Source organism: Rhodoferax sp., assembly GCF_012927445.1.
GTDB lineage: Bacteria > Pseudomonadota > Gammaproteobacteria > Burkholderiales > Burkholderiaceae_C > Rhodoferax.
The window spans coordinates 114549-575921 of record NZ_JABBPD010000008.1 but is presented as its reverse complement, the minus strand read 5'-3'; the positions used below and the strand labels follow the sequence as shown (position 1 = coordinate 575921).

Here is a 461373-nt window from a genome sequence, read left to right as displayed (position 1 = left end):
TTGCAACGTTTGGAAACGTTGGCGGCCATGGTCTGCTGGCATAATTTAACGTTTTCTGGGTATAGCCCTTGTCCAACGAGCGCACCCAGCTATCTATTTAATAGCAAACAAGGAATTCAACATGACTACCACCGCCTCCGGCCTGCAATATGAAGATACCGTTATCGGCACGGGTACCGAAGCGACCAAGGGCAAAAGCGTCACCGTTCACTACACGGGCTGGCTCTACAACGACGGCGTGCAAGGCGTCAAGTTCGACTCCAGCAAAGACCGGGGTGACCCATTTGTCTTTTCGCTGGGCGCTGGCATGGTGATTCGCGGCTGGGACGAAGGTGTGGCAGGCATGCTGGTTGGCGGTGCGCGCACCCTCATCATCCCGGCAGCACTGGGTTATGGCGCCCGCGGCGCCGGCGGTGTAATTCCACCGAACGCCACCTTGAAATTTGACGTTGAACTGCTGGGCGTGTCAAAGTAAGCACCGCGTTGCAACGTGCGTACTGTATCGCCCGGCGAAGCGCCCGGGTGATTTTTAGTACGTACTCTTGAATTGTCTGCCAACACCCCCAACTAGCGGGCTTAGTACTTGAAATTTGGCTTATACGCATGTCTGAAACCAATCAAACCCCAACTAACCCAACTTCCACCGGCTACAAGAGCACCGAAGAGATGGTCGCCGCCCAGGCCGCACAAGAGACTGATGCCTTGTCGCGGGCGCAGGCCGATTTGACTGAATTGCAGGCCAAAAGCGCCGATCTCGCAGATCAGTTTCTTCGGGCCAAAGCCGAGGCTGATAATGCCCGTCGCCGGGCTGAAGAAGAAATCTCCAAAGCCCGCAAGTTTGCGGTGGAAAGCTTCGCCGAAAGCCTGCTGCCCGTCGCGGACAGTCTGGAGGCCGGACTGATCATCAAGGACGCCAGCATCGAGCAGGTTCGCGAAGGCGCCCAGGCGACGTTGCGGCAGTTGCTTGCCGCGCTGGAGCGCAACAAGGTGATTTCCATCAATCCCGCCGCTGGCACCAAATTTGACCCCCACCAGCACCAGGCCATCAGCGTGGTGCCCTCGGAGTTGGAAGCCAACACGGTGGTGACAGTGCTGCAAAAAGGCTATTCGATTGCCGACCGCGTACTGCGTCCGGCACTGGTTACCGTCGCCGCGCCAAAATAATCATTATTGCAACTTGAAAAATTTCGAGTTATCCGCAAGTTAAAAACATCTAAAAAACTGGAGTTAATCATGGGAAGAATCATCGGCATCGATCTGGGTACCACCAACAGTTGCGTGGCCATCATGGAGGGCAACACGCCCAAGGTCATCGAAAACTCTGAAGGTGCGCGCACCACGCCGTCCATCATTGCTTACCAGGAAGATGGCGAAGTGCTGGTCGGTGCATCGGCCAAACGCCAGGCCGTGACCAATCCCAGAAATACACTCTACGCGGTCAAGCGCCTGATTGGGCGCAAGTTTGCTGAAAAAGAAGTGCAAAAAGACATCGATCTGATGCCTTACAAAATTGCGGCCGCTGACAATGGCGACGCATGGGTCGAAGTTCGCGGCAACCGGATGGCCCCCCAGCAGGTCAGCGCCGACGTGCTGCGCAAGATGAAGAAAACAGCCGAAGACTATCTCGGCGAAGAAGTGACCGAAGCCGTCATCACCGTGCCGGCCTACTTCAACGACGCACAACGCCAAGCCACCAAAGATGCCGGCCGCATTGCGGGCCTGGATGTCAAGCGCATCATCAATGAACCCACTGCTGCGGCCCTGGCCTACGGTCTGGACAAAAATGAAAAGGGCGACCGCAAGATTGCCGTTTATGACTTGGGTGGCGGCACGTTTGACGTGTCCATCATCGAAATCGCCGACGTCGATGGCGAAAAGCAGTTTGAAGTGCTCTCCACCAACGGCGACACCTTCTTGGGTGGCGAAGATTTCGACCAGCGCATCATCGACTTCATCATTGGTGAGTTCAAGAAAGAGCAAGGCGTTGATCTGGGCAAAGACGTGCTGGCCCTGCAGCGCCTGAAAGAAGCCGCTGAAAAGGCCAAGATTGAACTGTCCAGCAGCTCACAGACTGACATCAACCTGCCCTACGTGACCGCTGATGCCTCAGGTCCCAAGCATTTGAGCATCAAGCTCACCCGGGCCAAGCTTGAGTCCCTGGTGGAAGAGTTGATTGAACGCACCATTGCGCCTTGCCGCACCGCGATCAAGGATGCCGGCGTGAACGTGGCCGATATTCATGACGTGATTCTGGTCGGCGGCATGACCCGCATGCCCAAGGTGCAAGAAAAGGTCAAGGAATTGTTTGGCAAGGAACCCCGCAAGGACGTGAACCCGGACGAAGCCGTGGCCGTGGGCGCCGCGATTCAAGGTCAGGTGTTGTCGGGTGAGCGCAAAGACGTGTTGCTGCTCGACGTGACACCGTTGAGTCTGGGCATTGAAACCATGGGTGGTGTCATGACCAAGATGATCACCAAGAACACGACCATCCCGACCAAGTTTGCACAAACGTTCTCGACGGCCGAAGACAACCAGCCCGCTGTGACCATCAAGGTGTTCCAGGGTGAGCGTGAAATCGCCGCTGGCAACAAGATGCTGGGCGAGTTCAATCTGGAAGGTATTCCTCCTTCATCACGCGGCACGCCTCAAATTGAAGTGTCGTTTGACATCGACGCCAATGGCATCTTGCACGTCGGCGCCAAAGACAAAGGCACCGGCAAAGAAAACAAAATCACCATCAAAGCGAATACCGGTTTGAGTGAAGCAGAGATTCAGCAAATGGTGAAAGACGCTGAACTCAACGCCGCTGACGACAAGAAAAAAGTTGAGTTGGTGCAGGTCAAGAACCAGGCCGATGCCAGCGTGCACAGTGTCAAGAAGAGCTTGACCGAATACGGTGACAAGCTCGATGCCGGCGAAAAGGAAAACATTGAAGCCGCGATCAAGGATCTTGAAGAAGCCCTTAAAGGCGACGACAAGGCTGCGATTGAAGAGAAAAGCACCGCTTTGATGACCGTCAGGCAAAAGCTGGGCGAAAAGATGTACGCCGACATGCAAGCCAAGCAAGCAGCCGAAGCGGCACCCGGTGGCGACGCTGGTGCAGCGGGCGCGCAGGGCGCATCAACACACGCAGACGACGACAACATCGTCGACGCCGAAGTGAAAGAAGTCAAAAAGGGTTAAGCACTTGCGCTGAACACTGTTAATACGCGCCGCGTTGAACATCCCATATGTTCAACGCGGCGTTTGTATTGAAACCGGGTACTGAAAGAACATGGCTAAAAGAGACTACTACGAAGTTTTAGGCGTTCCCAAAAACGCTTCTGACGAAGAAATCAAAAAGGCATATCGCAAACACGCGATGAAGCATCACCCTGACCGCAATCAGGGTGATGCCTCCAAAGCAGCCGAAGAAAAATTCAAAGAGTCCAAGGAAGCCTACGAAATGCTTTCGGACCCGCAAAAACGCGCGGCCTACGACCAGCATGGCCATGCGGGCGTCGACCCCAATATGCGTGGCCCGGGTGCTCCAGGCGGTGAAGGTTATGGCGGCTTTGCTGAAGCTTTCGGCGATATTTTTGGCGATATGTTTGGCCAGCAGCGCGGGCGTCCGGGCGGCGGACGACAGGTGTTCCGTGGCAGCGACCTGAGCTATGCCATGGAAATAACACTGGAAGAAGCGGCGCGGGGCAAGGATGCCCAGATTCGCATTCCCAGTTGGGACGTGTGCGACATTTGCCACGGCAGTGGCGCCAAACCCGGCACCCAAGCCAAGACCTGCGCCACTTGCACGGGCTCGGGCTCGGTGCAGATGCGCCAGGGCTTTTTCAGTGTGCAGCAAACTTGTCCCACCTGCCGAGGCACCGGCAAGGTGATTCCTGAGCCTTGTACGGCCTGCCACGGGCAAGGCAAGCTCAAGAAACAGAAAACACTGGAAGTCAAAATTCCGGCGGGCATTGACGGCGGCATGCGCATTCGCAGCGCGGGTAACGGCGAACCGGGCACCAATGGCGGCCCGGCCGGTGATCTGTACATCGAAATCCGCCTGAAAAAGCACGATATTTTCGAGCGCGATGGCGATGACATTCATTGCTCGGTGCCCATCAGCATCGTCACGGCCTCGTTGGGCGGTGAAATTGATGTGCCCACACTGGCCGGCAAAGCCGCGATTGATATTCCCGAAGGCACGCAAACCGGCAAGCAATTCCGGCTGCGTGGCAAAGGTATCAAGGGCGTGCGCGCCAGCTATCCGGGCGACCTGTACTGCCATATTTCAGTGGAGACGCCCGTCAAGCTGAGCGAACACCAGCGCAAACTGCTGCGCGAACTGGATGAATCCTTGAAAAAGGGTGGCAGCAAGCATTCGCCAACCGGGGACAGCTGGACCAACCGCTTGAAAAGTTTTTTCAGTTGACGTCTGTCATGTAACGCCAGAATAACTGGCGCCCAAAGAATGCCGCGAAAGATTTAAATATCTACGCGGCATTTTTTTGTGCATAGTGAGGCGACGGCATCAATCAACAGAGGCGACTTAAATGAGTGTCAACATTACATTTCTGGGCGGTACAGGCACAGTAACCGGCTCCAAATACCTGGTGCGCCACGGCGATGAAAGTTTAATGGTGGACTGTGGCTTGTTTCAGGGCTACAAGCTGCTGCGTCTGCGCAACTGGACGCCCTTGCCGATAGACGCAGATCAAGTGAGCGCCGTACTCCTGACCCATGCGCATCTGGACCACAGCGGTTATTTACCACTGTTGGCAAAACAAGGTTTTTCGCGCCATGTGTATGCCACCAGCGGTACGCGTGACCTGTGCCGCATCCTGCTGCCCGACAGCGGTCACATTCAGGAAGAAGATGCAGAGTTTGCCAACCGCCATGGCTTCTCCAAACACGCCCCCGCCCTGCCCTTATACACCCGGCAGGATGCGCTGGATTGCCTGCCTTTGCTGAAGACCATTGAGTTCGGCAAGACATTTCAGCCCATTCCCGGCTGGCGGGCCACCTTTACGCCGGCCGGCCACATTCTGGGAGCGGCCAGTGTTCTGCTGGAAGTCGCCGGACGACGCATTCTGTTCTCGGGTGATCTGGGTCGGCCCGATGACCTGATCATGAATCCCCCGGCCAGTGCCCCGGCGGCCGACACCGTATTGATCGAGTCCACCTACGGCGACCGCACGCACCCCACGGAAGATGTGATTGCTGAGTTGGGTCCGGTCTTGCAAAAACTTGCCAAGCGGGGTGGCGTGGCAGTCATTCCCGTGTTTGCCGTGGGCCGGGCACAGGCCCTGCTGCACGCCATTCACCAACTCAAGTTGCGGGGCGACCTCCCCAGTTCACTGCCTGTTTTTCTTGACAGTCCGATGGCGGTGAACACGACCCACTTGTTTGAACACCATCAGGGCGAACACCGACTCAGCAGCAAAGAGGCGCTCGCCTTGACGCACGCGGCCACCATGGTGAGCAGCACCGATGAATCACGGGCCCTGGCCAGCCGGCATGGACCGATGGTAATTTTGTCGGCCAGCGGCATGGCCACCGGTGGGCGTGTGCTGCATCACCTCGCCCTCTACGCGGGTAACCACCGCAACATGATCATCCTGACCGGCTTCCAGGTCCCCGGCACGCGCGGCGCCACGCTGGCCAGTGGTGGCAAATCCGTGCGTATTCATGGGCGTGATGTACCGGTGAAGGCGGAAGTCGTGCAGTTGCAGTCGGCTTCCGCCCATGCCGATGCCAACCAGATTTTGGCGTGGCTGCGCACCATGCCCGAGGCGCCCAACCAGGTCTATGTGGTGCACGGTGAACTGGGGCCCTCCGACGAACTGCGCAAGCGCATCAAGCATGAACTGGGCTGGCGCGCCATCGTGCCAGAACATGGGTCGACCTGGCCCACCTGAATGAGTTAGCTCGGCCGCAAAAACTCAGCGCTCAGAAGCGCCTGCGCAGTGCATACTGGCAACAGCACCGTCCGCACGCGCCACATGACCAGCGGATTCACACTAAAATTAGCACTTATGAATCTGTCCCCTGATTCAGCCTCTCCGCCATCTGGCGCTCACCCGCAACGGCCGCAGTTTGTCTATGTCAAGATTCCGGTCGTCAAAGATGCGGCGGATCCGTTCCACTGGCGCGAAGATGAAATTGATCAAGTGCTCAGCGACAAAGGCATCGGTTCCGTGATCGGCTGGGGCAGTTCTTTGGGTACGGTGTTGCAGGATTGGTCCCGCGAGATTGCATTCACCCGAATCGACATCAATGTGACGGATCTCACCATGGCAAGAGCACTACTGCAAACCACGCTGCCCGCGCTTGAGGCCCCCAGCGGCACCGAGATCCACTACACCATCGAACAGCAGAATCTGGAAGATATTTTGACCCCCTCCGGTTGGTTGCTGGCGCAACCTGTTTTTGGCTCACGCCACGGCCTCGGAATCAAGCTGCGATGACTGAATTTCTGACCGCTGCGTTTTACAAGTTTGTCGAACTGCCTGATTTTGCCGAGCTCAAAGCGCCACTGCTCGCCTGCTGCGAAGCCAACGATGTCAAAGGCATCATCCTGCTGGCGACCGAAGGTATCAACAGCACGATAGCCGGACCGGCGGCCGGCGTGCAGGCGGTACTGGCCTATTTGCGACGTGATCCGCGCCTGGCCGATCTGCAGCACAAAGAAGCCTGGTCCGCCAAATCACCGTTCTACCGGATGAAGGTGCGGCTCAAGCGGGAGATCGTCACCATGGGCGTGCCCGGCATCAGCCCGAGCCAGATGGCGGGCACCTATGTCAAACCGGAAGACTGGAACGCGCTGATCAGCGATCCCGATGTGGTGGTGATCGATACGCGCAACGACTACGAGGTCGGCATTGGCACTTTCACGGGGGCGCTTGACCCTGACATCAAGAGCTTTGCCAAGCTGCCGGAATGGGTACAACAAGCATCCGCGCTGCACCCGGCTTCGGGAAAAAAGCCGAAGGTGGCGATGTTTTGTACCGGCGGCATCCGCTGCGAAAAATCAACGGCTTTTATGCGGAGTCAAGGCTTTGACGAGGTGTACCACCTGGAAGGCGGCATCCTCAAATATCTGGAGACGGTGCCCGAAGCGCAGAGTCTCTGGCAAGGCCAATGTTTTGTGTTTGACGAGCGCGTGTCGGTCGGTCACGGCTTGGTGCCTGGGCAGCACGGCCTGTGCCGGGCCTGCCGCCAACCGCTGGATGATGCCGACCTCGCATCGTCGCTGTTTGAGGCCGGCGTGAGCTGCCCCAAATGCCACGCTACGACCCGCGAAACCCAGAAGAACAGCGCCCGCGAACGCCAGCGCCAGTGGGAACGGGCCAAGGCCAAGGGCGAGCCAGCCCCGATTGGCGCGCGCTTGCCGCACCCGAAGCTGTCGTAGGTCCGGTGGCACATCCTCATGGTCATATCCGACCTGGTCCGACGCTATCGGCATGACGTCAACGCCCTACCCAGTCTTGTATTCCTTTCGCCGCTGTCCTTACGCCATGCGGGCGCGCTTGGCACTGGCCGCCAGCGGACAGGTCTGCGAGCTGCGGGAAGTGGTGCTCGGCCACAAACCGGCGGCGTTGCTGGACGCATCCGCCAAAGGCACGGTGCCGGTGCTGATTGAAAGCAGTGGCCAGGTCATCGAGGAAAGCCTCGACATCATGCTGTGGGCTTTGCGCCGCCATGATCCCCATCAGTGGCTGTTGGCCAATGGTGTTCCGCTGCAACAGATGCTGCAATTGGTAGCGCAATGCGATGGTGAATTCAAGTTTCATCTGGACCGCTACAAATACCCGTCTCGCCATGCGGTGCCGGAGGACGCCCTCGGCCACCGGGTGCACGGCGGGGTCTTTTTAGCCGATCTCAACGCGCGATTGTCTGTTCACCTGCATTTGATGGGTGAATCGGAGAGCCTGGCTGACATGGCCATCGCGCCTTTTGTGCGCCAGTTTGCGCATACTGACCCGGTCTGGTTTGCCCGTCAGCCGTGGCGCGCGCTGCAATCTTGGCTAAGCAAATTTGAAAACTCGCCGATCTACCAGCAGGTCATGGACAAACATGCCCCGTGGCAACCCAACCAGCCCGCGGTGCTGTTCCCGGCTCCGCTTTAACGCCAGTTCTACCGCTCCTATTTAAATAGCGCCTTGCGCATATTTAACGGGGGCTACAGCCTGATCAGGCATAAGTTCTCGCCAGCAGTCGTTGCCGCGCACTGGCGTACTCGCGCTTGAGCTGGGCCACATAGTCGGCAGTACTCTGAATCTTGTTGATGGCACCAATGCCTTGACCACAGCCCCAGATGTCTTTCCATGCTTTGGACTTGTCGCCGCCAAAGTTCATCTTGCTGGGGTCGCTTTCCGGCAAGTGCTCGGGGTCCATGCCCGCGTTGCGGATGCTGGGCGCCAGGTAGTTGCCGTGGATGCCGGTGAAGAGGTTGCTGTAGACGATATCGTCTGAATCGGAATCCACAATCGCCTGCTTGTAAGCATCGGCCGCACGCGCTTCTTCCGTGGCGATAAAGGCCGAGCCAATATAGGCAAAGTCAGCGCCCATGGCTTGCGCGGCCAGCACGGCGTCGCCGGTGGAAATGGCGCCGCTCAAGACCAGCGGCCCATCAAACCACTGGCGAATTTCCTGGATCAAGGCAAACGGACTCTTCACCCCGGCGTGGCCCCCGGCCCCGGCGGCAACGGCGATCAGGCCGTCCGCGCCTTTTTCGATGGCCTTGTGGGCATGCTTGTTGTTGATGATGTCATGCAGCACGACACCGCCATACGAGTGGGCGGCGGCGTTGATGTCTTCACGCGCCCCCAAGCTGGTGATGATGATCGGCACCTTGTACTTGACGCACATCGCCATGTCGTGCTCCAGCCGGTCGTTGCTCTTGTGCACGATCTGGTTGATGGCAAAGGGGGCAGCGGGCTTGTCCGGGTTGGCCTTGTTATAAGCCGCCAACGCCTCGGTGATTTCAATCAGCCACTCTTCCAGTTGCTCCGCCGGACGTGCATTGAGCGCGGGCATAGAGCCCACCACGCCGGCGATGCACTGGGCAATCACCAACTTGGGGTTGCTGATGATGAACAGCGGTGAGCCGATCACCGGAAAAGGCAAATGATTCAGGGGCGCAGGCAGCTTGGACATGGAGTCTCCGATAAGTATCGAATTTTATTGATTAAATAGCCTCTGGCCCTTGTCAAACGGGCGACAGAAGCTATCAAATATATAGCAAACCAGCAGATGCTTAGAACGCGTCGAGGGCCAGCGCCGTCACGCTGTCGGCACCTTCCACAATGGCATCCCGAATGCCCGGCGCCTTGGTCAACAGGTGGTCGGCATAAAAGCGCGTGGTGGTGATCTTGGCTTGCATGAAGCCCGTATCCACACCTTGCGCCAACTGCTCCTGCGCCACCAGCAGGCCACGGGCCAACTGCCAGCCGGCCATCAAATTGCCGGCCAGCATCAGGTAAGGCACGCTACCGGAAAAGACCGCGTTGGGGCTGGTCTTGGTGTTGCTTGCCACGAAGTTCACCACATCGACGAACGCTTCGCGCGCAGCTTTCAGCCGCTTGGCAACGGCCAGGGCATCGGCGCTGCCGCTCTTGATCAACAAGGCTTCGGTGGTTTCAATCAGCACGGCCAGGGACTTGGCCATCTGTCCGCCATCACGCGCTGTCTTGCGGCCCACCAGGTCATTGGCCTGGATGGCGGTGGTGCCTTCGTAGATGGTGAGAATCTTGGCGTCGCGGTAATACTGCGCCGCACCGGTTTCTTCGATGAAGCCCATGCCGCCATGCACCTGCACGCCCAGCGAGGTCACTTCCAGGCTCATCTCGGTGCTGTAGCCCTTGATCAGCGGCACCAGGAATTCATAGAACGCCAGGCTTTGCTTGCGAACATCCGCGTCAGCATGGTGGTGTGACGTGTCATAGGCGGCGGCCGCCACGGTGGCCATCGCGCGGCAACCCTCGACATAAGCCCGCATGGTCATGAGCATGCGTTTGACATCCGGGTGGTGAATGATGGCCGCACTGGTGGGGAAAGAGCCGTCGACCGGGCGGCTTTGCACGCGGTCCTTGGCGAAGGACACCGCTTTTTGGTAGGCTCGCTCGGCAATGGCAATGCCCTGCACACCAACGCCAAAGCGGGCGGCATTCATCATGATGAACATGTATTCCAAGCCGCGATTTTCCTGGCCCACCAGGTAACCGATGGCGCCACCATGGTCGCCAAACTGCAGCACGGCGGTCGGGCTGGCCTTGATGCCCATCTTGTGCTCGATGCTGACGCAATGCACGTCGTTGCGGTCGCCCAGTGAACCGTCTTTGTTCACCATGAATTTGGGCACCACGAACAAGCTGATGCCCTTGACACCTTCCGGTGCGCCACTGACGCGGGCCAGCACCAGATGGACGATGTTTTCGGCCATATCGTGCTCACCCCAGGTGATGAAAATCTTGGTGCCGAACACCTTGTAGCTGCCATCCGCTTGCGGCTCGGCCCGGCTGCGCACCGCGGCCAGATCGCTACCGGCCTGCGGCTCGGTCAGGTTCATGGTGCCGGTCCACTTGCCGCTCACCAGATTTTCGAGGTAAGTGGCCTTCAATTCGTCGGAACCAGCGGTCAACAGCGCTTCAATGGCGCCGTCGGTCAGCAGCGGGCACAGGGCAAAACTCATGTTGGCCGAGTTCTGCATTTCGCCGCAGGCGGCGCCAATGGTCTTGGGCAAGCCCTGGCCACCAAAATCGACCGGGTGTTGCAGGCCTTGCCAGCCACCTTGGGCAAACTGATGGAAGGCTTCCTTGAAACCCGGGGTGGCGGTCACCACGCCATCGCGCCAGCTGGAAGGATTTTTGTCACCTTCCCAGTTCAGCGGGCTCAACACACCTTCCGTAAATTTCGCGGCTTCTTCCAACACGGCTTGTGCGGTCTCAAAGCCAGCGTCTTCAAAACCGGGCAGCTGAGCGATCTGCTCAATATCAGCCAGATGTTTGATATTGAAAAGCATGTCTTTGAGGGGGGCAACGTAGCTCATGTCGAGTCTCCGGATAGGTAAGGAAAAGTGCGCACAGTGATTGGCGCGAAAAAAAAGGGCATCGCACGCGATGCCCTTTAGCTCTCTGTTTTACAGTGCAGCAACCAGTTCGGGCACGGCCACGAACAGGTCAGCTTCCAGGCCGTAGTCGGCCACAGAGAAGATCGGCGCTTCGGGATCTTTGTTGATCGCCACGATCACCTTGGAGTCCTTCATGCCGGCCAAGTGCTGGATCGCACCGCTGATGCCGCATGCCACATACAACTGGGGCGCGACGATCTTGCCGGTCTGGCCCACTTGCCAGTCATTCGGGGCGTAACCGGCGTCCACCGCTGCGCGGGAAGCGCCCATGGCCGCCCCCAGCTTGTCGGCCAGCGGGGTCATGACTTCCATGAACTTATCGTGCGAACCGAGCGCACGGCCACCGCTGACGATGATCTTGGCGGCGGTCAGTTCGGGGCGGTCGTTCTTGGCGATTTCGCTGCCGACAAAGACCGCTTTATCGCTGGCCGCGACTGCGTTCAATGCTTCCACGGCAGCCGAACCACCCGTGGCAGGAGCCGCGTCAAAGCCGGTGGTGCGCACCGTGATGACTTTGATGGCGTCCAGACTCTGGACGATGGCAATGGCGTTACCGGCATAGATCGGGCGCTCGAAGGTGTCCGGGCTGTCGACCTTGGTCACGTCAGAAATCTGCGCAACATCCAGCTTGGCCGCGACGCGCGGGGCAATGTTTTTGCCCGAAGCCGTAGCCGGAAACAGGATGTGGCTGTAGCTGGAAGCGATGGCCAGAATCTGTGCCGTCACGTTTTCGGCCAAGCCATGGGCGAAGGCGTCGCTGTCGGCGTGCAAGACCTTGGTCACGCCGGCAATCTGCGCGGCAGCTGCCGCGGCAGCTGCCGCGTTGGCACCGGCTACCAGGATGTGCACGTCACCGCCGCAGGCCAGGGCCGCCGTCACGGTGTTGAGGGTGGCGACCTTGAGGGACGCGTTGTCGTGTTCAGCAATTACAAGAGCTGTCATTTAGATCACCTTGGCTTCGTTCTTGAGTTTGTCAACCAGCGTGGCCACATCGGGCACCATGATGCCGGCGCTGCGTTTCGGTGGTTCGCTGACCTTCAGGGTCTTGATGCGTGGCGTGACGTCAACACCCAAGTCTTCAGGCTTGAAAATCTCCAGCTGTTTTTTCTTGGCCTTCATGATGTTGGGCAGCGTCACATAACGCGGCTCATTGAGGCGCAAGTCAGCGGTGATGACGGCGGGCAGGCTGATGGAGAGGGTCTCCAGTCCACCGTCGACTTCACGCGTGACGGACGCTTTGCCGTCCGCCACTTCAACTTTGCTGGCAAAGGTGGCTTGCGGCATGTCCGCCAGGGCGGCCAGCATTTGGCCGGTCTGGTTGCAGTCATCGTCGATGGCCTGTTTGCCCAGAATCACTAGGCCAGGTTGCTCTTTGTCAACCAGCGCCTTGAGCAGTTTGGCAACCGCCAGCGGCTGCAGCTCTTCCGAGGTTTCCACAAGAATGGCGCGGTCGGCACCAATCGCCATCGCGGTGCGCAAGGTTTCCTGGCATTGTGTAACGCCGCAGGAGACAGCGATGATCTCGGTCACCACGCCTTTTTCCTTCAGACGGACGGCTTCTTCAATAGCAATCTCGTCAAAGGGGTTCATGCTCATTTTGACGTTGGCGATATCTACACCCGTGTTGTCCGACTTGACGCGGACCTTTACGTTGTAGTCCACCACGCGCTTGACTGCGACCAGGACTTTCATTGCTTCAACTCCAGATAGTTATGAATACGGCGATTGACTTGTATTTTTTGTCAGATTGATTGACGTGTACGTCAACTCATTCATTCTATGCCGAGTCATTCGTCAGCTTGGTCGTCCACACGACAATCAGGCAATAAAACAAAAAATAGTACGATCGTGCTATTTAAAATTATAGCCTCAAGAGCACCAGGTACTTTTACCCGCGGCTTTCCGGCGCCAGCGTATGGATGACACGTTGTGGGAATGGAATTTCGATCTGATTCTCACGCAGCGACCTGAGAATATCCAGGTTGATCAACGATTTGAGGTTGTCACTGCCATTTTCGGGGTCGGCAATCCAGAACCCGACCTTGAACTCCAGTCCATCGGCACCGAAGGAGAAGAGGTTCACGGTGGGTTCGGGGATGCGCATAACGCGGGGCTGGTTCAGGGCTGCCTGTTTCAGCAGGCGCATCACCAGATCCACATCGCTGTCATAGGCGACCGAGACCACCGTAGACTGCCAGACCTGCGCATCGGCCAGCGACAGGTTTTCGACACGGGTGGTGATCAACAGTTCATTCGGCACGATCGACTCACGCCCACTCAGTGAGCGAATCACGGTGTAACGCGCGTTGATTTGGGTAATGCAGCCCTCAAAATTATCAACCCGGACGCTGTCGCCAATGCGCATGCTGCGTTCAGCCAGGATCACAAATCCACTCACGTAATTGGCCGCTAGCTTTTGCAAGCCAAAACCGACGCCCACCCCGATGGCGCCACCCAGCACCGACAGCGCAGACAAATTGATCCCCACCGCCGACAGCGTCAAAAACAGGCCGACAAACACCAGCAAAGCGCGCGTGGCGTTGCTCACCGCCTTGCGCAAAGACAACTCACCACCCTTGGCATTGCGCAACAGGCGGGCCTCAATGGCCGATGAAATCCACAGGGTAAAGATCAGCACGGCACTCGCCGTCAAGCCCCCTTCCAGCATGGTGCGAACCGACAATGCGGTGCCGCCCACCTTCCAGGTGATCTGATCGAGTTCTTCCAGTACCGCCGGCATCAGCCCACTGACCCACAACACCATCGCCAGCCACGCCACCCAGGAAATGGTGCGCTCCAGCAGACGAACCAGCGGCGTGTCATTTAAAGCCGTCTGCAACACCTTGACACCCAGACGAATGACCAGGAGAGAGATCAGGACGGGGATCGCCACTTTGAACACCCCCAACGGAACCCAGCGCAACACCACCGCCTGGGCCAGATAGGCCAGGCACAGCAACAACAGCGGAAACAACACGCCGTCCACGATGCGCTTCCCAAACATGATGGACGATCTGCTGCGTGTTCCCATGACCTGGCAGACCAGCGAGGCAACCGCCCAGGCCGCGATGACGCACAAAGCCAGCGCCCCCAGTTCGATCAAGGCGGAAGGCCGGGTCAGTGCCGCAATCCAGCCGTCAAAGTCGGTAATACGGGGATCAAACATCCGCCAGCACCCGGATATGCGCCTCCACACTGCGCGCCAGTGCACTTAAGCTGTAGCCACCTTCCAGGCAAGAAACGATGCGTCCCTTGGCGTGGCGGCGTGCCACATCCTTGATACGCAGGGTGATCCAGGCGTAGTCGTTTTCGACCAAGCCCATCTGGCCCATGTCGTCTTCGCGGTGCGCGTCAAACCCGGCACTGATGAAAATCATCTCGGGTTCGAAAGCCTCCAGACGAGGTATCCAGGCGCTCTCAATCAGCTCCCGCACGTCCATGCCCTTGGTGTAGGCCGGTACCGGTAAATTGACCAGGTTGCTGGCACTGGAGTGGACGTAATCCAGCGGATAAAACGGATGCTGGTAAAAGCTCACCATCAAAATGCGCTGGTCGCCGGCCACAATGTCTTCGGTGCCGTTACCGTGGTGCACATCAAAGTCCACGATCGCTACCCGCTTCAAGCCGTGGCGTTCCAGCGCGTACTTGGCGGCAATCGCCACGTTGTTGAAAAAGCAGAAGCCCATGGCCTTGTCGCGGCAAGCATGATGGCCCGGCGGGCGAACGGCACAAAAAGCGTTCTCCAGCTCGCCCGCAATCACGGCGTCGGTGGCGGCCAGCGCGGCACCCGCAGCGCGCAGGGCGGCGTCCCAGGTGTAGACATTGATGGAGGTGTCCGGGTCGACTTGGGCATGGGCTGGGCCACCGGCCTCAATTTCTTCCTTGAGGCCATCGCTCAGACCCCGCAGCGAAGCCACATGCATGCGGCCATGCGCCAACTCGATGTCGCTCAAAGGCGCAATCGGCGCCTCGCGCCGGTCCAGCGCATCGCCCACACCGGTGATCAAAAGACGGTCTTCGATGGCATCAAGCCGTTCGGGACATTCGGGGTGCCCCGCGCCCATTTCATGCTTCCAGCAATCGCGGTGGGTAAAGTATCCAGTCATGGTCATAGTGCTCGTCCGACTCTCAAATTTTCAGGTAACGTCATGCCATGGATGCACAACAAAAACTCAAATCACTGGTGGATCAGCTTAACACGGTGATTGTTGGCAAACCGGCCCAAACGCAAGATTGTGTGGTGTGTTTACTGGCCGGTGGCCACTTGCTGATTGAAGACGTGCCCGGCGTTGGCAAGACCACCCTGGCCCTCGCGCTGGCCCGAACTTTTGGCCTGCAGTTCTCGCGCGTCCAGTTCACCGCCGACCTGATGCCGAGCGACCTGTCAGGCGTCTCGGTTTATGAGCGCGGCAAGGAGACTTTTGTCTTCCATCCCGGCCCTTTGTTTGCGCAGGTGCTGCTGGCCGACGAGATCAACCGTGCCAGCCCGAAAACCCAAAGCGCGCTGCTCGAAGCCATGGAAGAAAAGCAGGTCACGGTGGACGGCGAAACCCGCCCCCTGCCCGCCCCCTTCTTTGTGATCGCCACCCAAAACCCGCATGACCAGCTCGGCACCTACGCACTGCCGGAGTCCCAGCTGGACCGGTTTCTGATGCGCATCTCACTGGGTTACCCCGACCGCGCTGCCGAGCGCAACCTGCTGGCGGGTCTCGACCGTCGCGACATGGTGGACGCCCTGCCCAGCCTGCTGAGCGCCGCTGAACTGCAAATGCTGCAGCAACAGGTGCTGGCGATTCATGCGGCGGGCCCGCTGCTGGACTACGTACAGGACCTGATCGCCGCCACCCGCTCTGGGCAATGGTTTTTGCAGGGCCTGAGTCCGCGGGCCGGTATTGCCGTGGTGCGCGCCGCCAAGGCGCAAGCCTTGTTGAGCGGACGTGACTACGTGGCGCCCGACGACGTGCAAGCCATCCTGGCGCAAACCGTGGCCCATCGCCTGATGCCGGTCGGGGATGCGGGCCGGGGATCGGTCGAACAGGTGCGCGCCATGCTGGACGCTGTGCCGCTGCCATGAATGCTGTACAGCGCTTGCGCGCTGCCGGGCCGTCCCAAGGCGTGAAGGCGTCTGCGGAAAACCACAACGCAAGCGCCGCGACCCACATTGGATTCTTTGATTTACGCGGGCGGTTCAGGCGCTGGTTCGAAGCCCGGTTGCCGCTGTGCGACATTACCACTCTGACCCAGCGCAACGTCTTCATCCTGCCGACCCGCCCCGGCTTCATGCTGGGGGCCACGCTATTGGTTCTGTTGCTGGCATCCATCAATTACCAGCTCAACCTGGGCTACCTGCTGACGTTTTTACTGGCCGGCAGCGCCTTGGTCGGCATGCATGTGTGTCACGGCACGCTGCGCGGCATCACTATGCATTTAATAGCACCTGACGCACAATTCGCGGGGGCTAGCGCCATTATTGGTATAAATCTACAGAGTCATCGACGCAGCGTCCGGTACGGCATTGGCCTGGCCGTCCTGGGATCCGGTCAGTGGGTCTGGACCGATATGCCAGCCCAAGGCATGGCCACGGTGCATATCGCCTTCCAACCGGAACGACGTGGCCTGCACCGGGTGCCGTCGCTGACGGCCGAAACACGTTTTCCGCTGGGTACCTTTCGGGTCTGGACGGTGTGGCGGCCAGCGGCCCAGGTGCTGGTCTATCCGGCACCGGAAGCTTTTCCGCCCCCTTTGCCAGCCGGGGAGCCGCGGGCGGGGGGCGCTGCCGCCGTGCACCAGCCCAGCAGTGGCGAATACGATGGCGTGCGCGCCTACCGCCGGGGTGATCCCCTGAAACTGGTGGTCTGGAAAAAAGCCGCCAAATCGGATGAACTGGTGAGCCGGGATACCCAGCAGGTGCAACGCCATGAGCTGTGGCTGGACCAGCACCACAGCGGCACCAGCCACCTGGAGCAACAACTGTCCCGCTTGTGCGCCTGGGTGCTGCAGGCCGAGAAGCTGGGACTGGATTACGGCTTGCGCCTGAGCGGACTTGAAATCCAGCCCGGCCACGGCGAAGCCCATAAACGGCGCTGCCTGCAAGCGCTGGCCCGGCAATGACCAGGGCGTTGAAACCATGCTGACCCGGCTGCTGAATCACCTGCGCCACTTGCCTCGGGACAGCCGCGACACCCTGTTTTTGCTGCTTGTGATTGCCTGGGTGGTGCTGCCGCAAGTCGCCAATCTGCCGCTATGGTGCAGTTTGCTGGCGGCCGGCGTGTTGCTGTGGCGCGGCTGGCTGGCCGTCACCCTTCGGCCGCTGCCCTCCCGCTGGTGGCTGCTGGCGCTGCTGGTGCTGACCATGGCCGCCACCCTTTTCACCCACAAAACACTGCTCGGGCGCGATGCCGGCGTGACCCTGATCGTGGTGTTGCTGGCCTTGAAAACGCTGGAGCTGCGCGCCAAACGGGATGCCTTTGTGGTGTTTTTTCTCAGCTTCTTCACCATGCTGACCAACTTTTTCTTTTCGCAATCGCTGCTCACGGCAGCCGCCATGCTGGTTGCCCTGTTGGGCCTGCTGACCGCGCTGGTCAATGCCCACATGCCGGTTGGCAAACCGCCCTTGGCACAAGCCGCCAAGACCGCCGGTTGGATGGCTCTGCTGGGGGCACCCATCATGGTCGTGCTGTTTCTCCTGTTTCCCCGGCTGGCGCCGCTGTGGGGCATTCCCAATGACGCCATGAGCGGGCGCAGCGGCTTGTCCGCCACCATGCAGGTGGGCAATATCGCCCGCCTGGCTCTTGATGACAGCATTGCCATGCGCATCCGCTTTGAAGGGGCGACACCGCTCCAGTCCGACCTGTACTTTCGCGGGCCCGTATTGTCAAACTTTGACGGCCGCGAGTGGCGCCCTCTGCGCTCGGGTTTCCCAACTCGTATGCAGCCTCCGGCCAATCTGCAAGTGCGGGGCGCGCCTTTCAGCTACCAGGTCACGTTGGAGCCCAACAACCGGCCCTGGCTTTTGCTGCTGGATGCCACCCCGGTCCACCCGATCTTGAGCGGCTTGGATGCCCGCATGACGTCCGAGCTGCAATGGCAGACAGACCGCCCGATAACTGATCTGGCACGCTACACGGCGCAGAGTTATACCGATTTCCGGCACGGCCCATTGCGTCCGATGGCGGGGCTGCAAGACTACGTGGAACTGCCGGCCGGCTTTAACCCACGCACGCTGCAACTGGCGGCTGAACTGCGGAGCGACCCGCGTTATGCCAGCGCCGACAAGGCCCAACTGGTGGCTGCCGTGATGGAGCGGCTGCGCAGTGGGGGCTACACCTACACGCTGGACCCCGGCGTGTTTGGCCGCGACAGCGCTGACGAGTTCTGGTTCGACCGCAAAGAAGGTTTTTGCGAACACATTGCCGCAAGCTTCGTCATCCTGATGCGGGCGCTGGACGTGCCGGCCCGCGTGGTCACTGGCTACCAGGGTGGCGAGCGAAACGCGGTGGACGGATTCTGGATCGTGCGCCAGAGCGACGCCCATGCCTGGACCGAAGTCTGGCTCGCCAACCGGGGTTGGGTGCGGGTAGACCCGACCTCCGCCGTGGCACCCGGACGCATCGGCGCGCTGCAACGCCTGCAAGCGCCGCGCGGCGCCATTGCCGACGCCCTGCTGGGAAACATCAGCGCTGACTTTGCCTTGAATCTGCGCGTCATGTGGGACGCCGTCAACAACAACTGGAACCAGCGGGTACTGAATTACACGCAAGGCAAACAACTCAATTTACTCAAGTATCTCGGCTTTGAATCGCCCCGCTGGGAAGACCTGATCTACTTGCTGATCGGCCTCGTGGTGTTGGTCAGCCTGGTCGGCGCCGTTTGGACGCTGTGGGAACGCAGCCGCCAGGACCCCTGGCTGCGACTGCTGGCTTTGGCGGCAACACAGCTGCAAAAAGCAGGCGTCAAACTGGCTGCCAACAGCCCGCCGCGACGCATGGCGGAGCAACTCATGCAGCAGTTCGGCCCGGACAATTTACAAGCGCTGGCCCTGCGAGACTGGCTGCTGCGCCTCGAATCGCAGCGCTATGCGCCGCCGGGTGCGCAGCGTACCCGCCTCGTTACACTGCAACGCGAACTCAAACAACTGGTCTGGCCTACGTGAATTACAAACCGTTTTTTATTGCTACTATTTTTATAGCTATTTGCGCACTATCGACGGGGGCTAGCGCCAAAAAGATCAAAAAAAAGAAGGTTGTTGCGACCCAACTCGCCAGAACGTCGACCCAGTCGGGCCCACTCTACGCCCAACGCGATGACGCGATGCAGGCCGCCGATGACATTGCGGAGCGCCGTAATCTGAACCGCGAATGGGTGCGCAAAGCCATCGGGCAGGCGCACTACTTGTCGCAGGTGGCCAAATACATTCAACCGCCCCCCGTTGGTACATCCAAAAACTGGCAGGTTTACCGCAGCCGCTTCATTGACGCCACCCGTATCCGGGCCGGCGTCAAATTCTGGCAGGACAACCGGGAAACGCTGGCCCGAGCCGAAGCCGAGACCGGGGTGCCCGCCGAAATCATCGTTGGCGTCATCGGCGTGGAAACCATTTACGGCCAGCAAATGGGCAACTTCCGGGTGATCGACGCACTGGCCACCCTCGCCTTTGATTTTCCGGCCAAGCACCCGCGCGCCAAAGAGCGCAGCCAATTCTTCATAAATGAGCTCGAACAGTTTTTAAGCCTGAGCCACCGCACCCACATTGACCCGCTGGAATTGCGGGGCAGCTACGCCGGGGCCATGGGCATGCCCCAGTTCATGCCGTCCAGCTGGGTGAAATACGCGATTGACTTTGATGGCGACAGCAAGATCGACCTCTTCAACAGCCCGGCCGATGTGATTGGCTCGGTGGCCAATTACTTCAAGGCCTTCAGCTGGCAGCGCGGCATGCCGACCCATTACCCGGTGAGCTTTGATGCCAATACGCTGGACCTGGACGCGCTGCTGGCGCCCGACATCCTGCCCACCTTCAGTGTGACCAGCTTTGGGAGCAAAGGCGCGGTACTGGAAGGGCCTGCCCTGCAACACATTGGCCCGCTGGCGCTGGTGGAACTGCAAAACGGTGACGCATCGCCCCGCTTTGTAGCGGGCACTGAAAACTTCTACGCCATCACGCGTTACAACTGGAGCAGTTACTACGCGATGGCGGTGATTGAATTAGGGCAGGAAGTTACGGCTTCCATGAACAAGTAAACGCCTCGACTCAGTTCACCAGCACGCTCTCGAAAGCCGGGTACAGGGCATCCACCCAGGCATCCACTTCGGCCGCGCCGACTTGCAAAAAGGCCAGACATTCGTCGCCGTGGCGTTCCCATTCCCGTTGTTCTTGCACGCCTTCGTGCTTGCCGACCAGATGCTCGGCAATGGCGGCAATGGCGACCAGATTGCGCACCTCCAGCGGGATCGCGTCGTCGCGCAGGGCAGTGAAATCATGGTGCAGCCGCACGGCAATGGAAATCACCGCCGGCAACCGCCAGGTTTTGGCAACCAGCGCGCCCACCACCGCGTGGTCCGTGCGGTGCGCGGCATTCTCAGTTTGCGTGAACGTGCGGTCTTGCCGCGCCATCGCTTCGGCCAGGGTGCCCGAATAGCCCTTGAGGCCTTGCAACATGACGGGAATGCCGACGTGGCAAAACAGGCCGCAGGTTTGAGCCACATCGGCATCCACGTCATACAACTGGCGCGCAATGTAGGCCATGGCCAGTGAACGGCGGGTGGACGATTCCCAAAAATGCGCCAGCAAGGGCGAGTTGACGTGAATTGCATTACGCGCCAAAAACCCCGTCAAAACGGACACGGTAGGCCCCACGCCCAGCATGGCCACCGACTCGGCCACGGTGCGCACCGGCTGACTGCGCGCGTAAAACGAACTGTTGGAAATACGGATCAACGAAGCCGCCATTGCCACGTCGCTGCCGGCAATACAGGCAATCACACCGGGGTCGGGGTCGCCCTGGCTCACCTCCAGTTGCAACTCGGCCAGCAATTCCGGACAGGGCGGGATGATGATGTCACGCAAGGGGCCTGCGTCCCGAGCTATGTCCAGCTCCCGATTAATCTCTGCCACTTTCATTGAATCGCCTCCTGCCGACGATTATCCTGAATAAACGCCCATGTCTTGCCGTCAAGCTTCCGACGGAATCAAAAAATCACGGCTGATCTGGGCGCCCAGATCGTTCACGCGGTCCAGAAACTGCGTCAAGTAGGCATGCAGACCGGTGGCCAGGATTTCATCAATGCGGCCGTACTTCAGTTCAGCGCGCAACTTGCCCGCGCGCCGATGGGTTTCGCTCGACTGGTCATTGACCACCATGGCCAGATTGTTGACCACCTCGTTCAAACTGGCATGCAGCGAACGCGGCATATCGGGACGCAAAATCAACAACTCGGCCACGCGTTCAGGCCGGATGACATCGCGGTACACCTTGCGGTAGACCTCAAACGCCGACACGCTGCGCAAAATAGCGCTCCAGTGGTAGAAATCGTACTCTTGGTCCTTGCCATTGGCGGTGCCAAAAAAGTCACTTTGTACAGCGTGGAACTTCACATCCACCAGACGCGCCGTGTTGTCGGCCCGTTCCAGAAAAGTACCCAGGCGCATGAAGTACAAGGCCTCGTCCATCAGCATGGTGCCCACCGTCACGCCGCGTGACAGGTGCGAGCGGAACTTGACCCATTCAAAAAATTGCGACGGGTCATGTTCAAACTCGCCCGACTTGATCATGCGTTTGACCTCCAGCCAGGTCTGGTTCTGCGTCTCCCAGACTTCGGTGGTGAGCGTGCCGCGCACGGCCCGCGCGTTCTCGCGGGCCGCGCCCAGGCAGGACACGATACTGGAGGGATTGCTCTCATCCTTCACCATGAAGTCCATCACGTTGCGGACGTTGATGTCGCCATGCTCGGCGGTGTAGGTGGGCAGCAGTTCACTGATGCTCAGCAAACCCTGCCAGCCCATCAGCGCGACCGCGTCGGACTGCGGCAAAAGGGAAGTCTGATAGTTCACATCCAGCATGCGGGCGGTGTTCTCGGCCCGCTCGGTGTAGCGGGACATCCAGAAAAGGTGATCGGCGGTACGTGACAGCATGGGTAACTCCTTGCGCTCAGGATGACGGGGTTTGCGACTGCGACTGCGATGGGGCGGGTGCCGGTGCGGCAGGGTTCACGCCGTTCTCCAGCACCCAGGTATCTTTGGTACCGCCGCCTTGTGACGAATTCACCACCAGCGAACCGTCTTTCAGGGCCACGCGGGTCAGGCCACCCGGCACCATCTGCACCGTCTTGCCGCTGAGCACGTAGGGCCGCAGATCAATGTGGCGCGGGGCAATGCCGCTCTCCACGAAGGTGGGGCAGCTCGACAGGCTGAGCGTCGGCTGCGCGATGTAGCCGCTGGGGTTGGCCAACACCGCTTTGCGGAAGTCTTCGATCTCGGCTTGGGTGGCGGCCGGGCCGACCAGCATGCCGTAGCCACCGGCACCATGCACCTCTTTCACCACCAGGTCTTTCATATTGGCCAGCGTGTAGGCCAGATCGTCCTTGTTGCGGCACATGTAGGTGGGCACGTTGTTGAGAATGGGTTTTTCACCGAGGTAAAACTCGATCATCTTCGGCACGTAGGGATAGATCGATTTGTCATCGGCCACACCAGTGCCGACGGCGTTGCAAATACTCACGTGGCCGGCGCGATACACATCCAGCAGACCGGCACAGCCCAGGGTGGACGTGGGTCGGAACACCTGAGGGTCCAGAAAATCGTCATCGACCCGGCGGTAGATCACATCCACCCGCTTGAGCCCGCGCGTGGTGCGCATGTAGACAAAGTTGTCTTTAACAAACAGGTCTTGCCCTTCCACCAGTTCCACGCCCATTTGCTGCGCCAGAAACGCGTGTTCAAAATAAGCGCTGTTGTGCATGCCGGGCGTCAGCACCACCACCGTTGGCTCGGCCGTGGTGGCCGGGCTGCTGGCACGCAGGGTTTCCAGCAACAAGTCGGGGTAATGCGCCACCGGCGCCACGCGGTGCGCGTTGAACAAGGCGGGGAAAAGCCGCATCATCATCTTGCGGTTTTCCAGCATGTAGCTCACGCCGCTGGGCACGCGCAGGTTGTCTTCCAGCACGTAATATTCGCCCTCACCCTTGGCGTTGGGGGCCCGCACGATGTCGATACCGGAGATGTGCGAGTAAATGTTGTTCGGCACATCAACGCCCATCATCTCGGGGCGGAACTGGGCGTTTTTCTCGATCTGCTCACGCGGCACGATGCCGGCCTTGATGATCTCCTGGTCGTGGTAGACGTCATGGATGAAACGGTTGAGCGCCGTCACCCGCTGCACCAGACCACGCTCCATGCTGGCCCACTCATGCGCCGGAATGATGCGCGGAATCAAATCAAACGGGATGAGCCGCTCGTTGCCGGCGCCCTCTTCGTCTTTCTCGCCGTAAACAGCAAAGGTAATGCCGACGCGGCGGAAGATCATTTCGGCTTCTTCACGTCGCTTGGCCATCATGTCGCCGGGCTGACGGGCCAGCCATTCATCGTAGATTTTGTAGTGGTCACGGATCTGCGCCCCGTGAGTAAAGAACTCGTAGGGCAACTGGGTGTACATCTCGTCGAATTTCTGCATAAAGAATCACGCTCCTTGATCTAGCTTAGCAAGCTTTACGCCAACCCGAATTGATCTGGATCTTAAGGAAGCCGATGATGCCAATAGCGCAAATCTTGTGTGCGCTGGCATGTGATATCACCGGGCTGGGCCGATTGCCAAGTCGCCGCACCACAATGGGGCGAATCAATCACACGAATGTGGCGCTCGGCATAACGCACCAAAACAGGCTCGGCCGGGTGGCCAAAGCGGTTGCGGTAACCGGCCTGCACCAGCGCAAACTGCGGCTGCACCGCATCCAGAAAAACGGCGCTGCTGGAGGTTTTGCTGCCGTGGTGTGGCACCAGCAACACGTCGACTTTCAAGCTTGCCCCTTCCCCGACCAGCCGTGCTTCCTGCGCCTGTTCAATATCGCCCGCCAGCAGTGCCGACTGCACGCCATTGGAGATGCGCAAGGCGCAACTCATGGCATTGGATTTATTGGCGGCGTCGTAGTCGTCCGCCCGCGGGTGCAGCACGTCAAAATCGACACCGTCCCAGCGCCAGTGCTGCCCCGCCGTGCAGCGGGTGGCCCGGCGCACGGACTGCAGTTCATGGTCATCTTCAATTGAACTGAGCAACTCGGCTTGCGGTTGCATTGCCAGCACGGCCAGTGCGCCACCGATGTGATCCGTGTCCCGATGGCTGAGCATCAGCTTATCGACCCGGACATCGAGCGCGCGCAACAGCGGCACCAGCACGCGATGGCCGGCGTCACTCTCGCGGCTGAAGCGCGGCCCGGCATCAAACACCAGCGCATGGCTGGCGGTGCGCACCAGGACGGCGTTGCCCTGCCCGATGTCGGCGGCCAGCAGGTCAAACTGGCCCGCTGAAGGCCGCGGCGCCTGCCACAGCAGCACCGGCAGCAACAAGGGCAGCCCAAGCAGTCGCAGGCTCCAGGGCAACTGCATGGCCAGCAAAAAGCCGCCAAAAACGCCTGCAGCCCCTGCCCATAAAGGCGCTTGCGCTATGGAAATAGAAGCAAAAGGCAAAGCCGCCAGCAACTGTAAATACCAGGCCAGCGCCGCGATGGCGACTGAGGCCACGTCCCACAACGGCGGCAGCAACACGCCCAGCATCGCCAGTGGCGTCACCACCAGCGTCACCCACGGAATCGCCAGCGCATTGGCCACCAGACCCACCAAGGAGACCTGGCCAAAGAGCAGCAGGGTCAGTGGCGTCAAGGCCAGCGTGATCACCCATTGCTCACGGAACAGGGCCCGCACGCTGGTGATGGCGTTAATCTCAGTTTTCGCAGGCACCGCGCCTGAATCGGTGGCAAACAACACACCCACCGCCACAAAGCTCAACCAGAAGCCCGCCTGCAGCAGCGCCCACGGGTCCAGCGCCAGCACCACCGCGCACGCCAGCAGCCAGACGTGCGGCCACGGCCATTGCTTGCCCGACAAGCGCAGCAAACCCACCGTGACCAGCATCAGCACCGTACGCTGCGAGGGCACGCCCCAGCCGCTGAAGAAGGCATAGGCCGTGGCCAGCAGCACGCCCCCCACCAAGGCGGCGCTGGGTGCCGGCACGCGCAGGCAAAGTCGCGCGGAACGCCGCCACCACCAGCCCACCGCCAGGGCTGCCAGCCAGGCAAACATGGTGATGTGCAAGCCTGAGATTGACATCAGGTGCGAAACGCCGGTGACGCGAAAGATATCCCAGTCGGCGCGGTCAATCGCGGTCTGGTCGCCCACCACCAGGGCGGCAATCAGACCGGCGTATTTGCGCTCCGCCACCCGTTCAAAAATCTGATCCCGCACTTGCTGGCGGGCACGCTCCACCGGATGCCAGCCGGACTGGTTCAGCCGCAACGGTGCCGGGTCTTTGGGGCCAGCGCGCACATAGCCGGTGGCCTGCAAGCCCTGCTCCCACAGCCACAGTTCAAAGTCAAAACCAAACGGGTTGCTGCCGCCATGCGGCGCCTTCAGGCGAACCGTCATTTGCCAGCGCTCGCCAGCCTCGATCGCGGCGGGCTGACGCTGCAGTTCGCCGACCAGGCCTGCGCCGCCAAACACACCGGAATACCAGCCCAGATAAAGGCTGGGCGGCAAGTGCACCGGCTTGTCCAGCAGCTGCGCCGACTCCACCTCCAGGCGAAAACGCAGCCCGGTCTCGTTGTGCTGCGGCATGGCGGCCACGACCCCGGTGACCACCACGTCGCGCCCTTCGAGCGCGGCATCCAGCGTCTGCTCTGAAAAGGCCGAAGCGCGCAGCCCGGTCAACCCAAATGCCAGCAGGCCAAAGGCCAGTGCAGCCAACCCGGCACGGCCACGGAATGCTATTAATTTAGTAGCTACCAGCGCATACAGAACGGCGGCTAGCAGCATAAAACACATATAAACCGGCCAGGCAAACAGCGCCACCTGCTGCAACTGCAAGGCGGTGCCAATCACAAAGCCCAACAGCACCGGAAAAATAAACCGCGCCATTCAGGAGCTAATTGGGCGAAACGGTGTGCATGCGCCCATGCTATCCCACCCAACAAGACATCCACGCAACCGCGGCGATGATTGGCCTCCGACGGCCCAAAGAAACGACTGCCTCTGCCGTTCAGGAAGAACTGTTCGCCTGAAAAAATACTCTCTTTTCCACTGTGGACTATCGAGTTCCTCGTATGAGCCTGGAGGCTATTCACTGGTAAAAAGCTGCGTGTCGTGGCGCTTATTTGTTACTGGTTGAGGCTGTCCTGATGCGCTCTAACTACACTGTAAGTGCCTCAAGCCCAGTGGCGATGCCCCGCCAGTTGGCCTTTATCGCCAGCGCGCCACCGGCCATATATAAAACATTCCTATTCCCACCTGCCATTTGACAGCGGACCAACCCAAGGACTGAATGGATCACAACATTTCTTTAATTACGACCATTGCCGCCGGCTTCGGCGTCGCTTTGATTTTCGGATTCATTGCCGAAAGGCTCAAGATTCCGGCGCTGGTGGGCTATCTGGTTGCCGGCATCCTCATTGGCCCGACGACGCCAGGTTTCGTGGCCGACGTGCAAATTGCCTCCCAGTTATCGGAGATTGGCGTCATGTTGCTGATGTTCGGGGTTGGGCTCCATTTTTCGCTCAACGACTTGCTGGCGGTCAAGCGCATTGCCGTGCCTGGAGCCGTCGTGCAAATGGGCTTGGCCACGGTGTTGGGCATGTCTTTGGCCTGGTGGTGGGGCTGGAGTCTGGGGGGCGGGCTGATCTTCGGCTTATCGCTGTCTTGCGCGAGTACGGTGGTACTGCTCAAGGCGCTCGAAGCCCGCCGAGTGCTTGACTCCATGAATGGGCGGATCGCTGTGGGCTGGCTGGTGGTTGAAGACTTGGCGACTGTGCTGGTGTTGGTGCTGCTGCCCCCGCTCGCAGGCGTACTGGGTGGCTCCATGGCCGAAGGTGCCGCCGCCAAACCACTTTGGATGACCATTGGACAAACGCTGCTGCAGGTGTCTGCCTTTATCGCCCTCATGCTGATCGTCGGGCGGCGCGCGCTACCCTGGCTGTTGTGGCAGGTGGCGCGCACCGGCTCGCGCGAACTGTTCACCCTGTCCGTGATCGCCACGGCAATTGGCATCGCCTATGGGGCCTCCGCCCTTTTCAGCGTGTCGTTTGCGCTGGGCGCCTTCTTCGCCGGTACGGTAATGCGCGAATCCGAGCTAAGCCATCGCGCTGCAGAGGAATCCTTACCGCTGCGCGACGCCTTCTCGGTGCTGTTTTTCGTCTCGGTGGGCATGTTGTTCGAGCCCATGATTCTGATCGAGCAGCCCCTGCGCGTGCTGGGCGTGATTGCCATCATTATTCTGGGCAAGTCGCTCGCAGCGGCGGTGCTGGTGATTGCGTTGCGCTACCCGCTCAACACGGCGCTGACCGTCGCGGCCAGCTTGGCACAGATCGGGGAGTTCTCTTTTATTCTGGCGGGTTTGGGACTGTCGCTCGGCTTGTTGCCTGCCGAAGGGGTGAGCCTGGTTCTGGCGGGTTCACTGATATCAATTGCATTGAACCCCTTGCTGTTTGCCGGCATTGCCCCGTTGCAACGCTGGCTTCTGAAACACTCGGAACTGGCCCGCCGTCTGGAACAGCGGCAAGACCCTTATGCCGAGTTGCCCATGACGACCGAACGCAAATTTCTCGAGGGCCAAGTTGTGCTGGTCGGCTTTGGCCGGGTTGGACGCCGCATTGCCAAGGCGCTGGATTCAGGTGGCTTTCCTTATGTCGTGGTCGAGCAGAACCGCGAACTGGTGGAGCAACTCCGCAAGGCTGGAACCCACGCCGTTTCAGGGAGTGCGGCCGATCCGGCGGTCCTGATCCAGGCGCATATTGCGAATGCGGCCATGCTGGTGATCGCCACCCCCGATCCCCTCGGCGTTCGGCAGATGGCCGACACGGCTCGCACCCTCAATCCGACCATTGAAATCGTACTGCGCACCCACAGCGAGGAAGAATCGCAATTGCTGCGTAACGATGAAATCGGCACGGTCTTCTTTGGCGAAGATGAGTTGGCCAAAGGCATGACGCGCCATATTCTGGAGCGTTTCACCCCGATGCCAGTGACCCCGGCGCCCGAGCACGGATGATGGCACCGTAGAAAAAGTTAACCTGATATCAGGCCGGAAACGAAACGCCAACCTCGGCTAAAGCGGCTGCACCTGCCGCAGATCGGGCTGCCGCAACCAAGCCTCAAACTCCTCCGCCAACTGGGCACTGGCGGCGATGGCGGCGGACCAGGCGGCCACGCGGCCGGCCAGATCTTGGCCATAGTGGGTGAAATCGGTGCGGTCTGGCAGCTTGCCGTTGGGCAGGCGTTTGACCCAGTCCGGATTCGGCGCCAGCAGCACCATGTTGTCGAGAAAAGGCGTCGCTTTGTGGCGCCAGCCCAGACTTTTGTCCAGCCAGCCCGGCACCACCGATTGCTGAAAATGCGGGTAAAGAACCAAACCATTCAGGCCGCCAGCCCCTGTCGTATAAGCGGAATCAGCTATCAATTCAGGAGTAACTTGAGCGCCGGCATAGTTCAGATGCAGGTGGTAGTCGGTCATGCCACCATCCCAGTAGGCACCGGGCGGCGCACCGGGAATGTTATGCACGGCTTGCAGCACCAGGGGAATGGAGCAACTGGCCTGCAGGGCTTTCTGGAAATTGGCCTCACTCAGAGGCACTTGCCGCGTCCGGTAGTCATTACTGGCAAAAGGCAAGGCGGCCTGCGGCGTTGAAAAAACCACCCGTTCCAGCCAGGCCCCCAGCGCTTTGCGCTGCAGCAGGTTGGTCGCATACGCGCCCAGATAACCCAATGGGGTGCGCCAGCGGTGTTCGCGCTGCAACACATGCCGCCCGCGTGCGGTCACGATGTGCAGCTTGTAGCGGGGATGCTTCAAGACCTCTTCTACCCGGCCGCCATAAAAAGACTGCAGGGTCTGGCCAAACAGCTCGCTCACACTGGCGGCGCTGGGTCGCTTGGCCCCGGGCAGCAGGTGGTAGTGCTGGTGCAGGTAAACCTGTTCCAGCTGCTGCAACGCCGCCACCGGATCAGTCAGACACGCCGTTGCCATGCGCCACGCGCCCATGGACGCGCCGACCAGATGCACCGGCTGCGCTGACTGGGGCAGCCACTGGCCAAAGATGAAGCGATCCAGCGGTCCGAGGATCAAGCCCTTGGGGCCACCGGCAGCGCCCGGGATGGTGCGGATGTCGCGGGCTTGCAGACCGTTTTTTTCAAGATGCCGCCTGGCCGCAGGACCGGCATGAATGTGCAAAGCGCGCATGGGGGGTCAGAGCAGGGAACGGCCCGAGGTCTGGGACGACCAGTCAATCGGGTCTTGCTGCAGCACCATGTCAATGTCCAGCCCGAGCACCTCGCCCACCGAACCCGGAAACGTCACTGCCAGCGCCTTGTCGGACAGGCCGGCCTCTTTGGCACGGGCACGCCAGGCGGCGAGATGGATCACGCCGGCCAGCGGTTCGTAAACCTCGTTGTCAAAGGGTGCGTACTGGTGCTCCAGGGCGTCCACAATCGGCTGCGGAAAATGCCATTGCCGGGCAAAGCCGGCACCCACCTGGGCATAGCAAAAACCAAAAGCCCAGCTTTCGACCTTGGCCCGTTGCAGGTCCAGCGGGGGGACTTGAAGGTCCAGCGCGGCCACTTCCGTGGGCATGCCCATGTGCATGGCCAACTCGCCCACCGCGTGGATCAGGCCGCAGGTAAAAGCGGCCTGCTGGTTTTGCCGCACCACACCCGCCAGCGAGCGGGCCAGCTTGGCCACGTTCAAGCTGTAAGCCCAGAACTGCTGCAGGTTGATGCCCGGCACGGCCTTGAAAGACGCGCCGGAGGCCGCCGCCGCCGCCATGGTGCGCACATGGCCCAACCCCAGAATCGCAAGCGCTTCGGTGACGCTGCTGACCTTGCCCGACAGTTTGAAAAAGCCCGAGTTGGACAGCTGCAGCAGACGCGTGGTCAAGGCCGGATCGGTGCTGATGAGCTGGGTGACTGTTTTCAGATCGGGCTCATCCCGGTCCAGCTCGCTCAACAAGAGCGCCACCACCTTCGGGATACTGGGCAGGACGAACTGCAACGCCAGCAGATCATTCAGTTTCATGGTCAGTGGCCTGTGCCCTTGAGCTTGGCAAAGGCCGATGCCATGGCGTTGGATTGCGGTGCATTGGTGGCTTGATATGCGCCCTGGCCGCCGGGGCGGCCGCGCTGGTTATTGGTCACGCTCTGAAAGCGGTTGTCGCCTGCGCTGTCGCGCCGTGCCGGGGCGGCGCCCAGTTTCATGGTCAGGGCAATGCGTTTGCGGGCGACGTCCACTTCCACCACCTGCACCTTGACGATGTCGCCGGTTTTGACGATCTCGCGGGCGTCGGTGACAAACTTGTGCGCCAGCTGGCTGACATGGACCAGACCGTCCTGGTGCACACCCAAGTCAACGAAGGCGCCAAAGGCCGCCACGTTGCTCACGGTGCCTTCCAGAATCATGCCCTCTTTCAGGTCCTTGATGTCTTCCACGCCGTCATTGAAACGCGCCACCTTGAAGTCCGGGCGCGGGTCGCGGCCGGGTTTTTCCAGCTCGCCCAGAATGTCCTTGACGGTGATGACGCCAAACTGGGCATTGGCAAACAGCTCCGGCTTCAGCACTTTCAGCATGTCGGTGCGGCCCATCAGCTCGGCCACCGGTTTGGCAATGTGCGCCATGATTTTCTCCACCACCGGGTAGGTCTCGGGGTGCACACCGGTCATGTCCAGCGGATTGTCGCCACCGCGAATGCGCAAGAAGCCGGCACTTTGCTCAAAGGTCTTGGCGCCCAGCCCGGTCACTTGCATGAGTTGCTGGCGGTTGTTGAACGCACCATTGGCCTCGCGCCAACGCACCACCGCCTTGGCAACGCTGCCGCTCAGGCCCGACACGCGCGACAGCAGCGGCACGCTGGCAGTGTTCAGGTCGACACCGACCGAGTTCACGCAGTCTTCCACCACGGCTTCCAGCGTCTTGGCCAGCTCGCTCTGGTTCACATCGTGCTGGTACTGGCCAACGCCAATCGATTTGGGGTCAATCTTGACCAGTTCGGCCAACGGATCTTGCAGCCGGCGCGCAATGCTGGCGGCGCCGCGCAGGCTGACGTCGACATCCGGCATTTCCTGCGAGGCAAATTCGCTGGCCGAGTAGACGGAAGCCCCGGCTTCACTCACCACCACTTTTTCAATCAGGCGATCCGATACCTTGGCCATCAGCTTGATCAGGTCGGCCGCCAACTTGTCGGTCTCGCGGCTGGCCGTGCCATTGCCGATGGCAATCAGGTTGATGCCGTGCTTCTCGCACAGCTTGCCCAGGATGTGCAGCGAGCCTTCCCAATCTTTGCGCGGCTCGTGCGGAAAGACGGTAGCGGTTTCCACCAGCTTGCCGGTGGTATCAACCACCGCCACTTTGACACCGGTGCGAATGCCGGGGTCCAGCCCGAGCACGACGCGCGGCCCGGCCGGTGCCGCCAGCAACAAGTCGCGCAGATTGTCGGCAAACACCTTGATCGCCACCTTCTCGGCGTCTTCCCGCAGCCGGGTGAACAGGTCGCGCTCGGTCGACAGGCTGAGTTTGACGCGCCAGGTCCAGGCCACGCATTTGCGGATCAAGTCGTCTGCCGCCCGCGCCTTGTGGCTCCAGCCCAGGCGCAACGCGATGCGGCCTTCCGCCAGCGAGACCACTGGGGCCGCTCTTGTTTTAATAGCTGCTTGCGCAGGTGCGACGGGGGCTAGAGGCGTATTTGGCTCTGGAACAACAAGCTTGGCATCCAGAATCTCCAACCCACGACCACGAAACACCGCCAGCGCCCGGTGCGACGGCACGCGGCCAATCGGCTCGTCGTAGTCAAAGTAATCGCGAAATTTCGCCACATCGGCGTTGTTCTCGTCCTTGCCGTCCATCAGCTTGGACTGGAACAGGCCCTCGGTCCACAGCCATTCGCGCAGGTCTTGCACCACGCTGGCGTCTTCGGCCCAGCGCTCGCTCAGCAAATCGCGCACGCCGTCCAGCACGGCCTGTACGGTGGAGAAGTCGGGCTGCTTGTCCTCGCCCTCCACCACCGGCCGCATCGGAATCACATAGGGCAGCGCCTCGTCCGCTGGCACCAGCGTCGGGTTGGCAAACAGGGCATCGGCCAGCGGCTCCAGCCCGGCCTCGCGTGCCAGTTGGCCCTTGGTGCGGCGTTTCAGCTTGAACGGCAAATACAGATCTTCCAGCTCCTGCTTGGTGGCGGCGGATACCAGCGCCGCCAGCAGCGTAGGCGTCATCTTGCCCTGCTCTTCGATGTTTTTGATCACGGTTTGCAACCGATCACGCAGTTCGCGCAGGTAGCTCAAGCGGGCTTCGAGCTCGCGCAACTGGATGTCGTCCAGCCCATCGGTCACTTCCTTGCGGTAGCGGGCGATGAAGGGCACGGTGGCACCGCCATCGAGCAATTCGACGGCGGCTTGCACCTGTTTAGGTTGAACCCGGATTTCCTGCGCGATTTGCGCGATGATTTTCTGCATGACTGTGTGAGCCGTCAGCCTGGCGCTGACTAAAACTATATGAAGAGGAAGAGTTTGCCACAGGCGAGGTCAAGCGCCCGGGCGGTGATTCACCGTTGCGCCAGCTGCCAATAGCGGGATCAACGGCCCAAAGAAGCAGCGCACCCATTGACAGCCCAATGGACCAAGGCCAAACGCGGGCCAACGTGGCCGTCAACGGGTCGAACCCTCTGCCGTGGCATCGCGACGCGTATTCACACTTTTTTACAGAAAATCCAGGCAACCGGCTGCAACGCCAATCACGGCGCCACTCAGTCCGGCAAATCTTTCGCCAAGCGCAGGCCGGAGAACTGCCAGCGTGCGGCCGGCGGGAAAAAGTTGCGGTAACTTGCCCGCACATGGCCGGCGGGCGTGGCACGGCTGCCGCCGCGCAGCACCTGCTGCCCGACCATGAACTTGCCGTTGTATTCACTGACGGCGCCGCTCAGCGGCCGAAAGCCGGGATAAGGCTCGTAGGACGAGCGCGTCCACTGCCAGACCTGGCCCGTCATCTGCGTGAGGCCCGGCGCGCCAAACGTGGCCTCCCACTCAAATTCGGTCGGCAAGCGCGCGCCGGCCCACTCCGCATAAGCGGCAGCCTCAAAGAAGCTGAGATGGGCCACCGGTGCCGCCGCATCCAGCGGCTGCACACCGTGCAGGTCAAACACCTGCCAGTGTGCCGATGGTGCGCGTGGGTCATCGGGCGCCATCCAGTAGGCGGGCGACTTCCAGCCCTGCACCTGCACCGCCGCCCAGCCGTCGGACAGCCAAAACGCTGGCCGCTCATAACCGCCATTCGCCATGAACAAGGCATAGTCGCCGCAACTCACCAGGCGATCGGCGATCTGGTACGGCTGCAGCAGCACCGCGTGCCGTGGCGTTTCGTTGTCGAAGGCAAAGCCCGCGCCCTCATGACCCACCTGTGTCACGCCGCCTGGTAAGTCAAGCCAGCGCAGTGCCGGCGACGTGGTGGCCGGCTGCAGCCCCGACGTATCTGCCGTTTGGTAGGCCGGCAACAGGGGATTGCTGGACAGTGCATGCAGAATGTCGGTAAGGATCAGTTCTTGATGCTGCTGCTCGTGGTTCAGGCCCAACGCGATCAGCGGCGCGGCCACCTGCCAGACGCCGGCGTCGGCCTGGGCGATAAAGGACTGCATGGCGTCGTTCACATGCTCGCGATACAGATGAATTTCTGCCAGGGAAGGACGCGTCAGCAGACCGCGCTGCGGCCGCGGGTGGCGTGGCCCCAGCGACTCATAATAGGAATTGAACAGACGGAAGAAGCGGCTGTCAAAAGGCACGTAGCCAGCGGCATGCGGCTGCAGCACGACGGCTTCAAAAAACCAACTGGTGTGTGCCAGGTGCCACTTGGTCGGGCTGGCATCAGGCATGGACTGAATGCACTGGTCCTCGGCCGACAACGGGGCCGCCCGCGCCAGGGTTTGCGCCCGCACTTGGGTAAAGTGCTGGGCGACAAGCGCGCGCTGGTCCGGGCAGGAGGAATCCAGGGGGCGGTTGGACGATGGCATCTCGGTCATGCAGCAAGCTTCCTTGGTGGGGCCGGAACACAGCGCCGGGTCCTTAGTGTCGTGCACTGACGCGCCAGATCACATTACCCACATCGTCAGCCACGAGCAAAGCGCCTTGTTTGTCCAGCGCCACACCGACGGGCCGACCCCAAGCATGGCCGTCCTCGCTGAGGAAGCCGGTCAGCACATCAAGGGGTGCGCCAGCCGGTTGGCCGCCCTCAAATGGCACAAAGATCACCTTGTAGCCGCTGTGTGGCCGGCGATTCCAGGAACCATGCTGACCGATGAACATGCCGTTGGCAAAAGGTGCGGGCAACGAGGTGCCCAAGGAGGACACCAGACCCAGCGAGGCGGTGTGCGGCCCCAGGGCGTAGTCCGGCGCAATCGCCTTGGCCACCAGATCGGGCCGCTGCGGCGTCACACGCTGGTCGATATGCTGGCCGTAGTAGCTGTAGGGCCAGCCGTAAAAAGCACCGTCGCGCACCGAGGTCATGTAGTCGGGAACCAGGTCGCTGCCGAGCTCGTCGCGCTCGTTCACCACCGTCCACAACACGCCGCTCTGAGGCTCCCACGCCATGCCATTCGCGTTGCGCAAGCCGGAAGCAAAGATGCGGTGTGCCCCGCTTTGGGGGTCGACCGTCCAGATGGCGGCGCGCTCGGTTTCTGCCGCCATGCCGCGTTCGGCCACGTTGCTGTTCGAGCCCACGGTCACGTAAAGCTGGCTTCCGTCAGGCGTCGCGATCAGGTTCTTGGTCCAGTGGTGATTGATCGGGCCGGCCGGCAAATCCACCACCTTGGTACCAGGCGCCGTGATGTGCGTGGCACCGGCGGTGTAGGGGAAGCGCAGCACGGCGTCGGAGTTGGCGACAAACAGATTGTTGCCCACCAGCGCCATGCCGAATGGCGAGTTCAATCCTTCGAGCAGGACCGAGCGCACATCGGCCACACCGTCGCCATCGGTGTCACGCAGCAAGGTGATGCGGTTGGCACTGGGCACCGCGGCACCGGCCTGCTTCATCACCAGGCCCATCACCCAGCCCTTGAGGCCCCGGCCGTCTTCGGGCTTGGGCGGCGCATTGGTTTCGGCCACCAGCACATCGCCATTGGGCAAGACATAGAGCCAGCGCGGATGGTCCAGGCCGCTGGCGAACGCGGCGACGCGGGTTCCCGCGGCTGCCTGCGGTGTCGCACCTGGCGACCAACCTTTGGCCGGAGCAATGTTCACCGTCGGAATCAGGGTGGTTTGGGGTGGCGGCAGCACCGGCTGCGGCCCGGTCCCCGCCGATACCGGCAACTTGGCCATCTCGCTGCAGGCCGCGAGTGCCAAGCTTAATATGCCAAATAGCAGCGCGGTTGCGGTGCGTCTCATGCGATTGCTTGCGGTTAAAGCCGGCCGGTCAGCAGCAGCACCAGAATAATGATCACCAACAAGCCCAAGCCACCGCTGGGTCCGTAGCCCCAACTGCGGCTGTGCGGCCAGGTCGGAATGACGCCAATCAGCATCAGAATCAAAACGACCAACAAGATGGTTCCCAAGCTCATGTGTTTCTCCTTGACAGTGGGCACCTGCAAATCACAGTTCAGAGCCCGCCTGAACTGTCGTGATCTAACGCGGATCGAACCGTGGCGAGAATTTTTTAAGAAACGGCTTCATCAACATATCTTCCTTGATGACATGGTTAAGCAGCCAATTTCGCAAAAAACCACTGAAATTGACAGCCGCTGCCTCGGTCCAGACTTCCCCAATTTCCGCTTTAAGCTGCTCCAGATTCTCGAGCAGTCCCGCGTGGGACGCTTGCAAATGAGAAACCTCCCCATATCCCACGGCATCGGCAATCAGTTCTTCTCTGGAAAAATGTATTTTCGAATACTTGGAAAGGCTGTCAAGTGCCGTCGTTAATTCAGTCCGACTCCTGTTTGTCAAACCATGCTTGGCCAAATTGATAATTTCAATGAGATGCTTGTGATCGGAGTCGATCAAATCATTGCCCACGCTCAGCTGTTCGCGCCATTCCAGACTCATTAAATCCTCCCAGATTCTTGTAGATGGTCATTCGCTGTCAATATAGCTGAACGATGCGGTCTGGAAAGTGAGGGTTGTCATGTCGGACATTATTCAGTTCTCAATGCCTGCTTCAACGCAACACCGAGTTCCGGCTTGTGGCTGAACGGATCGGTCGGATTGCGCGCCTGCAAAATATCTTCCAGCCGCACCTGCACCGAGCCAATGGCTTGGGGGTGGCTGTAAATGTAGAACTGGTTAGCGGCAATCGCATCAAATACTTTTTGCGCCACGTCAGCGGCACTGACCTTGCCGGAACCGACCGCCTTGTCGCTCATCGCCTGACCGATGAGCTGGCTTTTGGTCGGCTGGACTGGCTGCGCCTCGAGGGGGCGATTGCGGTGGCTCTGGCTGATGCCGGTCGGCACAAAAAACGGGCACAAGACCGAGGCACTGACCTGATCCGTGACCAGCGCCAGATCCTGGTACAGCGTCTCGCTGATGCTGACCACCGCGTGTTTGCTGGCGTTGTAAATGCCCATATTGGGGGCATTTAGCAGGCCGGCCATGCTGGCGGTGTTGACAATGTGGCCCTGGTAGGCCGGGTCTGCTTTGGCGGCTTCCAGCATCATGGGGGTGAAGACGCGCACGCCATGAGCGACGCCCATCAAGTTGACGCCAATCACCCATTCCCAGTCTTGGGCCGTGTTCTCCCAGATCAGGCCCCCGGCCCCGACACCGGCGTTGTTGAAGACAAAATGCGGCGCTCCAAAACGCTGCTGCACGGCACGGCCCAACGCTTCCACTTCGTGGGCCTTGGACACATCGAGTTGAACCGCCAGCACCTGCGCACCAGTCGCCAGCAGTTCGGTCGCCGCCTGGTTAAGCGCGTCTTGCTGCACATCGGCCAACACCAGATTCATGCCCAGCTTGGCGCCGATACGTGCACATTCCAGGCCAAAGCCCGAACCCGCGCCAGTCAGAACTGCGGTCTTACCTTTGAAATTCGTGATCATGAGATTCCTGTCAATGCCTGTGCCAGCCGCTCAGGCTTCGGCCTTTTTCAAAACGTAGCCGATGCGCGGAAAATGCACCTGCACCGTCCCCGCGCGCTCGTCCACGCGGCGCAGGGTGTAGTGCATTCGGGTTGCCGCGATGAGTTCACCCTCGGTCGGCTCGGACCCAAAACTCTCGGCCGCCACCGTGACCCGACTGCCCAGCGGTATGCCGTGTTCATCCTGAAACGCAGTGTCATTTAGGACGCTAGCCACCGTCGATGCTGCGCAGACAGCTATCGCTTCTGTAGCAGAATATTTTTCCATCTGACCATGACCCAGTGCGGCCATGCGGTCCATCCAGTCCACCACAACCGGCGTGGCATCCAGAATGCCGGCCATCACCGGCACCCTGGTGCGCGAGAACCACAGCGGGTGATAGGCGGCAAAATCGGCCACCGTCGGTGCGGCGCCCAGCAAAAAGGGATTGCTTTCGAGCATGTTGGCGAGGCGGCGCAAATAACTCTTGTAGGCAGCAGTGGCGTCCGCCGGGCGCAGCCGCGTCACGCCGGCGCTCATCTTGCCGCGATCTTCCGCAAAGGCTTTGGCGAACTCGGGCGGTGCCCCTGCAAACGCCTGCGCGGCCCCCTGGGCGCTGAAGTTGTAGGCCATTGCCGCCCAGAACAGCGTCGTGTCGGCCCACTGCGCGGTGATGCGCGCCACACCTTGCATGCCTTCGGGGTACAGCGTGGGCTCAGGCTGCAGGTGCTCCAGCACATCACAGATCAGCGCGCTGTCGCAGTACACATCGGCGCCAATTTGCAGAATCGGCGTCTTGCGGTAGCCGCCGGTCAGCGCCAGCACCTCCGGCTTCGGGCTGATGGCCGGGATGATGACCGACTTCCAGGCCAGCTTTTTGTAGCCCAGCACCAGCCGTATTTTTTCGGAAAACGGCGAGGTCGCATAGTGGTGAAGAATGATGTCCGTCATGCTGGGAGTCTCGTAGTGGTTGGGGGACAAAACTGCGCTGCGTGTCGCGCTGTCCCGCCAGGTCTCAGGAGAGTTTGACCAGTTGCTTGCCAAAGTTGCGACCTTTGAGCAAGCCTAAAAAGGCTTCCGGCGCGGCTTCCAGTCCGATGGCAATCGACTCGCGGGGTTTGAGCTTGCCAGTCGCCACCAGCGTGCCCAGTTCTTTCAGCGCCTCGGGCCAGACTTCCAGGTGCTCGGTGACGATAAAGCCCTGCAGCTTGAGCCGGCTGATCAGAATCAGCGCCGGATAGGTGATCGGCAGCGGCGCACCGTTGTAGCCGGCAATCATGCCGCACACGGCGATGCGACCAAACGCGTTCATGCGGGACAGCACGGCGTCCAGCACCATGCCACCCACGTTTTCAAAATGACCATCGATGCCATTGGGACAGGCTTCCTTGAGGGCTTTGGACAGCGATGCCGCATCCTGGTGCAGCTTGTAGTCGATGCAGGCGTCAAAGCCCAGTTCGTCGACCGCGTACTTGCATTTATCCGGACCACCGGCAATGCCGACGGTGCGGCAACCGCGCGCTTTCGACAAGGCGGCAAAGGCACTGCCCACGGCGCCAGTGGCGGCGCTCACCACCATGGTTTCGCCCGCTTTGGGCTCGATAATTTTGACCAGACCGTACCACGCGGTGACGCCGGGCATGCCCACCGCGCCCAGATAGGCGCTCAGGGGAATGTGGGTGGTATCGACCTTGCGCAGGGCGCCGGGCAAGTCGGCGTCCACCACGCTGTACTGCTGCCAGCCGCCCATGCCGACCACTTTGTCACCGACGGCAAACTTGGCATTGTTGGACTCCACCACTTCGCCCACGGTACCGCCGCCCATGGTCTCCCCCACGGCCTGCGGCACGGCGTAACTTTTGGCATCGTTCATGCGACCGCGCATGTAGGGATCGAGGCTCAAAAAATGGTGCCGTACCAGCACCTGACCATCCCGCAACGCAGGCGTGTCGCTGACAACCAGCTTGAAGTTGCTGGCAACGGCTTCCCCCTCGGGGCGGTTGTCCAGCAGAATTTGTTTGTTTTGTGGCATCGGAAACTCCTGAAAAATATCAATCGGTCGAAATGGCCGCGGCCGTGACGTTCAAGGCATTGACGCTTTTGGGCCCGGTGGCCAAGCGCTTCACAAACTTGAACGTACCGGTGGCGTGGGCACAGGCGCGCCCTGCTTCGTCAAACACCGTGCCTTCGGTGAAGGCCATGGTGGCGGTGCGGTGCATCAAATGGCCTTTGCTGGTGAGCTTGCCACGCGCCGGCTGCATGAAGCTGGTCTTCATCTCGATGGTGACCGCCCCCATGTCTTTTTGCACACTGCGCGCCGCCACTGCCATGGTGACGTCCAGCAGGGTCATGAGGGCGCCGCCGTGCGTGACGGCAAACGAATTGAGGTGTTCGGGCCGGGGCTCAAAAACCAGTTCCGACAAGCCAGCCTCAAACACCCGTAACTCAAAGCCCAAATGATCAACAAACGGAATGGCCACCCCAAAACTTAGCGCCTCATTCACCACGGTATCTACATCGTTCTGCATGTCCTTGTCGTTGCCCATATTCAAGTCAACCACCCGTCACCACGCTGACGCCACCATCCACCGCCAGCCATTGACCGGTGATGTGCTTGCCGGCATCGGACGCGTACAGCACACACAAACCTTTCAGGTCTTCGTCATCCCCCAGACGTTTGAGTGGTGCATGGGCCGCCAGTTTTTCTTCGCCCATCGCGGCCAGTGTGCCCATCGTCATCTTGCTTGGAAAGAAGCCGGGACAAATGGCGTTGACGGTGATGTTGTACTTGCCCCACTCCGCGCCCAGGGTACGGGTGAAGTTGATGACGGCGCCCTTGGAGGTGTTGTAGGCAATGGTGTTCATGCCTTCGGGGTTGCCACCCAGACCGGCGATGGAGGCGATGTTGATGATGCGCCCGGCGCGGCGCGCGATCATGCTCTTTTTGGCAATGATCTGGCTCAGGATGAAGTAGCCGCGCACATTGAGATTCATCACCTTGTCCCAGGCGTCAACCGGATGATCTTCCGCCGGCGCACCCCAGGCCGCCCCCGCGTTGTTGACCAGGATGTCCACATCGCCCATGCGCTGCAAAGTCTCGTCGGCCAAGCGGTGTATCTCGGTCTCTTTGGCGCAGTCGGCCGCAACCCAGCGAGCATCAATCCCGGCCGCTTGCAGTTCGGCAGTTGCCTGCTCCAGGTCTTCGGCTTTGCGCGAACTGAGCATGATCCGGGCCCCGGCTTCGCCTAGGGCATGGGCCATCTGCAGGCCCAAGCCGCGTGAGCCACCGGTCACCAGGGCGGTCTTGCCGGTGAGATCAAAAAGTTGCTGAATGGTACGAGCCATGGGGGAAGTCTCCTGAATGCGCTGATGTTGGGGCGGTTTGTGCTGCGGATGCTCGCACGCCAAACGTGAAATTCTATTTTGCAGGAATTTACGGGTTTCGCTATGTTGCGACTGTCTCACTGGCGATAGCACGAAATAAATGCCAGCAGCCCTGAACAGGTACCAGTTCTCCAAAACCCTTGCCTTGTTTGATCTGAATCAGATTAAAGATGCATTTTAAATATATGATTAGTTCCAAGCAGTTCGGAGAATCTGGTGGCTCGTAACCACTTTCTCTCCTGCCTACCCGGCGGCCGCATGGCGGACCACCAAGCAACTGGCTCGAAATTCGTACCAGACAGGAAATTGAACACACGTTTAAGGTGATAAAAATGAAAAACAGTTTTCTTAAAAAAGCGATTGCCAGCGCCGTCCTTGGCGTTGTCGGCTTCTCATCAGCCTACGCTGCGGCCCCCCATCAGCAACACGACACCGGCGTCAAGTACATTCCCAACGTCACCTTTACCCTGCGCACTGATATTGCGGATGGCAAGCTGGTGTTTGTAGGCGAAAACGACGCGATCAAGGGCAAGGTCAATCCGCAGTTGGTCGTGGCCGAAGGCGCCATTGTGCAGATCAATCTGATCAATGGCGACGGCGCAACGCACGACATCAGCGTGCCCGATTTCAAGGCCTCTTCGAACCAGCTCAACACCAAAGGCGCCAGCACCACCATCGTGTTCCGCGCTGACAAGAAGGGGGAATTCAAGTACATCTGCTCGCTGCCAGGACACGTTCAAGCCGGCATGATCGGTAAGATTTTGGTCGGCGAAGGCGCTGCAATACCCAAAGCCACCGGCGCCGAAGTCTCGCGCAGCCCGATGGAAGTCGGCCAACCGGTCGGCGCCCGTGGCCCGCAAAGTTTGACGGTGAACCTGGAAACCACCGAGGTGCTGGGTCAGCTGGCCGATGGCACCACCTACAAATACTGGACCTTCAACAGCAAGGTGCCGGGTCCCTTCATCCGCGTGCGCGTCGGCGATACCGTGACAGTCAACATGGCCAATGCCGCAGACAGCCACATGATCCATTCGGTGGACTTCCATGCGGTGACCGGCCCTGGCGGTGGCGCTGCGGTGACACAGGCGGCGCCCGGCACCAGCAAGAGCTTTACCTTCAAGGCCATCAATCCCGGCCTCTTCGTCTACCACTGCGCAACGCCGATGGTGGCGCAGCACATTTCGAACGGTATGTACGGCATGATTCTGGTCGAACCCGAAGGCGGACTGCCCAAAGTGGATCGCGAGTTCTATGTGATGCAGGGCGAGCTCTACACCGCCCAGCCCCACGGCACGCCCGGAGAAAATGAATTCTCTCTTGAGAAACTCCTGAAAGAGCAGCCCGAGCACATGATGTTCAACGGCACCATGGATGCGTTGACCAAGACTCACCGGATGGAAGCCAAAGTCGGTGAGACCGTGCGCATCTTCTTCGGCGTCGGTGGCCCCAACGCCACGTCCAGTTTCCATGTGATTGGTGAAGTATTTGACCGGGTTTACAGCCAGGCAGACCTGACCTCGCCTCCGCTCAAGAATGTGCAGACCATCTCCGTGCCACCCGGTGGCGCGTCCATGGTCGAGTTCAAGGTTGAGGTGCCGGGTCGCTACATCCTGGTCGATCACGCCTTGTCGCGGCTTGAAAAAGGCCTGGCCGGCTTCCTGTATGTGACCGGCCCTGAAAATCCCGATGTCTACCATACGGCCGAAAAAATGGACCCAAATTCGGGTCACTGAGCACCAGAACAGTCCGTCGCCAACGGGCCTGAGCATGGCGGCGCAGCAAGTCAAGAAAAGCACGACACAGGCTGTCGTGCTTTTCTTGTTTGGTTAACTGCTACGGCACTTCAAAGCGTCACAACACCTCAAAAATACCCGCTGCGCCCATGCCGCCGCCAATGCACATGGAAATGCACACCCGCTTGGCGCCGCGGCGCTTGCCTTCGATCAGGGCGTGGCCAGTCAGGCGCTGGCCGCTGACGCCGTAGGGATGGCCCACGGCAATGGCGCCGCCATTGACGTTGAGTCGATCAGCCGGAATACCCAGTTTGTCGCGGCAGTACAGCACCTGCACGGCAAAGGCTTCATTGAGTTCCCACAGGTCGATGTCACTAACTTTCAGACCCAAGCGCGCCAGCACCTTGGGAATGGCAAACACTGGGCCAATGCCCATCTCGTCCGGCTCACAACCGGCCACGGCAAAACCGAGGAAGCGGCCCAGCGGCTGCAAGCCTTTTTTCTCGGCCAGGGCCTCGCTCATCACCACCACGGCACCACCGCCGTCGGAAAACTGGCTGGCATTGCCGGCCGTGATCAGACCGCCCGGCATGGCCGAACGCAAGCCGCTGATGCCTTCCTTGGTGGTGCCGTCGCGGATGCCTTCGTCCTGGCTGACGGTGACTTGCTTGGTGGTCAGACCCATGACCTTGTCGGCCACCCCCATGGTGACCGTGATCGGGGCGATTTCTGCATTGAACAGGCCGGCCGCCAAAGCGGCTGAGGCGCGTTGCTGGCTGGCCGCGCCGTATTCGTCCATGGCGTCGCGGCTGATGTTGTAACGCTTGGCCACGTTCTCGGCGGTCTGCAGCATGTTCCAGTAAATCTCGGGCTTGTTCTTGACCAGCCACGGGTCGGCAATCATGTGGGTGTTCATTTCCTGCTGCACGCAGGAGATGCTTTCCACACCACCGGCCACATAAATGTCGCCTTCGCCAGCGATCACGCGCTGCGAGGCCAGGGCAATGGTTTGCAGACCCGATGAGCAAAAACGGTTGACCGTCATGCCGGATACGGTGACCGGGCAGCCCGCGCGCAGGGCGATCTGGCGCGCGATGTTGAAGCCGGTGGCGCCCTCCGGATTGGCGCAACCCATGATGACGTCGTCTACTTCGGCGGCTTCAATGCCGGCGCGGGCAATGGCATGCTCGACGGCGTGGCCGCCGAGCGTGGCGCCATGGGTCATGTTGAAAGAACCCTTCCAGCTCTTGGCGAGCGGGGTGCGGGCGGTGGAAACGATTACGGCGGAGGTCATGGTGTTATCTCTCTGAGGTCTGTATTCAATTGAAGGTCTTGCCTTCGGCGGCCAGCCGGGCCAACAGGGGCGCGGGCTGCCAGAATTTGGCGTCGTCCAGTGGGTTTTTGGCAAAGCGGTTCATGGCCTGCACCACGTTGAACAGGCCGACCTGGTCGGCATAGTTCATCGGGCCACCCCGGTAAACCGGGAAGCCGTAACCCATGATGTAGACCATGTCGATGTCGCTGGCCTTGGAGGCAATGCCTTCCTCCAGAATGTGCGCCGCTTCGTTCACCAGGGAGTACACCAGGCGCTGCACGATCTCGTCATCCGAAATCTTGCGCGGCGTGATGCCCAGTGACTGGCGGTGCGCATCGATCATCTGCACGACTTCCGCGTTCGGCACCGCATCGCGCTTGCCGGCCACATAGTCGTACCAGCCGGCGCCGGTCTTCTGGCCGAAGCGGCCCTTTTCGCACAGCAAATCCGCGGTCTTGCTGTATTTCATATCCGGCTTCTCGCTGTAGCGGCGCTTGCGAATCGCCCAGCCAATGTCGTTGCCGGCCAAGTCGCCCATGCGGAACGGCCCCATGGCAAAACCAAACTTCTCGACGGCTTTGTCCACCTGCGCCGGCGTGCAACCCTCGTCCAGCAAAAAGCCGGCCTGGCGGCCATACTGCTCGATCATGCGGTTGCCAATAAAACCGTCGCACACGCTCGACACCACGGCCGTCTTCTTGATCTTCTTGGCCAACGCCATCACCGTCGCCAGCACATCTTTGGCGGTTTTCTCGCCGCGCACCACTTCCAGCAGCCTCATCACGTTGGCCGGGCTGAAGAAATGCAGGCCGACCACGTCTTGCGGCCGTTGCGTGAACGCGGCTATTTTGTTCAGGTCCAGCGTGGAGGTGTTCGACGCCAGAATCGCACCGGGCTTCATCACCCGGTCCAGTTCCTTGAACACGGCTTCTTTCACGCCGAGCTCTTCGAACACGGCCTCAATCACCATGTCTGCGTCCTTGAGGTCGTCGTAGCTCAGCGTGGTGCTCAGCAGACTCATGCGCTGCTCGTACTTGTCTTGCTTGAGTTTGCCTTTTTTGACCTGCGACTCGTAGTTTTTGCGGATCGTGGCGATACCACGGTCCAGCGCCTCCTGCTTCATCTCCAGCATCTTCACCGGGATGCCGGCGTTCAGGAAGTTCATCGCAATGCCGCCACCCATGGTGCCGGCCCCAATGACTGCTACTAAATTAATAGCTCGCTGCAAAGTATCGGCGGGCACATCGGGCACTTTTGATGCTGCACGCTCAGCTACGAAGAGGTGACGCAGGGCACGGCACTCCGGTGTCCACATCAGGTTGATGAAAGTGTCCCGCTCGAACACCAAGCCGTCGTCGAACTTTTTCTTGGTGGCCGCCTCTACCGCGTCCACGCACTTGGCCGGGGCCGGGAAGTTTTTGGACATGCCCTTGACCATGTTGCGTGCGAATTGGAAATAGGCATCGCCCAAGGGGTGTTTGCAGGGCAAATTGCGCACCAGCGGCAAGGGCCGTGCATCAGCGACTTCGGCCGCATAAGCCAAGGCTTCATCAAGCAGGGACTCGGCTGAAGCCGCCATCTTGTTAAACAGTTTCTGTCCGGGGAGCATGGCCAACATTTCGCTTTTAACCGGCTCGCCACTCACAATCATGTTCAGTGCCGGCTCCACCCCGAGCGCTCGGGGCAAACGCTGCGTACCACCAGCGCCAGGAATCAGTCCCAGCTTGACCTCGGGCAGTGCCACATTGCAGCCCGGTGCGGCGATGCGGTAGTGGCAGCCCAGCGCCAGCTCCAGCCCGCCGCCCATGCAAACCGTGTGAACCGCCGCGATGACGGGCTTGTCTGAGTTTTCAACCGCCAAGATCACGCTCAATAAATGAGGTTCCTGCAGCGCTTTGGGGCTGCCAAATTCCTTGATATCGGCGCCTCCCGAGAACGCTTTGCCAGCGCCAGTGAGAACGATGGCTTTGACTGTGGCATCGGCATTCGCTTTGTTCAAGCCCTCGGTAAGGGCCACCCGCGTGGCATAGCCCAAGCCATTGACGGGTGGGTTGTTGAGCGTAATCACGGCGATGTCGCCCTGTACTTTGTATTCAGCGGTCATGCTTGCATTCCTCAGAAGTGAAAATAGAACGATCGTTCGTTTTTTATTGTAAGAGCGATACCGGATGCGACCTCTCGGGTGTGTACCAAATTTGTCGCGCGTGGGACAAGGGGCCTAGACCTCCAGCCATTCTTTGCGCGTGCCACTGTCTGCGCGCAGCGCATCCGGGGTGCCCGTGAACACGATACTGCCGTGTCCCATGACCAGACAGCGATCAGAAATGGCCATGGCAATGGTCAGCTTCTGTTCAATCAGCAACACCGAAATGCCTCGATTTTTGAGCTCCTTCAGATAGTGCGCCACCAGCTCGACAATCTTGGGCGCCAGGCCCTCTGTGGGCTCGTCAATGATGATGAGGTCCGGGTCGCCCATCAGCGTGCGGCACAGGGTGAGCATCTGCTGTTCGCCGCCCGACATGACGCCTGCGAGCGTGTGCTGGCGTTCTTGCAGCCGCGGAAACATCTGGTACATGTCATCCAGCGACCAGCGCCCGGTTTTGCGAGAACTTTTCTGCCCCAAGTACAAATTTTGTTCAACCGTCAGATTGGGGAATATATCGCGGCTTTCCGGCACGTAGCCAATGCCCAAATGCGCAATCTCGAACGTTTTTTTACCCAGAATCTCCTGCCCTTTCCAGCGCAGGGAACCCTGGCAGTCGACCAGCCCCATGATGGCTTTGGCGGTGGTCGAGCGGCCCGAGCCGTTGCGCCCCAACAGCGCCACAATCTCACCCGGCTGCACGCTCAAGTGAACGCCGTGCAACACATGACTCTTGCCGTAATAGGCGTGCAGGTTGTCAATTTTCAACATGCTCAGTGCCCCCCGGCTGCCGCTTGTGAATCGGCCACCGAAGAACCCAGGTAGGCCTCCTGCACTTGTTGGCTGGCACGCACGGCATCGGGCACATCGTAGGCGATGACTTCGCCATACACCACCACGGCAATCTTGTCGGCCAGACCAAAGACCACGCCCATGTCGTGCTCCACTGTCAACAGGGTTTTGCCGACCGTCACTTCCTTGATCAGCTGGATGAAACGGCTGGTCTCCGACTGGCTCATGCCGGCCGTCGGTTCGTCCAGCAGGATGACGTTGGCGCCGCCGGCAATGGTGATGCCGATCTCCAGCGCTCGTTGCTCGGCATAGGTCAGGTTCACGGCCAGCACATCACGTTTCTGGTCCAGCTTGACCATGGCCATCAGTTCATCCGTTCGCGCATTGGCATCGTCCAGATGGGCCAGAAATTTTAAAAAAGTGTACTTGTAGCCCAGACTCCACAACACGCCGCAGCGCAAATTTTCAAACACACTGAGCTTGGGGAAAATATTGGTGATCTGGAAACTGCGGCTCAGCCCCATCCGGTTAATCTCAAACGGTTTTTTGCCGTTGAGACTCAGGCCATTGAGCCGCACTTCACCGCTGCTGGGCGCAAAGCGGCCGCTGATCAGGTTGAACAAGGTGGACTTGCCCGCGCCGTTGGGGCCAATGATGCCGACCCGCTCACCGGCCGGAACGCGCAGATTGATGCCGCGAATAATCTCGGTCTTGCCAAAGCTCTTGCGCAAGTCCTTCAGTTCCAACGCAAAGGTCATGGCGCTTTCCTTTGTTTGATTTCTTGTTCGATGCTGTCCTGAATCAGACCCCACTCGCGGGCGAACTGTCGACGGCAAAGCTCAAACAGACCCAGGCCAGTCAACATCACAAAAACGGAACCAAACCAGCTGTTCACGCCCTTCGAGTCCAGCGTGGCGCCCAGGAACGTCAACTCCGGGCCCAGGGCGGAATTCAGCTGCAGGTGGTAGACCATCTCGATCATCGCGCCAACGCCGATCAGCGCCACCCCGGCCGTGAAGGCCAGGGCCAGATAGCTGACCCAAAGTTTGCGCAGGTAGCCCCCTGCCGCCAGCCGCAGATTCATCATGAACAAAGAGGCCACGCCACCGGGCGCGTACATCACCATGAACAGGAAAACAAAGCCCAGGTACAGCAGCCAGGCCTTGGTGAATTCGGACAACAGCACAAACGCCAGCACCATCAGAATGGCACCAATAATCGGGCCGAAGAAAAAGGTGGAGCCGCCCAGAAAAGTGAACAGCAAGTAAGCGCCCGAACGGTAGCCGCTGACGACTTCCGAGGTCACAATTTCAAAGTTCAACGCCGCCAGACCGCCCGAAATTCCGGCAAAAAAAGCCGCCACGATAAAAGAGAAATACCGAACTTTCTGCGTGTCATAACCGACGAATTCCACGCGTTCCGGGTTGTCCCGCACGGCGTTCAACATGCGCCCCAACGGGGTGCCGGTGAAGGCAAACATCAGGGCCGTGCAGACGAAGGTGTAGATGGCGATCAGGTAATACAACTGAATCTGCGGCCCGTAGGTAATACCCAAGATCGAGCTGCCCGTCACACGGTTGCCCGAGACCCCGCCCTCGCCGCCAAAAAACTCCGGAAACATCAGGGACATGGCCCACACCAGTTCGCCGATGCCCATGGTGATCATGGCAAACGGCGTCGCGGCTTTCTTGGTGGTCACCCAACCCAGAAGAATGGCAACCGCCATGCTGGCCAAGCCCCCCACGATGGGGATCAGGCTCACCGGCAGCGGCAAGCCACCCGTCACCAGATTCAGGGTATGAATGGCCAGGAACGCGCCCATCCCGGAATAGACCGCATGACCAAAGCTCAGCATGCCCCCCTGCCCCAACAGGATGTTGTAGCTGAGGCAAACGATGATGGCGATCCCCATTTGACTGAGCATGGTCTGGCTCAGGCTGCTGGTAAAAATCAGGGGCACTGTCAGCAGGACCACGGCATACAGCGCCCAGACCAGAACGCGACCGAACCTCAGTGACGGGAACCCATTCATTTGGCGACTCATGAATCAGCCCTCCCGCGTGCCGAGAAGGCCCTTGGGCCGAAAAATCAGGATTAACACCAGAAACAGATAGGGCAGGATAGGTGCCACCTGGCTGAGCTTGAGATTTAACAGCGCATAGCCCGGTGTCGCAGGCGTCAGCATGACACCCAGCGTCTGCAGCGCCGACAGCAAAGAAGCGTCAATGGCGACAGCAAAAGTTTGAAGAATACCAATGAGGAGCGAAGCCAGAAAAGCGCCCGCTAACGAGCCCATCCCACCCACCACCACCACCACAAAAATGACACCGCCCACCGAGAACGCCATGCTCGGCTCGGTGACATAGGCATTGCCCCCAATCACGCCCGCCAAACCGGCCAGCGCACAACCGCCACCAAACACCAGCATAAAGACACGCGGCACGTTGTGCCCCAAAGCCTCGACCATCTCGGGGTGCGTCAGCGCCGCCTGAATTACCAGGCCAATCCGGGTCCGCGTCAGCAACAACCAGATCGCCAGCAACATCAACAGCGCCACCCCCATCATGAAGGCCCGGTACATCGGGAATTGCGTCCCAAAGATGGTGAACAAGGGACCGTCCAGCGCCACCGGCACGCGGTAATCAACCGAACTGCGGCCCCAGACCAATTGCACCAACTCCAGAATGATGTAACTCAGGCCAAAGGTAATCAGCAGTTCCGGGACGTGACCGAACTTGTGCACCCGGCGCAGGCAATAGCGTTCAAACGCAGCGCCCAGCAGCCCCACCAGCAAGGGTGCCAACAACAACGCGGGCCAGAAGCCCACGACGGAGGTCACGGTGTACGCCAGGTAGGCGCCCACCATATAGAAGGAAGCGTGCGCAAAGTTCAACACGCCCATCATGCTGAAGATCAGCGTCAACCCGGAACTCAGCATGAACAGCAGCAAGCCGTAGCTGATGCCGTTCAGCAGTGAAATAGTAAAGAACTCCATGCAGCAATCGTAAAGAGGGAAAAAGAAGCGCCGAAAAAAGCCGGGCAATGAAAAGCGTACCCGGCTTGTTGGCCGAAGGGCTTTAGCCTGGGCGCTTCATCTGGCAGCTGGTAGGCGTGCTGGCCACATACGCTTCAATGTACTTGACGGGTGCAAACGTATAGCCTGTTTTTTCGACGCTGTAGGGATTTGTCTTGTCCACTTTTTGCCATTTGGAGATGTAAAGCCCCTGCTGCATTTGGTGGTCCGACTTGCGCATCTCCGAGTCGCCGTTGAAGCCCTTGAACTTCAGTCCCTCCATCGCGGCGGCGACTTTCATCGGGTCGGTCGACTTGGCTTTGGCCATGGCCTCGGACATCAAGACAATGCCGTTGTAGATGGAGAAGGTGTAGAAATCATCGCCGAACTTTTTCTGAAAATCATTCATGATGACGCCCAACTCACCGGGGTAGTTAGAGTGGTTGTAGGCAATCTGGTACACCTCGACATCACCACCCGCAGCCAAGGCGGTCGGCGTGCCAGAGACGCCAGCGTAATAAGCGTAGATTGGCAGTTTCAATCCGGCATCATTCAGCGCCTTGACCAGCAGCGTCATGTCTTGCCCCCAGTTCCCTGTCACGATGGTGTCAGCGCCCGACTGCTTGATCTTGGCCACATAAGGAGCGAAATCCTTCACCTGTCCGAGTGGCACCAGGTCATCGCCGACGATTGACGAATCGGGGCGCTTGCTGGCCATGCCCGCCTTGAAATACTTGGCCACCTGCTGACCATGCGAGTAGTTCTGGTTGATAAGGTAAATCTTCTTGACCTTGGGCTGATCCTTCATGAAAGTGGTCAGCGCCTCCATCTTCATCGACGTGTCGGCATCCAGACGGAAATGGGCATAGCTACACTTTTCATTGGTCAACGCAGGGTCCACCGCCGCGTAATTGAGGAAGATGACTTCCTTGCCGGGATTGCGCTCGTTGTGCTTGGCCACGGCATCGGCCAGTGCCAGCGCCGCACCCGAACCATTGCCTTGCACGATGTAGCGAAAGCCCTGATCAACGGCGGCCTTCAAGGTATTTTGGGCTTCCTGCGGCGAGCCTTTGCTGTCCATGCCGACAATTTCGAACTTGACGCCCGCTGCGTTTTTGGCGCCGTTCAGACGCTCTGCAATGAACTGCCAGCCCTTGAGCTGGTTTTGCCCCACATTGGCCATTGGCCCGGACAGGCCTTCGATCATGGCAATTTTGACGGTTTCACCCTTTTGGGCAAAGGCACCACCGACGGACAAAACGGCAACCGTGGCTGCAACAATTTTCACTGCAAATTTCATGGACATCTCCTGAGATTCAATCTATCAACACTCGTCCAGCGTACGAGTATTTGAGCGTCGCACCTCAAGGGATTTCCCGTAGAGTGAATCACCCATGCGACAGGCCAGGTGACTCGAAAGGGCCGCAACAGGCACCTCCCGAGTTCCTGTTGGCGCAGATCAGGCGCCAGGCAGCTTGTAGTCCTTGAGCAACTCGCGCAACTTGGTCTTCTGCATCTTGCCGGTGCCACCCAGGGGAATGGCGTCGACAAACACGACGTCGTCTGGAATCTGAAACTTGGCCGTTTTACCTTCGTAAAATTTGAGCAGCTCCTCACGCGTCAGGTCGAAGCCCGGCTTCTTCATCACGGCGATGATGGGACGTTCATCCCACTTGGGATGCTTCATGCCAATGCAGGCGGCCATCGCCACGGCAGGATGGGCCATGGCGATGTTCTCCACGTCAATCGAGCTGATCCATTCGCCCCCGGATTTGATAACGTCTTTGCTGCGGTCGGTGATCTGCATGTAGCCATCCGGATCGATCGTGGCCACGTCGCCGGTCGGGAACCAGCCGTCCACCAGCGGTGAGCCGCCCTCGCCTTTGAAATACTCGCTGATGATCCACGGCCCCTTGACCAACAAGTCGCCATAGGCCTTGCCGTCCCAGGGCAGCTCATGGCCATCGCCGTCAATGATCTTCATGTCTACGCCAAAAATGCCGCGTCCCTGCTTGAGGCGGACCTTCATTTTTTCTTCCGAGGTCATCGGCAGATGCTTGTTCTTGAGCGTGCACACGGTACCGAGCGGCGACATTTCCGTCATGCCCCAGGCGTGCAGAACTTCGACTCCATAGACGTCGTTGAAAGCGGTGATCATGGCCGGTGGGCAGGCCGAGCCGCCAATCACCGTGCGCTTCAACGAGCTGAAGCGCAAGCCACCCGCCTGCATGTGACTCAACATCATTTGCCAAACGGTTGGCACACCTGCTGCAAAAGTTACTTTTTCGCTTTCAATCAGCTCAAAGATGGACTTGCCGTCCATCGCCGGCCCCGGAAACACCAGCTTGGCGCCCGTCATGGCTGCGGAATACGGCAAGCCCCAGGCATTGACGTGAAACATGGGCACCACCGGCAACACCGAGTCGCGCGCACTCATGCACAAGGAGTCCGGCAAGGCGCCGGACAAAGCGTGCAGCATGGTGGAACGATGGCTGTACAAGGCGGCTTTCGGGTGGCCCGTGGTGCCGCTGGTGTAGCACATGCTGGAGGCCGAATTTTCATCAAACGAGGGCCACTTGTAATGACTGGATTGCGCGCCGATCCAGTCTTCGTAACTCACCAGACCGGGAATGCCGCTGTCCGCCGGGAGTTTGTCCGCATCGCACAGCGCCACAAAATGTTTAACGGTGGTGCAGCGGCTGTGGATGGCTTTGACGATGGGCAGAAACGACATGTCAAAACACAGCACGGTGTCTTCGGCGTGGTTGGCAATCCAGGCGATCTGATCCGGGTGCAGGCGCGGGTTCAAGGTGTGCAGCACACGGCCCGAACCGCTCACGCCAAAATACAACTCCAGATGGCGGTAGCCGTTCCAGGCGAGTGTGGCCACCCGGTCACTGAAACCCAGTTTCAAATCATCCAGCGCATTGGCAACCTGCCGGGCGCGCGTGGCGACATCCTTGTAGGTATAGCGATGAATATCCCCTTCGACCCGGCGCGAGACAACCTCGCCTTCACCATGGTGGCGCTCGGCAAATTCGATCAGCGACGAGATCAATAACTGGTGGCTTTGCATCAACCCAAGCATGAAGAAACTCCTGAATAATGGTGAAATTGAGGGCTCATGGTACTGCGGATTACCGGCCAATAAACGCCTGCCGTCTCCTGCATGACACGGGCATCCGCCGCTCCCCCACAGCGCACATTAGCCGCCCGGCCCGCGCCCCCGGCACCGATAACCCTGCAAGCTCTGTGCAGGGCCTGACTGCGAGACAATTCGGCCATGACTACGGCTACAAAAAACTTCAGCACCCTCGATGTGGGACTGACCTGGCACAACAGCTTTGCCAAACTGGGCCAGCATTTTTACACCCGGCTCGCACCCCATTCACTGCCTGAGCCCTACTGGGTGGGGCGCAGCGTTGCGCTGGCCCGTGAGATGGGCCTGATGGAGTCGTGGCTGTCGTCGCAAGAACTGCTGGAGGTGCTGTCGGGCAACCAACCCATGGCGGGCACGCAGCCGCTGGCCAGTGTTTACAGCGGTCATCAATTCGGCCAGTGGGCCGGCCAACTGGGCGATGGCCGGGCCATTTTGCTGGGCGAGACCAGCCTGGGGCTGGAAGTGCAACTCAAAGGTGCCGGGCTCACGCCCTATTCCCGCATGGGCGACGGACGGGCCGTGCTGCGCTCCAGCATCCGCGAATTTTTGTGCAGCGAGGCCATGCAGGGTCTGGGTATTCCGACCTCGCGGGCTCTGTGCGTGACCGGCTCGGATGAACCGATCCGCCGTGAAATGATCGAGACAGCGGCGGTGGTCACCCGGGTGGCGCCCAGCTTTGTGCGCTTTGGCCACTTTGAGCATTTTTCACACCGTGGCCAGCATGAGCAACTCAAAGTTCTGGCCGACTATGTGATTGACCGGTTTTACCCGGCCTGCCGCTCGGGCGACAAATTTGCCGGCAACCCGTACGCCGCCTTGCTGGAAGCCGTGAGCGAACGGACCGCGCTCATGGTGGCGCACTGGCAGGCGGTGGGGTTCTGCCATGGCGTGATGAACACCGACAACATGAGCATTCTGGGCCTGACCATCGACTACGGGCCGTTCCAGTTTCTGGACGCCTACCACCCCGGCCACATCTGCAACCATTCCGACCATCAGGGCCGCTACGCCTTCAACAAGCAGCCCAACATCGCCTACTGGAACCTGTTTTGCCTCGGACAAGCCCTGCTGCCGTTGATTGAAGACCAAGAACTTGCCATTGCCGCGCTGGAGTCCTATAAAACCGTTTTCCCCAATGCCCTGGAAAAACTGATGCGCGCCAAGCTGGGTCTGCTGGAGATTGATGGCTCAAACTCAACCGAAACGCTGACGCAGGACCGGGCGTTGACCGAGGACATCCTGAAACTGCTGGCCCAAGACCGGGTCGACTACACCATCTTCTGGCGGCGCCTGAGCCATTCCAGCGCCGGGACTGACACCGACGCGGTGCGTGACCTGTTTCTCAACCGGGACGCGATCGACGCCTGGCTGCTACGCTATTCAGAGCGGCTTGCGCAGAACCCACGGGGGCTAGTGGCTGATTTGATGCTAAAAACCAACCCGAAGTTCGTGCTGCGCAACCATTTGGGCGAACAAGCCATCAGAAAAGCGAAACTTAAAGACTTTTCGCAAGTCGATACCCTGCTGCTGCTGCTTGAATCCCCCTTTGAGGAACATCCGGGGTTTGAGGAGTACGCCGATTTCCCGCCCGATTGGGCCAGCAGCATCGAGATCAGCTGCAGCTCTTGAACCAACCTTCCCAAAAGAGAAACCCGTCATGACCTACAAAATTGAAAAAACCGAGGCCGAGTGGCGAGCCCTGCTGGCGGACAAAGGCGCTGAGCCGCTGGCCTTTGAGGTCACACGCCATGAAGCCACGGAACGCGCCTATACCGGCCGCCTGGAAGGCAACACGGCCCCTGGCATCTACACATGCATTTGCTGCGACAAACCCTTGTTTGATGCCAGCACCAAGTTTGAATCCGGTTGCGGCTGGCCCAGCTATTTCCAGCCCATCGACGAAGCGGCGGTAGAGACCAAGGTCGATGGCCAGTTGCGGATGCAACGCACCGAGGTGCATTGTGCCGACTGCGGCGCCCACCTGGGCCATGTGTTTGAAGACGGCCCGGCGCCGACCGGCCTGCGCTACTGCATGAACTCCGCTTCGTTAAACTTCACCCCTAAATGAAAATACTGATCGACTTCTTTCCCATCCTGCTGTTTTTCGGCAGCTACAAGCTCTACGACATTTATGTCGGCACCGGCGTGCTGATGGCCGCCACCGTGCTGCAAATGGCCTTGATTTACGTCATTGACCGCAAACTGACGGTCATGCACAAGATCACGCTGGCCCTGGTACTGGTTTTTGGCGCGTTGACCCTGGGGCTGCACGATGACCGCTTTATCAAATGGAAGCCCACCGTGTTGTATGCCGCCATGGCCATCGGCCTGGCTCTGGCGGTTTGGGTGTGGAAGAAAAACTTTCTCAAACTGATGCTCGGCAGCCAGATGGAATTACCCGATTCGGTGTGGATGCGGCTCAATGTCGTCTGGGTTGCCTATAGCGCGTTCATGTCACTCATCAACGCCTACGTGGCCGCCTACTACAGCACGGAAGCCTGGGTCAACTTCAAGCTCTGGGGCTATGCGTTTCCACTGATCTTTATCGTTGGCCAGGGTTTCTACATTTCGCGTTACCTCAAAGTCGACGAACCCAAGGCCCCGAATCAACCATGACACCGACCTCCCCCTCATCAGCACCCACCGCACAATTGCTTGAGCAGCGTTTGCGCGAAACGCTTCAACCCATCTCGCTGGAAGTGGTGGACGAGAGCTATCAACACAACGGCCACGCGGGATCCAACGGCACCGGCGCGGGCACCCACTTTCGGGTCCGTGTTACGTCACATTTTTTTACAGGCAAGTCCGCCGTCATGCGCCACCGCCTTGTGTATGATTCACTGCAAGACTTCATCGATCAGGGCTTGCACGCCTTGGCCATTGAAGCCCACTTACCGCCAGTTTGAACTTGATCATTGATAACTTGTCACTTAGGGAAACGATTCGAATGAAAATGAAACTTTTATCCGCCATTGCCACTGCCACCATGTTGTGCACGATGGCTCCGGCTGTGTTGGCGCAAAACGTGGCCATCGTCAACGGCAAAGCGGTACCTAAATCGCGTGTCGACGCACTGGCGCAGCAGATCGCCCGCTCGGGTCGTCCGGTGACGCCTGAAATGCAAGGCCAGCTCAAGGATGAAGTGATCGCCCGCGAAATTTTCATCCAGGAAGCCCAGAAACAGGGGCTGGACATCACCGAAGACTACAAAACTCAACTCGAACTGGCACGCCAGACGATTCTGATCCGTGAACTGTTTGCCAATTACCAAAAAGCCAACCCAGTGACCGATGCCGAAATCAAGGCCGAGTACGACAAGTTTGCAGCCGCCAACGGTGGCAAGGAATACAAGGCCCGCCACATTCTGGTGGAAAAAGAAGACCAGGCCAAAGCCATCATTGCCCAATTGAAAAAGGGCGGCAAGTTTGAAGAAATTGCCAAGAAATCAAGCAAAGATCCAGGCTCTGGCGCCAACGGTGGTGACCTCGACTGGGCCGGCGCTGGCAACTACGTTGCTGAATTCTCGGAAGCGCTGACCAAGCTGACCAAGGGCAAGATGACCGAGACCCCGGTCAAGACACAATTCGGCTATCACATCATTCGTCTGGACGATGTCCGTGATGCCCAGTTGCCCAAGTTTGACGACGTCAAGCCGCAAATTGCTCAGCAGTTGCAACAACAAAAGATGGCCAAATTCCAGGAAGAATTGCGCGCCAAGGCCAAAATCGAATAAGCCTGCCAGCTACTTCTCTAAAAACGCGGCTTGATGCCGCGTTTTTTTTCGCCTTTATTTTGCGAACCAACCGAACGTCGCCAAAATTTGATCAAAAAAGCGAGCGTGGCTTGCGCAGCATGGCTTGACGATACCCGAGCAATAGGGGAACAATTTAAATGCTCAGTTTCATCCATCTACGAGGGAGTTTTTAATGGCGACAACCACCACGGCGAAGAAAACAATCAGTACACCCAAAGCGGCCAAAACGGTCGCCGCCAAAACCAGGGTCAGGCTTAAGGCCCCTGCGGCAAAAACCAAAATAAGTGCAACCACCAAGACCGCCACCCTGAAACAGGTGGCCACCCAGAGCCGCAGAAAAGTAAGCTCCGTGGTGCATATGACGCGGGACGCCTCGTTCAAATTGATCGATGCCCAGCGCTCAATCTGGCTCGCGGGTCTGGGCGCGCTGGGCAAGGTCACCACCTCGACCGGTATCAAAGGCGAAAAAGCCTTTGAAGCCCTAGTCAAGGCCGGGGAAAAGATTGAATCGCAAGCGCGTGGCGCCATCGACTCCAACGCCGACCGGCTCAAGCTCCGCATCAACGACGCCACCCAAGTGATGGACCAAGGCATCGACACTGTCGGCGATGCTTTCGATGCACGGGTCAAACAGGCATTAGCCCGTTTGGGCTACCCAAAAACCAGCAAGACCAAGAAGTAAGTGCTTGGCCAGACGCCAAGCGCGCACTGCTCCGACGGACTCCATTCACAGGGGTGCACGAATGGGATTGATTCTTTTGCAGACCCAATTTCAGATTGATTTGCGAAATCACAATCGGTTTTCTCGTCTGACGAGCAACCTTCCCTCTTCACATCAGCATCAGGAGTGGCGACATGGCAGTTTGGTTTGAGCTCAACAAGAGCAGCAACGGTCAGTTCAATTTCGCTCTTAAAACGGAGAACGACCATGTCCTTCTGAGAAGCGAGCAATACGAATCCAAGGCGTCGGCCCAAAGCGGCATCGCTTCGATCCAGGCCAACTGCGCCTTGGAGGCCCGCTATGAAAAGAAGCTTGCCTCAGACGGCAAACCCTTCTTCAACCTGAAAGCGGCCAAACACCAAATCATCGGCACCAGCCCGATGTATGGCTCGGAGCAGGCCAGAGATGACGGCATTGCTTTGGTCAAAGCCAGCGGCGCTGGCACGACAGTCAAAGACAACACTTGACCTCTTGCAGGACGGCCTTCGAGGTCAGGTGAGTCGCAGTAAGCACCGCGCCGGCATGCCGGCGCGGTCCGTTCCTGTCGAACGTTAGCCCACCCAGCGTCTGGCGTTTCGCCACAACTGCATCCAGGCGCTGAACGCGGCTGGATCGCCATTGGTCCAACTCATTTGGATGTTGCGGAACACGCGCTCGGGGTGCGGCATCATGGCGGTGAAGCGGCCATCGGCCGTGGTCACCGCCGTCAAACCGCCCGGGCTGCCGTTCGGGTTGAACGGGTAGGCTTCGGTGGCGGCACCGTGGTTGTCGGTGAAGCGCATGGCGGCGATGGCTTTGGCGGCATCGCCCCGGTACTTGAAGTTGGCGAAGCCTTCGCCGTGTGCCACAGCAATCGGCAAGCGGTTGCCGGCCATGCCGGCGAAGAACAGCGACGGCGATTCCAGCACTTCGACCATGCTCAGGCGGGCTTCAAAACGCTCGCTCTGGTTGGTGGTAAAGCGCGGCCAGTCTTGCGCGCCAGGGATGATGTCGGCCAGTTCAGCAAACATCTGGCAGCCGTTGCAGACACCCAAGCCGAAGGTGTCGGTACGGCCGAAAAAGCCTTTGAACTGGTCGGCCAGACCTGGGTTGAAGGTGATGGAACGCGCCCAGCCAATGCCTGCTCCCAGCGTGTCGCCATAGCTGAAACCGCCACAGGCCACCACGCCCTTGAAATCGGCCAGGTTGGCGCGGCCACTTTGCAGGTCGGTCATGTGGACGTCAAACGCTTCAAACCCGGCTTCGGTAAAAGCATAGGCCATCTCGACGTGCGAGTTGACGCCCTGTTCGCGCAGCACCGCCACTTTGGGCCGGGACAACATGAGTGCTGGACTCGCTACTGATTTAGTAGCTGCTTGCGCAATATCGACGGGGGCTAGAGGCTGATTTGATACTAAATGAACATGCATGCCCGGGTCCAGCGGATCGCCAGCGGCGGCGTGCTCGGCATCGGCACAGGCCGGGTTGTCGCGTTGCTGGCAAATCTTCCAGCTGGTGTTGTCCCAGACCTGATGCAGGTCTTGCAATTTGGCGCTGAACACCGCTTTGGCATCACGCCAGACCTGCACCTCACCGACACCGGCCTGGATGGTCGAGTCAGCGGGACGGGTTTTGCCCACCACATGGCTGTATTTGCTCAAGCCATGCTCGCGCAGGGTTTGCATCACTTCGCTGCGCTGCGCCGTGCGCACTTGCAGCAGCACGCCCAGTTCTTCGGTGAACAGGGCTTTCAGTGTCAATTCTTCGCGCCGGGCGCTAACCTGGTTTGCCCAGTTTTTGCTGTCACCATAGTCGGCGCGGCTGTCGGTGATGCCATCGCCTTCGGTGACCAGCAAGTCGACGTTGAGCGAGACGCCGACGTGACCGGCAAATGCCATTTCGCATGCGCTGGCAAACAGGCCGCCGTCGCTGCGGTCATGGTAGGCCAAAATTTGGCCCTGGATGCGCATGGCGTTGACGGCGTTGACCAGGTTCACCAGGTCTTGCGGATGGTCCAGATCGGGCACCTCATCGCCCAACTGGCCCAGTGTTTGCGCCAACATGCTGCCGCCCATACGGTTTTGGCCGCGGCCCAAGTCAATCAACACCAACGTGGTGTCGTCGGTTGCGTTCAGTTGTGGCGTCAAGGTGCCGCGCACATCGGCCAGGGTGGCGAAAGCGGTGACGATCAGGGACACCGGCGAAGTGACCTTTTTGGCGCCCTTCTCGTCCTTCCACTGCGTGCGCATGGAGAGCGAATCTTTGCCAACGGGAATGGAAATACCCAGCGCCGGGCACAGTTCCAGCCCGACGGCCTTCACCGTGGCATACAGCGCAGCGTCTTCACCGGGCTCACCGCAAGCGGCCATCCAGTTGGCGGACAGCTTGACGCGTGACAACTCGAACGGTGCGGCCAGCAAATTGGTGATGGCTTCCGCCACCGCCATGCGACCGGAAGCTGGCGCATTCACGGTGGCCAGCGGCGTGCGCTCACCCATACTCATGGCTTCACCGGCAAAACCTTTGTAATCCGCCAGGGTCACGGCACAGTCGGCCACCGGCACCTGCCAGGGTCCGACCATCTGGTCGCGGTGGCTAAAGCCGCCCACGGTGCGGTCGCCGATGGTGATGAGAAAGCGCTTGGACGCCACAGTCGGGCTGGCCAGCACGTCGATGCAGGCTTTTTGCAGCTCAACGCCGGTCAGGTTGACCGGGGTAAAGGTGCGTGCCACGGTGGTCACGTTGCGGTGCATTTTGGGCGGTTTGCCGAGTAACACGTTCATCGGCATGTTGACTGGAGACTCTTTATCCGCATCGACCAGTTCCAGCTGGCGCTCTTCAGTCGCCACGCCGATCACGGCAAACGGGCAACGCTCGCGCTCGCACAGAGCTTTAAACAGTTCCAGCGACTCGGGCGCGATGGCCAGCACGTAGCGTTCCTGGCTCTCGTTGCACCAGATTTCTTTCGGCGCCATGCCGGTCTCTTCCAACTGGATGGCACGCAAATCAAAGCGGGCGCCGCGCCCGGCGTCGTTGGTCAGCTCGGGGAAGGCGTTGCTCAAGCCGCCGGCGCCGACGTCGTGAATCGCCAGAATCGGGTTGCCGGTGCCATTCGGGCCGCCTTCATTGCCGAGCACCCAGCAATGGTTGATCACCTCTTGCGCCCGGCGCTCGATCTCGGGGTTGCCGCGTTGCACCGAATCAAAGTCGAGTTCGGCCGCATTGGCGCCCGTGGCCATCGAACTGGCGGCGCTGCCGCCCATGCCAATGCGCATGCCGGGGCCGCCGAGCTGGATCAGCAAACTGCCGGCGGGGAATTCAATCTTGTGCGTTTGCGTGGCGTCGATCACACCCAAGCCACCGGCGATCATGATCGGCTTGTGGTAGCCGCGCTGCTCTTCTTTCGCGGTGGGTGCACCTGTGGCATCGGCCACCGTGTAGCTCAAACTCTGCTCGTATTCGCGAAAGTAGCCCAGCAAATTGGGCCGGCCAAACTCGTTATTGAACGCCGCGCCGCCCAGCGGCCCCTCAAGCATGATCTCCAGCGGGCTGGCGATGTGGCCGGGCTTGCCGTAATTCGTGGCGGTCGGATTCTCCTGCTCCTTTGAATCCGTCGCGGAAATGGAGGTCTCAGCCCAATTAATTTTGGACACAGTAAAGCCGGTCAAGCCCGCTTTGGGTTTGGAACCGCGTCCGGTCGCACCCTCGTCGCGGATCTCGCCGCCCGCGCCAGTGGCGGCACCGGGGAAAGGCGAGATGGCGGTGGGGTGGTTGTGGGTTTCCACCTTCATCAGAATGTGGTTGGTAGCACTCTGTTTTTCATAGCTGCTTGCGCTTATTCCACGGGGGCTAGAGGCTGATTTGGCTATAAAACGTTCAACCTGCACGCCTTCCATCACCGAGGCGTTGTCCGAGTACGCCACCAGCATGTGCTGCGGGTTGGTCTGGTGCGTGTGGCGGATCATGCCGAACATGCTCTGGGCTTGCGCCACGCCGTCAATCGTGAACTCGGCGTTGAAAATTTTGTGGCGGCAGTGCTCGCTGTTGGCCTGCGCAAACATCATCAACTCCACATCGGTGGGGTTGCGCTGCAATTGGGTGAAAGCCTGTACCAAGTAGTCGATCTCATCACCGGCCAGCGCCAAGCCAAACTGGGTGTTGGCAACTTCCAGCGCGGCTTTGCCGCCTTGCAAAACGTCCACATGCGCCATTGGCGCCGGCTGCAGCTCGGTGAACAAACCGCAGGCTGTGGCGCGGTCAAACATCACGCTCTCGGTCATGCGGTCGTGCAGCAAGTCGCCGATTTGCGCCAGTTGCGCCTCGGACAAGCTGGGTTTACTCAGCAAACCGCTCTTGAGCGTGACGCGGTATTCCAGCACCCGCTCCACCCGTCTTACGCCTAAGCCACAGTTGTGGGCAATATCGGTGGCTTTGGAGGCCCAGGGCGACACGGTGCCAAAACGCGGCGTCACCACGATCAAGGCGCCGTCGGTGGGGCCCGCATAAGGATCGCCATAGGTCAGCAAGGCCGCCAGTTGCGCCTTGAGGGCTTGGGGCGGCTCGACATCGGACGTAACAAGGTGCACGTAGCGCGCGGCGACCCCGTTGATCTTGTCGTGGATGGCCTGCAGGCTCGGCAAAAGTTGCTGGATACGAAAACTGCTGAGAGCGCTGCCGCCCTCGATTTGGGTAATGTGCAGAGTCACTTTAGGGGCCTGGATTGGGGGGCTAACGGGATGGACGATCGGCTCAAGACGCTGATGCTGACTGGGCCCGTCCGTGAAAACCTTTGATTTTAACTGCCCGTCACAGCCGCCCCTCACGAAAAATTTCGTCCAATGGGATAATTGACCCCATGACTATCACTTACAAAGACGCCGAAGGCATTGCGGGCATGCGCGTAGCGGGCCGCCTGGCCTCAGAACTGCTGGACTACCTGACCCCATTCGTCAAACCCGGTGTGACCACCAATGAGTTGGACAAACTGGCCGATGACTACACGGTCAACGTGCAGGGCGCGATTTCCGCGCCGCTGAACTACGCGCCTTCCGGCCACAACCCCTACCCCAAGTCCATCTGCACCTCCGTCAACCATCAGGTGTGCCACGGCATTCCGAACGACAAACCGCTCAAGAAGGGCGATATCGTCAATGTGGACGTGACCGTCATCAAGGATGGCTGGCATGGCGATTCCAGTCGAATGTTCATGGTTGGCGAGGTTTCCGTGGCGGCCAAACGGCTATGCGCCCTGACCTACGAGGCCATGTGGCACGGCATTGTCAAGGTCAAGGCAGGCGCCTACTTGGGCGACATTGGCCACGCCATTCAGACCTTTGCCGAAGGCCATGGCCTGAGTGTGGTGCGGGAGTTTTGTGGCCATGGCATTGGTCGCAAATTTCATGAAGAACCGCAAATCCTGCATTACGGCCGGCCCGGCACGCTGGACCAACTCAAAGCCGGTATGACGATCACGATTGAGCCGATGCTCAACATCGGGCGCAAGGAAATCAAGGAAATGGGCGACGGCTGGGCCATCTCCACCAAAGACCGCTCGCTGTCAGCGCAATGGGAACACATGGTGCTGGTGACCGAGACCGGTTACGAGGTGCTGACCCTGTCTGCCGGCAGCCCGCCGATCCCGTCGTTCGTGCCCAAGCTTGCGCCGGCAGCCGAGCCTTCTTCAACTTAACGACCCTCAACGCGATGGATTGCAAAGCCAACGATGACTGACCTTCAAGCGTTGCGCAATCGCTATCGCGCTGACAAATCTGCCTTACTACAGTCACTGGCCTCCAGTGGCCCCTCGACCAGGGGGGTTCGCACCACGTTGGGCAAGCTGTCAGGTCTGGCCGACGCCACGCTGAAGACCCTGTGGCAGCAGGCGGGGTTTACCAGCCCTTTTGCCCTGGCTGCGGTCGGTGGCTACGGGCGCGGTGAGTTGTTTCCCTACTCCGATGTCGACGTGCTGGTGCTGTTGCCGGACGACCAGTCGCCGGACCACGATCCGCAGCTCAAAGCCCGGATCGAGGGTTTCATTGGCAGTTGCTGGGACGCCGGGCTGGAGATTGGCTCCAGCGTCCGCACCGTCGCCGAGTGCCTGAATGAAGCGGCCCGTGACGTCACCGTCCAGACCTCGCTGATTGAATCGCGCCTCATCACCGGCAACGCCGAGTTGTTTGCGGCATTTGAAAAAGCGTTTTTAGCGGCGCTTGACCCGCAAGCCTTTTTTGTAGCAAAAACACTGGAACTGCGCCAGCGCCACAGCAAGTTTGAAGACACGCCCTATTCGCTGGAACCCAATTGCAAGGAGTCGCCCGGCGGCCTGCGCGATTTGCAGGTGATCCTGTGGGTGGCCAAAGCGGCCGGCTATGGCGGCAATTGGGACGCGCTAGCCAAAGGCGGTCTGGCCACTGCCTTTGAAGTCAAGCAGATTAAGCACAATGAAGCGCTGCTGCGCCTGATTCGCGTGCGCCTGCATTTGATAGCGCAGCGGCGCGAAGACCGGCTGGTGTTTGACCTGCAATCCGCCGTGGCCCAGTCGTTTGGCTACGAAGCGCCCTCGCCCAGCACGGACCAACGCGCCTTTGTGCGCCCCAGCGAAGCCCTGATGCGCCGCTACTATTGGGCGGCCAAGGCCGTGACCCAGCTCAACCAGATTTTGCTGCTCAACATCGAGGAACGGCTCAACCCGTCCACGCACGAGCCGCGTCCGATCAATGCGCGTTTTTATGACAAAGCCGGCATGGTGGAGGTCGCCAGCGACGATCTGTACCAACGCGAGCCGCATGCCATTCTGGAAACCTTCCTGATCTACCAGACCACGGTCGGCCTCAAGGGCCTGTCGGCACGCACCCTGCGCGCCCTGTTCAACGCCCGTAACCTGATGGATGGCAAGTTTCGCAACGACCCGGTGAACCGCGAAACCTTCAAGCAGATTCTGATGCAGCGCGACGGCATCACCCATGCCATGCGGCTGATGAACCAGACCTCGGTGCTGGGGCGCTACTTGTGGATTTTCCGCAAAATCGTGGGCCAGATGCAGCACGACTTGTTTCATGTCTACACGGTGGACCAGCACATCTTGATGGTGCTGCGCAATGTGCGGCGCTTCTTTATTGTGGAGCACGCCCACGAGTACCCGTTTTGTTCGCAACTGGCCTCCGGCTGGGACAAGCCCTGGATTTTGTACATCGCGGCGCTGTTTCACGACATCGCCAAAGGCCGTGGTGGCGATCACTCGGAACTGGGCGCCACCGAGGTGCGGCGTTTTTGCAAACTGCACGCCATTGCGCGGGAAGATGCCAGCGTGATCGAACTGATCGTGCATGAGCACCTGACGATGAGCCGCATTGCGCAAAAGTCAGACCTGAGCGATCCCGACATCATCGCCGCGTTCGCCAAACGGGTCGGCAACGAGCGCAATCTCACCGCGCTTTATCTGCTGACGGTGGCCGACATTCGGGGCACCAGCCCAAAGGTCTGGAACGCCTGGAAAGGCAAGCTGCTGGAGGACCTGTACCGCCTGACCTTGCGGGCACTGGGCGGCCGCGCGCCCGACCGCGAAGCCGAAGTGGAAGCGCACAAGCGCGAAGCCCTGATTTTGCTGGCCCTGCATGCCTTACCGTTTGAAGCCCACAAAGCGCTGTGGGATACGCTGGACGTGGGCTATTTCATTCGTCACGACGCGGCCGACATTGCCTGGCACACCCGGCAACTGTCACGCTACGTGGGCACGGGCAAGTCCATCGTGCGAGCCCGCCTGTCGCCCTTGGGCGAAGGCTTGCAGGTGCTGGTCTACACCGCCGACCGGCCCGACCTGTTTGCCCGTATCTGCGGCTATTTTGACCAGGGCGGCTTCAGCATTCTGGACGCACGGGTGCACACCGCCAACAATGGCTATGCCCTGGACACGTTTCAGGTGATTGCCTCCGCCTTGCCGGAACACTACCAGGAGCTCACCAGCATGGTGGAGAGCGAATTGGGCCGCGCCATTGCCCAGACCGGCCCGCTGCCGCCACCGAGCCGCGGCCGGGTGTCGCGCCGGGTCAAGAGTTTTCCGATTGCACCCTGGGTCACCCTGCGGCCGGACGAAAAAGCCCAGCGCTGGCTGCTCAACATCTCGGCCAGTGACCGGGTCGGGCTGCTGTACTGCGTGGCCCGCGTGCTGGCCAAGCACAACATCAATCTGCAGCTGGCCAAAATTGCGACCTTGGGTGAACGGGTAGACGACACCTTTTTGATTCAGGGCGCCGAGTTGCAGCACAACCGGGCCCAGATTGAAATCGAGACCGAGTTGCTGGAAGCGCTGGCTTGATTCAGTCGTCCAGCGGTGCATCCAGCCCCGGAAACAGCACCTCGGTATAGCCAAACCGGCTGAAATCCCGCACCCGCATCGGGTACAGCTTGCCGATCAGGTGATCACACTCATGCTGCACTACACGCGCATGAAACCCCTCCACCGTGCGGTCAATCGGGTCGCCGTACTGGTCAAAACCGATATAGCGAATGCGCGCAAAACGCGGCACCATCGCGCGCAGGCCGGGGACGGAGAGGCAACCTTCCCAGTCTTCCACTTCGAGCAACGTTGCGTCGTTTTCTGATGCTGGCAGCGGGATGATCACCGGGTTGATCAGCACGGTTTTAGGCACCTCCGGCGCATCGGGATAACGCGGATTGCGCGTGTCGGTGCCAAAAATCACCAATTGCAGATCCACCCCAATTTGCGGTGCGGCCAGCCCGGCGCCGTCGGCCGCCAGCATGGTGTCGAGCAGGTCCGAGATCAGCAGATGCAACTCATCGGCATCGAACTGGGTGACGGGTTGGGCGATGCGCAGCAAACGCGGGTCGCCCATTTTGAGAATGTCACGAATGGCCATCAAGCAACTCCTTTAAACCGGTTTCATCCAGCACCGTAACGCCCAACGCCTGCGCCTTGTCGAGCTTGCTGCCCGCCTCGGCGCCTGCCACGACAAAAGTGGTTTTTTTGCTGACCGAACCGGCGACCTTGCCGCCCGCCGCCTCAATCAGGTCTTTGGCCTCGTCCCGGCTCATCGTGGGCAGGGTGCCGGTGATGACAAAGGTTTTGCCACTCAAGGGTTTGGCCGTGACGGGTGCCGGCGGGCCCTCGGCCCAAGTCACGCCGCAGGCGCGCAACTGCTCGACCACCTCGCGGTTGTGCGGCTGGTCAAAAAACGTGCGCAGGCTTAAGGCCACGATCGGGCCGACGTCACTGACCTGCAATAGTTGCTCCACGCTGGCATCCATGATGGCGTCGAGATTACCGAAATGGCGCGCCAATTCTTTGGCGGTGGCTTCACCCACATGGCGGATGCCCAGGCCGAACAGAAAGCGGGGCAACGTGGTTTGCTTTGATTTCTCCAGCGCTTCCACAATGTTCTGCGCCGATTTATCGGCCATCCGGTCCAGGCTGGCCAGCGAAGTGAGGCCCAGCCGGTACAAATCTGGCAGGGTGCGAATGACGTTGCCATCCACCAACTGATCCACCAGTTTCTCGCCCAAGCCTTCCACCTCGACCGCGCGGCGCTGGGCAAAGTGCAGGATGGCCTGCTTGCGCTGGGCGGCACAAAACAGGCCACCGGTGCAGCGATGGTTGACCTCGGTTTTTTCGCGCACCACGGCGCTGCCGCAGATCGGGCATTGGCGCGGCATGCGGAAGTTCGGCACATAGTGCGCGCGCGGTGTCGGCACCACCCCAACCACCTCGGGAATCACATCGCCGGCCCGGCGCACGATGACCGTGTCGCCAACATGCACCCGCTTGCGGCGCAGCTCGAACAGGTTGTGCAATGTGGCATTGGTCACATTGACACCGCCGACAAAAACCGATTTCAGGCGAGCCACCGGTGTGAGTTTGCCGGTTCGCCCCACCTGCACATCAATGCCCAGCACCAGGGTTTGTTGCTCTTGCGCCGGAAACTTGTGCGCCACCGCCCAGCGTGGTTCGCGCGTCACAAACCCCATGCGGCGTTGCAACGCCAGGCTGTTGACCTTGTAAACGACACCATCAATATCAAAACCGAGGCCGTCGCGTTGCTGTCCGATCGACTCGTAATATGCTACTAATTCAGTAGCACCTTGCGCAAGCTTGACAAGGGCTGAGACCGGAAACCCCCATAACTTCAGGGTTTGCAGCATGTCATAGTGCGACGCGAACTCCGGCCCCCCTGCTTCTGGCGGCGTGATCGCCCCCAAGCCATAGGCAAAGAAGCTCAAGGGGCGCTGGGCGGCAATGCCGGGGTCGAGTTGGCGCACGGCCCCGGCTGCGGCGTTGCGGGTATTGACGAAGGTCTTTTGGCCCCGCTCACGCTGCTTGTCATTCAGCCGTTCAAAGTCATCGCGGCGCATGTAGACCTCGCCACGCACTTCCAGAATCGCCGGCACGCCCGGTGGCAAGCGCAAAGGAATCTGGCCAATCGTGCGGATATTTTGCGTCACGTCTTCACCCATTTCGCCATCGCCACGCGTGGCCGCCTGCACCAGCACACCGTGCTCATAGCGCAGGTTCATGGCCAGACCGTCAAACTTGGGCTCGGCCACATACTCCACGGCCGGAGCCGACTCCGCCAGGCCCAGCTCGCGCCGCACACGGGCGTCGAAATTCCGGGCACCACTGGCTTCGGTGTCGGTCTCAGTCCGGATGCTCAGCATCGGCACGGCGTGGCGCACACTGACAAATTGGTCGAGTGCGCGGCCACCCACCCGTTGCGTCGGAGAATCCGCTGTCACCAGCTCGGGATGTTGGGCCTCAATGGCCTGCAATTCCTGAAACATGCGGTCGTACTCGGCATCCGGAATGCTGGGGTCATCCAGCACGTAATAGCGATGGGCATGCTCATGCAATGCGCGCCGGAGTTGCTCGATATGGGCGGGGTCAAACGGCGGCGTCAAGGGTGCAAACAAATCCTGCCCTTGCGGTAACGAATTCTGCATAACGTGATCTAAAAACCCCAAATTCAGGAAAACAGGCGCCGCGCCAGGGCCGAGCCGGCTGACAGGTCGCGCTGGTCCAGCGTGTCATACAACTGCTCCAGCTCGGCGCCAATCACGTCCATGGCCTCGGTCGGCAGCAGCAGACCGTTGTCATCGGTCACGACACCATCCATGCTGCCCGCCAGCGACAGGGCCGCCTCGCGCATGCGGACAAAGGGCTGCTCGCTGCGGTCAGTCTGCGGAACGTCCAGGCTGATCAGGACCTCCCGAATGGCCGACAGCGCGGGATCATCGGCCAAGGCCGCTTGCGAGTCAAAACTCAGACCCAGCACCGGTGGCAAGCCCGGCAAACTGGCGGGTAGAAGCATGCGACCTGGAATGGCACCCATGACGAAGCCAAGACGCGTCGCCGTCTGCTGAACATAACCGGGGCTCCAGGCTGCATGACTGGCCCGCAACACAAAACCAAGCAGGGCATCGTGGTCGCTGGCAAACTGGTCCAACTCACGCGCCCGCGCCACCTCGTCGCGCATCTCGGGAAAATCGGGGGTGCCACTGATGGCATCGCAGAAATCCTGCGTTTTCATCACAAATTCAGAATACTCAATTTCATTGAGCGCACCTGCGCGGTTGGCCAACTGCACGCCGGCCTGAAACAGGGTGTAGCGCTGGCCCGCCTGCGGTATTTCCCAACACTGGCTGGCCTCATTGAAACCTTCGATGGAAAACGGTTTGCTGCCAGCGCGGCGCGTTGGCGGCAGCGCAACCAGCGCGGCTTCGCCCGCTATCGGGTTTTCTAGCGCAATCGGCGCGATGACGTCAATCAAGACATCCAGGGCCGGTTTTTTCTCCAGCACAGGGGCAGGAAAACTCGCCACATCCAAGGCAGCCGCATCCAGCCCCGGCTCAAGCGGCCCACCCAAATGAGGTTCGATCAGCGGCTGGTCAGGCTCGGCTTGTCGGGGCAAATTTTTGCGGGCCGTCCAGGCCCCGTGCATGACCATCGCCACCAGCACCAAGCCACCCACCACGGCTAAACCAATTTGTAGATTACTCATAGACCTTAACCAAGCTCCGCCATCGAAACAGCCGCATCCATGTCCACCGCCACGATGCGGGATACGCCCTGCTCCTGCATGGTCACGCCAATCAACTGCTCGGCCATTTCCATGGCGATCTTGTTGTGACTGATAAACAAAAACTGGGTTCCCTTGCTCATGCTGGAGACCAGCTTGGCATAACGCTCGGTGTTGGCATCGTCCAGCGGCGCATCAACTTCGTCGAGCAGACAGAACGGCGCCGGGTTGAGCTGGAAAATCGCAAACACCAGCGCAATCGCCGTCAGCGCTTTTTCGCCGCCTGACAGCAAATGAATCGTCTGGTTTTTCTTGCCTGGCGGCTGCGCAATCACCTGCACGCCAGAATCCAGAATTTCTTCGCCGGTAATCACCAGTCGGGCGTTGCCGCCGCCGAACAGCTCCGGGAACATCTTGCCAAAGTGCTCGTTGACAGCGTTGAACGTGCCCGACAGCAGCTCCCGGGTTTCGCCGTCAATCTTCTTGATGGCGTCTTCCAGCGTGGTCATGGCCTCGGTCAGGTCGGCCGTTTGCGCATCCAGAAAGTTCTTGCGCTCGCTGGCGGCTGCCAGCTCGTCCAGCGCGGCCAGGTTAACCGCCCCCAGGGCCGTGATGTCACGGTTCAGGCGGTCAATCTCGCCCTGCATGCCCGTCAAGCGCACGTTGCCGTCCGCCAGTGACTTGGCCACCACCTCCAGATCAGCCTGCGCGTCTTCGAGCAACTGGGTGTATTGCTCAAAACCCAGCCGCGCGGCCTGTTCCTTGAGCTGGAATTCGGTGATGCGCTGCCGCAAGGGGTCCAACTCACGTTCCAACTGCAGGCGGCGCTCGTCGCTGGCGCGCAACTTGGCGGTCAGGTCGTCGTATTCGCTGCGCCTGGCGCCCAGTGACTGCTCGCGCTCCATCTTGTTGGACAAGGCATTTTGCAGACCCCCTTGTGCCGCGGCATCGTTCAGCCGTGCCAATTCTTCATGGGCTCGTTCGGCTTCAGCCCTTACGGACTCGGCCTGTTGCGCTGCAGTATCGATAGCACGCGACAACTCAGCCTTGCGCGCGTCGAGGCTACGCATGGAAAAAACCGCCTCCTGGGATTGACGCTCCAGGCTGCGCTGCTGCTCGCGGCACTCGTTCAACTTACGCTCAGCGCCCATCACGCGCTCGTCGAGTTGGGCGTGACGCTCCTGGGTATCGGCCAGCTGCATGTCCAGCTCTTCAAATCGCCCCTCGGCGGTAACGCGGCGCTCTTGTAAGTCATTCAACTGGGCATCGACCTCGGCCAGATCGCCAGCGATTTGGGCGCTGCGCAGGCGGGCCTGGTCGGCCAGCTGTGTCAGCCGCAAGGTTTCCACCTGCAGTTCATGGACCCGACTTTGACTCTCGGCCGCTTCCCGTCGCACCGCCACCAGACGCTGCGACGCATCGGCGTAGGCCGCCTCAGCCCGCACCAGGGCGGAGCGGGATTCATCGCTGATCATGGCCTGCGCCCGAAGCTCCTTCTCCAAGTTTTCAATTTCCTGCGCCCGGGCCAGCAAACCGGCCTGCTCCGAGTCGGGCGCGTAAAAGCTCACGCTGTAGGCGCCTACAGCATGGCCGGTTTTTACAAAGATCGTCTCGCCGGGCTGCAGCTTGTCGCGGCTGGCCAGGGCATCTTCAAAACTGGGCGCTGTGAAACAACCTTGCAGCCAATCGGTCAACACCGCCTTTTGCCCCGCATCATTGATGCGCAGCAAATCGGACAGACGCGGCAGCAACGCCGCTTTTTCGGGCAAGGCGGCCAGCGGAGGGCTGTAAAAGGCGAGCTTGGCCGGCGGGGCATCGTTGCCAAAAGCCCGCACCATCTCCAGACGCGACACCTCCAGCGCCCCCAAGCGCTCGCGCAGCGCCCCTTCCAGGGCGTTTTCCCAACCCTGTTCGATGTTGATGCGGTTCCACAAACCCTGCAAACTGTCCAGCCCGTGCTTGGCCAGCCAGGGCTGCAGCTTGCCGTCGGTCTTGACCTTTTCCTGCAAGGCCTTAAGCGCTTCCATGCGCGCCGACAAATCCGCCTGTCGGGCCGATTCGGTGTTGACAGTTTGTTGCTGGGCACGCCGGTTGTCATCCAGTTGCGGCACGGCATCCTGCAGTTCATGCAGGCGCCCTTCTGCCACGCTGGCGGTCTCTTGGACCTGGTCCAGCTGACTTTGCAGATTCAGCAAACGGGCCTCGTCCGGCGCCGCCAAGGCATTGCGATCCGCACTGAGTCGTTCACGGCGCGTGGTGAACTGGCGTGATTGCTCCTCGATGCTGCGCTGGTCCGCGGCCAGCACCTGAATCTGCTGCTGCACCTGGGCCACGCTGGCGCGCTGCTCGTTGGCGCCTTTTTGCGCCAGGCGCAAGGCCTCTTCCAGATCGGGCAGCTGCTGGGCCTGGTCTTCTACCTGGGCGGCCAACAGTTCGGTTTTTTCTTCGCCGACCATCGCCAGTTCAGAGAGGCTTTCAATTTCTTCCTGCGCGTCATCGCGGCGCATGGCCCATTGGGCGGTTTGCTCTTTGAGGGTGATCAGGCGCTGCTCAACCCGCTGGCGGCCTTCCACCACAAAACGGATCTCGGCTTCCAGCCGGCCGACCTCGGTACTGGCCTCGTACAGCAACCCTTGCGCCTGGTTCACCTGATCGCCCGCAGCATAGTGGGCCTGGCGCACCGTCTCCAGCTCGGCTTCGATGTGGCGCAAATCCGCCACCCGGCTCTCCAGCGCATTGACCGCGCCTTGGGCGTCGGCCTTGACCTTGGCCTGATCTGCTTCTGACTCGGTGCGCTTGAGAAACCACAGTTGATGCTGCTTGAGCGTGACATCGGCCGTGAGGGTGTTGTACTTTTTGGCCACAATGGCCTGCGCTTCCAGCTTTTCCAGGTTGGCATTGAGCTCGCGCAAAATATCTTCCACCCGGGTCAGGTTTTCGCGGGTGTCGCTCAGGCGGTTTTCAGTCTCACGGCGGCGCTCCTTGTATTTGGAGACCCCGGCGGCCTCCTCCAGGAACAAGCGCAGTTCTTCCGGTTTCGACTCAATAATGCGGCTGATGGTGCCCTGACCAATGATGGCGTAGGCCCGTGGCCCCAGGCCAGTGCCCAAAAAGACGTCTTGCACGTCGCGCCGGCGCACCGGCAAGTTGTTGATAAAGTAGCTGCTGGTGCCGTCGCGCGTCAGCACCCGCTTGACGGCAATCTCGCCAAACGTGGCCCACTGGCCCCCGGCGCGGTGGTCGGCGTTGTCAAATACCAGCTCGACACTGGCGCGACTGGCCGGTTTGCGGGTGTTGGTGCCATTGAAAATGACGTCCTGCATCGACTCGCCGCGCAACTCGGACGCTTTGGACTCGCCCAGCACCCAGCGCACCGCATCCATGATGTTGGATTTGCCGCAGCCATTGGGCCCGACCACCCCCACCAGTTGCCCCGGCAGCATGAAATTGGTCGGCTCGGCGAAGGACTTGAACCCTGATAACTTGATTGAATTAAGACGCACGGATCGCTGGGCTACTTAAGCTGTAGGTTTGACCGGGTCAGGAGCTGCCTGCCAAGCCACAAAGAAAGCCGCCATGATAACTTGACTGCCTTGGCGAACACGACAGCCGGGGACGCTCTCACGACGCATCACTCCAAGTCCTTTACCACTTGCGCAGCGATGTGCTTCAAACCGGTTTCAATGTCTTCCTTGAGCAGCTCCCCACCGGTTGCACCACACCACTCTTCCATGAGTCGCGGCTGCGCCCGCTGGGGCACAAGCCGTTCATACAAACGAGCGCGCTTGTCCAGCGGGTTTTGCACCGGAAAACCCTCGGCATACAGAAGCAGGCTTTCGTAGACGGTGCGCTTGCTATCCAGGTTTTCAAGACGAAGCTGCAAACCAAGTTCCAGGGCGAGGTAGTGCGGCCGACTGCTTTCCCTCAGTTGAAGGGTCGGTGCGCTGATCGTCAGTTGCAAAGGCGTGGGCCCGCTGTCGCCAAGACGGACAGCTTGCGCGAGCGCATCGGTGAATTGAGAGGTGTAGTCGATGGCGGACAGCGCACCGGACAGCTGCGCCATGCAGGGCTGCACTTGCGCGACCTGTTGCTCGGCCTTTCGCTGGGCCGCGGCACGGACGGCAGCCTCACTCGCGATCGCCAGCAGGTTGTAAACGGCGATCTCCCGGCTGGCACCTTGAAGCACGTCCGACGACGCAATCTTGGCCCCTGTAAAGGCCGCGGCGAGCGTCGCCGGTGGCTGCATGAGCACTTTGACCGTGCCGCGCTCCCGAAGAGGCAGGCCGTCTCTTGCTTTTCCGTACAAGGCCATCTGCTCCGTCTGCACTGGACCCGTCCCTGGCATGGCAAGCGCCGAGACGCGCTGCGCGGCGTCCTGATCAAGCGAGACTGAAAAATCGGAACAAGCGTCGATCAGACTGCCGAACAGGCCACGGCCGTCGGTACATGCCGTGGACAGTGTGCCGAGATAAACGACCAGTGTGCTGTTCGGCACTTGAAACCAGAAGCCGGGCAGTTCGCGAAAGTCGTCAGGCGGCGATGCGCTGGCGAGCACATAGGCCCGCAGTTCCAGAGACCAAAAGCCACCCCGAGCCGGCTCAAACTTGTACTGTGTCAGACGACCGAACCTGGCACTGGGCGCATGAAAAGCGACTGCAGGGGGGTTCTGATCCAGCCCAGGTGGCAGAACCAGCAGGTAGTAGGTGCCTGGTGGCAATAGAAGCTGGCGCCAGCCTTCAGCCGCAGCCGCTTTAGAGGGAAAACTGGCTGAAATCAACCGCGGCGGATTGCGCTCGCTTAAATTGGCAAGGTACAGGCGCGTGGACCTGTTGCTATCCCCGGTGTCCCGAGGCGATACAACTTTGCCATTGATGCTGGTCTTGAGCTGAAACATCACTGCCGCGAACTGCCCGGCCTTCACCCGGTCAAGGTCGGCCGTCGGCAGCGGCTGAGCCGACACGCCCGACACGCCCGAGGCAAGCCCCAGCACAAGCAGCCACAAGGCAGTCAAGATTTGGGCCCTGCGACTGAGATCAAGCAAGCAAACCATGTCCGGTCCGCCCTGTTTAGCCACTAGAACCCCACCAGATCGTCCACCGGCAATTCAAGTGCCGCGCCGGTGATCCGCTCCAGCGTTTTACTGATGATTTCTACATTGTTGTCAAAGCCACCATGAGAGGCGCTTTCGGTCCTTTCTGGCAAACCGTTGGCGCGGCGGGTGACTATTTTCTCTTCGTGGTGAACGGTCAGGCGACTTTGCAGCTTGCAGAGGTCTGCCGCATTGCGCCAGTTGGCGAGGGCTTCGGCACTGCTTGGCGAACCGTCCCAGCCGGCATACTTGGGATTGAAGACATTCTCCAAGCCAAGAATCGGCATGCGCAAATCGGCCTCCAGCGCATTGGAAACAAAATAGAGCAAGGATTTTTGGTAGACATAGGCGACGTTGTCATCCTGCTCACGCTGATCCGCCAGGATGTCCAGATGGAGCTTGTTCATGATCTCGGCTTGTGTTGCATAGTGCAAGTTGGCAAAAGCGACCGTGCAAGCCGGGGCGTACAAATGAACGGACTTGACGTGACCGCTCAGCCCTTTCTGCGCCAGGTTGCCCAGCAAGCGCCCCAAAACGATGGCGCCGGCAGAATGCCCCATGAGGTGCAATTCGAATTGATCGCCCCAGCTGCTGGTCAGTGAATGGAGTGCATCCGTCAGCAGATCGCCACCCCGGCCGCTCTGGGCCGCCAGTTCGGCGTTTTCCTTCATTTCGCTCCAGAGCGGGCGGGCAAACGGTTGGCCGATGGTTTTCTCAATCAAGGGATCGGTGATCTTGTCGGTGACCCAGCCGCCAATGCCGCCGGCCCGGCCCGCAGCAGCGGGGCTGGTTTTGTCTTCCAGAATGTCGCCCAGCGATTCAAGCAGGCCGCTTTTCCACACCAGGAACAGCGGGTAACAGCCGTTTCCGAGGAAATAGCGCCCCATGGCCTGGGCGCGCCCAATCGCATCGCTTTCACTGTTGAGGCCACCGTGGGCATAGATCACCAAGCGTTTTTTCTCGTGCGGACTCTGCCGGAACCAGGTGTCCGGCATCACACAGGCCTGATTTTGCAAGGTGCGAGTGACCCCGTCCAACGGTTCAAAACGAGTGACCCGACCGTTGTTACCCAGCACGATACTGTGCTGATAGGCGGTTCCTGCGTCCCACCAGTTGGCATGGGCCGCCGCCGTTGCCGCGCCTTCCGCGGCCTTGCCGCCTGCGGCGAGACGACCTGACACGACCCCCGGCACGCCGGTCGCGGCGACCCAGACATCCATGGCATGAGCCAGCCAATCGGCATAACTGATGACGGCAAAACCACCCGAGCCCCATTTGTCACCCCAGGAATTCTGAATGACAAAGCCGACCCGGTTGAACCCCATCAACGCAAACGAATGGCCGCCACTGCGCGACGGCTTGCCATTGAAGGCGATCACCGGCAAATTGGCATGGGAGGTCGGCGGCTTGGCGCTGGTTTTGACCGTATCCCAACCCGGGTGGGTATAGGACGACACGTAGATCGCGCCGACGTCCCGAATCGCCGCCTGCAAGTCGGTGATGGCTTGAGGGTCTATTCGGTAGTACACCCCCAGCGTCTGTTCGATGGCGTCGCGATCCCAGCCCGATTTCGGCAGGCTGTTGTCCCCGGCCGCATAAGTCCAGCTCGACTCAAGGCAAACACCGTTGTGATACCAGCCCTTGAGCGCCCCGCGGCAGCTGGAACCGTCATAGTTCTCGCCCTCGTATTCATCAAAACGCCGGGCGAAGTGATACAGCATGCGCGGGCTGACCGACTCGAGTTTTTTCGGCATGTCGGCCGATCGCCAGCGCAGGTAGTTGATGACGCAGGCCAGGCCGAAACCGGTGCAGGCCCCTTCTTGCCCCTGGTCCAGAATAAGTCCGGCATGGGTATAGGCCGCCATCAAGTGCTTGATATCGCTTTCCGCCGGAAAGACCTGCGGCAGCGAGAGTGGCTGCGGTAGGTAGGGCCGATCGCGCAGATCGGTCAGATCAGGCGTGACATTGAGGCTGGCCCGGCGCGCCGCGATGGGGGCTGCCGTCTTGGCCACCGCCCCGACGAGGGGGCGTGCGGCGACCGCCCAAGCTTTCTGCGCCATTTGATAGGTGTTGGAAAACCGGTCCAGACCGTAACTGCCGCCATTCACCACTTTACGAGCCGCCTTCAGGTCATCCTTGTCCAAGGACTTGGCCAACTTTTCCCGGTTGGCATCGAGACAGGCGGCCAGCAGGCAGGCGGCGACTTCCGGGGCGCAGGCACTGTCCGGGTTCTCGACCAATGGAATGTCGAGCACCTCACCGAATTTTTGGTAGTTCTCGCGGCCGGTCAATTGCACGTAACCGCGCCCGCGATAGCGCGCCCCATCGCCCGACTTCTGGTTGCCCAGCTTGTATTCGTAGGCGCTGAAGGCGGCTTGACCGGGCAGCGTATTGAAATGCGAGGGCAATTCGGCAATGGGCACGAAGCCCTCGGTCTCGGCGCGTATGGTGGCCAGCGCGACGCTGATCATGTTGGCGTCGGTCAGCCCAAAAGCGGCCAAGGCGGCGCTGACGTAAGGCAGATGCTTTGCAATGTTGGACGTCTTGGTGAAGGGAAACAACTTGCTCACCAAACCAAGCTCCATGCTGACGGCCAATTCTGCCGGTGACGACATGCCCAGCGCGCACAAGGTGCGCGGCCCGGCAATGCCGTCTGCCACCAGTCCCACGCGGGACTGCCAGGCGCGCAAAGCGGTCTCGGTGTCGGCATCGAACTCATCATCCGCCGACAGCCCGGGATAAGCCAACGCGTCTTTGCCCAGGGTTTTTCGTAATGCTTTCTTCAGGTCGGCAACCTCCTTGCCGACGTTGCCTCGCATCAAGAGGATGACTTTAATGTCCGCGCTTTCCATTTTGATCTTGCTCCCACTCAACACCATTCAGATCGCCTGATTAGATTCAGGGACGACCGATTGCCAAGTGAGAAAAATCAAAGCGGGGGGCGACCTGCGCGCACAACCGGGCGATGCGCGCTGGCCTTGCGTGCCTCAACACCCTATAACGGCATGCATCAATACGCTATATATTTAATAGCTACTTGCGTAGTATCAACGGGGGCTAGAGGCTTATTTCTTATATATTGGAGGCAATTTCATCCGTTGCGCCGCCATGGGCCAGCGCCATGACCTGGTGCGGCGCTAACGCTTTGAGTTTGTGATCACTCCATACCTGACGCCAGCGACGTGAACCCGGCAAGCCATGGCGCAGACCCAGCATGTGGCGGGCGATGGTGGGCCAGGGTGTGCCGTGTTCGGCGGCTTCACGCGTCATGTAGTCGCACATCTGTTCTTCGACCCGCTCACGCGTCAGCGCCTCGACCGGATCAGGGCGATCGGCATCATAAAACGCCGCATCCCAGGAGGCGAGCCACCAGGGGTTGTGATACGCCTCGCGCCCCAGCATCGCGCCGTCCAGGTGGGCCAGATGCTCGGCCACTTGCTCGTTGGTGGTGATCCCGCCGTTGACGACGATGGTGAGCTGTGGAAAATCTTTTTTCAGCCGATACGCCAGTTCATAGCGCAACGGAGGAACTTCGCGGTTCTCTTTGGGGCTCAGGCCCTTGAGCCAGGCATTGCGGGCATGAACAATGAACGTCGGGCACCCGGCTTCGCTGACGGCGCCGACAAAGTCACGGACAAAGTCGTAGCTTTCCATCTTGTCGATGCCAATGCGGTGCTTGACGGTGACGGGCACCTGCACCACGTCCACCATCGCCTTGACGCAATCAGCCACCAGTTGCGGTTCGTTCATCAAGCAGGCGCCAAACGCGCCGCGCTGCACCCGCTCGCTCGGGCAACCGCAGTTCAGGTTGATCTCGTCATAGCCCCACTGTTCACCCAGCTTGGCGCAATGCGCCAGATCGGCCGGCTCACTGCCACCCAACTGGAGCGCTATCGGATGCTCTTCCACGTTGTAACGCAGATGGCGCGGCACATCGCCATGCACCAGGGCACCCGTCGTCACCATCTCGGTGTAAAGCAGCGCGTGGCGCGTGAGCAGCCGATGGAAATAACGACAATTTCGATCACTCCAGTCCATCATCGGGGCGACACTTAATCTCCACCTGCTAGACCGTTGATTTAATTGGATATTTTCCACTTTACAAATTCACTTTAGGGGCCATGTGCAAGACTTTGTGCACACGAAGTGCACATGGCGGGGTAATTGGGGTAATAATCCGTACATCAAAGCACACACACGGATTGCACACGATGGCTACATTCTCGCAGTTACCCTCCGGAAAATGGAGAGTTCAGGTTCGCAAAGCTGGCCTGTATCGTGCTGCCACGTTCCAACTCAAGAGCGAAGCAAAGACCTGGGCGACGGCGATTGAAGCGCAGGCCAACCATGTGGCTGCTGGCGGCTTTGCGCCGGTTCCGAAGTCGTCCACGCTGGGCGACCTGATCGACAAGTACACCGAGACATTCACCAAGACCCCCGGACTGACTAAGGCGGCGACACTAGCCATGCTCAAGCGTGATCTGGGCAAGGTGAAGTTGGCCAGCCTGAATGCCGTAACCCTGCGCGACTTCATAGATCGCCGCCAAGACGCTGGTGCTGGTGGAGTCACCATTGCGGGTGATCTGAGCTTTCTGAGTGCCGTCCTGAAATGGGGCAAGCACGCCCGGCACCTGGACTTGCCCGACCGGCTGGCCCTTGAGGCCCGCGCCAGCCTGACGCATCGTGGTTTGGACACACGATCCAAAGAACGCAGCCGGGAGCCAACCGACGACGAACTAGACCGCCTGTACCTGCACTGGGCAACGAACCCTTGGCAAAAGACGCCTATGGAACTGATCTGCCGTTTTGCCTTGGCGACGGGTATGCGTCAAGGGGAAATTTGCCGGCTGGATATTAGTGATCTGGACCGCGAGGAAAAGAGCATCGTCATACGTGACCGCAAAGACCCAAAAAACAAGCAAGGCAACAACCAGACTGTCCCGCTGCTGCCCGCCGCATGGTCCATCGTGGAGCCACTAATTAAGGATCGGGATTCGGGTTTCATGTTCCCGTACAACAGCAGTTCTCTGTCGGCGGCGTTTACCCGTAGCTGTCAAAAGGTAGAGCCGCCGATTCTCGACCTGCACTTCCATGACCTGCGGCACCGGGCCACTGCATCGTTTTTCCGCATGGGGCTGGACATACCGCAGGTGGCCCTGCTGACCGGGCACAAAACCTGGGCCATGTTGCGCAGGTACACCAAAATCACAGCCGGCGACGTGCACGCCGCCATTAAGAAAACAGCAAGCTCTGCGCTGGTTCAAGCAGAGCAAATAGGCGACGGACAAGGCGATTAGAGCGCCCTGCCCGTCTAATCAATCAGAAAAGAGAACTTTCATCATGACTACAGCAAATTTAACAAAAATTGACACCATCACAGCGCGCATGGGGCAAGTCGAAGGCATCCTGGCTATGCTCACTGACGCCGGACAGGGGGAAGATTTTGGAACCTTAACGCACAAAACCATCATGAATGCGCTTTGGGCCGCATCCGAACTGGTGGATCAAGCGGGGGCCGCAGCAAGTACCGCAAAATAAATACGCTATTCGCAACGTAGAAAAGCCGCTTTTAGCGGCTTTTTTTATTACTGAACTTCTAGTATTTATAACAAATCTATTGCAATAATTTACAACCTATTTGTTATATTGAAAAAATAACTTAACTGAATACTATTTGTAGTGCATTTTTAGTTGCTTAGATACTATTTAAGAATATACTACGCTTAAGGTCTGACCAACGATATAGGTCTAGCCCGCTGCTTTTAGCCAAATGGCAGCGGGGACACGAAAGAGGGCTAGGGGTAAAACGCTCAACCCCTCCAAAAATAATCGTCCCCGCTGACCGCAGCTAGTTGCAAAAACAGGGGAAGGCAATCTACCAAGCGGGGGCCGCTAGTAAATCCCGGTGGCCGTTCTCGAATGTTCACAAGACCGGACAACCATGCCCTTTTATTAAGGGGGTCGTGGCTTGTCCGCGCTCCAAATTTCAAAAAATAGCCGCAAGCCTCGACTCCAAACCCTTGGAGCCTTACGGCCATGCAATCAAATGCTGTCTCTCAAAGCCTTATCGTTGACGATAAGCAAATCGCCGTTGTTATCGGCATGTCCCTAGCCTGGGTCAGAAAAGACAGGGCTACGAGACGCCTGATACCTTTTTTCCGCGTTGGAGACTGTATCCGCTACGACGTGGCCACGGTACGCGCTGCCCTCATGTCTCGCATGGAAGGCGGCAAACAGTGAGCGCCGCGCCTACCCGCCTGCAAGCCCTTGCTGACAGTCTGGACTGCCTGACCGCAGAGGACTTCTATTTACTCGCCGCAATCACCCCAGGCACCGCTGAAGCCTGGCGCAAGCGCCACAAAGGACCGGCATTCATCCGTCTAGGAAATCGGGTGATGTACCAGCGCAAGGCCGTTGCCGACCACCTCGCGACGCTTACTCGCGCCGCCGTGTCCACTCTCGGGAAGGACTTGCTATGAGCGGCACAATCGAAAAAGCCGTTGTCCCCACAACGGCTAATCCTAATAGCTCTACTGCCTTGATTATGCCTACTGCTGAAAAAATAGGCAACCACACCGAAGCCCGCCGCCTCCACGCACTTGGCTTCAAGCTGTGCCGCCTGGAGCCAATGTCCAAAAAACCCGTTGGCGACGGATGGCAGACAAACCCGGTACGTGACATTGAAGACGGTGCCTATGGGTATGGCGCCATCCTGGCCAAAAACAACCTGTGCAGTATCGACCCCGACAACGTGGAGCCGGCCCGCGTCGGGCTGTCGCGTTGCGGCTTTGATCTTGACGAATTGATGGCGGCGGGTGTGCGCACCACGTCCACACGTCCGGGCAGTGGGGGCCGTTCCACGTTTAAGGCGCCCCAGGGAGTTGGACGCGTGGTTTTCAGTTCGGCCACACACGGCACCATCCTGGAGCTTCGCGCTGGGCAGTCCAACCTGCAAGACTGCCTGCCCGGCACGGTGTACCGCACCAAGGACGGCGGCGGGCCTTATGAGCAGCACTACGCTGGCAGCAGAACGCTGGACGCGGCCCCCGCCCTTCCGGCAAGATTCCTCGCATGGTGGCAACGGGTGGACAGTGATCTGGACTTCTGCCGCGAGCAGCAATTGCTATTCTGCGGATTGGATGCAATGCAATCCATCTCCAAGGGTAGCAAGCTGGCCTTCACGTCGGGTATGCGTAGGGACTACAACGCCGCCCATGACGTGACCGACATTCTGGAGCGCCACGCATACACCACCGCCGATGGAGAGCGCTGGGCGCCGTCCAGCGCAACGGGGGCACCTTGCGTGCGGGCTATACCTGGCAAGGATGGTCTATGGCAGTCCGACCACGCATCCGACCCATTGCACGGCACCTTCGATGCCTGGATCGCAAGCGTGGTGCTGGACCATAGCGGCGACATGGCGGCGGCGGAGCGAGCGTATGGGCCTGCACGCGATGCCGCCATTGCGGACGACTTCGAGGTGGTCGGCCCATCCACAAAGAAGCCCCGGCGCTTCAAGTTCATAAAAATGTCGGAATTCAAGAAGCGAAGTCCTATGTCCTGGCTCATCAAGCGCGTATTCCCCAAGGCTGAGATTGGTGCTGTATTCGGCGAGTCGGGGGCTGGTAAGTCCTTCTTCGTTCTGGACCTAGTGCTGGCCATTGCTAGGGGTGCGGATTGGAATGGCCATAAGGTGACCCAGGGTAATGTGGCCTACGTCGTGGCCGAAGGCGCGAGCGGGTTTTCCAGCCGTACCGACGCCTACGCAAGCCACTACGGTATGGACATGGACGCGCTGCCATTCAGGGCGCTGGCTGATGCGCCTAACGTGCTGGATCGGGGCGACGTGGACGAACTGTTGGCCGCACTGGGTGATCTGCCCGACCTCAAGGTGGTGGTTCTCGATACGCTGGCCCAAGTTACGCCGGGGGCAAATGAGAATAGCGCGGAGGACATGGGCCGCGCACTGGCAGCGGCGAAGCACATATCACGCACTACGGGCGCAACGGTGCTTATCGTGGCCCACGCGGGGAAAGACACCTCGCGGGGACTGCGGGGCTGGTCCGGCATCAAGGCCGCGCTGGACTTCGAGATCAACGTGGAGCGCACCGGGGACTTCCGTTCGGCCACCATCACCAAAATGAAGGATGGCGATGGCGAGGGTATCGCGTTCCCTTTCAGGCTGGAAAACGTACAGCTTGGCGTGGATGACGAGGGCAACCCAACCGCCTCTTGCGTGGTAAATGTTAGTGGGCAGCTAGCTAAGAAAGTTGCGGGTTCAAAGCGGCTGACCATTGGGCGCGATGACGTAGCCCTGGCGGCGGCGGTATCACTGCGCGACCTTACGGGAGGATCGACTGTCACCCTCGACCAATGGAAGGTGTCCGCGACTGCCGGGATGGTTGCTAAGCCGGGGAAAGCAGACAACCGGGTGCGCGATTTCAGCAGGGCTGTTGAAGTTTTGACCGCTGGCGGATACATCAGCATGGTCGGAAATCGCGTGGAGGTGCTTCGCGATGCGCCGTGAGCGCGCAGGGAAAAGCTCCTTTCCAGCTTTCCAGAGCTTTCCAGGAAAGGTTTTAGGCGTGGAAAACCCTTTCCATCCTTTCCACCCCCTAGTGGAAGGGATGGATTGGAAAGCTGGAAGGGAAGAAAACAGTCCCCCCGCTGATTTTTGCAAAACCCATCAATTTATTAAGGCCCCGACATGGACGATGACACGACCCCCCTGCACTTCGGCCCATTACCCACCACAACCCGCGTGCTTGAGCAAATCCTGCGGGCGCACCAGCTTGGATTCCGCACAGCGATGCTGCCGACATACGAGAGCCTTACCCTGGCTGGCCTTGGGCCTGACCAGTATCCCCGCGCGATCGAACCGCAATACGTTTGCGACCTGGCCTAAATCTGAAAGACCTACATGACAAATGAATTTGACGATGCCTACAAAGCACTCCACGCCGGCGCCTTGGGCCTGAGCGCCGAGATGCTGGCCACGCTCCCGCAGGAGCAGATAGACGCCGTGGCGGCGCGCGCCGGGCAAGGCGCAAAACTTGATGTACTGATTAAATTTCGATCATTCGTGACAAAGAACCCCCGTTGTGTTAGCATTGCGCATATCGAGCGCAAGGTAAACCCAACGGGCTTATTCAAGTGTTCGCATGATTCGGCTCCCAACGGGAAAGCGCGTATCTAAGCCTTCAATTTATTGACTCGGCTCAGACGCGCTTTTTTTGCGCCTGGGCCACACCGAAAGAACATCATGTCAAAAGCCCAATACATCGGCACCGAAGAAAACGCCCGCAACGCCTGGACAACTCTCTGCGCCAAGAACGGTATGCCGGAAGCCGTAAACATCGGCACTAACGCATCCAGCCTCTCGGAAGCTGAATTGCACGCCATGCGCAAGACCGCACGCCGCGCTTTGAACGCCATCAGCGACCAACTCAAGCCAAACGACTACAACGACGCCACGACAGACGCCCTGGTGTTTGCCGGCAACGCAATTGCGGCCGTTAATGAAGCCTTTGAGCGTATGCAAGACGCTGAAAAGTTCTTCGGTAAATCGAAGAGCAACGGCGCAACTAAGGCCATGCGCAACAGCGCTGACTTCGCAAAGCACTACGAAACCGGCCATTCTCAAGATGCGGGCGAGTACGACATTGCGGATTACCTTCGCGGCATCGCTAACCTTCGCACTACTCCAAGCGTGAAAAATGCCCTGAGTGTCGGCACGGATGCGGCCGGCGGGTTTGCCGTACCTGGCGTGCTTATGCCCTCAATCTTGAGCGCAATGGTTCCTGTATCGGCACTGCTCACCGCAGGCGCGGGCATCATCCCCCTGGAACAAGGCGCAAAGACTTTTACCAGCGCGGCTATCAACGCCATCCCCACCGCAGCATGGCGCGCGGAAGGCGGCACCCTGGCAACGAGTGACCCGACATTCCGCGCAGTGGTGGCAACCCCGCGTAGCCTATCGTTTATGTTCAAGGTTTCTCGTGAGTTGCTGGCTGATGCCGTTGGCCTGACCTCCGCGCTGAACCAAGCCATTGCCCAAGCCTTTGCAAAGGAGTTGGATCGCGCTGGCCTGCGTGGGTCCGGCACCGCACCCGAGCCGCGCGGCCTGCTGAATACAGTTGGCATCCAAGGCGTGACCAACGGCGCGGCGGGAACACCGCTCGCAAGTTATGCCAACCTGTTTAGTGCCTATGGTGCGATCTTGCAAGCGGATGGACCAGCACCGACAGCCGCCATCATGTCGCCTCGCTCGCTTATCAAACTGGGGGGGCTGGTAAGCACCACGGGGGAGCCATTGGACGTGCCGACCATGCTCCAACCATTGAAGCTGATCGCAACGAGCCAAATCCCCAACACCTTGACGGTAGGCGCATCGGCTGATTGCTCTGAAATCTATGTCGGGGACTTTAGCCAGTTGTACTTCGCCATGCGTGAGTCAGTGAGCATCCAACTGCTCCAAGAGGCCTATGCCTCTACGGGTGAAATCGGCTTTGCCTGCCATGTCCGCGCGGATGTAGTCGTCAACTACCCCGCCGCCTTCGCAGTGGTAACAGGCGTCCGCGCCTAAGCAATAAACACCAGTTCATCGAGAGAGCTGCCCATAGATGGCTGGTGTATTCCGAGCGAGCTGGAGGGCGTACCTCGGAATATCTCGCGCAGCGAGAGACATGGGATTGCATGGCGTAACGGCGAGAAGACGGTACGCGAGAGGGTTCACCGCAGGCATTCAAAACGCCGGGCTGCACACCCTCACTAATTTGGAAATTGCTTATGTTTGAATCAAAAGACAGGCGCCGCGCCCACATCATGCGGCAACTAAATGCCAACGGCGTCACGGTGGTGGACTTACCTGGCGGAAGCGTCCGGCTGTACGGTCAGGGGAATTCCATCACGACCAGTGATGTGCTTTACCTGCGTGAAACTGAGGTGAATCGCCTATGCGGCAAGATGACGGCGTGAGCGAATCAGGACAGCGCAGGCACCGCGTAAAAAAGTTTTTTGAATCCGTAGGCCGGGGGCGGGTCAGAAGTCGCCACGGGGCCGTCCCCGGAAACCGCCTCGTTTCCCATTTGGACAAAATATCCCGCTACGGGCTATTCAAATGGGGGTGTAGGGCGCCAGCGAAGTGAAACGAACCCCAACGGGAAACCGTCCTGCTCCCACGCTTTCCGTAAAGCTAACCAAAAAAGACATTTAAACAGGGCAATTCTACGCATGAAACCACTGCCAAAAGACCTAAAAAGCACCTGCGCCCGAATTGCCCTTGAGCGCGGGCGCTCCGCACAGCGGGCAACCACCGCAGAGCTACGCAAACAGGCGCAGGCCATGCTGGCATCGGGACAACCGGCAATGCTGGTGCAGGCCCAACTGGACGCCATGCTGGGCGACGCCCTGCGAGCGCAGGCAAAGCACTAACCTCACCGCCCGTTCTGCTCGTTACTGCGTAACGCCAAGTTTGAGCTTTGAATCGTAATAATCGGACTGACCGTCGGGCAAGTTCTGAGCCGCATCAACAGCCGCGCGCTCTGCGCTCTGCAAAAGCCGCTCAATCATGGCCCGCTGCGTTACGCCGTAACAGCTTGCAAGCCGCTCAAGCGAGCGTTTGGCGTGCAAATTGACCATCAGGTTAAGGCGCTCGAGCTCGCCGTTTTCTGATTTCAGATGCCGCGCCCGGTAAGCGGCTTGTCTTTCGGAATTTGTTGCCATGATTTCCCTTACTGCGTAACGCATAATATCACCGTTACGCAGTAACAAAACCCGCGACCTTGCGGCTGGCACCTATTTTTAAAGGAAAGCAATGCTTGAAGCCTCAACATTAGATAGCGCCCACCTTTTCGCCAAGGCCGTGCGCGGCTGCAAACAATCGGCGGACACCCTTGTACATGAGTGCGCAGACTTGAACGGCAAGGTCGAATGGGTCCACCTCCTTTGCCGCCGTAAAGCGCCGCGCGGGGTCGTCCGGCACGTCTTGCTTAATGCAATCGCCAAGCACCCGAGATGCATTCACCCGGAGGTGACAGGGAGCCGCGCACTGCTGCGCGAGCTTTTCGAATACGCCGCATACCCTAAACCCAAGCGGGCCGCGCTTACGCTTTACCGGGGTTTTGCGGGTGCGGAACAAGGCAACGCGCGGAAGGGGTACTACTGGTCAAGTCTTCGAGGTACGGCGGTGTACTACGCGCTCATGCGGTGCTGGCAACACGACGTATACAGCCCCGTTATCTTAGCTTCCGAGGTGATAGATAGGGACATCGCCGCCGCTACAGACATTGACGCAAAGCAGCATTTAAGCGATGTCACAGACAGTGAGATTATTTACGAATGCATTGTATTGAGGGAGCAGCAACGCGCGACCGTGGAAATAGTAGGCGTAGCCGAGGCTCGAATTAGGACTGATGCATTCGAGGCCCTGCTACTGACGGCTAACGGGGCCGACGGTATGTGGGGGCCTGGCGACGCAGACGCGCAAATACTAAGGGCGCGAGAATGGCTTGAAAATTACGAAAATATCGCCGCCTATCGAAACGCGAGCTGGCGCTGATGTGTGTGTGGGGCCGCACCACGGCGGTTAATGTGGCTTTGCAGTCAGACGCCGACTCGCTGACCCCTATTCTTAGGCAGCTTGAATCAGCGTCTGGGGTTGCCTATTAGGAGAACCTGCAACAAAAAACCCGCCGTGGCGGGTTGTTGTGTTTTTTGGGTACAAATCAAATCAATCCCAGTCAAAAACTTTCCCTAGTGCTGAATTCAGCTTATCCAGTTGTCCCGCTGTCCACTCAGAATACATACCGTCGCAAGGCGCAGTCGGGGACAATTGCCCACTTGTAATCTTGTTTTGAACATCCAGCAAACTTGCATCGTTTGCAGCCATATCAGCTAGCTTAAAAGGAGGCGAATTAGTCGCACTATTTACAGTAATTTCCATAACATTTCCCCTTGTTGCCATTGCTTTTGAAACATCTTCAATTCGCACATCTTTGCCAATCGGACTAAAAAGATTGTGCTTTCCACTTCCAAATTCAAAAAACTTTACATCCCCACCCGACGACACATCAAAAACCTTTGCAGTTTCAACTGCTTTCAGGGGGTCTTTGTTTTGGCCCCAGCATTGGTATGCATATCTCGACCCCGACCCTGCAAAGTAACCGCCATCCTTGACGATGTCCTGACGTTCCATAAAAAGTACAGAATTTTTTGCTTGATCAGCAATGCAGATGCAAATCTTTTCACAATCTGGTATACCCACATTGCTTTTTGGTGAAGTCCGTATCCAGTCCTTCCACGCTTGTATCTTTGTCCCGTCTCCTGCAAACATAAAAACGGAATTCTGATATTTTTCGATTTTTTCAAACCGAGCATCATCAATGTAAATTAGGTATTTCCCAAATTGGCATGACCAGCGTGAATCACTACTCATCATGCCAGCCAAGCTGTCATATACGTTTGTTGTCATCGTTTCCCGTTGCTTTTTTTATTAAACGTGGAGGTTCCCCCACCAGGATTGACAACCATCAAAAAATCAATGTAGCATCCCGCCCTTTTTGCTATTGTGGGGCAAAAAAGCCAGATATCTGCAAATTTTCAAATTATCCAAAACCAACGACTTTGTGGATAAGTTTTGTGCACAAACTGTGGATAACAAGGTGTTTTAGCAAGTAGCTTGCTAAGCTTAGAAAACGGGATCTAGATAAAACACAATACAAAAATTGCAAAATAAATTGTAATTTTTACCCATCTAGGGTGTGCAGACGTCTGCACTAATCAAAACTGTGCAATTAATTGCCCTGATATTTGGGGCAAATTTTACAGGCCAAAGAAAATAAAAAGCCCCGCATTGAATGCACACGAATTGCACACGACCCCACCAGCAACCCGCATGGTTGTTGGTTATTCGCAACGATCCATCATCGGGGCGACGGACAACTTCCAGCGGTCAGGGGGGACGGGTTTCAGGCTAAGCATGGGGTGGATTATCCCAGTCATGGCACAGCCCGCGGAATTTTGACAATCGTCAACGCCCGCCCTGCCGGTGCATGCCACAGTGCCCGTTGGAATCGCCAACCGCGAAGGCCCTACTTTGCTTGCCCCCCCACTCGCCAACAAACCCGCCCAAGAATCCGCCGCCGATCAGGCCGGTCGGCCCGCTGTTTTCATTGCCAAAGGACTGAGCAAGACCTATCAAATGGGCGAGGTGCGGGTCCATGCCCTGCTGGAGGTGGACCTGACCATTTATCGCGGTGAATTTATCGTCTTGCTGGGCCCCTCCGGCAGCGGTAAATCAACCTTGCTGAACATTCTGGGAGGACTGGACCGCCCCAGTGGCGGTATTGCCTGTTTTGCCGAGCATGACCTGACGGCGGCGACCGAGGCGCAGCTGACGCGCTACCGGCGCGAGCATGTCGGCTTTGTGTTTCAGTTCTACAACCTGATTCCCAGCCTGACCGTACGAGAAAACGTGGAACTGGTCACCGATATTGCCGACAACCCCATGCCCGCCATTGAAGCGTTGGGGCTGGTCGGGCTGGCGGACCGGCTGGATCACTTTCCGTCGCAACTGTCCGGCGGCGAGCAGCAGCGCGTGGCGATTGCGCGGGCGATTGTGAAACGCCCGGAAGTCCTGCTGTGCGACGAACCCACTGGCGCGCTCGACTACGTGACCGGCAAACTGGTGCTGGAAGTGATCGAGCGCATCAACCGGGAACTGGGCACCACGGCAGTCGTCATCACGCACAATGCCGCGATTGCCGGTATGGCGGACCGTGTGTTGTACCTGGGCGGCGGGCGCATCCAGCGCGTCGAGCAAAACGCCCACAAGCTCAAACCATCGGAGCTGTCGTGGTAAAGGGGCCTTGGTGAAAGCACTGGACCGCAAACTGCTCAGGGACCTGCGCTTGATGTGGAGCCAGGCGCTGACCATCGCGCTGGTGGTGGCCAGTGGGGTCGCCGGCTTTATCACCAGCTTCAGCGCCTACGATGCGCTGTCATGGTCGCGCGATTTGTACTACGCCGACGCGCGGTTTGCCGATGTATTTGCCACGCTCAAACGGGCACCCCGTTCCATGGAGCGGCAGCTGGAGAGCATTCCCGGTGCCGCTCACGTCGAAACTTCGCTGGCGCAAATTGTGCCCATCGCGATCCCGAATGTGGCCGATCCCATCATTGGTCGCTTGATTGGGCTGGACGCACGAGCGCCCCAACGGCTGAACAAGGTGCATCTGCGCAGCGGCCGCATGATTGCGGTGCATCACACGGGCGCCATCGAGACGCTGGTATCGGAAGGTTTTGCGGTCGCGCGTCAACTCAAGCCCGGCGACCGTCTGAATGCGCTGGTCAACGGCAAACGCGAAGTGCTGTTAATTGTGGGGATTGCGCTGTCGCCCGAATACATCTTTGCCGGTATGGGCGGCTCGCCCGACCAGCGTGGATTCGGTGTTTTCTGGGTGGACCGGCAGGCACTGGCCGCGGCCTACAACATGGAAGGCGCCTTCAATCAGGTGGCGGTGCGGCTTGCGCCGGGTGCGACAGAGGGGCCCGTCATTGACCATCTGAATCGCTTGCTCGCACCCTTCGGCGGCATTACCGCCCATGGTCGCGACCTGCAGATGTCGCACATGATTCTCGACTCGGAGATCAAGGAGCAACGCGTGCTCGGCACGGTGCTGCCCAGCATTTTTCTGGCGGTTGCCGGATTTTTGTTGAATGTTGTGCTGGGGCGGCAGATTGCGACCCAGCGCGAGCAAGTGGCCGCCTTGAAGGCCTTGGGTTACGACAACCAGGCCATTGGTCTGCACTATTTGAAGCTGGTGCTGGTGATTGTGGTGTTGGGCGTGGTGCTGGGGTTGGCGCTGGGCGCGGCGATGGGGCACTGGTTTGTCGGCATTTATGCGGATGTCTTCCGCTTTCCAGAACTGCGCTACCGGGTCAAACCGGTGTTGATTCTGGAGGCGGTGGGCGTCGCCCTGTCAGCGGCGGTGCTGGCCACGCTCAATGCCATTCGTGCCACCGTGAAGCTGGCGCCCGCCGAAGCCATGCGCCCCCCCGCTCCGGGTGTTTACAAACCGATGCTGATTGAGCGCTGGGGGTTGCAGCATTGGGTCTCGCCCGCTGTCCGCATGATTTTTCGAACCATGGAGCGGCGTCCGCTACGCACCGGGTTGACCATCTTCGGCATTGCCGTGGCAATGGCAATCGTGATCACCGGCGCATTCTGGCGAGACTCGATCGCGGTCTTGATGAACACCCAGTTCAACCAGGTTCTGCGCGGCGACGTATCCATCGGGTTCATTGAAGCCACCCCAGCCCGCATCGGGCATGAAATGGCCAAACTGCCGTATGTGACGGCGGTGGAAGGTGCTCGTACCGTGGCGGCACGACTGGTCCACGCCAACCATACCTGGCGCGGGTCCCTCCAGGGAAAAGTTGTGCAGCCCGAGCTGCACCGCATCGTCGGCATGGACCGTCAGGTCTTCGCACCGCCGCTTGATGGTCTGCTGCTCACCGACCGACTGGCCGAGCGGCTGATGGTCAAGCCTGGCGACACCGTTCGGATTGAGTTTTTGGAGGGTCGGCTTGAGACGCTGGAGATGGTCGTGACCGGTGTCGTGAATGAAATGATGGGGATGAACGCCTACATTGAACGACACGCCTTGAACAGAATTTTGCGGGAAGGCGATGTGATCAATCAAGTCACCGTGGCCGTCGAGCGTGGGCATGAAGACGCCCTGCTGAACAAACTCAAAGAGTTGCCACGGATTGCGGTTGCGGTCAGCAAGTCGGTCATGCAACGCAATATCGAGGAAGTCACGGCCCGCAACGTACTGGTCTTCAGCGGCATTCTGACGACATTTGCCACCATCATTGCCATCGGGGTGGTCTATAACAACGCCCGCATCGCACTGGCGGAGCGCGCCTGGGAATTGGCCAGTCTGCGCGTACTCGGGTTCACACGGGGCGAGGTCTCGGCCTTTCTGCTGGGAGAACTGGCAATTGAAATTGCACTGGCCCTGCCGCTGGGCATGGTGCTGGGCTATCTTTTGTCAGCGGCGATTGTCAATTTGATCAAGACCGACGAGTTTTATTTCCCCTTCGTGATTCAACCCGCCACCTATGCCTTTGCCGCCTTGTGCGTGCTTGCCGCCGGCATTGTCAGCGCGCTGATTGTGCGCCGCCGTGTGGATTCACTGGATCTGGTCGGCGTGCTCAAAACCCGCGAATAACAAAACTGGAGAAGAGCCATGAAGAAAAAAATAATGATTGGCGTGGCTTCCCTGCTGGTGTTGGCCCTGCTGGTATGGGCCTTTATGCCACGTCCCGCAGAGGTCGAAATTGCCAGCGTGACCCAAGGTCGGTTTGAGCGCACGGTGCAGGAAGATGGCAAGACGCGCTTGCGCGACCGCTATGTTGTCTCGACACCGCTGATGGGTCGCGTGGCACGCATTGATTTGAAGCAGGGAGATTCGGTTGAAATGGACGCTGCCGTGGCCACGCTGTGGCCGGTTTCCCCCTCGCTGCTGGATGAACGCTCTCGCGCCGAGCAAATGGCACGCACCGGGGCCATGCAGGCCGCCGTGGCCAAAACACAAGCCAATATGGAACGCGCTAAAGCAGCGCTTGAGCAGGCCAGCACCGAACTCAAACGCAGTGAGACGCTTGCCACCCAGGGATTTGTTTCACCGACCCAGAATGAGACGGGGCGGTTAAATGTCCGTCTGCGCGAGAAAGAGCTGGAAAGTGCACGACATGAAGAGGCTGCAGCTCGCTATGAACTGGAACAATCGCGCATAGCGTTGAGGCAGTTTGCCCAATCCACGCTATCCACGCCAGAGACTCAGAAGCGGGCTTTTGTGATCAAGTCGCCCGTGTCCGGCAAAGTGCTCAAAGTGGTGACGCAGAGTGAAGGCATCGTGATGGCAGGCACGCCGCTGCTGGAACTGGGCGATCCGACCCAGCTTGAAGTGGTGGTGGATATCCTGACCGAAGATGCCGCGCAGATCAAACCCGGCAGCGTGGTGCAACTCTCCAACTGGGGCGGGCCCGACGTACTGCGGGGGCAAGTCAGACTGATCGAACCCGCGGCATTCACCAAGGTATCCGCTTTGGGGGTGGAGGAGCAACGTGTGAATACGATCATTGACATCACCTCCACACCGGAAAAATGGCCAACCCTGGGCGATGGCTTCAAGGTTGATGTACGGGTGCTGGTCCAGGTGATGGAGAACGCGGTCAAGGTTCCAGTCAGTGCATTGTTTCCGCTGGGGGCACGATCAGCACTCTTTGTGCTGGACAAGGGCCGTGCACGGCTGACAGAAATTGAAGTGACCGCCCGCAATGGGGTTGAGGCCTGGGTCAAGTCAGGCCTGACGCCCGGTATGCAAGTGATTGTCTACCCAGACACCAAATTAAGAAACGGCGACAGAGTCAAGGCACGCTGAACCCAACTCCGTTCAATTGCTCGTCAGGGCGTCACGCACCACGGTGCGGCGTCATGGGCAAAAGCCATCCATAACGCCCAACTGGAACTGGCCGCCAGTGCCAGCCCTGCCAGACGTATACCCCAGTCCCCAGTGCCTTTTCCTTTCAAACGCAGCCAAAGCCAGGGGCCAGCCATCATGGAAACACTGGTGCCCAAGGCAAACAAGGCCATGACGGCCGCGCCTTCAAGTGCACTGCCTGTCAAGGCTGCAACCAGCAAGGCTGAGTAAAGCAAGCCGCAGGGCAAAAAAGTCCAAAGCACCCCAATCACAAGCGGAGCCCCCCTGCCCCGCCCCTGTGCCAATGAGCGCGCGCCTGACCAGATTTTTCTACCCGCCTGCTCCAGCCAGACCGGTTGCTGTGCCTGCCATAGCAACAGCAGGCCAAGCACCAAAGTTGCCACATGAAAAAGCGTCCATACCGGGCGCAGTGCGGCCGATTGAACCGTCAGCCAGCCCAAACCCTGCATAGAGGCCGCGGCCACAGAGCCCAGCGCGGAGTAACCCAATACCCGCCCCGCTTGAAAACTCCACATGGCTACATTTTTGCGTGGGCCTGCGGCTTGCCCAATGCCGGCACAGGCCGCGCCACACATGGCAATGCAATGGGGGCCGCCGGCCAAGCCCATTAACAATGCCGTCACAGCCAGAGATGTTTGCATCTATAAAGTCTAGATGATCTTGGAAAACCGGGCGCGCGTACGGTCGGTCTGTAAATAACGATCAAACACCATGGCGACAGCGCGTACAAAATACCAGCCCATGGGGGTGACCTGAATGCCGCTATCGTCCAGCGTGACCAGTCCCTGCTCAACCAGCTTTTGCAACGCCTCAAGTTCAGAAGCAAAGTAACAGTGAAACTCCACCAGGTAAGCCAACTCGATGGATTCAAACAGCACTTCCCCCTGGCACATCAGAGACATGATGACGGCACGACGAACCAAGTCGTCACGTGAAAGCGCAAGTCCGCGCACCACGGGGAAATGCCCCTGATCCAGATAGTCGTAATACTCCTCCAACGTCTTGGCGTTCTGGCTGTAAGTTGCCCCAATGCGGCCAATGGACGATACGCCAAGACCGATCAGATCACAATCTGGCTGGGTGCTGTAACCCTGAAAATTACGATGCAAGCGGCCCTGCCGCTTGGCAATTGCCAATGCATCCGTGGGCAGCGCAAAGTGATCCATCCCCACGTAAACATAACCAGCGCCAATAAAAGCAGATAGAGAACGCGAGAGCATGGCGACCTTGGCGGCAGCACTGGGTAGCTCTACTGTGGCGATCCTGCGCTGTGGCTTGAAACGCTCAGGCAAATGAGCGTAGGCATACAAGGCAAGGCGATCAGGCCGCAACTCAATCACCTGGGCCAGTGTGCGATCGAACGACTCGGGGCTTTGCTGCGGCAAACCGTAAATCAGATCCACGTTGATGGAATCGAAACCACGCTGGCGCGCCGCCTCGACCAAAGCAAAAACCTGCTCAGCAGGCTGAACACGATGCACTGCTTTTTGTACTGCAGGATCAAAATCCTGCACACCAAAGCTCAACCGGTTGAATCCAAGTTCTGCCAGCGTATCCAGCCGCGAGACGTCAATGGTGCGCGGATCAACCTCAATGGAGTATTCGCCGCCGGGGGCAAAGACAAAGTTGCGACGCAACATACCCATCAATTCACGCAGTTCGTCGTCCGACAGAAATGTGGGCGTGCCACCGCCCAGATGCAATTGCGTTACGATTTGCCCGACACCCAAATGCTCGGTGTGCAAATCCACCTCTCGACTCAGGTAGCGCAGATAGGGCGTTGCACGATCGTGGTGCTTGGTGATGATTTTGTTGCAGGCGCAGTAGTAGCAAAGCGATTCGCAAAAAGGGATGTGAACATACAGGGATAGCGGTAACGCCAAGGCGGCAGCCCCGGTGCGCCGCAGCTTCAGTGCCTGGGTGTAGTCATCCGCTGAAAAAGCCTCGACAAATCGGTCCGCCGTAGGGTACGAGGTGTAACGAGGCCCGGACACGTCAAACCGACGTATCAGGTCTTCAATAACAGGTTCGGCAACATTCATGAATAGTCCTTGGCAAGCTGACCGAATATGCCTTAAAAGCTAAAATTCATTCTTGATCTCAATCAAAAGTCACGGCAATTCGAATTGTGTAAATCTGACCCGTATCAGGACTGTCACTAAATTAGTGACAAAATGAAAAACATGAATCCTCAAACCATCAAAGTCGCCTGTTCCAACTGTAATTTGCGGGAGCTATGCATGCCCATGGGCTTGACAGCGGCGGAACTGGACCTCATTGACGATATGGTGGCGGCCAGGCGCAAGATCAAACGTGGCACAACGCTCTTTAGAAACGGTGAGAAATTCACCAGCTTGTATGCCATTCGCACCGGTTTTTTCAAGACTCGCGTGGCGTCGGAGGATGGTCGGGATCAGGTCACAGGATTTCAGATGGCTGGTGAAGTCATCGGTCTGGATGGAATCGTGAATGACCATCACACCTGCGACGCAGTCGCACTGGAAGATGCAGAGGTCTGTGTGATGCCATTTGACCGGATTGAAGAGTTATCACGAGAAGTGAATGCCTTACAGCGTCACGTTCACAAAATCATGAGTCGCGAGATTGTGCGGGAACACGGCGTGATGCTCCTGCTCGGAAGCATGCGTGCAGAAGAACGTCTTGCTACTTTTCTGCTGAACTTGGTTCAACGATTGCATGCACGAGGATTCTCTCAGTCGGAGTTAGTACTTCGAATGACCCGGGAAGAAATTGGCAGCTTTTTGGGATTGAAACTGGAAACGGTCAGTCGGACATTTTCAAGATTTGTTGAAGAAGGCATCGTAGAAGTCAAGCAACGGCATGTCCGCATTATCAACACGGACATGCTCAAGGACATCGTCAACCCCAAAGCCTGCAACTAAGCTCAGCAGAATGCCCTAACAAGGGTCCTGCTTGCTACAGCCCTCAGGACGATCACCGACAGGCATTGGACAGCGGTTTACCTCAAATGGAGACTTCGCCAGCAAAGTAGTCAAGCCGCTGGACACCATGGTGATACCCCAAAACACAAAAAAAGCCACGGTGTAAACACCCTGTCGTGAGAGACCCATGGGCTGACCAAACCAGTGCAGGTCTTGCGGATCAACCAGCGCAAACACCAGAAACTCCAGAACACAGGCCACCATGAAAGCGGGCCAGGCAATCCACATGATTCGTTGTGACAACATAATTGATGCCCTTAAGTTAAGGTCAGTCAGATCAAGGCTTATTAACTGCTTTTGCGGTTGGTTGCACACCGGTCGCTGCGTGGTTGCGGGCTTGTAATGCAGGCGCCAGACTGGCGGCATTGGCAGCATCCAATGTTTGGTTTATATCAATCCCTTTTTGATAATAGTCTTCGGAAACTACCGGATCAGGCCTCGTCACGGCAAGATACAGCGTTATAAAACTAGCAACAACGACGATAGCAGGACCGCCGAATACCATCCAGACATGTCCAAACTTCCACCAGGGAGCGCCTGAATCAACAGTATCTTTCTGCATAACCAATCCTTATCTAGGAACCAAGAAAACCGATTTTTCCGTCAAGTGACCGGACGAGTCCAGCGCGTCAATCTGAAACTGCATCGCATGCGAACCCGGTGCCGCCACATCCGCCGGTGCCTGCACCCGCACCGGCACCACCCGTGCCTCGGTCGAGGCGACCATCACCACGTCTTCCGACGCCACCACCAGGCCCGGCAGGCCGGTCACGGTGATTTTGTAGCGTTGCGGCGCCTCGGTGGCGTTCATCACCTGCAGACGGTACACGTTCTCGATCTTGCCACCGGCCACTTCGCGCGCCATGACGCCGCGGTCGCGCACCACATTCACCTTGAATGGTGTACGCAGCGTCAGGCTGACCAGCATGGCCATGACGATGGTAGCCAGAATGGCGGTGTACACCAAGACCCGCGGCCGCAGCACATGACGAAAGGTCTGCGCCTGGGTCCAGTGCTGCTGCATGGCGTTCTCGGTGGTGTACTTGATCAGGCCGCGGGCGTAGCCCATTTTGTCCATCACCGTGTCGCAGACGTCGACGCAGGCGCCGCAACCAATGCACTCGTACTGCAGGCCTTTGCGGATGTCAATGCCGGTGGGGCAGACCTGGACGCACAGACTGCAGTCGACGCAGGCGCCCAGATTCAGCGTGGTGATATCGGCCTTGCGGGAGCGGGCACCGCGGGGCTCGCCGCGCTCCTCGTCATAGGTGACGATCAGGGTGTCTTTGTCAAACATGGCGCTTTGAAAGCGCGCATACGGGCACATGTGTTTGCAGACCTGCTCGCGCATGAAGCCGGCGTTGCCGTAGGTGGCAAAGCCGTAGAAGAAGGTCCAGAACACTTCCCACGAGCTCATGCTCATCTGCAGGAACTCCAGGCCCAGGTCTTTGATCGGGGTGAAGTAGCCGACAAAGGTGAAGCCGGTCCACAGCGCCACCGCCAGCCAGACCAGGTGTTTGGCGGTTTTGCGCCAGACTTTGTCGAGCGACAGCGGCTTGGCGTCGCGGCGCATGCGGGCCGAGCGGTCGCCTTCAAACTTCTTTTCGATCCAGAGGAAGATTTCGGTGTAGACCGTTTGCGGACAGGCGTAGCCGCACCACAGGCGGCCGGCCACGGCGGTGAACAGAAACAGCGAGAGCGCGGAGATGACCAGAATGCCGGTCAGGTAGATGAAGTCCTGCGGGTACAGCACCAGGCCAAAGATGTAGAAGCGCCGGCTGCCCAGATCAAACAAGATGGCTTGCCGTTGGCCCCATTCGAGCCAGGGCAAGCCATAAAACACCAGCTGGGTCAGGAACACCATGCCCCAGCGCCAGTTGGAGAACAGGCCCGAGACGCTGCGCGGGTAGATTTTTTCGTGCGATGCGTAGAGTGAAATCAACACTTCCTCCGCCGCTTGCGGCGGAACCGGTGGCTCATACCCCTCATCTGGGACGATGGGTATGATTTTTCGCGCCCCCGGTGCCTTGCTGTTCAAGTGAATTCCTTGTGAGAATTTGATTTACAAACGATCAGCCGCTAACTTACTTGGCGGTAGCGCCACTCTTATTAGAGAGACCCCACACATAAGATGCCAACACGTGAATCTGAGACTCAGTCAGCTTGTCAGCCTGAGCTGGCATCTGGTTGACCTTGCCATTGTTAACCATGGCAAGAATAGCCGCCTCGCCATAACCGTGCAACCAGATATCATCCGTCAGGTTAGGTGCGCCCAACGCCTGATTACCCTTGCCATCCATGCCGTGACAAGCTGCGCATGCCGTAAACTTTGATTTACCAAGCGATGCTTGAACGGAATCATGAGGACTGCCAGACAGACTCAAAACATACTGAGCAACATTCTTGACATCATCCGCATTACCCACTGCCGCAGCCATGGGCGGCATCATGCCATTACGGCCGTTGGTTATGTTTGCTTTGATGATCTCTGGAGTGCCACCACCCAACCAATCATTGTCAGTTAAGTTGGGGAATCCCTTGTTGCCCCGGGCATCGGAGCCATGGCACTGAGCGCAGTTGTTCATGAACAACCGCTCGCCAATGGCCATAGCCTGCGGATCTTGAGCAACATCTTCAGGCTTCATAGCCGCAAACTTGGCATACAGGGGTGCAACCTCTGCATTGCCCTTGTCAACTTCGGCCTGGTGTTGACCAGTAGATGTCCAACCCAATTTACCAGGGTAAGTTCCCAGCCCAGGGTACAGGCTAAGGTAAATAAAGGCAAAAACGATGGTAATGACAAACAACCAAGCCCACCAACGTGGCAAAGGGTTGTTCATCTCACGCAAATCGCCATCCCACACATGTCCGGTTGTATTGTCACTGACCGTCATAGCCTTTGCCTTGCCACTAAACCAAAGCAGCAGCAGACAGGCCAGAATACTGACTACAGTGATTCCGGTGACGTACAACGACCAGAAGTTACTTTTAAAGTCGCTCATTTATTTTCCTTTTAATGCGGTTCTTCAGTCTTGTTCAAAAGGCAGGTTGGCGGCTTCTTCGAAATCGGCAGCATTTCGGCGGGAATAGGCCCACACAATGATTCCGATGAACGTGATGAAGCTGGCCACCGTAGCCATAGAACGAAGGGTGTTGATATCGAGTTCCATATAAGACGTCTCCCGCTTACTTGACCAAGGTTCCCAAAACCTGCAAATATGCAATAACCGCTTCTATTTCTTTCTTGCCCTTGATCTCTTCCGTAGACTTGGCAATCTGCTCATCGGTATAAGGCACGCCAACAATCCGCAAAGCCTTCATGTGAGCTGGCATAGATTCAGCGTCCACGTTGTCTTTGAGAAGCCAGGGATAAGCAGGCATGTTGGATTCAGGCACCACATCACGCGGATTATTCAAGTGGTCACGATGCCACTGGTCGCTGTACTTGCCACCGACACGGTGAAGATCAGGACCGGTGCGCTTGCTACCCCACTGAAACGGGTGGTCGTACACGAATTCACCCGCTACAGAATAGTGTCCATAACGCAGCGTCTCAGCGCGGAACGGACGAATCATCTGCGAGTGGCAGTTGTAGCAACCCTCACGGGTATAGATGTCACGTCCAGCCAACTGAAGCGCGGTGTAAGGCATAAGACCCTTAACCGGCTCCGTGGTGGACTTTTGGAAGAACAGGGGAACAATTTCCACCAATCCACCCACCAGCAACACCACAAGGATCAATACGATCATCAGGAAATTGTTGGTTTCGATTTTTTCATGCGACAGACCGCCGCTTGCATTGTTATTTGCCATGGTATTTTCTTTCTCAGGCGTGGGCAATGGCGACTGGAGCCAAAATGGTCACGGTGACAGAGCGGCCGCTGGTCGCTGTCTTCAATGTATTCCAGAGCATGATCAACATACCGGTGAGATACAAAAGACCACCCAACAAACGCAACACATAGAACGGGAAAGTCGCTTTAACGGACTCCACAAAAGTGTAGGTCAAGGTACCGTCTGTGTTGATTGCTCTCCACATCAGGCCCTGCATCACACCGGCAATCCACATGGATGCGATGTAAATAACGATACCAATCGTGGCAGTCCAGAAGTGAACTTCAATTGCCTTGACGCTGTACATCTGCTTCTGACCAAACAGGCGCGGAATCAAATAATACATGCTGCCCATGGTCACAAGACCAACCCAACCCAGGGCGCCGGAATGCACATGGCCCACAGTCCAGTCGGTGTAATGAGACAGTGCATTGACCGTCTTGATTGACATCATCGGACCTTCAAAGGTAGACATGCCGTAGAACGAGAGCGACACAATCAGGAAACGCAGGATGGGATCATCACGCAGTTTGTGCCAAGCACCGGACAACGTCATGATGCCGTTGATCATGCCGCCCCAGCTGGGAGCCAGCAAAATCAGCGAGAACACCATGCCTACAGATTGCGTCCAGTCAGGCAGCGCGGTGTAATGCAGATGGTGAGGACCCGCCCACATGTAGGTGAAGATCAACGCCCAGAAGTGAACGATAGACAGGCGATAAGAGTACACCGGCCGTTCGGCTTGCTTGGGAATGAAGTAATACATCATGCCCAAGAAACCGGCTGTCAGGAAGAAACCAACAGCATTGTGGCCATACCACCACTGAACCATGGCATCCTGCACACCTGCATAAGCAGAGTAAGACTTCATGTAACCAGCAGGAATGGCAGCACTGTTAACCAAGTGCAACAAAGCTACGGCAATGATGAAAGCACCAAAAAACCAGTTAGCCACATAAATATGGCGAACTTTTCGGGTGCCGATAGTGCCGAAGAACACGATCGCAAATGACACCCAGACCAGGGTGATCAAAATGTCGATGGGCCACTCGAGCTCAGCGTATTCTTTGCCTTCGGTGAAACCCAATGGCAGAGAAATGGCTGCAGCAACGATGACCAGCTGCCAGCCCCAAAATGTAAATGCGGCCAGCTTGTCGCCGAACAGTCGCACATGACAAGTGCGTTGCGCTACGTAATAGGCGCTGGCAAACAAGCCACAGCCACCAAACGCAAAAATCACCGCATTGGTGTGCAGCGGACGCAACCGTCCGTAAGTCAACCATGGAATGCCTAAATTAAGCTCAGGCCACGTCAACTGGGCGGCGATGATCACGCCGACCAGCATGCCAACCACGCCCCAGACGACGGTCATGATGGCAAACTGCCTAACAACTTTATCGTTGTAGGTAGTTGCTAGCGAATTAGGAAATATCATTTTCACCTCTTCTCAGTTAGTTTGGAGCGAGTTTCCCATGGCAAACCCGGATACCTTTTGACACACATCAACCCTTGAAAGGAATTCTTATGAATCCTTAAGAATTCGCTCACCTTCAGACTCGATATCTTCGAATTGACCACGGTAAATGGCCCACCACAGTCCGCCAAGAATGAAAAACACAAGAATGACCGACAGTGGAATCAACAAATAAAGAATATCCATCAAACTTTCTCCTGTGATTTGCCACTGTTCGACAGCCGCAAGGCATTCAGAACGACCAATAATGAGCTAAGAGCCATGCCAAGACCCGCCAGCCAGGCCGGAAGCAACCCGGCAATGGCCAGAGGTACGCACACTGCGTTATAAATTGCTGCCCACCATAGATTTTGCCGCACAACACGAAGGGTTTTCCGGGCCATGCTTAATGTTTTCACGACAGCAGTGAGTTGATCACCCAACACCAAGAAATCTGCCTGCGCCTGCGCCAATGGCACGGCTTTACCGAAAGCAAATGACACATGGGCACCGGCCAGCACCGGGCCGTCGTTAAGCCCGTCACCCACCACGGCGACCTTGCGGCCGTTCTGCTGGGCATTGCGCAAAAAATCCAGCTTGTCTTGAGGCGAGCAATTTCCTTGAAATTCGGTGATACCCACCTGCGCTGCGACACGCGCCGCTGCCTTCGCACTGTCGCCAGACAACAGGTGCACCGCAATACCTTCACGTTGAAGTGCCGCCACCGTGTCCATCGCATCCGGTCGTACATCCTCCAGAAGTGCGAACGTGGCCAACCAGCCACGCTCGTCACTTAAATAAGCCTGCAACGAATCCGTCCGGTTTGATTCAACGCCGCAAAAAGCGGCGGAACCAAGCCGTAAATCAGTCGATGTCAAAAAAGGATCCCCCGACCAGACCCGACCGGATACCCCGCCTCCTGCGACCTCCTGTACGGCGTCCGCCTTCCAAGTCGAGGCAGTTCCTGCCGCAGCAAGCAGCGCCCGCGATACCGGGTGAAGCGAGTGTTGTGCCAACGCAGCGGCCATCGCCAGAACTTGTGCAGCGGTGAAGTCCTCTCGCACTTGGGTCGATCCCAGCACCATGGCGTCTCGTGTCAAGGTTCCCGTTTTATCAAACATCACCGTGTCAATTGAAGCCATGGCTTCAAAGGCTTCCAGCTGACGCACCAGAACCCCCTTGCGCGCCAAGGCTCCTGCCGCGGCCAGCATGGCAGCTGGCGTTGCCAGAGACAAAGCACAGGGACAGGTCACGACCAGCACCGCCACTGCGACCATCAGCGCATGTTCGGGGTCCCGTGCCCACCAAAAAGCACAAGCCAAACCGGCCGCCAACAGGACCGCAATCAGGAACGGCTTGGCAATCCGATCCGCCAAGCGGGCCAACGTTGGCTTGGTCGTTGAGGCGCTTTCCATCAGTGCCACAATTTGGGCGAAGCGGGTTTGATCGCCCGTTCGCTCGACACGAGCCTGAATCACTGATGAAAGGTTATGGCTGCCAGCAATCACTTTGCCGCCAACACCACGCGATACCGGCCGCGACTCGCCGGTGAGCAGCGCCTCATCGACCATCGTGTCGCCTTGCAGCACCACCGCATCAGCGGGGAATGTCTCACCGGGCAAGATGCGAATGACATCTCCGGGCATCAATCGGCGTACCGGCACCAGTTCATAGGTACCGTCTTCGCGCAGACGCGCCACACTGTCGGGCAGCCGGTTCATCAGCGCTTCCAGTGCCCCAGCCGTTCGGTCACGCAAGCGCAACTCCAGCCAGCGCCCCGACAGCAGGAAGAAAACAAACATGGTGAGCGAGTCGAAATACACCTCGCGCCCAAAAATCCCCTGCGGATCAAAAGTGCCCGCGGTACTGACCACAAACGTAATCAGCATCCCCAAAGCCACCGGCAAATCCATGCTCACGCGGCGCTGCACAATGTCACGCAATGCATTGCTAAAAAACGGTCCGCATGAGAACAGGACAACGGGCAGGGTCAACACCCAAGAGGCCCAACGCAACAACTGCTCCATCTCGGCCGTCAAATCCCCGGGTTTTGCAACGTAGGCCGGATAGGCGTACATCATCACTTGCATCATGCAAAGCCCTGCGACCAGCATGCGCCATAGCGCCTTGCGCGCTTCGCTCTTGCGGCGTTCACGGGCAAAGGCATCGTTGGCGGGCACGGCACGGTACCCGGCAGTTTGAATAGCACGCATCCAGTCGGATGGCCGGGCCACATCAGAAGACCAGAGCACGCGCGCACGGTGACTGCCGGCACCCACTTCGGCTTTGAGCACGCCGGGCACTTTCAGCAACACATCCTCAATAGTCAAGGCACAGGCTGCGCAATGCATGCCTTCGATCATGAGGTTGGACTCCCAGCAATCAACATTGCGGGGGTCAGGACGACTAAAGACGGACCACTCTTGTTGGTCGTCCAATAGATGCAAGACGTCCGAATCCGAACCTGCAGCAGGCGACTCCATTTTTCCTTTGCTGCTTACGTCAAAAAAATGGTTTTGAGCCGAAACTGAAGCGGCAGAACGATCGTTGGTCATTAGGTTTTGGGGGTGCCCGTCAAGCAGCGCAGTTTACTTGACGAAAATCAGGACGACAAAGGGTGACCAGAGTAAGCTTGCCACTTACCTCAAATCAGGAGCTATTCATGTACCAACGAATTCTTGTCGCCACCGATGGCTCTACCTTGTCAAAAAAAGCGGTCACCAGCGCCATTGCGCTGGCAGCGCTGGCAAACGCAGAGTTGGTGGCTTTAAAAGTAGTTCCGCGTTACCCGCAAAGCTATTTTGAGGGCGGCTTGGCCTTGCAAGCGGCAGAGGTCAGCCGGGTAGAGAAGCAATGGGCCGAGGATGGGCAAGCCATCGTTGATGCAGTTCAGAAGGCCGCGCTGGCAAAAGGTGTCAAGACCAAGGCCATCACGGTCAAGTCCGACCTGGTGTCGGATGCTGTCATCGCTGCCGCAAAAAAACACAAATGCGATTTGATCGTGATGGCGTCCCATGGACGCCGTGGTATCAAACGTTTGCTGCTTGGCAGCGAAACTCAGCAGGTGCTGACGCACTCTCACGTTCCGGTTCTTGTGCTACGTTGAGGCAGACAGCCCCGTAAGGCATGCGTATCAAGCCAAGAATTGGGTAGCAAATTCATGGCTACTCAGCAGCCGTATTGCGCCCGCAAAACATTTTTTTGAACCTTGCCCATGGTGTTGCGCGGCAGGACCTCAACCACAAAACACTGCTTGGGCACCTTGAAATTGGCCAACTTCGATTTCAGGCTGGCGATGATTTGGACGGGGTCGAGTGAGGCCCCTGGCTTGGCAATGACCACGGCAACGCCGATCTCGCCAAAATCCGCATGCGGGATGCCAATCACAGCGCTCTCGATTACACCGGACAACTCGTTGATATAGCCTTCAATTTCGGCCGGATAGACGTTGTAGCCGCCACTGATGATCAGGTCTTTGCTGCGCCCCACGATCGTCACATAACCCAGGGCGTCAATTTTGCCGACATCACCTGTTTTGAAGTAGCCGTCAGCCGTGAATTCTTCGGCCGTTTTTTCGGGCATGCGCCAGTAGCCCTGAAACACATTGGGCCCCTTGACCTGGATGTCACCGATCTCGCCCACGGCCGCGGCCTGTCCGGCTTCATCCTGCACCCGCAGACTCACGCCCGGCAGTGCAAAACCAACCGTGCCACCACGGCGCTCACCGTCGGTCTCGTCATACGGGTTGGAGGTGAGCATGGCGGTCTCGCTCATGCCGTAACGCTCCAGAATGGTGTGCCCGGTTCTCTCTTGCCACTCGGTGAAGGTTTCAATCGACAAGGGGGCCGACCCGGCAATAAAAAGTCGCATGTGGCGAGCTGCCTCAGCGGTCAGGCCCGGCTCGGCCAGCAAACGTACATAAAGCGTGGGCACCCCCATGAACACCGTGGCCTCGGGCAATTTTTTAATCACCAGTTTGGGGTCAAACTTACTCAGCCAGATCATCTTGCTGCCGTTGAGCAGCGCGCCGTGAATGGCCACAAACAAGCCGTGCACATGGAAGATGGGCAAAGCGTGAATCAGCACATCACCGCCCTCCTCGGCGCTGCGCCAGCCCCAGTAGTCTTTCAACACCCGCGCATTGCTCAGCAAATTGCCGTGCGTCAGCATGGCGCCTTTAGAACGGCCAGTGGTGCCGCTGGTATACAAAATGGCGGCCAAGTCATCGGCGTGCCGGACTGCCACCGGATGTTGGTCAGAACAATGCGCGGCGCGGTCCAACAAGGAACCGGTGCGGTCGTCATTGAGGGTGAACACGTGCTGGGTGCCGGCCTTGAAGGCAATCTTGCTGATCCAGCCAAAGTTCTGGCCCGTGCACACCACCACGGCCGGCTCGGCATTGCCGATGAAATACTCGATCTCGGCACTTTGATAGGCCGTGTTGAGCGGCAAGAACACATAACCGGCACGCAAAGTCGCCAGGTACAGCACCATCGCTTCAACCGACTTGTCGACCTGCACGGCAATACGGGAACCGTCAGGCAGCCCCAGTGAATCCAGCAGATTCGCCATCATGGCGGTGGCGCGTTCCAGGTCGCGCCAGGAATAAGTCAGGCCGTTATCCGTCTCGACAGCAACCTCGTCCAGCAGGAGGGGGAAAGCCGCGCGAAGTGCCGCAAATAGGTTGTCATTACTCGGAGATGTGATGTTCTGCATGCGCGAATCAAAGTGGAAATACGATGTGAGTCAATGGCCACAGAGGCTCAAAATGCCGGTTTTCTTTTTTCCAGAAAGGCCTGGATACCTTCCCGGTGCTCGGCGCTGTCCGCGTAGGCATAGGACTCATCAACCTTATTTGCTATTGAATTAATAGCTGAATGCGCAGTATTGACGGGGGCTAGAGGGCTAATTAATGCACGAAAGGTCTGTTTGTTGAGTCTTGCCGCCTGAGGCGCCAAGCTCGCAATATGCAGCGCCGTGGTTTGCACCTCCGCCGCCAGTTGCTCATCGACCAGCACCCGACTGAGAAAGCCAGCGGCCTTCATGTCGGTCGCGCTGAAAATCGCCGCTTCCAGCAACATTTGGCGCGCAATACCCAGACCCGCTTCACGCGCCACCAAGGCCGCCTCGCGCGGGGCCATGGGGAAACCCAGCCGGGCAATGGGCGCACCAAATCGGGCGGACACGCTTGCCAGGCGGATATCACAACAACTGGAGATTTCAACGCCAGCCCCCATGCAGTTGCCTTCAATTTGCGCCACGATGGGAACATCGCAGTCCAGCATGGCCTGCAGACCGCCCCAGACATCGTTTTCATGAAAGTCGCGCAGGCTGGACTCCTGAAACCGGAAGTCCGCATATTCTGAAATATCGCCGCCCGAACAGAAGTGACCGTTCTCTCCGGAAATCACCACGCAGCGCACGTCCGTGCTGTTTTGTACGCTCTCAAAAACATAGCGAAGTTCGCGCCACATGGCACGCGACATGGCGTTGAAGCGGGGTGGGTAGCTGATGGTGACCCGCGCCACGCCCGCCTGCTGCTCAAATTGAACAGATCCACGCATGTTATTTACTCACCTGCGCAGACGACTTCTGCGCCCACCACCACAGAGCGATGCCGCCCACGATCATGGGCAGACACAGCCATTGGCCCATGCTCAAGCCCAGCGACAAAATGCCAAGATAAGCATCGGGCTCGCGGAAAAACTCGGCCGCAAAGCGGAACGTCCCGTAGCCGACCAAAAAGGCGGCCGCCACTTGCCCCTGTCTGCGCTCCTTGCGGGCATACAGCCACAGCAGCACGAACAACAGCAGGCCTTCCCCCAAAAACTGGTACACCTGCGACGGGTGGCGTGGCAAGTCGCCGGCACCCCGAAACACCATGCCCCAAGGCAGGTCCGGACTGCTCAAACGGCCCCACAACTCACCATTGATGAAGTTGCCGACCCGCCCCGCCGCCAGCCCTGTTGGCACACAGGGCGCCACAAAGTCCGCCACCTGCAGCCAGGGCTTGTGGCGGGAATGGGCAAACCAGATCATCGCCGCGATAACGCCCAGCATGCCGCCGTGAAAGCTCATGCCGCCTTGCCAAACCGCAAAAACCTCCAGCGGATGCGCCAAGTAATAGAGTGGTTTGTAAAACAGGCAATAACCGATGCGGCCACCCAGCACCACGCCCATCACCCCCATAAACAGAAAATCCTCGATATCCCGGCGACTCCAGGCACCGAGCCCGGTGATCGACGCAAAGGGCTCATGCCGCAGACGACGGATACCCAGAAACATGAACAGACCAAAAGCGGCCAGATAGGTCAGTCCATACCAATGGACGGCCAAAGGCCCCAGTTGCAGGGCGACAGGATTAATGTGTGGATGAATCAGCATGGACGGCATTGTGCACGCAAGCACGGCGGCAGGTCGCGCAGGCCTTATGCAATCTGCGACCGGGCAAAGTCAACAAACCGCTCCAGCGTCGGGCTGGCGCTGTCATGATTCCACACCAGACTGGTCTCGCAGCCCGGCATGGCACTGCCTTTATTACCGGCATCCGTTGGGGTGTTGCCAACCTCGCGGTACACCACGCCAGAGCGCTGAAACTGCCGCACGCTGTCGGGCACCCAGGCCACCCCCAGCCCCGCCGACACCAGGTTGACAATCGTTTGCATCTGGATAGCCTCCTGCACGACCACAGGCAGGAAAGCCGCCGCATGGTAGCGCGCAAAAATCGCATCAAACAGCGACGGCACGATGCGCCGCGGAAAGATGATCAACGGTTCAGCCAGCACCTCGTTCAAAGCCAGCGCAGGAAGATTGGTCAGCCGATGCTGTTCCGGCAGGGCCAGCACCAGCGGCTCCTGTGTGATCAACAAGCGATCCAAACCCGGTGGGGAAAAACCGGGCGCATGCAACATGAAGCCAGCATCGATCTCGCCGCGTTCCAGCCCCAGCAACTGCACGTCACCGGTGGCCTCCAGCAGGTCCAACTTCACCTTGGGGTATTGCTCCCGAAAACCTCGCACCCATTGCGGCAGGAGCGCAAAACCCACCGTGGACACAAAGGCCAACCGCAGGCGCCCGACTTCGCCAGCTGCCGCCGCCCGTGCCTGTGCCGGTAACGCTTGCGCCCGGGCCAGCAGATCCAGCACGGCCGGCAACAAGGCTTGCCCGGTGGCGGTCAGTTGAACGCTGCGTTTGGTCCGGTCAAACAGGCGCACGCCCAGCAATTTTTCCAACTGGGCGATCGCTTGCGTCAAGGGCGGCTGGGTCATGTGCAGGCGGATCGCTGCATGGCCAAAATGCAATTCTTCGGCCACGGCGACGAACTGCCGCCAAAGCCGGAGTTCGATGAGATGCGGGTTCAATGGCTGGGCAAGTGACTCATTCATACGCCATACATATTAATAACAACTTAAAAATATATTAGACCAACATATTAACCCGGCGCATACTTCGATTGACAAATCAGCCACCCCACTTACCTGAGAGCTTTCATGGACATCCAACCCGTCATCCTGAACCCCCGCAGCAAAAACATCACGGAGGGCAAGTCACGCGCGCCCAACCGCTCCATGTACTACGCCATGGGCTACGAGGCGGATGATTTCAAGAAACCCATGGTTGGGGTCGCCAATGGTCACAGCACCATCACGCCGTGCAACAGTGGCCTGCAAAAACTGGCCGATGCCGCGATCGCCGCGATTGAAGAAGCCGGCGGCAACGCCCAGGTGTTTGGCACCCCCACCATTTCAGACGGCATGTCGATGGGAACCGAGGGCATGAAGTACTCGCTGATCAGCCGTGAGGTGATTTCCGACTGTATTGAAACCTGCGTGCAAGGCCAGTGGATGGACGGCGTACTGGTGATCGGCGGCTGCGACAAAAACATGCCGGGCGGCCTGATGGGCATGCTGCGCGCCAATGTACCGGCCATCTTTGTCTATGGCGGCACCATCCTGCCCGGCCATTACAAGGGTAAAGACCTCAACATCGTGAGCGTGTTTGAAGCCGTCGGCGAGAACGCTGCCGGACGCATGAGCGACGAAGACCTGCTGCAAATCGAACGCCGTGCCATCCCTGGCACCGGTTCCTGTGGTGGCATGTACACCGCCAACACCATGTCAAGCGCGTTTGAAGCACTGGGCATTTCCCTGCCTTACTCCTCCACCATGGCCAACCCGCATGACGAGAAAGTGAACTCGGCCAAAGAGTCGGCCAAGGTGCTGATCGAAGCGATCAAAAAAGACATCAAACCACGCGACATCGTGACCCGCAAATCGATCGAGAATGCCGTCGCCGTCATCATGGCGATCGGCGGCTCCACCAACGCCGTGCTGCACTTTCTGGCGATTGCCCATGCAGCGGGCGTGGAGTGGACGATTGACGACTTTGAGCGCGTGCGCCAAAAGACACCGGTGCTGTGCAACCTGAAACCCAGCGGCGACTACCTGGCGGTCGACCTGCACCGCGCCGGTGGCATTCCGCAAGTCATGAAGACCTTGCTGGCCGCCGGGCTGCTGCATGGCGACTGCATCACCATCACCGGCCAGACGGTGGCGCAAGTGCTAAAGGATGTGCCAGATGCGCCGCGTGCTGACCAGGACGTGATTCGCCCCTTGAGCAACCCGATGTACGCCCAGGGACATCTGGCCATTCTGAAAGGCAACCTGTCTCCCGAAGGCTGCGTGGCGAAGATCACCGGCCTGAAAAACCCGGTCATGACCGGCCCGGCCCGCGTGTTTGAAGACGAGCAATCCGGCCTAGCCGCCATTCTGGCGGGCAAGATCGTGGCGGGCGACGTCATGGTGCTGCGCTACCTGGGCCCCAAAGGCGGCCCCGGCATGCCCGAAATGCTGGCCCCCACCGGTGCGCTGGTCGGGCAAGGCCTGGGCGAGTCTGTGGGACTGATCACCGATGGCCGCTTCTCTGGCGGCACTTGGGGCATGGTCGTGGGTCACGTCGCACCCGAAGCGGCTGCGGGCGGCACCATTGCCTTCATCCAGGAAGGTGACTCCATCACCATCGATGCGCACCAGTTGCTGCTGCAACTCAATGTCAGCGATGAAGAAATTGCCAAACGCCGGGCCGCCTGGACGGCACCCTTGCCACGCTACACCCGTGGCGTGCAGGCCAAGTTTGCCTTTAACGCGTCGACCGCCAGCAAAGGCGCGGTACTCGACAACTACTGAAAAAGCGTTGATTTAGCGATTTAAATAGCCCGCTTAGGCGCATGTCTAAGCGGGCTTTTTTGCTAATCCGTTAGCGCCGGTTCTTTTTGGGCTGGGTGCCCAAGGCCTCCTGATTTCTGTCGATGCGGGCTTTTCGGCGTGCATCTTCCCGCTCCATGGCCGTCTTCTTGGTGTAACCGGACGTATCCGCCCAAACCCACCAGAGCACCGCCAAGCCAAAAGGCAGCAATACAACCCACCAGTCCCAAGCGGCCACCGGCCCTATTTCAAGATACTTTAAACCCAATAAAACCAGACCAAGTCCCAATAAATACATCTGACGCTCCTGTCATTTTTCAAAATTCCGACATCTGACGGATGTCAACCACCCTCATTACAATGCCGTTAGTAGACTGTAATCCAACACCCGAGGAAGATTAGATGAAACGTGCTCTCTTTGCTTTAGTTGCTGCAGTTTCTGTAACTGCGCCTGCATTGGCCGATCAGGCCTTGGCCACTTCCAAAAATTGCATGGCCTGCCATGCCGTTGACAAAAAACTGGTGGGACCTGCTTACAAAGACGTCGCCAAGAAATACGCGGGCCAAAAAGATGCCGTGGACAAGCTGGCCGTCAAAATCATGAAAGGCGGGTCTGGCGTTTGGGGTGTTATTCCTATGCCGGCCAATGCCCAGGTCAACGAGGCTGACGCCAAAAAACTGGCGGCCTGGATTCTGGCGAGCTGAACTCCCCGTCCGGCTGAGCCGCAAAAAAGCCCGCAATTGCGGGCTTTTTCATTGCTCATAATTAGCTGCTAGCGCCCGCACAACGGGCATCAGCAGCTATTATTTTTAGAGCGTCAATACGTTTGACCGAGCTGATCCAGAATGGCCGGATTTTCCAGGGTTGACGTATCCTGGGTAATGGACTCACCCTTGGCCAGCGAGCGCAACAGGCGACGCATGATCTTGCCAGAGCGGGTTTTCGGCAGGTTCTCGCCAAAACGAATGTCTTTCGGCTTGGCAATTGGGCCAATTTCTTTGGCAACCCAGTCACGCAGTTCCTTGGCAATGGCACGGGCCTCATCACCGGTTGGGCAAGGACGCTTGAGCACGACAAAGGCACAAATAGCCTCACCGGTCAGGTCATCCGGACGTCCCACCACAGCGGCTTCAGCCACCAGATCAGACTTGGCGACCAACGCCGATTCGATTTCCATGGTGCCCATGCGGTGACCCGACACGTTCAACACGTCATCAATCCGGCCGGTGATGCGGAAGTAACCGCGGTCAGCGCTGCGCACCGCGCCGTCGCCCGCGAGGTAAGTCTTGCCACCCAACTCTTCAGGGAAATAGCTGCTCTTGAAACGCTGTGGATCATTCCAGATGTTGCGGATCATCGAAGGCCATGGGCGCTTGATGACCAACAAACCACCGGAACCATTGGGCACATCGTTACCGGCTTCGTCCACGATCGCCGCCATGATGCCGGGCAGCGGCAAAGTGCAGCTACCAGGAACCAGCGGCGTCGCGCCTGGCAGCGGCGTGATCATGTGACCACCGGTTTCGGTCTGCCAGAAGGTGTCCACAATCGGGCAACGCTCGCCACCGATGTTTTTGTAGTACCACATCCAGGCTTCTGGGTTGATCGGCTCACCCACCGAACCCAAAATGCGCAAGCTGCTCAGGTCAGAGCGGTCAGGATGCACTTTTTCATTGCTCTCGGCAGCTTTGATCAGTGAGCGAATGGCGGTAGGCGCCGTGTAGAAAATCGAGACTTTATGGCGCTCGATCATTTGCCAGAAGCGGCCAGCATCCGGGTAAGTGGGGATGCCTTCAAAGATGACCTGGGTGGCACCGGCCGCCAGCGGGCCGTAAGCCACGTAGGCGTGACCCGTGATCCAGCCGATATCGGCGGTACACCAAAACACATCGGAGGGCTGAAGATCGAACGTCCAATCCATGGTCAGCTTGGACCACAGCAGGAAACCGCCGGTGGAGTGCTGCACGCCCTTGGGCTTGCCGGTGGAGCCGGAGGTAAACAGGATGAACAGCGGATGCTCGGCACCCACGGCGACCGGTGCGCACACGGTGCTCTGGCCTTCCAGGGCTTCGGTAAATGTTTTGTCGCGGCCCGCCACCATGTTGCAGGCGGTAGCGGTGCGTTGGTACACGAACACATTCTTGATGGATTCGCAACCGCCCAAGGCCAGACCTTCGTCCACAATGGCTTTCAGCGGCAATTCTTTGCCGCCGCGCATCTGGTAATTGCAGGTGACCACCGCCACCGCGCCCGCATCAATAATGCGTTCTTGCAGCGCCTTGGCCGAGAAGCCACCGAACACCACGCTGTGGGTGGCGCCAATGCGGGCACAGGCCTGCATGGCGATCACGCCTTCTAACGTCATCGGCATGTAAATCAGAACGCGGTCACCTTTTTGGATACCGTGTGCCGAGAGTGCGTTGGCAAACTGGCTGACCTTGGCGAGCAGTTCTTTGTAGCTGGTCTTGATGACGGTGCCGTCGTCAGCTTCAAAAATGACCGCGGTCTTGTTTTCAACCGGCGTGCCCATGTGCTTGTCCAGGCAGTTGGCCGACGCATTCAGTTCACCGTCGTCAAACCATTTGTAAAACGGCGCATTGGACTCGTCCAGCGTCTTGGTAAAGGGCTTGCTCCACAGGACGTTTTCACGTGCCAGCCGAGCCCAGAAACCCTCAAAATCTTTTTCAGCTTCAGCGCACAGTGCGTTGTAGCCATCCATGCCGGAAATGCGGGCCGCTTTTACGATCGCCTCACTCGGCGGGAAAACGCGGTTCTCAACCAATACGGACTCAATAGCAGACGATGGTGCACTCATTAATATGTCTCCTCTAGTTAACAAAAGTTGTGCGCGACTGTCGGTGTTCGCACTTACATGCCACTGACTGGCCCCGAATTTCGAATGTAGCAGAGCCGGGCCGGCCGTTTGACACCCCACCTACAATGCTCAATCCCGTACCAACCCCAGACCTCCAATGTCCGAACCTACGCCTGAAAAAACACGTCGCATGCGCCCCATCCCGACTTTCATTTTTGCCAGTCGCTGGCTGCAGCTGCCGCTTTACCTGGGTCTGATCGCGGCGCAGGGTGTTTATGTGTTCCATTTCTGGATTGAACTGGTGCACCTGCTGGAAGCCGCCTTTGGCAACCAGACCGCGCTGCAGGCCTTGATCACCAGCATTGGCTACAAGGAAACATTCACCACCACCGCGCTCAACGAGACCATCATCATGCTGGTGGTTCTGGCGCTGATTGACGTGGTCATGATCTCGAACCTGCTGATCATGGTGATTGTGGGGGGTTACGAGACCTTTGTCAGCCGCATGGACCTGGAAGGTCACCCCGACCAACCGGAGTGGCTCAGCCATGTCAATGCCTCGGTGCTCAAGGTCAAGCTGGCGACCGCCATCATTGGCATCAGCTCCATCCACCTGCTCAAGACCTTCATCAACGCGGCCAACTACGACGAAAAAGTGCTGATTGCCCAAACTGCGATACACATCACATTTTTACTGTCCGCCATGGCCATTGCGTATACCGACCGTTTGATGTCGCGTACGCAAAACGAAGCGCATTAAATCCATGTTCAGATTGTTAACGTCGTCATTGCTGGCCCTTGCCGCCGCCTTTGCCCTTACGGCCTGCAACGAAGAACCTAAAGACACGCATCCCGACCAGCTGGTCAGCAAACGTCGGGCTATTTTCAAGCAATTCACGCGCACCCTGGAGCCGATGGGCCTGGTGGCGCGGGGCCGCAAGGACTACAACCCGCGTGAGTTCAACATCAGCGCCCTGGAATTGGAAAAGCTCTCCAAGCAGCCCTGGGCTTACTTCACCCCGGATGGCAATTACCCGCCAACCCACGCCAAAGCCGAAGTGTGGCAAAAGCCGGCTGAATTCAAAGCGGCCCAGGATCAATACCAGGGCACGGTCAACCAGCTCGTCAAGGCCGCCGAGAGCGGCGATTTGGAGCGCATCCGGCCCGCAGTCAATGAAGTGCAAAAGAGTTGCAAGACCTGCCACAACCAATTCCGCGACGATACCGGCTCCTGATTTTCAACTCCGGTATGGCCCTGCCGCATCGTCCTTGACGGTGTGAGCTTGGTTAAACTTATCGCCATTGCCGCCAACCAGTCAATCCCCCGAACACCTGAGGTTTCGCATCACCATGACCACAAGCATCCAACAAAACGACCTGATCGAGTCCGTTGCCGCTGCCCTGCAGTACATCAGCTACTACCACCCCGCTGATTACATCGCCCACCTGGCCCGCGCCTATGAGCGCGAACAAAGCCCGGCGGCGAAAGACGCGATTGCGCAAATCCTGACCAACAGCAAGATGAGCGCCACCGGCCATCGGCCGATTTGCCAGGACACCGGCATCGTCAACGTGTTCCTCAAAGTCGGCATGGATGTGCGCTGGGAAGGCTTCACCGGCAGCCTGGACGACGCCATCAACGAAGGTGTGCGCCGCGCCTACAACCACCCCGACAACACCTTGCGCGCCAGCATCGTGGCCGATCCGCAGTTTGACCGCAAGAACACCAAAGACAACACCCCCGCCGTGATCTTCGCGGAAATCGTGCCCGGCAACACGCTGGAAGTCACCGTGGCAGCCAAAGGCGGCGGCAGCGAGAACAAAAGCAAGATGGTCATGCTCAACCCCGGCGACTCGGTGGTCGACTGGGTGCTGAAAACCGTACCCACCATGGGCGCCGGTTGGTGCCCGCCCGGCATGCTCGGCATTGGCATTGGCGGCACCGCTGAAAAGGCGGTGCTGATGGCCAAGCAAAGTCTGATGGACGACTTGGACATGTACGAGTTGCAGGCCAAATCCTCAAGCGGTCAAGCCTTGAGCAAAACCGAAGAACTCCGCCTCGAATTGTTTGAAAAAGTCAACGCCCTCGGCATTGGCGCGCAAGGTTTGGGCGGCCTCACCACCGTGCTGGACATCAAGATCAAGATGTACCCGACCCATGCCGCCAGCAAGCCGGTGGCCATGATCCCCAACTGCGCCGCCACCCGCCACGCCCACTTTGTGATGGATGGCAGCGGCCCGGTGTACCTGGACCCCCCGTCGCTCGACTTGTGGCCGGATGTCCAGTGGACGCCCGACTATGTCAAAAGCAAAAAAGTCGACCTCAACACCCTGACCAAAGAAGAAGTGGCCAGCTGGAAACCGGGCGACACCCTGCTGCTGAACGGCAAAATGCTGACCGGACGCGATGCTGCCCACAAGCGCATCAAGGACATGCTGGCCAAGGGCGAGAAGCTGCCCGTGGACTTTACCAACCGCGTGATTTATTACGTCGGCCCGGTGGACCCAATCAAGGGCGAAGCCGTCGGCCCCGCCGGCCCGACCACCGCGACCCGCATGGACGATTTCACTGAGATGATGCTGAGCGAGACCGGCCTGATCTCCATGATCGGCAAAGCCGAACGCGGCCCGGTCGCCATCGAAGCCATCAAGAAGCACAAGAGTGCCTATTTGATGGCGGTCGGCGGCGCCGCCTACCTGGTGAGCAAGGCCATCAAGCAAGCCAAGGTCGTGGGCTTTGCCGACCTCGGCATGGAAGCCATTTACGAATTTGACGTGGTCGACATGCCGGTCACCGTGGCGGTGGATTCCGGCGGCACCAGCGCGCACATCACCGGCCCCGCCGAGTGGCAAAAGCGGATCGCCACCGGCGAGTTCAAGGGCATTGCAGTCGCCGGTAATTAACAGCAACCGCAGCAAAAATTGGGCTCTGATCCCCGTTTAGTCAAGCACCCCATCGGGGTGTTTGACAGCGGCATCGGCGGCTTGAGCGTGCTGCGGGCGTTGCGCGCCGAACTCCCGTTTGAGGACTTTGTGTACGTGGCGGACAGCGGCCACGCGCCCTACGGCGAACGCGATGACGCCCATGTGATTGAACGCTCCCGCGCCATCACCCGCCATTTGCTGACGCAGCATCACATCAAGGCGCTGGTCATTGCCTGCAACACCGCCACGGCGGTGGCCATTCATTTACTGCGCGCTGAGCACCCCACGCTGCCCATCATCGGAGTGGAACCGGCTCTCAAACCCGCGGTGGCACACAGCCAGACCCGGCGCATTGGCGTCATGACCACCCGCGGCACTCTGGGCAGTGCCAAGTTTCGCACCCTCGTCGAGTCACTGGCGGGCCAAGCGGACTTCGTCTGCCAGCCCTGCGACGGACTGGCCGATGCCATCGAGCACGAAGATACTACAAAAATAATAGCACTCTGCGCATATTACACGGGGGCTATGGGCCAATTTGGCATTAAAAATGGGCAAATTGACACGCTGGTGCTGGGCTGCACGCACTACCCGTTTGCCAGTGAGCACCTGACCAAGCTGGTCGGGCCCGACGTGCAGCTGATCGACAACGGCGAACCGGTGGCGCGCCAAACCCGTCGCCGGCTGCAAACCTTGGCGCCAACTGGCACCCCAGGACAATGCGTGCTGCTGACCACCGGTGAACGCGAAGCCGTCCAACGGGCCGCCCAACGCTGGCTGGCCCTGGATTGCCCGGTTGAATTGTTGTTGGTCTGAGATTCACCGCCGGTGCGAAATAGCGCACCCACAAGGGATAATCGCAACCCATGAACCCACTGCTTTCCCACCTGCAACCCTATCCGTTTGAGCGGCTGCGCCAGCTTTTCGCCAACGTCACCCCCAACCCGGCCCTGCGGCCGATCAGCCTCGGCATGGGCGAGCCCAAACACCCCACGCCCAAGTTCATCCAGCAGGCGATGGTGGATTCGATTGTCAGCACGCCCAGTGGGCTGGCGGCTTACCCGGCAACGGCCGGCGAACCCCAACTGCGCGAAGCCTTTGTGCACTGGCTGAAACAGCGCTACGGTCTGGACGTGAACCCGGCCACCCAGGTACTGCCAGTGAACGGCTCGCGCGAAGCCCTGTTTGCCCTGACCCAAACCATCGTCAACCCCAGGCCAACCGGGAGCAGCGCCGAGCAGGCGCCGGTGGTGGTATGCCCCAACCCGTTCTACCAAATCTACGAAGGCGCCGCGCTGCTGGCCGGTGCCCAGCCTTACTTTGTGCCGAGCGACCCGGCGCGCAATTTTGCGCAGGACTGGGACAGCGTGCCTGAAGCGGTCTGGGCGCGCACCCAGCTGCTGATCGTCTGTTCGCCGGGCAACCCCACCGGCGCGGTGATGCCCCTAACCGAGTGGAAAAAGCTGTTTGCTTTGAGCGACCGCTTCGGCTTTGTCATCGCCTCCGACGAGTGCTACAGCGAGATTTACTTCCGCGACGAACCGCCACTGGGCGGCATGGAAGCCGCCATCCAACTCGGCCGCAGCGATTTCAAAAACCTGATCTCGTTCACCAGCCTGTCCAAACGCAGCAACGTGCCCGGTATGCGCAGCGGCTTTGTGGCGGGTGATGCCGCCCTCCTGAAGCAGTTTTTGCTCTACCGCACTTACCACGGCAGCGCCATGAGCCCGGTGGTGCAGGCGGCCAGCATCGCCGCCTGGCGCGATGAGCAGCACGTCATCGACAACCGGGCGCTGTACCGCAGCAAGTTCGCCCAGGTCACGCCGCTGCTGGCCGAGGTGCTGGAGGTGGCGCTACCGGATGCCGGCTTTTATTTGTGGGCCAAAGTAAAGGGCAATGACGTCGACTTCACGCGCGATTTATTCACTCTTTACAATGTGACGGTTTTGCCCGGTTCCTATCTGGCCCGTGACAGTCACGGCGCGAATCCCGGTGAAGGACGTATCCGCATGGCGCTGGTGGCCGAAACCGCCGAATGTCTTGAAGCTGCCCAGCGCATCGTCCAATTTGTCAAATCCAGAGCCTGAACTTGAACTCCATTTAAAAGAAGCCATCTCATGACCCAACAACTCCAAAACATCCTTGACGCCGCCTGGGAAGACCGCGCCAACATCTCCGTCAAATCGGCCAGCAAAGAAGTCAAAGACGCTGTCGAACACGTCCTCGCCCAGCTTGACTCCGGCGCCCTGCGCGTGGCCACCCGCGAGGCCGTGGGCCAGTGGACCGTGCACCAGTGGATCAAAAAAGCGGTGCTCCTGAGCTTCCGCCTGTCAGACAACGCCATCATGCAAGCGGGTGACCTCGGTTTTTACGACAAGGTGCCCACCAAATTTGCCGGCCTGGACGCAGCAGCCATGAGCGCAACCGGCGTGCGCGTGGTGCCGCCCGCGGTGGCGCGCCGCGGCAGCTACCTGGCCAAGGGCGTGATTCTGATGCCTTCCTTCGTCAACATTGGCGCCTACGTGGACGAAGGCACCATGGTCGACACCTGGGCCGCCGTCGGCTCCTGCGCGCAGATTGGCAAGAATGTGCATTTATCCGGCGGCGTCGGCATCGGCGGCGTGCTCGAACCCATGCAGGCCAACCCCACCATCATCGAAGACAACTGCTTTGTCGGTGCCCGGTCGGAAATCGTGGAGGGCGTGATCGTCGAAGAAAACTCGGTCATTTCCATGGGCGTTTACATCGGCCAAAGCACCCCTATTTATGACCGCGCCACCGACACCGTCAGCTACGGCCGCATTCCAAGTGGCTCCGTCGTTATCAGCGGCAACCTGCCCAAAGACGGCGGCAAATACAGCCTGTACGCGGCCATCATCGTCAAGCGGGTGGACGCGCAAACCCGCGCCAAAACCAGCCTGAACGACTTGCTGCGCGACTGATCCTTTTCCCGATTAACGACAACGGAAAGAGGGGCTGAACCATGGCAACCAACGGCACATCCGGCACGATGGAGCGCATTCTTCGCTTGATGGGCGAAAAGCATGCCTCGGACGTTTATTTGTCAGCCCACTCTCCCGCCCTGATCCGGATCAACGGGGAATGCGTTCCCATCAACAGCCAGATTCTGCCGCCCGATGCGCCGCTCAATTTGCTGAGTGAGATCTTGCCGCCGGAACGCATCGAAGAGCTGCAAGAACTGAATGAGCTGAACATGGGCTGGCCTCTGCCCGGTGTCGGCCGCTTCCGGATCAGTGCCATGCGCCAGCGCGGCTCGATTGCCGCGGTGATCCGCTTCATCTCGATGGACATTCCGGCGCTGGCCAGCCTCTCCGTGCCCATGATTTTGGGTGATCTGGTGATGGAAAAACGCGGCCTGATCCTGATGGTCGGCGCCACGGGTGCGGGCAAAAGCACGACGATGGCCTCCATCGTGGATCACCGCAACCAAAACGCCACCGGCCACATCCTCACCATTGAGGATCCGATTGAGTTCCTGTTCAAGAACAAACGTTCGGTGGTCAACCAGCGCGAAGTCGGCTCGGACACCCAGTCGACCCAACTGGCGCTCAAGAATGCATTGCGCCAAGCCCCGGACGTGATCCTGATTGGTGAAATCCGCGACCGCGAAACCATGTCGGCGGCCATTGCCTATGCCCAGACCGGTCATTTGTGCCTGGCCACCCTGCATGCCAACAACAGCTACCAGGCGCTCAACCGCATCCTGAGCTTTTACCCGGTCGAGGTTCGCCAGACCATGCTGGGCGACCTGGCCGCCGCCACCAAAGCCATTGTGTCGCAGCGACTGCTGCGCACGGTCGCCGGCGGCCGCATCCCCGCCGTCGAGATCATGCTCAACACCAGCCTGGTGGCGGAGATGATTGAAAAAGGCGATTTCTCGGGCGTGAAAGAAGCCATGGAAAAATCGATGGCAGAAGGCGGCCAGACTTTTGAGCATGACATCGCCCGCCTGGTGATGGAAGGCATCGTGGAGCGCAAAGAGGGCTTGCTCAATGCCGATTCGCCCACCAATTTGATGTGGCGCCTGCAAAACGACTTTACCGCCCGCGCCAAACCCCAGGAACCACTGGAAGACCCGGACGACGAGCCCTCGTTCACCGAGATCACGCTCGACGTGACACACTGATTCCGAACCGCTCATGTCACGCACGCTCTACCTGACCGAACAACTGATTTCCCGCGCCTCACTCACACCCGATGACGCCGGCTGCCAGGACATCATCGCCGCCCGACTGGCCCCGCTGGGCTTTGTCTGTGAAACCATCGCCAGCGGTCCGGATCACTTCCGCGTCACCAATTTATGGGCCAAAAGGGCTGCAGCCTCCGCTGTACCTGCGGGAGTAGCTACTGAATTAATAGTGTTTGCCGGTCACACCGATGTCGTGCCGACCGGCCCGCTGGCGCAGTGGCACAGCGACCCGTTCACGCCCACGCACCGTGACGGCAAGTTGTATGGCCGCGGCGCCAGTGACATGAAGACCTCGCTGGCGGCTTTTGTCGTCGCCGTTGAAGAATTTGTGACGGCGCAACCTGATACCGCCTTGTCGATTGGTTTTTTACTCACCAGCGACGAAGAAGGCCCCGCCACCGATGGCACGGTCATCGTGTGCGAGGCCCTGCAAGCACGGGGCGAAAAGCTCGATTACTGCATCGTCGGCGAGCCCACCTCGCTGGAGCACACCGGCGACATGATCAAGAACGGCCGCCGCGGCACCATGAGCGGCAAGCTCACCGTCAAAGGCGTGCAGGGCCATATTGCCTACCCCCATCTGGCGAAAAACCCGATTCATCTGGTGGCCCCCGCCTTGGCGGAGTTGGTCGGCATCGAATGGGACCGGGGCAACGATTTTTTCCCACCCACCTCCTGGCAGGTCAGCAACATCCACGGCGGCACCGGCGCCAGCAATGTCATTCCCGGCGCGGTGGTGATTGATTTCAATTTTCGCTTTTGCACCGAATCCAACCCCGAGGCGCTGCAAACACGGTTGCAGGCCGTGCTGCAGCAGCACGGCCTTGACTTTGACTTGACGTGGACGGTTGGCGGCTTGCCTTTTCTGACCACGCCGGGCACGCTGGTGGATGCCGTGTGTGCCGCCATCAAGGCCGAGACCGGCATTGACACCGTGTTGTCCACCACCGGCGGCACCAGTGACGGCCGTTTCATTGCCAAAATCTGCCCGCAGGTGATCGAGGTCGGCCCTCCCAACGCCACCATCCACAAAATCGACGAACACCTGCATGTGGCAGACATCGAACCTCTTAAAAACATTTACCGGCGTGTGCTGGAAAATCTGAGCACACGGCTAACGACATGACCATTCTGGAACTGATCAAAACGGGCACCCAACAGCTGCTTGACGCCAAGGTGGCCTTTGGCCACGGCACCACCAACGCCTTTGACGAGGCGGCATGGCTGGTTTTGTGGCAACTCGGCTTGCCACTCGATACCCCGCTGGACGGCCCCGATTCCATAGGAAATCAGCCTGTAGCCCCCGAAAAACAAGCGCAGGTAGCTACTCTTTTAATAGCACGAATCGAATCCCGCAAACCCGCCGCCTACCTGACCCACGAAGCCTGGTTGCAGGGCGTGCCCTTTTACGTGGATGAACGGGTCATCGTGCCGCGCTCCCTGATTGCCGAATTGCTGGTGGACGGCGGCATTGACTATTGGCTCACCGAATCGACCCGGCGGGTGCTCGACCTGTGTACCGGCAATGGCAGTCTGGCCGTGCTCGCCGCCATGACCTACCCGGAAGTGACAGTGGATGCGTCCGACATCTCGGCCGATGCGCTGGCGGTCGCCCGCATCAACATCGACAAGCACGGCCTGCAGGAGCGTATTACGCTGCTGAGCTCCGATGGGCTGGCCAGCGTGCACGGTCCGTACGACCTGATTTTGTGCAACCCGCCTTACGTCAATGCGCAAAGCATGGCCGCCCTGCCCCCTGAATACCACGCCGAGCCCGCGCTGGCGCTGGACGGCAACGCGCTGGGCGGCAGCGACGGCATGGACTTTATCCGCCGGCTCCTGCAGGAGGCACCGGCGCAAATGGCGCCTGGCGCCGTGCTGGTGCTGGAAATTGGCAACGAACAAGAACACTTTGAAGCCGCCTTTCCCGGGCTTCAAGCCATCTGGCTGGAAACCAGTGCCGGTGAGGAACAAGTGCTGCTGCTGACCCGCGAAGCGCTGTTAGCCTAAAATCAGGGTATTCCCAGGGCGTTCATTGCGGGCTTGACCCGCAATCCATCCAAGTCTGCGCCCAATGATGGCGGGCCGATCAGATCCGGCAGGCCATTTCAAAATCTCACTCCAACTGAATAAATTTCGTGATTACTCTTAAAAACGTCATACTGCGCCGCGGTGCCAAGCTGCTGCTCGACAGTGCCACCGTCACCATCAACCCGGGCGAAAAAGTGGGTCTGGTGGGCCGCAACGGCGCCGGCAAGTCCTCGCTGTTTGCGCTGCTCAATGGCTCGCTGCATGAAGACGGGGGCGAATATTTCATCCCTAGCCAATGGCGCATGGGCCAGGTGGCCCAGGACATGCCCGAGACCGAGCAAAGCGCCACCGACTTCGTGGTCGACGGCGACACCGATCTGCTGGCCGCTCAAAACGAAGTCACGGCCTCGGAGGCCACCGACGACTACGACCGCATGGCGCACGCCTACATGGCGCTGCAGGACGCGGGTGCGCACGACGCGCCCGCCCGCGCCCAGGCGCTGATTCTCGGTCTGGGTTTCAAGACGACTGAATTGACCAACCCGGTGAACAGCTTCTCCGGCGGCTGGCGCATGCGCCTGCAACTGGCCCGCGCGCTGATGTGCCCGTCCGACCTGCTGCTACTCGATGAGCCAACCAATCACCTGGATTTGGACGCGCTGGTCTGGCTGGAGGCCTGGCTCAAAAAATACGAAGGCACGATGGTCGTCATCAGCCATGACCGGGAGTTTCTGGATGCCGTGACCAACGTCACCTTGCACATTGATGCCGGCAAGCTGGTGCGCTACGGTGGCAACTACAGCAAGTTTGAAGACATGCGTGCCGAGCAGATGACGCTGCAACAAAACGCCTTTTCCAAGCAGCAGGACAAGATTGCCCACTTGCAAAAGTTCATTGCCCGCTTCAAGGCCAAGGCCAGCAAAGCCAAGCAGGCCCAAAGCCGGGTCAAGGCGCTGGACCGCATGGAAAAAATCGCCCCGCTGCTGGCGGATGCCGATTTCACCTTCGAGTTCAAGGAACCGGCCAACCTGCCCAACCCGATGCTGTCGATGACGGGTGTGAGTTTTGGCTACCCGGCCCCTGAAGGTTCACCCGAAGGCACACCGCCCACGGTGATCGTGAACAACGTCAGCCGCTCGGTGCTGGCCGGTCAGCGCATCGGTATTCTGGGTGCCAATGGCCAGGGTAAATCCACGCTGGTGAAGACCGTGGCCCGTGATTTGCAAGCCATCGGCGGTGAGTTGACCGAAGGCAAGGGCCTCAACATTGGCTACTTTGCCCAGCAAGAGCTCGACGTGCTGCGCCCGGCCGACACCCCGCTGGAACACATGATTCGGCTGGTCAAAGAAGTGACGGCGGCCGGCAAGATTGCCGGCCAGGCCACGCGCGAACAAGACCTGCGCAGCTTCCTCGGTACCTTCAACTTCGGCGGCGACATGGTCAAGCAGGCCGTGGGCAGCATGAGCGGCGGTGAAAAAGCCCGTCTGGTGTTGTGCATGATCGTCTGGCAGCGCCCCAACCTGTTGCTGCTGGATGAGCCAACCAATCACCTGGACTTGGCCACGCGGGAAGCGCTCGCCATGGCTCTCAATGAGTTTGAAGGCACCGTCATGCTGGTCAGCCATGACCGGGCTTTGCTGCGCGCCGTGTGCGATGAGTTCTGGATGGTGTCGCGCGGTGGTGTGGCGCCGTTTGACGGCGATCTGGACGACTACCAGCGCTACCTGCTGGACGAAGCCAAGCGCCAGCGCGAGGCCATCAAAGAGGCCAGCAGCGCGGCTGCCAAGGCCGAGCGCAAAGCGTTGGCCGCAGCGCCTGCACCGGTCAAGGCCAAACCAGCGCCGACGGGTTCGCTCAAGCGTCAACTGGAAGATATCGAGGCGCGCATGGCCGTGCTCAACGGTGAAGGCGCCTCTCTGGAAGGCCATTTGAGCAAGGCCAATCACCCGACCGAAATTGCCGAATTTGGCAAAGGCCTGAAAACCGTTAACGACGAACTGCAAAGCCTGGAAGAACAATGGCTGACGGTGTCCGGCAAGCTGGAAGCCGCGTCGATCTAACCGGCACGCATTTCAGATCAAAAAAAACCCGCTTGCGCGGGTTTTTTTTGATCCTGTAAAAGCAATCAGCCCATGTGCAGGCCACCGTTCACCGAGAACTCGGCGCCCGTGGCGTAACCACCTTCGTCGGATGCCAGCCACGCGATGATGGACGCAATTTCGCCGGGCTCACCCAAACGCTTGACCGGCACCGTCGCAATGATCTTGTCGAGCACTTCCTGACGGATGGCTTTGACCATGTCCGTGCCAATGTAGCCCGGGCTGACCGTGTTGACCGTCACGCCCTTGGTTGCCATTTCCTGCGCCAGCGCCATCGAAAAACCATGCATACCGGCTTTAGCAGCCGAGTAGTTGGTCTGACCAGCCTGGCCCTTGACGCCGTTCACGGATGAAATGTTGATGATGCGGCCCCAGCCTTTTTCCACCATGTCACCGACCACCTGCTTGGTGACGTTGAACATGCTGTTCAGGTTGGTTTCGATCACGGCATCCCAGTCTTCACGCGTCATCTTCAAGAACATGCGGTCCTTGGTGATGCCGGCGTTGTTCACTAACACGTCGATCGTGCCGTGCTCGGCCTTGGTCTTGCTAAAGGCGTCCACCGTGGAGTCCCAGTTACCGACGTTACCGGCCGACGCATAAAACGTAAAACCCAATGCAGCCTGCTCCGAGATCCATTTGGCATGGTCACGCGTTGGGCCGCAGCCCGCGATGACCTTGAAACCTTCTTTGCTCAGGCGCTGGCAAATGGCGGTCCCGATGCCACCCATACCACCCGTGACGTAGGCTACTTTTTGACTCATTTTTGTTTCCTCTTTGTAAAATTATTCGTATCAGATTGTGGGCGAAAAATCAGCGCTCGACAGTTAGGGCAACCCCCATACCGCCACCGATACACAGGCTGGCAAGGCCCTTTTTCGCATTGCGACGCTGCATTTCATGCAACAACGTAACAAGTATGCGACAACCGGACGCCCCCACGGGATGACCAATCGCAATGGCGCCACCGTTAACGTTGATTTTGGAGGTATCCCAACCCATTTGCTGATTCACCGCACATGCTTGCGCGGCAAAAGCCTCGTTAATTTCCATCAAATCCAGGTCAGCCGCATTCCAGCCGGCACGTGCCAACGCTTTTTGCGAGGCCGAGACCGGGCCCATGCCCATCAGTGCCGGGTCCAGGCCACTGGTGGCAAAGCTGGCAATACGACCCATGGGTGTCAGACCCAGGGCAGCCGCTTTTTTTGCGGTCATCACCATCACGGCCGCGGCGCCGTCGTTGATACCGGAGGCATTGCCGGCCGTGACGCTACCGGCTTTGTCAAACGCCGGGCGCAGACCGGCCAACACGTCGGCATTGGTCTTGCGGTTGATGTATTCGTCAGCAGAAAAAACGATTGAATCGCCCTTTTTCTGGGCGATCAGGAACGGCACAATTTCATCTTTGAACTTGCCGGCGTCTTGGGCGGCCGCCGCTTTTTGCTGGCTGGCCAGGGCCAGGGCATCTTGCATGTCGCGCGTGATGCCGTATTGCTTGGCCACGTTCTCAGCGGTAATGCCCATGTGGTACTGGTTGTAGACGTCCCACAGGCCGTCCACAATCATGGAGTCAATCATCTTCCAGTCGCCCATGCGCTGGCCGTCACGCGAACCCATCAAAACGTGGGGGGCGGCGCTCATGGTTTCCTGCCCACCGGCAATCACGATTTCGCTGTCGCCGTACGCAATCGATTGCGCAGCCAGCATCACCGCTTTGAGGCCGGAGCCGCACACAGCGTTGATGGTCAGGGCGGGCGTTTCCTTGGCCAGGCCGCTCTTGATCAGTGATTGGCGGGCCGGATTTTGGCCAGAGCCTGCTGCCAGCACCTGGCCCAGGATAACTTCGCCGATCTGGTCAACACCCAGACCGGTGCGGGCCAGCAATTCCTTGATCACCGCAGCACCGAGTTCGGGCGCAGGTGTTTTGGCGAGGGTTCCGCCGAATTTACCGACGGCAGTGCGAGCGGCTGAAACAATAACGATATCTTCCATTTTTTTCTCTCCTTGGTAATAACAAAAATTGCGAGACAGTCCCAAGACTACAAAGTAGATCCGTTCTGTCTCTCACTCATTAACAAAAATTAAGCTTTGGCCTTGACGTAGCGGCCGGGGGCGGCTTCGATGGCTTTGTATTTGCCTTTGCCATAGCTCTTGGGCGCAGGAATCTGTTTGCCAGCTTGCGCGGCAAGCCAGCTGGACCAGTCGGTCCACCAGCTACCGGTGTGCTCGGTTGCGCCCGCCAGCCATTCGGCATGGGTTTTGGGAAACTTGCCGTCTTCGCGCAGCCAGTGGCTGCGCTTGTTCTTGGCCGGTGGGTTGATGACGCCCGCAATGTGACCGGAAGCCCCCATCACGAAGCGTTTTTTACCGGGCAAGAACTGGGTCGAGGCGTAGGCGCCGCCAATCGGGACAATATGGTCTTCACGCGAGCCATAGATATAGACCGGGATGTCGACGTTGCCCAAATCAACCTTTTCGCCACAGACAACGGCAGCACCGGGCTTGACCAGCTTGTTTTCCAGGTAGGTGTTGCGCAGATACCAGGCATAAAAAGGGCCGGCCAGATTGGTGGAATCGCTGTTCCAGTACAACAGGTCAAACGGGGGCGGTGTTTCGCCCTTGAGGTAGTTGCCCACCACATAGTTCCAGACCAGGTCGTTGGGCCGCAAGAAACTGAAGGTGGAAGAAAGGTCTTGCCCCTTCATCAAACCGCCCTTGCCCATTTCTTTTTCCCGGTACTTCACAAAGCCTTCATCGATGAAGAGATCCAGAATACCGGTGTCACTGAAATCAAGCATCGAGGTGAGCAAGGTGGCACTGGCCACCGGCTTTTCACCCCGCGCCGCCAGCACCGCCAGCGCAGTGCCCAAGATGGTGCCACCGACACAGAAGCCCAAGGCATTAATGCTCTTGGCGCCCGTGATCTCTTGCGTGACAGCTATCGCTTTAATAGCAGCATCTTCGACGTAGTCGTCCCAGGTTTTTTGGGCCAATGAAGCGTCCGGATTGCGCCAGCTCACCACAAAGGTACGGTTGCCTTGCGCTACGGCGTAGCGAATCAGCGAGTTTTCTGGTTGCAGGTCCAGGATATAGAACTTGTTGATGTTCGGCGGAATGAGCAGAAAAGGCTTTTCAAACACCGTGGCCGTCAGTGGCTTGTATTCGATCAGCTGGAACAACTCGTTCTCGAACACCACAGCGCCTTCGGTGGTGGCGACATTTTTGCCGACTTCAAACACGCTTTCGTCGGTCATGGAGACATGGCCCTGGCGCATGTCGTGGAGCAGGTTTTGCAGGCCTTTGGCAATACTTTCGCCTTTGGTGTCGATCGCCTTCTTTTGCGCCTCGGCATTGAACGCCATGAAGTTGCTGGGCGCGCTCGCCGCTGTTAATTGTTCCACCGCGAAACGAATACGGGCCCGGGTTTTTTCATCCGTTTCCACGGCATCGGCCATGCCCATCATGGTGCGGGCGTTGAGCAGGTAGGCGGCGGCCGAAAAAGCGGAAATCGGATTGGCGCCCCAGGCTTCAGCGGCAAAGCGCTTGTCGGCGGGCGGCGGTGTGCCCTGCACGTCCTTCGTCCAGAGTCCGGCGGCATCCTTGAGGTATTGCTGCTGCAACTCCTGCAGGCGCTCTTGTGAAAAGTGGATCGCGGGCGGCTGGGCGGCGGGGGCGGCCCCATCGGCATCCGCTTTGCCCAGATCCATGTTCTGGAATGACTGAAAGGCTTTGCTCCAGCCCTCAGTCAAAGATTGTTGAAATTGCTGGGCCGACTGCGCCCAAAATTCGGGAGAATCCTGTGTCATGTTGTGTCCTCAAAATATCTACTTATTGGTATAAGCCGTAGTATCTAGGCCTACCCCTTCCAAAAACTGACATTTTTTCAAACGTCAACTAACTTAGTTATCCATGTACATCGTACCCATTGCCTGGTTATATGTTGCCCTCATGATGGCCGTCGCCGAAGCCACCAACTCAAATGGCACAGTGCTGGGTGCGGTTATTACCTTTTTACTTTATGGTTTGGGCCCCGTGGCCCTGGTGGTTTACCTGATGGGCTCGCCGGCCCGACGCCGCGCGATCAAGGCCAAAGAAGCAGCGGAGTGGGCGGCGGCTCATTCAGTCGCGCCAGATGCAGGCCGCCATGCGGCCGCTGACGTGATCGCGCCGGTAGGAAAAGAACCGTGACGGCTGACTGACAGTGCACCAGGCGCGACTGCCATCGTTGCCGAAAATTTGGGTTACCCCCAAAGCGGCTAAGCGCAAACGCGCCAGGCCCTGCAGGTCTGCCAGCCACTTGCCGCTGGCTTGGGACGTGAACAGGGTCAAGGCGGCCGGGTCATGCGCCACAAATGCATCGCGCACCTCGTCGCCAACTTCAAACGATTCCGGGCCAATGCAAGGTCCCAGCCACGCTATTATTTCAGCAGCACTCTGCGCAGGTTCGACGGTCGCTAGCGCATCAAAACTCTCAAATATTTGCTCAAGAATACCCTGACCACCCAGCCCCACCAAGCCACGCCAGCCGGCGTGCGCCGCCGCCACCCAGCTCCCCTGCACGTTGGTGAGCAGGACGGGCAGGCAATCGGCCACCATGATGGTGCAGGCCACGCGAGGCTGATCGGTGAGGCAGCCATCCGCCGGCGTGCCCTGCGCGGTGCTGCCCGAAAGCCGCACCACCTGGGTGTCATGCACCTGCGTTAAAAAAACGGGGTGTACCCCTATCGCCTGCCGGAGAATGGCGCGATTGGCCGCCACAGCCTCCGGTCGATCGCCCACATGGTCGCCCAGGTTGAGTGAGTCATAAGGTGCCACCGAGGTGCCGCCGGCACGCGTGGTACACACCGCATGCACATGCGCTGGCGCTGGCCATTGGGGAACAAGCCAGTCGGGGTTCACAGTCAGGCCTCGCTTCGCTTCATGGTCCGGACCATTAGCTGGCTAAGTCCTCTATCCCGTGCGATGCGCAACGGCAACGCGGGAGAAGAACGAAAGTAGTTAGCAAGCTTCATGAACGAAGAAGACATCAATAAGTGCTATTTAGACGGTTATTGCAAGCTTCTAGCAGCAATCATGGCGGACTGATCCGCCATGACGGCCACTCATTAATAACCCGCTGGACGCACATGCACCTTGTCATACGCCGCCAGCAGCTTGTGGTGCATTTCGCAGCCGTTCAGCATCAGCCCAGGCGCGGTAAGTCCCATGAAGCGATCAGTTTGCATGATGAGCGCCCGGGCCTGCGTCACCGCGCCCGCGCCGTAAAGCTGGCGCAAGGAGTCGAGGTAAGGACCGGTGTCACCCATGTCGGCCAGGTTGATCAGGCTTTCAATGCACGCGTACACCGCACGCCGCTGGGGGTTGAGCTGATCAAAGTGCTTGACCCAGTCACAGCCTTCCAGCGTGGCGGCTTCATCACCGACGGCCAGCGCCAGCAAGGTTTTGAGTTCGCCTACGCGCAGGTCGCTCCAGAACGAACCGGCATCGGCCGCCAGGCCAATAACCGCCGCCACCGGGCGTTGGTCGGCCAGACCAGATTCATTCAGCGCCTCCAGAAGTTGAGAGCACTCTTCGTCGTCCAGATCGGGCAGGTTCAGAATGGCTTCGCGCAGGTCGTTGCCCACGCTGTTGTTCTCGAACTCAAGGTCGTCAACCGGGTAAATCTCGGACATGCCGGGCACCAGAACGCGGCAGGCATAGACGCCGAGATGGGTGAAGTCGGCAATGTAGATTTCTCGCCCTTCGCGGTGAATGCGATCGACAGCCCAGGCGTAGTCTTCGGCGGTGCTGGTGCTGAAGTTCCAATCGCAAAACTCGTAGTCGGGTGTATTGCCCAGGAATTTCCAGTGAATAACACCGCTCGAATCAACAAAATGGATTTCGATATTGGGCGAGCTGGCCACTTCTTCCAGATCAAATCCGGGCACCGGAAAACCGGCCAGTGAGTCCAGCGCACGGCCCTGCAACAGTTCGGTCAAAGCCCGCTCCAGCGCAATTTCAAAGCGCGGGTGCGCGCCAAAGCTGGCAAAGCAACCCTGGTCTTCGGGGTGCAACAGCGTCACGTTCATGACCGGGTACTGGCCACCCAAAGAGGCGTCCTTCACCAAAATGCCGAATCCGGCGGCACGCAAAGCCTTGATACCGGCCGCAATGCGCGGAAAGCGGGCGATGACCGCTTCAGGCACATCAGGCAAACAGATGCCTTCGCTGATGATGCGGCCCTTGATGTGCCGCTCAAAGATTTCCGACAAGGCCTGCGTGCGCGCCTCGGCCTGGGTGTTGCCGGCGGACATGCCGTTACTCACATACAGGTTGCCAATGATGTTGACCGGAAAATAGGTGGTGACGCCATCCCGCTCCCGCACATAGGGAATGGCGCAAATACCCCGCTCGGCGTTGCCGGAGTTGAACTCAACCAGGCTGCTGGCGTCAATGCTTCCTTCCGGGTTGTAAAACTTGTGCAAACCGGGGTTCAACAAATCGACCGGCCAACTGCCATCTTCTGCCGGCGCAAACCAGCGCTCCTGCGGGTAATGCACATGGTGCCGATCGGCCACCTTGGGGCCCAGGTAGTAGTGCGTCCAGAAATAATTGGTGGAGAGGCGTTCAAAAAACTCGCCCAAGGCACTGGCCAGACAGGCCAGCCGGGTGGCGCCCTTGCCATTGGTAAACAAGAGCGGGCAATCACGGTCCCGAATATGCACCGACCAGATGCCGTCGACCGGGTTCAGCCAGGAACGCTCCTCAATATGAAAACCGAGTGCCTGCAGCTTGGCTTGCATGGTCTTGATGGTGGATTCGAGCGAGGCATCTTTGCCAGGAATAAAGTTTTCAGTTTGCATGGATGACAGCATACCGCACACCCCAGATCGAGGAACAAGAGCAGCGCCAAAATAGACAAAACCGGCAGTTGCATGAAGCAAGCTGCCGGTTCCGGGGGGCCATCGCTGTGGATGGCTCAGGTCATCAGAGTGCCCTGGCCACCGACTCCAGCGGCCGCTTTTCCAGTGTCCACTGGTGCATCGAACCGTCATACAGCCGGGTCTGCTTGTTGCCCAGAATCTCGGACAAAACAAACCAGTTGCCAGCTGCCAGATGCCCACTGTTGCAATAGGTAATGGCAGCCGCTTGCGGGTCAATGCCACTGGCCTTGTAAATATCGCGGTAGGTGGCCGCTGACAACAGGCGCGCGGCGTCGCCCGCCTCGGTGACCAGCAAGTCCGACGACACATTTTTGGCGCCCGACAGATGTCCGTAGCCAAACACGTAATCGCGCTTGCTCAAGCCCAGGTACTGCGACGTGTTGCGGGCGTCCACCAGTTGGGACGACTTGCTGGCGATGGCTTTTTCGACATCGTCCGACGTGGCCAGCATCTCGCTGCGCTCGGATTTGCCGACCCAGTTACCGTCAACCGTCTTGCTCGCGGCGACTGTGACTTCACGTCCTTCCGCCAGCCAAGCCGCGGTACCACCATTGACCAAGGCAATATTGTCTTCCCCATACACCTTGAACTGCCAGTACAGACGGGCTGCGTCGTTCATGTCGGTAGCATCTTGACCGGCTGCCACGATGATGATGGGGCGGCCAGCTTGCACACCCCACTTGCGCGCCATTTTTTCGAACTCAGCGCGCTCGGGCAGCATGTACTTGACCTTCAAGGTACCAAACGTGCGCTCAACCCGGGTGGTGCGGGGGTCCACCAAGGACGCCTCTGCAATGTGCCCGCCCAACTCGACCAGCACCTTTTTGCCGGTCTTCTTGTCGGTCTCATATTGAGGTGCCAGCAAAAAAGACTTCTGGTTGGGTCGAATGTCCAGCACCTGCACCTCGGCCTTGTTTTTGACCAGCCAGTCGCCGTCCACCACGGGACCGGGCACTTGCAGGGCACAGGCCCATTGCGTCAGCCCCAACAGGGCAACCCCGGTCATGTATTGAATTTTCTGTTTCATCTTGCACTCCTTCTGTTGTAATAAATAAGCCGACTAGAAACTTGCGCCCTGCAGCTGCAAGGCATCTGCCGGCCAGTGGATGGGACTCTCACTCCACACCGCCACACGGCGATCCGCCCAGGCCGCCTGACGGCTGATTTGGTGTTGCTCGCAATAGCGCGTCATGGCTTCATCGCGCGCCTGCAACATGTCGCGCAAGGGAGCGGCATAGACCCGGACCAGGTCGGTCAGCCACAGCGCCACACCCGACAAGGGTCCGCGCAAGCGCAACTGGATGTCGTTCAGCCCTGGCACCAACTGGCGCGCGGACATCCAGCGCTCCCCCGTCACCCACTGGTTGGTGGCAAACCAGGTCAAAGGCAAACCACGCGCATCCAGCGACAGGCCCGCCAGATGCGACAAGCGCCCTGCCGGATCGCGCCGGAACAGGTGAATATGGCCGTGCTCCAGTGCATGCCGCGTATCACCCGCGTCATGCGCGTGAAAGTAAAACTGCCAGTGACCGGTGCGGTCCATCACGTCGTTGGCCGGGTAGTGCTGCCAGGCCTCAAACCGGGCGCTGCGCCCGGTGAACGGGTGCAGCATGGAACGCCCGCGACGCGCCAAACACAACTGACGCTGCAGTGCGGACTTGGCGGCCTCTTGCCTGGCAACTTCGGCAACCATCACGCGTTAACCTATTTGGTTTTCCCGGCGCAGGGGTTGTCACTGTTGCGCTTGCGGCCCGCGCCCGCGCAGGGGTTGGCGTCGTCTTTGGCCGCACGCTTGCGCATGCCAGCGCACGGGTTGCCGGCACAGGGATTGCCGGCTTTGGCAGCCCGCTTTTTGGCGGCGCACGGATTACCGGCGGCACACGGGGCCGACGCGGCTGGGGTCGGCGCATCCGCCGCGATGGCCACGGTGGCCACCGGCACGGTCAGCAAAGCCATGGCCAAGGCTGATACCAGCGAGCCCAACTGGGTGCGAGAATTTTTCATGATCAAACTCCGTTAAAAATTAATTGAAAAATGGGGTGGGGACAAACCAGCGTCAGACCAGTCCGCGCTGGCGCGCCCGGCGCTCAAACCAGCCGCCTAAATAAAACACGCCGATGGCCGCCGCCACCAGCACCGCCAGCACCAGCCATTCCGGCACCCCCAGCGCGTCCGGCAGACGATCGCCCGCCGTGAATTCACCAGCGGTGGTGAGTTGGTCTAGCCAGGGGAACAGGCGGGCGAACGCAAAGGTGCCGATGAACAGGCCGGCGAAAAACACCAGCGCATCAAAGCGTCCGGTCATCAAGCCGACGGCGGAAGTGCCCGGGCAATAGCCTCCGATGGCAAAACCGGCACCAATCAGAACGCCGCCAGCCACAACAGCCCAGAGATAGGGTGCGGGTACGTAGATCGCGTCGGCTTTCACCCAGCCGGCCAACTCCAAAAAGTAAATGCCGACAGCGGCAAAAACGATCGCCGTGAACATGACCTTGAACACCGACCAGTCGGTCAGGCGAAACTGCGCCGTCAACTTGCATCCGCTGCCAAAGCCGGCACGCTCCAGCACAAAACCAAAACCAAAGCCGAGCAACAGACCCGACACTGGACCACTTAGCGCCAACAATGCCGTCATTTCACACCTCCGCCGGTCACACGTGACACGATCAAACCGGCGGCAAAAAACGCACCGAGAAACACAAAACCGGCAACACCCAGAACGGCGGAGCCCGACAGACCAAGACCACTGGTACAACCCGCCGCAATACGCGCGCCAAAACCAGCCAGCACACCGCCGACCAGCGCCTTCAACAAGCGCGTGCTACGCCCCGACGACAAAGCCCCTTCCACCCGCCACCGAACCCGGTGCGCCAACAAGGCGGACACCAACGCGCCAGCAAAGACACCCAGCACCTGCCACGTGATCCAGGACGAAAGCACCGGGCCGCCCTCCAGCATTGGACCAAGATAGTCATTGCCCTGCGTCCAGTTCGGCGCCACCGCATCACCCAGCCAGGCACTCAGGCGCGTGGTAAAACCGGTGGCCCCCAAGCCATGCCCCGTCACCACAAAGGTTAACAACAGCACCAGCCCCAAGGCCAGTCCAGCCAGCCACGCGGGCCAATAAGGCCGCTCCGGTATTTCACACGCATCGGAAATCTGCATTGGTTCTCCTGAATTTTGACGAAGGCATCAGCTTAATTTCATAAATAAGCAATTAATGCTATTTAAATCTGCAAAGCCTGTCAATCGGTGAAACCCGGACTGCCGTTAGACTTGCCCGCCAGCCCACCACCAACGACTTACCGGAGACTTTTATGATCCTCGAACTTGCCGACTTCCGCATCCACCCTGGCCAGAATGCCGCTTTTGAAGAAGCCATCCAACGCGGTTTGAAAACCGTGATCCATGGCGCCAAAGGGTTTCAGGGCTACAAGGTCAACCGGGGCATTGAAAATGCGGAGCGCTACATTCTGCAAATCTTCTGGGACACGCTGGAAGACCACACGGTGGGCTTTCGCGAATCGCCTGCGTTTGCCGAATGGCGTGCCATCGTGGGACCGTTTTTTGCAGGCGCCCCGGTGGTCGAGCACTTTGAACTGGTGGCAAAGTCAGCCTGAACTGAATTTGTCCCACTTTTTGCAAGAAAGTCGTCCATGCACTACGTTTTTAATCCCGCTCCCACCGTGTCTGTGCCCATCGTCGGCACGACTGCGCGTTTTCCGGTTCACCGCATCTACTGTGTGGGGCGCAACTACGAAGAACACGCCAAAGAAATGGGCTTTACCGGCCGCGAGCCGCCCTTCTTTTTCCTGAAACCGACCGATGCACTGGTCGTGGTCAACGCGGGCGCGACCGGCACCCTGCCCTACCCCAGCCTCACCCAGAACCTGCACCATGAAATCGAACTGGTGGTGGCGATTGGCAGCGGCGGTAAAAACATCAAGGCGGCCGACGCCCACAAGCACATTTTTGGTTATGCCGTCGGTCTGGACATGACGCGCCGCGACCTGCAAAACGAGATGAAAAAACAGGGCCGCCCCTGGTGCATCGGCAAGGCGTTTGACCAATCGGCCCCGATCGGCCCCATCACCCCGACCGCCGCCGCTGGCGACATCGCCACCGCCGAAATTGACCTGCAGGTGAACGGCCAGGAGCGCCAGCACAGCCAGGTGTCCAAACTGATCTGGAACATGGCCGAGACCATTGAACACCTGTCGGCAGCCTGGGAACTCCAGCCCGGCGATTTGATCTATACCGGCACGCCAGCGGGCGTGGCCGCAGTCGTGCCGGGCGACACCTTGCGGGGTAGCGTGACCGGGCTGGAGACCCTCCAGATCGCCGTCAAGTAAGGCCGCATTACACTGCTTTTATGTTTCGCACCCCCATCAAACACTGCAAAAACTGCGGCACGGCCGTGATTTACCGGATCCCGGACGATGGCGACACCAAGGAGCGCGCCATCTGCGAGGCCTGCAGCACCATCCACTATGAAAACCCGCTCAACGTGGTCGGCACCGTGCCGCATTGGGGCGATAAAGTCCTGCTGTGCAAACGCAACATTGAGCCGCGTTGGGGCAAGTGGACGCTGCCAGCCGGTTTCATGGAACTGAATGAAACGGTGGCCGAAGGCGCGGCCCGCGAAACGCTGGAAGAATCGGGCGCCCAGTTCGAAATGGAAGGTTTTTTCACGCTGGTCAACGTCGCCCGCGTTGGGCAAGTGCACATGTTTTACCGGGCCAAGCTGCTGAGCGACATCTTCGCCCCCGGCTTTGAGACCATCGAGGCCCGGCTGTTTACCGAAGACGAAATTCCCTGGGAAGAAATTGCGTTCAGAACCGTCAAGGAAACGCTGGAACGCTACTTTGCAGACCGCCGCGCCGGCCACTTCTCGATTCATGCCATTGATATCCTCTGACGTGCGGGAACGTGTTGAACTGTGGGTTTACCGCATCGGCGGCTTCCTGCTGATCAATGTCATCGATGACCCGGCCTGGCTGGCGCTGATGTTTTGCTAACCCGTTCTGCCACGCCCGATGCTGCCCTGCTACGTTCTGCTTGACCTGGAAACCACCGGCGGCAACCCGGTGCTTGACCGTATCACCGAAATTGCGGCCGTGCGCATGGAAGGCGGACGGGAGGTGGACCGCTGGAGCACGCTGGTCAATCCCGGCACACCGATTTCGTCCTTCATCCAGAACCTGACCGGCATCAGCAATGTCATGGTGCGGGAGGCGCCGGGCTTTGAAACCGTCGCCCCGCGCTTGCTGGCGATGCTGAAAGATGCCGTGCTGGTGGCCCATAACGTGCGTTTTGACCACGGCTTTCTGCTCAATGAATTTGCCCGCATCGACGTTACGCTGCGCGCCAAAACGCTGTGCACGGTACGCCTGTCGCGCCTGCTCTATCCACAGCACCGCAGCCACGGTCTGGACGCCATCATGCAACGCCACGGCCTCACCACCAGCGCCCGGCATCGCGCCATGGGCGATGTCGACATGGTGCTGGCCTGGCTCGTCATCGCTGCCAGCGAGCTGGGCGCCGAACAGATCAGCCGCCAGGCGCTCACCCTGCTGCAAGGCAGCGCCGCCCTGCCGCCGCAACTGGAAACCCATGTGGGGGATATCCCCGAAACTGCGGGCGTCTACCTGTTTTATGGCGAAGGCCCGCTGCCCTTGTACATCGGCAAAAGTATCAAGCTGCGCAGCCGGGTGATGGCGCATTTTCAGGCAGCCAGCCGGCAAGCGCGCGAGATGCGCATTGCCCAGGAGATTCGGCGCATTGAATGGATTGAAACCGCGGGCGAACTCGGCGCCCTGCTGCTGGAGGCCCGGCTGGTCAAAGAGCAGCAACCCGTCTACAACCGCCAGTTGCGCCGCGAACGCACCCTGTGCGCCTGGCGGCTGAGCGACAACCCTCTGGCCAACCCCTTGCTCAGTCTGGTGCGCGGTGATGAGTTGCAGCCGCGGGAATTTGGCCAGCTGTATGGTATTTACCGCTCCAAAAATCAGGCGATATCCAGCCTGCGTGAACTGGCCGACACCCACAGCCTGTGCCTGCAGGCGCTGGGACTGGAGTCCGGCAAAGGCCGCTGCTTTGCCCACCAAATAAGCCGCTGCCAAGGCGTGTGCTGCGGCGCCGAGAAGCCTGAACGGCACCACCTGCGGCTGCAACTGGCGCTCAGCGCACAAAAGCTGCAACTGTGGCCCCATCCGGGTAAAGTGGGTTTGCGCGAACACAACCCGCAGACCGGCCGCACCGACATTCACGTCTTCGACCAATGGTGCCATCTGGCCACCGTGCATGACGAGGCCGAACTGGCCGAGGCGCTGAGCAGCAGTCGCCCTCTGGCGTTTGATCTGGACACCTACCGCTTGCTGCTCAAACACCTCCCGTCGCCGGGCAAGTCCGGCCCGGCGCTGCTCCACTTCGCCGCGGCCCCCATTGATGACTTGGTCGAGTACGCGCCCTGAATTGGGCTTAGGGGTTTAACCCCGCCCCACGACAGCAGCCGCGGGCGCAGCGACATAATTGGCCACCATGTCGAAAAACGCCATTGCCCTGATTGAACCGCCCCACGACCTGCGCCACAAAGTCGGCGACGCCATCCTGAACCTGGTGCTGCACGTCCCCGCCTCCAGCGAAAGTCCCGTTGAACGAGCCCCAGGACGGGCCCGCGCCATTGGCCGCACGGCCGCCCGACAAGCCAGCCTGATGGCCGGTTCACTGGCCTTGCCGCCGGGTTTTCTGGGCTGGCTGACGATCCTGCCGGAACTGGTGGGGGTGTGGAAACTGCAGGCGCAAATGGTCGCCGACATCGCGGCGGTCTATGGCAAGAGCGCGTCCCTGAGTCGCGAGCAAATGATCTATTGCCTGTTCAAGCACGTCTCGGCGCAGCTTTTTCGCGATGTGGTGGTGCGCGTCGGCGAGCGCTTTGTGATTCAGCAGGCGTCGCTGGCGTTTATTCAGTCGGCAGCGCGAACGCTGGGCGTCAAAGTCACGCAAAACATCATCGGCAAGGGTGTTTCCCGCTTCGTTCCCCTGATCGGTGCCGTCGGCGTCGGCGCCTACGCCTACTTTGACACCACCCAGGTTGCGAAAACAGCCATTGAGCTGTTCTCCAAAGACATCATCCTGGATTTAAAAGAAGATTAGGCCTCCAGCCCCCGTCCCCTATGCGCAATCAGCTATTAAATAAATAGCGAATCAGTCATCCCGCAGCTTGACGTCCTTAGGCTCCACATCGATCACATTCGAATCGTCGCGCTGGGCTGGACGACCCGCCCCCGGCGCGCGGTAAAAGCGGTTCCACATCGCCTGCCGGTTGACCTGAAACGTCCACGGCCGCACCGGCTGTCCCGTCAAACGGGCCCACAGCGCCTGCACCAGCCAGACCGCCAGCAGCAGCATGCCGGCCACCACCAGACTGGCCATGAAAATCAGCCCGGCGACCAACAACACGGCCCGAAAAATCAGGCCAAAAATCGTTCTCATCATCTGGTTCAACATTGAACTCCTTTATTCACAGTTAACTGCGGCCCCTTGCCGGAAATGCAAGACCGTTCAAACCGCCAGCGCCACGCCCGCGACCCGGCGCGACAGCGCATAAGGCGGCAAACCCTGCAGCATGCGCCGTCCAAACGACAGACGCAACAGGCGCCGGTCGTAACAAATCACGGTGGCGTGGTCTTCTTCGGTGCGAATGGCGCGGCCCGTCCACTGCAACAGCTTGATGCCCGTGGCCGGCACCACCAGTTCCGAAAACGGATCACGCCCGACGCTCTTGAGCCACTCCGAACGCGCCTCCTCCACCGGATCGGACGGCGGGCTGAACGGCAGCTTGCCGATAAACACCGTTTCGCACAGCTTGCCGGGCAAGTCCAGCCCCTCACCAAACGACTGCAGCCCAAAAATGACCGACGGCAACCCGGCCTCCACCCGCGCCTGATGGGTCGCCAGCAAGCGCCCGCGTGCCATTTGGCCCTGCACCAACACCACCTCTTGCAAGGTACTGGTCAGTGCGTCCACCGCCGCCTTCATCTGCACGCGCGAGGTGAACAGGACCAAGGCACCATGTTCGACCTGGCTTAAATCGGCCAATAACTCGCCCACCATCTCACGGGTGTAGGCCTCGGCGTTCTTCGGGTCGGCCTCGGTCTCCACCACGATCAGCTGGCCCTGGGTGCTGTAATTGAAGGGACTTTCGACCTCCAGCGTTGACACATTGGGGTTATTGACCAGCCCGGCTTCTTTCAGGAAATAGTCGAAACTGCCGCAACTGGTGAGCGAGGCCGAGGTCACCACCGCACCGCGCACCTGGCTCCACAGGCATTGGCGCAGCAGGTCGCCCGGCACGATCGGGCAGGCGTGGGCCGTCAAAAAGACCAGACCGGAACTGGTATCGGACTTGAGCCACTTGGCCAGCGGTTGCGGGCCGTGTTCCAGCAGCAGGCCGCTGGTGTCCACCACGCTGCCGAGTTTGGGGGCCAACTGACCCAGTTTGGCGTACAGCAGCGAACAGCTCACCGCTTGCGACGGGTCTTCTTTGGCCAGCAGTTTCACCTCGGCGCCCAGCGCTTCCAGCGCTTTCGACAAGCCGGCAGCATGGCCCTGAATCAGGGTGATGGGGTCGGTGAACTCAGCGGGCAGCACGCCGTTCTTGAAGCGATAGACACCGTCATAGCCGGTGGCGTTCACGTTGAGCAAATCCATCACCATGCGGCCGACGTCAAACAGCGCGGTTTTGAGCTGCTGCGCCAGCGTGTTCACATCCTGCGCCAGTTCGACGTGAATTTTTCCACTGACCTCGTGCAAGGTTTTGGGCAGTTTATCGAGCCAGCGCAGGCTGGACAAATCCATGCTGCTGGAGAACTGGTCCAACGCCACGGCGGGCAGGTGATGGCCTTCGTCAAACACCACCAGGCAGTTGTCCAGCTCGGGCAGCGCCTTGCGCCCCAAGGAGGCCAGCACCAGATCGTGGTTGGCCACGATCACCTGGGCCTCGGCCAGCTTGGTGCGGGCGTTGTAGTAACTGCAGTCGCGAAAACGCGGGCAGTGCCGGGCGGTGCAGGTGTGGCGCTCCGCCGCCACCGCCGACCAGTCGCGTGACTCTGGCTGCTCGGCCAGGTTGTCGCGGTCGCCGTCCCATTTGCCGCTCGCCAGCGCCGTCGCCAACGAGTCATACAGTTTCATACGGCGCTCTTCCGGGTCCTCGCCCTGCAGTTGTTTGGCATAGGCGTTGCGTGGTGGCGGCTGGTCCTCATCGGGCTCAAACAGGTCGTCGCTCGCCTCGTCCCCGCCGAGACCCACCAGGCGCTCCAGCTTGAGTTTGCACACATAACGGCCCCGGCCCTTGGCCAGAGCAAAAACAAAAGGGGTTTCCAGCACGGCGGCCAGCGCCGGCAAGTCCTTGGTCATCAGCTGCTCTTGCAGAGCGACGGTGGCGGTGGACACAACCACCCGGGTTTTCAGCGCCAGCGCCATCGCCACGGTGGTCGACAGGTAAGCCGCCGACTTGCCGACACCGGTGCCGGCCTGAATGACGGTGATGGCCTTGCCGGGGTTGGGGTGCTCGCCCAGGTTCACGCCCGATAAAGCGCTGGCAATGCGCTGCGCCATATCATGCTGGCCCGGGCGGGAACGAAAGCCCGAGGTGGCATTCACCACGCGCTCAAAGGCGGCCAGCGACAGCTTAGCCAGAACGTCAGAGCTCAAGAGAAATACCCATTGTGTTGATTGGTTGGTTTGATCTGCATAGCCTCTATTACACCGCCTTAATGTCACGGGCGCGATGCAGGCGGTCGCGCTCCCCGCGCGTCCATCCTGCCCGTCGGGATGCGGGCGGGTGCCGGCAACTGGCGTCAGAACAGAAATTAATGACAAATCAGCCGCCAGCCCCCGTCTTATCTGCGCAAGCAGCTATGACATAGATAGCAAATAACGGCGGGCGCCATCGACCGCTGGCGCCCGCCCACACCGGGCAAGTTGAAGCGCGCCTCGATCAGACGTCTTTTTTATCCGCATGGCGGGCCAGCCAGTCGCCGCCCATTTGCACAATCTGCACCAGCACCACCAAGGCCACCACCGTGACCACCATCACGTCGGTCTGGTAGCGGTAGTAGCCAAAGCGGATGGCGAGATCACCGACGCCACCGCCAATACGGAAAAACAGAAGACATCGCTACCAACGCACGTTGAAACAAACGTACAATAATTTCATCGTAAATAGAAGTCTTTTATTATGAAACCCAATCCAGGCGGCATTCTTCAGCTCGATGACATCGTGGGGCGCGACACAGTCGTTGCTTACTTGCAGTCAGCGCTTGATCAACAAAGTATTTTGATCGTGGCAGAGCGACGAACCGGCAAAACCCACGTCCTGGAAAAATTCAAAGCCACTGCGCCAGACAACTGGGCTGTTATCAAACGGGACATTGGTGGCATTCGCAGTGCTTCGGAGTTTGTGCATTACGTCATGGCCGATCTTTACCCGCATCTCGAAGCCAAAACCAATTTCAGGAACTGGTTGCAGAGTACGGTGGAGCAGTTAGGTGGCACACAAATTGGTCCCCTCAAATTGCCGAATTTTGCAACCAAGCAATGGAAGCAAATGCTGGGCGATGCCATTGCGCATCTTGACGAAAACAACGCCATCGAACGGGTTGTTTTTTTGTGGGACGAACTGCCCTGGATGTTGGAAATCATCGCCAAGACCAACCCGCAAGAAGCCATGGAATTGCTCGACACCTTGCGCGCCCTGCGCCAGCAGCATGCCAACAAGCTGCGCATGGTGTTCACGGGTTCATTGGGCTTGCACCATATCGTGCGCAGACTCAAGGAGCAGGGCTACAACAACACGCCCGTGAACGACATGCTGTCGATCGAAGTGGAACCGCTGGCACTCCCCGATGCGGCGGGGCTGTTAGAGCGCCTTTTCATCGACAACAACTTGATAGCTGCAACGCAAGACATTTTTGAAGAAACCGCCAAATCGCTGGACTGCATCCCGTTTTACATTCATCACGTCGTCTCAGCGCTGCTTAAAAACCCGGCGTCACTCCAACAGCCCATTGACATGCAAACGGTGAGCGCGGTGATAGAACACGGCATTCATTCCAGCGACAACCCCTGGGATGTGCAGCATTATGAAGATCGCACCTCGGATTACTACGGCAATCAGCGTGCCGAGTGTCTGGCCCTGCTGGATGCGGTGGCCTCATGCACCGGCACCCTGTCTATCGCCGACGCCATCAGGCGGGCCAAGGCGGCCTACCCCCTGATTGAGCAGCAACAGTGGATAGAACTGTCGCGTCTGCTGGAGCGCGACCATTATTTTCTGCGCCATGCCAATGGCGAAATTGGCTTCAAGTTCACCGTCGTCAAGCGTTGGTGGGTGTGGCATCGCAGCCTGGCGATGGGTCAGACGGGAGCAGCCGTATGAGCACCGAGTCACGCACGAACGCAACCGAGTCAACGCTGGCGGGCAAGGCCCTCTACTTGTCGCATTTCACCCCCAGCTTGATGGCGCCGGAAACCCTGGAAGCCATGCTTGTGCAACGCGAACCCGTCCTTGCACGCTGCCTGGACAACGTGATGGACAGTCTGCGCACAGGCAGCAGCCACCACACCCTGTTTGTCGGCCCCCGGGGTATCGGCAAAACCCACCTGATCTCCTTGCTCCACCACCGCTTGACACAAACCCCAGAGGCCCAGGACAAAGCCCTGATTGCCTGGATGCGCGAAGAAGAATGGGGTGTGACGAGTTTCTTTGAACTGGTGCTGCGCATCCTGCGCACACTGGACGCCAGCTACCCCGAGTTGGAAATTGAAGCGCGCACCACGCCCCTGTACGAGTTAAGCCTCAAAGAAGCGGAAAAGCTGGCGGAGTCCATTTTGCTAGACGTATTGGGCACAAAACGCCTCCTTGTGTTGCTGGAAAACCTGGATGATCTGTTTGACCAACTCGGTGACCAGGGCCAGAAAGCCTGGCGCGCCTTCATTCAGAACCACAACAACATGGTGCTGGTCTGCACCACGCCGTCCCTGTTTGCGGGCGTGAGCTTGCACAAATCCGCCTTCTACGGGTTCTTTGACATTGAGCCGCTTAAGGAACTGGGGTTTGAGGATGTGGTCAACCTGTTGGGCAAAATTGCCGTGGAGCGGGGTGATGAAAGTCTGGCCGCCTTCATTGAAACGCCCGAGGGCCGGGCCCGCATTCGCGCCGTCCATCACCTCGCCGAAGGCAACCCGCGTATCTACATCATCTTTGCCCAATTTTTAAGCAAGGAAGCGCTGGACGAACTGGTGCCCGCTTTCATGCACACGCTCGATGAGTTGACGCCCTACTACCAGGCACGCATGAAAGAGCTGTCGGGCCAGCAACGCAAGATCGTGGAGTACCTGGTGAACTACCGGGGCGCGGCGCCGGTTAAACTGATTGCCAAGTCGTGCTTCATCACACACCAGACTTGCTCCAGCCAACTCAAGCAGCTCAAAGACAAACGCTACGTGCGCTCCATCGAGCAGGGACGGGAAAGCTATTACGAACTCTGCGAGCCCCTCATGCGCCTGTGCATGGAGGTGAAGAAGCAACGCGGCGGGCCGGTCAACTTGTTCGTGGAGATTTTGCGCATTTGGTACACCGAGGATGAATTACAGGCTTGGCTGAGCCATTCCGAACCATTTCGCCGTATTGATGTGCGCTATATCGAGAAAGCGCTATCGCTGGTACGAGAAAGCAATACAGACCCCAAAGTCCAGGCTACCGAAAAGGATTTGCTGGCAGCTATCGCTCACGGCAGCATTGAAGAGATCATTGGCCTAATGGATGAGTTGGATGCAATTGGTGGCGATGCCACATTAGCGCGGGTTGAGTTGGGAATTCGAGTTTTGCAGTCTGCCAACGAATCTGAGCTACTAACAGACGAAAACTTAGCTCATAAGCTCACCACATCCTTTGGTCACGCAATCTCCAAGATCAAATTTAACAAACGTCATGCAGTTGCTTTCGCTGCCGCGTTAATAGCTTGTGGTAGCAAGCTCTATTCGATTAATCCCAAAGAAGGAAAAAGATTACTTCCGCTGGTGGTTGAAGCTTTGGCAGCATATCGGGCGCATGTATTTGCAGGCCTACTGCTCGCGTTCCCCGAAGAGGATGATAGTCAGGCACGAAAACTCGAGTGGATGGAATACTTTTTTAAGGCATATATTGGACGAAATAATAGCCGTCAAACTAAAAAAACTCTCGGTGCCTTCTCTCGAATGTTCGATGCCTATGAGCTCCTTAATAAAGACCCAAATAGCAAAGCTTTGTTAGCTCTTCCATCCGAAGAACGCAGACTGATTGAAAAATTCCTCTTTCGAAAAGCCGAAGTTGATTCACCTCCATGAAAATCAACCACATCATTAACTCACTCCACAACAACGCCGCATTGCCTTCGGCCACCGTGGAATTGACGGTGATGGCTTGCGCAGCGCAGAAGCGATCCAGGCTTGCTATTGATTCAGTGACCGCCGTGTTAGCCTATTTTTATATAAAAACAGACTCCAGACCTCGTCCACATTGCGTAAGAAGCTATTAATTAAGTAGCAAAACTCAACCCACAGCAGGCCTTGCGCTGCGGCGCGCCGCAGACGCACCGTTCTGCTGAATCACACGTCTTTTTTGTCCGCATGGCGGGCCAGCCAGTCGCCCCCCATTTGCACAATCTGCACCAGCACCACCAGGGCGACCACCGTTACCACCATCACGTCGGTCTGGTAGCGGTAGTAGCCAAAGCGGATGGCCAGATCGCCGACGCCACCGCCGCCCACAATGCCGGCCATGGCCGAGAAGCCAATCAGGCTGATCAGCGTCACGGTGAAACCGCGCAGAAAACCGGGCAAGGCTTCGGGAAACAGCACGGTGCAGATGATGCGCAGCGGGCTGGCGCCGAAGGCCTGCGACGCTTCGATGATGCCGGGGTCAACCTCGCACAACGAGGCTTCAACCATGCGGGCGTAGAAGACGATGGCCGCCAGCGACAGCGGCACCGACGCCGCCGTCGGGCCGATGGTGGTACCGAGCACCCACTGGGTCAGCGGCAGCAGCAACACCAGCAGGATGACGAACGGCACCGAGCGCACCAGATTGACCAGAAAGTTACCGGCAACATTGGCAAAGCGGTTGGCCCAGAACAGCTTGCGGCTGGTGACATGCAGCAAGAAACCCAGCGGCAGGCCAATGACAATGGCCAGCACGCTGGCGATGCCGACCATCAGGAAGGTTTCGCCAAAGGCGGTGACCAGATCGGTACCCAGGGATGACCAGTCAATGAGCATGGAGAACCTCTACTTGCGTTGCGTTGTCGCGGATAAATTGCACGGCAGCAGCGATGCGTGCCGCTGCAGGTGTGGCGTAGGGCGCGGCCAGCTCTGGCGGCACGACCTCGGCCGGCAAGTCGGCCAGCCGCACCACCAGCAAACCGACGGCGCGGCTGCCGATGTATTCGATCTTGCCGTGCAGGATATTGACCGACACGCCAAAGCGGATCGAGGTGGCAGAAAGCACCGAATCCTCGGCCTTGTCCCCCAGAAACAGCACTTTCAGCACGGTCCCAGGAATGTTCTCGATCAGGTGTTCCGGAATGTCAAGGTTGAAGGTATGCGCCACCAGCTGGCGGGTGAAGTCCGCCTGCGGCGTGGCAAAAATATCGAACGCATCGCCCTGCTCCACCACCCGGCCGCCCGCCATGACGGCGACCCGGCTGCAAATTTTCTTGATCACGCTCATTTCGTGCGAGATCAGCACGATGGTGATGCCGAGGCGCACATTGATCTCTTTGAGCAGCTCCAGAATCGCCGCCGAGGTGTCCAGGTCCAGCGCCGAAGTCGGCTCGTCGCACAGCAACACCGCGGGATGGTTGGCCACGGCGCGGGCGATGCCGACGCGCTGTTTCTGGCCGCCGGACAGTTGCGAGGGATAAGCCTGGGCTTTGTCCTCCAGCCCGACCAGCTTCAGGATTTCCGGCACCCGCTGCTGGATTTCCGCTTCACTCTTGCCCGCCACGCGCAAGGCGAAGGCGGCGTTGTCGAACACCGTGCGGTTGTGCATCAGGTTGAAGTGCTGAAAGATCATGCCGATCTTGTGCCGCTCCAACCGCAAGGCGCTGCCGGTCAGGTCGGTAATGTCCTCGCCGTCCACCAGCACCCGGCCCGCATTCGGGCGCTCCAGCAGGTTGATGGTGCGCAGCAGCGTGCTCTTGCCGGCGCCGCTGGTGCCGACAATGCCGAACACCTCGCCGCGTCGAATATGCAGCGAGACCTGGTCGACGGCCTTGATCGCCTTCGCCTGCTGGCCGCGCAGCTCGAAATCGACGGAAATATTGTCTAGTTTGATCATCTTGCCTGGGATAAAAAGCGCAAAAAACAAAACGGACCGGGCGTCAAGCCTGATCCGTCTGCGGGGTGGCTTACAGCAGTTTATTTCTTGACTGCTTTGGCGGCCTTGGCGCCAGCGCTGGCTTTGGCCGCTTTCGCTTTCATCCACTCCGGCTTCTGGAATTCCTTGAAGATATGTTTGGGATCATCGACCGCGGCCAGGAACTCGGGCGATTCGATCACTTGCTTGATGTCCTGCACAAAAGGCTTGTCGAGGTCAGCCGTTTTCACCGCGACCAGGTTCTTGATGTTCTCGTCCAGCTCTTCCAGCTTGAGCGCGCTCGCCAGGCTGAGGCCCGCCGCAATGGCAAAGTTGCCATTGACCACCGAGGCGGCAGCGCTGTCGAGCGTGCGTGGCAGTTGCGCCGCTTCCAGCGGTTTGAACACCAGTCCGCGCGGGTTCTGCTCGATGTCCTTTTCCGACGCCTGAACCGGGTCGATGTCCTTCTTGAAGGTCAGCAAACCCTCCTTGGCCAGGAGGCGCAGGGCGCGTGCCAAGTTGGTCGGGTCATTGGCCAGGGTCACGATGTCGCCCTTCTTCAACTGGTCGAGCGACTTGATCTTGTGCGAGTAGATGCCCAGACCGGCGGTCGGCACATTGATCACCGGCGACAGTTTGAGGCCCTTGTCGGCCGAGAACTTGTCCAGGTACAGGCGGTGCTGGAACAGATTGGCGTCGATGCTGTTGTTGGCCAGTGCCAGATTGGGCTGGACGTAATCGCTGAATTCCTTGACCACGACTTTGTAGCCCTTCTTTTCCAGTCCAGGCTGGATGGCGGTCTTGATCAGGTCGCCATAAGGGCCGGGGGCGACGCCAAAAACAATGGTCTTGGGCGTGATCTGCGCCGAGGCCGCGACGACGCCAAGGCCCAAGGCGATGACGGCAAGTGAGCGGGCAGCCGCTGAGACAAGAGGTTGGAAGCGCATGACGGGTTTTCTCCAATAGACAGATAAGGGCACGATGGTAGGGGTTGCGTCGTCTTTCCCCAACGAATTTATAGCTATTTGCATATGCCTCAGCCCCAGACACCGGTTCTGCGGTCTTCCACCCGCTTGGCCTTGTGCGTGGCGCGCGGCAGGGCGTCGGGCGGCAGGATGCGCACCGTGGCGGTCGCCCCGGTGACCGATTTCAGATGGCCATTGAAACGGGCCGCCAGTTCCTCGTCATGGCCGGCAAAGGTGTTGGAGCGCTCGACCTCCACCGTCAGCACGTCCAGGTGATTCACCCGCTCCACGATCAGCTTGTACTCGCCGGAAAAATCATGGTCCTTGCGCGCGATGGATTCGACATCGCTGGGAAACAGATTGACGCCCTTGATGATGAGCATGTCGTCCAGCCGTCCGTGCACGCCCTTCAGCCGAATCGAGGTGCGCCCGCAGTTGCAGGGCGCGGAGGTGAAGGTGACGATGTCGCCGGTCCGAAAACGGATCATCGGCCGCGCCGTTTTTTTCAGCGTGGTCAACACCATCTCACCGCGCTCGCCCTCGGGCACCGGTTCACTGGTCTTGGGGTCCAGCACTTCCACCAGGATGTGGTCCTCGGCCCAGTGCAGCCCGTCTTTTTCCTCGCACATGCCGGCGCAGGAGCCAAAGATGTCGGACAGGCCGTAGTAGTCATAGACCTCGGCGCCCCACAAGGCCTCGATGCGCTGACGGGTTTCCGGGATCGAGCCACCCGGTTCGCCGGCGACAAAAATGCGTTTGATGTTGAGGTCTTTTTTCGGGTCAATGCCTTGCTTGACCGCCGTCTCCCCCAGATACCAGGCGTAAGACGGTGTGGTCCAGATGGCCGTGGCCTGAAACTGACTGATGATGGTGAGCAGGCGCTCGGACGGCACGGTGCCGGCGTGGATCGACAGGGCCCCCACTTTCTGGGCACCCAGCACGCAGGGGCCGCCGACAAAGAGCGAAAAGTTCAGCGAATGGCAATAGCGGTCTTCCGGGCGCAGGCCGGAGGACCAGAACTGGCGCGCTTCGTAGTCCATCCAGTCTTCAAAGTCTTGTGCCGTGAACGGGGATGCGGTCGGCACGCCGGTGGAGCCGCTGGAGGCCGAGATATAGACAATGTCGCGCTCGGGCACGGCGACCAGATCACCAAACGGCAGGACGGCCAGTTGGCGCTCGCGCAGGATTTGCTTGTCGATGAAGGAGAAGCGCCGGATATCGTCCAGGCTCTTGACCTGATCGGGGTGCACGCCGGCCGCGTCAAAACTGGCGCGGTAATAAGGCGAATTCTGGTAAGCGTGCGCCAGGTGTTCCTGCAGCAGGCGCAGCTTCAAGGCGTCCCACGCGGCGCGGGGTTGGGTTTCAAGCGCCTCGTCCCAGTATTTCTGGTCACTGGGCGGGCTATGACGTTGGACGGGGCTCATGGCGATGCTCGCGGTTCGGTTGGTGTTGATTGACGGGCTTGCAGGGCAAACCACAGATAAGAATTGTCATGCCTGGCCCGCCCGCCAGAACGATGCTTTTGTTATTAGCTTATTTGCAGCCGAGCCATCGGCGCTCACGAACAGCCCATAATTTGCTATTATATTAATAGCATATAGCGCAGGAATGGCGGCGGCTAGCGGCATATTTTGTTACAAATATTCCACCATGAAAGCGCCCAACCCGTTGCGCCGAGCCCTACACTGATTTTCAAATTTCGATCCATCGAAATGACCGGAAGGAAATACATATGCGTTTTTATCGTACCGTGCGCTCAGTGCTGGCCACCACCGCCATTGCCTTTACCCTGGCCGGCTGCAGCGTGCTACAACCCAACGCCCACCTGGCGGCATTCAGTACCCAGATGACCGGCATGAACCAGGTGCCACCCGTGGCCACCCCGGCGACCGGCCACGTGGATGCCGTGCTGGACAAGAAAACCAGACTGTTGCGCTGGAAGCTGTCCTATACCGGCTTGAGCGGCCCCGCCACCGCCATCCACTTTCATGGCCCGGCTCTCATTGGCCTCAACTCAAAAGTCGCTTTGCCGATGACTGGCGCGGTCAACAGCCCGCTGGAAGGCAAGGCGACGCTGACGCCGGCGCAAGTGGAAGACCTGCTGGCGGGCACGTGGTACGTCAATGTCCACACCGCCGCCCATCCGGACGGGGAGATCCGGGGACAGATCATTTTGCGGGAGTAACGCAATGAATAACTTGAGAACCAGCGCCAGCCCTGGTTTTTGAGCCCCGGCGGCATTTGTCATAACGCCGTCACGAAACTGCTCTATCGTTGGCAGGCTGTGTAAAGTCCCGCCAAAGCCGCCCGCTTGCCATCAAGCAGCGATGATTGGGGGACACGCCAGCAGCAGCATAGGTTCATGTGAGCGATTTTTCCATCAAACTTCACGACACAAACTGGAAGTTGATCGTCCGTCACATTGAGCATGATCACACCCAAACGCTAGCGTCCAGGCCGAAACAATATGATCGATAAACAGGCCGTGCCTGAGTGCTATGCTGCACACCGAAAAAACAGGAATCAATTGATGCAAGATGGAACTCGCCTGGCGGCCGTGGATTTGGGGTCAAACAGTTTTCGCCTTGAAATTGGGCGCATTGAACACGGTCAGTTTTACCGCACCGAATACTTGAAGGAAACCGTTCGCCAAGGCAACGGTCTGGATGTCGAGCGCAACCTGACGACGGAAGCCATGGAACGGGGTTGGGATTGCCTGGCCCGCTTTGGCGAGCGACTGGCCGGCTTCAACAGTGGCGAAGTTCGCGCGGTGGCCACACAAACCCTGCGTGAAGCCCGTAACCGCGATGAATTTCTGGTTCAGGCCAACACCATGCTCGGGTTTCCCATTGACGTCATCTCCGGCCGGGAAGAAGCACGGCTGATTTACCAGGGTGTCGCCCACGGCCTGCCCCAAGGGAATGAGCGTCGTTTGGTAATTGACATTGGCGGCCGTTCGACCGAGCTGATCCTGGGTCAGGGTTTTGAGCCCAAACAAATGGAATCCTATCGCGTCGGCAGCATTGCATGGTCCACACGCTATTTCCCGAATAACCAATTCTCCCGGCACGCCTTTGAAATGGCTGAAATTGCGGCCAAGGCCGTGCTGGACGAAGCACTCAATACCTATCGGCGCGATGCCTGGGACGTGGCTTACGGCTCGGCCGGCACGGTGGGCGCCGTGGGCGATGTCTTGACCGCGGCCGGTTGGCCCAGCGGCTGCGTCAGCCGGGAAGGCTTGGACTGGCTGCTGGACAAGCTCATCAGCGCGCAAAGTGCAGATCGACTGCGTCTGCCCGGCATGAAAGACGACCGGCGGGCGGTCATCGGTGGCGGCTTGAGCATTTTGCGGGCGGTATTTGATCTGCTGCAAATTGATCAAATGCAACAAGCAACCGGTGGTCTTCGACACGGCCTGTTATTTGACTTGCTGGGCAGCACGTCAGAGCAGACCGATGTTCGCTCCAAGTCGGTGCAGCGCCTCGCCGTCAAGTTCGGCACGGACACGGTTCATGGCCTGCGCGTGGGCAAAGTGGCCAATCATCTGTTTGCGCAATTGCAAAGCCAGACCCCCGCGCCCGATAACCAGACCGATGAGCGCTTGAACCGAAAGCTGGCCTGGGCCGCCCAGTTGCATGAAATTGGCAGCCAGATCTCGCACAGCGATTACCACAAGCACGGTGCCTATATTCTGGACAATTCCGATGCCATGGGCTTCGCTTTATCCGAACTGCACAAGCTCAGCCTGTTGGTGCTGGGGCACCGCGGAAAACTGCGCAAGCTGGAAGTGGACTTTGAAGACGAAATTTTTGTGCAGCAGTTGCTTGCTCTGCGCTTGGCCGTTATTTTGTGCCACGCCCGGCGTGACCCGGATTTGAATGGCTTGTATCTGACGCGGGAGGTCGGAATTACCAACAACTTTGCCATTGGCTGCCGTCCGGGTTGGGCCCACACCTTTCCACAGTCGGCTCATTTGCTACAGGAAGAAGTGCTGGCGTGGCAGAAGACCCCCTGGTCACTGACGCTTACAGACTGCTGATTTCCGAAGTATCCAGAATCAGCAAACCTTCGCCGCAGGTTTTGGCGTCGTGCTTGGCCCGTGCGGCGACCGATGCCACTTGCTCCGCGCTGGTAAATTCGTCCCGCTTAATTTTGACCGCACCGATCGATATCGTGGTCAGAGGGAAAAACCGGGACACGCCATGCCGGTCTTCGGCCAGAATGCCGCCCGCCTCGCGGGCCGGCGCGTCGAATAACTCAACGGCACGCTCTGCAAACTCGCTCACGAACTGCTCGCATTGCTGTTGCCAGTCAGCGCTCTGGTACAAGATGATGAAGTCGTCGCCGCCCACATGCCCCACAAAGTCACAGCGGGGATCACAGTGTGCCAAGGCGAGCCGGGCCACCAAACGGATCATTTCATCACCGCGCCAGTAACCATATTGGTCGTTGAATGGCTTGAAATTATTCAGGTCGGCATAGCAGGCAACAAATTCAACCCCACTGTTCAAGAGCCGCTCGATATGCTGGCTGATGGGAATATTGCCCGGTAAAAAGGTGAGCGGATTGGCGTGGCGTGCCGCTTCTACGCGCGTTTCAGTGACAGAACGCACCAGCTGCTCGCCCGTCCCCATCCCGACATAGCGACCGTTGTCCGTCACGATGAAACCATCGGCCAGATAGCGCTGATCATCCGACGTGAGAATGCCGATCAGCTCATCCACATTGTGGTTGCGCTCAATCAGGCGGGGTTCCAGATTGGCATGCGTCATGCACGACTTGGGGCCCCAGACTTCCCGGTAATACAGCTTGCTGTATTCATTCATGAACAGTGAACGGTTGATGATGCCCACGGGCCGAATGCCGTCAACGACCGCCACCGCATGAAGCTTGGTGTGGGCCAAAAACAGGGTTGCCAGGGCATCGTTGGTGGTGGTCAAGCTGACGGGGGGCGCCTCCACCACCGCAAGACGACTGAGGGTGCCAGCATTGGATGCCCGCCGCAGTTCGGGAAACACGGCAACCCGGCGGTCCAGCATCACATCCAACGCCTCGGCGTCGATCTGCTCCCGCGGCAACAGTGCCGGGCGCCCGAGAAAATAGCCCTGTCCGTAGGTGATGCCGAGGTCTCGCAGAACGCGCAAGTCGTCTTCGGTCTCAATGCCTTCGGCAATCAGTGCGGTGTCAAAAATGGCGGCGATTTGCTGGAGCGCCTGAATCGTTTTGAGCTTGTCGGCGTGCTGACTGATGTCCTTGGTGAAGTATTTATCGATCTTCACAAATTCAGGTTTGAGCTGCGACCACAGTCTCAGACTTGATCGGCCATCACCAAAATCGTCCAGTGCCAGTGACACGCCAGCCGCGCGTATTTCTTGAACAACACTCGCCAGGTAGTCCATGTCAGTCACCCGCTCATGCTCGGTGATCTCAAGCACCAACATGCGCGGCAATACGCCATAACCACCCATCAACTCCAGCAAGCGATCACGCCCGCACTGCTTGAGCACCTGCACCAGCACCTCGGCACTGATGTTGACAAACAAACGGCCTGACTCACTGAGCGTGCCCCAGCGATCAAGCGCTTCGATGACACAGAAATTCTCAAACTCAAAGTTCAAGCTTTCTTGTGCGGCAGCTGCCAGCAAGGCATCCGGGGCATGAAATGAGCTGCCTTGCGGCCCTCTGATCAGCGCCTCATGCGAAAAAATGGATCCATCAAGCAGCGACACAATCGGCTGGTACACGGGATAGAGTCCGTTGCTGCGCATCAAGCCAGCCAAAGGACCCCGCCCGCGTCGCACCGCATTTGAACGCAAGGCGATTGGCATCAACTTGGCACCTGTGCCAAGTCGTCGTGCCAGATCAACCGGAGAAGAATCCATCGCGGGGATGGCTGTCATAGCCGCAAGCGGAAGAAAGCTCATTGAATTCCAACGTTCATTAATTATATTTTTGTCAGTCTAAAAGTATTGAGTGACATGGGTGTGACAAGTCAAATCAACTTGACGGCTTTTTAGTTAACGATATAAACTATATACCCCGTTTATTTAAAGGAAAGCTCACTATGGCGACAACAGAAAAAACAATCGAAACTACCGATGCCGTGAAAGCAGTCGTAGCGCCTTCCGCTCCAATCAAGATCGCAACGACGCCAGCGATGCCAGTGGCTTTAGAAAAAGTCGCCGTCAAAGCTACGGCGAAACCCGTCGCCAAAAAATCAGTTTCGGTTGCCAAGGCGCCAGTTAAGGCAGCGGCTAAGACACCGCTTAAGCCGCTGGTTAAAGTAACCGCCAAGACAGCGGTCAAGGCACCCGTTAAAGCGGTTGTCAAAGTTCCTGCCAAGCCACTGGCTAAACCGGCCGCTAAACCAGTTGTCAAAGCTTTGGCCAAGGCAAAGATTGAAAAGACAGCCAAGGCAAAAAAACCAAAGTTGGTGCGTGACAGCTTTACGATTCCTAAAGTCGAATTCACCGTGCTGGAAGATCTGAAGCAACGCGCTGGAAAACTGGCCAGTCCAGTCAAAAAGAGCGAATTGATCCGTGCTGGCATCAAGGCATTAGCCGCGATGTCAGACATGGCGTTTTTGGCTGCGTTGAAGGCGGTGCCAGCGATCAAGACCGGACGTCCATCCAAAGCCTAAGCAGACGGCTCACGAATCGGGAGTGCACCCGCCAGTGCTTTACTTGCTAAAGCACTTCTGGCGACTGCACGGTGACCACCACCGTTTGAGAATGTGATTCTCGCTCCCGATTGCGCAGCCACCAGACAGCGCCTTTTTTTACCGCGCACTCGGTGGCATTCAGACCAAGCAACTGGGCAATGGTCTGCCCCAGCGTGGGCTGATGGCCCACCACCAACACCGTCCCTTTTGCACCCGGCCATTGCACCAACTCAAGCAGTTGGGCGACACTGCAGTCAGGTGCCAGCTCTGGTCTTACTTTAAATTTTCGACCCAGTGCAATCGCGGTCTGTTCGGTACGACGTGAGGGACTTACCAAAATCCGCGTTCCTTCAGGCAACTGTCGATCCAGCCAACTGGCCATGCGTGCCGCCTGCTTTTCACCGCGCGAAGTGAGGGGTCGAGCCAGATCATTACAGCCTTCTAGCCATTCTTGGGCCTCTGCATGACGCCACAAGACCAGATCCATGTCAATCGTCCTGCCCGGCATAGCGCACCATCAAAGCGGCTTGTGCACCATGCGCTACACGATGGCCCACTTTTTTGACGCGGGCATAAGTGCCATCCGGCAATAAATCCCAGGCATCGACGCCATCATGCAGGTAGGCCACCAGACATTCATCAATAATGCGCTGACGTTGCACCGGGTCAGTGACCGGCCAAGCCAGTTCCACCCGACGCATCATGTTGCGGTTCATCCAGTCCGCACTAGAGAGGTAAAGTTCTTCCACCTCATCTCGGCGGAAGTAGAAAACCCGCGAGTGTTCCAGAAAACGACCGATCACGGAACGAACATGAATGTTGTCCGTCAGCCCCGGCACCTGGGCTGGCAACATGCAGGCGCCACGCACGATGAGGTCAATTTTGACGCCCTTCTGCCCTGCTCGGATCAAGGCATGAATGAGCGTCTCATCCGTTAATGCATTCATCTTGGCAACGATGCGCCCCACCCCACCAGAAGCGGCTACGGCAGCCAAGTCATTGATTTTCTCAATCAGTTTGGCATGCAGATAAAACGGAGCCAACAGTACCCGGTTCAGTTTGGGCAAGCGGCTGTGACTGGCCAAGTGAACGAACACATGCTCCAGATCGGCGGTGAGCAAGGGGTCAGCCGTCAGGTGGCTCCAGTCGGTGTACAGGCGCGCAGTTCGGGGGTTGTAATTACCTGTAGACAAATGGGCGTAGCGCTTGAGCTGCTTACCTTCGCGGCGCGTAATCAACATCATTTTGGCGTGGGTTTTTAGTCCGACCACCCCATACAAGACCTGCGCCCCAATGGACTCCAGCATTTCGGCCCAGTTGATGTTGGCCTCTTCATCAAACCTGGCTTTCAGCTCCACCACCACCGTCACTTCCTTGCCGCGACGTACGCCCTCTCGCAGCAAATCCATGAGCGCGGCGTCACTGCCGGTACGGTAGATGGTCTGCTTGATCGCCAGCACGTTCGGGTCATTCACGGCTTCACGCAAAAATGCCAAAACCCCGTCAAAACTCTCAAAGGGCTGGTGAATCAAAACATCACCCTGCTTGAGTTGATCGAAGAACGATAAACCGGGTGTCAGTTGGGTCGGATAACACGACTTGTAGAAAGGGAAGCACAGCTGCGGCGCATCGACCAGATCCACTAATTGCGTTAGCCGAACCAGGTTGACCGGGCCAGCGACACGGTAAAGCGCCTGCTCCGGCAATTCAAACTGTTTCAGCAGAAAGGCTGAAAGATATTCAGAACATCCGGCCGACACCTCAAGCCGCACCGCCTGGCCAAAATTACGGTGCTGTAAACCCTTGCGCAGTGCCGTACGCAAATTTTTGACTTCGTCTTCGTCGACCGCGAGGTCTGAGTGACGGGTAACGCGGAACTGTGAAAATTGCCCAACATCGCGTCCGGGAAACAACTCAGCCAGGTGAGCCCGAATCACGCTCGACAGCGATACAAAAAAGTTAGTCTGTCCACAAACCCGCTCCGGCATACGGATCATGCGCGGTAAAACACGCGGCACCTTCACGATCGCAATTTCGTTTTCACGCCCGAACGCATCACGTCCGCTCAAGCGGACAATAAAATTGAGGGACTTGTTGGCGACCTGCGGAAACGGATGCGATGGATCCAGTCCAACCGGAATTAACAAGGGCCGAACTTCACGCTCAAAATACAGCTTGACCCACCGGCGCTGCTCAACGTTGCGCTCGCCATGCGACACAATTTTGATGCCTTGTTTTTCCAGGGCGGGCATCAAATCATCGTTGTACAGCGCGTATTGATGCGCCACCAGGGTATGCGCAGCGACCGCCAGCCTTTTGAAAGACTCTACCGAATAGAGTCCTTTTTCGTCTTTATTCTGGTTTGCCGCCAAATGAGGTTCAGCACGGACCTCAAAAAACTCGTCTAGATTGGATGACACGATACACAGGTAACGAAGGCGCTCCAGCAGTGGAACATCCACTCGGTAGGCCCAATCCAGCACCCGCTCATTGAAAGCCAGAATGCTGTGATCGCGATCAAGCAATGCAACTGCAGAAGAGACCTGAGTCAATTTCGACTGACGAATGGAAGGAGACATGTCGTACCGGGCCCGTATATTACAAATAGATGACGATTGTTGACCAAATTGATGTCAACCGTATGACAGTAACAAGATGCAACTAGTCAGGCCCAGCCGGGAGCACGCTTCGCACAGGGACCAGATGCTCCAAAAACAGGCGCGTGGCCCGAGTCCAACTGAAAACCTGCGCACGGTTACGTGCTTCGTGCCGCGGCACCGCCAGCGCGCGGTACCAGGCGGTCAACAGATCATGGTGCAGTGCGCCACCCAACGCCGCGCCACTGCTTTGCCCTAAAACCTCCAGCGGTCCGTCTACGGGATAAGCCGCAACCGGAGTACCACACGCCATCGCTTCCAGCATCACCAAGCCGAAAGTCTCTGATTTGCTGGACAGCACAAAAAGGTCAGCCGCGGCATAAACCAGTGCCAGCTCATCGCGTGGCAAATTGCCCAGCCAGCGCACCAAGGGATAGCGTTCTTGTAACGACGCCCCCAATGGACCGACACCACACACCACTTTAGTTCCCGGGGTATCCAGCTGCAAGAACGCCTCAATGTTCTTTTCGTAGGAAAGCCGCCCAACAAACAAGGAAACAGGACGCGCCAGCGCACCCAACAAGGGGTAAATTGTTGGCTGCTCGTGATAGGCAAACAACGCCATGTCCACGCCATGCGTCCAGCGGCGAAGGTTGCGAAAACCGCGCTGATCGAGCATGCGCAGAACCCCTTGTGTCGGCACCATGACGCCCGACGACGGCTTATGGAAATGGCGGAGTAAAGCGTAACCCCATGCAAGCGGAACGTTCAATGCTGCGTGCAAAATTTCCGGAAATTTGGTGTGAAATGCCGTCGTGAATTTTATTTTTTTCTTGATGCAGTAAGCTCGCGCGCCCCACCCCAGTGGCCCCTCGGTGGCGATATGAATGGCATCCGGCGCCAGCCCATCAAGTTTTTGCGACAGGTTTTTGCCTGAGCGGACCGCCAGTTCAATGCCCGCATAGCCAGGACAAGGACGGGTTTTAAACTGTCCGGGATGAATCACATCGATTTGATGGCCGAGGCTTTCAAGCTCGCGCACCAGTTCGACCAGCGTGGTGACGACGCCGTTGACTTGCGGCAGCCAAGCATCTGTGACCAGTGCTATTTTCACGCGACGGTTGCCCCAGTTTTGTGACTCTGCCCCTGCGTCTCTGAAACTGGTGCCCAGTGCAACAATTCCAGCCGGCCGTCGTCGTGCTCGACTAAGGCAGTGCGACTTTCGACCCAGTCGCCGTCATTGCAGTAGAGCGTTCCATTGATGTCGCGCATTTCGGCACGGTGAATATGACCACAGACAACCCCCTGATGACCGCGTCGTTTGGCCTCATTGGCGACCGCCACCTCAAAATCAGTCACATAGTTCAACGCCTTCTTGACCTTGTGTTTGAGATAGGCCGAGAGCGACCAGTACGGTAAGCCCAGGCGGGTGCGCCAATGGTTGAGATGGCGATTGAGCTTTAACGTCAATTCATACAGGTTGTCGCCCAGATAGGCCAGCCACTTGGCACACTGAATGACACCATCAAAATAATCGCCATGTGTGATCCATAAATTGCGACCATCCGCGGTGGTGTGAATCGCATCTTCTGTCACTTCAATGCCACCAAACTGGTGACCGACAAAGCCCCGTGCGAACTCATCATGGTTGCCCGGAACATAAACAACATGACAACCTTTACGCGCCCGACGCAACAGTTTTTGCACTACATCATTGTGGGATTGCGGCCAATACCATCGGCGTCGTAACTGCCAGCCGTCCACGATGTCGCCCACCAAATACAAATACTCGCTGGGGTGCGACTTCAAAAAATCCAGCAGTGCGCTGGCCTGACAACCGGGGGTCCCCAGATGCAGATCGGAAATGAAAATAGCCCGATACCGCTTATTGTTGAATTCATCTTCTTGGTCATCGTCTGCATCGGGTATCGAGCTGCTGCTCCACGGCCCCATGTCATCGAAGGCCGCCCGCATTACGTACCCAAGAAGTGCTTGCGGTAACGGGGAGGCAGATCATTGATGCGCATCATCATGGGCAGATCGGCTGTATTGAAATCTGGATCCCAAGCCGGCGCACCCAAAATCTTGGCGCCCAGACGCAGATAACCCTTGATCAATGCAGGAGGCTCAACGGGCAAACCACTGTCCAATTGCTCAACTGGCAAGGGCAACCGCGGGTGGACATGGTGCTCGATGGGCGCCATGTGACTTTGGGCGAGTTGGTGCCAGATGCTGGCGGCCACGTCGCCGCTGACGATCCCGTTATGCAGCATGGGAATGCTCGCGCAGCCAATCATGGTGTCCAGCTTATTGCGCACCATGAACTCCGCCAGCGCACCCCACAAGGCCATGATGACACCGCCGTGGCGATAGTCAGGATGCACGCAACTGCGCCCCAACTCCACCATGCGCTCGCGCAAGCTACGCAGGCGGGTAAGGTCAAACTCGATATCGCTGTAGGTGCTACCGACGCGTCTGGCTTGTACTGGCGTGAGAACCCGATAGGTCCCGATCACTTCCTTGGTGACCTGATCACGCACAAGAAGATGCTCGCAGTAGTTATCGAACAGATCAACATCGTGCCCGGGGATGGTGGTATCCAGTCGGGCTCCCATTTCTTCGGAGAACACCCGGTACCTCAAGCGCTGTGCCTGTCGAACTTCGTCATTGTGTCTGGCCCATGAAACGGCAAGACCGGCTTGCGCCACCTGAGGTACGGGCGCTTGATTTGAGCCATGAAAATGTGCACTGGATCGGTGAAATAATCCCTTGGGCAAAGATACCGGGGACAAAGCGAAGGTGGGATTTGGCAATTCTTTCATTTCTATCTCCTTGAATCACGTTGGGACATGGTTGCGCTTTTTTCCTATCTCTACCGAATAGTGGCGGCTTAACGTTACGGCTCGATGGCAACTTCATGGCATTTACGTGACAGCACAAAGCGACGTGAAACCAAAGCACATCTCTGGCGTGGTGTGAGTTTGTTGATTGACAGTCGCGCCTTGGAAGATATCGTGCTGCGAAGCGATGACCCAGGCGATTTCAAACGGCACCTCGCTGGCCACTGTGGAGCAGACCTGCTTTGACATGTTCATCGCCGAGTGGCGTGTCCTACGAATCGAACAGCCACGGCGTTACTCGGTGATCGTGGACGATGACCCGTAGGTGCAATACCTACACCACAGGCGCAAGCTCATCACACTGAGCAACAATGAACTGTTGGCGGCCCGTACCTAGCAAGCTCAGACCACCAAATTTCGTACCCTGGGCGGCGGAGTTTCACCCGACATCGTGGTACCGAATCTCAGCAATTTATCCATGCTCTATGCTGACCAGGAACGCAGAAGAAGCACCTGAAAATCAAGCTTTGGGTGTGTCACTGTGCGACACCTCATAGCCATCGGCCACGTACGCAGGGCCTTTCATCAGCCACACGATGACACAGCCAATGGTCACCGTCAGAACCAGCGTCCAGATGAAGATCACCAAACCGATCATCACAAAATCGAACAGCTGAATGCGTCGGGCTAACTCGGCGGCGCTGCCCGTCGTGATCAAAAAACGGGCGGCAAAAGACATCAGTGCAGGTAACAAGGCGCCGGCCACACAAACAGTCGGCATCAGGCGCAGCAACCGCCACTCAAACCCATACGGCGTTTGCTGAAATCCGGGAAGTCTTCTTAGCCAGTTCATGGCTGAATTTTATAGTGGCAAAGAAATTTCCGCCAATCTAAAGGCTAAGGCCCTGGCCGGCTTCCTCAAACGTGCGGCCGTCGCGGATGTGATAAATGCGCTTGAAGGTGGGAATTATTTTTTCATCGTGCGTGACCACAATGATGGCGGTTCGGTACTGCTGCGCCATCTGGTTGAGGATGCGCATCACGCCCAGAGCTCGTTCACTGTCCAGCGGCGCCGTGGGCTCGTCCGCCAGAATCACGGGGGGCTGGTTGGCCAGTGCCCGCGCGATCGCCACACGCTGTTGTTCGCCACCTGAGAGCTGCGAGGGCTCGGCTTTGGCGCGATGCCCCACATCGAGTGCCGCCAGCAGCTCGCGGGCGCGAACGCGTGCCTTGGCGTTGGGCAGACCTGCCAGCATGGGCAGCAGGGCCACGTTGTCGGTGACGTCCAGAAACGGAATCAGGTACGGCGCCTGGAACACAAAACCGATGCTGTCCCGCCGCAGGGCGCGCAGGTCGGACAGCGTCCAGCCGTTGTCGTAAATCGTCGTGTTGCCCAGCGTCATACGACCCGCAGTGGGCTTGATCACGGCGCCCAGGCATTTGAGCAGCGTGCTCTTGCCCGAACCCGAGGGGCCGATCAGGCCGACTACCTCGCCCGGGGCAACGCTCATGTTCACATCCTTGAGCGCATCCACGGCGGCATCGCCTTCGCCATAACGCTTGCTCAAACCCTCAATGCGAATACCCAGTTCACTCATGATGCATCCTCATCCAATGGCCGCAGCCGGGTCGACGCGCAGTGCCACGCGGATGGCAAGCGTGCTGGCCAAAGCACAGATGATCATGACCGCAACAAAGCCACGCACGGCGTCACCGGTTTCCAGCAGTACGTACTTGGGAAATATGGGGGCCCAAATGGTGGCTGCCGTCTTGCCAACGATGAACCCGATCAGCCCGAGACCCAAAGCCTGTTGCAGGATCATGCTGGCAATCGTCCGGTTGCGCGTGCCAATGAGCTTGAGCACCGCGATCTCGCGCAGCTTGCCCAGTGTCATGGTGTAAATGATGAACGCCACGATGGCCGCGCTCACAATAGCAAGGATGACGAGGAACATGCCGATCTGCTTGGCAGAGGTGGCGATCAACTTGGCCACCAAAATATCTTCCATCTGCTCCCGGGTGAACACTTGCAGGTGCTTCCAGCGGCGAATGGGGTGAGCCACCTGCTCGGCATCAAATCCAGGGCGAATCTGCACCAGCACGGCATTAACGTTATGGTTGCTGCTTTGCGAGTTTTGGATGGCCTCCAGCAGACCCGGCACTCCGGGCCGATTGAGCGCCGGGTTGGCGGCGGTGCGGGCACGATCATTGACGATGGCGTCGTTGTCCTTCAGGAACTGCGCCTCCTGCGCGTCAGGCAGCGGAATGAAAACCATGGGATCGCCACCGGAGGACACCATGCGTTGCGTGAGACCCACCACGTGGTAATCATGGCGGCGAATCTTGATGCGCTCGCCGACCGAAAAGCCGGTTTTCACGTCGGCCACCGCCTCGTAGTGGTTGCGCGTCATGTGTCGACCCGCAATCAGGTAGCCCGGTTCACCCGGTTGGCCCGGCTCTACGCCTACGACCATGGCACGAACGTCAGTGTTATCACGCCGAACCTGCATCGTGAGATAGGTCACATTGGCGGCACGCGCCACACCAGGCATCCCCGAAACGGATCGGTACACGTCATCGCGAAGACTGGATGACTCGGCGTACGGCCCCTGCGTGTCCTTTTGCACCACCCAGAGATCAGCGCCACTGTTGTTCAGCAGCATGAGCGCATCGTCCACCATGCCACGGTAGACGCCGGCCATGGTCAGGGTGACGCCGATCAGCAGGCCCAGGCCGATGCCCGTCAAGACGAACTTGGGCCACGAATGAAGGATGTCGCGGCCAGCCAGGCTGATCATGGTGCATGCTCGGCAAGGCTGGCAACGATCTGAATTCGGCTTTTCGCAGTGATCTCTTTTCCACTGTAAACAACGATCTGCGCCCCGGCTTGCAAGCCTTCAAGCACCTGCACCTGGCCATCCAGGCTCGCTTGCCCCAAACGCAAAGGAACAAACTTGGGGCCGCTTTCACTGAGCACCCAGGCGCCGCTTTGTCCTCCAAGGCGCTTGATGGCGGCGTTCGGCAGCAACAGCGCGCGTGGCGTAGCGGGCAGACTGAGCGTCACCTCAGCCAACTCGCCAACCGAAATACCAGCAGGCAGGGCATCAAATGCAATCTGGGCCACACGCTCCTCCGTCACGCTGTCACCCTGCAACTCCACGCGAACCACCTTGCCACGCAAGGTGCTGGCGGCATTGGAGCGCAACACGATATCAGCGAGCAAACCTGTCGCCAGTCCAGCCGATCGTCCCTGATCAAAGCGAGCCTTGACCCACAGGCTGGCGGGATCGACCAGCTTGAGTACCGATTGCCCCGCCACGACAGTGGAACCGGGCTCGGCATCGCGCGACAAGACAATGCCATCCTGGGTGGCCACTAGACGTACGCTCTGGCGCTGCTGCAGCAGTCCGGCGCGCTCGGCCTTGAGCCGCGTTAGATCCTGGGATGCCGCCAGCTGATTGGCTTGCGCCGCGCGTAAAGCAGCGTCGGCCGAAGTCTGTTCCTGCACTTTCGATTCCACCGCGCCAGCACTCACGAAACTTTGCTGACCCAACTCTACATAACGCCGGGCGTTAATGGCGGCCAGTTCACGACGCGCCGCCGCATCGACCGCTTGTGCGTCCGACACCAGAATCACACTAGACGCCCGTGCCGCCGAGGCATCAAGCGCCAGGAGTCGGTGGTCCAAGTCCACGGGATCCATTTCGGCGAGCAACTGGCCCGCCTTGACGGTGTCCCCCGCGTCAACCAGCACGCGCAACACGCGGCCCGCGGTTGTAGGCCCAATCAGGTAGTTGCGCCGCGCTTCTACCGTACCGATACCGTAAATGGCCGGCGTCAGCGATCCCTCCGTGGCTTGCACCACCGTGACACGCACAGGTGCCAACGGTCCGGCGCGCCGGATGACAAACCCGACGGCGATTAAAAGTACCACGCCCAAAAGGCCCAGCGTGATGACTTTGGAGGATGGGGCCTTGAGCTTCATGGTGTTTTGCGGATGCCGCATAAATAGAGTTGGAAAACGCGCGGGGCTTCAGTGTTCATGCTGGAAATTTGACCGCTCAACATGGATTGCATGACCAAACCCTGCACGATACCGACGAACAAGGTCGCGGCAGCCGGGGCATCCAGGTCGGGCGCGGCGTCACCTCGCTGCACGGCCGACTCCAGCAGACCCAGCAGCAACTGACGGTAGCCTTGCATGAGTCCACGCACCTGCTGCTTGAGCGGTGAGTCCACCGCTTGCTGCAGTTCGTGAAAAATTACGCGCGGCACGCCAGGATAAGCCACAACAAAATTCACATGCGCATCGAACACGTTTCGCAGGGCGGCAAGGGGCGAGCTGGCCTGCTGCGCGGCAAGATGGAGTGAACGCAGCAGATGCTCGGCCACCCATGCCATGGCGGCCAGCCAGACGGCCTCTTTGGAGGGAAAGTGCTTAAACAGCGCACCCTGACTCAGTCCGACGGCATTGGCCAAGTCGGTGGTGGTGATAGCGGCTGGACTGCTGTCCTGAGCCAAGTGCAGTGCGGCAGCGACGATTTCAGCTTGACGTGCTTCAGTCGGGAGACGGGTGACTGCGGGTTGCATGGAAGCTTGCTTCATTTGGTAAGTATTTAATTACTTACCATCTTAATCAAAAGCCGCTTGCGCGTCAAACCCTCGCCGTACCGAGAATTAGCTGAAGAAATTTGGCCAAACGAGCGCGTACATCAAAGTTTCGCCATGCTTAGCTACAAAATTTGTAGGAATTGCCCCGACCCCATGTGCAGGGGTGCTGCAAAAAAGGGGGCCTAATTAGTCGTATTGAACACAATCAGCGGTTCTGAACCCATCGGAGAGATGCCATAACCATCAAACAGTCTTCAGCCGTGCCGCTACTAACGCGAGATCAAAGTAATCAACGCTGCGAATTCACGCCAATAAATTTGCGGCAAGATCAAGCGGAAATTGTGTCAACAATCCGTTCAGCACACGCCTTGGCCTGTGCGGCATCCCGTGCCTCCACCATCACTCGCAACAGGGGCTCGGTGCCACTCGCCCGTATCAGCAAACGCCCGCTATCACCTAATTCAGTCTCTACCGCTTGCGTTTCACTGGCGAGATTGGAACTCGCTTTCCAGTCCTGGCCCGGTTTCAAGCGAACATTAATCAGGGTTTGGGGAAACAAGGTAACACTGGCTAGCAATTCGGCCATGCTTTTGCCACTTCGAACGCAAGCTTGCAACACCTGCAAGGCCGAAATCAATCCATCCCCTGTGGTGTGTTTGTCAAGCGCCAGCAAGTGGCCAGAGCCTTCTCCACCGAGCAGCCACTGGTGCTTTTCAAGCTCCTCCAGTACGTAACGGTCACCCACTTTAGCGCGCACAAATTGCACGCCACGGGCCTTCAGTGCCACCTCCACCGCCATATTGGTCATCAAAGTACCAACCACGCCTGGCACCTCTTCATCACGCCCCAGGCGGTCGTCTGCGATCAGGTACAAAAGCTCGTCACCGTTGTACAGGCGGCCGTTAGCGTCAATCAGTTGCAGACGGTCAGCGTCGCCATCGAGCGCGACGCCAAAATCGGCCTGATGCATCTTGACCGCTTCAATCAAAGCCTGTGGGTGAGTGGCACCCACTTCGTGATTGATGTTCAACCCATCGGGCGAACAACCGATAGCCACAACTTCTGCACCCAGTTCGTGAAACACCTTGGGCGCAATGTGATAGGCCGCGCCATGCGCGGCGTCCACCACAATTTTCAGGCCTTTGAGTGTCAAGTCATTGGCAAAAGTACTTTTGCAGAATTCGATATAACGGCCTGCCGCATCGTCCAGCCGACGGGTCTTGCCCAGATTGGCAGAGTCCGCCCAAGCCGGGTCCTCACCCAGCGCAGCCTCAACATCCGTCTCCCATGCATCGCACAGCTTGGTCCCTTTGGCACTGAAAAACTTGATGCCATTGTCAGCAAAGGGGTTGTGACTGGCGCTGATAACCACCCCCAGTGAGGCCCGCAGAGTCCGTGTCAAATAGGCCACGCCAGGCGTTGGCAAAGGGCCCAGTAGCACCACATCCACACCGGCAGAGTTAAAACCACTCTCCAACGCACTTTCCAGCATGTAGCCAGAGATGCGGGTGTCTTTGCCAATCAATACCGTTGGTCGCCCTTCAGATTTCTTGAGGACACGACCCACCGCATGCGCCAGACGCAACACGAAATCAGGCGTGATGGGCGCTTGCCCCACGGTACCGCGAATGCCATCTGTGCCAAAATATTTTCTGTTCATTTTTATTCTCTAGCCCTTTAATTTACTCAACTCCATGCTATCTATTTAGTAGCATTTAGCACCTTGATTGCTTGCACTGTTTCCCGCACGTCGTGCACCCGGACAATGGAGGCACCGCGTTCCACCGCCAGCAGAGCAGCGGCCACACTGGGAACCATGCGTTCATGGACAACCAAGATTGTCTCCGAGATTGAATCAATGCCGGTGACTGCTGCCAGCGATGATTTTCGCGACCACCCTGCCAGCAGGGGATAGCCGCTGGTCAATAATTCATTTTGGCGTTTCAGCAGCGCAAAGTTCTGCGCCACAGTTTTACCAAAACCGATCCCGGGATCGATCACAATCCGCCCCTTATCAACCCCCTGCCCTTGTAAATTCTGGGCCACCTGATCCAGAAACAATCGCACCTGCGCAACAACATCGCCCTCCATGGGGGCGCTCTGCATCGTTAAAGGCTCACGGTGCATGTGCATCAGACAGACACCACACGAAGGATGCCGTGACACGACTTGCAGCCCATCCAATGGCGCAACGGCAGGGTTTGAGTCCGTCCAGCGCAAGGCCCAGATGTCGTTGATGATGTCAGCACCAAGATCCAGCACGGCCTGCATCACTTGAGGTTTGTAGGTATCGACAGACACAGGCACACCCAGCCTGACGGCTTCCCGTACCACCGGCAGGACACGAGTAAGTTCTTCTTCCAACGGCAAGGACAAGGAGCCTGGACGGGTCGTTTCACCGCCGATGTCCAGAATATCAGCACCTTCATTAATGAGCTTTTCACAATGTCGCAAAGCAGCTGCCGTGGACGCGTGCTGCCCGCCATCAGAGAACGAGTCGGGCGTGACATTGACAATCCCCATGATTTGGGGGGTTGTCAAATCAATAAGAAATCGGGTGGTGATCCATTTCATAGCGAACCTGGCACTTTAAAGAAAGCGGAAATTATGAATGACCGAAAGGGCGCATTGGCAAGTTATCAAAAAAAACGGGGCAGTAATGCCCCGTTTTTCAATTCACCTAGCAACTAGGCGGCTGTCGGTGCCGCGTCAGGCTTCACCGCCGGTGCGCCACCACCACTATTGCTGTCCCCACCTGATGCCGAGGACACACGCGGCGTCCAGTCTTTCGGAGGACGGGGCTCTTTTCCAGCCATGATGTCATCAAGCTGGTCACTGTCAATGGTTTCCCACTCCAGCAAGGCCTTGGCCATGGCGTGCATCTTGTCCTGATTGTCTTCAATGAGCTTGCGCGCCAAACTGTATTGCTGATCAATGATGCGGCGAACCTCCGCATCAACTTTCTGCATCGTCTGCTCGCTCATGTTGGTCGTCTTGGTCACAGAGCGACCCAGAAAGACCTCACCCTCATTTTCAGCATAAACCATAGGACCCAAGGCGTCGGTCATGCCATAACGGGTCACCATGTCACGTGCAATGTGGGTTGCACGTTCAAAGTCGTTACTGGCGCCCGTGGTCATCTGGTTCATGAACACCTCTTCAGCAATACGGCCACCAAACAGCATGCTGATCTGATGCAGCATGTATTCGCTGTCGTAGCTGTAACGATCCTGCGCGGGCAGGCTCATGGTGACGCCCAAAGCGCGACCACGCGGAATAATGGTCACCTTGTGAACGGGATCACATTTGGACAGCATTTTGCCAATCAAAGCATGACCAGATTCGTGGTACGCCGTGTTCTTGCGTTCACTCTCGGGCATGACCATGCTTTTGCGCTCAGGTCCCATCAGAATCTTGTCTTTGGCCTTCTCAAAATCCTGCATTTCCACCGTACGGGCATTGCGGCGCGCCGCCATCAAAGCCGCTTCGTTGCATAAATTGGCAAGGTCAGCGCCCGACATACCCGGTGTACCACGCGCGATAACACCCGCATTGACGTCCTGCCCCAAAGGCACCTTGCGCATATGCACATTGAGAATCTGTTCGCGGCCACGAATATCGGGCAAGGTGACATACACCTGTCGGTCAAAACGTCCTGGACGCAACAGCGCGGCATCAAGGATATCTGGACGGTTGGTCGCCGCCACCACGATCACGCCGACGTTGGTCTCAAAGCCATCCATCTCGACCAGCATCTGGTTCAGGGTTTGCTCACGTTCATCGTTACCGCCACCCAAGCCAGCACCGCGCTGACGGCCCACCGCGTCAATTTCATCAATGAAAATGATGCAGGGGGCATTTTTCTTGGCGTTGTCAAACATATCGCGTACACGGGATGCACCCACGCCAACGAACATTTCAACAAAATCAGAACCTGAAATAGAGAAGAATGGCACCTTGGCTTCACCGGCAATGCCTTTGGCCAACAAGGTCTTGCCAGTTCCAGGCGGGCCAACCAGCAACAGGCCACGAGGAATCCGGCCACCGAGTTTTTGGAATTTGGCCGGATCCTTCAAAAAATCGACGACTTCTTTAACTTCTTCTTTGGCCTCATCGCAACCGGCGACATCGGCAAAAGTAACCGTATTGGTATTTTCATCCAGCAAGCGGGCCTTGCTTTTGCCAAAGCTGAACGCGCCACCTTTGCCGCCGCCCTGCATTTGCCGCATAAAGTAGACCCAAACACCGATCAATAGCAACATGGGCCCCCAACTGACCAGCAAAGTCATCAGCAAGGAGCCTTCCTCACGCGCTTTCACATCAAATTTGACGCCATTGGCAATCAGGTCACCGACCAGACCACGATCAAGGTATGTGGCAGTGGTTCTGACTTTTCGGTCATCGTTGGTGACCGCAATGATTTCAGTACCGCCCTGGCCTTCCTGAATGATGGCGCTTTTAATCCGCTTGCCGCGAACTTCTTCCAGAAAATCGGAATACCCCAGCGAAGCGGCGCCTGCCGTACCCCGCGTATCAAACTGTTTAAAGACAGTGAAAAGCACAAGGGCAATGACAAGCCAGACGGCAATTTTCGAGAACCACTGATTATTCAAGCGAGGCTCCAATATGGACGCAAATAAGAAGACTAGACATAACTGGGACTTATTTTAGGCGTTTCAAGACGTGATGGATCGGGTATTCAGATTTTCGGCCACAGACAACGCATGGGTTTCAGGTTGACTTCAGACCCACACCGACCAGGAACGTTTCCGACGACTTGTCACGGGAAGCCTTGGGCTTGATCGGTTTGACCAGCAAAAATGTTGCTTTGAATCGCTTGACAAGCTGATCGTAAGCACCGCCATGAAAGACTTTGACGACCAGCGCACCCTGTGGCTTCATATGGTTTTGTGCGAATTCAATCGCCAACTCCACCAAATTTTCAATTCGTGCGGCATCGGCAGAAGCAATGCCAGACAAATTCGGGGCCATGTCGGACACCACCACATCCGCCTGTCGCCCCTTCATTTCATCCGTCAACCGTTGCAAGACATCCGCTTCACGAAAATCACCTTGTAAAAAGACAACCCCCTCAACCGGGTCCATCGGAAGGATATCCAAAGCGATGATGGTTCCATTGAGCGCACCCGCTGCTGCCCCACCGCTGGTTGCCGTTTTGGGCGACATTTTGCGCCTGACGTACTGACTCCAGGCGCCGGGAGTCGACCCAAGATCAACCACCAGTTGGCCTGGCTTGATCAAACCAAAGGCTTCATCAATTTCCTTAAGCTTGTAGGCGGCGCGGGCACGGTAACCTTCAAGCGTGGCCAGTTTGACGTAGGTGTCGTTGACGTGTTCGTTAATCCACGCCCGGTTTACCTTGCTGCTTTTAGTTTTGACTTTCATTTTTACCTTCGTGACCGATAATACCGGCATGTCTCAAATTCAATTGACCCCTGCCCAACGCAAAGAACATCGTGCCGAAGCGCATCACCTTGACCCCGTGGTCATGGTTGGTGGTGATGGACTCACTGCCGCTGTTAAAAAAGAAGCCGACGCGGCTTTGAACGCCCATGGACTGATCAAGATCCGCGTCTTTTCTGACGACCGGGCAGCCCGTGAAGCCATGTTTCAGACTTTGGCTGACGAACTCAATGCCGCTCCCATTCAACATATCGGTAAACTTCTCGTACTTTGGAGACCCATGCCAGAGCGGGAAAAGGCCGTGGATGAAAACCGCATGCCTGGCCCACGCGATATCAAAGTGCTGAAATACAGCAAAATGGCCGGCCAGCGTCCAGAAGTCAAAACGCTGCGCGTTCTTGGCAATCAGCGTCTGACGGCCGGTGGTCAGGTGAAGCGCGCCAAGCCCAAGCAAATCAGTATCAAAAAACGCAGTCAGACCTGATTTTCCTGACGCGGCGGCATCAATTTCCAGAATGTCGCCGCAGCGCAAAGCCACTGCAGCAAATACATGGCACTGCCAACACTGTGCCACACTCGTAAGTTATCCCGAGCCACAATTCGCGGCGCCACAGCAAACTCGGCCAACAGCGCCATCAAAACACCAACCGCTACTAAAATAATAGCTACTCTCGCAGTAGGAACGGGGGCTAGCGACCTATTCACCAATATTAGCAACAGCATTCCGCAGCCAGAAGATACCCACGTTTGAGCCGAGAACAACTTGGCGGCCATACTGCCGGCCATCGCGGGTGTTGGCAGATACACAAACAGCATGGGCACAACCAAAAACCCGATGGTGCTCAGGCTGACCCACCACAGAGCCGCCACCAACACCGGCAACCGTGGCATCAAATTAAACGTAACTAACCGTCACCACTTCATAGCGCTTAATGCCGCCGGGCGCCTGAACCTCTGCAGTATCACCTTGCTCCTTGCCAATCAACGCGCGGGCGATCGGGCTGCCAATATTGACCAAACCCAGTTTGATGTCAGCCTCATCTTCCCCGACGATCTGATAAGTCACCACATCACCTGAATCTTCGTCTTCGAGCTTGACGGTGGCACCAAATACCACACGGCCTTCAGCGTCCAGTTCGGCCGGATTAATGATCTGGCAGATTGACAGCTTGCTTTCAACTTCCTGAATACGCCCTTCAATAAAGCCTTGACGGTCTTTGGCGACTTCATACTCGGCGTTCTCGCTCAGGTCGCCCTGTGCGCGGGCTTCGGCAATAGCGTTAATAACCCAAGGACGGTCTACGGTCTTGAGTTTATGCAGCTCGGCCTTGAGCTTTTCAGCGCCGCGCTTGGTGATGGGAATGGTCGCCACGTACTGCTCCGTTTGAGTTTTATGTAATACAAAAAGATACCGCCGAGCGTTGCCGTTCGGCGGTATCTTGAGAGGCTGATTATGCCGTGATAGTCAGTTCAGAATCAAGCGGCAAGCAACTGCGCATGCATTTCCTGCACAGAAATCACGTCCAGATGATCCATGTGCGGCATGCCTTGCACTGCCGCTTCGGCACCGGCAATGGTCGTGAAGGTCGTGACCCGGGCCAGCAAAGCCGATGTCCGAATCTGCCGTGAGTCGGCAATCGCGTTACGCCGTTCTTCCACGGTGGTGATAACCAAGGAAATTTCGTTGTTCTTGATCATGTCCACAATGTGCGGCCGGCCTTCGGTCACTTTGTTGACCACCCCACAGGACACACCCGCGGCGTTCATGGCAGCGGCAGTTCCTTTGGTTGCAATCACAGAAAACCCCATGGCTGCCAGCGCACGCGCGACTTCGATGGCACGCGGTTTGTCGTGGTTTTTTACCGAGATAAAGATCTTGCCCGAAGCCTCGCCCGTGGGCTTGAATGGCCTCGGCAGTTTGGTCCCGGCCCCCATTTGTGATTTCACAAAGGCCTCACCAAACGTTTTGCCCACGCCCATGACTTCTCCTGTGGATTTCATCTCGGGGCCGAGAATCGTGTCCACACCAGGAAACTTGACGAACGGGAACACGGCTTCTTTCACGCTGAAATACGGCGGCGTCACTTCATTCTTGATGCCCTGCGACGCCAGCGACTGGCCAACCATGCAGCGTGCTGCCACTTTGGCCAGCTGAATGCCGGTGGCTTTCGACACAAAGGGCACGGTGCGTGAGGCACGCGGGTTGACCTCCAGGACAAAAATCACGTCTTTGCCATCAATGTTCTGGATGGCAAACTGCACATTCATCAAACCCACCACATTCAGAGCCTTGGCCATCGCGGCGGTCTGGCGCTTGATCTCGGTCACCGTTTCAGCACTCAGGCTGTAAGGCGGCAGCGAGCAGGCTGAGTCGCCACTGTGGACACCCGCTTGCTCAATGTGCTCCATCACACCACCGATGAAGGTACTGCCCTCCTGGGTCGCTGAGCCAGCATCCCGAATGCAATCCACATCGCATTCAATGGCGTCATTCAAAAAACGGTCCAGCAGCACCGGCGAGTCGTGGCTCACTTTGACGGCTTCACGCATATAACGCTCCAGATCGCGCTGCTCATGCACGATTTCCATGGCGCGCCCACCCAGAACGTAGCTGGGGCGCACCACCAGCGGGTAACCCAGCGCGGCGGCTTTTTCAAGTGCCTCAGGCTCGGTACGGGCGGTGGCATTGGGCGGCTGGCGCAAGCCCAGCTCGTGCAGCAACTTCTGGAAACGCTCACGGTCTTCCGCTGCATCAATCATGTCAGGCGAGGTGCCGATGATGGGCACGCCGTTGGCTTCCAGGTCCAGTGCCAGCTTGAGCGGCGTCTGGCCACCGTACTGCACGATCACGCCAAATGGTTTTTCCTTGTCGACGATTTCGAGCACGTCTTCCAGTGTGAGTGGCTCGAAATACAGTCGGTCTGAGGTATCGTAGTCGGTTGAAACCGTCTCGGGGTTGCAGTTGACCATGATGGTCTCGTAGCCGTCTTCACGCATCGCCAGCGCCGCATGTACGCAGCAATAGTCAAACTCGATGCCCTGACCAATGCGGTTCGGACCACCACCGAGCACCATGATTTTCTTCTTGGACGTCGGCTCGGCTTCGCATTCGCTGTTCTCGGACTCATAGGTCGAATACAGGTAAGCGGTATCGGTCGCAAACTCGGCCGCACAAGTGTCCACGCGTTTGTACACCGGGCGCACACCCAGGGCGAGACGCTTCTCGCGAATGACGGTGTCCGTAGTTTTCAACTGACGCGCCAGACGGCGATCAGAAAAACCTTTTTGCTTGAGCGCACGCAAGGTGGGCGCATCAATGGCGTCGAGCGTGGTCGTTTCCAGTTCCAGCTCGATCTTGACGATCTGCTCGATCTGCACCAAAAACCAGCGGTCGATCTTGGTCAGCGCAAACACTTCTTCCACGCTCATGCCCATCGCAAAGGCGTCGCCCACGTACCAGATGCGCTCGGGACCGGGCTCACCCAGTTCTTTTTCCAGCACTTCACGGTCTTGCGTTTTTTCGTTCATGCCATCGACGCCGACTTCCAGACCGCGCAAGGCTTTCTGGAACGATTCCTGGAAGGTGCGACCAATCGCCATCACTTCGCCCACCGATTTCATTTGGGTCGTCAACCGGCTGTCCGCCGCCGGGAATTTCTCGAACGCAAAACGTGGAATTTTGGTGACCACGTAGTCAATACTCGGCTCAAAACTCACGGGAGTCGTCCCCCCGGTGATGTCATTGCGCAACTCATCCAGTGTGTAGCCCACCGCCAGCTTGGCCGCCACCTTGGCAATCGGAAAACCAGTGGCCTTGGACGCCAACGCCGAGGAGCGAGACACGCGCGGATTCATCTCGATCACGACCATGCGCCCGTCTTCGGGATTGATGGAGAATTGCACGTTGGAGCCGCCAGTATCCACTCCAATTTCACGCAGTACCGCCAGCGAGGCATTGCGCAGAATCTGGTATTCCTTGTCGGTCAGCGTTTGCGCTGGCGCCACCGTGATGGAGTCGCCGGTGTGCACGCCCATCGGGTCTAAATTCTCGATGGAACAGACGATGATGCAGTTGTCGGCCTTATCGCGCACGACTTCCATCTCATACTCTTTCCAGCCCAGGAGTGACTCTTCAATCAGCAACTCATTGGTGGGCGAGGCTTCCAGGCCGCGCTTGCAAATAATCTCAAACTCTTCCGAGTTGTAGGCAATGCCGCCACCGGTGCCACCCAGCGTGAAGCTGGGCCGAATCACGGTCGGAAAGCCCAGCGTCTTTTGCACCACCCAGGCTTCGTCCATCGTGTGCGCAATGCCCGAACGGGCCGAACCCAGACCAATCTTGGTCATGGCATCCTTGAACTTCAGGCGGTCTTCCGCCTTGTCGATGGCCTCGGGGCTGGCGCCAATCAGTTCGACATTGTATTTTTCCAGCACGCCGTGGTGCCACAGGTCGAGCGCGCAATTGAGCGCGGTCTGGCCGCCCATGGTGGGCAGAATGGCGTCAGGCCGCTCTTTGGCGATGATCTTCTCGACCGTCTGCCAGGTGATGGGCTCAATATAAATGACATCGGCCGTGGCCGGGTCGGTCATGATCGTGGCGGGGTTGCTGTTGATCAGGATGACTTTGTAGCCCTCTTCGCGCAGCGCCTTGCAGGCTTGCACGCCGGAGTAGTCGAACTCGCAGGCCTGACCAATGATGATCGGGCCAGCGCCGATGATGAGAATACTTTTCAGGTCGGTACGCTTAGGCATTGTTGCGGGTCTCCATCAGCGCGGTGAAGCGGTCAAACAAATAGGCAATATCGTGTGGTCCGGGGGATGCTTCCGGGTGGCCCTGGAAGCAAAACGCCGGCTTGCCCGTCCAGGCCAAGCCCTGCAATGTGCCGTCAAACAGGCTGATATGCGTGGCGCGCAGGTTGGCTGGCAGCGTTTTTTCATCCACCGCAAAACCGTGGTTCTGGCTGGTGATGCTGACGCGGCCGGTGTCCAGGTCTTTGACCGGATGATTGGCCCCGTGGTGACCAAACTTCATCTTGAAGGTCTTGGCACCCGAGGCCAACGCCATGATCTGGTGCCCCAGACAAATACCGAAGGTCGGGATGCCCGACTCGATCAATTCGGCGACTGCCGCAATGGCGTAATCGCAAGCCTGGGGGTCGCCCGGGCCGTTGCTCAAAAAGATACCGTCGGGCTGGTGCTTGAGCACCTCGGCCGCGCTGGTATTCGCCGGCACCACCGTGACGCGGCAACCGCGCTCGGCCAACATCCGCAGAATGTTGAACTTGACACCAAAGTCGTACGCCACAACGTGAAACTTCGGGCTCGCCTGCACGCCATAACCGGGCTTGCCCTCCAGTTGCGGATGCGCCAGCTGCCATTCAGTCTGCGTCCACTCATAGGCGACTTTGACCGACACGACCTTGGCCAGGTCGGTCCCCGTCATGCCGGGTGCGGCTTGCGCCAGTGCCAGCGCCTGATCAATGGCGGCCTGGGTGATCGATTCACCCGCGGCCAACGCCAGAATGCAGCCGTTTTGCGCCCCTTGGGTGCGCAAATGACGCGTCAGCTGGCGGGTATCAAGGTTGGCAATCGCGACCGTATTCTGTTGCAGCAGATACTGCGGCAGCGTCATGCTGGCGCGAAAATTGGACATGACAAGCGGCACATCCTTGACGATCAGGCCGGCCGCGTGCACCTTGGCCGCTTCGACGTCTTGCGTGTTAACGCCGTAGTTGCCGATGTGCGGGTAGGTGAGTGTGACGATTTGCTGGCAGTAGCTCGGGTCTGTGAGGATTTCCTGGTAGCCGGTCATGGCGGTGTTGAACACCACCTCGCCGACGGTAGAGCCAGTGGCTCCAATGGAATTTCCAACAAACACCGTGCCGTCTGCAAGCGCCAGAATGGCGGGGGGGAATGATCCCTGTAAAGACAAAAGCACTGGTTTCTCCGGATGGGGTTTTCGGGTACGCCAAAACGCGCTCAAGAGACAACTCTTGACTTGCTTTTGTGAGGGAATTGGCTTGAGAGGGCTCTAGGCGTACAGGATGCGGTGAAGCCACCCATTATAGCCGAGGGGGTCAACCTTGCGTGGGCGACCCGGCGGGTTTTAAATCTCCCGCGCTTGTCGCGGCGGCGGGGCTCAAGCTGGCAAAGATACGGTGGCACTGGCGTGCAGACAAATGGCGGCGGCAGCAGCCACATTGAGCGACTCTTCGCCGCCCGGCTGGGCAATCCGAACATGCAGGCTGGCCAGCGCCTCCAATGCCTCGCTCACACCCTGCCCTTCGTGCCCCAGTGCCCATGCACAGGTCGTGGGAAGCTCTTTATTTTGTAGCGCCTGGTGTAAATATGAACCTCGATGTGAGCTGGTAACGAGAATGGGCATGTCCAACTTGTCAAGCTCGCTTAGCAGCACACCCTCCATCAGTTGCAAGCCCCAATGGGCACCCATGCCAGCGCGCAGCACTTTCGGACTCCACAGCGCAGCCGTGCCCTTGAGGGCAATGATCTGTTTGAAACCAAAGGCCGAGGCACTGCGCAAGATGGAGCCGACGTTGCCCGCATCCTGCACCCGATCCAGGATGACGGAGGCCATCTGAGGCTGCAATGCTGCACTCTGCGGCAGATCGAACACGAAGCCCATGCTGGCCGGCGACTCCAGACCGCTGATGTCATGGAAAAAAGCGTCTGGAATTACTATGTTTTTAATAGCTGCCTGCGCCCATTCAACGGGGGCCAGAGGCCAAAATGACTCAGAGAAAATACCAACAGAAGGCTGCACACCGCGCACCAGAGCCGCTCGGCACAAATGATCCCCTTCTACCCAAAAGCGGCCCTGCTTGCGATAGGCCGTGTTGTCCTGCGACAAGCGCCGCAGGTCTTTGAGAAAAGTGTTATCCCGCGACGTGATGTGCTGGACTTGTATCGTCATCGCAGCACCTCGGTCACGGGGCGGAAGGTTTTGCGGTGTTGCGGACAGGCACCATGCGCACGCAAGGCAGCCAGATGCTCGGCGGTGCCATACCCTTTGTGCTTGGCAAAACCATATTGCGGAAACTGCTGGTCGTACTCGGCGCACCAGCGGTCACGATGTACTTTGGCCAAAATGGAGGCGGCGGAAATGGCAGGCACGGTGGCGTCGCCTTTGACGATGGCTTCGGCCAGCATGTCCAGCACGGGCAGACGGTTGCCGTCCACCAGCACTTTGTTCGGTTTAAGCCGCAGGCCTTCTACCGCCCGGCGCATGGCGAGCAGCGTGGCTTGCAGAATGTTGAGTTGTTCAATTTCCTCGACGCTGGCCTCGGCAATGGAGAAGCACAGCGCTTTGGCGCGAATTTCATCAAACAGCTTTTCGCGGCGCAGCGCGGTGAGTATTTTGGAATCCGCCAAGCCCTTGATCGGGTTTAACTCATCCAGAATGACAGCCGCGGCGACCACGGGGCCGGCCAGCGGGCCACGCCCAGCCTCGTCCACGCCGGCGACCAGACCGGGAAGATGCCAAACCAGAGCGGCTTGTTTGGTGTCGGCTTGCTCAGCCTTGGAGTACTTGCTGGATCGCATGGGCGGCTATTCGTGGTGTGTCGCGCTGCAGTTGCACATGCAACTCGGCGAATTTTTGTTGTAGGGCAGCAATTTTTTCAGGTGCAGTCACCTTGGCATCCAGCCAAAGCAACACCGCATCGGCCAGGGCCTGCGGCGAAGCGGCGTCTTGCAGCAATTCGGGCACCACGAAATCCTGACAAAGAATGTTAGGCAAACCGACCCAGGGCTGCAGCTTCTTGCGTCGCATGATCTGCCACGACAGCCAGCCCATGCGGTAGGCAATCACCATCGGACGCTTGAACAAAGCGGCCTCCAGCGTGGCAGTGCCACTGGCAATCAGCGTGACATCGCAGGCGGCGAAAACGGTATGCGACTGGCCTTCAATGATCTGCAGGTTCGTCAGCAGACCGCTGGCACGGGCGGCTTGCTCAATTTCGGCTTTCAACGACGGTACCGCCGGCACTATAAATTTTATAGCTGGCTGCGCAAGCTGCATAAGGGCTGCAGCCCGAAAAAATATCGAAGCGAGATGCCTGATTTCGGATATTCGACTTCCGGGCAGAATGGCGACCACTTGGTCGGCATCTGTCAGTCCCAACGCCGCCCGCGCGCCTGACCGGTCGGGCTCCAGCGGGATGACGTTGGCCAGCGGATGACCGACATAGGTGGCTTGAATACCGTGCTGCGCCAGCAAGGCTGGCTCAAACGGGAAGATGCACAACACATGGTCGACGCTGCGGCGGATTTTTTCGACCCGCTCCGGGCGCCAGGCCCAGACCGACGGCGACACAAAATGCACCGTCTTGATGCCCTGCGCTTTGAGCCCAGCTTCGAGGTCAAGATTGAAATCAGGAGCGTCCACGCCGATGAATACATCCGGGCGTTGCAACAGCAGGCGAGTTTTGAGCTGCGCGCGAATGCCGACAATCTCGCGGTAACGGCGTAGCACCTCCCAGCCATAGCCGTGCACCGACAATTTGTCATGCGACCACCAGGCCTCAAAGCCGCGGCGGGCCATCTGCGGACCACCAATCCCGACGGCCTTCATGGCGGGCCAGCGCTCACGCAAGCCGTCCAGCAGCAAACCAGCCAGCAGATCACCCGAGGTTTCCCCTGCCACCATCGCAAACTTCACCCCTTGGCCTGACCCTTCGGGTGTCGCACTGCGCGCCAAAAACGGCGTTATCACCCTAGTCGAGTCACCAAGTGGCGGCACAACAGTGGGCCGCCCGGCTGTACTCAAGTCGTTCATGCCGAGATCGCCGGATCAGCGCACGATGCCGCGTTGCGGCGATGCTTGCTCTAAAAATGAGAGCATCATCTCCACATCAGGCGAGGACTCAGGACTTGTTTGAGTCAATTCCGCAATGCGCGCACGGGCTGCCTGCAAGGTGAGATCGTCGCGGTACAAAGCCTTGTGCATGGCTTTGACAGCAGACACTCGTTCCGGCGAAAAACCACGACGACGCAATCCTTCGTAGTTCATGGAACGCGCTTGCGCCGGTTGACCCTGGCACATGACAAAGGGTGGCAGATCAGCAAACAGCAGCGTACACATCGCGGTCATGCTGTGAGCCCCAATTTTCACAAACTGATGCACCACGGTAAAACCGCCCAGAATCGCCCAGTCCCCGACCTGCACATGGCCGGCCAGCTGGGAATTATTAGCAAAAATGGTGTTGTTGCCAACGACGCAATCGTGCGCCAGGTGAACATACGCCATCAGCCAGTTGTCGTCACCCACCCGCGTGACGCCGGTGTCCCCCGGGGAACCAATGTTGAGGGTACAAAACTCGCGAATGGTATTGCGATCGCCAATGATCAACTCACAAGGCTCGCCAGCATATTTTTTATCCTGCGGAATGGCCCCCAGCGAGTTGAACTGGAAAATGTGGTTCTCACGCCCAATGGTGGTGTGACCTTCCAGTACGCAATACGGACCAATGGTGGTGCCGGCCCCTACCCTGACGTGAGGCCCAATGAGCGTGTAAGCCCCTACCGTCACCGAACTATCGAGTTCGGCCCCGGGATCCACAATAGCCGTGGCATGAATTGCTGTCACCCGTCAAGCCTCAGGTGATATTGCGCATGGCACAGGTCAACTCGGCTTCCACAGCGAGTTCGTCATCGACCAGAGCGCGTGCCTTGAACTTGAAAATACCGGCTTTCATTCGCAACAATTCGACTTCCAGAATCAGCTGGTCCCCCGGCTCCACCGGTCGCTTAAAGCGGGCACCATCGATGCCGGCAAAGTAATAAACCATTTCATCGCTCGGTGACGTCCCCAGCGCGTCAAAGGCCAGCAGGGCCGCGGCTTGTGCCAGGGCTTCCAGCATCAGCACGCCCGGCATCACCGGGCGGTGTGGAAAATGTCCTTCAAAAAACGGCTCGTTGATGGTGACATTCTTCAGCGCCTTGATGCTTTTGCCTTTTTCAATGGCGAGCACCCGATCTACCAATAAAAACGGATAACGGTGTGGCAGCTGCTTGAGAATCTGGTGAATGTTCATCATGGTTGTTCCAATGTTTTTAATTTATCTTCTAATGCCCGAATGCGATCGCGCAAGCTGTGCAACTGTTTGAGAGAGGCCGCGTTTTTTTCCCAGGCGGCATTCTCGTCAAGGGGAAACATGCCGGTGTAATGCCCCGGTTTGCGAATCGACCGGGTCACCACGGTTGCGGCAGAAATATTGACCTCATCGGCCAAGACGAGATGCCCCAGCACGATCGCGCCGCCGCCAATGGTGCAATGCGACCCAATGGTGGCACTGCCCGCCACACCGGCACAGCCCGCCATCGCCGTGTGTTTGCCAACCCGCACGTTATGGCCAATCTGGATCAGGTTGTCGAGCTTGACCCCATCTTCGATGATGGTGTCTTGCAAGGCGCCGCGATCAATACAGGTATTCGCGCCAATTTCAACATCGTTGCCAATATGGACAGCACCCAATTGCTCGATCTTCTCCCAAGCCCCCGCATTTGGCGCAAAGCCGAAACCATCCGCACCAATGACGACCCCCGAATGCACAAGGCATCGCTCACCCAGGACACAGTTCTCACCCACGGTTACCCGAGACTTGAGTTCGGTGTCGGCACCAATACGGGCGCCCCGCTCAATCACGCACAAAGCGCCAATACGGGCCAGCGGATGAACAAAAGCCTCGGCGTCAATCACTGCACTGGGATGAACCAGTGGACGCACAGCTTGCGCCATGCTTTTTTTCCACAGTTGCGTGACGCGGGCAAAATACAAATAGGGTTGGTCCACCACAATGCAGGCCCCGCGCAACAAGGCCACGGCGCGCATTGAGGGAGCCACAATGACACAAGCGGCTTTTGATGCCGCCAACTGGCTCTGGTACTTGGGATGACTGAGAAAACTCAGGTGCTGGGGAGTCGCCGTTTCGAGTGGCGACAGACCTTCGATGTTGAGGCCGGCATCACCATGCAACTCACCACCGAGTACCTCAACAATCGAGCCTAGACGTAGCGTCACCCTTCACAAACCTTGCGCGTGATTATTTAACGCTGCCCGAATTCAGAACCTTGATGACTTTGTCGGTGATGTCGTGCTTGGCATTGACATAAACCGCCTCTTGAAGCACCAAGTCATACTTTTCGGATTCCGCAACCTGCTTCACGACCTTGTTGGCCCGTTCAAGCACTTGCTGCAGTTCTTCGTTTTTTCTGGAATTCAGGTCTTCCTGGAACTCTCGGCGCTTGCGCTGAAAGTCGCGATCCTGCTCAACCAACTGCTTTTGACGGGTCGCCCGTTGGCTTTCCGATAAAGTCGGCGCTTCACGTTCGAACTTGTCGGCCATTGACTTCAAGGTTGCCCCCTGATCGACCAGCTCTTTCTCGCGCTTGGAAAATTCCTGCTCCAGCTTGGCCTGTGCCGCCTTGGCGGTATTGGCCTCCTTGAAAATCCGGTCGGTACTGACAAACCCGATGCGGAACTCTTGCGCCTGCACCTGCGCAGACACAAGCAGGCCACCCAGAAAAATGCCCGTACAGCATTGACGTAAAAAGTTATTCATTAGAAAGAGGTCCCAATTTGAAATTGCATGGTCTGTATTTTATCGCCTTCAAACTTCTTGATCGGCTTGGCGAATGCCAGCCGCAAAGGACCCACCGGTGATATCCAGCTAATACCGACGCCCACAGAAGAACGCAGGCTGCTCGCATTTACATTGCTGGCCAATCCTCGGTCGTCGCCTGCCACACTGCCGACGTCCCAAAACGCATACATCCGCAACGAACGGTCATTGCCGGCGCCGGGAAACGGCGTCAGCAGTTCAGCATTCAAATTAATTTTCCGGGTCCCGCCGACGACCGTTCCAGTTTCATCCAGCGGTCCCAGGCTACCCTGCTCAAAGCCACGGACCGAACCCAAACCGCCACCGTAGAAATTTTTGAATACCGGGTAAGGTCGATCGCCAACGGCCGTACCCCAGCCGATTTCACCGTTGAACGCCGCAGTAAATTGCTTGTTCAGGGGAATGAACTCCTGATATTGGTAGGTGGCGCGCAGGTAGCGGGCATCACCCGCTGGGGACCACTCAGCATTGGCGCGTTGATAGCGGCCAGAGTTAGGTGCCAGGGCACTGTCACGCTTGTCACGCGACCAACCGACAGTCAGAGGAACCGCCATGCTGGTAAGTCCAAACTGGTTGGCGTATTCTTGGTAAGAGGTTGGCAAGAGCGTACCGGGCACGATGGTGGTCTGCTCCAGGCCGGCACCGAAATACACCGTATCGGACTCGGTGAATGGAATCCCAAACCTCAAACTGCCGCCGGAGGTCTGAAGCTGGTAATAGCTTTGATCCTGGTACGGGCTGGAAGTCCGGTGGTAAACGTCAATGGTGCGTGAAACGCCATCCGCCGTAAAGTATGGATCAGTTGTATTAAAAACGATCGCACGATTGATCTTGCTCGTATTGATCTGTACGCCCAGCGAGTTGCCAGAGCCGAATGCGTTTTGCTGACTCAGACCAAACGAGAGTCCAAGTCCATCGCCACTTGAAAACCCGGCCCCCAAACTCAGGCTTCCGGTGGGTTTTTCAACCACATTGAGAGTCAAGTCAACCTGGTCTGGCGAACCGGGGACTTCCTGGGTCTCGATCCCTACGTCCTTGAAATAGCCCAAGCGATCAACGCGGTCACGCGACAATTTAATCTTGTCGCCGTCATACCAGGACGCCTCAAACTGCCGAAACTCCCGGCGCACCACCACGTCACGGGTCCGATTGTTACCGGCCACATTAATTTTGCGGACATAAGCCCGACGGGAAGGTTCGGCCTGAAGAACCAAGGCAACACGGTTGTTAACTCGATCAATTTCAGGGCGGGCTTCCACTCGAGCGAAAGCAAATCCAAAATTACCAAAATAATCGGTGAAAGCCTTGGTCGTTTTAGCCACTTCGTCAGCGTTATATGCTTCGCCGGGTCGAATTGTCACGAGCGATTTGAACTCATCATCTTTGCCGAGGAAATTGCCATCCAGCTTGACGCCGCTGACGATAAAACGCTCGCCTTCAGTGATGTTGATTGTGATGGCAATGTCAGTCTTGTTGGGCAAAATCGCAACCTGCGTTGAGTCCACCTTGAACTCCAGATAGCCCCGAGTCAAATAATAGGATCGCAATGTTTCAATGTCAGCATTGAGTTTGGCGCGTGAATAGCGATCCGACTTGGTATACCAGCTCAACCAGCCGCCGGTGTCAAGATCAAACAGACCACGCAACTTCGACTCATCAAACACCTTGTTGCCGACAATTCGGATTTCACTGATTTTGGCAGGCGCACCTTCAACCACGGTAAATGTCAGGTTGACCCGGTTGCGCTCAATCGGTGTCACCGTCGTCACAACTTCTGCCGCATACAGGCTGCGATTGATGTACTGCCGCTTCAACTCCTGCTCAGCACGGTCAAGTTGCGCCTTGTCAAAAGGGCGGCCATCGGACAGTCCGACATCGCGCAAGGCTTTTTTGAGAACGTCCTTATCGAATTCTTTGGTACCAACGAAGTCAACATCGGCCACCGTAGGCCGCTCCTCAACAACGATCACCAGCACATCGCCATTGACTTCAATCCGCACGTCCTTGAACAGACCCAAACCAAAAAGAGTCCGAATCGCCGACGTCCCTTTTTCGTCGTCATAAACATCGCCAACCCGAACCGGCAGCGAAACGAAGACGGTTCCCGGCTCCACACGCTGCAAGCCCTCGATACGAATATCGCGTACGGTGAAAGGATTGACGGCCCACGCCGTGCTGGCCACAAAAAGCAGCGAAGCCACGGCAGAGACTGAGCGCAGGGGAAAACGATTAAATTGCATTTTTAAATATTGAGAAGTCAAGCTGGTGTTGATTGTCGACACCAGAAATTAGCCAAATAAGCGGGTGATATCGTTGAAGAGGGCAATCGACATCATGACCAACAGAAGCGCAATACCACCTCGTTGCAAGCGCTCCATCCAAGCGTCAGAGACAGGTTTGCCCGTGAGTCCCTCCCAAAGATAATACATCAGGTGGCCACCATCCAAAACCGGTAACGGGAGCAAATTCAAAACACCCAGACTAACGCTGATCAAGGCAAGGAATAACAGGTACTGCGTTAATCCCATACCGGCAGACTTTCCCGCGTAGTCAGCAATCGTCAAAGGTCCACTGAGATTCTTGAGTGAGGCATCACCCACCAGCATCTTCCCCATCATTTTGAGCGTCAAGACCGAGACATCCCAGGTGCGGATCAAGCCGCGCCACAGGCCGTCTGCCGCACCATACTGCACCAACACCAGTTCAGGGATCGCCCCGACATAGGCGCCAATTCTCCCGATCACAAGTTCGCCTTCTTGCCGGACCTCCGGCTTGACCGTTACATCAAACTGTGTGCCGGCACGATCAATTTTCCAGACTGATGGCGCCGCTTCGCCGTTCAAAACCGACGCCCGAATCAGCTGACGCAACTGCTGTCCGTCCACAATAGACACCGACCCCACCTGTCGCACCACGTCGCCATTCCGTAGGCCCGCTTTATCGGCCGCAGCACCCGCTGTTACCTCGCCAATGACAGGGCGGGAGAAAGGTCCCACGATGCCGATCTTGCGAAACAAATCAGCATTCGCCTCGCTGGCGTCCATGCCACTGAGTTTCAGCAACACGTCGCTAGGTGTAGCGCCAACAGGGCCGCTCACCACCAAGCGTACATCCTGCCCCTCCAAGGCACCCCGGGTCAAAAACCAGCGAATATCTTCGAACGATTCGACGCTTTGGAGTTCATCCCCATCAAAGCCGGCACGCTGGACCCGTTCCCCGCCGATCAATCCGGCCCGTTCAGCGATGGATCCCGCTTCGGGGCTTGCCAAGATCGCCGCGGGAAGTTGCATCCCGCTCCAATTGACGACGGCATACAGCAGAACCGCCAGCAGTAAATTAGCCACAGGGCCCGCCGCGACGATGGCAATACGCGAGCGCAAGGGCTGGGTATTGAACGCAAGATGCCGCTCTTCGCTGGCCACCGGCTCCTCCCGCTCGTCAAGCATCTTGACGTAGCCCCCCACCGGAAAGGCCGCAATAACAAACTCGGTTGATGAGCCCTTGGGTTGCCAACGAAACAGCGTCTTCCCAAAGCCGATGGAAAACCGAAGGACTTTGACGCCACAGGCGACGGCCATGCGGTAGTGCCCGTATTCGTGCACGGCAATCAATAGCCCGAGTGCGAGCACAAATGCTGCAAGTGTCAGCATGATGATTCCAAAGAAAATTGATTAAACGCCAACACGACGGACCATCCGGTGAGCGACGTCACGGGATAGCGCATCCAGCGCCAACAGATCTTCCAGCGACTGCGGACTGGCGGTGGCGACTGTTTCAAGCGTTTCCAGATTGACAACGTGAATCTGGTCAAAGCGGATTTGCCGGTCAAGAAAGGCGGCCACAGCCACTTCATTGGCCGCATTCAACACCGCGGTCGTACCAGAGGGGGCTTTCAAAACTGACCACGCCAGCTTCAAGCCTGGAAAGCGTTGTTCGTGCCCATTCGAATCCAGCGACTCAAACGTCATGTCCGCCATTGAGCGAAAGTTCAATGCGGCGGCACCGGACGCGATGCGATCCGGCCAGGACAGGCCATAAGCAATCGGCACTTTCATGTCGGGTGTGCCAAGTTGCGCGACCACGGAATTGTCTTTGTACTGCACCATCGAATGGATGACACTTTGCGGATGAATCACCACCTCGATCTGATCCGGTGCGACATCAAAAAGAAAGCGTGCTTCAATGACTTCCAGCGCCTTGTTCATCATCGTGGCGGAATCAACGGAAATCTTGCGGCCCATCACCCAATTGGGATGGGCACAGGCCTGCTCCGGCGTCACATCACGAAGCGTAAGGGGATCGCGTTGACGAAATGGCCCGCCAGAGGCGGTGAGAATGATCTTATCAATCTGACGCGCCCACGAGGCCGCATCATCGGGCAGTGACTGGAAAACGGCTGAATGCTCGCTGTCAATCGGCAGAAGTTTCGCCCCCCCTTGCTTGACCGCTTGCATGAAGTAATCGCCACCAACCACGAGCGCTTCCTTGTTGGCCAGCAACAAGCGTTTGCCGGCCCGGGCCGCCCCAAGACATGAGGCAAGTCCAGCCGCCCCGACGATCGCCGCCATCACCGCATCGACCTGTTCATGCGATGCGATCATGGTGATCGCAGGCGCACCCCAGAGAACCCGGGTCGTCAAATTGAGCGCCTGGCATTTTTGCTCCAGCGCGCGACCATGAGGCTCGCTCGCCATGACCGCAAACACGGGTTTGAACTGCACACATTGCTGCAGCATCAGGTCAATCTGCGTTGAAGCACTGAGGGCAAAAACCTCGAACCGGTCGGAATGCCGGGCAATCACATCCAGCGTACTGACCCCAATCGATCCGGTCGAGCCCAGTATGGCGATGCGTTGCTTCACAATGTTTTCCAAATCATTCATCGGCGCTTTTACACGGAGTAGAGCATCATCGCCAGCGGCAGCGTGGGCAATAAAGCATCGACCCGATCGAGCACACCGCCATGGCCTGGCAGCAGGCCGCTACTGTCTTTGACGCCCGCACTGCGCTTGACCAGCGACTCAAACAAATCACCCACCACACTCATCGCAGCCAGGAACACGACCGCAATCAGCAGCAGCCATCCACCTCTAAGTCCAAGGTGACTGTACAAGCTGGGGACCGTGGTGGCCCATGCGGTATCAGCCCAACGCCAGACAAAGGCCAAGACGAGCACGCCCACCATGCCACCCCAAACACCTTCCCAGCTTTTACCAGGACTGATGCTGGGCGCGAGCTTGCCATGGCTGAATCGTCCGCCGAACGCCTTACCCGCAAAATAGGCAAAGATATCCGCCACCCAGACCAGCACCAGAATGGAAAGCAGGAAATTGATCCCAATCACCCGCGCCTGCGCCACCGCCAGCCAAGCCAGCCAGAGCGCAACAAGCCCAGACACCAGCCGGACCACCTGTGGATGGCCGGACCACGCCGACACACCACGATGCAACACCCAAGCGCCGGCCAGCACCCAAGCCGCCCCGGCAAGTAGCCACAGCACGGGCAGTGATTGCTCAAGGACACCCAGCCACCAGGTTAGCGAGCAGACGACGACACAAATAAAGCCGGCAAGCAGCGACCCCACTGGACCATAGCCATTGAGTCGAGCCCATTCCCAGGCACCGGCGGCGATCAGGACCAGGCTAATCGCACAAAATGGCACGGGCGAGTGATAGAACAGGGCTGGCAGCAAGATAAGCAGCAGAACGAGAGCCGTGATAACGCGCTGTTTTAGCATCTGAATTCCTCAAACAACGGTAGGGATGATTGCCTGCTCAGCAAGCTGGCCTGATGTTTTACCAAACCGTCTTTCACGTTGACTGAAAGCTTCAATGGCGAGATCAAGCGCCTCTTCATCAAACTCTGGCCAGAGCTTGTCGCTGAAATAAAACTCTGAGTAGGCCGTTTGCCACAACAGAAAATTGCTGATGCGTTGCTCTCCACCAGTGCGAATGACCAGGTCGGGATCAGGAACATGCGCCAATGCCATTGCCCCGTTTAAATTTAGCTCTGTCACGGGCTGGCCTTGGGCCACTAATTTTTCGGCGGCCTGAACGATGTCCCAGCGACCGCCGTAATTAAAGCAAACATTCAAAATCAAGCGGGTATTGGATGCCGTCGACAACTCCGCCTGTTCGATACCCGCAATCACCTTCTCCGACAGCGTAGTGCGCTCACCCACAAAATGGATCTGCACACCATCGGCCTTGAGTTGCGGCACCTCGCGGGTAAGCGCCATGGCAAAAAGACTCATCAAACCGGAGACCTCTTCGGCCGGACGATTCCAGTTCTCTGAAGAAAAAGCGAACACAGTCAACACGCCCACGCCCCGGTCCGCACAAGCCTTGACGCAGCGGCGAAGCGCATCAACCCCTTGCTTGTGGCCGACAACACGCGGAAGAAACCGTTTAGACGCCCAACGCCCATTGCCATCCATGACGATGGCAATATGGTGAGGAACCACGCTAGGCGAAGTCATGTAGAGAATTAAAGCGTCTGACTGACGTCAGACCGCCATGATGTCTTGTTCTTTAGCGGCCACCAATTGGTCAATGACGACAATGTGGCGATCCGTCGTTTTCTGGATTTCTGATTCCGTCCGTTTTTGATCATCTTCAGAAGCCAGCTTGTCTTTGACCGCTTTTTTAACGGCTTCATTGGCATCACGGCGCAGATTGCGCACAGCGACCTTGGCGCTTTCACCTTCATTCCGCACGACTTTGGTCAATTCCTTGCGACGCTCTTCCGACATGGCGGGCATCGGGACACGAATCAAATCGCCCATGGAAGACGGATTGAGACCCAAATCGCTGTCGCGAATGGCTTTTTCAATCTTGGCGCCCATGCCTTTTTCCCAAGGCTGGACGCTGATGGTGCGGGAATCCAGCAAGGACACATTCGCCACCTGACTGATCGGCATCAGGGAACCGTAATAGTCAACCTGAACTGTATCGAGCAACGCGGGATTTGCCCGGCCGGTACGAATCTTGGTCAGGTTGTTCTTGAATGCAGCGATGGATTGATCCATCTTGACTTCAACCGTGTTTTTAATTTCAGAAATCGGCATATAGCTCTCCTACTCAACTGTTCAAAGGACACTGTTTGCGCGTTGCAATTCTGACAGGGTCAGGCATAGACCAGCGTACCTTCATCTTCCCCCATCACCACGCGCTTGAGTGCGCCATGTTTGAATATGGAGAATACTTTAACTGGCAATTTTTGATCGCGGCACAAGGCAAACGCAGTGGCATCCATGATGCCCAGATTTTGTGACATCGCTTCATCAAACGAAATTTTGCTGTAGCGGGTGGCCAGCGGGTCCTTTTTAGGATCGGCGGAGTAAACCCCATCGACCTTGGTGGCCTTCAGCACGATTTCAGCACCAATTTCTGCACCCCGCAACGCAGCGGCGGTATCGGTGGTGAAAAACGGATTGCCAGTACCCGCGGCAAAAATAACAACCTTGCCCTCTTCGAGGTACTGCAAAGCCTTAGGCCTGACATAAGGCTCAACCACTTGCTCAATGGCGATCGCCGACATGACGCGAGCGGTCAGGCCCGCTTTGTTCATGGCGTCGCCCAAGGCCAGTGCATTCATGACCGTAGCCAGCATGCCCATGTAATCCGCCGTGGCCCGGTCCATACCGACCGAACCGCCTGCCACGCCACGAAAAATATTGCCGCCGCCAATCACCACGGCAACTTCCACCCCCAGGCGGGTAACTTCGGCCACCTCGTTCACCATGCGAACAATGGTGTCGCGGTTGATGCCAAACTGGTCATCCCCCATCAAGGCTTCGCCTGACAGCTTGAGCAATATGCGCTTGTAGGCTGGTGTGGCGATGGTCATGATGGATTCCTTGAAGTGATGAATGTTGAATGGAATAAATCCAAATTCAGCCCGATGATCTCGATCTGAATTTGGACATGGAATAACCTGGCTATCGCAGCCAGGATGACGATCAGCTGCCCTGCTTGGCCGCTGCGATTTGAGCCGCTACCTCTGCAGCAAAGTCATCTACCTTCTTTTCAATGCCTTCGCCAACCACATACAGCGTGAAGCTCTTGACGGTCGTGCCAGCGGCCTTGAGCATCTGCTCAACAGTCTGCTTGTCATTCTTCACGAAGGACTGATTAAACAGTGACACTTCCTTGAGGAATTTCTGCACACCGCCCTCAATACGCTTGGCGACAATCTCAGCCGACTGAACGGGCTTGCCCGCAGCCGTCGCAACAGCTGCATCTTCAGCCGCCTTGGCCGCAGCCACGGAACGCTCTCTGGCTACCAGTTCGGCAGGCACATCGGCGCTAGACAACGCCACTGGCTTCATCGCTGCGACGTGCATAGCCACATCCTTGGCGGCTGTTTCATCACCTTCAAATTCGACCACCACACCAATACGCGTGCCGTGCAAATACGCGGCAAGCTTGGCGCCAGAAGCGAAATGCTTGAAACGACGAAAGCTCATGTTCTCGCCGATCTTGCCGATCAGGCCCTTGCGCACGTCTTCCAGTGTCGGACCAAAGCCGTCTTGGGTATAGGGCAGAGCGCCCAGAGCCGCCACGTCAGCAGGATTGTTCTTGGCAATCAGTTCTGCAGCGGCATTGGCGATCGCCAAAAAGCTGTCATTTTTAGTAACGAAGTCGGTTTCGCAGTTAACTTCGAGCAAGGCACCCACATTGCCATCGATATAGCTGGTGACCACGCCTTCAGCGGTGATGCGTCCAGCAGCCTTGCCGGCTTTGCTGCCCAGCTTGACACGCAACAACTCTTCAGCTTTGGCCATATCGCCTTCAGCTTCAGTCAATGCACGCTTGCACTCCATCATGGGCGCGTCAGTTTTGCCACGCAGTTCAGCGACCATGCTTGCGGTAATTGCAGCCATTTTTATTCTCCGTACTCAGTTTAATTATTTAAAAAGGGACTAAAAAAAAGGGGCCACAAAGCCCCCTTTTTTGGGGTCACAGACAAACTCAGGCAGCAGCCTCGTTCACTTCGACAAATTCATCAGCGCTTTCAGCAACCATGGCCTTGGCAACATCGTCAACCATATTGGCACGGCCTTCAATGATCGCATCAGCAATGCCACGGGCATACAAGATCACAGCCTTGGATGAGTCGTCATTGCCAGGAATGACGTAGTCAATGCCTTCAGGCGAATGGTTGGTGTCAACCACTGCAATCAGGGGAATGCCGAGTTTTTTGGCTTCAGCAATGGCAATTTTGTGGAAACCCACATCAATCACAAAAATTGCATCCGGCAGAACCGTCATGTCTTGAATGCCACCAATGTCGCGCTCAAGCTTGGCGATTTCACGGGCAAACATCAACTGTTCTTTTTTGCTCAGCGCATCAAGACCGGCTTCTTGCTGGATCTTCATGTCTTTAAGACGCTTGATGGAAGTCTTGACCGTCTTGAAGTTGGTCAACATACCGCCGAGCCAGCGCTGGTCAACATAAGGAACACCAGCACGCTGGGCTTCTTCTGCAACGGTTTCGCGCGCTTGACGCTTTGTACCCACCATCAGCACGGTACCGCGCTTGGCAGAAATTTGACGTGCAAATTTGGCTGCTTCCTGGAACATCGGCAGCGATTTTTCCAGGTTGATAATGTGAATTTTGTTGCGATGACCGAAAATGAACGGGGCCATCTTGGGGTTCCAGAAGCGGGTTTGGTGGCCGAAATGGACACCGGCTTCCAGCATTTCGCGCATGGTAACTGACATGTTTAACTCCAAAGGTTAGGTCTAAAATCCAGTTCGTTTTTGCTTCATCTGAAGGCATTTTTGAATTTGCCTGCAAAAGCCGCAACACCTTGATGAAACTGGTTTGCTTATTTTTTTACTGAGCCGCCACTTGACTACCCAGTAAAGCCAAAAATTATAACACTCACCCCTGCGACCCCATGCTCCCAGACCTCCACACAACGCGGCACGGGCTGCGCACCGGCCAGATGCACCCCACAGCAGAAATTGAGCAGGCCATTGATACGGCGCAATCAGCGCGCTGCGACCATGTTTTTCTCCAGCAAACTTTTGCCGAGGCCCGTGCTGTTGCCAGTACCCGGGATATTGAGAAAAAACCGCTGGCGGGCCTGGCGGTCTCCATCAAGGATCTGTTCGATGTCGTCGGGCAGACCACCAGCGCCGGCTCCCTCGCGCTCCGTGACGCGCCACTGGCAGCGCAGGACAGTCTGGCCGTTGCCCGGCTGCGCCGCGCGGGTGCCGCTTTTATCGGCCGCACCAACATGGTCGAGTTTGCCTTCTCGGGGGTGGGCGTCAATCCGCATTTCGGCACCCCGGCCAACGCCAGCCCGACGGACGTGCCCCGCATTCCGGGCGGGTCTTCGTCCGGGGCGGCCGTTTCCGTGGCAACGGGCGCCGCATTTATTGGACTGGGATCCGACACCGGCGGCTCGATTCGCATTCCGGCCGCCCTCAACGGCATCGTCGGCTTCAAAAACACCGCCCGACTGGTGCCAACGGCAGGCGCGCTGCCGCTGTCGACCACCCTGGACACCGTCTGCGCCCTCACCCGCTCCGTGCCAGACGCCATCCTGGCCCACGAGCTATTGGCCCAGCGCCAAGTCACACGTAGCACCGCTCCGCTTGGCGCCTACCGCCTGGGTGTGGTTCACACCTTGATGCTGGACGGACTGGACGCCACCGTGTCCCGCGCCTGGCAGCGCACCCTTAAAACATTGCGCGATGCGGGCGCCCATATTGACGAACTGGCGCTGCCTGAACTCAATAAACTCCAGCACATTCAGGCAACTGGTGGCTTTTCGGCTGCCGAGAGCTACGCCTGGCATCACCATCTGCTGAAACAAAAAGCCCATCTTTACGACCCACGCGTCGCGGCCCGCATCCAGCGCGGTGCGACAATGCGCGCTTACGAATACATAGAGCTTGAAGACGCCCGACGCCACTGGATTAACACGATGGAGACGGCCATGCAGGGCTTTGATGCTTTTCTGTCACCCACCGTCCCCATCGTGGCCCCTCCAATTGCCGATGTGGCGCCAGGGAGCGAACGTGATGACGCTTTTTTTCAGGTCAACACCCAATTACTGCGAAACACCAGTGCCATCAACATGCTTGACGGCTGTGCCATCTCGATCCCCTGCCACACGCCTGATGAGCTACCGGTGGGTTTGATGATCTGGGCTGGCGCCATGCACGACGACCCGGTACTCAACATCGCGCTTCAAATCGAAAACTTGCTACATAAATAATAGCTGCTTACGCAATAGCAACGGGAGCTAGAGCCAATAAAGCATAAGAAAAAAGGGATTCATGAAGATTGCAGTTATTGGTGCCGGCATCATCGGCATCACCACGGCCTACGAGCTGGCCTGTGACGGGCACGAAGTCACCGTGCTGGAGCGGCGCGGGGCCGCCGCCGAGGAAGCCAGTTTTGCCAACGCCGGCATCGTGGCACCGGGCTACGTCACGCCTTGGGCTGCACCTGGAATGCCGGCCAAGCTGATTCAGCATTTATTCAGCCGCTATGCGCCCATCAAAGTAGGGCTGCCACTCTCCGGGCGCGAGTTGGCCTGGCTCTGGCAGTGGTCTCGCGCCTGTAAACTGGACACTTTCTTGGTCAACCGGGCCCACCTGCAACGTCTGGCGTTTTACAGCTCAGAACGGTTACACCACATCACGGCGAATCTGAAGCTGGAATACGAGCGCAGCGACGGCTTCATGATGCTGCTGCGAACCGAGAAGGACAGCAAAGGCGTGCAGCCGGGTCTGCAGGTACTGCGTGATGCCGGTGTGGCGTTCAAAGAGCTCGACCCCGTGGCCGCCCGCAACATCGAATCGGCACTCAATCCGGACACGGCATTTTTTGGTGCGGTCTATTTACCGGACGACGAAGCTGCCAACTGCCGCCAGTTCGCCCTGCTGCTCAAAACTGAAGCGCAGCGCATGGGCGTGAAATTTTCATTCAACACCACGGTCACCCATGTTTTGCCGTCCGCCGGAGTGGCACTTGGCATTGCCGGCGAAAACGCGCCGCGCCAGTTTGACGCCGCTGTGATGTGCGCCGGACTGGACTCAGCCCGGCTGCTTGATCCCTTGGGCCTGCATATGCCATTGGCCGCCGTCTACGGCTACTCCATCAGCGCCACCATTCGTGAGCCGCTCAACGGCCCCCGCAGTGCCGTGATGGACGAACACTATCTGGTGGCTATTTCTCGCTTGGGCAACCGCGTGCGCGTGGCAGGATGCGCCGAACTCGGCGGGTCACCCGACAAAAAAAGGGCCAGCTCCCTGCAAACGCTGTACAAGGTTTTGCACGACTGGTTTCCAGGTGCCGCCAACCTGTCCAACGGGGTTCAGGAGTGGAAAGGCGCGCGCCCCATGCTCCCGGACGGACCGCCGATCATCGGCGTCAGCGGGATTGCGGGTCTGTGGCTGAACCTCGGGCATGGCGCCAGTGGCTGGGCGCTGAGTTGCGGCTCAGCCAGAGCCCTGGCCGACCAGATCGCCGGCCGGACGCCTGACCTGGATATGAGTGGGTTTGGCGTCGGACGACTGCGCACTTAATGTCGTGCTTTTTAAGTTGACACAATAGAGTGTTGACAGACAATTCAAATTATGAGCCCTGAACTCTCCCAAAAACTGGCCGCTGCGGTGGATGGCATGCCCGCGTTTCCAAAAAGTGTCCAAAAAATTCTGGAGCTGACCCGCGACGTCAATTGCTCGCCCAAGGACCTGGTGCAGGTGATTGACAAAGACCCGGTGGTCACGGTCAAGGTGCTGCGGGTCGTTAATTCCGCCTACTACAGCCTGCCCAAGCAGATCACGTCGATCAACCACGCGGTGGTGTATCTGGGCTTCAACACCATCAAAAACCTGGCCTTGAGCATTGCCGCCATCGGCATCTTGCCGGCACACAATGCGGCCGGTTTTGACGGTCAACAGTACCTGATTCACTCGCTGGCCACCGCGGGCATCGCCAAGCAGTTGGCGCTGCGGGTGGATGGCGCCGACCCGATGGACTGCTTTATTGCCGGCCTGTTGCACGACTTCGGCAAAGTAGTGTTTGCCCAGTTCATGCCGCAGGAATTTCGCAAAGCGCTGGAAATCAGCCAATGGAATGAAACCTCTCTGCATCTGGCACTGCGCGAGGTCATCGGTGCCGACCATGCCGTGGTGGGTGCAATGCTGGTGGAAAAATGGCGCTTTCCCGCTGACTTGGTGGAGACCATTCGTTGCCAGTACGGACCGGAACTCAAGGACACCCCCATGATTGCGTGTGTCTTTGCCGCCAACCAGATCAGTAAAAAGCTGGCCTTCGGGTTTGGGGGGAATCCCTGGATTGATGAACTCCCCGCCCCCATTGCCAAACGGCTGGGAGGCACGCTGGACGAAATCATCGTGTCGTTGGGAGACTTGGCGCCCCTGTTCGAGGAAGCCAAGATTTTTTCGAAAATTTGAGGGGATGGCATGAAAGTCAGATTTTGGGGTGTCCGCGGTTCCATTGCATCACCCGGCCCGAACACCGTGCGCTATGGCGGCAACACCACCTGCATAGAGATACGCACCGACAACAATGAGCTGATCATTATTGATGCAGGCACCGGCATCTTCCCTCTGTCCCAGACCTTGCTGGCGGAGTTGCCGGTAACGGCCAATGTGCTCATCACCCACTCGCACTGGGACCACATTCAGGGTTTGCCGTTTTTCATCCCCAACTTCATTCCTGGCAACCTGCTGCGACTGCATGGTGCGTTTGACCCGGTATCGGGCAAAGGCGTGGAGCACATCATGTCGGTGCAACTGCAGTACAGCTATTTTCCGGTGCGCGAGGCCGAGATGAAGGGCCGCATTGAATATGTCACGCTCGCGCCGGAACAAAGCATCCAGATTGGCTCCGCGACGGTCACCCCCTACCTAATGAACCATCCCGTCATCGACTTCGGCTACCGGATTGAAGCCAATGGCAAATCCGTCTTCTTTACCGGTGACCATGAGCCCCCGATGAACATTTATGAGCCGGAAGATGACGGCTATGCCGAGTATCAAACCTTCGTCGACGAAAAAGCCGACAGCATCCTGCGTGCCATGCGCGGGGTGGATGTGTTGATTGCAGACTGCTCCTACACCGAGCAGGAATACCCGGCCAAAAAGGGCTGGGGGCACGGCACTTTCAACTCCAGCATCAAGTACGCCAAAGACGCCGGGGCCAAGCTGCTGTTTTGTACGCACCACGAACCCACCCGCAGCGATGACGCGCTCGATGAAGTTTTCCGGCAAGTGCTCGCTGACAACCCACCCGAAGCGGGTGGTCCGGTCTATCGGCTGGCCCGCGAGGGTGAAACCTACGAGTTTTAGCGCCATGCTGAAAATTGACTTCCGCGCACGCCATGCCTTGTACAGCGTTGACGCCACCCGCCGTATCGAACACGCCGCTCAAGCGGCCCTGCCACCCCATACCTTGATGCAACGCGCCGGCCTGGCGGTGGCGCAACTGGCCCTGGCAATCGCACCCCACGCCCGACGCATCTGGATAGCGTGCGGCCCCGGCAACAACGGTGGCGATGGACTGGAAGCCGCCCTGCACCTGCAGCACTGGGGAAAATCACCCGTGGTGACCTGGCTGGGCAGCCCCGGCAAAGCGCCCAAGGACGCTGCCACATCCTATGGCCGTGCGGTCGAGGCCGGGGTCAGCTTCACTGATACGCCGCCGCAAGACTACGACTTGTGCATCGATGCCCTGCTGGGCATCGGTAGCGACCATCGAGCGCCAGAAGGCCGCATGGCGCACTGGATCAACCTGATGAATGCGGGCCCCGCCCCCGTGCTGGCCGTGGATATACCCACCGGACTACAGTCCGACACCGGCGCGATGGCGCAGCACAGCGTCACAGCCCGGCACACCTTGAGTCTGCTCACTCTCAAACCCGGTTTGTTTACCGCCCATGGACGCGACGCCGCAGGCACCGTCTGGCTGGACGAGCTGGATACGGGGCACAACCCATCAGTGGCTCGGCCAATCGCCACGCCCACGGCCTGGTTGGCGGGCGCGCCAGACGCGGTGGCACGGCGCCACGCCTCGCACAAAGGAAGTTTCGGCGATGTCGCGGTGGTGGGCGGTGCCGAGGGCATGACGGGTGCGGCCCTGCTGGCGGCCTCTGCCGCCCTGTATGCGGGCGCGGGCCGGGTCTTTGTGGGACTGCTGGATGGCGGCAGCCTGAAGGTCGACCTAAGCCAGCCCGAACTGATGTTCCGACCGATCGATAGGCTGGATTTCAAGGCCATGACGGTGGTCTGCGGCTGTGGCGGCGGAGACGCCATCCGCGGCCCGCTGGCCAGGATATTAGCGACTTCAGCCGCCGTTGTAATTGATGCTGATGCTATCAACTCAATAGCAAATGACAGCCAACTCGAAACCCTGCTGCTGACCCGCGGCAAGCGTCTTGCGGCCACGGTACTGACACCCCATCCCCTGGAAGCCGCCCGCTTGCTGGGCCGCACCGCGGCTGAGGTGCAACACGACCGGTTGGCAGCCGCCCAGCAACTGGCGCAGCGCTTTGACTGCACTGTGGTGCTCAAAGGCTCGGGCACCGTCATTGCCGCGCCCGGTCAAACACCGGTCATCAACCCCACCGGCAATGCCCGATTAGCCACAGCCGGCACCGGCGATGTGCTGGCCGGCATGGTCGGGGCCCGCTTGGCGGAGGGGCTGGCCGCCTTCACCGCCGCCAGCCAGGCGGTCTACCAGCATGGCCTGGCTGCCGAGCACTGGCACATTGACACCCCCTTGGTGGCCGGATCACTGGCCCGACAAGCACCAACAGGGGCTTGGTTGGACTAGTTTTGTTGCGTAATGTCATAGACAGCCAGCAAGAATATTATTCAGCGATGTATATTGACGCAGCACCATGCGTCCATTGAAGACCGCACGCTAGCAGGCACGCGAAGCCAGTTCAAAAAAATCTGATTCAGTGGACCTGCACCGCCGCGGCACCTCTTGCCGTTTCATAAATCAATAAAAAGCTCCGGCCCCTTTAGAAGCCCAATTGACGTTGAAACCTGTATGAACTTTCGCTTCTTTCAGTGCCTGTCGCTAAAAACAAAAGTGACCCTCTTCACGCTGACGATTTTTCTCGTCGGAATTTGGTCCCTGTCGTTCTACGCCAGTCGCATGCTGCGGGAAGATATGCAGCGCCTATTGGGTGAACAGCAATTTTCGACCGTGTCGCTGATCGCAGCAGGGATCAATGACGAGTTGGACGAACGCTTGAGCGCACTGGAAAAAGTTGCAGCCAACGTTGACCCGGCCATGCTGAACAAGACGGCGGCCTTGCAGACCTATCTGGAACAGTTGTCTATTTTTCAGCGCCTGTTTAATGGAGGCATCTTCGTCACCCGGCTTGATGGCGTGGCAACGGCTTCTATTCCACGCTCGGCAGAACGGCTCGGCGTCAATTACCTGGACAGAGATTTCATTGCTGCCGCGCTCAACGAAGGAAAGACAAGCATCGGTCGACCGGTCATGGGCAAAAAGCTGCTGTCACCAGTTGTCGTCATGGCCGCACCTATTCGCGATGCGCAAGGCAAGGTTATCGGGGCCTTGGCGGGGGTCACCAACCTGGGTGCACCCAATTTTCTGGAAAAGATCACCAACCACAGTTATGGGAAGACTGGCGCCTATCTGTTGGCAGCGCCGCAACACAACCTGTTCGTGACCAGTTCCGACACAAGCCGCATCATGCGACCGCTCCCCGCCCCCGGCATCAACCCGCTGCACGACAAGTTCGCCCAAGGCTACGAAGGCTATGGCATTCTTGTTAATTTCCGTGGCGAAGAAGAACTGGCTGCGGCCAAAAGCATCCCCTTGGCAGGCTGGTTTATGGGTATCGGGCTACCGACCACGGAAGCTTTTTCCCCGATTCGAGCCATGCAGCAGCGCATGCTGGGGGCCACTATTCTCCTCACCCTGCTGGCGGGTAGCCTGACCTGGTGGCTGTTACGGCGCCAACTCTCACCGCTGCTGGCGGCCATGAATACGCTGGCAACCCTGCCGGTAGCAAACCAGCCCTTGCAGCCCTTGCCGATAAGCAAGCAGGATGAAATTGGCCTGTTGATCGGAGGATTCAATCGGCTCATTGCAACTTTGGCGCACCGGGAAAAGGACTTGAAGGAAAGCGAATTTCGCTGGAAATTTGCCATTGAAGGGTCCGGGGATGGCCTTTGGGATTGGGACATTGCCAACGGCACGGTGTTTTTCACCCGGCTCGGGAAGGCCATGCTCGGCTTTGCCGAAGACGAAATTGGGAATGATCCGCAGGAGTGGGAAAAGCGCATTCATCCAGAGGACCGGGCCGACGCCCACACTTCATTGCATGCGCATCTCGACGGCAAGACCGCAATTTACCTCCGCGAACACCGGGTCTTGTGCAAGGACGGGGGCTATCTGTGGATCCTCGATCGCGGCATGGTGGTCAGCCGCAGCGAAGACGGCACACCCTTGCGAATGATTGGCACGCAAACCGATATCAGCGTGCGCAAACAGGATGAAGACTTGATCAAAGCGCAACAAACGCAAATCAAACTCGCCGCGCAGGTCTTCGCCCAGGGCCGCGAAGGCATCACAATTTCAGATGCCCAGGGCAATATCGTCATGGTCAACAAGGCCTTTACCACGATCAGCGGCTACACCGAGGCGGAACTGTTAGGCCAGAACACGCGCCTCTTGTCTTCCGGGCAGCACAGCCCGGCGTTCTACCGTGCCATGTGGAAGGCCATCAAGATCCAGGATTACTGGGCCGGTGAAATCCGGGATTGCCGCAAAGACGGCACTGAATACTCGGCGTGGCTGGCCATTTCAGCGATGCGCGACGAGCAAGGGCAGATCACGCACTACCTCGGTAATTTCAATGACTTGAGCGATGCCAAGCTCGCAGAAAGCCGCATCCAGTGGCTGTCCCATTTCGACCACCTCACTGGCCTCCCTAACCGCGCGCTGCTCAAGGACCGTACCGCGCAATCGATCAGCGCGGTGCACCGCGACAGCGAAACCCTGAGCATGATGCTGCTGGGCATCGACCATTTCAAGCGGATCACCGACACCCTGGGACACCACGTCGGCGACGAGTTGCTGATGGAAGTGGCCAAACGGCTATGTGCCACGGTAAGTGCCCAGGATACGGTGGCACGCTCAAGCGGCAAGGAATTTGTCCTGGTGCTACCCGGCACCGCTTCGGCCGATGCTGCGCAGCTGGCCACCGAACTGTTAAAAAAGCTGGCACAACCCTGTCAAATGGGCGATCACGAGTTGACCGTGACCGTCTCCATCGGTATCGCCAGTTACCCCGACAACGGCCGCGACTTTGACTCGCTATTCAAGGCGGTGGAAATAGCCATGCACCGCGCCAAGGCCAATGGGCGCAACACCTTCGAGGTCTATAGCGACGACATGTACCAGGAAGCGGCCGACCGCAACCACATGACCCAGGCCTTGCGCAATGCGGCCGCGTTGAATCAACTGCAACTGGTCTACCAACCGCTGGTCGACCTGCAGACCGGACAAATCAGCGGTCTGGAAGCGCTGTTGCGCTGGCAGCACCCCGAATTGGGTTCTGTCTCGCCGGTCCAATTCATTCCATTGGCCGAAAAATCGGGGCTGATCAAGGGCATTGGCGAATGGGTATTACGGCGGGCTTGTAGCGATATTCGCACCTGGCTGGACAAGGGCATGAAGGTGCCGCCTGTGGCGATCAACGTTTCACCCCTTCAGTTTCGTGATGCCGATTTGATTGAACAAGTAGAGAATGTCCTCGCTGAGGCGCGAATCGATCCTGCGCTTATTTACCTCGAAGTAACCGAGGGGGCACTGATGGAGGATATTCACCGAAGCGAGGCCATGCTCATGAAACTCAAGGAACTGGGCGTAAAACTCGCGCTCGACGACTTTGGCACGGGTTACTCATCGCTGAGTTACCTCAAACGCTTCCCCTTTGACAAGGTCAAGATTGACCAGTCCTTTGTGCGTGAAATAGCCACCAGCCAGAGCGACAACGTGCTTGTCAAGGTGATCGTCTCCATGGCCCATGGCCTGGGTCTGAAGGTGATCGCCGAGGGCGTGGAGACCGAAGCCCAGTGTGAGATCCTGCGCACGCATATCTGTGACGAAATTCAGGGTTATTTCTTTTCCCGACCTGTTTCCGCCCAGGCCATTGAAGAGCTCTTTGCCGAAGGTCGGCAGCTACCGCCCCATCTGCTGCGGCTCAAAAAACCGCAACGGACCTTGCTGTTGGTTGATGACGAACCCAGTATTTTGGCCTCGCTCAAACGCCTGTTCAGGCCGGATGGTCACATCATCCTGACCGCCAACAGCGGGTCGGAGGGTCTGGAGGTGTTGTCCACGCACAAAGTCGACGTCATCATCTCCGACCAGCGCATGCCCGGCATGACCGGCGTGGAGTTTCTGCGCGCGGCCAAGGTCAACTACCCCGACACCATCCGTATCGTCCTGTCGGGGTATACCGAATTGAAATTCGTCACCGATGCCATCAACGAAGGGGCCGTCTACCGCTTTCTCACCAAACCATGGGAGGACGGGCAGCTTCGCGAACACATCCACAAGGCTTTTGAACACAAGGAACTGCTGGAAGATAACCGACAGCTCGACATCAAAATCCGCAGCACAAACCAGGAACTGGTCGCCGCCAACCGGCAACTCGGTGACGTTTTGCAAAAGACACGCCACCAGATCGAACGCGACGAATCCAGCCTGGCGATCGCGCGTGAAGCCATGCAGTACATGCCGCTGCCGGTCATTGGCGTGGACGACGAAGGTCTGATGGCTTTCGTCAATACCGCCGCAGAGCAGCTGTTCGTCCAGACTGGCCCCCTCTTGGGCGCAAAACTGGCCGATGCCCTGCCTGCGCTCGATACAGCCATTGCCGGTGCCGTTGAAGGGGTGCCCTGTGAACTACGGATTGATCGCGCCGGCTACCTTGTCAAGTGGAACACGATGGGCGCGAACTCGCGATCCCGGGGAATACTCGTGACATTAACCCCGACCGGACGGGCTTCATGACCCGCTACCGAACGGCTGAATCGTCATGAACACCCTCACTGGATTTGTCCAAGGACGAAGACAACCTCGTGCCGCCTATTGCCACGGGCCTGTCTCGCTTTAAACACCAGAATGGAGAAAAATCCTTGAGCATCTCAAATCAGGCTACCCCAATGGAAGCACATCACCTGGATGATCTGAGTCTGGCCGGCTTTTTTGATGCCAGCCCGGTACCCACTTTCGTGATCAACACCCAGCATGTGGTGACGCATTTCAACAAGGCGTGCGAAAATCTGCTGGGCGTGAAGGCGCAGGACATGATCGGCGAGCGCAAACTCGGTCAGGTCTTCTATGACCACGACCGACCGGTTCTGGCCGACCTGATTGTGGATGAGTCCGCCGCCGATGAGTTGGAACGCCTGTACACGAACCAAGCCCACCGATCGCAACTCATTGCAGACGCCTACGAAACCGAGGCGTTTTTCCCTCATCTTGGCGACGACGGATGCTGGCTGCTCTTCACGGCCACCCCGTTGCGCAATTCAGACGGATCGATTGCCGGGGCCGTTGAAACACTGCAAGACATTACCGGCCGCAAACGTGCCGAAGAGGCCCTGCTCAAGTACCAGAGTACGCTGGAAGAATTGATTGAAAAGCGAACCACTGAACTGGCGCAAACCAATCGGGCTCTGCTGGAAGATGTTGCGCGACGCGAGGCGGCTGAGGCCGCCCTGCTGAGCCGCAATACAGAATTGAATGAGCTCAATGCCAAACTCTCAATGGCACAAGAGCATCTGGCACAGTCCGAAAAGCTGGCCTCAATCGGGCAACTGGCCGCCGGAGTCGCGCACGAGATCAACAACCCGATTGGCTATATCTTCTCCAATTTCGGCACGCTCGAAAAATACCTCGCGGACCTGTTTCAGATGTTGGACGCTTACGAAAAGGCGGAAAGCTCTCATGGCAATGCGCAGACCCGGTTAGCGCTTGAGACCTTGAGAAACGACATTGAGCTCGGTTTCCTCAAAGAGGACATCCCGACTCTGATGCGCGAATCCAAAGAGGGTCTCGTACGGGTCCGAACAATCGTGCAGAATCTCAAGGACTTCTCGCATGTGGACGCCAGCCTGGACTGGCAATTCACCAACCTGCTTCAGGGCATTGATGCGACACTTAATATGGTCAACAACGAGGTGAGGTACAAAGCCGACATCGTGAAGGACTACGACGTTCTGCCCGAAGTGCAATGCATTTCCTCAGAAATCAACCAGGTGGTGATGAACCTGCTGATCAACGCCGCCGACGCCATCGGCCCCGCACGCGGCCAAATCACCGTGCGCACGGGGGTCGAGACTGGCAAGGTCTGGTTTGAAGTGGCCGACACGGGTACGGGCATCCCAAAGGAAGTGCTGCCGCGTATTTTTGATCCTTTTTTCACCAGCAAGCCTGTGGGCAAAGGCACCGGCTTGGGCTTGTCATTGTCCTATGGCATCGTCCAAAAGCACCACGGCAGTATCGACGTACAGACTGAAATGGGCAAAGGCAGCACCTTCCGCGTCACGCTGCCCATTAACCAGTCGGCAACGCCAGCAGCCTACAAAGAGAGTCAAGCATGACCGAAGCCAGCACAGCGCCAGACACCCGCAAGACAAAAGCGCCCACGATTCTGTGCGTGGACGACGAGCCCAATATTTTGTCGTCCCTGCGACGCCTGTTTCGAACCAAGGGCTACCAGGTGCTTGTCGCGGAAAGTGGCAAAGCCGGATTGGCGCTATTGGAAACCGAATCTGTTGATCTCGTGATTTCCGACATGCGCATGCCCGAGATGGATGGCGCCAAGTTTCTTGAACAGGTGCGGGTTCGCTGGCCCGACACGGTGCGCCTGCTGCTCACCGGTTACTCGGACATCAGCTCCATCATCGACGCGATCAACCGGGGAGAAATCTACCGCTACATCACCAAGCCCTGGGATGACAACGACATCGTACTGATCGTGCGGCATGCGCTTGAGCGCCAAGCACTGGAGCAGGAAAAAAAACGTCTCGAAGCCCTGACCCTCTCCCAGAATGAGGAGCTCAAGACCCTCAACGCGAGTCTGGAAGCCAAGGTCGAGGCGCGCACGGCCGAGCTCAGGATCGCCAACGAGTCCCTGCTAGGCGCCAATGAAAAGCTCAAGAGCAGCTTTGTTACCTCCATCAAGGTGTTCTCAACCCTGATCGAAATGCGCGGCGGCAGCCTGGCTGGCCATTCCCGTCGAGTGGCCGACCTCTCACGGCGCATCGGATTTCAACTCAAGCTCGATAACAAACAAGTTCAGGAAATTTTTGTTGCAGGCCTGCTGCACGAAATTGGCAAAGTCGGTTTTGCAGACGAATTGCTCAACACGCCGGTCCCAATGATGATCACACGCCAGCTCGACGCCTACCGCAAACATACGGTACGGGCAGAACAATTGCTGATGCCTTTGCAGGATTTACAAGGCGCGGCCGAGATCATCGGCGCCCAACTCGAGCGCTTCGACGGTGCGGGTTTTCCTGAGCGACTGCTTGAACACAACATCCCCATTGGCGCACGAATTCTGGCGTTGACCAGCGATTACGACAATCTGCAAACCGGCACCTTGTCGCAGCGTCGGCTCAATCCGGAAGAAGCCAAGGCTGTCATCGTCCAAAGCAGCGGAAAACGCTACGACCCCGAGGTGGTGAATGCATTCCTGACCGTGCTTGGCGGCATCCCGCGCGAGGAAGCAGAACGAGAACGCACGGGCGAAATAACGGTGGCCGCGCGTGATTTGCAAGTTGGCATGGTACTGTCTCGCGACCTCATATCCCCCAGTGGATTGTTGATGCTGTCAGCCGACCACACGCTGGATGAGCGCCTGATTCGCAAAATCATGAACTTTGAAAAGTCGGGTGGACTACAACTAACCGCGCATATTCGGCTGGACCGAAGAACCTGAATGAGCATCAACAGGAACACTGGCGCACTTGGACAGCACGGCGGTAGTTAAAGGTTGTGGCGAAAAAGCCGCCCGACAGAATCCTTTTTTACTATAAAAATAAGAGCTACTCGCGCTTATTACATAAGGGCTAGAGGCCGATATCTTATAAATTATTTAGCCACGACCGGCAAAGGGCATCTTGGTCGCCATCACGGTGTGAAACATCACGTTCGCCTCCAGCGGCAGACTGGCCATGTACAGAACCGATTGACCCACGATGTCCACATCCAGCAAAGGTTCGATTGCAATGTCGCCATTGGCCTGCACAATGCCCGTGGCCATGCGTTGGGCCATCTCGGTTGCGGCATTGCCAATGTCAATCTGACCGACAGCAATGTCGTACTTGCGACCATCAAGAGAAGCCGCTTTCGTAAGCCCCGTGACCGCGTGTTTGGTCGATGTGTAGGCAATGGAATTAGGGCGTGGCGTGGTGGCCGAAATGGAGCCATTGTTAATGATGCGCCCGCCACGCGGTGTCTGAGCCTTCATCACCCGGAACGCCTGCTGCAGACATAAAAACATGCCTGTGAGATTGATGTCCACCACGTTCTGCCACTGCGCCAGGGTCAGGTCTTCCAGCAAAATGCCGGGCGCGCTGACGCCGGCATTGTTGAACAGCACATCGACCCGGCCAAATTGAGTTACAGCGGCATCAAACAGTGCTTTCACAGCGTCGGGGTCAGACACATCGGTAGGGACCGCCAGCGCCCGTTCAGGGGCTCCGCTGAGCGCAATCACATCAGCCAAAGGGCCGGGGCGCCGACCTGCCAGCACGACCCGAAAGCCATCTTTGAGCAGCGCCAGAACAACCGCTTTACCAATACCGGTGCCGGCACCGGTGACGATGGCAACTTTTGAAATTGAAGTCATATCAGATCAGGACCGGCGGCGGGGTTTTTTCCCTTTGTCTTTGCTCTTGACTGCCGCCTGTCGGGCGACCGCCTTCACGGACTGAATCGAGGATTTGGGAGCACGCGCCAAAGGCTCTGCTATCTTTCGTGTCGGGCGCTTGCCAGAATCGTTACGCGACTCGGCATCCAACGGGGCGCGGTTGCCGCCCTCACGTTGCGCCCCTTTGTCTTTCATCGCGCGTGAAACCAGTCCCTCACCTTCTTGAACCAGCCGGAAATCAATCCTGCGGCCATCCAGATCGACCCGGCTGACCTGGATACGCAAACGGGTGCCAATGGCATAACGCATCCCCGTGCGTTCACCGCGCAGTTCTTGGCGCGCTTCATCAAAACGGAAGTAATCACCGCCCAACTCGGTAATGTGCACCAGTCCTTCAACAAACATGGCGTCCAGTGTGACAAACAGTCCGAAGCTCGTCACCGAGCTGACAACGCCGCCGTACTCTTCACCAAGGTGCTCGTGCATGTACTTGCATTTGAGCCAGGCTTCAACATCGCGACTGGCCTCGTCGGCACGGCGTTCATTGGCACTGCAGTGCAGGCCTGCAGCTTGCCAGGCCTGGGTTTCGGGACTCAACTTCTTGGGCTTTTGTCCCGGTTCAGCCACCCGTGCGGCCAGCCCTTTCTCAAGCCGTCTCGACAACTTGGCATGGGCCTCACCAGGCGTTGGCAACACCGGCAACTGGTACTTGGTCTTGGCCAGAATCGCCATGATGACCCGGTGCACCAGCAGATCCGGGTAACGTCGAATCGGACTGGTGAAGTGCGTGTAGGCATCAAACGCCAAACCAAAGTGGCCTTCGTTAAGCGGCGTGTAGATGGCCTGCTGCATGGAACGCAACAACATCGAGTGAATCTGCTGCGCATCCGGCCGGTCTTTGGTCGCCGTGGCAATGGCCTGAAACTCGCCTGGTGCGGGATTGTCACTGATGGACAAGCCCAAGCCAGTGACTTTAAGATAATTGCGGAGAATTTCAATCTTCTCGGGCGTCGGGCCTTCATGCACCCGAAACAAACCGGCATGTTTGCTGTGGGCAATGAAGTCAGCGCTGCAAACGTTGGCGGCCAGCATGGCTTCTTCAATCAGCTTGTGCGCATCATTGCGGGTGCGTGGCACGATTTTTTCGATGCGTCCGCTCGCATCACAAACGATCTGCGTCTCCACGGTCTCAAAATCCACGGCGCCACGGCGCACGCGGGATTTCAGCAGGGCGCGATACACATCGTGCAGATTCATCAAATCCGTCACCCGCTCTTTGCGTTTGAGCGCCTCGGGACCATGGGTGTTGGCCAGAATCGCCGCCACCTCGTTGTAGGTGAAGCGAGCATGACTCCACATCACAGCCGGGTAAAACTGATAGGCCGACACTTCGCCGTCCTCGGTCACCATCATGTCGCACACCATGCAGAGGCGTTCAACTTCCGGGTTGAGCGAACACAAGCCGTTGGACAATTTTTCGGGCAGCATGGGAATGACGCGGCGCGGGAAATACACGCTGGTAGCGCGGTCATAGGCGTCCACATCAATCGCAGAACCAGTTTCTACATAGTGACTCACATCGGCAATCGCCACCAGCAAGCGCCAGCCCTTGACGGCAGACTTGCCCCGGCCTATTTTTGTCGGTTCGCAATACACCGCATCATCAAAATCTCGGGCATCTTCGCCATCAATGGTCACCAGCGCGATATCGGTCAAATCAACACGATGCTTTTTGTCATGTGGGCGCACCTTGTCAGGCAGCGTTCGGGCCAAGGCAATGCAAGCTTCAGAAAACTCATGCGGCACGCTGTATTTGCGTACCGCTATTTCAATCTCCATACCGGCATCGTCGACCTCGCCCAACACCTCCGTGACGCGGCCTACTGGTTGACCATACAAGGCGGGCGCCTCAGTCAACTCAACGACCACGACCTGCCCCGGTTTGGCAGAGCCCGTCGCCGCTTTAGGAATCAATACATCCTGACCGTAACGTTTATCTTCAGGAACAACGATCCAAATGCCACTCTCCTGCAACAGACGCCCGATGATGGGTTGCTTGGGGCGCTCAATGATTTCAATCACCCGCCCCTCAGGTCGACCTTTGCGGTCACTGCGCACAATGCGAACCATGACGCGGTCTTTGTGCAGGACGGCACGCATTTCATTAGGGGGCAAATAGATGTCGGAAGCACCGTCATCGCGGGAGACGAACCCATGGCCATCACGGTGACCTTGAACTGTTCCTTCAACTTCATCCAGCAAGCCGCTGGTTGGGCTAATATTTTTGATAGAACTACTCTCTTTCCTGGTATGTACAGGCGACGGAATTGGCAGACGCACTAATTGACGAACAAGCAGTGACAGATTGATCCTAGCATCTCGCAATCAAAATTGCTAAAAGCAAAGCAATGGCTATGAGCCTGTCATATTTGCATTATTAGATTAAAAATTCCGTGCAAAATAGTGACTTGCCATCAAGGTTGGCAAAGAGACACTAGAAGCTATGGCATAATAGCATCCATGCCCGGATGGCGGAATTGGTAGACGCGCACGGTTCAGGTCCGTGTGCCGCAAGGTGTGGAGGTTCGAGTCCTCTTCCGGGCACCAAAAATAGGAAAGCCCCTTGCAATTGCAAGGGGCTTTTTCTTTGGTGAAGCATATTTACCGACTTTACGAGTCGTCTGATTTAGAGCTTGAATTTAGTTTCGAGATTTGCAGGCAGGAGCGCCCTAGTTCTTGCCACCCATTGAAACAGCCTCCTCCAAAAAAAATGGGGCTGCCATTTGGCACTTCCTCCCATAGAAAAAGAAACTCAACAGCTGCTCTGATTTCGATCAGGGGCACTCATACCCCCCGGCGTTGCCGAGCCTCTTCTACCAAGGTTGCCTAGGCGTGACCTCAGGTCTGAGCCAGTAGTTTTATGAAAATTTGAATGCCTTGCTGGAATGCAGAATAAAAAAAATCCGCGATCCTTGCTCAAGATCGCGGAATAATTATTTCAATAATCCACTGCACTAGCAGCAGGCCATTGGGTGACCGACCGAAATTAAATACTCAGTTTTAAAACGGCTGGGCCACAAGATCGTGCCCCTGAGTACCCACAATCCGAGCCTTGGTGAACTCACCGACTTTCAGTGTTTTGCTGATTTTTTCTGGCGGCAGTAGCTTTACCAAGCCATCAATCTCTGGGGCATCCGCATAAGACCGGCCCACTGCACCTTTTTTACCCATTGCAGGCGCCGAATCCACCAGCACCTGCATGGTGGCGCCAATGCGCTGCTGCAGTTTGGCGGCAGATACAGCCTCGGCAACAGCCATGAAACGAGCGCGCCGCTCTTCCCGTAACTCGATCGGCAGCATGCCTGGAATGTCGTTGGCCACAGCGCCCTGCACCGGACTGTAGGCAAAGCAACCGGCACGGTCGATTTTGGCTTCGCGCATGAAGTCCAGCAGGTGAGAGAATTCCTCTTCAGTCTCGCCCGGAAATCCTGCGATAAAGGTGCTCCGCACCACAATGTCGGGGCATGCCTCACGCCAGTTCTGGATACGCTCCAGATTTTTTTCGCCACTGGCCGGGCGTTTCATGCGTTTGAGTACATCTGGATGACTATGCTGGAGGGGCACATCGAGGTAAGGAAGCACCAGACCTGTGGCCATCAAGGGAATCACTTCATCCACACTGGGGTACGGGTAGACATAATGCAAACGCACCCATGCACCATAAGGGCTTGCCATTTCACCCAGCGCCTGCACCAATTCCAGCATGCGGGTTTTGATTGGCTTACCGTCCCAGAATCCGGTGCGATATTTGACGTCAACGCCATACGCCGACGTATCCTGGCTGATTACCAGTAACTCTTTGACGCCGCCTTCAAACAGGGCTCGCGCCTCATTGAGTACATCACCAATGGGTCTTGAGACTAGATCACCCCGCATGGACGGGATGATGCAAAACGTACAGCGGTGGTTGCAGCCTTCGCTGATCTTGATGTAGGCGTAGTGTCGAGGGGTGAGCTTGATGCCGGCAATACCGAATGCATTCGGCACAAGGTCAATAAAAGGATCATGCGGCTTGGGCAAATGCGCGTGCACCGCATCCATTACCTCCTGCGTCGCCTGAGGGCCGGTAACAGCCAGCACGCTAGGGTGCATTTGCTTAACCAGATTACCACCACCCTGTGCTGATTTGGCGCCCAGACAACCAGTGACGATGACCTTGCCATTTTCCGCCAAGGCCTCACCGATGGTGTCCAGACTTTCCTTGACTGCATCGTCAATGAAGCCACAGGTGTTGACGATAACCAGATCGGCGCCCTGAAATGTTTTGGAGGTTTGATAACCTTCAGCACTAAGTTGCGTGAGGATCAGCTCTGAGTCGGTCAACGCCTTGGCACAACCGAGGCTGACGAAACCAACTTTGGGTGCCGTGTTGCTTTTTGAAATAACTTCGCTCATATATTAATTGTTCCGGCCTGCGCGCTGGTTAGCGTTTGATCCCAAAAGCCCCGAGCATCTGGCCAGTTTGTTTTTCCATCTGCTCCTGCATTTGGGTCAGCATATTTTTAGACTGATCAAGATTGCCGCCCATCAATCCCTGCAGCACAGGCGATTGCATGGCGACGAACTGCGTCCACATTTCTGGCGTCAATCCTTTGGACTGCTCTGTGAATTTAGCTTGAACATCCATTAATGACTGAATGTTTTTCTCCAAATACCCGCCCATTAAGCCTTGCATGGCGTGTCCATAGAACCGAATCACGCTGGCCAGCACCGGTGCTGTAAACATGGGAGAGCCGTTGGCTTCTTCTTCAAGAATAATTTGAAGCAAGATACTGCGAGTGAGATCTTCCCCCGTCTTGACATCAAGCACCACGAAAGGCTCGCTGTCCATTACCAAAAGCTTGACTTCTGCTAACGTGATGTAAGTCGACGTATCAGTGTCGTAGAGCCGCCGATTAGGGTATTTTTTTATAACGCGCTGAACGACATTTGTGTCAGCGGTTTTCTTGCTTTGCATGTGGACTCCTATAGCTCAAACCAGAACCAAACTTTTTACAGAATGGTTACTTGGCTTAGCAAATTTCATTTTCTAGCATTTCCCTTAGAAACTGAAGACTGGTCATCTTCAGAGGGAAATGCTGGTAGGCGCGATTGGACTCGAACCAACGACCCCCACCATGTCAAGGTGGTGCTCTAACCAGCTGAGCTACGCGCCTAAGGTTTGTCCGAGAGCCTGAATTGTATCAGTGATCTACACACACTTTCCGCACGGTCAAAAGAAAATTCTTGATGCGCCATAATTGACGTTTACGTTAACGTCAATTACTCAGGAGATCAACTATGGACATCGCAGGTAAAGTATTCATCGTGACCGGTGGCGCATCTGGTTTGGGCGAAGGCACCGCCCGCATGCTGTCGGCCCAAGGTGGCAAAGTGGTCATCGCCGACATGCAAGCAGAAAAAGGTGAAGCCATTGCCAAGGAAATTGGCGGCGCATTTGTAAAGTGCGACGTGAGCAATGAAGCAGACGGCCAGGCCGTCGTCGCCAAGGCCGTATCCATGGGCAAACTCATGGGCTTGGTCAACTGCGCAGGCATCGCGCCGGCCGAAAAAACGGTGGGCAAAAATGGGGCGCACAACTTGGGCGTGTTCAGCAAATGCATCACCGTCAACCTGGTGGGCAGCTTCAATATGATTCGCTTGGCCGCCGACGCCATGTGCAAAAACGAGCCGGAAGCCACTGGCGAACGCGGCGTGATGATTTCCACCGCGTCGGTTGCAGCCTATGACGGTCAAATTGGCCAGGCGGCTTACAGCGCATCCAAAGGCGGTATCGTTGGCATGACGTTGCCCATTGCACGCGATCTGGCACGCAACGGCATTCGCAACATGACCATCGCCCCCGGCATTTTTGGCACCCCCATGATGTTTGGCATGCCTCAAGAAGTGCAGGACTCGCTGGCCGCCAGCGTGCCTTTTCCCTCGCGCCTCGGCACACCACAAGACTACGCCAAGCTGGCGCAGCACATTTTTGAGAACGACATGCTCAATGGCGAAGTGATCCGACTGGATGGTGCCATTCGCCTGCCCCCTCGGTAAAACTGAAATTCCATGGACGCTTCCGACACTAGGACGCGTCCATGAATGTTTTACCGCTAAGCCCACTGACGACCAAAGCAAGCCATCAGGCACGCAAGGTTGGGCGACTGAACACCAAGCTGATCTCGGTGTTTCTACAATCGCTGCATGTCCATCCCCCAAACATTCATTCAGGAGCTCATAGCGCGCGCTGACGTTGTGGAGATTGTGGGCCGCTACGTGCAGCTCAAAAAAGGTGGCGCCAATTTCATGGGCCTGTGTCCATTCCACGGGGAAAAATCACCTTCGTTCTCGGTCAGTCCTGCCAAGCAGTTCTATCACTGCTTTGGCTGCGGCAAGAACGGCAATGCCATCAGCTTTTTGATGGATCACGCAGGCATGACCTTTGTGGAAGCGGTGAAAGACCTGGCCCAGCAATACGGCATGCAGGTACCCGAAGACGACGCCAGCCCACAAGACCGGGCCCGCGCGGCCGAGCAACGAGAAAAACAGACCACTTTGAGCGATGTGCTCGAAAAAGCGGCTGACGCCTACAAAAAAAACCTGAAAGACGCCCCCAGAGCAGTGGAGTACTTCAAAGGCCGCGGCCTGTCGGGCGAAATTGCCAAACAATTCGGGCTGGGCTACGCGCCCGAAGGCTGGCGCAGCCTGGCCAGCGTTTTCCCGAATTACGACGAACCTCTGCTGGTGGAGAGTGGACTGGTCATCCTGAACGTTGACGAAGCTTCTGGCGAAGAAAAGCGCTATGACCGCTTTCGCGACCGGGTGATGTTCCCCATCCGAAATGTCAAAGGCGACTGCATTGGCTTTGGTGGCCGGGTGCTGGGTGATGACAAGCCCAAATACCTCAATTCGCCGGAGACCCCTGTTTTCAGCAAAGGCCGTGAGTTGTACGGCCTGTTTGAAGCCCGCCACGCCTTACGCGAGATGGGTTATGCACTGGTCACCGAGGGCTATATGGATGTGGTGGCGCTGGCCCAGCTTGGCTTCCCCAACACCGTGGCCACGCTGGGAACCGCTTGCACGGCAGAGCATGTGCAAAAGCTGTTTCGTTTTACCGATTCGGTGGTGTTCAGTTTCGATGGCGATGCAGCAGGCCGGCGCGCCGCGCACAAGGCACTGGAAGGTGCCCTGCCCTATGCCACGGATGTGCGTAGCGTCAAATTTCTGTTTTTACCGACTGAACACGACCCCGACAGCTTTATTCGCGAATTCGGCAAAGAAGCTTTTGCACGCTATGTGAGCGAAGCCGTGCCTTTAAGCCGCTTTTTAATCGACGCGGCGCGTGAAGGCTGTGACCTGAACACCGCTGAAGGCCGCGCCCATATGGCCAGCAACGCCAAGCCCTTGTGGATGCAGTTACCCGATGGCGCCCTGAAACTCCAATTGCAGACTGAAATTGCCGATCTGGTGCAATTATCCAACCGCGAATTGAACGAGGTTTGGAACCCCAAACCAGCGGGCAGCAGTGATGAAAAACAAAAACGCTATAAAAAAAGTAGCGAGTCACGCAGTGAGAACGAGGGCTACAGCACTAATTCATATAAAAAATATGCGCCACGCCCGCGTTTGGGTAATCGCTCACTGCCCGCCAGCCGGGCCGATCACGCCACCCGGCTACTGCTCGGCAACATGGCGGCACTCGAGGGCTTGTCTGCCGAAGACCACACCATGCTGTGCGAGCTACCAGCACCGCATGGGCCATTGTTTGCCTGGATGGAAAGCCAATTGCATGAACACGGCCCGCAACCCTGGGTCGCCTTGCGCGAAGGTCTGCGCGAGCACGAAGGGGAAGAACTGGCCGTCCGGCTCATGTCCGGTCACGAGGTGGGGGAGGAAGAAGAGGTGGGCGAATCAGCCATTGAACTGCGAAATTTACTCGACCGCATGCTGGTCGAGCGCATCAAAATTCAACAAACTGAAGCCATCGCAGCCTCCAAGGCCGATCCGACCGCCCTGCTTCTCTACCGCGAACTCCAGGCCCGGCGGCTGAAACTCGAATCGTCACTATCGCAGACTGATTGACCTGGCCATCAAATTGAAATTTTTTGAAGCCAGGGTATAATCCAAGGTTGATTATCGGCAAGAGCGACAGCAGCACCTCCGGGCCAGCCAAACGATGACACTGTTCACGACCGGCTACCTTACCGCAAGGACTGCACACCAAATGTTCGCCCTCACATCTTGCCACTGAGGATTTTTTCTCTGTCACAAAAACTGCGCCGGTCATTAAAGGCGTCTGTTCACTCTGTTTGTTTTTGAAGTTCTGAGGTTTTTACATGCCTGTTCAAAAGTCCAAGAAGCCTGTCCAGTCCGCTGCAAAGCCCGCCACCAAGGTTGTCGCCAAAGCGGCTTCCAGGCCCACGCCTTCCAAGGCGGTAGCCAGTGTGGCGGCCAAGACCACTATCAAGAAGCCCGATCCGAAAGTCAAAACAGTGCCTGTATCCAAGTCTCCCGTGAAAATGTCCCCCCTTCAATTGCAAGAAGCCGCAGACGCGCTCCTCAAGGCAGGCCAGGCCGTCAAGAAAAAACCGGGGCGTCCGCCCAAAGCGGCTGCAGCGGAGTCTGATGCACCCGCCAAAACCGGCGCCAAACGGGGCCGTAAACCCAAAGCGGCAGCCGAGTCCGGCGGTGGAGACGACACGGACATGTCTGACATTGAGGCTGACTTGGTCGGCGAGCCAGTCGTTACCGGCGAAAAGGTCAAGCCTCTGCGGATGAAAATCAGCAAGGCCAAAGAACGCGCGCTGATGAAAGAGTTTGGCTTGGACGAAACAGTACTGTCCGAAGAAGACATTGCCAAGCGTCGTCTGCGCCTCAAGGCCCTGATCAAGCTGGGCAAGACACGCGGCTACCTGACGCACGGCGAGATTTCCGATCACCTTCCCGACAAGCTGGTTGATGCCGAAACGCTTGAGGTCGTGATCGCGATGCTCAACGACATGGGCGTGGCCGTCTACGAACAAACACCAGACGCCGAAACCCTGTTGCTCAACAACAATGTCTCGACTGCCGCCACCGAAGAAGAAGCCGAGGAAGAAGCCGAAGCAGCGCTTTCCACGGTTGACAGCGAATTTGGCCGCACCACCGACCCCGTGCGCATGTACATGCGTGAAATGGGCACCGTGGAACTGCTCACGCGCGAAGGCGAAATCGAAATTGCCAAACGCATTGAAGGCGGTTTGATGGCCATGATGGAGGCCATTTCAGCCTCCCCCGCCACCATTGCTGAAATTTTGCGTTTGGGTGAAGACATCCGCGAAGCCAAAGTCGTTATCACGACCATTGTGGATGGCTTCTCCAACCCCAATGAAGCCGACGATTACGTGGCAGAAGAGGATTTTGACGAGTTCGATGCCGCCGATGATGACGACGGCAAGGGTGGATCCAAGGCACTGACGAAGAAGCTGGAAGAACTCAAGCGTGATGCACTCACCCGTTTCGACAAAATGCGTGAGCTGTTTGAGAAAATCCACAAAATCTATGACAAGGAAGGGTATGGCACCCCCGCCTACCTCAAGACGCAGAAAGCCTTGTCAGAAGAGTTGATGTCCATCCGCTTCACCGCCAAAGCCATTGAAAAACTGTGCGACATGGTGCGCTCTCAGGTCGATGATGTGCGCAAGAAAGAACGTGAACTGCGCCGCATTATTGTGGACAAGTGCGGCTACTCGCAAGAAAACTTCATTGCCGACTTCAGCGGACGCGACAAGAATGGCAACAAAATTGCCAGCCAGTTGCTGAACCTGAAGTGGATCGAGAAGCAAGCCGCCGCCGGCAAGCCCTGGAGTGCGGTCATGGCCCGCAACATCCCGCCAGTGCAGGATCTGCAGCAAAAACTCATGGACCTGCAAACCCGTGTGGTGGTGCCCCTGGATCAACTCAAGGACATCAACAAGCGCATGAATGCAGGCGAGTACTCCTCCCGCGCGGCCAAGAAGGAAATGATCGAGGCCAACTTGCGGCTGGTCATCTCGATCGCCAAGAAGTACACCAACCGCGGTCTGCAATTCCTGGATCTGATCCAGGAAGGCAACATCGGCTTGATGAAAGCCGTGGACAAATTTGAATACCGCCGCGGCTACAAGTTCTCGACCTACGCCACCTGGTGGATTCGCCAGGCCATCACGCGCTCCATCGCGGATCAGGCCCGCACCATCCGTATTCCGGTGCACATGATCGAAACCATCAACAAGATGAACCGCATCAGCCGCCAGCATTTGCAGGAGTTTGGTTTTGAGCCCGATGCCAGCGTGTTGGCCGAACGGATGGAGATCCCGGAAGACAAGATCCGCAAGATCATGAAGATCGCCAAAGAGCCGATTTCCATGGAAACGCCGATCGGTGACGATGACGACTCCCATCTGGGCGACTTCATCGAAGACGCGGCCAACACCGCACCGATGGAAGCCGCGATGCAGGCCGGCTTGCGTGACGTGGTTAAAGACATTCTGGACAGCCTCACACCGCGCGAAGCCAAGGTACTGCGCATGCGCTTCGGTATTGAGATGACCAGCGACCACACCCTGGAAGAAGTGGGCAAGCAGTTTGACGTCACGCGCGAACGTATTCGCCAGATTGAAGCCAAGGCGCTGCGCAAGCTCAAGCACCCATCGCGTTCTGACAAGCTGCGCAGCTTTACTGACAATCTTTAATTAGAAAAATTCAAGCGTCCTATCCCTCGCAGGGCGAGGTAGGACGCTATTATTTTGTGTAACGATTGAGATTGTTTTTTAGCTCTTCACCAAGCGTGGGATGTTAACCATTGCCGCAACAGTGGCAAGTACAGCCACATCACGAATGAGCGCTTAAGTTGGATCATCTGGCCATATTGCCAGACGTTAGATCACAAAAAAACCCCGTATTCTGTAGAATTACGGGGTTTTTTATTGTCTTGGGACTTCTTTCGAAGCCCTAAAACTGATCACTGGCGGAAACGGAGAGATTCGAACTCTCGAGAAGGCTTTAAACCCTCTACTCCCTTAGCAGGGGAGCACCTTCGGCCACTCGGTCACGTTTCCTAAATAACAAGGTAGATTATCTCACGACTCGGACCGGATTTTAAACCGGCGGCTGGTCCAAATCAAAAGCTTTATGCAATGAACGCACTGCCAGCTCCATATATTTCTCATCAATGACCACCGAGGTCTTGATCTCGCTGGTGGAGATCATCTGAATATTGATGCCCTCTTCGCTCAAAACGCGGAACATTTTGCTGGCAATGCCGACGTGGCTGCGCATGCCGATGCCGACAATGGACACCTTGCAGATCTTGGTGTCGCCAACCACTTCATGTGCGCCCAGACTTGGGAGTACTTTTTCTCGCAGTAAATCAACCGCCTTGGCGTACTCGCCGCGGTTGACCGTGAAACTGAAATCGGTCTTGCCGTCTTTGCTGATGTTCTGGATGATCACATCGACTTCGATGTTGGCATCGGCCACCGCGCCCAGAATCTGGTACGCAATGCCGGGCTTGTCGGGCACGCCCAGCACGGAGATTTTGGCTTCATCGCGGTTGAATGCAATGCCGGAAACAATGGCTTGCTCCATGTGTTCGTCTTCCTCAAAAGTAATCAGGGTGCCAGAGGCGGCCTCGATGTTGATGTCAATATCCCAAGGGGTGAAGCTGCTCAAAACGCGCAGTTTCACCTTGTATTTGCCGGCAAACTCCACTGAGCGAATCTGCAGCACTTTGGAGCCCATGGAGGCCATCTCCAGCATCTCTTCAAAACTGACCGTTTTCAGGCGGCGGGCTTCCGGCACGACACGCGGGTCGGTGGTGTAGACGCCGTCGACATCGGTGTAGATCAGGCATTCGGCGGCTTTCATGGCGGCTGCCACGGCCACAGCGGAGGTGTCTGAGCCGCCACGCCCCAGCGTGGTGATGTTGCCCTGCTCGTCGATTCCCTGAAAGCCGGTGACGATGACCACCTTGCCGGCCTCCAGGTCCGCACGCACGCGGGCGTCGTCAATCGACTCAATGCGGGCTTTGGTGTGGGCGCTGTTGGTGCGAATCGGCACCTGCCAGCCGGCGTAGCTGACGGATTCCATGCCTTCGGCCTGCAACGCAATCGCCAACAGGGCGCTGGAAACCTGCTCGCCCGTGGAGGCCAGCATGTCAAGTTCGCGGCTGTAGGCGTCGGTGAGCTTGCCGGGGGCCAATTCTTTGGCCAGACCCAGCAAACGGTTGGTCTCGCCGCTCATGGCGGATGGAACGACCACCATCTGGTGGCCGGCGCGCGCCCATTTAGCGACGCGTTTGGCGACATTGCGGATGCGTTCGGTAGAACCCATCGACGTGCCGCCATATTTGTGAACAATCAAAGCCATTGGTAGTATTTTTTAGAGCAAATCTAAAAGATTGTACCAATGGAGAGCAGCGCCTCGGCGTTCACAGAAGCCAGTCCCGACCTTGATGCGAATCTGATGCCCGCGCGTGGTGCAGGCGGCAATTTGGTCCAGCAACTCAGCCAATTGCGCCGCGCTGGGCACCGCATGGTGCGTGGTGTTCAGCCAGTGGCGCAGCACATTGGCCTGGCGGGGTCGGCTCAAGTGCTGGAGTTTGACAATCAGCGGGGGCGTCCCCATGAGGGCCAGGTCCTGCACCGCCACATCCAGCAGCACCGCCTGGGCCTGCGCTGCATGCGCGGCACTGCGGGCAAAGGTGTCACGAAATTGCGGGAACGTGGCTTCCAGTGCCGGCAACAAACGGGCGCGAATGCGGTTGCGGGTGAACTGCTCATCCACATTGCTTGGGTCTTCGATGAACGCCACACCGCGAGCGGCGAGCCAGGTCCGAATGTCGGACGCACGCACCGCCAGCAACGGACGGTGGTAAGTGATGCCCTCTCGCACCCAACTGGCGGGCATGGCGCTCAGGCCTGGCAGGCCACTGCCCCGACTCAACGCCAGTAACAGCGTTTCTACCTGGTCATCGGCATGCTGCGCAATTGCTATGTTTTTAATAGCTAACTGCGCATAGTCATCAAGGGCTACAGCCTCAAAAGCCTTGTATCGGGCACGGCGCGCCGCATCTTCCGGGCTTTGGCCGGGTGCATGACGGCCATCGACTTTCTTCACCACCAGCGACACATTCAGCTGCTTGCAAAACGTCCGGCAATGCTGCTCGAAGTCATCGGCCGCGGCCTGTATCCCATGGTGAATATGAACCGCATGCACCTGCCCTGGCCATTTCTCAGCGCACGCCAGCAGCAACGCGGTGGAATCGGCCCCGCCACTGAACGCCACCGCCAGCGGTAGCGCGGGCGAGAAGGCCGCGATGGCCTTGGCCAGCGGGGTCGTCACACGCTACTTGGCTGCGGCCTTGGTGTCGGTGAAGCGGCCATAGCTTTGCAGCCGGTCGTAGCGACGGTCCAGCAGCTCTTTGACCTTGAGATCGCTCACCTGACGGAAAGCATCATTCAAGGCGCGCTTGAGAAACGCGGCCATCTGTTTGTGGTCCCGATGCGCGCCGCCAACCGGCTCGTTGACGATCTTGTCAATCACGCCCAGCGCTTTGAGCCGGTGCGCGGTAATACCCAGTGCATCCGCCGCTTCCTGCGCCTTTTCTGACGTTTTCCAGAGAATGGAGGCACAACCTTCAGGGCTGATGACCGAGTAAATCGAATATTGCAGCATCAGCACCTGGTCGCCAATGGAAATCGCCAGGGCACCACCCGAGCCGCCCTCGCCAATGATGGTGGTGATGATGGGCACTTCGAGCTGCGCCATCTCGAAAATATTGCGGCCAATGGCCTCCGACTGGCAACGTTCCTCGGCATCAATGCCCGGGTAGGCACCGGGTGTATCGACAAAGGTGAAGACCGGCAGCTTGAATTTTTCAGCGGTCTTCATGAGCCGCAAGGCTTTGCGATAACCCTCGGGCTTGCTCATGCCGAAATTGCGCAGGCCACGCTCTTTGGTGTCACGCCCTTTTTGCTGGCCGATCACCATGCAGGGGGTGCCATTGAAACGCGCTAGGCCACCCACAATACTCAGGTCGTCGGCAAAATGCCGATCGCCGTGCAGCTCCACAAAATGGGTGAAGATTTCATTGACGTAATCCAGCGTGTAGGGACGCTCGGCGTGGCGGGCAATTTTGGTGATTTGCCAGGGCGTCAGGTCACTGTAGATGTCTTTGGTGAGTTGCTGGCTTTTCTTGGCCAGCTGATCAATCTCGGCAGAAATATCAACCGCCGACTCGGTCTGCACGTAACGCAGTTCTTCAATCTTGTTTTCGAGATCGGCAATGGGTTGCTCGAAATCGAGGAATGTTTTTTTAGCCATAAATCCTTCTATGAGGTCTGTCCCACAAACTCATACGCAGTTAAGGGCAGAGTTTGCTCGCTTTGCGTCACGGTGGTCTGTGCCGCCATATTTCAGTAATTCACCGGCACCGGATCGAGCGAGCGCCAAATATACCAAGTTGCGACACTGCAATACGGTGCCCAGGCGGCGGCAACTTCGCGGGCATCACTGCGGCTGACCACGTCGCCCGAAAAATAACTTTGACTGATGCCATTGATCAAACCCACATCGTCCAGCGGCAAGATATTGGGGCGCATCAGGTGAAAGATCAAAAACATCTCAGCCGTCCAGCGGCCAATGCCACGGATGGCGGTCAACTCGTCGATGATAGCCTCATCGTCCATTGTCTCCCAGGCCTTGACGTGGACCGCGCCATTGTCAAAGTGCAAGGCCAGATCGACCAGGTATTCGACCTTGCGCACGCTCAAACCAGCCGCACGCATGTCGTCCACCTTGAGCTTGAGCACATTGCCGGCCGTGACTTTTTTGGGCAGCAACGCAAAGCGATCCCACACGGTCTGGGCCGCCTTGACCGAAATCTGCTGCCCCACAATGCTGCGCGCCAGCGTGACAAAGGCATCGCCCCGGGTTTGCAGACAGGCGTCACCAAACTGGGGAATGAGCCGTTTCATCACCCGGTCTTTTTTCATCAGGTGCTTGCAGGCGTCTTCCCAATAAGCTGGCGTGGCGCCGACAGGTGCTATTATTTTTGCAGCTGACATCACTCTACTTTCGGGGGCTAGAGGCCGAAATGATTGAAGAATGAATCATTGCCCAACCTCCCAGGTGGTGCCAGCGGGTGAATCCTTCAGGACAATGCCTTGGGCCAGCAGTTCCTGGCGAATGCGGTCGGCCTGGGCAAAGTCCTTGCCGGCCTTGGCTGCCGCACGTTGCGCAATCAAGGCACTGATGGCGGCCTCATCCAGCGTGGCACCGGCCTGCAAAAACACCTTGGGGTCGGCTTGCAGCAGGCCAAGGCAACCGCCCAGCGCTTTGAGCAAACCGGCCAATTCGGTCGACTGGGTTTTATTGACTTCGGTGGCCAGCTCAAACAGCACCGCCACCGCTTCGGGCGTGCCAAAGTCTTCATCCATCGCCGCCTTGAAGCGCGCCGCAAAAGGCTGTGCCCAGTCGATGCCGGTGACGACCGGCGTGACCAGGTCCAGTGCCGTATAGAGGCGCTTGAGAGAATTGCGGGCATCGTCCAGATGAGCGTCGCTGTGGTTCAGGGCACTGCGATAGTGCGCCCGAATGATGAAGAACCGGGTGGTCTCGGCGTCATAGCGGGCCAGAATGTCACGAATAGTGAAGAAGTTGCCCAGACTCTTGGACATTTTCTCGTTGTCGCGCGTCACAAAGCCGTTGTGCATCCAGATACTGGCCAGCGGTTTGCCGGTGGCCCCTTCACTCTGGGCGATTTCATTCTCGTGGTGCGGGAACTGCAAATCGGCGCCACCGCCGTGAATGTCAAACGTATCACCCAGCATCTGGCCGCACATGGCTGAACACTCGATGTGCCAGCCCGGCCGGCCTTTGCCGTAAACACTGTCCCATTGCGCATCCACCGGTTCGCTCGGCTTGGCGGTCTTCCACAGGACAAAATCCAGTGGATCGTCTTTCCCGTCCAGCACCGCCACTCGCTCACCAGAGCGCAACTCGTCCAGCGACTTGCCACTGAGCTTGCCGTAACCCGGGAACTTGCGCACCGCATAGTTCACGTCGCCATTGGGGGACTGGTAGGCCAGGCCCTTTTGCGCCAGCTTGCCAATCAGCTGGAGCATTTGCGGCACATATTCAGTGGCACGGGGCTCGAAGGTTGGGCGTTCAACGCCCAGGGCGTCAGCATCCTGGTGCAGGGCATCGACCATGCGGTCGGTCAGGGCACGAATGGTCTCCTTGTTTTCCAACGCACGTTTGATGATTTTGTCGTCAATATCGGTGACATTGCGGACATAAGTCACCCGCAGACCACTGGCTTTGAGCCAGCGCTGCACCACGTCAAACGCCACCATGGAACGGGCGTGACCGAGGTGACACAGGTCGTAAACCGTCATGCCACAGACGTACATCCGTACGTGGCCGGGCTCAAGGGGTAACAAAGGTTCCAGGGCACGCGACAGCGTGTTGTAAATGCGCAAACTCATGGGTGTCTCAAACGGCGTCATCGGGGTATCCAACCGGGTCGTGGCCTCGGCAAAGACTGCTGATGGGTGGGTAATTATGGGGGCGCTGAAAAGCACCCCCTGGGCTACAATTCGGTCCAGTATATAGCCCTGCCAGCCAGCCTCCTGCGGCGGACACCCACCCTGTAAGAATCAAAAGGCTTCATGAAGCACACCCGCTCTACCATTTTCGCCACCCTTCGCCTGCTAACTCTTGCGGCGGCCTGCGCCACGACCGCAGTCTACGCTGACGAGTATGGCGATGTCAGCCAGTTGCTGCGCTCCGGCAAGCTGAGCGAGGCCATGGTCAAGGCCGACGCTTACCTCAGCAGCAAGCCAACCGACCCGCAAATGCGCTTCCTCAAGGGTGTGATTCAACGCAACTCGGGCAAACAGGCGGAGGCCATCGCGACCTTTACCAAGCTGACCGAAGACTACCCCGAACTGCCCGAGCCCTACAACAATCTGGCCGTGCTTTACGCCGGCCAGAGCCAATTTGACAAGGCACGGGCTGCGCTGGAGATGGCCATCCGCACCAACCCGAGCTACGCCACGGCGCACGAAAACCTGGGCGACGTCTACGCCAGGCTCGCCAGTCAGGCCTATAACAAGGCGCTGCAACTCGATGGCGCCAACGCGGCCGTGCCGCCCAAGCTGGCCCTGATTCGCGAAGTATTCAAACCCAACCTCAAGAGTCAGCCATCCAACCTGACCGCGCCCGCATCGGCTCCAGCCGCCGTAATTGCAAAAACCCCAGCACCAGTGCCCGCGCCGGCCGCTGCACCAACCCCGGCGATCGCACCCGTGACACCTGTCGCGCCGAAGGTAGCGGCTGTCAAACCAGCCACAGCAGCGGCCCCAAGCGCTGCGCCGGCCAAACCGGCTTTCAGCAATAACTCGGTGAAAGAGGCCGAGGCGGCGGTGCTAGCTTGGGCCAAAGCCTGGGCCACGCAAGATATGTCGGCCTATTTGGGCGCCTATGGCAAAGAATTTGACCCGCCCGGCAAACAATCGCGCAGCGCCTGGGAGCAAGAGCGCCGCAACCGCATTGTTGGCAAGTCCTCCATCAGCGTCAAACTGGAAAACCTGAATGTCACCGTCAACGGCAACAAGGCTGTCGCCAAATTCCGCCAGGACTACCGGGCGGGTGCCTTGTCGGTATCCAGCCGTAAAACGCTTGAGCTGGTCAAAGCCGGTGACCGTTGGCTGATCGTCAAGGAAGCCACGGGCAACTGATGACCGGTTGGCGAAAACAGCGGGCGGGTTGCAGTTGCATTCTTCGCCTGATGCCTGTATGAAACGGCATATTTTTACTTTGTTCATGACGGCCGTGGTCTGTCTGGCGACGACAGGGCATGCGGCCGCCCGCAAAAAAGTCCCCGCCAAAGCGGTTCGCGTTGCCCCCGTCAAGCCACAAAAAGTGGTCGAAGCCGGATTGGCAGAAGCGCGTCTGATTGAAATCTACCAACTGCTGGCCAAAACGCAGAGCCGCGAAGCGCTGGCGAAAGCCGAACGCCTGGTACAGGACTACCCCAACTTTCAACTGGCCCAACTGGTCTATGGTGACCTGCTGGCAGCCCGTACACGCCCAGTTCAGGCTTTGGGCGATGTACCGCCGTCCATGCTCAAAACGGCAGCGCCGGCCCTGATTGAACTGCGTGATGAGTCACAGATGCGCCTGAAGGCGCTGCGGGAACGTCCCCCCGCTGGGGCCATTCCGTCACAATTTTTGGCCCTGTCAATCCGCAACAAGCACGCCATTGCCGTTGACGCCTCCCGCTCGCGTCTGTACCTGTTTGAAAACCGGCCGACCGGACTGGTACTGGTCGCCGACTACTACATCTCGGTCGGAAAATCCGGCGTCGAAAAACAGGTCGAAGGTGATTTGCGCACCCCGATGGGGGTGTACTTCATCACCAGCAACCTCGACCCCAAATCGTTAAAAGACTTTTACGGCTCGGGCGCCCTGCCCATCAACTACCCCAACGTGCTCGATAGCAAGCGCGGCAAAACAGGCCGAGGTATCTGGCTGCATGGCACCCCACCGGGCCAGTTTTCGCGGCCACCGCTGGCAACCGATGGCTGTGTGGTACTCGCCAATCCGGATTTGGACCAGGTCATTCGAACCGTCGAGGTCCGCACCACGCCCGTGGTGATTGCGCAGCACCTGAACTGGGTGACGTCCAATAATGCCCGCTCCGCCGGCAAACCGTTTGAGGATGCCTTGACCGCATGGCAAAGCGCCAAATCCAGCGGCAATGTGGACCGGGTGCTGAGTTTTTACAGTACGGATTTCAACAGCAACGGCAAGACGCTGGCCGAATGGACGCCGTCTTTGCGCAGCGAACTGGACAAGGTGCGGGGCCGCACGATTCAGCTCAAAGACCTGTCTTTTCTACGCTGGACCGATGCCGCTGATACCATGGTTGTCACTTTTGGCGAAGTCGCCGATGGCATCCGCACCGGCCCGACAAAACGTCAATACTGGAGCCGGCAAGGCTCGCAATGGAAAATATTCTTTGAAGGCGTTATTTAATGAAATTTATGAGTTTTAAGACTATAGCCCCCGTATTCATTGCGGCAGCAGCTATTTTTTCCATAGCAACCAGCGCCTTGGCAGAGGAAGCACCCCGGGTCAAGTTTGCTACCACCGCCGGCGACTTTGTGGTCGAGGTCTACCCCGACAAGGCCCCCAAAACAGTTGCCAATTTCTTGCAGTACGTCAACGAGAAACACTACAACGGCACCCTCTTTCACCGTGTGATCGAGAACTTCATGCTGCAGGGCGGCGGCTTTGATGCTAAATACAGCCAAAAGCCAACGCGTGCACCGGTGGCGCATGAGGGCCGCGAGGCGCTGGCCAAAGGTGGCCTTAAAAATGTCGTCGGCACACTGGCCATGGCCCGCACCAACGACCCACAATCAGCGACGGCGCAGTTTTTCATCAACGTGAACGACAATGCGTTTTTGGACCCCACGCCACAGCAGTTTGGCTACACCGTGTTTGGCAAGGTCATCAGCGGCATGGACGTGATCCAGAAAATCAAAACAACGCCGACTGGCGCAGGCGGCCCCTTCCCGTCCGACGTTCCCAAGACACCCATTCTTATCAACTCTGCAACCCTGGTGAAATAAATCATGAGCAACCCCCAAGTCGAACTCCACATTGCCAACTATGGCGTCATCACCCTTGAACTCGATCAAGAGAAGGCCCCCAAAACGGTGGCCAACTTCTTGAGCTATGTGAACAAGGGCCATTACAACAACACCATTTTTCACCGTGTCATTCCCGGTTTTATGGTGCAGGGCGGCGGCATGGAGCCGGGCATGAAAGAAAAGAAAGGCGACAAGCCAATCGACAACGAAGCCAACAACGGCCTGAAAAATCTCAACTACACCGTGGCCATGGCCCGCACTGGCGACCCCCACTCGGCCACCGCCCAGTTTTTCATCAACGTAGCGGACAACACCTTCCTCAACCACACCGCCATTTCAGCCTCAGGCTGGGGCTATGCCGTGTTTGGCAAAGTCGTGTCGGGCACCGAGATTGTCGACAAGATCAAGGCCGTCAAGACGGCGCGCAAGGGTCACCACGATGATGTGCCGGTTGAAGACGTGATCATCGAAAAGGCCGTGGCCCTCTGACATGAACCCGGCAGTACCGCGGATCACGGCGCACACCGCGACGTCGCCCTGGCCGGTACTGCAGGCGCCCTCCTCTTGGCGCCATGTTGATTTCATCTCCGATCTGCATTTGCAGGCCAGCGAGCAAGCCACCTTCCTCGCTTGGCAAGACTACATGCAGCACACGCGAGCCGATGCGGTGTTCATCCTCGGTGATTTGTTTGAAGTGTGGGTCGGCGACGATGTGATCGATGACGAGGGCGTTACGCTTCAACCGGGTCAGGCATCCGGTTTTGAAGCCCGCTGCGCCCAGGTTCTGAAAGCCGCCTCGCACCGACTTGCTATTTTTTTCATGCACGGCAACCGCGACTTCCTGCTCGGCCCGGCGTTCGCCCAGACCAGTGGCATGACCCTGCTGAACGACCCCCAGGTACTGGACTTTGCCGGCCAACGCTGGCTGCTCTCGCATGGCGACGCCTTGTGCCTGTCGGATACCGACTACCTGCAGTTTCGGGCTCAGGTGCGCAGCGCACCATGGCAACAAGAATTTCTGGGCAAACCGCTGCCCGAGCGTCAGGCCATCGCCCGCACGCTGCGCACGCAAAGCGAAACCCGCAAACGCAGCGGAGCAACGTATGCCGATGTCGACAGGGAAGCCAGCTGCGACTGGTTGGAGACGGCACAAGCCAGTACCCTGATTCACGGCCACACGCACCGACCGGCCGACCATGAACTGGCAACCGGTCTACGCCGCATCGTGCTGAGTGATTGGGATGCCAGCGCCACGCCACCACGCACCGAAGTCTTGCGTCTGAGTGCGGGCTTAGCGAAGCAAAGCACGGGCAGCACGGTTCAACGCCTGGCAGCGACCGAGACGGCTTAGCCGCTCAAGCGCCTCATCCCGGACTTGCGCCGGGATTTACTTAACCACTGAACGACGGCATGGATCCTGGCAGCGGCCAGGATCCCCAGCGCTTACGGCTTCAGCAAAACCTTCAGCACGTTTTGCAGTCGGCGTGCCACGCCCGCATCAAAAGCGCTGGCCAACACGGTGGCGGTGTCCTGCCCCCAGGTTTGGGCCGGTGCTGGATCATTGCGTTTGGTCAGCAGTTGCAATTGCAACGCACGACGGGCGTCCAAATGTTCTGCAGGTGTCGGCATCTCGGCGGCCATCTCCAAACGCAGCAAGGCCACACCGGCATCGCCTGCGGGTGCTTGTGCCAGGGCTTTGGTCCAGGCGCTGCGGCTGGCGGCGGTGACGCGGTTGCCGAGTTCCTGCGCCGAAGGCACCTGGGCGGCATCGCGCTGCTCCCACGCGGCCAGCAGTTGGGTCAACGCTTCACCGTGTGCCTGGGCGGCCAGCTTGCGCAAGGCAAACTGGGCGTGTTCCAGGGCATCACGTTGGGCGCGGAATGCGGTGTCGCCCAAACGCGGCGCGTCCGACCATGGCGTTGCGGAAGCCTCGCGACGCGGGAATCGTTCATCCGAACGACCACCAAAACTGGCATCGCGCGGACCGCGGGTGTTGTCTCTGCCACCGTCTCGGCCGCCCTCTTTGCGGTCACCAAACTTGCCAGCCCGCCCCATGGGCGCAGGTTCTGTCTTTTTCATGCCGGGACGGTCATCGCCGCGCACGGCCACCACGGGCTTGGGAGCCGGCTTGGGCGGTGCCACGGGTGCCACCGGAGCGGCTGACTCTGCAGCAACGCCTTCTTCAACCGGCTCAGCCGACTCTGACGACGCTACAGTTTCAATAGCTTCTTGCGAAGCTGCCACGGAGGCTACAGCGGTATTTTCCTCTGTAATCGCAACCTGCACGGCGGCCTTGGCCTGCGCCTGGCCGCGCAAAGCCGCTTCGAGCGCGTTCATGGCGCTGCGGATGCCTTGGGCATCACCGGCGGCATTGGCCGCTTCAAGCGCCTTGGCCGCATCGAGCACGGTGCGATCACGCTCGCCCAAAGCGGCATCTGCCTTTTCGCGTTCGGCAGTCTTGCGGTTAAAGGCTTCGTCAATCGGTTTGCGGAATGCATCCCACAGCTTTTGTTCCTGGCGGCGATCCATCGGCACCACATGGGTTTCGGCTTGCCAGCGTTGCTGCAAGGCCTTGACTGCATCAATGCGCAACTCAGGCTGGGCACCCAGCACTTTGGCTTCTTCAATCATGGCCTGCCGCGTGGCCAGGCTGATCTTTTGCAAAGCTTCCAGCGGCGCGGCAGCAGTATTGATGGCCGCCTTCCAGAGCGGCTGCAACTCGGCAAAAGCCTTTTCACCGACATGACCACCATCGCGCCAGCGGTCGCCAAACTGGTGCAGGATGCGGTTAAAACCTTTCCAGTCGTTGTCCAGCGCCACCGGATTAGCGGCAGCCCAGGCATTGACCTCTTCAATCAGCGCCAAACGCTGCGCACGGTGCTCGGCGGATTCGGTTTTGACCTTCTCCAGCCAGGCTTCCACGACCTTGTGACCTTCGTTGCAGGCTTCATCAAACCGTTTCCACAACGCGTGGTTGGGCACACCGCCCTGGTCGGTCTGCTTCCACTGGTCACGCAGGGTGCGCAGGCTTTCCTGCATCTTGCGTCCACCCATGGCCTGGCCTTCAGGGCGCTTGAGCAGACCTTCGGCCTTGGCCACCAGGTCGTCACGCACCTGATCGGCACTCCAGCGCTGCCAGCCTTCCAGTTCACCCGCAGCGGACAGCGCGGCATGGGCCTGGTTTTCCAGCTTGTCATCAATAATCTTGCCGAATTCCTTCAGTGCATTGCGCAAGGCACCGGCGGCACCGGCGCTGGCCTTGCCATGGCCTTCGGCCACTTCTTGCTCTAGTTTTGATAGCGCTTCACGCACGATTTCATTCGCCTTGACCTTGATTTCAGGGTCAATGGCGGCGCGTTTTGGCTTGCTGACGGCCTCAATCGGCACACCCCGCAACACGCGCAACTCATCCGCCCAGACCAGCACGGGCGGCAGCGGCGCAGCCGGGTCAGCGGCGGCGGCAACGGCTTGTTCCACGGCGCTCTTGAACGCATCCCACACCACCAACAACTGGGCCCGGGAGCCATCCAGCAGCGGCGGGTACTTGGCTTCGACACTGGCCCAATTGGCGTCATTCAGCAGCGAAGTGGCCTGCGCTTGCCAGTGGTCGACATCGGCGTGCAGGGCTTCCAGCACGGCTTGCGCATCGCGCCACGATTTGGTGGACAGCACTTCAATGCGCTGGGCCAGCAACACCGCAGCTTCGCGCTGCACCTGCACCCGGTGCTGCAGGTCTTCAATGACTTTGACGCGGTCGCCGAGCTGGCCTTTGAGCGTGGCCAAAGGCTCCTTGCTCAGCGGTGCGCCCGCCTTGGCGGCATCACGCTGCCACGCCATGGCATCGGCAATATTGAGCTTGGCCACGGCCAGCAGCGCCTCGGCTTTATCGGCCCACTCTTGCGCAATGGACTCCTGGCCTTTGCTGCGTTTCAGTTCGTCAAGCTTCTCGCGCAACAGCTTGGCCGCGCCTTTGTCTTTGGTGCTGATCTCTTTGAACACGGCCTGCAATTGTTCTGCAGTGGGCTCAGTGACCAGCCACTCGCGAATACGCGTGGTGCGCTCAGTCGAGGTGTGGGCAGAAAATGCCCCGCCCGTCAGCGCGTCCAGCGGATGGGGTTCGTTTGTTTTGGCTGGAGTTTTAATCACTTCGGGGGCTTTGGCAGTTTTGTTAAATACAGAGAACATGTGTCGCGCATACAAGGAGAATGATCCCCACCGTATTGCGGACAGGGCTGAACCGCTATTTTCGCCGCATTTTTCCTGTTCGGCAAAAAGTCTATTTTGTTGCTTACTGGGTGGTCAATTTCAGCTCCGCGCGGGGACTCCATTTTGCCTCGGTTGGCACCGCTTTGGCAGCCCCCAAAAACAAACGCTCCAGCGGTAATTTTTGCGCGGCCAGATAATCCCGCACCGTCACGCCACGTTGCACCGCCAGCTCACGCATGGCGTCATCTGTGGCGCTCAGGTTGGCCAGCAGGAGCGCTTCCATTTCATTCACAGGAATATCCTTGGTCAGGCCCACCAGATTGCGTGGTTTCGGAAAATCGGCACGCCGGTACACGGCCTTCAGCAGCGCCGGGTACTCAGCGGGCGTCACCGTCACGCTATCGCCGCCCGCCCCGTCGCTCTTGCCGGTCGCACTGCTTGAAGACCCATTCACGACGCTAGCGCGACGCTTTTCGGCCTGCACCAGCGCTTTGAGCTGTTCGCGTTTGAAAGCATCACTTTCCACCTCAAGGTTGGCCGTGCCGACCACCGTCATTTTGAGTGCGGGACGCTCGATCAGGGCTTTGGCCACTTTGTCCAGACCCGCCCGAGCCTCTGACGCCAGCTCGGCAGAGCCCGGGGCAAAGCTGACCACACTGAGTTCATCCGCACCGCCGCCGAACGCGTTGGCCAACAGACTGAACGGCGAAGTGATGGCTTTGCCAATCAAATTGATGATCAGCTTGAACACAATGGGCGCCAACTTGAACTGTGGGTCATTCAGGGAGCCGCTCACCGGCAGATTGATGTCAATGACGCCGTTGCGGTCAGCCAGCAGTGCCACCGCCAGCTTCACCGGCAAACTGGCCGGTGCACCGGGGACCTGGTCACCAAAGACAAGCTGGTTGAGCACAATGTTGTGGCTGGCGGTCAGTTGCCCATTTGGCAGCACCAGGTAAGCCACATCGACGCTGAGCTTGCCACGCTCAATGCCGTAACCGGAATAGCGGACCGAATACGGTGACAGCGGCGGCAACTCCAGGTCGCGCACCCGGCCTTTGATATCGAGCGCGACCGGCGTGACCAGCGGATTGACCTTGCCCAGAATCTCCAGCGACGCCGTGCCTTCGGCACGTCCCCGCAACTCCAGATCGGCCAGATTGCTCGCGCCGGGCGGCGTGACAGAAGAAAAAGCACTGAGCTTGCCGGTCAACTCGGTCAGGCTGGTTGAGTAATTGGGCTTGATAAAGTGGTCCGAGAAATAGACACGCCCCCCCAGAAAACTGACCGGCCCGAAGCTGATGACCGGGGCCAGTCCGGGTTTTGTGCCTTTTTGAGGTGTAGCCCCCGTCGTTACTGCGCGAGCAGCTATTACTTCAGTAGCATCCTGGGCACGGCCCGCTGGAACGCTAGCGCCGGCTCCCGCAGAAGAAGCAGCGGCTTGCGGCGGGGACGGCATCACGTCCTGCAAATTGAGCCGGCCGGCCTCGCTCAGAATAAGGCGGGCAAAAAAATCACTCCACACCGTTTCCTTCACGCTGACGATGGTGGCGGTACCGGGTGCCAGGGCCACATTGACGCCCCGCAAGCTCAGCAGCTTCCAGTTCAACAACTCCTCGCCGCTCTGACTCTGGCGCGGGCCAGAAGCCACCAGCCCGGCGCGCTTCGCCGCAGTGGGCGCCGTGTTGTTGGCCTGAAAATCTTCAATGCGGGCATCGCCGCCCAGTTTCAGCACCGGGCCGGCCGCCGTCTGCGCGTAGTTCACTTTGCCTTTGAAGCTGGCGTCGGCCCTGATCAAGTCGATGTTCAGCGCGTCCGCCAGATACGGCTCGAACACCTGCACCGGCACTCGGACCGCGTCCACCTGGCCTTGTACCGCCAGCGGGCTCAAACCCGCGCTGCCACGCCAAAGCACGCGCCCCGCTTCGCGTCGCCCGGCGCGAATCTGGGTTGAAACATTGGCGGCAAACGGCTTGTTGTCGGTGGTCGAGAAATTTTTCAACTGAAGCGAAAGCGCCGACAGGTCAAAGGCCACCGGCTTGCTGACCGATTTATCAACAAAAGTCACGGCCCCGCCCTCCAGCGCCACGTCCTGAATTGCCACCGCCCACGCCTGTGCCGGGCTTGCCGCCGACGAGTTGGTCTTGGGCTGGGTCTTGGGCTCGGCTTTCAGCCAGCTCTCGTACATCCAACGGCCATCGGCTCCGCGCCCCACGGCCGCTTTGGGTTGCATCACGCTCAGCTTGCCCAGCGTCAAACGCTGGCGCTCCAGGTCCAGCAACGCCTGTTCCACTTGCAGTGTCTTGACGCTGGCCAAACTGGTTTTTCCCTGCGTTAACGCGACGCCGTCCAGTGTCAACTGCCGGGCCTCCAGCGATATCTCGGCCGGTTTTGCCGGGTCCGGGTTGGTATTCCAGTTCACGTTGAGGTCAGCATTCAGCGTGCCGGCCAGGTCGGGCGTCATGAACTGCGCCAGATACGGCCCGGCCAAACCCAGCGGCAGATCAGCCAGCGTGACCGCCGCATTGGCAACTTGCGCGCTGGCACTGCCGTTGAAGCGCACATTAGCCGCATCCACCGGCTTATCGGTCTTGGCACCAGCGCCAGGCGCCAGGTTGGCCGACCCGCCAAACTGTGCCGGTTGCATTAAAGGCAGGGCGATGCCCGAAGCCTCCAGCGTAACGTCGCGCAAGCCCAAACGGGCCATGGGCGCGGTGCCCTCGTCGGTCCAGTTGATCGCCCCGCTGCGCACGACGAGCTTGGCGAGATCAACCTTCCAGGCACTGTCTTTCGCATCATTTACGGCCTTAGCCCCCGTCCCGCTTGCGGTACCAGCTATATTTTCAGTAGCATTTTCAGGCTTGGCAAGCATCGCCAGATTGAGCTGACCAGATTTGTTCCGGCGCACGTTCAAGCGGGGTCCGCTTAATTCCAGCGCCGCCAGCCGCGCCACCCGTTCTAGCGGACGCACATCCAGCAGGGTGAGTTTGAGCAGGTCAAAACTCAGCAACTCAGGGTCTTCCGACCTGGCCGCTTGAGAAGCACTTGAACTGGATCCGGCGCTCACGACCCGGACCTTACCGGCCTGCAGTGTGCCGCTGAGTTTGACGCTTGCCAGCTTGGGCGACTGCTCGAACGCAACTTTCAGGTCGGCGTTCAGAAGGGCCGATTGCACCTTGACCGGCAGGTTGGCGGGCAGGTAGCCCAAGTAGGGCGTCACATCCAGATCGGTGAGCTTGAAGCTGGCATCCGACTTGCGGGTCTGGGCAAAGGGTGTGCCCTGCGCGCTGGAGTCAAAGCGGCTGCCATTGAGGCGAAACGCCAGTTTCGGCTCCACCAGCACGGTACGTTGCGAGGCAAGATTACTCACAAAAGGGACCGTGATCTGCAACTCCCGCAACTCATGCGTCTTGCCGACCGCTTTATCGGTGAAATCCATCGTGCCACCCGACAGCGCCAAGTTGTAGAGCGCAAAACTCAACGGGGCAGCGCCTGGCTTGTCGGCGGATTTATTGAGTCGACTCAGAATGTCATCCACATCGTAATGGCCACCACCCAGATGCGTCAGGCTCAAATGGGGCGCATCCACCGCAATCGCATCAAGCACCGGTGCCAGTCGCCCCAGAGACTGCAACTCTGCATCTATATAGAAGCGTTTGATGAACAGCTGGGGAGAAGCATCGGCCACACCTGCCGCGCGCGCCACGGCCAAGTCATGAACCGTGAGTTCCAGCGACCAGGGCTTGAAATCAACCGCCCCCAGCGTGACTTTGCGGCCCAGTTGCGCGCTGGCGATTTTCTCGACCTGACTTTTGACGATAGGCGGCACAGCCAGCCAAGCCACGCCCCACAAAGCCACGATACCGCCCACCGCCCAGACCGAACGCCTGACCCACTTGTTTTGTTGATTAAATTTGAAAACCATGCGCCGAATTTTCAACGCAACAACCCCAACATCAAGGCCGGAGTAACAATTAATGACAACAAAGTGACAAATAAACAAGAAAGCCCGGTCGGCTGGCCTAATCCACTCCGCCGGGCTTGACGGCGGACATCAAGTCCATGCCGTCAGGGCTCGCACGATGGGAGGGTAAAGTCCCAAAGTGCTGGGGAGATAAGAGATTACCTCCACAATTTGTCGGGGCCGCTTTATCACTACTACCCGCGGGTAGGGACTGGCTACTGCCGACTTACTGCCTGTTATGCGACAGGCAGATTTAGTCTAGACAAGCACCATGAAAAATTCAAATTAAATTCTTAATCGGGATGTAATCCTTGATTGATCCCGCACAAACAAAAAAATCCTTTATTGATCAAAAATAGTGCTAAGAAATCGATCTACCGACTAAATTTTATCGCTCATAGAACCAAATTAAGCATAACAAACCGATTTGTTATTGTTGACTTGATATATATAGTCCACATAGAATCCGCGTTCCCTGTGAAAGTCCAGGGATAACCCGTATCCGCTGCCGATCCCGGCATATTCAAATCTCTGCACAACATGCGATAAACAACGCAGGATATTGATAGCGTACCAACCTAACGAGGTGCCCAAAGTGTTGCTCCCTGCTTGCAGAACAACGCTTTAGCCCACGCGAACGAAGGAAGAGCTATGACCGCGTCAGAAAAATTTACCCAGGGCCTGCGAACCTTCGCATCCGACATTGCCCAGGGCTTCTTTGTAATCACACATAACAGTTTTGCCCTCGTCGGGCTGGCTGTCATGTTTGCCGTTATCGTTATGACGGCACGACCCGAACTGCGCCAGGTGGGCGAGCTTCAACTTTTTAGTTGGCTGCAAACCCGCCAAGTCGCAGTGAATGGACCAATCGGCGAACTCGACGCGATTGATCGCGCCACCGCCAGTAACCCGAAAGATCTGCCCAAACAACAGGCCGCCGTCGCCTATTGGTTGAGCAAAAAATACCGGGTGGCGCCCGAGCCACTCAGCGCCTTGGTGGCTGAAGCCTATGAGATCGGCATCCGCACCAAACTGGACCCCACGTTGATTCTGGCCGTGATGGCCGTGGAATCCGGGTTTAACCCATTTGCCCAAAGCCCGGTAGGCGCCCAGGGCCTGATGCAGGTGATGACCAAAGTACACAGCGACAAGTACGACAGCTTTGGCGGCAAACTGGCGGCCTTTGACCCGCTGACCAACCTGCGGGTAGGCGTCAAGGTCCTGCAGGAATGCATTGCCCGCGCTGGCTCGATGGAAGGCGGCCTGCGGTATTACGTGGGCGCGGCCAATATTGAAGATGATGGCGGCTACGCCGGCAAGGTGATGGCAGAACATGCCCGCCTGCAAATGGTCGCCAAAGGCCGTTCAATGCAATTCACCGCGCCCCAAACGGTGACTGCGCCAGCCACGATCAAATCCAATGAAGGCCCTGAAAAAGTGGCGATGTTGTCCGGCTCCTGATTTACAGGGTTTGCCAGATGCGGCGGCTTGTCAGTTAAACTCAACGCGCACGCGACTGGCGATAGGCGATCAACCCTTCTGGGGTTGAGACGCTGAAGTGGGAATACCACGGGGGAGCGTGCCGCATGGCCAAGGTGGCCCATGTGTTTAGCCGTTCGCCTGGGCAGCCCTGGGATCAAATGCATGATCCCCAGGCCCATCGTCTTTAAGGACTGCCATGTACGACCGTAACATTCTCATTGAGCAAACTGATCCCGAAATCTTTGCTGCCATCCAGGCTGAAAACGCCCGCCAAGAACAGCACATCGAGCTGATCGCCAGCGAAAACTACGCCTCGCCTGCCGTCATGGCCGCGCAGGGCACACAGCTCACCAACAAATACGCCGAAGGCTACCCTGGCCGTCGCTACTACGGCGGTTGCGAATATGTGGACATCGCCGAGCAACTGGCGATTGACCGCGTCAAACAGATTTTTGGCGCCGAAGCTGCCAACGTGCAACCGCATTGCGGCGCATCGGCCAACGAAGCGGTGTTTCTCGCCTTTTTGAAACCCGGCGACACCATCATGGGCATGAGCCTGGCTGAAGGTGGTCACCTGACCCACGGCATGGCCCTGAACATGAGCGGCAAGTGGTTCAACGTCGTCAGCTATGGCCTGAACGATAAAGAAGAGATTGACTACGACGCCATGGAGCGCAAAGCCCATGAGTCCAAACCCAAGCTCATCATTGCCGGCGCCTCGGCCTACAGCCTGCGCATCGACTTTGAACGCTTTGCCAAAGTGGCCAAAGATGTGGGTGCTATCTTTATGGTCGACATGGCGCACTACGCGGGCCTGATTGCCGCTGGCGTGTACCCCAACCCCGTGCCACATGCCGACATCGTGACCTCAACCACCCACAAGAGCCTGCGCGGCCCCCGTGGCGGCATTATTCTGATGAAAGCCCAGCACGAGAAGGCCATCAACAGCGCCATCTTCCCCGGCCTGCAAGGTGGCCCGCTGATGCATGTGATTGCAGCCAAAGCGGTAGCCTTTAAAGAAGCGCTGGCGCCTGAGTTCAAGATTTATCAGCAACAAGTACTGGTTAACGCCCGCATCATTGCGGAAACGCTCACAGAGCGCGGTCTGCGCATCGTCAGCGGCCGGACTGAGTCCCACGTCATGCTGGTGGACTTGCGCGCCAAGGGCATCACCGGCAAAGAAGCCGAAGCCGTGCTGGGCGCCGCCCACATGACCATCAACAAAAATGCAATCCCCAACGACCCGGAAAAGCCGATGGTCACCAGCGGTGTGCGCATCGGCACCCCTGCCCTGACCACCCGTGGCTTCAAGGACGAAGAAGCCCGCATGACGGCCAACTTAATCGCCGACGTGCTGGACAACCCAAGGGATAGCGCCAACATTGACGCCGTACGCGCCAAAGTCAACACCCTGACCGCACGCTTCCCGGTTTACAAATAAGCCAACTGAGATGAAATGCCCCTTCTGCAGTCACTCCGAAACCCAAGTGGTGGAAACACGGATTTCTGAAGACGGGGACTCCATCCGCCGTCGGCGCCAGTGTGCCTCGTGCGAAAAGCGCTTTACGACTTACGAACGCCCGGACGTCACCTTTCCGGCGATCGTCAAAAAAGACGGTCGACGCATTGAGTATGAGCGCGCCAAACTGCTGGCCTCCATGAAACTGGCCCTGCGCAAGCGGCCGGTCAGCACCGAACAAGTGGATAGCGCGGTTGAGCGCATTGAAGAAAATCTATTGACGCTTGGGGTACGCGAGCTGCCCTCCGCCCGACTGGGTGAGTTGGTCATGCTCGAACTCAAAAAGCTCGACAAAGTAGCTTATGTGCGCTTTGCCAGTGTTTACAGGAGCTTTGAGGATATTGACGAGTTCAAGACGCTCGTGGACGAGGTAAGGCGGTAGATGCAATCAGCAAAGATGCTTCTTTGAGAAGACGGAATAAACGTCCAAGCAAGTACAGTCAAGTCTCAAAGACAGACAGCCGGTTGGTCTTGCTGGATACGCGGTCGGCCCTCACATTGAAGTTCACACCAAAGGTTTTTACACTTTGGGCATGGATATACAAACCACCTGTTCTTGTGCAACGCCCATTTGCGGCACCTCGTCACGACACGGGCAATCAGGTTTCTCCATTATTGAGGTTCTGGTTGCCATCATTATTCTGAGTATTGGCATGCTGGGTGCGGTGGGCATGCAGGCAACAGCCATGCAATCCAATAAGGAAGCCCGAAATCAAGCGGCAGCTACTACTTTCGCCCGTGAGCTTGCCGAAAAAATGCGGGGCAACCATACAGTAGCCATCAAAACGACGACGGCAGACAATCCTTATCTCTTTGATACCACCCTGGGGGCGTCGGCCACCATCGCAACGCCGGCCGTCAATTGCTTCATAGACGGGTGCCTGATCGTCAAAGACGCCGCAACCTGGGACGTCGCGGACTGGCAGGGCCGCGTCCAAGCCGCACTCCCCACCCCCAGAGTCAAGGTATGTTTTGACAAGGACCCTTTTGACAGCGCCGGCAAACCCCGCTGGGACTGTACTGACGATGGAGATATCTCCGTACTGAAAATGAGTTGGACAAGAAAAAACACTGCCGGAACGCTGGAATTCGCCGCAAGCACCGGCGCACCGGTCGTCGTTGTGACACTGACCGCTGGAAGCTCCCAATGACGCCACGCCATTTTCCCAATACAGGCCGCAAGCAGCGCGGCTTGACGCTGATTGAGCTGCTGGTCGCTCTTGGCCTCGGTCTGCTGGTCGTGGTGATTGCAGCAACGGCTCTTTTGCTGGGTCAGCAAGGGTACCGCAGTGTAGACACCACCACCCAGCTACGTGACCGGGAACGTTTTGCAACCGACCTACTGACACGCGTCATCATTCAAGCGGGTTATCAGGATTTGGGGGCTGCCAATGTTTCCCTGCGCTCAACAGCCAAACTACTTGGTAATGATCCAGAGCCCGATATTTACGGCTGGAACAACGCGGTGTACAAACAGCCTGACGACCTGATTCTGAGCACCGGCACCAAAATCACCAACGGCAATAGACCTGCTTCATGCACCGTTAATGACACTTCCTGTAAAAATGGCAGTGACGTTCTGCTAGTCCGCTACCAGGGTGTGAACTCGCCGACCGATGCCGCCAAGCCGGACAACACCATGATCAACTGCATGGGATTTGGGGAAACCGGTTTAACGAACGGGGATCTCAATGACCGTGCAGTCAGTATTTTTCATGTGACACGTGGGACCAATGGTGAACCCTCCCTGTCATGTTCTTACTACAATTTTGTTACTGGCGTTTGGGCTGGGCCCGCCCCGATGATTGAAGGGGTTGAGTCCTTTCAGGTTCTTTTCGGCACCGATGGCGTGTCCCCAGCACTTGCGCCCAGCGCAACCGCCGTGCAGGACACCGTGGCGGAACGCTGGCTGCGCGCCGACCAATTGACTGTTGCGGGCAACGATGCAGCCACACGCGAAAACTGGCGCAGGGTACGGGCAGTACGCGTGGGTTTGGTGCTGCGGGGTTCTGTAGGCTCGGCCCAGCAAGCGACCACGGCCACGTTCACCCCACTGGGCAGCATGTATGCCAGCACCAATGACACGGGCTCCAATTTGTCTGTGGCAGCGGACGGACGCTTACGGCTGCAGAGTACTTTTACCGTGCATTTACGCAACGACCTGACGCTCCGATGAAGTACCAACCTTTAGCCTCCTCCAGCTGCGCGGCTACACGCGTGCGCAGCAAGCAGCGCGGATTTTCCCTGATCACCACGCTGATATTGCTCATTGTGGTCACGGTGCTGGGGATCGGCGCGAGCCAGATGGTCTTGCTGTCCGAGCGCGCGACCCGGTTTGACCGTGACACGCAAATCGCTTTTCAGGAAGCAGAAGCCGCGCTGATCGACGCAGAATTCGATATCCGCGGCCCGAACACCTCTGCGAGCCAGCGCGTGGCCACATTTTCAGCCACCAGCGGGCTGGGGTTTATCGACGGTTGCGGCACAGGCACAGGTTTGTGCTTGCCCGCTGCTGATGGTCAAAAACCGGTTTGGTATACCGTTGATTTCACCGACGAATCCAGCAGCGCCAAAACTGTGAAGTTTGGCGACTTTACCGGACGGACCCTGTCCACAGGAACCAGTGGCATCCGCCCCGAGATGCCCCCCCGCTACATCATTGAAGTGCTTCCCGACAACACGTCTGGAAGCAGCGCGAGCACACCCAAAAAATTATTTCGGGTCACCGCCATGGGATTTGGGCCACGCAAGGAAACCCAGGCGGTCCTGCAAATGATTTTCCGAAAAGAGTAAGCACCATGAATTTCCGAATTCTGTTTTCAGGCTCATTGAGCAAGTCATCGAAAAAAGTATGGGGTATTCGGCTTGCCTTGCTGTCAGCCTTGTCGGCCATTACGGTGGGCGTCGTTATCAGTCAAACCATCACCCTGCCTCCTGAAGTGCTTCTGCCAGCCGAACCGCTTTACATGAATGGCGCCAAGACCAAAGGCAACCTGACACTGGCGCTTTCAGTGGAATTTCCGACCGTAGGGCAGACTTACCGCGACAACTTCGATTCAACCAAGGAATATGTCGGATATTTTGACCCAAAAGCCTGTTACCGCGCTGTTTTGAGCAGCGGTTCTCTCGGCAATTATTTCGACTGGCAGACCAACAAGGGCACTTTTTCGGCTACCTGCCCAAGCAGTCAGTTCGATGGAAACTTCATGAACTGGGCCACCTCTTCGGCCATCGATATCATGCGTTACGGCTTGACCGGCGGTAACCGCACCATTGACGACAACAATACAACAGTGGTTGACCGCGCTTGGTTGCCCGACAACTTTTACAAAAACTCCAGCTACTTCTCTGAAAAATTTGTACCGAACGCACAGTTGTCTGGCAGGACCGAAAATTCGCCCACGTCGTTTCCCAACGGCATGTGGATTTACAACTGTAAAAATCGCGTGTATTTTGCCGACGCTCAAGACAGTGGCACAAGCTGCGACAGCCCTTTCGGTGTTGCCAATGCCCTAAGCGCCCATCTAATCAAGGCAAACGCCAACAACAAGGGAAACTTCTACGAAGTCAGAAACCTGGTCTGCGACCCCAACAGTGCCTCCAACCGCCTGATGACCTACGACCCGGATACGAAGAAATGGACGGGCCTGTGCTATCGCTACCCAAGCGGCAAGTACAAGCCCGTTGGTCAATTTCAGATGAATGCAGACAACCTGAGGGTCTCGGTTTTGGGTTACCTGCAAGACGACAATCGGTCACGTTACGGTGGGGTGCTGCGTGCGCCGCTCAAATACCTGGGCCCCAAAAACTACGACAGCAACTTTAATTTGCTAACTGCGGCCAATGCTCGCAGCGAATGGGACGTCACAACAGGTGTGTTTATCACTAACCCCCAAAGTGGTGATTCAACCTATGGCGATCAAGGCTTTGGTCAAAGTGGGGTGATCAACTACGTCAACAAGTTCGGCACACTCAACCCTGACAGCATCGGCAAATACAAGACACTTGATCCACTCAGCGAACTGTATTACGAGGCGATTCGTTATCTGCAGGGTAAGCAGCCCACTCCAGAAGCCATAACAAATGTTAGCGGGACAACGTCATCCAAGGCGCTTCAAGAAAATTTTCCAGCCTACACAACCTGGACAGACCCCTTCGCAGGCTTCACGGATACCACGGATACCGGCAAGGGCTGCTTGAGAAACAGCATCCTGACCATTGCCGATGTATTTACCCATAGCGACCGGTCACTCCCTGGCAACAGTGTGACCACTAATAGCGACTTTGCCCGCAGTGTGGAAACAAGCCCGACGCTGGACGTTCCGCTCTGGACCAATGTGGTCGGCAGCTTTGAAAGCCAAACGACCTCCACGGCAACGGTGACTTACACCGACAGCCAAGGGCGCACCCAAACTGCCGGCAACATAACGGGCAATACGCTTTATCCCGCACTGAACAATGCCGCTAGCGTCGATACCGGCGCGACCGGGGGTTCGTATTACATGGCAGGCCTTGCATATTGGGCCAACACCCATAGTTTTCGCACCGATTTGCCCAAGGGACGGATCAAGACTTATTCGATCGACGTCAATGAAAACCGCGCCAGCGACAATGTAGATTTCCGCCGGACGCGGCAGCTGTACCTCGGCGCCAAATATGGGGGCTTTGACGACAGCGCGGCCGGCAACACCGGCAATCCTTATACGGTCGGCACCAACGTGCTTTGGCAAGGCACTGACGGCGACGCGAAAAACTATTTTTTAGTCAGTGATGCCGCCAAATTTCTCGATTCTCTTGCCGAGGTATTTGCACGCGTCGTTGAGGAGACCGGCAGTATTGCAGGCGGCGCTATTTCCACGCAGCGCTTGACGGTAGGCCAGGCAGCGGCCGTATTCCAGGCCCGCTTTAACCCGGTTGCCAACTTCTGGAGCGGTCGTTTGCTCAAGTATCCACTCTCGCTGAACACGGCGGGTACGTCACTCGTCATAGGCACCACTCCCACTTGGGAGGCGGGTCAGGTATTGACCAGCGACACCTTGATTGACAATGGCGCGGCCAGAAATATCGTTATTGGCGCACCGATTGGGGCGCAGGCGACCGTGACGCCTACACTTTTCAACTGGACCGATCTCGCACAGGCTCACAAAGATTCACTCAACACGGTGCCGTACAGCAGCCCTGTTGCGACTGATACATTGGGTGCGGACCGGCTCGCCTATCTGCGGGGGGACCGGCGCAAGGAAATCAAGCCGACGACGCCACTGGGGCCGTTCCGGCCTCGTGACATCGTGCTGGGTGACATTGTCAACAGCGGCTTGGTCTACATGGGCAAGCCATCGGGAAGCATTGGTGGCACGGACTACAACACGTTCTTTAATACCAATAAAACTCGCAAGCCCGTTGTTTTTGCCAATGCCAACGACGGAATGCTGCACGCTTTTTACGATACCAATGGCAAGGAGGCATTCGCCTACATACCGGGATTTGTAGCGAGCAAACTGAATCAGATACCCGACCAGGACTATAGTCATTTCAGCATTAACGATGCCACACCTGCAGTCTCTGAGGCTTATATAAGTAGCCAGTGGCGCAGTGTTTTGGTTTCCGGTGTTGGCGCCGGTGGGCAGGGAGTTTTTGCCCTGGATGTGACCAATCCGGAAACATTCACCAAAGACAACGTACTCTGGGAGTTCTCAGACCGGGATCATCCAGCGATGGGCAACGTGATTGGTACGCCCCAGATCGTGAAGCTTCGCACCACCGACTATGGCGTAACCCCCGCCTACAAATGGTATGCAGTGGTCGCCAGTGGCGTCAATAATTATTCGGCAGATGGTTACGCCTCTGCCACGGGTAATCCCTCCATTTTCATCCTCGATTTGTCGAACAAGCCCGCCAGCGCCAGTAATGGGGGTGTCGCTTGGACGGAAGGCACGAACTTCTGGCGCATCGAACTCCCCCAAACCAGCACCGCGATTGCCAAAGGCTTGGGGGGATTTACCACCGTTAAAAACTCCCAGACGGGCGCCGTAGACAGCCTGTATGCGGGCGACATGCAGGGCAATGTCTGGAAGCTTGACTTCACACTCAAGGGCTCAAGCAACTTGACTACGAATGCAACAACCAACTTGACAAAATTCAACGCCAAGACAGGAACCAGCAATACATTTTTCATCGCAAAGGACAGCAGCGGGGCACTGCAACCCATCACAGGGGAACCCGTCGTCATCAATGCTTTTTTTGACAGCAAACTGATCTCCTTTGGAACCGGAAAGTACCTGGAAAGCCCGGACACCAGCGTGCCAATGACTGTAGGTGCTTCGTTTTATACGCTTTTGGACAACACACAAGCAATCACCGGACGTTCTCTATTGCAGCAAGGCAGCGTTTCGACCTCTGGCATCGTCACGGTCCCCAGTTTTCTCTATGGCATGCCGCCGGCGACAGGAACCTCCGCGCTGAAAATGGGTTGGTATATAGATTTTGACAAGAGCATTGGCGAGCGCCAGATCAGCGATATCACCGCCGAGTTTGGTCAACTGTTTTTTGGTTCCCTGTTTCCGACACAAGGCTCATGCGGCGAGGGAGGGGGTCGGTTTTATGCGATGAACTCACTCACGGGTAACGGCATGTCAGAGTTATCGCAGGTTGGCATATTGGCAGCACCCCTGGTTTTGGAAATTGGCAGCACGGGGCTCACCCTCAGTGACACCAGCGGTCAACGAACAGCAACCCGGCGTGTTGCTATCATTACACAGGGCTCCAAGGGGCTGAAGGTCGCCGCCACGGGTGGCGGCGGACTTACCTACAACGAACAAGTAGGACGACTCAGCTGGCGTCAAATCAACAACTTCCGTGAAAACAAGAATAACTAACCCCTACGGACAACCATGCGTTCCCAATCCCTATCTCCATTCACCGGTCAACGCAACCAATCCGGTTTTTCGCTGATTGAACTCATGATCGTCGTTGCGATCATCGGCATACTGGCGTCGGTTGCTTACCCCGCCTATACCGACTCAGTACGCAAAGGCAAGCGGGCGGAAGCGCGGGCTGCGCTGATGAACCTGCTCCAGCAACAGGAGCGTTACCTGACGCAAATGAATACGTATGAAACCTTCGCGGCCGGAACGCCAGGAACGCTGCCGTTCAAGGCGTATTCTTCCTCCGACAGCACCTCGGCCCAAAGCAGTCATTTGCTCGGTGCAAGACTGTGCCAACCTGTAGGTACGATTACCCCCACCAAGCGTGATTGCATCGAAGTGTTTGCGGAACCTCAAGTCGGTGTTTTTTCTGACCCTCAGGTGACTTCAATGGCGATCGACACGCAGGGCCGGAGAACTTGCACGGGTACCAATATTGACCGCTGCTGGAAGTAAAGGCCCTGCCATGCCGCTCATCCACCGACCGAAACAGCGCCTGCCAGCTGATCCAGCATGCCGTCAGATCGGTTTTACCCTGATTGAACTGCTGATCACGATTGCCATTGCGACCCTCCTGATGCTGGTCGCTGTACCAAGTTATGTGGAGTTCCAGCGAAATGCGCAGCTATCAGATGCTGTCAGCAATTTCATTGCTGCAGCCAACACAGCAAGAGCCAATGCCATGAAGCAGGGGCTGAACACCTACGTGGTGCCCAACAACACAAGTACGGGTTGGAGTTCGGGCTGGATGGTTTATGCCGACTCCAACTGGAATCAGGACTATGACGCAGGCACTGATGAAGTGGTAATGCGCCATGACGCATTGAGTGTGGATATCACCCTCAATATTCCAACTACCAACAGTCTGACTGATGGTTATTTGATGTTTAACGGCAGTGGCTACCCGCGATTGAAAACAGGCGCCTTTGGTGGGGCTACGATCGAGATGAGCAACACATCGCGTTCAAGTTCGATCATCATTGACCCTGCCGGCCGCGTGCGGTCCTGCAAGACAGGATCGACAGGTTGCTAATCCCGTCTTTCTTTTCAAACCATTCTTCTTTCCTGACGTGACAACAAGCCTGCCAGAGCCCATGCGAGGCGCGCTAGACATAGCCTACGCGGCATTAGCCATTTCCCCACCCAATCCGAGAGTAGGCTGTGTCATTACAGACTTCAGCGGCAAAACTCTTGGCCTGGGACACACCCAGCGCACCGGTGGCCCCCACGCCGAAATCATGGCCCTGCGCGATGCAGCGGCACAGGGCCATTCAGTTGTTGGCGCCACCGCCTACGTCACGCTGGAGCCCTGCTCCCATCAAGGCCGCACCGGCCCCTGCTGCGATGCCTTGATTGCCGCCGGCATCAAAAAAGTCGTCGCCTCAATCGCTGACCCCAATCCACTGGTCTCAGGCCAAGGCTTTGCCCGCCTGCGCGCGGCTGGCATTGAAGTGATTGTTGGCCCCGGCGCAGAGGAATCCCGCGAACTGAACATCGGCTTCTTCAGCCGCATGATCCGCAAAACCCCATGGGTCCGCCTGAAAATTGCCGCCTCGCTGGACGGCAAAACCGCGTTGGACAATGGCGCCAGCCAATGGATTACATCCGCCGAGGCGCGCACCGATGGCCATGCCTGGCGTGCCCGCGCCTGTGCGGTGTTGACTGGCATCGGCACCGTGCTGGCAGATAACCCGCGGCTGGACGTCCGGTTAGTGGACACGCTGCGCCAACCCCACCTGGTGGTGGTGGACAGTCGGCTGGAGATGCCGCTCGATGCTCATCTTTTCATAGCTGGTCGCGCACTCTACATCTACGCTGCAGTGCCAAATGATGCAAAGAAAGCGGCTTTGGAGGCCAAAGGCGCCACCGTTATCTATCTGCCCGGTCAGCAGCCGGAAACACAAGGCAAGGTCGACCTGGCCGCCATGCTGATGGATCTGGGCAAGCGTGAAATCAATGAGTTGCACGTCGAGGCCGGCCACAAGCTCAATGGCTCCCTGATTCGAGAAGGACTGGTGGACGAATTTCTGGTTTATCTCGCCCCCAAGCTGATGGGGCAAGGCCGCGACATGGCCAGTTTCGGGCCTCTAACTGAATTGTCCCAAGCCATTCCGCTGGAATTCAAATCAACTGACATGCTGGGGCCAGATCTGCGCATCGTGGCCCGCATTCCGGGTCGCGACCAGTTCTGATTAACAAGTTTTCGGGCGGAAATCGGCCAGAGGCTCTTTCCTCTGCGAAAATACCGGCATGTTTACCGGAATCATCACCGGCGTGGGGCGCATCGTCGCCGCTCACGCCCAAGGCAGCTCTTCAACCCATGGCAAGCGCCTCACCATTGAGTGCCCGCCCACCTACCTCGACGATGTGGGGCTTGGCGACAGCATTGCACTCAACGGCGCCTGCATGACGGTGACCACACTGGACGCAGCACAACGCCAATTCACAGTGGATATCTCCGCGGAATCACTGGCCAAGACCGCCGCGCTGGACCAGACCGGCACCATCAACCTCGAAAAAGCCTTGCGCGCCAATGACCGTCTCGGTGGCCATCTGGTGTCGGGGCATGTCGATGGCATCGGCCAAGTGACGTATTTTGCGCAGGTGGGCGAAAGCTGGGAGTTGCGCGTGCTGACCCCCAAAGCCCTGGCCAAATACCTCGCCTACAAAGGATCACTGACAATCAACGGTGTCAGCTTGACCGTCAACCGCATCCAGGATACTGAAACCGGTTGTGAAGCCAGCATCAACTTGATCCCTCATACGGTTCAAAATACCGCACTGGGCACGCTGAAAACCGGCTCGCACGTGAATTTAGAAATTGACTTGATCGCGCGCTATGTCGAGCGCATGCTTAATTCGGACCCGCAACAGAGCAGCCCGGTCGAGCCTTAACGCTAGCCCCCTCGCTGCCCATTCCCCTCCTACTTCCTGAAAGACATTCGCATGACCGCCCCCTCCCCCGTGACTATTTCTCCGGTTGAAGACATCGTGGCTGATATGCGCGCCGGGCGCATGGTGATTCTGGTTGACGAAGAAGACCGCGAAAACGAAGGCGATCTGGTGCTGGCCGCCGACCACGTTACGGCGGACGCTATCAATTTCATGGCACGTTTTGGTCGGGGCCTGATTTGCCTGACCCTCACCCGCGAGCGCTGTGAACGCCTGCATTTGCAGCCCATGACAGCCGTCAATGGCGACAAAAAAGGCACCGCTTTCACAGTGTCGATTGAAGCCGCTGAAGGCGTGACCACCGGCATCTCGGCGGCGGATCGCGCTCGCACCGTGCAGGCCGCCGTGGCCGAAGACGCGACCGCCTACGACCTGGTGCAGCCCGGCCATATCTTCCCATTGCAGGCGGTTCAAGGCGGCGTCTTGATGCGCGCTGGCCACACCGAAGCTGGCTGCGACCTGGCAGCCATGGCGGGTTGCTCGCCCGCTTCGGTGATCTGCGAGATCATGAAAGACGACGGCACCATGGCGCGCCTGCCTGACCTGCAACTGTTTGCGGCCGAGCATGGACTCAAAATTGGCACGATTGCCGATTTGATCGAACACCGCAGCCGGGTCGAGACCCTGGTTGAAAAACTGGGTTCCCGTCCCATCAATACAGCCTGCGGCGAATTCACCGTTCACGCCTTCAAAGACAAAACAACCCAAGGCGTTCACCTGGCGCTGGTCAAAGGCCAGTGGGGCCCTAACGACACGGTACTGGCCCGCGTGCATGAGCCGCTGTCGGTGCTGGACGCGCTGGAAGTGGGTCGTGCCATGCACTCCTGGAGCCTGGATGCCAGTCTGGCCCGCGTGGCCTCGGAAGGCAAAGGGGTGGTGGTACTGCTCAACTGCGGCGAGAGTGCCGAGCAATTGTTGGCTCAGTTTGACGGCACGGCCCGCGCCAGCCACGGTCCGGAACGGGGTCGTATGGACTTGCGCAGCTATGGCATTGGCGCACAGATTCTGCGCGAATGTGGCGTGCACAAAATGAACCTCATGGGCAACCCGCGCCGCATGCCCAGCATGACCGGCTACGGGCTGGAAATTGCCGGCTACATCACAAAATAACCCACAAGGACAACACCATGTTTGGCGCAGACAAAGGAACGCTTGATTCCACCGACAGCCGCTTGAACGGCAAAAAACTGACCATTGGCATCGTGCAGGCCCGCTTCAACGAACCCATTACCAACTCGCTATCGGAAGCCTGCAAAGCTGAATTGATCGCACTAGGGGTATTGGAGAAAAACATTGATCTGGTGCTGGTGCCCGGTGCGCTGGAAGTGCCCGTCGCCTTGATGGCCATGGCTGAAAAACTAAAATACGACGCACTGGTGGCGGTGGGCTGCATTATTCGAGGCGAAACCTATCATTTCGAGTTGGTCGCCAATGAGTCAGGCGCAGGCGTGAGCCGGGTCGCCCTCGACTACCAGCTCCCCATCGCCAACGCGATTCTCACGACCGAGAATCTGGAACAAGCGATTGCCAGAAAAATTGAAAAAGGGCGCGATGCCGCCCGCGTCGCCGTAGAAATGGCCAACCTGTTGGAAGAAATTTGATGAATGAACTAAGCCCTAAACCGATGGGCGTCCGCCCTCCTCGTCAACCCCGCACCGGGGTGACCAGCACCGGCGCCCGCAAGGCTGGCAGCAAGTCCGAGCGTTCACGCGCCCGTGAATTTGCTTTGCAGGCGCTGTACCAAACGCTGGTCGGCAAAAATGAAGTGGCTGACATTGACGCATTCACGCGGGACCTGGCGGGCTTTTCAAAATCTGACTCCGTGCACTTTGATGCGCTGTTGCACGGTTGTACCGAACAAGCCGTTGAGTTGGACGCCCTGCTCATGCCCCTGCTGGACCGCAAACTGGCGGAGATTTCTCCCGTTGAGCACGCCGTCATGTGGATTGGCGCTTACGAGCTGAAGCACTGCCTGGATGTGCCATGGCGCGTGGTGCTGAATGAATGTGTGGAACTGGCCAAGGAGTTTGGCGGTACCGACGGCCACAAGTACGTCAACGCGGTGTTGAACGGGCTGGCCCCGAGCCTGCGTACGGACGAAATGGCGGCAGACCGGGGTCACTCCCGCCCATGAAAATTTCTGGCCGTGCGCAGCGGATTGAGCCTTTTTATGTAATGGAGGTCGCCAAAGCGGCCTCAAGGCTGGCCCAAGAGGTTGCCCACACCGCATCGCCGATGATCTTTCTGAACATTGGCGAGCCAGACTTCACCGCGCCACCGCTGGTAGAGGAAGCCGCTTGCAAAGCCGTGCGCGACGGGTTGACGCACTACACAGAAGCAACCGGCATGCTGGCGCTGCGTGAGCGTATCAGCGACTGGTATTTGCAGCGTTTTAACGTCACCGTGCCTGCCAGCCGCATCGTGATCACGGCCGGCGCCTCGGCCGCTTTGCAACTGGCCTGCCTGGCATTGATCGACTCGGGTGACGAGATTCTCATGCCCGACCCCAGCTACCCGTGCAACCGGCACTTTGTGAGTGCAGCGGATGGCACGGCAGTGCTGATCCCGACCTCGGCGGCTGAACGCTTTCAGCTCAGCGCCGACAAGGTGCAGGAGGCCTGGGGTGAGAATACCCGCGGCGTATTGCTGGCCTCGCCCTCGAACCCTACCGGCACCTCCATTCACCCGGATGAACTGCGCCGCATTCACAATGAGGTCAGCCATCAAGGGGGCATCACGCTGGTGGATGAAATCTACCTGGGCCTGAGCTACGACCCGCAGTATGGCCAGACGGCGCTGGCGCTGGATGACGACATCATCAGCATCAACAGCTTCAGCAAATACTTCAACATGACCGGCTGGCGGCTGGGCTGGATGGTGGTGCCGGAGCGCATCGTGCCGGTCATTGAGCGCCTGGCGCAAAACCTGTTTATCTGTCCCAGCACGATTTCACAGTACGCCGCGCTGGCCTGCTTTGAGGCGGACAGCATTGCCGAATTTGAGCGTCGCCGCGCCGAATTCAAAGCCCGGCGCGATTACTTTATTCCGGCCCTCAATGCCTTGGGCCTGAGCGTGCCGGTGATGCCGGATGGCGCTTTTTATGCCTGGGCCGACTGCTCGTCCGTCCTCGAAAAATCAGGCATCAAGGACAGCTGGGATCTGGCTTTTGAGATCATGAACCGCGCCCATGTCGCCGTCACGCCGGGACGTGACTTTGGCGTGGCCGAGACCCACAACTTCATCCGCTTTTCTACGGCCAGTTCGATGCCGCAGTTGAAAGTGGCCGTCGAACGAATGAAAGTTTTTCTGGAATCCATGAAATGAATCAAGACCTGTCGATCCTCCACCTGGTCCTCAACGCCAGTTTGGTTGTGCAATTGGTGATGTTGTTGCTGATGGTCATCTCGGTGTCCAGCTGGGCCGCCATTTTTCGGAAACTGTTTGCCTTGAAGCGGGTAAACGCGCTCAATGACGAATTCGAGCGCGAGTTCTGGTCGGGCACCAGCCTGAACGACCTGTTCGGCGCCGCCGCCAAAAACGCCCGCAACTCGGGGCCGATGGAGCGCATTTTTGCCAGTGGCATGCGTGAATACCATAAGCTGCACGAAAAACAAATCACCGATGCCAGCACCCTGATGGACGGCGCCCGCCGGGCCATGCGGGCCAGTTTTCAACGCGAGATGGACGTGGTTGAAATCAACCTGTCCTTCATTGCATCGGTCGGTTCGGTCTCGCCCTATGTCGGCCTGTTTGGCACCGTGTGGGGCGTCATGCACTCCTTTACCGGACTGGCCTCCTTGCAGCAAGTGACCCTCGCCACCGTCGCTCCCGGCATTGCCGAGGCTTTGGTGTCTACCGCCATCGGCCTGTTTGCCGCTATTCCGGCCGTCGTGGCCTACAACCGGTTTGCCCGGGACATTGACCGCATCGCGATCAAATTGGAGACCTTCATCGAAGAGTTTTCCAACATTTTGCAGCGCAATGTAGGCGCGCAGTCGGCCTCCGGCCGATAAAAGGAGTTAGATCATGGCTTCACTGGTCAGCCGCGGACGCGGACGCCGCACCATCAACGAGATCAACATGGTGCCCTTCATCGATGTGATGCTGGTGCTGCTGATCATCTTTATGGTGACCGCCCCTCTCATCACACCCAGCGTGATCGATTTACCCAGCGTGGGCAAGGCCGCCAAGCAGCCTGACCAGGTGATTCAAATCGTCATTGGCAAAGAGGACTCGATCGAGATGAAAATCAAGGAAAAATCCACCACCTTAGGGCTCAAAGAACTCGCCAGCGCGGTAAAGCAGGCCCAAGATGGCGTGATGAATTCCGCCGTGGTCATCAGCGCAGACAAGAACATCAAGTACGAGTCTGTCGTCAAGGTCATGGACACCCTGCAGCGAGCGGGCGTGCAGCGCGTCGGATTGTCAGTGCAGTTGGCCAACTAGAGACTGCGCATGCACGCTGCGACTGATCGTCTTGAGTTTGCCCCGCCTCCCACCCCGGGCGCTGTCCGGTCGCTGGTGCTGGCCGTGCTCGCCCACATTTTTTTGGTGGCGGCCCTGACCTGGGGCGTGCACTGGAAGAATGAGGCCGTCATTGTGACCGCCGAGGCTGAATTGTGGTCTGCCGTACCGCAGCAGGCCGCGCCCAAGCTGGTCGAAGTACCGCCGGAGCCCCCTGCAATAACGAAACCACCGGTCGTCGCCAAGTCCCTACCCACGCCCCCAACCCCACCCAAGCCGCCACAAGTCCAACCCAAGCTGGCCGACGCCGACATTGCCCTGGAACGCGAAAAACTGCGCCTCAAAAAGGAAAAGCAGCAAGAACTGGAAAATCAGCGCCTGGAAAAGTTGAAACAGGAAAAAGTGGACAAGCTCAAGCAGGAGAAGCTGAAGCTGAAGCTGGAAAAACTGAAACAAGAAAAACTGCTGCTGGATAAAAAACAGTTGCAAGAAAAACGCGAGCAGGATAAACGCGAGCAAGACAAAAAAGCCGCCGAAGACAAGAAAAAGGCAGCCCAGGACAGCAAGCGCAAAGAAGCACTCCAAGACCAGCAAGATGCCAAAAAAGTAGAAGCCCAACGTGCGGCCAATCTCAAACGCATGGCGGGTCTGGCCGGTGCCACCGGTTCGCCTGGTTCAACGGGCACCGCCCTGCACTCCTCCGGCCCTTCCGCCAGTTACGCCGGCAAGCTTCAGGCCAGCATCAAGCCGAACATCGTGTTTGTCGACGACATCGCCGGCAACCCGAAGGCGGAAGTTGAGGTACGGACCTCTTCCGATGGCACCATCATCAGCCGCAAGCTGATTAAGTCCAGTGGCGAAAAATCATGGGACGAAGCGGTATTGAGAGCCATCGACAAAACCGGAAAACTACCGCGCGATGTGGATGGAAGAGTCCCCAGTTCTTTGATCATAGATTTCCGCCCCAAAGACTAGGGTCCCTTGTTCTCTGACAGACGGCCAAGCCGACCTGATCTGAGATTCATCGAAGAGCAGGCGAGTAGCTATTTATTTAATAGCTACTCGCGCACAGTTGACGGGGGCTAGCGCCCGATTTCATTCATAAATGATCGCCGCCTGCCCCTGATCGGCCTGCACCCGCCAGCCGGCCAGCGCTTCATTGGTCGGGAAGAATTTGTACGACTCGCCCAATTGCAGCTCCGCCGAGGCCGCCCCCGCCTCTCCCTGACACGATACCGCCAGGCGCACCGCCATCCCGCGCACCACCTCACCCTGCTCCGTTGTCTCCCGCTGGGCCGGATAGTCCTTGATCATGCGCGCCACATCGGGCGCCTTGCCATTCACATCGGAGCTCACCGCCACCCGCAGGTATTTGCCAAACCGGCAACGCGCCTGGTCCAGATCCCAAATCTGCGTGATGGTTAGTTGCATGCCGCCTGAGAATCGATCTGGTTTCTGCTGGCCCATGACGATGACCAGTTCATCCTCTTTCAGCAGGTTACGGTGGGCGTTAATCAAGGCCTCGTCGGCACGGGCCTCGATCACACCAGATTTATCGTCCAGCTTGAACAGCGCCAGCTTGCCGCGCTGGCCATTGATGACGCGGAAATCGGTGATGATGCCGGCCAGTAACTGCGGCTCGCGGGTGTCGATCAGGTCGTCAATCTGGCGTTTGGCAAAGCGACGTACTTCCAGCACCACCTCGTCAAACAGATGGCCTGACAAATAGAAACCGACCGCGGTTTTCTCAAAGGTCAGGCGCTCCTTCACGCCCCATGGCATGGCCTCCACCAAGTCAGGTTCTTGCGTGCTGGAGCCGTGATCGTCATCACCGCCCATGTCAAACAAGCCGCCCTGATTGGCGTTGGCGACCGCCGCCGCGCCAAACTCAAAGGCGCGGTCGACCGAGGCCAGCAAACTGGCCCGATTGAGCTGAATGGAATCGAACGCGCCGGCCTTGATCAAGGCGTCCACAGTGCGCTTGTTGATCTTGCTGCGGTCCACCCGCACACAAAAATCAAACAAACTCTTGAACGGACCGACCACATCGCCCGACGGACCCGCGCCCTTGCCTTCGCGCGCCGCCACAATCGCCTCGATCGCTTGCTGGCCCGAACCTTTGATGGCGCTCAGGCCATAACGAATCATCTTGTCGGAAATCGGCTCAAAGCGAGGAAACCCCCGATTCACATCGGGCTGCTCGAAGGTGAGGCCCATCTTCAGCGCGTCTTCGTACAAGACCTTGAGCTTGTCGGTGTCGCCCATTTCCACCGTCATATTGGCGCAGAAAAACTCGGCGACGTAGTGCACCTTGAGCCAGCCGGTGTGATAAGCCAACAGCGAATAGGCCGCAGCGTGCGACTTGTTGAAGCCGTAGCCGGCAAATTTTTCCATCAAGTCGAACACCTCGTCGGCCTTGGCCTCGTTGATGTCGTTCTTCAGGGCACCGTCGCGGAAAATCTGGCGATGCTTGGCCATTTCGTCCGCGTCTTTTTTACCCATGGCGCGGCGCAGCATGTCGGCACCACCGAGCGAATAGCCGCCCAGAATCTGCGCGGTCTGCATCACCTGCTCCTGGTAAACCATGATGCCGTAGGTCTCCGAGAGCATATTGGCCACCAGCGGATGCGGATACTCCACCACTTCACGGCCGTGTTTGCGCGCCACAAAGCTCGGAATCAGGTCCATCGGGCCGGGCCGGTACAAGGCGTTCAGCGCAATCAGGTCTTCCAGCCGGGTCGGCTTGGCATCTTTCAGCATGCCCTGCATGCCACGAGATTCAAACTGGAACACGGCCTCGGTCTTGCCCTCGGAGAACAGCCGGTAAACCTTGGCATCGTCCAGCGGCAGGTTCTCATAGGCAAAGTTTTCCTGCCCCAAGTGACGCTTGACGATGAATTCGCGCGCAATTTCCAGAATGGTGAGCGTGGCCAGGCCCAAAAAGTCAAACTTCACCAGGCCGATGGCTTCCACGTCGTTTTTATCGTACTGACTCACCGCCGAATCGCTGCCGGGCTGCTGGTACAGCGGACAAAAGTCGGTCAATTTTCCCGGGGCAATCACGACCCCACCCGCGTGCATGCCAATATTGCGGGTCATGCCCTCCAGCTTGCGCGCCAGTTCCAGCAGGGTCTTGACGTCTTCCTCTTTGCTTTCGCGCTCGGCCAGAATCGGTTCATCCGTGGCGTAAACAGTTTTATCGTCTTTCTTGCGGTCCGGCGGTGGCAACTGCAGGCTGACGCTGACGCCCGGCTTGTTGGGGATCAGTTTGCTGATGCCGTCGCAAAAGGTGTAGCTCATGTCCAGCACGCGGCCGACGTCGCGCACCGCCGCGCGGGCGGCCATGGTGCCGAAGGTCACGATCTGGCTCACGGCGTCCTTGCCGTATTTGCCTTTGACGTAATCGATCACCAGATTTCGGTTGGTCTGGCAAAAGTCAATGTCGAAGTCGGGCATGGAAACCCGTTCCGGGTTCAAAAACCGCTCGAACAGCAAGTTGTATTGCAGCGGGTCCAGATCGGTAATCTTCATGGAATACGCCACCAGCGAGCCCGCACCCGAACCCCGTCCCGGTCCGACCGGACAGCCGTTTTTCTTGGCCCAGTTGATGAAGTCGCCCACAATCAAAAAGTAACCCGGAAACCCCATTTTCAGAATGGTGTCGATCTCAAACTCCAGCCGCTCAACATAACGGGGACGCTCGCTCTCGCGTTTGGCCTCATCCGGGTACAGGTGAATCAATCGCTCCTTGAGTCCCTCATGCGAGGTGTAGCGAAAGTAGTCATCCGGCGACATGCGCTGGCCGTTGACTTCCGGCGTCGGGAACTCGGGCAACTGGGGCTTGCCCAAAACCAGCGTCAGGTTACAACGCTTGGCAATTTCCAGCGTATTGGCCAGCGCGGAGGGCACATCGGCAAACAGCGCCTGCATCTGGGCGCTCGACTTGAAGTACTGTTCGCGCGTGAATTTGCGCACCCGGCGCTGGTTGCCCAAAATTTCGCCTTCGGCAATGCACACGCGCGCCTCATGCGCCTCGTAGTCGTCCGGCTCGGAGAACTGAACCGGGTGTGTGGCCACCACCGGCAAGCCCATGCGGGCGGCCAGTTGCACCGTCGCAATGACATGGGCTTCATCTTCAGGACGTCCGGCGCGCTGCAGTTCCAGATAAAAACGGTGCGGAAACAGGCTGGCCAACTGCAAAGCCGCGTCAAAAGCACGGGCCTCATCGCCTTGCACCAAGGCCTGTCCCACTGGCCCGGCCTGCGCGCCCGACAAGGCAATCAGCCCCTCGTTGAGTTCGGTGAGCCAGGCTAATTTGACGGAGGCCTGCGTTTTGCCCGCATTTTGCGTCCAGGCGCGTGCCAACAACTCCGATAAATTCAGGTAGCCCTGCTTGTTTTGCACCAGCAACACCAGGCGTGACAGGGTGGCATCGTCCTTGCCCAGCCCTTCCAGCCAGATTTCAGCGCCAATCAGGGGCTTGACGCCCCGCTTGCGGGCTTCCTTGTAAAACTTGATGGTGCCAAACAGATTATTCAAGTCAGTGATCGCCAAAGCGGGCTGCCTGTCGGCGGCCGCTGACTTGACGATATCATCGATACGGTTGGTGCCGTCGACGACGGAAAATTCGGTGTGGAGACGCAGATGAACAAACATAGCTTCTATTGTAAGAAAGCGCCAAGGTAAAGATTTTGAAGATTCTTGTTGTCGATGATCATGCGCTGGTGCGGGAAGGCTTGTGCCAGGTCCTCAAAGGCCTGGATGAGCAGGTGCAGGTGCTGGAGGCCCCGCACTGTGCCCGCGCATTTGAGCTGGCGGCCCTGCACCCCGACCTCGATCTGGTGCTGCTGGACTACCACCTGCCCGACATGAACGGGCTGGATGCACTCACTATTTTTGGGACAAAGCACCCAGAACTGCCGATTGTCATGCTCTCCGGCTCGGTCAATCTCCGGATCATGCGGCAGGTCATGGCAAAAGGCGCGGCCGGCTTTGTTACCAAAGCGGGCATCAGCAATGACTTGCTGTCGGCCTTGCGGCGGGTGCTGGCAGGTGACGTGTACCTGCCGCCCGAACTGCTGACGGCGTCGGGGACGCCTTCAGCACAGGACTTCAGCACAGAAAATAACGCGCCCCTGCTCACTCCGCGCCAGGAAGAGGTGTTGTATCTGCTGCTGGATGGGCGCTCGAACAAAGACATCAGTCAAACACTCCATCTCTCGGAGGAAACGACCAAGAATCATGTGACCGCCGTGTTGCGCTGCTTTGGCGTGCAAACCCGGATCCAGGCCGTTATCGCGGCCGGCTACCACGGCTACACCAAATCAGCACCACTGGCCTGAACGTCAGCCGCCAAATGACGAATCAGGCTGCGCAGTTTGGCCGGGCGCACGGGCTTGTGCAACAGGGTTAACGAAGCTTCCGTGGCGGCCTGCATCAGGCCAGCATCGGTGTCGCCGCTCATCAGGCAGGCAGGAATCAACCACCCGGCCTTGGCGCGCAGCTGGCGGATGGTCTCAATGCCATTTTCCTCGTCACGCAACCGATAGTCGCTCACGATCACATCGGGAATAAGCCCCGCTTCAAGCTGAGAGAGGGCCGCAGAGAGGCCATCGGCCACGCCCACCACGTAACCCCAGGACTCCAGCAAGCTGACCAGTCCTTCGCGCGCCAAGGCGTCGTCCTCCACCACCAGCACCACCAAACCAGCAAGGTTGTTTAACGTTTCAACGGGTTGTGGAACTGGCACTGCCATTGCGGCGCCGAGCGGCACCAGAGGCACCAACAAGCTGAACCGGGTCCCCCCCCCCAGCGTGGAATGCATTTGCAGCCGGTGACCCAGCAGTTGCGCGGTCCGCTCGACAATATTGAGCCCCAGCCCCAAGCCCTTGCTGCGGTCGCGCTCCGTGTTGCCAACTTGGTAAAACTCTTTGAAAATCGCCTCGTGATGCTCGGGCGCAATGCCGATGCCGCTGTCCCACACCTCAATCCGCACATGCTGACCGTCACCCGCCACGCGACAGGCCACCAGTACGCTGCCCTGGCGGGTGTAACGCAAGGCATTGACGACCAGGTTCAACAAGATGCGATGCAGCAGCGTGGCGTCGCTCATCACCCAGACGGCAGTGGGCCGAACGCGCAAGAGCAGGCCTTTTTCAACCGCGCTGATCGTCAAACCATGCTGCAATTGATCAAAGAGCTCGGCCAGCGCGAACGGGCGCAGTTGCACTTGCACCGCCTTGGCCTCCAGCCGGGAAATATCGAGCAAACCATCCAGCAAATTCTGCAGGGCCTGTACCGAGGCCTCCAGGTTGCCTATCAACTGGCTTGTTTGCGCATCATGCGGCAACTGCGCCAGCCGGGCCACGAACATCCCCAGCGCATGCGTCGGTTGCCGCAAATCATGGCTGGCGGCGGCCAGAAAACGGGACTTGGCCAGCGTCGCCGTCTCGGCCTCTTCTTTTTTCTGTCGCAGTTCCAGCGTTGCCATGGCAACCCGCTGCTCCAGCTCGTCACGCCCGGACTCCAGCCGTTCTGCCATCAGATTCAAACCCTGCTGCAAATCGCGCAACGGGTCGCCCGGCAGCACCGTTGCGCGCGCCGACAATTCGCCGCGCCCAATGCGCTCAATGATGCGAGACACGCTCAAAATGGGGTGAATGACCCCGCGCCCCAGACGCACCGCCAGGACGCCACCAAACAGCAGGCAAGCCAAGGTGACCGCCAGACCCAGCAACAGCATGTCACGCTCACGCTGAAAGAGTGCATCTCGCGAAAACTCGATCAGCACATGCCCCAGCACTGGCGACGGCGCCTCGGCGCCCGCTGCGTTGGCCTCAAACAGATCGTCCAGTCTGACTTGACTTGCCGTGACGGGTTGCGACAACAAATCCGTGCGTTTCACCGGATCAAACTTTTCGTCTTCCTGGCGGCTCAGCACCGGGGGTGTTTTGAAACCGGCCTTACCGGCAAAGACGAGAACATCGCCTTGGGCATTCACAATGGCAACCGAGCGCACGTCTGATTCCCGCAATGCACCGCTGGCAATGGTTTGCAAATGGGTGATATTGTCTGAAAACAAGCCGTATTCGCTGGCCGTGGCCAGCTGACGGGCGAGTGACCGGGCACGTTGGTGGTAAGCCTCGCCCAAGTCACCAAACCGCGAGGCCAGAAACACGCCCGCCAACAAGATGGCGATCAGGGTCACCGGCAAAAGGGCGGCCAGCAACATGCGTGTGCGAATATCCACCATTTTCATAGCAAGCTCTCCCGGCTGCGCAAGCGGGCACGCAAAGCATCCGCATCCAGTGTCAAGCCCAGCGAACGGGCGACATGCTCGTTCACGGTAACGCTGAAGTCCAGCGAGTAAATCGGGTTGGCTGACAAGGCCTTTCCCAGTAGCACGCCACGGGCAATCGTCGCGGCTTGCAGGCCAATTTGTGTCGGCGTCACATGCAAGGCCAGCAAGGCGCCCGCTCGAACATAGGCCGGTGAAAAAGCCACCAACGGCACCTTGGCCCGAAAGGAGGCCAGCAGAATATTCTGGATGCTGCTGCTGTTGTACAACTGCGGGTCAGCCACCGCCAACAGCAGATCAGCGTCCTCCAGAACATTTTTGAGGCTGGGGAAAAGCAACTCATTGTGTCCAATGGTCGCTTCTATGAGATCAAGACCACTGGCTTGCACCAGTGTTTTCAAAGCCGGGGCTTGGGCCTGCGATTCAGGCCCCCACAACACCCCAACACGCCGGGCCGCGGGCAAGGCCAAGCGGATCAACTCCAGTTGACGGCTTAAGGGCTGATCGAGATAAAGAGCCGAAAACTGTGACGACGACTTGCGCCCGCTCTTGCGCAAAACACGCTCAAAACTGCTGCGCGGCAGCAGCGTGCTCAACACCGGTGCCCTCAACTCTGATTTGGCCAGTGCATTCGCGGCATCCGTCCCCAGCGCAATGAATAATTTTGGCGCCAACGGGCCTGCGGCTGTCCATTCAAGGGCAGTGAGCTGCAGCATGTCGTAACGCGACAGGCCAAGACGTTCAAGTTCGCTGACCAAGGCCTCGGCGGCCTCTACATAAGCCGGACTGCGCTCACTGCTCACGATCACGACCGCCACCGCCACGTGAGCGCAAGCCCCAGCGAACACGGCCAGCCAGAGACTAAAGAGCAGAAAACGCAGGCGCACTAGCCGGGCTCGCTACATCAGTTTTCCACCCGCAGGGTCACAAAGGCCCGGCGCTGGAACTGAAAACTTTTATCAAAATCGGGGTATGGCGTGCCCAGGTTCTGCACCACCAGCGCCAACTCACCACGGTTTGTGCCAAAGCGCAGGGGCAAACCTAAACGCAGGTCAGTGCGTGTCATCGCCACAGGGTCACCTGTCGATCCCTGTGGTGATGCGGTGCTGTTGTCCTGATGCATCAGGCTCAAGTCCAGGTTCCCTGGCAGCTTCTGGAAGAAGGTGAGCGAACTTGCCAGCTTCGGAGCCCCCCAGGAAGTGTCACGGTCTAACGACTCGATATCTATATAGGCTTGATTGAAGATGAACTGCCCATCGCGCCAGGGGCGCCATTTCAATTGGTATTCAACACCATGAATTGCTAAATCTTCGGTGTTGATGAAGTCCGCAGCAACCTTTGAAAGCAAAGCAGTTCCAGGAGGCAAGGCATAGGGTTGACTCCGAACGAAACCGCTAATCTGCTCGTGAAAAGCACGCACATCCAGACTCGCCCCTAACTTGGGAAAGTCGCCGAGGTAGCCGATCTCTTGCGTCAGCACACTTTCGGGCTGGACGTTGCCACGGGACAGTGTGGCGACCTGCAGTACAACACCATTGGAGGCATAGCGCACATTGCTGAATTTCTCAAAAGTACTCGGTGGTCGATTTGCTTGTGAAACACCGGCGCGCAGTGTTTGTCCTTCTGCAACGTGCCAATTCAGCATCAACCGCGGCGCGAGACTGTCGCCACTCACGCTGCTGTGTTCAAACATCGACCCGGCATTGAGCACCAGATCACGGGCCAGCCGCCATTCGGCATTGGCAAACAGGCGGCTGAACTCCGTGACGAAAGCGGCATCGGTGTTGTACAGCGGCTTGGAAATGACCTGCTCGCGGCGCAATTCACCGCCCCAGACCACCCGCAAATTTGAGCCATGACGAAAGGTATGCTGCAAGGACACGGTGTCACTGCTCGATTGACCACTATATTCAATGTCAAGGCTATCGTTAATAGTAGGCACGAATTTTTTCAATTCGATCAGCGAGTACGGGAAGGTATCCCGGTAAGACTCTTCGGTGTGAGAAAGACTGAACGCCAGGTCTTCGTCCTCCCCCAGGCTGCGCCGCCAATCGAGTTGAGCGTAGCCTGAGCCAAAAGTGCGATCACGCAGAGGATCGGCAACTTTATACGAGTAACCATTGCCGGACTCAATCTCCAAACCGCCCGCACGCAACTGAATATCGTCGTTCGCAGGGCCGCGCAGGTCAGCACGAAAATTGACGCGGCTAATTTGGTTGTGGCCATTTGACCCCGTCAGTCCGGCATCGGCCCGGCGGTCAACCGTCAGACGGTAACTGGCATCCTCTTTGCCCCAGCCAATGCGGGCCTGCGAATCGTTGATCCCATTTTCCCCGCTGGTCAGCGCGGCCTGCAGACCCAGCGTATCCTGCGTGTGGCGCGTCACAATATTGACCACCCCGAGCATGGCGCGCGCACCATAAGCCGCCGAGTTGGAACCGCGCAGTACCTCAATGCGCTCAATATCCGCCAACGCCACCGTCTGCAAGCCGCGCCCAGTGCCGCCCAAAAAGTACGGGGAATAAACCGAACGACCATCGACCAGCACTTGCATTCGTGCGGAAAAAGCGTCAAACCCGCCGTGGTAGCTGGCCAGTGGCGCGCCACTTTCAAACGACGTACTGGTCTGAAAACCCGGCACCAGCCGCAGCAGGTCGGCCACATCGCGCGCACCGGACAAGCGAATCATGTTGCGGTCCAGGATGGTGACGGCCCCCGGCGTCTCGTCCAGCCGCTGGGGCAAACGAGAGACCGACAGCACAATCGGCATGTCACCCAAAAAGTCCTTCTCGGACACGGATTCAGGGGTTTGCGCTGCGGCCAGACTGGTCCAGCCCAGCAGGGCAATCAGACGAAAAGAGTAATTCATGAAGGGATCCAACTTTATTTTTTATCCGGTGATTTTGCCCTGCCAGTGGCCCGTCCCGACTGACACGGTGGCCCGCTCTTCTAAAATCAAGGCGTGAACACCACTCTTAATATTTCAGCCTATAAATTCGTTGCCCTGCCTGACGCCGCAGAGCTTCGCGTCACCTTGCTTGAGCGCGCACTGGGCTTGCAACTCAAAGGCACGATTCTGCTGGCCGAAGAAGGCATTAATTTGTTTCTGGCCGGACCCGCCGAGGCGGTACGCGGGTTTGTGACCCAGTTGCAGGCCGATGCGCGCTTCTGCGATGTCGCGCCCAAAGAAAGCTGGTCAGACCACCAACCGTTCAAAAAAATGCTGGTCAAAGTCAAGAACGAGATCATCCGCATGGACCACCCCACCATCGTTCCGGCGGCGGGCCGCGCCCCAGCGGTCTCTGCCGCCACGGTGAAACGCTGGCTGGACCAGGGGCATGACGACAGTGGCAGGCCCGTCGTCACGCTGGACACACGCAACGACTTTGAAGTAGATCACGGCACGTTTGCGGGCGCCATTGACTGGCGCATCAGTAAATTCACCGAATTCCCGCAAGCGCTGCTCGACCACCAGACCGAACTGCAAGACAAAACCGTGGTGAGTTTTTGTACCGGCGGCATCCGTTGCGAGAAGGCGGCGATTTTGATGCGGGAAGCGGGGCTGGAGCATGTGTTTCAGCTTGAAGGCGGCATCCTCAAGTATTTCGAAGAAACCGACGGCTCGCATTACACAGGCAGCTGCTTTGTATTTGACGAACGCCGCGCCCTCAGCGCCGACTTATCCGTTACCAAATAAGTATAAAAACAGGCTGTAGCCCCCGTCTAATATGCGCAAGTAGCTATTAAATAAATAGCTACTTACAACCACCAGCGCAAGGGCGCCGCAACCGCCAGTTGGATTTAGCTGCGGAACTTGGCGGTGACTTCAGCCACGCGCTGGCCAAACAGTTTGGCGGTGTCCAGATCGCCTTGGGGCATTTCGGCGGGCGAAGAATCCGACGGCGACTGCGCCATGGCGCCGGCAAAAGAACCCACGTAGTTGATATCGTTGCGCTGTGCCGCCTTGGTGTTGCTGGGCATCAGCCCGGTGCCGACCCAGATGCCGCTCTGCTGCATGGCCAGGGTGAACAGATAGTGCAGCGTGGACAGCTTGTCGCCGTTCATGGTGGCGCTGTTGGTGAAGCCGGCAAAAACCTTGTCTTTCCAGGTCTGGCTGAACCAGGGCTTGCTGGAGGCGTCGGCAAATTTCTTGAACTGCCAACTCACGTTGCCCATGTAGGTGGGCGAACCCATGATGATGGCGTCGGCAGCGTTGAGCGTTTCCCAGTTCGCCTCCGTCAAATTGCCTTCTGCGTCAATGGCCACCAATTCGGCGCCCGCGCCTTCTGCCACGGCTTGTGCCATGCGCAGGGTGTGACCATAACCTGAGTGAAAAACTACTGCTACTTTTGCCATTAGAAAACTCCAGAAATAAGTAAGTTAAGAAAATTTAGGCGCTGAGATCAAACACCAGCACTTCGGCCTCTTGGGCGTGGTCCAGCGTGAGGAGACTCTCGTCTTCAATCAGCGCGGCGTCACCCGTGGCCAGCGCAACGCCATTGACGGCAAGCTCACCACGCACCAGGTGCACATAACACTTGCGCGCCGGGTCCAGCGTCAACTGGGCCGTTTGCTCGCCGTCAAACAAACCGGCGTACAAACACGCATCCGCGTGAATCAAGACGGAACCCTGGGCCCCATCGCGGGAGGCCACCAAGCGCAAGTTGCCCTGCTTCTCAGTATCTGCAAATGTCTTTTGCTCGTAGCTTGGCTGGATGCCCGTCACATTGGGCGCAATCCAGATTTGCAGCAAATGGGTGGTCTCGTCAGGCGCGTGATTGAACTCGCTGTGCTGCACGCCGGCCCCGGCGCTCATGCGCTGCACGTCGCCCGGCGGGATCGTCTTGACGTTGCCCATGCTGTCTTTGTGCGCCAGTAAGCCGCTCAACACATAGGTGACGATCTCCATGTCGCGATGGCCATGGGTGCCAAAGCCTTTGCCAGCGGCAATCCAGTCCTCGTTGATGACGCGCAGATTGCCCCAGCCCATGTGTTGCGGGTCGTAATAACCGGCAAACGAGAAACTGTGAAATGACTTGAGCCAACCGTGGTCGGCGTAGCCGCGATCTTTAGATTTCCTGACAATTAACATGACGAATGCTCCACAAATGGTTTGAACTCCTGAGCTGAACTTTAGCCCCTTCCAGGGTGTGCAACCATTCACGGGTTTGATGGCATCATTCAAATAATTCGAACCAAAAGGACAAACAAGTGCAAACCGCCCGCGATGTATTGACCCCTGATGCCCTGGCCATGCTGCAGACCATCGCAAGCACCGGCAGTTTTGCCGCGGCGGCCCGCGCCCTGGGCGTCGTGCCGAGCGCCCTGACCTACCGGGTGCGCCAGATTGAAGAGGCGCTGGACGTGCTGCTGTACGACCGCAGTTCGCGCCAGGCCCGTCTGACCGAAGCCGGGGCCGAACTACTGCGCGAAGGCACGCGACTGCTCAGCGAAATTGATGCGGTTGCCAACCGGGTCAAACGCGTGGCCACCGGCTGGGAGCCGCAACTGACGGTGGCGGTGGACAGCATCATCTCCAAAGCCACGGTGATGGAACTGTGTGAAAGCTTTTTTGCCCTCAATCCGCCCACCCGCATCAAACTGCTCGATGAAACCTTGTCAGGCACGCTCGCGGCGCTGACCTCGGGCCAGGCTGACCTGGCACTGGGGGTGCCCGAGTCCACCAACTACGCCGGAATTCACGGCGAACCGCTGGGTGATGTCAGCTTTGTCTATGCGGTGGCACCGCATCACCCGCTGGCCACGGCCGCGGAACCCCTGAGCGACGAGCTGATCCGGCAGCACCGCGCGGTGGCCGTGGCCGACACCATCGCCCGCGGCAACGGCCTGACCTTCGGCTTGCTGGGCGGACAGGACGTCTTCACCGTGGCGACCATGCAGGCCAAGCTTGATGCGCAACTGCGCGGACTGGGCGGTGGGTTCGTGCCCGAAAGCATGGCCCACAACTTCATCGAGACCGGGCGCCTGGTGGCAAAAAAGGTCGCCCGGCCGGAGCGCATTGTGCGGGTCAATTACGCGTGGCGCAACGTCACCAAGTCAGGCCCGGGTCGGGCCCTGAGTTGGTGGTTGAACCAATTAACCAGTCCTGCGACCCGCGCCGCTTTACTGGAGCGGCACCGAGGCGTGTAAAGTGCAAGACATAACACAACCCATGGAGATTCCGTTCATGACTCAATCCACATCCAAACCCGAAACAAAAAACATCGCCGTCATCGGGGCAGGCATGGCGGGCGTTAGTTGCGCCCGCACCCTGGCGCAAGCGGGCCACCAAGTCACCTTGTTCGAGAAAAGCCGGGGGATTGGGGGACGGATGGCCACGCGGAACAGCCCGTTTGGCACGTTTGACCTCGGAACCCAGTATTTCACCGTGCGCGACCCGCGCTTTGTGCAAGCGCTGGAAACCGTGCCGGGACTGTGCAAGCCCTGGAGCGCCAACAACGTGCGGGTCCTGGACGAGCACGGCCAGGTCGCCGCGAACGGACTGCACTCGACCGAAGCCCACTGGGTGCCGACGCCGGGCATGAACGCCCTGACCCGCAGCTGGGCAGAGCCCCTGGTGGAGCAACACCATGTTGAGCTGGAAACCAAGGTAACGCACCTGGAGCGTGATGCGCTCCATCCCAAACTTTGGCAGCTGCACACCGAGGGGCCGGGTGATGCGCGTCATGTGTTTGCGGGATTTGACGTCGTGCTGCTGGCCATGCCATCGGAGCAGACGCGTGCGTTGCTGCAAACCGCACAGCAGTTTGAGCGGATGGAGAAACAAATCGACAAAGTCAAAGTAACCCCTTGCTGGACCCTGATGCTGGCCTTTCCGCAGGCGGTACAGCCGGGCTTGACCACCTTGGGGCCACAGTGGAATGCCGCCCGCAGCACACACCACCGCATTGCCTGGCTGGCACGCGAATCAAGCAAGCCAGGGCGCAGCGTCGTGGAGCGCTGGACCGTGCAAGCCAGCGCGGCCTGGTCACAAGAGCATATCGATGACGATGCCGAGCGGGTGCAGGCCAAGCTGCTCAAAGCTTTTACCGAAGTCACCGGCATCCGGGCCGAGCCCGCCCACATTGACAGCCAGCGCTGGCGATATGCCCAAACCAGCCAGCCACTGGGCAAATCCCATCTGTGGGACGCCAAGATGGGCGTCGGCGCCTGCGGCGACTGGTGTCTTGGGCACCGGGTGGAAGATGCGTTTGTCTCAGGTTTGGAGCTGGCACTCGCTGTGGCATGACCGGCTACCGTGGAAGGTTTGCGCCTTCCCCCACCGGGCCGCTGCACGCCGGCTCACTGGTGGCAGCCCTGGCCAGTTGGCTGGACGCGCGCGCCCATGGCGGCCGTTGGCTGGTTCGCATCGAAGACGTGGACACACCGCGTTGCGTGCCGGGCACGGACCAGTTCATCCTGCAGCAACTCAGCGCCTGTGGCCTTCAGCCCGACGAGCCACCGGTGTGGCAATCGCAGCGCTCCGCGCACTACCAGCAGGCGCTGGACCAGTTGCTGACGAACGGACTGGCCTACCCCTGTGCTTGTTCCCGCAAAGACATTGAAACCGCGCTAAGCCGCCAGGGGCTGGGGCGCGAGCGTCATGGCGAGCTGATTTATCCGGGCACCTGCCGCACCGGGTTGCACGGCAAGACCGGACGCGCCTGGCGGATGCGGACTGATTCTTATGTATCAAATCGACCTCCAGCCCCCGTATTACCTGCGCAAATAGCTATCGAAATAGTAGCAAATTCAATCATCCGCTGGCGCGACCGTCGCCTGGGACCGCAACAGCAGGATGTGTCGGCCGAGGTTGGCGACTTTGTGCTCCGGCGTGCCGATGGCTGCTTTGCCTACCAGCTCGCGGTGGTGGTGGACGACGCGGCGCAAGGTGTCACCGACGTGGTGCGTGGCGAGGATCTGGTCGACAACACGGCACGGCAGATTGGGTTGCAGCAGTGTTTAGGACTGCCAACGCCGCGCTATCTGCACACGCCCTTGGTGTTGGGCGAGGACGGTGAAAAGCTCTCCAAACAGAACGGGGCGCGGAGGCTGGATTTATCTGATCCGCTGGCGGCGCTGAACACGGCTGCTGGTTTATTGGGGTTGCCGGTTGGTTCGGGATGCGTTGCGGAGGCGCTTGCGGCTTGGGTGGTGGCATGGGGGTTTTTGTTTCCGCTAACTTTTCCCCCACTCACGCCTCCAACCCCTCTCCCGCCCCGCCGGGCGGAAGAAGGGAGCCTCATTTGGCCGCGTCTTTAAAGATGCCCGGTCATCTTGACGGCTTGGGCTGTCGTGGCGACGCGCGGCGGCGCGGGTGCTTGGAAAACCTCAAAATTCAAGACCCCAAATTAGCCTATTTACAATCGATCCCCGTGAACGATACAAACATCCCCACTCCCACCGCCCCTGACAACCCACCCAGCGCGCGCAGCCCCCGCATCCGGGGCAGCATGCCCGAGGGCGTGGCTTATCCCAAGGAAATCAAGAGCTTTGTGCGGCGTGCGGGTCGCGTTACCACCGGCCAGACCAAAGCCTTTGAGGATCTTGGCCCCCAGTTTTTGCTCCCGTACCAGGCAAGCGCTATTGATTTTGCAGCAGCCTTCGTATACGCGACGGGGGCTGAAGGTCAAAACGATCTAAAACCCCGGCCGGTGATCCTGGAAATCGGCTTCGGCATGGGCGAAGCCACCGCCCACATTGCGGCCGTGATGCCGGAGAAAAACTTCTTGTGTTGCGAGGTGCACGAGCCGGGTGTCGGCGCCCTGCTCAAGCGCATTGGTGAACAGAGCTTGCGCAACATCCGCATCGTGGCGCACGACGCCGTCGAGGTGATCGACAACATGCTGCCGCTGCAAAGTCTGGACGGCGTGCACATCTTTTTTCCCGACCCCTGGCACAAGAAAAAACACAACAAGCGCCGCCTGATCCAGACGCCACTCATTGCCAAGCTGGCCGCCCGCCTCAAGGTCGGTGGCTACCTGCACTGCGCCACCGACTGGCAGCCTTATGCCGAGCAAATTCTGGAAGTGCTCAGCGCGGAGCCGCTGCTGAAAAACACGGCGATCCAAGCCCACCCGGAACTGGCCGGCTACGCGCCCAAACCGCATTACCGTCCGTTAACCAAGTTCGAAAACCGCGGCATCAAACTCGGGCACGGTGTCTGGGATGTGGTGTTTGAACGGGTAGCGTTTTGACCCCCACGCTGGTCACGCTGTGTACTGCACTGCCCCCCAAGGGGGCTCGCCTTGCTTGGGGCGGCCCGGCGCGGCGGCGTCTGTCGTAGCGCTGCCCGAACCCATGACCCAGCCTGCCGGCCATTTCGTGCCGCCCGCCCGCCATGGCGTGGGGCCCAGTTGCATCGGGCTCCCCGCCGGAGCCTGGCCGACCACCCTGGATTTTTTGACCGAGCGGTTCCCGGCCATCTCGCGCGACGTCTGGTGTCAGCGCATGGTCGAAGGCGATGTGGTGGATGAGCACGGCGTGCCGGTCACACCGCTCAGCCCCTACCAGAGCCACGTCCGCGTCTACTACTACCGCGCAGTGCCGGATGAGCCGCGTATCCCGTTTGAAGAGGTCATTCTGTTTCAGGATGAGCAGTTGGTGGTGGTCGACAAACCGCATTTCCTGCCGGTGGTCCCCTCCGGCGGCTACCTGACCGAGACCGTGCTGGTGCGGCTCAAGCAAAAACTGGGCATCGACACACTCGTGCCGGTGCACCGCATTGACCGCGATACGGCGGGCCTGGTGATGTTTTCGGTGCAGCCCGAAACCCGTGCCTGTTACCACGCCCTGTTCAGCCAGCGCAACGTCAAAAAAACCTACGAAGCCATTGCACCGTGGCGCGACGATTTGGAATTACCCCTCACCCGGACCAGCCGCATTGTGGAAGCCGGTCACTTCATGCTGCAACACGAAGTGGACGGCTCACCCAACGCCATCACCCATGTGAACGTGCTGGAGGTGCGGGGCCAGCGGGCCCGCTATGCCCTCAGCCCCGTTACCGGCAAGCGCCACCAGCTGCGCGTCCACATGGCGGCGCTGGGCCTGCCCATCGTTGGCGATGGTCTGTATCCGATCCTCACGCCCGAGGGGCAAATCGATTACGCGAACCCCCTGCAACTGCTGGCCAAAAGCATTGAATTTATCGACCCGGTCACAGGGCAAGTCCAACGGTTTGAAAGCCGGCGCACGCTGCAGGCGCTGGCTACGGCTGAAATCTTGCTGAACGCAGCCACGCCCTGATCACCGGTGTGCACGGTGCAGAGACTGGGCGGCAACCCTCAGATTGCCTTTATTTCAGGCCCATGCAGTTCGCATAAAAGGTCACCGTCGCCGGCCAGTCGCTGAAGATGCCGCGAATGCCGACCTGCCTGGCCAGTACATCGAGCACCCGCATCGTGTCACCCTCCCGTTTGATTGCGCTGTCAAAGCTCTGGTAGAAAAAGCCGTTGTTACCATCGGCCAGGATGCCGGAGCGCTCCAGCGACCAGGGGATGATGCCCAGCCCTGCCCCTTTGGCATCTTTCGCATACTGAGACGGGACAAGATTGCCGTCGGCATCGGTGGTGAGCAGCGCAAAGAGCGGCGGCGCCACGATGTTGATACCCTGCGCCTTGTAACGGGCCAGCTCCGCCGCGTCCGGCAGGTCGCTCACGCGATTGGCAGCATCCAGGTAAACCGCCTGCTTCCCGAAAGCGGGCTCATGGGCTAGCCAGTAAAGGATGTCGGCCTTGTTAAACGACTGCGCAAACACTCGCTGCGCGGGCACCTTGGCTTGCTTGTACTCGTCGATCATCTTCTGCGCATAGGCTTCCTGGGTAAAGCCGTCAAAGGGCATCGTGACGCTCGCGCTTTTGAGTTCAGGCGTCATCTTCACCCCGAGCTGCTTGAACAGCGCGATGCTTTCCTGGTGCGAGAGCAGCGAACCGCTGGTCGGACCGGAATAGAGATCCGTGCGCCAACTGGCGGTACCGGAGAGGTACTCCGCGACGGTTTTGGCGCGGGGGTTGAAGGCGTCCATCTTGCCGCGCAAGGTCTTGAACTCGGCCAGTGTGATGTCGCTGGTGCGGCATTCGGCACTCGCCGGTGTCGTCACCTGGCCACTGGCATCGACTACGGCTGGCGTGAACGGCTGGGTGCATTTGGCCGCCAGGTCGGTGGCCAAAATGTTGGTCGTGGTGTGCAGGTCGTTCTGTGCGTGACGGCACACCAGTTCCTTATCTTTGGTGAAGGTGACATCGCACTCAACAATGCCTGCGCCCGTGCGGGACGCCGCCTCATAGGATTCCCGGGTGTGTTCGGGAAACTGCAGCGCCGCACCACGATGGCCGATCGAGAAATCAGTGCGGGTGAATTGCGCCCGGTTCTTGCAGGCCTGCAGCTGCTGCTTGAGCGGGCTGTTGCTCATGTCGTCCACCAAGAAGAACGGACGCGGACCGAGCTGCACGCTGGGGCCACGCGCGTCGGTCGGATGCCACTTGGGCGAAACATCGCTTTTGGGCACAGCCGACGCCAGGCCGGGCAACAGGCCGGCGAAGCAGGCAAGGGTCAGCGAAAACAAAGAACGGCGCATGGAGTCTCCCGGGTAGTGTTTTACACGGTAGTGGGCGCCGGTGACAGCAAGATGACGTACAGGAATAACGAATGCACGCATAGCCACGCCACGCCCCCGCAGATCAAGCCTCTGCCGCGGATTAAAGACTGGCCACAGTTATATGATTCACTTACAATGCATCATATAACTTCAAAAGGTTTTTTTCATGAGTTCCTGTGCCACCAACCACGTCACACCCGAAGCCATCTATCCGTTTGATGCGCGCGGCGTTGCCAAGCGTTTCCGTCATGCCGCCATTTTTGGGGCGCTCGATTCGCTACAACCGGGCGAGACCATGCGCTTTTGCAATGATCACGATCCGATCCCCCTGCTGCACCAACTTACCGCCCGCTACGGCGACGCGGTGTCCATTGAATACGTGCAGCGTGAACCGGGCGCCATCGTCATCGACTTCGCCCGCCTCTGATCGCTACAGCAAGCCCCAGCTGGCTGAATGCGTGAACGCCACGCCCACGATGTAGCCCACAGTCAGCAGCGCCGCCACAAAATACACCGGTCTCTGTGACACCGGTGTCTTGATGCCCAAGGCGCGACTGCCGAGCAGGATGTAGAGCACCAGCGCCAGCACCTTGGCGGTCAGCCAGCCATTTACAAACGGGTATTGCCCGATGCGCCAGGCCAGCCAAAGCGCCGAGCCAAGCAGCAGCGTGTCCACCAAGTGCGGCGCCACGCGGAGCCAACGCCAGCGACGCCATGGCTGCGCCATCAACTCCAACGTGCCACGCAAGACAAACAGACTGACACTGGTCACCACACAAGTGACGTGCAGGTGTTTCAACAAAAGATATTCCAAACCTCTTCTCCCGATAGACCGACGCGCCAGATGGCGTCAACCCGATTCAAACGACTCGCCCATGCACCGCAAAGGCCGATGAATGCTACTCAAACACGGGCACACCACAGAGCGCAAGCCCGCCAATGCCCACAAATCCATAGCGGACAAAAACCACTGACTCTTGAACTTGCAGTTGAAGAGACATAGGATATATATGTATTAAACCCATGTCCCGGTCTCTTGAAGCCCAACGCATCCGCAACTACTTTTGACGTCAGGAATTTCATGCATCTCAACATACTTCTACTCGAAGACATCCATGCCAGCGCCACGCCCATTTTGCAGGGCATGGCGGGGGCCAACATCGTGCGCTTGAAACATGCCCCCTCCGTCAGCGAGTTGCAAACCCTGCTGGCCGATGTCCATGTGCTGGGGCTGCGCTCGCGCACCCCCCTCACGCGCGAGGTACTGGCGCATGCGCCCAAACTGCTCGCGGTGGGGGCCTATTGCACCGGCACCAACAACCTTGATCTGGTCGCCGCAACCGAGCTGGGCGTTGCCGTCTTCAACGGCCCGTTCTCCAACACCCGATCGGTGGCGGAGTTGGTCATTGGCCACGCCATCCACCTGTTGCGCCGCGTGCCGGAACGCCATGCCGCCGCCCGGCGTGGCGTCTGGATGAAGGATGCCAAAGGCGCCAATGAAATTCGCGGCAAAACGCTCGGCATTGTGGGCTACGGCAAGATTGGCACCCAGACCGGGCTGCTGGCCGAGGCCATCGGCATGCGGGTGATCTATTTCGACATTGAAGCGCGTCTGCCCCTGGGCAATGCAGCCCCCACGGCCAGCCTGGAAGCGCTGCTGATTGAGGCCGATGTGGTGACCCTGCATGTGCCCCAAACCGAACGGACCAAGAACCTCATCAATGCGCAGCGCCTGGCCCAGATGAAAGACGGCGCCGTGCTGATCAACCTGGCACGCGGCCATGCGGTGGACATTGAGGCTTTGGTCGAAGCGCTGGCCGGGCCGCGCCTGCGTGGTGCTGCGCTGGACGTGTTTCCGCGTGAACCAGCGTCGGCGGCTGAAGCCTTCGAGTCGCCGTTGCAGGCTTTTGACAAGGTGATCCTGACACCCCACGTCGGCGGCTCCACCGTGGAAGCGCAGCGCAACCTGGGCGTTGAAGTGTCCGAAAAACTGCGCGACTACCTGATGGTGGGCGCCATCCGCGGCAGCGTCAATCTGCCCGAACTCTCGGTGGGTTCGCTGCGTGCACCTTCGCGTCTGGTCCATATCCATCATGACCGACCCGGTGTCATGGCGCATGTCAACAGTGCGCTCAGTGCGGCGGACCTCAACGTGTCGCTGCTGCATCTGGAAACCCAGGGTGGCTTTGGCGTGGCGGTGATCGATGTCAGCGCCGCCATGGATGCGGCCACGCTGGCCAATCTGCGCGCCATTGAAGGCACGGTGCGGGTGTTCACCGTGCTGTCATCGGCCACCTGATCAGCGGCACATCAACCGTCTTTGCCGTCGAGCCGGGTGCTCATCAGCCAGGGCGTGAACTGCCACAAATAGATCAAAAATGCAGCGCTCCAGACCACCGCTGCCGCAATGAGCGAGACCCCCAGCAGCCCGGGTGCCAGCAGGGGCAACAGCACGCGCAGCACAGCGGCGGTCATCACCAGCGCGTAGGCCAGTACCTCGGGGTTCGACGCCTTCAAGGGCCGGCCGGTGTGACCGCGAGCGGTACGGGTGATCATGCCGATGATGAGACCGCCGGTGGCTCCGACCGCCAGCGCATGCACACCGGACGAAACGGGCACCAGGCCGATCTGGGCCAGTGCCAGCAACCCCAGTCCGACCGGAATCCAGGCATAGGCGGCATGCAGAATCCACAAAATGGGACGTTTGACTGTGAGCGCAGGACGCCAGCTGGCCAAGCGTTTGAGATGCAGCACACTGGCCAGTGCAAGGACCAACAGACTCACCACACCGTTTGGCGCAAACACCCAGAGCGCCAAACCCAAGCCGGTAGCGCCCAGCGTGACCCGTTCGACCCATACCGTGGCGATCAGCTTCAAACCCGGCGTGACGGCCATGGTGAACGCCGGAATAACACGCCCGGCCATCACGCACTCAATCATCACGATCAATGCCAAACCAGCATACAAAGGCGTGATGGCGGGCAGATTCAGCGCACCCATCGCCGCCAGATGAAAGAACAGATTGGCGGACGCCAGCAACGCCAGAATCAGGGCCAGCGGCAGGTTGCGGTAATTGCGCGCACGCAGCAAGAGCGTGAGCAAAATGGCAGCCACCAGCGGCAACAGCGCCATATCCAGCACCGCATACAGCGCGTAGGACCCCAGTACCGAGGCCACGCGTGCCGCCAGCCACAGCACGACCAAGCCACCCAGCCAGGCGCCGCGCGGCGTGGCGAGCCCGGTCCACGCCTTGCCGGCCGTCAGCAAAAACCCCACGATGATGGCCACCGCAAAGCCGAACAACATTTCATGTGCGTGCCACAGCAGGGGTGGCACGGCAGGCGTTAACGGCAGCTGGCCGAGAAACATGGCCACCCACAGCGGCACGATCAGGGCCGCGAGCAAGGCCCCAGCGACATAAAAAGGCCGAAAACCCAGCCGCAAAAAAGGCATGCCCTTTTGCATCTGTGCAGCGGCTTTGACTTCGGAGAAGATGGGCAACGAATTTGTTTTCATGGCAATGTAATGACGTAGATGGCAAATATTTTTCAATTAATGTATTCTACATATATCTTAATATTTAATGTGTCATAAAATGACATGTAACAGCAACAATAAAGGCCTCTGATGAGACTGACAGACTACACCGACTACACCTTGCGGGTTTTGATGTTCTGCGCTCTCAACCCTGAGCGCTCGATCACCATTGCTGAACTGGCCGAAAGCCACGCGGTCTCCAAAAACCATTTAATGAAGATCGTCAACGATCTGGCGCGCCAAGGTTTGCTGCAGACCACGCGCGGGCGCGGCGGTGGTTTGCGCCTGCTCAAGGCAGCGGCCGACATCAATATTGGTGACGTGGTGCGAAAATCCGAGACAGATTTCCGGATGGTGGAGTGTTTTGATGCCAGCCACAACGCCTGCACGCTCACCGCTCACTGCCAGTTAAAGCAGGTTTTCAAGACCGCGCTGCAAATGTATCTGGCCGAACTGGACAAGGTGACCTTGGCCGACATCACCCGCCCGAAGCATGGCAGAACGCAAACCATTGACCGCAGCATCAGCCTGATTCCCGTGAGCGAGATCAAACGATTGCCGGTCAAAAAGCCAGCCCGGACCAAGACTGCGCTCAAAAAATAGCCCACGATCCAGACGGGCTCTGTTCAAAAAATTTCCGGTAACCACGGGAGAACTGGCTGAATCCAGCGAACCAGGGCAATAGCTGCTATCGTGCCAAATTTGAGCTAAGCACACCGTGCAAGCACATCAGTACACCCACACCGTCGGAGCCAAGACTTACGCCTTTTGCGACTTGAAAGACCTGATGGCCAAGGCCACCCCGGAACGTTCCGGCGACCGGCTGGCCGGGGTGGCGGCTCACAGTGCCGAAGAACGCGCCGTGGCACAAATGGCGCTGGCCGAGTTGCCGCTGGCCATCTTCTTGAGCGAAGTACTGATCCCGTATGAAAACGACGAAATCACGCGCCTGATCATCGACAGCCACGACGCCGCCGCCTTTGCCCCCGTTAGTCATCTGACCGTGGGTGACTTTCGCAACTGGCTGCTGGGCGACGACGTGGACAGTGCCATGCTGACCGCACTGGCGCCCGGCATCACACCGGAAATGGCGGCCGCCGTGTGCAAGATCATGCGCAACCAGGACCTGATTCTGGTGGCAAAAAAGTGCCAAGTGGTGACCACATTCCGCAACACCATCGGGCTACCAGGCCGCCTGTCCACCCGCTTGCAGCCGAACCACCCGACCGATGACGCCACCGGCATCGCCGCCAGCCTGCTGGACGGTTTGCTGTACGGCAGTGGCGATGCGGTGATCGGCATCAATCCGGCCACCGACAACGTGCCGCAAGCCATCAAGCTGGTGACAATGATGAATGACATCATCCAACAGTATGAAATCCCGACCCAGTCCTGTGTACTGACGCATGTCACCAACACGATTGAAGCCATCAACCGCGGTGCACCGGTGGACCTGGTATTCCAGTCGATCGGCGGCACCGAGGCCACCAACCGCAGCTTCGGCGTCAGCCTGAAACTGCTGGAGGAGGCGCGCAGCGCGGCCTTGTCGTTGCAGCGCGGCACGGTCGGCGACAACGTCATGTATTTCGAAACCGGTCAGGGCAGCGCCTTGTCGGCCAACGCGCATCAAGGGATCGACCAGCAAACCTGCGAAGCGCGCGCCTATGCGGTGGCGCGCCACTTCAAGCCGCTGCTGGTCAATTCGGTGGTCGGCTTCATCGGACCGGAATACCTGTTCGACGGCAAGCAAATCATCCGCGCCGGGCTGGAAGACCACTTTTGCGGCAAGCTGCTCGGCCTGCCGATGGGCTGCGATGTTTGTTACACCAACCATGCCGAGGCCGACCAGAACGACATGGACGTGCTGCTGACGCTGCTCGGCGTGGCCGGCTGCAACTTTGTGATGGGGGTGCCGGGCGCGGACGACATCATGCTCAATTACCAGAGCACGTCGTTTCACGACGCGCTGTATGCCCGTCGCGTTTTAGGTCTGCGGCCGGCGCCGGAATTCGAGGCCTGGTTGCAAAGGATGCAGATCTTCAGCGGCGACAAGCAGTTCCGGCTGAATCCTGCTTTGCCGCCAGCGTTCCAGAAAGCGTTGTTGCGTCTGCCTTAACGTGAAAGTTGGCCTGCCATGAAAAATCAGCCATCACCCGCCATCGCCAACCCGTGGGCAATCCTGCGCCAGTTTACCGATGCCCGTATCGCGCTCGGGCGCGCCGGCGTGAGCTTGCCGACTGCCGCGCATCTGGAGTTCCAGTTGGCCCATGCCAAGGCGCGCGATGCGGTGCATCTGGCACTGGACGTCGCGCACTTGGCGAACACCTTGAACGCATCGCCGCAAACCCATGGTGCGCCCTGCCTCACGCTGCACAGTGCGGCCGCCGACCGCAGCACTTATCTGCGGCGCCCCGACCTGGGACGCCGGCTCGACGCGGCATCGCGGCAGGCACTGGCGGTCCTGAGGAACGGCGAAAAGACACAGTCCGATCATCCTTACGACCTCGCCTTCGTGGTGGTGGATGGCCTGTCGGCCGTCGCCATCGAGCAAAGCGCGGCGCCCTTTCTACGCGTGCTGCAACGCCATATCGCCGAAGAAAACTGGTCCATCGCACCGATTTGCATCGTCCAGCAAGGCCGGGTTGCCGTCGGCGACGAAGTCGCCGAGCTGCTGGGCGCCAAGGCGGTGGTGGTATTGATCGGTGAACGGCCGGGCTTGAGTTCACCCGACAGCATGGGCTTGTACCTGACATGGATGCCGCGCGTCGGCCTGCTGGATGCCAGCCGCAATTGCATCTCCAACGTGCGCCCGGCCGGACTGAGCTATGAGGAAGCCGCTTACAAATTGCACCACTTGTTGTCAGCGTCACGCCGTCGGCAATTGTCCGGCGTCGACCTCAAGGATGAAACGGGAGCCGCCCCTGACTTGGCGGTAGCAAATCGAAAAAATTTCCTGCTGAAATAAGCGATCGCTCCAAACGGAGCCGAACTGACGATGAAGAGGCCCTTGTTCTCAAGCGCACAATACCGGGTTTCGCTTGGGGTATTTTGCCCAGTCAAATAATGCGTTACTGGCAGGAAACAAACAGCACGATGGGCAATCAAGGTCGCCCCGCCCTTCGCGGCATTCTTATTCGGGGCAATCCAACAACCGAGGCCATTGAGGAAGGCCAGGCCGTGCTGAAGCTGCTTGACGCACTGGATCTGGCGCCGCATGTGAGGGTTGAAACCGGTGCCGATGCCGTCGGACCTTTTCTGTGCCTGCGGCTCAATGACGAACAAGCGCAGGCTTGGGCACCCGGTCACGACACGCTGCAACTCTGCAAGACACTGCACCTCGACACCTTGACGCAGCCAGCGGATCTGATGCGCGAGATCGTGGTCACACTGCTCATGGGGCCGGTGGCCTTCGAGTTCCCCAGCCTGGATGAGTTGCTGTCAGCGGTTCGCATCCGCCGCAACATTGTGCTGGCCGCTCGCAAAACGACGCTGGCCTTTCACACCCGCGAGGTCGATCGCCCGCCGGACTGCTGGACTTACAACGAGGACCGCGGCTTCACCGTCCTGCCCGGGGTATCGCTGATCGCGGCCCTGACCAAAGCCACCCAACCGGAGGTGTCGGGCAGCCTGTACGCGTTCTCCTGTTATCGCGCCACTGAATACGTGATTTTGTTGGGCATCGCGCAGGAGCTGGAAAAAATCAACCCGGCCCTGCTCCAGCAATTGCAGACGATGTGGACGGCGCGCCCCATCGCGTCAGGCGAGTTTCATGAGGTTTTTCTGCGCGAGCAGGGTTCAATGGACGAACCCTTGCCACCCCGCTATTTCGTGCCAGGTGACCGCACCTGGTTCCGCAATCCCGATGAACCCTCTTCCGAGGCCTCGGGTTTTGAAGGTTCATGGGTCATGTACCTGGGCGGTGGCCTGTTCAGTAACTTATGGAAGCACGAGCAGCCTTACACCCTGGCCCGTAAATGTGTGGAAATTTACCACTGGCGACTCGGACTCTATCTGGACGAGAACGGCGAGGAGCGCATCGACGAAGCCCGGATTGAACCGATGATCGAGGCGGCCTTGCACAACCCGGCTGAACTTCAGCGGATCATGGCCGTGATGGAGCGCTACCGTGAACCCCGCGGTGTCTACACCGATGCCGGCGGCTGCATCGACACCACGCGAGAATTCGCACGCTGGGTTCGCCCCGACACGGCCGACCTGGTGCTGCCCGCGCAATGAGTTCCACCAGGCCTGGCCGGCAAACGCACATTGATGCCCTCAAGCTGATCGCCGCGCAGTTGATTGTGCTGCACCACTTTGTGGCGTACGGACCGCTGGCCGATGCCCTGAGCGACGCCGCCCCCGCGTTGACCGACTGGTTTTTCGAGTACGCCCGCATGGCGGTGCAGGTGTTTCTGGTGCTCGGCGGTTACCTGGCCGTGCGCAGTCTGGCCCCGGCCGGGCAGATGCGCGTGAGTTCCCCCTGGCGCTCGATCCTGCAGCGCTACCAGCGCTTGATCCTGCCTTTCCTGGCCGCCCTGTTGCTCGCCGTCGCCAGTGCGGCGCTGGCCCGCCACTGGCTCAACGCCGACTTCATCCCTGATGCACCGACCTGGCGTCAGGCGCTGTCGCATGCGACGCTGTTGCAGGGCGTGCTCGGCTACGACTCCCTGTCAGCCGGTGTCTGGTATGTGGCGATCGACTTTCAGCTTTTCGCCCTCATGACACTGCTGCTGTGGCTGGGCCGCAGCCCGCGCTGGCCGCAGGCGCTGCTGCTGGGCCTGATGCTGGCGTCGCTGTTCTTTTTCAATCGCGATGAGGGTTGGGACAACTGGGCACTGTACTTTTTTGGCGCCTATGGCATGGGGGCGGCCGCCTTCTGGGCCGGCAACGCACGCCGCCCCGGCTGGCTGCTCGGTTTGCTGGCAGGCATCGGACTGCTCGCGCTGGCGTTTGATTTTCGCGAACGCATCGCCTTGGCCCTGACGGTGGCCTTGCTCCTGGGATTGCTGCAATGGCATCAACATGCCACCCACGCCCGAACCGCCCTGCCCGCCTCGCTAACAGGTGTGATTAGCCGGCTGGGGCAAACTTCCTACGCCCTGTTTCTGGTGCATTTTTCGGTCTTGATGCTCGGCAATGCGCTGTTTGTGCGGCTGGGGCTGCGCGGCACCTGGCCTGCCGTGCTGGCGTTACTGGGCAGCTGGATGGCCTGCCTGGGACTGGCCGTGCTGTTTGAACGCTGGATCGAGGCGCCGTTGTCTCGACTGGGCGCACACGGTAAAAAAATATCGCCCCGACACGGCTACTGAGCCCTCCGCCGGCACCAAGGGGCTCACCAGCCGTAAGGGGCCTGCGATAGACAGGCCAGGGGCCCGTCTCGCAAATTTAGAACCGAATCAAGCGCTAGCCCCCGTGTAGCATGCGCAAGTAGCTATCCAATTAATAGCAAATTAAAGCTTGGCAGAAATCCAGTTCAACGCGCCAGTCAAGGCTGCCGGCAGCTTGGCGGGCTCGGTGCCGCCGGCCATCGCCATGTCGGGCTTGCCGCCGCCTTTGCCACCGACCTGGGCGGCAATAAAGTTGACCAGTTCACCGGCCTTGACTTTGCTGGTCGTATCGGGCGTGACACCGGCAGCGATCTGCACCTTGTCACCGTCAACGGCCGCCAGCACGATGACGGCGGTCTTCAGCTTGTCTTTCAGCTTGTCCATGGTATCGCGCAGGGTCTTGGTGTCCGCCCCTTCGAGCATGGCCACCAACACTTTGACGCCATTCACTACCACCGCTTGCGTCACCAGTTCATCGCCCTGCGCGGAAGCCAGTTTGCCCTTGAGGGCCGTCACTTCTTTCTCCAGCGCCTTGACGTGATCGAGCACGCTGGCAATGCGGTCATTGATCTCGACCACCGGCGCTTTGAGGGCGCCCGCGACCTGGGTCACGGTGTCTTCCAAATCCTGCAAATAGGTCAGCGCGTTCTGGCCGGTGACGGCCTCAATACGGCGTACGCCGGACGCCACACCGCTTTCCGCCACGACCTTGAACAGGCCAATGTCGCCGGTACGCTGCACATGGGTACCGCCGCACAGTTCGCGGCTGGCGCCGATGTCGAGCACACGCACCGACTCGCCGTACTTCTCGCCGAACAGCATCATGGCGCCGGTCGCTTGTGCCGACTCGATGTCCATCACGCGTGACTGGGTCGCGGCATTACTCAAAATTTCGGCATTGACCCGGGCTTCGATCTCGCGAATCTCGGCATCGGTCACCGGGGCGTTGTGGGCAAAGTCAAAGCGGGTGCGTTCGGCGTTCACCAGCGAACCCTTTTGCTGCACATGCTCACCCAGCACTTCGCGCAGGGCTTTGTGCATCAAATGGGTCACGCTGTGGTTGCGCTCAGTCGCGGCGCGCAGAGCGGCGTCAACGTGCGCCGTCACGGCGTCGCCCACCTTGAGGGTGCCGGTTTTCAGGGTGCCGTGGTGACCGAACACATCGGCCTTGATTTTCTGGGTGTCGCCGACTTCAAACAGCGCGGTATCGCAAAAGATGGCGCCTTCGTCGCCGACCTGACCACCGCTTTCGCTGTAGAACGGCGTGGCGTCCAGTACCACCACCCCCGTTTGACCGGCTTTTAGCTCGGTAGCCGGCGTGCCGTCTGCGTAGAGCGCTACAACTTTAGTAGCTTGTGTCAGGCTGTCGTAACCGACAAAATCGTTGCCCTCGCCGCTATAGTCCAGCGCGCGGTCCATCTTGAACTTGCCAGCAGCACGGCCCTTGGCCTTTTGCTGCGCCATGGCGGCATGGAAACCAGCTTCATCCACCTCAACACCGTTTTCGCGGCACACATCGTTGGTTAGATCCAGCGGGAAGCCGTAGGTATCGTGAAGCTTGAAGGCGATATCGCCAGGCAACATAAAGGGCAAGTCCTCACCACCAGAGCCATCCCCACGACCACCTCCACTTCCTGCCCCCATACCCAATCCACTTCCATCACCAAATCCAGCCCCACCTTTTCCCTCATGACTTAGTGCGCTGTCCAGAATCTGCATGCCGTTTTCCAGCGTCTCAAAGAAGCGCTCTTCTTCGGCCTTCAACACCTCGGTGATGCGCGTCTCATCCGTCTTGAGCTTGGGATAAGCCTCACCCATCAGGGCCACCAGATCGGGCACCAACTTGTGAAAAAACGGCGTCTTCTTGTCCAGCTTGTAACCGTGCCGAATGGCACGACGAATGATGCGGCGCTGCACATAGCCGCGCCCTTCGTTGCTCGGCAGCACGCCGTCGCTGACCAGGAACGCGGTGGCGCGAATGTGGTCGGCAATCACGCGCAGGCTCTTGTTGTCCAGATCGGCGCAGCCGGTTTCGCGGGCGGCGGCCTTGATCAGCGCGGCAAAAATGTCGATTTCGTAGTTGCTGTGCACGTGCTGCAGGATGGCGGCGAGGCGCTCCAGGCCCATGCCGGTGTCGACGCAGGGTGCCGGCAACTTGACCAGGCTGCCGTCGGGCTGCATGTCAAACTGCATGAACACATGGTTCCAGATTTCGATGAAACGGTCACCGTCTTCACCCGGGCTGCCGGGAGGGCCGCCCGGAATGTGGGCGCCATGGTCGTAAAAAATCTCCGAGCACGGACCGCAGGGGCCGGTGTCGGCCATCATCCAGAAGTTGTCGGAGGCGTATTTTTTGCCCTTGTTGTCGCCAATGCGCACGATGCGGTCGGCGGGTAGGCCGATCTCGTTGTGCCAGATGTCATAGGCTTCCTGATCGTCAATGTAGACCGTGACCAGCAGTTTCTCGGCGGGCAAGCCATAGACCTGGGTCAGCAGTTCCCAGCCCCATTTGAGCGAGTCGCGCTTGAAGTAGTCGCCAAAGCTCCAGTTGCCCAGCATCTCGAAGAAGGTGTGGTGGCGCGCGGTGTAACCGACATTTTCCAGATCGTTGTGCTTGCCGCCGGCACGCAGGCAGGCTTGCACCGAGGCGGCACGCACATAAGAGCGCTTGTCGGTGCCCAAAAACACGTCTTTGAACTGCACCATGCCCGAGTTGGTAAACATCAGCGTCGGGTCGTTGCCCGGCACCAGCGGGCTGGACGGGACCACGGTGTGCCCCTTGGACTCGTAGAAGTCCAGAAATATCTTGCGGATATCGGCAACGCTAGCGGAGGTGACAGTTGAGTTCATGGCGAAGGAGGAAAGATTGAGTAGTTCTTGGGGCGAATCGGCTGTGGTCGGTAAAGCATGAAGACAGCCAGCCACCGAAGCTATAAATTTTAAGTCATCAAGACACGGTGACGATGTCGCCAAGCAAGTGCCGTTTGCGACTTGTCGCAAACGGCACGACGACCCAGCGGAAAACCCGCTACGCTTGATGCTTTGGTTCTGCCTTCCTCCCAAACTCAACCCACTGACCGCCATGGACATGACACCTACTCAAACATCACCCCTCTCGCTGCTGAACGACCCGACGCTGCTCAAGGCCGATGCATTGATCAACGGCCAGTGGCTCGCCGGTGCCAGCCGCTTTGACATCCTGGATCCGGCCACCGGTCACAAACTGGCCGATGTCGCCAACCTCGGCCCGGCCGAGGCAGAGCTGGCCATCGCAGCCGCCAACGCCGCCTGGCCGGCTTGGCGCAGCAAGACCGCCAAAGAGCGCAGCATCATCTTGCGCAAGTGGTTTGATTTGTTGATGGCCAATCAGGACGACCTGGGACGCATCATGACCGCCGAGCAAGGCAAGCCGTTTACGGAAGCCAAGGGCGAAGTCGCCTATGGCGCCAGCTTTGTGGAGTGGTTTGCCGAAGAAGCCAAGCGCGTCAATGGCGAAACCCTGCCCCAATTCGACAACAACCGCCGCCTGATGGTGATCAAGCAGCCGATTGGCGTCTGCGCCGCGATCACACCCTGGAACTTCCCGCTGGCCATGATCACGCGCAAGGTGGCCCCGGCGCTGGCCGCTGGCTGCACCGTCCTCATCAAGCCGGCCGAGCTGACACCACTGACCGCGCTGGCGGCCGCCGAGTTGGCGATTCGCGCCGGTATTCCGGCTGGCGTGCTGAACATGATTACCGCCGACGGCAACAACTCCATTGCCGTCGGCAAGGTCATCTGTGCCAGCGACGTGGTGCGCCACATCAGCTTCACCGGCTCCACCGAAGTCGGTCGCATCCTGATGGCGCAATCGGCCCCAACCGTCAAGAAAATGTCGCTGGAACTGGGCGGCAATGCGCCCTTTATCGTGTTTGACGATGCCGACATCGACTCCGCCGTCGAAGGTGCCATGCTCAGCAAATACCGCAACGCCGGCCAAACCTGCGTTTGTGCCAACCGCTTTTATGTGCAGAGTGGCGTGTACGACCAGTTTGTGACCAAGTTTGCCGCCAAGGTCAAAGCACTCAAAGTCGGCAACGGCTTTGAAGAAGGTGTCACGCAAGGCCCGCTGATCGAAGACGCGGCCGTCGACAAAGTCAGCCGCCACGTCGCTGACGCCATCGCCAAGGGCGGCCAGATCATGGCCGGCGGCAAGCCATTAAGTGGCCAGTTTTTTGAGCCCACCGTCATTTCGGAAGCCACCGCCGACATGCTGTGCGCCAAAGAAGAAACCTTCGGCCCGTTCGCGCCCGTGTTCCGCTTCACCACCGAGCAGGAAGCGATTGACGCCGCCAACCATACCGAATTCGGCTTGGCCAGCTATTTCTACAGCCGCGACGTGGGCCGGATATTCCGGGTGGCCGAGGCACTGGAATACGGCATGGTCGGTATCAACGTCGGCATTCTGGCAACTGAGCATGTGCCGTTTGGCGGCGTCAAGCAGTCCGGTCTGGGCCGCGAGGGTTCACACCACGGCATGGATGACTATGTCGAGATCAAATATCTCTGCATTGGCGACATCCTGCAGTAAACTCTGCAGCTTCCAGAACAGCGGATGAGTCAAGGCCGCTGGCTCTGGCAGCATCAATTGCGGGTGTAGTTCAATGGTAGAACGCTAGCTTCCCAAGCTCGATACGTGAGTTCGATTCTCATCACCCGCTCCAGTCAAAATCATGTCCCACCCAGAATCCGATGCATCCCTGTTCGATGCGCCTTTCGTGTTTTCTGCCGACGGCATCAAATCCCTGTATTTCACCCTGGACCAGCTGCAAAGCCGCATGTGCAGTGCGCGACCGACCCAACTGGAGGTGGATTACACCCGCACGATGATGGGTTTTTTGATGTTTAACAGCCGGCCAGCCAACATCGCCATGATTGGACTGGGCGGCGGGTCGCTGCTCAAGTTTTGTTACCGCCACCTGCCTGACACACGGTTCACGGTGCTTGAAATCAATCCTCAGGTGATTGCACTGCGGCAAGAATTTGAAGTGCCCGAAGATGAGACGCGTATCGCCATGATTTGTGCGGACGGGGCTGACTTTGTACGCGACACCTCAGAACGATTTGATGTGCTGCTGGTAGACGGCTTCGACAGTCGGGGACAAGCGCCAAGCCTGTGCTCACAGCGCTTTTACGACGACTGCTTCAAGGTGCTCTCACCCCATGGGGTCATGGCAGCCAACCTGCATCACGATCACCCGGAGCACCCGGTGTTCAGCGGGCGCATCCGACTGGCTTTCGACGGCAACCTGCTGGAGATCGCCTCCAAAGAAAAAAGCAACAGCATTCTTTTTGCGAGCAAAGGGCCCCGTATGTCAGTGGATGAGCTGCGGCAGAACGACCCGCTGAAAAATTTTGACCAGGAAGTACGCGATCAACTCCAGCGAGAGTTTTCGCGTATCTCCTGGGACATGACGCAGCCGGGTTAGTGCAGCTGCACGCCCGTCTTGGCCTGCAACTCTTCGCGCGTCACGCCGGGCGCCATCTCCACCACTTTCAGGCCGTGCGGCGTCACATCCAGCACAGCCAGATCGGTGATGATGCGGTCCACCACGCCGACGCCGGTGAGCGGCAGCGTGCAAGTGGGCAGTATCTTCAAATCGATGGTGCCGTCTTTTTTCTTCGCCACGTGTTCCATCAGCACAACGACGCTCTTGACGCCCCCCACCAGATCCATCGCGCCGCCCATGCCCTTGACCATCTTGCCGGGGATCATCCAGTTGGCCAGATCGCCGGTTTCACTCACCTGCATGGCGCCCAGAATGCTCAGGTTGATCTTGCCGCCACGAATCATGGCGAAGCTGTCGTGACTGCCAAAAATTGAGGACCCGGGAATGGTCGTCACGGTCTGCTTGCCGGCGTTGATCAAGTCGGCATCGACCTCGTCGTCGGTTGGAAACGGGCCGATGCCCAGCATGCCGTTTTCGCTTTGCAGCCAAACCTCAATGTCCGGGTTGACGAAATTCGCCACCATGGTTGGCAAGCCAATCCCCAGGTTGACGTAAAACCCATCATGCAATTCTTCAGCAGCTTTGGCCGCCATTTGGTCGTGTGTCCAAGCCATGATCAGACTCCTGCTTTCTCAGTGATGGTTCTTTTTTCAATGCGCTTCTCGGGCGTTGCATTGAGCACAATCCGGTGCACGTAAATGCCGGGCAAATGCACTGAATCAGGATCGAAGGTGCCGGTCTCGACAATCTCCTCCACCTCAACGACCGTGATCTTGCCCGCCATTGCAACGGCCGGATTGAAGTTACGCGCCGTGCGGCGGAACAGCAAATTGCCACTCTTGTCAGCCTTCCAGGCCTTGACCAGCGAGACTTCGGGCACCAGGGCGTGTTCCATGATGTAGACATGGCCATCAAACACCCGGTTTTCCTTGCCTTCAGCCACCAGTGTGCCCACGCCCGTGCGGGTGTAAAACGCCGGAATGCCAGCACCACCGGCCCGCAGCTTTTCAGCCAGCGTGCCCTGCGGCGTGAATTCAAGCTGCAACTCACCCGCAAGGTATTGACGTTCGAATTCTTTGTTTTCACCCACGTAGCTGGAGATCATTTTGGTGATCTGGCGGGTCTCCAGCAGTTTGCCCAGGCCGAAGCCATCGACACCCGCGTTGTTGGAGATGACCGTCAGATCTTTGACGCCGGTATCGCGCAGGGCGTCAATCAGGGCCTCGGGGATGCCACACAGGCCGAAGCCACCGACAGCCAGAAGTTGCCCGTCTTTGACAATGCCTTCCAGCGCCTTGGCGGCACTTGGGTAAATCTTATTCACTTGATCTATCTCCTTCAAAGAATTTATGCACGTACGATACTACCTAGCTAAATACGTAGTTCTTCGTAAAGTACAAACCCTAACTCTTGCGACCCACACAAGCATGGATATTGATTACCGTCTTGCATTCGAGCTGGCACCGGTCGGACTGGTTCTGTCGCGCAACCGGCAAATGCTGGACTGCAACCGCCACTTGTGCGAGATGTTTGGCGCATCACGCGAACTGCTGGTGGGCCAATCGTTTCAGGTGCTGTACCCGAGTCTCATCGAGTTTGAGCGCACCGGTCTGCGCATTGCACCCATTTTGAATCGCAACGGCACCTACGCGGATGATCGCATCATGAAGCGATCCAGTGGCGAAACCTTTTGGTGTCATGTGACCGGCCGGGCACTGAACCAGGACGCGCCGCATGAGGCAGGCATCTGGACCTTTATTGACATGAGCTCACGTCGCCCGGTCAAGGCCGAACTCACGGCGCGAGAACGCGAGGTGGCCGCCCATCTGATGGACGGCCTCACGTCTAAAGAAATCGGCAAGGCGCTCACCATCAGCCACCGCACCGTTGAAATCTACCGTGCCCGCTTGATGCGTAAATACAAGGCAGCGAACACGGGCGATTTAGTGCACAAACTAATGGCGGGCTGAAACCTGAAGCTCTGATTGACAGAAGTTTCTGGCGAGGATCAAGGACGAATGGCAATCTCGTTCTTGACCGCTTTCACACCGCTAACGCCCCGAGCGAGAGTCTCAGCGGAACTCCGCTCATTCGCGGTCTTGGCGAAACCGGACAACAGGACCGTGCCATTGAGAGTTTCAACCCGAATACTGGAAGCGTCGACGTCTTTGTTTTGAACAAAGCGTGCCTTCACCGTGGTGGTGATCGTTGTATCGTCGACGTAGGCGCCAACGGTTTCCTGACCACGATGGACCGCGCAGCCCGTTGCAGTAAGCAAAGCCGCTGCCGCAATGATGGCGGCGAGAGTGTTGCGAATGATCATGTTGAACCTCCAGTGATAGTTGATAGCTGATACAGATTGATCGGATCGAGACGCCCCGACCAGCCAACTGCAGCGTAACCTGATAACCCACTGATGACAAGTTAAAGCCTTACACCATCAAGTGCCAGCCCGGATTGAGAAAAAATCGAGAACACATAGGCCTCAGTGGTGCAAGGGCTAAAGTGACGATCCGTGGTAATCCGCCGTATGATTTGACTACCGCCAAATTTTGGCTAAAGGAGAATACACATGCTTGAAACCATTGCAGTCATTTTGCTTGTTCTCTGGCTTTTAGGATTAGTCAGCGCATACACCATGGGCGGATTCATTCATATCCTCCTGGTCATCGCGGTCGTTGTGATTCTGATTCGGCTCATTCGAGGACGCGGTCTGTAGCAACCATTCACGCAAACAATCCTGCTGGGTCGCGCCTCAACCCCACCGCTGGCTTTGGCTTTCTCATGGGACTGTCCGGCTTTGTCGGCTGGAGCATTCATCCAGGCGTTCTCATCAAATTCTTGAGTTAACGCAGCAAGGAATACTCCGCCGGATTATTAATACGCACCGCCAAGCCAAGCGCCATAAACCCTAAACCCTGGCGCTTGATGGCGAGTGTCAACGCCTACTGAAACAGTTGCTCGACCTTGAACAGCGTGAGCAAACCCATCACTGCAAAAATGCCGGCCGCAATGGAGTGCACCAGTTTCATCGGAATTTTGGCGGCGAACTTGTTGCCAACAAAAACGGCCGGCACATCCGCCAGCAGCATGCCCAGCGTGGTGCCCGCAACAACCATCAATGGCGCCCCGTAGTGCGCCGCCAGGGCAACGGTGGCGATCTGGGTCTTGTCGCCCATCTCGGCCAGAAAGAAGGTGATGAGGGTTGCACCAAAAACACCGAGGTGTTTGGCCACCTGGGTTTCTTCTTCCTCGATCTTGTCGGGAATCAGCGTCCAGATCGCCATACCGATAAACGACAGACCTAACGCCCAGCGCATCGCCTCGGGACTGACGACGGAGGTAATCCACGCGCCCAAGGCGCCCGCCAGGCCGTGATTGACCAGCGTGGCGCACAGGATGCCGGCAATGATCGGAAGAGGTTTTTTGAAACGTGCCGCGAGAATGAACGCCAGCAGTTGGGTTTTGTCGCCGATCTCTGCGAGAGCGACAACGCCAGTAGAAATGAGAAGAGCTTCCATGAGGGATTCCAAGGCCGGACAAAAAACAATGACCGCACATCTCCCCGGCCACTCCGAAGCTGCACAGTCAAAGGTCTTGCCAAGTTAGAAACCGCTTGCACCATGATCGACCGATCAAGTATGTTGACGCAAGCCCTTTCAACAGCGTGAAAGGCGACTACTCCCCAATGATGGGCTGAGTTTAGCAGTTGCTTGTGTGCTGCCAACCCAACCTAACACAATTCAAGCTTGACCTGGCCCATCTACCACTTCAGCCGCCGAACGAAACGCCTCCACCGCCGCCGGCACACCGCAGTAAATGCTGGCGTGCAGCAGCACCTCTTGAATCTCGGCCACGGTGGCGCCGTTGTTCAGCGCGCCGCGCACATGGCCCTTGAGCTCGTGCTGCTTGCCTAACGCGGTAAGCATGGCCACCGTGATCAGGCTGCGGGTTTTCAAATCCAGCCCCTCGCGTTGCCACACATCGCCCCAGGCGTTGCGGGTGATGTGCTGCTGCATGGGCCGCGTGAAATCGGTCACATTGCCCAAGGCCTTGGCGACAAAGTCTTCGCCCATCACCTGTTTTCGCGTCGCCAAGCCTTTGTCAAACTGGGTATCCATCGTGTGTACTCCTGCAAAATCACCGAGCATAGCGGGCGGCTCTGGCACGCGATCGGGACAGTCGGACTCGCGGCCTGAAACAAAGCCAATAACTATCAGCGCTTTGAAAAATTACTATCGAATTGCTATTGCCTCATGGATAGTCGCTGAACATAATAAAAAGACTATTAGTTGTTTCAATCTATCAGCAAAGGAAAACAGCCATGACCAAATTAACCACCGCAGCTGGCGCGCCGGTCCCCGACAACCAGAATGTCATCACCGCCGGCCCGCGCGGCCCCATGCTGCTGCAGGACGTCTGGCATCTGGAAAAGCTGGCACACTTTCACCGCGAAGTGATTCCCGAGCGGCGCATGCATGCCAAAGGCTCAGGCGCCTTTGGCAGCTTCACGGTGACGCACGACATCACGCAGTTCAGCAAGGCCAAAATCTTTTCGACTATTGGCAAAAAGACGGACTTGGCAATGCGTTTTTCCACCGTGGCCGGTGAGCGCGGTGCGGCGGATGCCGAGCGTGACATCCGCGGCTTTGCCATGAAGTTTTATACCGAAGAAGGCAACTGGGACCTGGTGGGCAACAACACGCCGGTGTTCTTCATGCGCGACCCGTTGAAGTTTCCCGACCTGAACCGCGCCGTCAAGCGCGATCCGCGCACCAACATGCGCAGCGCCGAAAACAACTGGGACTTCTGGACCCTGCTGCCGGAGGCACTGCACCAAGTCACCATCGTCATGAGTGACCGCGGCCTGCCCAAGTCCTACCGCCACATGCACGGATTTGGCAGCCACACCTTCAGTTTTCTCAATGCCAGGAACGAGCGCTTCTGGGTCAAGTTCCACCTCGTGACGCAACAAGGCATCCAGAACCTGACCGATGCCGAGGCTGAAGCCCTGGTCGGCAAAGACCGCGAAAGCTCGCAGTCGGACCTGCTCAACGCCATCGACAACGGCGACTTCCCGCGCTGGAACCTGAAGATTCAGGTCATGCCGGAGAAAGACGCGGCCACCTACCATCTGAATCCGTTCGACCTGACCAAGGTCTGGCCGCATGGCGACTACCCGCTGAGGGACGTCGGCGTGCTGGAACTCAACCGCAACGCCGAAAACTACTTTGCCGAAATCGAACAGTTGGCGTTCTCGCCGGCCAACGTGGTGCCGGGCATCAGCTTCTCGCCGGACAAAATGCTGCAGTCACGCCTGTTTGCCTACGGCGATGCGCAGCGCTACCGCCTGGGTGTGAACCACCACCAGATTCCGGTGAACGCGCCCAAGTGCCCCTTCCACAGCAACCACCGCGACGGCGCCATGCGCGTCGACCACAACAATGGCGCCGAGATTGGCTACGAGCCCAACAGCAAAGGCGCCTTGCAAGAGCAACCCGACTTTGCCGAACCACCGCTGTCCATCGAGGGCGCCGCCGACCACTGGAACCACCGGGTGGACGAAGACTACTTCTCGCAACCGGGCAATCTGTTTCGCCTGATGACGCCGGCGCAGCAGCAGGTGCTGTTTGACAACACTGCCCGCTCCGTCGGCGGCGCCTCGAAAGCGATTCAGCAACGCCACATCGCCAACTGCAGCAAGGCCGACCCGGCCTATGGCGCCGGTGTGGCCAAAGCCTTGGGGCTCAAGGTGTAAGCAGCCGGTTCAACACAATCACAAGCGCCGGGCATGAGCCCTGCGCTTTTTTTGCGTCCGCGCAAACGTATCATGCGAAGCGAACCACATCAACGAGAGACACACCATGAGCACACGCTACCCCGCCCCCGACATCAATGAGCTGCCTGACGACATCAAGGCCAAAGTGCTGGAGGTGCAAGAGAAGGCGGGCTTCGTGCCCAATGTGTTTCTAGCACTGGCGCGTCGACCGGCCGAGTGGCGTGCCTTCTTTGCCTACCACGACGCCCTGATGCTGAAAGAGTCAGGCCTCACCAAGGGTGACCGCGAAATGATCGTGACCACCACCAGCGCCGCCAACCAGTGCCTGTATTGCGTGGTGGCGCACGGTGCGATTCTGCGCATCTATGAGAAAAAGCCGCTGGTCGCCGACCAAGTGGCGGTGAACTACCGCAAGGCCGACATCACGCCACGGCAGCGCGCCATGCTGGACTTTGCGATGAAGGTCTGCCAGAAATCAGCCGAAGTCGAGGACGCCGACTTTGCCGCCCTGCACGCGCACGGCTTCAATGACGAAGACGCCTGGGACATTGCCGCCATCACCGCCTTCTTTGGCCTCTCGAACCGGATGGCCAGCTTCTCCAATATGATGCCCAACCCCGAGTTCTACCAGATGGGCCGGATTCCAAAATCAAAATAGACGCTATTAATTAAATAGCTGCTTGCGCAGATAAGACGGGGGCTAGAGGCTGATTAGTCATAAATGTTAGCTCACGAGTTCCCGCATCCAGTCAGGCAGCGTGAGGGCTTTCTGGTTCGGAAAGTCCACCCAGATGGTGGTGGCGCCGCCGGCTGCGTAGATCACGCCCGGCTGGTCGATCCGCTCCATCGTGCCCCAGGTTTCAAAGGTGGTGCGGCCCGGGTCGCTCACATACATCTTCACCAGCACGTCGCCCGGGTATTCGAGCTGCTTGTAAAAATTGCAGAACGCATTGACGATCACCGGCCCTTCACCCTGCGGGTTGGGCATGCAGCCAATCGACGCCATCCAGTCAATGCGGCACGTCTCCAAATAGCGGAAATAGATGGTGTTGTTGACATGGTTCATGGCATCCATGTCGCCCCAGCGAATCGGGACACGCACCTCAAACACCAGTTTCTTCTTCTCGGGAATCTCGATCTTCATTGTTTTTTTCCTTGATAAAACCGGTTGGTCACTTGAAGCCTGCAGACGGCGGGCTGTTCAGACGGCAAAGCCATCGTCGGCGGCAATGATGGCGCCGTTGATGAAGTGACTCTCCTTGGCGCACAGCATAACCAGCAAGGCATCCAAGTCCTGGGGTTGCCCGACCCGTTTGCGTGGCAGCATCTGCACCAGCTTCTGCCCCTGCTCGGTCTTCCAGTGCGGGTGATTGATCTCGGTGTCGATATAACCCGGGCAGATGGCATTGACGTTGATGCCAAACTTGCCCCACTCCAGCGCCATGGCTTTGGTCATCTGGATCACCGCCGCCTTGCTCATGCCATAGACCCCGATTTGCGGCAGCGTGCGCAAACCCGCGGTCGAGGCGATGTTGACAATGCGCCCGCCGGTGTAAGTGCCCGGCGCCGACCCTTGCGCCCGCGCCAACATGCGTTTAGCCACCTCTTGCGCCACAAAAAAAGCACCCTTGAGGTTGGTGTCAAAGATATAGTCGTAGTCTTCTTCCGACACGTCCTGAATGCGCTGGGTGGTGCTCACGCCTGAGTTGTTGATCAGAATATCGATGGAGCCGACTTCGGTTTCGGCATGGGCCACCGCCGACTTGATGGAGCCGTGGTCGGTAACGTCCAGTTCCATCACATGCGCATCACCGCCCTCGCCTTCAATCTGGGCGCGGAGATCCTTCAGTTTGTCAACCCGGCGACTGGCCAGAACCACGGCAGAACCGGCCCTTGCCAGGGTTCTGGCAAACTGGGCTCCCAAGCCGCTGGAGGCACCCGTGATAAAAGCCACCCGGCCCGAAAGATCAATGCTGTAAGCCATTTTCAAAGTCTCCATGAATAAAAAAGAACGATCGTTCTATTATGTAAACTCCACGCATAAAATCATTTTGACGATCGACAATCCCTTGCTGCGGCTTCTTCCAATAACAAATCTCATTATCAAGCGAGTTACCCTATGACAAACCAGGAAATCTTGGCCCAATACGGCCCCCGTGAAGCCATGGAATACGACGTCGTTGTCGTCGGTGGCGGCCCCGGCGGCCTGGCCACCGCCATCCGTCTCAAGCAATTAGCCCTTGAAAAAGGCAAAGACGTCTCAGTCGTGGTGCTGGAAAAAGGCTCGGAGCCCGGCGCCCATATTCTGTCGGGCGCCATCATGGACCCGATTGCCATGAACGAGCTGTTCCCCGACTGGAAGGCCATGGGGGCGCCGCTGAACCAGCCGGTGACCGATGACGCCATGGTGTTTCTTGGTGAAAAATCCGGTTTTCGCACGCCGAAGTTTTTTCTGCCGGCCTGTTTCCACAACCACGGCAACTACATTGTCAGCCTGGGGGCGGTGACGCAATGGATGGCGCAGCAGGCGGAAAACCTGGGCGTGGAAATCTTCCCCGGCTTCGCCGCCGCCGAAGTGCTTTACAACGATGATGGCTCCGTCAAGGGCGTCGCCACCGGCAACCTCGGCGTTGGCAAGGACGGCGTACCGGGCGAGAACTTCCAGATCGGCATGGAGCTGCATGGCAAGTACACCATTTTTGCCGAAGGTTCGCGTGGTCATCTGGGCAAGCAGCTGATTGCCAAATACCAGCTGGACGACGGACGTGATCCGCAAGCCTATGGTCTGGGCATCAAGGAACTGTGGGAAATTGACCCAGCCCGCCATCAGCCCGGTTTTGTCATGCACACCGCCGGCTGGCCGATGGACAACAGCACCTATGGCGGCTCCTTTCTCTACCATCTGGAAGACAACAAGGTCGCCTTGGGCTTCATCACCGGGCTGGACTACGCCAACCCTTACCTCAGTCCGTTTGAAGAGTTCCAGCGCTGGAAAACCCATCCCAACATCCGTTATTACTTTGAAGGCCAGGAGCAGGGCCTCAAGCCCGCCAAGCGCCTGGGCTATGGTGCCCGCGCCATCACGGCCGGTGGCCTGATGTCCCTGCCGAAGACGGTATTCCCCGGTGGCGCCCTGGTCGGCTGTGAAGCCGGTTACCTGAACGTGAGCCGCATCAAGGGCAGTCACGCCGCCATCAAGACCGGCATGCTGGCTGCCGAGGCGGCCTATGACGCCGTCACCTCAGGACGGCAGCATGACGAGCTCAGCGCCTACCCGGACGCGTTCGAGAAAAGCTGGCTCTACACCGAACTGAACAAATCACGCAACTTCAAGGCCTGGTTCAAGAAGGGGTTGACGGTGGGCACCCTGATGACCGGTATTGAACAATACCTGCTGAAAGGCAATGTGCCGTGGACCCTGCGGCGCGACAAGCCGGACCACCTCTGCTTGAAGCCGGCCGCCGAATGCCAACCGATCGTTTATCCGAAACCGGATGGCAAGTTGACGTTTGACCGACTCAGCAGCGTGTTCATCAGCAACACCAACCACGAAGAACAGCAACCGGCGCATCTGACCCTGAAAGACGCAGCGGTGCCGGTGGCCATCAACCTGGCCAAGTTTGCCGGGCCGGAAGCCCGTTATTGCCCGGCCGGGGTCTATGAGTTCGTCAAGAACGAGGACAACAGCGACCGGCTGCAGATCAATGCCCAGAACTGTGTGCACTGCAAGACCTGCGACATCAAGGACCCGACGCAGAACATCGTGTGGGTGACACCGGAGGGCGGCGGCGGGCCGAATTACGCGGGGATGTAGAGGCCGCCAAGCTTTCTATGCCGAGCTTGGCGTCAACCCGTTAAGCTTGTTCAAGCTGCTCACTAAATGTGGCACGAACTGCGTTGTATAGCCCAGGTTGGCGGCCACCGTGTAGGTGTTGTGCACCGCATCACCGATGAATGACACGGCCCTGGCCTCGCCGGTCATCCGGGCATAGTAATGCATATCCTTGTGCGCATTGGCCAGCGAGAAGCGGAAAAACTGATCGTTACCTTCGAGCACAAAGGGACGCAAGCGCTGGAAGGCCGTGCTGTTCGCTCCGCCGGAGGCGATCACATCGCACAGGACCTCAAGGTTCACTCCGGTTTTTCCAGCACAGGAAAAAGCCTCGGCCAGAATGGCGGCGTTGCCAAGTACGACGAACTGGTGTAGCAGCTTGGTGGTGTGCCCGGAGCTGACTGCGCCACAGTCGTAGATATTTTTTGCAAACGTGTCAAAAACAGGGCGGACGCTCGCCAGCACCGCCGGGTCACCACCGACCAGCAGGTTGATCTTGCCTTCATCGGCGTCTTTGGGCGTCCCGGTCATGGCAGCGTCAAGAAAGAGCCCCCCCCGGGTGGCAATGGCCGCTGCCACGCGCCGTGTGGACTCAGGCAGGGAAGTCGAGCAATCCACCACCACGCATTCAGGTTTGATACCTTGCAGCAGGCCATGCTCCGCAAACACGACATCTTCGACTTGCGGCGATCCAGGCACACAAATGATGACGATGTCGGCTGCGGCCGCTACCTCGGCGGCTGTCTTCAGGGGCTGTGCACCACCTGCAAGCAGGTCCGCGCAGCGTAGCTCGTCTTCGTTCGAACGCACGAGTATTGTGACCGGATGCCCGCTTCCAAGCACATGCTTTGCCATGCCCCGGCCCATCATCCCCAGACCAATAAATCCGACAGTTTTTACCATGAAGAAAATCCTTAACTTTAGAGATAGGGCTTGAGCCAGTCCAGTCCGGCGGACGTGCCACCGGTTTGCGTGCCCCTCGCAGGCCGGTACTCGCAACCGATCCAGCCGTCGTAGCCCAGCTCGTCCAGTACCGAGAACAGATAAGCGTAGTTCAGTTCACCCAGATCCGGTTCGTGCCGCTGCGGCACGCCCGCAATCTGAATGTGACCGACGCGGCCGGTCGGCAGGTACTGACGCAGCTTCATCGCTACGTCACCCTCCACCACCTGGCAGTGATACAGGTCCATCTGCACCTTGAGGTTGGCTGCGCCCACGTCGGCCAGCACCTGGTGGGCGTGATCCTGGCGGTTCAGGTAGAAGCGCGCAATATCACGCGTGTTGATCGGCTCGATCAGCACATCGATGCCCTGCTTGGCGGCCTCTGCAGCGGCCCAGCGCAGTTGACTGATATAGGTCGGGTAAAGCGTTTCGTGCGCAGTGCCCGCCGGCAGCAACCCAGCCATCACGTGGATGCGCGGGCAGTCCAAGGCCACTGCGTAATCAAGCGCTTTGCCGATGCCCGCGCGGAATTCGGCTTCGCGCCCGGGCAGGCAGGCCAGGCCGCGCTCGCCAGCGTCCCAGTCGCCGGGCGGCGCGTTGAACAAGACCTGCTGCAGGCCATGAGCCTTGAGGCGTTCCGCGATTTCTCGACTCTCGAAAGCATAGGGAAAAAGGTACTCGACGGCTTTGAAACCGTCTTTTGCGGCGGCTTCGAAACGATCCAGAAAATCAAACTCAGGGTAGAGCATGGACAAGTTGGCTGCAAATTTAGGCATAAGGTTCACCAGCGGGCATCGAAGGTTTGGCGCAGTTGTTCAATTTGGGGTTCGGTCAGGGGCACGAGCGCGCAGGCGCTCTGGCTCACCAGCCGGGCGGTTTCTTCAAGTTCTTCCAACGTCGCCATGGCCGCGGCGGGTGACTCGTGCCAGACATTGGGTCCGAGGCGCTCCAGCATCACGGCGCGAATCGGCGTGCCGGCCTCGCCATAGCGTGAAATAGTCTGTGCCACTCGCTGCGCCGCCGCAGGGTCGCCGGGGCGGTGGTAGGCAATCACGGGCACATGGCCGACCTTCATCACAAAATAAGGGGTGATGGGCGGCAGCAGTTCGCTGCCATGCGGCTGCAGTGTCAGTGCCACACAGTGCGTGCTGTGGGTGTGGATCACACACCGGGTTTGCGGGTCGAAGGGGCCTGCAGACCGGTAGATCTGCATGTGCAGCGCGATGGTCTTGCTGGCGCGATCGCCATTCAGCTGTTGCCCTTGCGCATCCAGCCGGGCCAGCCGATCGGGGTCGAGGAAGCCCAGGCAGGCATCCGTGGGCGTGATCAGAAAGCCGCCACCGTCCGACTCCTCCAGCCTGACGCTGATGTTGCCGGCGCTGGCGTGCACATAGCCGCGTTCGAACAGGCTGCGCCCGACACGGCAAATCTCGTCACGGGCTTGCGACTCAGTCACACCAGCCTCGCAAAGGCTTTGATGAAGAAGTCATCGGTGCCGAAGTTACCCGACTTCAGCGTCAGGTGCAGCCCTCCTTGCGGGGCAGCATCCGTCTGAGCATGACACCAGGGCACACCGGGATCGATTTGGGGGCCGATCTTCATTTGCGTGATGTTCAAAGCCTGCACGCAGGCACCCGAGGTTTCGCCGCCGGCCAGTACCAGCTGTCGCACGCCGACGTCGACCAGACCACGTGCAATCGCGGCCAGGGTGCGCTCCAACAAGGCGCCGGCCTCTTCGACCCCGAGTTGCGCCTGAACGGCCTTGACGGCATTCGAATCAGCCGAAGAATAAATCAGTACCGGCCCCTGACCCAGCAAAGGTTTGGCCCAGTCCAGCATCTGCGCCACGACATCGACCCCGGCTGCAACCTGCAGTGGATCGACACTGCGCGCCGGCAGTCCCGCCTTGATGAAAGCAAGCACCTGCCGATTGGTCGCCAGCGAGCAGCTGCCCGACACCACTGCCTGCAAGCCTTCGGCTTCGGGCAGTGCGCTGGCCATGCTGGAGGGTGTAATGCCAAAATTGGCCGGCAGGCTAATCGCAACCCCAGAACCTGCTGTTACGAGGAGCATGTTCTTGAGGGCCGGGCCCAGGCGCAGCAGGTCATCATTTGAAATCGCATCCACGATGGCCAGACCGACCCCTTGGGCGCGCAACTGATCGATGCGCGTGCGAATTGCTGCCTCGCCTTGCGCCACCACCTTGTAATCGATCAGGCCCACCTGGCGCCGGCACTGCCCCTGCAACACGCGTACCAAGTTGGCATCGGTCATGGGTGTGAGCGGGTGGTTCTGCATGCCACTCTCATTGAGCAAGACGTCGCCCACGAACAAGTGTCCCTTGAAAACGGTGCGCTGGTTGTCGGGGAATGCGGGTGTGGCAATCGTGAAATCGCTTCCGAGCGCCTGCATCAGTGCTTCCGTCACGGGGCCGATGTTGCCCTGCGCCGTGCTGTCAAAGGTCGAGCAATACTTGAAGTAGATCTGTTGTGCGCCTTGCGCTTGCAGCCACTTCAGGGCGGCCAGCGACTGCGCAACGGCCTCATTCACAGGCAAAGTGCGCGACTTGAGCGCCACCACCACGGCGTCGGCTTCGGCGTCCAGTGACTGCCTCGGCACGCCCATCGCTTGCACCACGCGCATGCCGGCGCGCACCAGGTTGTTGGCCAGATCAGTGGCACCGGTGAAATCATCGGCAATGCAGCCGAGCTTCATGGCCCCCACGCTTGCCACGTTGTGTGCTGCCCTGCCCCCCCGAGGGAGCTGAGCTTGCTGGGGGCGGCGCTCGGCGGAGCTCATGGCTTTTTGGGCAACTCAATGCCGGGGAATATCTTGATCACTGCGCTGTCGTCCTCGCGCGCGAAACCGGCGGTGGACGCCTGCATGAACATCTGGTGCGCTGTGCTCGACAGTGGCAGCGGAAACTTACTGGCACGCGCCATGTCAAGCACCAGCCCGAGATCCTTGACAAAGATGTCAACCGCCGACAATGGCGTGTAGTCGCCGCTGAGCACATGGGCCATGCGGTTCTCGAACATCCAGCTGTTTCCCGCGCTGTGGGTGATCACCTCATACAAGGCCGCCGGATCGACTCCCGCGCGCAAGCCCAGTGCCATAGCCTCGGCCGCAGCGGCGATATGCACACCTGCCAGCAGCTGGTTGATGATTTTCACCTTGCTGCCCGCACCGGCGCTGTCGCCCAGTCGGTACACCTTGGCCGCCATGGCATCCAGCAATGGCCCAGCCGCGGCATAAGCCTCGGGCTTGCCCGAGGTCATCATGGTCATTTCGCCGCTGGCGGCCTTGGCAGCGCCGCCCGAGATCGGGGCATCGAGATAGAGAACGCCCTGCTCGGCCAGCCGCGCTTCGAGCGCCATCGACCAGTTGGGATCCACGGTGGAGCACATCACAAACACGCTGCCGCGCTTCATGGCGGCGGCGCACCCCCCCTCGCCAAACAGCACGCTTTCGGTCTGCGCGGCATTGACGACCACCGACACGATGACGTCGCACTGTGCCGCCAGTTCGGCGGGTGAGGCACAGGCCACACCGCCCTCCGCCGCAAAGGCCTGCGCGACCTCTGCGCGAACGTCAAATACATGGACACGACAGCCATGACGCCGCAAGGAACGCGCCATACCACTGCCCATAGCCCCCAGGCCGATCACGCCCACATTGGATGTCATTTGTTGGCTACTTTCATTTTAAAATTCAATCTGACGGTACAGTGCCTGCTTCCCATATTTTATATGGTCATCATACAAATTCCGCGTGAACTCAACATGCGGGTTTACCCACGCTTGCACACGCAAGGCCGCCCCTTATGGAGGCAACCGAGTCAACTCCGACGTGTCAAGCCGGAGACCAGGGGGCGTGCCAATTGCACACCCGCCTGCTGCCAAAAAGTCGGGTCAGCCTGTTCAATGCGCAGGATGGCGTTATCCATGTGCCGCGCCGCAGCCTTGCGCGCCGCGGCTGCGTCGCCGGCTTCAATGGCACGCAAAATCTTGTCGTGCTCGACGCGCACCTGCCGCGCGAAATCTGCCCGCCGCGCTTCATTGGCGCGCGTGACGCCGGTAGCGCCGCGCAGGAACTGGCCCAGGTATTCCAGCGTGCCAATGAGAAAGGGGTTGCGCGCGGCCTCGGCAATGGCGCGGTGGTATTGGACGTCTTCGTCCACGCCGTCGCCACCGGCTTGCACCGCCTTGTCCAGCAGCGCAATGGATTTGCCGATGCGCTTGATATCAGCCTGAGTGCGCCGTTGCGCGGCCAAGCCAGCGACTTCGGCCTCCAGTGCGCGACGCACCTCCACTATCTGGATCACCGCCTGCTTGGAGACGGCAGACTTGGCATCAAAGTTGAGTGGCGAAAAGCCTACTTCCTTGACATAGACACCACTGCCCTGTCTTGAATCGACCAAACCCAGCGACTTCAGCCGAGAGACCGCTTCCCTCACCACCGTGCGGCTTACCGCAAATTGCTCTACCAGCGCGGCCTCGGTCGGCAGCTTGGCCCCCACCGCCAGCCGTCCGGCCCGGATCTCGGCGGTCAGCGTATCCGCCACCTGATCTGAAAGGTAGGCACCGGGCGTGATGGGCTTGAACTGAGCGGTCATGGGAGGACTTAAATTCATCGTGCAACTTTATCACCCGGCACGCGAACGCCCGCCGGGCTTGGGTTCACGTTATTTGGCGTAAACCAGATCGCGCAGCCCGAGTGAAAGCACCGGCACGTAGGAGATGACCATCAGGCACGCCAGCACCACCAGGACGAACGGAATCAGGTCCTTGATCATGCGGTCCAGTGAGATGCGTGCCACGGTGCAAGCTGCAAACAGGTTGACGCCGAACGGCGGCGTGATCATGCCCAAGGCCAGGTTCACCACCATCACCAGGCCAAAGTGGACCGGATCAATGCCAAAGTGCTGCGCCACCGGTGCCAGGATCGGGGCCAGCACAATGATGGCGGCACCGGTCTCGATAAACATGCCAATCACGAACAGCGCGGCGTTGACCCCCAACAAGAAGTAAGCGGGCGTTTTCAAGACCTCCTGCAGCCACAGGCCAATGGCCTCCGGTACGCCAGCGCGCGTGATCAGGAAGGCAAAAAGGCCGGCGTTGGCAATGATGAACATGATCACCGCCGACGACAGCACCGACTTGCGCAGGATGTGGTAGAGGTCCGGCAACTTGATCTCGCGGTAGATCAGCAGACCCACGATCAGCGAATAAAACACCGCCACGGCCGAGGCCTCGGTCGGGGTGAAAATTCCGCCGTAAATGCCGCCCAGAATAATGACCGGCATCAGCAACGCCCAGCCGGCCTTCCAGGTGGCCTTGCCGACCGACAGGCGGCCGTCGCCATCGTTCTTGCCCCAGCCCTTGATCCGGCAGTAAACCCAGACAAACAGCATCAGCGCGCCACTGATGAAAAGGCCCGGACCAAAACCGGCGATGAACAGTTCACCAATCGAGACTTCGGCGCTCACACCATACAGAATCATTGGGATCGAGGGCGGGATGATGACGCCGAGCTCGGCACTGGTGGCCTGCAACGCCGCCGCCCAGGTGGTCGGGTAGCCATGCTTGATGAGCGCCGGAATCAGGATGGTGCCAATGGCAAAGGTGGTCGCCACCGATGAGCCAGACACTGATGCGAAGATCATGCAGGTCAACACGCAGGTCATCGGCAGGCCACCCTGCACGCCACCCACCAGACTCTTGGCAAACTCCACCAGGCGGCGCGAGATGCCACCCGTTTCCATGACGTTGCCGGCCAGGATAAAGAACGGGATGGCGGCCAACGGGAACTTGTTGATGGCGTTGAACATCTCCTTAACGGAGATCAGCATATTGGCGTTGGCAACCTGAATGCCAAAGATGGAGGCCAGTCCAATCGACACGGCCACAGAAACGGTAAGTGCAAAGCACAGCACCATGGTGCTCAACATCACGGCGGTCATACTGCGGTCTCCAATTCAAGACGCTGGGTGTCCAGCAGGTTGCCAATGATGCCAATCAGGCTGAACGCCCCCCCCACCGGCATGGCGAGGTAGGCCCAGAACATCGACACGCTCTCCAGTCCGCTCATGGTTTGCACCCTGCCACGCACGGCATAGTCCCAGCCCCACCAGGTGATGATGAGGATCAAGCCCATAGCGGCGAGACACACGACCCAGTCGAGCACGCGGCGCATGCGCGGCGGACTCCAGCGGTACAGCACATCCACACTGACCATGGCGCCCTGGCGAAACGCCATCGGAATACCCAGAAACACCATCCAGATCAGGCTGAAACGGATCATCACCTCGGTCCATTCAGCGGGTATTTCAAGCACGAAGCGGGTGATGATCTGGAACATGGCCAGACTGGCCGCCAGCATCAGCATGGCACAGGCGGCGTACAACGCAAGTCCGCTGGTCCACCGCTCCAGCCGGAGAAATTTTTCTTTCATTGCAATAACAACCTGAAATGGAAAGGTAAAAAAAACACCCGAAAGCTCAAACGCTTCGGGTGTTGGCAGCTACAAAAATAGCAGCAATTACTTGTAGTTGCGGATCTTGTCCATATTGGCTTTGCCAAATTGTTTCTCGAAGTCGGCGTACACCGGCGCAAGCTTGGCCACGAACTTGGTCTTGTCTACGTTCTCTGTCACCTCCATACCCTTGCTGCGCAGGTAAGTCACGCCCATGGCATCATCGGCGTCCACCCGGGCCCGGTTGGCGACCACGGCCACCTTGGCCGCATCCAGAAAGACCTGCTTGTCGGCGGCGCTGAGCTTATCGAAGGCGGCCTTGTTCATCAGGAAGATGGCGGGTGAATAGACGTGGCCGGTGAGTGATACGTACTTTTGCACCTGGTCGAGTTTGGCCGCCATGATCACGGACAAGGGATTTTCCTGACCGTCGACCGTGCCTTGCTGCAGCGCAGTAAACACCTCGGCCATGGCCATTGGTGTAGTCACGATGCCCAGCCCTTTGTAGGCGGCCACGTGCACTGGATTTTCCATGGTGCGAATCTTCAAGCCCTTGAGGTCATCCGGGCTGTTGATGGTGCGCTTGCTGTTGGTCATGTTGCGCATGCCGTTCTCGCCCCAGGCCAGCGCCTTGAAGCCCCTGGGCTCGAACTTGGCCAGCATTTCCTGACCGATCGGGCCATCCAGCACGGCACGGGCATGCGCCTTGTCCCGAAACAAAAATGGAATATCCAGAATCTTGGCTTCCGGCACGAAATTGGGCACCGGGCCAGACGACGTGAAAGTCAGTTCCTGGGTGCCCAGTTGCACCGCCTCAATGGATTCGCGCTCACTGCCGAGTGAAGCGTTGTAAAAAGTCTCGATTTTGTAGCGGCCGTTGGTTCGGGTTCCAACCTCTTTGGCAAAGGTGTCAATCGCAATACCCTGGTGGGAGTTTTGCGCGATAGAAATGTTGATCTTCATGCTAGTCTGGGCAGCTGCAGTGGCTACAAAACCAACGACCAAAGACAGGCTAATAACCAGTTTACTCAATTTCATACAAGGACTCCTCGATTAAAAAGGGTTACGGGCTGATGGATGTTCAATTCATCAATCCGCGCGAAAGTTATCATACAAATTCTAATTATTATCTGACCGGCAGCTTGACGGCATAGGGATTTCCCCTGATGTACTCCCGGATGATGTCTTCAAAGCTTTCCTCCGGCAGCAAGCCCAAGCCGCCCGCCCTCACCGCATGAATCCGGGCTGGCCAGGTCTTGACAATATTGCGGATCGCCGGGTCTGGCGTCCAGTCAATCAGCGCGGTGGCTGCCGGGCCAGCCACACGCTCCAGCGCCGCAGCCATCTCGCCGGGGGTGGTGGTCAGTGCGGGCAGGTTCAGGCCCGTGCGCGGGCCCCAGGCCGGGTCGCTCGCCTCGGCCGCGCGGATGAGTCCCTGGACGGTGCGCGCGGGGGATGAGAGTGCCACGGGGGTGTCTGGCGTCACCGGGCAAGACGCCTTGACGCCTGCCAATGGCTCACGGATCATGCCGCTCAAGAAACTTGATGCTGCGCCGTTGGGCGTGCCGGGACGCACACTGACCGTCATCAAACGCACGTTACGGCCGACAATAAACCCCTTGCGCGTGTAGTCGGCCACCAGTTGTTCACCTATGAATTTTTGGATGCCATAGCTGCTCTGCGGTGTGGGCAGGGTGTTGTCTTCAATGGCAGGCGGTAGCGCTTGACCCGGGGCGTCGCCGAACACGGCGAGCGAGCTGGCAAACACCACCACGGGTTTTGTCTTCAAGGCGCGGCAGGCCTCCAGCAAGGCCAGCGTCGCGGCGAAATTGCTGCGCATGCCGAGATCGAAGTCCGCCTCGCATTCACCGCTGACGGCCGCCGCAAGATGAAAAACAATAGCAGTATCTTGAGCAATGACGGTGGCTAGAGGGTTTTTTTCTTCAAGAAGCGCATTCAGGTCACCGCTCAGTGCAGTCACCCGCGCGTCGGCCAGCAGGTCGGCGGGCGGCGCAGCGCGGTCGACCAGGGTGATCCGGGCGATGTTGGCAGGCGCTGCACCCGCCAGCGACAACTGCCCCTGTGCCAGCAGGGTGCGCGCAAGACGGACACCCAAAAACCCGGCGCCGCCGGTGATCACGATATGACATGACCCAAGGGCCTGGGAGGATTGCTTCAACATGGTCATTTCCTAAGTAGTAGTTCAGCTGCCGATATAAGACGTTTTCACCGTGGTGAAGAACTCCTGCGCATAGCGCCCCTGCTCGCGCGAGCCGTAGCTCGATCCCTTGCGCCCACCAAACGGCACGTGGTAGTCAACACCGGCCGTCGGCAGGTTCACCATCACCATGCCGGCCTGACTGTGGCGCTTGAAGTGGCTCGCGTGCTTGAGCGACGTCGTGGCAATGCCGGCCGACAGGCCATACGGTGTGTTGTTGGATTCGGCCAGCGCTTCTTCATAGCCCTTCACCCGGATGATGCTGGCCACCGGGCCGAACACTTCCTCGCGGTTGATGCGCATGCCCGCCGTGGTGTCGGTCAGCAGCGCCGGCACCATGTAAAAACCCTCGGTGCTGCACGTCACGCGTTGGCCGCCTGCCACCAACACGGCACCTTCAGCCTGCCCGATTTCCACGTAGCTCAGGTCCTGTTCAAGCTGGGCTTGTGAAGACACCGGGCCAATGTCGATGCCCGCGGCCAGGGCGTCACCAACCTTGAGGCTGGCCATGCGTTGCTTCATGGCCTCAATGAACCTGGGGTAAATACCTTCGGTGACGATCAGGCGGCTCGCTGCCGTGCAGCGCTGGCCGGTGGAGAAGAATGCGCTTTGCACGCTGAGCTCAACCGCTTGCGCCAGGTCGGCGTCGTCCAGGATGACTTGCGGGTTCTTGCCACCCATCTCCAACTGCACCTTCTTGAGGTTGACCGCGCATTGCTGGGCAATACGAGCGCCCACACTTTGCGAGCCGGTGAAGCTGATGGCGTCGATGCCGGGGTGGGTGACCAGCGGGTCACCGATGACGCTGCCGCGGCCCATGACGAGGTTGAACACGCCGGCGGGGATACCGCTGCGGCTGATGATGTCGGCCAGTGCCCAGGCGCAGCCAGGCACGAGGTCGGCGGGCTTCAGGATCACACAGTTGCCATAGGCCAGCGCCGGAGCAGTCTTCCAGGCCGGAATGGCAATGGGAAAGTTCCAGGGCGTAATCAGGCCGATCACGCCCACCGGTTCGCGGGTGATCTCGACGCTGACGCCTGAGCGCACCGAGGGCACGACTTCACCGGTCAGGCGCAGGCATTCGCCGGCGAAGAACTTGAAGATGTTGCCGGCGCGGGTGGCTTCACCAATACCTTCGGGCTTGGTCTTGCCTTCTTCGCGGGCCAGCAAGGTGCCGAGTTCCTCGCGCCGGGCCAGGATCTCGGAGCCAATTTTGTCCAGCGCATCGGCACGGGCCTGGATATTGCCGGTGGACCAGGCCGGGAAGGCGGCGCGGGCGGCCTTGACGGCTCCATCGAGTTGCGCGGCATCGGCCTGGGTGTAGTCACCGATGACATCGGCGAGGTTGGACGGATTGATGTTGGGAGCGTATTTGGCACCTGCGACCCACTGGCCGTTGATCAGGTTGTCGTGTTTTTGAATCGCCATGGTTTAGTGCTCCGTTCTGTTGAATTTACTTTCCCCAGCGCAGCACCATCGGGTTCAGGCGTTGCGCGGTTTCGATCAAGCCTGCACGGATAGCGGGGTGCATGGTGGGCCAGGGATGGCGTGGCGCTTCGCAGGCGATCACGCCACCATCCTTCATCAAGGCCTTCGCTGTCAAGATGCCGCTTTGGCGGTTTTCATAGTTGATCAAGGGCAGCCATTGCTGGTAAAGGGCGACCGCCTCGTCGCGCCGGCCAGCGGCGTAGGCATCGACAATCAGGCGGATGCCATCGGGATACCCGCCGCCGGTCATGGCACCGGTCGCGCCCGCGTCCAGATCGGGCAGCAGGGTGATGGCCTCCTCGCCATCCCAGGGTCCTTCGATGGCGTCGCCCCCCAGACGAATCAGTTCGCGCAACTTCGAGGCGGCGCCAGCGGTCTCGATCTTGAAATACGACACCTGCTTGATCTCTTTCGCCATGCGGGCAAGGAAGGCGGCAGACAGGGCCGTGCCGCTAGCGGGCGCATCCTGGATCATGATCGGGATGCCAAGCACATCCGACAGACGCGCATAAAACTCGTAGATCTTCTCTTCCGGCACGCGGAAGGTGGCGCCATGGTAGGGCGGCATGACCATCACCATGGCAGCACCCATGTCCTGGGCGCGCAAACTGCGCTGGGCGCAGACCTGGGTGCTGAAGTGGGTGGTGGTGACAATCACCGGCACCCGACCATTCACATGTTCCAGAATCACGCGCGTCAGCACTTCGCGCTCGTCATCCGAAAGCAAAAACTGCTCCGAGAAATTGGCCAGAATGCACAGGCCGTTGGAGCCGGCGTCGATCATGAAGTCGACGCAACGCTTCTGACTTGCCAGATCGAGATCTCCACTTTCGGTAAAGGTCGTGGGCACCACGGGGAAGACACCTTGGTAGCGAACGTTCCTGGAATGAGTCATGGGTATCTTTCTAAAGAAGGCCGCGCGCTTTGGCCAAAATCACGCAACGCTCGTGCTTAGTGCGAATGCTTGGGCACCTCGGCGCCGCGACAGCCCACCAGAAAATCGAAATCACAGCCTTCGTCGGCCTGCAACACCCGGTCGATGTACAACTGCTGATAGCCGCCCTTCGCCGGCGCTGCTGGCTGGGCCTGCAGTTCAGCCTGGCGCTGTGCGATCTCGGCGTCGCTGATTTCCAGGTCCAGCTTACCCGCCTGGCTGTCAAGTGCGATCCAGTCACCATCGCGAACGATGGCCAGGGGTCCCCCGGCAGCCGCTTCCGGTGCCACATGCAGCACCACCGTGCCGTAGGCGGTGCCGCTCATGCGGGCATCCGAGATGCGCACCATGTCGGTAATGCCCTGCGCCAGCAATTTGGGCGGCAAGCCCATGTTGCCGACTTCCGCCATACCCGGATAACCCTTCGGTCCGCAATTCTTCAGCACCATCACCGAGTCGGCATCGACCTCCAGGTCCGGGTCGCCGATGCGCGCCTTGTAGTGATCGAAATCCTCGAAGACGACCGCCTTGCCCCGGTGCTTCATCAGCGCGGGCGTTGCCGCCGACGGCTTCAGCACCGCGCCACGCGGCGCCAGATTGCCGCGCAGGATGCACATGCTGCCATCTGCCACCAGCGGGTTGTCAAGCGGCCGGATGACTTCGGCGTTGTAGATCGGCGCGTCCAGCACGTTGTCCCAGATCGACTTGCCGTTAACCGTCAGTGCATTCTTGTGCGGCAGCAGGCCGCCCTCGCCCATCCGGCGCAGCACCCCGGGCAGCCCGCCAGCGTAGTAAAAATCTTCCATCAAAAAGCGGCCTGAGGGCTGCAGATCAACCAGCGTGGGCGTGCCCTTGCCGACATTCGTCCAGTCCTCCAGCTCAAGCGGCACGCCGATGCGCCCAGCAATGGCTTTCAGGTGAATCACGGCATTGGTGGAACCACCGATGGCGGCATTGACGCGGATGGCGTTCTCAAATGCTTCGCGCGTCAGCACCTTGGAGAGCTTCAGGTCTTCCCACACCATGTCCACGATGCGCATACCCGACATGTGCGCCAGCACGTAGCGGCGCGCATCCACCGCCGGAATGGCAGCGTTGTGCGGCAGCGAGGTACCCAGTGCCTCGGCCATGCAGGCCATGGTGGAGGCCGTGCCCATGGTGTTGCAGGTGCCCGCCGAGCGCGACATGCCGGCTTCGGCCGACATGAATTGGTTCAAGGTGATCTGGCCCGCCTTGACCGCTTCGTGCAGCTGCCAGACCACCGTGCCGGAGCCGATATCACGGCCTTCATGCTTGCCGTTCAACATCGGGCCGCCGGTCACGACGATGGTCGGGATGTCGCAGCTGGCGGCGCCCATCAGCAGCGCCGGCGTGGTCTTGTCACAGCCGACCAGCAGCACGACGGCATCCATCGGGTTGCCACGAATGGACTCTTCCACATCCATGCTGGCCAGATTGCGCGTCAGCATCGCCGTGGGGCGCAGGTTGGATTCACCATTGGAAAACACCGGGAACTCGACCGGGAAGCCCCCTGCCTCGGAAATACCGCGCTTCACATGCTCCGCAATCTTGCGGAAGTGCGCGTTGCACGGTGTCAACTCAGACCAGGTGTTGCAGATGCCGATGATCGGCTTGCCCTGAAATTCATGATCCGGGATGCCCTGGTTTTTCATCCAGCTGCGGTACATGAAGCCGTTCTTGTCGGCGGTACCGAACCATGCGGCCGATCGCAAGGGTCGTTTTGACGAGTTGGACATCTTGGCTCTTTCAAATTGATGGACATTGCCTGCGGCCGGATGTTAGTGGGATCACCCATGCATATCAAATGAATAATTTCGCGACATTGATACAATTTTTAATATCAATTTCTTGGCTGCACGTTTTCAAAGCGTACGGTCACCTCCACCACAGACCCACCATGCATGACATTGACGCGGCGCGACGAACCCGTACCAAGCTCAAAATCCGCCAGATGTTTTTGTTGATTGCGCTGGACGAGGCGCGCAACCTGCATTTGGCGGCCGCAACGACGAACATGAGTCAGCCCGCAGCATCCAAGATGCTCAAGGATATTGAGGAGCTCTTTGGCGTGCCATTTTTCGAACGGCTACCCAGAGGCATGCGACCGACGCTCTATGGCGAGACGATGATCCGCCATGTCAGGATGGCGCTGGCCAACCTGACGCAAGGCCAGGACGCCATTGCATCACTGCAGGCCGGGTTGTCAGGACAGGTTGACATTGGGGTCATCGTCACCCCCTCGATGACCTTGGTGCCGCGGGCAATCGCCAGTGCCAAGGCAGAGGCACCCAGGCTGAGCATTGGGGTTGATGTCGGCACCAGCGATGTGCTGATGGAGCGACTCAAAAGCGGGCAACTGGACTTCTTGATCGCTCGCGTTCTGCAACAGGAAGATGTGTCCAGCCTCCTGTACGAGGATTTGTCCGAAGAAACCGAATGTGCCGTGGCGCGCATCGGGCATCCGATGCTGGAGCGTCGCGACCTCACGTTAAATGATCTCGCGACCGCCGGCTGGATCTTGTCGCCACGAGGCAGTATTCTGCGTCACCAGTTTGACATGATATTTCGCCACCGCGACCTGGAGGCGCCATCCAACGTTGTCGAAACCACGGCCATGTCAGTGATTAAAAGTCTGCTGAATCAGACTGATTTCCTGCACGTCATGCCAGTTGAAGTTGCCCGTTATTACGTTAGTTCACGCGAACTGGCCATTCTGCCAATCGATCTACCCTGCAAGATGGATGGTTTTGGAATCATCATGCGACGGGACCATGCAATCTCGCCTGGCGCAAACCTGTTACTGAAACATGTGCGAAACGTTGCCAAGGATATTTATCCCTCCAAAGGATGAAACCAGATGGCATCGTTGTGTGCCAAATTAGAGTTACCCAATGCAACCCCAGACTCTGAATCGTCGGTTTGCCAAAGCCGGAACGAGGCCGGTCTAAGGAGTTATTGAAGCAAGGTCTCGGTGGATGGGCGTGCGGGTAGAATCCGCTCCGTCAGGAGAGAGTCGCCCGTTGAGGTGGCCGCCGAAGGCGCAGAGCCGCTGATTGCAGCGGTTTGAACGCTCAGGCAAAAGGACTGACGAACGGTGGCGGGTTGCACGACCCACCACCGTATCCCCACTGGAGAGAGGCTGCATTGAATGCAGTCCACCGAAGGAGCAACCCGCAGTCTGCCAGCCGTCAAGGCCGTGCAGGCCCGGCGAATCTCTCAGGTAAAGCGGACAGCGGGGGCAGACCATGGCGTTGACATTCGTTGTGCGCATGGCATTTGACTTGCCCCTTTGCCCCGTTTTTTCTTTTCCTGGAGTTCGCTGATGGCCACCACGCCCGACAACCTTCTCAAAGTTCCGCTCAACGACCTGCACGTCGCGCTGGGTGCCCGCATGGTGCCGTTCGCCGGCTATTCGATGCCGGTGCAATACCCGGCCGGCCTGATGGCCGAGCACAAGCACACCCGCACCGCCGCCGGCCTGTTTGACGTGTCGCACATGGGCCAGTTGCGCCTGGTCGGACCCGATGCGGCGGCCGCCCTGGAGAGCCTGATGCCGGTGGATGTGATCGACCTGCCGGTGGGCAAGCAGCGTTACGGTCTGCTGCTCAACGACGAAGGCGGCATCATCGACGACTTGATGTTCGTGAACCGCGACTATGCCCACGGTGGCGACATTTTTGTGATTGTGAATGGCGCCTGCAAGGTGGGCGACATTGCCCACATCCAGGCCCAGATCGGCATGCGCTGCCAGGTGATTCCGATGCCGGAGATGGCCTTGCTGGCGCTGCAAGGCCCGCAAGCCGTGACGGCGCTGCAGCGTCTGTGCCCGGGCATCGAGAAGCTGGTGTTCATGACCGGTGGTCAATTTGACCTTGCTTGCGGCTCGGATACCGTGCCGTGTTTCGTCACCCGCAGTGGTTACACCGGCGAAGACGGCTTCGAGATTTCGGTGCCCGCGGCGCAAACCGAAACACTGGCCCAGGCGCTGCTGGCGCAACCCGAAGTCAAACCGGTCGGCCTGGGCGCCCGCAACTCCTTGCGCCTGGAAGCCGGCCTGTGCCTGTACGGCAACGATATCGACAGCAGCACCACCCCGGTTGAAGCCGGCCTGAACTGGGCCCTGCAGAAAGTACGCCGGGCGGATGGCGCACGCGCCGGCGGTTTCCCTGGTGCTACAAAAATACTAGCGCAACTCGCAGCTGGGACGGGGGCTATAGCCCGAAAACGTGTGGGGCTGGTGGCACTGGAGCGAATCCCCGTGCGGGATCACACCGAACTGCAAGACTTGGACGGCCAGCGCATTGGCGAAGTCACCAGCGGCCTGCTCGGCCCCACCATCGACAAGCCGGTGGCCATGGGCTACGTGGCACCCGAGTTTGCGGCGCTGGGCACCAAGATCAACGCCATCGTGCGCGGCAAGCCGGTGCCGATGGAAGTGGTGGCCATGCCTTTTGTACCAACACGCTACTACCGCGGCTAATTTTTAATTTCATTGATTTAACTTTTCTGGAGAACCGACATGACGATCAAGTACACCCCTGACCACGAATGGCTCAAAGTTGACGGCGACACCGCCGCGACCGAAGGGGCCATCATTACCGTCGGCATCACCCACCACGCGCAAGACGCCCTGGGCGACGTCGTGTTTGTGGACCTGCCCGAAGTGGGCGCCACCCTGGCCGCCAAAGACATTGCCGGCGTCGTCGAGTCGGTCAAGGCCGCCGCTGACGTCTACATGCCCGTCACCGGCGAGATCACCGAGGTGAACGAAGCCCTGCGCGCTGACCCGTCGCTGGCCAATTCCGACCCCCTGGGCGCAGGCTGGTTCTTCAAGGTCAAACTGGCCAAGCCGGCTGAGTTGGACGCCCTGATGGACGAGACCAGCTACACCAGTTTTTCTGCCACCGCCTGATCAGGAATTAGCCATGTTGATGCAATCCGCCCAGCCGTTAAGCGAACTCGAAAACACCTCTGAATTCATCGCTCGCCACATTGGTGTGAATGAAGCGGACGAGGCCTTGATGCTCCAGGTCGTGGGCTCGACCTCACGGCGCGAACTGATCGACGGCATCGTGCCCCGCTCCATCGCCCGCAGCAGCCACATGGCGATTCCGGCGGCGGTGACCGAGGCGGCAGCCCTGGCCGAACTCAAGGCGATTGCATCTAAAAACCAGCTCTTTAAAAGCTACATCGGTCAAGGCTATTACGACACCCACACGCCGGGCGTCATTCTGCGCAACATCCTGGAAAACCCCGCCTGGTACACCGCCTACACGCCCTACCAGGCCGAGATCAGTCAGGGCCGCATGGAAGCGCTGGTGAACTTCCAGACCATGGTCATGGACCTGACCGGCATGCCGATGGCCAATGCCTCCATGCTGGACGAGGCCACGGCGGCGGCCGAAGCCATGACGCTGGCCAAACGCAGCGTCAAAAGCAAAAGCAACACCTTCATCGTTGGCCTTGACTGCCATCCGCAAACGGTTGAAGTCATTCAGACACGCGCCGCGCCGCTCGGTATCGAAGTGCTGGTAGCGCAGTCGATCGAGCAGTGGCATGGCTGGCTGGCGGGGCGCGACTATTTTGGCGTGCTGGCCCAATATCCGTCTACCAGTGGTCAGATTGCAGACCTGCGCCCGGATGTGGCCCAGGTGCACGCCAAGCAAGCCGCGTTCGTGGTGGCCGCCGATTTGCTGGCACTCACGTTGCTGGTGCCACCGGGCGAGTGGAATGCCGACATCGTGGTCGGCACCACGCAGCGCTTTGGCATGCCGATGTGCAACGGTGGCCCGCATGCGGCCTACCTGGCGTGCCGCGACGAGTTCAAGCGCTCCATGCCCGGCCGCCTGGTCGGCGTTAGTGTGGACGTGCACGGCAACCCCACTTACCGGCTGGCGCTGCAAACCCGCGAGCAGCACATTCGCCGCGAAAAGGCGACTTCCAACATCTGCACCGCGCAGGTGCTGCCAGCGGTAGTGGCCAGCATGTATGCCGTCTACCACGGCCCGCAAGGCCTGAAACGCATCGCCCAGCGCGTAGCGGCTTACACCGCGGTGCTGGCGCGCGGTTTGCAGGACATGGGCTTTGCGCTGGCCCACAGCAGCGCGTTTGACACACTCACCGTTCACACCGCAGATGCTACAAATTTAATAGCTAGTCGCGCCCATTCGGCGGGGGCCAACCTTCGATTTATCTCTAAAGAATGCGTGAGCGTGTCGCTGGATGAAACCACCACCCGCGACAACATTGAACAACTCTGGACCTTCTTTGCCAACGACGGGCAAACGCCGCCGAAGGTCAGTGACTTCGAGAAGGGCATCGAGTCCCTGATCCCCACCGCCTTGCGCCGTGAAAGCAGCTTTTTGACACACCCGGTGTTCAACACGCACCACTCCGAAACCGGCATGCTGCGTTACATCCGGCGCCTGAGTGACAAAGACCTGGCGCTGGACCGCAGCATGATCCCGCTGGGCAGTTGCACCATGAAACTCAACGCCACCAGCGAGATGATCCCCATCACCTGGCCCGAGTTTGCGTCGCTGCACCCGTTTGCACCGCACGACCAGTTGCAGGGCTACCGCGAACTGGACGAGCAACTGCGCGCCTGGTTGTGCCAGGCCACCGGTTACGCCGGCATCAGCCTGCAGCCCAACGCCGGTTCGCAGGGCGAATACGCCGGCCTGCTCGTGATCCGGGCCTACCATGAAGCCCAAGGCCAGGGCCACCGCAACATCTGCCTGATTCCCTCCAGCGCCCACGGCACCAACCCGGCCAGCGCCCACATGGCAGGCCTGACCGTGGTGGTGACCGCCTGCGACGCGCAGGGCAATGTCGATATGGCGGACATGCAAGCCAAGTGCGAACTGCACAGCGCCAATCTGGCGGCGGTGATGATCACCTACCCCAGCACGCACGGCGTGTTCGAGACCAGCGTCAAGGAACTGTGCAACTTGGTGCACGCCCACGGTGGCCGCGTTTACGTGGACGGCGCCAACATGAATGCGCTGGTGGGCGTGGCGGCCCCCGGCGAGTTCGGCGGCGACGTCAGCCACCTGAACCTGCACAAAACCTTCTGCATTCCGCACGGCGGCGGCGGCCCCGGTGTCGGCCCGGTGTGCGTGGTGGCCGACTTGGTGCCCTACCTGCCAGGGCACGCCACCGGCGGCCTGCCCGTCAACGGTGTCGGCGCCATTTCAGCGGCACCGCTCGGCAATGCCGCTGTGTTGCCGATCAGCTGGATGTACTGCCGCATGATGGGTCCGGAAGGCCTGCAGGCCGCCACCGAAGTCGCCATCCTGAGCGCCAACTACATCAGTGCCCGGCTGAAAAAGCACTACCCCACGCTGTACGCCAGCGCCAACGGCCACGTCGCACACGAGTGCATCCTTGACTTGCGACCCTTGAAGGAAAGCAGTGGCGGCGCGGCCGGTATCTCGGCCGAAGACGTGGCCAAGCGCCTGATGGACTACGGTTTTCACGCCCCCACGCTGAGTTTTCCGGTGCCCGGCACGCTGATGGTGGAGCCGACCGAGAGCGAAACGCTGGACGAGCTGGACCGCTTCATCGACGCCATGATCGCCATCCGCGAGGAAATTGCGAAAGTGGAGCGTGGCGAATGGCCGCAGGACAACAACCCGCTGAAGCACGCGCCACATACGGCGGCCTCCTTGATGGGCGAAGCGTGGGATCGGCCCTACTCGCGTGAAGTCGGCGCCTTTCCGCTGGCGACGCTGAAACAGGTCAAATACTGGCCACCGGTTGGGCGCGTTGACAACGTGTACGGCGACCGCAATTTGTTCTGCGCTTGCGTGCCGGTCAGCGACTACCCGTAAAAATGGGCCGCCCTATTCCGTAGCCGGGACTCGCCAAGGGGCGCGGCACGGAATTGTGGCCGTGACAAGGCCACTATTGCGGAGAGGGGAATGTTTCTGCAGTGCCCACAATAGTGGCCTTGATTTTCGGGCCTCGAACTACCGGAATGCAGCGTGAAGAGTCGATGACGACTGGCGGCTTTCGGGTTGTCCAACTGCGTGATTTGTAATGCCGATCAGTTGCTGTTCGTAGTCGGCTCCTTGGCTCCCCAAATGGACGCCTGTGAATAGCAGCAGCCGCTGCCGAGCGATTGCAGTGAGGCTGCATTTACAAAATGGCCGTACCCGCAGGCAAACCCAGCGCATAGTGTTTTAGGGCAAGGGTACGAGTTTCCATATCCATGAATGGATCGGCGATAACCGCTTCGCCTGTTTTGGGGCGCCGCATGAAATTGGCGCTGTGCAAATCGAGATCGACCGCGGGCCATCGTGGTTCCAAAAAGCCAGCCAGAAGCTCAAGGCCCTGAGCCAGCGATGTGTCCGACTGGCGCGCACCGACATGTCGCATTCGCTCGGATGAGGTCATTCCATCTTGGTAGAAGGGGCGCAACTGCCGCGCGATGGCCAGACAGGTTTTGCGTTCCGCGCTGCCCACCGTCAGCCGGTCCAAATGTTCCATTTCAAAAAGATAGAGCGGCACACCACAGTCGATCACGCCGACCGTGCCGTGGAGCCCCCGAATTTCCGGCAAGGCAGAACTTCGCCACGACGACTGCTGCTGCTCAGCTAAAGCGTAGGCGGCACCATCCATGGTGAGCTTGAAAACCGATGCTTCGCCGCCCAGAATAACGGAGTAAGCGCCACGTCCGATAACGGGGCGGTTCACCAGCAGGGGATGCTTTAACGCAAGCCGGACACCTCGGTCATTCCTCGAAAACAGTTTTCGGTTACCCCAAATAATTCCCATCGTCAGATGCCCGCAACGGAGAGGAATAGTTGAGGAAAAGAGTTCATTGCATGACAAAGATGGGCGTTCAACCTGCTGCTCCCGAAGTAATTGCCGCCGTTGATGCCACGTCTTCAGGCAGAAAAATTCGACTCAACTGTGCGGGAACGGTCTTCAGGTTTTCCAGATTTATGGTGGCTACCCGAACCCGCCTAACTTCGTTGCTTTCTATTTCGTGTACCCACGGGTTGAGCAAGTAGCTTCCACGAACCCCAGCATCGGCCCCCAACTCTTTGTGATGGGGATATAACAACACAACATCTGGGCACCGGTAGCAGTTTGCGTAGGCGTACATCTGATAAAGGTCTGACTGGGCTACCCCATCCTTCGCCTCTTCAATGGAAAGCTGTTTCCACTTGGTATCCAAAATCCAGGCAGTCTTTGAATTCAGGCTGCCAACGACATCCGGCTTCAGCGCAAAAGCCGGTCTCTCGTTATTCTCATTAAAGGCAAGATATTGTTGCGGGCCTTGCAGTGTTATTCGGAACCCCAATGGCGTAAAAATACGGATCGCGAGACGACCGATGTACTCCTCGAACAGTGCATTCATATCGAAGAACAATGAAAACCCTTGAGCTGCACCACCTGTCACGTCGGGGGGTGTGTTTTTAAGAAATAGCTCCGCCAGCTTGAAACATGGCCGGTAGCGCTCACTCAAACGATCAAACACGATACGAGTCCACGGCAATGATTCCCTAGGGGCGTCCGATACACCCTCGAAAGCCAACATCAATTCCGCCAATTGCCGCTGATTCCTAAGCTCTCGCGAGACCTTCAAGAGCATGCGAATTGCAGACTTCAGGACTTGATTGAGAGGGTTGTCCTCCTGGAATTCATCAAAGCGGCAAAACAGTCGCTCTGGATTGGCTGCGTTCAGGCGAATCTGTTCCGCCAGGCCCAGTTTTCCACGGAGTACCGTCAGATTTTCCTCACGGCCCGCATATCGTCTGACCAAGCCCTTGTGAATTTGAACAAAGAGCTTGTCACAAAATAATCGGACAAAAATTTCAAGGATGCCGTGGTTTTGCAGAGCTACTCGGGCGACATCACCTTCGCTAATTTCAAGGTCGAGCGCGACGCCCAACATGGCCACCAGATTGCGCCGAACATTGACAGCATTGCCATCAACTTTTGGGAGGACTTCGATAGTGTGCGGGCCGAGTTGAACTGCGCCAACATACTGCTGCGCAGATATCGTTGTCCCATTGACGTACTTAAACACTTCGAACCCATACGTTGGCTTGAGACTCGTCAGTATCGCTGCCTGGGATGGAAAAACAGCGGGGTGATCAGGATCAAACTCGCCAACATGGAGTTTCCCGTACTCCTGGATTGATATGAGTGCCACGTCAGTTACTGATAGATGTTTCTGTAGGCAGACGCATTGAATTCGCGCATTATTTGATAACGTGGTCGCGGCTCAAACCCCTCATTTATCGACTCCAGTCCCTTGGGGAGATCGTTGTTGACATTGATAAAGCCACCACCTTTTTCGTTCAAGACCAGCAGAACTTTCGACCAGTTTTCGTAGAAGTATTCCTGCAACAAGGGGATGACCTTGCGCCGGAAGACCGCATCGAGGTCGGCGAGCGTTTTCGCATGTATGAAATATGCATGGCCAATGTTGTGATCGCGGTCATAGAGGTATTCAATTCGGTCATTCATGGCTCGCAACATGGCGCGGATATCCACCCCTGCAACCGGGTCCTTGGACAAAGCTTCATAGTCCGGCTGCATTTCCTCAAATTCAAAACGCCGCCTCAGCGCCGTGTCAAGCAAGGCAATTGATCGATCCGCAGTATTCATGGTGCCGATCACATACAGATTTGAAGGCACGTTGAATGAGTCACCAGAATAGGGGAGCTTTACCGTAACGGCGTTGATTGCGCCCTCTCGCTTGTCGGGTTCCAGCAGAGTGATTAACTCTCCGAAGACCTTGGAGATATTGGCGCGGTTGATTTCATCAATGATGAGGACATGGTTCTGAGAGGGTGATTTGGCTGCTGCGGCGCAAGCTTCCCGAAAAATGCCGGGACGAACCCGGTAAGAAACCTGACCATCTTTCAATTCTGGACGAAGTCCTTCAATAAAGTCTTCGTAACCATACGACTGATGAAAAGTGACAAAGCTGATTCGCCCCTCTGTTCTGAGTTCTTCGTAGCGGGCCTTCAAGGCTTTGTCATCTGCAAACTCAAATTTCTTCTCGGGCACTGCCACATCTTTTTCGCACATTTTGACGGCGAGCGCGGTGGTTCTGTAAGTTTTACCAGTGCCAGGTGGACCATAAAGGATTGTGTTCATGCAGAGGTTCCGTTCGGTACTATTGATTCTTTGTGTTTGCGTGGATTCCGACGGTGATTGCCCGGCAGGTGGTGCTTTTGATTCGCCATAGGCATCGCAGAATGCGGCAAGCACAGCCATCGTTGGAATGCTCAGATACATTGCAGGATATTCAGCGGAAAGACGAGGTGCATTAGATTTCAGATGATGATGCCTACCTTCCTTATCCGAGTCGTTTTCTCTTTTTTCATAAGTCCTAATTAGTTCGACTCCGGGAACAATCAACGTCCAATCGCCTGGCTCCACAAACATAGTGACTTTCTTACCTTCGAGATTGAGACCAATCTGACGACCTCCATCTGTTTCGAAACACGCCATTTTTTTGGTTATTTCGTTTATCGGTGTAAATCGCTTTTGAAAATATTCGTGTGCTTCTTCAGCAGTCAGTTTTTGATCCAAATTCATACCACTCCCTTTGATGCATCAACCCATATCTCATATGACCCGTCATTTTTTTCTTCGATGAAGACGTAGTCGCCAATCTTTGCAGACGAATGCCGAAACATTGCACCGACCCACCCACGTTTTCTGAAAATATTCTTTGTCCCATCAATGTCTGTTTCCAGTTGTTCATCCCCACGCGGCTTGATCTTGAGCAACTTTCTTGCTTGTGCCTTTTCATTGCCACCGCCAATGGAGTCGGCAGGAAACATTGACAGACATGACGTTAAGTAAAAATGATTGTTGTTCAAGTTTCCTTGGGTAATCCTAATTTTTGCGATCTTCATCCGTTCTCCTAAAAAGCAGTCTGCATTGGCGATGCTTCAATCAATGCAACTTGAAAAGAATCCCAAGATTACAGGGCGTACATAGGCGAAATCACACAATCTAGAAATTTATTTTTGGCTACGAAATCGCTTGTGCCGGTGACACTCCCACTTCCTGCACCCAGCACAAGGTGTTCACCAGCGCCATCTCTTCCGGCGTGGAGCACCGAATGGCCATCAATGCCGGATTGGCAATGAAGATCGCTAGACACTTGGCGCGCGAGATGGCGACGTTTAGCCGGTTCTTGCTGTACAGAAACTCAATATTCCTCGGCAAATAGTCCCCGCTGGAGGTGGCCATCGACACGATGACCGCTTCCGCCTCTTGTCCCTGAAATTTATCGACGGTGCCAACCCGCGTGCCATCCGGCAGCACCTGCTTCAACAAGTTGACCTGCATGTTGTACGGCGCCACGACAAGGATGTCGTTCAGCGTCATCGGGTGCTCCTGTCCGTGCTTGTCGCGGTAGCGCTGCTGCAGCAGGCTAGTCACCAAGGCCAGAACGAGGTCAGCCTCCTCCTGGCTGCGCTGCGAACAGGCATCGTGTTCAATCGGCACATACCGCAGGCCGGTAGGCATCAAGGCCGGATGAGCGTCGTCACCGAGGATCAATGTCTGATTCGCATTGTTGGGTTCCGGCGCCAGTCGGCCGTCATAAACCGCATCGGAGATAAACCTGCAAACATCGGGGTGCATGCGCCACGTCGTGCCGAGGAAAATGCCACGTTCGGCCGGAATGGTCGCCATGCCGTTGAGCAGGTATTCAAGCGAGGACTCGCCTGAGCGCCCCGGATGCACGCCTTGAATGGGTTGCCCCAATTGCATCTGATCACCCAGCAGCACAATGTTCTTGGCGCTGGTGCCCATGGCGACCAAGTTGGCCAACGCCACCTGACCCGCTTCGTCCACAAAAATGTAGTCCAACTGCTGGTCCATTTCGGCGTCGGCAAACAGCCAGGCGGTGCCGGCAATCAGGCGGTATTCTGAATCGCTGCCGAAGGCACCCCAGATGTCTTCATTGTTGAAGACGTCTTCAATGAATTCGCCATCAAAGTACGAATCAGTTTTTCCTGTGGTTGATTTTTTGGCACCCTTGAAAACGTATTGCTGCTCCTTGGCCACCTTCACCACGCCCTGAAGCAAGTTGTTAATCGCCTTGTGACTGTTTGAAGACACGCCAACCCGGTAGCCTTTCTTGAGCAAGGCAACGATGACGTGGGAGCCGGTATAGGTCTTGCCTGCACCTGGTGGGCCCTGTACAAAGAGATAGCTGCTATCCAGATTGGCAATCGCCTCGATGATGTGCGGTAACGCCGCGCTATCCACAGGCACGACAGGGCTGCCGACTGCATTGCCCCTAATTTTCGGCAATGACTGCGTCAGTACGGCTTCAATCGCTGGATAGTCACCACTGCCATTCACAATGCTGTCTCCAAAACGGAAAACTGCTTCGATCAGCGCTTTCGTTGAGACTGGCATGCCGGGGCCAATGCAAACGCAATCCGGCAATGGCGCCTTGTTTGCGGTTCGTTTGAAACTGACTCGGCGGTTGTCGTCATCGACCTTGAGTTCCCGCACCGGCTCAGCCGTCTGCGTGATGGCGGCGCTATCTCCAGTCTTGAGTTTCGATCCCTGCTCAGGAAATAAATAGGTGTGAATGATGGACCGTTTTTCCAGCTTTGGCGGATGGGCCGGGTCTGGCGTCAAGCCTGCCAGGCATTCGCCATCATCCAACAGCTCATCTTCCGCCATTTCCATGCGAGAAAACATGGCCCACCACTCTGGTTTGGCGGCCCGTCGGTGGAAATCGAGCAGCTGGTAGGTCAATTCCTGCAGATGTTCGTTCTGACCCCAAACTTTTCGGTCCTCGGGCAAGGTGTCGGTCAATTGTTCTCGATAGGGGATCAACCGTTGTTCTTCTGGGGTGAGTTCTCCCACATCCGGAGTCGTTGCGTCCTGCGTCCCAACTGCGTCGTGCGCCCACGGTAGATCGGCTGGACGCAATGACAAGAGCCACTGCTGCAATTCGTAGGTTGAGCGGACATCGTCAAAGTTGTAGTCCTCAATGTCTTTCAGCAGTTGCGGGTCACCGGTCACTTTCCAGCGCTCGTAATAGACGATGCTGGCACCAGCGTTGGTGACGTCGCCAGAGCGACGCTCCAGGTAAAAGTGTTCAATGTTTTTGATCGAATAGCGGGGTTCAGAAACGCGAATCCCCTCACGAACGACTTTGTAGAGATCCACCAGCTTTTGTGCCCGTAGCAGCTTGTCCACCTCGGTCTCGCGGGTGCCGTGCAACGACATGAGTTTTTTGAGCGCAGTCTGCTCGTAATGGGCGTAATGGTAGATATGGGCCGCCGGGTGCTTGCGCAGCCAGGCCGTCACAAAATCCATGAAGCCTTCAAAAGCGCGCTTTTCCTCCGCCCGGTTATGACCCCAGAATGCCTTGAACTCAGGTTTTCCTTCCTGGAAAAAATAGAGACCAAAGAGGTACTCAAGCCCACCTTCTTCGAGTGGGTTGCCTTCCATGTCAAAAAATAGGTCACCCGCGTTCGGCCGCGGCAAGCGTAAAAATCCTCGGGCCGCGTTGCCTTCCTGTGACAATAATTCGAGTTGGTTCTGTCCGGTTTGCCGCGCCAGCAGCTGCAGTCGAGCTTGGCGATGCAGTTTTTCAAGCGTCTCAGCGGTCATTTTCTGGATTCGAGTCTCAGTCGCCGACAGCGTGCCCAGAGCTGCCAATGTTGTTACGCCTGCTGACTGAAGCTTTTTGATTTGCAGTTGACTGATATTCGCCACCTGGCAGAGGTGGTCATCCTTGACACGCTTGTCTTCACACAGGCCGCTCCATTTGCACAAGTCGCATTTTTCGCAGGGGACGGGATAGGTTTCCACGACCTGACCTGCGACGCGTTCGAGAAAGCGCTCAGTCACGAGTTTCAGGTAGCGCGCGTAATCGGCGTAGCGGTATGCAACTTCCGTCCGGTCCCCGAGGACGACATGCATTTGAAGCGGCGCAAGTCCTTGGGCTTTAGCGACCAAATCTGAGTAAAACCCCAGCTGGATGATGAACTTGGCTTTCGTGCTCCGTGCCAACTTGGTATCCATGACCTCGTAGCTCCAGTCACCGAGTTCTGACGGTCGGGACACTTTGCGCAGAAAATCGGCATGACCAATCAAGCTGCCATCACGCAAGGTCGCCTGAAAAATTATTTCAAAACCATCACGCATCGCCTGAAGGGTGTTGGCGATCTTTTGCTCCAGATTGCCACCGATGGCTGCAATATCGATCAGCGATGAATGCCGGGCTTTGAGCACCGCAAGGAAATCTGCCTCATGGGCATAACCCTTGTCCTGGATCAGTTTGGCTTGGTCACTGTCTTTGGTTTTTGGGAGCGGTGTTTCGAGGTCAATCAGGTCAAGCGCAGTGAGGTGCTCACACTCAAGGTAATTGACAAGGTCTGATGCCGAATAAAGAATTTCCTCATCACGCTTTTGCACGAACGCTCCCTGAAGTTGGTTTTGTCATTGGGGCTGTAGTGTCGCCCCTTTTGTGGCCACCCAAATGCCATTTGCGATCAACGCCAGTTGTCGAAATTTCCCGATTGGGTGTTGGCCGACAAACGGGGTTTGCGCTGCGTAAGAGCCAGGCGGGGAGTGACACTGACTGCCCCCCCAACGACCGCAATGGAGGGTCTGCCTCGGGCGTCAGCTCCCGGTCAAGGGTGGGTTCGGCGATCATCGAAATTGACACCACATTGCGGTCGTTCGGGCTGTAGAGCCAAAGGCAGGCTTGGAGAGGGCATTTCGAAAAGTTGGCTGACAGCAATGAGTCTGTAGCAGTCGACTGTCAAAACACGTTCAGGCATCATGCATTAGTCGGTTCGTGACAGAATATTTTTCCAGCTCACGACCCGTGCTTGGCTTGTTCCGGCGCAACATCAAACGCGACATCCGATAGCCAAATAAATCAGGCAGCCCATGTCGCATTTGCCATCGCTTTAGTCACCTCGTTGCTGCCCTGCGCAGCGCCGCTGTGCGGCACGGTTTCACCCGCACGATCGGTGACATCGGCCAAGCGCTCGGCCAGCCGTTCAGGCGCCAGGACATCGGTGCCAATCCAGACGCCTTGCGTCAGGGCGGCCTCAAAGGTACCGGCACCTGCGCACAGAATGGTACGGTTGGGCGCATCTTGCGACGCCAGTACCAGCATGGCGGGCACCACGGCCTCGGGCTTGAGGGCGGCCAGTACCGCCTCGGGCATCAGACCCTCGGTCATGCGAGTGGCGGCGGTGGGGGCCAGGCAATTGACGCGAATGTCGTTTTTGGCGCCTTCAAGCGACAGCGTCTGCATCAAGCCCACCAGCGCCATCTTGGCCGCGCCATAGTTGGATTGCCCAAAGTTGCCGAACAAGCCGCTCGACGAGGTGGTCATGACGATGCGACCGTACTTCTGCTCATTCATGATGGCCCACACCGCCTTGCTGCAATGCACGGCGCCCATCAGGTGCACGCTCATCACCAGTTCGAAGTCTGCCAGTTCCATCTTGGCAAAGCTTTTGTCACGGAGGATGCCGGCGTTATTCACCAGAATATCCACCCGACCCCAGGCATCAACAACCTGCTGGACCATGGCTTGCACAGCAGAAAAGTCGGTTACCGATGCGTTATTGGCCATGGCCTCACCGCCGGCATTCCTGATTTCGGCCACCACCGCTTCAGCCGCAGTCACTGAGCCGCCAGAGCCGTCTCGTGTGCCGCCCAAGTCGTTCACCAGCACTTTAGCGCCACGCGCGGCAAGAGCCAGGGCGTGTTGACGACCCAGTCCACCACCGGCGCCGGTCACGATGGCCACGCGGCCTTTGAAATCAATGGTCATGGTTCGTTCCTGGTATGCGGTGATACGAAGGCAGCAGGCTAAGCACGTGTGGGCGACGTCGCCAGCAGCGTCTGCGCGTGATGCGCCAGATGGTCAGCGACAAAGGTCGAGATGAAGTAGTAACCGTGGTCATAGCCGGCATGCATGCGCAGTGTCAGCGGTTGCCCCACCTTGGCGCAAGCGGCTTCAAACAGATGGGGGTGCAACTGGCTGGGCAAAAACTTATCGGCCAAGCCTTGATCGATCAGGATGCCGTCCGGATAAGGTGCCGCGCGGCATTCATGCATCAAGGCGCTGGCATCGTGCGCGACCCAGGCGGCGGGGTTGGCGCCGAGATAGCCGGTCAACGCCTTGTGTCCCCAGGGGCACTGCGAGGGCGCACAAATCGGGGCAAAGGCGGAGACCGACTTGAACAACGCTGGATGTTTAAGCGCCAGTGTCAGCGCCCCATGGCCACCCATGGAATGGCCAAAAATACCCAGCCGCTGGAGGTCCACCGCCAACGCTTGCCCCAGCAGCGGCAACAGTTCGGCGGTGATGTAACTCTCCATCCGGTAATGCGTGGACCACGGCGACTGAGTGGCATCCAGGTAGAAACCGGCGCCCACCCCAAAGTCCCAACTCTCGGTTTCGCCCGGCACGCCGGCACCGCGCGGGCTGGTGTCGGGCGTGATCAATGCCAGCCCCAACTCGGCCGCCACGCGTTGCGCCCCGGCCTTGGCCATGAAAGTTTCTTCGGTGCAGGTCAGGCCCGCCAGATACAGCACGGCCGGCACTTTGCCATGCGCCGCTTGCGGCGGCAGATACACCGAAAACCGCATGGGCAAACCAATCTCGGTGGAGGCGTGCTGGTAAAAGCGCTGCACGCCGCCAAAACAGGCGTGCTCGCTTAACAATTCAAGGGAATCAGAGTTCATTCAGCTACTTATTTAATAGCTGCCAGCGCTTATCCAGTAAGGGCTAGCAGCATATTTCGTTAAAACAATACCACGCCGCGAATCGATTCACCGCTCTTCATCAACTCAAAGCCCTTGTTGATGTCGGCCAAAGGCATGGTGTGGGTGATCAGATCATCGATGTTGATCTTGCCTTCCATGTACCAGTCCACAATTTTGGGCACGTCGGTGCGGCCCCGTGCGCCGCCAAAAGCCGAGCCTTCCCATTTGCGGCCGGTGACCAACTGGAACGGACGCGTGCTGATCTCGGCGCCAGCCGCGGCCACGCCGATGATCAGGCTACGGCCCCAGCCTTTGTGCGTGCACTCCAGCGCCTGGCGCATGACGTCTGTGTTGCCAATGCACTCGAAGCTGTAATCCGCACCGCCGTCGGTCAGTTGCACAATGGCGTCCACCACGTTCTCGACCTCTTTCGGGTTGATAAAGTGCGTCATGCCGAACTTGCGCGCCATCGCCTGGCGCGCGGGGTTGATGTCCACGCCGATGATCTTGTCGGCCCCCACCATCTTGGCGCCCTGAATCACGTTCAGGCCAATGCCGCCCAAGCCGAACACCACGACATTCGCCCCGGCCTCCACCTTGGCGGAAAACAGCACGGCACCGAGCCCGGTCGTCACGCCACAACCGATGTAGCAGACCTTGTCAAACGGCGCGTCCTTGCGAATCTTGGCCAGCGCAATCTCGGGCACCACGGTGAAGTTGCTGAACGTGCTGGTGCCCATGTAATGAAAGATGGGCTCACCGTTCAGGCTGAAACGGCTGGTGGCGTCGGGCATCAGACCCTTGCCTTGCGTGCCCCGAATGAGCTGGCACAAATTGGTTTTGCGGCTCAAGCAGTACTTGCACTGGCGGCACTCGGGGGTGTACAGCGGAATAACGTGGTCGCCCTTTTTCAGCGTAGTGACACCCGGCCCCACATCGACCACGATGCCGGCGCCTTCGTGGCCCAGAATCGCAGGGAAAATGCCTTCCGGGTCGGCGCCGGAGAGCGTGTAGTAATCGGTATGGCAAATACCGGTGGCCTTGATTTCGACCAGCACTTCGCCAAATCGGGGGCCTTCAAGGTCAACGGTTTCAATGGTCAGGGGTGCGCCGGCTTTCCAGGCCACTGCTGCTTTGGTTTGCATAGGGTATTTCTCAAAAATAGGTTGAACGTACTGTAAATCTAATGGCGGTCACTATTACCACTTGAATCGGCGAATGTGTCGCGACCGAAACCCTGGGCGGCCAGCCACTGGTCGATCACGGCGGGTTCACTGATGGCGCGCAGCGCCATATAGGCCGACTCGGCCTCCGGGTAACAACGACGCAAGAAGTTGAGCCATTGCTTGAGTCGGCCAGCTTGCTGGCGGCGCTCCAGCCGGGCACACACCAGTTGCCAAAAATCGGCGATGTGGGGCAACAACGTCTGCCAACTCAGGCCGGAGTTCGCTGGCCCACACATGCGCAAGGGCGAAGCTGAGGCATCCCCCACGAAGCGCTCGCCATTCTGTCCTGACTTTGCCGTGGCAGCCTGGATGGCCAAGGCCAGCCCCGGATCGGTGACCATGCCCCGGCCCAGCATCAGCTTATCGCAGCCGGACAGCTCGCGGCAACGCAAGGCATCCTGCACATTCCAGATTTCGCCATTGGCCACCACCGGAATACGCACGGCAACACGAATGTCCGCGATGCGCGCCCAGTAAGCGGGTGGACGGTAAGCGTCAGCCTTGGTGCGGGCATGCACCACCAGTTCAGTGGCGCCGCCGCTTTCAATCGCCAGGGCACACTCCACCGCGCGCGAGTCGTCGTTCACTCCCAGGCGCATCTTGGCCGAAACCGGCATGTGGGCGGGCACGGCGCGGCGAACCGCCGACACGATGGCCACCAGCAGCTCCGGCTCGTCCAGCAAGGTGGCGCCACCGCCATGACGGTTCACCACCTTGGCCGGACAACCAAAATTCAGGTCAATGCCGTCGGGCCCCAGTGCCGCCAGACAAGCGGCGTTTTCCGCCAGGCAAACAGCGTCAGACCCCAGCAACTGCGCCCGCACCGGCACACCGGCCAAAGTTCGCCCGCCATTCAGCAACTCCGGCATTTCACGAATGAAAGCCCGATCCGGCAGCAAGGTATTGGTAACGCGGATGAATTCAGAAACGCAACGGTCGACCCCGCCCACACGGGTCAGAATGTCGCGCAGCACGAAGTCCAGCAAACCCTCCATGGGCGCGAGAAGAATGGTCATAAGAAACGAAGCACAAGTGGCATCAAGTAGAAATAAGGCAACTTTGACCTGTGTCAATAAGTTGTTTTTATAACAGCATAAGCTGGTGTTTTATCAAACCAAAAGGAAAACATGTCGCACTATCACGCCGTTGTTTGGCTCGATCACTCTGAAGCCCATGTGATGCACATCAGCATGGACGATGTAGAAAAGTCTATCGTTCACCCAGCCAAGCCCCATCTCCATTTGCACACCAAAAGTGGTGCCATAGGTGCAGGGCGTCAAGCCGAAGACAAAAGCTATTATCACGCCATCGTTGAGGCCTTGTCGGGTGCTCAAGAGATCTTGGTGGTTGGCCCTGCCCAAGCAAAATTACAGCTGATCAAGCATATTCATGCCCATGACCAAGCCATGGCTGACAAGGTTGTTGGTGTAGAAACGATTGACCATCCAAGCGACGCACAACTGGTCGCCTACGCACGCAAGTATTTCGTTGCAAAAGACCGCATGCTGTCTTAACTGGTCCTCGTCTGCCCTACCAGATCCGCCAGCATCACGCTGGATTCGTCCAGCCGATTGGCTAGGATGCTGGCAATGTTGCGGTAGATGATGTGCGCACTTTCGGGGTTCGAATCCACGAGTTCCCGATAGAAGCGCATCGTGACGGCGTCGCGTGTAGCACGCACCGTCGCGGATCGCAGATGGTTGCCAACCAGCGCCATCTCGCCAAAACAATGACCGGCGTTGAGCCGGGCCAGTTCAACGACCTGGCCGTTCCTGAGTTTTTCAACCAGCACCTCACCGGCGATCAGGACAAAAAATGAATCGCCAATATCCTGCTCCTTGAACACCACCTCACCGGCTTTGACTGAATAATATTCAGCAACGGCGAGTGTGCGCATCAGGCAGTCCGGCGTCATGCCCTTGAAAATCGGAACCTGTTGCTTGATTTTCTGAATGATGGCCGGATCAAGCTTGATGGCCAGCGGACGCGCCAGCACTTCAGCCCGAACGTTTTCGGCAAAAATTTGAACAATGGCGGGGTCAACCTTCATGGCCAGAATGGTACACGGCTTGATTTCCGCCGTGTACCATCACCCAGCTTATCGCCTCATCAATCAATTAGCGAGCCTCCCATGACCATCAACGTGAACATCGATCTGGGGTACGAGTTTGAAGTCAACGCCAGCGCCAAAGATGTCTTTGACGTTCTTTCAGACGTACCCACCTCGGCCAGTTTCTTTCCCAAAGTGGACAAACTGGTCGCCCTCGGAGACGATGTCTATCGCTGGGAAATGGCCAAAATCGGCATCGCCCAGATCAACCTGCAAACCATCTACGCCTCCAAGTACGTCGCCAACAGGGCCAAGGGCACAGTGGTCTGGACACCGGTCCAGGGTGAAGGCAACGCCCTGGTGTCAGGCAGCTGGAAAATTACAGACAAGAAAACAGCCACCCTCATCGTGCTGCAAATCACCGGTGACCTCACCCTGCCCCTGCCCGGCCTGATAAAAATGGTGGTGGCACCCGTGGTGGAGGCCGAGTTCGAAAAAATGATCGAGCAGTACATTGCCAACCTGACCCAGCGGTTTGGCGGCGAGGTCTGAGCCCATTGCACCCAGAACCGGCCTGCGGCTCTTGCCAACCCGTGAAACTAGGCCGTGGGCGGCCGATCCTGAGTTGACGGTCCTGGCGGGGCAGATGAAAAGCCGTACAAGCGTTCAGGCGGCAAACGGGTGAGCATGGCTTTGTCCGTCGCGTTGGCCACAATCGCAAAGCCGGGTTGCCCGGTGTCATGGCGGACGGTCCGTGCGACGGGATGCCCGGCCGTATCCGTGATGGCGGCCACGATCGGTGCCCGCGCATTGCCAGTGCGCTGCACCACAATGCCCAGTTCGCCCGAGGCGAGTTTGACAAAATCACCCGGCGGATAGATCCCGAATTCCTTGATGATTGCCGTCGATATGGGGCCCCCTTTGTCCTCGCGATAAAGCTCCCGGACCGCCTCCTGCGGCGACAGCGCCGAACGCAAGGCACGAGGGCTGATTTTTGCCATGAATACATCGGCCACCCGCAACGCGATGGCCAGCTCGCAGACATCCGAGCAGCCCAGCGGATAGCCGGTTCCATCCGTTCGCTCATGGTGTTGCGCGATGGCGGTCAGCCAGTCGGTATCGGTAACGCCAACTTTCTCAAGTAGCGCGACGGATTGCACGGGATGCTGGCGAATGGCAGCCCGCTGCTTGTCTTTCATGGGAACATCCTGCGCCGCCATTTGCCCCTGCAGGTCCAAAATTGTGAGATTCATGGTGAGCGCCGCCTTGACCAGACTCATCATGCGATCGCGGGGCCAGTTAAGACGACGGGCCATCAAAATGCACAGCATGGCGGTCTGCACTGAATGGCTGTAGCCATAGTAAAAATTCTTGGCGTTGTCCTGGCGGACACTGCAGTAGATGCCAATGTCTGGGTTGCTGTCGACCAGTTCCAGGAGGTGCTGCGCAAACTGATCCAGCCGCCCGGCGAAATCAGGCGCTTGCTCCACGCTGGCCAGCAACTTTTTCAAGCCTTCTGCCGTCTGATTCCACAGACCAAAAAGATTGGGCGGCGGTACGCTGACCTTGGGCTGCACGGGTTCGGCATCCCGCTCCATTGCCCTGACTTCTTCAGCATCCACAAAGGCACCGCGCTGTAGCAGCAGCGCAAGCTGATGCTCGCTCTCGATAACATGCCCCCTCGACAGCAATAGCAGGCCTTGTGCATCACGCACGCTCCATGGCAGAGGCGCGCCAATCTGGACTTTCGAGCGCGGCAGCCTCAACATTTTCATGAAAAAACCTCCTGCAACCGGGTCCAAGCACAGCCACTAGATACCAGGTCGATAAATTAAACCGCCGCGTCAGCTCCCTTGATTGCTATCTTTTTAATAGCTATTCCCGCATATTCTATGGGGGCGATCGGCCGAAATAACCTAAGGAAAACCCTAGCTCAGCTTTTTGATCCCGGTGACACAAGCCAGCACCACCGCGCCTGCCACGAGGCCGGCCACGCCATCCAGGGTCAAAGCAATCAGCGGTTGCATAGTCGCGCCCGCGCCCACACTCCATTGCTCAATCACATGATGTGCAGCCGGAATGCCGTGTGTCAAGATACCGCCGCCGACCAGAAACATGGCGACCGTTCCGGCAACAGACAAGCCCTTCATGAGGTACGGCGCCGCTATGAGAATACCGCGCCCCACACTGCGTTGAAGCCGCATAGCCACGCCATCTCCGACTTGATGACTGAGGTGGAGCCCTAGATCATCCAGCTTCACAATGCCGGCCACCAGACCATAGACACCCGCCGTCATCACCACGGCGATGCCGCTCAGGACGGTCACTTGCGTCGCGAGCGGGCTGTTTTGAACGGTGCCCAACGTGATGGCAATGATCTCGGCCGACAAAATGAAATCGGTCCGAACAGCGCCCTTGATTTTGTCTTTTTCCAGCGCAAGCAGATCGATCGACGGATCGGCCAGCGCCTGCACCAGTTGTTCGCGGTGGACGGCCTCTTCCGCCTCACTGCTGAGAAACTTGTGTGCCAGTTTCTCGAAGCCTTCGAAACACAAATAGGCACCACCGATCATCAAAATCGGGGTCACCGCCCACGGGGCCAGTGCGCTGATGGCTAGCGCGGACGGCACCAAAATGGCTTTATTGACAAACGAGCCTTTGCACACAGCCCAGACCACCGGCAACTCACGGTCCGCGTTGACACCCGCCACCTGCTGCGCGTTCAGGGCCAGATCGTCTCCCAGCACGCCCGCGGTTTTCTTGGCGGCCACTTTGGTCAACAAGGCCACGTCGTCCAGTACCGTGGCAATGTCATCAATGAGTGCAAGCAGGCTACTGGCCATAAATAGAGACTTTCTGAGGTTGGGAGCAATCCGGTAACGGGCAATTGTCGTCCCTGCTAGAAAACACCGAAGATAATTACCGATGGGTTGGACCTCTTCAATCCGAATTTTCTCGGGGTAATCGTTATGCATCGTGTCGCTATCAGCAGCACCGGACTTTATATTCCACCGGACGTCATTAGCAACGAAGAGCTGGTTGCCGCCTTCAACTGCTTTGCCGACCAGGAAAACGCGACCTATGCAGCCGACATTGCCGCGGGCACGCGACAACCCATTCCCCAGTCCAGCGTCGAGTTCATCGTCAAAGCGTCGGGCATCAAGCAGCGCTATGTGATGGAAAAAACCGGCGTACTGGACCCGCAGCGCATGCGTCCGCGCTTGCAGGCGCGGCCCGACACCGAGCTCTCGCTGATGGCAGAAATTGGGGTGGCCGCAGCGCGCGATGCGCTGACCCGTGCCGGCAAACAGCCCGAGAACATTGACGGCGTCATTTGCGCGGCGGCCAACATGCAGCGGGCCTACCCGGCGATGGCGATCGAGATACAGACGGCGCTGGGCATCCAGGGCTTTGCCTTTGACATGAACGTGGCCTGTTCATCCGCCACTTTCGCCATCGAGATGGCGGTCAATGCGGTCAAAACCGGCTCCGCCCGTGCCATTCTGGTGGTGGACCCCGAAATCACCTCGCCCCATCTGGCCTGGAAAGACCGGGACTGTCATTTCATCTTTGGCGATGTTTGCACGGCAATTTTGATTGAGCGGCTTGATAACGCCCCCGCTGGCGCGTTTGAGATCATCGGCACCCGCCTGCTCACCTCGTTCTCGAACAACATCCGCAACAACGCCGGCTTTATGTCGCGTAGCGAAGACCGCAACCCGGAAGACCGGGACCAGCTTTTTTACCAGGAGGGGCGCAAAGTCTTCAAGGAAGTTTGCCCGATGGCGGCGGAGCATATCAGCCAGCACCTCGCGGCACATGAGCTGGCGCCCACCGATGTGCGCCGCTTTTGGCTGCATCAGGCCAACCTGGCCATGAACCAGTTGATTGGCCGCAAACTGCTGGGGCGCGACGCCACGGCGGACGACGCGCCGGTCATTCTGGATGAATTTGCCAACACGGCCTCGGCCGGATCGATCATCGCCTTTCACCGGCACCATGACGACATCAAGGCGGGCGAAGTGGGCGTGATCTGCTCGTTTGGCGCCGGCTATTCGATTGGCAGCGTGCTGGTGCGCCGCACCTGAGCCGACCCCGCGCCGGTTAGAGGTCGCGTTTCATCCGGATTTCTTCCACCTTGACCGTGCCCACCGCCACGGTTTTGAGGCTGGTCATTTCACGTTTGAAGCCGGCCAGGTCATGAAAGTGCAAAGCGCGCTCGTTACCTAGCGGTACCCACAGCGTAACTTTGGTGCAGCCTTCTTCCTGCAAGCCGTCGCGGGCGGCGTCCCACAGCGCCAGGCCAACGCCCTGACCCCAGTGCGACGTGGCGACATAGATCGCCCAGATTTCACCCACGGTGTTCGGGGTGCCCTTGTCGCGCGAACGATCGAAACCAACAAAACCGACGACTTGACCCTCATCCACCGCCACATAAACCTGCGGCTCATTGAATTCAATGGCGTCACGCCAGTAAGCTTGGCTCTTATCGAGAGAAATAGCAGGCATCTTTTCACCGGGCACGACGCTCTTGAACGCAGCCTGGCTGACATTGACATGGATTTCGGCAATCGCCTTGGCATCGCGCACAAGTGCGGGCCGGACTTCGAAGTTGGACGTACTGGACATGAAAAATGTTTGGTGGACCAAACGAATAGTGAAAATTGGAGCTAGATTGTCGCCGCAATCAATAACCCAAGCCGCCGGTTGTCGGGCCACCCGCGTTCATTTGCGATAAATGGCGCAACCCTTCGCGCAACCCCGATTCAATTCAGGCGCTGGCAGCGAGGGATTTCAGGGCTTTTAACTCATTCCTAGGTGGTTTCCGTGTCAAAGGCTAACTTTGGCGGCCCCGTCCAGCGGCGACACCCCGCAAGAACTCCACGAGCCCACGATCCACCTCCAGCTTGGCGACCAGCACGGCCGCTTGCATCACATCGCGACTGGCGCCGAGGCTCGCCTGCAGGTTCGCTGCCCGCTGGTAGCCGCGCTGCGTCAGGCGTTTGGGTAACAAGGGGCGCAGTGCCTCGATGTCATAGCGCATTCGTTTGGCGAGGATGCGAACCCGGTGCAGATGGTCCGGCTTGTCGGCATCCCTCAGGGCGCGCTGCAACTGATCATGCAGGTGCAAAATTCGGCCTTTGGTCCAGCGCCGCAGGGAGATTTTCGGTTTAGCGGCGGCCTCACCAGCGCCGCTCAAGGCCGGCAGGCTTTCCAGCCATTGCGTGGTCGCCAGCAAGCTGGCCCCAACCGCTGGCGCCTGCAGCGCATAACGAACCGCTTTGCGCTGCAGCTCGGCAGCCTGCGCCAGGGCTTGTGTCATGGCCTGCCACGCTTGCGCACGCCGGTCGTCGCCTGCCACATAGACATCCGCCAATGGTGGCAACGTCTCCGTGCGGGCGACATCAAGATCGCGCAGTTCACCCAGACAGATCCAAAGTGTTTGCAGTGCCTGCCAGCTGGGCACCGCTTCGCTCGCCAGCGCGGGCTTGAAAAGTCGCATGGCACTTTTAAAGCGGCGCCAACCGACCCGGGCTTGATGCACCACCTCAGGCTCGTCCGAACTGCACAAGGCATTCAGGTTGACGGTGAACTGGCTGAACATTTCGCGCAGCACACGCTGCACCGTGGCAGGCAAGGGCAAGTCGGACGCCAGCGCCTGCGGCTGGGCGTGCAGCGGCAAGTCCAGGGTACCCTGCGCCAAGGCGAAACCACGCTGCGCCTTGCTCATGGTTGACGGCAGCACGGCGATGGTGCGGGCAATCTGCTGGGCGATGTCGAACAGGGCGGCCGACGGGCCAGCTTTTAACTCCAACTCCAGCTCGCAAACGGGGGTGGTTTGGTCGCCGACCACGATCTGCCCCACGTCGAGCGCCACCTCCACCTCGCTGCCATCGCGCCGGCGCACCAACCAACTGGTGCGCTCGAAAGTCGTCACAAAGCAGGGCGACAGCGCCCGAAACACCTTGCCGTCGGGGTCCATGCTGGACCACGGCGTCGCTTTGAGTGCTTTCAACGACAGCTTGTCATTGGGCACGGGCGTTTCCCATTCACCTCGCTGACTCAAGGCCGAGTCGTCGCGTCCACCGGTCTTGAGCGTCTGCAACCACTGCGGCTGCACCTCGCTGCCAATGCGTCGCAGGCGCAAGGCGACCCGCTGTTGACGCAAGAGTTGCTCCGGCGTGTCAAAGTAGATGTTGTGCAATTGCTGGCGGCTCGCCGGACGACGCGCCAACGCAGGCGTCTGGGCCAGCCGCTTGGCCAGGCTCGAGGGATCGGACGTTGGCAGCGCCAGTTTGAGTTCAATTTCTTCCGAACGGGGGGCGAGAGGATGTGGTTTCATAGGTTTAACTCCCTTTACTTCAAGGCCGATTTTCGGTCAGCCACGCCAACACCTGCGCCGCCACCCAAGGCCCGTCGTCCAAGGGCAGATCATGCCCCGCGCTGGGGTGCAAACGCAAGCCGCATTGCCAATGCTGCGCCAGTGCTTTGGAACAATTGACCGAAACCAGCTGGTCCTGCTCACAGGCCAGCACCAACGTGGCGGCCAGCGGTTTGACCGACGGCGCGCAAAAGCGGGCGGCCGCGACCAGTTGCCGAAGCGCGTTGACACGTGAAACCGGGCACTCCAGGCGCAAGGCCAGCCAGCGCGGCAACACTTCGTCAATGGCTTGGTTGCTTGTGATGCGCAGGATGGTGCGCTCCCACGCTTCCGGGGTAGCGTCCAACAGCACCAGTTTCAACAGGGTGCCATAGTTTGCTGGCTGCAGGCGCTGATAAAACGGGCTGAACGGCCGCATGCTGGTGTTGATGAGCACATTGGCCGCCACTTCTTGCGGATAGGCGTCAGCCCAGGCCACGGCCACCATGGCGCCGAGTGACATGGCCAGCACGTTATAGGGGGGCTTAATGTTGCGCAAGGCGAGATGGGTACGGCAATGCGTCACCATCTCTTGGACGCGCAAAGGGCTGTTCTGCTGGTTCAGCCGGCCGTTCCCCGGCAGGTCGAGGGCCACCACCCGAGCCTCGGGCATGGCCTGTTCAAATTGCCCGATAAAGGGGCCCCAGTGCCGGATTTCCCGGGTCAATCCGCGCAAAAATATCCAGGTGTTCATCGTGCGTCAATACCAATCTTGCAGTGCCTGCGCATGTTGCTGGGCACGGGTTTCAGGGCTCGGCAACCACAACTGGTGACCACAGGCCGCTCGCGACAAAAAGTCCAGTAACAACTGGTGCTGGCGCAACACCCGCTGCTGCCGGTGTTCGATCAAGGGATTGAAAATTCCATGGCGCGAGAACAACTGGCGCGGATTTTTCTTGACCCACAGCCAGGAGCCCATCTCCAGCGTGAGCGGCAAAAAAACGCGCTGCGGCTGCGCACAGGCTTCCCGGTACAAATGGTCCCACAGGTCCCCATGCGCCAGATACTGCAGGCTTTGCGGCTCAATGATGTAGCGGTGATGGCTGTGCGACTGGACAAAAATATTGTGCAAGGCATGCATTTCGGCCAGATGCGCAATCGGCGCCCGCGTGTGCGCATAGGGGAACCAGATGCGATCGCTGGTGCCAAAGCCTGAATGACAGTCCACCGACAGGCTGAAGTCGCGCGTCAGCAACTCGGCCCGCACCACCTCGCACACCGCCTGGTTCTCGATTTCCATGGCTTTGCCCTTGGGGCCGCGGTACCAGGGCAAGCCGGCGCTGAAGCGCTGCCCGCCCACCAAAAAAGGCACCGGCTCACGGGCCTCCACCGGCGAGTTGCGCATCAGATCCACGCCCTGGGGGTTGGCGCGGGTTCCCATCGCCATGCCGCCGGGATTGACGATCGGCATAAAAACCAGCCGGACCGATTCAAGCTGCTTGTGCAGCGTGCTGTCCCATTGCAAGCGCATCACCAGGCTTTGCAGATAGGCGATCACGACCCCGGCACCGATGCGTTCCAGGCCATGAACACCGCCGAAATAGCCCACCGCCGGCACCTCGCGCGAGGGGTTGCCCAGGGTGATCACATGCACAGGGTAGGAGCCGCCGCCCGGCAGCTCCACCTGACAGGCGACGCGGGCATCGAGCCGACCGGCACCCAATTCAATGATGCGTTCCAGCGCGACCAATTCAGGCAATTTAGGGGGGATCACTGTGGCCTATCAAAGATGCTGGCAGGATTGACAATCATCGCGGCCAAGCATACAGGCCCAGACGCCGGGCGTGCAACCTTTGCGCGTGTTCGCGTCTCAATTTCACACTGTCACGAGGCCGTCATAGAAGCCGGGTAACTTGTCTTTTCAACCAACTACTGGCCGCCCAGGCTTTCAGACTATGTTGCACAAATCTGCTTTTTTTCGGGTCGTTGCCATCCCCGCCTGCATGGCCTGGGGTGTTCTTGAATTCTTCGCCTTGCAGCGCTCCCGCCTGCTGAGCCGGCGTGGCCCCGTTTAGAGCGCTACCCAGCGTCGACTCTCGGGGAAAACGCTTAGCGTCGTAGTAATGCGCTGTTACCTGTCGGGGGCGTCCGCGCCGCACACTGACCGCTCCAACTTTTCAGGAGATTGAGATGGCCAAGAAAATTCTGATGCTGTGCGGTGACTACGGGGAAGACTACGAAACCATGGTGCCGTTCCAAACCCTGCTCGCCGTCGGCTACACCGTGCACGCGGTTTGCCCGGACAAAAAAACGGGCGACTATGTCATGACCGCGATCCACGACTTTGAAGGCGCCCAAACCTACAGCGAAAAACCGGGCCATCGCTTTGTCCTGAACGCCAACTTTGCCGACGTCAACACGGCCAACTATGACGCGCTGCTCATCCCCGGCGGCCGCGGCCCCGAGTATTTGCGATTGAACGCCCGCGTGCTGGCCATCACCAAGGAATTCGCCGACGCCGGCAAACCGATCGCTGCGGTGTGCCACGGCGCCCAACTGCTGGCCGCCGTGCCCGGCATCATCCGCGGCAAACGCATCAGCGCCTACCCGGCCTGCCGCCCGGAAGTGGAATTGGCCGGCGCCCTCTTTGCCGAAATTGCCATTGATGCCGCCGTCACTGATGGTCAATACGTCACCGCACCCGCCTGGCCGGCGCACCCGGCCTGGCTGTCGCAGTTCATCGCCTTGCTGGGGACAAAAATTACCCACTAGCATTCACGAGCCCCGGCGCTTATGCTTTGGGGCTACTTTTCCCGCTACGTGAAGGAGACCGGCATGTGCCAGATTTTCGTGCGCGCCAATCCGCAAAGCTATGAAGCCACCACGCGCAGCATCCGGCTGCACGGCGTGGTCACCAGTGTTCGGCTCGAAAACCTGTTTTGGGACACGCTGGAAGAAATTGGCACGCGCGATGGCATGACGGTGCCGCAACTGCTCTCCAAGCTCTATGACGAACTACTGGAACACCGCGGCGATATTCCCAATTTTTCGAGTTTTTTACGTGTCTCCAGCCTGCGCTACCTCGCCCTGCAAGTGGACCAGCGCATCCCCAGCGATCTCAGCATCCCGATCCGCTCGCTCAACGCGCATGCCGTTCTGCGGGGCGTGCGCCCTGGCCTGGTGGACGCTAACGCGGGTTAAGCCGGTCTTCGAGAAGCGCACCTCAATTGCTATTTTTTAGATAGCTATCTGCGCTTTATCGACGGGGGCTACAGGCTTATTTTGCTTAAATTTTTTTATAATCGAGTTTAGGGAAATAGTTGCAACTGAGGATCGAACGGCGCTTGCCAGTTACGCACAAGCCAGTCGAGGCCACGCCCTGTGCATGGACCTCTTGATCAACCTCCGTTCGAACTGGGTGGCAACAACTTTCAAGCACTTTGGAGGCCAATAAATCGCCAGCCGGGCGGCGAACGGATATGCGTGCAAAATTTAGCTTGTACCGCCCGCATTCACGTCTGCCCTATGCCTTTATTTTTCTCTCGTTTCCTGCTCATCGCCCTGTTCGGCTGGCTGCCTTGGCAGGCCATGGCCGCCCCCCAATTTGAAGACACCATGGCCCAGCGCACGCTGGCCTGTGTGGCCTGCCACGGCAAAGAAGGTCGTGCGGGCCCGGACGGCTATTACCCGCGGCTGGCAGGCAAACCGGCTGGGTACCTGTACAACCAGCTGTTGAATTTTCGGGCGGGCCGGCGCCATTACGGCCTCATGACGAGCCTGGTGGATCCGCTGACCGATGCCTATTTGATGGAAATCGCCCAGTATTTCTCCAAGCTGGCTCTGCCCTACCCGCCGCCCCAGCCCGCAGTCGCTTCGCCACAGGTGCTGCAGCAAGGCCGGTTGCTGGTGACTCAGGGCGACGCCGCGCGCAAGATACCGGCATGCACCCAATGCCATGGCCAAGCCCTGACCGGCGTCGTGCCCAACATCCCCGGCCTGCTGGGCCTGTCGCGGGACTACCTGAACGCGCAACTCGGGGGCTGGCAAACCAGGCAGCGCCGCGCGCAAGCCCCCGATTGCATGGCCCACATTGCGGGGCAACTGACGACCCCAGATGTGGCCGCCGTGGCCCACTGGCTGGCCTCGCAACCGCTGCCGGCCAACACCCAAGCGGTCGCGACCCTGCCGCCGGTGCCGCCGGGCACCCAGCGCCGCAGTTGCGGCAGCGCCCCGCTCCCCGCTGCGCTGGAAAAAGCAGCGGCCACACACCAAGCCGCAACGCCTGTCAGGCCGGCGCCAGCGCTGATCGCCCAAGGCGCCTACCTGGCCCGCGCGGGCAACTGCATGGCCTGCCATACCGCCCGCGGCGGGTCGCCTTTTGCTGGTGGCCGCGGCATTGAAACGCCTTTTGGCACCGTGTTTTCCAGCAACCTCACCGCCGACACCAGCACGGGCCTGGGCCGTTGGTCCGCCACTGATTTCTGGCAGGCCATGCACCATGGCCGCTCGAAAGACGGGCGCTTGTTGAATCCGGCTTTTCCGTACACCAGCTTCACCCACATCACGCGGGCCGACTCGAACGCGCTCTTTGCCTTCCTGCAAACGGTGCCAGCCAGCCGGCAGCCCAACACCGCCCACGCCATGCGCTGGCCGTTTGGCACGCAAGCGGCGCTGACCGTGTGGCGGGCTTTGTACTTTACGCCGGGGGCTTACCAAGCCGATCCCGCCCAGCCCGCCGAATGGAACCGGGGCGCTTACCTGGTGCGCGGTTTGGGACACTGCGGCGCCTGCCACACGCCGCGCAACGCACTGGGCGCCAGCAAAAACGAACTGGATCTGGCGGGCGGCATGATTCCGCGACAAAACTGGTACGCCCCGTCATTGCGCTCCGCCCTGGAGGCCGGGCTGCCGGATGGAAACCTGGCACACCTCGCGGCACTGCTCAAAACCGGAGTGTCGCCAAGCGGATCAGCCACGGGGCCGATGGCGGAGGTGGTATTGAACAGCACACAATACCTTTCCGATGGCGACCTGAGGGCGATGGCCGTCTATTTGAAGTCGTTGCCCTCCCCGGCGCCACGCAGCGCCGTGCCGGTGCGCCACGACGAGGCGTCAAGGTCGGTGCCGGGCAACGGCGCCAAGCTTTACGAAGCCCATTGCGTCCAATGCCACGGTGCCCAGGGAGAAGGCGTCTCCGGCGCTTATCCGCCGCTGGCCCACAACCGTGCGGTCACCATGGCCGACACCACCAATCTCGTGCAACGGGTCTTGTTGGGTGGCTTTGCGCCCGCCACGGCGGGCAACCCACGGCCGTTTGGCATGCCGCCTTTTGTGCTGCAGCTGAAGGACAAAGAAACCGCCGCTTTATTGACGCACCTCCGCACGAGCTGGGGCAACCGGGCGCCCCCAGTGACAGAACTCGACGTCGCTCAAGCTCGCAACCAACCCTGATCGCCCCCCCCTTCATCCCCGTCCAATGACATCCCATTTCCTCATGAACTTTTCCCGACCTGCGGTTTACCTGCTGGTTGCCGCGTCAGTGGCCGGATGCGCCGTCTCCCCCACCACCGGCCCGGAGAAAGACACCATCTATCGCATCACCGTGATGCACACCAATGACCACCACGGCCGTTTCTGGAAAAACAGCGACGGCGAATACGGCATGGCGGCGCGCAAGACGGTAATTGACAGCATCCGCCACGAAGTAGCAGCCAGTGGCGGCTACAGCCTGCTGCTGGACGGTGGCGACGTGAATACCGGCGTGCCCGAATCCGACCTGCAGGATGCCGTGCCCGACTTCAAGGGCATGAACCTGCTGGGTTACCAGGCCATGGCCGTGGGCAACCACGAATTTGACAAGCCGCTGTCCGTGCTCAAAATGCAGCGCGACCTGGCCCAGTTTTCCATGCTGTCGGCCAACATCTACGAGCGCGGTGAACGCATGTTTGCGCCCTACCAAATCTTCAGGCTGGGTGGCGTGCGCGTGGGGGTGATGGGCCTGACCACCGAAGACACCTACAAGATGGTGAGTCCAGACCGGGTGAAAGACATCGAGTTTCGCAGTGTGATTGCCGAGGCCGCCAAAGTGGTGCCCGAACTGCGCCGTCAGGCCGATGTGGTGATTGCCGCCACCCACATGGGCCACTATGAAAACGGCAACCATGGCACGCAGGCTGTGGGAGACGTGGAGATGGCGCGTGCCGTTGATGGCATTGATCTGGTGGTCGGCGGCCACACCCAGAACCCGGCCTGCATGAAAGCCGAAAACGTGCTGGAGCGGGCCTACGTGCCCGGCACAGCCTGCCAGCCGGACCGTCAGAACGGCACCTGGATTGTGCAGGCCCATGAATGGGGCAAATATGTGGGGCGGGCTGATTTTGAATACCGCAATGGCGATTTCAAGCTCGTCAAATATGCGCTCATTCCGATTAACCTGAAAAAGCTGGTCCTGACCGCTGATGGCAAGACCACGCTGGTGCCATACACCCATGAAATTACCGAAGACCAGGCCATGCTGGCCCTGCTGTCACCCTACCAGGCGTATGGCCAGCTAAAACTGGGCATGAAAATTGGCGTGACCGATGCCCGCATTGAGGGTGACCGCGCCGTCATACGAGCCCAACCCGCCGCCATGGGGGTCTTGATTGGCCGCGCCACAATGGAAAAAACCCGGGCCGATTTTGCCGTGGTGAATGCCGGCAGCGTGCGTGACTCGTTGCCGGCGGGCGACATCACTTACAAAGACATCCTCAAGGTGCACCCCTTTGGCAACACCGTGGTCACGGTCGATTTGAATGGCGCGCAGGTGATGGACTACCTGAATGCCCTCGCCCAAATGACGGCCGGCTCGGGCGCGTTCCCCCAGTTTGCTGGCATCAAGTTGGTCATCACTGCGGGTGCGGTGACCAGCGCCCGCCTCAAGAATGAACCTCTTGAGGCGGCCAAGACCTACCGCATGGCGGTCAACAAATTCCAGGCGATCGGGGGCGACGGCTACCCCCAACTGACAAGCCAGCCGAGCTTTGTTGACAGTGGCTTCGTGGACGCCGACGTGTTGCGTGCGTTCATCACGGCCAACAGCCCCCTCAAGGCCGCAGATTTTGAGCCGGGAGACGCTGTCGTGCGTAGATAATCATGCCTTCCAGCCTCAATTCGAATGGCCGGGCATGTAACTCAGGAGCAGAAAATGGCAAAAGGTCAGCAAAGCAACAAGATGGTGAAAAAGCCGAAAAAAGACACCGCGCCACCTAAGCCGGTGTCGCCGGACGCTGTGCGCCCCACCGTGACCACCGTGGTGCCCGTGCGCGGCAAGTTGAAAAACGCCCCAACCCGCTAATGGCAAGAAGCGTTTAACCGGATTCTGTCTGGTTTGATGTCCGCCACGGGAATCGATTGCCCTGATGAGAAATCTTTCCAAGGGTAAGAGGTCGCCCCCGCGCGCGGACGCCAGTCAACAAGGTGTTCCGGTCGCAGGCCATTCCCTGCCGCAGATGGTCGAAGATCTGCGCAGCTACCAGGCCGAGCTGGAGTCACAAAACAAGGCACTGCGTTACAGCCAGGTCGCCGCAGAAGGTGCCTCCGAGCGTTTTCTCACCCTTTTTTCCAATGTGCCGCTGGCCTTGATGGTGGTGGACGAAAACGGGTTGGTGCTGGAGAGCAATGCCATGGCGTTGCGTCTTTTTCGACCCCGGGAATACGACCCCCCCTTGAATTTTTTATTGCCACTGGTCAGTGGCGAACACGTCGACAAGGTCGCCAGCGCGCTCGCTACCGCCAAAACGACCGGAACCAGCGAAGTCACAGAAGTCGTTTTCACACGCGGCGCTACGGTTGTTTTAACCGGCGACCTGCATATCGCCCGCATTGAGAATGCCCACGACGAACTGGCGCACTTCATTTGCGCCATCATTGACCAGGGACCGTTGTTGACCGAACGACGGGCGTTGCAGGCCAGTGCGAGCGCGCTGCAAGAGAGAAATGAAGAGCTTCAACTGAGCAAAAATCGACTGGCGTCGATCATCAACTCATCCCTCGACGCGATTATTTGCATCGACCAGGACCACCGCATCACCATCTTCAACCCCACGGCGGCCGCACTCTTTCAATGCACGCCGGAGGAGGCGCTTGGCAGTCAACTCGTGCGCTTTTTGCCCGATGCCGATCAAACCCTGAGCTACGCCCAACTCACCACCCATGCGCAACTGGGTGAAATGACGGCGCTCACGGCAGCCGGAAAAACCGTCGCCATTGAAGCCAGTGTGTCTTTTGAGCACCATCCCGACGGGGACACCACCACTATTTTCGCCCGCGACCTGAGCACCCGAAAGAAAATGGAGGCGCACCGCACCGCCTTGGAGACACAGTTGCGGGAATCTCAAAAAATGCAGGCGGTGGGAACCATGGCCGGTGGCATTGCCCACGATTTCAACAACATCATCAGTGCCATTCTTGGCAATGTCGACCTCGCCAAGCAGGATGCGGGCGCTGAGTCGCCAGCGCTGGTCAGCCTGGCTGAAATCGACAAAGCCGGGCGACGCGCACGCGACCTGGTGCGGCAAATTCTCACTTTCAGCCGCAACGAGTCACCCAAGCGGATTCCAATTCAATTGGCGGATGTGGTGGAAGAAACCGTTCATTTACTGAAGGTTGCCCTGCCGCCCACCGTAGAAATGCTGGTGCGCCTTGATCCCGATACCCCGCCCGTGCTGGCGGATGCGACACAGGTTGAACAAGCCCTGCTCAATCTCTGCACCAACGCCATTCAAGCCATTGGCACCCAGCGCGGCACCGTCAGCATTGAGCTGGGTTACAACCAGCAAATGAGCAACGGCCCGGTCGAGCGCAGAGGTGGGGCGCGCGGTCCGCACGTCAGATTAGCGGTTCGGGATACCGGCAGCGGCATCGATGCGGATACGCTGCAACGTGTTTTTGAACCGTTCTTCACGACCAAGCCGGTCGGCCAGGGAACAGGCCTTGGCCTGGCCGTCGTTCACGGCATCATGCGCACCCACCAGGGCACGGTTGATGTGCAAAGCACACCCGACGCCGGCAGCGTGTTCACGCTTTATTTTCCGGTGAGCAACGAGGCCGTTGTAGCGCCCCCGGTCGAGGCGCCAAAGCCCAAGGCGGTGCGAGGCATGGGCAAACACGTCATGTATGTTGACGACGATGAGGCGCTGGTATTTTTAGTGGATCGCGCGCTCACGCGTAAAGGTTTTGCGGTCAGCACTTTCACCGACCCGCGGTTGGCGGTCGAGGCATTGCGCGCCCGCCCCCAGGACTTTGACTTGTTGGTGACCGACTACAACATGCCGGGCTACTGTGGCCTGGACCTTTTGCGGGAGGCGCGCTTGATTCGCCCCGAACTCCCTGTTGCGCTGGCGTCCGGCTATGTCACCCCGGAGATTGAAAAAAGTGCGCGGAAAGAAGGTGCGCGGGCACTGATTCACAAGCCCAACGACGTTGACGAGATGTGTGAAACATTGCAGCAACTCCTCCAATCCAGCGATGCACCCGGCTGAACTCACGATTCTGTACGCTGACGAGGCCATACTGGTGCTGGACAAGCCAGCCGGCTTGCTGTCGGTGCCTGGACGCGGTGAAGACAAGCAAGATTGCCTGAGTGCGCGGGCACAGCGCCTTCACCCCGATGCACTGATCGTGCACCGCCTCGACATGGCGACCTCGGGTGTGATGGTTTTGGCGCGAGGCGCGGCGGCGCAACGCAGCTTGAATGACGCTTTCGCCAGCCGCACCGTGACCAAACGCTACATCGCCGTGGTGGCGGGTCATCTGGCGCCGCCCGCTGAAAGCTGGGGGGTTATTGATCTTCCCATCATTGTGGACTGGCCCAACCGGCCCCGCCGCATCATTGACCACCAACTGGGCAAGCCCAGCGTGACGCGCTGGCGCGTGCTGTCACATGACACCGACCTTGATACCACACGGGTCGAACTGGAACCGGTGACAGGACGTTCACACCAATTGCGCGTGCACCTGCTGGCCGTGGGTCACGGCATTGCAGGCGATGCGCTGTATGGCAGCCCGCGCGTGCTGGCCTTGGCAGACCGACTGCTCCTGCACGCCTGCTCGCTTGAATTGCCGCATCCTGTCACCGCCGAAGTCATGCGCTTTACGAGTTCGGCTAATTTTTAAAAACCACGGCCTGAAGTCAAGATGACCCAACACCTTTATCTACTGACCGGTGCATCGCGTGGCATGGGGCTGGCCATGGCAGAACAGTTGCTGAGCGCCGATCATTTTTTGGTCTGCATCTCTCGCCACACCAACGAAATCTTGGCCTCCCGTGCTGCCAAACTGGGCTGCCAACTGGAACAATGGCCGCTGGATCTGGAGAGAAGCCTTGATGCGGCAGCCAAGCTGAAGCAATGGTTAGCAAGTCAAAAGACCGGTTCCTTTGTCAGCGCAACGCTCATCAACAATGCCGGCGTCATGCCCGGTGTTGCCCCCTTGAGCGAGTCCGATCCGATCGATCTGAGTTGGGCGTTGCGGGTGGGCCTGGAAGCGCCGCTACTGCTCACTGCTGCATTTTTAGGCGCGACAGCATCGTGGAACATACCGCGCAAAGTACTCAACATTTCATCGGGCCTGGGCCGTCGGGCAATGGCGTCTCAAGCAGGCTATTGCGCCGCCAAGGCCGGCATGGATCACTTCACACGTTGCCTGGCGCTGGATGAAGCACGCAAGCCCCTGGGCGCCAAAGTCTGTTCCCTGGCGCCTGGCGTGATTGATACGGCTATGCAAGTGCAACTACGCGCGGCGGAAGCCTCCGCCTTCCCGGACAAACAGAATTTTGTTGACCTTAAGGTCAACGACCAACTCACTTCGCCGGATATGGCCGCAACCCAAGTCCTGGCTTACCTGGCCCGCCCCGACTTTGGCCAGCAGCCAATTGCCGATGTCCGTGACTGATATCACGGCAGGTGGGCAATAGATCAGTAAGATGTCGATCAGCGTTTTATCGCACACTGGATTTCTTTTCTCACATCATTCTTATTTTTGGAGACTCCCATGAACCGTGAAGTCGTGATCGTCAGCGGTGTACGCACCGCCATTGGCACCTATGGCGGCAGCCTGAAAGACATTCCACCCACCGAACTGGCGGCACAAGTCGTGCGCGAATCGCTGGCACGCGCCAACGTGGACGGCAAAGACGTCGGCCATGTGGTGTTTGGCCACGTCGTCAACACCGAACCCAAGGACATGTACCTTTCACGCGTCGCCGCCGTCAACGGGGGCTGTGCCGAAAGCACGCCAGCGTTCAACGTCAACCGTTTGTGCGGCTCGGGTCTGCAGGCCATCATTTCGGCCAGCCAGAGCATCTTGCTCGGCGACACCGACATTGCCATTGGCGGCGGTGCCGAAAACATGAGCCGCGGTCCTTATGCCAGTTTGACGGCCCGCTGGGGCGCACGCATGGGCGACACCAAGATGGTCGACATGGTGGTGGGGGCGTTGCATGACCCCTTCCATGCCATTCACATGGGCGTGACAGCCGAAAACATTGCGGCAAAATGGGGCATCACCCGCGAAGAACAGGACGCGATTGCGGTCGAGAGCCACAACCGCGCCCAACGCGCGACTGAAGCCGGTTATTTCAAATCCCAGATCATGCCCGTCATGCTGAAAAGCAAAAAGGGCGACGTAGCCTATGCCACGGATGAACACTTCCGCCCGAACTGCTCAATGGCCGACATGGCCAAACTCAAGCCAGCCTTTATCAAGGAAAACGGCACCGTAACGGCCGGCAATGCGTCGGGCATCAACGATGCGGCTGCCGCCGTGGTGCTGATGGAAGCGGCTACGGCCAAGGCGCGTGGGCTGAAGCCGCTGGCGCGCCTGGTGGCTTACGCCCATGCTGGCGTGGACCCCAAGTACATGGGCATTGGCCCCGTGCCAGCCACGCAATTGGCACTGAAAAAAGCCGGCCTGACAGTGCACGACCTTGATGTGATCGAGGCCAACGAAGCCTTTGCCGCCCAAGCCTGCGCCGTTAGCCGTGACTTGGGGCTGGACCCCGCCAAGGTCAACCCCAACGGTTCGGGCATCTCGCTGGGTCATCCCATCGGAGCGACCGGCGCGCTGATCACGGTCAAAGCCCTGTACGAACTGGAGCGCATTGGAGGTCGTTATGCACTGGTCACCATGTGCATCGGTGGCGGTCAGGGTATCGCAGCGATCTTTGAACGCGTGTCCTGACCGCCAGAACAGTAATCAGGACTGAGCCATGACGATTCACAAGCACTGGAGTCTGGGTGCCAAGCTGGCGCTGGTGGGGGCACCCTTCCTGCTACTTGCTTTGCTCTCAACCGCTGCCACGCTGTGGGTCTCGTGGCAACTTGACGGCGGCGCTGCGGCCGTCAATGAAGCGGGCCGGATGCGGATGCAATCCTACCGGATGGCCCTCTCGGTTGGAACAGGCGATTCCAGTGCCCTGACCGAACAGGTTAAGGAATTCGACGAAAGTTTGGCCGTCCTGCACAGCGGCGACCCGGAGCGACCGTTGTTTGTCCCCTGGGACAACACGGTGCGGGCGCGGTTCGCCACCGTTGAACAAGACTGGGCCCGCTACCGAGCCAACTGGATTGATGTCAAGCCAAAAGTTTTAAGTGAATTGAGGACAGAGACTGTCGCCTTCGCCTCACATATCGACGCCCTCGTGACGAGCATTGAATCCCACATGGCGCACTGGACGGCCATTCTTCACATGTTGCAAATGACCATGCTGGCCATGGCCATCTTGGGCGCTGCCGTTTTACTCTACACGGGGTATCTTTTCGTTCTGGAACCGGTTGGCCAACTCAAACAGGCCATTGAAAAAATTCAGTCAGGTGATTTTGGGGCCCGCGTAGAACGGGTCACCAGTGACGAGTTTGGGACACTGGCGGACGGCTTTAATGGCATGGCAGAGCACTTGCAGTCGATGTACCGCCATCTGGAACGTAAGGTGGCGGAAAAAACGGCACAACTTGAAGAAAAACATGAACGACTGGAAAGTCTGTACGAGGTCACAGCCCTGGTCGCAAAAGCCACCTCGCTGGACGAGTTGGCGCAAGGCTTTGTAAAAAGCATCACCCGGATTTCCCGCGCTGATGGTGTCGCGTTGCGCTGGTCGGGCCAAACCAACCAGCGTTACCTGATGCTGGCAGCGCAGGGCTTGCCGAACTCCATGGTGGAGGCGGAGCTATGCCTTGACAAAGGGGATTGTCATTGCGGCGTAGCCACCCCTGTGTCGGGATTGCGCGTAATCCCTATCCAGTCGCTGACAGACACCTCGTTGCAACATTGCGCCAAGGCCGGCTTTGAAACCGTCATCAACATTCCGGTGTACCTGCACGAACGGCTGATGGGCGAAGTCGATCTTTTTTTCCATGCCCGCGTCAGTCCCTCGCCCGCAGAACGATCTCTGCTTGAAGCACTCAGCAGCCATCTGGCCAGCGCCATGGAAAACTTGCGTCTCAATTCGCTCGAAAAAGAAGCGGCTGTCTCGCAAGAGCGGCACTTGCTGGCCCGGGAGCTTCATGACTCCATCGCCCAATCCCTGGCATTTCTCAAAATTCAGGTTCAACTGATGCGCGACGCAGTGCAGTCCGGCAACGCCGTCGAAATCAAACAGGTGCTGGAAGAAATTGATATCGGCGTACGCGAGAGCTACGGCGATGTGCGTGAGTTGCTACTGCACTTTCGTACCCGCACCAACGCCGAAGACATTGAGCCCGCGCTGGCCACTACGCTGCGAAAATTCGAACACCAAAGCGGCATCAAAGCATCCCTGAGCATGCAGGGGCAAGGCATGCCACTGTCGCCCGACCTGCAAATCCAAGTGCTGCATATCGTTCAGGAAGCGTTGTCCAATGTTCGCAAGCACGCGCGAGCTTCGCAGGTCTGGCTTGATGTGCAGCAGCAGCCCGAGTGGCGCTTTGAGGTACGTGACGACGGCGTCGGCTTTATCCCAAATAACGACCAACTCGACGAAACCCATGTGGGCCTGCGCATCATGACGGAGCGCGCCCAGCGCATTGGCGCTGATCTGGACGTCATCTCCACCCCAGGTCATGGCAGTTCGGTCATTCTCACCCTGCCGCCGCCCGCCCACCCGATGCCGACGGACACAACGTTCACGCGTGAATCCAACGTTGCTACCGTATGAACCCTGACATGCCCCCACCCGCCCTCCCGTCCATTCGCATTCTGGTGGTGGACGACCACACGCTGTTCCGGCGCGGCCTGATGGCGCTGTTGGCCCGCGATCCGCGTTTAAATGTGATCGGGGATGCGGGGGATGCCGGTCAGGCACAGCGAAAGGCGCAGGAGCTACAACCCGATATCATTCTGCTGGACAACCACTTGCCGGGTGTTCACGGCGTCGACGCCTTGCCCGCCTTACACGAGGCAGCGCCTAGCGCCCGCATCCTGATGCTGACCGTCAGCGAAGATGAAAACGACCTCGCCGCAGCGCTGCGCGGCGGTGCCGCCGGCTACCTTTTAAAAACCATAGAAGGCGATGACTTGACTGCCGCCATCTTGCGCGCCATGCAGGGCGACAGTGTCGTCGCCCCCGAGATGATGAGCAAGCTGGTCGCCGCTTACCGCGGAGCGACCACGGCAGTACCTGCAACTGCGGCAACCACGACAACGGCAGCAGTGCCGGCGACAACGTTGAATGCGTCCATTGCCAGCCTGTCACCACGCGAACTCGATATTTTGCGTGGCATCGTACGGGGCGCCAGCAACAAAGAAATTGCGCGTCAACACGGCATTGCCGAAACCACCGTCAAAATCCACGTGCAACACGTCTTGCGCAAACTTGACGTCAGCTCCCGCGTCCATGCGGCCGTCATAGCAACCGAGCACGGTCTGCTTTGATCTAACGCAAGCAATCACAACGAATACGCCGCCCTAGTTCTTCAGAACTATGGCGAGGGCTTGCGGGGTAGTTCTAATTACCCTGGTCGCCGCTCCTTCAGAGGGATACCGCAGAAGGTCAGCCCCCCCTAAAGTCATGTCATGCAAAAAAGGAGTTTTTGACATGACAAAAAAAGGGCAAGCACTTTCGGTGCTGATGGTCAGCACACTCGCTTTCACCGTGTGCTTTATGGTCTGGATGATGTTTGGGGTGATTGGCATCCCAATCAAGAAGGCACTCGGCCTCAACGCCACAGAATTTGGACTGCTGACGGCAACTCCCGTGTTGACCGGTTCGCTGATTCGGGTGCCACTAGGCATCTGGACCGATAAATACGGCGGTCGCATCGTGATGGCCCTCCTGATGGCGCTCACGATACCGGCGATCTGGTTGATGAGCTACGCCACCGCCTACTGGCACTTTCTGGTCATCGGGCTGTTTGTGGGCTTGGCAGGTGGATCATTTTCAGTCGGCACACCTTATGTGGCGCGTTGGTTCCCCAAGAAACAGCAGGGTTTTGCGATGGGCGTTTATGGCGCCGGCAATTCAGGGGCCGCCGTCAATAAATTCGTCGCGCCAGCGCTGGTTGTCGCCTTTGGCTGGGCCATGGTGCCGCAGGTGTATGCCGCCATCATGCTGGGGACGGTCGTCCTGTTCTGGTTGTTTAGCTACAGCGACCCGACACACCTGGTGCCGAGCCATATCAAGTTCAGCGATCAGCTCAAATCGCTGAAAGACCCGAAAGTCATGAAGTACTGCCAGTACTACAGCATTGTGTTCGGTGGCTATGTGGCCTTGTCGCTCTGGATGGTGCAGTACTACGTCGGCGAATTCGGACTGGACATCCGTTCCGCCGCCTTGCTGGCAGCCTGCTTCTCGTTGCCCGGCGGCGTCTTGCGTGCGGCCGGCGGCTGGATGTCTGACAAATGGGGCGCGCACAGCGTGACTTGGTGGGTCTTGTGGGTCAGCTGGATTTGCCTGTTCTTGCTCAGCTACCCGCAAACCGATTTCACCATTGCCACGACCAGCGGTCCGAAAACTTTTCACCTCGGCCTCAACATCTACGCATTCACTACCCTGATGTTCATCCTGGGTATTGCCTTCGCCTTTGGCAAGGCCAGCGTCTTCAAATACATCAGCAATGATTACTCCGACAACATCGGCACCATCAGCGGCATCGTCGGTCTGGCGGGCGGCTTGGGTGGCTTTGTACTGCCGATCATGTTTGGTGCGCTGATGGACCTCACCGGCATCCGCTCCAGCGCCTTCATGTTGATGTATGGCGTGGTGTGGGTGTCGCTGATCTGGATGTACTGGACCGAAGTGCGTCGCAGCGAAGTCATGGGCAAGAACGCCGCGCCCTTCAGCCTGCAGAACTGAACTCAGATTTATCGAAAGAACCCTATGAATATGAAAACACAATCCAGCGCTGATATCGCCGATTGGCGGCCGGAAGACAAAGAGTTTTGGGAAGCCACGGGCAAAAAAGTCGCCTATCGCAATTTGTGGATCTCCGTCCCCAGCCTGTTGTGCGGCTTTGCCGTCTGGGGCATGTGGGGCATCATCACGGTGCAGATGTTGAATCTGGGCTTTCCGTTCACCCAGGCCGAGCTCTTCACCTTAACGGCGATTTCGGGTCTGGCCGGCGCCACCATGCGGATCCCGGCTTCTTTCCTGATCCGGCTGGCGGGCGGGCGCAATACCATTTTCCTGACCACCGCCATGTTGTTGGCCCCGGCCATTGGCACCGGCGTCGCCTTGCAGCATCCTGAATGGCCGCTCTGGGTCTTTCAGTTGATGGCACTCTGGTCGGGCGTGGGGGGTGGCAACTTCGCCAGCTCCATGTCCAACATCAGCACCTTCTTCCCGAAGCGTTTGCAGGGCACGGCACTGGGCTTGAACGCCGGCTTGGGTAACTTCGGCGTCACCACGATGCAGATCGTGATCCCACTGGTGATGACGATGAGCATCTTCGGCAGTTTCGGTGGCGAGCCCATGACGCTGGTCAAAGACAGCGGCTGGATTTTCGGCAAGATTGCCGCCGGCACCCCCACCTGGATCCAGAACGCTGGCTTTGCCTGGCTGCTCTCGCTGGTTCCTTTGGCGGCGCTGTGCTACTTTGGCATGAATAACCTCAAGACGGTTTCCCCCAACACCGGCAGCACGATTGGCGCCTTTCTCAAGATCATTTGGCTCTACACCCTGTCCTTCGTGCCTGCCGGTCTGGGTCTGTATTTGTACTTGCCTAAACCGACGGGCCTGGGCTTGCTGAACATGTGGGTGGCCATGCCGCTGATCATTGTCAGCACCTTGTTGGTGTTGAAGCTCACGGCCTTTGGCACGATGAAAGAAAACATCACCAAGCAGTTCGCCATCTTCAGCAACAAGCACACCTGGACACTGACCGCGCTTTACATCGTGACCTTCGGTTCGTTCATTGGCTTCTCCATGGCACTGCCACTGGCGATCACGGTGATTTTTGGCATCAGCCACGTGCCGGATATGGCGGGCGTCATGCAGCACACCCTGAAGAACCCCAATGCCCCTTCCGCCTTGACCTATGCCTGGATTGGCCCCTTTGTCGGCGCCCTCGTGCGGCCGATTGGCGGCTGGATTTCGGACAAGGTGGGCGGCTCCATCGTGACGCAAGTCATCTCGGGCGTGATGGTCGTGGCTTCGGGCGCGGTCGGCTACGTGATGATGCAAGCCTACGGTTCTGCGGCGCCTGAGCAGTACTTTGCGACCTTCATGTGGCTGTTTGTGCTGCTGTTTGCCGCCAGCGGCATTGGCAACGGCTCCACGTTTCGCACCATTGGCGTTATTTTCGACCGCCAACAGGCTGGCCCCGTGCTGGGCTGGACCTCCGCGATTGCCGCTTACGGTGCCTTCATCGCCCCGGTGGTGATTGGGGCCCAGATCAAAGCCGGCACGCCACAGATGGCGATGTATGGCTTCGCTGTCTTCTACGCCCTGTGCCTGGTCTTGAACTGGTGGTTCTACCTGCGCGCCGGCTCGGAAATCAAGAACCCCTAAGCCGCAAGCCTCCGATGTGCATGATGCCAATACGCTACTATTTTTATAGCTAGTTGCGCATAGTACACGGGGGTTAGAGCCTGTTTTTATATAAATATCGTCATTTTTACAGAGGTATCCCATGAGCCACTTTCTGGATCGACTCAGTTATTTTTCTCAACCCAAAGAGCCTTTTTCCGGCGACCATGGCGTCACCACCGGTGAAGACCGTACTTGGGAAGACGCCTACCGCGACCGCTGGGCGCACGACAAAATCGTGCGCTCCACCCACGGCGTGAATTGCACGGGCTCCTGCTCGTGGAAGATTTATGTCAAAGGCGGCATCGTGACCTGGGAAACCCAGCAAACCGATTACCCCCGCACCCGTTGGGACATGCCCAACCACGAACCCCGGGGCTGCGCTCGTGGCGCCAGCTACAGCTGGTATTTGTACAGCGCCAACCGCGTGAAATACCCGATGGTGCGCGGCCGCCTGCTCAAGCTGTGGCGTGAAGCCCGCATCTCCAACGACCCGGTCGATGCCTGGGCCTCGATTGCCCAGTCCGATGCCAAGCGCAAGGACTACCAAACCGTGCGCGGTTTGGGTGGCTTTGTCCGCTCCAGTTGGGACGAAGTGAACGAAATGGTGGCGGCCGCCAATGTCTACACCATCAAGAAACACGGCGCCGATCGCATCATCGGCTTCTCGCCGATTCCTGCGATGTCGATGGTTTCGTATGCGGCAGGCAGCCGCTATCTGGCGCTGATTGGTGGCGTGCCGATCAGCTTTTACGACTGGTACTGCGACTTGCCTCCGGCCAGCCCGCAAGTCTGGGGCGAGCAAACCGATGTGCCCGAATCGGCCGACTGGTACAACTCCACCTTCATCATTGCCTGGGGCTCCAACGTGCCCCAAACCCGCACCCCGGACGCCCACTTCTTTACCGAAGTTCGTTACAAGGGCGCCAAGACCGTGGCGGTGACACCCGACTATTCCGAAGTCGCCAAACTGTCCGACATCTGGATGAAGCCCAAGCAGGGCACCGATGCCGCGGTCGCCATGGCCATGGGCCACGTGATCCTGAAAGAGTTTTACTTTCCCGATGGCGGCAAACCGCGCAGCGCGTACTTTGATAACTACGTGCGCCGTTACACCGACATGCCGATGCTGGTGATGCTCAAAGAGCACCAACTGCCCACCGGCGAAACCGTCATGGTGCCCGACCGTTATGTCCGGGCCTCTGACTTCAATGGCAAGCTGGGCGCGGCCAATAATCCGGAATGGAAAACCGTCGCCTTTGATGACAATGGCAAAGTCGTGATGCCCAACGGCGCCATCGGCTTCCGCTGGGGACCGGACGGCCGTGCCGATGAAGGTCAATGGAATATTGAAGCCAAGGAAGCACGCCACGGCACTGAAGTCAAACTCAAGCTGTCGGTGATGGAAGGTGAAAACCCCAGCCTTGAGACCGCCAAGGTCGGCTTCCCCTACTTCGGCGGCATTGAGAGCGAGCATTTCCCGAACAATGCCAGCGGTGCTGCGGCCAACAACGTGCTGGTGCGCACCGTGCCGGTGCAACGCATTTCGCTGGGCAAAGAAGGCGACCAGCGCGAAGCACTCGTGGCCACCGTGTTCGACCTGCAGGTGGCCAACTACGGCGTCGCTCGCGGTCTGCCCGGTGAATTGGCGGCCAAGGACTTCGACGACGACACCCCTTACACGCCAGCCTGGCAAGAGCGCATCACCGGCACGCCGCGTGAACAGCTCATCACCGTGGCACGCCAGTTTGCGGAAAACGCAGACAAGACCCACGGCAAATCCATGGTCATCATCGGCGCAGCCATGAACCACTGGTATCACGCTGACATGAACTACCGGGGCGTCATCAACATGTTGATGATGTGCGGTTGTATCGGCCAAAGCGGCGGCGGCTGGGCGCATTACGTGGGTCAGGAAAAGCTCCGCCCCCAAACCGGCTGGACCGCACTCGCCTTTGCCCTGGACTGGGTGCGCCCACCGCGGCAAATGAACGGCACCAGCTTTTTCTACGCCCACACCGACCAGTGGCGTTACGAAAAGCTGGGCATGGAAGAAGTGCTGTCGCCGCTGGCTGACAAATCACTCTACGGCGGCAGCATGATTGACTACAACGTGCGCGCCGAGCGCATGGGCTGGTTGCCGTCTGCACCGCAATTGAAGACCAACCCCATGCAAGTCGTGCGCGATGCTGTGGCCGCTGGTATGGACCCGAAGGACTACACCGTCAAGAGCTTGAAAGATGGCTCCTTGACCATGAGCTGCGAAGACCCGGATCACCCTGACAACTGGCCGCGCAACATGTTCGTGTGGCGCTCCAACATCTTGGGCTCCAGCGGCAAGGGCCATGAGTATTTCCTGAAGCATCTGCTGGGCACCAGCCACGGCGTGCAGGGCAAGGATCTGGGCAAAGATGAAGCCAAACCGACCGAAGTGGTCTGGCATGACAAGGCGCCTGAAGGCAAGCTCGATTTGGTCGTCACGATGGACTTCCGCATGAGCACCACCTGCCTGTATTCCGACATCGTGTTGCCCACGGCGACCTGGTACGAGAAGAACGACCTCAACACCAGCGACATGCACCCCTTCATTCACCCGCTGTCGACGGCGGTGGACCCGGCTTGGCAGTCACGCAGCGACTGGGATATTTACAAAGGCTTTGCCGAGAAATTCAGCGAAGTTTGCGTGGGCCATCTGGGCGTCGAGCGCGAAATGGTGCTCACCCCCTTGATGCATGATTCCCCTGCCGAGTTGGCACAGCCATTTGGCGTGCAAGACTGGAAACGCGGCGAGATTGATCTGATCCCCGGCAAGACCGCGCCCAATATGGCGGTGGTCGAGCGCGATTACCCCAATGTGTTCAAACGATTCACGGCCCTGGGCCCTCTGATGAACAAGATGGGCAACGGCGGCAAAGGCATTAACTGGAATACCCAGATTGAAGTCAAGCAGCTGGGCGAACTCAACGGTCTGGTAACCGAACCGGGCGTGACCTGTGGCATGCCCAAGATTGAGACCGATATTGATGCGTGCGAGGTCATCCTGCAACTGGCGCCAGAAACCAATGGCCACGTCGCCGTCAAAGCCTGGGAGGCTCTGAGCAAGCAAACCGGAATTGACCACACGCACCTGGCGATCCACCGCGAAGATGAAAAGATCAGGTTCCGCGATATTCAGGCCCAGCCGCGCAAGATCATCAGCTCGCCAACCTGGAGTGGCATTGAGTCAGAGACCGTGTCCTACACGGCCAACTACACCAATGTGCATGAGAACATTCCTTGGCGCACCCTCACCGGTCGTCAACAGTTCTACATGGACCACCCCTGGATGACGGCTTTTGGCGAAGGTTTCAGCAGCTACCGTCCGCCGGTCGACCTCAAGACGACGGCCGGTATCCAGGGCATCAAGCCCAACGGCAACACCGAGATTGCGCTGAACTTCATCACGCCGCACCAAAAGTGGGGCATTCACTCGACCTACAGTGACAACCTGATGATGCTCACGCTGAGTCGTGGTGGTCCCTGTGTGTGGATGAGTGAAGACGACGCCAAAACAGCCGGCATTGTCGACAACGACTGGATCGAACTGTTCAACATCAACGGTGCCATTGCGGCACGGGCCATCGTCAGCCAGCGGGTCAATCCCGGCATGGTGATGATGTACCACGCACAAGAAAAGATCATCAACACCCCGGGCGCCGAGACTACTGGCATTCGCGGCGGCATTCACAACTCGGTGACCCGCATTGTGCTCAAGCCGACCCACATGATCGGCGGCTACGCGCAGTTCAGCTACGGCTTTAATTACTACGGAACCATCGGCACCAACCGCGACGAGTTTGTGGTGGTTCGCAAAATGAACAAGATCGACTGGCTGGATGACGAATCCGGCTCGGCCGACACCTCCACAACCGCCCACGCCTAAGGAATACGACCATGAAAATACGCGCTCAAATCGGCATGGTGTTGAACCTGGACAAGTGCATCGGTTGCCACACTTGTTCCGTCACCTGCAAAAACGTCTGGACCAGCCGCCCCGGCATGGAATACGCCTGGTTCAACAACGTCGAGACCAAACCCGGCATCGGTTACCCCAAGGAGTGGGAAAACCAGGAGAAATGGAATGGCGGCTGGATTCGCAAACCGAACGGCAAGATCGAGCCACGCCAAGGTGCCAAGTGGAAGTTGCTGATGCGCATCTTCGCCAATCCCAACATGCCGGAGATTGACGACTACTACGAGCCTTTCACCTATGACTACGCCCATTTGCAATCGGCGCCGGAATCAAAGGCAACACCGACGGCCCGCGCACGCAGCCTGATCACCGGTCAGCGCATGGAGAAAATTGAATGGGGCCCCAACTGGGAAGAAATTCTCGGCGGCGAATTCTCCAAGCGCAGCAAGGACAAAAACTTCGACGATATCCAGAAGGATATCTACGGCCAGTTTGAAAACACCTTCATGATGTACCTGCCCAGGTTGTGCGAGCACTGCCTGAACCCGGCCTGTGTCGCCAGCTGCCCATCCGGCTCGATCTACAAGCGCGAAGAAGACGGTATTGTGCTGATTGACCAAGACAAATGCCGCGGCTGGCGCATGTGCGTCAGCGGTTGCCCGTACAAAAAGATTTACTACAACTGGAAATCGGGCAAGGCCGAAAAGTGCATCTTTTGCTACCCCCGCATTGAAGCCGGTCAACCCACCGTGTGCTCGGAAACCTGCGTCGGCCGGATTCGTTACCTCGGCGTGCTGCTGTACGATGCCGACCGCATTCAGGAAGCGGCCAGCGTGGAGCATGATCGCGACCTGTACCAGGCCCAGCTCGATATCTTTCTTGACCCGCATGACCCCAAAGTCATCGAACAAGCGCGTATCGACGGCATTCCAGACAAATGGATGGAAGCGGCCCGCAAGAGCCCGGTCTACAAAATGGCGGTCGACTGGAAAGTGGCGCTGCCGCTGCACCCCGAATACCGCACCCTGCCCATGGTCTGGTATGTGCCACCGCTGTCGCCGATCAGTGCTGCCGCTAACGCAGGTCACCTGGGCATCAACGGTGAAATTCCAGACGTCAAGCAGTTGCGCATTCCGGTCAAGTATTTGGCCAACCTGCTGACTGCCGGTGATACGCAACCGGTTGAGCGCGCACTGGAGCGCATGCTGGCCATGCGGGCTTACCAGCGTGAAAAGCATGTGGATGGTCGCATCAACACGGCGGCGCTGGACCAGGTCCAAATGACCCAGGCCGATGTGGAAGAGATGTACCACGTGATGGCGATTGCCAACTACGAAGATCGTTTTGTGATCCCCAGCACGCACCGCGAATATGCCGAGAACACTTTTGACATGCGCGGCGGCTGCGGCTTCTCGTTTGGCAGCGGCTGTTCTGACGGCACCAGCGAGCCAAGTCTTTTTGGCAGCAGCAAACGTCGCACTATTCCTATCAAGGCGGAGATTTAAACCATGGCACTCTCTAATGCTTCAGTCAGCCTGCGGGTTCTGGCCCGGCTGCTCTCCTACCCCGACGCGGCCCTGCGCGGCGACTTGTCCGACATGCATGAAGCGCTGCACGCCGACAAGACCGTGATGCCGGGTCGCCTGGCCGAACTCGACGCCCTCATGGCCACCTTGAAAAATGGTGACTCACTTGAAAACGAGGCGGACTACGTAGAAATGTTCGACCGGGGTCGCGCCACGTCCTTGCACCTGTTTGAGCATGTGCATGGCGATTCGCGTGACCGCGGACCGGCCATGATCGATTTGGCGCAGACCTACGAAAAGGCCGGCTTGTACATCGGCCCCGGCGAAATGCCGGACTACTTGCCCGTGGTGCTTGAATTTGTGTCCACTCAACCGCCCAAGGAAGCGCGTGCGTTTCTGGGCGAGATGGCGCATATTTTTAATTCCATCTTCAGTGCCTTGCAGCAGCGCGAAAGTGCTTACGCCAGCGTACTGGGCGCCTTGCTGGAACTGGCCGGTGAGACAGCGCATGCAGTCAAAGTAACACCGGACGAACCCATCGATGCCGCGTGGGAAGAACCGGTGGTGTTCGATGGCTGCTCCACCAAAGGGCAGGCCAAACCGGGCCAAGCCCAACCCATTCACTTTGTCAAGAATGAAGCGCTCAACGCCAAGGCGAAAACCGCTGCAACACAAGGAGTCTCACTATGATCACCCTCGACAATTTCTTGTTCGGCTTGTACCCCTACATAGCGTTCACCATTTTTTTATTGGGCAGCCTGATCCGGTTTGACCGGGACCAATACACATGGAAGAGTGACTCTTCACAGTTGCTCAAACAAGGCCAATTACGCTGGGGCAGCAACCTGTTTCATGTCGGTGTCTTGTTTCTGTTCTTCGGCCACTTCTTTGGCATGCTGACACCGCACTTTGTGTACGAGGCTTTCATCAGTGCGGGCAACAAGCAGCTCATGGCCATCGTGTCCGGCGGCATCGCGGGATTGCTGGGCTTTATCGGCGTGAGCCTGTTGCTGCACCGTCGCTTGTTTGAGCCGCGCATTCGCATCAACTCGAAGACCAGCGATATCGTTTTGCTGGTACTGCTGTGGCTTCAACTCGCCTTGGGCTTGGCCACCCTGCCCTTGTCTGCGCAGCATCTGGACGGCAGCATGATGATGCGACTGGCCGGCTGGGCTCAGAGCATTGTGACTTTCCAAACGGGTGCCCCCGCGCTACTCGCTGGGGCGGGTTTTGTCTTCAAAATGCACATGTTCTTGGGCATGAGCATCTTCTTGATCTTCCCGTTCACTCGCCTTGTCCACGTTTGGAGTGGCTTCGGCACCGTTGGTTATTTATTCCGCGCCCCCCAAGTGGTACGCGCTCGTCGTCTGAATGTGCCCGCTGGCCAGAACCAGCCACGCCGTCCTGGCGCTGGCGTTTAAGGAAGTCATCATGCAAATTACAACTCCTGATAAAGCAGAAATTGCCAGCATCAACGGTGTGGCACTGAATACGGTCGACGAAACCCTGTCTGCCGATGACCTGCGCCAACGTGCTTGTTCAGAGCTGCTGCGACAGGCGGCAAGCGCCCAGGGCTTGCTGTCAGACCGCGATATGCCAACCACCGACGGCGTACTCAGCGAAGAGGCCTCCAGTGCCATTGAGGCATTGCTTGAACAGAGTCTGGCGATACCCGAACCCTCAGAGGAGGCCTGTCGGCGCCACCATGCGGCGAATCAAGCGGTCTACAGCACCGGTGAACGTGTCAACGTGCGCCACATCCTGTTTGCGGTGACGCAAGGCGTTGACGTGGTGGCCCTGCGCAACCGCGCTGAGACAACCTTGCTTGATGTCCGTTGTCATGATGGCAGCAATGTGGAAGACGGATTCTCCAAGGCGGCCCGGACCCTATCGAATTGCCCGAGCGGGGCAGAAGGCGGCAGCTTGGGATGGCTGACCACCGCAGATTGCGCGCCCGAGTTCGCCAAAGAGCTTTTCGGACATGCGGAGGTGGGGGTTTTGCCGCGCCTGGTGCACAGCCGCTTTGGCTTGCATGTGGTGGAAGTGCTGGCGCGTGAACCTGGCCAGGAACAATCGTTTGATTCGGTACGTGGGGCCGTGGCCATGGCTTTGCGGCAAAAAACCTATGTCACCGCCTTGCGTCAATATTTGAGCCTGTTGGCTGGCGAAGCTGCCATTGTGGGGGTCGATCTCGACGCCTCCGATTCGCCTTTGGTACAGTAACTGAATTTACTGACGAATCACTGTGCCTGACGAACTGCTTGCCCGCCTCCGCCGCTTCCACGATCACACGTTTCCGGGCGTTCAAGAGCAGTTTCAAAATCTGGTCAAGGATGGGCAACATCCGTCCATCCTGTTCATTGGCTGCTCTGACTCACGTCTGGTCCCGTACCTGTTGACGGGCACGGGACCCGGCGAACTGTTTATTGTGCGCAACGTCGGCGCGTTCGTGCCACCGTATGACGGCTCGGCCGGCTACCACGGCACCTCCGCGGCAATTGAATTTGCGGTGTTAAACCTGAAGGTTTCCCGCATCGTTGTCTGTGGCCACAGCCATTGCGGCGGCATCCGCGCCTTGTACGAAGAGATCGATCCGCAAGCCAAGAATCTGGCGGCGTGGCTGGAACTGGGCCGGGAAGCAGCCCTGCCCGTGCAGGTCACACCGGAAGCCCTGCGCCGCACAGAGCAACGCGCCGTGGTGCTTCAGTTGGAGCGACTCATGGGCTACCCGATGGTGCGTCAACAAGTTGAGGCCGGCAAGGTTGCGTTGCACGGATGGCACTACGTCATTGAAGAGGGCGAGGTGCATGTGTTCGATGTCAAGAGCGGTGAGTTTATTCCCGCATCAACCGCCTCCCACAGCGGCACCGGCCCCTACCAGGAGATCGAAGATTCGATTAACACGCCGGTGTTCAATGAGATCGACGAGAGTTACGCGAATCTCTCGTCCTTGGTCAAGCCAGATCGGCTTTAGCGCCCTTAAGCCAGCATGACCGGTTGACCCTGGCGGTCAAATGGAATGTAGGTTCCCAAGGTTCCCGCCTTGATGGCTTCCACCATTTGCTGCAACGGTTTTTCAGCCGCCTCGCTGGTCGGCGCAAGCCCGCCGCTACCGGACAGAGCGGCGGCGAACACGATGCTCCACTCTTGACCAAACTGGGTTGACTCTTGCACCAGGTCGGAAAAAGTGAGTAGTTCTTCAGCGGTTTTATCCACGCACATGGTGGGCACCAGCGCGCCACCCTCGCCGGCCAAAAAACTATCACGCTGCGCCGCTGTACTGTCATCCGGCAAATCGGCACTGGCAAAGACAAATAACAACCGTTGGGGTTGGGTTTGTTGTCGTGCCGCCTGCAACAAATCATCAAAACTGGCAATATTCATGGTTCAGTCCTTCTTTAAAAATACGGTTTAACCAGCAGACCCAAGGAATCCGGGGCCACACCCTGCGGCAATTCTTCGAATCCACCCAAGTAGCATGCGTTTAGCTCTGCTGCAATCACTACCGGTAGTGTTAAGACACCATCACAACCACTACCTATAGCGCCCGAACAACTAAAATCGTTCGAACAAGCTTGCTTTACATCAATGACATCGCCAACGCTCGGCCCTAGTATTCCACAGTCTTTTTCAGGAACTACGTTATGTCGCAAAAAACACCCGAACGAACCAAACCAGCCCTGGCGCTGGCACCTCAGCAAATCAGCGAGGAAGTGCTCCTTGAAAAGTACAGCAAGGGCTCCGAAAAAACCATTCTGGACGTCAACCAGCGGGTGGCACGTGCCTTGGCCGAAGTCGAAGCACCCGAGCACCAAAAGCAGTGGGAAGCCAAATTCCTGAAGGCGCTGCAAAACGGTTTCTTGCCGGCCGGACGTATTCAATCTGCTGCCGGCACGGATTTGGCTGCGACGCTGATCAACTGTTTTGTGCAGCCGGTGGGCGACTCCATCTCCCACATTGAAGACGGCCACCCCGGCATCTACACGGCGCTGACCGAAGCCGCCGAGACCATGCGCCGTGGTGGTGGCGTCGGTTATGACTTCTCGCGTATTCGACCGCGCGGTGCGTGGGTTGGCAGTACGCAAAGCAGCGCGTCAGGGCCCGTGAGTTACATGCGCGTGTTTGACCGCTCATGCGAAACCGTTGAATCCGCCGGCGCCCGACGCGGTGCGCAAATGGGGGTTTTGCGGTGCGACCATCCGGATATTGAAGAGTTCATTCATGCCAAGGACACGGGTGACTTGAAAAACTTCAATATCTCGGTTGGTATCAGCGACGCCTTCATGGAAGCCGTGCAAAAAGACGGTGAGTTCACCCTGGTCCATCGTGCCGAACCGGGCACCGCCCAAAAAGCAGCGGGTGCTTACGAAGCCAAAGAAAGTGGTTTGTGGGTTTACCGAAAATTGCAGGCGCGCGAGTTGTGGGACCAGATCATGCGCTCCACCTACGATCATGCCGAGCCTGGTGTTTTGTTCCTGGACCACATGAATCGCGACAACAACCTGTCTTATTGCGAAACCATTGCCAGTACCAACCCCTGCGCCGAACAACCGCTGCCGCCTTATGGCTGCTGCTGCCTTGGCTCCATCGACCTGACCCGGTTTATCGACCATCCCTTTGAAGCAAAAGCCCATTTTGACGCGGCCGCGTTTGCCGAAGTGGCACGCGTCGCAACGCGCATGCTGGACAACGTACTGGACGTAACGGTGTGGCCGCTGCCGCAGCAACAGGAAGAAGCCCGCAGCAAGCGTCGCGTGGGACTGGGCTTCACTGGACTGGGCGATGCGTTAGTGATGCTCAACTTGCGTTACGACACACAGGAGGCGCGGGACATGGCGCGGCAAATTTCCGAATTGATGCGCGACACCGCCTACGACGCCTCGGTTGAACTGGCGATTGAGCGCGGCGCCTTTCCGTTGTTCAATGCCGACCTGTACCTCAGTGGCCAGACCTTTGCATCGCGCTTGCCCACGGCCCTGAAAGAACGCGTGCGCACCCATGGGCTGCGCAATTCGCACCTGCTCTCCATTGCGCCGACCGGCACCATCAGCCTGGCTTTTGCGGATAACGCCAGCAACGGCATCGAACCGGCGTTCAGCTGGAGCTACACCCGCAAGAAGCGCATGCCTGACGGCAGTTTCAAAGAGTACGCGGTGGAAGATCACGCCTGGCGTCTCTATCGCCACCTGCACGGCGAGCATGCGCCACTGACAAATGCCTTCGTCACCGCGCTGGAAATGAGCGCACAGGCCCATGAAGCGATGGTGGCTGCCGTGGCCCCCTTCATTGACACCGCCATCTCCAAAACGGTCAACGTGCCGGCTGACTACCCCTACGAAGACTTTCAGCACCTGTACATGGAAGCCTGGCTGTCTGGATTGAAGGGCTTGGCCACTTACCGCCCCAACTCGGTGCTGGGATCAGTACTGAGCCTGACGCCCACAGCCGCTCCCCTGTCCGCGCCTGCGGCCTCCTCCCTGCAAATCGAAGGCGCCAACCAACGTTTGTCGCTGACGCGGCTACCGGCCCCCGTCTTGTCTTCCCTGCGCTGGCCAAGTCGCCCCGAACTGCCGGCGGGCAACCCGGCATGGACTTTCATGGTGCATCATCCTTTTGGGGACTTTGCCTTGTTTGTGGGGGAGTTGGCGCCAGCAGAAGGCGGCGCACCCAAACCCTTCGAGGTCTGGGTGAACGGCACAGAGCAGCCGCGTGGCTTGGGCGCGCTCGCCAAAACGCTGTCCATGGACTTGCGCGCCAATGACCCCGCATGGTTGCAACTGAAACTGGACGCCTTGGCCACGGTGGCGGAAGAGCACTCGTTTGAGATGCCATTCCCACCCCACGGCGAACGCCGATTGTTCCCCGGTGTGGTGGCGGCCACGGCAGCCGTTATTCGCTGGCGCTGCGAGCAGCTCGCAGCCTTGGACGTCAATGACACCAAAGTGCCTACTCCTGTGATGGATGCCATGTTCAGCCGGGGCGAACCGCAAACGGGCCCCTCGGGCACGCTGGCGTGGTCGGTAGATGTGGACAATCCGGCCACCGGCGAAGCCTTCACCGTCACGCTCAAAGAGGTCAATCTGCAAGGCCATGATGGCGCTATCGTGACCCGTCCCTGCGCCGTGGGCTTTTCCGGCAACTATCCCCGAGCGCTCGATGGACTGGCCAGGCTGCTATCGCTGGACATGCGGGTGATTGACCCAGCCTGGATCGGCATGAAGTTGCGCAAGCTGCTCAATTACGCCGAACCGCTGGGCCATTTCATGGCGTTTGTCCCCGGCTTGCCCCATGGTGAGCGTCGCCAGCAAACCTGGCCCTCCACCGTGGCGTATATCGCGCGCCTGATCATTCACCGCTACGCCATGCTGAACGTACTGGATGAAGAAGGCTTTCCATTGCGTGACATGGGCGTGCTCGACGCCCCCAAAAACCAGGAGGCCACCAGCACCATGGCCGGCAAAGTCTGCCCGGAATGCGGTAACCCCACCGTCATCCACAAAGACGGCTGTGATTTTTGTACCGCTTGCGGCTACGTCGGGCAGTGCGGCTGAGGTAGAAAACCTGGCGGTTTAGTCGCGCACCACCATCACGGGCAACCGAGTGTGCGACAGAACCGCTTGCGTCACACTGCCGAGCACCAGTTTTTCCAGGCCACTGCGTCCGTGCGAACCCATGACGATCAAATCGGCTTGCATGGACTCGGCGGCCTGCACCACGCCGCGCCACGCGGCATGCGCCTCAATCACCGAAGTCTCCACACTGACGCCCGCTGCATCGAAGGTGGCTTTTGCGTCCTTGATCGCCGCATTGGCTTCGGCGGTTGCCGCACTCAGATATTCGGCTTGCCCATAGGCAAAGTCTGTCCCGACGCCGGTAAAGGGATAGGGATCAATGACAAAAATAGAAGTCACCCGGCTGCCAAAGGCTTTGGCCAGGCCGATGGCTTTTTCAACGGCCAAGTGTGACGTCGATGAGCCATCGACCGGAACGAGAATGTGTTTGAACATGATGAAAACTCCTTTTGAATTGACAGCGTCAAGTGTCTGGGTGACTCACCTATTAAACCTTGACCGTAATCAAGCTATTGATGTTCTTCCTGAAAGCCCGCTGCACGCAGGGTGACAACCAGCGTATCACGATGCCCGCCTTGGGTGATGGGCTGGATGGGCGTTGACTCGTGAATCACACGGGCATCATCCAGCAATAAAACCGACCACGGCTCGGCCAGCGTGAAGCGTTGGCCATTTGGACCAGCCGCGTCAAACACACGGGTCTCCCCGCCCTTGACACCTTCCCGGTTCACCAGAAACACGGCGACCAGGTCGACACCATCGCGATGCGCCCCCTCTGGCGTCGGACGCCCGATGCCATCTGTGGTGTCAATGCGAAACTGGTGCGCTTCCACAAACCAGGGTTTCACCCCTTTCAGGCCTGAACACACCTGGCCCAGCCATCGCAGCAATTGAGTCAACACCGGCTGGTCAAGCAGCTCAGGCCTTAGGGGTTCAAACAAACGCTGCATGCCACCGTGCAAGGCGTTGTACTCCACCGGCTGCCAATGGGCCCGATGCGGCACTTGGGTCACTTGTCCGTCCTGCACCACAAAGCAGGAATGTCGACGCCGGCGGTAGCGCCCGCCATCTTTGAGAAAGGCATCCGGCGGCAGATCGGCCCATAAGGGGCGCAAGGCCGCCAGCGCATCCGCTGGGCAACCACTCAGGGCGCTCACACTGTGGGCATCCAGCACCGCATAGCCCTGTTGTTGCAAAACCGTACCAAGTTCAGTGGGTGCGGCCAAAGAGGGAGGAGAAAACGAGGTAGTCATTGCACCAAGCTTACCTCCTCAATTTATGACTTCGATCAAACTTAAAAAACTGGATTCCCGTATGCTTGGCCTAAATTTTTTTGGAATATCAACATGTCCACACTGCAATGGTCTGATTCGCTCGTTCTTGGTTTGCCCTTCATGGACGATACACACCATGAATTTGTTGACTTGCTGGCCACCGTGGTCCAGGCCCCTGATGACGACCTTCTGGCGGCATGGCAAACCTTGATTGACCACACCGATGACCATTTCGGCCGTGAAGACCAATGGATGCGGGACACCCGCTTCTCCTCCAGCAACTGCCACTCAACCCAACACAATGTGATCTTGCAGGTGATGCGCGAAGGCGAAAAACGCGGTCAGGCCGGTGAGTTTGGTGTGGTGCGGCAGATGGCGCATGAACTCGGCATCTGGTTTCCGCAACATGCGCAAAGCATGGACGCGGCACTGGCCTTGCACCTGCGCGGCGTGGGTTATGACACCAGCACCGGCATCGTCCACTCGCCCCAAGCCTTGCCCCAGGAGACCATTCATGGCTGTGGCGGCGCAACCTGCTCTCCTCCCGCCGGCGAAACCACACCAACGCCGGCCGACATTGCAGCCTGACAAGTCCAGTGAGCCGGCGCTGGCCACCCTGCGCCATCGTCCCTACGAAGATGTCCAGGCGCTGATCACCGGCACGCTCTTCGTGGCCCTTGGCATCGTGATGTTTGGTCACTCCGGCCTGTTGACGGGCGGCACCGCCGGCATTGCCTTCCTGATCCACTACGCCACGGGCTGGAACTTTGGCCTGGTCTTTTTCCTGATCAATTTGCCGTTCTATGGCTTGGCGTGGCGGCGCATGGGCCGGGCGTTCACCCTGAAAACATTTGCGGCAGTTGGTTTGTTGTCGCTGTTTGTCAATCTGTTGCCCAAACTGGTGAGCTTCCAGAGTTTGTCGCCTGCGTTTAGCGCCGTGATGGGCGGCTTGTTGACAACACGTTGCCCTGTCCGTGCTGGGCGCGGTGATGCTGAACCAGACCCTGGCCACCAACCACCGGGCCGGCCGCTACATGACGCTTTAGCGGTCATTATTTGCTATCAAATAAATAGCTACCCCCGCATATAAAACGGGGGCTAGCGGTCAATTTCTTATAAAAAATGCAGGTACATCACGCCAGCAGCGTGGCGTACACCAGATCACGAAACAGCATGCGGTAGTACTCCCGCTGGTTGGGCGCCTGCAACATCAGAATAGCAAACAGGTCTTCGGCCGGATCGACAAAGAAAGTCGTGCCCGCCAAGCCGCCCCAGAAATAGGTGCCGACAGAACCCGGCACCGAGGCCACGCCCAAGTGCTTGCGCACCGCAAAGCCCAGCCCGAAGCCATGTCCCAGCGGCAGCAGCGATCGGGATGCGCCGCTGTTAACCGGAATATCGCCCAGATGATCGGCAGTCATGAAATCGACGGTTCTTGGCCCCAACAGCCGCACGCCATCTAGCTCACCCTTGTTCAGCATGAATTGTAAAAACCGCGCGTAATCGCGCGCCGTAGAGGCCAACCCACCGCCGCCCGACTCCAGCGCGGTGTCTTCGCGCACATCGATCACCCGCATCTGCACCCCGCCCTCGGGATCACGGGCAAACGGTTCCGCAATGCGGGCCTGCTGTTCCGGTGGTACAGAAAACCCGGTGTCGGTCATGCCCAGTGGCTTCAAAATACGGTCTTGCAGAAACGCCCCCAGCGTCTGGCCACTCACCACTTCAACCAGTCGCCCCAGCACATCGGTGGCACGGCCATATTCCCAGACGGTGCCGGGTTCAAACATCAACGGCAAGGCGGCCAGCTCATGAGAGAACTCGGCATTGCTGCGCTCCCGCGAACCAATTCTGAGCTGGGCATATTGCCGCTGCACCGGTGCGCTGCCCATGAATTCATAGGTCATGCCGGCGGTATGGCGCAACAAGTCCTGAATGGTCGCGCTCTGCCGCACGGCTTGCAGCTGCACGGCGCCATCGACCAGGCGGGCCACCTTCTGCGCGGCATATTCGGGCAGGTACTTGGCCACCGGGTCACTCAGCAGCAGCTGCCCCTGCTCCATCAACATCATGACGGCCACCGACACGATCGGCTTGGTCATGGAGTAAATGCGAAAAATGGCGTCCTGCGTCATCGGGACACCGGTCGCCGGGTCCAGCGCGCCGACGCTGTCAAAAAGAACCACTTTGCCATGGCGGGCAATCAGGGCCACCGCACCGGGCAAGCGCTGGCGATCCACCTCGGTTTGCAGCACCGCCATCAGACGCTGGGTTCGCTGCGGACACAGGCCGACCGCTTCGGGCGACGCGGCGGGCAACGCCACGCCAGCGGGGCTTGCGTGAATGGGGGAATGGCTCATGCGGGGACTCCCGTGGTGGATGTTTGAAACACATTGCTCTCCAAAAAAGGGGCGGTCACGCTCAGTGACGCCCATCCTAATACGGTCGCGGGCTCCCTGGGGCCGTGTCGTTCAGATACGTGGGCAACTTCGCGCCGCAATGCAGACAAAAATTGGCCTCCGGCAGGTGGCCTTCGGTCAGACACTCGTGGCAGGTGCGGGTGGTGGGTGGCACGCTGTAGAAGCGCATGGCCGTCATCTCGGCCGTGACGATCCCGGTCGGCACCGCCAGGGTGCCCCAGCCCAGCAGCATCATGACCGAGGAGATCAGGCGCCCAAGGTCGGTCTTCGGTGTGATGTCGCCAAACCCGACGGTGGTCATCGTCGTGATGGCCCAGTACACCGAGGTGGGAATACTGGTGAAGCCGTTGCCGGGGCCTTCCACCACATACATCAGGGTGCCCATGACCAGCACAATCATCAACACCGCCGACAAAAAAACAAGAATCTTGCGCCGGCTGGCCTTCAGGGCGCGCCCCAGCGACTGGTATTCAGAGACATAGGCCGTCAATTTGAAAATACGAAACACGCGCAACAACCGCAGCACCCGCACATCAATCAAGGCATGAACCTCTGGCACCAGCAATGCCACATAGGTTGGCAACAGGGCCAATAAATCAATCACGCCGTAGAAGCTGAGCGCGTACCGCCAGGGATGGCGCACGCACAGCAGCCGCGCCACATACTCGGCCGTGAAAGACACGGTGAAGATCCACTCCATTACCGCAAAAAAAGAACGGTGAGTCGGCCCCGTCCCTTGCATGCTGTCGACAACGACCACCCCAACACTCAACAAAATGATCGCAATAAGCCATTGATCAAACAGACGTCCGGCCCGGGTGTCGGCCTCAAAAATAATGGTGTAAAGCCGCAGCCGCCACCCGCTCAGCGGTTTGCCGAGCACCTCTTGATCTGAAATTACCATTACTTGACTTGAGCTTCCTGTAATAAACGCCACATGACCTTGCCGGCACCGCTCTTGGGCAAGGCGTCCATGAACTGCACCTCGCACGGCACTTTGTAGACCGCCATGTTGTCACGGCACCAGTCGATGATGTCTTGTTCACTCACCAGGCCCTGGTGCGACGGCCGCAGCACAATCACGGCCTTGACCGATTCGCCGCGGTAGCTGTCTTTGGTCGAAATAATACAGGCTTCCTGGATGGCCGGATGCCGAAACAGCAACGCCTCCACCTCGGCGGGCCAGACCTTGAAGCCAGCCGCATTGATCATGCGCTTGAGCCGGTCGGTGAGGAAAAAATAGCCGTCTGCATCCACATGCCCGAGGTCGCCGGAACGAAAGAAACGTTTACCGTCCAGCTCGATAAACGCCGCAACCGTGGCTTGCGGCTGCTTCCAGTAGCCCTGAAAGAGTTCCGGGCCCTGCAGGATGATTTCACCCTGCTCACCGGTTGGCATTTCCAGCAAAGTGTCAGGATCAACCACGCGTGCGTCGGTGCTCATGAAGGGGATGCCCAAGCACTGCTGTTTGGGCGAATCCGGTGGATTGCTGTGGGTCGGTGCGGCTGTTTCAGTCAAACCGTAACCCTCCACATAGCGCAAGCCAAACAGCTCGTACAGCCGTTGCGCCACCGCCTGCGGCATGGCGGCACCGCCACCGCCGATATAGACCAGGCTGGACAAATCAAAGCGTTCAAAGTTAGGACTTCCCAGCAGATCAATCACCATGGTCGGGATATTGGTCCAGTGTGTGACCTGCCAACGAGAGATCAGGCGCCCGGCCAACTCGCGATCCCAGCGCGGCATGACGATGAGCGTGGCGCCGCCCCGAATGCTGCTGTGCATCAGGCTCACCATGCCGGTGATGTGGAACATGGGCACCACCGAGAGGACCACGTTTTCAGCCGAGCCATTCACCCACAAGCCACTGGCGATGGCGTTGTGCATGATGCTGGCATGGGTGTGCATGCAGCCTTTGGGCAAGCCGGTGGTGCCGCTGGTGTAAGGCAGGATGGCCAGATCGGCCGGTCCGACCGTCAACTCGGGTATGGCGGCCGTGCCAGACATGGCCTCCTCCCAGTCATGCACCTGACCACCCTGCAAAGCGGGGCGTGCATGGCGCGTCAGCAGCCAGTCGGTCCAGGCAGCGGGAGGGGCATCGTCGCCCGCGACGGCCGCGTCAAACGCATCGGTGAAATGGGTCACCAGCAGGTGGTCCAGCCGCTGTGCGGGGAGCAGTGCATCACTCGCCCGCGCCAGTTCGGCTGCCAGATCGGCCGTCGTGATGGCAACTTTGGCGTCCGGGTCAAGGATATAGTGCTTGAGCTCTTCGGCCCGGTTCATCGGGTTGACCGGCACCACCACCGCATTCGCCCGCAAAATCGCAAAGTGCGCAATCACCAGTTGCGGACAGTTTTGCATGCTGAGCAGCACCCGATCCCCTTTTTTGACCCCCAGCCCTTGCAAACAGGCTGCCAGACGCTCTGCTTTTTGCAGCACCTCGGCATAACTGAAAACCCGTCCAAAAAAGATGAGCGCGGCTTTATGCGGGTAACGGCGGGCGCTGGTCTCCAGGTTGTCCCACAAAGACGTGGCGGGCAGCGTAATGGCATGGGGCAGCCGCTTGGGCCAGAAACGGTAGTGCGCGCGAACATCCGGGCGGGCACTGGCGCCCAAAGAACTTGAAGACTGATCCATAAGGCAATGCTTTCCTGATCTAAAGTGGGCCGGCGCTGAACAGCAGGCAGTGCGCAAAGGATACGGGAGCCAGCGTGCACCAGAAAGCACCCGATGTCACTGACGGGACGCGATGGGCCCGGGCAAGGCGCACCAAGCAAGCGCATAAAGACGCCGTTTTGGGGCACCATGCGGCCAGCGCCTGCAGCGCACCGGCCATCCTCCTGTTTAAGTGAGAAAAATTTAATTTAGATCATGTTATGCACCGTTTGCATAAACGGCAAGGGCAAACCCTGACGGCACCGAGAACGCGCCGCAGTAAAGTACTGCCTTAAGGCGACTGAGGGATAAAATTTCTCAGGCATGATTAATGCTTAATCTCAGTCGCTTGGGTGAATTATCAATTCACCAATAAATTATTAATTTGCTTTACCAAAGCTTTCAACAAGGAAAAACCATGAAGAAGCAGTTTCTCGCTCTTGCCGTTTTGGCCGCTCTGGCCTCTGGCGCTTATGCGCAAACTTCGGACACCATCGCCAAGGTCAAGGCTTCGGGCGAAATCACCATGGGCGTGCGTGACTCCTCCGGCGCGCTCTCTTACACCTTGGGCGACGGCAAATACGTGGGCTACCACGTTGAAATCTGCCAGCGCATCGTTGCCAACCTGGAAAAATCGGTCGGCAAAAAAGTGGCCGTGAAGTACATCTCGGTCACCTCACAAAACCGCATCCCTTTGGTGCAAAACGGCACCGTGGACATTGAGTGCGGCTCCACCACCAACAACGCCACCCGCCAGAAAGACGTGGCCTTTGCCCTCACCACCTTCGTTGAAGAAGTGCGTATCGCCGTCAAGGCCAACTCCGGCATTACCGGCATTGCCCAGTTGAAAGGCAAGAATGTCGCCACCACCACCGGCACCACATCGGTGCAGACGCTGCGCAAGAATGAGCGCGCCACAGGTATCGAGTTCAAGGAACTCTTTGGCAAAGACCATGCGGATAGCTTTTTGCTGCTTGAATCGGGCCGCGCCGATGCCTTCGTGATGGATGGGTCGATCCTGGCCGGCAACATTGCCAATGCCAAAAACCCGGCTGACTTCAAAATAGTCGGCGAGGTACTTTCCGTTGAGCCGATCGCCATCATGATGCGCAAGGGTGACCCCGCTTTCAAGAAACTGGCGGATGACACCATCCGTGAACTGGCCAAGTCTGGCGAGATCGCCAAGATCTATGACAAGTGGTTCATCCAGCCAATCCCGCCGAAGAACACCAAGGTGGGCCTGCCTGCCAGCGATAGCATTAAAGCCGCCTGGGCCACGCCAAATGACAAGCCGATGGAAGACTACGCCAAGAAATAAGTTTCCAGAACTTGAATGAAACTGACCCCGCCTGGCTTTTGCCGAGGCGGGGTCTTTGTTTTAAGAAGCCCGGGCTTGATCAGCGCACGGGTCGGACAGCAATTTAAAGCAGGTTAAGCCTGGCGGAGAACGAGATGACGTGGGACTGGCAAGTATTTCTGAATGACGACGGCAGTGGCCGCACTTACCTTCAATGGATGCTGGATGCGTGGGGCTGGACGCTCGCCGTGGCAGGCTGCTCCTGGGTGCTGGCGATGGTGATCGGGGCCTTGATGGGGACCCTGCGCACCTTGCAGGACCAACCCTGGCTGGTGCGATTGGCCACCGTCTGGGTGGAGTTTTTTAGAAACATCCCGCTGCTGGTGCAGGTGTTTCTCTGGTACTTTGTGGTGCCTAAAATGTTCCCGGCTTTTCAGCAGGTGCCTGGTTTCCTCCTGGTGGTGTTTGCCTTGGGCTTCTTCACCTCGGCCCGGATTGCCGAGCAGGTGCGCGCCGGCATCCAGGCCTTGCCCAAGGGCCAGCGCTACGCGGGCATGGCACTGGGCTTCACCACCGCACAGACCTACCGCTACGTGATTTTGCCGATGGCGTTTCGCATCATCTTGCCGCCCTTGACCAGTGAATCGATGAACCTGCTGAAGAATTCTTCGGTGGCGTTTGCGGTCTCCATTGCCGAACTCACCATGTTTGCCATGCAGGCCCAAGAGGAAACCTCGCGCGGCGTTGAGGTCTACCTGGCGGTGACGGCGCTGTATGCGTTATCGGCCTTTGCCGTCAACCGGGTCTTTGCCCTGATTGAGAAAAAGACACAAATCCCTGGCTACATCGTGGCCGGCGGCACAGGCGGGGGACACTGATATGTTGGGCCTTGACCTTAGCTTTTTCAACTGGGATATCTTCAGCAAGTTTGTCCTGAGCGGCTTGCGCTTCAGCGTGCAGCTGACCCTCGTGGCCACGGCAGGCGGCATCCTTTTAGGCACACTGCTGGCGCTCATGCGCCTGTCGGGCAAAAAAGCGCTGATGCTGCCCGCCACCATTTATGTCAACGGCATGCGCTCCATTCCGCTGGTGATGGTGATTTTGTGGTTTTTCCTGCTGGTTCCCCTCCTGATCGGCCGGCCGATGGGGGCGGAGCTTTCCGCCACCATCACCTTCGTGGCCTTTGAGGCGGCTTACTTCAGCGAGATCATGCGGGCGGGCATCCAGTCCATCCCGCGGGGTCAAGTGCATGCGGGTCAGGCCATGGGCATGTCCTATGGCCAAAACATGCGCTACGTGGTGCTGCCGCAAGCGTTTCGCAACATGCTGCCGGTGCTGCTGACGCAGACCATCATCCTGTTTCAGGACACCTCGCTGGTTTATGCCATTGGCGCCTACGACATGCTGAAGGGTTTCACCACCGCCGGCAAGATTTATGGCCGCCCGGAAGAAGCTTATTTGCTGGCCGCCGTGGTCTATTTTGTGATTTGTTTTGCCCTGTCATGGCTCGTCAAACGCCTGCAGGCCAAGATAGCGATCGTTCGCTAAGCATCGGAGAAAAATATGATTGAAATGAAAAATGTGTCCAAGTGGTATGGCCCGGTGCAGGTGCTGAGCGACTGCTCGGTCAAGGTCAACAAGGGCGATGTGGTGGTGGTGTGTGGTCCGTCCGGGTCGGGCAAGTCCACCTTGATCAAGACCGTCAATGCGCTGGAGCCGATCCAAAAGGGCACCATTCATGTGGATGGCGTCCCCTTGCATGACCCGGCGACCAACTTGCCCAAGCTGCGCTCCCGCGTTGGCATGGTGTTTCAGCACTTTGAGTTGTTCCCGCATCTGTCCGTCACCGAAAACCTCACCATTGCCCAAATCAAGGTGCTCAATCGCAGCCCCGACGAGGCCAAAGCCCGTGGCCTCAAGATGTTGGACCGGGTGGGACTGATGGCGCACAAGGACAAGTTTCCGGGCCAGCTCTCCGGCGGCCAGCAGCAGCGGGTGGCGATTGCCCGCGCGCTGTCGATGGACCCAGTCGTGATGCTGTTCGATGAGCCAACCTCCGCGCTCGACCCCGAAATGGTCGGCGAGGTGCTGGACGTGATGGTGAAGCTGGCCAGCGAGGGCATGACCATGATGGTGGTCACGCACGAGATGGGTTTTGCGCGCAAGGTGGCCAGCCGTGTCATCTTCATTGATGTGGGTGGCCATATCCTGGAGGACTGCTCCAAGGATGAGTTTTTTGGTCACCCTGAAAACCGCCAGCCCCGCACCAAGGATTTCTTGAACAAAATTCTGCAGCACTAAAGCCCTTGTCAATTGAACTAACCGGCGATCCCCATATCATTACCTGATGCGCCTGCTCCTCCTCGCCCTCATGATCGCTCTGCTGCCACTGCGCGGCTGGGTGGGCGACGTGATGGCGATGGAGATGCCCGCCGGGCTCTCATTCGCTACAAATAATATAGCTACTCGCGCAGATACTACGGGGGCTAGCGGTCATATTCATGTAAATTCCGAGGCACCGCACACGCAATGCCATGGCCACGACGGTGCGGCAGCAGGTGTAAGTGCGGACAGCGCTGAATCACATGACAACCCGGGCCCGGGCCACTGCAGTGCCTGCCAGATTTGCCACACCGTCGCCGTGACGGCCGCCGTAAATCTGGCGGTGGACACGGCCCTGCCCCATCTCCTGTGGCCCGCAGGCGGCCTGCAGTTTGCCAGCGCCATTCCTGCACCGCACCTGAAGCCACCGATTTCCTGAACGAGGAGGCATCGGTAGGTCTGCTCATCGCCCCGCACGGCGGATGATCGGCGGACCGCCGTGATCAATGGATCACCCGTTTAATTGTTCAGGAGTTTCCCTTGAGAAAAATGTTATTTGTCGCGTCGGCTTTGGCCTGCACGCATGGCTGGGGGTTGGCGCAGACCCCGGTGACCGCCCCCGCAGCGTCGGTATCGGCAGTGCCCTACCACTCGGCCTTTGAGCCAGTGGCCAAATCCGAACCGGCCATCAGCGCGGGGGTGAAGCCGGCCGACTGGATGCAAGCCAATGCAGACACCGGCCGCAACCAACGCGGCCACATGGACGTGCTGCAATGGGAAACCGAGGTCGAGGTCGGCCAGTCCCCGGCAAAACTGCCGGCCCTGGGTGGCACGCCACTGTGGCCGGAACAAGCCGTCAAACTGGCCTTATTGAAACAACCGGATCTGTTCACCCGGGTCAACATGAGCGCCTTTGAACGGACGCAGACCCAAGCCGGCGTGCTCAAACTGACCCGCAGCGTTTACCGCGCCTGGATCGAGGCAGTTGCGGCCCGGCAAAGTCTGGCCTACCTGCGCGAGGTACATGAAGCTGCCCAAACCGCCACCGAGCTGGCCGAGCGCATGACGCGGGTCGGCAACTGGAGCAAAGCGCAGCTGCTGCGCGAACAATTGCTGCGGTCTGACGCTGCCACCCAAGTCGCGCTGGCACAGCAAAAGGCCTTCAGCGCCAACGAGAATCTGGTGCGCCTGCTGGGTCTGTGGGGTGCGGATGCGCAAATCAACCTGCCGCAGCGTCTGCCCGATTTACCTACATCGCCGCTTCCCGCAACGGGACTGGAAGACAGCGCCGTGCGCAACCGGCCCGAACTGGTGCTGGCCAGCATCAACGCCCGGCTGGCGTTGACCGCCGTGGGCGAGCCGGAACTGCTCAGATGGCAAAGGGCGACGGACCAAGCGCTTGGGGCCATGCCCGCCGTCCCCACTGCGCCCGAACAGGCGCTCGCCACGCAACCCATCACGGCACCGATGCTGGACACCCAGCGGCTGAGACTCAGCCCTGCGCTGGAAGAGGCGGCTACTGCACAAATCCACGCAGGCGCCTTGGCCGTGGCCGCGCGCAGTCAAACCCGTGAAGCCTATTACCGCTACCGCACCGCCTACGACCTGGCGCGCCACCAGCGTGACGAGGTGGTGCCATTGAACACAGCCTTGCAAGAGGAAACCCAACTTCGCTACAACGGCATGCTGCAAAGCACCTGGGATTTGCTGGCCAGTGCGACCGCGCGCATCCAAAGCGTCAACACTGCCTTGCAGGCCCAGCGTGATTTTTGGCTGGCAGACACCGATTTGCAAGCCGTGCTGGCCGGTGCCGAGCTCAGCTTCGCAGACGAACCCCGTAACCCAGGCGCCAGCAGCGGCGCCAACAAGGGACATTGAACATGAACCGACGCAATTTTTTCAGCAATGCGGCCCTCACGGCCGTCGCTACCGCCAGCGTGAGCCGAGTCGCCATGGCAGCGCTGCCCGAACCCGTCATCATGACGCAGGCCACGACCGCGCCGCCGCTCGTTCCCCCAAACGGCCGCCCCTACAACCCGGTGGTCACGCTCAATGGCTGGACTTGCCCCTGGCGCATGAACCAGGGCGTCAAGGAGTTTCACCTGGTGGCCGAACCGGTGGTGCGCGAGATCGCACCCGGCATGAAGGCCACCTTGTGGGGTTACAACGGCCAGAGCCCCGGCCCCACGATTGAAGTGGTGGAAGGCGACCGCGTGCGCATGTTTGTCACCAACAAGCTGCCCGAGCACACCACCATGCACTGGCACGGCCAGCGCCTGCCCAATGGCATGGACGGCGTCGGCGGCCTGACGCAGCCGCAGATTCCGGTCGGCAAAACCTTTGTTTACGAGTTCGTGGCGCGCCGCCCCGGCACCTTCATGTACCACCCGCACGCGGATGAGATGACGCAGATGGCGATGGGCATGATGGGTTTCTGGGTGACGCATCCCAAAACGAAACACCCGCTGATTGACGAGGTGCAGCGCGACTTCTGCTTCCTGCTCAACGCCTATGACGTGGAGCCCGGCGCCAGCACGCCCAAGGTCAACACCATGCTGGACTTCAATCTGTGGACCTGGAACAGCCGCGCCTTCCCCGGCATTGACTCGCTCAATGTGCGGCTGGGCGACAAGGTGCGCATTCGCGTCGGCAACCTCACCATGACCAACCATCCGATCCACCTGCACGGCCACGAATTTGCCGTGACCGGCAGCGACGGCGGGCCTTGGCCCGTTGCCGCACGCTGTCCCGAGGTGACGGTGGATGTGGCCGTGGGTCAGATGCGGCAGGTCGAATTCGTGGCCAACGAGGAAGGCGACTGGGCTTTTCATTGCCACAAGAGCCACCACACCATGAACGCCATGGGCCACGCCGTGCCCACCCTGATTGGCGTGGAGCATCGCGGTCTGCTGAAAAAAATCCAGAAGCTGGCGCCCGACTACATGCTGATGGGCGAGCGCGGCATGGCCGACATGGGCGAGATGGAAATGCCCCTGCCGGACAACACCCTGCCGATGATGACCGGCACCGGCCCTTACGGCCCGGTCGAAATGGGCGGCATGTTCAGCACCCTGAAGGTGCGCAAAAACCAGAAACCCGGCGACTACAGCGACCCCGGCTGGTACCAGCAGCCTGCTGGCACCCAAGCCTTTGAATGGACCGGCCAGTCACCGGCCACCGGGGGCGATCTGCCACCGGCGGCACGCGCCACGCCGGACCACGCCAACGCCCCAAGTACCACGCCAGCCATGGAACTGCGGGTAAAAAAACCAGACGCCAACGCACACAAGCACTGAACGGACTCCATGAATACTATTAAATTGATAGCTATCTGCGCAATGATGACGGGGGCTAGCGCCACTTTTTCTCATCAAAGCAGCACAAACACCCACACCACCGTCGTGAAGGAGCAGAAAGACTGGGGCATCGCAGGGGATGCCCATGCCGTCAACCGCACCATCACCCTGTCGATGTCAGACAAGATGCGTTTCACGCCCGACCACCTCAACGTCAAACAAGGCGAAACAATCAAGCTGGTGGTCAAAAACACGGGCGCGGGCTTGCACGAGCTGGTGATCGGCACCAAACCGGAACTTGACGCGCACGCCGCCCTGATGGTGAAATTTCCGGACATGCAACACGACGAGCCGTACATGGCGCACGTTGCCCCCGGTAAAACCAGCGAGCTGATCTGGACCTTCAATCGGCCCGGCACCTTTGATTTCGCCTGCCTGATTGCCGGGCACTACCAGGCCGGCATGGTCGGCACCATCCAGGTGGCGGCCAGCAAATAAACAGACCTGCATACGAAGGAATCCCCATGCAAAGACGTTCACTCCTCACCACCGCTGCCGCGCTGTTCGGCGCCGCAGCCGCTGCTTCTCCCGTATTCGCCCTCACCGCCAGCAAACCTGTCCTGGAAGTCTGGAAAACGCCCACCTGCGGTTGCTGCCACGACTGGATCAAACACGTTGAAGCCAACGGCTTTGCGGTCAAGAGCCACGATGTCAGCGAGGCCGCCAAGAGCAGCACCCGCGCCCAACTCGGACTGGCCGAAAAATATGGCTCCTGCCACACGGCGGTCGTCGGCGGCTATGTGATTGAAGGCCATGTCCCCGCCCGCGACATTCACCGACTGCTGAAGGACCGGCCGCGTGCCTTGGGCCTCACCGTGCCAGGCATGACGGTGGGCTCGCCCGGCATGGACGGCCCCGAATACGGCGGCCGCAAAGACCCCTATGCCGTCTTGCTGGTGCAGCGCGACGGCGGCGCGTCCGTTTACCAGTCTTACAAATAAAGGAAGCCAACCATGAAATACATCACCGCCCTGACCCTGCTTGGCGGGCTCGTCGCAGGGGGGCACGCCCTGGCGCAAGGCACAACCAATGAGCATGAGGCCCACCATCCAGCGGCCACCGCGTCGGCCACGGCCACAGCAACCGACATGACCGACGCCGAAGTGCGCAAGGTGGACCTCGAAACCCAAAAGATCACCCTCAAACACGGCGAGATCAAGAACCTCGGGATGCCCCCGATGACCATGGTGTTCCGGGTGAAAGATCCGGCCCTGCTGACTGCGGTGAAAGCGGGTGACAAAGTCAAATTCAGTGCGGACAGAGTCAACGGCGTCTTCACCGTACTGACACTTGAGCCGGTGAAGTAATTCACCAGCGGTCCGCCGCCATGGCCGCGCACGGATAATGTCAACGCCATGAACCTGACCAACACCCCGACAGGATCCATCACCGATGTCGCCGGCATCGAGGTGGGCCACTTCACCGACCCGCGCCGGCCCACCGGCTGCACCGTGATCCTCACGCGCGACGGCGCAGTGGCCGGCGTGGACGTGCGCGGCGCGGCGCCCGGCACCCGCGAGACCGACCTGCTGCACCCCAGCAACCTGGTCGACCATGTCCATGCCGTCATGCTGGCGGGCGGCAGCGCCTGGGGCCTGGACGCCGCCAGTGGCGTGATGCAGTGGCTGGAAGAAAACCACATCGGACTGGACACCGGTTTCGGCCTGGTGCCCATCGTCCCCGCTGCCGTGCTGTTTGATCTGCCGGTGGGCGATGCCAGCATCCGGCCGGATGCCCGGGCCGGTTATCAGGCCTGCGTCGCGGCCAGTCGCCACGCGCCAGCCGAAGGCAATGTCGGCGCGGGCGCCGGGGCACTGGTCGGCAAACTCTTTGGCCTGCAGCGCGCCATGCGCGGCGGTATCGGTACCGCGTCGGTCTGCGTGAACGGCATCACGGTCGGCGCCCTCATCGCCTGCAACGCCGTCGGCGACGTGATCAACCCGGCCACCGGCCAGGTGCTGGCGGGCGCCCGCACGCCGGATGGCAGGTCGCTACTGAACAGCCGGGACGCCATGCTGGCTGGGGTCGCACCTCAGTCCCTCCTGCCTGGCACCAACACCACCATCGGCGTGATCGCCACCGACGCCATCCTGACCAAGCCGCAGGCGCACCGCCTGGCCCAGGTGGCGCACGACGGCTTGGCCCGGACGATCAACCCGGTGCACACGCTGCTGGATGGCGACACCCTGTTCACACTGGGGACCGGCCAGGCCGGCCAAGCAGCCGACATGCTGCTGCTCAGCACCCTGGCGGCCGAGGTCACCGCCCGGGCGGTGGTGCGCGCCATCCTGGCGGCGAAGGGCTTCACCTCGGGTGCCATAAACTGGCCTGCCGCGTGCGAGCTGTCGCCGCCGACCTCATTCTGAATCGCCACCATGTCCAACACCATCCGCTATACCTTGCTGTCCTTGCGAGAGATGCTGACCTCGGCGGGGCCGTTTGTTCTGTTGACAATCGCATTACTGACACTGACCTACTGGTGGCTCGACCCGACACCGCCGAAACAGGTGACGCTGGCCACCGGGCCGGCCCAAAGCGCTTACGACGAGTTCGGCAAACGCTATGCCAAAGCCATGGCCAGCTACGGCATTGAGGTGCAACTCCTGCCCAGCGAGGGCTCGTCCCAGAACCTGGAATGGCTGGCCGCGGGCAAGGCGGATCTCGGCTTCGTGCAGGGCGGCACCAGCGCGCGAGCCGTCAATGACCACGAGGGGTTGACGTCTTTGGGCAGCTTGTTCGTCGAACCGGTGTGGCTTTTTTATCGCTCGGATGCCGCGAAAAAAGTAACCAAGGATGCCACCCTGAATTCTTTGACCCAGCTGAAAGGTCTGCGCGTCAATGTCGGGACGGCCGGCAGCGGCGTGCCAAGCCTGATGGGGAAATTATTCGAGATCAATCGCATTGACGACGGCACCATCGGCCTCTCCAAATTGGAGCAGACACCCGCCACGGTGGCATTTTTGAACGGCGAGCTGGATGCGCTGGTGTTTGCCTCGGCGCCCGAATCGCCGATGGTGCAAATGCTGTTGCAAACGCCCGGTGTCAAACTGATGGACTTTGCCCAGAGTGAAGCCTACTCCCGTCGCTTGACATTTTTAACGCCGGTCACCCTGCCGCGCGGCGTGGTCGATCTGGCGAGTGACGTGCCAGCCCAAGACGTGCGGCTGGTGGCTCCTACCACCACACTGATCGCGCGCGACGGTGTGCATCCCGCGGTGTTGCAACTCTTCTCGCAAGCCTCGCTGGGGTTTCACAGCCAGGCGGGCTGGTTTAGCCGGGCCCATGAGTTCCCCAACACCGCCAACGCCGAGTTTCCCTTGTCCAAGGAGGCTGACCGCACGATCCGCAACGGTGTTCCGCTGATGCAACGTTACCTGCCTTTTTCCTATGCCAACCTGATGGAGCGGATGTGGCTGGCACTGGGCATCATCATTGCCGTGCTGCTGCCGTTAAGCCGCATCGTGCCGCCGCTGTACGAGTTCAGAATCCGCTCCCGGGTTTTTCGCTGGTATGGGCAGTTGCGCGAAATTGAAGACCGGGCCGGTAGCAGCGCCGAGTCGGCGCAGGAACTGGCCGATGAACTCAACCGGCTGGAGACGCGCGTTGGCAAAATCACCGTGCCGCTGTCCTACGCCGATGAACTCTACGCCCTGCGCAACCACATTGAGCTGGTGCGAAAAAGATTGCTCAAAACATAACGCCCATGCGTTTGGGCATGGGCGTTACAGTGACGTCGCTTACTTCAGCGCCTTGAACCTCATGCGCTTGGGCTTGGCACCTTCTTCACCCAGACGTTTCTTCTTGTCGGCTTCGTACTCCTGGTAGTTGCCGTCAAAGAAGGTCCACTGGCTGTCGCCTTCGCACGCCAAGATGTGGGTGGCAATGCGGTCCAGGAACCAGCGATCATGGCTGATCACCATGATGGTGCCGGCGAACTCCAGCAAGGCATCTTCCAGCGCGCGCAGGGTTTCCACGTCCAGATCGTTCGATGGTTCATCGAGCATCAGCACATTGCCGCCGGCAATCAGCGTCTTGGCCAAGTGCAATCGGCCGCGCTCACCACCGGACAACGTGCCGACGCGTTTTTGCTGATCGGCGCCATTGAAGTTGAAGCGACCGCAATAAGCGCGGCTGGCCATCTGGAACTTGCCGACATTCAGAATATCGAGTCCACCGGACACGTCTTCCCAAACGGTTTTTTCGTTGGCCAGGTCATCCCGATTCTGGTCCACAAAGGCCATCTTGACGGTCTGGCCGATCTTGACTTCACCGGAATCGGGCTTCTCGCGTCCGGCAATCATCTTGAACAGGGTGGATTTACCGGCCCCGTTGGGACCGATGATGCCGACGATGGCGCCCGGCGGCACCTTGAAGCTCAGGTTGTCGATCAGCACACGGTCGCCAAAGGACTTGGTGACGTTGACGAATTCAATCACTTCCTGGCCCAGGCGATCGGCCACCGGGATGAAAATCTCATTCGTCTCGTTGCGCTTCTGGTATTCAAAATCCGACAACTCTTCAAAGCGGGCCAGACGCGCCTTGCTCTTGGCTTGCCGCGCCTTGGGGTTCTGGCGTGACCATTCCAGTTCTTTCTTCAGTGCTTTGGCACGGGACTCTTCACCCTTTTGCTCCATCACCAGGCGTTCCTGCTTCTGTTGCAGCCAGTCGCTGTAGTTGCCCTTGTAAGGCATGCCGTTGCCGCGGTCGAGCTCCAGAATCCACTCGGCGGCATTGTCCAGAAAGTAGCGATCGTGGGTAATCGCCACCACGGTGCCAGGATAGCGTTGCAGGAACTGCTCCAGCCAGTCCACCGATTCAGCATCCAAGTGATTGGTCGGCTCGTCCAGCAGCAACATGTCAGGTTTGGACAGCAGCAGGCGGCACAAGGCGACACGGCGTTTTTCGCCGCCGGACAACAGTCCGACCTTGGCGTCCCATGGGGGCAAACGCAAAGCGTCGGCGGCAATCTCTAGCTGGTGCTCAGAATCAGTGCCGGCGCTGCCAATGATGGCTTCCATCTTGGCCTGCTCTTCAGCGAGCGCATCAAAATCGGCATCTTCTTCACCGTAAGCCGCGTAAATTTCTTCCAGGCGGGCTTTGGCCGTAAACACGTCGCCCATGCCCGCTTCCACGCTCTCGCGCACGGTTTGCTCGGGGTCCAACTGTGGCTCTTGCGGCAGATAGCCAATATTCAGGCCGGGCATCGGCATGGCTTCGCCTTCAAATTCCTTGTCCACGCCGGCCATGATTTTGAGCAAGGTGGACTTGCCGGAACCGTTGGTCCCCAGCACGCCAATTTTGGCGCCAGGGAAGAAGCTGAGGGAAATGTCTTTGAGAATGAACTTCTTCGGCGGCACAATCTTGCCGAGGTGATTCATGGAAAATACGTATTGAGCCATTGGTCTTGCGAGGTTTGTCGAGATGGAAACCTGACATTATCGGCGATTGACCCGTTTTCACACTTTTAACGCATCCCAGGACATCGAAAACCACCGATCCGCAGTCCGTGCGACAATGCAGGTCGTCTTGGAGCTTCAGTTGCCCACGATGCCAGCACCTTGCTGGGAACAATGCCTCGCGCAGACGTTCCACCTTTGTACCCATCTGCCTTTCACTGACTTGGTGTTTCAAGCACCAAGATAGGCCGATGCCATAGCGCCCAGGATAGGCGCCACACTATGAAATTTGAAGAACTAAATCTGGCTCCGGCCATCGTCAAAGCCGTGCTCGAGCAAGGCTACGAGACGCCTACCGCCATTCAGGCGCAGGCGATTCCACTCGTCCTGGAAGGGCATGACCTGCTCGGCGGCGCCCAAACCGGAACCGGAAAAACAGCCGCTTTTGTGCTGCCCATGCTGCACAAACTCAGTGCGGGCGAAACGCCCAAGAATAAATTCGGCGGCATTGGCATTCGTGCCCTGGTGCTGACACCGACCCGCGAACTGGCCGCTCAGGTGGAAGAGTCCGTCCAGACTTACGGCAAATACCTGGAACTATCCTCCACCGTCATTTTTGGCGGTGTTGGCATGAACCCTCAAATTAGTCGCGTCAAAAAAGGCGTGGACGTCTTGGTGGCCACACCCGGTCGTCTGCTGGACTTGTTACAACAAGGCGTGCTCGACTTGGGCCAGGTGCAAATGCTGGTGCTCGACGAAGCCGACCGCATGTTGGACATGGGCTTCATCCATGACGTGAAAAAAGTGCTGGCCGTGGTGCCCAAAGACAAGCAGAGCCTGCTGTTTTCGGCCACCTTCAGCGACGAAATTCGCGACTTGGCGGCTACGCTGCTGAAAAACCCGCAAAGCGTCCAAGTCACACCGCGCAACACCACCGTGCAGCGCATCACGCAGGTCATTCACCCCGTCGGCCGCGGCAAAAAGAAAGCCTTGCTGGCGCACATCATCCAGGAACACAACTGGAGCCAGGTGCTGGTGTTCACCCGTACCAAATTTGGCGCCAACAATGTCGCCGAGTTTTTGACCAAGAACGGCATTGAGGCGATGGCGCTGCATGGCAACAAAAGCCAGTCCGCCCGCACCCAGGCCCTGAGCGGCTTCAAGAGTGGCAACATTCGCGCGCTGGTGGCGACCGACATTGCCGCCCGTGGCATCGACATTGACGATTTGCCGCACGTGGTGAACTATGAAATCCCCAATGTGTGCGAAGACTATGTGCACCGCATTGGTCGTACCGGTCGTGCTGGCGCCGATGGCACGGCATCCAACCTGGTGTGCCTGGACGAAGAAGGCTTCATGCAAGCCATTGAACGTTTCACCAAGCAGAATATTCCGGTTGAAATCGTGGAAGGCTTCATGCCTGAGCCCGGCGAAAAGGCCGAGCCCATCGCCATGGGTCGCCAGACCGTCTGGGGTGGTGCCGGCAAACCGCCGAGCCGCGATGTCATGCAAGCTGCGGCCAAAACGGCGCGCACCGAGATGCTGCAACGCGTGCGCGACACCAAAGGTGCGCAGGGCGACCGGGGCGGCAACGCAGGTGGCGGACGTGGTAACGGTGGCGGCAATGGCGGTGGTCAACGCAGCAGCGGCGGCCAGCGCAGCCACAACCCGGCCGGCGATCAAGCAGCACGAGGCCCACGGCCCGCACAAGGTCGCGGTGGTAACGGTGGCGGCTACGGCGGCGGCAATGGCGGTGGTGGTTTTGGCGGTGGCAATCCAGCTCCTTCCCGGCCGAGCCAAAGTCAGCCTGATCCGATGCGCACCAGCGTTGACATGATGGCCGAACGCGGCGCCCGCCGTGGCGGTGGTGGTTTTGGTGGCGGCAACCGCAATGGCGGCGGCTTTGGTGGTGGCGGCGCAGGTGGCCGTTCCGGTGGCGGTGGCGGCGGTTTTGGTGGCGGTAACGGCGGTTCACGCGGCTCTTTCAACCGATAAGCACCATGACCTGTCACCTTGGACTTTTCCAGGTTGACAGGTAACAAAAAACAAGCGGGCAGTCAGAGCGACTGGCCCGCTTTTTTTTAATCATTTCAGCCTCTAGCCCCCGTCCTCACTGCGCAAGCAGCTATTAAATCAGGAGTATTGCTTAACTTGAATGAGATGCGTGGCGCCGCAACAAAGCGGTCACAGGATGTCCTGCGCTGCCGGCGTGCGGTTCACGCCCGTTCGGCCTCCACGTCTGCATCGAAGTCTTTGTCCAGCGGAATCAGCGCTTGCACCTGGGTGTCGGGCAGCGCCTCCACTTTTTTCAGCGCGCGGCCCATGGCGCGACTGCGGGTCTCGGCACTGTCCAGGGTCTTCAGTACGGTTTCGGTTTGCGACTTGACCTTGGCCAGCACGTCTCCAAACTTGCCGAACTCGGTTTTAACCGCCCCCAACACCTGCCACACCTCGCTGGAACGCTTCTCCAGCGTCAGGGTGCGAAAGCCCATTTGCAGCGAACTGAGCATGGCCAGCAGCGTGGTGGGGCCCGCCAGCGTGATGCGGTGATCACGCTGCAACGATTGCATCAAGCCGGGTCGGCGCAGCACTTCGGCATACAGCCCTTCAGTCGGCAAAAACAGAATGGCAAAGTCGGTGGTGTGTGGCGGCTCCACGTATTTATCGGCGATGGATTTGGCCTCCAGCCGGATGCGCACCTCCAGCGCCTTACCGGCCGCCTCGGCCCCGACGACGTCGGCCCGGCCCTGCGCGTCGAGCAAGCGCTCGTAGTCTTCATTCGGAAACTTGGCATCAATCGGCAGCCACAAGGGCTCGCCGTGCTCGGCCTTGCCAGGCAGTTTGATCGCGAAATCGACCACGTTTTTACTGCCCGGACGTGTCGCCACCTGCGCCGCGTACTGGTCGGCCACAAACACCTGCTCCAGCAGACTGGCGAGTTGCGCCTCACCAAAAATACCGCGGGTTTTGACGTTGGTCAGCAGGTGCTTGAGGTCGCCAACGCCTTGCGCCAGCGTCTGCATTTCGCCCAAGCCCTTGTGCACTTGTTCCAGCCGATCGGCCACCTGTTTAAAGCTTTCACCCAGCCGGGTTTGCAGCGTGGTTTGCAGCTTTTCGTCCACCGTGGCACGCATCTCATCGAGCTTGGCCGAGTTGGTACTTTGCAATTGCAAAAGCTGCTTCTCCAGCGTCTCACGCACTTCATTCATGCGCCGCGCATTGGATTCGCTCAAGCCCGACAGCTGGTTGGTGAGGGTGTCCGACAGCGTCTTCTGCAACAGCGCCAGTTGCTGGCCAAAAGCGTCAATCTGGGTGTTTTGGGTGCGGGTGGCTTCCGCCCCCTGCTGCACCAACGCCAGCTGAAAAGTCGCCAGGTTTTGCGTCAGCTCTTGCCGCCCACCGCGCGAAGACTCACTGATCTCACGACGCAGTTCGCGCTCCAAGCGCTCCATCCGTTCGGCGCCACCTTGCATCGCGGCCAGCAACTCGGCCCTGCCCTGCTCCGCCGCCTGTGCAGCGGCAGCATCCGGCCGACGCAGCGCCAGCCACCACACGACCAGCCCATTCAAAACGGCCAGTGCCAGCACCAGCCAAAGCAAAACATCATTCAAAGCAATTTTTCTCCAAACCGCTATTGTTATTCATCGACTGGCATTCAGATTGTTAACCACCAGCGAAAAGCCTAACTGATAGCCACGACCGCGCAACGCTTTGATATCGAAACCCAGCCCCACATGCGGGGCCAGCTTGGTGCGCAAGCGACTGATCAACACCTCAATCCGGGCCTTGTTGATTTTTTCAGACAGATTCTCATCACCAAATCGCGCCATGAGCGCCGAATGGTCCATGAATTGACCATTGAGCGCCATCGCCTTCAACAGCAGTGCCTCGCTGCCCGTAAGCCTGATGTCGGCCCCCGTTGGAGCGTGCAAAATGAGCCCGGCCATGTCAAGTTGCCACTGTACCGGGGCAATCACGACCCCAATCCGACCGAACAAATTTCGCACCACCGCCGCCAATTCATCGGGCCGCGTGGGCTTGGTCAGGTACACATCAGCACCTGTCGCGTAGCCTTCCAAACGATCCGTGCTTCGCACCCTGGCGCTGAGAATAATGATGCCCACCGTCGGCAAGGAACGGCGGATGCGCCGGGTGATGCTGATGCCGTCTTCAGCCGGCAAATTAAGATCAAGAATCAAAATATCGGCACGCTGTGCTTGAAGCGCCTTGTTGAGCTCCTCACCCGTGCCGACCCCGCGCACATCAAACCCTTCTTCTGACAAGAAGAGCACCAACTCATCCCGAAGCGTCACGTTGTCCTCCACAACGATGACCGCAGGGATGCCAGCGTTGGCGGTGTTCATGCCTGAGCCAAACAAAAACTAAAAACAACCTGTCCGTGCGTCGGCAGAAAGTGGACCTCCGAGCCGAGTTGCCTGGCCACCGCTTGTGCCAGCCACAAGCCCAAACCGGCGCCAACATGCTGCCGCGCCGCTTCGGAACGGTAGTAACGGGAAAAAACTTGCGCCGGGTCGGGCATGCCGGCCGCGCCCACCGTGTTCACCACACGGAAGCTCACACACGCCAAGTTTTTAACAGAGGTGCATTCAATTTGAAGTTCGATCATGCTGTCCGCCGGGGAGTATTTGAGTGCATTGCTCAGTAGATTGCGAAGAATGAGCCGTACGTATTGGTAATCAGAAAATACCGTCTGCGCCTGTGTTCCCACCAGCCGAATCCGGCTGGCGTCGACCGTTTGCAGCAGATCGTCCGTCAGCGTCGTCACGGCAAATAGCTGCTCATTAATGAGGTCCACACCCTGTTCGATTTGGTCGGCCTGGGCGCATCGCTCAATCAGGGCATTGAGATCGTCCACCGAACGATTGATATTTTTGACTCGCGTCGCATCGCCGCTGCTGGGCAATAGATGCCGGCCCAGCGAAGTGGCGGCCAACTGGATGATAGAAAGCGGCGTTTTAAGCTCGTGCATCAGCATGGTCATAAAACGCTCCTGCGTTTTCCGACGATTTTTCTCGGATTCGGCCAGTTGCCGCGCCATCGCCTCGTTCAGGATCGACGTCTGGATCAGACTCTGTTTCTCACGATCGATCAAAAAGATGATCGTGAGAAAAAATACCGCGAAAAAGAAGATTCGAAAAGCCAGGAGATAGAGGGTCGAGCCGTCGGGTTCGACGATGCCCCGCACCATGAGTAATGAGCGCAGCAACAACAAGAGGGCCATAAAAAGAATCGTTGCAATGAGCCAAGTGGAGGATTTTTGGCAGCGAAAAACAACGACCGTCAAGATCAAGCAAAAAACACTTGCACCCAGACCCAACGAGGTACTGAAGTTCAGTACAAGTTGCCGATCCAGTAGAAAGAAGAACAAAAACAGAGGGACATAGAGCACAAAAAACAGGTTGAACAGATATTTACCCCAACGAGGAAGACCAAAACGCTCAAGCAGCGCTCTGACAAAGAGAAAGCCCGTAAAGATATTGATGACGCCTAAAAAAGTGATAAACGCACTGCTGCCGAACCAGCTTTGCGGGTCAAAAAATTCTCTCAAATAGCCGAACCAGCCAAAGTAGACGGCGACAGAGACGCTGAAATTGAGCAAAAACAAAATGTGCAAAGGCTCGCGGCGTTTCACGATCAAGATAAACATCCCGAGCATGATGGGAATGCAACACGCCAGCACCGCGCCTAACACGATGCCGCGCTTAATGTCTTCCTGATGCGCCTGGTCTTCGGTCAAGATATTGGCGGACACCAGCATGAGACCGGGCGTTTTTACGCGCAGATAAAAACTATTGACCCCAGACGTGGCATCCAACAAAGTTCGGGGCCCCAGTAATCGTCTTCCCTGACTGGCAGGGGCGAGCGGCCCGGCGTTGGACTGATTATTCGAAAAAATCGTCACTTCATCTAATACAGCCGGAAATAGCTGCAACACCAGCGGGCGGGCTTCATCCGGCGCATTAACCGTAAGGCGGACCCAGAGCGCACCGCGGAGGTAGCCCTTGATAAGCACTTTGTCGGTCCTTAAAAACTGGGCCTGTTCTACCTGCTCAAACGTCATATCACCGCGCTGATCTTCAAAAAAAGCGCGATCAGTCACAAGGTCACTTGCCGTGACATGTGCGCTCGCCAGGGCCAGTACCAGACTTATCAAGAACCAACGTATCAATCGTGCTGTCATGCGTGGATGTTAGCTTGGCGCGTGCTTTGAGTGGCACATTGAAATATCAAAATGCAAGGCTATGCAAGCTAATGCAAGGTTGGATCAAGGCGATTCGGTATCCTGCGAAAGTCCGCATTGCCAACTAAATAACCGTCATGAACCACATCTATCGCATCGTCTGGAACCAGGTCTTGAACGCCTGGGTGGCAGTCGCCGAATCGGCCCGCGGTCGGGGCAAGGGCTCCAGCCGCAAGCTCGTGGCAGCCGCCCTGTCGCTCACAGCCAGCTTTGCGCAGGCGGCACCAGCGGGCGGACAAGTGGTTTCCGGGGCGGGCAACATTGCGCAGTCGGGCAACACCACCACCATCACGCAGTCGACGCAGAACCTGTCACTCAACTGGCAAAGCTTCAACATCGCCAAGTCAGAGACTGTCAACTTTGTGCAGCCCTCGGCCAGCGCCATTGCAGTCAACCGCATTTTTGACACCAACGGCAGCCAAATCCTCGGCCAGCTCAACGCCAACGGGCAGGTGTATTTGATCAACCCCAACGGCATCCTGTTCGGGCAAGGCGCCCAGGTCAATGTCGGCTCGCTGGTGGCCTCCACGCTGGATTTGAATGACGCCAGCCTGAATAGCGCCATGCGCTCGTTCAGCGGCACGGGCACAGGCAGCATCGTCAACCAGGGCACGATCAACGCGGCAAGTGGTGGCTATGTGGCGCTGCTGGGCAACACGGTCAGCAATCAGGGCACAATTACCACCCCGCTCGGCACGGTGGCGCTGGGTGCGGGCAATGCCGTCACGCTCAACTTCAATGGCAACAGCCTGGTCAAGATGCAGATCGACCAGAGCGTGCTCAACAGTCAGGCGGAGAACGGTGGGCTGATCCGCGCGGATGGCGGCCTGGTCGTCATGAATGCGGGTGCCAAAGATGCGCTGTTGGCCAGCGTGGTGAACAACACCGGGGTCATTGAGGCGCGTACGGTGGAGAACCACGAAGGCACCATCATTCTGGTGGGCGGCATGGCAGCGGGCACGGTTAATGTCGGCGGCACGCTGGATGCGAGCGCACCGAATGGGGGGAATGGCGGTTTTATTGAAACCAGTGCGGCCCAGGTCAAGATCGCCAACGATGCCCAAATGACCACCGCTGCGCCTGCCGGTAAAACCGGCACCTGGCTGATTGACCCGGTGGACTTCACCATTGCCACTGCTGGCGGCGACATCACCGGCGCAGCGCTCGGTAATTTGCTGGCCACCAACAGCATCACGATTCAAACAGCCACATCGCCTACCGCATCTGCAACCAACCTTATTGGCACCGCAGGCACCAATGGCGACATCTTCGTCAACGACGCGGTGAGCTGGAGTGCCAACAACACCCTGACGCTGGACGCCTACCGCAACATCAACATCAACCAGTCCATTACCTCTACCGGCACCAGCGGCAAACTGGCGCTGAAATATGGACAGGGCGCTACCGATGGCGTGATTGGTGGCGTTGAGGCTACCTACAACGTGAATGCGTCGGTCAACCTTAGGGCTGGCCCCAACTTCAGCACCAAGCTGGGGTCTAACGGGACCATCAAAAATTACACCGTTCTCACCGGCCTGGGCACTTCGGGCAGCACCACGGGCACCGACTTGCAGGGCATGAACGGCGATCTGAGTGGCAACTACGTTCTTGGCAGCAACATCGATGCTTCGGCAACTTCAGGCTGGAACGCCAACGAGGGCTTTGCGCCGATTATTCGAGTGACGACCATCCCGGATACCAGTTTCTCCTGCATTATGTTTGGCATGTGCAATAACCGAACCCAAACAACCGCTTTCAGTGGCACGTTTGACGGTTTGGGGCATTCAATTTCCGGGCTCACCATCAACCGGGCGACCGTGAATAATGTGGGCCTTTTTGGCTCCACTACCGCGGCGGCCGTTATCCGTAACGTGGGTCTGGTTGGCGGTAGTGTGATCGGCATGGGCTGGGTAGGTGCGCTGGTAGGCGATGACAGCGGCACCATTAGCAACAGTTACTCCACGGCCAGCGTTACCGGCATTAACAGCTATGTCGGCGGCCTGGTGGGCGCAAAGCATTACAGCGGCGGCAACAAAACCCTTAGCAACAGCTACAGTGCTGGCAGCGTCAGCGGCGGAAGCTATGTGGGCGGGTTGGTAGGCTTTAACGACCTCGGCACGATCACCAACAGTTATGCCACCGGCAACGTCAACGGCAGTAGCTCCGTGGGTGGGCTGATTGGTGGAAACTACGTCTCCCCGGGCAACTTCGGCAAGCTCAGCAACAGCTTCGCCACGGGTCGCGTTACCGGAAGTGGAGCGAAAATCGGTGCACTGGTGGGCGAGAATACGAATACGGGCACGGTGGTCAACAATTTCTGGGATTCGACCGTTAACCCAACCTTGGCGGGCATCGCAAGCGGGACTACGACCGGAGCAACGGGCTTGACCACCGCCCAGATGCAAACCGCCGCCAATTTCACTGGCTTCAACTTTACCAATACGCCCGGCGCAACGGGTAACAACTGGGTCATGGTCGACGCCGATGGCAGTTTGAATAATGCGGGCGGTTCAGCGGGCTCGACCCGTCCCATGCTGGCATCCGAATACTCAACCACTATCAACAACGCTCATCAGTTGCAACTGATGGCGATGGCACCCACTTCGAATTACGCCCTCGGGAGCAATGTCAATGCTGCAGCGACCGGACTCATTGGCGGCATCAGCACCGATATTTGGGGCAGCGCGGGATTTGTGTCGATCGGGAATTCAACCAGTAATTTCACAGGCACGTTCGACGGACTTGGACACACCATTAGCAACCTGAGGCAGAGTAATGCGCTGATCGACTCCGGTCTGTTTAGACAAATTGGCGCAGCGGGTACCGTGAAAAACCTTGGACTGACAGGTGTGACCATCATCAAGCAAGGTTATGGCAACAACAATTATCTAATCCCCTTTGGCGCACTAACCGGCACCAATGCTGGTCGCGTCAGCAATGTGTACAGCACCGGCACAATTACCAACGCAGGGCCTGATGACAACGCTTTCGGGGGGCTGGTTGGTGTTAACACCGGCTTTATCAGCAATGCATACTCTTCTGCAACGTTATCTTCAGGGATGTGGGGTACTTCGGTAGGGGGTTTGGTCGGCATTAACAGCGGCACGATTTCAAACTCCTACGCAGCCGGTGCCGTAACCGGTAATGGCAGAAATGTGAATGTGGGCGGGCTTGTTGGACAAAACACCGCCGGCTCCATTGCTAATTCCTATGCAATTGGTACTGTTTCCAGCGGTGGAACCCCCAGTTCGAATGCTATCGGTGGACTGGTCGGGTTGATGAGTGGGGGGGCCATCGCTAACGCCTACGCTGCGGGACTAATAGATGCCACAAAATCTAACGTTATTTATGGCAGTGGTCTGATTGGGAGTAAGACAGGAGGATCCATATCAAATAGCTTATGGGATACGACGACAAGTAATAGGGCAACGGGTATTGGTTATCCTTGGGACTCGCAATCGGGTGTGACCGGCTTGGCCAGTTCACAAATGATGCAGATGGCCAGCTATAGCAGCTGGAATACGGCCACCCCCAATAGCATCGCCAATACCGGCGGCAGCGGAGCCGTCTGGCGCATTTATGAAGGCAATACGACGCCCTTGCTCACCAGCTTCATGACTGGCTTGACGCTCAGCGATGCATCCGCTACTTATAACGGAACCGAGCAAGCTGGCACAACTACCGCCCTCAGCGGTGTCTCGGGCATAGCTGCGAAAGGGACCAATGCGGGTACGTATCTCAATAGCTACTACTCCACCCAGCAAGGCTATGACATAGCTGGCGGACGTTTAACCATCAATGCCGCAGCACCAGCACCAGCACCAGCACCAGCACCAGCACCAGCACCAGCACCAGCACCAGCACCAGCACCAGCACCAGCACCAGCACCAGCACAAATTAATCTAGTGATAACGCAACTCGCCGCAAACGTTTTCTCTCCCCAGACCAGTGTTCAACCTCTCGCGATCAGTCTGTCCCCCTCCATGAAGGTGACACAGAGCAGCAACAACCTGAGCCAAGCCTCAACAGGCGATGCACCCGCCTCCAAGTCAGACAACATCGCCGCAGCAAACACCAGCATGACGATCGGCAGCACAGGTCCCGCCTTGCAAATCGTCAACGGCGGCATGCGGTTGCCGGTCGCTATGGTTAACGTGAATGAATAAGAGATTTCCCCTGAAAAATATTTTTACCCCAATGCAAACCGTCTCGCCGCTGGTAGCAGCATTGCTGCTGACTTTTGCCCCACTGGCCGCCCAGGCGGCGGGCCCGGTCATACCCGATGCGGGCGCCATCCTGCAGCAGATTCAGCCTTCCATGCCGCCGTTGCCCTCTGCCAGCGGCACCGGGCTGACCATTGAGCAAACCGACGGCTCCAAACTGCCATCCAGCGCGCCTTTCTTGGTGCAAAGTATCCAGATCGTGGGCAACACGCGGGTTGACACACCCACCCTGCTGGCGTTGGTGGCCAACGCGCAAGGCCAAACGCTCACCCTGCCCCAGCTGGGTGAATTGGCTGCCCGCATCACGGCGTACTACCAAAGCCAAGGTTATCCGCTGGCCCGGGCGATCATCCCGGCGCAGACCATTGCCCTTGGCGTGGTGCACATCGAGGTCATTGAGGCGCGTTATGGCAAGGTCAAGCTGGACAATACCAGTCTGGTGAGTTCGGATTTACTGCAAGCCACCCTAGCGCCTCTGCAGAGCGGGCAAGCCATCGACCAGGCTGAGATGGACCATGCGCTGTTGCTGATATTCGATTTCGCAGGCGTCGTGGTCAACGCTACCTTGAAGCCGGGTGATGCGGTCGGCACATCCGACTTGCTGGTTGAGACCACGCCGGGGCCCGTTATTTCGGGCAATGTAGTGTTAGACGGTTACGGCAACCGCTACACCGGACGCGAGCGCATCGGCGGCACGCTGAGCCTCAATAACCCGCTACACCATGGCGACACTTTGAGCGTGAGCGGGCTCAGCTCGGGCAGCGGCATGAACTATGGCCGCTTGGCCTATGAGTCGATGTTGAATGGGCAGGGTACACGACTGGGTGGCGCCTATTCGGCGCTGGACTACACCTTGGGCGCCCCACTGGCGGCACTGAACGCGCATGGCACGGCGGAGGTCAGCAGCCTGTGGGGCAAGCAGACGTTACTGCGCAGCCGGGACTTTAATTTGTACGGGCAGATTCAATATGACGAACTGCAACTGCGCGATCACGTGGATGCCAGTTCTATCCGCACGGACCGGCGTCTGGAGAACTGGACGCTCAGCCTGACCGGCGATGCCAGAGACCTGCTCGGGGCTGGCGGCATCAACACCTGGAGTCTGGGCTGGACCGCAGGACGTGTTGGTTTTGATGACAATGCGGCCCAGTTGGCCGACGCGGCCACCGTCAGGACGCAAGGCAATTTCTCCAAATGGAATGTCAGCCTGGCCCGCCTGCAGGGTCTGGGTTCCGCCAACACCTTGTACCTCGCCTTCTCGGGTCAGTGGTCCGACACCAACCTGGACTCGTCGCAAAAGATGAGTGTGGGCGGGCCCTACACGGTGCGGGCTTATGACATGGGCGCCGTGTCGGGTGACAGCGGCTATTTTGTCAGTGCTGAATACCGGCACGATCTGGGCCAAGCCGGGGGTGGGCAATGGCTGGCGCTGGCATTCATCGACAGCGCCAATGTGACGGTCAATCACAACACGTGGGCAACGGGAGAAAACAGCGCAGCCCTCAGCGGCGCAGGCGTTGGCCTTAACTGGAGCGGCCCCGACCAGTGGGGCGCCAAGACGTATGTCGCTACACCGGTCGGCCCCACCCCGGCTTTGGTGGGCAGCACCAACGCCACGCGGGCCTGGGTGGAAGTTAGCCGACGATTTTGAGAAAACCTTTAATGCTATATATTCAATAGCTACTCACGCATGATTAACGGGGGTTAGCGCCTTATTTTTCATAAAAAATTCAATCAGGTTGTCCGCCGCCAAGTTAGCCATGGCCAAGCGTGTTGGCATGGTGGCGCTGGCAATGTGGGGGGTCAGCACCACGTTCGGAACCGTCAGCAAGTCGGGATGCACGCTGGGCTCGCCTTCAAACACATCGAGCCCGGCGGCGGCGATGGTCTTGTTGCGCAAGGCGGCGGCCAAAGCGGCGTCATCCACAATGCCGCCGCGGGCAATGTTGATGAGCGTGGCGGTGGGCTTCATTTGCGCCAACTCTGGCGCACCAATGGCATGGTGCGAGGATGCGGAGTACGGCAGCACCAGGACCAGATGGTCCGCGGTTTTAAGCAACTCTTCTTTACTGACAAAACTGGCTTTGCATTCCGCCTCGGTGGCGGCGTCCAGGCGGGAGCGGTTGTGATAAATCACCTTCATGCCAAAACCAAGCGCCCCGCGTCGGGCAATCCCCTGCCCGATGCGGCCCATGCCCAGAATGCCGAGCGTGCTGCCGTGAATGTCGGAGCCGGCCAACATGTCGTAGCTCCACCGGGTCCACTGCCCGGCCCGCAAAAAATGTTCGGCTTCGGCCATGCGGCGCGCCGTGGCCATCAGCAGGGCAAAGCCGAAATCGGCCGTGGTCTCGGTCAGCACATCGGGCGTATTGGTGCCCAGCACGCCCGCCGCGGTCATGGCGTCGAGATCGAAGTTGTTGTAACCCACCGCCATGTTGGCGCAGATTTTCAAGGACGGGCAAGCGGCCAACAGCGCAGCGTCAATCCGTTCACTGCCGGTGGTGAAGACGCCCTGCTTGCCTTGTAATTTGGCAATCAGCTGCACAGGGGTCCAGAGTTCATCGGTCTGGTTCGATTCGACATCAAAGTGCTGGGCCAGTTTGGCAAGTACTTCAGGAAAGACGGCACGGGCGACGAGGATTTTGGGTTTATTCATGGAAGCTTTCTTTAACGGAACCAAATGAAGGTCATGAGGACGAACAACGGAATCAGGACCGCACCCGACCACGCCATATAACCAAAGAATCCGGGCATCCGGACGCCCCGGTCTTCAGCGATGGCCTTGACCATCAGGTTGGGGGCGTTGCCAATATAGGTATTGGCGCCCATGAAGACGGCGCCCGCTGAAATGGCGGCCAGGGTGGGTGCCAGCGTATTCATCAGCACCTGGGGGTCGCCGCCCGCCGTGTTGAAGAACACCAGGTAAGTGGGCGCGTTGTCGAGGAATGAACTCAGGGCGCCAGTGGCCCAAAAATACATGGCCGGGTCGGGCGTGCCGTCAGGCCGGGTGACGGCCGCAACAATCGCGCTAAACGGCCCGTTGACACCAGCCTTGAGCATGGCAATCACGGGAATGATGGTCAGGAAAATACCAGCGAACAACTTGGCCACCTCTTGCATCGGACCCCAGGAGAACTGGTTGTCCTCATGCACTTGCTGGGGCGTGAGGAGGAGCGACACCAGCGTCACAACGATCAAGCCCGCGTCCCGCACCAGTCCAGGCAAGCCGAGCTCGGTGCCCCACAGATGGAAAACCACGGCTGATTTCCATAACCCACTGAGCAGCACCAAGGCCGCAATCAGACCCAGCAGCCAGAAGTTGGCTGCACCCTCGAAGCCGATGCGGCTGTTGTCCGGTGTCGGGTCCACTGGCCGGATATCCTCGCGCCGGTGGTAGTACCCGCTGTCCAGCACAAAAAACAGCGCCAGCAGCGTCCCCACCAGAAACAGCGTTTCCGGAAAGATGTGCCGCACGGTCCAGAAAAAATCCACGCCTTTGAGGAAGCCCAGGAACAGCGGCGGATCACCCAGCGGCGTCAGCGAGCCACCGGCATTCGACACAATGAAGATGAAAAACACCACCACATGGGCGGTATGCCTGCGGTTGTCATTGGCGCGGATCAACGGGCGAATCATCAACATGGAGGCACCCGTGGTGCCCATCACGCTGGCCAGCACCGCGCCAATCGCCAGGATGGCCGTATTGAGCCCCGGACTACCGTGCAGGTTGCCCCGAATAAAAATGCCACCAGCTACCGTGAACAAGGCGGTCAGCAGCAGGATGAACGGAATGTACTCGGCCAGCAGCGCGTGCCCTAAATTGGCCCCGACCACCGCCGGGCCAAACACCACAGCAAACGGCAACAAAAATGCCAATGCCCAGGCGGCGATCACCTTGCCAAAATGGTGGTGCCAGAAGTGCGGTGCGAGCAGCGGCACCAGGGCAATCGACAGCAGGATGCCGGCAAACGGCACACCCCACAGGGGCGAGAGCTGGCTGCCGTCCAACTCAGCGGCACGAGCCAGCCCCGGCAGCGCGAACACGGTGGCCGCAGCCATCCAATGTGCAAATTTCATATAGTTGTTTCCAAAACGCAAGGCCGGCTAACGCGAGGCGTCAGGCCGGCGGAAGAATATCAAACACCTGGCGCAAATAGGCCAGGTATTTTTCATCGTCACACATATCCTTGGACGGTGTATCGCTGAGTTTGGCGACCGGCTGGCCATTGCAACGCACCATCTTGATGACGATTTGCAGCGGCTCATAACCCAGGTCATTGGTCAGGTTGGTGCCGATACCAAAGGCCAACTGGCAGCGCCCTTGGAACTGCTGGTAGAGCTCGATGGTGCGCGGCACGGTCAACGCGTCGCTGAATATCAGGGTTTTGGTTCGCGGATCAACCCGGTTTTTAACGTAATGCTCAAGCATGCGCTCGCCCCACAGGAAAGGGTCGCCGCTGTCATGCCGGGCACCATCAAACAGCTTGCAGAACAGCAGGTCAAAGTCGCGCAAAAAGGCACTCATGCCGTAGACATCGCTCAGGGCAATGCCCAAGTCGCCCCGGTATTCTTTCGCCCATGACTCAAAAGCATAGATCTGGCTGTCACGCAAACGTGGGCCTAGCGCCTGGCAGGCTTGCAGGAACTCATGCGCCATGGTGCCCAGTGGCGTGAGGCCCAGGTGCATGGCAAACCATACGTTACTGGTACCGGCCAGTTGACCCGCCGCGCCGGTGGCATGGCCAGGACTCTGACCGGTACCCAAACGAGCGGCCAGCACACGCAAGACTTCTTCATGCCAAGCTTTTGAAAACCGGCGGCGCGTGCCGTAATCGGCAATTTTCAGATCACTTAAACCGTCTGCACGCAACTGCTCAATCTTGACGTCCAGCCGTTGCCGTCCCTCCATCAGATCCGGCTGTTTTTGTGTATTGCGAAAGTAGACCTCGTTGACGATGGCCAGCACCGGAATCTCAAACAGGATGGTGTGCAGCCACGGGCCCCGGATGGTGATGTCGATCTCGCCCGAGGGCAAGGCGGTCACGGCGATGTATTTTTCGTTGAGCTTGAACAGCCCCAAGAAGTCGACAAAGTCGCTCTTGATAAAGCGCATCGACTGCAAATAGGCCAGCTCGGCATCCTGAAAATGCAAGCGGCAGAGTGCGCCGATTTCATCGCGAATTTCGTTCACATGCGCGGCCAGGTTATGTGCAGCCTGACCGGAAGCGGGATCAATGCCCGGGTTGCGGCACTTGAACTTGTATTCCACCTGCGCACCCGGGAACTGGTGCAAGACCACCTGCATCATGGTGAACTTGTAAAGATCGGTATCGAGAAGGCTGGTGATGATCATGCGCAAGCTTTAAGAGTGATGTTGCCCCGCCACCCGCGCAAATAACCGGTCTGCGCGGTCGGGCCAAAGAAAAAACGACTCACCGGGTGAGCGCCCTCAATCCAGCCAGTGCGTGAACTCTTCCGCCGGCACGCGGGGCGTGTGAAACGTATTTACCACATCGGTTTCATCGGCATAGCCCAATGCCATACCGCAGACCAGCATTTCGTCCGCGCCTGCCCCGATGTGCGGCAGGATGATTTTGGCAAACCCGTTCCAAGCCGCCTGTGGGCAGGTGTGCAGACCGCGGCCGCGCGCCGCCACCATGATGTTTTGCATGAACATGCCGTAGTCCATCAGCGAGCCCCGACCCATGACGCGGTCCATCGTGAACATCAGGCCGACCGGCGCATCAAAGAACTTGTAATTGCGCTGATGCTGCAAATGCATCTTGTCCTTGTCACCCTTGCCAATGCCCAGCAGACCGTACAGGCCCCAGCCGTTCTCGCGGCGGCGATCAATGTAAGGGCTGACCCATTTTTCGGGGTAGTAGTCGTATTCTTCGCGGTAATCAGCGGCCAGCGCCGGGTTGGCACGAATTGCATCGTGAGTGGCGCACACCTTTTCGCACAAGGTATCGCGGCTGGCGCCCTGCAACACATAGACCTTCCACGGCTGGGTGTTGGTGCCCGATGGTGCCCGACTGGCCACCTGCAGCAACTCGGTGAGAGTCTGACGCGGAACAGGCTGCGGGGTAAAGGCACGGGCGGACATGCGCGAGGTGATCGCCACATCCACAATGGTTTGGGTCATACAAGGGTCTCCAGAACAGTTTTTAGATTGAAAGGCAAAGGCACCGGCCGACGCGTTTGCTTGTCGACATACACATGGATAAAGTGGCCTTTGGCGGCGGTGAGCGGTTCGCCTTGGGCAAACAGACCGATTTCATAGCGCACGCTGCTGGAACCCAGCCGGGCCACACGAATTCCGGCCTCCACCGTCTGCGGAAAAGCCAGTGGCGAAAAATAATTGCATTGGGTCTCAATCACCAGACCGATGGTTTCACCGTGGTGAATGTCGAGCACGCCCTGCTCAATCAGGTAGGCGTTCACGGCGGTGTCAAACCAGCTGTAATAAACCACGTTGTTGACATGGCCGTAGGCGTCGTTGTCCATCCAGCGGGTACCCAACGTGCGAAATACCTTGTAGGCAGTGCGCGGCTCGGGTTGCGGTTTTTCAGGTTTGATTTGCGTCATGTAGTCTGATTTTGCCAGTGCGCCAGTGCAAAGCATTCAAGCGGCCTTCAAAGCCTGCCAACGCTGCCAATACGCGAGCGCGACACGGTAGGTGTTGAGCTGGATTTGCACCGTTTCTTCGATCTTCACCCCGTAGCCCCCCGCCATGACGAAAGCCAGCGGAATGTGCCGGGCAAAGCACCAGTCAAACACCCGCCGATCGCGCGCTTCCAGACCGTCAGCACTGAGTTTGAGCCGGCCCAGACGATCCCCCTCAAACGGGTCAGCTCCGGCCAGATAGATCACCAGCCCCGGATTGAAACGGTTGCCCAGCTCGTCCAGCGCACGCTCAAGCGCCATCAGGTAGTCGACATCACCACATCCATCGGCCAGCGGCACATCCAGATCACTGCATTCTTTGCGAAACGGAAAATTCTTGTCCCCGTGCAGCGACAGCGTGAACACACTGTCATCACCCTTGAAGATGTGCGCCGTGCCATTGCCCTGGTGAACATCCAGATCGATCACCGCCACCTGCAGTGGCGGACGCAGAGCCGCATCGGCGATGCCCGCAGGGTGGAAGCCAGTTTTGCGGCCCCACTCGGCCTGCATCAACCGCGCGGCCACCGCCACGTCGTTGAAGACACAAAAACCACCACCTTTGTCCGCGTAGGCATGGTGCGTGCCGCCGGCCAGATTGGCGGCAATGCCGTCCACCAAGGCGCAACGCACCGCCGCCACCGTCGCCCCGACAGAGCGGCGCGAGCGCTCCACCATGGCAGTGCTCCAGGGAAAACCAATCTCACGCAGGGCCGCGGCGTCCAATGTGCCGTCTGCGATTGATGCGACATAGGCCGGGCTGTGCGCCAGTGCCAACTCGCCATCACTGGCACAGGGTGCCGCCATCAATTCAACGGCTGGAAAATCCCGCGTCAAGTGATCGCGCAGCATGCCGTACTTGGCCATAGGGAAGCGATGCCCCGGCGGCAGGGGCAAGACAAAATGATCCGAGTAAAAAGCCTTCATGACGCTATTGTGTCGGAGCTAGCCGAGCGCCCTTTTCTAGAATATGCGGTCTAATATGTTGCATCGCAATAAAAATTGCTTGCAGTGTTTCGGGATCACCCTATAATTAATTCATGCTGCACTGCAACATAAACCAAGTCACAGCAAGGTTTCGGCGCAGATACTTTTTTACCTCACATTCATTGGAGATATTTATATGTTGACCGTCGAACAAATTATGGCTTCACAAAAAGCAAGCATCGAAACTCTGCTGGGTTTGACTTCCAAAGCGTTTGAAGGCGTTGAGAAGATTGTTGAACTCAACCTGACCGCTTCCAAAGCCGCTCTGGCCGAGTCCGCCGAGAATGCCAAAGCCATGTTGAGTGTGAAAGATGCACAAGAATTGATGGCCCTGCAATCGGCCATGCTTCAGCCTTTGGCTGAAAAGACCGCTGCTTACAGCCGTCACCTGTATGACATCGCCTCTGGCTCTACCGCTGAGTTGAGCAAGGCGCTTGAAGGTCAAACTGCTGAAGCACAGAAGAAGTTTATGGGCTTGGTGGACACCGCTGCTAAAAATGCTCCCGCTGGCTCGGAGTCTGCTGTTGCCGTGATGAAGAGCGCGGTGGATGCTGCCAACAACGCACTGGAATCGGTGCAAAAGGCGGTCAAGCAAGCGACCGAAGCTGCTGAAACCAATTTCAACTCGGCTACCGCCTCCGCTGTGGATGCGGTCAAGACTGGCGCTAAAAAGCGTTAATTGATTACATTGGCATGATGTATCGCAGAGACAAATTACTTTATGTTGCTTTGCCTCTACCAAATCAGGGAAAACCCTGAGATACTTCAGCCAAGTTAGATTTTTTAGAAACGCCTAGTTTCTACAGGTTGTCTCCTCGGGTCCTTTCGAAACCTTCAGGTTCAGGGATCCCTTAAGGGCTGGTCGCAAGATCAGCCCTTTTTTTATCTGTGACACCCTCGCCTCCCGGATCGGCATGTGAATCAACGCGGCCCCCAGCGCCAGCACGATGTCGGCATACCAGATCCAGTTGTAATTGCCAGTAGCCTCAAACACCCAGCCGCCGAGCCAGGCCCCCAAAAAGCCTCCGTGGCATAAACCAGTGACAACAGCGACTTCATGCGCCAGCGTCCAACTGCCCAGCCCATGGCGATGCTGCCCACGATATTGAAAACCCCAGCATGGCCAGCGACTAGGCGCCAAACTGCACCGGCAAGCCGCACGCGGCAATCACCCCTGGCAGATGCGTGGCCAAGAAGGCAACGTGAAAGCCGCAAACAAAAAATCCGGCCGCCAGCATCAAATAACTCGGATGGTGCAGGGCATCCCGGATGGCGTCGAGCACCCCCACTGGTTTTTGCCCGGCGGACGCCGACTGCGCAGAATTACCTTTAAGCAAGAACGCAGCAGGCAAGGGGACGATTTCTGGATGCCAGTGGGTTATTCAGCTGTTTCACCCGTTGTGGAGTTCGCCAAAAGCACCAGCGATTCATCGATCAAGGCGTGCAGTGCCAACATGCGCGGCATACCCAGCAGACGGTTAAGACTGGTCTGCGCCATTTTCCAATGCCGCTGGGCTGCCTGGCGTTTCTCGCAACCGGCCGGCGTGATAGTGATCAGGCGACTGCGCCCATCCACCCCTTCACCCAGTTGAACCCAGCCAGCGGCGACCAGTGGTTTGAGATTGCGCGTCAGCGTCGACGCTTCCATTTTCATGGCCTGCGCCAGATCGCCGGGCCGGATCGGACCCAGTTTGAGCACATGAGACAAGAGTGAATACTGGGTGGTCTTGAGTCCGGCCTGGCTCAGCTCAGCGTCGTAATGCTGCGTGATGCGCCGCGTCAACTGACGCAGCTTGAGATTGGTACAGCCCTGCAACTTAGCCGCAACGACTGCTGGAGGGGAAAGTTTGTTTTCGCTCATAATTATCATTGTAGATACAATAATTGCATATACAAATTTAACGGTAAAGTGAAAGCCATCATGACCAAACCCAACCACCTTGACGCCTGGATTGCCCAGGAGCAAACCATCCGGACGACAATGGACGCCGGTGCCGGACCCGGCGTTGCCCGGCCCGATCAAATCGCGGGTAAAACCGGGCTGGAGTTGATGCAAGCGATGCTGCATGGCGAGTTACCTTACCCACCCATTGCGCAAACCCTGGACTTCACCCTTGTGGAAGCGGGACACGGTCACGCCGTGTTTCAAGGCACGCCCGGGGTGGCTCACCTGAACCCGATGGGCACGGTACACGGCGGCTGGTTTGCCACCCTGCTCGATTCGGCTTTGGGCTGCGCGGTGCACACCCGCATGGCGCCTGGCCAGGGCTACACCACGGCCGAGTTGAGTGTGAACATCGTGCGCGCCCTGACGCCCAAGGTCACGCGGGTACGCGCTGAAGGCAAAGTCATTCACTGCGGGCGTCAATTGGCCACAGCAGAAGCCAGGCTGTTCGGTCCGGACGGCACGCTCTATGCCCATGCCACCACGACCTGTCTGGTGTTTGAGTTTCCGCCACAATCAACCACATGAGATTTCTTCACACCATGCTGCGCGTTGGCAATCTTCAACGCTCGATTGACTTCTACACCCAGGTGCTGGGCATGAAACTGCTTCGCACCTCGGAAAATCCGGAGTACAAATACTCGCTGGCCTTCGTCGGCTATGGCAGCAATCCGGAGCACGCCGAGATTGAACTCACTTACAACTGGGGCGTTGATTCGTACGAACCCGGTACGGCCTTTGGCCATCTGGCACTCGGCGTACCGGACGTCTACGCAGCCTGCGAAAAAATCTGGGCCGCTGGCGGCAACGTGACGCGCGAGGCCGGCCCGGTCAAGGGCGGCACCACCGTGATTGCCTTTGTGACCGACCCCGATGGCTACAAGATCGAACTGATTCAGCGCGCTGAACAGGCAACGGGCACCGGCCTGCGCTGAACACGGCGAGTTGAAACTGCAACGTGCAGCCGCTTATGGGGAACCTCTAAATGTCTGTCTTCTTCGACATCACCCACACCACCCATTACCGCTACGCGCAGCCGATAACGTTAGGCATGCACAAGGTGTTGTTTCGCCCGCGCGACAGCCATGACCTGCGGGTGCTGGCGACCGACTTGCAAGTTTCGCCCGCGCCAGTGAACATTCGTCTGATCCAGGACGCCTACTCCAACTCGGTGGCGCTGATACAGCCGCAAAGCCCGGCCAGTGAACTCAAAATCGTGTGTTCGTTTTCGGTCGAACACACCGGCACACGTGCGCTCGACTTTCCATTGAGTCCGCGAGCACAGACCTTTCCGTTCGATTACGACGCCGAGGAACAGTTGGTGCTTGCGCATTACCTGACACCGTATTACGACGACCCCGACGGCCAGCTGCTGGCTTGGGCAAACCAGTTCACGGTCGGCCAGGATGTGATCGGCACGCGTGAACTGCTGGTAACGATGACGCAATTCATTCGCGACACGATGCAGTACCAAGCCCGGTTTGACGAAGGCGTGCAAACACCGTTCGATACGCTGCGCATGCAAAGTGGCACTTGCCGTGACTTTGCGACGCTGATGATTGAAGCCGTACGCCGGCTCGGTTATGCGGCCCGATTCGTCTCGGGCTACCTGTACTCGCCGGGGCTTGACAGCGGCACAGACATCGCCAGCAGCCCAGGCTCGACACACGCATGGCTGCAGGTCTACCTGCCCGGAGCGGGCTGGATACCGTTTGACCCCACCAATAATCTGGTCGGCGGCAACAACCTGATTCGTGTCGGCGTGGCGCGACACGCCAGTCTGGCGTCGCCGGTCAGTGGCTCATGGAACGGTTCCATCGAGGACTACCTGGGCATGGAGGTGGATGTACAGGTGCGAAAAATAATTCCCTGAGGCGCTCAAGACCTTATTTCTTTAAATTCAGGGTGTCGCGTGCGAGCTGCGTGATGCGCGCCCAGTCGCCTTGCATCAAGGCGTCCGCAGGCACCAACCAGGAGCCACCCACACAAACCACATTGGGCAGCGCCAGAAAATCGGGCGCATTTTGCAGCGTGACGCCACCGGTTGGACAAAACTTAACGTCAAAAAATGGGCCGCCCCACGCCTTCAACATGGCCGCGCCACCGGCTTGCAGGGCCGGAAAAAACTTCAGTTCGGTGAACCCATCCTCCTGCGCCATCATGATCTCGCTGCCGGTCGCCACGCCGGGCAACAAGGCCAGCCCGGCATCGCGACAGGCCTGCCCCACCGCCGAGGTGTAACCGGGGCTGACCGCAAAGCGGGCACCGGCCATGGCGGCGGCCTGCGCATCGGCCCGGGTGCGCACCGTGCCGGCGCCCACGACGGCTTCCGGCACTTCTTTGGCAATGGCTTCAATGCAGGCCAGCGCCTGGGGCGTACGCAAGGTCACTTCCAGCATGCGAATGCCACCGGCGACCAGAGCACGCGCCATGGGCACGGCGTGGGCCACGTCATTCAAAACAATGACCGGAATGACCGGGGCGTCCTGCATCACTTGCAGGGATGACAACTTTGAATTTGTAATCATGAACTTTCCGACTAAACAACAATAGGGAGCGGCTGACTCAAAGCCAGCTGCAGGCGCCTTCTTCGGCCGCCAAGGCATTACGGCGCATATTGGCAAACAGCTCGCGGCCCATGCCAAGGCCATTGGCAGCGCGTTGCGCCTCGGGCATGGTGGCAAGCTCACGCTTGGCCCATTCGTCAGCGGCGACCCGCACTTCCAGCGTGCCCGTCGTGGCGTCCAGACGAATCACATCGCCGTCGCGCACCTTGGCCAGCGGACCGCCGGCGGCGGCTTCGGGCGAGACGTGAATGGCAGCCGGCACCTTGCCGGAAGCGCCACTCATGCGCCCGTCGGTGACCAGCGCGACCTTGAAGCCCTTGCCTTGCAACACGGCCAGCGGCGGCGTCAACTTGTGCAGCTCGGGCATGCCGTTGGCGTGCGGCCCTTGCCAGCGCACCACGCAGATGACGTCCTGATTGAGTTCATTGGCATTGAATGCCAGGTGCAGTGCGTCTTGCGAATCAAACACCCGGCATGGCGCCTCAATCACATGCCGATCGTCCGGCACCGCAGACACTTTGATGACGCTGCGCCCCAGATTACCTTGCAACAACATCAGACCCCCGTGGGTGCTGAAAGGCGCACTGGCCGGCCGCACCACGGTGTCATCTTTGCTGGCGCCGGCATCGACCCACTGCAACGCGCCACTCTCGGTGTTCACGGCGGGAATGCCGGTGTATTCACGCAGACCGCCGGCCCGCACCGTCAGCACATCGGCGTGCATCAGCCCCGCGTCCAGCAACTCACGAATCACAAAACCGGGGCCGCCGGCGGCCTGGAACTGGTTCACATCCGCACTGCCATTGGGGTAGACCCGGGTCAGCAAGGGCACCACTTCCGACAGCGCGGAGAAATCATCCCAGTCAATCACGATGCCGGCCGCACGGGCCACCGCCACCCAGTGAATCAAATGATTGGTGGAGCCGCCAGTGGCCAGCAAGGCGACCATCGCGTTGACGATGCAGCGCTCGTCCACCACTTGCCCAATCGGTGCAAAGCGACGCGCCTTGGTGATGTCGAGCACGGTGCGCACGGCTTCACGCGTCAGCTCGTCACGAATCGCGTTACCCGGATTGACGAAAGCGGTGCCTGGCACATGCAGGCCCATGGCTTCAAGCAGCATCTGGTTGCTGTTGGCGGTGCCGTAGAAGGTGCAGGTGCCTGCGCCGTGGTACGCCTTGGACTCGGCCTCCAGCAATTCAGCCCGCCCTACCAGGCCTTGCGCGGCCTTCTCGCGCACCTTCGATTTTTCGTTGTTCGACAGGCCCGAGGTCATCGGGCCGGCCGGCACAAACACGGTCGGCAGGTGGCCAAAATGCAGCGCACCAATCAGCAGGCCGGGCACGATCTTGTCGCACACGCCGATCATCAGCGCGGCATCGAACACATCGTGACTCAGGGAGACGGCGGTGGCCATGGCGATGACGTCGCGCGAGAACAGGCTGAGTTCCATGCCCGCCGTGCCTTGCGTCACGCCGTCACACATCGCCGGCACACCGCCAGCGACCTGGGCGGTGGCCCCCAGTTTGCGGGCTTCCACTTTGATGATTTCAGGGTAATGCTGCATCGGCGCGTGGGCCGACAGGATGTCGTTGTAGGCGTTCACGATGCCGATATTGGGTGCGCGTTCGGCCACCACGCGGAATTTGTCATTGATCGGGAGCGCGGCAAACGCGTGCGCCACGTTGGCACAACCCAGCCGTTCGGCACCGGGTTTGCGCTGGGCGGCCAGCGTCAGGCGTTCAAGGTAGGCGCTGCGGGTTACCCGGCTGCGTTCGCGGATGCGCGCGGTGACGGCCGCTACGGTGGAATGGAGTTGCATGGTGTGTTTCACCTTCTGACGAAAAGTTGGTAACTAAATTACGAACACTATGGTAACCCGTAACGACGCTCAATAGGGCCATTGGCTGTTACCAGATGGTTACCAAAACTCAAGCGTCGCACTGATTTGACCGGTCGTCGGGTTGCGCGGTCGTTCGGATTACCCTACATTCTCAGTTCGCACTTCAACCAACGGAGACTCCCATGATTCGACTCATTGCCCCTGTGGCCGCCGCTTTGTTCGTGACTGCCTGTGCCAGTACGCCCACTGGCCCCACCGCCTCGGCGCAGTTGATGACCACCCAGGGCAACGCCGTGACGGGTCAGGTTCAATTCACCCCCAAAGGTGACAAGGTGCTGGTCACGGGCGAGGTGCGAGGGCTTCAACCCCATACCGAGCATGGCTTTCATGTGCATGACAAAGGTGATTGTTCCAGCGGCGACGGCATGAGCGCGGGTGGCCACTTCAACCCCGACGGCAAAGCACACGGAGCGCACGCTCAGCCTGAACACCATGCCGGGGACCTGCCCAGCCTGAAAGCTGACGCCAACGGTACCGCCCGCATCAGCTTCGAGTCCGCCACGCTGTCTGTCGGCAGCGGCAAAAGCGACGTGCTCGGGCGTGGCCTGATCGTGCACCGTGATCCCGACGATTACAAAACCCAGCCCACCGGCAACTCGGGCCCGCGCATGGCCTGCGGCGTCATCGCCAAAAACTGAACTGAAATCTAATCCGCAGGCGCCACGCAACGGCGGCCCGGTCCGGCATCTGCCTATACTGACCTTATGACTTCCATTGCCGATCTCCGAAAAAGCTACGAACGCGCTGAATTGAATGAAGACGCGTCGCACACCAACCCGCTGCTGCAATTTGAAAAATGGCTGAAAGAAGCCATCAGTTCAGAGGTTCCCGAACCCAATGCCATGACGGTGGCCACGGTGGCCAGCAATCTGCGGCCCAGTACCCGCGTGGTGCTGATCAAGGGCTATGACGAAAACGGCATCACCTGGTTCACCAACTACGACAGCCGCAAGGGCCAGGAACTGGCCGGCAACCCTTTTGCAGCGCTGCAGTTCCACTGGGTGGAACTGGAACGGGTGGTGCGCATTGAGGGTGTGGTGGAGCGCGTCAGCGCGCAAGAGAGCGACGAGTACTTTCACAGCCGACCGCTCGATTCCCGGATCGGCGCCTGGGCCTCGCCACAAAGCCAGGTCATCTCGGGACGGGGCGTGTTGGTGGCCAATGCCGTCAAATACGGCGCCCAGTTCTTACTCCATCCGCCTCGTCCGCCGCACTGGGGTGGCTACCGTCTCAAACCCGACAACTGGCAATTTTGGCAAGGCCGCAAGAGCCGGCTACATGACCGGCTGCGTTATACCTTGAGCCCTGCCAGTGACAGCGCGCAAGGCAATGAACCGGTGTGGATTCGCGAACGCCTGGCGCCCTAAGTTAGGCCAGCACCGGGCGCTCAGAAGCGCCCAACCAGCGCCATCACCAACGAAACGGTCAGTATCGCCAGCCCGGTGGACACCGCCATACTGGCCGTCACCAGGTCTTCTGCCACCTCGTAGCGTTGTGAAAACATGAACACATTGGCGCCCGTGGGCAAAGAGGCCGCCACAATCATGACGGTTAACGGCAGCCCACTCAAGCCCAGCGACCAGCTCAGCGCCGCTACCAGTGCCGGGAACAGCAGGTTTTTAATCAGGCTCAAACCAAGGGCGCCCTTGAGATGCGGCCCCACCCGAATGCTGGTGAGCGTCACCCCCACCAGCACCAGTGCCAGCGGACCAAAAGCATTGCCCAGCAACTGCAGCGGCCGGTCCAGCACCGCCGGAATCAGCAAGCCAGTCTGCGCAAACAGCAAACCCAAGATGATGGGCAGCGGCACCGGGTGAATGATGCCGTTGCGTACGGCGCCCAGCACCGTCAGCAGCATGTGCCGACCGCTGCCGGCGCCAGAGGCTGCTTCCTCGCGTGCTACCGCCAGCTCCAGCACGACAGTTGCCAGGGTCAGCAGCACCAGTGAGTGCACCGAGATCAGGGTAAACAGGGTCACCAGCCCGGCATCGCCATAGGCCAGCCCGACCAGCGGAATCCCGATGGTCACGGTATTACTGAAGGTCGCCGCCAGCGCCAGTACCGTGGCCCGGCGTGTCAGGCCCTGCCAGACCAGCATGCCACCAAACAGCAGCGCCGCCACCACAAAGTACATGGCCACAGGCTTGAAGTTGAGTTGCTCGACGTGCACCGTGCTCATGGTGCGAAACAGCAGCGCAGGGGTGAGTACCATGAACACCAGGTTTGACAGGTCTTTTATGGCCTCAGCCCTTATCCAGCCTGCGCGACCAGCTATAAAACCAATAGCAATCAAAAAGACAACAGGAAGCAGGGCTGACAAGACAGGATTGTTCACGGCAATTGGGGCGGTAAATGGGGAAGTGCGTTTCAGGCTCTTGCAGCCTGCGTGGCGCACGGAAGAACCCGGGGCAATTGGTTTGGACTAAGGTGACGAGATCGTTGGCCAACAGCCACTCAAGCGGCAACCCCAAACAAGGCGCCAACCCCCGCGGTCAAGGCCATGGCCAAGGCGCCCCAAAAGGTCACCCGCACAGCCGCCGTCAGCACCGACGCGCCGCCGACGCGCCCCGCCAGCGCGCCCAAGAGCGCCAGAAACAGGAGCGAGCTGCCTGCCACCGCCCCCATCAGCACAGAGACCGGGACCAACAGCACAACCAGCAGCGGCAGGACCGCCCCCACAGAAAAAGTAGCCGCCGACGCCAGGGCGGCTTGCACCGGCCGGGCGGTCAAGGTCTCGGAGATACCTAATTCGTCCCGCCCATGGGCGCCGAGGGCATCGTGCGCCATCAACTGGGTGGCGACCTCGGAGGCCAGCCCTTCATCAAGCCCACGCCCCACATAGATGGCCGCCAGCTCCTGCTGCTCGTGCACGGGATCCGCTGCCAGCTCCTTGCGCTCCCGGTCCAGATCGGCGTGTTCGGTATCGGCTTGCGAACTCACCGAAACATACTCACCGGCCGCCATCGACATCGCCCCCGCGACAAGGCCGGCAACGCCCGCGATCAAAATACTTTGTGAACTCGCGCCAGCGGCCGACACGCCCAAAACCAGGCTGGCCGTCGAAACAATACCGTCATTGGCGCCAAGAACCGCCGCACGCAGCCAGCCAATGCGGTGTGTTTTGTGTCGTTCGATGTGTCGCATCAGGTCGATTCTGTTTAAAAGATGTGAAGCGCAGACTGTACCGAAAATCGCACGGCGACTGGCACGCCAGCAAGTTGACGGCCCCGGGACAGGCGATGCTGGAGCGGGAGTCTGAGGTGCAAAGGGTGAATATATCGCACTCGCCATGTGCTGCGGCACAGGCCAAATCGTCATCGTCGCTGGCCATGGCTTATGGCAGACGAGCCGAAAAAAACTGCGCCAGCCCTCTCGCATTTGGAGAGCGCCAGCGCGCGCGTGAGACTACACGCAACGACTGACCATCGCCCAAGCGGGCAATATCAGCCTCAAACGATCAAAGGCCAGCGGCCTTGGCGTCTTCTTTCATTTTGCGTTTAAAGAAGGCGATGAACCAGATGCCCATACAGATCATGAACACGATGCCGGCCACACTCATCAGGCCATAGTCGGTGGAAAAAAGATCGGTGAGTGCCTTCATGATGACAGTCCTTTAAAAGTTATGAATGGGCGGCCTTGTGACAACCCCCTGATGCGACTATCACCGAGAGGTTCCGGTTTGGATATGACCTGGATCAACCACGCTAAAGATAAGGTCTCTTAAGGTTAAAAACTGACCTGCAACCCGACCTTCACGCTACGCCCTGGCAGCGGGGCCTTGCCTGCGGCCGTTTGGGTCAGGATGGAACTGGCCGAATAAGCCAGCGTGTCACTGAGGTTGTCGAGCTTGGCAAACCAAAGCAGGTTGGCAGCCCCCGCCTTCACGCGGTAACCCAGCGACGCATGCCACAGGGTATAGGCCTCGGTCCCTAACTGGCCGCTGGGTACGTCGGTTTGCGCGGTTGAATGGCTGGCCCCCAAGCGTGCGATCCATGGACCTTGCGCCCACAGCAAGGTGGCCCCTGCGCGGGCCGGGGCAATGCGGGGCAGCGGCTGGCCGGTGCTGAGGTTCACGGCATGCACCAGGTCGCCGCGCAATTCCAGGTCCAGGGTCTGGCCACTGTCCAGCAGTCGCACACTGCCACTGGCTTCCAGCCCGGTGAAGCGGGCTTGCACCTGGGTGTAGGCGTATTCAGGCAAGTCCGCCCGACTGTTGCCGGTCGCCTCCTGCGCGATGTAATTGTTGAACTGATTCACAAAGGCGCTGACGCCGAAGCGATGGGCGCCATGCCGCCAGTTCACGCCCAGGTCCAGGTTGCTGGATTGCTCCAGCGCCAGATTGGCGTTGCCCACTTCGTAGGTGTGGGTGGCGAGATGCGCGCCGTCCGCAAACAACTCATAGTCCTTGGGTGCACGCTGGGTGTAGGCCCAATTGGTGCTGAGTTGCCAGCCCGGCACCACGTTCCACAAGGCGCCCAGCGCGTAACTGCCCGGCGTGAAGCTGCGGCTGGCCGGCGCAAACCGGGCCAGTACCGGATTACCCAAAGATTCAACGTTGACCGACTCCAGGCGCGCGCCAGCACTTAAGCGGCCCCAGCCGGTAGCCAGTTCTTCGTAGGCAAACAGGGCAGTCTGGCGGGTTTGGCTGTAGGGGGCAAAGGCTTCCTCACCATCGGCAGAAAAACGCGAGGTATCGCTCTGCAAGCCCAGCACCCCGTCGAAGGCGCCCAATGGGGCGTGGCGCGCTTCCAGCCGCAGGTCGGTGCCGTTGTTTTTGAACACGGTGCCAGCGGTGGCACCTTCATATTCGGTATGTTGGTAGACACTGTGGCCCAGCTGCCCTTTGACACGCTGAAACCAGCCACTTAAATCCCGAACTTCGCCTTCCAGGGCATAACGATCTGATTTCATGCCGATCGTCACCGCGTCTTCCGCCACCGTACCGTAATCACTCTGGAAACTGCTGACCGACGCGCCCAGATAACCCTGCTTGAAAAACACCGAACCGCCAACGGCAGCGCCCCGGGTGTCGCTGGCCGAATTGCAGATCTTGTTCGCCGAGGAGGCCGCGCCGGGCTTGCTGCAAGCCAGCGTGACGGGCACGGAGACGTCACCGCTTGTACGGTTAAACACATCGGCGTGCAGGGCGTAGCGATCCGTACCGCCTTCCAGCAAAAAACCACCGCCCTGCTCGTCATTGCCGCTGGTCAAGCCCACGTCCACTTTGCCGGTGATGCCCCCGTTGGCGTCAAACATGGCTTCGCGCGGAATGCGGTTGTCAATCACATTGACCACGCCGCCGACGGCACTGCCGCCGTACTGCAGGGCGCCGGGACCGCGCAGCACTTCAATGCGTTCAATGCTCAGCGGGTCCACCGTGACCGCGTGGTCGTAACTCAGGCTGGAGGCATCCACCACGGCGCCGCCATTGTTCAAAATGCGGATGCGGTCGCCGTCAAGCCCGCGAATGATGGGGCGGCTGGCGTTGGGGCCAAAGTAGGTGCTGCTGATCCCGGGCGTGCCATCGAGCGTTTCGCCCAGCGTGCTCTGGGTACGAAATAGCAGCTCAGCCCCCGCGTACTGGGCAACAGGCGCTATCAGGTCAGTAGCACCCAAGAGATTCCCGGTGACCGTGATGGGGGCCAGCGTGGCAGCGGGCGAGGTTTGGCCGAACACGGCGGCCGCAGAGAGGGAGCCCAGCGATAGCAGGGCAAACGATAATTTTTTCATGAAAGGTCCGTTGAATCGAAAAGACATGCGCACCCGCCAGCAACCAGCCTGGCAGGCAGCGACTTCAAAGTGAGAGATTCAGCGAACCGACGGCGGGCCGCGCGCTTGAAACAGCGCGTGCCAGCGGGCCACCGCCAGGCCCGGGAGAACAGAGAAAATAAACGGCGTTAGAGCCAGCGGCAGCGCCAACACCAGCACGCCCGGCATGGCGTCACAGTGGCTGGACTGGTCGTAGAGGCGGCAACCCGAATCGCCGTCTTCGCTGCTGTGGCCACTGAACAGCCGGTCTAGAAAACGGTCAGCGCCGTGCTCAGCGTCACCGACCGCGTGAACCACCTGCGCGGCATGCCCGCTGGCACCCGACGGCGCGTGCACGATGCCGTGCAACAGTCCAAGACTTTGACTCAACAGCAAGGCAAGCGCGAGCACACCGGCCCGAAGCGGCGCCCCATGCAGCAGCAACAAGCGTTGAAGAGTCAAAACAGGCGCTGCCTACTTCACACTGACGGCGTCGGTGATGCGGTAGTACAGGCCGTAGGAGTCATCGTTCAAGACGAGGAACTTGCCTTCCACCGTCACCGGCTCCATCGAGTATTTGACCGGGGTTTTGGTTTTAACTTCCACCATGCTCTCCGGCCCACCCGGCGTGCAGAAGGAACAGGTCAGCGGCACCGAGCTGAGCAAAAAATGCTTTTGCTTTTCGCCCGGCTCCAGCGGCATCATGAAGCCCTGAATGCGCTGGGTTTTCTGGTTCAGCGCCACGACCGAGGCCGGAAAAACGGGTAGCAGGCGGTTCTTGACCGCTTTGGTCTTGACCTCGGTCAACACGGACCAGGGCAGCACATCCGCCCGCTCCGGCAAGGGGGCGAACGGGCTGTTGGGGCTGTGCACACCGGCGCCACTGCCAGCCGGAATGCCGCCCGCAGCCGGCGAACCGGGCTGTGCCAGCCCGCTCAAAGGCAAAAGGCCGGCGGACAGAGAAAGAACAAGTGCAGCCAACTGAACAGAAACAGGTTTCATGGAATATCTCCCAACAATCATTTGATCTTAGTGCTCGTGCTTCATGCCGCAAAACTTGCCGATGGCCAAGCCTTTGCAGGAGGCCTGTAATTCTTTTTCACAAACCTCGTCCTTGTTGCCCGCTTCCAGACACTTGGCCGCCGCTTCATGGGCGGCCGCCATGGCCCGGTGACGGGCAATATCGTCCTTCGCAGCCTTGTCGAGCTGGGTTTCAGCCGCTATTGAAACAGTAGCTGTCAGCGCAATAGATACGAGGGCCAGAAGCATTTTTTTCATATATTCACCTTGATTGAAGAAGTTCCAGCACACTGACCCGATAGGCGCCCAGCGTCGGCAAAATGGCCGCCGCCAGGGACACCCCAAGCGCCATACAGGGCACCACCAGCAATTCCGGCGGCCACACCAAACCGCCGATGAGCAAGGAGTTGTCAAGCTGCAGCAGCCAGCCGATCAAGGCGGCCAGCGCCTGCCCGCCGGCCAGACCCAGCCCTGCCGCCAGCAACCCCAGCCACAGCGCCTCGGCCATCAGCAGCGTAGCGACTTTGGACGGTGGCGCACCCAACATGCGCAACAGCGCCAAATCGGCCCGGCGTTCCCTGACCGCGTTCCACAGGGCAATGAACACGCTCAAGCCCGCCGTCAGCAACAACACCCCGGCAAAGGCCCGCAGCACATCGGTGCCAATACCCAGCATGCTCAACAGGCGCGTGATCTCCAGCGCCGGCGCCGCCGCCTGCATCTCGGTACTGGTATTGATGTAACGCGGAAAACTCATCGCAGCCAAGGGGGTTTTGTAGCGGATGAGGGCCAGGGTGACCTCGCGCTCGTCTTCCATGATCTGGCGGTCCTCCGCATCGACAGCGGTGTAGTCTTCGTGCACTTTCCAGACCGAGGCGGTGTCGGTCAGGATCAGCCGGTCCAGCACGCCGCCGTTGGGCGCCAAAATGCCGACCACCACATAGTGACTGTCGCCATGGGTGTGGCCACCGGCGCCCAAACCGTGCGAACCGACAAAGCTGTCCCCCAGCACCAAACCGAGCTTGCGGGCCGAGATGGCGCCCAGCACCACCTGCATCGGCGCATCCCACAGGCGGCCCTGCGCCAGCGTGGCCTGGTAGTTCGTCAGGTAGTCGTGCGAGGTGCCGACGATGCGAAAGCCGCGCAAGTTATCGCCCAGACTGATCGGAATCACGCTGGCCACCTGCGGATGTTTTTCCAGCGCCTGCACCGCCTTGAGCGGCACATTGCCCGGCGGCACATCAAGGTGAAACACGCCCGACAAAATCAGTTGCATCGGGCTGCCTTTGGCGCCCACCACCACGTCGATACCGGCCAGATCCCGGTCAAAGGCCGTGTTGAGCTGGTGGCTGACCAGCAGCAAAAAGGTGATGGACGCCAGCCCCAGGCTCAGCAGCAGCAGGTTCAGCGCCGCGCCCAGCGGCCGCGACCAGAGATAGCGCCAGGCCAGAAAAATGGTTTTCATGCTTCTCTTTTCATAGCTTGTTGCGCAAGAGCAGCAAGGGCTGGAAGCCGATTTGACCCTTTACATCAGGCGGAATCAGCGCCGCCACACGGGCGTCATGGGTGGCAATCACCAGGGTGGCACCTTGTGCGCGGGCCGTGTCAAGCAGCAGGCCCACCGCATCGGCGGCGGCCTCATCGTCCAGGCTGGCGGTAGGCTCGTCCGCCAGAATGATGCGCGGCTGCAGCAGCACGGCACGCGCCAGTGCCACGCGCTGCGCCTGGCCGCCCGAGAGTTGCGCGGGTTTGCGCCGGGCCAGTTCCTGCACGCCCAGCGCGCTCAGGGCGGCATGGATACGCGCTCGGTCTTCGCGCTGGCCGCTGGCCCATTGCGCGAGGGCCAGATTCTGCTGCACATCGAGCGCGGCGCTCAGGTGCAATTTTTGCGGCAAAAAGCCGATCGTCCTGGCCCGCCAGGCATCTGCAGTTGCGTTTTTAAGTGCGTTCAGCGGCTGATCAGCCACCGTCAGTTCACCCGCCGTGGGGGCCACCAAGCCGGCGACCAGCGCCAGCCAGGTCGATTTACCGCAGCCCGAGGGGCCGCGCAGCAGCACCACGGCACCCTGTGCCACATCCACATCGGGAAAGTTCAGCGTAGGGCCGTTGGGGTACTGGTAGCTGAGTTGACGGGTGCGGATCATGGGTGGCCGCTCGTTGCGCAGTCGGCACACACCCCGCGCAACGATAGATCCATGCTCACGCCCTGATAACCCAGGGTGCGCAGTGCCTGCAGCGCCGCTTGCGCCGCTTTTTCCAGATCGCCGGCGTTGCCCTGCAACTCACCCGACAAAGGCCGGTCACGGTGACAGCTCTGGCATTCAAAGTGCGGGATGGACTGCAGGCTTGCCGGCATCGCCTGGTAGCGGCGCACCCGGTTGGCATCCACCCGGCACAGCAGCAAGCCGACCTGAGTGAGCCGGTCAATCAGGCGGTACAGGGTCACCCGGTCCAGTGCCAGCGTGCTGTCACCTTGCAGCGCCGCCTGCAACTGGGCGTGGGTGTAGCTGATCTCGGGGTGCGCCAGCAGCCAGCCCAGCACCATGCGCGCCGCGCTGGTGCGGCGCAACCCGTGCACCGTCAGCAACGCATCAATAGGATCGGTCATTGGTTTCAGTGATGCCATGGTGGTTTGTATTGCCTCAGATCTTGCCATTAATGCAATTTAGTTGCATTAGAATATACCGCAATCGAGTTGCATTATTGCGGCAACTCCAGACCGGCAGGTCCGCACTTTGTAAAGACGGGTTTTTCATGTCATCTCCATCCCATTTTTTTTCCGCCCCGGTTCGTAGCGTGCTGGCCTGGCCCGCATGGCTGCGGGTGCTGGTCGTGTTGCCCGCTGTGGTGCTGCTGTGGCTGGCCGTGGCCTGGGCCAACCTGGACGCCGCGCCATGGTGACGCTGGACAACCTGACGGTCAGCTACCGTCAGCACCCGGCCCTGCACCATGTCAGCGGCCAATTCGCGCCCGGCTCACTCACCGCCGTGATTGGGCCGAACGGTTCCGGCAAAAGCACACTGCTCAAAAGCATCATGGCGCTGCTGCCTATCTCCGGCGGGCGGATCACCGTGAGCACACCACGCACGCGCATGGCTTACCTGCCGCAACAGGCGGATATTGACCGCAGCTTCCCCATTGATGTGCGTGACTGCGTGCTGCTGGGCTGCTGGCCCACCGTCGGCGCCTGGGGCGGTGTCAATCAAGCGTTATTAGCGCGCGTCACGACGGCCCTGCGCACGGTGGGCCTGGAGGGCTTTGAACACCGGCCCATCGGTGCCCTGTCTTCCGGCCAATTTCAGCGCGTCCTGTTCGCCCGCGTGCTGGTGCAAGACGCCGACCTGATCTTGCTGGACGAACCCTTCAACGCCATGGATTCCAAAACCACCGCCGCCTTGCTCGCCTTGGTCCAGCAATGGCACCAACAGCAACGCACCGTCATTGCCGTGTTGCATGACGACGTGCAGGTGCGCGAGCATTTTCCGCAAACCCTGCTGCTGGCACGCGAGGTCGTGGCCTGGGGCGATACCGCGCAGGTCCTCACCGAGCCCCACTTGCGGCAAGCCAGAGCCTGGGCCGAAGCCTGGGACGACACGGCCGAGATCTGCAACACCGATGAGAAAGTGGCCGCCTGATGGACAGCTTCTTCAGCCTTTATCTCAGCCTGACCCAGGGAAGCTACGACTTGCTGCTGGCCCCGTTTGCGGAGTTTGCCTTCATGCGCCGCGCCCTGGTGGCCACGTTGGCGTTGTCGCTCAGCGCCGCGCCGCTGGGTGTTTTCCTGACACTGCGCCGCATGAGCCTGCTGGGCGATGCACTCAGCCATGCGGTGTTGCCCGGTGTGGCCATTGGCTTCATGTTGTTTGGCCTGTCGCTGACGGCGATGGCCGCAGGCGGCGTGATTGCGGGCATGCTGGTCGCCGCCATCGCCGGGCTGATCAGCCGTTCCACCGCCCTGAAAGAAGACGCCAGCCTGGCCGCCATCTACCTGGTAGCGCTGGCGCTGGGGGTGACTTTGATTTCAAGACAAGGCACGCAGCTCGATTTGCTGCACATCTTGTTTGGCAGTGCGCTGGGGGTTGACACACAAGGCTTGTACCTGGTGGCCACCGTCGCCAGCGTCAGTGTGCTGGCCTTGGCCGGGTTGTACCGCGGTTTGGTGCTGGAGAGTTTTGACCCGGTGTTTTTGAGTGCGGCCGGCCAGCGGGGCTGGGGCGGCTGGCGCAGCTGGATCTGGCAACAGGGTTTTCTGATGCTGGTGGTCATCAACCTGGTGGCTGGTTTTCAAACCCTGGGGACGCTGATGGCGGTAGGGCTCATGATGCTGCCGGCCGTCTCAAGCCGCCTCTGGCATGACACCCTGCCCGCCCAGCTGCTCAATGCCAGCGGACAGGCAATGCTGGCGGGCCTGGCAGGCCTGCTGCTGTCGTACCACCTGGACACGCCCTCGGGCCCGACCATCATCGGCTGCGCGGGGAGCCTGTATTTTTTCTCGTTGCTGTTTGCGCCCGGAGGATGGTTGCCCCGTTATCGGTCTCGCACACACCGGGTCGCCTGAAAACGTTCCAGCACGACCCGCTTTTATTTCTTCACATCCATCAGGACTATTCGATGCCACGCTTGTTACGCCCATTATTGACTTCGGTGGTTTCAGTGGTTCTGGCCGCACTGTGCCTGCACCCAACCAGCAGCTTCGCGGCCGAAAAATTGCCGGTGACCGCCAGCTTCAGCATCCTGGCTGACCTGGTGCGGGTCGTCGGGGGGGAGCGCGTCACGGTCACCACCCTGGTGGGGCCTGACGAAGACGCGCATGTCTTCGAACCGAAGCCCGTGGACGCCAGGAACATCCTGCACGCCAGGCTGCTGGTTATCAACGGCCTCGGATTTGAACCCTGGGCGCACAAGCTGACCCGATCCGCCGGCTACAAGGGCGCCACGCTGGTCGCGTCCCTTGGCGTGGCGACCCGCACCCTGCCCGCCGAGAACGGCAGCCGGCACGCCCAGAGTGATCCCCACGCGTGGCAAAACCCCGAGAACGTGATCCTTTACGTGCGCAACATTGCGGCCGCGCTCACCCAACTGGACGCCGCCGGTACGGCCACCTTCAAAAGCAACAGCGAGGCTTATATCAAGGAGCTGCAAACCCTGGACAACTGGGCCAAGAGCCAGTTTGCGCAGCTGACCAAGGACAAACGCAAGGTCATCACCTCGCACGATGCCTTTGGCTACTTTGCAGAGCACTACCAACTGACCTTTCTGGCACCACAAGGCGTGTCCACCGATGCCGAACCCAGCGCCAAACAAGTGGCGCTTCTGATTCGCCAGATCAAACGCGAAAAAATCAAGGCTGTTTTTGTGGAGAACATGAGCAATCCCAAACTGCTGGAACAACTCACCAAAGACACGGGCGTGACCGTTGGCGGCAAGCTGTATGTGGACGCCCTCTCCGGTCCGGATAAGGCGGGCGCCAGCTACCTCAAGATGATGCGCCACAACGTGACTCAATTGATGCAGGGGATGCAGCAGAACTGAGGCAAACCCGCAGCGCCGGACCAAACGCCAGCCCCTAGCCAACCTCCGTGACTGCTGGCAAAATTACTTCAACGCCAGACGCTGAAAATCAAGCATTGCCCCAACCATCATGAAAACCCGTTTATCACCGATAGCGTTGTTGCTGTTCTCGATACTCGCATGGAGTGGCGAGGTGCCGCCACCGTTTTCTTCGCTGCCCCCGGGGCAGGCGTTGCCGAAGGAATTTCGCATCGTCACCCTGCCGAAGATTGCCAGAAATAATTTTTCCCTGGTGGCCGATGAAGGCAAGACCGTCCTGCGCGTTGATTCCGACAACAGCGCTGGCAGCCTTGACATTCCCCTCACCGCGCCGGCATCGGACGCCGCAGGCGGCGGCAAAGCGGTGCTGGAATGGCGCTGGAAAGTCAACCGCATGCTGGACAAAGCGGACATGGAGGACAAACTCGACGACGACCATTCAGCGCGGGTGTATGTGTTTTTTGATGTCCCGCTGGAATCACTGTCTTTTGCCGATCGCAGCAAAATAAAACTCGCGCGCCTGGTGGCCGGCGTCGAGGTCCCGACGGCGGCCCTGTGTTACGTGTGGGACAACAAATACCGCATCGGTTACAAGACGTGGAGCCCCTACACCCATCGACTGCGAAAAATTGTCCTGCAAAGCGGGCCGGCGCATGTGGGCCAATGGATGACTGAATCGCGCGACGTGTACGCAGATTTTCGAGATGCTTTCGGCTTTGATGCCCCGGCCGTGACCAGCATTGCCGTTGGCAGCGATTCCGACAACACCAATGAGCGCGTCACCACCTGGTTCGGCGACATCAGCTTTCGCAAATGAAAATGTAGGGGTAAAAAGGTTGCGGGCTAAACTCGGCGGGCACCTCTGTGTCGTCCCGCTGGAGCATCCTTTTTGTCCTACTCTCATCTTCTTCTCGCCCTGTCCGTTGTCTTCGTCTGGGGCACCAACTTTGTCGTTATCCGCTGGGGACTGGATGGTTTGCCACCCTTTCTGTTTGCCACGCTGCGTTTTGCTTTTTCCGCCCTGCCCTGGTTGCTGTTTATCCGGCGGCCGGCGGTGCCCTGGCACAAGCTGGCCGCGTTTGGCATGTTGCTGGGGGTGGGGCAATTTGCCTTGCTGTTCCTGGCCATGCGCGCCGATATTTCACCCGGACTGGCTTCGCTGGTCATTCAGGTCCAAGTCTTCTTCACCATCGGCTTGTCGCTGCTGACACTGGGCGAACGGGTCCGGGGCTATCAACTGGCAGGACTGATGCTGGCCGTGGCGGGGCTGGCCGTCATTGCCTCGCACCTGGACGCCACCCTCACGGTCAAGGGTCTGGCCCTGGTGCTGGCGGCGGCGTTTTTCTGGGCCTGCGCCAATATGGTGGTTAAAACGGTGGGGCGCGTCGACATGCTCGGCTTCATGGTCTGGACCAGCCTGTTCGCCGTACCACCGTTATTTGCCCTGTCGTGGTGGCTGGAAGGACCGCAGGCCATGGCGTCGGGTGTGATGCACGCCAGCGTCGGGGTGTGGGCCTGCGTGCTGTGGCAGGCCATCGGCAACACACTGTTCGGCTACGGTGTGTGGAACTGGCTGCTGGCACGGCATCCGGCCGCCACGATCACACCCATGGCACTGCTGGTACCCGTCTTCGGCATGGGGGCCTCGGCACTGTCCCTGGGTGAGCCGCTGCCCCTGTGGAAGCTGGCAGCCGGCGCACTGGTGCTGTGCGGTCTGGTGGTGATCGTTGTGTGGCCGCGCCTGCGCGCGGCCCTGCTGCGAACCAACGCTTAAGCAGACGCCCATGCGCAACCAACACGAGGGTCGTTTCATCGAACATCCTGCCACGCCAGCCATTCTGCACATTGAGGGTCTGCGTTTCGGCTACCCGCAACGCGAACTGTTCACCCATCTGTCTGCGCGCATTCCGTCCGGCGTCACGCTGGTGTGTGGCGGCGATGGCAGCGGCAAGACCACATTGCTCCGGCTGCTGGCGGGGCAACTCCCCGCCCAGGCCGGCGTCCTGCAGATCAACGACATGCGACTGAGCGATCAGCCACTGTGCTACCGGCAGCAGGTGTTCTGGGCCGACCCGCAGTCAGAGACCTGGGATCAGCTCAGCGCGGTCGACTACTTCAAGTCGCTGCCCCGCCTTTACCCCCAATTTGACGAGCAGGTCTTGGCCGGGTTGATCGAAGGTTTGTCACTGACGCCGCATCTGCACAAGCCGCTTTACATGCTGTCCACCGGGTCGAAGCGCAAAGTCTGGCTGGCCGCCGCCTTTGCCTCGGGTGCAACGGTCACCTTGCTGGACGAACCCTTTGCCGCGCTCGACAAGGCTTCGATTGGTTTTGTGCTGGAACTTCTGGCAGACGCATCAAGCCACCCGAACCGAGCATGGCTGGTCGCCCACTACGATGCGCCAGGCGAGGTGCCGCTGGCGGCCATCATTGATCTGGACCACCCGTAGCTGCTGTCGCGCAACTTTCTCGCGGTAAACTGCCGCTGCTGTTGTGTTGACTTCCAACTGGCACGCCGTAACGCCGAATTCACTTCTTTAGCAGAAGCCGGATCGGGTCAGACGGCCTGCGTGTGGCTGGTTGGAAGAATAAACATGATGGAAAGTACCGTTCAAAGCGCTGCCAACGGGCAGGTCAGCAGACATTTAGAGGTGCGAAACGCATAACCGGACCTGGTTCGATCCCCCCGCATTTTGCGCAGGGCTTTTGCCCAGCCGTCCCAACTCCAGTCTGTTTTATCCTGCTGCTTGGTCGCGCTCTTTTTTCCAAAGGATGCCATGACTTATCTGCAAAAACTCGCCGCCATCGTGAATGACACGATTGCACCCGCGGCGCAAGCCACCGACCGTGATAGCGCGTTTCCGCGCATCGCCATAACGGCGCTTGGTGAGGCGGGACTCCTCGGTCTGGTCAGTGCAAGCACGGTTGGCGGCATGGGACTCGGCTTGGCAGAAGCGGCTCAGGTTGTGGAACGGATTGCCGAGGCTTGCCCCTCCACCGCCATGGTGGTGACCATGCACTATTGCGGCACCACCGTGCTGGAAAAATTCGGCAACGAGGCAACCCGGCAGGACATTGCGGCGGGTCACCATCTGACCACGCTGGCCTGGTCCGATACCGGCTCGCGCAGTCACTTCTGGGCACCCGTTGGTTCCGCGCACCAAGAGGGCAACGAGGTCGTCCTGGATTGCAGCAAAACGATGGTGACATCGGCGGGCGAGGCCAACTCTTACGTCTGGTCAACCTGTCCTGTCGCAGCCACGGGTGCCAGCACCCTATGGCAGGTTGACAGCAAACTGGCCGGCCTCAGCGAGCCCAAATTTTTCGATGGCATGGGCTTGCGCGGCAATCGCTCCTCGCCGCTGACCGCCAAGTCGCTGCGACTGTCGAACTCGGCCATGTTGGGAACCGATGGCGGTGGCTTTGACATCATGATCGGCACGGTGCTGCCGGTTTTCGCGACGCTGATCGCCTCCTGCTCGATTGGCCTCATGGAGGCATCACTCAAATCGTCTTGCGCCCATGTCAGCGGCAACAAACTGGAGCATTTGGGCACTACGCTGGCCGATCTGCCCACCATCCGCGCTTACATTGCCCGTGCCCGTATCCAGGCCGATATGGCGCGCACCTTGCGTGATGACACGATCGCGGCCTTGGCGGCCGGTCGTGAAGATGCCATGCTGCGCGTGATGCAGGTTAAGGTGGCGGCGGCAGAAGCCGCCCTGCAGGTGACTGACACCGCCATGCGCGTCTGCGGTGGCGCGGCGTTCCGCAAGGATGTTGGCGTGGAGCGTTACTTCCGCGATGCGCGGGCCGCCTCCATCATGGCGCCCACTTCCGATGTGTTGTTCGACTTTATTGGCAAGGCCGTGTGCGGCATGCCGGTGTTTGGTTAAGGAGCAGACGATGACAACACCATTGATGATGGGTGCCGTGGCTTATGCACCCAAGGTTGTGACAATCTGGGAAGGATTTAAAGAGTATTTTCGACGTCTTGATTTTGAATTCGACTACGTTCTTTATTCCAACTACGAACGTCAGGTTGAAGCGCAATTCGACGGCAGCATCGCCATCGCCTGGAACTCGCCGCTGGCCTGGGTCCGGGCCGATCGCATGGCCCGTGCCCGCGGTCAAACAGCCCGCGCCGTGGCGATGCGCGACACCGACTGCGACCTCACGTCGGTGCTGGTGGTGCGCAGCGACTCAGCGGTTGCAGAGGCGGACGAATTGGCCCAGTTGACGGGCAAAGTCATTGGTTTCGGGGCCATCGATTCACCACAAGCCAACCTGATTCCGCTCGACCATTTGCGCCAACATGGCTTGATCGCAGGGCGCGATTACACGGCCAGACGCTTCGACGTGCTGGGCGGCAAACACGGCGACCATATTGGCGGCGAACGCGAGGCAGCACTGGCCTTGATGGCCGGCGAAATTGATGCGGCCTGGATGATCGACGGCAACCACATAGCGTTCTCGCGTGAAGGCCTGTTGCCGGCCAGTGCCACCCGTATCGTGGCGCGAACCGGCATCTACGATCACTGCAACTTCACCGTCAGCCCCGGCGCACCCGAAGACAAAATTGCCCGCTTCACTGAGTTGCTGTTGGCCATGCGCTGGGAAGACCCGTTGGTACGGCCCCTGCTAGAACTGGAAGGACTCAAAACCTGGCTGCCCGGTCGCACCAGTGGTTACGATTTACTGATTCGGGCGACCGACGACGAAAAGTTTTATGACGCTGAAGGAAACATCCTTGCTACCGATTATCGATATTGAAAATTTGGGGCTCGATGCGGGCGCCCATTTATTGGTCAAACACGGCCTATTGAACGTGCCACCCGGTGACGAAATCGGTGTGATCGGCCGTTGCCCGGGATGGGAAGCCCAGTTGTCCGCTTGGTGCCGCAGTCAAGGGCATCAATTCGCCGTGTCTAAACAGGACGGGCGGACGGTGGCACGCGTAAGGCGGGGCGAGGCCGAAATCGGCCGTTGGCGCGGTGCCATGCACACGGGGCACGCCGACCCGACGGTTGAAGGCGCAGTGGCCGGGCAAGCCCAGGCTTGCTGGGGTTTGGCGGCGCGGGGCGCAACGGTGGAAGCGGGGTCACCTGCCATCCATTTCCGGCTCGATCAAAAAATGGAGGTCTGGTCCGACAGCGCCGCCGATCTGTACAAGCAGGCGGTGGCGGCGCAATGGAACCCCGATGCCGTCATTGACTGGGACGCCCCTTTTGAGTTGCCGGACATCGTGGAAGATGCGGTGGTGCAGGTGCTTACCTACATGATCGAAAACGAAGAGGCTGCCTTGATTGTGCCGGCACGTTTTCTGGGGCAATTGCATCCGCATTTTCGCGAAGTACAAGCCTTGCTGGCGATTCAGGTGGCCGATGAGGCGCGGCACATCCACGTCTTCACACGGCGTTTGCGCCTGAAGGGCCGCGAGCCGGCACTCTCGACCGCCGGCGGCCAGACTTCTCTGAAAACACTGCTGGATGAGCCTGATTTTTCCATCACGCAATTTTTGCTGTCGGTGCTGGGCGAAGGTACTTTCGTCAGCTTGTTGCACTTTCTGCATGCCCATGCGCCGGACCCGGTGACCCGGCAGGTTGCCCGGCTGGCGGCACGGGACGAAGCCCGTCACGTGGCGTTTGGCATGATGCATTTAATGTCGAGGCTGGAACAGGAACCCCAGTTCCGGACCCGTTTGGCGAACGCCGTGCAATCACGCAACGATGCCCTGTCAGGCACGTCCGGACTAAACGAAGAAGTGTTTGATGCCTTGATCCTGCTGGCAGCGGGAGAATTGACACCCACGGCAATTGCCGCCGGTTATGTTCGGGTGCAAGAGTTGATGCTGGACATGGCCGCAGGACGACAGGCCCGCCTGGAAAAACTGGGCTTTGGCAAAGAAACCGCACAACAACTGTCCGCACTGCATACGCGCAACTTCATGTAGTCAAGCCAACCCGGCGATCGCTGCCATTACGGTATCAAACCGCCCTTCGGGGCGGTTTTTTATAGTTCAGCATGTTCTGTTTGCACTCTCGATCGGAACGACTGCAATCTTGAACTCGTGAGCTCAGGCTGCGATCCGCGACAAGGCTGAATTATTGTCAGGACTCGCCTGAAGAAATTTCAACCTGAGAGAGGCTTACTTTGCCCCTATAGTCTCGTTCGCGATGAGTTACCCACTCACTCGACCGCTGGCGCGCTCGCATGCCAGCGTCAACCCAATATAACGTTCAGGAAAAAAATCATGGTCTGGCAACAGGTATACAACCCGTTTGGAAATATGGTCATTTCCACCTTGCTGGCGGCCGTGCCCGTGGTGGTGATGCTTGTGGCATTGGGATTTCTTCATATCAAGGCGCACATTGCGGCCGGTCTAGGTCTGTTGGCCGCGGTGCTGGTGGCTGTATTCGCTTATGGCATGCCTGCCAGCATGGCGGGTACGGCGGCCATGTATGGCGGTTTTACCGGCCTGCTGCCGATCGGCTGGATTGTGCTCAACATCATCTTCTTGCAGCAACTGGCGGAGCAAAACGGCAGCTTCAAAATTCTGCAAGCCTCGCTGTCGGGCATTACCGATGACCGTCGCCTGCAGCTGCTGCTGATCGCCTTTTGCTTTGGCGCTTTCTTTGAAGGCGCGGCAGGCTTTGGCACCCCGGTGGCGGTGACTGCCGGTATTTTGATCGGCTTGGGCTTCTCGCCGCTGGCCGCTTCGGGCCTGAGTTTGATTGCCAATACCGCACCCGTCGCCTTCGGCGCACTGGGCACGCCCGTCATCACGTTGGCCAAAGTCCATGGCTACGACCTGATGGAAGTCACCGCGATGATTGGGCGGCAACTGCCGTTCTTCTCGCTGCTGGTGCCATTCTGGTTGATTTGGGCCTTTGCGGGTCGCAAGGCCATGATGGAGATCTGGCCCGCGATTCTGGTCACGGGTCTTTCGTTTGCCATCCCGCAATACCTGGTGTCCAACTTCATCGGCCCGGAACTGGTGGACATCATTGCGGCCATCGTCTCGATGGTTTCGCTGATCCTGTTCCTGCGCGTCTGGCAGCCCAAGAAAATCTGGACCTCCCCTAACTTGAAGGGTCACGAGACCGACGGCGGCGAGGCCAAGGCGCCGGTGGCTATTGTGAAATACTCGCGCGCTGAGCTGATTCAAGCCTGGACGCCATGGGCCATCCTGACTGTGTTCGTGTTTGTCTGGGGCTTGCCGCCCGTGAAGAACTTCCTGAACAACATTTTCGCCCCCAAGTTCCCGATCGATGGCCTGCATAACCTGATCATGAAGATGCCCCCGGTAGTGCCGACGCCGCATCCTGAGGCCGCAGTCTATGTACTCAATCTGCTGTCAGCCACCGGCACCGGCATTTTGCTGGCGGCCATCATCGGCGCGCTGGTCATGAAATACAAACCGATGGAGATCGTGCGCTCCTTTGGCCGCACCTTCTGGCTGGTGCGTTATTCGCTGATGACCATTGTCTTGATGCTGGGTCTGGGTACCTTGACCCGCTTTTCGGGCACCGACACCACGCTGGGTCTGGCCTTTGCCAACAGCGGCGTGTTCTATCCGTTCTTTGGTACTTTGATGGGCTGGCTCGGCGTGGCGATGACCGGTTCCGACACCGCCTCGAACGTGCTCTTCGGCGGCATGCAGCGGGTAGCGGCGGATCAGTTGGGCTTGTCGCCCAACCTGATGGGCGCGGCCAACAGCTCGGGCGGCGTCATGGGCAAAATGATTGACGCCCAGTCGATTGTGGTCGCTTCCACCGCCACGCGCTGGTTCAACCATGAAGGCGACATCCTGCGCTATGTGTTCTTCCATTCGATCGCGCTGGCCTGTCTGGTGGGCATCCTTGTCACGCTGCAGGCTTATGTATTCCCCTTCACGCTGATGGTCGTTCACTGACATAAAGAACCCAGTTCCGCCCGGCTGCGCGCCGGCGCGGAATCATCTTGATTCAATCAGTCGATTCGCCGGTCATGGGCGACTCGGACTCCAAGCAGTCGTGCTCAACGCCCCATCAAGGCGCAATAAGCGTTACGCGTCGCAGGGGACACAGATGCCAGCAGTTGGTCATACGATGTTTTGTGTCGAGCCATCATTCGTGCCGAGGCCACGGTTTTTGATCTGCAAAACCAGTGGCAAGTGTGCTGCATCAAAAACAGTTCGGCGGACATCGTGAAGGCTTTGCTTTTGGGTGTTTGATTGAGGCTGCTGTTCGCGGCATTGGTGATCCCTTGCGCATGAATGCGCAGGGCTTCACGCAGGTCAAACGTGGCACTCGGAAAAAGCTTGTCGGCATACGGGATGGCTATGGCAAATTTACTCACGCGAGCATCTGCTTCTTCAATCTTGGAAAAATCCGTGACAAAGCGGTTGAACTGCTCACAGAGCACGGTCTCGGAAGTTGTCAACAAATTCCAGACTTGCGCCTGCCGGTCTGGATTCGACTCCCCCAACGCCCGCAAGTAGCCGTCCGTCAGACTTTCCATCAGTTTTTCAATCTGGTGCTGCCCGAGATGACTTCCCAACAAGGCAATGCGCCGATTTTGGTCTTTCGACTTGAGCGTGTAGGCGCCAAAGGCGGTCAACATCAGCAAAATATATGTTTCCATGACAACGTATAGGGGTGTTTGAGTATGCAAATGACGCATTGACTGCGTCGCCGTTTGATGACGATGTGATGGACTATTGGGGCCGGAGGGTGACCACCCCGTCCAGCATCAGAAAAATCAGGCAGTCAGCGCCGCCAACTGGGCCCGGAGCTCCGCGTTCTCGGCACTGAGTTCTGTGATCGTTTGCTTGAGTCGCGCAATCACGCCTTCAGGCGATTCCGGCTCGAAGCGTGCCCCGGCCTTGGCTTCGCGTACCTGCCGGGCGGCTTGTTGCAGCTCTTTCTTCCCCCCGGCCACGGCGGCCACCTGCTCTTCAACGGGCAAGGAGGCCACGGTGGCCGCCGCGTTGATGGAAATCGTGCCTGACTTCACGGCCGCCACCAGTTCGGGCGTGGCCGACTTCTGGATTTTTTCGATCTGACTGATGGTATTGCTGCTGATGCGCGCTGCCTTGGCGATGGCGTCGCGAGTGATCAAGGGTTCCGGCGCCTTGGCTCCCGCAACGGGCGGCTCACTCAGCGGCTGCGACTGCTGCTGGCGCGAGGCCTGGATGTCCTTCTTGCGCAAAGCCAACACACCACGCTGAAAATCAGACACGCTGCGCCGCCCCAGATGCTGGTCAATCATCCATAAATGGACATCGTCAATGGACTCAAATCGGCTGTTCTGCACGGTATTGAAAGGGATGCCGTGCTTGCTGCAAATGCCATAACGGTTATGCCCGTCTACCAGCACATCACCCCACAACACCAAGGCGTCACGGCAGCATTCGGCCAGCAAGCTACGCTCCAGGGCGTCGTGTTCGTCGGGGGTCAGGGGGTCGATGTAGGCAAGCAGTTCTTCGTTAACCGTGATATTCATGGCGAGGCAGGCAGGTAATGGCAAAGAGAGCTATTTTAGAAGACCCAGTGCTTTGCCACCTCTGCAAGCTAAGGTCGTAAAAAAAGGGCCGCAGCCCTTTTTGGGATGTAAGTTGCCGATTGTTAACGGGCAACCGCACGCTCTGCCAGATAGATCTCGATACGGCGATTTTTGGCGCGTCCAGAATCGGTATTGTTGTCAGCAATCGGCTCGCGCTCACCACGGCCATCAATCTGGATACGACGTCCGTCCACGCCGCGTGAAACCAGGTAGTCACGCGCGCTGGCAGCGCGATTGACCGACAGCGAGTTGTTCGTGGCCTCGGAGCCCGTACTGTCAGTGTGTCCGACGATACGGATCTCGGTATTGGGCTGGCTGTTCAAGCCTTGCGCAAACTGGTCCAGGATCGGCTGCAGATTCGACTTGATGTTGGATCGGCCCGTGTCAAACGAAATATCGCTCGGAATGTTCAGCTTGAGCTGATTGTCGGCCGTCTGCGTTACCCCCACACCGGTGCCGGCAGTGGCTTGCTCCATGGCTGCCTTCTTCTTGGCCATCTGCGTGGACCAGATGTAACCACCCAGCGCCCCAACCCCGGCACCGATGGCCGCAGACTCCCGGCTGTCGCCAATGGCAACGCCGGCCAAGGCACCCACTCCCCCGCCAATGGCGGCACTGCGCTGCGCCGGCGTCATGTCGGCGCAGCCGCTGGCCAATAAGGCAGCCGTAACGCTAAGGCTTAAAACGATGGTGCTACTACGTGATGCGAGTGTTTTCATGGTTCGTCCTTAAGGTTGATTCAAGTGTTTTGTGATGACGTAGTTTGCCGCTTTCTCTGTGCTGCAGCAAGTAATCAGCGCAAAGTGTACTGTCAGTACCAGGCCGTTGAACAGCGACGCGATCAACAGCCACCACAGCAGAAAGGCCCTTGCGGGCCTTGGCTGACGCGGCGGACCAGCCCCGGCAAACAAAATAAGTTATGGCTCAATCCCGCACCAAACGCGCAAAGGTCTTGCGAAACTTTGCCACTTTGGGTGCGGCTACGGCAACGCAGTAGCCCTGGCCCGGATTTTTTTTAAAAAAGTCCTGGTGGTAACTCTCGGCCGGCCAGTAGTTGGTCAGCGGCAAAACCTCGGTGACGATGGCCTGGCTGTACACCCCACTCTGGTTCAGCTCACGAACGAGGTCCTGGGCAATCGTTTCCTGTTCCGGGGTTGAAAAATAAATGCCACTGCGGTATTGGGTGCCGCTGTCATGCCCCTGCCGATTCAGCGTGGTCGGGTCGTGAATGACAAAGAAAATCTCAAGGATTTCACGCAAGCTGATCTGCGCCGGGTCAAACACCAGCTTCACAACCTCATTGTGGCCCGTGGTGCCGGTGCAAACCTGCTCATAACTGGGCTGCACGGTCTGCCCGTTGCTGTAACCCGACTCGACATCCTCCACGCCGCGAACCCGGACAAATACAGCATCAAGGCACCAGAAGCAGCCACCACCCAAGGTGATGGTTTGAAGGGTATCTGACATGGGGAATCTCCGTTCACTGCGAGTGGTCCAATCGACCCCTTGAATCTTACGCGCCGGCGAATTTTTATTCATTCGGTGGCCCCGACAACCCCGATTCGCGTAAGGACAGATCAAGCGCTCAGTCGGCCTCTCCGTGATTGACAGTCCGCCGGTCCGAAGCTACATTAATAACCAGTTAGTCATTAATATTTATGCCCCTTTCCAAGCTGATTTGTAGCCCCTCCATGGGAGCGCCCGCCAAGCATGAGCGTCGCAAGGACGCGCGTCCAGGCGAACTGCTCGATGCCGCGCTCGAGTTGTTTGTGGAAAAAGGCTTCGCCGCCACCCGCTCTGAAGAGGTCGCCAAACGGGCCGGTGTATCCAAAGGCACGCTCTTTCTTTATTTCGCCAGCAAGGAAGAATTATTCAAGGCCGTAGTCCGCGAGAACATTTCCGGTCGCTTCGTCGAGTGGAATGCCGAGTTCGTTAACTTTCAAGGCAGCACGGCCGACATGCTGCGCTATTGCATGACCGCCTGGTGGGAGCGGATCGGTTCGACCAAGGCCTCCGGCATCACCAAGCTCATGATGAGCGAGGCACGCAACTTCCCGGATCTGGCCACCTTTTACGAGCACGAGGTGATCCAACCAGGTCAAGAACTGATCCAGCGCGTGCTGCAACGCGGCGTGGACCGCGGCGAGTTCCGCCCGATCGATATGAAGTACGGGGTTTATATCGTCTTGGCCCCGATGCTGTTTCTTGCCATGTGGAAGCATTCTTTGGGCACTTGCACCGCGGGTGTGCAACTGATTCCCGAAGAGTACCTCGCCGTGCAGGTTGAAACGCTTCTCTATGGTCTGAGTGTGGGCCCGCGCAGCCACCCTGCATCAGCTGAAATATTGCGGCAAGAACCGATGGATGACCTGGCGCAATGACGGCATCGCCGCAGTGCGCGAATATTGGCATTAAAAGAAATTTTGCTGAAAGCGTCGCCGGGTAAAATTTTACACAATCGGTTAACATACCCCCTGGAGTACCTGAATGAATTTTGAACAAGCCCGCTTCAACATGATCGAACAACAAATTCGTCCTTGGGACGTTTTGGATGCGGACGTGTTGCACTTGCTGTCGGTCGTCAAACGTGAAGACTTTGTTCCTTTGGCGCACAAAGCGCTGGCCTTTGTCGACATGGAAATCCCTTTGGGCCACGGTCAATGCATGCTCGCACCCCGCGTCGAAGCCCGCATGTTGCAGGACGTTGCCGTTCAAAAACATGAAAAAGTGCTGGAAATCGGCGCTGGCTCCGGCTACATGGCTGCCCTGCTGGCGCACCGTGCCCAGCGCGTGATTTCACTGGAAATCAATCCGGAATTGGCCGCCATGGCCCGCACCAACCTGCAAAAAGCGGGCATCACCAATGCCGAAGTTCGGCAGTTCGACGGTTCCAAAGGCACCCCGGCAGAGGGTCCGTTTGACGTGATCGTCCTCAGTGGCTCGGTGGCTGAAGTGCCGCCCGCACTGCTCGCCAACCTCAAGGTGGGCGGCCGGCTCATCGCCATCGTGGGTGATGAGCCCGTGATGCGCGCCACCCTCATTACCCGCACGGGCGAGACCGCCTTCAAAACCAGCCAGCCCTGGGATACGGTTGCGCCCCGCCTGCTCAATTTCCCCGAGCCTTCACCTTTTCATTTTTGAACCTATGGTTACTCAAATTCGCCCCTCTCAATTGGCCGCTTGGCTCGAAACAGTTCGCGCCCATGGTTCGCCCGTGGTGTTGGATGTCCGCGAACCCTCTGAGTTGCAGGTGGCCAGCATCAAGGCGGACGGTTTTGAGCTAATCACCATTCCGATGGGGGTGATTCCGCCACGGCTGAGTGAACTCGACCCCGAGCAACCGATTGCCTGCCTGTGCCATCACGGCGGGCGCAGCATGCAGGTGGCGGCCTTTTTGAAAGCCAGGGGCTTTACCCATGTGGCCAATATTGCCGGCGGCATTAACGCCTGGTCCGCCGAGCTGGACCCCAGCATTCCAAGATATTGAGCCTCCCGGTCAACACGCTCTGACTTGCCTGCCCCTACTGCCGATGCACATAACTCTAAGGCTCACCATGAAAACGTTCCGTCTGTTACCCCTGTTTGTTGCCGTCAGCGCTGCGTTGGCCCTGCCGGTGCAGGCGCAAAGTTTGGTGGACCTGTACGAGTCGGCGCGCGGCTTTGATGCGTCTTATCAGTCATCCAAGTCGCTGTATGACGCCACCCTGGCCAAGGGCGCCCAAGCCAAGGCGGGTATCTTGCCCACAGCGGGTCTGGCGATCGGAGTTTCACGCTCCACGCAAGAAGCCATTCCAGACGCAGGCACCCGAAGCGACCGCTCCTATGGCACCGAGAATGCCACCGTGAGCGCATCGCAGCCTTTGTACCGTCCCGGCAACTGGGCGGGTTACAAGCAAGGTCTCAAACAAGTCGATCTCGCCCAAGCCCAGTTGGCCGCCGCCGATCAGGATTTGATCGTGCGTGTCAGCCAGGCTTACTTTGACGTGCTGGCAGCGCAGGACAGCCTGACCTTTGTCCAGGCCCAGAAAGCCGCTGTAGGCGAACAACTGGCGTCGGCCAAACGCAACTTTGAAGTCGGCACCTCCACCATCACCGACACGCGCGAGGCTCAGGCCCGCTTTGACCTTGGGACCGCACAAGAAATCGCGGCCGAGAACGACCTCCGCGTCAAGAAAATTGCCCTTGACCAGCTGGCTGGCAAAAGCGATACCCAGCCCCAACCCCTGGCCCAGCCCCTGACACTGCCGGCGTTGTTGCCCAATGATGTCAACGTCTGGGTCCAGCAGTCTGAAGTCGACCACCCCAGCATCAAGCAAACCCAGATTGCGCTGGACGTAGCGCAGTTGGAGACCAACAAGGCAGAAGCCGGCCACAAGCCGACCCTGGATCTGGTCGCCAGTTATGGCGCCACCAACAATCTGGATGGCAGCGTTAATGGGCCCGGCGGCTCCCGCGTCAATGCCGGCTCGATTGGCCTGTCATTCAACCTGCCGCTGTTCGCCGGTTTTTCTACGCAGAACCGCATCAAGGAAACCCTGGCACTGGAAGAGAAAGCCCGCAATGACCTCGACGGCGCCAAACGCTCGGTGGCGTTGAGCACCCGCACGGCGTTCTTCGGCGTACTGTCGGGCCAAGGCCAAGTCAAGGCGCTGGAAGCGGCCGAGGCTTCCAGCCAGAGCGCGCTGGACGCCAACAAGCTGGGCTACCAAGTCGGTGTGCGCATCAACATCGACGTTCTCAACTCCCAAAGCCAGCTGTTCCAGACCAAGCGCGATCTGGCCAAGGCGCGCTATGACGTGCTGGTGGGCGGATTGAAGTTGCGCCAGGCCAACGGCACGCTCAAGGCCGACGACTTACAGAGCGTCAACACCCTGTTGGCCCAGTAAGGCCAGCACCGCGCTGACCGTTTTTTCGACCGCACCGCGATGGGCGCTTGAAAAGCGGGCGGCCGCACTGACCACGGCTTGCTGAGCCGCCGGGTCGTTCGCCAGCTGCTGCGCCACGGCCACCGCCTGCTGCAGCGATGACACCCTGATTGCAGCCCCGGCCGCTTGCGCCAGCGCAGCGGCTTCGGCAAAATTAAAAGTGTGCGGCCCCATCACCACCGGGCAGGCGCAGGCTGCGGCTTCAATCAGATTTTGTCCCCCCAGCGGCTCAAAGCTTCCCCCCAGCAAGGCGACATCCGCCAGACCGTAATAGAGCGCCATTTCGCCCAGGGAGTCGCCCAGCCAGATCGTGCCGGTGGCTGACCCCGCATCCGCGGCGGGCCCATCCGCCCAGTCGCTGCGGCGCGAGACGCTAAAACCATGACTTTCGATCAGCGCCGCCACCGCGTCAAAGCGCTGCGGATGGCGCGGCACGATCAGCCACTGCACGTGATTCGCTACTGAATTAATAGCGTCCTGCGCACTATCGACGGGGGCTAGAGGCTTAAAAGACGCTAATATTTGAAGCAATGCCAGTTCCTCGCCCTCGCGTGAACTGGCGAACATCACGACCGGCCGGCCGGCCCGGCGCCGCCAAGCGCGGCCGGTGGCCAACTGCTCGGCATTGGGCATGGCGTCAAACTTGAGATTGCCGAAGACACCCTGCACGTCGGCACCCAAGGCAAAGAATCGCGCGGCGTCATCCAGCGTTTGCGCCCAGACGGCGGCCAGACGGCGATAGGCCGGTCGCGCCAGCCAAGCCAGCCGGCGCGCCTGCCGCAGCGACTTGTCGCTCAAGCGCGCGTTGGCCAGCACCAGCGGCACCCCCGCCTGCTGGCAGCCGGCGGCCAGGTTCGGCCAGATTTCGGTTTCCATCAGGATGCCGATGCTGGGTTTGAATTGTTTGAGAAAACGCTGCACCGCCGCCGGGGTATCCCAAGGCTGCCAGGTCTGGAGGTCGCCCGGCTGCAGCAGCTTGGCGCCTTCAGCGCGGCCGGTGGCCGTGCCATGCGTGAGCAACAGGCGCATGCCGGGCAAGCGCTCGCGCAAGCGTGCCAACAGCACGGCGGCAACCCGCGTTTCACCGAGCGACACGGCATGCAGCCAAATGGTGGGGCCCTGTGACGCCTCGGGCTGGACCGGGTAATAACCGAAGCGCTCTTCGATCGCCTCCAGGTAACCCGGCTCCTGCACGCCACGCCGCGCCAGTTTGCGGCGCACAAGCGGCTGGGCCAGCCGCATCAACAACGAATACAGCAGGCGCGTCATAGCGTCGCGACGACCGCCGATGGCGCCGCAGAAACAGCCCCTGACCCTGACACCGCCCGCCAGGTCTGCCAGACCACGTCCACGGACGGCGTGGGCCGCGCAAACACACTGCGCTGGCGCAGCGCCGGCCTTTGGCCGTCGATCAACACCGCTTGAGCAACAAGGGGTCCGGTGCGCCACGCCGTGTCAAAGTTGTAGATTTGCACATGCGGCAAATCGAGCGCGACCGCGATGTGGCTCAAGCCACTGTCCACGCCGATCACCCCGGCGCAGCCCGCCAGCGCATCGGTCAAGGCGTCGAGCCCGAGCCGGGGCCAGACTTGCACATGCGCCAGACCGCTGGCGATTTCCTGCGCAAATCGCTGCTCCTCATCACTGCCATGCGGCAAAGCCACGGCGTAGCCACAGTCGTTCAGTCGCTGGCCCAAAGCAAGCCAATTCGCGAGCGGCCACTGCTTGTCGGCGCGGGAGGTGCCATGCACCAGCGCCACAACGCCATGCTGGCAAGCAGCTTCATTTGCTACATTTTCGATAGCTATCGGCGCTTTATCTACATGGGCTAGCAGCCCAAAAGACTGTATTTCTGGCAGGACGTAACCCAAAGCGCGGGCGCACAACTCACGCGAGCGCGTGACAGCATGAATGTGCGGTTGCAGCGCAATCGCCACATCCGCCACCCAGCGCGCGGGCGCTTCAAAACCGGAGCCTTCCGTCTGGTTGGCCAGGCCGAAACGCTGACCCTTTGGCGTCAGCTGCGCCAGCCAGGACACGAGTGCGGATTTGCTCAGTCCCTGCAGATCAATCACTGCGTCGTACTGCTCGTGTTGCAACTCGGCCTTAAAGGCCTGCCAAGCCAGACGGGTCGGCGTGGAGAAAGGTGACTTGCGCCAGCGCCGCAACTCACACGCAATGACGCGATGCACGCCGGCGCAGCGTTGCACCAGCGGGGCAAAGCCACGCTCCACCACCCAGTCGATCTGCGCTTCGGGGTAGGCCTGCCGGATGTCTTGCACCGCCGGCATGGCATGCACCACATCGCCAAGCGAAGAGAGCTTGACGATCAGAATCTTCAATGCGCGGCCTGATCCAGCACAGCACCCGGCTTGACGGTGCGCAACAGCGCCAACATCTCGCCTTCAATGCGGTGCAGGGCTTCTGGCGTGTGGCCTTCAAAGCGCAGCACCAGCACCGGCGTGGTGTTGGACGCACGAATCAGCCCAAAACCATCGGGCCAGTCGACGCGCAGGCCGTCAATCGTGCACACCACGGCAGGAGCAGCAAAGTTGGCGCTCGCCACCAATTGATCCACCAGGATGTGGGGCTCGCCCTCGGCGCATTTGACATTCAACTCGGGCGTGGAAAAACTGGTGGGCAGCGCGTTGAGCACGGCATTGCCATCCGGCGATTGGCTCAGAATTTCCAGCAGGCGACCGCCCGCATAGGTGCCATCGTCAAAGCCAAACCAGCGTTCCTTGAAGAAGATATGGCCACTCATCTCACCGCCCAGCGGCGAGTTGACCTCTTTCATCTTGGCCTTGATCAGCGAGTGGCCGGTCTTGAACATCAGCGGCTTGCCACCGGCGGCCACAATCGCGGGCGCCAGGCGCTGCGAACACTTCACATCAAACAAAATGGTGCCGCCCGGCACGCGCGACAGCACATCCTGCGCGAACAGCATCATCTGCCGATCGGGATAAATGTTGTTGCCCTCTTTGGTAACAATGCCGAGCCGGTCGCCATCGCCATCAAAGGCCAGACCGATTTCGGCATCGCTCGCTTTGAGCGCGGCAATCAGGTCGCGCAGATTCTCGGGCTTGCTCGGGTCGGGATGGTGGTTGGGGAAATTGCCATCCACCTCGCTGAACAGCTCGGTCACCTCACAGCCAATGGCCCGCAAAATGTCCGGCGCCGACGCACCGGCAATGCCGTTGCCCGAATCGACCACAATTTTCATCGGGCGCGCCAACTTGATGTCGCCGACGATGCGCTCCCGGTAGGCCGCGAGCACGTCGATCTGCCGAATCTGGGCACCCGGCAGCAACGCCCAGGTCTCGTTTTCCATCATGCTGCGCAAGGCCTGAATCTCGTCGCCGTAAATCGCCCGTCCGGCCATCACCATCTTGAAGCCGTTGTAATCCTTGGGGTTGTGGCTACCGGTGACCTGAATGCCGCTGGTGCACAGGGTGTTGGCCGCAAAGTACAGCATCGGCGTGGTCACCATGCCGACGTCGATCACATCCACCCCGGCGGCGACCAGACCCCGCATCAGCGCCGCGCTCAAAGCAGCGCCACTGAGACGGCCATCGCGGCCCACGGCAACACAGGTTTCGCCCTCACTGCGCGCCACGGTGCCAAAGGCCCGGCCCAGCGCCTCGGCCACTGCCTCGTTAATCGTGGCGGGCACGATACCGCGAATGTCATAGGCCTTGAAAATGGAAGCTGATAATTGCATGGCAGGGTTCCCTGAAAAGAATTTTGTCATTAATTTTTGCACTGGATTGTAGGCCGCCAGCGCGTCAGGGAAAGGCCCTGAACAGCGGTCAAGCGGCGGCAGCAACCGGGGCTGCAGACCAGTGCACGCGTATCATTCTCTGCATGGCATCCGTTGAGGTCCAGTCAGATTGACAAGCCATGTTACCCCGGACGGCGCCACAGACGCTATCAAATTAATAGCTGGTTACACATATTACACGGGGGCCACAAGGCAAATTGACATGAAACATGGAACATCCACCCTGCAGGCAAGATATGACAGTCCGCTCGGACCCATCATTCTGGCCGCCACGGGCGAGCAATTGGTCGGCGTCTGGTTTGATGGCCAACGCCACCAGCCCGACACCTCGACCTGGCCGGTGGCGACTGATCACCCGGTGTTACAGCTGGCCAAGACCCAGTTGAGCGAATACTTTGCCGGCCAGCGCACGACCTTCGAGCTGCCCCTGGCGCTTGACCGGGGTACCGATTTCCAGCAAGCCGTCTGGCGCGCCCTGCTGAGCGTCCCCAGCGGGGCCACCGTGACCTATGGCGAGCTGAGTCAACGGGTGGGCAAACCCGCTGCGGTACGCGCCGTGGGTGGCGCGGTTGGCCGCAACCCATTGAGCATCGTTGTGCCCTGCCACCGCGTGCTGGGGGCCAACGGCGCCCTGACCGGTTACGCCGGCGGACTGGAGCGCAAGACCGCCCTGCTGCACCTCGAAGGCACGCGTTGAATTCACCCCAGCCCCAAAAACCGTGGTTGACCGAGTTTGTGCTGCTGGCCGCGATCTGGGGTTCATCGTTTCTGTTCATGCGTCTGGGTGCTGTCGAATTCGGCGCCCTGCCGACCGCTGGCGTGCGGGTGGCGATTGCTTCGCTGTTTTTGTTGCCCCTGTTGCTCTGGCGCGGCCTGGGGCCACAGCTGGCCCGGCACTGGAGAAAAGTCTTTTTCATCGGACTGCTCAACTCTGCCGTTCCCTTTGCCTGTTTTTCGTTTGCGCTGCTGTCCATCAGCACCGGCCTGTCCGCCATTCTCAACGCCACTGCACCGCTGTTTGGCGCGCTGGTCGCGTGGGTCTGGCTCAAAGACCGGCCGCACGGCCTGCGCATTCTGGGTCTGGTGATTGGTTTTGTCGGCGTGGCCCTGCTGGCTTGGGACAAAGCCAGTTTCAAACCCAACGCCTCTGGGGTGGCCACCGGCTGGGCCGTGCTGGCCTGCCTGCTGGCGTGCCTGTGCTACGGCATCTCGGCCAGCTATACCAAACGCCACCTGAACGGCTTACCCGCCCTGGTGACGGCCACCGGCAGCCAGTTGGGCGCCACCCTGGGGCTGGCGCTGCCCACCCTGTGGCTGTGGCCGCAGCGCATGCCGGGCACCACCGCCTGGCTGGCCCTGCTGGCCGTCGGCGTGCTGTGCACGGGCGTGGCCTACATTCTGTTTTTCCGCTTGATTGAGAACGTGGGCCCGGCCCGCTCCCTGACGGTGACCTTTGTGGTGCCGGTCTTTGCCATGCTTTACGGTGCCATTTTTCTGAACGAAGCAGTCTCGCTATGGATGCTGAGCTGTGGCGTCATCATTGTATGCGGCACGGCGCTGTCGGCCAACCTGCTCAAACTGCGACGCTAAAGCGCCCTGCTACTTCAACCGTCCGTTCTCACGGACTGATGCTCCAGTTGGTCGACATGAGATACCACATGATCAGTGCCGGTATGACGACCGGCAAGGACAGACCGAGAAACATTACCAAGGTCATCAAGAATGTCGACAGGTCGCTGAGCCAGAGTTTGAACAACTCAAGCAGGTCGACATTCCAGAATCTTTGTTTTTTCATCCCCCGAACGATACTCCAGCAGAACGAGCGCTGTAAATAAACGTTTACCCCGCAGCCAGTCAAGGACCTGAGGGGCTCATGACAGACGGGGGGTACATGTAGTCGCGTGTCAGCGGCTGCTGTCTCAGCGCGTTGTTTTCGGCCTTGCTGCAAAGTACCTGGTAAAGATTCATCCAGCCCTTGGAAAACCCATAGGCGCAGCCGGCAAGGTAGATCTGCCAGATGCGGTAACGCCGCTCACCGGCAATGCGCTCGGCTTCAGCCCGGTGTGATTCAAGATTGTTTGACCACGCTTCACAGGTGAGTGCGTAATGGCGCCGTAACGATTCGACGTCCACCACTTCCAGCCCCGCACTGGCCATCTCTTTCAGCGCCAGTGAAACATGCGGCAACTCCCCGTCAGGAAACACGTAACGATCGATAAACTCACCGGCCCCCAAACCAATCCAGCGACTTTCCACATCGCTGGTGGTAATGCCGTGATTGAGAATCAGGCCATCATCTTTCAAAAGCCGGTGAACCGCTTCAAAATAGACCGGCAGGTTTTTCAGGCCGACGTGTTCAAACATGCCAACACTGGCGATCTTGTCGTAGGCCCCGCGTTCATTCAGATCGCGGTAGTCACACAGCAAGACCCGGCACCGGTCCTGCAGACCGGCAAGACGAATTTGTTGCTGGGCGCGATCGAACTGGTTTTGTGACAAGGTAATGCCCGTGGCGATGGCGCCGTATTTTTCGACCGCACGAATCACCAAGGCACCCCAGCCGCAACCAATATCGAGAAAAGTTTCACCGGCTTTGAGCCTCAGCTTGTTCAGAATATGGTCCAGTTTTTGGCCTTGTGCCAGATCAAGCGTGTCCTTCTCATCTCGATAGTAGGCACAGGAATAAACCATATTCGGATCGAGAAAAAGCGAATAAAAGTCATTGGACACATCGTAGTGATATTGAATCGCCTCTCGGTCCTGATCCCGACTGTGATGCGTCAGCCACTGAAAAACAGAGGGCAGTTCGGCCGTTACGGTGCGCGCCAAACCCTCGGCCACTTCGAACACATTTTTAGGGGAGCCTTCAACCCGGATATGCCCCTCGACAAACGCTTCCCCCAGCTTGTTCAGGTTGGGCGATATGAAGTAGCGCAGCGCCGATGAGCTCGGTATGGTGACCTTCACACTGGGGTTGCTGCAAAAGTCAAACTGACGACCATTCCACAACTCGATACGCAGCGGCACTGACACCTGCGTGCGAATCTTGTCGATAGTTCTTAAAAATCGTTTCTCAAAAAACATGTGCAATCTCCCTGGGTCCGAACCATGCCGCGATGGCCAGTCAATGACTTGGCCCATAGTCGAACCAGTGGAAGCCGGCCCTTTTGCGATTTATCAAGCATCCACAAGGGGGGGGAACTTACGCTTGCAAAACAGTCTCGATAGTTGCCAGAAGGAAACTGAAAAGAAAAGGAAAATGAATGCGACACCCTGACCCGAGCGCGTGGATGCTGGCTGAAGCCGTCGAACTGCTTCAGACGGCAGACCGGCTCAATCGCCAGTTTTTCCAGATTGGCCAGCCCAGCGAATCACCCTGCTGGGAGCCGCCGGTCGACATGTATGTGAACGACCGCGAGGTTGGCTTGCTCATTGCGTTACCGGGAGTCGCGCCGGAGCGCTTTGAAGTTGCCCTGGAGCAGCAGGCAATTGTGGTACGCGGCGAGCGTTCATTTGGGGCCAGCTTGGGCCCGGGCGCCATTCTCCGGCTGGAAATTCCTTACGGGCGCTTTGAGCGCCGCATCCGATTGCCTTTCGGCAGCTTTCAACTCACTGAAATCCTGCTGGAAAACGGCTGCCTGAAACTCACCCTCGAGCGACTGAAATGAATCAGATTAAGCTGCTGGAAAACAAAGATACCAATCCCGAGGCGGACAAGGTCAACGCGGCAGCGCTGGCGAACGCATCCGGCGAAGCGCTCGCCATCCCCGATGACGCGATGGCCATTGTGCCGGTGCGCAACATGGTGCTGTTTCCCGGCATGATTGTGCCGATTGCCATCGGTCGTGAAAGCTCGATTGCAGCGGCTCAGTACGCAATCAAGGCGGAGCGGCCGATCGGCATCCTGATGCAACGCAACCCGGAGGTGGACGCCCCCGGGCCGGATGATTTGTCCCGCGTCGGCACCATCGCCTCCATCCTGCGCTACGTCACCACACCCGATGGCACGCACCACATCATTTGTCAGGGCCAGCAACGCTTTCGCGTGATCGGGTTTCTGGACGGATTCCCGTTCACCGTCGCAAAAATTGAGCGCATTGTTGAAGCCGTGGTTAAAGACGACAAGGAAATTGAGGCGCGCTTCATGCGGCTCAAGGAGCGTGCCGTTGAGGTCTTGCAGCTGCTGCCCCAAGTGCCGCAGGAAATGGTGAATGCAGTCCAGGGCGTCGATGCCCCCGGCATGCTGGCCGACCTGGTTGCCGGCTATGTCGATATCAAAGCGTCCGAGAAACAGGCCTTGCTGGAAGAGGTAGATCTCAAAATGCGGATGGACCGGGTGCTTGAAATGCTGATGCACCGCATTGAAGTCATGGAGCTCTCGCGCGACATCGACAAGCGCACCAAAGCCAGTCTGGGACAGCGGGAGCGAGAGTTCTTGCTGCGCGAACAACTGAAATCGATTCAAAAAGAACTGGGGGAGGACGGCGGCAGCAATGCCGCTGAAGTCAACGAACTGCGCAAAATGATCGCCGAGGCGAACATGCCGGAAGAAGTCGCGAAGCAGGCGGAGAAAGAACTCAAACGGCTGGAGCGCATGCCGGAGGGATCTTCCGAATATTCGATGGTCCGCACTTACCTCGATTGGCTGGTCGAATTACCCTGGAAAACCCCGGAACCAGATGCCATCGATGTCGCGCAGGCGCGTCGCGTGCTGGATGCCGATCACTTCGGACTCGATCAGGTAAAAAAACGCATTCTCGAGTTTCTCGCCGTGCGCAAGCTCAACCCCGGCGGCCACGGCCCGATTCTTTGCCTGGTGGGACCGCCCGGGGTCGGCAAAACCTCGCTCGGGCAATCCATCGCCAAAGCCCTCGGCCGCAAATTCGTACGGGTGTCTCTGGGCGGCGTGCATGACGAGGCAGAAATCCGCGGACACCGGCGCACCTACATTGGCGCCCTGCCCGGCAACATCATTCAGGCGCTGAAAAAAGCCGGCACCCGCGGCTGCGTCATGATGCTCGATGAAATTGACAAGCTCGGCACCGGCATTCATGGCGACCCGTCAGCCGCGCTGCTGGAGGTGCTGGACCCGGAGCAAAACAACACCTTCCGTGACAACTACCTGGCGGTCCCCTACGACCTGTCGCAAGTTCTGTTCATTGCCACGGCCAACATACTCGACCCCATCCCCGGCCCCTTGCGCGACCGCATGGAGGTCTTGCACCTGGCTGGTTACACGCAGGAAGAAAAACGCGAGATCGCACGCCGCTACCTGGTGACGCGTCAACTCGCGGAAAGTGGTCTCAAGCCTGAACAACTGGAGATCACGGACGGCGCCATTGCCGCCATCATTCGCGACTACACACGCGAAGCGGGCGTGCGCAGTCTGGAGCGCCAGATTGGCGCCGTGTGTCGCCGTATCGCCGTTCGCATTGCCGAGGGTGAAACCCAAACGGCCCGCGTTGACGCGCCGGACCTGGCAGAACTCCTCGGGCTGGCCAAGTTCGAGAATGAAGTCGCCTTGCGGGCTGGCATGCCGGGCGTTGCCACCGGCTTGGCATGGACACCCGTCGGGGGCGACATTCTGTTCATTGAAGCCAGCCGCACCGCCGGCAGTGGTCGGCTGATCTTGACCGGACAACTGGGTGATGTCATGAAAGAGTCGGCGCAAGCGGCGCTGACCCTGGTGAAATCAAGAGTGGCAACGTTAAATTTAGACGCCGCTGTTTTCGAAAAAACAGACGTTCACATCCATGTCCCGGCCGGAGCGATTCCCAAAGACGGGCCCAGCGCAGGCGTCGCCATGTTCATTGCACTGGCCTCCCTCTTCATGGACCGACCGGTGCGCAACGACGTCGCAATGACCGGTGAAATAAGTCTGCGTGGCTTAGTTTTACCGGTTGGCGGCATCAAGGAAAAAGTACTGGCGGCCCTGGCGGCCGGTATCAAAACTGTGATGATCCCCACGCGCAATAGAAAAGACCTGGAAGATGTACCGCAACAAGCCCGACAACAGCTGGAGTTCGTTTTTTTGGACGACGTCGAGGAAGCCGTGCGCGTAGCGATTGCCGAAGTCAACGCGCCAATTTGCGATTAATCATCCAGCAACCGGTGTGGCCTCGCTAAAGTTAGTTCATGTCAAGAATCAGGAGGTGGGCAATGAAAGACTCAGAATCCAGAACAAATATGGCAGGCGCAATGCAGGAGGTCAGTTCAGCCTTGTTTGAACTACGCGATGCACTCGTCGAGTTGTCACTGTCCCTGAAAGACTTGCAGTTTGAAACTGATCTGGTCAAACGAAAAAACACCGAGGAAGTTGTTCAAAAGTTGTTGCAACAAATCACGTCGGCGCAAGGTCCCGCTTGCTGAATAAAACCACCCTCAGCCCTGCAGGTCGCAGGGCTGTCAATCCAGATAACTTGTTATCAAATCGACTAATGGTGATGCTTTTTTGAAGCGAGCTGACTGGGTTTTACGTTGATCTCAAGACCTCGCATGCCAGACACGCGCCGGGCCGTTCGCTCGACCTGAAATCTTGTTTGATGCGTGTCAACCTGACCGCTCAAGGTGACCAAGCCATTGTCAACCATGACTTCAATATCCGAAGCATTGACGGCAGGTATCGCGTCCAGCCGCTCCATCAAGTCCGCCTTTAAGTCTGCATCTGACCTCATAAGATATCTCCTCCAAGTATGGCTTTTCGCCGTCAGGCCGGCATGAATTTCAAACGCCCGGGCAACTTTAGTTAAAGCTGAATTTTTCTTTTTTGAGAATTCTCAAAGTCTGACAAGACATACGAGATGGCGTCTTCCCCTATCAGTAGCAATACCCCAAACAAGCCGATCCCATACGAGGGAGGCCGAAAAGAGTTTCTGCCGGAGTATTTGACGTTTCTCAATATTTTCCCCAGCGTGGGGCGCAACATACAAAAGTCAAATGATTGTGCGTCCAGCAATGTGGACTAAAGGAGTTTTGGTATGTGGCAATTTAAATCTTTCGGTATGGCCGGAATGTGCGCCCTGCTGCTGTCCGGGTGTGCAAACTACCAGAGCCAGCAGGAACAAACGGGCATGGTGATTGGCGGTTTGCTGGGTGGCGTTCTAGGGTCGCAAGTTGGCCATGGTGATGGACGCACTGCGGCCATCATTCTGGGAAGCCTTGCCGGCGCCGCGGTGGGGGGTTCAGTCGGCAACTCGATGGCCGAAGTCGACAGACTGAGAACCGCGCAGACACTTGAAACCGTCAGAACGGGTGTGCCCTCGTCATGGAGAAATCCGGACAGCGGCAATCAATATGTAGTGGTGCCCACGCGCACCTTTGAGACGGCCTCAGGACCTTGCAGGGATTACAGCATTGATGCCATGATTGCCGGCAGAAAAGACAAGGTATTCGGCACCGCGTGTCGGCAGCCAGATGGTAGTTGGCAGGTGCGCAATTAGGCTCAAAAAGGAAACACCATGAAACGATTGTTATCCACCACCGGCGTCGTCATTGCTTTGGCCTTCAGCGGCGTTGCGTGCGACAAGATCAAGCCACCGCAACCTCAACTGCAGAAGCCACCGGCGCCGTCAGACCAAGTCAGCCAGGGAGAACATGAGGCCTATTCTCAAGCCGCACAGAAGGAGTTGGATGATCTGCGAAATGTTATTGCAGAACTTAAAGCAAAGGTTGCATCGGCCAACCAGCAAACCAAAGTTCAGCTTGGTGAAGAGATTGAAAAACTTGAAACCAAGTTACGTGATACGCAGCAGCAACTGATGGCGCTGAAGTCAGGCACAGTGGAGTCCTGGACTCAGTTAAAAATGTCGTTCGTCAAATCACTTGAGCAGCTCAAGAGCGGCATCGAAAACTATCGAAAAAATGCGACGTGACTTGCCAGAATCGGCTCGAAAAACGCCTTGCCGGTGCCGTTGCGATTTGTCAACCGGCCGCTTGAACACCAACTCTAATATTTGCACATAGTCGGCCAATGTATTGAGACCATGAAACCCAAACAGCTTATATTCCACGACGCCGCCCGAGAAAAAATTCGGCGCGGAGTGGATGCGTTGGCTGAGGCGGTCAAAGTGACTTTGGGGCCACGCGGGCGCACCGTCATTCTGGAACGTGACTTTGGACCGCCACAGATCGTGAACTCAGGCGTACTGGTGGCCAAGTCGATTGAGCTTGAAGACCGGTTTGAGAACATGGGCGCGCAATTGCTGCGCGAGGTAGCCGCCCGTACCAGCGAGATGGCAGGCGACGGCACCACCACCGCCACGGTGCTGGCCCACGGCATGATTCAGGAGGGTTTGCGTTATCTGGCGGGTGGCATGAATCCGATGGATTTAAAGCGTGGCATTGAGTTGGCCATCGAGACGGTGGTTGCAGAACTAAAACGGATGTCAAAGCCCTGTGCCACTTCTCAGGAGATTGCGCACGTCGCAGCGATCTCAGCCAACAATGACCGTTCGATTGGCGACCTGCTGGCCAGTGCCATTGACAAGGTGGGACGCGAAGGCGCGATCTCCATCGAAGATGGTTCCGGCTTGGTCAGTGTGCTGGAAGTGGTGGAAGGCATGCAGTTTGACCGGGGCTTTCTATCGCCCTACTTCATCAATAATGCTGAACGGCAAAGCGCAGTATTGGAAGACGTCTCGATCTTGCTGTGTGAAGGCCGTCTGACGTCCTTGAAGGATCTGCTACCCCTGTTAGAGGAAATCGTGAAGGAAGGTCGGCCCTTGCTGGTGATCGCCGAGGAGGTTGACAACGACACACTGGCGGCACTGGTCATCAATACGATCCGGGGCACGCTGAGAACCTGCGCCGTCAAGGCGCCGGGATTTGGTGATCGACGCAAGTCCATGGTGCAGGATATTGCGGTTCTGACCGGAGGCACGGTGGTCAGCGATGAAGTTGGCTTGACACTGGGAAAAGTCAAACTCTCAGATCTGGGACGCGCCACACGCGCTGAGATCACCAAAGAAAACACCACGTTAATCGGTGGCGCTGGTCTGCCTAAGGTGATCAGCGAGCGGATTGCCACCATTCGTCGAGAACGCGAGTTGGCCACCAGTGACTATGACCGTGAAAAGCTTGATGAGCGTGCCGCCAAGTTGTCCGGCGGGGTGGCCCTGATCAAAGTCGGCGCGGCCACTGAAACCGAATTGAAAGAGCGCAAGCTGCGTGTAGAAGACGCCTTGCATGCCACACGTGCGGCTATTGAAGAGGGCATCGTGCCAGGCGGCGGTGTTGCCTTGCTGCGGGCGCGTCGTGTCTTGACTGAACTCACAGGCAGTACCCTCGATGAAACCTCAGGCATTCGCCTGGTGTCGCGCGCGCTTGAAGAGCCGCTGCGCCGCATCGTGAGCAACGCGGGAGATGAGCCATCCGTGATTCTCAACCGGGTCGACGAGTCGCCGGACCAGGCCTTTGGCTACAACGCAGCCACTCGCACTTACGGTGATCTGTTGCAAATGGGCGTGATCGACCCAGCCAAGGTCACACGATTGGCACTGCAAAACGCAGCGTCCATCGCCAGCCTGATTCTCACCACGGATTGCATGATTGCCACGGCACCCAAGCAAGTAACTGACGAAGGAATGCTCGGCTCCAATGCCGGTGCACCTGTGTTTTAACAAGCGCAAGAGGAAAGAAAAATTATGGAAAAGACCTGGATATTAATAACAGATGCCCATCGAGCCCGTTGCTTCGAGCGCCATGCCCCTGATCACGCACTCACCGAGTTGGCTGATTTCGTCTTTCCCCAAACCAGCATTTCGAGCGAGGCCAGTGGGGGCGATCTGACAGGCGCAGCCGGCAAGGGGCATGGTCGCACGGGACATGCGGGCACGCAGTTTGAACCCCACACCGAGGCCCACGCCAAAGAGCGTGGCAGTTTTGCCCGACAACTTGCGGCCTATCTCAACGAGGCCGTGGCAGAGCAACGCTGCAACGGACTCGTGCTGATTGCCTCCAGTCCAATGTTGGGTGAGATCAGGCCCTGCTTAACCAGTGCGACTGAAAAAATTCTGCGCAAATGTGTCGCGAGCGATCTGACGCATTACACGGGTCCGGAGTTGAAAGAGCGCGTCAACCATGCCTTGCAGCTACCCGATTAGTGCGCGACATCTTGAGTTAAAACGGTTAAGTAAAAATATCTAAAGAGGAGAACAGTATGTTGAAAATTTTGATTGCAGTTGATGGATCTGAACATGCCAACCGGGCCGTTGAGGCCGTTGGGAAAATGGCCCGCTCTTCCCTTGACCTGGAGGCCATTCTGGTCTGCGTCAGCCCTGAGCCCATTTTTTATGGTGACTACACCGTTGCCACTATTCAGAAGATAGAAGAAGATCAAAAACAGCAGCAAAATGCCGTCCTGACCAAAGCTACGGAGTTAGCCAAGACGCAAGGGCTCAAGCTTGGCGAGCCAGCACGCGCTTATGGCGTCATTGCCAATGAAATCGTACGCATCGCCAACGACAGGCAGGTTGACCAGATTGCCATGGGTACTCGGGGCATGGGCGCTGTGGGCAACATGATCCTGGGCTCGGTGGCCCAACGGGTCATTCATCAGTCAGCAGTCCCGGTGCTCCTTACCAAGTAAACTTGAATCGTTCAAAGCCAGGTTTGCTGCTGGCTTGCATTCAACTGACTCACGATCCCGGTCCCGTCCGGAAGACCGAAATCCCTTTAAGTCCCAGCTCCCAGGCTTGCAACAAGACCAGGCCTATGTCCTGTGCACTGGCGCTTTCCGGCAGCACTAACGATTTGGAAATTGCGTTATCCACACAGGACTGCACCATGGCCATCATGTGCAACTGATCTTCGGCGCAGACATCGGCTGACTGCACAAAGTGCGCAGGCAGCACGGCACTGGCGCCATGTAACGCCTTGTACTGGTACCACGCCGCATCTTCCACATCAAAAGTTACTTCCTGGCCATCAGCCCCCCGCACGCAACGTTGGGTCTTGAATGCATGAATGGGCTCAATACCGCTCGACACATTGTTGGCAAGCAAGCTGATGGAGCCCGTGGGGGCCACCGCCAGCAGATGGCTATTGCGAATGCCGTGCTGAGAAATCGCATCCTGAATATCATGAGAAAGCGCCAGTACAAAGGGGCTGGCGCCATATTTAATCTTGTCAAACTCCGGGAATGCTCCTTTTTCCTGCGCTATCGCGATGGACGTGCGGTAGGCCGTGTCTCTGATCGTGCTCATGATCTGGTGGGTCAGATTGATACTCGCCTGCGAGCCGTAGCGCAAGCCCAGCATGGCAAACATATCGGCCAAACCGGTAACACCCAGGCCGATTCGTCGGCTGGCACCGGCTGCTTTCTCCTGGGCCTTGAGCGGGAACAAGGAAATATCGTGCACATTGTCCAAAAACCGCGTAGCAACAGAAGCTACGGCGCGCAAATCACCAAAATCGACACGCGGATGCTCGGCAAAGGGATGCTGCACAAACCGGGTCAAATTGAGGGATCCCAGGTTACAGGCCCCATAGGGGGGCAGTGGAATTTCGCCAAAAGGATTGGATGCATACAGGTTCTCGCAGTACCAAAGATTGTTGGCACTATTGATCCGGTCAATGAATAGAACTGCGGGTTCAGAACTTGTATATTGCGCCTCCAGGAGTTTTTCCCACAAGGCGCGGGCCGGCAGGCGCCGATGCACCAGACAAAGCTGTGGCGTCATGCCACCGGACCACACCCGCTCACACACCTCACCGCCCACGGGAATGGAATTCCCGCCCAAGGGAAAGACCAGTGGCCACGGGCCGTCTTCCTCAACAGCGCGCATGAATTCGTCCGTCACCAAAACCGACATCTTGAAATGCGGCAATGCGCCTTTGGCAATTTTTGAGTCTATAAACGACTCAATGTCGGGGTGATCACAGCGCAACGTGGCCATCATGGCCCCGCGGCGCAGGTTGTTCGTTTCCAGCACCGCGTTCGCTTCGTCCCAGATGGCCATGAAAGAGACCGGCCCGGTGGCAACGCCACCACTGGACAAGGCTAATGCACCTGCTGGCCTCAAGGTAGAGAAATCAATCCCGACCCCACCACCGGCCTGCAGCGTCACCATGGCATCGCGCAAGGCATTGAAAATACCGGGGATTGAATCCTCCATCGGTCCCATGACAAAGCAATTGAACAAGGTGGTACTGCGCGAGGTCGCGGCACCCGCCAGGATGCGGCCGGCAGGCAAGAACCGAAAATCACTCAAAATAGCCCGGAAGCGCTCGCGCCAATCGTTGTGGTGATGCGCCTCTGCACCCGAGACTGCCAGAGCAACCCGATCCCAAGTGGCCTCGATGGAAGGCTCCTGCATGTGTCCGCCCTCACACCACTGGTACTTGGTACGCCAGACATGTTCTGAGATTGGCGCATGAAAGGGGTTCGTCTGCATGGTGTGCGGTCCAAATCGATACAAAGATTCAGCGTAGCCAAAAAAACGCTTAAACCGATTGATGAATCGCAACCAGCGGCAACCGTCAGGTGGCCAACACGGTCACTCCATCAACAGTGCCGCACTTCACCGGCGCTGTTGTCAGGCTGGATGACGCGTTGGCGCAGGTTGATCGTCCAGCGGCAGCCTCATTTGCAGCGACTGATTTGAATCGACGCGCTGGAGTTGAGCGCTCAAGTCCCGGAGTGCCGCCTCGTCCAGCGTTTCTTTCTCAAGCAGTGAACGTGCGCCGCGCTCAAGCACCTCACGGTTGGCGCTCAGAATGGTGCTCGCACGGTCAAAACCATCCATCACAATGCAGCGGATTGCGTTGTCGATGCGCCGTTGCGTGTCTTCCGATGCCGCGCTGTCGCGGGGCAGCATGCCGGCCGGTAGATCGAGCATCTGCTGGCGCGCAGGCTCGTAGGCGACATAGCCCAAACCCTCATCCATGCCATAGCGGGTCACCATGTCGCGGGCAATATCAGTCGCCTTGGCAAGGTCATCAGCTGCCCCGGTGGAGAGCACGTCAAACACCAATTTTTCAGCGGCCCGCCCCCCCAGCAGAACGGCGATTTTCTGCTCCAGTTCGGGCCGCGTCACGAGATAGCGGTCTTCGGTCGGACGTTGAATGGTGTAGCCCAATGCCCCGATGCCGTGCGGGATGATCGACACCTTGTGCACAGGATCAGTCCCTGTCTGCGCCAGCGCCACCAGGGCGTGGCCCATCTCGTGAAACGCAACGGCCTCTCGCTCTTTGGGGTTGAGCACGCGACTTCTTCGCTCCAGTCCCGCAACGATGCGTTCCACAGCGGCAGTGAAATCAGGCATCGTCACCTGATCTGCTTTGCGCCGGGTAGCCACCAGCGTGGCCTCATTCACAAGGTTGGCCAGGTCAGCCCCACTGAAACCCGGGGTCAGGGCAGCCACGTCCTCAAGCCGCAGTACCGCGTCGAGCTTGACCTTGCGCACATGAACCTTCAGGATGTCGGTACGGCCTTTCCGGTCCGGACGATCCACCAGCACCTGCCGATCAAAGCGGCCGGCCCGCAGCAGTGCCGGGTCAAGTATTTCTGGCCGATTGGTCGCCGACAAAATAATCAGCCCGACCGACGAATCGAACCCATCCATTTCAGCGAGCAACTGGTTCAGCGTTTGCTCTTTTTCATCGTGCCCGCCCAGTCCGGGGAAGGCACCGCGGGCGCGGCCCAACGCGTCCAGTTCATCAATGAAAATAATAGCGGGAGCTTTCAGTCGAGCTTGCTCGAACAGGTCACGCACCCTGGCAGCACCGACGCCGACAAACATCTCGACGAATTCACTTCCCGAGATCGAAAAGAAGGGCACATCCGCCTCGCCCGCCACCGCCTTGGCCAGCAGCGTCTTGCCCGTACCGGGCGGCCCCACGAGCAGCACCCCTTTGGGAATGTGGGCACCCAGACGACCATATTCCTGCGGGTGCTTGAGAAAATCTACCACCTCTTCCAGCTCATGCTTGGCTTCATCGACGCCAGCCACGTCGGCAAAGGTAATGCCCGTATTGGTCTGGGCGTAAATTTTTGCGCGGCTTTTGCCAATCGACAAAAATCCGCCCATGCCTTGCTTGTCAGCAAAGCGGCGAAACAGAAAAAACCATAATCCAAAAAACACCAACGCCGGCACGATCCACGACATCAAGTCTTTCAAGAACGTGTTGTCAACGACCCGGGTGTAAGGCACATCAAATTTTTCCAGTCGAGCCGCCAAGTCGGGCTCTACCCGCGCCGCAACCAGCAGGGTCTTGTTTCCATCGGGGATTTTTAGCCGGCCAACAAGGGTGCGGTCAGAAACGGTGATATCGGCCACGCGGCCCTCACGCAGGGCTTTCTCAAACTCACTGTAGGGTACGGTCTGCACTTGCGTCGCGCTTTGCCAGACGTCCTGGAGTAGCAGTAGCAGCATCAGCGCAATGGCCCAGTAGCCAAGGTTCCAGGTGTGCTTCTTGTCCATGTCACCTTCCGAGAAGGGCTATGCCAGCCCGACTTCAAGCCGATCCCGGCCACCATTTTTCGCCTTGTACAGCGCAACGTCCGCCAAGCCCAATAAGTTGGCAAACGACGTCTCACTGGACAAACAGCCGGCCCCAATACTGACCGTGAAGGAGAGAAGCGCACCATTCACCTCAACCGGGCTGGTACGGACACTTTCAATAATTCGCTGCGCCAGCGAGCGCCCGCCTTCAAGTGTCGTGCTGGGCAACAACACCGCAAACTCTTCGCCTCCGATGCGGCCAATCAAATCAGACTCCCGCAAAACACCCGCCACCGTCTTCACAAACGCTTGCAGTACGACATCGCCAGCGGCATGGCCGTGATGGTCGTTGATGTGCTTGAAATGATCCAGATCCAGCATCAGCACCATGAGCGGCAATTCATAGCGAGCAGCACGGGCCAATTCTTGCTCAGCCAAATTCAGGAAATTCCGTCGACTGAGCGCCCCGGTCAAGGCGTCAATGTTGGCGAGTGTCAAACTGGCCAGTTCGGCCGCCTTGAGTCGGGTGACATCTTCATGACTGACCACGACCCGCTCCTCGACATCATGCACCGGCGTCACTTTCATGGTGAACCAACGCTTGTCTAGCGGTGTATAAAAAGGATGCGGCAACTGAAAATCAGAAACCTCACCCGATGCGACTGAGGCAATCCCAGCCGAGGCAGCGAGGACCGTTTCCTGATCTTGAGCAGTCAGGCAATCGAGAATTTCCAGGTAGTTGCTGCCACCAAAGCTGGGAGTTTCTGCAAGCTCGTTATCAATCGCGTATTTCCACCAGGCGGCATTGGTTTGAATGACCGTGCCGTGGCGATCCAGTACCGCGATTTGAGCCGACAAGGAATCAAATACGGTCTGCTGAAATCTGACAGAAGAAAGCAAGGCCTCTTCGGTCTGTTTTTTATTCGTGATGTCGACATGCGTACCGACCATCCGCAATGGTTTCCCTTCGGCCGTGCGACTCACGATCGCCCCCCTGCAAAAAACCCATTTCCAGCTACCGTTTTTGCATTGCTCCCGATGCTCATTGAAAAGACGGTCTGACTTGCCGTCCAAATAGGCTTGCGAATCGCCCATCACCCGTTGTTTGTCATCCGGATGGAGGCGTGCGAGCCAGTTCTCCAGATGATGGCCATATTCATTCTCTTCAAAACCAAAGAGTTGCTCAAAGCGCTTTGAAAACAGCATGTCGCCTGTTTGCACATTCCAGTCCCAAACGCCGTCCCCCGCCGCCTCCAGTGCCAGCTGCCAGCGCTCCTCGCTGACACGCAGGTGCGCCTCATTTTGCCGGTGCTCGGTGATATCCAGCAAGATGAGCTGCCACCCTAATTCTTCCGGCAACTGGGCAATCTGGACTTGCACAAACGTTGTAAGCGGTCCTTTTCTAGCCAGCGCTATTTCACCCCCCTGCACATCACCGGATGCGGTGGCCTGCGCCAATAACGCATTGAGCACGGCCACATCGGCATCCGCCACATACAGTTCAAATCGGTTACCCAAGAGCCGGGCACGCGCTCCTTCCAGCAGGTTGGCACCGGCCAGGTTCAATTTGGTAATGATGCCCGTTTGGTCGAGCGAAAGAATACTGACCGGAGAAAAGTCATAGAGTTCACCGCTTTGATTGAGCGCAACTTCAAGTTGCGCTCTGGCGGTGTTTAGATACTCGTTTTGAAGTTCCAACTCAATTTGATGAATTTCCAGTTCTTCAAATAAGCGCTGAACCTCCGGCAAGGCCAAGGCCGTGGTTACATCTGGCCCATGCCCGAGCAACCTCTGTTTTGCCAGACAACGCAACTCAATCAGGCTCAACGGATTTTTACGATAGCCCATCAGCAACTCCCTTTTGGTTGGAATTGTCCATCAGTGTCTGCAGCCGGGCTTGCGTCGCGAACAACGCCAACTCCAGCTTCTTGCTGACCGTGATATCCGAAAAAGTGATCACCAAGCCGTCAATCCGGTTCTCTTGCGTGCGGTACGGCATGGTGCGCACCTTGTACCAGCGTCCGCCGGACATTGAGCGCCTCATCAAGAAACAGTGTGGCGATTTCGGTACTGTCGAGCAGATTGCGCATGTCGTTGCTGGCCCGTGACAACTCGGTCACCTTGGCCTGCAATTCATGGTTGACGGTCTGCAGTTCTTCGTTCATCGACTGTATCTCTTCCTTCGACGTTGTCAACTCCTCGTTGGTCGACTGCAACTCTTCATTGGTCGACTTCAGTTCTTCCTGGGATGTCTGCATTTCTTCCCGGGTTGACTTGGCTTCTTCCCGGGACTGCTGAAGTTCTTGTACCAGTGCTTCCATGCGAGAACCGTCGACGACCAATTGATCGCCAACTCCACGCGGTTTCTTGCGACGGGGCGTGGCGATATCGTTAAAACGATCAAGACCATTCCACGCAGAGCCACGGGCTCCTCAAGGGGCTGGACAACAATATTCACATAATGCGCTAAGCCGTTCCCTGTAACTTTCACACTTTTAAGTTCGGCGGCCGTTTTTTCTCGAACCGCCCGGTGAAACGCTTCGCTCAACGCCTGGTTGAGTCCATCACGGGCCATCGCAAACAAATTCAAACTGGGCTTGCCACTGGCAGGTTCAAGGTATTTTCCGGTTTTACCGCTGAAATACAGCATATCCCCCTGGTCGGTGACCAGCACAGCGGCAGGCGCATAGTGCTGCAACACAAGTTTTTCCACCAGCACCTGAAGGTTGGCTCCCAAAGGGATATCACCTTGCTGAGGCGATGTGGCGCCCCCCCATCTAGGATGAGAGAGAACAAACGCAGCAGGAAAGTCGACGGGCAAGACACGCGCCGGTGCATCAAGTCGCCGGTAAATGCGTGATTTACCATCCAATGGGGAAAAGAGGTTGCTCGCTGTTCCGATGGACTCCGCGCTACCCAACACCAGATAGCCGCCAGGATTAAGGCTGTAATGAAACAACTGAATCAGCTTGGCCTGCAACTCGGATTCCAGGTAAATCAGCAGATTGCGGCAGCTCACCAGATTAAGTTTTGTAAAAGGAGGATCGGCAATGACATTTTGTTCAGCAAAGATCACCATCTCGCGAATTTCGTTGCATACCCGATAGCCGCCAACGTCCTCGACAAAATATCGGTTCAAACGTTTTTCTGTTACCTCGGCTGCAATGTTGCGGGTGTAGATACCAGCACGACCCGTGGCGATGGCTTCCTTGTCCAGATCAGAGGCAAAAATCTGAAGTGAAAACCGCTGGGTTGGATTGATTTCTTCAATTGCCTCTTTGAAAACCATCGCCAGCGTGTAGGCCTCTTCACCGGTGGAACAACCTGGCGTCCAGGCCCGCAGGACTGCGCCATCAGGGTGACGAGCCAACAGTGCCGGGATGACTTCATTTTTGAGTTGTTCCCACACGGGGGCATCACGAAAGAAGCTGGTCACACCGATCAGCAACTCGTTAAAGAGCAACTCGGACTCCCTTGGGTTCTCGCGTAGATAGCGCAGGTAGTCAGCAAGACGGGCCAGTTGATGCAGACCCATGCGGCGCTCAATTCGACGCGAAATTGTGCTTTTTTTGTAGCGCGAAAAATCATGCCCGGTCTGGGTGCGCAGCAACACAATGACTTGATCGAGGAAGCCAACATCTTTCTGATCTGTTTCGGACTCGGTTTCAGCTTGGGCACCGAGCTGGACGCGACCGACATAAGCCAGGATTTTTTTCGGCAATTCGTCGGCCGAAGCGACCACATCGGCCACACCGGCATCAATCGCGCTGCGCGGCATGCTGTCGAACTGGGCTTGCGCAGGTGACTGCACAAAACACGCGCCAGCGGCTTGCCGGATGGCTCGCAAGCCCAGCGTTCCGTCTGAACCCATGCCCGAGAGGATGACACCAATGCTGTTTTGTTGCCGGTCATCGGCCAGGGACTTGAAGAAGTAATCAATCGGCAGGCGCAGTCCACGAGGTTCCGGCGGCACCTGCAAATGCAGTTCACCATTCTGAATGGAGAGGTCATGACCAGGGGGATCACATACACATGATTGGACTCGACTTGAGTCTGTTCCTGTGCCTCGATAACTGGCATGAGGGTATGACGTTGCAGTAACTCAACCAGCATGCCCTCCCGATTGGGATCAAGGTGCTGCACGATGACAAATGCCATTCCACTCTTGGGTGGTGATTGCGACAAAAATTGCTCCAGTGCCACCAACCCCCCGGCAGAAGCACCAATGCCGACAATAGGAAAGGGCGCGCTCGCCGGTAGCACGTCGTTTTTTTTCAATCAACCTCCATTTGGTCTTTTTTAGAGATCGACTGCTCGATCAAACTGTCACTTTTTTGTGGCAGTTTAAACGCACAGTGCTAGCCCGTAAAGACACGTTTTTAGCAGACCTGAAAATGGATTCATTGACCCCCTGTCATGCGGCCCGATATTCAATGAGATTGTGAGTTATGGCTCAATGGCACTTTGGCGCATCAATTCCTCCGCGTGAGAAATTTCCTCTTGAGTTGGACGGTCTACCATGACCGGTATGTGGGCCAAGGTCAGCGTCTTAAGCGCAACGCTGCCAAGAAAAACTTTGGACAAGCCGCTACGGCCATGCGAACCCATAAAAATCAGGCTGCAATTCTCTCGCTTTGCTGCTTCCACAATGGCTTTTGCTGGCTCTGAGTTGAATTCAATTCGCGTGTTGACCGTCACACCCTGTGCGCCGGCGGCATCGGCAACCAGCTCAAGATAGCGGTCGGCGATAGCTCGGCATTGCGCCTCATAGTCCGCCTCGGACGGGTATTCAAAAGGTATGCCACCCACATAAACCGGGTATTGGTACACAGGTATTGAATGAAAGGCGACCACTCGCGCCTCCAGACGCTTTGCAAATTCCACGGCCTTGAGTGCAGCGGCAAGGGACAGGGCCGAACCGTCAGTGGGGACCAGAATATTTTCAAATCTGGGGCTGCTCTTTTGGAGCGCCACCACTTTGCCGGATTCCATGACTATTTGTTTTCGAACTTGCGCAAGGCTTCCAGCGAAAGAATTTTAATTTCACGTCTTTCGACTGAAATAATTCCAAGGTGATCCAGTGCCGAGAAAGCGCGACTCACAGTCTCTAGCGTGACATTCAGGTGGTTACCGATATCGCGCCGGGTCATTGGCAATGTAAATCGGTTCGGCGAGTAGCCCATGGCCGCAAAACGTTCCGATTGGGTACGCAGAAACCGCGCTACCCGAGCTTCAGACTTGGCTGAATGAGTCAAGGCGTAAGTTGTTTGCTCCTGCACGATCTCACGGCTGATGGCCCAATAAGCCATGCGTTCAATATCATTGCAACCACGGCCTGGCGAAAATAACTCTGCATCGGGAATACGGATCAAGTCGCAGTCCGTCAAAGCGACCACTTCGCTCAAGTACTTGTTTTTGCAAATACCGTCAAACCCCAGCAGATCACCCTTCATGGGAAAGGCAAGAACATGCTCAACGCCATCCACATGCGTCATGGATGTTTTAAGGGCGCCGAGTCGCACCACATAAAGCCCGTCAAATGGCTGTCCCATACGCAAAGCTGACTGACCGGCCTTGAGGCGGCGACGCCTGAACAGACTGCTATTCACGCCATGCACATGGCCATCAAATCGCAATAAATTCAAAACTTCGTCAAAACTAGACCAGCGCTCGTCGCTCTCAAGCTTGAGTGCAGGTTGAGTCGCCGAAGGCTGCCAACGGGCTGCGCTCGATATTGGTTGAACGTTCATCATGATGTTGCTCTCTTGCCGGATGCCGCGCCCGGTGGGCGCTAAAGCCAATCCCCAAAACCAACTTTATGTGTAACGTGATGTTCCGTCTGTAGGGAGTTCTAAACTTGTTGCGCAGGCAGCTATGGACAATCAGTGCGCCAAATCGGAAGAGCGACGCCCCCTGACGTCTTGGTTTTCGAAGTCAATTAATTTATAGTGAACGGCCAGCCGCACCAGCCCCGTAACATCGCTCACGCCCAGCTTGGCCATCAAGCGGCTCCGATAAGTGGCAACCGTCTTGGGCGATAAATGGAGTTCCAATCCAATTTTGGCGCTGGACTGACCATTGACCACCATGGTGATGATTTGTCGCTCACGCGGCGACAGCGCGCCCAAGGGATCCTCGTCATTTTGTTGCGTAAAGACCTGCAGCGCGAGATCGGCCACATCTGCACCCAGATGCTTTTTACCCTGAACAGCCGCCTCTACCGCGCTCATGAGATCGCTCCCGGCAGAGCCTTTGAGCACATAACCACTCGCACCCATGCGCAGCGCCTCGGCGACATGGCGCGGCTGTGCCGACATGGTCAAGACCACGCACCGGGTTGGCAGGCGACGGCGTTGCAACTCAGCCAACAACTCAAACCCGGAACGCTCCCCCAAGTGCAGGTCAAGCAGCAGGACCTCGGGACGCAATCGCAGCAGATCAGCCAGTGCCTCGGTGGGATCAGCCGATTCCCCGACCACCGTGTGCCCGCGGGCCTCCAGCAAGGCGCGCAAACCTTCCCGCATAAGCTGGTGGTCGTCGACCAGGTACAGACGGGTCATGGTGTTGGCTGCCAGCTGAAGCTCACGCTTGTCCCATAGGCTTCACCCGAGTCGATCGTTACAGTCGCGCCCACCGTATGTGCCCGCTCCTGCATGCTCAGGATGCCAAGATGGCCTGTTTTCTGCATCCCACCGGGTGCGATGCCAATGCCGTTGTCGCTAACCTCCAGATGCAAGGACAATGCCTCGCCGTAAAGGCTGACAGACAAAGAAGTCGCACCCGAGTGACGCAAGGAGTTTTCGATGGCTTCCCGAGCCACCATGAATGCGGCATATTCAACCTCACTGGGCCAGCGCAACGAGGCAATTTCTGGCTTCACACTGATGGAGATATCAATCTGCGGCTGTGTCAACGAGCGATTGCGAAGCTCGTTATCGAGTGCAGCTGCAAGCCCATGCTCCTCTAGCAAAGGGGGCCGCAAGTCAACCAGCACTTGCCGGACCTGGCGAATACCCTGGCTGATGAGTTTGCCCATTTGCGCCTGGAGCCGGTCGATGCCAGAGGTTGCCTTGTCTCTTTGCAACGTCATGATTGTTTCGTGGGCCATCCGAATGGCGGCCATCGTCTGGCCCAGCTGGTCGTGCAGCGCCTGCGCCACACGCTTCACCAGCGTCTTCTCCTGCGTCATGAGCCGTTTTGTCAGTTCAGAGAGCTGCAACCGTGACTGCTCTGACTCGGCCTCCGTGCGCACGCGTTCAGAAACATCCTTGAGATTAACAATTAATATCAACTTCTGGTTAACGGTGACCTGGGTGATGGTGGCTTCCAGGTCAATCTCCTGACCATCTGAGCGCAGCCCCTTCACCAAACCCAAGCCCATCATGCGGCTCGACCCCGGTGATTCGCCAAATGAGCGGAGGTGTTGCGCATGCGTCGCCCGGAAACGCTCGGGCAGGAGCAACTCCAACGGCTGGCCTTGCATGCTTTCTCGGGTTCTGCGAAAGATGCGCTCTGCGCCCGGATTAAAAATCTTGATCAATCCTTCCTGACCGGTACTGATCACCGCGTTGTTCGTGGAATTGATAACGGCGGCGAGTGTCTCCCGTTTTTCAAGCAGACACTGATCAGCCGCATGCTTCTCGCTCACATCACGAAAATACACCGCCAGACCCAGTGCGGAAGGGTACACATCCGCTTCCAGCCAAAGTCCCAGGGACGCACAGTACAACTCGAAGTTCATCTTTTTGGACTCAGCCAGCGCCCGATCGCACTCACACTGAAAAACAGTCCGAATTGACCCTGGCAACTTCTCCAGCACACTGCAGCCCAGAAGTTCAGCGCGACGAGCGCTAAAAAACGCTTCGGCCCGCGAGTTGACATAGGTAAACCGTCTGTCGAGGTCAAGCGTGAAGAAGGCATCGGTAATGCTCTCCAGCGTGATCGCCAGCCGTTGGGGCAGATCCTGCTTTTCTTGCTCTGAGCGCCGTTGCTCTGTCAAGTCCCTGACCAATGCCATGCTTGCGTGAAGGCCGTCAAGCTCCAACTCTTCGGTCACCATCTCGACTTCGATCAAATCACCGTTGCGGTGCTTATGCCGCCACAGTCGGGTTGCGGGTTGCGTGCCAATGGGAAGCTTGAGGTGCTCATTCAATTGAGCGATGTCCCCTTCATAGTGCAGGTCCAGCAAGGTCAATCCGACAAACTCCTGCTTGCTGTACCCGTACTGCGCCAGCGCAGCCGCGTTAACCGCCAGCATGCGCAGGGTTTTGACGTCATACACCCACATGGGCAATGGATTCCGTTCAAAAAGCAGCCGATAGCTGATCTGCAGCTTGTGGGATACGTCTTCAAAAGTGGACTCCATGCGGGAGGATTCAGTAATGACCAACGCGGTTAAGACGAATAAACATAATCATTTCAATTGAAGCATCAAAATATTTACATAGACTTACAAGATATAACTCACAGAATCTTACAGATAATTAATTGCGGAGTATAGGGGGACCATGCAAGCACCCGCTTTTGCTAACTTGGCAGGGTTTGCGAGTTATCAAATCCATGGCATCTGCGCCAAATATCCTTTGGGTGTTGCGTTCAGTCAGATTCGTCTTGGCTGAGTTGCGGCGATATTTTGGACGACTTTTTGATCAAAGGAAACATCATGGCCAGCTTGCGTTTGTTTGACCCCACCCTCAATGACCCGATTGAAACCATGTTCCGCCGATTTGCCGCGCCGTTGCGGTTTGAGAGAAATCTTGAAAATCTGGACATTCGGATTGATGTAGTCGAAAAAGATGACCTTTTCAAAGTCCGCGCTGACTTGCCCGGCGTCAAAAAAGAAGACATCAATGTCCGTATTGACGGGAATATTGTGCAAATTGATGCCGAAACCAAGGGCGAAAAAGAATTCAAGGAAGATGGCGGCAAGGTGCTGCGCAGTGAACGCTATTACGGGTCTGTTTCCCGCACCTTCACCTTGACGCAGGATGTTGACGACGCCAAGGCCGTAGCCAAATACGAAAACGGCGTGTTGACCCTTGAACTGCCCAAGAAGGCAACGTCAGTCTCCAAACGATTGACTGTGAGTTGAGTCGGGCCAGAGGCCCCTTCTGCAGCGGGTTAGCAAAGCGCTCGCCCGCCTCCGCAGGTCGGGCGGGCGAGCAGTAAATTGGCAAGCGCGTTGACGGAGGTAGCGGCGAACCATCCGGCTTTGATCTGATACGCTCAAGCGGATGTCTGTCCGCCTTCCCTTCCCTGTCATTCCCGCCATGCAGCCGGGCTTGGTTGTTGTCATTTTGTCGCTGCTATTGGGCCTGCAACCCATCACCACGGATTTGTACCTGCCGGCGCTGCCCGGCCTCACGGCGGGCTTTGGTGCGCCCATGGCGCAGGCGCAATTGACCTTGACCGCCCTGCTGCTGGCCTTTGGCCTGTCGCAACTGATCTGGGGTCCGCTGTCCGACCGGTTTGGCCGGCGCCCCATCCTGCTGATTGGTTTGACGGGCTACGTCATGGCCTCCGTGGCCAGCACCCTGTCACCCACCATGGACATGCTGATTGTGTGGCGCACCGTGCAGGGCGCGGCCATGGGTGCGGCAGTCATGTGTGCCCGCGCCATCGTGCGCGATCTGTACACCCCACTTCAGGGCGCCCGCATCATGTCCAAGGGTTTGAGCGGTCTGGGCGTGATTGCTTGCTTGTGCGCGCCGCTCGGCGGCTTGCTGTCTGATCAATTCAGCTGGCGCGTCGCCCTGTTTGCGCTGGCGATTTTTGGTGCGCTGTGCCTGACGATGGTTGCCTTGCGCTTTGAGGAAACCGTCACACAAAAGAACATGCGGGCACTGGAGCCCGCTACCTTGGTTCGCACCTGGCGCACGATTCTGCGCAACCCCACTTTTTGGGCGTACTCGGCTTTGTCGACCGCCTCGTATGGCGGCCTGTTCACGTTTCTGGCTTCGTCGTCTTTTGTTTTCATCCAGGTGTTAGGCCTGACCAAAACGCAGT

General features: G+C 58.6%; 409 protein-coding genes, 4 tRNA genes, 3 pseudogenes and 4 riboswitches (1 of these 420 cut by a window edge). Of the genes and pseudogenes, 197 read left to right on the top strand and 219 right to left on the bottom strand.

Going from position 1 to position 461373, the window contains the following annotated elements; all coding sequences use genetic code 11:
• Positions 1 to 121 precede the first annotated feature (121 nt).
• From HHJ17_RS18195 to HHJ17_RS18160, 8 genes are all read left to right on the top strand, one after another.
• Complete coding sequence (locus HHJ17_RS18195; RefSeq protein ID WP_296506776.1) at positions 122 to 475, top strand: FKBP-type peptidyl-prolyl cis-trans isomerase; 354 nt, start codon at positions 122 to 124, stop codon at positions 473 to 475.
• A 128-nt stretch (positions 476 to 603) separates the two neighbouring features.
• Positions 604 to 1164 (top strand): nucleotide exchange factor GrpE, encoded by a 561-nt coding sequence (gene grpE / locus HHJ17_RS18190; RefSeq protein WP_296506774.1) that lies wholly within the window; start codon positions 604 to 606, stop codon positions 1162 to 1164.
• 69 nt (positions 1165 to 1233) lie between these two features.
• Positions 1234 to 3183 (top strand): molecular chaperone DnaK, encoded by a 1950-nt coding sequence (dnaK, locus tag HHJ17_RS18185; protein ID WP_296506772.1) that lies wholly within the window; start codon positions 1234 to 1236, stop codon positions 3181 to 3183.
• A 91-nt stretch (positions 3184 to 3274) separates the two neighbouring features.
• Entirely contained in the window at positions 3275 to 4414 is a 1140-nt protein-coding gene (gene dnaJ, locus HHJ17_RS18180) for a molecular chaperone DnaJ (RefSeq protein WP_296506770.1), read from the top strand.
• Between the two features lie 121 nt (positions 4415 to 4535).
• Positions 4536 to 5900, top strand: a complete 1365-nt coding sequence (locus tag HHJ17_RS18175; RefSeq protein ID WP_296506769.1) for an MBL fold metallo-hydrolase — start codon at positions 4536 to 4538, stop codon at positions 5898 to 5900.
• A 117-nt stretch (positions 5901 to 6017) separates the two neighbouring features.
• A complete protein-coding gene (locus HHJ17_RS18170; RefSeq protein WP_296506767.1) occupies positions 6018 to 6449 on the top strand; it encodes a hypothetical protein in 432 nt (143 codons plus the stop codon).
• Positions 6446 to 7393, top strand: a complete 948-nt coding sequence (locus HHJ17_RS18165; RefSeq protein ID WP_296501939.1) for a rhodanese-related sulfurtransferase — start codon at positions 6446 to 6448, stop codon at positions 7391 to 7393. The genes HHJ17_RS18170 and HHJ17_RS18165 overlap by 4 nt, the downstream gene beginning before the upstream one ends.
• Before the next feature lie 52 nt (positions 7394 to 7445).
• Positions 7446 to 8111 (top strand): glutathione S-transferase, encoded by a 666-nt coding sequence (locus HHJ17_RS18160; protein ID WP_296506766.1) that lies wholly within the window; start codon positions 7446 to 7448, stop codon positions 8109 to 8111.
• Between the two features lie 64 nt (positions 8112 to 8175).
• Here HHJ17_RS18160 and HHJ17_RS18155 read toward each other — a convergent pair whose 3' ends face one another.
• From HHJ17_RS18155 to HHJ17_RS18130, 6 genes are all read right to left on the bottom strand, one after another.
• Positions 8176 to 9141: a nitronate monooxygenase family protein gene (locus HHJ17_RS18155; RefSeq protein WP_296506764.1), complete on the bottom strand. Its 966-nt coding sequence runs from the start codon at positions 9139 to 9141 to the stop codon at positions 8176 to 8178.
• Between the two features lie 100 nt (positions 9142 to 9241).
• Positions 9242 to 11032 carry an acyl-CoA dehydrogenase gene (locus HHJ17_RS18150; RefSeq protein WP_296501936.1) on the bottom strand — a complete coding sequence of 597 codons (1791 nt, stop codon included), beginning with the start codon at positions 11030 to 11032 and terminating at the stop codon, positions 9242 to 9244.
• A gap of 90 nt (positions 11033 to 11122) precedes the next feature.
• Positions 11123 to 12055, bottom strand: a complete 933-nt coding sequence (locus HHJ17_RS18145) for an electron transfer flavoprotein subunit alpha/FixB family protein (protein ID WP_296506762.1) — start codon at positions 12053 to 12055, stop codon at positions 11123 to 11125.
• Positions 12056 to 12805, bottom strand: coding sequence for an electron transfer flavoprotein subunit beta/FixA family protein (locus HHJ17_RS18140; protein WP_296501934.1), 750 nt, complete (start codon positions 12803 to 12805; stop codon positions 12056 to 12058).
• Positions 12806 to 13001: 196 nt separating this feature from the next.
• Entirely contained in the window at positions 13002 to 14279 is a 1278-nt protein-coding gene (locus HHJ17_RS18135; protein ID WP_296506761.1) for a mechanosensitive ion channel domain-containing protein, read from the bottom strand.
• Positions 14272 to 15225, bottom strand: a complete 954-nt coding sequence (locus HHJ17_RS18130) for a histone deacetylase family protein (RefSeq protein WP_296501932.1) — start codon at positions 15223 to 15225, stop codon at positions 14272 to 14274. The genes HHJ17_RS18135 and HHJ17_RS18130 overlap by 8 nt, the downstream gene beginning before the upstream one ends.
• 41 nt (positions 15226 to 15266) lie before the next feature.
• Here HHJ17_RS18130 and HHJ17_RS18125 point away from each other — a divergent pair, with 41 nt between their 5' ends.
• From HHJ17_RS18125 to mltB, 4 genes are all read left to right on the top strand, one after another.
• A complete protein-coding gene (locus tag HHJ17_RS18125; protein ID WP_296506760.1) occupies positions 15267 to 16187 on the top strand; it encodes a MoxR family ATPase in 921 nt (306 codons plus the stop codon).
• Entirely contained in the window at positions 16184 to 17224 is a 1041-nt protein-coding gene (locus HHJ17_RS18120; RefSeq protein ID WP_296506759.1) for a DUF58 domain-containing protein, read from the top strand. The genes HHJ17_RS18125 and HHJ17_RS18120 overlap by 4 nt, the downstream gene beginning before the upstream one ends.
• Positions 17225 to 17240: 16 nt before the next feature.
• Positions 17241 to 19265: a DUF3488 and transglutaminase-like domain-containing protein gene (locus HHJ17_RS18115; RefSeq protein WP_296506860.1), complete on the top strand. Its 2025-nt coding sequence runs from the start codon at positions 17241 to 17243 to the stop codon at positions 19263 to 19265.
• Between the two features lie 158 nt (positions 19266 to 19423).
• Positions 19424 to 20353 (top strand): lytic murein transglycosylase B, encoded by a 930-nt coding sequence (gene mltB, locus HHJ17_RS18110; RefSeq protein ID WP_296506859.1) that lies wholly within the window; start codon positions 19424 to 19426, stop codon positions 20351 to 20353.
• Between the two features lie 10 nt (positions 20354 to 20363).
• Here mltB and HHJ17_RS18105 read toward each other — a convergent pair whose 3' ends face one another.
• The 4 genes from HHJ17_RS18105 to HHJ17_RS18090 form a co-directional block, all read right to left on the bottom strand.
• On the bottom strand, positions 20364 to 21233 hold the full coding sequence (locus tag HHJ17_RS18105; RefSeq protein WP_296506757.1) for an HDOD domain-containing protein: 870 nt from the start codon (positions 21231 to 21233) through the stop codon (positions 20364 to 20366).
• Positions 21234 to 21284: 51 nt separating this feature from the next.
• On the bottom strand, positions 21285 to 22244 hold the full coding sequence (locus HHJ17_RS18100; RefSeq protein ID WP_296506755.1) for an alpha-E domain-containing protein: 960 nt from the start codon (positions 22242 to 22244) through the stop codon (positions 21285 to 21287).
• A 16-nt stretch (positions 22245 to 22260) separates the two neighbouring features.
• On the bottom strand, positions 22261 to 23781 hold the full coding sequence (locus HHJ17_RS18095; protein ID WP_296501926.1) for a circularly permuted type 2 ATP-grasp protein: 1521 nt from the start codon (positions 23779 to 23781) through the stop codon (positions 22261 to 22263).
• A 62-nt stretch (positions 23782 to 23843) separates the two neighbouring features.
• Positions 23844 to 26234, bottom strand: a complete 2391-nt coding sequence (locus HHJ17_RS18090) for a DNA internalization-related competence protein ComEC/Rec2 (protein WP_296506754.1) — start codon at positions 26232 to 26234, stop codon at positions 23844 to 23846.
• A gap of 403 nt (positions 26235 to 26637) precedes the next feature.
• Here HHJ17_RS18090 and ybaL point away from each other — a divergent pair, with 403 nt between their 5' ends.
• Complete coding sequence (gene ybaL / locus HHJ17_RS18085) at positions 26638 to 28359, top strand: YbaL family putative K(+) efflux transporter (RefSeq protein ID WP_296501924.1); 1722 nt, start codon at positions 26638 to 26640, stop codon at positions 28357 to 28359.
• Between the two features lie 57 nt (positions 28360 to 28416).
• Here the strand turns inward: ybaL and HHJ17_RS18080 are convergent, their stop codons facing one another.
• From HHJ17_RS18080 to HHJ17_RS18025, 12 genes are all read right to left on the bottom strand, one after another.
• Positions 28417 to 29544, bottom strand: a complete 1128-nt coding sequence (locus tag HHJ17_RS18080; protein WP_296501923.1) for a patatin-like phospholipase family protein — start codon at positions 29542 to 29544, stop codon at positions 28417 to 28419.
• Positions 29545 to 29550: 6 nt separating this feature from the next.
• On the bottom strand, positions 29551 to 30375 hold the full coding sequence (locus HHJ17_RS18075) for an HDOD domain-containing protein (protein WP_296501922.1): 825 nt from the start codon (positions 30373 to 30375) through the stop codon (positions 29551 to 29553).
• A gap of 2 nt (positions 30376 to 30377) precedes the next feature.
• Positions 30378 to 32801 (bottom strand): Tex family protein, encoded by a 2424-nt coding sequence (locus HHJ17_RS18070; protein WP_296501921.1) that lies wholly within the window; start codon positions 32799 to 32801, stop codon positions 30378 to 30380.
• Between the two features lie 290 nt (positions 32802 to 33091).
• The gene (gene egtB, locus HHJ17_RS18065) at positions 33092 to 34348 is read right to left on the bottom strand and encodes an ergothioneine biosynthesis protein EgtB (protein ID WP_296502017.1); all 1257 of its coding nucleotides are present in this window, start codon (positions 34346 to 34348) and stop codon (positions 33092 to 33094) included.
• 52 nt (positions 34349 to 34400) lie between these two features.
• The gene (locus tag HHJ17_RS18060; RefSeq protein WP_296501920.1) at positions 34401 to 35717 is read right to left on the bottom strand and encodes a sorbosone dehydrogenase family protein; all 1317 of its coding nucleotides are present in this window, start codon (positions 35715 to 35717) and stop codon (positions 34401 to 34403) included.
• 14 nt (positions 35718 to 35731) lie between these two features.
• On the bottom strand, positions 35732 to 35890 hold the full coding sequence (locus tag HHJ17_RS18055) for a DUF3309 family protein (RefSeq protein ID WP_296501919.1): 159 nt from the start codon (positions 35888 to 35890) through the stop codon (positions 35732 to 35734).
• Positions 35891 to 35954: 64 nt separating this feature from the next.
• Positions 35955 to 36371 carry a bacteriohemerythrin gene (locus tag HHJ17_RS18050; protein WP_296501918.1) on the bottom strand — a complete coding sequence of 139 codons (417 nt, stop codon included), beginning with the start codon at positions 36369 to 36371 and terminating at the stop codon, positions 35955 to 35957.
• Between the two features lie 89 nt (positions 36372 to 36460).
• Positions 36461 to 37366 (bottom strand): SDR family oxidoreductase, encoded by a 906-nt coding sequence (locus HHJ17_RS18045; RefSeq protein WP_296501917.1) that lies wholly within the window; start codon positions 37364 to 37366, stop codon positions 36461 to 36463.
• Positions 37367 to 37396: 30 nt separating this feature from the next.
• Positions 37397 to 38335 (bottom strand): glutathione S-transferase family protein, encoded by a 939-nt coding sequence (locus HHJ17_RS18040; RefSeq protein ID WP_296501916.1) that lies wholly within the window; start codon positions 38333 to 38335, stop codon positions 37397 to 37399.
• A 64-nt stretch (positions 38336 to 38399) separates the two neighbouring features.
• A complete protein-coding gene (locus HHJ17_RS18035) occupies positions 38400 to 39416 on the bottom strand; it encodes an NADP-dependent oxidoreductase (protein WP_296501915.1) in 1017 nt (338 codons plus the stop codon).
• A 19-nt stretch (positions 39417 to 39435) separates the two neighbouring features.
• On the bottom strand, positions 39436 to 39912 hold the full coding sequence (locus HHJ17_RS18030; RefSeq protein ID WP_296501914.1) for a PaaI family thioesterase: 477 nt from the start codon (positions 39910 to 39912) through the stop codon (positions 39436 to 39438).
• Positions 39913 to 39937: 25 nt separating this feature from the next.
• Entirely contained in the window at positions 39938 to 40729 is a 792-nt protein-coding gene (locus HHJ17_RS18025) for an SDR family oxidoreductase (protein ID WP_296501913.1), read from the bottom strand.
• Between the two features lie 371 nt (positions 40730 to 41100).
• Between HHJ17_RS18025 and nirK the strand changes: the two genes are divergently transcribed.
• Positions 41101 to 42501 (top strand): copper-containing nitrite reductase, encoded by a 1401-nt coding sequence (gene nirK, locus HHJ17_RS18020; RefSeq protein WP_296501912.1) that lies wholly within the window; start codon positions 41101 to 41103, stop codon positions 42499 to 42501.
• A gap of 118 nt (positions 42502 to 42619) precedes the next feature.
• On the opposite strand, the gene HHJ17_RS18015 is transcribed toward nirK, so the two are convergent.
• From HHJ17_RS18015 to HHJ17_RS17980, 8 genes are all read right to left on the bottom strand, one after another.
• Positions 42620 to 43795 carry an acetyl-CoA C-acyltransferase gene (locus HHJ17_RS18015; RefSeq protein WP_296501911.1) on the bottom strand — a complete coding sequence of 392 codons (1176 nt, stop codon included), beginning with the start codon at positions 43793 to 43795 and terminating at the stop codon, positions 42620 to 42622.
• Between the two features lie 25 nt (positions 43796 to 43820).
• Entirely contained in the window at positions 43821 to 45920 is a 2100-nt protein-coding gene (locus HHJ17_RS18010; protein WP_296501910.1) for a 3-hydroxyacyl-CoA dehydrogenase NAD-binding domain-containing protein, read from the bottom strand.
• A gap of 114 nt (positions 45921 to 46034) precedes the next feature.
• Entirely contained in the window at positions 46035 to 46730 is a 696-nt protein-coding gene (locus tag HHJ17_RS18005) for an ABC transporter ATP-binding protein (protein WP_296501909.1), read from the bottom strand.
• Positions 46731 to 46732: 2 nt separating this feature from the next.
• Positions 46733 to 47509, bottom strand: coding sequence for an ABC transporter ATP-binding protein (locus HHJ17_RS18000; protein WP_296501908.1), 777 nt, complete (start codon positions 47507 to 47509; stop codon positions 46733 to 46735).
• Positions 47506 to 48795, bottom strand: coding sequence for a branched-chain amino acid ABC transporter permease (locus HHJ17_RS17995; protein ID WP_296506752.1), 1290 nt, complete (start codon positions 48793 to 48795; stop codon positions 47506 to 47508). The genes HHJ17_RS18000 and HHJ17_RS17995 overlap by 4 nt, the downstream gene beginning before the upstream one ends.
• 3 nt (positions 48796 to 48798) lie before the next feature.
• Positions 48799 to 49746 (bottom strand): branched-chain amino acid ABC transporter permease, encoded by a 948-nt coding sequence (locus HHJ17_RS17990; RefSeq protein ID WP_296506750.1) that lies wholly within the window; start codon positions 49744 to 49746, stop codon positions 48799 to 48801.
• 82 nt (positions 49747 to 49828) lie between these two features.
• Positions 49829 to 51064 (bottom strand): branched-chain amino acid ABC transporter substrate-binding protein, encoded by a 1236-nt coding sequence (locus tag HHJ17_RS17985; protein ID WP_296506748.1) that lies wholly within the window; start codon positions 51062 to 51064, stop codon positions 49829 to 49831.
• A gap of 159 nt (positions 51065 to 51223) precedes the next feature.
• Positions 51224 to 52852, bottom strand: coding sequence for a 3-(methylthio)propionyl-CoA ligase (locus HHJ17_RS17980; protein WP_296501904.1), 1629 nt, complete (start codon positions 52850 to 52852; stop codon positions 51224 to 51226).
• 195 nt (positions 52853 to 53047) lie between these two features.
• Between HHJ17_RS17980 and HHJ17_RS17975 the strand changes: the two genes are divergently transcribed.
• The 7 genes from HHJ17_RS17975 to HHJ17_RS17945 all read left to right on the top strand — a co-directional run bounded on the left by HHJ17_RS17975 (position 53048) and on the right by HHJ17_RS17945 (position 57866).
• Positions 53048 to 54553, top strand: coding sequence for a protein adenylyltransferase SelO (locus HHJ17_RS17975; protein ID WP_296501903.1), 1506 nt, complete (start codon positions 53048 to 53050; stop codon positions 54551 to 54553).
• A gap of 28 nt (positions 54554 to 54581) precedes the next feature.
• Positions 54582 to 54992 carry a peptide-methionine (R)-S-oxide reductase MsrB gene (gene msrB / locus HHJ17_RS17970; protein ID WP_296501902.1) on the top strand — a complete coding sequence of 137 codons (411 nt, stop codon included), beginning with the start codon at positions 54582 to 54584 and terminating at the stop codon, positions 54990 to 54992.
• Positions 54989 to 55540: a septation protein A gene (locus HHJ17_RS17965; RefSeq protein ID WP_296501901.1), complete on the top strand. Its 552-nt coding sequence runs from the start codon at positions 54989 to 54991 to the stop codon at positions 55538 to 55540. The genes msrB and HHJ17_RS17965 overlap by 4 nt, the downstream gene beginning before the upstream one ends.
• Complete coding sequence (locus HHJ17_RS17960) at positions 55537 to 55830, top strand: BolA family protein (protein WP_296501900.1); 294 nt, start codon at positions 55537 to 55539, stop codon at positions 55828 to 55830. The genes HHJ17_RS17965 and HHJ17_RS17960 overlap by 4 nt, the downstream gene beginning before the upstream one ends.
• Before the next feature lie 41 nt (positions 55831 to 55871).
• Complete coding sequence (locus HHJ17_RS17955; protein WP_296501899.1) at positions 55872 to 56657, top strand: peptidylprolyl isomerase; 786 nt, start codon at positions 55872 to 55874, stop codon at positions 56655 to 56657.
• A gap of 193 nt (positions 56658 to 56850) precedes the next feature.
• Entirely contained in the window at positions 56851 to 57360 is a 510-nt protein-coding gene (locus HHJ17_RS17950; protein ID WP_296501898.1) for a phasin family protein, read from the top strand.
• A 173-nt stretch (positions 57361 to 57533) separates the two neighbouring features.
• Entirely contained in the window at positions 57534 to 57866 is a 333-nt protein-coding gene (locus tag HHJ17_RS17945) for a YegP family protein (RefSeq protein ID WP_296506746.1), read from the top strand.
• Between the two features lie 84 nt (positions 57867 to 57950).
• Here HHJ17_RS17945 and purL read toward each other — a convergent pair whose 3' ends face one another.
• Positions 57951 to 62084 (bottom strand): phosphoribosylformylglycinamidine synthase, encoded by a 4134-nt coding sequence (purL, locus tag HHJ17_RS17940; protein WP_296506744.1) that lies wholly within the window; start codon positions 62082 to 62084, stop codon positions 57951 to 57953.
• A gap of 149 nt (positions 62085 to 62233) precedes the next feature.
• Here purL and map point away from each other — a divergent pair, with 149 nt between their 5' ends.
• Both map and HHJ17_RS17930 read left to right on the top strand, forming a co-directional pair.
• Positions 62234 to 63067, top strand: coding sequence for a type I methionyl aminopeptidase (gene map, locus HHJ17_RS17935; RefSeq protein WP_296501895.1), 834 nt, complete (start codon positions 62234 to 62236; stop codon positions 63065 to 63067).
• Between the two features lie 33 nt (positions 63068 to 63100).
• The gene (locus HHJ17_RS17930) at positions 63101 to 65692 is read left to right on the top strand and encodes a [protein-PII] uridylyltransferase (protein WP_296501894.1); all 2592 of its coding nucleotides are present in this window, start codon (positions 63101 to 63103) and stop codon (positions 65690 to 65692) included.
• Between the two features lies 1 nt (position 65693).
• Here the strand turns inward: HHJ17_RS17930 and def are convergent, their stop codons facing one another.
• From def to dusA, 7 genes are all read right to left on the bottom strand, one after another.
• On the bottom strand, positions 65694 to 66254 hold the full coding sequence (def, locus tag HHJ17_RS17925; protein ID WP_296501893.1) for a peptide deformylase: 561 nt from the start codon (positions 66252 to 66254) through the stop codon (positions 65694 to 65696).
• Complete coding sequence (gene ligA / locus HHJ17_RS17920) at positions 66241 to 68328, bottom strand: NAD-dependent DNA ligase LigA (RefSeq protein ID WP_296506740.1); 2088 nt, start codon at positions 68326 to 68328, stop codon at positions 66241 to 66243. The genes def and ligA overlap by 14 nt, the downstream gene beginning before the upstream one ends.
• 23 nt (positions 68329 to 68351) lie before the next feature.
• Entirely contained in the window at positions 68352 to 69386 is a 1035-nt protein-coding gene (locus tag HHJ17_RS17915) for a cell division protein FtsZ (protein WP_296501891.1), read from the bottom strand.
• 5 nt (positions 69387 to 69391) lie between these two features.
• Entirely contained in the window at positions 69392 to 72907 is a 3516-nt protein-coding gene (gene smc / locus HHJ17_RS17910) for a chromosome segregation protein SMC (protein WP_296506738.1), read from the bottom strand.
• A 128-nt stretch (positions 72908 to 73035) separates the two neighbouring features.
• Complete coding sequence (locus tag HHJ17_RS17905) at positions 73036 to 74415, bottom strand: hypothetical protein (protein ID WP_296501889.1); 1380 nt, start codon at positions 74413 to 74415, stop codon at positions 73036 to 73038.
• Positions 74416 to 74477: 62 nt separating this feature from the next.
• On the bottom strand, positions 74478 to 77345 hold the full coding sequence (locus HHJ17_RS17900; protein WP_296501888.1) for a peptidoglycan-binding protein: 2868 nt from the start codon (positions 77343 to 77345) through the stop codon (positions 74478 to 74480).
• A 220-nt stretch (positions 77346 to 77565) separates the two neighbouring features.
• Positions 77566 to 78582 carry a tRNA dihydrouridine(20/20a) synthase DusA gene (dusA, locus tag HHJ17_RS17895; RefSeq protein ID WP_296506857.1) on the bottom strand — a complete coding sequence of 339 codons (1017 nt, stop codon included), beginning with the start codon at positions 78580 to 78582 and terminating at the stop codon, positions 77566 to 77568.
• A 122-nt stretch (positions 78583 to 78704) separates the two neighbouring features.
• Between dusA and HHJ17_RS17890 the strand changes: the two genes are divergently transcribed.
• The 9 genes from HHJ17_RS17890 to HHJ17_RS17850 all read left to right on the top strand — a co-directional run bounded on the left by HHJ17_RS17890 (position 78705) and on the right by HHJ17_RS17850 (position 85926).
• Entirely contained in the window at positions 78705 to 79790 is a 1086-nt protein-coding gene (locus HHJ17_RS17890) for a site-specific integrase (RefSeq protein WP_296506855.1), read from the top strand.
• Positions 79791 to 79833: 43 nt separating this feature from the next.
• Positions 79834 to 80031 (top strand): hypothetical protein, encoded by a 198-nt coding sequence (locus HHJ17_RS17885; RefSeq protein WP_296506736.1) that lies wholly within the window; start codon positions 79834 to 79836, stop codon positions 80029 to 80031.
• 698 nt (positions 80032 to 80729) lie between these two features.
• Positions 80730 to 80972 (top strand): hypothetical protein, encoded by a 243-nt coding sequence (locus HHJ17_RS17880; protein ID WP_296506734.1) that lies wholly within the window; start codon positions 80730 to 80732, stop codon positions 80970 to 80972.
• Positions 80969 to 83020, top strand: a complete 2052-nt coding sequence (locus tag HHJ17_RS17875) for an AAA family ATPase (protein ID WP_296506732.1) — start codon at positions 80969 to 80971, stop codon at positions 83018 to 83020. The genes HHJ17_RS17880 and HHJ17_RS17875 overlap by 4 nt, the downstream gene beginning before the upstream one ends.
• A gap of 180 nt (positions 83021 to 83200) precedes the next feature.
• Positions 83201 to 83398 carry a hypothetical protein gene (locus tag HHJ17_RS17870; RefSeq protein WP_296506730.1) on the top strand — a complete coding sequence of 66 codons (198 nt, stop codon included), beginning with the start codon at positions 83201 to 83203 and terminating at the stop codon, positions 83396 to 83398.
• A gap of 15 nt (positions 83399 to 83413) precedes the next feature.
• Positions 83414 to 83689: a hypothetical protein gene (locus HHJ17_RS17865; protein ID WP_296506727.1), complete on the top strand. Its 276-nt coding sequence runs from the start codon at positions 83414 to 83416 to the stop codon at positions 83687 to 83689.
• Between the two features lie 66 nt (positions 83690 to 83755).
• Positions 83756 to 85078 carry a phage major capsid protein gene (locus HHJ17_RS17860; RefSeq protein WP_296506725.1) on the top strand — a complete coding sequence of 441 codons (1323 nt, stop codon included), beginning with the start codon at positions 83756 to 83758 and terminating at the stop codon, positions 85076 to 85078.
• Between the two features lie 203 nt (positions 85079 to 85281).
• Positions 85282 to 85470, top strand: a complete 189-nt coding sequence (locus HHJ17_RS17855; RefSeq protein WP_296506723.1) for a hypothetical protein — start codon at positions 85282 to 85284, stop codon at positions 85468 to 85470.
• Positions 85471 to 85725: 255 nt separating this feature from the next.
• Positions 85726 to 85926, top strand: a complete 201-nt coding sequence (locus tag HHJ17_RS17850) for a hypothetical protein (RefSeq protein WP_296506721.1) — start codon at positions 85726 to 85728, stop codon at positions 85924 to 85926.
• Between the two features lie 21 nt (positions 85927 to 85947).
• Here the strand turns inward: HHJ17_RS17850 and HHJ17_RS17845 are convergent, their stop codons facing one another.
• Positions 85948 to 86241 carry a hypothetical protein gene (locus HHJ17_RS17845; protein ID WP_296506719.1) on the bottom strand — a complete coding sequence of 98 codons (294 nt, stop codon included), beginning with the start codon at positions 86239 to 86241 and terminating at the stop codon, positions 85948 to 85950.
• Between the two features lie 67 nt (positions 86242 to 86308).
• Between HHJ17_RS17845 and HHJ17_RS17840 the strand changes: the two genes are divergently transcribed.
• Positions 86309 to 87052, top strand: coding sequence for a hypothetical protein (locus HHJ17_RS17840; RefSeq protein WP_296506718.1), 744 nt, complete (start codon positions 86309 to 86311; stop codon positions 87050 to 87052).
• A 171-nt stretch (positions 87053 to 87223) separates the two neighbouring features.
• Here HHJ17_RS17840 and HHJ17_RS17835 read toward each other — a convergent pair whose 3' ends face one another.
• The gene (locus HHJ17_RS17835) at positions 87224 to 87964 is read right to left on the bottom strand and encodes a hypothetical protein (RefSeq protein WP_296506716.1); all 741 of its coding nucleotides are present in this window, start codon (positions 87962 to 87964) and stop codon (positions 87224 to 87226) included.
• Between the two features lie 729 nt (positions 87965 to 88693).
• Here HHJ17_RS17835 and HHJ17_RS17830 point away from each other — a divergent pair.
• From HHJ17_RS17830 to HHJ17_RS17820, 3 genes are read left to right on the top strand one after another with little or no spacing between them, the layout of a single operon-like run.
• Positions 88694 to 89353 (top strand): ABC transporter ATP-binding protein, encoded by a 660-nt coding sequence (locus tag HHJ17_RS17830; RefSeq protein WP_296502016.1) that lies wholly within the window; start codon positions 88694 to 88696, stop codon positions 89351 to 89353.
• Positions 89354 to 89363: 10 nt separating this feature from the next.
• Positions 89364 to 91727, top strand: a complete 2364-nt coding sequence (locus tag HHJ17_RS17825; RefSeq protein ID WP_296501886.1) for an ABC transporter permease — start codon at positions 89364 to 89366, stop codon at positions 91725 to 91727.
• A gap of 18 nt (positions 91728 to 91745) precedes the next feature.
• A complete protein-coding gene (locus HHJ17_RS17820) occupies positions 91746 to 92942 on the top strand; it encodes an HlyD family efflux transporter periplasmic adaptor subunit (protein WP_296501885.1) in 1197 nt (398 codons plus the stop codon).
• Between the two features lie 23 nt (positions 92943 to 92965).
• Here the strand turns inward: HHJ17_RS17820 and HHJ17_RS17815 are convergent, their stop codons facing one another.
• Positions 92966 to 93643, bottom strand: a complete 678-nt coding sequence (locus HHJ17_RS17815) for a sulfite exporter TauE/SafE family protein (protein ID WP_296501884.1) — start codon at positions 93641 to 93643, stop codon at positions 92966 to 92968.
• Between the two features lie 9 nt (positions 93644 to 93652).
• Complete coding sequence (gene hemN / locus HHJ17_RS17810) at positions 93653 to 95044, bottom strand: oxygen-independent coproporphyrinogen III oxidase (RefSeq protein ID WP_296501883.1); 1392 nt, start codon at positions 95042 to 95044, stop codon at positions 93653 to 93655.
• A gap of 141 nt (positions 95045 to 95185) precedes the next feature.
• Here hemN and fnr point away from each other — a divergent pair, with 141 nt between their 5' ends.
• Positions 95186 to 95905 (top strand): fumarate/nitrate reduction transcriptional regulator Fnr, encoded by a 720-nt coding sequence (gene fnr / locus HHJ17_RS17805; protein WP_296501882.1) that lies wholly within the window; start codon positions 95186 to 95188, stop codon positions 95903 to 95905.
• Between the two features lie 15 nt (positions 95906 to 95920).
• On the opposite strand, the gene HHJ17_RS17800 is transcribed toward fnr, so the two are convergent.
• The 9 genes from HHJ17_RS17800 to HHJ17_RS17760 all read right to left on the bottom strand — a co-directional run bounded on the left by HHJ17_RS17800 (position 95921) and on the right by HHJ17_RS17760 (position 103735).
• A complete protein-coding gene (locus HHJ17_RS17800; RefSeq protein ID WP_296501881.1) occupies positions 95921 to 96211 on the bottom strand; it encodes a hypothetical protein in 291 nt (96 codons plus the stop codon).
• Between the two features lie 31 nt (positions 96212 to 96242).
• Positions 96243 to 96527 carry a FixH family protein gene (locus HHJ17_RS17795; RefSeq protein WP_296501880.1) on the bottom strand — a complete coding sequence of 95 codons (285 nt, stop codon included), beginning with the start codon at positions 96525 to 96527 and terminating at the stop codon, positions 96243 to 96245.
• A gap of 9 nt (positions 96528 to 96536) precedes the next feature.
• Positions 96537 to 97964, bottom strand: coding sequence for a cytochrome c oxidase accessory protein CcoG (ccoG, locus tag HHJ17_RS17790; RefSeq protein WP_296502015.1), 1428 nt, complete (start codon positions 97962 to 97964; stop codon positions 96537 to 96539).
• An 85-nt stretch (positions 97965 to 98049) separates the two neighbouring features.
• Positions 98050 to 98967: a cytochrome-c oxidase, cbb3-type subunit III gene (ccoP, locus tag HHJ17_RS17785; protein WP_296506714.1), complete on the bottom strand. Its 918-nt coding sequence runs from the start codon at positions 98965 to 98967 to the stop codon at positions 98050 to 98052.
• A gap of 24 nt (positions 98968 to 98991) precedes the next feature.
• Entirely contained in the window at positions 98992 to 99135 is a 144-nt protein-coding gene (locus HHJ17_RS17780; RefSeq protein WP_296501878.1) for a cbb3-type cytochrome c oxidase subunit 3, read from the bottom strand.
• Positions 99136 to 99151: 16 nt separating this feature from the next.
• Positions 99152 to 99778, bottom strand: a complete 627-nt coding sequence (gene ccoO / locus HHJ17_RS17775; RefSeq protein WP_296501877.1) for a cytochrome-c oxidase, cbb3-type subunit II — start codon at positions 99776 to 99778, stop codon at positions 99152 to 99154.
• Between the two features lie 13 nt (positions 99779 to 99791).
• On the bottom strand, positions 99792 to 101234 hold the full coding sequence (gene ccoN / locus HHJ17_RS17770) for a cytochrome-c oxidase, cbb3-type subunit I (RefSeq protein WP_296501876.1): 1443 nt from the start codon (positions 101232 to 101234) through the stop codon (positions 99792 to 99794).
• An 87-nt stretch (positions 101235 to 101321) separates the two neighbouring features.
• Complete coding sequence (gene ccoS / locus HHJ17_RS17765) at positions 101322 to 101459, bottom strand: cbb3-type cytochrome oxidase assembly protein CcoS (RefSeq protein WP_296501875.1); 138 nt, start codon at positions 101457 to 101459, stop codon at positions 101322 to 101324.
• Positions 101459 to 103735, bottom strand: a complete 2277-nt coding sequence (locus HHJ17_RS17760) for a cation-translocating P-type ATPase (protein WP_296501874.1) — start codon at positions 103733 to 103735, stop codon at positions 101459 to 101461. Before HHJ17_RS17760 ends, ccoS begins: the two co-directional genes overlap by 1 nt.
• Before the next feature lie 179 nt (positions 103736 to 103914).
• Here HHJ17_RS17760 and HHJ17_RS17755 point away from each other — a divergent pair, with 179 nt between their 5' ends.
• A complete protein-coding gene (locus HHJ17_RS17755; RefSeq protein ID WP_296501873.1) occupies positions 103915 to 104358 on the top strand; it encodes a universal stress protein in 444 nt (147 codons plus the stop codon).
• Between the two features lie 62 nt (positions 104359 to 104420).
• On the opposite strand, the gene HHJ17_RS17750 is transcribed toward HHJ17_RS17755, so the two are convergent.
• The 4 genes from HHJ17_RS17750 to HHJ17_RS17735 are packed head-to-tail and all read right to left on the bottom strand — an operon-like array spanning position 104421 to position 108613.
• Complete coding sequence (locus tag HHJ17_RS17750; RefSeq protein ID WP_296506712.1) at positions 104421 to 105968, bottom strand: malonyl-CoA synthase; 1548 nt, start codon at positions 105966 to 105968, stop codon at positions 104421 to 104423.
• Between the two features lie 47 nt (positions 105969 to 106015).
• Entirely contained in the window at positions 106016 to 106816 is an 801-nt protein-coding gene (locus HHJ17_RS17745) for an enoyl-CoA hydratase/isomerase family protein (protein WP_296501871.1), read from the bottom strand.
• 1 nt (position 106817) lies between these two features.
• Positions 106818 to 107636, bottom strand: coding sequence for a prolipoprotein diacylglyceryl transferase (lgt, locus tag HHJ17_RS17740; protein WP_296502013.1), 819 nt, complete (start codon positions 107634 to 107636; stop codon positions 106818 to 106820).
• Between the two features lie 44 nt (positions 107637 to 107680).
• Positions 107681 to 108613: a LysR family transcriptional regulator gene (locus HHJ17_RS17735; RefSeq protein WP_366557563.1), complete on the bottom strand. Its 933-nt coding sequence runs from the start codon at positions 108611 to 108613 to the stop codon at positions 107681 to 107683.
• A 129-nt stretch (positions 108614 to 108742) separates the two neighbouring features.
• Here HHJ17_RS17735 and ilvD point away from each other — a divergent pair, with 129 nt between their 5' ends.
• Entirely contained in the window at positions 108743 to 110437 is a 1695-nt protein-coding gene (gene ilvD / locus HHJ17_RS17730; protein WP_296506708.1) for a dihydroxy-acid dehydratase, read from the top strand.
• Positions 110438 to 110507: 70 nt separating this feature from the next.
• Here the strand turns inward: ilvD and HHJ17_RS17725 are convergent, their stop codons facing one another.
• Complete coding sequence (locus HHJ17_RS17725) at positions 110508 to 110753, bottom strand: TIGR04438 family Trp-rich protein (RefSeq protein ID WP_296506707.1); 246 nt, start codon at positions 110751 to 110753, stop codon at positions 110508 to 110510.
• A gap of 104 nt (positions 110754 to 110857) precedes the next feature.
• Here HHJ17_RS17725 and HHJ17_RS17720 point away from each other — a divergent pair, with 104 nt between their 5' ends.
• Positions 110858 to 111160: a c-type cytochrome gene (locus HHJ17_RS17720; protein WP_296506704.1), complete on the top strand. Its 303-nt coding sequence runs from the start codon at positions 110858 to 110860 to the stop codon at positions 111158 to 111160.
• A 113-nt stretch (positions 111161 to 111273) separates the two neighbouring features.
• Here the strand turns inward: HHJ17_RS17720 and acs are convergent, their stop codons facing one another.
• On the bottom strand, positions 111274 to 113271 hold the full coding sequence (acs, locus tag HHJ17_RS17715; protein ID WP_296501867.1) for an acetate--CoA ligase: 1998 nt from the start codon (positions 113269 to 113271) through the stop codon (positions 111274 to 111276).
• A 157-nt stretch (positions 113272 to 113428) separates the two neighbouring features.
• Between acs and HHJ17_RS17710 the strand changes: the two genes are divergently transcribed.
• From HHJ17_RS17710 to HHJ17_RS17665, 10 genes are all read left to right on the top strand, one after another.
• A complete protein-coding gene (locus tag HHJ17_RS17710; RefSeq protein ID WP_296506701.1) occupies positions 113429 to 114031 on the top strand; it encodes a YqhA family protein in 603 nt (200 codons plus the stop codon).
• 4 nt (positions 114032 to 114035) lie between these two features.
• A complete protein-coding gene (locus tag HHJ17_RS17705) occupies positions 114036 to 114506 on the top strand; it encodes a cytochrome c (protein ID WP_296506699.1) in 471 nt (156 codons plus the stop codon).
• Positions 114507 to 114621: 115 nt separating this feature from the next.
• The gene (locus HHJ17_RS17700) at positions 114622 to 116175 is read left to right on the top strand and encodes a fumarate hydratase (RefSeq protein WP_296506698.1); all 1554 of its coding nucleotides are present in this window, start codon (positions 114622 to 114624) and stop codon (positions 116173 to 116175) included.
• Positions 116176 to 116193: 18 nt separating this feature from the next.
• Entirely contained in the window at positions 116194 to 117009 is an 816-nt protein-coding gene (gene murI, locus HHJ17_RS17695; RefSeq protein ID WP_296501863.1) for a glutamate racemase, read from the top strand.
• Positions 117010 to 117059: 50 nt separating this feature from the next.
• Positions 117060 to 118280, top strand: a complete 1221-nt coding sequence (gene dapC / locus HHJ17_RS17690) for a succinyldiaminopimelate transaminase (protein ID WP_296501862.1) — start codon at positions 117060 to 117062, stop codon at positions 118278 to 118280.
• Positions 118281 to 118310: 30 nt separating this feature from the next.
• Positions 118311 to 119135, top strand: coding sequence for a 2,3,4,5-tetrahydropyridine-2,6-dicarboxylate N-succinyltransferase (gene dapD, locus HHJ17_RS17685; RefSeq protein ID WP_296501861.1), 825 nt, complete (start codon positions 118311 to 118313; stop codon positions 119133 to 119135).
• Positions 119136 to 119176: 41 nt separating this feature from the next.
• Positions 119177 to 120340, top strand: a complete 1164-nt coding sequence (locus tag HHJ17_RS17680; protein WP_296501860.1) for a PilT/PilU family type 4a pilus ATPase — start codon at positions 119177 to 119179, stop codon at positions 120338 to 120340.
• 13 nt (positions 120341 to 120353) lie between these two features.
• Positions 120354 to 121529 carry a succinyl-diaminopimelate desuccinylase gene (gene dapE / locus HHJ17_RS17675; protein ID WP_296501859.1) on the top strand — a complete coding sequence of 392 codons (1176 nt, stop codon included), beginning with the start codon at positions 120354 to 120356 and terminating at the stop codon, positions 121527 to 121529.
• Positions 121526 to 122413 carry a 50S ribosomal protein L3 N(5)-glutamine methyltransferase gene (gene prmB, locus HHJ17_RS17670; protein WP_296501858.1) on the top strand — a complete coding sequence of 296 codons (888 nt, stop codon included), beginning with the start codon at positions 121526 to 121528 and terminating at the stop codon, positions 122411 to 122413. The genes dapE and prmB overlap by 4 nt, the downstream gene beginning before the upstream one ends.
• A 128-nt stretch (positions 122414 to 122541) precedes the next feature.
• A complete protein-coding gene (locus HHJ17_RS17665) occupies positions 122542 to 124494 on the top strand; it encodes an ATP-binding cassette domain-containing protein (protein ID WP_296501857.1) in 1953 nt (650 codons plus the stop codon).
• A 65-nt stretch (positions 124495 to 124559) separates the two neighbouring features.
• On the opposite strand, the gene phbB is transcribed toward HHJ17_RS17665, so the two are convergent.
• From phbB to phaC, 3 genes are all read right to left on the bottom strand, one after another.
• Positions 124560 to 125297, bottom strand: coding sequence for an acetoacetyl-CoA reductase (gene phbB / locus HHJ17_RS17660; protein WP_296501856.1), 738 nt, complete (start codon positions 125295 to 125297; stop codon positions 124560 to 124562).
• Positions 125298 to 125346: 49 nt separating this feature from the next.
• Complete coding sequence (locus tag HHJ17_RS17655; RefSeq protein ID WP_296501855.1) at positions 125347 to 126525, bottom strand: acetyl-CoA C-acetyltransferase; 1179 nt, start codon at positions 126523 to 126525, stop codon at positions 125347 to 125349.
• A gap of 89 nt (positions 126526 to 126614) precedes the next feature.
• Entirely contained in the window at positions 126615 to 128339 is a 1725-nt protein-coding gene (gene phaC / locus HHJ17_RS17650; protein WP_296501854.1) for a class I poly(R)-hydroxyalkanoic acid synthase, read from the bottom strand.
• Between the two features lie 103 nt (positions 128340 to 128442).
• Between phaC and HHJ17_RS17645 the strand changes: the two genes are divergently transcribed.
• A complete protein-coding gene (locus tag HHJ17_RS17645) occupies positions 128443 to 128721 on the top strand; it encodes a hypothetical protein (protein WP_296501853.1) in 279 nt (92 codons plus the stop codon).
• Here HHJ17_RS17645 and pgeF read toward each other — a convergent pair.
• The 7 genes from pgeF to HHJ17_RS17610 form a co-directional block, all read right to left on the bottom strand.
• The gene (gene pgeF, locus HHJ17_RS17640) at positions 128653 to 129432 is read right to left on the bottom strand and encodes a peptidoglycan editing factor PgeF (protein WP_296501852.1); all 780 of its coding nucleotides are present in this window, start codon (positions 129430 to 129432) and stop codon (positions 128653 to 128655) included. The two genes, HHJ17_RS17645 and pgeF, sit on opposite strands and share 69 nt — an antisense overlap.
• 206 nt (positions 129433 to 129638) lie before the next feature.
• On the bottom strand, positions 129639 to 131375 hold the full coding sequence (ycaO, locus tag HHJ17_RS17635) for a 30S ribosomal protein S12 methylthiotransferase accessory factor YcaO (protein WP_296501851.1): 1737 nt from the start codon (positions 131373 to 131375) through the stop codon (positions 129639 to 129641).
• A gap of 124 nt (positions 131376 to 131499) precedes the next feature.
• Positions 131500 to 132483: a rhodanese-like domain-containing protein gene (locus HHJ17_RS17630; protein ID WP_296501850.1), complete on the bottom strand. Its 984-nt coding sequence runs from the start codon at positions 132481 to 132483 to the stop codon at positions 131500 to 131502.
• A gap of 33 nt (positions 132484 to 132516) precedes the next feature.
• Complete coding sequence (locus HHJ17_RS17625) at positions 132517 to 133152, bottom strand: hypothetical protein (protein WP_296506697.1); 636 nt, start codon at positions 133150 to 133152, stop codon at positions 132517 to 132519.
• Positions 133153 to 133160: 8 nt separating this feature from the next.
• Positions 133161 to 133460: a hypothetical protein gene (locus HHJ17_RS17620; RefSeq protein WP_296501848.1), complete on the bottom strand. Its 300-nt coding sequence runs from the start codon at positions 133458 to 133460 to the stop codon at positions 133161 to 133163.
• A gap of 52 nt (positions 133461 to 133512) precedes the next feature.
• Positions 133513 to 134091, bottom strand: coding sequence for a YeeE/YedE thiosulfate transporter family protein (locus HHJ17_RS17615; RefSeq protein ID WP_296501847.1), 579 nt, complete (start codon positions 134089 to 134091; stop codon positions 133513 to 133515).
• Positions 134088 to 134621: a YeeE/YedE thiosulfate transporter family protein gene (locus HHJ17_RS17610; protein WP_296501846.1), complete on the bottom strand. Its 534-nt coding sequence runs from the start codon at positions 134619 to 134621 to the stop codon at positions 134088 to 134090. The genes HHJ17_RS17615 and HHJ17_RS17610 overlap by 4 nt, the downstream gene beginning before the upstream one ends.
• Positions 134622 to 134773: 152 nt before the next feature.
• Here HHJ17_RS17610 and HHJ17_RS17605 point away from each other — a divergent pair, with 152 nt between their 5' ends.
• From HHJ17_RS17605 to HHJ17_RS17585, 5 genes are all read left to right on the top strand, one after another.
• Positions 134774 to 135076 carry an antibiotic biosynthesis monooxygenase gene (locus HHJ17_RS17605; RefSeq protein ID WP_296501845.1) on the top strand — a complete coding sequence of 101 codons (303 nt, stop codon included), beginning with the start codon at positions 134774 to 134776 and terminating at the stop codon, positions 135074 to 135076.
• A 36-nt stretch (positions 135077 to 135112) separates the two neighbouring features.
• Positions 135113 to 135808: a fumarylacetoacetate hydrolase family protein gene (locus HHJ17_RS17600; protein ID WP_296501844.1), complete on the top strand. Its 696-nt coding sequence runs from the start codon at positions 135113 to 135115 to the stop codon at positions 135806 to 135808.
• Positions 135809 to 135828: 20 nt separating this feature from the next.
• On the top strand, positions 135829 to 136374 hold the full coding sequence (locus HHJ17_RS17595) for an NUDIX hydrolase (protein WP_296501843.1): 546 nt from the start codon (positions 135829 to 135831) through the stop codon (positions 136372 to 136374).
• 118 nt (positions 136375 to 136492) lie between these two features.
• Positions 136493 to 137929, top strand: coding sequence for a 3'-5' exonuclease family protein (locus HHJ17_RS17590; protein ID WP_296501842.1), 1437 nt, complete (start codon positions 136493 to 136495; stop codon positions 137927 to 137929).
• Between the two features lie 67 nt (positions 137930 to 137996).
• The gene (locus HHJ17_RS17585) at positions 137997 to 138611 is read left to right on the top strand and encodes an EcsC family protein (protein ID WP_296501841.1); all 615 of its coding nucleotides are present in this window, start codon (positions 137997 to 137999) and stop codon (positions 138609 to 138611) included.
• Positions 138612 to 138662: 51 nt separating this feature from the next.
• On the opposite strand, the gene HHJ17_RS17580 is transcribed toward HHJ17_RS17585, so the two are convergent.
• The 3 genes and pseudogenes from HHJ17_RS17580 to HHJ17_RS17570 all read right to left on the bottom strand — a co-directional run.
• Positions 138663 to 138965, bottom strand: coding sequence for a hypothetical protein (locus HHJ17_RS17580; RefSeq protein WP_296501840.1), 303 nt, complete (start codon positions 138963 to 138965; stop codon positions 138663 to 138665).
• Between the two features lie 54 nt (positions 138966 to 139019).
• Entirely contained in the window at positions 139020 to 141170 is a 2151-nt protein-coding gene (dinG, locus tag HHJ17_RS17575; protein ID WP_296501839.1) for an ATP-dependent DNA helicase DinG, read from the bottom strand.
• Positions 141171 to 141456: 286 nt separating this feature from the next.
• Positions 141457 to 141612, bottom strand: a pseudogene (locus HHJ17_RS17570) (ABC transporter permease); the annotation flags it as partial.
• An 84-nt stretch (positions 141613 to 141696) separates the two neighbouring features.
• Between HHJ17_RS17570 and HHJ17_RS17565 the strand changes: the two are divergent.
• Both HHJ17_RS17565 and HHJ17_RS17560 read left to right on the top strand, forming a co-directional pair.
• Positions 141697 to 142896, top strand: coding sequence for an AAA family ATPase (locus tag HHJ17_RS17565; protein WP_296501838.1), 1200 nt, complete (start codon positions 141697 to 141699; stop codon positions 142894 to 142896).
• A gap of 233 nt (positions 142897 to 143129) precedes the next feature.
• Entirely contained in the window at positions 143130 to 144845 is a 1716-nt protein-coding gene (locus HHJ17_RS17560) for a winged helix-turn-helix domain-containing protein (RefSeq protein WP_366557560.1), read from the top strand.
• 261 nt (positions 144846 to 145106) lie between these two features.
• On the opposite strand, the gene HHJ17_RS17555 is transcribed toward HHJ17_RS17560, so the two are convergent.
• The 4 genes from HHJ17_RS17555 to HHJ17_RS17540 form a co-directional block, all read right to left on the bottom strand.
• Positions 145107 to 145775, bottom strand: a complete 669-nt coding sequence (locus tag HHJ17_RS17555; RefSeq protein ID WP_296501836.1) for a methionine ABC transporter permease — start codon at positions 145773 to 145775, stop codon at positions 145107 to 145109.
• Entirely contained in the window at positions 145765 to 146835 is a 1071-nt protein-coding gene (locus HHJ17_RS17550; RefSeq protein WP_296501835.1) for an ATP-binding cassette domain-containing protein, read from the bottom strand. The genes HHJ17_RS17555 and HHJ17_RS17550 overlap by 11 nt, the downstream gene beginning before the upstream one ends.
• Before the next feature lie 80 nt (positions 146836 to 146915).
• Positions 146916 to 147800 carry a MetQ/NlpA family ABC transporter substrate-binding protein gene (locus HHJ17_RS17545; protein WP_296501834.1) on the bottom strand — a complete coding sequence of 295 codons (885 nt, stop codon included), beginning with the start codon at positions 147798 to 147800 and terminating at the stop codon, positions 146916 to 146918.
• 89 nt (positions 147801 to 147889) lie between these two features.
• Positions 147890 to 149242, bottom strand: coding sequence for a phenylacetate--CoA ligase family protein (locus HHJ17_RS17540; protein WP_296501833.1), 1353 nt, complete (start codon positions 149240 to 149242; stop codon positions 147890 to 147892).
• Between the two features lie 308 nt (positions 149243 to 149550).
• Between HHJ17_RS17540 and HHJ17_RS17535 the strand changes: the two genes are divergently transcribed.
• Together HHJ17_RS17535 and ppx are read left to right on the top strand one after the other, a co-directional pair.
• On the top strand, positions 149551 to 150003 hold the full coding sequence (locus tag HHJ17_RS17535) for a CHRD domain-containing protein (RefSeq protein ID WP_296501832.1): 453 nt from the start codon (positions 149551 to 149553) through the stop codon (positions 150001 to 150003).
• Between the two features lie 345 nt (positions 150004 to 150348).
• Positions 150349 to 151857, top strand: a complete 1509-nt coding sequence (ppx, locus tag HHJ17_RS17530; protein WP_296501831.1) for an exopolyphosphatase — start codon at positions 150349 to 150351, stop codon at positions 151855 to 151857.
• Here the strand turns inward: ppx and HHJ17_RS17525 are convergent.
• Positions 151844 to 153646 (bottom strand): phosphodiesterase, encoded by a 1803-nt coding sequence (locus HHJ17_RS17525; protein ID WP_296502010.1) that lies wholly within the window; start codon positions 153644 to 153646, stop codon positions 151844 to 151846. The two genes, ppx and HHJ17_RS17525, sit on opposite strands and share 14 nt — an antisense overlap.
• A 236-nt stretch (positions 153647 to 153882) precedes the next feature.
• On the opposite strand from HHJ17_RS17525, the gene HHJ17_RS17520 reads away from it, so the two are divergent.
• A complete protein-coding gene (locus HHJ17_RS17520; RefSeq protein ID WP_296501830.1) occupies positions 153883 to 154458 on the top strand; it encodes a hypothetical protein in 576 nt (191 codons plus the stop codon).
• A gap of 46 nt (positions 154459 to 154504) precedes the next feature.
• Here the strand turns inward: HHJ17_RS17520 and sixA are convergent, their stop codons facing one another.
• The 5 genes from sixA to HHJ17_RS17495 form a co-directional block, all read right to left on the bottom strand.
• Positions 154505 to 154966: a phosphohistidine phosphatase SixA gene (sixA, locus tag HHJ17_RS17515; RefSeq protein WP_296501829.1), complete on the bottom strand. Its 462-nt coding sequence runs from the start codon at positions 154964 to 154966 to the stop codon at positions 154505 to 154507.
• 1 nt (position 154967) lies between these two features.
• Complete coding sequence (gene ppk1, locus HHJ17_RS17510) at positions 154968 to 157058, bottom strand: polyphosphate kinase 1 (RefSeq protein WP_296501828.1); 2091 nt, start codon at positions 157056 to 157058, stop codon at positions 154968 to 154970.
• An 82-nt stretch (positions 157059 to 157140) separates the two neighbouring features.
• The gene (locus HHJ17_RS17505) at positions 157141 to 158190 is read right to left on the bottom strand and encodes a glycosyltransferase family 1 protein (RefSeq protein WP_296501827.1); all 1050 of its coding nucleotides are present in this window, start codon (positions 158188 to 158190) and stop codon (positions 157141 to 157143) included.
• Positions 158187 to 159050 carry a UDP-2,3-diacylglucosamine diphosphatase gene (locus tag HHJ17_RS17500; RefSeq protein ID WP_296501826.1) on the bottom strand — a complete coding sequence of 288 codons (864 nt, stop codon included), beginning with the start codon at positions 159048 to 159050 and terminating at the stop codon, positions 158187 to 158189. Before HHJ17_RS17500 ends, HHJ17_RS17505 begins: the two co-directional genes overlap by 4 nt.
• Positions 159050 to 159898 (bottom strand): GNAT family N-acyltransferase, encoded by an 849-nt coding sequence (locus tag HHJ17_RS17495; RefSeq protein WP_296501825.1) that lies wholly within the window; start codon positions 159896 to 159898, stop codon positions 159050 to 159052. Before HHJ17_RS17495 ends, HHJ17_RS17500 begins: the two co-directional genes overlap by 1 nt.
• A gap of 205 nt (positions 159899 to 160103) precedes the next feature.
• On the opposite strand from HHJ17_RS17495, the gene HHJ17_RS17490 reads away from it, so the two are divergent.
• On the top strand, positions 160104 to 160241 hold the full coding sequence (locus HHJ17_RS17490) for a hypothetical protein (protein WP_296501824.1): 138 nt from the start codon (positions 160104 to 160106) through the stop codon (positions 160239 to 160241).
• Positions 160242 to 160436: 195 nt separating this feature from the next.
• Here HHJ17_RS17490 and HHJ17_RS17485 read toward each other — a convergent pair whose 3' ends face one another.
• From HHJ17_RS17485 to HHJ17_RS17445, 9 genes are all read right to left on the bottom strand, one after another.
• Positions 160437 to 160769: a hypothetical protein gene (locus tag HHJ17_RS17485; protein WP_296501823.1), complete on the bottom strand. Its 333-nt coding sequence runs from the start codon at positions 160767 to 160769 to the stop codon at positions 160437 to 160439.
• A 37-nt stretch (positions 160770 to 160806) separates the two neighbouring features.
• Positions 160807 to 161514, bottom strand: a complete 708-nt coding sequence (locus tag HHJ17_RS17480) for an ABC transporter ATP-binding protein (RefSeq protein WP_296501822.1) — start codon at positions 161512 to 161514, stop codon at positions 160807 to 160809.
• 9 nt (positions 161515 to 161523) lie between these two features.
• Positions 161524 to 162714 carry an ABC transporter permease gene (locus tag HHJ17_RS17475; RefSeq protein ID WP_296501821.1) on the bottom strand — a complete coding sequence of 397 codons (1191 nt, stop codon included), beginning with the start codon at positions 162712 to 162714 and terminating at the stop codon, positions 161524 to 161526.
• Positions 162711 to 163901 (bottom strand): efflux RND transporter periplasmic adaptor subunit, encoded by a 1191-nt coding sequence (locus tag HHJ17_RS17470; protein WP_296501820.1) that lies wholly within the window; start codon positions 163899 to 163901, stop codon positions 162711 to 162713. The genes HHJ17_RS17475 and HHJ17_RS17470 overlap by 4 nt, the downstream gene beginning before the upstream one ends.
• Positions 163898 to 164521 (bottom strand): TetR/AcrR family transcriptional regulator, encoded by a 624-nt coding sequence (locus tag HHJ17_RS17465; RefSeq protein ID WP_296501819.1) that lies wholly within the window; start codon positions 164519 to 164521, stop codon positions 163898 to 163900. Before HHJ17_RS17465 ends, HHJ17_RS17470 begins: the two co-directional genes overlap by 4 nt.
• Before the next feature lie 334 nt (positions 164522 to 164855).
• Positions 164856 to 166187 carry a phosphoglucosamine mutase gene (gene glmM / locus HHJ17_RS17460; protein ID WP_296501818.1) on the bottom strand — a complete coding sequence of 444 codons (1332 nt, stop codon included), beginning with the start codon at positions 166185 to 166187 and terminating at the stop codon, positions 164856 to 164858.
• 41 nt (positions 166188 to 166228) lie between these two features.
• A complete protein-coding gene (gene folP / locus HHJ17_RS17455; protein ID WP_296501817.1) occupies positions 166229 to 167101 on the bottom strand; it encodes a dihydropteroate synthase in 873 nt (290 codons plus the stop codon).
• 113 nt (positions 167102 to 167214) lie between these two features.
• Entirely contained in the window at positions 167215 to 169140 is a 1926-nt protein-coding gene (gene ftsH / locus HHJ17_RS17450) for an ATP-dependent zinc metalloprotease FtsH (protein ID WP_296501816.1), read from the bottom strand.
• Positions 169141 to 169258: 118 nt separating this feature from the next.
• The gene (locus HHJ17_RS17445; RefSeq protein ID WP_296502009.1) at positions 169259 to 169933 is read right to left on the bottom strand and encodes an RlmE family RNA methyltransferase; all 675 of its coding nucleotides are present in this window, start codon (positions 169931 to 169933) and stop codon (positions 169259 to 169261) included.
• Between the two features lie 28 nt (positions 169934 to 169961).
• Between HHJ17_RS17445 and HHJ17_RS17440 the strand changes: the two genes are divergently transcribed.
• On the top strand, positions 169962 to 170435 hold the full coding sequence (locus HHJ17_RS17440; protein ID WP_296502007.1) for a YhbY family RNA-binding protein: 474 nt from the start codon (positions 169962 to 169964) through the stop codon (positions 170433 to 170435).
• On the opposite strand, the gene HHJ17_RS17435 is transcribed toward HHJ17_RS17440, so the two are convergent.
• The 20 genes from HHJ17_RS17435 to rpsB all read right to left on the bottom strand — a co-directional run bounded on the left by HHJ17_RS17435 (position 170426) and on the right by rpsB (position 191315).
• A complete protein-coding gene (locus HHJ17_RS17435) occupies positions 170426 to 170842 on the bottom strand; it encodes a DUF4149 domain-containing protein (protein WP_296501815.1) in 417 nt (138 codons plus the stop codon). The genes HHJ17_RS17440 and HHJ17_RS17435 overlap by 10 nt on opposite strands.
• Before the next feature lie 4 nt (positions 170843 to 170846).
• Positions 170847 to 171323 carry a transcription elongation factor GreA gene (gene greA / locus HHJ17_RS17430; protein ID WP_296501814.1) on the bottom strand — a complete coding sequence of 159 codons (477 nt, stop codon included), beginning with the start codon at positions 171321 to 171323 and terminating at the stop codon, positions 170847 to 170849.
• 104 nt (positions 171324 to 171427) lie between these two features.
• Positions 171428 to 174703, bottom strand: coding sequence for a carbamoyl-phosphate synthase large subunit (carB, locus tag HHJ17_RS17425; protein ID WP_296501813.1), 3276 nt, complete (start codon positions 174701 to 174703; stop codon positions 171428 to 171430).
• The gene (gene carA, locus HHJ17_RS17420) at positions 174696 to 175889 is read right to left on the bottom strand and encodes a glutamine-hydrolyzing carbamoyl-phosphate synthase small subunit (protein ID WP_296501812.1); all 1194 of its coding nucleotides are present in this window, start codon (positions 175887 to 175889) and stop codon (positions 174696 to 174698) included. Before carA ends, carB begins: the two co-directional genes overlap by 8 nt.
• Before the next feature lie 201 nt (positions 175890 to 176090).
• Positions 176091 to 176882: an RNA methyltransferase gene (locus HHJ17_RS17415; protein ID WP_296501811.1), complete on the bottom strand. Its 792-nt coding sequence runs from the start codon at positions 176880 to 176882 to the stop codon at positions 176091 to 176093.
• Positions 176879 to 177511, bottom strand: coding sequence for a ribonuclease HII (gene rnhB / locus HHJ17_RS17410; protein ID WP_296501810.1), 633 nt, complete (start codon positions 177509 to 177511; stop codon positions 176879 to 176881). The genes HHJ17_RS17415 and rnhB overlap by 4 nt, the downstream gene beginning before the upstream one ends.
• Positions 177483 to 178616, bottom strand: a complete 1134-nt coding sequence (lpxB, locus tag HHJ17_RS17405; RefSeq protein ID WP_296502006.1) for a lipid-A-disaccharide synthase — start codon at positions 178614 to 178616, stop codon at positions 177483 to 177485. Before lpxB ends, rnhB begins: the two co-directional genes overlap by 29 nt.
• A gap of 144 nt (positions 178617 to 178760) precedes the next feature.
• Positions 178761 to 179555: an acyl-ACP--UDP-N-acetylglucosamine O-acyltransferase gene (gene lpxA, locus HHJ17_RS17400; RefSeq protein ID WP_296501809.1), complete on the bottom strand. Its 795-nt coding sequence runs from the start codon at positions 179553 to 179555 to the stop codon at positions 178761 to 178763.
• Positions 179556 to 179565: 10 nt separating this feature from the next.
• Positions 179566 to 180006, bottom strand: a complete 441-nt coding sequence (fabZ, locus tag HHJ17_RS17395; protein ID WP_296501808.1) for a 3-hydroxyacyl-ACP dehydratase FabZ — start codon at positions 180004 to 180006, stop codon at positions 179566 to 179568.
• The gene (gene lpxD, locus HHJ17_RS17390; protein ID WP_296501807.1) at positions 180003 to 180989 is read right to left on the bottom strand and encodes a UDP-3-O-(3-hydroxymyristoyl)glucosamine N-acyltransferase; all 987 of its coding nucleotides are present in this window, start codon (positions 180987 to 180989) and stop codon (positions 180003 to 180005) included. The genes fabZ and lpxD overlap by 4 nt, the downstream gene beginning before the upstream one ends.
• 22 nt (positions 180990 to 181011) lie before the next feature.
• Positions 181012 to 181530 carry an OmpH family outer membrane protein gene (locus HHJ17_RS17385; protein ID WP_296501806.1) on the bottom strand — a complete coding sequence of 173 codons (519 nt, stop codon included), beginning with the start codon at positions 181528 to 181530 and terminating at the stop codon, positions 181012 to 181014.
• Positions 181530 to 183830, bottom strand: coding sequence for an outer membrane protein assembly factor BamA (gene bamA, locus HHJ17_RS17380; RefSeq protein WP_296501805.1), 2301 nt, complete (start codon positions 183828 to 183830; stop codon positions 181530 to 181532). Before bamA ends, HHJ17_RS17385 begins: the two co-directional genes overlap by 1 nt.
• A gap of 48 nt (positions 183831 to 183878) precedes the next feature.
• A complete protein-coding gene (rseP, locus tag HHJ17_RS17375; RefSeq protein WP_296502004.1) occupies positions 183879 to 185243 on the bottom strand; it encodes an RIP metalloprotease RseP in 1365 nt (454 codons plus the stop codon).
• Positions 185244 to 185261: 18 nt separating this feature from the next.
• Positions 185262 to 186473, bottom strand: coding sequence for a 1-deoxy-D-xylulose-5-phosphate reductoisomerase (gene ispC / locus HHJ17_RS17370; protein ID WP_296501804.1), 1212 nt, complete (start codon positions 186471 to 186473; stop codon positions 185262 to 185264).
• A gap of 8 nt (positions 186474 to 186481) precedes the next feature.
• Positions 186482 to 187327 carry a phosphatidate cytidylyltransferase gene (locus tag HHJ17_RS17365; protein WP_296501803.1) on the bottom strand — a complete coding sequence of 282 codons (846 nt, stop codon included), beginning with the start codon at positions 187325 to 187327 and terminating at the stop codon, positions 186482 to 186484.
• Between the two features lie 9 nt (positions 187328 to 187336).
• Positions 187337 to 188068: a polyprenyl diphosphate synthase gene (gene uppS / locus HHJ17_RS17360; RefSeq protein WP_296501802.1), complete on the bottom strand. Its 732-nt coding sequence runs from the start codon at positions 188066 to 188068 to the stop codon at positions 187337 to 187339.
• A 27-nt stretch (positions 188069 to 188095) separates the two neighbouring features.
• Positions 188096 to 188656 (bottom strand): ribosome recycling factor, encoded by a 561-nt coding sequence (frr, locus tag HHJ17_RS17355; RefSeq protein ID WP_296501801.1) that lies wholly within the window; start codon positions 188654 to 188656, stop codon positions 188096 to 188098.
• A 59-nt stretch (positions 188657 to 188715) separates the two neighbouring features.
• Positions 188716 to 189438, bottom strand: coding sequence for a UMP kinase (gene pyrH, locus HHJ17_RS17350; protein ID WP_296501800.1), 723 nt, complete (start codon positions 189436 to 189438; stop codon positions 188716 to 188718).
• Positions 189439 to 189550: 112 nt separating this feature from the next.
• A complete protein-coding gene (tsf, locus tag HHJ17_RS17345) occupies positions 189551 to 190474 on the bottom strand; it encodes a translation elongation factor Ts (RefSeq protein WP_296501799.1) in 924 nt (307 codons plus the stop codon).
• Positions 190475 to 190562: 88 nt separating this feature from the next.
• On the bottom strand, positions 190563 to 191315 hold the full coding sequence (gene rpsB, locus HHJ17_RS17340; RefSeq protein WP_296501798.1) for a 30S ribosomal protein S2: 753 nt from the start codon (positions 191313 to 191315) through the stop codon (positions 190563 to 190565).
• 179 nt (positions 191316 to 191494) lie between these two features.
• Here rpsB and HHJ17_RS17335 point away from each other — a divergent pair, with 179 nt between their 5' ends.
• From HHJ17_RS17335 to HHJ17_RS17300, 8 genes are all read left to right on the top strand, one after another.
• On the top strand, positions 191495 to 192823 hold the full coding sequence (locus HHJ17_RS17335) for an amidase (RefSeq protein ID WP_296501797.1): 1329 nt from the start codon (positions 191495 to 191497) through the stop codon (positions 192821 to 192823).
• 61 nt (positions 192824 to 192884) lie between these two features.
• Positions 192885 to 194138, top strand: a complete 1254-nt coding sequence (locus HHJ17_RS17330; RefSeq protein WP_296506695.1) for a D-amino acid dehydrogenase — start codon at positions 192885 to 192887, stop codon at positions 194136 to 194138.
• Between the two features lie 51 nt (positions 194139 to 194189).
• A complete protein-coding gene (locus tag HHJ17_RS17325) occupies positions 194190 to 195032 on the top strand; it encodes an HDOD domain-containing protein (RefSeq protein ID WP_296501795.1) in 843 nt (280 codons plus the stop codon).
• A 9-nt stretch (positions 195033 to 195041) separates the two neighbouring features.
• Complete coding sequence (locus HHJ17_RS17320) at positions 195042 to 195929, top strand: MBL fold metallo-hydrolase (RefSeq protein WP_296506693.1); 888 nt, start codon at positions 195042 to 195044, stop codon at positions 195927 to 195929.
• Positions 195930 to 195933: 4 nt separating this feature from the next.
• Positions 195934 to 197412, top strand: coding sequence for an NAD(P)H-hydrate dehydratase (locus HHJ17_RS17315; protein WP_296506691.1), 1479 nt, complete (start codon positions 195934 to 195936; stop codon positions 197410 to 197412).
• 222 nt (positions 197413 to 197634) lie between these two features.
• Complete coding sequence (locus HHJ17_RS17310; protein ID WP_296501792.1) at positions 197635 to 201642, top strand: EAL domain-containing protein; 4008 nt, start codon at positions 197635 to 197637, stop codon at positions 201640 to 201642.
• Between the two features lie 152 nt (positions 201643 to 201794).
• Positions 201795 to 203237: an ATP-binding protein gene (locus HHJ17_RS17305; protein ID WP_296501791.1), complete on the top strand. Its 1443-nt coding sequence runs from the start codon at positions 201795 to 201797 to the stop codon at positions 203235 to 203237.
• Positions 203234 to 204580: an HD domain-containing phosphohydrolase gene (locus HHJ17_RS17300; protein WP_296501790.1), complete on the top strand. Its 1347-nt coding sequence runs from the start codon at positions 203234 to 203236 to the stop codon at positions 204578 to 204580. The genes HHJ17_RS17305 and HHJ17_RS17300 overlap by 4 nt, the downstream gene beginning before the upstream one ends.
• Positions 204581 to 204736: 156 nt before the next feature.
• Here the strand turns inward: HHJ17_RS17300 and HHJ17_RS17295 are convergent, their stop codons facing one another.
• Both HHJ17_RS17295 and rnr read right to left on the bottom strand, forming a co-directional pair.
• Positions 204737 to 205492 (bottom strand): SDR family oxidoreductase, encoded by a 756-nt coding sequence (locus HHJ17_RS17295; protein WP_296501789.1) that lies wholly within the window; start codon positions 205490 to 205492, stop codon positions 204737 to 204739.
• A gap of 6 nt (positions 205493 to 205498) precedes the next feature.
• A complete protein-coding gene (rnr, locus tag HHJ17_RS17290; RefSeq protein WP_296501788.1) occupies positions 205499 to 207775 on the bottom strand; it encodes a ribonuclease R in 2277 nt (758 codons plus the stop codon).
• Between the two features lie 260 nt (positions 207776 to 208035).
• Here rnr and HHJ17_RS17285 point away from each other — a divergent pair.
• Positions 208036 to 208120 (top strand) — tRNA-Leu (locus HHJ17_RS17285).
• Between the two features lie 453 nt (positions 208121 to 208573).
• Here HHJ17_RS17285 and rimO read toward each other — a convergent pair.
• The 3 genes from rimO to HHJ17_RS17270 all read right to left on the bottom strand — a co-directional run bounded on the left by rimO (position 208574) and on the right by HHJ17_RS17270 (position 210729).
• Positions 208574 to 209968 (bottom strand): 30S ribosomal protein S12 methylthiotransferase RimO, encoded by a 1395-nt coding sequence (gene rimO, locus HHJ17_RS17280; RefSeq protein WP_296501787.1) that lies wholly within the window; start codon positions 209966 to 209968, stop codon positions 208574 to 208576.
• Between the two features lie 28 nt (positions 209969 to 209996).
• Positions 209997 to 210530: a polyhydroxyalkanoate synthesis repressor PhaR gene (gene phaR / locus HHJ17_RS17275; protein WP_296501786.1), complete on the bottom strand. Its 534-nt coding sequence runs from the start codon at positions 210528 to 210530 to the stop codon at positions 209997 to 209999.
• A gap of 122 nt (positions 210531 to 210652) precedes the next feature.
• Positions 210653 to 210729 (bottom strand) — tRNA-Val (locus tag HHJ17_RS17270).
• A gap of 124 nt (positions 210730 to 210853) precedes the next feature.
• Here HHJ17_RS17270 and HHJ17_RS17265 point away from each other — a divergent pair.
• The 3 genes from HHJ17_RS17265 to rpoD all read left to right on the top strand — a co-directional run bounded on the left by HHJ17_RS17265 (position 210854) and on the right by rpoD (position 216267).
• Complete coding sequence (locus HHJ17_RS17265; RefSeq protein WP_296501785.1) at positions 210854 to 211612, top strand: 3-hydroxyacyl-CoA dehydrogenase; 759 nt, start codon at positions 210854 to 210856, stop codon at positions 211610 to 211612.
• 147 nt (positions 211613 to 211759) lie between these two features.
• Positions 211760 to 213637: a DNA primase gene (gene dnaG, locus HHJ17_RS17260; protein WP_296501784.1), complete on the top strand. Its 1878-nt coding sequence runs from the start codon at positions 211760 to 211762 to the stop codon at positions 213635 to 213637.
• Positions 213638 to 213891: 254 nt separating this feature from the next.
• Positions 213892 to 216267 (top strand): RNA polymerase sigma factor RpoD, encoded by a 2376-nt coding sequence (gene rpoD / locus HHJ17_RS17255; RefSeq protein ID WP_296501783.1) that lies wholly within the window; start codon positions 213892 to 213894, stop codon positions 216265 to 216267.
• Between the two features lie 273 nt (positions 216268 to 216540).
• On the opposite strand, the gene HHJ17_RS17250 is transcribed toward rpoD, so the two are convergent.
• From HHJ17_RS17250 to cysS, 6 genes are all read right to left on the bottom strand, one after another.
• Positions 216541 to 216633: transfer RNA gene (locus tag HHJ17_RS17250), tRNA-Ser, on the bottom strand.
• 40 nt (positions 216634 to 216673) lie between these two features.
• Complete coding sequence (locus tag HHJ17_RS17245; RefSeq protein ID WP_296499675.1) at positions 216674 to 217942, bottom strand: aspartate kinase; 1269 nt, start codon at positions 217940 to 217942, stop codon at positions 216674 to 216676.
• A 12-nt stretch (positions 217943 to 217954) separates the two neighbouring features.
• Positions 217955 to 218917 carry a tRNA lysidine(34) synthetase TilS gene (gene tilS / locus HHJ17_RS17240; protein WP_296499674.1) on the bottom strand — a complete coding sequence of 321 codons (963 nt, stop codon included), beginning with the start codon at positions 218915 to 218917 and terminating at the stop codon, positions 217955 to 217957.
• Between the two features lie 3 nt (positions 218918 to 218920).
• Entirely contained in the window at positions 218921 to 219898 is a 978-nt protein-coding gene (locus HHJ17_RS17235; protein WP_296499673.1) for an acetyl-CoA carboxylase carboxyltransferase subunit alpha, read from the bottom strand.
• Positions 219899 to 219990: 92 nt separating this feature from the next.
• A complete protein-coding gene (locus HHJ17_RS17230) occupies positions 219991 to 220641 on the bottom strand; it encodes a DNA-3-methyladenine glycosylase 2 family protein (RefSeq protein WP_296499672.1) in 651 nt (216 codons plus the stop codon).
• Between the two features lie 45 nt (positions 220642 to 220686).
• Positions 220687 to 222063 (bottom strand): cysteine--tRNA ligase, encoded by a 1377-nt coding sequence (gene cysS / locus HHJ17_RS17225; protein ID WP_296499671.1) that lies wholly within the window; start codon positions 222061 to 222063, stop codon positions 220687 to 220689.
• 183 nt (positions 222064 to 222246) lie between these two features.
• On the opposite strand from cysS, the gene HHJ17_RS17220 reads away from it, so the two are divergent.
• The 5 genes from HHJ17_RS17220 to HHJ17_RS17200 are packed head-to-tail and all read left to right on the top strand — an operon-like array spanning position 222247 to position 226588.
• Positions 222247 to 223317 (top strand): tetratricopeptide repeat protein, encoded by a 1071-nt coding sequence (locus tag HHJ17_RS17220; RefSeq protein ID WP_296499670.1) that lies wholly within the window; start codon positions 222247 to 222249, stop codon positions 223315 to 223317.
• Positions 223318 to 223375: 58 nt separating this feature from the next.
• On the top strand, positions 223376 to 224617 hold the full coding sequence (locus HHJ17_RS17215; protein ID WP_296499669.1) for a L,D-transpeptidase family protein: 1242 nt from the start codon (positions 223376 to 223378) through the stop codon (positions 224615 to 224617).
• An 8-nt stretch (positions 224618 to 224625) separates the two neighbouring features.
• Positions 224626 to 225216 carry a peptidylprolyl isomerase gene (locus tag HHJ17_RS17210; RefSeq protein WP_296499668.1) on the top strand — a complete coding sequence of 197 codons (591 nt, stop codon included), beginning with the start codon at positions 224626 to 224628 and terminating at the stop codon, positions 225214 to 225216.
• Between the two features lie 3 nt (positions 225217 to 225219).
• Positions 225220 to 225726: a peptidylprolyl isomerase gene (locus tag HHJ17_RS17205; protein WP_296499667.1), complete on the top strand. Its 507-nt coding sequence runs from the start codon at positions 225220 to 225222 to the stop codon at positions 225724 to 225726.
• A 1-nt stretch (position 225727) separates the two neighbouring features.
• Positions 225728 to 226588: a UDP-2,3-diacylglucosamine diphosphatase gene (locus tag HHJ17_RS17200; protein ID WP_296499666.1), complete on the top strand. Its 861-nt coding sequence runs from the start codon at positions 225728 to 225730 to the stop codon at positions 226586 to 226588.
• Positions 226589 to 226680: 92 nt separating this feature from the next.
• Here HHJ17_RS17200 and HHJ17_RS17195 read toward each other — a convergent pair whose 3' ends face one another.
• Both HHJ17_RS17195 and HHJ17_RS17190 read right to left on the bottom strand, forming a co-directional pair.
• Positions 226681 to 229422, bottom strand: a complete 2742-nt coding sequence (locus HHJ17_RS17195) for a DUF349 domain-containing protein (RefSeq protein ID WP_296499665.1) — start codon at positions 229420 to 229422, stop codon at positions 226681 to 226683.
• 103 nt (positions 229423 to 229525) lie between these two features.
• Positions 229526 to 233368, bottom strand: coding sequence for a DUF748 domain-containing protein (locus HHJ17_RS17190; RefSeq protein WP_296499663.1), 3843 nt, complete (start codon positions 233366 to 233368; stop codon positions 229526 to 229528).
• A gap of 690 nt (positions 233369 to 234058) precedes the next feature.
• On the opposite strand from HHJ17_RS17190, the gene HHJ17_RS17185 reads away from it, so the two are divergent.
• The 18 genes from HHJ17_RS17185 (at position 234059) to tolA (ending at position 251722) form a co-directional block, all read left to right on the top strand.
• Entirely contained in the window at positions 234059 to 234868 is an 810-nt protein-coding gene (locus tag HHJ17_RS17185) for a lytic transglycosylase domain-containing protein (protein WP_296506690.1), read from the top strand.
• Positions 234869 to 234909: 41 nt separating this feature from the next.
• A riboswitch (ZMP/ZTP riboswitch) is annotated at positions 234910 to 235040 on the top strand.
• A 45-nt stretch (positions 235041 to 235085) separates the two neighbouring features.
• The gene (gene glyA, locus HHJ17_RS17180; protein WP_296506689.1) at positions 235086 to 236330 is read left to right on the top strand and encodes a serine hydroxymethyltransferase; all 1245 of its coding nucleotides are present in this window, start codon (positions 235086 to 235088) and stop codon (positions 236328 to 236330) included.
• A 10-nt stretch (positions 236331 to 236340) separates the two neighbouring features.
• Complete coding sequence (gene nrdR, locus HHJ17_RS17175; protein WP_296499659.1) at positions 236341 to 236790, top strand: transcriptional regulator NrdR; 450 nt, start codon at positions 236341 to 236343, stop codon at positions 236788 to 236790.
• A 151-nt stretch (positions 236791 to 236941) separates the two neighbouring features.
• Positions 236942 to 237559 (top strand): type IV pilus modification protein PilV, encoded by a 618-nt coding sequence (pilV, locus tag HHJ17_RS17170; RefSeq protein WP_296499658.1) that lies wholly within the window; start codon positions 236942 to 236944, stop codon positions 237557 to 237559.
• Positions 237463 to 238584 carry a PilW family protein gene (locus tag HHJ17_RS17165; protein WP_296506688.1) on the top strand — a complete coding sequence of 374 codons (1122 nt, stop codon included), beginning with the start codon at positions 237463 to 237465 and terminating at the stop codon, positions 238582 to 238584. The genes pilV and HHJ17_RS17165 overlap by 97 nt, the downstream gene beginning before the upstream one ends.
• Positions 238581 to 239201, top strand: coding sequence for a PilX N-terminal domain-containing pilus assembly protein (locus HHJ17_RS17160; RefSeq protein ID WP_296499656.1), 621 nt, complete (start codon positions 238581 to 238583; stop codon positions 239199 to 239201). The genes HHJ17_RS17165 and HHJ17_RS17160 overlap by 4 nt, the downstream gene beginning before the upstream one ends.
• 5 nt (positions 239202 to 239206) lie before the next feature.
• Positions 239207 to 243283 carry a PilC/PilY family type IV pilus protein gene (locus HHJ17_RS17155; RefSeq protein WP_296506686.1) on the top strand — a complete coding sequence of 1359 codons (4077 nt, stop codon included), beginning with the start codon at positions 239207 to 239209 and terminating at the stop codon, positions 243281 to 243283.
• 15 nt (positions 243284 to 243298) lie between these two features.
• Positions 243299 to 243787, top strand: a complete 489-nt coding sequence (locus HHJ17_RS17150; RefSeq protein WP_296506684.1) for a type IV pilin protein — start codon at positions 243299 to 243301, stop codon at positions 243785 to 243787.
• Between the two features lie 10 nt (positions 243788 to 243797).
• Positions 243798 to 244364 carry a GspH/FimT family pseudopilin gene (locus HHJ17_RS17145; protein WP_296499652.1) on the top strand — a complete coding sequence of 189 codons (567 nt, stop codon included), beginning with the start codon at positions 243798 to 243800 and terminating at the stop codon, positions 244362 to 244364.
• 61 nt (positions 244365 to 244425) lie between these two features.
• Positions 244426 to 245523: a bifunctional diaminohydroxyphosphoribosylaminopyrimidine deaminase/5-amino-6-(5-phosphoribosylamino)uracil reductase RibD gene (gene ribD / locus HHJ17_RS17140; RefSeq protein WP_296499702.1), complete on the top strand. Its 1098-nt coding sequence runs from the start codon at positions 244426 to 244428 to the stop codon at positions 245521 to 245523.
• Positions 245524 to 245581: 58 nt separating this feature from the next.
• Positions 245582 to 246226, top strand: a complete 645-nt coding sequence (locus HHJ17_RS17135; protein ID WP_296506682.1) for a riboflavin synthase — start codon at positions 245582 to 245584, stop codon at positions 246224 to 246226.
• Between the two features lie 51 nt (positions 246227 to 246277).
• Positions 246278 to 247393, top strand: a complete 1116-nt coding sequence (gene ribBA, locus HHJ17_RS17130) for a bifunctional 3,4-dihydroxy-2-butanone-4-phosphate synthase/GTP cyclohydrolase II (RefSeq protein WP_296506680.1) — start codon at positions 246278 to 246280, stop codon at positions 247391 to 247393.
• 17 nt (positions 247394 to 247410) lie between these two features.
• On the top strand, positions 247411 to 247884 hold the full coding sequence (gene ribH, locus HHJ17_RS17125; RefSeq protein ID WP_296506679.1) for a 6,7-dimethyl-8-ribityllumazine synthase: 474 nt from the start codon (positions 247411 to 247413) through the stop codon (positions 247882 to 247884).
• Positions 247884 to 248417 (top strand): transcription antitermination factor NusB, encoded by a 534-nt coding sequence (gene nusB, locus HHJ17_RS17120; protein ID WP_296506678.1) that lies wholly within the window; start codon positions 247884 to 247886, stop codon positions 248415 to 248417. Before ribH ends, nusB begins: the two co-directional genes overlap by 1 nt.
• Positions 248414 to 249607 carry a pyridoxal phosphate-dependent aminotransferase gene (locus HHJ17_RS17115; RefSeq protein ID WP_296506677.1) on the top strand — a complete coding sequence of 398 codons (1194 nt, stop codon included), beginning with the start codon at positions 248414 to 248416 and terminating at the stop codon, positions 249605 to 249607. The genes nusB and HHJ17_RS17115 overlap by 4 nt, the downstream gene beginning before the upstream one ends.
• A complete protein-coding gene (gene tolQ, locus HHJ17_RS17110) occupies positions 249604 to 250296 on the top strand; it encodes a protein TolQ (RefSeq protein WP_296506675.1) in 693 nt (230 codons plus the stop codon). Before HHJ17_RS17115 ends, tolQ begins: the two co-directional genes overlap by 4 nt.
• A 13-nt stretch (positions 250297 to 250309) precedes the next feature.
• Positions 250310 to 250729: an ExbD/TolR family protein gene (locus HHJ17_RS17105; RefSeq protein WP_296499639.1), complete on the top strand. Its 420-nt coding sequence runs from the start codon at positions 250310 to 250312 to the stop codon at positions 250727 to 250729.
• Between the two features lie 9 nt (positions 250730 to 250738).
• Positions 250739 to 251722, top strand: coding sequence for a cell envelope integrity protein TolA (gene tolA, locus HHJ17_RS17100; protein WP_296506674.1), 984 nt, complete (start codon positions 250739 to 250741; stop codon positions 251720 to 251722).
• A 120-nt stretch (positions 251723 to 251842) separates the two neighbouring features.
• Here tolA and dnaE read toward each other — a convergent pair whose 3' ends face one another.
• Entirely contained in the window at positions 251843 to 255403 is a 3561-nt protein-coding gene (gene dnaE, locus HHJ17_RS17095; protein WP_296499634.1) for a DNA polymerase III subunit alpha, read from the bottom strand.
• Positions 255404 to 255438: 35 nt separating this feature from the next.
• Between dnaE and HHJ17_RS17090 the strand changes: the two genes are divergently transcribed.
• Positions 255439 to 256089, top strand: a complete 651-nt coding sequence (locus tag HHJ17_RS17090) for a response regulator transcription factor (RefSeq protein WP_296506671.1) — start codon at positions 255439 to 255441, stop codon at positions 256087 to 256089.
• Here the strand turns inward: HHJ17_RS17090 and HHJ17_RS17085 are convergent.
• From HHJ17_RS17085 to HHJ17_RS17075, 3 genes are read right to left on the bottom strand one after another with little or no spacing between them, the layout of a single operon-like run.
• Positions 256062 to 258005 carry an ATP-binding protein gene (locus tag HHJ17_RS17085; RefSeq protein ID WP_296506669.1) on the bottom strand — a complete coding sequence of 648 codons (1944 nt, stop codon included), beginning with the start codon at positions 258003 to 258005 and terminating at the stop codon, positions 256062 to 256064. The two genes, HHJ17_RS17090 and HHJ17_RS17085, sit on opposite strands and share 28 nt — an antisense overlap.
• A complete protein-coding gene (locus HHJ17_RS17080) occupies positions 258002 to 258931 on the bottom strand; it encodes an ABC transporter substrate binding protein (RefSeq protein WP_296506667.1) in 930 nt (309 codons plus the stop codon). Before HHJ17_RS17080 ends, HHJ17_RS17085 begins: the two co-directional genes overlap by 4 nt.
• Positions 258932 to 258948: 17 nt before the next feature.
• Positions 258949 to 260913 carry a TonB-dependent receptor gene (locus HHJ17_RS17075; protein ID WP_296499628.1) on the bottom strand — a complete coding sequence of 655 codons (1965 nt, stop codon included), beginning with the start codon at positions 260911 to 260913 and terminating at the stop codon, positions 258949 to 258951.
• A gap of 93 nt (positions 260914 to 261006) precedes the next feature.
• Here HHJ17_RS17075 and HHJ17_RS17070 point away from each other — a divergent pair, with 93 nt between their 5' ends.
• On the top strand, positions 261007 to 261741 hold the full coding sequence (locus HHJ17_RS17070) for a sulfurtransferase (protein ID WP_296499627.1): 735 nt from the start codon (positions 261007 to 261009) through the stop codon (positions 261739 to 261741).
• A 104-nt stretch (positions 261742 to 261845) separates the two neighbouring features.
• On the opposite strand, the gene HHJ17_RS17065 is transcribed toward HHJ17_RS17070, so the two are convergent.
• Together HHJ17_RS17065 and HHJ17_RS17060 are read right to left on the bottom strand one after the other, a co-directional pair.
• Complete coding sequence (locus HHJ17_RS17065; RefSeq protein WP_296499626.1) at positions 261846 to 262400, bottom strand: flavodoxin family protein; 555 nt, start codon at positions 262398 to 262400, stop codon at positions 261846 to 261848.
• Positions 262401 to 262434: 34 nt separating this feature from the next.
• The gene (locus HHJ17_RS17060; protein ID WP_296499624.1) at positions 262435 to 263136 is read right to left on the bottom strand and encodes a pirin family protein; all 702 of its coding nucleotides are present in this window, start codon (positions 263134 to 263136) and stop codon (positions 262435 to 262437) included.
• A gap of 119 nt (positions 263137 to 263255) precedes the next feature.
• On the opposite strand from HHJ17_RS17060, the gene HHJ17_RS17055 reads away from it, so the two are divergent.
• From HHJ17_RS17055 to HHJ17_RS17035, 5 genes are all read left to right on the top strand, one after another.
• Positions 263256 to 264194 (top strand): LysR family transcriptional regulator, encoded by a 939-nt coding sequence (locus HHJ17_RS17055; protein WP_296499623.1) that lies wholly within the window; start codon positions 263256 to 263258, stop codon positions 264192 to 264194.
• A gap of 37 nt (positions 264195 to 264231) precedes the next feature.
• The gene (locus tag HHJ17_RS17050) at positions 264232 to 265293 is read left to right on the top strand and encodes an FAD-dependent oxidoreductase (protein WP_366557558.1); all 1062 of its coding nucleotides are present in this window, start codon (positions 264232 to 264234) and stop codon (positions 265291 to 265293) included.
• Positions 265290 to 266306, top strand: a complete 1017-nt coding sequence (gluQRS, locus tag HHJ17_RS17045) for a tRNA glutamyl-Q(34) synthetase GluQRS (RefSeq protein ID WP_296506665.1) — start codon at positions 265290 to 265292, stop codon at positions 266304 to 266306. Before HHJ17_RS17050 ends, gluQRS begins: the two co-directional genes overlap by 4 nt.
• A gap of 191 nt (positions 266307 to 266497) precedes the next feature.
• The gene (gene trmB / locus HHJ17_RS17040) at positions 266498 to 267241 is read left to right on the top strand and encodes a tRNA (guanosine(46)-N7)-methyltransferase TrmB (RefSeq protein WP_296506851.1); all 744 of its coding nucleotides are present in this window, start codon (positions 266498 to 266500) and stop codon (positions 267239 to 267241) included.
• Positions 267242 to 267344: 103 nt separating this feature from the next.
• Positions 267345 to 268289, top strand: coding sequence for a pseudouridine synthase (locus tag HHJ17_RS17035; protein WP_296506663.1), 945 nt, complete (start codon positions 267345 to 267347; stop codon positions 268287 to 268289).
• Positions 268290 to 268338: 49 nt separating this feature from the next.
• Here the strand turns inward: HHJ17_RS17035 and HHJ17_RS17030 are convergent, their stop codons facing one another.
• Positions 268339 to 269619: a glycerophosphodiester phosphodiesterase family protein gene (locus tag HHJ17_RS17030; protein ID WP_296506661.1), complete on the bottom strand. Its 1281-nt coding sequence runs from the start codon at positions 269617 to 269619 to the stop codon at positions 268339 to 268341.
• A 187-nt stretch (positions 269620 to 269806) separates the two neighbouring features.
• On the opposite strand from HHJ17_RS17030, the gene HHJ17_RS17025 reads away from it, so the two are divergent.
• Positions 269807 to 270067 carry a DUF2249 domain-containing protein gene (locus tag HHJ17_RS17025; RefSeq protein WP_296499619.1) on the top strand — a complete coding sequence of 87 codons (261 nt, stop codon included), beginning with the start codon at positions 269807 to 269809 and terminating at the stop codon, positions 270065 to 270067.
• 3 nt (positions 270068 to 270070) lie between these two features.
• Here the strand turns inward: HHJ17_RS17025 and HHJ17_RS17020 are convergent, their stop codons facing one another.
• The gene (locus tag HHJ17_RS17020; RefSeq protein WP_296506659.1) at positions 270071 to 270442 is read right to left on the bottom strand and encodes a SirB2 family protein; all 372 of its coding nucleotides are present in this window, start codon (positions 270440 to 270442) and stop codon (positions 270071 to 270073) included.
• A 279-nt stretch (positions 270443 to 270721) separates the two neighbouring features.
• Here HHJ17_RS17020 and serA point away from each other — a divergent pair, with 279 nt between their 5' ends.
• The gene (gene serA / locus HHJ17_RS17015; protein ID WP_296506657.1) at positions 270722 to 271939 is read left to right on the top strand and encodes a phosphoglycerate dehydrogenase; all 1218 of its coding nucleotides are present in this window, start codon (positions 270722 to 270724) and stop codon (positions 271937 to 271939) included.
• A gap of 11 nt (positions 271940 to 271950) precedes the next feature.
• Here the strand turns inward: serA and HHJ17_RS17010 are convergent, their stop codons facing one another.
• Positions 271951 to 273156: an NnrS family protein gene (locus HHJ17_RS17010; protein WP_296506655.1), complete on the bottom strand. Its 1206-nt coding sequence runs from the start codon at positions 273154 to 273156 to the stop codon at positions 271951 to 271953.
• Positions 273157 to 273267: 111 nt separating this feature from the next.
• Between HHJ17_RS17010 and HHJ17_RS17005 the strand changes: the two genes are divergently transcribed.
• The 5 genes from HHJ17_RS17005 to HHJ17_RS16985 all read left to right on the top strand — a co-directional run bounded on the left by HHJ17_RS17005 (position 273268) and on the right by HHJ17_RS16985 (position 278486).
• The gene (locus HHJ17_RS17005; RefSeq protein ID WP_296499614.1) at positions 273268 to 273780 is read left to right on the top strand and encodes an Rrf2 family transcriptional regulator; all 513 of its coding nucleotides are present in this window, start codon (positions 273268 to 273270) and stop codon (positions 273778 to 273780) included.
• Between the two features lie 115 nt (positions 273781 to 273895).
• On the top strand, positions 273896 to 275293 hold the full coding sequence (locus HHJ17_RS17000) for an ethanolamine ammonia-lyase subunit EutB (protein ID WP_296499613.1): 1398 nt from the start codon (positions 273896 to 273898) through the stop codon (positions 275291 to 275293).
• A gap of 18 nt (positions 275294 to 275311) precedes the next feature.
• A complete protein-coding gene (eutC, locus tag HHJ17_RS16995; RefSeq protein WP_296499611.1) occupies positions 275312 to 276142 on the top strand; it encodes an ethanolamine ammonia-lyase subunit EutC in 831 nt (276 codons plus the stop codon).
• 128 nt (positions 276143 to 276270) lie between these two features.
• On the top strand, positions 276271 to 277413 hold the full coding sequence (locus HHJ17_RS16990) for a hypothetical protein (RefSeq protein ID WP_296506653.1): 1143 nt from the start codon (positions 276271 to 276273) through the stop codon (positions 277411 to 277413).
• A complete protein-coding gene (locus HHJ17_RS16985; protein ID WP_296506651.1) occupies positions 277410 to 278486 on the top strand; it encodes an acyltransferase family protein in 1077 nt (358 codons plus the stop codon). Before HHJ17_RS16990 ends, HHJ17_RS16985 begins: the two co-directional genes overlap by 4 nt.
• Before the next feature lie 141 nt (positions 278487 to 278627).
• Here the strand turns inward: HHJ17_RS16985 and alaS are convergent, their stop codons facing one another.
• Entirely contained in the window at positions 278628 to 281354 is a 2727-nt protein-coding gene (alaS, locus tag HHJ17_RS16980) for an alanine--tRNA ligase (RefSeq protein ID WP_296506649.1), read from the bottom strand.
• Positions 281355 to 281586: 232 nt separating this feature from the next.
• Between alaS and HHJ17_RS16975 the strand changes: the two genes are divergently transcribed.
• The 3 genes from HHJ17_RS16975 (at position 281587) to HHJ17_RS16965 (ending at position 283972) form a co-directional block, all read left to right on the top strand.
• Positions 281587 to 283074 (top strand): NAD-dependent succinate-semialdehyde dehydrogenase, encoded by a 1488-nt coding sequence (locus HHJ17_RS16975; RefSeq protein ID WP_296506647.1) that lies wholly within the window; start codon positions 281587 to 281589, stop codon positions 283072 to 283074.
• Positions 283075 to 283133: 59 nt separating this feature from the next.
• A tRNA-Gly gene (locus tag HHJ17_RS16970) sits at positions 283134 to 283207 on the top strand.
• Between the two features lie 9 nt (positions 283208 to 283216).
• Positions 283217 to 283972, top strand: coding sequence for a transferase (locus tag HHJ17_RS16965; RefSeq protein WP_296506645.1), 756 nt, complete (start codon positions 283217 to 283219; stop codon positions 283970 to 283972).
• Here HHJ17_RS16965 and HHJ17_RS16960 read toward each other — a convergent pair.
• Together HHJ17_RS16960 and HHJ17_RS16955 are read right to left on the bottom strand one after the other, a co-directional pair.
• Positions 283969 to 284607, bottom strand: coding sequence for a 3-oxoacid CoA-transferase subunit B (locus HHJ17_RS16960; RefSeq protein ID WP_296499595.1), 639 nt, complete (start codon positions 284605 to 284607; stop codon positions 283969 to 283971). The two genes, HHJ17_RS16965 and HHJ17_RS16960, sit on opposite strands and share 4 nt — an antisense overlap.
• A 2-nt stretch (positions 284608 to 284609) precedes the next feature.
• Positions 284610 to 285317 (bottom strand): CoA transferase subunit A, encoded by a 708-nt coding sequence (locus HHJ17_RS16955; protein WP_296506643.1) that lies wholly within the window; start codon positions 285315 to 285317, stop codon positions 284610 to 284612.
• A gap of 103 nt (positions 285318 to 285420) precedes the next feature.
• On the opposite strand from HHJ17_RS16955, the gene HHJ17_RS16950 reads away from it, so the two are divergent.
• Positions 285421 to 285963 (top strand): PAS and helix-turn-helix domain-containing protein, encoded by a 543-nt coding sequence (locus HHJ17_RS16950; RefSeq protein ID WP_296506641.1) that lies wholly within the window; start codon positions 285421 to 285423, stop codon positions 285961 to 285963.
• A 38-nt stretch (positions 285964 to 286001) separates the two neighbouring features.
• Here HHJ17_RS16950 and HHJ17_RS16945 read toward each other — a convergent pair whose 3' ends face one another.
• Entirely contained in the window at positions 286002 to 286316 is a 315-nt protein-coding gene (locus tag HHJ17_RS16945; RefSeq protein WP_296506640.1) for a BON domain-containing protein, read from the bottom strand.
• Between the two features lie 249 nt (positions 286317 to 286565).
• On the opposite strand from HHJ17_RS16945, the gene HHJ17_RS16940 reads away from it, so the two are divergent.
• Entirely contained in the window at positions 286566 to 286712 is a 147-nt protein-coding gene (locus HHJ17_RS16940; RefSeq protein ID WP_296506638.1) for a lmo0937 family membrane protein, read from the top strand.
• Positions 286713 to 286938: 226 nt separating this feature from the next.
• Here HHJ17_RS16940 and HHJ17_RS16935 read toward each other — a convergent pair whose 3' ends face one another.
• Both HHJ17_RS16935 and HHJ17_RS16930 read right to left on the bottom strand, forming a co-directional pair.
• Positions 286939 to 287514 (bottom strand): TMEM165/GDT1 family protein, encoded by a 576-nt coding sequence (locus tag HHJ17_RS16935; protein ID WP_296506636.1) that lies wholly within the window; start codon positions 287512 to 287514, stop codon positions 286939 to 286941.
• A 4-nt stretch (positions 287515 to 287518) separates the two neighbouring features.
• A riboswitch (yybP-ykoY riboswitch) is annotated at positions 287519 to 287692 on the bottom strand.
• A gap of 44 nt (positions 287693 to 287736) precedes the next feature.
• Positions 287737 to 288114, bottom strand: a complete 378-nt coding sequence (locus tag HHJ17_RS16930) for a carboxymuconolactone decarboxylase family protein (RefSeq protein ID WP_296506634.1) — start codon at positions 288112 to 288114, stop codon at positions 287737 to 287739.
• Between the two features lie 203 nt (positions 288115 to 288317).
• Here HHJ17_RS16930 and HHJ17_RS16925 point away from each other — a divergent pair, with 203 nt between their 5' ends.
• Together HHJ17_RS16925 and HHJ17_RS16920 are read left to right on the top strand one after the other, a co-directional pair.
• Positions 288318 to 289751, top strand: coding sequence for a catalase (locus HHJ17_RS16925; protein WP_296506632.1), 1434 nt, complete (start codon positions 288318 to 288320; stop codon positions 289749 to 289751).
• Positions 289752 to 289857: 106 nt separating this feature from the next.
• Positions 289858 to 290430 carry a peroxidase-related enzyme gene (locus tag HHJ17_RS16920; protein WP_296506630.1) on the top strand — a complete coding sequence of 191 codons (573 nt, stop codon included), beginning with the start codon at positions 289858 to 289860 and terminating at the stop codon, positions 290428 to 290430.
• Positions 290431 to 290496: 66 nt separating this feature from the next.
• On the opposite strand, the gene HHJ17_RS16915 is transcribed toward HHJ17_RS16920, so the two are convergent.
• Complete coding sequence (locus HHJ17_RS16915; protein ID WP_296499585.1) at positions 290497 to 290916, bottom strand: acyl-CoA thioesterase; 420 nt, start codon at positions 290914 to 290916, stop codon at positions 290497 to 290499.
• 57 nt (positions 290917 to 290973) lie between these two features.
• Positions 290974 to 291756, bottom strand: a complete 783-nt coding sequence (locus HHJ17_RS16910; RefSeq protein ID WP_296499584.1) for an SDR family oxidoreductase — start codon at positions 291754 to 291756, stop codon at positions 290974 to 290976.
• A 135-nt stretch (positions 291757 to 291891) separates the two neighbouring features.
• Here HHJ17_RS16910 and HHJ17_RS16905 point away from each other — a divergent pair, with 135 nt between their 5' ends.
• The gene (locus HHJ17_RS16905; protein ID WP_296499581.1) at positions 291892 to 293586 is read left to right on the top strand and encodes an electron transfer flavoprotein-ubiquinone oxidoreductase; all 1695 of its coding nucleotides are present in this window, start codon (positions 291892 to 291894) and stop codon (positions 293584 to 293586) included.
• A 15-nt stretch (positions 293587 to 293601) separates the two neighbouring features.
• On the opposite strand, the gene HHJ17_RS16900 is transcribed toward HHJ17_RS16905, so the two are convergent.
• The 13 genes from HHJ17_RS16900 to HHJ17_RS16840 all read right to left on the bottom strand — a co-directional run bounded on the left by HHJ17_RS16900 (position 293602) and on the right by HHJ17_RS16840 (position 307417).
• Positions 293602 to 294507, bottom strand: a complete 906-nt coding sequence (locus tag HHJ17_RS16900) for an NAD(P)-dependent oxidoreductase (RefSeq protein WP_296499580.1) — start codon at positions 294505 to 294507, stop codon at positions 293602 to 293604.
• Positions 294508 to 294524: 17 nt separating this feature from the next.
• On the bottom strand, positions 294525 to 295322 hold the full coding sequence (gene otnI, locus HHJ17_RS16895) for a 2-oxo-tetronate isomerase (protein WP_296499578.1): 798 nt from the start codon (positions 295320 to 295322) through the stop codon (positions 294525 to 294527).
• Between the two features lie 5 nt (positions 295323 to 295327).
• Positions 295328 to 296002, bottom strand: coding sequence for an aldolase (locus tag HHJ17_RS16890; RefSeq protein WP_296499577.1), 675 nt, complete (start codon positions 296000 to 296002; stop codon positions 295328 to 295330).
• Positions 295999 to 297270 carry a 3-oxo-tetronate kinase gene (gene otnK / locus HHJ17_RS16885; RefSeq protein WP_296499696.1) on the bottom strand — a complete coding sequence of 424 codons (1272 nt, stop codon included), beginning with the start codon at positions 297268 to 297270 and terminating at the stop codon, positions 295999 to 296001. Before otnK ends, HHJ17_RS16890 begins: the two co-directional genes overlap by 4 nt.
• Before the next feature lie 71 nt (positions 297271 to 297341).
• Positions 297342 to 298232, bottom strand: coding sequence for an L-threonate dehydrogenase (gene ltnD / locus HHJ17_RS16880; RefSeq protein WP_296499576.1), 891 nt, complete (start codon positions 298230 to 298232; stop codon positions 297342 to 297344).
• Between the two features lie 152 nt (positions 298233 to 298384).
• Entirely contained in the window at positions 298385 to 299161 is a 777-nt protein-coding gene (locus tag HHJ17_RS16875; RefSeq protein ID WP_296499694.1) for a FadR/GntR family transcriptional regulator, read from the bottom strand.
• Between the two features lie 69 nt (positions 299162 to 299230).
• Positions 299231 to 300508 (bottom strand): TRAP transporter large permease, encoded by a 1278-nt coding sequence (locus tag HHJ17_RS16870; RefSeq protein WP_296499575.1) that lies wholly within the window; start codon positions 300506 to 300508, stop codon positions 299231 to 299233.
• Positions 300505 to 300999 carry a TRAP transporter small permease gene (locus HHJ17_RS16865; protein ID WP_296499574.1) on the bottom strand — a complete coding sequence of 165 codons (495 nt, stop codon included), beginning with the start codon at positions 300997 to 300999 and terminating at the stop codon, positions 300505 to 300507. Before HHJ17_RS16865 ends, HHJ17_RS16870 begins: the two co-directional genes overlap by 4 nt.
• A gap of 87 nt (positions 301000 to 301086) precedes the next feature.
• Complete coding sequence (locus HHJ17_RS16860; protein WP_296499572.1) at positions 301087 to 302058, bottom strand: TRAP transporter substrate-binding protein; 972 nt, start codon at positions 302056 to 302058, stop codon at positions 301087 to 301089.
• A gap of 88 nt (positions 302059 to 302146) precedes the next feature.
• On the bottom strand, positions 302147 to 303202 hold the full coding sequence (gene denD / locus HHJ17_RS16855; RefSeq protein WP_296499571.1) for a D-erythronate dehydrogenase: 1056 nt from the start codon (positions 303200 to 303202) through the stop codon (positions 302147 to 302149).
• 21 nt (positions 303203 to 303223) lie between these two features.
• A complete protein-coding gene (locus tag HHJ17_RS16850) occupies positions 303224 to 304660 on the bottom strand; it encodes an aldehyde dehydrogenase family protein (RefSeq protein WP_296499692.1) in 1437 nt (478 codons plus the stop codon).
• A gap of 31 nt (positions 304661 to 304691) precedes the next feature.
• Positions 304692 to 305621: a dihydrodipicolinate synthase family protein gene (locus HHJ17_RS16845; protein WP_296499569.1), complete on the bottom strand. Its 930-nt coding sequence runs from the start codon at positions 305619 to 305621 to the stop codon at positions 304692 to 304694.
• A gap of 56 nt (positions 305622 to 305677) precedes the next feature.
• Entirely contained in the window at positions 305678 to 307417 is a 1740-nt protein-coding gene (locus HHJ17_RS16840; RefSeq protein ID WP_296499568.1) for an IlvD/Edd family dehydratase, read from the bottom strand.
• A gap of 161 nt (positions 307418 to 307578) precedes the next feature.
• On the opposite strand from HHJ17_RS16840, the gene HHJ17_RS16835 reads away from it, so the two are divergent.
• The 4 genes from HHJ17_RS16835 (at position 307579) to gcvP (ending at position 313513) form a co-directional block, all read left to right on the top strand.
• Positions 307579 to 308532: a LysR family transcriptional regulator gene (locus HHJ17_RS16835; RefSeq protein ID WP_296499565.1), complete on the top strand. Its 954-nt coding sequence runs from the start codon at positions 307579 to 307581 to the stop codon at positions 308530 to 308532.
• 142 nt (positions 308533 to 308674) lie between these two features.
• Positions 308675 to 308778: riboswitch (glycine riboswitch) on the top strand.
• Between the two features lie 21 nt (positions 308779 to 308799).
• Positions 308800 to 308924, top strand: a riboswitch (glycine riboswitch).
• Between the two features lie 79 nt (positions 308925 to 309003).
• Entirely contained in the window at positions 309004 to 310161 is a 1158-nt protein-coding gene (gene gcvT / locus HHJ17_RS16830) for a glycine cleavage system aminomethyltransferase GcvT (protein ID WP_296506627.1), read from the top strand.
• Between the two features lie 39 nt (positions 310162 to 310200).
• Positions 310201 to 310593, top strand: coding sequence for a glycine cleavage system protein GcvH (gene gcvH / locus HHJ17_RS16825; RefSeq protein ID WP_296506625.1), 393 nt, complete (start codon positions 310201 to 310203; stop codon positions 310591 to 310593).
• 13 nt (positions 310594 to 310606) lie between these two features.
• The gene (gene gcvP, locus HHJ17_RS16820; protein WP_296506623.1) at positions 310607 to 313513 is read left to right on the top strand and encodes an aminomethyl-transferring glycine dehydrogenase; all 2907 of its coding nucleotides are present in this window, start codon (positions 310607 to 310609) and stop codon (positions 313511 to 313513) included.
• A gap of 307 nt (positions 313514 to 313820) precedes the next feature.
• Here the strand turns inward: gcvP and HHJ17_RS16815 are convergent, their stop codons facing one another.
• The 9 genes from HHJ17_RS16815 to HHJ17_RS16775 all read right to left on the bottom strand — a co-directional run bounded on the left by HHJ17_RS16815 (position 313821) and on the right by HHJ17_RS16775 (position 325662).
• Entirely contained in the window at positions 313821 to 314459 is a 639-nt protein-coding gene (locus HHJ17_RS16815) for a hypothetical protein (protein WP_296506621.1), read from the bottom strand.
• A gap of 67 nt (positions 314460 to 314526) precedes the next feature.
• Positions 314527 to 315846 carry an McrC family protein gene (locus HHJ17_RS16810; RefSeq protein ID WP_296506619.1) on the bottom strand — a complete coding sequence of 440 codons (1320 nt, stop codon included), beginning with the start codon at positions 315844 to 315846 and terminating at the stop codon, positions 314527 to 314529.
• A gap of 5 nt (positions 315847 to 315851) precedes the next feature.
• On the bottom strand, positions 315852 to 317243 hold the full coding sequence (locus HHJ17_RS16805; protein ID WP_296506617.1) for an AAA family ATPase: 1392 nt from the start codon (positions 317241 to 317243) through the stop codon (positions 315852 to 315854).
• A complete protein-coding gene (locus tag HHJ17_RS16800) occupies positions 317240 to 317566 on the bottom strand; it encodes a hypothetical protein (RefSeq protein WP_296506615.1) in 327 nt (108 codons plus the stop codon). Before HHJ17_RS16800 ends, HHJ17_RS16805 begins: the two co-directional genes overlap by 4 nt.
• A gap of 118 nt (positions 317567 to 317684) precedes the next feature.
• Complete coding sequence (locus HHJ17_RS16795; RefSeq protein ID WP_296506613.1) at positions 317685 to 321104, bottom strand: TM0106 family RecB-like putative nuclease; 3420 nt, start codon at positions 321102 to 321104, stop codon at positions 317685 to 317687.
• Positions 321105 to 321573: 469 nt separating this feature from the next.
• Positions 321574 to 322482, bottom strand: coding sequence for an SDR family NAD(P)-dependent oxidoreductase (locus HHJ17_RS16790; protein WP_296506611.1), 909 nt, complete (start codon positions 322480 to 322482; stop codon positions 321574 to 321576).
• A 38-nt stretch (positions 322483 to 322520) separates the two neighbouring features.
• Positions 322521 to 323399 (bottom strand): S-formylglutathione hydrolase, encoded by an 879-nt coding sequence (gene fghA, locus HHJ17_RS16785; protein WP_296506608.1) that lies wholly within the window; start codon positions 323397 to 323399, stop codon positions 322521 to 322523.
• A 59-nt stretch (positions 323400 to 323458) separates the two neighbouring features.
• On the bottom strand, positions 323459 to 324565 hold the full coding sequence (locus HHJ17_RS16780) for an S-(hydroxymethyl)glutathione dehydrogenase/class III alcohol dehydrogenase (protein ID WP_296506606.1): 1107 nt from the start codon (positions 324563 to 324565) through the stop codon (positions 323459 to 323461).
• A gap of 38 nt (positions 324566 to 324603) precedes the next feature.
• Positions 324604 to 325662 carry a tRNA-dihydrouridine synthase gene (locus HHJ17_RS16775; protein ID WP_296506604.1) on the bottom strand — a complete coding sequence of 353 codons (1059 nt, stop codon included), beginning with the start codon at positions 325660 to 325662 and terminating at the stop codon, positions 324604 to 324606.
• Positions 325663 to 325773: 111 nt separating this feature from the next.
• Between HHJ17_RS16775 and HHJ17_RS16770 the strand changes: the two genes are divergently transcribed.
• A complete protein-coding gene (locus tag HHJ17_RS16770) occupies positions 325774 to 326160 on the top strand; it encodes a translational machinery protein (protein ID WP_296506602.1) in 387 nt (128 codons plus the stop codon).
• On the opposite strand, the gene HHJ17_RS16765 is transcribed toward HHJ17_RS16770, so the two are convergent.
• Entirely contained in the window at positions 326157 to 326696 is a 540-nt protein-coding gene (locus tag HHJ17_RS16765) for a cyclic nucleotide-binding domain-containing protein (protein WP_296506601.1), read from the bottom strand. The two genes, HHJ17_RS16770 and HHJ17_RS16765, sit on opposite strands and share 4 nt — an antisense overlap.
• Positions 326697 to 326777: 81 nt before the next feature.
• Here HHJ17_RS16765 and HHJ17_RS16760 point away from each other — a divergent pair, with 81 nt between their 5' ends.
• Positions 326778 to 327248 carry an SRPBCC family protein gene (locus tag HHJ17_RS16760; protein ID WP_296506600.1) on the top strand — a complete coding sequence of 157 codons (471 nt, stop codon included), beginning with the start codon at positions 326778 to 326780 and terminating at the stop codon, positions 327246 to 327248.
• A gap of 47 nt (positions 327249 to 327295) precedes the next feature.
• Here HHJ17_RS16760 and HHJ17_RS16755 read toward each other — a convergent pair whose 3' ends face one another.
• Together HHJ17_RS16755 and HHJ17_RS16750 are read right to left on the bottom strand one after the other, a co-directional pair.
• Positions 327296 to 328471 carry an HD domain-containing phosphohydrolase gene (locus HHJ17_RS16755; RefSeq protein WP_296506598.1) on the bottom strand — a complete coding sequence of 392 codons (1176 nt, stop codon included), beginning with the start codon at positions 328469 to 328471 and terminating at the stop codon, positions 327296 to 327298.
• Positions 328472 to 328624: 153 nt separating this feature from the next.
• On the bottom strand, positions 328625 to 329539 hold the full coding sequence (locus HHJ17_RS16750; RefSeq protein WP_296506596.1) for a DUF808 domain-containing protein: 915 nt from the start codon (positions 329537 to 329539) through the stop codon (positions 328625 to 328627).
• Positions 329540 to 329665: 126 nt separating this feature from the next.
• On the opposite strand from HHJ17_RS16750, the gene HHJ17_RS16745 reads away from it, so the two are divergent.
• Positions 329666 to 330784 (top strand): beta-ketoacyl-ACP synthase III, encoded by a 1119-nt coding sequence (locus HHJ17_RS16745; RefSeq protein WP_296506594.1) that lies wholly within the window; start codon positions 329666 to 329668, stop codon positions 330782 to 330784.
• Between the two features lie 16 nt (positions 330785 to 330800).
• Here HHJ17_RS16745 and HHJ17_RS16740 read toward each other — a convergent pair whose 3' ends face one another.
• The 4 genes from HHJ17_RS16740 to HHJ17_RS16725 form a co-directional block, all read right to left on the bottom strand.
• Complete coding sequence (locus HHJ17_RS16740) at positions 330801 to 331325, bottom strand: GNAT family N-acetyltransferase (RefSeq protein WP_296506593.1); 525 nt, start codon at positions 331323 to 331325, stop codon at positions 330801 to 330803.
• Positions 331326 to 331533: 208 nt separating this feature from the next.
• On the bottom strand, positions 331534 to 333039 hold the full coding sequence (locus tag HHJ17_RS16735) for a CYTH and CHAD domain-containing protein (RefSeq protein WP_296506591.1): 1506 nt from the start codon (positions 333037 to 333039) through the stop codon (positions 331534 to 331536).
• Positions 333040 to 333058: 19 nt separating this feature from the next.
• A complete protein-coding gene (locus HHJ17_RS16730) occupies positions 333059 to 333811 on the bottom strand; it encodes an alpha/beta hydrolase (protein WP_296506589.1) in 753 nt (250 codons plus the stop codon).
• 6 nt (positions 333812 to 333817) lie between these two features.
• Entirely contained in the window at positions 333818 to 334816 is a 999-nt protein-coding gene (locus HHJ17_RS16725; RefSeq protein WP_366557557.1) for a M14 family zinc carboxypeptidase, read from the bottom strand.
• A 431-nt stretch (positions 334817 to 335247) separates the two neighbouring features.
• Here HHJ17_RS16725 and HHJ17_RS16720 point away from each other — a divergent pair, with 431 nt between their 5' ends.
• The 19 genes from HHJ17_RS16720 to HHJ17_RS16635 all read left to right on the top strand — a co-directional run bounded on the left by HHJ17_RS16720 (position 335248) and on the right by HHJ17_RS16635 (position 359486).
• Entirely contained in the window at positions 335248 to 335829 is a 582-nt protein-coding gene (locus tag HHJ17_RS16720; protein ID WP_296499536.1) for a DJ-1/PfpI family protein, read from the top strand.
• Between the two features lie 63 nt (positions 335830 to 335892).
• Positions 335893 to 336258, top strand: a complete 366-nt coding sequence (locus tag HHJ17_RS16715) for a ribbon-helix-helix domain-containing protein (protein ID WP_296499534.1) — start codon at positions 335893 to 335895, stop codon at positions 336256 to 336258.
• A gap of 324 nt (positions 336259 to 336582) precedes the next feature.
• A complete protein-coding gene (locus HHJ17_RS18815) occupies positions 336583 to 338508 on the top strand; it encodes a c-type cytochrome (protein ID WP_366557556.1) in 1926 nt (641 codons plus the stop codon).
• Between the two features lie 25 nt (positions 338509 to 338533).
• Positions 338534 to 340189 (top strand): bifunctional UDP-sugar hydrolase/5'-nucleotidase UshA, encoded by a 1656-nt coding sequence (gene ushA, locus HHJ17_RS16705; RefSeq protein WP_296506587.1) that lies wholly within the window; start codon positions 338534 to 338536, stop codon positions 340187 to 340189.
• 54 nt (positions 340190 to 340243) lie between these two features.
• Positions 340244 to 340393, top strand: a complete 150-nt coding sequence (locus tag HHJ17_RS16700; protein ID WP_198674682.1) for a hypothetical protein — start codon at positions 340244 to 340246, stop codon at positions 340391 to 340393.
• Positions 340394 to 340547: 154 nt separating this feature from the next.
• Entirely contained in the window at positions 340548 to 342578 is a 2031-nt protein-coding gene (locus HHJ17_RS16695) for a PAS domain-containing sensor histidine kinase (protein ID WP_296506849.1), read from the top strand.
• Positions 342565 to 343212: a pseudouridine synthase gene (locus HHJ17_RS16690; protein ID WP_296506585.1), complete on the top strand. Its 648-nt coding sequence runs from the start codon at positions 342565 to 342567 to the stop codon at positions 343210 to 343212. The genes HHJ17_RS16695 and HHJ17_RS16690 overlap by 14 nt, the downstream gene beginning before the upstream one ends.
• Before the next feature lie 21 nt (positions 343213 to 343233).
• Positions 343234 to 343989, top strand: a complete 756-nt coding sequence (locus HHJ17_RS16685) for an SDR family NAD(P)-dependent oxidoreductase (protein WP_296506584.1) — start codon at positions 343234 to 343236, stop codon at positions 343987 to 343989.
• Positions 343990 to 344088: 99 nt separating this feature from the next.
• Positions 344089 to 345276, top strand: a complete 1188-nt coding sequence (gene bktB, locus HHJ17_RS16680) for a beta-ketothiolase BktB (protein WP_296506582.1) — start codon at positions 344089 to 344091, stop codon at positions 345274 to 345276.
• A 28-nt stretch (positions 345277 to 345304) separates the two neighbouring features.
• Positions 345305 to 347227, top strand: a complete 1923-nt coding sequence (locus tag HHJ17_RS16675; RefSeq protein WP_296506580.1) for a type IV pili methyl-accepting chemotaxis transducer N-terminal domain-containing protein — start codon at positions 345305 to 345307, stop codon at positions 347225 to 347227.
• An 8-nt stretch (positions 347228 to 347235) separates the two neighbouring features.
• Positions 347236 to 347943 carry a response regulator gene (locus HHJ17_RS16670; protein WP_296506577.1) on the top strand — a complete coding sequence of 236 codons (708 nt, stop codon included), beginning with the start codon at positions 347236 to 347238 and terminating at the stop codon, positions 347941 to 347943.
• Positions 347944 to 348106: 163 nt separating this feature from the next.
• Positions 348107 to 349363, top strand: a complete 1257-nt coding sequence (locus HHJ17_RS18810; RefSeq protein WP_366557555.1) for a nitrate/nitrite transporter — start codon at positions 348107 to 348109, stop codon at positions 349361 to 349363.
• A 24-nt stretch (positions 349364 to 349387) separates the two neighbouring features.
• Complete coding sequence (locus HHJ17_RS18805; RefSeq protein ID WP_366557554.1) at positions 349388 to 351016, top strand: MFS transporter; 1629 nt, start codon at positions 349388 to 349390, stop codon at positions 351014 to 351016.
• A 121-nt stretch (positions 351017 to 351137) separates the two neighbouring features.
• Complete coding sequence (locus HHJ17_RS16660; RefSeq protein WP_296499518.1) at positions 351138 to 354956, top strand: nitrate reductase subunit alpha; 3819 nt, start codon at positions 351138 to 351140, stop codon at positions 354954 to 354956.
• A gap of 11 nt (positions 354957 to 354967) precedes the next feature.
• Positions 354968 to 356491, top strand: a complete 1524-nt coding sequence (gene narH, locus HHJ17_RS16655) for a nitrate reductase subunit beta (RefSeq protein ID WP_296499516.1) — start codon at positions 354968 to 354970, stop codon at positions 356489 to 356491.
• Positions 356492 to 356494: 3 nt separating this feature from the next.
• On the top strand, positions 356495 to 357202 hold the full coding sequence (narJ, locus tag HHJ17_RS16650; RefSeq protein ID WP_296506575.1) for a nitrate reductase molybdenum cofactor assembly chaperone: 708 nt from the start codon (positions 356495 to 356497) through the stop codon (positions 357200 to 357202).
• Positions 357199 to 357933, top strand: coding sequence for a respiratory nitrate reductase subunit gamma (gene narI, locus HHJ17_RS16645; RefSeq protein ID WP_296506573.1), 735 nt, complete (start codon positions 357199 to 357201; stop codon positions 357931 to 357933). The genes narJ and narI overlap by 4 nt, the downstream gene beginning before the upstream one ends.
• Before the next feature lie 10 nt (positions 357934 to 357943).
• Entirely contained in the window at positions 357944 to 358735 is a 792-nt protein-coding gene (locus tag HHJ17_RS16640; RefSeq protein WP_296506571.1) for a peptidylprolyl isomerase, read from the top strand.
• A 22-nt stretch (positions 358736 to 358757) separates the two neighbouring features.
• Positions 358758 to 359486 (top strand): carbonic anhydrase, encoded by a 729-nt coding sequence (locus HHJ17_RS16635; RefSeq protein WP_296499509.1) that lies wholly within the window; start codon positions 358758 to 358760, stop codon positions 359484 to 359486.
• A gap of 5 nt (positions 359487 to 359491) precedes the next feature.
• On the opposite strand, the gene HHJ17_RS16630 is transcribed toward HHJ17_RS16635, so the two are convergent.
• The gene (locus HHJ17_RS16630) at positions 359492 to 359896 is read right to left on the bottom strand and encodes a ribonucleotide reductase subunit alpha (protein ID WP_296506569.1); all 405 of its coding nucleotides are present in this window, start codon (positions 359894 to 359896) and stop codon (positions 359492 to 359494) included.
• 260 nt (positions 359897 to 360156) lie between these two features.
• Here HHJ17_RS16630 and HHJ17_RS16625 point away from each other — a divergent pair, with 260 nt between their 5' ends.
• A complete protein-coding gene (locus HHJ17_RS16625) occupies positions 360157 to 363063 on the top strand; it encodes an adenosylcobalamin-dependent ribonucleoside-diphosphate reductase (RefSeq protein ID WP_296506566.1) in 2907 nt (968 codons plus the stop codon).
• 18 nt (positions 363064 to 363081) lie between these two features.
• On the opposite strand, the gene HHJ17_RS16620 is transcribed toward HHJ17_RS16625, so the two are convergent.
• The gene (locus HHJ17_RS16620) at positions 363082 to 363519 is read right to left on the bottom strand and encodes a universal stress protein (protein WP_296506564.1); all 438 of its coding nucleotides are present in this window, start codon (positions 363517 to 363519) and stop codon (positions 363082 to 363084) included.
• Between the two features lie 74 nt (positions 363520 to 363593).
• Positions 363594 to 364337, bottom strand: a complete 744-nt coding sequence (locus HHJ17_RS16615) for a 2OG-Fe dioxygenase family protein (RefSeq protein WP_296506562.1) — start codon at positions 364335 to 364337, stop codon at positions 363594 to 363596.
• A 93-nt stretch (positions 364338 to 364430) separates the two neighbouring features.
• On the opposite strand from HHJ17_RS16615, the gene HHJ17_RS16610 reads away from it, so the two are divergent.
• Positions 364431 to 364946, top strand: coding sequence for a hemerythrin domain-containing protein (locus tag HHJ17_RS16610; RefSeq protein WP_296506560.1), 516 nt, complete (start codon positions 364431 to 364433; stop codon positions 364944 to 364946).
• Positions 364936 to 365448, top strand: a complete 513-nt coding sequence (locus tag HHJ17_RS16605; protein WP_366557553.1) for a YitT family protein — start codon at positions 364936 to 364938, stop codon at positions 365446 to 365448. The genes HHJ17_RS16610 and HHJ17_RS16605 overlap by 11 nt, the downstream gene beginning before the upstream one ends.
• Before the next feature lie 43 nt (positions 365449 to 365491).
• Here HHJ17_RS16605 and HHJ17_RS16600 read toward each other — a convergent pair whose 3' ends face one another.
• From HHJ17_RS16600 to HHJ17_RS16590, 3 genes are all read right to left on the bottom strand, one after another.
• A complete protein-coding gene (locus tag HHJ17_RS16600) occupies positions 365492 to 366718 on the bottom strand; it encodes a serine hydrolase domain-containing protein (RefSeq protein ID WP_296506557.1) in 1227 nt (408 codons plus the stop codon).
• 76 nt (positions 366719 to 366794) lie between these two features.
• The gene (locus HHJ17_RS16595; RefSeq protein ID WP_296506555.1) at positions 366795 to 367682 is read right to left on the bottom strand and encodes an ion transporter; all 888 of its coding nucleotides are present in this window, start codon (positions 367680 to 367682) and stop codon (positions 366795 to 366797) included.
• Positions 367682 to 369415 carry a long-chain fatty acid--CoA ligase gene (locus HHJ17_RS16590; RefSeq protein ID WP_296506554.1) on the bottom strand — a complete coding sequence of 578 codons (1734 nt, stop codon included), beginning with the start codon at positions 369413 to 369415 and terminating at the stop codon, positions 367682 to 367684. The genes HHJ17_RS16595 and HHJ17_RS16590 overlap by 1 nt, the downstream gene beginning before the upstream one ends.
• Positions 369416 to 369851: 436 nt before the next feature.
• Here HHJ17_RS16590 and HHJ17_RS16585 point away from each other — a divergent pair, with 436 nt between their 5' ends.
• The 12 genes from HHJ17_RS16585 (at position 369852) to HHJ17_RS16530 (ending at position 380106) form a co-directional block, all read left to right on the top strand.
• Positions 369852 to 370751, top strand: a complete 900-nt coding sequence (locus HHJ17_RS16585) for an amino acid ABC transporter substrate-binding protein (protein WP_296506552.1) — start codon at positions 369852 to 369854, stop codon at positions 370749 to 370751.
• Between the two features lie 134 nt (positions 370752 to 370885).
• A complete protein-coding gene (locus tag HHJ17_RS16580; protein ID WP_296506550.1) occupies positions 370886 to 371608 on the top strand; it encodes an amino acid ABC transporter permease in 723 nt (240 codons plus the stop codon).
• A gap of 1 nt (position 371609) precedes the next feature.
• Positions 371610 to 372278 carry an amino acid ABC transporter permease gene (locus HHJ17_RS16575; protein WP_296506548.1) on the top strand — a complete coding sequence of 223 codons (669 nt, stop codon included), beginning with the start codon at positions 371610 to 371612 and terminating at the stop codon, positions 372276 to 372278.
• A 15-nt stretch (positions 372279 to 372293) separates the two neighbouring features.
• Positions 372294 to 373031 (top strand): amino acid ABC transporter ATP-binding protein, encoded by a 738-nt coding sequence (locus HHJ17_RS16570; protein ID WP_296503836.1) that lies wholly within the window; start codon positions 372294 to 372296, stop codon positions 373029 to 373031.
• 46 nt (positions 373032 to 373077) lie between these two features.
• On the top strand, positions 373078 to 373491 hold the full coding sequence (locus HHJ17_RS16565; protein ID WP_296506546.1) for a hypothetical protein: 414 nt from the start codon (positions 373078 to 373080) through the stop codon (positions 373489 to 373491).
• Between the two features lie 101 nt (positions 373492 to 373592).
• Positions 373593 to 374930, top strand: a complete 1338-nt coding sequence (locus HHJ17_RS16560; protein WP_296506544.1) for a hypothetical protein — start codon at positions 373593 to 373595, stop codon at positions 374928 to 374930.
• Positions 374931 to 374932: 2 nt separating this feature from the next.
• A complete protein-coding gene (locus tag HHJ17_RS16555; RefSeq protein WP_296506542.1) occupies positions 374933 to 376348 on the top strand; it encodes a copper oxidase in 1416 nt (471 codons plus the stop codon).
• Positions 376349 to 376357: 9 nt separating this feature from the next.
• Positions 376358 to 376846, top strand: coding sequence for a cupredoxin family protein (locus tag HHJ17_RS16550; protein WP_296503824.1), 489 nt, complete (start codon positions 376358 to 376360; stop codon positions 376844 to 376846).
• Between the two features lie 26 nt (positions 376847 to 376872).
• The gene (locus HHJ17_RS16545; RefSeq protein WP_296503821.1) at positions 376873 to 377349 is read left to right on the top strand and encodes a DUF411 domain-containing protein; all 477 of its coding nucleotides are present in this window, start codon (positions 376873 to 376875) and stop codon (positions 377347 to 377349) included.
• Between the two features lie 12 nt (positions 377350 to 377361).
• A complete protein-coding gene (locus tag HHJ17_RS16540) occupies positions 377362 to 377715 on the top strand; it encodes a copper-binding protein (RefSeq protein ID WP_296503818.1) in 354 nt (117 codons plus the stop codon).
• Positions 377716 to 377763: 48 nt separating this feature from the next.
• Positions 377764 to 378774 carry a P1 family peptidase gene (locus HHJ17_RS16535; RefSeq protein ID WP_296503816.1) on the top strand — a complete coding sequence of 337 codons (1011 nt, stop codon included), beginning with the start codon at positions 377764 to 377766 and terminating at the stop codon, positions 378772 to 378774.
• Between the two features lie 9 nt (positions 378775 to 378783).
• Positions 378784 to 380106, top strand: coding sequence for a TAXI family TRAP transporter solute-binding subunit (locus HHJ17_RS16530; protein WP_296503812.1), 1323 nt, complete (start codon positions 378784 to 378786; stop codon positions 380104 to 380106).
• 39 nt (positions 380107 to 380145) lie between these two features.
• On the opposite strand, the gene ettA is transcribed toward HHJ17_RS16530, so the two are convergent.
• Positions 380146 to 381807: an energy-dependent translational throttle protein EttA gene (ettA, locus tag HHJ17_RS16525; protein WP_296503808.1), complete on the bottom strand. Its 1662-nt coding sequence runs from the start codon at positions 381805 to 381807 to the stop codon at positions 380146 to 380148.
• A gap of 279 nt (positions 381808 to 382086) precedes the next feature.
• Between ettA and HHJ17_RS16520 the strand changes: the two genes are divergently transcribed.
• Entirely contained in the window at positions 382087 to 383799 is a 1713-nt protein-coding gene (locus HHJ17_RS16520) for a DEAD/DEAH box helicase (protein WP_296503804.1), read from the top strand.
• A 221-nt stretch (positions 383800 to 384020) separates the two neighbouring features.
• Here HHJ17_RS16520 and rmuC read toward each other — a convergent pair whose 3' ends face one another.
• The 3 genes from rmuC to HHJ17_RS16505 are packed head-to-tail and all read right to left on the bottom strand — an operon-like array spanning position 384021 to position 388006.
• Positions 384021 to 385415 carry a DNA recombination protein RmuC gene (rmuC, locus tag HHJ17_RS16515; protein ID WP_296506540.1) on the bottom strand — a complete coding sequence of 465 codons (1395 nt, stop codon included), beginning with the start codon at positions 385413 to 385415 and terminating at the stop codon, positions 384021 to 384023.
• A gap of 30 nt (positions 385416 to 385445) precedes the next feature.
• Positions 385446 to 386168, bottom strand: coding sequence for a response regulator transcription factor (locus tag HHJ17_RS16510; RefSeq protein WP_296506539.1), 723 nt, complete (start codon positions 386166 to 386168; stop codon positions 385446 to 385448).
• Positions 386165 to 388006, bottom strand: coding sequence for a 7TM-DISM domain-containing protein (locus tag HHJ17_RS16505; RefSeq protein ID WP_296506537.1), 1842 nt, complete (start codon positions 388004 to 388006; stop codon positions 386165 to 386167). Before HHJ17_RS16505 ends, HHJ17_RS16510 begins: the two co-directional genes overlap by 4 nt.
• Positions 388007 to 388143: 137 nt before the next feature.
• Here HHJ17_RS16505 and HHJ17_RS16500 point away from each other — a divergent pair, with 137 nt between their 5' ends.
• Together HHJ17_RS16500 and HHJ17_RS16495 are read left to right on the top strand one after the other, a co-directional pair.
• Entirely contained in the window at positions 388144 to 392232 is a 4089-nt protein-coding gene (locus HHJ17_RS16500; RefSeq protein WP_296506535.1) for a filamentous hemagglutinin N-terminal domain-containing protein, read from the top strand.
• Positions 392225 to 393940 (top strand): ShlB/FhaC/HecB family hemolysin secretion/activation protein, encoded by a 1716-nt coding sequence (locus HHJ17_RS16495; protein ID WP_296506533.1) that lies wholly within the window; start codon positions 392225 to 392227, stop codon positions 393938 to 393940. Before HHJ17_RS16500 ends, HHJ17_RS16495 begins: the two co-directional genes overlap by 8 nt.
• A gap of 33 nt (positions 393941 to 393973) precedes the next feature.
• Here HHJ17_RS16495 and HHJ17_RS16490 read toward each other — a convergent pair whose 3' ends face one another.
• The 6 genes from HHJ17_RS16490 to HHJ17_RS16465 form a co-directional block, all read right to left on the bottom strand.
• Complete coding sequence (locus HHJ17_RS16490) at positions 393974 to 394945, bottom strand: D-glycerate dehydrogenase (protein WP_296506532.1); 972 nt, start codon at positions 394943 to 394945, stop codon at positions 393974 to 393976.
• An 11-nt stretch (positions 394946 to 394956) separates the two neighbouring features.
• Positions 394957 to 396366 (bottom strand): sodium:proton antiporter, encoded by a 1410-nt coding sequence (locus HHJ17_RS16485; protein WP_296506531.1) that lies wholly within the window; start codon positions 396364 to 396366, stop codon positions 394957 to 394959.
• A gap of 40 nt (positions 396367 to 396406) precedes the next feature.
• Complete coding sequence (gene pncB, locus HHJ17_RS16480; protein WP_296506529.1) at positions 396407 to 397642, bottom strand: nicotinate phosphoribosyltransferase; 1236 nt, start codon at positions 397640 to 397642, stop codon at positions 396407 to 396409.
• Between the two features lie 96 nt (positions 397643 to 397738).
• Positions 397739 to 398434: a nitroreductase gene (locus HHJ17_RS16475; protein WP_296506527.1), complete on the bottom strand. Its 696-nt coding sequence runs from the start codon at positions 398432 to 398434 to the stop codon at positions 397739 to 397741.
• Positions 398431 to 398877 (bottom strand): thioesterase family protein, encoded by a 447-nt coding sequence (locus tag HHJ17_RS16470; protein ID WP_296506525.1) that lies wholly within the window; start codon positions 398875 to 398877, stop codon positions 398431 to 398433. The genes HHJ17_RS16475 and HHJ17_RS16470 overlap by 4 nt, the downstream gene beginning before the upstream one ends.
• 36 nt (positions 398878 to 398913) lie before the next feature.
• Complete coding sequence (locus HHJ17_RS16465) at positions 398914 to 399882, bottom strand: histone deacetylase (protein WP_296506523.1); 969 nt, start codon at positions 399880 to 399882, stop codon at positions 398914 to 398916.
• 196 nt (positions 399883 to 400078) lie between these two features.
• Here HHJ17_RS16465 and phaP point away from each other — a divergent pair, with 196 nt between their 5' ends.
• The gene (gene phaP / locus HHJ17_RS16460; protein ID WP_296506521.1) at positions 400079 to 400621 is read left to right on the top strand and encodes a TIGR01841 family phasin; all 543 of its coding nucleotides are present in this window, start codon (positions 400079 to 400081) and stop codon (positions 400619 to 400621) included.
• A gap of 216 nt (positions 400622 to 400837) precedes the next feature.
• On the opposite strand, the pseudogene HHJ17_RS16455 reads toward phaP, so the two are convergent.
• Both HHJ17_RS16455 and HHJ17_RS16450 read right to left on the bottom strand, forming a co-directional pair.
• Positions 400838 to 401303: pseudogene (locus tag HHJ17_RS16455) on the bottom strand (hypothetical protein); the annotation flags it as partial.
• A gap of 17 nt (positions 401304 to 401320) precedes the next feature.
• Positions 401321 to 401803: a MarR family winged helix-turn-helix transcriptional regulator gene (locus HHJ17_RS16450; RefSeq protein WP_296506519.1), complete on the bottom strand. Its 483-nt coding sequence runs from the start codon at positions 401801 to 401803 to the stop codon at positions 401321 to 401323.
• Positions 401804 to 401863: 60 nt separating this feature from the next.
• On the opposite strand from HHJ17_RS16450, the gene HHJ17_RS16445 reads away from it, so the two are divergent.
• The 3 genes from HHJ17_RS16445 to HHJ17_RS16435 are packed head-to-tail and all read left to right on the top strand — an operon-like array spanning position 401864 to position 403760.
• Positions 401864 to 402415, top strand: a complete 552-nt coding sequence (locus tag HHJ17_RS16445) for a PaaI family thioesterase (RefSeq protein WP_296506518.1) — start codon at positions 401864 to 401866, stop codon at positions 402413 to 402415.
• Positions 402412 to 402822 carry a lactoylglutathione lyase gene (gene gloA, locus HHJ17_RS16440; RefSeq protein WP_296506517.1) on the top strand — a complete coding sequence of 137 codons (411 nt, stop codon included), beginning with the start codon at positions 402412 to 402414 and terminating at the stop codon, positions 402820 to 402822. Before HHJ17_RS16445 ends, gloA begins: the two co-directional genes overlap by 4 nt.
• A 50-nt stretch (positions 402823 to 402872) precedes the next feature.
• Positions 402873 to 403760 carry a transglutaminase family protein gene (locus HHJ17_RS16435; RefSeq protein ID WP_296506515.1) on the top strand — a complete coding sequence of 296 codons (888 nt, stop codon included), beginning with the start codon at positions 402873 to 402875 and terminating at the stop codon, positions 403758 to 403760.
• 13 nt (positions 403761 to 403773) lie between these two features.
• Here HHJ17_RS16435 and eda read toward each other — a convergent pair whose 3' ends face one another.
• Together eda and edd are read right to left on the bottom strand one after the other, a co-directional pair.
• A complete protein-coding gene (gene eda, locus HHJ17_RS16430) occupies positions 403774 to 404415 on the bottom strand; it encodes a bifunctional 4-hydroxy-2-oxoglutarate aldolase/2-dehydro-3-deoxy-phosphogluconate aldolase (RefSeq protein WP_296502874.1) in 642 nt (213 codons plus the stop codon).
• A gap of 37 nt (positions 404416 to 404452) precedes the next feature.
• Positions 404453 to 406276: a phosphogluconate dehydratase gene (gene edd, locus HHJ17_RS16425; RefSeq protein ID WP_296506513.1), complete on the bottom strand. Its 1824-nt coding sequence runs from the start codon at positions 406274 to 406276 to the stop codon at positions 404453 to 404455.
• 203 nt (positions 406277 to 406479) lie between these two features.
• Here edd and HHJ17_RS16420 point away from each other — a divergent pair, with 203 nt between their 5' ends.
• Both HHJ17_RS16420 and pdxH read left to right on the top strand, forming a co-directional pair.
• Positions 406480 to 406995, top strand: coding sequence for a superoxide dismutase family protein (locus HHJ17_RS16420; RefSeq protein WP_296506512.1), 516 nt, complete (start codon positions 406480 to 406482; stop codon positions 406993 to 406995).
• Positions 406996 to 407061: 66 nt separating this feature from the next.
• On the top strand, positions 407062 to 407724 hold the full coding sequence (gene pdxH / locus HHJ17_RS16415) for a pyridoxamine 5'-phosphate oxidase (protein WP_296506510.1): 663 nt from the start codon (positions 407062 to 407064) through the stop codon (positions 407722 to 407724).
• Between the two features lie 20 nt (positions 407725 to 407744).
• On the opposite strand, the gene HHJ17_RS16410 is transcribed toward pdxH, so the two are convergent.
• The 10 genes from HHJ17_RS16410 to HHJ17_RS16365 all read right to left on the bottom strand — a co-directional run bounded on the left by HHJ17_RS16410 (position 407745) and on the right by HHJ17_RS16365 (position 415733).
• A complete protein-coding gene (locus HHJ17_RS16410; RefSeq protein ID WP_296506508.1) occupies positions 407745 to 408692 on the bottom strand; it encodes an AEC family transporter in 948 nt (315 codons plus the stop codon).
• Positions 408693 to 408811: 119 nt separating this feature from the next.
• On the bottom strand, positions 408812 to 409501 hold the full coding sequence (locus HHJ17_RS16405) for a VIT family protein (protein WP_296506507.1): 690 nt from the start codon (positions 409499 to 409501) through the stop codon (positions 408812 to 408814).
• Positions 409502 to 409814: 313 nt separating this feature from the next.
• Entirely contained in the window at positions 409815 to 409958 is a 144-nt protein-coding gene (locus HHJ17_RS16400) for a DUF3149 domain-containing protein (RefSeq protein ID WP_296502860.1), read from the bottom strand.
• Positions 409959 to 410083: 125 nt separating this feature from the next.
• On the bottom strand, positions 410084 to 412087 hold the full coding sequence (locus HHJ17_RS16395; RefSeq protein WP_296502858.1) for a TonB-dependent receptor: 2004 nt from the start codon (positions 412085 to 412087) through the stop codon (positions 410084 to 410086).
• Between the two features lie 78 nt (positions 412088 to 412165).
• Positions 412166 to 412567, bottom strand: a complete 402-nt coding sequence (locus tag HHJ17_RS16390) for a hypothetical protein (protein ID WP_296502856.1) — start codon at positions 412565 to 412567, stop codon at positions 412166 to 412168.
• A 12-nt stretch (positions 412568 to 412579) separates the two neighbouring features.
• On the bottom strand, positions 412580 to 413107 hold the full coding sequence (locus tag HHJ17_RS16385) for a DUF3299 domain-containing protein (RefSeq protein ID WP_296502853.1): 528 nt from the start codon (positions 413105 to 413107) through the stop codon (positions 412580 to 412582).
• 27 nt (positions 413108 to 413134) lie between these two features.
• A complete protein-coding gene (locus HHJ17_RS16380) occupies positions 413135 to 413383 on the bottom strand; it encodes a hypothetical protein (protein ID WP_296502852.1) in 249 nt (82 codons plus the stop codon).
• Between the two features lie 4 nt (positions 413384 to 413387).
• Entirely contained in the window at positions 413388 to 414590 is a 1203-nt protein-coding gene (locus HHJ17_RS16375) for an FtsX-like permease family protein (RefSeq protein ID WP_296502845.1), read from the bottom strand.
• Between the two features lie 10 nt (positions 414591 to 414600).
• On the bottom strand, positions 414601 to 415269 hold the full coding sequence (locus HHJ17_RS16370; RefSeq protein WP_296502841.1) for an ATP-binding cassette domain-containing protein: 669 nt from the start codon (positions 415267 to 415269) through the stop codon (positions 414601 to 414603).
• A complete protein-coding gene (locus tag HHJ17_RS16365; RefSeq protein WP_296502839.1) occupies positions 415266 to 415733 on the bottom strand; it encodes a Fur family transcriptional regulator in 468 nt (155 codons plus the stop codon). The genes HHJ17_RS16370 and HHJ17_RS16365 overlap by 4 nt, the downstream gene beginning before the upstream one ends.
• 146 nt (positions 415734 to 415879) lie before the next feature.
• On the opposite strand from HHJ17_RS16365, the gene HHJ17_RS16360 reads away from it, so the two are divergent.
• The 11 genes from HHJ17_RS16360 to HHJ17_RS16310 all read left to right on the top strand — a co-directional run bounded on the left by HHJ17_RS16360 (position 415880) and on the right by HHJ17_RS16310 (position 426590).
• The gene (locus HHJ17_RS16360; protein WP_296502836.1) at positions 415880 to 416026 is read left to right on the top strand and encodes a hypothetical protein; all 147 of its coding nucleotides are present in this window, start codon (positions 415880 to 415882) and stop codon (positions 416024 to 416026) included.
• The gene (locus tag HHJ17_RS16355; RefSeq protein WP_296502834.1) at positions 416020 to 416760 is read left to right on the top strand and encodes an ABC transporter ATP-binding protein; all 741 of its coding nucleotides are present in this window, start codon (positions 416020 to 416022) and stop codon (positions 416758 to 416760) included. The genes HHJ17_RS16360 and HHJ17_RS16355 overlap by 7 nt, the downstream gene beginning before the upstream one ends.
• Positions 416760 to 417683 (top strand): metal ABC transporter permease, encoded by a 924-nt coding sequence (locus tag HHJ17_RS16350; protein WP_296502829.1) that lies wholly within the window; start codon positions 416760 to 416762, stop codon positions 417681 to 417683. The genes HHJ17_RS16355 and HHJ17_RS16350 overlap by 1 nt, the downstream gene beginning before the upstream one ends.
• A 53-nt stretch (positions 417684 to 417736) precedes the next feature.
• Entirely contained in the window at positions 417737 to 418657 is a 921-nt protein-coding gene (locus HHJ17_RS16345; protein WP_296502825.1) for a metal ABC transporter substrate-binding protein, read from the top strand.
• Between the two features lie 109 nt (positions 418658 to 418766).
• A complete protein-coding gene (locus tag HHJ17_RS16340) occupies positions 418767 to 419492 on the top strand; it encodes a DUF3047 domain-containing protein (protein ID WP_296506505.1) in 726 nt (241 codons plus the stop codon).
• A gap of 72 nt (positions 419493 to 419564) precedes the next feature.
• Positions 419565 to 420449, top strand: coding sequence for an EamA family transporter (locus tag HHJ17_RS16335; protein WP_296506502.1), 885 nt, complete (start codon positions 419565 to 419567; stop codon positions 420447 to 420449).
• A 10-nt stretch (positions 420450 to 420459) separates the two neighbouring features.
• Positions 420460 to 421125 carry an ATP-binding cassette domain-containing protein gene (locus tag HHJ17_RS16330; protein WP_366557552.1) on the top strand — a complete coding sequence of 222 codons (666 nt, stop codon included), beginning with the start codon at positions 420460 to 420462 and terminating at the stop codon, positions 421123 to 421125.
• 327 nt (positions 421126 to 421452) lie between these two features.
• Positions 421453 to 422571 carry an acyl-CoA dehydrogenase family protein gene (locus tag HHJ17_RS16325; protein WP_296506500.1) on the top strand — a complete coding sequence of 373 codons (1119 nt, stop codon included), beginning with the start codon at positions 421453 to 421455 and terminating at the stop codon, positions 422569 to 422571.
• 10 nt (positions 422572 to 422581) lie between these two features.
• The gene (locus tag HHJ17_RS16320) at positions 422582 to 423448 is read left to right on the top strand and encodes a PhnD/SsuA/transferrin family substrate-binding protein (protein WP_296506498.1); all 867 of its coding nucleotides are present in this window, start codon (positions 422582 to 422584) and stop codon (positions 423446 to 423448) included.
• Positions 423426 to 424628: a ferritin-like domain-containing protein gene (locus HHJ17_RS16315; RefSeq protein ID WP_296506496.1), complete on the top strand. Its 1203-nt coding sequence runs from the start codon at positions 423426 to 423428 to the stop codon at positions 424626 to 424628. The genes HHJ17_RS16320 and HHJ17_RS16315 overlap by 23 nt, the downstream gene beginning before the upstream one ends.
• A 300-nt stretch (positions 424629 to 424928) precedes the next feature.
• Complete coding sequence (locus HHJ17_RS16310; protein WP_296502803.1) at positions 424929 to 426590, top strand: L-lactate permease; 1662 nt, start codon at positions 424929 to 424931, stop codon at positions 426588 to 426590.
• Positions 426591 to 426694: 104 nt separating this feature from the next.
• Here HHJ17_RS16310 and HHJ17_RS16305 read toward each other — a convergent pair whose 3' ends face one another.
• From HHJ17_RS16305 to msrA, 4 genes are all read right to left on the bottom strand, one after another.
• Positions 426695 to 427300 (bottom strand): hypothetical protein, encoded by a 606-nt coding sequence (locus HHJ17_RS16305; RefSeq protein WP_296502801.1) that lies wholly within the window; start codon positions 427298 to 427300, stop codon positions 426695 to 426697.
• Between the two features lie 117 nt (positions 427301 to 427417).
• Entirely contained in the window at positions 427418 to 428161 is a 744-nt protein-coding gene (locus tag HHJ17_RS16300) for a hypothetical protein (RefSeq protein WP_296502798.1), read from the bottom strand.
• 122 nt (positions 428162 to 428283) lie between these two features.
• The gene (locus HHJ17_RS16295) at positions 428284 to 428940 is read right to left on the bottom strand and encodes an OmpA family protein (RefSeq protein WP_296502796.1); all 657 of its coding nucleotides are present in this window, start codon (positions 428938 to 428940) and stop codon (positions 428284 to 428286) included.
• Positions 428941 to 429145: 205 nt separating this feature from the next.
• Positions 429146 to 429688 carry a peptide-methionine (S)-S-oxide reductase MsrA gene (msrA, locus tag HHJ17_RS16290; RefSeq protein WP_296502793.1) on the bottom strand — a complete coding sequence of 181 codons (543 nt, stop codon included), beginning with the start codon at positions 429686 to 429688 and terminating at the stop codon, positions 429146 to 429148.
• Positions 429689 to 429879: 191 nt separating this feature from the next.
• On the opposite strand from msrA, the gene HHJ17_RS16285 reads away from it, so the two are divergent.
• From HHJ17_RS16285 to HHJ17_RS16270, 4 genes are all read left to right on the top strand, one after another.
• The gene (locus HHJ17_RS16285; RefSeq protein ID WP_296502791.1) at positions 429880 to 430602 is read left to right on the top strand and encodes a TetR/AcrR family transcriptional regulator; all 723 of its coding nucleotides are present in this window, start codon (positions 429880 to 429882) and stop codon (positions 430600 to 430602) included.
• Between the two features lie 106 nt (positions 430603 to 430708).
• Positions 430709 to 431362 (top strand): protein-L-isoaspartate O-methyltransferase, encoded by a 654-nt coding sequence (locus HHJ17_RS16280; protein WP_296502787.1) that lies wholly within the window; start codon positions 430709 to 430711, stop codon positions 431360 to 431362.
• 4 nt (positions 431363 to 431366) lie between these two features.
• Positions 431367 to 431708 carry a rhodanese-like domain-containing protein gene (locus tag HHJ17_RS16275; protein ID WP_296502783.1) on the top strand — a complete coding sequence of 114 codons (342 nt, stop codon included), beginning with the start codon at positions 431367 to 431369 and terminating at the stop codon, positions 431706 to 431708.
• A gap of 67 nt (positions 431709 to 431775) precedes the next feature.
• Complete coding sequence (locus tag HHJ17_RS16270; RefSeq protein ID WP_296502778.1) at positions 431776 to 433107, top strand: TolC family outer membrane protein; 1332 nt, start codon at positions 431776 to 431778, stop codon at positions 433105 to 433107.
• Here HHJ17_RS16270 and HHJ17_RS16265 read toward each other — a convergent pair.
• The 3 genes from HHJ17_RS16265 to HHJ17_RS16255 are packed head-to-tail and all read right to left on the bottom strand — an operon-like array spanning position 433075 to position 436867.
• The gene (locus HHJ17_RS16265; protein ID WP_296502774.1) at positions 433075 to 434415 is read right to left on the bottom strand and encodes a 3-deoxy-D-manno-octulosonic acid transferase; all 1341 of its coding nucleotides are present in this window, start codon (positions 434413 to 434415) and stop codon (positions 433075 to 433077) included. The genes HHJ17_RS16270 and HHJ17_RS16265 overlap by 33 nt on opposite strands.
• A complete protein-coding gene (gene waaC, locus HHJ17_RS16260) occupies positions 434412 to 435488 on the bottom strand; it encodes a lipopolysaccharide heptosyltransferase I (protein WP_296502771.1) in 1077 nt (358 codons plus the stop codon). Before waaC ends, HHJ17_RS16265 begins: the two co-directional genes overlap by 4 nt.
• Positions 435485 to 436867 (bottom strand): phosphomannomutase/phosphoglucomutase, encoded by a 1383-nt coding sequence (locus HHJ17_RS16255; RefSeq protein ID WP_296502768.1) that lies wholly within the window; start codon positions 436865 to 436867, stop codon positions 435485 to 435487. The genes waaC and HHJ17_RS16255 overlap by 4 nt, the downstream gene beginning before the upstream one ends.
• 262 nt (positions 436868 to 437129) lie before the next feature.
• Between HHJ17_RS16255 and HHJ17_RS16250 the strand changes: the two genes are divergently transcribed.
• Positions 437130 to 437624, top strand: coding sequence for a methylated-DNA--[protein]-cysteine S-methyltransferase (locus HHJ17_RS16250; protein ID WP_296502764.1), 495 nt, complete (start codon positions 437130 to 437132; stop codon positions 437622 to 437624).
• On the top strand, positions 437621 to 438517 hold the full coding sequence (locus HHJ17_RS16245) for an EamA family transporter (RefSeq protein ID WP_296502761.1): 897 nt from the start codon (positions 437621 to 437623) through the stop codon (positions 438515 to 438517). The genes HHJ17_RS16250 and HHJ17_RS16245 overlap by 4 nt, the downstream gene beginning before the upstream one ends.
• A gap of 28 nt (positions 438518 to 438545) precedes the next feature.
• On the opposite strand, the gene HHJ17_RS16240 is transcribed toward HHJ17_RS16245, so the two are convergent.
• Together HHJ17_RS16240 and HHJ17_RS16235 are read right to left on the bottom strand one after the other, a co-directional pair.
• Positions 438546 to 438722 (bottom strand): hypothetical protein, encoded by a 177-nt coding sequence (locus HHJ17_RS16240; RefSeq protein WP_296502759.1) that lies wholly within the window; start codon positions 438720 to 438722, stop codon positions 438546 to 438548.
• Between the two features lie 59 nt (positions 438723 to 438781).
• The gene (locus tag HHJ17_RS16235) at positions 438782 to 440011 is read right to left on the bottom strand and encodes a cyclopropane-fatty-acyl-phospholipid synthase family protein (RefSeq protein ID WP_296502756.1); all 1230 of its coding nucleotides are present in this window, start codon (positions 440009 to 440011) and stop codon (positions 438782 to 438784) included.
• Between the two features lie 179 nt (positions 440012 to 440190).
• On the opposite strand from HHJ17_RS16235, the gene HHJ17_RS16230 reads away from it, so the two are divergent.
• The 3 genes from HHJ17_RS16230 to HHJ17_RS16220 all read left to right on the top strand — a co-directional run bounded on the left by HHJ17_RS16230 (position 440191) and on the right by HHJ17_RS16220 (position 443296).
• The gene (locus tag HHJ17_RS16230) at positions 440191 to 440595 is read left to right on the top strand and encodes an Hsp20/alpha crystallin family protein (RefSeq protein ID WP_296502752.1); all 405 of its coding nucleotides are present in this window, start codon (positions 440191 to 440193) and stop codon (positions 440593 to 440595) included.
• Positions 440596 to 440705: 110 nt separating this feature from the next.
• Positions 440706 to 443024: an endopeptidase La gene (gene lon / locus HHJ17_RS16225; protein ID WP_296502984.1), complete on the top strand. Its 2319-nt coding sequence runs from the start codon at positions 440706 to 440708 to the stop codon at positions 443022 to 443024.
• A gap of 62 nt (positions 443025 to 443086) precedes the next feature.
• Positions 443087 to 443296, top strand: a complete 210-nt coding sequence (locus tag HHJ17_RS16220; protein ID WP_296502749.1) for a hypothetical protein — start codon at positions 443087 to 443089, stop codon at positions 443294 to 443296.
• A 65-nt stretch (positions 443297 to 443361) separates the two neighbouring features.
• Here HHJ17_RS16220 and HHJ17_RS16215 read toward each other — a convergent pair whose 3' ends face one another.
• A complete protein-coding gene (locus HHJ17_RS16215) occupies positions 443362 to 443601 on the bottom strand; it encodes a BON domain-containing protein (RefSeq protein ID WP_296506493.1) in 240 nt (79 codons plus the stop codon).
• Positions 443602 to 443904: 303 nt separating this feature from the next.
• Between HHJ17_RS16215 and HHJ17_RS16210 the strand changes: the two genes are divergently transcribed.
• The 5 genes from HHJ17_RS16210 to HHJ17_RS16190 all read left to right on the top strand — a co-directional run bounded on the left by HHJ17_RS16210 (position 443905) and on the right by HHJ17_RS16190 (position 447512).
• Positions 443905 to 444366: a glycine zipper 2TM domain-containing protein gene (locus tag HHJ17_RS16210; RefSeq protein ID WP_296502746.1), complete on the top strand. Its 462-nt coding sequence runs from the start codon at positions 443905 to 443907 to the stop codon at positions 444364 to 444366.
• Between the two features lie 18 nt (positions 444367 to 444384).
• Positions 444385 to 444798 (top strand): hypothetical protein, encoded by a 414-nt coding sequence (locus HHJ17_RS16205; protein WP_296502744.1) that lies wholly within the window; start codon positions 444385 to 444387, stop codon positions 444796 to 444798.
• Positions 444799 to 444909: 111 nt separating this feature from the next.
• Entirely contained in the window at positions 444910 to 446544 is a 1635-nt protein-coding gene (gene groL / locus HHJ17_RS16200) for a chaperonin GroEL (RefSeq protein ID WP_296502742.1), read from the top strand.
• Between the two features lie 24 nt (positions 446545 to 446568).
• A complete protein-coding gene (locus HHJ17_RS16195; protein ID WP_296502740.1) occupies positions 446569 to 447027 on the top strand; it encodes a host attachment protein in 459 nt (152 codons plus the stop codon).
• A gap of 56 nt (positions 447028 to 447083) precedes the next feature.
• Complete coding sequence (locus tag HHJ17_RS16190) at positions 447084 to 447512, top strand: universal stress protein (RefSeq protein WP_296502739.1); 429 nt, start codon at positions 447084 to 447086, stop codon at positions 447510 to 447512.
• A gap of 49 nt (positions 447513 to 447561) precedes the next feature.
• On the opposite strand, the gene HHJ17_RS16185 is transcribed toward HHJ17_RS16190, so the two are convergent.
• From HHJ17_RS16185 to HHJ17_RS16135, 11 genes and pseudogenes are all read right to left on the bottom strand, one after another.
• Positions 447562 to 449319 carry an adenosylcobalamin-dependent ribonucleoside-diphosphate reductase gene (locus tag HHJ17_RS16185; RefSeq protein WP_296502737.1) on the bottom strand — a complete coding sequence of 586 codons (1758 nt, stop codon included), beginning with the start codon at positions 449317 to 449319 and terminating at the stop codon, positions 447562 to 447564.
• 141 nt (positions 449320 to 449460) lie between these two features.
• Complete coding sequence (ftsH, locus tag HHJ17_RS16180; protein WP_296506491.1) at positions 449461 to 451347, bottom strand: ATP-dependent zinc metalloprotease FtsH; 1887 nt, start codon at positions 451345 to 451347, stop codon at positions 449461 to 449463.
• Positions 451348 to 451365: 18 nt separating this feature from the next.
• Positions 451366 to 453216, bottom strand: a complete 1851-nt coding sequence (locus HHJ17_RS16175) for a sensor domain-containing diguanylate cyclase (RefSeq protein ID WP_296506489.1) — start codon at positions 453214 to 453216, stop codon at positions 451366 to 451368.
• Positions 453203 to 453367 carry a PAS domain-containing protein gene (locus HHJ17_RS16170; RefSeq protein WP_296502730.1) on the bottom strand — a complete coding sequence of 55 codons (165 nt, stop codon included), beginning with the start codon at positions 453365 to 453367 and terminating at the stop codon, positions 453203 to 453205. Before HHJ17_RS16170 ends, HHJ17_RS16175 begins: the two co-directional genes overlap by 14 nt.
• Positions 453336 to 453626 (bottom strand): hypothetical protein, encoded by a 291-nt coding sequence (locus tag HHJ17_RS16165; protein WP_296502727.1) that lies wholly within the window; start codon positions 453624 to 453626, stop codon positions 453336 to 453338. Before HHJ17_RS16165 ends, HHJ17_RS16170 begins: the two co-directional genes overlap by 32 nt.
• Positions 453602 to 454903: a protein-glutamate O-methyltransferase CheR gene (locus HHJ17_RS16160; RefSeq protein ID WP_296506845.1), complete on the bottom strand. Its 1302-nt coding sequence runs from the start codon at positions 454901 to 454903 to the stop codon at positions 453602 to 453604. Before HHJ17_RS16160 ends, HHJ17_RS16165 begins: the two co-directional genes overlap by 25 nt.
• A pseudogene (locus tag HHJ17_RS16155) lies at positions 454904 to 455571 on the bottom strand (chemotaxis protein CheB); the annotation flags it as partial.
• 243 nt (positions 455572 to 455814) lie between these two features.
• On the bottom strand, positions 455815 to 456345 hold the full coding sequence (locus HHJ17_RS16150; protein ID WP_296506487.1) for a universal stress protein: 531 nt from the start codon (positions 456343 to 456345) through the stop codon (positions 455815 to 455817).
• A gap of 17 nt (positions 456346 to 456362) precedes the next feature.
• Positions 456363 to 457121, bottom strand: coding sequence for a helix-turn-helix domain-containing protein (locus HHJ17_RS16145; protein WP_296506485.1), 759 nt, complete (start codon positions 457119 to 457121; stop codon positions 456363 to 456365).
• A 129-nt stretch (positions 457122 to 457250) separates the two neighbouring features.
• A complete protein-coding gene (locus tag HHJ17_RS16140; protein WP_296502719.1) occupies positions 457251 to 457928 on the bottom strand; it encodes a response regulator transcription factor in 678 nt (225 codons plus the stop codon).
• Positions 457925 to 459733 (bottom strand): PAS domain S-box protein, encoded by a 1809-nt coding sequence (locus HHJ17_RS16135; RefSeq protein WP_296506483.1) that lies wholly within the window; start codon positions 459731 to 459733, stop codon positions 457925 to 457927. The genes HHJ17_RS16140 and HHJ17_RS16135 overlap by 4 nt, the downstream gene beginning before the upstream one ends.
• A gap of 297 nt (positions 459734 to 460030) precedes the next feature.
• On the opposite strand from HHJ17_RS16135, the gene HHJ17_RS16130 reads away from it, so the two are divergent.
• Both HHJ17_RS16130 and HHJ17_RS16125 read left to right on the top strand, forming a co-directional pair.
• Positions 460031 to 460459: an Hsp20/alpha crystallin family protein gene (locus HHJ17_RS16130; RefSeq protein WP_296506481.1), complete on the top strand. Its 429-nt coding sequence runs from the start codon at positions 460031 to 460033 to the stop codon at positions 460457 to 460459.
• A gap of 142 nt (positions 460460 to 460601) precedes the next feature.
• Positions 460602 to 461373: the 5' portion of a multidrug effflux MFS transporter gene (locus HHJ17_RS16125; RefSeq protein WP_296506479.1), read on the top strand. 455 nt of this gene lie beyond the right edge of the window; 772 of the gene's 1227 nt are visible here — the first part of the coding sequence; its start codon is at positions 460602 to 460604; its stop codon lies off the right edge, out of view.

What these genes read in the sequence shown, in the direction of transcription:
- HHJ17_RS16545 (WP_296503821.1), top strand. Translation starts at nt 376,873, where the DNA reads ATGCAAAGACGTTCACTCCTCACCACCGCTGCCGCGCTGTTCGGCGCC.
- ftsH (WP_296506491.1), bottom strand. Translation starts at nt 451,347, where the DNA reads ATGGACAAGAAGCACACCTGGAACCTTGGCTACTGGGCCATTGCGCTG.
- HHJ17_RS16800 (WP_296506615.1), bottom strand. Translation starts at nt 317,566, where the DNA reads ATGAAGATCGCAAAAATTAGGATTACCCAAGGAAACTTGAACAACAAT.
- HHJ17_RS16130 (WP_296506481.1), top strand. Translation starts at nt 460,031, where the DNA reads ATGGCCAGCTTGCGTTTGTTTGACCCCACCCTCAATGACCCGATTGAA.
- HHJ17_RS16185 (WP_296502737.1), bottom strand. Translation starts at nt 449,319, where the DNA reads ATGCAGACGAACCCCTTTCATGCGCCAATCTCAGAACATGTCTGGCGT.
- HHJ17_RS16865 (WP_296499574.1), bottom strand. Translation starts at nt 300,999, where the DNA reads ATGAAAGAAAAATTTCTCCGGCTGGAGCGGTGGACCAGCGGACTTGCG.
- HHJ17_RS16985 (WP_296506651.1), top strand. Translation starts at nt 277,410, where the DNA reads ATGAGTTCCACCAGGCCTGGCCGGCAAACGCACATTGATGCCCTCAAG.
- HHJ17_RS18170 (WP_296506767.1), top strand. Translation starts at nt 6,018, where the DNA reads ATGAATCTGTCCCCTGATTCAGCCTCTCCGCCATCTGGCGCTCACCCG.
- dnaE (WP_296499634.1), bottom strand. Translation starts at nt 255,403, where the DNA reads ATGTTTGTTCATCTGCGTCTCCACACCGAATTTTCCGTCGTCGACGGC.
- rnhB (WP_296501810.1), bottom strand. Translation starts at nt 177,511, where the DNA reads ATGCGATCCAGCAAGTACTCCAAGGCTGAGCAAGCCGACACCAAACAA.
- ppk1 (WP_296501828.1), bottom strand. Translation starts at nt 157,058, where the DNA reads ATGTCTCCTTCCATTCGTCAGTCGAAATTGACTCAGGTCTCTTCTGCA.
- denD (WP_296499571.1), bottom strand. Translation starts at nt 303,202, where the DNA reads ATGTTGAAGCAATCCTCCCAGGCCCTTGGGTCATGTCATATCGTGATC.
- HHJ17_RS16695 (WP_296506849.1), top strand. Translation starts at nt 340,548, where the DNA reads ATGGTCGAAGATCTGCGCAGCTACCAGGCCGAGCTGGAGTCACAAAAC.
- HHJ17_RS16930 (WP_296506634.1), bottom strand. Translation starts at nt 288,114, where the DNA reads ATGGATACCCAGTTTGACAAAGGCTTGGCGACGCGAAAACAGGTGATG.
- HHJ17_RS16470 (WP_296506525.1), bottom strand. Translation starts at nt 398,877, where the DNA reads ATGACGCAAATCAAACCTGAAAAACCGCAACCCGAGCCGCGCACTGCC.
- ribH (WP_296506679.1), top strand. Translation starts at nt 247,411, where the DNA reads ATGTTTGGCGCAGACAAAGGAACGCTTGATTCCACCGACAGCCGCTTG.
- HHJ17_RS17590 (WP_296501842.1), top strand. Translation starts at nt 136,493, where the DNA reads ATGCTGCCCTGCTACGTTCTGCTTGACCTGGAAACCACCGGCGGCAAC.
- HHJ17_RS17750 (WP_296506712.1), bottom strand. Translation starts at nt 105,968, where the DNA reads ATGCAGAACATCACATCTCCGAGTAATGACAACCTATTTGCGGCACTT.
- HHJ17_RS16235 (WP_296502756.1), bottom strand. Translation starts at nt 440,011, where the DNA reads ATGTTTTTTGAGAAACGATTTTTAAGAACTATCGACAAGATTCGCACG.
- HHJ17_RS17605 (WP_296501845.1), top strand. Translation starts at nt 134,774, where the DNA reads ATGATCCTCGAACTTGCCGACTTCCGCATCCACCCTGGCCAGAATGCC.
- HHJ17_RS17800 (WP_296501881.1), bottom strand. Translation starts at nt 96,211, where the DNA reads ATGTTGTCACAACGAATCATGTGGATTGCCTGGCCCGCTTTCATGGTG.
- HHJ17_RS16520 (WP_296503804.1), top strand. Translation starts at nt 382,087, where the DNA reads ATGAAATTTGAAGAACTAAATCTGGCTCCGGCCATCGTCAAAGCCGTG.
- HHJ17_RS17840 (WP_296506718.1), top strand. Translation starts at nt 86,309, where the DNA reads ATGCTTGAAGCCTCAACATTAGATAGCGCCCACCTTTTCGCCAAGGCC.
- HHJ17_RS16220 (WP_296502749.1), top strand. Translation starts at nt 443,087, where the DNA reads ATGAAAGACTCAGAATCCAGAACAAATATGGCAGGCGCAATGCAGGAG.
- HHJ17_RS16400 (WP_296502860.1), bottom strand. Translation starts at nt 409,958, where the DNA reads ATGAAGGCACTCACCGATCTTTTTTCCACCGACTATGGCCTGATGAGT.
- HHJ17_RS17050 (WP_366557558.1), top strand. Translation starts at nt 264,232, where the DNA reads ATGACTCAATCCACATCCAAACCCGAAACAAAAAACATCGCCGTCATC.
- HHJ17_RS16640 (WP_296506571.1), top strand. Translation starts at nt 357,944, where the DNA reads ATGCAAATTACAACTCCTGATAAAGCAGAAATTGCCAGCATCAACGGT.
- msrB (WP_296501902.1), top strand. Translation starts at nt 54,582, where the DNA reads ATGACCTACAAAATTGAAAAAACCGAGGCCGAGTGGCGAGCCCTGCTG.
- bamA (WP_296501805.1), bottom strand. Translation starts at nt 183,830, where the DNA reads ATGCAATTTAATCGTTTTCCCCTGCGCTCAGTCTCTGCCGTGGCTTCG.
- HHJ17_RS16570 (WP_296503836.1), top strand. Translation starts at nt 372,294, where the DNA reads ATGATTGAAATGAAAAATGTGTCCAAGTGGTATGGCCCGGTGCAGGTG.
- HHJ17_RS16405 (WP_296506507.1), bottom strand. Translation starts at nt 409,501, where the DNA reads ATGCGACACATCGAACGACACAAAACACACCGCATTGGCTGGCTGCGT.
- HHJ17_RS17990 (WP_296506750.1), bottom strand. Translation starts at nt 49,746, where the DNA reads ATGGAGTTCTTTACTATTTCACTGCTGAACGGCATCAGCTACGGCTTG.
- edd (WP_296506513.1), bottom strand. Translation starts at nt 406,276, where the DNA reads ATGCAACTCCATTCCACCGTAGCGGCCGTCACCGCGCGCATCCGCGAA.
- HHJ17_RS16735 (WP_296506591.1), bottom strand. Translation starts at nt 333,039, where the DNA reads ATGAAACCACATCCTCTCGCCCCCCGTTCGGAAGAAATTGAACTCAAA.
- HHJ17_RS16215 (WP_296506493.1), bottom strand. Translation starts at nt 443,601, where the DNA reads ATGAGGTCAGATGCAGACTTAAAGGCGGACTTGATGGAGCGGCTGGAC.
- HHJ17_RS17520 (WP_296501830.1), top strand. Translation starts at nt 153,883, where the DNA reads ATGGCGACAACAGAAAAAACAATCGAAACTACCGATGCCGTGAAAGCA.
- HHJ17_RS17945 (WP_296506746.1), top strand. Translation starts at nt 57,534, where the DNA reads ATGGCAGTTTGGTTTGAGCTCAACAAGAGCAGCAACGGTCAGTTCAAT.
- HHJ17_RS17525 (WP_296502010.1), bottom strand. Translation starts at nt 153,646, where the DNA reads ATGCCAATCGCCTTGCGTTCAAATGCGGTGCGACGCGGGCGGGGTCCT.
- ligA (WP_296506740.1), bottom strand. Translation starts at nt 68,328, where the DNA reads ATGCAGAATTCGTTACCGCAAGGGCAGGATTTGTTTGCACCCTTGACG.
- HHJ17_RS16675 (WP_296506580.1), top strand. Translation starts at nt 345,305, where the DNA reads ATGACGATTCACAAGCACTGGAGTCTGGGTGCCAAGCTGGCGCTGGTG.
- HHJ17_RS17235 (WP_296499673.1), bottom strand. Translation starts at nt 219,898, where the DNA reads ATGGCTAAAAAAACATTCCTCGATTTCGAGCAACCCATTGCCGATCTC.
- phaP (WP_296506521.1), top strand. Translation starts at nt 400,079, where the DNA reads ATGTTGACCGTCGAACAAATTATGGCTTCACAAAAAGCAAGCATCGAA.
- HHJ17_RS16380 (WP_296502852.1), bottom strand. Translation starts at nt 413,383, where the DNA reads ATGAAAAAAATGCTTCTGGCCCTCGTATCTATTGCGCTGACAGCTACT.
- HHJ17_RS16615 (WP_296506562.1), bottom strand. Translation starts at nt 364,337, where the DNA reads ATGACTACCTCGTTTTCTCCTCCCTCTTTGGCCGCACCCACTGAACTT.
- HHJ17_RS17365 (WP_296501803.1), bottom strand. Translation starts at nt 187,327, where the DNA reads ATGCTAAAACAGCGCGTTATCACGGCTCTCGTTCTGCTGCTTATCTTG.
- HHJ17_RS16240 (WP_296502759.1), bottom strand. Translation starts at nt 438,722, where the DNA reads ATGAAAAAACAAAGATTCTGGAATGTCGACCTGCTTGAGTTGTTCAAA.
- HHJ17_RS18115 (WP_296506860.1), top strand. Translation starts at nt 17,241, where the DNA reads ATGCTGACCCGGCTGCTGAATCACCTGCGCCACTTGCCTCGGGACAGC.
- trmB (WP_296506851.1), top strand. Translation starts at nt 266,498, where the DNA reads ATGCCCGAGGGCGTGGCTTATCCCAAGGAAATCAAGAGCTTTGTGCGG.
- HHJ17_RS16940 (WP_296506638.1), top strand. Translation starts at nt 286,566, where the DNA reads ATGCTTGAAACCATTGCAGTCATTTTGCTTGTTCTCTGGCTTTTAGGA.
- HHJ17_RS18095 (WP_296501926.1), bottom strand. Translation starts at nt 23,781, where the DNA reads ATGCAGAAATTCGACGAGATGTACACCCAGTTGCCCTACGAGTTCTTT.
- HHJ17_RS17915 (WP_296501891.1), bottom strand. Translation starts at nt 69,386, where the DNA reads ATGAGTAATCTACAAATTGGTTTAGCCGTGGTGGGTGGCTTGGTGCTG.
- ccoP (WP_296506714.1), bottom strand. Translation starts at nt 98,967, where the DNA reads ATGAGCGACTTTAAAAGTAACTTCTGGTCGTTGTACGTCACCGGAATC.
- gcvP (WP_296506623.1), top strand. Translation starts at nt 310,607, where the DNA reads ATGTTGATGCAATCCGCCCAGCCGTTAAGCGAACTCGAAAACACCTCT.
- fabZ (WP_296501808.1), bottom strand. Translation starts at nt 180,006, where the DNA reads ATGATGAACATTCACCAGATTCTCAAGCAGCTGCCACACCGTTATCCG.
- HHJ17_RS17680 (WP_296501860.1), top strand. Translation starts at nt 119,177, where the DNA reads ATGGCAACCAACGGCACATCCGGCACGATGGAGCGCATTCTTCGCTTG.
- HHJ17_RS16750 (WP_296506596.1), bottom strand. Translation starts at nt 329,539, where the DNA reads ATGGCCAGTAGCCTGCTTGCACTCATTGATGACATTGCCACGGTACTG.
- HHJ17_RS17620 (WP_296501848.1), bottom strand. Translation starts at nt 133,460, where the DNA reads ATGAAAAATTCTCGCACCCAGTTGGGCTCGCTGGTATCAGCCTTGGCC.
- HHJ17_RS17985 (WP_296506748.1), bottom strand. Translation starts at nt 51,064, where the DNA reads ATGAAATTTGCAGTGAAAATTGTTGCAGCCACGGTTGCCGTTTTGTCC.
- otnI (WP_296499578.1), bottom strand. Translation starts at nt 295,322, where the DNA reads ATGCCTAAATTTGCAGCCAACTTGTCCATGCTCTACCCTGAGTTTGAT.
- egtB (WP_296502017.1), bottom strand. Translation starts at nt 34,348, where the DNA reads ATGCCATCGTCCAACCGCCCCCTGGATTCCTCCTGCCCGGACCAGCGC.
- HHJ17_RS16365 (WP_296502839.1), bottom strand. Translation starts at nt 415,733, where the DNA reads ATGACCGATCCTATTGATGCGTTGCTGACGGTGCACGGGTTGCGCCGC.
- HHJ17_RS17950 (WP_296501898.1), top strand. Translation starts at nt 56,851, where the DNA reads ATGGCGACAACCACCACGGCGAAGAAAACAATCAGTACACCCAAAGCG.
- mltB (WP_296506859.1), top strand. Translation starts at nt 19,424, where the DNA reads ATGCAGGCCGCCGATGACATTGCGGAGCGCCGTAATCTGAACCGCGAA.
- HHJ17_RS18010 (WP_296501910.1), bottom strand. Translation starts at nt 45,920, where the DNA reads ATGACCGCTGAATACAAAGTACAGGGCGACATCGCCGTGATTACGCTC.
- frr (WP_296501801.1), bottom strand. Translation starts at nt 188,656, where the DNA reads ATGCCGATTTCTGAAATTAAAAACACGGTTGAAGTCAAGATGGATCAA.
- HHJ17_RS18105 (WP_296506757.1), bottom strand. Translation starts at nt 21,233, where the DNA reads ATGAAAGTGGCAGAGATTAATCGGGAGCTGGACATAGCTCGGGACGCA.
- HHJ17_RS17930 (WP_296501894.1), top strand. Translation starts at nt 63,101, where the DNA reads ATGACTGACCTTCAAGCGTTGCGCAATCGCTATCGCGCTGACAAATCT.
- rpsB (WP_296501798.1), bottom strand. Translation starts at nt 191,315, where the DNA reads ATGTCAGTTACCATGCGCGAAATGCTGGAAGCCGGTGTCCATTTCGGC.
- HHJ17_RS16445 (WP_296506518.1), top strand. Translation starts at nt 401,864, where the DNA reads ATGACCAAACCCAACCACCTTGACGCCTGGATTGCCCAGGAGCAAACC.
- HHJ17_RS17995 (WP_296506752.1), bottom strand. Translation starts at nt 48,795, where the DNA reads ATGAGTCGCCAAATGAATGGGTTCCCGTCACTGAGGTTCGGTCGCGTT.
- HHJ17_RS16355 (WP_296502834.1), top strand. Translation starts at nt 416,020, where the DNA reads ATGGTGACGCTGGACAACCTGACGGTCAGCTACCGTCAGCACCCGGCC.
- HHJ17_RS18000 (WP_296501908.1), bottom strand. Translation starts at nt 47,509, where the DNA reads ATGACCTTTGCGTTGGAACTGAAGGACTTGCGCAAGAGCTTTGGCAAG.
- HHJ17_RS16360 (WP_296502836.1), top strand. Translation starts at nt 415,880, where the DNA reads ATGTCATCTCCATCCCATTTTTTTTCCGCCCCGGTTCGTAGCGTGCTG.
- HHJ17_RS16145 (WP_296506485.1), bottom strand. Translation starts at nt 457,121, where the DNA reads ATGATGAACGTTCAACCAATATCGAGCGCAGCCCGTTGGCAGCCTTCG.
- HHJ17_RS17555 (WP_296501836.1), bottom strand. Translation starts at nt 145,775, where the DNA reads ATGCTCATTGACTGGTCATCCCTGGGTACCGATCTGGTCACCGCCTTT.
- dnaG (WP_296501784.1), top strand. Translation starts at nt 211,760, where the DNA reads ATGTCCATCCCCCAAACATTCATTCAGGAGCTCATAGCGCGCGCTGAC.
- HHJ17_RS17230 (WP_296499672.1), bottom strand. Translation starts at nt 220,641, where the DNA reads ATGTCAGCTGCAAAAATAATAGCACCTGTCGGCGCCACGCCAGCTTAT.
- HHJ17_RS18805 (WP_366557554.1), top strand. Translation starts at nt 349,388, where the DNA reads ATGAATATGAAAACACAATCCAGCGCTGATATCGCCGATTGGCGGCCG.
- pilV (WP_296499658.1), top strand. Translation starts at nt 236,942, where the DNA reads ATGGATATACAAACCACCTGTTCTTGTGCAACGCCCATTTGCGGCACC.
- HHJ17_RS17875 (WP_296506732.1), top strand. Translation starts at nt 80,969, where the DNA reads ATGAGCGGCACAATCGAAAAAGCCGTTGTCCCCACAACGGCTAATCCT.
- HHJ17_RS17725 (WP_296506707.1), bottom strand. Translation starts at nt 110,753, where the DNA reads ATGTATTTATTGGGACTTGGTCTGGTTTTATTGGGTTTAAAGTATCTT.
- eutC (WP_296499611.1), top strand. Translation starts at nt 275,312, where the DNA reads ATGAAAAATCAGCCATCACCCGCCATCGCCAACCCGTGGGCAATCCTG.
- HHJ17_RS17655 (WP_296501855.1), bottom strand. Translation starts at nt 126,525, where the DNA reads ATGGAAGATATCGTTATTGTTTCAGCCGCTCGCACTGCCGTCGGTAAA.
- rpoD (WP_296501783.1), top strand. Translation starts at nt 213,892, where the DNA reads ATGCCTGTTCAAAAGTCCAAGAAGCCTGTCCAGTCCGCTGCAAAGCCC.
- HHJ17_RS17435 (WP_296501815.1), bottom strand. Translation starts at nt 170,842, where the DNA reads ATGCCACGGTTGCCGGTGTTGGTGGCGGCTCTGTGGTGGGTCAGCCTG.
- HHJ17_RS17205 (WP_296499667.1), top strand. Translation starts at nt 225,220, where the DNA reads ATGAGCAACCCCCAAGTCGAACTCCACATTGCCAACTATGGCGTCATC.
- pyrH (WP_296501800.1), bottom strand. Translation starts at nt 189,438, where the DNA reads ATGACCATCGCCACACCAGCCTACAAGCGCATATTGCTCAAGCTGTCA.
- HHJ17_RS16385 (WP_296502853.1), bottom strand. Translation starts at nt 413,107, where the DNA reads ATGAAACCTGTTTCTGTTCAGTTGGCTGCACTTGTTCTTTCTCTGTCC.
- HHJ17_RS17720 (WP_296506704.1), top strand. Translation starts at nt 110,858, where the DNA reads ATGAAACGTGCTCTCTTTGCTTTAGTTGCTGCAGTTTCTGTAACTGCG.
- HHJ17_RS16135 (WP_296506483.1), bottom strand. Translation starts at nt 459,733, where the DNA reads ATGGAGTCCACTTTTGAAGACGTATCCCACAAGCTGCAGATCAGCTAT.
- lgt (WP_296502013.1), bottom strand. Translation starts at nt 107,636, where the DNA reads ATGCTGATTCATCCACACATTAATCCTGTCGCCCTGCAACTGGGGCCT.
- msrA (WP_296502793.1), bottom strand. Translation starts at nt 429,688, where the DNA reads ATGTCAGATACCCTTCAAACCATCACCTTGGGTGGTGGCTGCTTCTGG.
- HHJ17_RS16295 (WP_296502796.1), bottom strand. Translation starts at nt 428,940, where the DNA reads ATGAAAACACTCGCATCACGTAGTAGCACCATCGTTTTAAGCCTTAGC.
- HHJ17_RS16815 (WP_296506621.1), bottom strand. Translation starts at nt 314,459, where the DNA reads ATGGGAATTATTTGGGGTAACCGAAAACTGTTTTCGAGGAATGACCGA.
- HHJ17_RS18045 (WP_296501917.1), bottom strand. Translation starts at nt 37,366, where the DNA reads ATGATCACGAATTTCAAAGGTAAGACCGCAGTTCTGACTGGCGCGGGT.
- HHJ17_RS18165 (WP_296501939.1), top strand. Translation starts at nt 6,446, where the DNA reads ATGACTGAATTTCTGACCGCTGCGTTTTACAAGTTTGTCGAACTGCCT.
- HHJ17_RS17155 (WP_296506686.1), top strand. Translation starts at nt 239,207, where the DNA reads ATGAATTTCCGAATTCTGTTTTCAGGCTCATTGAGCAAGTCATCGAAA.
- tolA (WP_296506674.1), top strand. Translation starts at nt 250,739, where the DNA reads ATGCACGCTGCGACTGATCGTCTTGAGTTTGCCCCGCCTCCCACCCCG.
- HHJ17_RS18155 (WP_296506764.1), bottom strand. Translation starts at nt 9,141, where the DNA reads ATGTCCAAGCTGCCTGCGCCCCTGAATCATTTGCCTTTTCCGGTGATC.
- HHJ17_RS18195 (WP_296506776.1), top strand. Translation starts at nt 122, where the DNA reads ATGACTACCACCGCCTCCGGCCTGCAATATGAAGATACCGTTATCGGC.
- glyA (WP_296506689.1), top strand. Translation starts at nt 235,086, where the DNA reads ATGTACGACCGTAACATTCTCATTGAGCAAACTGATCCCGAAATCTTT.
- HHJ17_RS17955 (WP_296501899.1), top strand. Translation starts at nt 55,872, where the DNA reads ATGAAAATGAAACTTTTATCCGCCATTGCCACTGCCACCATGTTGTGC.
- HHJ17_RS16585 (WP_296506552.1), top strand. Translation starts at nt 369,852, where the DNA reads ATGAAGAAGCAGTTTCTCGCTCTTGCCGTTTTGGCCGCTCTGGCCTCT.
- phaR (WP_296501786.1), bottom strand. Translation starts at nt 210,530, where the DNA reads ATGCAAAGCAAGAAAACCGCTGACACAAATGTCGTTCAGCGCGTTATA.
- HHJ17_RS18070 (WP_296501921.1), bottom strand. Translation starts at nt 32,801, where the DNA reads ATGCAGAAAATCATCGCGCAAATCGCGCAGGAAATCCGGGTTCAACCT.
- HHJ17_RS16330 (WP_366557552.1), top strand. Translation starts at nt 420,460, where the DNA reads ATGCGCAACCAACACGAGGGTCGTTTCATCGAACATCCTGCCACGCCA.
- HHJ17_RS17445 (WP_296502009.1), bottom strand. Translation starts at nt 169,933, where the DNA reads ATGAAAGTCAAAACTAAAAGCAGCAAGGTAAACCGGGCGTGGATTAAC.
- ribD (WP_296499702.1), top strand. Translation starts at nt 244,426, where the DNA reads ATGCGAGGCGCGCTAGACATAGCCTACGCGGCATTAGCCATTTCCCCA.
- HHJ17_RS16340 (WP_296506505.1), top strand. Translation starts at nt 418,767, where the DNA reads ATGAAAACCCGTTTATCACCGATAGCGTTGTTGCTGTTCTCGATACTC.
- HHJ17_RS18055 (WP_296501919.1), bottom strand. Translation starts at nt 35,890, where the DNA reads ATGAGCTTGGGAACCATCTTGTTGGTCGTTTTGATTCTGATGCTGATT.
- HHJ17_RS17150 (WP_296506684.1), top strand. Translation starts at nt 243,299, where the DNA reads ATGCGTTCCCAATCCCTATCTCCATTCACCGGTCAACGCAACCAATCC.
- HHJ17_RS17145 (WP_296499652.1), top strand. Translation starts at nt 243,798, where the DNA reads ATGCCGCTCATCCACCGACCGAAACAGCGCCTGCCAGCTGATCCAGCA.
- HHJ17_RS16700 (WP_198674682.1), top strand. Translation starts at nt 340,244, where the DNA reads ATGGCAAAAGGTCAGCAAAGCAACAAGATGGTGAAAAAGCCGAAAAAA.
- HHJ17_RS17890 (WP_296506855.1), top strand. Translation starts at nt 78,705, where the DNA reads ATGGCTACATTCTCGCAGTTACCCTCCGGAAAATGGAGAGTTCAGGTT.
- rimO (WP_296501787.1), bottom strand. Translation starts at nt 209,968, where the DNA reads ATGAGCGAAGTTATTTCAAAAAGCAACACGGCACCCAAAGTTGGTTTC.
- HHJ17_RS18150 (WP_296501936.1), bottom strand. Translation starts at nt 11,032, where the DNA reads ATGAGCTACGTTGCCCCCCTCAAAGACATGCTTTTCAATATCAAACAT.
- HHJ17_RS16420 (WP_296506512.1), top strand. Translation starts at nt 406,480, where the DNA reads ATGATTCGACTCATTGCCCCTGTGGCCGCCGCTTTGTTCGTGACTGCC.
- HHJ17_RS17325 (WP_296501795.1), top strand. Translation starts at nt 194,190, where the DNA reads ATGAGCCCTGAACTCTCCCAAAAACTGGCCGCTGCGGTGGATGGCATG.
- ushA (WP_296506587.1), top strand. Translation starts at nt 338,534, where the DNA reads ATGACATCCCATTTCCTCATGAACTTTTCCCGACCTGCGGTTTACCTG.
- HHJ17_RS17300 (WP_296501790.1), top strand. Translation starts at nt 203,234, where the DNA reads ATGACCGAAGCCAGCACAGCGCCAGACACCCGCAAGACAAAAGCGCCC.
- HHJ17_RS16305 (WP_296502801.1), bottom strand. Translation starts at nt 427,300, where the DNA reads ATGGAAACATATATTTTGCTGATGTTGACCGCCTTTGGCGCCTACACG.
- lpxB (WP_296502006.1), bottom strand. Translation starts at nt 178,616, where the DNA reads ATGGTGGCAGGGGAAACCTCGGGTGATCTGCTGGCTGGTTTGCTGCTG.
- HHJ17_RS18135 (WP_296506761.1), bottom strand. Translation starts at nt 14,279, where the DNA reads ATGTTTGATCCCCGTATTACCGACTTTGACGGCTGGATTGCGGCACTG.
- HHJ17_RS17850 (WP_296506721.1), top strand. Translation starts at nt 85,726, where the DNA reads ATGAAACCACTGCCAAAAGACCTAAAAAGCACCTGCGCCCGAATTGCC.
- HHJ17_RS16755 (WP_296506598.1), bottom strand. Translation starts at nt 328,471, where the DNA reads ATGAAAATGTTGAGGCTGCCGCGCTCGAAAGTCCAGATTGGCGCGCCT.
- HHJ17_RS17030 (WP_296506661.1), bottom strand. Translation starts at nt 269,619, where the DNA reads ATGCGCCGTTCTTTGTTTTCGCTGACCCTTGCCTGCTTCGCCGGCCTG.
- HHJ17_RS17385 (WP_296501806.1), bottom strand. Translation starts at nt 181,530, where the DNA reads ATGAATAACTTTTTACGTCAATGCTGTACGGGCATTTTTCTGGGTGGC.
- HHJ17_RS17645 (WP_296501853.1), top strand. Translation starts at nt 128,443, where the DNA reads ATGTACATCGTACCCATTGCCTGGTTATATGTTGCCCTCATGATGGCC.
- ppx (WP_296501831.1), top strand. Translation starts at nt 150,349, where the DNA reads ATGCAAGATGGAACTCGCCTGGCGGCCGTGGATTTGGGGTCAAACAGT.
- alaS (WP_296506649.1), bottom strand. Translation starts at nt 281,354, where the DNA reads ATGAACTCAACTGTCACCTCCGCTAGCGTTGCCGATATCCGCAAGATA.
- HHJ17_RS16720 (WP_296499536.1), top strand. Translation starts at nt 335,248, where the DNA reads ATGGCCAAGAAAATTCTGATGCTGTGCGGTGACTACGGGGAAGACTAC.
- HHJ17_RS16530 (WP_296503812.1), top strand. Translation starts at nt 378,784, where the DNA reads ATGTCCAACACCATCCGCTATACCTTGCTGTCCTTGCGAGAGATGCTG.
- HHJ17_RS17585 (WP_296501841.1), top strand. Translation starts at nt 137,997, where the DNA reads ATGTCGAAAAACGCCATTGCCCTGATTGAACCGCCCCACGACCTGCGC.
- tolQ (WP_296506675.1), top strand. Translation starts at nt 249,604, where the DNA reads ATGAATCAAGACCTGTCGATCCTCCACCTGGTCCTCAACGCCAGTTTG.
- HHJ17_RS16300 (WP_296502798.1), bottom strand. Translation starts at nt 428,161, where the DNA reads ATGAATATCACGGTTAACGAAGAACTGCTTGCCTACATCGACCCCCTG.
- HHJ17_RS16565 (WP_296506546.1), top strand. Translation starts at nt 373,078, where the DNA reads ATGCGCCTGCTCCTCCTCGCCCTCATGATCGCTCTGCTGCCACTGCGC.
- pncB (WP_296506529.1), bottom strand. Translation starts at nt 397,642, where the DNA reads ATGATCATCACCAGCCTTCTCGATACCGATCTTTACAAGTTCACCATG.
- HHJ17_RS16350 (WP_296502829.1), top strand. Translation starts at nt 416,760, where the DNA reads ATGGACAGCTTCTTCAGCCTTTATCTCAGCCTGACCCAGGGAAGCTAC.
- HHJ17_RS16175 (WP_296506489.1), bottom strand. Translation starts at nt 453,216, where the DNA reads ATGGGCTATCGTAAAAATCCGTTGAGCCTGATTGAGTTGCGTTGTCTG.
- HHJ17_RS18810 (WP_366557555.1), top strand. Translation starts at nt 348,107, where the DNA reads ATGACAAAAAAAGGGCAAGCACTTTCGGTGCTGATGGTCAGCACACTC.
- fnr (WP_296501882.1), top strand. Translation starts at nt 95,186, where the DNA reads ATGAATCCTCAAACCATCAAAGTCGCCTGTTCCAACTGTAATTTGCGG.
- HHJ17_RS17865 (WP_296506727.1), top strand. Translation starts at nt 83,414, where the DNA reads ATGACAAATGAATTTGACGATGCCTACAAAGCACTCCACGCCGGCGCC.
- HHJ17_RS17475 (WP_296501821.1), bottom strand. Translation starts at nt 162,714, where the DNA reads ATGATCAGCCTGGCTGGCCGCGACATCCTTCATTCGTGGCCCAAGTTC.
- nusB (WP_296506678.1), top strand. Translation starts at nt 247,884, where the DNA reads ATGAATGAACTAAGCCCTAAACCGATGGGCGTCCGCCCTCCTCGTCAA.
- hemN (WP_296501883.1), bottom strand. Translation starts at nt 95,044, where the DNA reads ATGAATGTTGCCGAACCTGTTATTGAAGACCTGATACGTCGGTTTGAC.
- HHJ17_RS17535 (WP_296501832.1), top strand. Translation starts at nt 149,551, where the DNA reads ATGCGTTTTTATCGTACCGTGCGCTCAGTGCTGGCCACCACCGCCATT.
- HHJ17_RS16165 (WP_296502727.1), bottom strand. Translation starts at nt 453,626, where the DNA reads ATGCAGACATCCCAGGAAGAACTGAAGTCGACCAATGAAGAGTTGCAG.
- HHJ17_RS18160 (WP_296506766.1), top strand. Translation starts at nt 7,446, where the DNA reads ATGACGTCAACGCCCTACCCAGTCTTGTATTCCTTTCGCCGCTGTCCT.
- ribBA (WP_296506680.1), top strand. Translation starts at nt 246,278, where the DNA reads ATGACCGCCCCCTCCCCCGTGACTATTTCTCCGGTTGAAGACATCGTG.
- HHJ17_RS16790 (WP_296506611.1), bottom strand. Translation starts at nt 322,482, where the DNA reads ATGACCATTGATTTCAAAGGCCGCGTGGCCATCGTGACCGGCGCCGGT.
- HHJ17_RS17545 (WP_296501834.1), bottom strand. Translation starts at nt 147,800, where the DNA reads ATGCGCTTCCAACCTCTTGTCTCAGCGGCTGCCCGCTCACTTGCCGTC.
- HHJ17_RS17500 (WP_296501826.1), bottom strand. Translation starts at nt 159,050, where the DNA reads ATGCGGGCGGCCTTCGATGACATGGGGCCGTGGAGCAGCAGCTCGATA.
- HHJ17_RS16990 (WP_296506653.1), top strand. Translation starts at nt 276,271, where the DNA reads ATGGGCAATCAAGGTCGCCCCGCCCTTCGCGGCATTCTTATTCGGGGC.
- HHJ17_RS17115 (WP_296506677.1), top strand. Translation starts at nt 248,414, where the DNA reads ATGAAAATTTCTGGCCGTGCGCAGCGGATTGAGCCTTTTTATGTAATG.
- dapD (WP_296501861.1), top strand. Translation starts at nt 118,311, where the DNA reads ATGACCCAACAACTCCAAAACATCCTTGACGCCGCCTGGGAAGACCGC.
- ettA (WP_296503808.1), bottom strand. Translation starts at nt 381,807, where the DNA reads ATGGCTCAATACGTATTTTCCATGAATCACCTCGGCAAGATTGTGCCG.
- cysS (WP_296499671.1), bottom strand. Translation starts at nt 222,063, where the DNA reads ATGAGTTTGCGCATTTACAACACGCTGTCGCGTGCCCTGGAACCTTTG.
- HHJ17_RS16925 (WP_296506632.1), top strand. Translation starts at nt 288,318, where the DNA reads ATGACCAAATTAACCACCGCAGCTGGCGCGCCGGTCCCCGACAACCAG.
- HHJ17_RS16535 (WP_296503816.1), top strand. Translation starts at nt 377,764, where the DNA reads ATGAACCTGACCAACACCCCGACAGGATCCATCACCGATGTCGCCGGC.
- HHJ17_RS16630 (WP_296506569.1), bottom strand. Translation starts at nt 359,896, where the DNA reads ATGAATATTGCCAGTTTTGATGATTTGTTGCAGGCGGCACGACAACAA.
- HHJ17_RS17600 (WP_296501844.1), top strand. Translation starts at nt 135,113, where the DNA reads ATGCACTACGTTTTTAATCCCGCTCCCACCGTGTCTGTGCCCATCGTC.
- HHJ17_RS17330 (WP_296506695.1), top strand. Translation starts at nt 192,885, where the DNA reads ATGAAGATTGCAGTTATTGGTGCCGGCATCATCGGCATCACCACGGCC.
- HHJ17_RS17845 (WP_296506719.1), bottom strand. Translation starts at nt 86,241, where the DNA reads ATGCGTTACGCAGTAAGGGAAATCATGGCAACAAATTCCGAAAGACAA.
- nrdR (WP_296499659.1), top strand. Translation starts at nt 236,341, where the DNA reads ATGAAATGCCCCTTCTGCAGTCACTCCGAAACCCAAGTGGTGGAAACA.
- HHJ17_RS16140 (WP_296502719.1), bottom strand. Translation starts at nt 457,928, where the DNA reads ATGACCCGTCTGTACCTGGTCGACGACCACCAGCTTATGCGGGAAGGT.
- HHJ17_RS16555 (WP_296506542.1), top strand. Translation starts at nt 374,933, where the DNA reads ATGAACCGACGCAATTTTTTCAGCAATGCGGCCCTCACGGCCGTCGCT.
- HHJ17_RS18145 (WP_296506762.1), bottom strand. Translation starts at nt 12,055, where the DNA reads ATGACAGCTCTTGTAATTGCTGAACACGACAACGCGTCCCTCAAGGTC.
- glmM (WP_296501818.1), bottom strand. Translation starts at nt 166,187, where the DNA reads ATGAACAGAAAATATTTTGGCACAGATGGCATTCGCGGTACCGTGGGG.
- ltnD (WP_296499576.1), bottom strand. Translation starts at nt 298,232, where the DNA reads ATGACATCCAATGTGGGCGTGATCGGCCTGGGGGCTATGGGCAGTGGT.
- HHJ17_RS17210 (WP_296499668.1), top strand. Translation starts at nt 224,626, where the DNA reads ATGAGTTTTAAGACTATAGCCCCCGTATTCATTGCGGCAGCAGCTATT.
- HHJ17_RS17490 (WP_296501824.1), top strand. Translation starts at nt 160,104, where the DNA reads ATGACCCAGGCGATTTCAAACGGCACCTCGCTGGCCACTGTGGAGCAG.
- HHJ17_RS17595 (WP_296501843.1), top strand. Translation starts at nt 135,829, where the DNA reads ATGTTTCGCACCCCCATCAAACACTGCAAAAACTGCGGCACGGCCGTG.
- HHJ17_RS18005 (WP_296501909.1), bottom strand. Translation starts at nt 46,730, where the DNA reads ATGTTGAAAATTGACAACCTGCACGCCTATTACGGCAAGAGTCATGTG.
- HHJ17_RS16595 (WP_296506555.1), bottom strand. Translation starts at nt 367,682, where the DNA reads ATGGTAATTTCAGATCAAGAGGTGCTCGGCAAACCGCTGAGCGGGTGG.
- HHJ17_RS17465 (WP_296501819.1), bottom strand. Translation starts at nt 164,521, where the DNA reads ATGAAGCAAGCTTCCATGCAACCCGCAGTCACCCGTCTCCCGACTGAA.
- HHJ17_RS18080 (WP_296501923.1), bottom strand. Translation starts at nt 29,544, where the DNA reads ATGCGCGCTTTGCACATTCATGCCGGTCCTGCGGCCAGGCGGCATCTT.
- HHJ17_RS17185 (WP_296506690.1), top strand. Translation starts at nt 234,059, where the DNA reads ATGACCGCGTCAGAAAAATTTACCCAGGGCCTGCGAACCTTCGCATCC.
- HHJ17_RS17065 (WP_296499626.1), bottom strand. Translation starts at nt 262,400, where the DNA reads ATGGCAAAAGTAGCAGTAGTTTTTCACTCAGGTTATGGTCACACCCTG.
- HHJ17_RS16945 (WP_296506640.1), bottom strand. Translation starts at nt 286,316, where the DNA reads ATGATCATTCGCAACACTCTCGCCGCCATCATTGCGGCAGCGGCTTTG.
- ycaO (WP_296501851.1), bottom strand. Translation starts at nt 131,375, where the DNA reads ATGCAAACTGAAAACTTTATTCCTGGCAAAGATGCCTCGCTCGAATCC.
- nirK (WP_296501912.1), top strand. Translation starts at nt 41,101, where the DNA reads ATGAAAAACAGTTTTCTTAAAAAAGCGATTGCCAGCGCCGTCCTTGGC.
- HHJ17_RS17755 (WP_296501873.1), top strand. Translation starts at nt 103,915, where the DNA reads ATGTACCAACGAATTCTTGTCGCCACCGATGGCTCTACCTTGTCAAAA.
- HHJ17_RS18025 (WP_296501913.1), bottom strand. Translation starts at nt 40,729, where the DNA reads ATGGCTCGTACCATTCAGCAACTTTTTGATCTCACCGGCAAGACCGCC.
- HHJ17_RS17610 (WP_296501846.1), bottom strand. Translation starts at nt 134,621, where the DNA reads ATGCAGATTTCCGATGCGTGTGAAATACCGGAGCGGCCTTATTGGCCC.
- narI (WP_296506573.1), top strand. Translation starts at nt 357,199, where the DNA reads ATGATCACCCTCGACAATTTCTTGTTCGGCTTGTACCCCTACATAGCG.
- HHJ17_RS18040 (WP_296501916.1), bottom strand. Translation starts at nt 38,335, where the DNA reads ATGACGGACATCATTCTTCACCACTATGCGACCTCGCCGTTTTCCGAA.
- eda (WP_296502874.1), bottom strand. Translation starts at nt 404,415, where the DNA reads ATGATTACAAATTCAAAGTTGTCATCCCTGCAAGTGATGCAGGACGCC.
- HHJ17_RS16265 (WP_296502774.1), bottom strand. Translation starts at nt 434,415, where the DNA reads ATGACGCGCCTGCTGTATTCGTTGTTGATGCGGCTGGCCCAGCCGCTT.
- HHJ17_RS16475 (WP_296506527.1), bottom strand. Translation starts at nt 398,434, where the DNA reads ATGACCCAAACCATTGTGGATGTGGCGATCACCTCGCGCATGTCCGCC.
- HHJ17_RS16170 (WP_296502730.1), bottom strand. Translation starts at nt 453,367, where the DNA reads ATGCCGTACCGCACGCAAGAGAACCGGATTGACGGCTTGGTGATCACT.
- narH (WP_296499516.1), top strand. Translation starts at nt 354,968, where the DNA reads ATGAAAATACGCGCTCAAATCGGCATGGTGTTGAACCTGGACAAGTGC.
- HHJ17_RS16435 (WP_296506515.1), top strand. Translation starts at nt 402,873, where the DNA reads ATGTCTGTCTTCTTCGACATCACCCACACCACCCATTACCGCTACGCG.
- HHJ17_RS16450 (WP_296506519.1), bottom strand. Translation starts at nt 401,803, where the DNA reads ATGAGCGAAAACAAACTTTCCCCTCCAGCAGTCGTTGCGGCTAAGTTG.
- HHJ17_RS16670 (WP_296506577.1), top strand. Translation starts at nt 347,236, where the DNA reads ATGCCCCCACCCGCCCTCCCGTCCATTCGCATTCTGGTGGTGGACGAC.
- HHJ17_RS17190 (WP_296499663.1), bottom strand. Translation starts at nt 233,368, where the DNA reads ATGGTTTTCAAATTTAATCAACAAAACAAGTGGGTCAGGCGTTCGGTC.
- HHJ17_RS17700 (WP_296506698.1), top strand. Translation starts at nt 114,622, where the DNA reads ATGACCACAAGCATCCAACAAAACGACCTGATCGAGTCCGTTGCCGCT.
- HHJ17_RS16550 (WP_296503824.1), top strand. Translation starts at nt 376,358, where the DNA reads ATGAATACTATTAAATTGATAGCTATCTGCGCAATGATGACGGGGGCT.
- HHJ17_RS17470 (WP_296501820.1), bottom strand. Translation starts at nt 163,901, where the DNA reads ATGAAGCTCAAGGCCCCATCCTCCAAAGTCATCACGCTGGGCCTTTTG.
- HHJ17_RS16325 (WP_296506500.1), top strand. Translation starts at nt 421,453, where the DNA reads ATGACTTATCTGCAAAAACTCGCCGCCATCGTGAATGACACGATTGCA.
- HHJ17_RS17710 (WP_296506701.1), top strand. Translation starts at nt 113,429, where the DNA reads ATGTCCGAACCTACGCCTGAAAAAACACGTCGCATGCGCCCCATCCCG.
- HHJ17_RS16465 (WP_296506523.1), bottom strand. Translation starts at nt 399,882, where the DNA reads ATGAAGGCTTTTTACTCGGATCATTTTGTCTTGCCCCTGCCGCCGGGG.
- HHJ17_RS16490 (WP_296506532.1), bottom strand. Translation starts at nt 394,945, where the DNA reads ATGAATAAACCCAAAATCCTCGTCGCCCGTGCCGTCTTTCCTGAAGTA.
- HHJ17_RS16540 (WP_296503818.1), top strand. Translation starts at nt 377,362, where the DNA reads ATGAAATACATCACCGCCCTGACCCTGCTTGGCGGGCTCGTCGCAGGG.
- HHJ17_RS16745 (WP_296506594.1), top strand. Translation starts at nt 329,666, where the DNA reads ATGCATCGTGTCGCTATCAGCAGCACCGGACTTTATATTCCACCGGAC.
- HHJ17_RS16660 (WP_296499518.1), top strand. Translation starts at nt 351,138, where the DNA reads ATGAGCCACTTTCTGGATCGACTCAGTTATTTTTCTCAACCCAAAGAG.
- HHJ17_RS18125 (WP_296506760.1), top strand. Translation starts at nt 15,267, where the DNA reads ATGGATGCACAACAAAAACTCAAATCACTGGTGGATCAGCTTAACACG.
- sixA (WP_296501829.1), bottom strand. Translation starts at nt 154,966, where the DNA reads ATGGATCTGGTCTTGTGGCGTCATGCAGAGGCCCAAGAATGGCTAGAA.
- HHJ17_RS16770 (WP_296506602.1), top strand. Translation starts at nt 325,774, where the DNA reads ATGTCGCACTATCACGCCGTTGTTTGGCTCGATCACTCTGAAGCCCAT.
- HHJ17_RS17245 (WP_296499675.1), bottom strand. Translation starts at nt 217,942, where the DNA reads ATGGCTTTGATTGTTCACAAATATGGCGGCACGTCGATGGGTTCTACC.
- dnaJ (WP_296506770.1), top strand. Translation starts at nt 3,275, where the DNA reads ATGGCTAAAAGAGACTACTACGAAGTTTTAGGCGTTCCCAAAAACGCT.
- HHJ17_RS17795 (WP_296501880.1), bottom strand. Translation starts at nt 96,527, where the DNA reads ATGCAGAAAGATACTGTTGATTCAGGCGCTCCCTGGTGGAAGTTTGGA.
- HHJ17_RS17485 (WP_296501823.1), bottom strand. Translation starts at nt 160,769, where the DNA reads ATGAACTGGCTAAGAAGACTTCCCGGATTTCAGCAAACGCCGTATGGG.
- HHJ17_RS16275 (WP_296502783.1), top strand. Translation starts at nt 431,367, where the DNA reads ATGGTTACTCAAATTCGCCCCTCTCAATTGGCCGCTTGGCTCGAAACA.
- HHJ17_RS17820 (WP_296501885.1), top strand. Translation starts at nt 91,746, where the DNA reads ATGAAGAAAAAAATAATGATTGGCGTGGCTTCCCTGCTGGTGTTGGCC.
- HHJ17_RS16485 (WP_296506531.1), bottom strand. Translation starts at nt 396,366, where the DNA reads ATGAAATTTGCACATTGGATGGCTGCGGCCACCGTGTTCGCGCTGCCG.
- HHJ17_RS17315 (WP_296506691.1), top strand. Translation starts at nt 195,934, where the DNA reads ATGCTGAAAATTGACTTCCGCGCACGCCATGCCTTGTACAGCGTTGAC.
- HHJ17_RS17980 (WP_296501904.1), bottom strand. Translation starts at nt 52,852, where the DNA reads ATGCTTGGGTTGATGCAAAGCCACCAGTTATTGATCTCGTCGCTGATC.
- dnaK (WP_296506772.1), top strand. Translation starts at nt 1,234, where the DNA reads ATGGGAAGAATCATCGGCATCGATCTGGGTACCACCAACAGTTGCGTG.
- HHJ17_RS16860 (WP_296499572.1), bottom strand. Translation starts at nt 302,058, where the DNA reads ATGAAATTGAGTAAACTGGTTATTAGCCTGTCTTTGGTCGTTGGTTTT.
- HHJ17_RS16730 (WP_296506589.1), bottom strand. Translation starts at nt 333,811, where the DNA reads ATGAACACCTGGATATTTTTGCGCGGATTGACCCGGGAAATCCGGCAC.
- HHJ17_RS17540 (WP_296501833.1), bottom strand. Translation starts at nt 149,242, where the DNA reads ATGAGCCCCGTCCAACGTCATAGCCCGCCCAGTGACCAGAAATACTGG.
- map (WP_296501895.1), top strand. Translation starts at nt 62,234, where the DNA reads ATGACTATCACTTACAAAGACGCCGAAGGCATTGCGGGCATGCGCGTA.
- HHJ17_RS16285 (WP_296502791.1), top strand. Translation starts at nt 429,880, where the DNA reads ATGCCCCTTTCCAAGCTGATTTGTAGCCCCTCCATGGGAGCGCCCGCC.
- HHJ17_RS18035 (WP_296501915.1), bottom strand. Translation starts at nt 39,416, where the DNA reads ATGCCACAAAACAAACAAATTCTGCTGGACAACCGCCCCGAGGGGGAA.
- HHJ17_RS17480 (WP_296501822.1), bottom strand. Translation starts at nt 161,514, where the DNA reads ATGAGTGAACTGGGTATTCGCATTGAGGGTTTGAGCAAGCGTTATGGC.
- phbB (WP_296501856.1), bottom strand. Translation starts at nt 125,297, where the DNA reads ATGAGTCAAAAAGTAGCCTACGTCACGGGTGGTATGGGTGGCATCGGG.
- HHJ17_RS16580 (WP_296506550.1), top strand. Translation starts at nt 370,886, where the DNA reads ATGACGTGGGACTGGCAAGTATTTCTGAATGACGACGGCAGTGGCCGC.
- HHJ17_RS16210 (WP_296502746.1), top strand. Translation starts at nt 443,905, where the DNA reads ATGTGGCAATTTAAATCTTTCGGTATGGCCGGAATGTGCGCCCTGCTG.
- HHJ17_RS17900 (WP_296501888.1), bottom strand. Translation starts at nt 77,345, where the DNA reads ATGGAAAGCGCGGACATTAAAGTCATCCTCTTGATGCGAGGCAACGTC.
- HHJ17_RS17975 (WP_296501903.1), top strand. Translation starts at nt 53,048, where the DNA reads ATGACTACGGCTACAAAAAACTTCAGCACCCTCGATGTGGGACTGACC.
- HHJ17_RS16920 (WP_296506630.1), top strand. Translation starts at nt 289,858, where the DNA reads ATGAGCACACGCTACCCCGCCCCCGACATCAATGAGCTGCCTGACGAC.
- HHJ17_RS18100 (WP_296506755.1), bottom strand. Translation starts at nt 22,244, where the DNA reads ATGCTGTCACGTACCGCCGATCACCTTTTCTGGATGTCCCGCTACACC.
- HHJ17_RS17035 (WP_296506663.1), top strand. Translation starts at nt 267,345, where the DNA reads ATGACCCAGCCTGCCGGCCATTTCGTGCCGCCCGCCCGCCATGGCGTG.
- HHJ17_RS16195 (WP_296502740.1), top strand. Translation starts at nt 446,569, where the DNA reads ATGGAAAAGACCTGGATATTAATAACAGATGCCCATCGAGCCCGTTGC.
- HHJ17_RS17160 (WP_296499656.1), top strand. Translation starts at nt 238,581, where the DNA reads ATGAAGTACCAACCTTTAGCCTCCTCCAGCTGCGCGGCTACACGCGTG.
- HHJ17_RS18120 (WP_296506759.1), top strand. Translation starts at nt 16,184, where the DNA reads ATGAATGCTGTACAGCGCTTGCGCGCTGCCGGGCCGTCCCAAGGCGTG.
- HHJ17_RS16685 (WP_296506584.1), top strand. Translation starts at nt 343,234, where the DNA reads ATGACCCAACACCTTTATCTACTGACCGGTGCATCGCGTGGCATGGGG.
- HHJ17_RS17780 (WP_296501878.1), bottom strand. Translation starts at nt 99,135, where the DNA reads ATGGAACTCGATATCAACACCCTTCGTTCTATGGCTACGGTGGCCAGC.
- HHJ17_RS18815 (WP_366557556.1), top strand. Translation starts at nt 336,583, where the DNA reads ATGCCTTTATTTTTCTCTCGTTTCCTGCTCATCGCCCTGTTCGGCTGG.
- HHJ17_RS17580 (WP_296501840.1), bottom strand. Translation starts at nt 138,965, where the DNA reads ATGTTGAACCAGATGATGAGAACGATTTTTGGCCTGATTTTTCGGGCC.
- HHJ17_RS17630 (WP_296501850.1), bottom strand. Translation starts at nt 132,483, where the DNA reads ATGAAACAGAAAATTCAATACATGACCGGGGTTGCCCTGTTGGGGCTG.
- HHJ17_RS16395 (WP_296502858.1), bottom strand. Translation starts at nt 412,087, where the DNA reads ATGAAAAAATTATCGTTTGCCCTGCTATCGCTGGGCTCCCTCTCTGCG.
- HHJ17_RS17085 (WP_296506669.1), bottom strand. Translation starts at nt 258,005, where the DNA reads ATGAAAATGGTGGATATTCGCACACGCATGTTGCTGGCCGCCCTTTTG.
- HHJ17_RS16965 (WP_296506645.1), top strand. Translation starts at nt 283,217, where the DNA reads ATGTCCCACCCAGAATCCGATGCATCCCTGTTCGATGCGCCTTTCGTG.
- HHJ17_RS18130 (WP_296501932.1), bottom strand. Translation starts at nt 15,225, where the DNA reads ATGACCATGACTGGATACTTTACCCACCGCGATTGCTGGAAGCATGAA.
- HHJ17_RS17885 (WP_296506736.1), top strand. Translation starts at nt 79,834, where the DNA reads ATGACTACAGCAAATTTAACAAAAATTGACACCATCACAGCGCGCATG.
- HHJ17_RS17495 (WP_296501825.1), bottom strand. Translation starts at nt 159,898, where the DNA reads ATGAAAGAATTGCCAAATCCCACCTTCGCTTTGTCCCCGGTATCTTTG.
- HHJ17_RS16250 (WP_296502764.1), top strand. Translation starts at nt 437,130, where the DNA reads ATGAAACATGGAACATCCACCCTGCAGGCAAGATATGACAGTCCGCTC.
- HHJ17_RS17295 (WP_296501789.1), bottom strand. Translation starts at nt 205,492, where the DNA reads ATGACTTCAATTTCAAAAGTTGCCATCGTCACCGGTGCCGGCACCGGT.
- HHJ17_RS16510 (WP_296506539.1), bottom strand. Translation starts at nt 386,168, where the DNA reads ATGAACACCGCCAACGCTGGCATCCCTGCGGTCATCGTTGTGGAGGAC.
- HHJ17_RS16900 (WP_296499580.1), bottom strand. Translation starts at nt 294,507, where the DNA reads ATGGTAAAAACTGTCGGATTTATTGGTCTGGGGATGATGGGCCGGGGC.
- ilvD (WP_296506708.1), top strand. Translation starts at nt 108,743, where the DNA reads ATGGACATCCAACCCGTCATCCTGAACCCCCGCAGCAAAAACATCACG.
- HHJ17_RS17060 (WP_296499624.1), bottom strand. Translation starts at nt 263,136, where the DNA reads ATGTTAATTGTCAGGAAATCTAAAGATCGCGGCTACGCCGACCACGGT.
- HHJ17_RS16505 (WP_296506537.1), bottom strand. Translation starts at nt 388,006, where the DNA reads ATGACAGCACGATTGATACGTTGGTTCTTGATAAGTCTGGTACTGGCC.
- serA (WP_296506657.1), top strand. Translation starts at nt 270,722, where the DNA reads ATGCATCTCAACATACTTCTACTCGAAGACATCCATGCCAGCGCCACG.
- HHJ17_RS16760 (WP_296506600.1), top strand. Translation starts at nt 326,778, where the DNA reads ATGACCATCAACGTGAACATCGATCTGGGGTACGAGTTTGAAGTCAAC.
- HHJ17_RS17135 (WP_296506682.1), top strand. Translation starts at nt 245,582, where the DNA reads ATGTTTACCGGAATCATCACCGGCGTGGGGCGCATCGTCGCCGCTCAC.
- HHJ17_RS16310 (WP_296502803.1), top strand. Translation starts at nt 424,929, where the DNA reads ATGGTCTGGCAACAGGTATACAACCCGTTTGGAAATATGGTCATTTCC.
- gcvT (WP_296506627.1), top strand. Translation starts at nt 309,004, where the DNA reads ATGGCCACCACGCCCGACAACCTTCTCAAAGTTCCGCTCAACGACCTG.
- HHJ17_RS17310 (WP_296501792.1), top strand. Translation starts at nt 197,635, where the DNA reads ATGAACTTTCGCTTCTTTCAGTGCCTGTCGCTAAAAACAAAAGTGACC.
- ccoS (WP_296501875.1), bottom strand. Translation starts at nt 101,459, where the DNA reads ATGGATATTCTTTATTTGTTGATTCCACTGTCGGTCATTCTTGTGTTT.
- carB (WP_296501813.1), bottom strand. Translation starts at nt 174,703, where the DNA reads ATGCCTAAGCGTACCGACCTGAAAAGTATTCTCATCATCGGCGCTGGC.
- HHJ17_RS16935 (WP_296506636.1), bottom strand. Translation starts at nt 287,514, where the DNA reads ATGGAAGCTCTTCTCATTTCTACTGGCGTTGTCGCTCTCGCAGAGATC.
- HHJ17_RS16875 (WP_296499694.1), bottom strand. Translation starts at nt 299,161, where the DNA reads ATGACCGCTCAGTTCAAGCCCATCACGCCCGGTGCCTACCTTTCAGAT.
- HHJ17_RS17025 (WP_296499619.1), top strand. Translation starts at nt 269,807, where the DNA reads ATGAGTTCCTGTGCCACCAACCACGTCACACCCGAAGCCATCTATCCG.
- pdxH (WP_296506510.1), top strand. Translation starts at nt 407,062, where the DNA reads ATGACTTCCATTGCCGATCTCCGAAAAAGCTACGAACGCGCTGAATTG.
- HHJ17_RS18175 (WP_296506769.1), top strand. Translation starts at nt 4,536, where the DNA reads ATGAGTGTCAACATTACATTTCTGGGCGGTACAGGCACAGTAACCGGC.
- bktB (WP_296506582.1), top strand. Translation starts at nt 344,089, where the DNA reads ATGAACCGTGAAGTCGTGATCGTCAGCGGTGTACGCACCGCCATTGGC.
- HHJ17_RS16740 (WP_296506593.1), bottom strand. Translation starts at nt 331,325, where the DNA reads ATGTCCAGTACGTCCAACTTCGAAGTCCGGCCCGCACTTGTGCGCGAT.
- HHJ17_RS16190 (WP_296502739.1), top strand. Translation starts at nt 447,084, where the DNA reads ATGTTGAAAATTTTGATTGCAGTTGATGGATCTGAACATGCCAACCGG.
- HHJ17_RS18090 (WP_296506754.1), bottom strand. Translation starts at nt 26,234, where the DNA reads ATGGCGCGGTTTATTTTTCCGGTGCTGTTGGGCTTTGTGATTGGCACC.
- HHJ17_RS18140 (WP_296501934.1), bottom strand. Translation starts at nt 12,805, where the DNA reads ATGAAAGTCCTGGTCGCAGTCAAGCGCGTGGTGGACTACAACGTAAAG.
- HHJ17_RS18075 (WP_296501922.1), bottom strand. Translation starts at nt 30,375, where the DNA reads ATGAAACTGAATGATCTGCTGGCGTTGCAGTTCGTCCTGCCCAGTATC.
- phaC (WP_296501854.1), bottom strand. Translation starts at nt 128,339, where the DNA reads ATGACACAGGATTCTCCCGAATTTTGGGCGCAGTCGGCCCAGCAATTT.
- HHJ17_RS17565 (WP_296501838.1), top strand. Translation starts at nt 141,697, where the DNA reads ATGAAACCCAATCCAGGCGGCATTCTTCAGCTCGATGACATCGTGGGG.
- acs (WP_296501867.1), bottom strand. Translation starts at nt 113,271, where the DNA reads ATGAGTGCACCATCGTCTGCTATTGAGTCCGTATTGGTTGAGAACCGC.
- HHJ17_RS17615 (WP_296501847.1), bottom strand. Translation starts at nt 134,091, where the DNA reads ATGACGGCATTGTTGGCGCTAAGTGGTCCAGTGTCGGGTCTGTTGCTC.
- HHJ17_RS18015 (WP_296501911.1), bottom strand. Translation starts at nt 43,795, where the DNA reads ATGACCTCCGCCGTAATCGTTTCCACCGCCCGCACCCCGCTCGCCAAG.
- HHJ17_RS16255 (WP_296502768.1), bottom strand. Translation starts at nt 436,867, where the DNA reads ATGCAATTATCAGCTTCCATTTTCAAGGCCTATGACATTCGCGGTATC.
- HHJ17_RS17830 (WP_296502016.1), top strand. Translation starts at nt 88,694, where the DNA reads ATGGGCGAGGTGCGGGTCCATGCCCTGCTGGAGGTGGACCTGACCATT.
- uppS (WP_296501802.1), bottom strand. Translation starts at nt 188,068, where the DNA reads ATGACTTCGCCTAGCGTGGTTCCTCACCATATTGCCATCGTCATGGAT.
- HHJ17_RS17320 (WP_296506693.1), top strand. Translation starts at nt 195,042, where the DNA reads ATGAAAGTCAGATTTTGGGGTGTCCGCGGTTCCATTGCATCACCCGGC.
- HHJ17_RS16910 (WP_296499584.1), bottom strand. Translation starts at nt 291,756, where the DNA reads ATGGCTTACAGCATTGATCTTTCGGGCCGGGTGGCTTTTATCACGGGT.
- HHJ17_RS18050 (WP_296501918.1), bottom strand. Translation starts at nt 36,371, where the DNA reads ATGAGTCTGGAATGGCGCGAACAGCTGAGCGTGGGCAATGATTTGATC.
- HHJ17_RS16915 (WP_296499585.1), bottom strand. Translation starts at nt 290,916, where the DNA reads ATGAAGATCGAGATTCCCGAGAAGAAGAAACTGGTGTTTGAGGTGCGT.
- HHJ17_RS16975 (WP_296506647.1), top strand. Translation starts at nt 281,587, where the DNA reads ATGGACATGACACCTACTCAAACATCACCCCTCTCGCTGCTGAACGAC.
- HHJ17_RS16845 (WP_296499569.1), bottom strand. Translation starts at nt 305,621, where the DNA reads ATGACTCATTCCAGGAACGTTCGCTACCAAGGTGTCTTCCCCGTGGTG.
- ybaL (WP_296501924.1), top strand. Translation starts at nt 26,638, where the DNA reads ATGGATCACAACATTTCTTTAATTACGACCATTGCCGCCGGCTTCGGC.
- HHJ17_RS17010 (WP_296506655.1), bottom strand. Translation starts at nt 273,156, where the DNA reads ATGAAAACAAATTCGTTGCCCATCTTCTCCGAAGTCAAAGCCGCTGCA.
- narJ (WP_296506575.1), top strand. Translation starts at nt 356,495, where the DNA reads ATGGCACTCTCTAATGCTTCAGTCAGCCTGCGGGTTCTGGCCCGGCTG.
- HHJ17_RS16370 (WP_296502841.1), bottom strand. Translation starts at nt 415,269, where the DNA reads ATGATCCGCACCCGTCAACTCAGCTACCAGTACCCCAACGGCCCTACG.
- HHJ17_RS16280 (WP_296502787.1), top strand. Translation starts at nt 430,709, where the DNA reads ATGAATTTTGAACAAGCCCGCTTCAACATGATCGAACAACAAATTCGT.
- HHJ17_RS16600 (WP_296506557.1), bottom strand. Translation starts at nt 366,718, where the DNA reads ATGAGCCATTCCCCCATTCACGCAAGCCCCGCTGGCGTGGCGTTGCCC.
- HHJ17_RS17415 (WP_296501811.1), bottom strand. Translation starts at nt 176,882, where the DNA reads ATGACGATACAAGTCCAGCACATCACGTCGCGGGATAACACTTTTCTC.
- HHJ17_RS16715 (WP_296499534.1), top strand. Translation starts at nt 335,893, where the DNA reads ATGTGCCAGATTTTCGTGCGCGCCAATCCGCAAAGCTATGAAGCCACC.
- HHJ17_RS17705 (WP_296506699.1), top strand. Translation starts at nt 114,036, where the DNA reads ATGTTCAGATTGTTAACGTCGTCATTGCTGGCCCTTGCCGCCGCCTTT.
- HHJ17_RS17200 (WP_296499666.1), top strand. Translation starts at nt 225,728, where the DNA reads ATGAACCCGGCAGTACCGCGGATCACGGCGCACACCGCGACGTCGCCC.
- HHJ17_RS17760 (WP_296501874.1), bottom strand. Translation starts at nt 103,735, where the DNA reads ATGGAGTCGCCTGCTGCAGGTTCGGATTCGGACGTCTTGCATCTATTG.
- ccoO (WP_296501877.1), bottom strand. Translation starts at nt 99,778, where the DNA reads ATGGCAAATAACAATGCAAGCGGCGGTCTGTCGCATGAAAAAATCGAA.
- HHJ17_RS16690 (WP_296506585.1), top strand. Translation starts at nt 342,565, where the DNA reads ATGCACCCGGCTGAACTCACGATTCTGTACGCTGACGAGGCCATACTG.
- HHJ17_RS16205 (WP_296502744.1), top strand. Translation starts at nt 444,385, where the DNA reads ATGAAACGATTGTTATCCACCACCGGCGTCGTCATTGCTTTGGCCTTC.
- HHJ17_RS16620 (WP_296506564.1), bottom strand. Translation starts at nt 363,519, where the DNA reads ATGTTCAAACACATTCTCGTTCCGGTCGATGGCTCATCGACGTCACAC.
- HHJ17_RS16950 (WP_296506641.1), top strand. Translation starts at nt 285,421, where the DNA reads ATGGATATTGATTACCGTCTTGCATTCGAGCTGGCACCGGTCGGACTG.
- HHJ17_RS16375 (WP_296502845.1), bottom strand. Translation starts at nt 414,590, where the DNA reads ATGAAAACCATTTTTCTGGCCTGGCGCTATCTCTGGTCGCGGCCGCTG.
- HHJ17_RS17305 (WP_296501791.1), top strand. Translation starts at nt 201,795, where the DNA reads ATGGAAGCACATCACCTGGATGATCTGAGTCTGGCCGGCTTTTTTGAT.
- dapE (WP_296501859.1), top strand. Translation starts at nt 120,354, where the DNA reads ATGTCACGCACGCTCTACCTGACCGAACAACTGATTTCCCGCGCCTCA.
- HHJ17_RS17960 (WP_296501900.1), top strand. Translation starts at nt 55,537, where the DNA reads ATGACACCGACCTCCCCCTCATCAGCACCCACCGCACAATTGCTTGAG.
- groL (WP_296502742.1), top strand. Translation starts at nt 444,910, where the DNA reads ATGAAACCCAAACAGCTTATATTCCACGACGCCGCCCGAGAAAAAATT.
- HHJ17_RS16870 (WP_296499575.1), bottom strand. Translation starts at nt 300,508, where the DNA reads ATGACCGCCGTGATGTTGAGCACCATGGTGCTGTGCTTTGCACTTACC.
- gcvH (WP_296506625.1), top strand. Translation starts at nt 310,201, where the DNA reads ATGACGATCAAGTACACCCCTGACCACGAATGGCTCAAAGTTGACGGC.
- prmB (WP_296501858.1), top strand. Translation starts at nt 121,526, where the DNA reads ATGACCATTCTGGAACTGATCAAAACGGGCACCCAACAGCTGCTTGAC.
- HHJ17_RS16840 (WP_296499568.1), bottom strand. Translation starts at nt 307,417, where the DNA reads ATGTCCAACTCGTCAAAACGACCCTTGCGATCGGCCGCATGGTTCGGT.
- HHJ17_RS17855 (WP_296506723.1), top strand. Translation starts at nt 85,282, where the DNA reads ATGTTTGAATCAAAAGACAGGCGCCGCGCCCACATCATGCGGCAACTA.
- HHJ17_RS17860 (WP_296506725.1), top strand. Translation starts at nt 83,756, where the DNA reads ATGTCAAAAGCCCAATACATCGGCACCGAAGAAAACGCCCGCAACGCC.
- HHJ17_RS17550 (WP_296501835.1), bottom strand. Translation starts at nt 146,835, where the DNA reads ATGATCAAACTAGACAATATTTCCGTCGATTTCGAGCTGCGCGGCCAG.
- HHJ17_RS16835 (WP_296499565.1), top strand. Translation starts at nt 307,579, where the DNA reads ATGCATGACATTGACGCGGCGCGACGAACCCGTACCAAGCTCAAAATC.
- dapC (WP_296501862.1), top strand. Translation starts at nt 117,060, where the DNA reads ATGAACCCACTGCTTTCCCACCTGCAACCCTATCCGTTTGAGCGGCTG.
- ispC (WP_296501804.1), bottom strand. Translation starts at nt 186,473, where the DNA reads ATGAATGATTTGGAAAACATTGTGAAGCAACGCATCGCCATACTGGGC.
- HHJ17_RS17835 (WP_296506716.1), bottom strand. Translation starts at nt 87,964, where the DNA reads ATGACAACAAACGTATATGACAGCTTGGCTGGCATGATGAGTAGTGAT.
- HHJ17_RS16230 (WP_296502752.1), top strand. Translation starts at nt 440,191, where the DNA reads ATGCGACACCCTGACCCGAGCGCGTGGATGCTGGCTGAAGCCGTCGAA.
- gluQRS (WP_296506665.1), top strand. Translation starts at nt 265,290, where the DNA reads ATGACCGGCTACCGTGGAAGGTTTGCGCCTTCCCCCACCGGGCCGCTG.
- HHJ17_RS17075 (WP_296499628.1), bottom strand. Translation starts at nt 260,913, where the DNA reads ATGAATTACTCTTTTCGTCTGATTGCCCTGCTGGGCTGGACCAGTCTG.
- HHJ17_RS17815 (WP_296501884.1), bottom strand. Translation starts at nt 93,643, where the DNA reads ATGCAAACATCTCTGGCTGTGACGGCATTGTTAATGGGCTTGGCCGGC.
- HHJ17_RS16575 (WP_296506548.1), top strand. Translation starts at nt 371,610, where the DNA reads ATGTTGGGCCTTGACCTTAGCTTTTTCAACTGGGATATCTTCAGCAAG.
- ccoN (WP_296501876.1), bottom strand. Translation starts at nt 101,234, where the DNA reads ATGATATTTCCTAATTCGCTAGCAACTACCTACAACGATAAAGTTGTT.
- HHJ17_RS16905 (WP_296499581.1), top strand. Translation starts at nt 291,892, where the DNA reads ATGACAAACCAGGAAATCTTGGCCCAATACGGCCCCCGTGAAGCCATG.
- HHJ17_RS16765 (WP_296506601.1), bottom strand. Translation starts at nt 326,696, where the DNA reads ATGAAGGTTGACCCCGCCATTGTTCAAATTTTTGCCGAAAACGTTCGG.
- HHJ17_RS16500 (WP_296506535.1), top strand. Translation starts at nt 388,144, where the DNA reads ATGAACCACATCTATCGCATCGTCTGGAACCAGGTCTTGAACGCCTGG.
- tsf (WP_296501799.1), bottom strand. Translation starts at nt 190,474, where the DNA reads ATGGCTGCAATTACCGCAAGCATGGTCGCTGAACTGCGTGGCAAAACT.
- HHJ17_RS16610 (WP_296506560.1), top strand. Translation starts at nt 364,431, where the DNA reads ATGTCCACACTGCAATGGTCTGATTCGCTCGTTCTTGGTTTGCCCTTC.
- HHJ17_RS16320 (WP_296506498.1), top strand. Translation starts at nt 422,582, where the DNA reads ATGACAACACCATTGATGATGGGTGCCGTGGCTTATGCACCCAAGGTT.
- HHJ17_RS16960 (WP_296499595.1), bottom strand. Translation starts at nt 284,607, where the DNA reads ATGGCTTGGACACACGACCAAATGGCGGCCAAAGCTGCTGAAGAATTG.
- HHJ17_RS18030 (WP_296501914.1), bottom strand. Translation starts at nt 39,912, where the DNA reads ATGCAGAACGATGTAGATACCGTGGTGAATGAGGCGCTAAGTTTTGGG.
- HHJ17_RS17965 (WP_296501901.1), top strand. Translation starts at nt 54,989, where the DNA reads ATGAAAATACTGATCGACTTCTTTCCCATCCTGCTGTTTTTCGGCAGC.
- grpE (WP_296506774.1), top strand. Translation starts at nt 604, where the DNA reads ATGTCTGAAACCAATCAAACCCCAACTAACCCAACTTCCACCGGCTAC.
- HHJ17_RS16780 (WP_296506606.1), bottom strand. Translation starts at nt 324,565, where the DNA reads ATGCAAACCAAAGCAGCAGTGGCCTGGAAAGCCGGCGCACCCCTGACC.
- HHJ17_RS17220 (WP_296499670.1), top strand. Translation starts at nt 222,247, where the DNA reads ATGAAGCACACCCGCTCTACCATTTTCGCCACCCTTCGCCTGCTAACT.
- HHJ17_RS16345 (WP_296502825.1), top strand. Translation starts at nt 417,737, where the DNA reads ATGCCACGCTTGTTACGCCCATTATTGACTTCGGTGGTTTCAGTGGTT.
- HHJ17_RS16805 (WP_296506617.1), bottom strand. Translation starts at nt 317,243, where the DNA reads ATGAATTTGGATCAAAAACTGACTGCTGAAGAAGCACACGAATATTTT.
- fghA (WP_296506608.1), bottom strand. Translation starts at nt 323,399, where the DNA reads ATGAACTCTGATTCCCTTGAATTGTTAAGCGAGCACGCCTGTTTTGGC.
- HHJ17_RS17195 (WP_296499665.1), bottom strand. Translation starts at nt 229,422, where the DNA reads ATGTTCTCTGTATTTAACAAAACTGCCAAAGCCCCCGAAGTGATTAAA.
- HHJ17_RS17215 (WP_296499669.1), top strand. Translation starts at nt 223,376, where the DNA reads ATGAAACGGCATATTTTTACTTTGTTCATGACGGCCGTGGTCTGTCTG.
- HHJ17_RS17335 (WP_296501797.1), top strand. Translation starts at nt 191,495, where the DNA reads ATGCTCCCAGACCTCCACACAACGCGGCACGGGCTGCGCACCGGCCAG.
- HHJ17_RS16160 (WP_296506845.1), bottom strand. Translation starts at nt 454,903, where the DNA reads ATGGGTCTGCATCAACTGGCCCGTCTTGCTGACTACCTGCGCTATCTA.
- gloA (WP_296506517.1), top strand. Translation starts at nt 402,412, where the DNA reads ATGAGATTTCTTCACACCATGCTGCGCGTTGGCAATCTTCAACGCTCG.
- HHJ17_RS17440 (WP_296502007.1), top strand. Translation starts at nt 169,962, where the DNA reads ATGTCTCAAATTCAATTGACCCCTGCCCAACGCAAAGAACATCGTGCC.
- HHJ17_RS16270 (WP_296502778.1), top strand. Translation starts at nt 431,776, where the DNA reads ATGAAAACGTTCCGTCTGTTACCCCTGTTTGTTGCCGTCAGCGCTGCG.
- HHJ17_RS17105 (WP_296499639.1), top strand. Translation starts at nt 250,310, where the DNA reads ATGGCTTCACTGGTCAGCCGCGGACGCGGACGCCGCACCATCAACGAG.
- HHJ17_RS16625 (WP_296506566.1), top strand. Translation starts at nt 360,157, where the DNA reads ATGTCGCAAAAAACACCCGAACGAACCAAACCAGCCCTGGCGCTGGCA.
- def (WP_296501893.1), bottom strand. Translation starts at nt 66,254, where the DNA reads ATGGCCATTCGTGACATTCTCAAAATGGGCGACCCGCGTTTGCTGCGC.
- HHJ17_RS18060 (WP_296501920.1), bottom strand. Translation starts at nt 35,717, where the DNA reads ATGAGACGCACCGCAACCGCGCTGCTATTTGGCATATTAAGCTTGGCA.
- HHJ17_RS16775 (WP_296506604.1), bottom strand. Translation starts at nt 325,662, where the DNA reads ATGACCATTCTTCTCGCGCCCATGGAGGGTTTGCTGGACTTCGTGCTG.
- HHJ17_RS17005 (WP_296499614.1), top strand. Translation starts at nt 273,268, where the DNA reads ATGAGACTGACAGACTACACCGACTACACCTTGCGGGTTTTGATGTTC.
- folP (WP_296501817.1), bottom strand. Translation starts at nt 167,101, where the DNA reads ATGAAATGGATCACCACCCGATTTCTTATTGATTTGACAACCCCCCAA.
- HHJ17_RS17265 (WP_296501785.1), top strand. Translation starts at nt 210,854, where the DNA reads ATGGACATCGCAGGTAAAGTATTCATCGTGACCGGTGGCGCATCTGGT.
- lon (WP_296502984.1), top strand. Translation starts at nt 440,706, where the DNA reads ATGGCCATTGTGCCGGTGCGCAACATGGTGCTGTTTCCCGGCATGATT.
- HHJ17_RS17745 (WP_296501871.1), bottom strand. Translation starts at nt 106,816, where the DNA reads ATGCGTGGATCTGTTCAATTTGAGCAGCAGGCGGGCGTGGCGCGGGTC.
- HHJ17_RS17870 (WP_296506730.1), top strand. Translation starts at nt 83,201, where the DNA reads ATGGACGATGACACGACCCCCCTGCACTTCGGCCCATTACCCACCACA.
- HHJ17_RS16590 (WP_296506554.1), bottom strand. Translation starts at nt 369,415, where the DNA reads ATGGATCAGTCTTCAAGTTCTTTGGGCGCCAGTGCCCGCCCGGATGTT.
- HHJ17_RS16495 (WP_296506533.1), top strand. Translation starts at nt 392,225, where the DNA reads ATGAATAAGAGATTTCCCCTGAAAAATATTTTTACCCCAATGCAAACC.